General features: G+C 64.2%; 482 protein-coding genes, 5 tRNA genes and 1 pseudogene (2 of these 488 running past the window's edge). 250 read left to right on the top strand and 238 right to left on the bottom strand.

The features are described 5' to 3' along the window. On the bottom strand, positions 1-639 hold the 5' portion of the coding sequence (locus K369_RS15480) for a GNAT family N-acetyltransferase (RefSeq protein WP_036292345.1). Its footprint begins 75 nt before the window's first position; 639 of the gene's 714 nt are visible here — the first part of the coding sequence; its start codon is at positions 637-639; the stop codon falls past the left edge of the window. A 181-nt stretch (positions 640-820) separates the two neighbouring features. Here K369_RS15480 and K369_RS15475 point away from each other — a divergent pair, with 181 nt between their 5' ends. The 3 genes from K369_RS15475 (at position 821) to K369_RS15465 (ending at position 3,607) form a co-directional block, all read left to right on the top strand. Continuing rightward, entirely contained in the window at positions 821-1,033 is a 213-nt protein-coding gene (locus K369_RS15475) for a hypothetical protein (protein WP_018266569.1), read from the top strand. 91 nt (positions 1,034-1,124) lie between these two features. Further along, positions 1,125-2,066, top strand: a complete 942-nt coding sequence (locus tag K369_RS15470) for a ribose-phosphate pyrophosphokinase (protein WP_018266570.1) — start codon at positions 1,125-1,127, stop codon at positions 2,064-2,066. A 32-nt stretch (positions 2,067-2,098) separates the two neighbouring features. Next, positions 2,099-3,607, top strand: a complete 1,509-nt coding sequence (locus K369_RS15465) for an acyl-CoA synthetase (protein ID WP_036292344.1) — start codon at positions 2,099-2,101, stop codon at positions 3,605-3,607. Between the two features lie 33 nt (positions 3,608-3,640). Here K369_RS15465 and K369_RS15460 read toward each other — a convergent pair whose 3' ends face one another. The 3 genes from K369_RS15460 to hemN form a co-directional block, all read right to left on the bottom strand. Then, a complete protein-coding gene (locus K369_RS15460) occupies positions 3,641-4,132 on the bottom strand; it encodes a polymer-forming cytoskeletal protein (protein WP_036292343.1) in 492 nt (163 codons plus the stop codon). A 43-nt stretch (positions 4,133-4,175) separates the two neighbouring features. Beyond that, complete coding sequence (locus K369_RS15455; RefSeq protein WP_036292342.1) at positions 4,176-4,916, bottom strand: ATP-binding protein; 741 nt, start codon at positions 4,914-4,916, stop codon at positions 4,176-4,178. A gap of 271 nt (positions 4,917-5,187) precedes the next feature. Beyond that, positions 5,188-6,534 (bottom strand): oxygen-independent coproporphyrinogen III oxidase, encoded by a 1,347-nt coding sequence (hemN, locus tag K369_RS15450; protein ID WP_036292341.1) that lies wholly within the window; start codon positions 6,532-6,534, stop codon positions 5,188-5,190. Positions 6,535-6,745: 211 nt separating this feature from the next. Here hemN and K369_RS15445 point away from each other — a divergent pair, with 211 nt between their 5' ends. Beyond that, positions 6,746-8,539 carry a PAS domain-containing methyl-accepting chemotaxis protein gene (locus K369_RS15445; protein ID WP_036295437.1) on the top strand — a complete coding sequence of 598 codons (1,794 nt, stop codon included), beginning with the start codon at positions 6,746-6,748 and terminating at the stop codon, positions 8,537-8,539. A gap of 129 nt (positions 8,540-8,668) precedes the next feature. Then, positions 8,669-9,049: an AprI/Inh family metalloprotease inhibitor gene (locus tag K369_RS15440; protein ID WP_036292340.1), complete on the top strand. Its 381-nt coding sequence runs from the start codon at positions 8,669-8,671 to the stop codon at positions 9,047-9,049. Between the two features lie 133 nt (positions 9,050-9,182). On the opposite strand, the gene K369_RS15435 is transcribed toward K369_RS15440, so the two are convergent. The 3 genes from K369_RS15435 to K369_RS15425 all read right to left on the bottom strand — a co-directional run bounded on the left by K369_RS15435 (position 9,183) and on the right by K369_RS15425 (position 11,081). Further along, complete coding sequence (locus tag K369_RS15435; RefSeq protein WP_036292339.1) at positions 9,183-9,602, bottom strand: hypothetical protein; 420 nt, start codon at positions 9,600-9,602, stop codon at positions 9,183-9,185. Between the two features lie 142 nt (positions 9,603-9,744). After that, entirely contained in the window at positions 9,745-10,476 is a 732-nt protein-coding gene (locus K369_RS15430) for an arginyltransferase (protein ID WP_036292338.1), read from the bottom strand. Positions 10,477-10,619: 143 nt separating this feature from the next. Beyond that, the gene (locus tag K369_RS15425; RefSeq protein WP_036292337.1) at positions 10,620-11,081 is read right to left on the bottom strand and encodes an RDD family protein; all 462 of its coding nucleotides are present in this window, start codon (positions 11,079-11,081) and stop codon (positions 10,620-10,622) included. A gap of 258 nt (positions 11,082-11,339) precedes the next feature. Here K369_RS15425 and K369_RS15420 point away from each other — a divergent pair, with 258 nt between their 5' ends. Together K369_RS15420 and K369_RS15415 are read left to right on the top strand one after the other, a co-directional pair. Next, positions 11,340-11,600 carry a DUF2312 domain-containing protein gene (locus K369_RS15420; RefSeq protein WP_018266579.1) on the top strand — a complete coding sequence of 87 codons (261 nt, stop codon included), beginning with the start codon at positions 11,340-11,342 and terminating at the stop codon, positions 11,598-11,600. A 103-nt stretch (positions 11,601-11,703) separates the two neighbouring features. After that, on the top strand, positions 11,704-13,383 hold the full coding sequence (locus K369_RS15415; protein WP_036292336.1) for an outer membrane beta-barrel protein: 1,680 nt from the start codon (positions 11,704-11,706) through the stop codon (positions 13,381-13,383). Here the strand turns inward: K369_RS15415 and K369_RS15410 are convergent. Then, positions 13,352-14,608, bottom strand: a complete 1,257-nt coding sequence (locus K369_RS15410) for an O-antigen ligase (protein WP_245278214.1) — start codon at positions 14,606-14,608, stop codon at positions 13,352-13,354. The genes K369_RS15415 and K369_RS15410 overlap by 32 nt on opposite strands. Positions 14,609-14,822: 214 nt before the next feature. On the opposite strand from K369_RS15410, the gene mgtA reads away from it, so the two are divergent. Both mgtA and K369_RS15400 read left to right on the top strand, forming a co-directional pair. Continuing rightward, positions 14,823-17,432: a magnesium-translocating P-type ATPase gene (gene mgtA, locus K369_RS15405; RefSeq protein WP_051949332.1), complete on the top strand. Its 2,610-nt coding sequence runs from the start codon at positions 14,823-14,825 to the stop codon at positions 17,430-17,432. A 220-nt stretch (positions 17,433-17,652) separates the two neighbouring features. Next, complete coding sequence (locus K369_RS15400) at positions 17,653-19,197, top strand: AAA family ATPase (protein ID WP_036292334.1); 1,545 nt, start codon at positions 17,653-17,655, stop codon at positions 19,195-19,197. A gap of 3 nt (positions 19,198-19,200) precedes the next feature. Here the strand turns inward: K369_RS15400 and K369_RS15395 are convergent, their stop codons facing one another. Then, positions 19,201-20,184: a zinc-dependent alcohol dehydrogenase family protein gene (locus K369_RS15395; RefSeq protein ID WP_036295430.1), complete on the bottom strand. Its 984-nt coding sequence runs from the start codon at positions 20,182-20,184 to the stop codon at positions 19,201-19,203. Positions 20,185-20,189: 5 nt separating this feature from the next. Beyond that, positions 20,190-20,660, bottom strand: a complete 471-nt coding sequence (locus K369_RS15390) for a GNAT family N-acetyltransferase (protein ID WP_245278213.1) — start codon at positions 20,658-20,660, stop codon at positions 20,190-20,192. On the opposite strand from K369_RS15390, the gene K369_RS15385 reads away from it, so the two are divergent. Further along, positions 20,659-21,636 (top strand): polysaccharide deacetylase, encoded by a 978-nt coding sequence (locus tag K369_RS15385; RefSeq protein ID WP_036292332.1) that lies wholly within the window; start codon positions 20,659-20,661, stop codon positions 21,634-21,636. The two genes, K369_RS15390 and K369_RS15385, sit on opposite strands and share 2 nt — an antisense overlap. A gap of 16 nt (positions 21,637-21,652) precedes the next feature. Here K369_RS15385 and K369_RS15380 read toward each other — a convergent pair whose 3' ends face one another. Further along, positions 21,653-21,952, bottom strand: a complete 300-nt coding sequence (locus K369_RS15380; protein WP_036292331.1) for a type II toxin-antitoxin system RelE/ParE family toxin — start codon at positions 21,950-21,952, stop codon at positions 21,653-21,655. A gap of 6 nt (positions 21,953-21,958) precedes the next feature. Continuing rightward, positions 21,959-22,219, bottom strand: coding sequence for a type II toxin-antitoxin system ParD family antitoxin (locus tag K369_RS15375; RefSeq protein ID WP_036292330.1), 261 nt, complete (start codon positions 22,217-22,219; stop codon positions 21,959-21,961). A 282-nt stretch (positions 22,220-22,501) separates the two neighbouring features. Between K369_RS15375 and secA the strand changes: the two genes are divergently transcribed. The 9 genes from secA (at position 22,502) to K369_RS15330 (ending at position 34,939) form a co-directional block, all read left to right on the top strand. Further along, the gene (gene secA, locus K369_RS15370; protein WP_036292329.1) at positions 22,502-25,324 is read left to right on the top strand and encodes a preprotein translocase subunit SecA; all 2,823 of its coding nucleotides are present in this window, start codon (positions 22,502-22,504) and stop codon (positions 25,322-25,324) included. 95 nt (positions 25,325-25,419) lie between these two features. Beyond that, positions 25,420-26,640 (top strand): 6-phosphofructokinase, encoded by a 1,221-nt coding sequence (locus K369_RS15365; protein ID WP_024880937.1) that lies wholly within the window; start codon positions 25,420-25,422, stop codon positions 26,638-26,640. Positions 26,641-26,954: 314 nt separating this feature from the next. Continuing rightward, complete coding sequence (clpX, locus tag K369_RS15360; protein ID WP_018266556.1) at positions 26,955-28,220, top strand: ATP-dependent Clp protease ATP-binding subunit ClpX; 1,266 nt, start codon at positions 26,955-26,957, stop codon at positions 28,218-28,220. A 288-nt stretch (positions 28,221-28,508) separates the two neighbouring features. After that, positions 28,509-30,935, top strand: coding sequence for an endopeptidase La (gene lon / locus K369_RS15355; protein ID WP_036292328.1), 2,427 nt, complete (start codon positions 28,509-28,511; stop codon positions 30,933-30,935). Positions 30,936-31,219: 284 nt separating this feature from the next. Next, entirely contained in the window at positions 31,220-31,504 is a 285-nt protein-coding gene (locus K369_RS15350) for an HU family DNA-binding protein (RefSeq protein WP_018266554.1), read from the top strand. A 174-nt stretch (positions 31,505-31,678) separates the two neighbouring features. Further along, a tRNA-Val gene (locus K369_RS15345) sits at positions 31,679-31,754 on the top strand. A gap of 97 nt (positions 31,755-31,851) precedes the next feature. Next, complete coding sequence (locus K369_RS15340; RefSeq protein WP_036292327.1) at positions 31,852-32,508, top strand: hypothetical protein; 657 nt, start codon at positions 31,852-31,854, stop codon at positions 32,506-32,508. Between the two features lie 61 nt (positions 32,509-32,569). Further along, complete coding sequence (locus K369_RS15335; RefSeq protein ID WP_018266552.1) at positions 32,570-34,105, top strand: acyl-CoA carboxylase subunit beta; 1,536 nt, start codon at positions 32,570-32,572, stop codon at positions 34,103-34,105. Positions 34,106-34,588: 483 nt separating this feature from the next. Further along, positions 34,589-34,939 (top strand): RidA family protein, encoded by a 351-nt coding sequence (locus K369_RS15330; RefSeq protein WP_018266551.1) that lies wholly within the window; start codon positions 34,589-34,591, stop codon positions 34,937-34,939. Here K369_RS15330 and K369_RS15325 read toward each other — a convergent pair. Next, positions 34,923-35,705 carry a molybdopterin-synthase adenylyltransferase MoeB gene (locus K369_RS15325; protein WP_036292326.1) on the bottom strand — a complete coding sequence of 261 codons (783 nt, stop codon included), beginning with the start codon at positions 35,703-35,705 and terminating at the stop codon, positions 34,923-34,925. The genes K369_RS15330 and K369_RS15325 overlap by 17 nt on opposite strands. Before the next feature lie 89 nt (positions 35,706-35,794). On the opposite strand from K369_RS15325, the gene K369_RS15320 reads away from it, so the two are divergent. Further along, positions 35,795-36,394 carry a nucleotidyltransferase family protein gene (locus K369_RS15320; protein ID WP_051949534.1) on the top strand — a complete coding sequence of 200 codons (600 nt, stop codon included), beginning with the start codon at positions 35,795-35,797 and terminating at the stop codon, positions 36,392-36,394. 95 nt (positions 36,395-36,489) lie between these two features. Further along, on the top strand, positions 36,490-37,491 hold the full coding sequence (locus K369_RS15315; RefSeq protein ID WP_156967943.1) for a hypothetical protein: 1,002 nt from the start codon (positions 36,490-36,492) through the stop codon (positions 37,489-37,491). On the opposite strand, the gene K369_RS15310 is transcribed toward K369_RS15315, so the two are convergent. Further along, positions 37,441-38,532 (bottom strand): glycosyltransferase family 1 protein, encoded by a 1,092-nt coding sequence (locus K369_RS15310; RefSeq protein ID WP_036292324.1) that lies wholly within the window; start codon positions 38,530-38,532, stop codon positions 37,441-37,443. The two genes, K369_RS15315 and K369_RS15310, sit on opposite strands and share 51 nt — an antisense overlap. Further along, the gene (locus K369_RS15305) at positions 38,532-39,377 is read right to left on the bottom strand and encodes a UDP-2,3-diacylglucosamine diphosphatase (protein WP_051949331.1); all 846 of its coding nucleotides are present in this window, start codon (positions 39,375-39,377) and stop codon (positions 38,532-38,534) included. Before K369_RS15305 ends, K369_RS15310 begins: the two co-directional genes overlap by 1 nt. A gap of 165 nt (positions 39,378-39,542) precedes the next feature. On the opposite strand from K369_RS15305, the gene K369_RS15300 reads away from it, so the two are divergent. Together K369_RS15300 and K369_RS15295 are read left to right on the top strand one after the other, a co-directional pair. Then, on the top strand, positions 39,543-40,160 hold the full coding sequence (locus K369_RS15300) for a helix-turn-helix domain-containing protein (protein WP_024880925.1): 618 nt from the start codon (positions 39,543-39,545) through the stop codon (positions 40,158-40,160). Positions 40,161-40,164: 4 nt separating this feature from the next. Next, entirely contained in the window at positions 40,165-41,415 is a 1,251-nt protein-coding gene (locus K369_RS15295; protein WP_036292322.1) for an MFS transporter, read from the top strand. Between the two features lie 70 nt (positions 41,416-41,485). Here K369_RS15295 and bfr read toward each other — a convergent pair whose 3' ends face one another. Continuing rightward, the gene (gene bfr / locus K369_RS15290) at positions 41,486-41,962 is read right to left on the bottom strand and encodes a bacterioferritin (protein WP_036292321.1); all 477 of its coding nucleotides are present in this window, start codon (positions 41,960-41,962) and stop codon (positions 41,486-41,488) included. 34 nt (positions 41,963-41,996) lie between these two features. Next, on the bottom strand, positions 41,997-42,233 hold the full coding sequence (locus K369_RS15285; RefSeq protein ID WP_018264260.1) for a bacterioferritin-associated ferredoxin: 237 nt from the start codon (positions 42,231-42,233) through the stop codon (positions 41,997-41,999). Positions 42,234-42,522: 289 nt separating this feature from the next. Here K369_RS15285 and K369_RS15280 point away from each other — a divergent pair, with 289 nt between their 5' ends. Further along, the gene (locus tag K369_RS15280) at positions 42,523-43,407 is read left to right on the top strand and encodes an alpha/beta fold hydrolase (protein WP_036292319.1); all 885 of its coding nucleotides are present in this window, start codon (positions 42,523-42,525) and stop codon (positions 43,405-43,407) included. After that, entirely contained in the window at positions 43,404-44,261 is an 858-nt protein-coding gene (locus K369_RS15275; protein WP_036292317.1) for a patatin-like phospholipase family protein, read from the top strand. Before K369_RS15280 ends, K369_RS15275 begins: the two co-directional genes overlap by 4 nt. On the opposite strand, the gene K369_RS15270 is transcribed toward K369_RS15275, so the two are convergent. After that, positions 44,246-44,686 carry a nucleoside deaminase gene (locus tag K369_RS15270; RefSeq protein WP_036292315.1) on the bottom strand — a complete coding sequence of 147 codons (441 nt, stop codon included), beginning with the start codon at positions 44,684-44,686 and terminating at the stop codon, positions 44,246-44,248. The genes K369_RS15275 and K369_RS15270 overlap by 16 nt on opposite strands. Positions 44,687-44,838: 152 nt before the next feature. Here K369_RS15270 and K369_RS15265 point away from each other — a divergent pair, with 152 nt between their 5' ends. After that, positions 44,839-46,014, top strand: coding sequence for an IS4 family transposase (locus tag K369_RS15265; protein WP_036289774.1), 1,176 nt, complete (start codon positions 44,839-44,841; stop codon positions 46,012-46,014). Positions 46,015-46,154: 140 nt separating this feature from the next. On the opposite strand, the gene K369_RS15260 is transcribed toward K369_RS15265, so the two are convergent. Continuing rightward, positions 46,155-47,456 carry a UDP-N-acetylglucosamine 1-carboxyvinyltransferase gene (locus K369_RS15260; RefSeq protein WP_036292313.1) on the bottom strand — a complete coding sequence of 434 codons (1,302 nt, stop codon included), beginning with the start codon at positions 47,454-47,456 and terminating at the stop codon, positions 46,155-46,157. A gap of 182 nt (positions 47,457-47,638) precedes the next feature. Between K369_RS15260 and K369_RS15255 the strand changes: the two genes are divergently transcribed. From K369_RS15255 to K369_RS15235, 5 genes are all read left to right on the top strand, one after another. After that, positions 47,639-50,005, top strand: coding sequence for a pseudouridine synthase (locus K369_RS15255; protein WP_051949330.1), 2,367 nt, complete (start codon positions 47,639-47,641; stop codon positions 50,003-50,005). Positions 50,006-50,008: 3 nt separating this feature from the next. Then, entirely contained in the window at positions 50,009-50,563 is a 555-nt protein-coding gene (gene rsmD / locus K369_RS15250; protein ID WP_036292311.1) for a 16S rRNA (guanine(966)-N(2))-methyltransferase RsmD, read from the top strand. A 114-nt stretch (positions 50,564-50,677) separates the two neighbouring features. Then, a complete protein-coding gene (locus K369_RS15245) occupies positions 50,678-52,894 on the top strand; it encodes a TadE/TadG family type IV pilus assembly protein (RefSeq protein ID WP_036292309.1) in 2,217 nt (738 codons plus the stop codon). After that, positions 52,891-53,379, top strand: coding sequence for a TadE/TadG family type IV pilus assembly protein (locus tag K369_RS15240; RefSeq protein WP_036292307.1), 489 nt, complete (start codon positions 52,891-52,893; stop codon positions 53,377-53,379). The genes K369_RS15245 and K369_RS15240 overlap by 4 nt, the downstream gene beginning before the upstream one ends. Beyond that, on the top strand, positions 53,376-53,906 hold the full coding sequence (locus K369_RS15235) for a TadE/TadG family type IV pilus assembly protein (RefSeq protein WP_036292305.1): 531 nt from the start codon (positions 53,376-53,378) through the stop codon (positions 53,904-53,906). The genes K369_RS15240 and K369_RS15235 overlap by 4 nt, the downstream gene beginning before the upstream one ends. 6 nt (positions 53,907-53,912) lie before the next feature. Here K369_RS15235 and K369_RS15230 read toward each other — a convergent pair whose 3' ends face one another. The 5 genes from K369_RS15230 to K369_RS15210 form a co-directional block, all read right to left on the bottom strand. Next, positions 53,913-54,479, bottom strand: a complete 567-nt coding sequence (locus K369_RS15230; protein ID WP_036292303.1) for a DUF1134 domain-containing protein — start codon at positions 54,477-54,479, stop codon at positions 53,913-53,915. Positions 54,480-54,672: 193 nt separating this feature from the next. Further along, positions 54,673-55,497 carry a 3'(2'),5'-bisphosphate nucleotidase CysQ gene (gene cysQ, locus K369_RS15225; RefSeq protein ID WP_036292302.1) on the bottom strand — a complete coding sequence of 275 codons (825 nt, stop codon included), beginning with the start codon at positions 55,495-55,497 and terminating at the stop codon, positions 54,673-54,675. A gap of 6 nt (positions 55,498-55,503) precedes the next feature. Beyond that, positions 55,504-55,791, bottom strand: a complete 288-nt coding sequence (locus K369_RS15220; RefSeq protein WP_036292300.1) for an acylphosphatase — start codon at positions 55,789-55,791, stop codon at positions 55,504-55,506. After that, complete coding sequence (gene panC, locus K369_RS15215) at positions 55,788-56,654, bottom strand: pantoate--beta-alanine ligase (protein ID WP_036292298.1); 867 nt, start codon at positions 56,652-56,654, stop codon at positions 55,788-55,790. Before panC ends, K369_RS15220 begins: the two co-directional genes overlap by 4 nt. Continuing rightward, positions 56,651-57,100, bottom strand: coding sequence for a gamma-glutamylcyclotransferase family protein (locus K369_RS15210; RefSeq protein ID WP_036292296.1), 450 nt, complete (start codon positions 57,098-57,100; stop codon positions 56,651-56,653). The genes panC and K369_RS15210 overlap by 4 nt, the downstream gene beginning before the upstream one ends. Before the next feature lie 383 nt (positions 57,101-57,483). On the opposite strand from K369_RS15210, the gene K369_RS15205 reads away from it, so the two are divergent. The 3 genes from K369_RS15205 (at position 57,484) to K369_RS15195 (ending at position 58,275) form a co-directional block, all read left to right on the top strand. Further along, positions 57,484-57,573, top strand: a tRNA-Ser gene (locus K369_RS15205). Between the two features lie 127 nt (positions 57,574-57,700). Then, positions 57,701-57,955, top strand: coding sequence for a type II toxin-antitoxin system HicA family toxin (locus tag K369_RS15200; RefSeq protein ID WP_036292294.1), 255 nt, complete (start codon positions 57,701-57,703; stop codon positions 57,953-57,955). After that, entirely contained in the window at positions 57,952-58,275 is a 324-nt protein-coding gene (locus K369_RS15195; protein WP_051949329.1) for a type II toxin-antitoxin system HicB family antitoxin, read from the top strand. The genes K369_RS15200 and K369_RS15195 overlap by 4 nt, the downstream gene beginning before the upstream one ends. Positions 58,276-58,295: 20 nt before the next feature. Here the strand turns inward: K369_RS15195 and K369_RS15190 are convergent, their stop codons facing one another. Then, positions 58,296-59,231, bottom strand: a complete 936-nt coding sequence (locus tag K369_RS15190; protein WP_198033195.1) for a GlxA family transcriptional regulator — start codon at positions 59,229-59,231, stop codon at positions 58,296-58,298. Positions 59,232-59,331: 100 nt separating this feature from the next. Here K369_RS15190 and K369_RS15185 point away from each other — a divergent pair, with 100 nt between their 5' ends. Both K369_RS15185 and K369_RS24825 read left to right on the top strand, forming a co-directional pair. Beyond that, a complete protein-coding gene (locus tag K369_RS15185; RefSeq protein WP_036292290.1) occupies positions 59,332-60,000 on the top strand; it encodes a DJ-1/PfpI family protein in 669 nt (222 codons plus the stop codon). A gap of 72 nt (positions 60,001-60,072) precedes the next feature. Further along, positions 60,073-60,675 carry a 2OG-Fe(II) oxygenase gene (locus tag K369_RS24825; protein ID WP_198033136.1) on the top strand — a complete coding sequence of 201 codons (603 nt, stop codon included), beginning with the start codon at positions 60,073-60,075 and terminating at the stop codon, positions 60,673-60,675. Between the two features lie 632 nt (positions 60,676-61,307). Here K369_RS24825 and K369_RS15170 read toward each other — a convergent pair. Further along, positions 61,308-62,435, bottom strand: coding sequence for an IS630 family transposase (locus tag K369_RS15170; RefSeq protein ID WP_036292288.1), 1,128 nt, complete (start codon positions 62,433-62,435; stop codon positions 61,308-61,310). Positions 62,436-62,534: 99 nt separating this feature from the next. Between K369_RS15170 and K369_RS15165 the strand changes: the two genes are divergently transcribed. The 3 genes from K369_RS15165 to K369_RS15155 all read left to right on the top strand — a co-directional run bounded on the left by K369_RS15165 (position 62,535) and on the right by K369_RS15155 (position 66,142). After that, a complete protein-coding gene (locus K369_RS15165; protein ID WP_051949326.1) occupies positions 62,535-62,831 on the top strand; it encodes a GIY-YIG nuclease family protein in 297 nt (98 codons plus the stop codon). Between the two features lie 84 nt (positions 62,832-62,915). Then, positions 62,916-64,931, top strand: a complete 2,016-nt coding sequence (parE, locus tag K369_RS15160; RefSeq protein ID WP_036292287.1) for a DNA topoisomerase IV subunit B — start codon at positions 62,916-62,918, stop codon at positions 64,929-64,931. 170 nt (positions 64,932-65,101) lie between these two features. Next, entirely contained in the window at positions 65,102-66,142 is a 1,041-nt protein-coding gene (locus tag K369_RS15155) for a sensor histidine kinase (RefSeq protein WP_036295406.1), read from the top strand. 211 nt (positions 66,143-66,353) lie between these two features. On the opposite strand, the gene dapE is transcribed toward K369_RS15155, so the two are convergent. Beyond that, positions 66,354-67,511, bottom strand: a complete 1,158-nt coding sequence (dapE, locus tag K369_RS15150; protein ID WP_036292285.1) for a succinyl-diaminopimelate desuccinylase — start codon at positions 67,509-67,511, stop codon at positions 66,354-66,356. Between the two features lie 140 nt (positions 67,512-67,651). Between dapE and K369_RS15145 the strand changes: the two genes are divergently transcribed. Further along, complete coding sequence (locus K369_RS15145) at positions 67,652-67,897, top strand: hypothetical protein (protein ID WP_018266465.1); 246 nt, start codon at positions 67,652-67,654, stop codon at positions 67,895-67,897. Positions 67,898-67,982: 85 nt separating this feature from the next. Here K369_RS15145 and K369_RS15140 read toward each other — a convergent pair whose 3' ends face one another. Beyond that, entirely contained in the window at positions 67,983-68,618 is a 636-nt protein-coding gene (locus tag K369_RS15140) for an HdeD family acid-resistance protein (protein ID WP_036292283.1), read from the bottom strand. A gap of 239 nt (positions 68,619-68,857) precedes the next feature. Here K369_RS15140 and K369_RS15135 point away from each other — a divergent pair, with 239 nt between their 5' ends. Then, positions 68,858-70,831, top strand: a complete 1,974-nt coding sequence (locus tag K369_RS15135; RefSeq protein WP_156967942.1) for a bifunctional diguanylate cyclase/phosphodiesterase — start codon at positions 68,858-68,860, stop codon at positions 70,829-70,831. Between the two features lie 30 nt (positions 70,832-70,861). Here K369_RS15135 and K369_RS15130 read toward each other — a convergent pair whose 3' ends face one another. Next, positions 70,862-71,188 (bottom strand): hypothetical protein, encoded by a 327-nt coding sequence (locus K369_RS15130; protein ID WP_018266462.1) that lies wholly within the window; start codon positions 71,186-71,188, stop codon positions 70,862-70,864. Between the two features lie 140 nt (positions 71,189-71,328). Between K369_RS15130 and K369_RS15125 the strand changes: the two genes are divergently transcribed. After that, positions 71,329-72,342: a WD40 repeat domain-containing protein gene (locus tag K369_RS15125; RefSeq protein ID WP_036292281.1), complete on the top strand. Its 1,014-nt coding sequence runs from the start codon at positions 71,329-71,331 to the stop codon at positions 72,340-72,342. Positions 72,343-72,362: 20 nt separating this feature from the next. Further along, complete coding sequence (gene thiD, locus K369_RS15120) at positions 72,363-73,172, top strand: bifunctional hydroxymethylpyrimidine kinase/phosphomethylpyrimidine kinase (protein ID WP_036292279.1); 810 nt, start codon at positions 72,363-72,365, stop codon at positions 73,170-73,172. A 2-nt stretch (positions 73,173-73,174) separates the two neighbouring features. Here the strand turns inward: thiD and K369_RS15115 are convergent, their stop codons facing one another. Further along, complete coding sequence (locus K369_RS15115; RefSeq protein ID WP_018266459.1) at positions 73,175-73,609, bottom strand: Rrf2 family transcriptional regulator; 435 nt, start codon at positions 73,607-73,609, stop codon at positions 73,175-73,177. A 499-nt stretch (positions 73,610-74,108) separates the two neighbouring features. On the opposite strand from K369_RS15115, the gene K369_RS15105 reads away from it, so the two are divergent. Further along, positions 74,109-75,203 carry a histidine phosphatase family protein gene (locus K369_RS15105; protein ID WP_036292273.1) on the top strand — a complete coding sequence of 365 codons (1,095 nt, stop codon included), beginning with the start codon at positions 74,109-74,111 and terminating at the stop codon, positions 75,201-75,203. Between the two features lie 64 nt (positions 75,204-75,267). Here K369_RS15105 and K369_RS15100 read toward each other — a convergent pair whose 3' ends face one another. Beyond that, positions 75,268-75,882 (bottom strand): glutathione S-transferase N-terminal domain-containing protein, encoded by a 615-nt coding sequence (locus K369_RS15100; protein WP_036292272.1) that lies wholly within the window; start codon positions 75,880-75,882, stop codon positions 75,268-75,270. A gap of 152 nt (positions 75,883-76,034) precedes the next feature. Here K369_RS15100 and K369_RS15095 point away from each other — a divergent pair, with 152 nt between their 5' ends. Then, positions 76,035-76,889 (top strand): GyrI-like domain-containing protein, encoded by an 855-nt coding sequence (locus tag K369_RS15095; RefSeq protein WP_036292271.1) that lies wholly within the window; start codon positions 76,035-76,037, stop codon positions 76,887-76,889. On the opposite strand, the gene K369_RS15090 is transcribed toward K369_RS15095, so the two are convergent. From K369_RS15090 to K369_RS15080, 3 genes are read right to left on the bottom strand one after another with little or no spacing between them, the layout of a single operon-like run. Next, positions 76,890-77,357, bottom strand: coding sequence for a GNAT family N-acetyltransferase (locus tag K369_RS15090; protein WP_036292270.1), 468 nt, complete (start codon positions 77,355-77,357; stop codon positions 76,890-76,892). A 21-nt stretch (positions 77,358-77,378) separates the two neighbouring features. Then, positions 77,379-78,428, bottom strand: coding sequence for an NADP(H)-dependent aldo-keto reductase (locus K369_RS15085; RefSeq protein WP_036292269.1), 1,050 nt, complete (start codon positions 78,426-78,428; stop codon positions 77,379-77,381). 19 nt (positions 78,429-78,447) lie between these two features. Then, on the bottom strand, positions 78,448-81,912 hold the full coding sequence (locus tag K369_RS15080) for an acyl-[ACP]--phospholipid O-acyltransferase (protein WP_036295399.1): 3,465 nt from the start codon (positions 81,910-81,912) through the stop codon (positions 78,448-78,450). A 371-nt stretch (positions 81,913-82,283) separates the two neighbouring features. Here K369_RS15080 and K369_RS15075 point away from each other — a divergent pair, with 371 nt between their 5' ends. The 9 genes from K369_RS15075 (at position 82,284) to K369_RS15035 (ending at position 89,818) form a co-directional block, all read left to right on the top strand. Next, entirely contained in the window at positions 82,284-82,955 is a 672-nt protein-coding gene (locus tag K369_RS15075) for a TetR-like C-terminal domain-containing protein (RefSeq protein WP_084570692.1), read from the top strand. A 75-nt stretch (positions 82,956-83,030) separates the two neighbouring features. Continuing rightward, positions 83,031-83,771 carry a sulfite exporter TauE/SafE family protein gene (locus tag K369_RS15070; RefSeq protein WP_156967941.1) on the top strand — a complete coding sequence of 247 codons (741 nt, stop codon included), beginning with the start codon at positions 83,031-83,033 and terminating at the stop codon, positions 83,769-83,771. A 111-nt stretch (positions 83,772-83,882) separates the two neighbouring features. Then, positions 83,883-84,554, top strand: a complete 672-nt coding sequence (locus tag K369_RS15065; RefSeq protein ID WP_245278212.1) for a hypothetical protein — start codon at positions 83,883-83,885, stop codon at positions 84,552-84,554. A gap of 76 nt (positions 84,555-84,630) precedes the next feature. After that, complete coding sequence (locus K369_RS15060; protein ID WP_036292266.1) at positions 84,631-85,005, top strand: hypothetical protein; 375 nt, start codon at positions 84,631-84,633, stop codon at positions 85,003-85,005. Between the two features lie 113 nt (positions 85,006-85,118). Further along, the gene (locus tag K369_RS15055) at positions 85,119-86,810 is read left to right on the top strand and encodes an OmpA family protein (RefSeq protein WP_036292265.1); all 1,692 of its coding nucleotides are present in this window, start codon (positions 85,119-85,121) and stop codon (positions 86,808-86,810) included. A 26-nt stretch (positions 86,811-86,836) separates the two neighbouring features. Beyond that, the gene (locus K369_RS15050; RefSeq protein ID WP_036292264.1) at positions 86,837-87,613 is read left to right on the top strand and encodes a hypothetical protein; all 777 of its coding nucleotides are present in this window, start codon (positions 86,837-86,839) and stop codon (positions 87,611-87,613) included. Beyond that, complete coding sequence (locus K369_RS15045) at positions 87,610-88,392, top strand: pentapeptide repeat-containing protein (RefSeq protein WP_036292263.1); 783 nt, start codon at positions 87,610-87,612, stop codon at positions 88,390-88,392. The genes K369_RS15050 and K369_RS15045 overlap by 4 nt, the downstream gene beginning before the upstream one ends. A gap of 80 nt (positions 88,393-88,472) precedes the next feature. Next, a complete protein-coding gene (locus tag K369_RS15040) occupies positions 88,473-89,399 on the top strand; it encodes an ROK family protein (protein ID WP_036292262.1) in 927 nt (308 codons plus the stop codon). 50 nt (positions 89,400-89,449) lie between these two features. Continuing rightward, complete coding sequence (locus tag K369_RS15035; protein ID WP_036292261.1) at positions 89,450-89,818, top strand: VOC family protein; 369 nt, start codon at positions 89,450-89,452, stop codon at positions 89,816-89,818. Positions 89,819-89,832: 14 nt separating this feature from the next. Here the strand turns inward: K369_RS15035 and K369_RS26585 are convergent, their stop codons facing one another. From K369_RS26585 to K369_RS15015, 4 genes are read right to left on the bottom strand one after another with little or no spacing between them, the layout of a single operon-like run. Continuing rightward, positions 89,833-90,033: a hypothetical protein gene (locus tag K369_RS26585; RefSeq protein ID WP_036292260.1), complete on the bottom strand. Its 201-nt coding sequence runs from the start codon at positions 90,031-90,033 to the stop codon at positions 89,833-89,835. A 9-nt stretch (positions 90,034-90,042) separates the two neighbouring features. Beyond that, positions 90,043-90,426 (bottom strand): toll/interleukin-1 receptor domain-containing protein, encoded by a 384-nt coding sequence (locus K369_RS26580; protein WP_036292259.1) that lies wholly within the window; start codon positions 90,424-90,426, stop codon positions 90,043-90,045. Then, a complete protein-coding gene (locus tag K369_RS15020) occupies positions 90,423-90,833 on the bottom strand; it encodes a toll/interleukin-1 receptor domain-containing protein (protein WP_036292258.1) in 411 nt (136 codons plus the stop codon). The genes K369_RS26580 and K369_RS15020 overlap by 4 nt, the downstream gene beginning before the upstream one ends. Before the next feature lie 27 nt (positions 90,834-90,860). Further along, entirely contained in the window at positions 90,861-92,711 is a 1,851-nt protein-coding gene (locus K369_RS15015; protein ID WP_036292257.1) for a M3 family oligoendopeptidase, read from the bottom strand. A gap of 285 nt (positions 92,712-92,996) precedes the next feature. On the opposite strand from K369_RS15015, the gene K369_RS15010 reads away from it, so the two are divergent. The 4 genes from K369_RS15010 to K369_RS14995 all read left to right on the top strand — a co-directional run bounded on the left by K369_RS15010 (position 92,997) and on the right by K369_RS14995 (position 96,059). Beyond that, positions 92,997-94,481, top strand: a complete 1,485-nt coding sequence (locus tag K369_RS15010) for a sigma-54 dependent transcriptional regulator (protein WP_036292255.1) — start codon at positions 92,997-92,999, stop codon at positions 94,479-94,481. Positions 94,482-94,608: 127 nt separating this feature from the next. After that, a complete protein-coding gene (locus tag K369_RS15005) occupies positions 94,609-95,091 on the top strand; it encodes a glutathione peroxidase (RefSeq protein ID WP_036292253.1) in 483 nt (160 codons plus the stop codon). A 171-nt stretch (positions 95,092-95,262) separates the two neighbouring features. Next, positions 95,263-95,769 (top strand): glutathione peroxidase, encoded by a 507-nt coding sequence (locus tag K369_RS15000; RefSeq protein WP_036292252.1) that lies wholly within the window; start codon positions 95,263-95,265, stop codon positions 95,767-95,769. Further along, positions 95,766-96,059, top strand: a complete 294-nt coding sequence (locus K369_RS14995) for a hypothetical protein (RefSeq protein ID WP_018266437.1) — start codon at positions 95,766-95,768, stop codon at positions 96,057-96,059. Before K369_RS15000 ends, K369_RS14995 begins: the two co-directional genes overlap by 4 nt. A gap of 11 nt (positions 96,060-96,070) precedes the next feature. Here the strand turns inward: K369_RS14995 and K369_RS14990 are convergent, their stop codons facing one another. Then, complete coding sequence (locus K369_RS14990; protein WP_036292251.1) at positions 96,071-97,741, bottom strand: sulfite exporter TauE/SafE family protein; 1,671 nt, start codon at positions 97,739-97,741, stop codon at positions 96,071-96,073. Between the two features lie 283 nt (positions 97,742-98,024). Here K369_RS14990 and ftsH point away from each other — a divergent pair, with 283 nt between their 5' ends. Next, positions 98,025-99,950: an ATP-dependent zinc metalloprotease FtsH gene (gene ftsH / locus K369_RS14985; protein WP_036292250.1), complete on the top strand. Its 1,926-nt coding sequence runs from the start codon at positions 98,025-98,027 to the stop codon at positions 99,948-99,950. Between the two features lie 76 nt (positions 99,951-100,026). Here ftsH and K369_RS14980 read toward each other — a convergent pair whose 3' ends face one another. The 7 genes from K369_RS14980 to egtB form a co-directional block, all read right to left on the bottom strand. Next, positions 100,027-100,719, bottom strand: a complete 693-nt coding sequence (locus K369_RS14980) for a hypothetical protein (protein WP_051949324.1) — start codon at positions 100,717-100,719, stop codon at positions 100,027-100,029. Beyond that, entirely contained in the window at positions 100,716-102,950 is a 2,235-nt protein-coding gene (locus tag K369_RS14975; RefSeq protein ID WP_036292249.1) for a CHASE2 domain-containing protein, read from the bottom strand. The genes K369_RS14980 and K369_RS14975 overlap by 4 nt, the downstream gene beginning before the upstream one ends. 55 nt (positions 102,951-103,005) lie before the next feature. Next, a complete protein-coding gene (locus K369_RS27220) occupies positions 103,006-103,491 on the bottom strand; it encodes a hypothetical protein (protein ID WP_198033135.1) in 486 nt (161 codons plus the stop codon). 101 nt (positions 103,492-103,592) lie between these two features. Continuing rightward, entirely contained in the window at positions 103,593-104,285 is a 693-nt protein-coding gene (locus tag K369_RS14965) for a Crp/Fnr family transcriptional regulator (protein WP_051465447.1), read from the bottom strand. Between the two features lie 69 nt (positions 104,286-104,354). Further along, entirely contained in the window at positions 104,355-106,151 is a 1,797-nt protein-coding gene (locus K369_RS14960; RefSeq protein WP_084570691.1) for an alpha/beta hydrolase, read from the bottom strand. Positions 106,152-106,536: 385 nt separating this feature from the next. Then, positions 106,537-107,499 carry an L-histidine N(alpha)-methyltransferase gene (gene egtD, locus K369_RS14955; protein WP_036292248.1) on the bottom strand — a complete coding sequence of 321 codons (963 nt, stop codon included), beginning with the start codon at positions 107,497-107,499 and terminating at the stop codon, positions 106,537-106,539. Beyond that, the gene (egtB, locus tag K369_RS14950; protein ID WP_084570690.1) at positions 107,496-108,839 is read right to left on the bottom strand and encodes an ergothioneine biosynthesis protein EgtB; all 1,344 of its coding nucleotides are present in this window, start codon (positions 108,837-108,839) and stop codon (positions 107,496-107,498) included. The genes egtD and egtB overlap by 4 nt, the downstream gene beginning before the upstream one ends. A 203-nt stretch (positions 108,840-109,042) precedes the next feature. Between egtB and K369_RS14945 the strand changes: the two genes are divergently transcribed. Beyond that, a complete protein-coding gene (locus tag K369_RS14945) occupies positions 109,043-109,333 on the top strand; it encodes a phosphopantetheine-binding protein (RefSeq protein ID WP_051949322.1) in 291 nt (96 codons plus the stop codon). Here the strand turns inward: K369_RS14945 and K369_RS14940 are convergent, their stop codons facing one another. From K369_RS14940 to maiA, 3 genes are all read right to left on the bottom strand, one after another. Further along, positions 109,334-110,104 carry a L,D-transpeptidase gene (locus tag K369_RS14940; RefSeq protein ID WP_036295378.1) on the bottom strand — a complete coding sequence of 257 codons (771 nt, stop codon included), beginning with the start codon at positions 110,102-110,104 and terminating at the stop codon, positions 109,334-109,336. It abuts the gene before it with no gap. A 247-nt stretch (positions 110,105-110,351) separates the two neighbouring features. Further along, entirely contained in the window at positions 110,352-111,011 is a 660-nt protein-coding gene (locus K369_RS14935) for a peroxiredoxin (protein ID WP_018266423.1), read from the bottom strand. Positions 111,012-111,307: 296 nt separating this feature from the next. Continuing rightward, positions 111,308-111,943 (bottom strand): maleylacetoacetate isomerase, encoded by a 636-nt coding sequence (gene maiA / locus K369_RS14925; protein WP_036292246.1) that lies wholly within the window; start codon positions 111,941-111,943, stop codon positions 111,308-111,310. Positions 111,944-112,026: 83 nt separating this feature from the next. Between maiA and hppD the strand changes: the two genes are divergently transcribed. The 3 genes from hppD (at position 112,027) to K369_RS14910 (ending at position 115,619) form a co-directional block, all read left to right on the top strand. Further along, the gene (gene hppD, locus K369_RS14920) at positions 112,027-113,091 is read left to right on the top strand and encodes a 4-hydroxyphenylpyruvate dioxygenase (RefSeq protein WP_036295375.1); all 1,065 of its coding nucleotides are present in this window, start codon (positions 112,027-112,029) and stop codon (positions 113,089-113,091) included. A 203-nt stretch (positions 113,092-113,294) separates the two neighbouring features. Then, positions 113,295-114,593: a homogentisate 1,2-dioxygenase gene (hmgA, locus tag K369_RS14915; RefSeq protein WP_036292245.1), complete on the top strand. Its 1,299-nt coding sequence runs from the start codon at positions 113,295-113,297 to the stop codon at positions 114,591-114,593. A gap of 9 nt (positions 114,594-114,602) precedes the next feature. Then, positions 114,603-115,619 (top strand): fumarylacetoacetate hydrolase family protein, encoded by a 1,017-nt coding sequence (locus K369_RS14910; protein WP_036292244.1) that lies wholly within the window; start codon positions 114,603-114,605, stop codon positions 115,617-115,619. A 497-nt stretch (positions 115,620-116,116) separates the two neighbouring features. On the opposite strand, the gene K369_RS14905 is transcribed toward K369_RS14910, so the two are convergent. Together K369_RS14905 and K369_RS14900 are read right to left on the bottom strand one after the other, a co-directional pair. Beyond that, complete coding sequence (locus tag K369_RS14905) at positions 116,117-116,485, bottom strand: hypothetical protein (protein ID WP_156968044.1); 369 nt, start codon at positions 116,483-116,485, stop codon at positions 116,117-116,119. A gap of 56 nt (positions 116,486-116,541) precedes the next feature. Continuing rightward, positions 116,542-117,435, bottom strand: a complete 894-nt coding sequence (locus K369_RS14900; RefSeq protein ID WP_245278210.1) for a MipA/OmpV family protein — start codon at positions 117,433-117,435, stop codon at positions 116,542-116,544. 132 nt (positions 117,436-117,567) lie between these two features. On the opposite strand from K369_RS14900, the gene K369_RS14895 reads away from it, so the two are divergent. Next, positions 117,568-118,161 (top strand): TMEM175 family protein, encoded by a 594-nt coding sequence (locus K369_RS14895; RefSeq protein WP_036295368.1) that lies wholly within the window; start codon positions 117,568-117,570, stop codon positions 118,159-118,161. On the opposite strand, the gene K369_RS14890 is transcribed toward K369_RS14895, so the two are convergent. From K369_RS14890 to phaC, 4 genes are all read right to left on the bottom strand, one after another. Then, the gene (locus tag K369_RS14890) at positions 118,152-119,315 is read right to left on the bottom strand and encodes an FAD-dependent monooxygenase (RefSeq protein WP_036292243.1); all 1,164 of its coding nucleotides are present in this window, start codon (positions 119,313-119,315) and stop codon (positions 118,152-118,154) included. The genes K369_RS14895 and K369_RS14890 overlap by 10 nt on opposite strands. A gap of 10 nt (positions 119,316-119,325) precedes the next feature. Further along, complete coding sequence (locus K369_RS14885) at positions 119,326-119,586, bottom strand: zinc-finger domain-containing protein (protein WP_018266414.1); 261 nt, start codon at positions 119,584-119,586, stop codon at positions 119,326-119,328. A gap of 141 nt (positions 119,587-119,727) precedes the next feature. Further along, positions 119,728-120,921, bottom strand: a complete 1,194-nt coding sequence (locus K369_RS14880; RefSeq protein WP_036292242.1) for an AAA family ATPase — start codon at positions 120,919-120,921, stop codon at positions 119,728-119,730. Between the two features lie 137 nt (positions 120,922-121,058). Further along, a complete protein-coding gene (phaC, locus tag K369_RS14875; protein WP_084570689.1) occupies positions 121,059-123,299 on the bottom strand; it encodes a class I poly(R)-hydroxyalkanoic acid synthase in 2,241 nt (746 codons plus the stop codon). A gap of 218 nt (positions 123,300-123,517) precedes the next feature. Here phaC and K369_RS14870 point away from each other — a divergent pair, with 218 nt between their 5' ends. The 4 genes from K369_RS14870 (at position 123,518) to K369_RS14855 (ending at position 127,779) form a co-directional block, all read left to right on the top strand. Beyond that, the gene (locus K369_RS14870) at positions 123,518-123,901 is read left to right on the top strand and encodes a hypothetical protein (protein ID WP_051949321.1); all 384 of its coding nucleotides are present in this window, start codon (positions 123,518-123,520) and stop codon (positions 123,899-123,901) included. Positions 123,902-124,053: 152 nt separating this feature from the next. Further along, positions 124,054-125,271, top strand: a complete 1,218-nt coding sequence (locus K369_RS14865; protein WP_024880839.1) for an LL-diaminopimelate aminotransferase — start codon at positions 124,054-124,056, stop codon at positions 125,269-125,271. A 25-nt stretch (positions 125,272-125,296) separates the two neighbouring features. After that, positions 125,297-125,632 carry a cytochrome c gene (locus K369_RS14860; protein WP_084570688.1) on the top strand — a complete coding sequence of 112 codons (336 nt, stop codon included), beginning with the start codon at positions 125,297-125,299 and terminating at the stop codon, positions 125,630-125,632. Positions 125,633-125,886: 254 nt separating this feature from the next. Then, entirely contained in the window at positions 125,887-127,779 is a 1,893-nt protein-coding gene (locus tag K369_RS14855; protein WP_036292241.1) for a methyl-accepting chemotaxis protein, read from the top strand. Positions 127,780-127,825: 46 nt separating this feature from the next. Here the strand turns inward: K369_RS14855 and K369_RS14850 are convergent, their stop codons facing one another. Further along, a complete protein-coding gene (locus K369_RS14850; RefSeq protein WP_036292240.1) occupies positions 127,826-128,419 on the bottom strand; it encodes an EF-hand domain-containing protein in 594 nt (197 codons plus the stop codon). 242 nt (positions 128,420-128,661) lie between these two features. Between K369_RS14850 and K369_RS14845 the strand changes: the two genes are divergently transcribed. Beyond that, complete coding sequence (locus tag K369_RS14845; protein ID WP_245278209.1) at positions 128,662-129,483, top strand: retropepsin-like aspartic protease; 822 nt, start codon at positions 128,662-128,664, stop codon at positions 129,481-129,483. A 3-nt stretch (positions 129,484-129,486) separates the two neighbouring features. Here the strand turns inward: K369_RS14845 and K369_RS14840 are convergent, their stop codons facing one another. Together K369_RS14840 and K369_RS14835 are read right to left on the bottom strand one after the other, a co-directional pair. Further along, positions 129,487-129,837 (bottom strand): hypothetical protein, encoded by a 351-nt coding sequence (locus K369_RS14840; RefSeq protein WP_371033316.1) that lies wholly within the window; start codon positions 129,835-129,837, stop codon positions 129,487-129,489. 92 nt (positions 129,838-129,929) lie between these two features. After that, positions 129,930-130,187, bottom strand: a complete 258-nt coding sequence (locus K369_RS14835; RefSeq protein WP_036295355.1) for a type II toxin-antitoxin system Phd/YefM family antitoxin — start codon at positions 130,185-130,187, stop codon at positions 129,930-129,932. A gap of 334 nt (positions 130,188-130,521) precedes the next feature. On the opposite strand from K369_RS14835, the gene scpA reads away from it, so the two are divergent. Further along, complete coding sequence (gene scpA / locus K369_RS14830) at positions 130,522-132,687, top strand: methylmalonyl-CoA mutase (protein ID WP_036292237.1); 2,166 nt, start codon at positions 130,522-130,524, stop codon at positions 132,685-132,687. Positions 132,688-132,791: 104 nt separating this feature from the next. On the opposite strand, the gene K369_RS14825 is transcribed toward scpA, so the two are convergent. Both K369_RS14825 and K369_RS14820 read right to left on the bottom strand, forming a co-directional pair. Next, on the bottom strand, positions 132,792-133,535 hold the full coding sequence (locus K369_RS14825) for an SDR family NAD(P)-dependent oxidoreductase (protein WP_036295352.1): 744 nt from the start codon (positions 133,533-133,535) through the stop codon (positions 132,792-132,794). Positions 133,536-133,574: 39 nt separating this feature from the next. After that, the gene (locus K369_RS14820; RefSeq protein WP_036295347.1) at positions 133,575-133,967 is read right to left on the bottom strand and encodes a DoxX family protein; all 393 of its coding nucleotides are present in this window, start codon (positions 133,965-133,967) and stop codon (positions 133,575-133,577) included. Positions 133,968-134,133: 166 nt separating this feature from the next. Here K369_RS14820 and K369_RS14815 point away from each other — a divergent pair, with 166 nt between their 5' ends. Next, positions 134,134-134,544: a helix-turn-helix domain-containing protein gene (locus tag K369_RS14815; protein WP_051949320.1), complete on the top strand. Its 411-nt coding sequence runs from the start codon at positions 134,134-134,136 to the stop codon at positions 134,542-134,544. A gap of 1 nt (position 134,545) precedes the next feature. On the opposite strand, the gene K369_RS14810 is transcribed toward K369_RS14815, so the two are convergent. After that, positions 134,546-136,051, bottom strand: a complete 1,506-nt coding sequence (locus K369_RS14810; RefSeq protein ID WP_036292236.1) for an ATP-binding protein — start codon at positions 136,049-136,051, stop codon at positions 134,546-134,548. A 389-nt stretch (positions 136,052-136,440) separates the two neighbouring features. Between K369_RS14810 and K369_RS14805 the strand changes: the two genes are divergently transcribed. The 6 genes from K369_RS14805 (at position 136,441) to K369_RS14780 (ending at position 141,588) form a co-directional block, all read left to right on the top strand. Beyond that, positions 136,441-137,622: a PA0069 family radical SAM protein gene (locus K369_RS14805; protein WP_084570687.1), complete on the top strand. Its 1,182-nt coding sequence runs from the start codon at positions 136,441-136,443 to the stop codon at positions 137,620-137,622. A gap of 80 nt (positions 137,623-137,702) precedes the next feature. Then, complete coding sequence (locus K369_RS14800; protein ID WP_036292235.1) at positions 137,703-138,335, top strand: ribonuclease HII; 633 nt, start codon at positions 137,703-137,705, stop codon at positions 138,333-138,335. A 155-nt stretch (positions 138,336-138,490) separates the two neighbouring features. Continuing rightward, positions 138,491-139,663 (top strand): site-specific DNA-methyltransferase, encoded by a 1,173-nt coding sequence (locus tag K369_RS14795; protein WP_036292234.1) that lies wholly within the window; start codon positions 138,491-138,493, stop codon positions 139,661-139,663. A gap of 47 nt (positions 139,664-139,710) precedes the next feature. After that, positions 139,711-140,046: a cupin domain-containing protein gene (locus tag K369_RS14790; protein WP_024880828.1), complete on the top strand. Its 336-nt coding sequence runs from the start codon at positions 139,711-139,713 to the stop codon at positions 140,044-140,046. 168 nt (positions 140,047-140,214) lie between these two features. Continuing rightward, entirely contained in the window at positions 140,215-141,084 is an 870-nt protein-coding gene (locus K369_RS14785; protein ID WP_051949319.1) for a xanthine dehydrogenase, read from the top strand. 87 nt (positions 141,085-141,171) lie between these two features. After that, positions 141,172-141,588 carry a winged helix-turn-helix domain-containing protein gene (locus K369_RS14780; RefSeq protein WP_036292233.1) on the top strand — a complete coding sequence of 139 codons (417 nt, stop codon included), beginning with the start codon at positions 141,172-141,174 and terminating at the stop codon, positions 141,586-141,588. Here K369_RS14780 and K369_RS14775 read toward each other — a convergent pair. Next, positions 141,503-141,991 carry a TOBE domain-containing protein gene (locus K369_RS14775; RefSeq protein ID WP_036292232.1) on the bottom strand — a complete coding sequence of 163 codons (489 nt, stop codon included), beginning with the start codon at positions 141,989-141,991 and terminating at the stop codon, positions 141,503-141,505. The genes K369_RS14780 and K369_RS14775 overlap by 86 nt on opposite strands. A gap of 137 nt (positions 141,992-142,128) precedes the next feature. Further along, positions 142,129-142,449, bottom strand: a complete 321-nt coding sequence (locus K369_RS27755; RefSeq protein WP_245278208.1) for a hypothetical protein — start codon at positions 142,447-142,449, stop codon at positions 142,129-142,131. 277 nt (positions 142,450-142,726) lie between these two features. On the opposite strand from K369_RS27755, the gene K369_RS14765 reads away from it, so the two are divergent. Beyond that, on the top strand, positions 142,727-143,569 hold the full coding sequence (locus K369_RS14765) for a hypothetical protein (RefSeq protein ID WP_036292231.1): 843 nt from the start codon (positions 142,727-142,729) through the stop codon (positions 143,567-143,569). A gap of 17 nt (positions 143,570-143,586) precedes the next feature. On the opposite strand, the gene K369_RS14760 is transcribed toward K369_RS14765, so the two are convergent. Continuing rightward, entirely contained in the window at positions 143,587-144,003 is a 417-nt protein-coding gene (locus K369_RS14760; RefSeq protein WP_024880822.1) for a group III truncated hemoglobin, read from the bottom strand. 120 nt (positions 144,004-144,123) lie between these two features. Further along, a complete protein-coding gene (locus K369_RS14755; RefSeq protein WP_036292230.1) occupies positions 144,124-145,005 on the bottom strand; it encodes a helix-turn-helix transcriptional regulator in 882 nt (293 codons plus the stop codon). A gap of 215 nt (positions 145,006-145,220) precedes the next feature. Between K369_RS14755 and modA the strand changes: the two genes are divergently transcribed. Both modA and K369_RS14745 read left to right on the top strand, forming a co-directional pair. Beyond that, positions 145,221-146,021 (top strand): molybdate ABC transporter substrate-binding protein, encoded by an 801-nt coding sequence (gene modA / locus K369_RS14750; RefSeq protein WP_036292229.1) that lies wholly within the window; start codon positions 145,221-145,223, stop codon positions 146,019-146,021. A gap of 72 nt (positions 146,022-146,093) precedes the next feature. After that, a complete protein-coding gene (locus K369_RS14745) occupies positions 146,094-147,620 on the top strand; it encodes a TldD/PmbA family protein (protein ID WP_036292228.1) in 1,527 nt (508 codons plus the stop codon). Positions 147,621-147,723: 103 nt separating this feature from the next. On the opposite strand, the gene K369_RS14740 is transcribed toward K369_RS14745, so the two are convergent. From K369_RS14740 to K369_RS14725, 4 genes are all read right to left on the bottom strand, one after another. Then, positions 147,724-150,360 (bottom strand): TonB-dependent receptor, encoded by a 2,637-nt coding sequence (locus K369_RS14740; RefSeq protein ID WP_245278207.1) that lies wholly within the window; start codon positions 150,358-150,360, stop codon positions 147,724-147,726. A gap of 163 nt (positions 150,361-150,523) precedes the next feature. Beyond that, positions 150,524-151,468, bottom strand: coding sequence for a FecR domain-containing protein (locus tag K369_RS14735; RefSeq protein WP_036292226.1), 945 nt, complete (start codon positions 151,466-151,468; stop codon positions 150,524-150,526). An 85-nt stretch (positions 151,469-151,553) separates the two neighbouring features. Next, a complete protein-coding gene (locus K369_RS14730; RefSeq protein WP_051949318.1) occupies positions 151,554-152,099 on the bottom strand; it encodes an RNA polymerase sigma factor in 546 nt (181 codons plus the stop codon). A gap of 87 nt (positions 152,100-152,186) precedes the next feature. Continuing rightward, a complete protein-coding gene (locus K369_RS14725; RefSeq protein WP_036292225.1) occupies positions 152,187-152,558 on the bottom strand; it encodes a DUF2946 family protein in 372 nt (123 codons plus the stop codon). Between the two features lie 205 nt (positions 152,559-152,763). Here K369_RS14725 and K369_RS14715 point away from each other — a divergent pair, with 205 nt between their 5' ends. Beyond that, the gene (locus K369_RS14715; protein WP_036292223.1) at positions 152,764-154,095 is read left to right on the top strand and encodes a TldD/PmbA family protein; all 1,332 of its coding nucleotides are present in this window, start codon (positions 152,764-152,766) and stop codon (positions 154,093-154,095) included. 18 nt (positions 154,096-154,113) lie between these two features. Here K369_RS14715 and K369_RS14710 read toward each other — a convergent pair whose 3' ends face one another. Beyond that, positions 154,114-156,618: a tetratricopeptide repeat protein gene (locus K369_RS14710; protein WP_245278206.1), complete on the bottom strand. Its 2,505-nt coding sequence runs from the start codon at positions 156,616-156,618 to the stop codon at positions 154,114-154,116. A 274-nt stretch (positions 156,619-156,892) separates the two neighbouring features. Between K369_RS14710 and K369_RS14705 the strand changes: the two genes are divergently transcribed. From K369_RS14705 to K369_RS14620, 19 genes are all read left to right on the top strand, one after another. Continuing rightward, complete coding sequence (locus K369_RS14705) at positions 156,893-158,500, top strand: globin-coupled sensor protein (protein WP_036295329.1); 1,608 nt, start codon at positions 156,893-156,895, stop codon at positions 158,498-158,500. A gap of 323 nt (positions 158,501-158,823) precedes the next feature. Beyond that, on the top strand, positions 158,824-161,601 hold the full coding sequence (locus K369_RS14700) for a PAS domain S-box protein (protein ID WP_245278205.1): 2,778 nt from the start codon (positions 158,824-158,826) through the stop codon (positions 161,599-161,601). Beyond that, positions 161,598-162,263 carry a response regulator FixJ gene (fixJ, locus tag K369_RS14695; RefSeq protein WP_036292220.1) on the top strand — a complete coding sequence of 222 codons (666 nt, stop codon included), beginning with the start codon at positions 161,598-161,600 and terminating at the stop codon, positions 162,261-162,263. The genes K369_RS14700 and fixJ overlap by 4 nt, the downstream gene beginning before the upstream one ends. Before the next feature lie 168 nt (positions 162,264-162,431). Beyond that, complete coding sequence (locus tag K369_RS14690) at positions 162,432-162,908, top strand: hypothetical protein (RefSeq protein WP_036292218.1); 477 nt, start codon at positions 162,432-162,434, stop codon at positions 162,906-162,908. A 93-nt stretch (positions 162,909-163,001) separates the two neighbouring features. Then, on the top strand, positions 163,002-163,598 hold the full coding sequence (locus tag K369_RS14685) for a Yip1 family protein (protein ID WP_036292216.1): 597 nt from the start codon (positions 163,002-163,004) through the stop codon (positions 163,596-163,598). Between the two features lie 491 nt (positions 163,599-164,089). Next, on the top strand, positions 164,090-164,695 hold the full coding sequence (locus K369_RS14680; RefSeq protein ID WP_198033133.1) for a hypothetical protein: 606 nt from the start codon (positions 164,090-164,092) through the stop codon (positions 164,693-164,695). Between the two features lie 107 nt (positions 164,696-164,802). Then, the gene (locus tag K369_RS14675) at positions 164,803-165,303 is read left to right on the top strand and encodes an RNA polymerase sigma factor (RefSeq protein WP_036292211.1); all 501 of its coding nucleotides are present in this window, start codon (positions 164,803-164,805) and stop codon (positions 165,301-165,303) included. A gap of 64 nt (positions 165,304-165,367) precedes the next feature. Next, positions 165,368-166,357 (top strand): FecR family protein, encoded by a 990-nt coding sequence (locus K369_RS14670; protein ID WP_245278204.1) that lies wholly within the window; start codon positions 165,368-165,370, stop codon positions 166,355-166,357. A gap of 110 nt (positions 166,358-166,467) precedes the next feature. Further along, positions 166,468-169,023, top strand: coding sequence for a TonB-dependent receptor (locus tag K369_RS14665; protein WP_245278203.1), 2,556 nt, complete (start codon positions 166,468-166,470; stop codon positions 169,021-169,023). Positions 169,024-169,090: 67 nt separating this feature from the next. Further along, a complete protein-coding gene (locus K369_RS14660) occupies positions 169,091-170,065 on the top strand; it encodes an MbnP family copper-binding protein (protein ID WP_036292205.1) in 975 nt (324 codons plus the stop codon). A gap of 420 nt (positions 170,066-170,485) precedes the next feature. Continuing rightward, positions 170,486-170,584: a methanobactin gene (mbnA, locus tag K369_RS27215; protein ID WP_161912153.1), complete on the top strand. Its 99-nt coding sequence runs from the start codon at positions 170,486-170,488 to the stop codon at positions 170,582-170,584. Positions 170,585-170,663: 79 nt separating this feature from the next. Further along, positions 170,664-171,497, top strand: a complete 834-nt coding sequence (mbnB, locus tag K369_RS14655; protein WP_036295321.1) for a methanobactin biosynthesis protein MbnB — start codon at positions 170,664-170,666, stop codon at positions 171,495-171,497. Then, positions 171,469-172,053 carry a methanobactin biosynthesis protein MbnC gene (mbnC, locus tag K369_RS14650; protein WP_156967936.1) on the top strand — a complete coding sequence of 195 codons (585 nt, stop codon included), beginning with the start codon at positions 171,469-171,471 and terminating at the stop codon, positions 172,051-172,053. The genes mbnB and mbnC overlap by 29 nt, the downstream gene beginning before the upstream one ends. Beyond that, positions 172,050-173,330: an MATE family efflux transporter gene (mbnM, locus tag K369_RS14645; protein ID WP_036292201.1), complete on the top strand. Its 1,281-nt coding sequence runs from the start codon at positions 172,050-172,052 to the stop codon at positions 173,328-173,330. Before mbnC ends, mbnM begins: the two co-directional genes overlap by 4 nt. A gap of 67 nt (positions 173,331-173,397) precedes the next feature. After that, the gene (gene mbnF / locus K369_RS14640; protein ID WP_036292197.1) at positions 173,398-175,053 is read left to right on the top strand and encodes a methanobactin biosynthesis FAD monooxygenase MbnF; all 1,656 of its coding nucleotides are present in this window, start codon (positions 173,398-173,400) and stop codon (positions 175,051-175,053) included. Between the two features lie 120 nt (positions 175,054-175,173). After that, positions 175,174-175,536, top strand: a complete 363-nt coding sequence (locus tag K369_RS14635) for a hypothetical protein (protein ID WP_036292196.1) — start codon at positions 175,174-175,176, stop codon at positions 175,534-175,536. A 277-nt stretch (positions 175,537-175,813) separates the two neighbouring features. Further along, complete coding sequence (locus tag K369_RS14630; RefSeq protein ID WP_036292195.1) at positions 175,814-176,272, top strand: YaiI/YqxD family protein; 459 nt, start codon at positions 175,814-175,816, stop codon at positions 176,270-176,272. A 76-nt stretch (positions 176,273-176,348) separates the two neighbouring features. Beyond that, positions 176,349-178,196: a DNA mismatch repair endonuclease MutL gene (gene mutL, locus K369_RS14625; protein WP_036292194.1), complete on the top strand. Its 1,848-nt coding sequence runs from the start codon at positions 176,349-176,351 to the stop codon at positions 178,194-178,196. A 147-nt stretch (positions 178,197-178,343) separates the two neighbouring features. Next, positions 178,344-179,414 (top strand): hypothetical protein, encoded by a 1,071-nt coding sequence (locus tag K369_RS14620; protein WP_245278202.1) that lies wholly within the window; start codon positions 178,344-178,346, stop codon positions 179,412-179,414. Positions 179,415-179,549: 135 nt separating this feature from the next. On the opposite strand, the gene K369_RS14615 is transcribed toward K369_RS14620, so the two are convergent. Next, positions 179,550-179,888 carry a YidB family protein gene (locus K369_RS14615; protein WP_036292189.1) on the bottom strand — a complete coding sequence of 113 codons (339 nt, stop codon included), beginning with the start codon at positions 179,886-179,888 and terminating at the stop codon, positions 179,550-179,552. 209 nt (positions 179,889-180,097) lie between these two features. Between K369_RS14615 and K369_RS24815 the strand changes: the two genes are divergently transcribed. Together K369_RS24815 and K369_RS14605 are read left to right on the top strand one after the other, a co-directional pair. Further along, complete coding sequence (locus K369_RS24815) at positions 180,098-180,589, top strand: DUF4265 domain-containing protein (protein WP_051949317.1); 492 nt, start codon at positions 180,098-180,100, stop codon at positions 180,587-180,589. A gap of 138 nt (positions 180,590-180,727) precedes the next feature. Next, the gene (locus K369_RS14605) at positions 180,728-181,474 is read left to right on the top strand and encodes a YebC/PmpR family DNA-binding transcriptional regulator (RefSeq protein WP_036292186.1); all 747 of its coding nucleotides are present in this window, start codon (positions 180,728-180,730) and stop codon (positions 181,472-181,474) included. A gap of 54 nt (positions 181,475-181,528) precedes the next feature. On the opposite strand, the gene K369_RS14600 is transcribed toward K369_RS14605, so the two are convergent. Both K369_RS14600 and K369_RS14595 read right to left on the bottom strand, forming a co-directional pair. Then, positions 181,529-181,867, bottom strand: a complete 339-nt coding sequence (locus K369_RS14600) for an integration host factor subunit alpha (RefSeq protein ID WP_018266370.1) — start codon at positions 181,865-181,867, stop codon at positions 181,529-181,531. 232 nt (positions 181,868-182,099) lie between these two features. Then, on the bottom strand, positions 182,100-182,924 hold the full coding sequence (locus K369_RS14595) for a carbon-nitrogen hydrolase family protein (RefSeq protein ID WP_036292182.1): 825 nt from the start codon (positions 182,922-182,924) through the stop codon (positions 182,100-182,102). Between the two features lie 161 nt (positions 182,925-183,085). Between K369_RS14595 and K369_RS14590 the strand changes: the two genes are divergently transcribed. Then, positions 183,086-183,162: transfer RNA gene (locus K369_RS14590), tRNA-His, on the top strand. Positions 183,163-183,304: 142 nt separating this feature from the next. On the opposite strand, the gene K369_RS14585 is transcribed toward K369_RS14590, so the two are convergent. Next, a complete protein-coding gene (locus K369_RS14585; protein WP_036292180.1) occupies positions 183,305-184,198 on the bottom strand; it encodes a site-specific DNA-methyltransferase in 894 nt (297 codons plus the stop codon). Between the two features lie 170 nt (positions 184,199-184,368). Between K369_RS14585 and K369_RS24810 the strand changes: the two genes are divergently transcribed. From K369_RS24810 to K369_RS14545, 9 genes are all read left to right on the top strand, one after another. After that, positions 184,369-186,381: an AAA family ATPase gene (locus K369_RS24810; protein WP_051949316.1), complete on the top strand. Its 2,013-nt coding sequence runs from the start codon at positions 184,369-184,371 to the stop codon at positions 186,379-186,381. After that, positions 186,381-186,608, top strand: coding sequence for a hypothetical protein (locus K369_RS14575; protein ID WP_036292179.1), 228 nt, complete (start codon positions 186,381-186,383; stop codon positions 186,606-186,608). The genes K369_RS24810 and K369_RS14575 overlap by 1 nt, the downstream gene beginning before the upstream one ends. Then, the gene (locus tag K369_RS14570) at positions 186,599-187,366 is read left to right on the top strand and encodes a metallophosphoesterase (RefSeq protein WP_371033315.1); all 768 of its coding nucleotides are present in this window, start codon (positions 186,599-186,601) and stop codon (positions 187,364-187,366) included. The genes K369_RS14575 and K369_RS14570 overlap by 10 nt, the downstream gene beginning before the upstream one ends. Then, positions 187,363-188,055, top strand: a complete 693-nt coding sequence (locus K369_RS14565; RefSeq protein ID WP_036292175.1) for a hypothetical protein — start codon at positions 187,363-187,365, stop codon at positions 188,053-188,055. Before K369_RS14570 ends, K369_RS14565 begins: the two co-directional genes overlap by 4 nt. 49 nt (positions 188,056-188,104) lie before the next feature. Continuing rightward, positions 188,105-188,497: a hypothetical protein gene (locus K369_RS26570; protein ID WP_210165054.1), complete on the top strand. Its 393-nt coding sequence runs from the start codon at positions 188,105-188,107 to the stop codon at positions 188,495-188,497. 496 nt (positions 188,498-188,993) lie between these two features. Next, positions 188,994-189,299 (top strand): hypothetical protein, encoded by a 306-nt coding sequence (locus K369_RS14560; RefSeq protein ID WP_036292173.1) that lies wholly within the window; start codon positions 188,994-188,996, stop codon positions 189,297-189,299. A gap of 437 nt (positions 189,300-189,736) precedes the next feature. Then, positions 189,737-192,241 (top strand): hypothetical protein, encoded by a 2,505-nt coding sequence (locus K369_RS24805; RefSeq protein ID WP_051949315.1) that lies wholly within the window; start codon positions 189,737-189,739, stop codon positions 192,239-192,241. 194 nt (positions 192,242-192,435) lie between these two features. Next, complete coding sequence (locus K369_RS14550) at positions 192,436-192,684, top strand: hypothetical protein (protein ID WP_156967934.1); 249 nt, start codon at positions 192,436-192,438, stop codon at positions 192,682-192,684. Further along, positions 192,684-192,923 carry a hypothetical protein gene (locus K369_RS14545; protein WP_036292170.1) on the top strand — a complete coding sequence of 80 codons (240 nt, stop codon included), beginning with the start codon at positions 192,684-192,686 and terminating at the stop codon, positions 192,921-192,923. The genes K369_RS14550 and K369_RS14545 overlap by 1 nt, the downstream gene beginning before the upstream one ends. Positions 192,924-192,959: 36 nt before the next feature. Here K369_RS14545 and K369_RS14540 read toward each other — a convergent pair whose 3' ends face one another. Next, positions 192,960-194,153 (bottom strand): RNA-guided endonuclease TnpB family protein, encoded by a 1,194-nt coding sequence (locus K369_RS14540; protein ID WP_051949314.1) that lies wholly within the window; start codon positions 194,151-194,153, stop codon positions 192,960-192,962. A 138-nt stretch (positions 194,154-194,291) separates the two neighbouring features. Here K369_RS14540 and K369_RS27210 point away from each other — a divergent pair, with 138 nt between their 5' ends. The 6 genes from K369_RS27210 to K369_RS14510 all read left to right on the top strand — a co-directional run bounded on the left by K369_RS27210 (position 194,292) and on the right by K369_RS14510 (position 196,805). Continuing rightward, a complete protein-coding gene (locus K369_RS27210) occupies positions 194,292-194,888 on the top strand; it encodes a hypothetical protein (RefSeq protein ID WP_198033131.1) in 597 nt (198 codons plus the stop codon). Positions 194,889-194,894: 6 nt separating this feature from the next. Continuing rightward, positions 194,895-195,446: a hypothetical protein gene (locus tag K369_RS24800; RefSeq protein ID WP_051949313.1), complete on the top strand. Its 552-nt coding sequence runs from the start codon at positions 194,895-194,897 to the stop codon at positions 195,444-195,446. 12 nt (positions 195,447-195,458) lie between these two features. Beyond that, positions 195,459-195,818, top strand: a complete 360-nt coding sequence (locus K369_RS14525) for a hypothetical protein (RefSeq protein ID WP_036292165.1) — start codon at positions 195,459-195,461, stop codon at positions 195,816-195,818. Continuing rightward, positions 195,802-196,062 carry a hypothetical protein gene (locus K369_RS14520; protein ID WP_036292163.1) on the top strand — a complete coding sequence of 87 codons (261 nt, stop codon included), beginning with the start codon at positions 195,802-195,804 and terminating at the stop codon, positions 196,060-196,062. The genes K369_RS14525 and K369_RS14520 overlap by 17 nt, the downstream gene beginning before the upstream one ends. A gap of 114 nt (positions 196,063-196,176) precedes the next feature. Then, positions 196,177-196,479: a hypothetical protein gene (locus tag K369_RS14515; protein ID WP_156967933.1), complete on the top strand. Its 303-nt coding sequence runs from the start codon at positions 196,177-196,179 to the stop codon at positions 196,477-196,479. Further along, a complete protein-coding gene (locus K369_RS14510) occupies positions 196,476-196,805 on the top strand; it encodes a hypothetical protein (RefSeq protein ID WP_036292160.1) in 330 nt (109 codons plus the stop codon). Before K369_RS14515 ends, K369_RS14510 begins: the two co-directional genes overlap by 4 nt. Here the strand turns inward: K369_RS14510 and K369_RS27750 are convergent, their stop codons facing one another. From K369_RS27750 to K369_RS27195, 11 genes are all read right to left on the bottom strand, one after another. Then, positions 196,806-197,903, bottom strand: coding sequence for a flagellin (locus K369_RS27750; protein WP_051949312.1), 1,098 nt, complete (start codon positions 197,901-197,903; stop codon positions 196,806-196,808). It abuts the gene before it with no gap. 185 nt (positions 197,904-198,088) lie between these two features. Beyond that, positions 198,089-198,730, bottom strand: a complete 642-nt coding sequence (locus tag K369_RS14500) for a hypothetical protein (RefSeq protein ID WP_036292157.1) — start codon at positions 198,728-198,730, stop codon at positions 198,089-198,091. Beyond that, positions 198,727-199,311: a type I-E CRISPR-associated protein Cas6/Cse3/CasE gene (locus tag K369_RS27205; protein ID WP_036292155.1), complete on the bottom strand. Its 585-nt coding sequence runs from the start codon at positions 199,309-199,311 to the stop codon at positions 198,727-198,729. Before K369_RS27205 ends, K369_RS14500 begins: the two co-directional genes overlap by 4 nt. Continuing rightward, on the bottom strand, positions 199,308-200,300 hold the full coding sequence (locus tag K369_RS27200) for a hypothetical protein (protein ID WP_036292153.1): 993 nt from the start codon (positions 200,298-200,300) through the stop codon (positions 199,308-199,310). The genes K369_RS27205 and K369_RS27200 overlap by 4 nt, the downstream gene beginning before the upstream one ends. Continuing rightward, positions 200,300-200,734, bottom strand: a complete 435-nt coding sequence (locus K369_RS14485) for a hypothetical protein (RefSeq protein ID WP_036292151.1) — start codon at positions 200,732-200,734, stop codon at positions 200,300-200,302. The genes K369_RS27200 and K369_RS14485 overlap by 1 nt, the downstream gene beginning before the upstream one ends. A 10-nt stretch (positions 200,735-200,744) precedes the next feature. Next, positions 200,745-201,467 (bottom strand): hypothetical protein, encoded by a 723-nt coding sequence (locus K369_RS14480; RefSeq protein ID WP_156967932.1) that lies wholly within the window; start codon positions 201,465-201,467, stop codon positions 200,745-200,747. 224 nt (positions 201,468-201,691) lie between these two features. Beyond that, positions 201,692-202,333, bottom strand: coding sequence for a hypothetical protein (locus K369_RS14475; protein ID WP_036292147.1), 642 nt, complete (start codon positions 202,331-202,333; stop codon positions 201,692-201,694). After that, the gene (locus K369_RS14470; RefSeq protein ID WP_051949311.1) at positions 202,326-202,937 is read right to left on the bottom strand and encodes a ParB N-terminal domain-containing protein; all 612 of its coding nucleotides are present in this window, start codon (positions 202,935-202,937) and stop codon (positions 202,326-202,328) included. The genes K369_RS14475 and K369_RS14470 overlap by 8 nt, the downstream gene beginning before the upstream one ends. After that, complete coding sequence (locus tag K369_RS14465) at positions 202,937-204,064, bottom strand: phosphoadenosine phosphosulfate reductase family protein (RefSeq protein ID WP_198033130.1); 1,128 nt, start codon at positions 204,062-204,064, stop codon at positions 202,937-202,939. Before K369_RS14465 ends, K369_RS14470 begins: the two co-directional genes overlap by 1 nt. Then, positions 204,003-204,905, bottom strand: a complete 903-nt coding sequence (locus tag K369_RS14460; RefSeq protein WP_156967931.1) for a hypothetical protein — start codon at positions 204,903-204,905, stop codon at positions 204,003-204,005. The genes K369_RS14465 and K369_RS14460 overlap by 62 nt, the downstream gene beginning before the upstream one ends. A gap of 13 nt (positions 204,906-204,918) precedes the next feature. Continuing rightward, on the bottom strand, positions 204,919-205,101 hold the full coding sequence (locus tag K369_RS27195; protein WP_036292143.1) for a hypothetical protein: 183 nt from the start codon (positions 205,099-205,101) through the stop codon (positions 204,919-204,921). 116 nt (positions 205,102-205,217) lie between these two features. On the opposite strand from K369_RS27195, the gene K369_RS27190 reads away from it, so the two are divergent. Continuing rightward, positions 205,218-205,493, top strand: a complete 276-nt coding sequence (locus K369_RS27190) for a hypothetical protein (RefSeq protein ID WP_198033129.1) — start codon at positions 205,218-205,220, stop codon at positions 205,491-205,493. A gap of 6 nt (positions 205,494-205,499) precedes the next feature. Here K369_RS27190 and K369_RS14445 read toward each other — a convergent pair whose 3' ends face one another. The 3 genes from K369_RS14445 to K369_RS14435 are packed head-to-tail and all read right to left on the bottom strand — an operon-like array spanning position 205,500 to position 208,069. Beyond that, entirely contained in the window at positions 205,500-205,934 is a 435-nt protein-coding gene (locus K369_RS14445) for a hypothetical protein (protein WP_036292139.1), read from the bottom strand. Positions 205,935-205,936: 2 nt separating this feature from the next. Further along, positions 205,937-206,380, bottom strand: a complete 444-nt coding sequence (locus tag K369_RS24795) for a hypothetical protein (protein ID WP_210165053.1) — start codon at positions 206,378-206,380, stop codon at positions 205,937-205,939. A gap of 18 nt (positions 206,381-206,398) precedes the next feature. Next, the gene (locus tag K369_RS14435; RefSeq protein ID WP_198033128.1) at positions 206,399-208,069 is read right to left on the bottom strand and encodes a DEAD/DEAH box helicase; all 1,671 of its coding nucleotides are present in this window, start codon (positions 208,067-208,069) and stop codon (positions 206,399-206,401) included. 17 nt (positions 208,070-208,086) lie between these two features. Here K369_RS14435 and K369_RS27185 point away from each other — a divergent pair, with 17 nt between their 5' ends. After that, positions 208,087-208,287, top strand: coding sequence for a hypothetical protein (locus tag K369_RS27185; protein ID WP_198033127.1), 201 nt, complete (start codon positions 208,087-208,089; stop codon positions 208,285-208,287). A gap of 55 nt (positions 208,288-208,342) precedes the next feature. On the opposite strand, the gene K369_RS14425 is transcribed toward K369_RS27185, so the two are convergent. Continuing rightward, complete coding sequence (locus tag K369_RS14425) at positions 208,343-209,839, bottom strand: hypothetical protein (RefSeq protein WP_036292132.1); 1,497 nt, start codon at positions 209,837-209,839, stop codon at positions 208,343-208,345. Positions 209,840-210,009: 170 nt separating this feature from the next. On the opposite strand from K369_RS14425, the gene K369_RS14420 reads away from it, so the two are divergent. Both K369_RS14420 and K369_RS14415 read left to right on the top strand, forming a co-directional pair. Then, positions 210,010-210,336, top strand: coding sequence for a hypothetical protein (locus tag K369_RS14420; protein ID WP_036292130.1), 327 nt, complete (start codon positions 210,010-210,012; stop codon positions 210,334-210,336). A 23-nt stretch (positions 210,337-210,359) separates the two neighbouring features. Further along, complete coding sequence (locus tag K369_RS14415; protein WP_198033126.1) at positions 210,360-210,674, top strand: HNH endonuclease; 315 nt, start codon at positions 210,360-210,362, stop codon at positions 210,672-210,674. A 5-nt stretch (positions 210,675-210,679) separates the two neighbouring features. Here K369_RS14415 and K369_RS27990 read toward each other — a convergent pair whose 3' ends face one another. Next, a complete protein-coding gene (locus K369_RS27990; protein ID WP_036292127.1) occupies positions 210,680-212,266 on the bottom strand; it encodes a site-specific DNA-methyltransferase in 1,587 nt (528 codons plus the stop codon). Continuing rightward, positions 212,263-213,243 carry a hypothetical protein gene (locus K369_RS14405; protein WP_156967926.1) on the bottom strand — a complete coding sequence of 327 codons (981 nt, stop codon included), beginning with the start codon at positions 213,241-213,243 and terminating at the stop codon, positions 212,263-212,265. Before K369_RS14405 ends, K369_RS27990 begins: the two co-directional genes overlap by 4 nt. 194 nt (positions 213,244-213,437) lie before the next feature. Here K369_RS14405 and K369_RS14400 point away from each other — a divergent pair, with 194 nt between their 5' ends. Then, positions 213,438-214,370 (top strand): IS630 family transposase, encoded by a 933-nt coding sequence (locus tag K369_RS14400; RefSeq protein ID WP_036295290.1) that lies wholly within the window; start codon positions 213,438-213,440, stop codon positions 214,368-214,370. 41 nt (positions 214,371-214,411) lie between these two features. Here the strand turns inward: K369_RS14400 and K369_RS14395 are convergent, their stop codons facing one another. From K369_RS14395 to K369_RS14275, 27 genes are all read right to left on the bottom strand, one after another. Beyond that, positions 214,412-214,987 (bottom strand): hypothetical protein, encoded by a 576-nt coding sequence (locus K369_RS14395; RefSeq protein ID WP_051949308.1) that lies wholly within the window; start codon positions 214,985-214,987, stop codon positions 214,412-214,414. A 12-nt stretch (positions 214,988-214,999) separates the two neighbouring features. Continuing rightward, entirely contained in the window at positions 215,000-215,251 is a 252-nt protein-coding gene (locus K369_RS14390) for a hypothetical protein (protein ID WP_036292123.1), read from the bottom strand. Then, positions 215,248-215,697, bottom strand: a complete 450-nt coding sequence (locus K369_RS14385) for a hypothetical protein (protein ID WP_156967925.1) — start codon at positions 215,695-215,697, stop codon at positions 215,248-215,250. Before K369_RS14385 ends, K369_RS14390 begins: the two co-directional genes overlap by 4 nt. Next, positions 215,694-215,993 carry a hypothetical protein gene (locus K369_RS14380; protein WP_036292119.1) on the bottom strand — a complete coding sequence of 100 codons (300 nt, stop codon included), beginning with the start codon at positions 215,991-215,993 and terminating at the stop codon, positions 215,694-215,696. Before K369_RS14380 ends, K369_RS14385 begins: the two co-directional genes overlap by 4 nt. Beyond that, entirely contained in the window at positions 215,990-216,499 is a 510-nt protein-coding gene (locus K369_RS14375) for a hypothetical protein (protein WP_036292117.1), read from the bottom strand. The genes K369_RS14380 and K369_RS14375 overlap by 4 nt, the downstream gene beginning before the upstream one ends. 38 nt (positions 216,500-216,537) lie before the next feature. Then, on the bottom strand, positions 216,538-216,735 hold the full coding sequence (locus tag K369_RS14370; RefSeq protein WP_036292115.1) for a hypothetical protein: 198 nt from the start codon (positions 216,733-216,735) through the stop codon (positions 216,538-216,540). A gap of 1 nt (position 216,736) precedes the next feature. Then, positions 216,737-216,883 carry a hypothetical protein gene (locus K369_RS26550; protein WP_156967924.1) on the bottom strand — a complete coding sequence of 49 codons (147 nt, stop codon included), beginning with the start codon at positions 216,881-216,883 and terminating at the stop codon, positions 216,737-216,739. A gap of 10 nt (positions 216,884-216,893) precedes the next feature. Next, a complete protein-coding gene (locus K369_RS14365) occupies positions 216,894-217,835 on the bottom strand; it encodes a hypothetical protein (RefSeq protein ID WP_156967923.1) in 942 nt (313 codons plus the stop codon). After that, the gene (locus tag K369_RS14360) at positions 217,772-218,089 is read right to left on the bottom strand and encodes a hypothetical protein (protein ID WP_036292111.1); all 318 of its coding nucleotides are present in this window, start codon (positions 218,087-218,089) and stop codon (positions 217,772-217,774) included. The genes K369_RS14365 and K369_RS14360 overlap by 64 nt, the downstream gene beginning before the upstream one ends. Beyond that, complete coding sequence (locus K369_RS24790; protein ID WP_256381005.1) at positions 218,086-218,742, bottom strand: nucleoside 2-deoxyribosyltransferase; 657 nt, start codon at positions 218,740-218,742, stop codon at positions 218,086-218,088. Before K369_RS24790 ends, K369_RS14360 begins: the two co-directional genes overlap by 4 nt. A 29-nt stretch (positions 218,743-218,771) precedes the next feature. Then, on the bottom strand, positions 218,772-219,263 hold the full coding sequence (locus K369_RS14350; RefSeq protein ID WP_084570680.1) for a DUF1937 family protein: 492 nt from the start codon (positions 219,261-219,263) through the stop codon (positions 218,772-218,774). A gap of 1 nt (position 219,264) precedes the next feature. After that, positions 219,265-219,570: a hypothetical protein gene (locus K369_RS14345; RefSeq protein ID WP_036292107.1), complete on the bottom strand. Its 306-nt coding sequence runs from the start codon at positions 219,568-219,570 to the stop codon at positions 219,265-219,267. A 3-nt stretch (positions 219,571-219,573) separates the two neighbouring features. Then, positions 219,574-219,828, bottom strand: coding sequence for a hypothetical protein (locus tag K369_RS14340; RefSeq protein ID WP_036292105.1), 255 nt, complete (start codon positions 219,826-219,828; stop codon positions 219,574-219,576). After that, entirely contained in the window at positions 219,828-220,013 is a 186-nt protein-coding gene (locus tag K369_RS14335; protein WP_036292103.1) for a hypothetical protein, read from the bottom strand. Before K369_RS14335 ends, K369_RS14340 begins: the two co-directional genes overlap by 1 nt. Further along, entirely contained in the window at positions 220,014-220,361 is a 348-nt protein-coding gene (locus K369_RS24785) for a hypothetical protein (RefSeq protein WP_051949306.1), read from the bottom strand. Positions 220,362-220,424: 63 nt separating this feature from the next. Beyond that, entirely contained in the window at positions 220,425-220,733 is a 309-nt protein-coding gene (locus K369_RS14325) for a hypothetical protein (RefSeq protein WP_036292101.1), read from the bottom strand. Positions 220,734-220,823: 90 nt separating this feature from the next. After that, on the bottom strand, positions 220,824-221,084 hold the full coding sequence (locus K369_RS14320) for a hypothetical protein (protein WP_036292100.1): 261 nt from the start codon (positions 221,082-221,084) through the stop codon (positions 220,824-220,826). Next, positions 221,081-223,099 carry a helix-turn-helix domain-containing protein gene (locus K369_RS14315; RefSeq protein ID WP_036292098.1) on the bottom strand — a complete coding sequence of 673 codons (2,019 nt, stop codon included), beginning with the start codon at positions 223,097-223,099 and terminating at the stop codon, positions 221,081-221,083. The genes K369_RS14320 and K369_RS14315 overlap by 4 nt, the downstream gene beginning before the upstream one ends. Continuing rightward, on the bottom strand, positions 223,096-223,536 hold the full coding sequence (locus K369_RS27180) for a hypothetical protein (RefSeq protein ID WP_036292096.1): 441 nt from the start codon (positions 223,534-223,536) through the stop codon (positions 223,096-223,098). Before K369_RS27180 ends, K369_RS14315 begins: the two co-directional genes overlap by 4 nt. Positions 223,537-223,548: 12 nt before the next feature. Continuing rightward, the gene (locus K369_RS27175; protein ID WP_051949305.1) at positions 223,549-223,764 is read right to left on the bottom strand and encodes a hypothetical protein; all 216 of its coding nucleotides are present in this window, start codon (positions 223,762-223,764) and stop codon (positions 223,549-223,551) included. A 4-nt stretch (positions 223,765-223,768) separates the two neighbouring features. After that, positions 223,769-224,353, bottom strand: a complete 585-nt coding sequence (locus K369_RS14300; RefSeq protein ID WP_036292094.1) for a hypothetical protein — start codon at positions 224,351-224,353, stop codon at positions 223,769-223,771. A gap of 8 nt (positions 224,354-224,361) precedes the next feature. Continuing rightward, the gene (locus tag K369_RS14295) at positions 224,362-224,871 is read right to left on the bottom strand and encodes a hypothetical protein (RefSeq protein ID WP_036292092.1); all 510 of its coding nucleotides are present in this window, start codon (positions 224,869-224,871) and stop codon (positions 224,362-224,364) included. Beyond that, the gene (locus K369_RS14290; RefSeq protein ID WP_036292090.1) at positions 224,868-225,182 is read right to left on the bottom strand and encodes a hypothetical protein; all 315 of its coding nucleotides are present in this window, start codon (positions 225,180-225,182) and stop codon (positions 224,868-224,870) included. Before K369_RS14290 ends, K369_RS14295 begins: the two co-directional genes overlap by 4 nt. Further along, on the bottom strand, positions 225,179-225,616 hold the full coding sequence (locus K369_RS14285; protein WP_036292088.1) for a hypothetical protein: 438 nt from the start codon (positions 225,614-225,616) through the stop codon (positions 225,179-225,181). Before K369_RS14285 ends, K369_RS14290 begins: the two co-directional genes overlap by 4 nt. After that, the gene (locus K369_RS26545) at positions 225,613-225,756 is read right to left on the bottom strand and encodes a hypothetical protein (protein WP_156967922.1); all 144 of its coding nucleotides are present in this window, start codon (positions 225,754-225,756) and stop codon (positions 225,613-225,615) included. Before K369_RS26545 ends, K369_RS14285 begins: the two co-directional genes overlap by 4 nt. Positions 225,757-225,761: 5 nt before the next feature. Then, positions 225,762-226,778: a hypothetical protein gene (locus tag K369_RS24780; RefSeq protein ID WP_051949304.1), complete on the bottom strand. Its 1,017-nt coding sequence runs from the start codon at positions 226,776-226,778 to the stop codon at positions 225,762-225,764. Beyond that, a complete protein-coding gene (locus K369_RS14275; protein WP_036292086.1) occupies positions 226,775-227,344 on the bottom strand; it encodes a hypothetical protein in 570 nt (189 codons plus the stop codon). The genes K369_RS24780 and K369_RS14275 overlap by 4 nt, the downstream gene beginning before the upstream one ends. Before the next feature lie 331 nt (positions 227,345-227,675). On the opposite strand from K369_RS14275, the gene K369_RS14270 reads away from it, so the two are divergent. Further along, positions 227,676-231,272, top strand: coding sequence for a bifunctional DNA primase/polymerase (locus K369_RS14270; protein ID WP_198033124.1), 3,597 nt, complete (start codon positions 227,676-227,678; stop codon positions 231,270-231,272). Positions 231,273-231,300: 28 nt separating this feature from the next. Here the strand turns inward: K369_RS14270 and K369_RS14265 are convergent, their stop codons facing one another. The 34 genes from K369_RS14265 to K369_RS14105 all read right to left on the bottom strand — a co-directional run bounded on the left by K369_RS14265 (position 231,301) and on the right by K369_RS14105 (position 259,858). Continuing rightward, positions 231,301-231,717: a hypothetical protein gene (locus K369_RS14265; protein WP_036292081.1), complete on the bottom strand. Its 417-nt coding sequence runs from the start codon at positions 231,715-231,717 to the stop codon at positions 231,301-231,303. A 9-nt stretch (positions 231,718-231,726) separates the two neighbouring features. Continuing rightward, positions 231,727-233,085 carry a hypothetical protein gene (locus K369_RS14260; RefSeq protein ID WP_036292079.1) on the bottom strand — a complete coding sequence of 453 codons (1,359 nt, stop codon included), beginning with the start codon at positions 233,083-233,085 and terminating at the stop codon, positions 231,727-231,729. 3 nt (positions 233,086-233,088) lie between these two features. Continuing rightward, positions 233,089-234,198: a hypothetical protein gene (locus K369_RS24775; protein WP_051949303.1), complete on the bottom strand. Its 1,110-nt coding sequence runs from the start codon at positions 234,196-234,198 to the stop codon at positions 233,089-233,091. A gap of 10 nt (positions 234,199-234,208) precedes the next feature. Further along, complete coding sequence (locus tag K369_RS24770; protein WP_051949302.1) at positions 234,209-234,616, bottom strand: hypothetical protein; 408 nt, start codon at positions 234,614-234,616, stop codon at positions 234,209-234,211. Beyond that, on the bottom strand, positions 234,613-234,942 hold the full coding sequence (locus K369_RS14245) for a hypothetical protein (protein WP_036292077.1): 330 nt from the start codon (positions 234,940-234,942) through the stop codon (positions 234,613-234,615). Before K369_RS14245 ends, K369_RS24770 begins: the two co-directional genes overlap by 4 nt. Before the next feature lie 97 nt (positions 234,943-235,039). Next, entirely contained in the window at positions 235,040-235,639 is a 600-nt protein-coding gene (locus tag K369_RS14240) for a hypothetical protein (protein WP_036292075.1), read from the bottom strand. Between the two features lie 7 nt (positions 235,640-235,646). Further along, positions 235,647-237,011 carry a hypothetical protein gene (locus K369_RS14235; protein WP_036292073.1) on the bottom strand — a complete coding sequence of 455 codons (1,365 nt, stop codon included), beginning with the start codon at positions 237,009-237,011 and terminating at the stop codon, positions 235,647-235,649. A gap of 7 nt (positions 237,012-237,018) precedes the next feature. Continuing rightward, positions 237,019-238,350, bottom strand: coding sequence for a hypothetical protein (locus K369_RS24765; RefSeq protein WP_051949301.1), 1,332 nt, complete (start codon positions 238,348-238,350; stop codon positions 237,019-237,021). 1 nt (position 238,351) lies between these two features. Further along, entirely contained in the window at positions 238,352-239,494 is a 1,143-nt protein-coding gene (locus K369_RS14225) for a baseplate J/gp47 family protein (RefSeq protein WP_036292071.1), read from the bottom strand. Further along, complete coding sequence (locus K369_RS14220; RefSeq protein WP_036292070.1) at positions 239,491-239,856, bottom strand: hypothetical protein; 366 nt, start codon at positions 239,854-239,856, stop codon at positions 239,491-239,493. Before K369_RS14220 ends, K369_RS14225 begins: the two co-directional genes overlap by 4 nt. A 4-nt stretch (positions 239,857-239,860) precedes the next feature. After that, a complete protein-coding gene (locus K369_RS14215) occupies positions 239,861-240,427 on the bottom strand; it encodes a phage baseplate assembly protein V (protein ID WP_036292068.1) in 567 nt (188 codons plus the stop codon). After that, a complete protein-coding gene (locus K369_RS14210) occupies positions 240,427-241,557 on the bottom strand; it encodes a hypothetical protein (protein ID WP_036292066.1) in 1,131 nt (376 codons plus the stop codon). Before K369_RS14210 ends, K369_RS14215 begins: the two co-directional genes overlap by 1 nt. Next, a complete protein-coding gene (locus K369_RS14205) occupies positions 241,538-241,774 on the bottom strand; it encodes a hypothetical protein (RefSeq protein ID WP_036292064.1) in 237 nt (78 codons plus the stop codon). Before K369_RS14205 ends, K369_RS14210 begins: the two co-directional genes overlap by 20 nt. Then, the gene (locus K369_RS14200; RefSeq protein ID WP_051949300.1) at positions 241,771-242,526 is read right to left on the bottom strand and encodes a hypothetical protein; all 756 of its coding nucleotides are present in this window, start codon (positions 242,524-242,526) and stop codon (positions 241,771-241,773) included. The genes K369_RS14205 and K369_RS14200 overlap by 4 nt, the downstream gene beginning before the upstream one ends. 10 nt (positions 242,527-242,536) lie before the next feature. Continuing rightward, the gene (locus K369_RS14195; protein ID WP_036292063.1) at positions 242,537-244,726 is read right to left on the bottom strand and encodes a hypothetical protein; all 2,190 of its coding nucleotides are present in this window, start codon (positions 244,724-244,726) and stop codon (positions 242,537-242,539) included. After that, a complete protein-coding gene (locus K369_RS24760; RefSeq protein ID WP_051949299.1) occupies positions 244,723-245,259 on the bottom strand; it encodes a hypothetical protein in 537 nt (178 codons plus the stop codon). Before K369_RS24760 ends, K369_RS14195 begins: the two co-directional genes overlap by 4 nt. A gap of 12 nt (positions 245,260-245,271) precedes the next feature. Next, positions 245,272-245,421, bottom strand: a complete 150-nt coding sequence (locus K369_RS26540) for a hypothetical protein (RefSeq protein ID WP_156967919.1) — start codon at positions 245,419-245,421, stop codon at positions 245,272-245,274. 17 nt (positions 245,422-245,438) lie between these two features. Beyond that, the gene (locus K369_RS14185; protein ID WP_156967918.1) at positions 245,439-245,789 is read right to left on the bottom strand and encodes a hypothetical protein; all 351 of its coding nucleotides are present in this window, start codon (positions 245,787-245,789) and stop codon (positions 245,439-245,441) included. Between the two features lie 57 nt (positions 245,790-245,846). Then, positions 245,847-246,296 carry a hypothetical protein gene (locus K369_RS14180; RefSeq protein ID WP_051949297.1) on the bottom strand — a complete coding sequence of 150 codons (450 nt, stop codon included), beginning with the start codon at positions 246,294-246,296 and terminating at the stop codon, positions 245,847-245,849. Positions 246,297-246,313: 17 nt separating this feature from the next. Beyond that, a complete protein-coding gene (locus K369_RS14175) occupies positions 246,314-247,867 on the bottom strand; it encodes a hypothetical protein (RefSeq protein ID WP_036292061.1) in 1,554 nt (517 codons plus the stop codon). A 29-nt stretch (positions 247,868-247,896) separates the two neighbouring features. Further along, on the bottom strand, positions 247,897-248,103 hold the full coding sequence (locus K369_RS14170; RefSeq protein ID WP_036292059.1) for a hypothetical protein: 207 nt from the start codon (positions 248,101-248,103) through the stop codon (positions 247,897-247,899). Position 248,104: 1 nt separating this feature from the next. Next, the gene (locus K369_RS14165) at positions 248,105-248,938 is read right to left on the bottom strand and encodes a hypothetical protein (RefSeq protein ID WP_036292057.1); all 834 of its coding nucleotides are present in this window, start codon (positions 248,936-248,938) and stop codon (positions 248,105-248,107) included. Continuing rightward, positions 248,938-249,261, bottom strand: coding sequence for a DUF6527 family protein (locus tag K369_RS14160; protein WP_036292055.1), 324 nt, complete (start codon positions 249,259-249,261; stop codon positions 248,938-248,940). Before K369_RS14160 ends, K369_RS14165 begins: the two co-directional genes overlap by 1 nt. Next, entirely contained in the window at positions 249,261-249,611 is a 351-nt protein-coding gene (locus K369_RS14155) for a hypothetical protein (protein ID WP_036292053.1), read from the bottom strand. Before K369_RS14155 ends, K369_RS14160 begins: the two co-directional genes overlap by 1 nt. Beyond that, entirely contained in the window at positions 249,608-250,564 is a 957-nt protein-coding gene (locus K369_RS14150; protein WP_036292051.1) for a hypothetical protein, read from the bottom strand. Before K369_RS14150 ends, K369_RS14155 begins: the two co-directional genes overlap by 4 nt. Positions 250,565-250,575: 11 nt before the next feature. Beyond that, the gene (locus K369_RS14145; protein ID WP_036292049.1) at positions 250,576-250,863 is read right to left on the bottom strand and encodes a hypothetical protein; all 288 of its coding nucleotides are present in this window, start codon (positions 250,861-250,863) and stop codon (positions 250,576-250,578) included. Between the two features lie 90 nt (positions 250,864-250,953). Further along, the gene (locus tag K369_RS14140) at positions 250,954-252,060 is read right to left on the bottom strand and encodes a hypothetical protein (protein WP_156967917.1); all 1,107 of its coding nucleotides are present in this window, start codon (positions 252,058-252,060) and stop codon (positions 250,954-250,956) included. A gap of 54 nt (positions 252,061-252,114) precedes the next feature. Then, entirely contained in the window at positions 252,115-253,731 is a 1,617-nt protein-coding gene (locus tag K369_RS24755; protein ID WP_051949296.1) for a DUF6582 domain-containing protein, read from the bottom strand. 115 nt (positions 253,732-253,846) lie between these two features. Then, positions 253,847-254,164 carry a hypothetical protein gene (locus tag K369_RS14130; protein ID WP_156967916.1) on the bottom strand — a complete coding sequence of 106 codons (318 nt, stop codon included), beginning with the start codon at positions 254,162-254,164 and terminating at the stop codon, positions 253,847-253,849. Between the two features lie 37 nt (positions 254,165-254,201). After that, complete coding sequence (locus tag K369_RS14125) at positions 254,202-255,566, bottom strand: phage portal protein (RefSeq protein WP_198033123.1); 1,365 nt, start codon at positions 255,564-255,566, stop codon at positions 254,202-254,204. 110 nt (positions 255,567-255,676) lie between these two features. Next, complete coding sequence (gene terL / locus K369_RS26535) at positions 255,677-258,277, bottom strand: phage terminase large subunit (RefSeq protein WP_051949294.1); 2,601 nt, start codon at positions 258,275-258,277, stop codon at positions 255,677-255,679. 340 nt (positions 258,278-258,617) lie between these two features. Continuing rightward, positions 258,618-258,917 (bottom strand): hypothetical protein, encoded by a 300-nt coding sequence (locus tag K369_RS14115; RefSeq protein WP_036292037.1) that lies wholly within the window; start codon positions 258,915-258,917, stop codon positions 258,618-258,620. Between the two features lie 11 nt (positions 258,918-258,928). Then, on the bottom strand, positions 258,929-259,276 hold the full coding sequence (locus K369_RS14110) for a hypothetical protein (RefSeq protein WP_036292035.1): 348 nt from the start codon (positions 259,274-259,276) through the stop codon (positions 258,929-258,931). A 159-nt stretch (positions 259,277-259,435) separates the two neighbouring features. Further along, entirely contained in the window at positions 259,436-259,858 is a 423-nt protein-coding gene (locus K369_RS14105) for a hypothetical protein (protein WP_036292033.1), read from the bottom strand. A 152-nt stretch (positions 259,859-260,010) separates the two neighbouring features. On the opposite strand from K369_RS14105, the gene K369_RS14100 reads away from it, so the two are divergent. Beyond that, positions 260,011-260,244 carry a hypothetical protein gene (locus tag K369_RS14100; protein WP_036292031.1) on the top strand — a complete coding sequence of 78 codons (234 nt, stop codon included), beginning with the start codon at positions 260,011-260,013 and terminating at the stop codon, positions 260,242-260,244. 361 nt (positions 260,245-260,605) lie between these two features. Here K369_RS14100 and K369_RS14095 read toward each other — a convergent pair whose 3' ends face one another. The 8 genes from K369_RS14095 to K369_RS14060 form a co-directional block, all read right to left on the bottom strand. Further along, a complete protein-coding gene (locus tag K369_RS14095; protein WP_036292029.1) occupies positions 260,606-261,823 on the bottom strand; it encodes an RNA ligase in 1,218 nt (405 codons plus the stop codon). Between the two features lie 119 nt (positions 261,824-261,942). Beyond that, on the bottom strand, positions 261,943-263,127 hold the full coding sequence (locus K369_RS14090; protein ID WP_036292027.1) for an AAA family ATPase: 1,185 nt from the start codon (positions 263,125-263,127) through the stop codon (positions 261,943-261,945). A 58-nt stretch (positions 263,128-263,185) separates the two neighbouring features. Next, entirely contained in the window at positions 263,186-263,521 is a 336-nt protein-coding gene (locus tag K369_RS14085) for a hypothetical protein (RefSeq protein ID WP_156967915.1), read from the bottom strand. Between the two features lie 110 nt (positions 263,522-263,631). Further along, on the bottom strand, positions 263,632-264,384 hold the full coding sequence (locus K369_RS14080; protein ID WP_051949293.1) for a ParB/Srx family N-terminal domain-containing protein: 753 nt from the start codon (positions 264,382-264,384) through the stop codon (positions 263,632-263,634). Further along, the gene (locus K369_RS14075; protein WP_036292023.1) at positions 264,381-264,713 is read right to left on the bottom strand and encodes a hypothetical protein; all 333 of its coding nucleotides are present in this window, start codon (positions 264,711-264,713) and stop codon (positions 264,381-264,383) included. Before K369_RS14075 ends, K369_RS14080 begins: the two co-directional genes overlap by 4 nt. Next, on the bottom strand, positions 264,713-264,964 hold the full coding sequence (locus K369_RS14070) for a hypothetical protein (protein ID WP_156967914.1): 252 nt from the start codon (positions 264,962-264,964) through the stop codon (positions 264,713-264,715). Before K369_RS14070 ends, K369_RS14075 begins: the two co-directional genes overlap by 1 nt. After that, entirely contained in the window at positions 264,961-266,166 is a 1,206-nt protein-coding gene (locus K369_RS14065) for an RNA-guided endonuclease TnpB family protein (RefSeq protein ID WP_051949291.1), read from the bottom strand. The genes K369_RS14070 and K369_RS14065 overlap by 4 nt, the downstream gene beginning before the upstream one ends. 44 nt (positions 266,167-266,210) lie before the next feature. Then, positions 266,211-266,657, bottom strand: a complete 447-nt coding sequence (locus K369_RS14060) for a hypothetical protein (RefSeq protein WP_156967913.1) — start codon at positions 266,655-266,657, stop codon at positions 266,211-266,213. 51 nt (positions 266,658-266,708) lie between these two features. Here K369_RS14060 and K369_RS14055 point away from each other — a divergent pair, with 51 nt between their 5' ends. From K369_RS14055 to K369_RS14045, 3 genes are all read left to right on the top strand, one after another. Then, positions 266,709-267,422 (top strand): hypothetical protein, encoded by a 714-nt coding sequence (locus K369_RS14055; RefSeq protein ID WP_156967912.1) that lies wholly within the window; start codon positions 266,709-266,711, stop codon positions 267,420-267,422. Positions 267,423-267,463: 41 nt separating this feature from the next. Further along, positions 267,464-267,748: a hypothetical protein gene (locus K369_RS14050; RefSeq protein ID WP_036292017.1), complete on the top strand. Its 285-nt coding sequence runs from the start codon at positions 267,464-267,466 to the stop codon at positions 267,746-267,748. A gap of 130 nt (positions 267,749-267,878) precedes the next feature. Next, positions 267,879-268,430 carry a hypothetical protein gene (locus tag K369_RS14045; RefSeq protein ID WP_036292015.1) on the top strand — a complete coding sequence of 184 codons (552 nt, stop codon included), beginning with the start codon at positions 267,879-267,881 and terminating at the stop codon, positions 268,428-268,430. Positions 268,431-268,575: 145 nt separating this feature from the next. Here the strand turns inward: K369_RS14045 and K369_RS14040 are convergent, their stop codons facing one another. The 5 genes from K369_RS14040 to K369_RS26530 form a co-directional block, all read right to left on the bottom strand. Further along, the gene (locus tag K369_RS14040; RefSeq protein WP_036292013.1) at positions 268,576-269,079 is read right to left on the bottom strand and encodes a hypothetical protein; all 504 of its coding nucleotides are present in this window, start codon (positions 269,077-269,079) and stop codon (positions 268,576-268,578) included. A 134-nt stretch (positions 269,080-269,213) separates the two neighbouring features. Beyond that, positions 269,214-269,627, bottom strand: coding sequence for a hypothetical protein (locus tag K369_RS14035; RefSeq protein WP_156967911.1), 414 nt, complete (start codon positions 269,625-269,627; stop codon positions 269,214-269,216). A 29-nt stretch (positions 269,628-269,656) separates the two neighbouring features. Continuing rightward, complete coding sequence (locus tag K369_RS14030) at positions 269,657-270,280, bottom strand: hypothetical protein (RefSeq protein ID WP_156967910.1); 624 nt, start codon at positions 270,278-270,280, stop codon at positions 269,657-269,659. A gap of 212 nt (positions 270,281-270,492) precedes the next feature. After that, positions 270,493-270,918 carry a GcrA family cell cycle regulator gene (locus K369_RS25605; protein ID WP_084570678.1) on the bottom strand — a complete coding sequence of 142 codons (426 nt, stop codon included), beginning with the start codon at positions 270,916-270,918 and terminating at the stop codon, positions 270,493-270,495. Positions 270,919-271,274: 356 nt separating this feature from the next. Then, complete coding sequence (locus K369_RS26530) at positions 271,275-271,514, bottom strand: hypothetical protein (RefSeq protein ID WP_156967909.1); 240 nt, start codon at positions 271,512-271,514, stop codon at positions 271,275-271,277. Between K369_RS26530 and K369_RS14015 the strand changes: the two genes are divergently transcribed. From K369_RS14015 to K369_RS14000, 4 genes are all read left to right on the top strand, one after another. Further along, complete coding sequence (locus K369_RS14015; RefSeq protein ID WP_156967908.1) at positions 271,513-271,743, top strand: hypothetical protein; 231 nt, start codon at positions 271,513-271,515, stop codon at positions 271,741-271,743. The two genes, K369_RS26530 and K369_RS14015, sit on opposite strands and share 2 nt — an antisense overlap. 658 nt (positions 271,744-272,401) lie before the next feature. Further along, a complete protein-coding gene (locus K369_RS14010) occupies positions 272,402-273,868 on the top strand; it encodes a hypothetical protein (RefSeq protein WP_036292000.1) in 1,467 nt (488 codons plus the stop codon). A gap of 395 nt (positions 273,869-274,263) precedes the next feature. Next, complete coding sequence (locus tag K369_RS14005; RefSeq protein ID WP_036291999.1) at positions 274,264-274,599, top strand: hypothetical protein; 336 nt, start codon at positions 274,264-274,266, stop codon at positions 274,597-274,599. Between the two features lie 197 nt (positions 274,600-274,796). Continuing rightward, a complete protein-coding gene (locus K369_RS14000; RefSeq protein ID WP_036291997.1) occupies positions 274,797-275,087 on the top strand; it encodes a hypothetical protein in 291 nt (96 codons plus the stop codon). Positions 275,088-275,133: 46 nt separating this feature from the next. Here K369_RS14000 and K369_RS13995 read toward each other — a convergent pair whose 3' ends face one another. The 6 genes from K369_RS13995 to K369_RS13970 all read right to left on the bottom strand — a co-directional run bounded on the left by K369_RS13995 (position 275,134) and on the right by K369_RS13970 (position 278,231). Then, positions 275,134-275,820, bottom strand: a complete 687-nt coding sequence (locus K369_RS13995; RefSeq protein WP_036291995.1) for a hypothetical protein — start codon at positions 275,818-275,820, stop codon at positions 275,134-275,136. An 88-nt stretch (positions 275,821-275,908) separates the two neighbouring features. After that, positions 275,909-276,253, bottom strand: coding sequence for a hypothetical protein (locus K369_RS13990; protein WP_036291993.1), 345 nt, complete (start codon positions 276,251-276,253; stop codon positions 275,909-275,911). Continuing rightward, complete coding sequence (locus K369_RS13985; protein WP_036291991.1) at positions 276,253-276,915, bottom strand: hypothetical protein; 663 nt, start codon at positions 276,913-276,915, stop codon at positions 276,253-276,255. The genes K369_RS13990 and K369_RS13985 overlap by 1 nt, the downstream gene beginning before the upstream one ends. Before the next feature lie 10 nt (positions 276,916-276,925). Then, a complete protein-coding gene (locus K369_RS13980; RefSeq protein WP_198033122.1) occupies positions 276,926-277,186 on the bottom strand; it encodes a hypothetical protein in 261 nt (86 codons plus the stop codon). A 147-nt stretch (positions 277,187-277,333) separates the two neighbouring features. Then, complete coding sequence (locus K369_RS13975; protein WP_156967905.1) at positions 277,334-277,903, bottom strand: hypothetical protein; 570 nt, start codon at positions 277,901-277,903, stop codon at positions 277,334-277,336. A gap of 37 nt (positions 277,904-277,940) precedes the next feature. Then, positions 277,941-278,231, bottom strand: coding sequence for a hypothetical protein (locus tag K369_RS13970; RefSeq protein ID WP_036291986.1), 291 nt, complete (start codon positions 278,229-278,231; stop codon positions 277,941-277,943). 299 nt (positions 278,232-278,530) lie between these two features. Here K369_RS13970 and K369_RS13965 point away from each other — a divergent pair, with 299 nt between their 5' ends. The 30 genes from K369_RS13965 to K369_RS13825 all read left to right on the top strand — a co-directional run bounded on the left by K369_RS13965 (position 278,531) and on the right by K369_RS13825 (position 296,713). Beyond that, positions 278,531-278,794 (top strand): hypothetical protein, encoded by a 264-nt coding sequence (locus tag K369_RS13965; RefSeq protein ID WP_036291984.1) that lies wholly within the window; start codon positions 278,531-278,533, stop codon positions 278,792-278,794. Between the two features lie 3 nt (positions 278,795-278,797). Continuing rightward, positions 278,798-279,505 (top strand): 3'-5' exonuclease, encoded by a 708-nt coding sequence (locus K369_RS13960; protein WP_036291983.1) that lies wholly within the window; start codon positions 278,798-278,800, stop codon positions 279,503-279,505. Between the two features lie 11 nt (positions 279,506-279,516). After that, positions 279,517-280,266: a GcrA family cell cycle regulator gene (locus K369_RS13955; RefSeq protein ID WP_036291981.1), complete on the top strand. Its 750-nt coding sequence runs from the start codon at positions 279,517-279,519 to the stop codon at positions 280,264-280,266. A gap of 2 nt (positions 280,267-280,268) precedes the next feature. After that, the gene (locus K369_RS13950; protein WP_036291979.1) at positions 280,269-280,517 is read left to right on the top strand and encodes a hypothetical protein; all 249 of its coding nucleotides are present in this window, start codon (positions 280,269-280,271) and stop codon (positions 280,515-280,517) included. A gap of 96 nt (positions 280,518-280,613) precedes the next feature. Next, positions 280,614-281,030 (top strand): hypothetical protein, encoded by a 417-nt coding sequence (locus K369_RS13945; RefSeq protein ID WP_051949290.1) that lies wholly within the window; start codon positions 280,614-280,616, stop codon positions 281,028-281,030. A 12-nt stretch (positions 281,031-281,042) separates the two neighbouring features. Further along, positions 281,043-281,387 carry a hypothetical protein gene (locus K369_RS13940; protein WP_156967903.1) on the top strand — a complete coding sequence of 115 codons (345 nt, stop codon included), beginning with the start codon at positions 281,043-281,045 and terminating at the stop codon, positions 281,385-281,387. Positions 281,388-281,479: 92 nt separating this feature from the next. Beyond that, the gene (locus K369_RS13935; protein ID WP_036291976.1) at positions 281,480-282,028 is read left to right on the top strand and encodes a hypothetical protein; all 549 of its coding nucleotides are present in this window, start codon (positions 281,480-281,482) and stop codon (positions 282,026-282,028) included. 31 nt (positions 282,029-282,059) lie between these two features. After that, positions 282,060-282,596: a hypothetical protein gene (locus K369_RS13930; RefSeq protein WP_036291974.1), complete on the top strand. Its 537-nt coding sequence runs from the start codon at positions 282,060-282,062 to the stop codon at positions 282,594-282,596. Continuing rightward, on the top strand, positions 282,553-282,882 hold the full coding sequence (locus K369_RS13925; protein ID WP_156967902.1) for a hypothetical protein: 330 nt from the start codon (positions 282,553-282,555) through the stop codon (positions 282,880-282,882). The genes K369_RS13930 and K369_RS13925 overlap by 44 nt, the downstream gene beginning before the upstream one ends. A gap of 19 nt (positions 282,883-282,901) precedes the next feature. Continuing rightward, positions 282,902-283,228: a hypothetical protein gene (locus K369_RS13920; protein ID WP_156967901.1), complete on the top strand. Its 327-nt coding sequence runs from the start codon at positions 282,902-282,904 to the stop codon at positions 283,226-283,228. Between the two features lie 20 nt (positions 283,229-283,248). Continuing rightward, positions 283,249-283,554 carry a hypothetical protein gene (locus K369_RS13915; RefSeq protein WP_036291968.1) on the top strand — a complete coding sequence of 102 codons (306 nt, stop codon included), beginning with the start codon at positions 283,249-283,251 and terminating at the stop codon, positions 283,552-283,554. Between the two features lies 1 nt (position 283,555). Continuing rightward, a complete protein-coding gene (locus K369_RS13910; protein ID WP_051949289.1) occupies positions 283,556-283,903 on the top strand; it encodes a DUF6634 family protein in 348 nt (115 codons plus the stop codon). 50 nt (positions 283,904-283,953) lie between these two features. Continuing rightward, positions 283,954-284,178, top strand: a complete 225-nt coding sequence (locus K369_RS13905; RefSeq protein ID WP_036291966.1) for a hypothetical protein — start codon at positions 283,954-283,956, stop codon at positions 284,176-284,178. 12 nt (positions 284,179-284,190) lie between these two features. Beyond that, a complete protein-coding gene (locus K369_RS13900) occupies positions 284,191-284,490 on the top strand; it encodes a hypothetical protein (RefSeq protein WP_036291964.1) in 300 nt (99 codons plus the stop codon). A gap of 82 nt (positions 284,491-284,572) precedes the next feature. Then, positions 284,573-285,343 (top strand): hypothetical protein, encoded by a 771-nt coding sequence (locus tag K369_RS13895; RefSeq protein WP_036291962.1) that lies wholly within the window; start codon positions 284,573-284,575, stop codon positions 285,341-285,343. A 188-nt stretch (positions 285,344-285,531) separates the two neighbouring features. Beyond that, on the top strand, positions 285,532-287,031 hold the full coding sequence (locus K369_RS13890) for a hypothetical protein (protein WP_156967900.1): 1,500 nt from the start codon (positions 285,532-285,534) through the stop codon (positions 287,029-287,031). Positions 287,032-287,107: 76 nt separating this feature from the next. Continuing rightward, positions 287,108-287,455, top strand: a complete 348-nt coding sequence (locus tag K369_RS13885; protein WP_051949288.1) for a hypothetical protein — start codon at positions 287,108-287,110, stop codon at positions 287,453-287,455. A gap of 4 nt (positions 287,456-287,459) precedes the next feature. Beyond that, entirely contained in the window at positions 287,460-287,669 is a 210-nt protein-coding gene (locus K369_RS13880; protein ID WP_036291958.1) for a hypothetical protein, read from the top strand. 2 nt (positions 287,670-287,671) lie between these two features. Then, the gene (locus tag K369_RS13875; RefSeq protein ID WP_156967899.1) at positions 287,672-288,946 is read left to right on the top strand and encodes a hypothetical protein; all 1,275 of its coding nucleotides are present in this window, start codon (positions 287,672-287,674) and stop codon (positions 288,944-288,946) included. Further along, positions 288,943-289,953, top strand: a complete 1,011-nt coding sequence (locus tag K369_RS13870) for a PcfJ domain-containing protein (protein WP_036291953.1) — start codon at positions 288,943-288,945, stop codon at positions 289,951-289,953. Before K369_RS13875 ends, K369_RS13870 begins: the two co-directional genes overlap by 4 nt. 10 nt (positions 289,954-289,963) lie before the next feature. Beyond that, complete coding sequence (locus tag K369_RS13865) at positions 289,964-290,695, top strand: hypothetical protein (RefSeq protein WP_036291952.1); 732 nt, start codon at positions 289,964-289,966, stop codon at positions 290,693-290,695. Between the two features lie 184 nt (positions 290,696-290,879). Then, positions 290,880-291,728, top strand: coding sequence for a hypothetical protein (locus K369_RS13860; protein WP_036291950.1), 849 nt, complete (start codon positions 290,880-290,882; stop codon positions 291,726-291,728). After that, positions 291,725-291,937 carry a hypothetical protein gene (locus K369_RS13855; RefSeq protein ID WP_036291948.1) on the top strand — a complete coding sequence of 71 codons (213 nt, stop codon included), beginning with the start codon at positions 291,725-291,727 and terminating at the stop codon, positions 291,935-291,937. Before K369_RS13860 ends, K369_RS13855 begins: the two co-directional genes overlap by 4 nt. Next, positions 291,934-292,404, top strand: a complete 471-nt coding sequence (locus K369_RS13850; RefSeq protein WP_036291947.1) for a hypothetical protein — start codon at positions 291,934-291,936, stop codon at positions 292,402-292,404. The genes K369_RS13855 and K369_RS13850 overlap by 4 nt, the downstream gene beginning before the upstream one ends. 28 nt (positions 292,405-292,432) lie before the next feature. Then, positions 292,433-292,939: a hypothetical protein gene (locus K369_RS13845; RefSeq protein ID WP_036291945.1), complete on the top strand. Its 507-nt coding sequence runs from the start codon at positions 292,433-292,435 to the stop codon at positions 292,937-292,939. Next, positions 292,939-293,118: a hypothetical protein gene (locus tag K369_RS26525; RefSeq protein WP_156967898.1), complete on the top strand. Its 180-nt coding sequence runs from the start codon at positions 292,939-292,941 to the stop codon at positions 293,116-293,118. The genes K369_RS13845 and K369_RS26525 overlap by 1 nt, the downstream gene beginning before the upstream one ends. A 107-nt stretch (positions 293,119-293,225) precedes the next feature. Beyond that, positions 293,226-294,242, top strand: a complete 1,017-nt coding sequence (locus K369_RS13840; protein ID WP_210165052.1) for a hypothetical protein — start codon at positions 293,226-293,228, stop codon at positions 294,240-294,242. Continuing rightward, complete coding sequence (locus K369_RS13835; protein WP_036291941.1) at positions 294,239-294,670, top strand: hypothetical protein; 432 nt, start codon at positions 294,239-294,241, stop codon at positions 294,668-294,670. Before K369_RS13840 ends, K369_RS13835 begins: the two co-directional genes overlap by 4 nt. Further along, complete coding sequence (locus tag K369_RS13830) at positions 294,667-295,353, top strand: hypothetical protein (RefSeq protein WP_036291939.1); 687 nt, start codon at positions 294,667-294,669, stop codon at positions 295,351-295,353. Before K369_RS13835 ends, K369_RS13830 begins: the two co-directional genes overlap by 4 nt. A gap of 154 nt (positions 295,354-295,507) precedes the next feature. Further along, positions 295,508-296,713 carry an RNA-guided endonuclease TnpB family protein gene (locus K369_RS13825; protein ID WP_051949287.1) on the top strand — a complete coding sequence of 402 codons (1,206 nt, stop codon included), beginning with the start codon at positions 295,508-295,510 and terminating at the stop codon, positions 296,711-296,713. Between the two features lie 42 nt (positions 296,714-296,755). Here the strand turns inward: K369_RS13825 and K369_RS13820 are convergent, their stop codons facing one another. The 4 genes from K369_RS13820 to K369_RS13805 form a co-directional block, all read right to left on the bottom strand. Further along, positions 296,756-297,613, bottom strand: a complete 858-nt coding sequence (locus tag K369_RS13820) for a hypothetical protein (RefSeq protein ID WP_036291938.1) — start codon at positions 297,611-297,613, stop codon at positions 296,756-296,758. A 99-nt stretch (positions 297,614-297,712) separates the two neighbouring features. Further along, positions 297,713-298,081: a hypothetical protein gene (locus tag K369_RS13815; RefSeq protein WP_036291936.1), complete on the bottom strand. Its 369-nt coding sequence runs from the start codon at positions 298,079-298,081 to the stop codon at positions 297,713-297,715. Between the two features lie 111 nt (positions 298,082-298,192). Next, entirely contained in the window at positions 298,193-298,471 is a 279-nt protein-coding gene (locus tag K369_RS13810; RefSeq protein WP_036291934.1) for a hypothetical protein, read from the bottom strand. A gap of 176 nt (positions 298,472-298,647) precedes the next feature. Next, a complete protein-coding gene (locus K369_RS13805) occupies positions 298,648-298,893 on the bottom strand; it encodes a hypothetical protein (RefSeq protein ID WP_036291932.1) in 246 nt (81 codons plus the stop codon). 235 nt (positions 298,894-299,128) lie between these two features. Here K369_RS13805 and K369_RS13800 point away from each other — a divergent pair, with 235 nt between their 5' ends. The 5 genes and pseudogenes from K369_RS13800 to K369_RS13785 all read left to right on the top strand — a co-directional run bounded on the left by K369_RS13800 (position 299,129) and on the right by K369_RS13785 (position 302,248). Further along, positions 299,129-299,458, top strand: coding sequence for a hypothetical protein (locus tag K369_RS13800; protein WP_036291930.1), 330 nt, complete (start codon positions 299,129-299,131; stop codon positions 299,456-299,458). After that, positions 299,427-299,822: pseudogene (locus tag K369_RS28280) on the top strand (DNA cytosine methyltransferase); the annotation flags it as partial. The gene K369_RS13800 and the pseudogene K369_RS28280, both read left to right, overlap by 32 nt. Positions 299,823-300,293: 471 nt before the next feature. After that, positions 300,294-300,539 (top strand): hypothetical protein, encoded by a 246-nt coding sequence (locus tag K369_RS27740; RefSeq protein WP_245278200.1) that lies wholly within the window; start codon positions 300,294-300,296, stop codon positions 300,537-300,539. 230 nt (positions 300,540-300,769) lie between these two features. Beyond that, positions 300,770-301,450 (top strand): hypothetical protein, encoded by a 681-nt coding sequence (locus tag K369_RS13790; RefSeq protein ID WP_156967895.1) that lies wholly within the window; start codon positions 300,770-300,772, stop codon positions 301,448-301,450. A 75-nt stretch (positions 301,451-301,525) separates the two neighbouring features. Continuing rightward, positions 301,526-302,248, top strand: a complete 723-nt coding sequence (locus K369_RS13785; protein ID WP_036291925.1) for a hypothetical protein — start codon at positions 301,526-301,528, stop codon at positions 302,246-302,248. 296 nt (positions 302,249-302,544) lie between these two features. Here the strand turns inward: K369_RS13785 and K369_RS13775 are convergent, their stop codons facing one another. The 3 genes from K369_RS13775 to K369_RS13765 all read right to left on the bottom strand — a co-directional run bounded on the left by K369_RS13775 (position 302,545) and on the right by K369_RS13765 (position 306,344). Continuing rightward, positions 302,545-303,729: a hypothetical protein gene (locus K369_RS13775; RefSeq protein WP_156967894.1), complete on the bottom strand. Its 1,185-nt coding sequence runs from the start codon at positions 303,727-303,729 to the stop codon at positions 302,545-302,547. A 579-nt stretch (positions 303,730-304,308) separates the two neighbouring features. Further along, complete coding sequence (locus K369_RS13770; protein ID WP_156967893.1) at positions 304,309-305,484, bottom strand: DUF5666 domain-containing protein; 1,176 nt, start codon at positions 305,482-305,484, stop codon at positions 304,309-304,311. Further along, positions 305,481-306,344, bottom strand: coding sequence for a DUF6502 family protein (locus K369_RS13765; RefSeq protein WP_036291919.1), 864 nt, complete (start codon positions 306,342-306,344; stop codon positions 305,481-305,483). The genes K369_RS13770 and K369_RS13765 overlap by 4 nt, the downstream gene beginning before the upstream one ends. Before the next feature lie 228 nt (positions 306,345-306,572). Here K369_RS13765 and K369_RS13760 point away from each other — a divergent pair, with 228 nt between their 5' ends. From K369_RS13760 to K369_RS13755, 3 genes are read left to right on the top strand one after another with little or no spacing between them, the layout of a single operon-like run. Further along, complete coding sequence (locus K369_RS13760) at positions 306,573-308,081, top strand: glycosyltransferase family 1 protein (protein WP_245278199.1); 1,509 nt, start codon at positions 306,573-306,575, stop codon at positions 308,079-308,081. A 23-nt stretch (positions 308,082-308,104) separates the two neighbouring features. Continuing rightward, the gene (locus K369_RS26515) at positions 308,105-308,248 is read left to right on the top strand and encodes a hypothetical protein (RefSeq protein WP_156967892.1); all 144 of its coding nucleotides are present in this window, start codon (positions 308,105-308,107) and stop codon (positions 308,246-308,248) included. A 40-nt stretch (positions 308,249-308,288) separates the two neighbouring features. Next, a complete protein-coding gene (locus K369_RS13755) occupies positions 308,289-308,828 on the top strand; it encodes an NYN domain-containing protein (RefSeq protein ID WP_084570676.1) in 540 nt (179 codons plus the stop codon). Positions 308,829-308,855: 27 nt separating this feature from the next. Here the strand turns inward: K369_RS13755 and K369_RS13750 are convergent, their stop codons facing one another. Then, positions 308,856-310,061, bottom strand: coding sequence for an MFS transporter (locus K369_RS13750; protein ID WP_036295212.1), 1,206 nt, complete (start codon positions 310,059-310,061; stop codon positions 308,856-308,858). Positions 310,062-310,360: 299 nt separating this feature from the next. Here K369_RS13750 and K369_RS13745 point away from each other — a divergent pair, with 299 nt between their 5' ends. The 3 genes from K369_RS13745 (at position 310,361) to K369_RS13735 (ending at position 313,237) form a co-directional block, all read left to right on the top strand. Continuing rightward, a complete protein-coding gene (locus tag K369_RS13745) occupies positions 310,361-311,287 on the top strand; it encodes an MBL fold metallo-hydrolase (RefSeq protein WP_036291917.1) in 927 nt (308 codons plus the stop codon). A gap of 207 nt (positions 311,288-311,494) precedes the next feature. Further along, positions 311,495-313,054: a leucyl aminopeptidase gene (locus tag K369_RS13740; RefSeq protein ID WP_036291915.1), complete on the top strand. Its 1,560-nt coding sequence runs from the start codon at positions 311,495-311,497 to the stop codon at positions 313,052-313,054. A 107-nt stretch (positions 313,055-313,161) separates the two neighbouring features. Beyond that, positions 313,162-313,237, top strand: a tRNA-Glu gene (locus tag K369_RS13735). Positions 313,238-313,462: 225 nt separating this feature from the next. Here the strand turns inward: K369_RS13735 and K369_RS13730 are convergent. After that, a complete protein-coding gene (locus K369_RS13730; protein ID WP_036295208.1) occupies positions 313,463-314,170 on the bottom strand; it encodes a L,D-transpeptidase in 708 nt (235 codons plus the stop codon). Between the two features lie 120 nt (positions 314,171-314,290). Further along, positions 314,291-314,749: an ATP-binding protein gene (locus K369_RS28275; protein ID WP_051949285.1), complete on the bottom strand. Its 459-nt coding sequence runs from the start codon at positions 314,747-314,749 to the stop codon at positions 314,291-314,293. Positions 314,750-314,953: 204 nt separating this feature from the next. On the opposite strand from K369_RS28275, the gene K369_RS27170 reads away from it, so the two are divergent. The 7 genes from K369_RS27170 to accC all read left to right on the top strand — a co-directional run bounded on the left by K369_RS27170 (position 314,954) and on the right by accC (position 323,892). Beyond that, positions 314,954-316,216, top strand: a complete 1,263-nt coding sequence (locus K369_RS27170; RefSeq protein WP_198033120.1) for an SNF2 helicase-associated domain-containing protein — start codon at positions 314,954-314,956, stop codon at positions 316,214-316,216. Positions 316,217-316,901: 685 nt separating this feature from the next. Then, a complete protein-coding gene (lptG, locus tag K369_RS13710) occupies positions 316,902-317,987 on the top strand; it encodes an LPS export ABC transporter permease LptG (protein WP_036291909.1) in 1,086 nt (361 codons plus the stop codon). Positions 317,988-318,031: 44 nt separating this feature from the next. Further along, positions 318,032-320,623, top strand: a complete 2,592-nt coding sequence (locus K369_RS13705) for an LPS-assembly protein LptD (RefSeq protein ID WP_036291907.1) — start codon at positions 318,032-318,034, stop codon at positions 320,621-320,623. Between the two features lie 48 nt (positions 320,624-320,671). After that, on the top strand, positions 320,672-321,463 hold the full coding sequence (locus K369_RS13700; RefSeq protein ID WP_051949284.1) for a DsbA family protein: 792 nt from the start codon (positions 320,672-320,674) through the stop codon (positions 321,461-321,463). A gap of 82 nt (positions 321,464-321,545) precedes the next feature. Next, complete coding sequence (gene aroQ / locus K369_RS13695) at positions 321,546-321,989, top strand: type II 3-dehydroquinate dehydratase (protein WP_036291905.1); 444 nt, start codon at positions 321,546-321,548, stop codon at positions 321,987-321,989. Positions 321,990-321,995: 6 nt separating this feature from the next. Beyond that, positions 321,996-322,526 (top strand): acetyl-CoA carboxylase biotin carboxyl carrier protein, encoded by a 531-nt coding sequence (gene accB, locus K369_RS13690; protein ID WP_198033119.1) that lies wholly within the window; start codon positions 321,996-321,998, stop codon positions 322,524-322,526. 7 nt (positions 322,527-322,533) lie between these two features. After that, positions 322,534-323,892 carry an acetyl-CoA carboxylase biotin carboxylase subunit gene (gene accC, locus K369_RS13685; RefSeq protein ID WP_036291903.1) on the top strand — a complete coding sequence of 453 codons (1,359 nt, stop codon included), beginning with the start codon at positions 322,534-322,536 and terminating at the stop codon, positions 323,890-323,892. Here the strand turns inward: accC and K369_RS28270 are convergent, their stop codons facing one another. The 3 genes from K369_RS28270 to K369_RS13670 all read right to left on the bottom strand — a co-directional run bounded on the left by K369_RS28270 (position 323,893) and on the right by K369_RS13670 (position 326,563). Further along, positions 323,893-324,216 (bottom strand): transposase, encoded by a 324-nt coding sequence (locus tag K369_RS28270; protein ID WP_051949283.1) that lies wholly within the window; start codon positions 324,214-324,216, stop codon positions 323,893-323,895. A gap of 121 nt (positions 324,217-324,337) precedes the next feature. Beyond that, on the bottom strand, positions 324,338-325,435 hold the full coding sequence (locus K369_RS13675; protein ID WP_051949282.1) for a helix-turn-helix transcriptional regulator: 1,098 nt from the start codon (positions 325,433-325,435) through the stop codon (positions 324,338-324,340). Positions 325,436-325,606: 171 nt separating this feature from the next. Then, entirely contained in the window at positions 325,607-326,563 is a 957-nt protein-coding gene (locus K369_RS13670; protein ID WP_036291901.1) for a UDP-glucuronic acid decarboxylase family protein, read from the bottom strand. A gap of 676 nt (positions 326,564-327,239) precedes the next feature. Here K369_RS13670 and K369_RS13660 point away from each other — a divergent pair. The 9 genes from K369_RS13660 to K369_RS13625 all read left to right on the top strand — a co-directional run bounded on the left by K369_RS13660 (position 327,240) and on the right by K369_RS13625 (position 334,867). Beyond that, positions 327,240-327,315: transfer RNA gene (locus K369_RS13660), tRNA-Thr, on the top strand. Positions 327,316-327,503: 188 nt separating this feature from the next. Continuing rightward, a complete protein-coding gene (locus tag K369_RS24745) occupies positions 327,504-329,540 on the top strand; it encodes an AAA family ATPase (protein WP_051949281.1) in 2,037 nt (678 codons plus the stop codon). Positions 329,541-329,614: 74 nt separating this feature from the next. After that, complete coding sequence (locus K369_RS26505) at positions 329,615-329,761, top strand: hypothetical protein (protein WP_156967891.1); 147 nt, start codon at positions 329,615-329,617, stop codon at positions 329,759-329,761. Positions 329,762-329,772: 11 nt separating this feature from the next. Continuing rightward, entirely contained in the window at positions 329,773-330,321 is a 549-nt protein-coding gene (locus K369_RS13650) for a hypothetical protein (protein WP_198033118.1), read from the top strand. Positions 330,322-330,601: 280 nt separating this feature from the next. Continuing rightward, entirely contained in the window at positions 330,602-330,937 is a 336-nt protein-coding gene (locus K369_RS13645) for a hypothetical protein (RefSeq protein WP_156967889.1), read from the top strand. A 436-nt stretch (positions 330,938-331,373) separates the two neighbouring features. Further along, the gene (locus tag K369_RS24740) at positions 331,374-333,869 is read left to right on the top strand and encodes a hypothetical protein (RefSeq protein ID WP_051949279.1); all 2,496 of its coding nucleotides are present in this window, start codon (positions 331,374-331,376) and stop codon (positions 333,867-333,869) included. Between the two features lie 191 nt (positions 333,870-334,060). After that, entirely contained in the window at positions 334,061-334,312 is a 252-nt protein-coding gene (locus K369_RS13635) for a hypothetical protein (RefSeq protein WP_156967888.1), read from the top strand. Positions 334,313-334,323: 11 nt separating this feature from the next. Then, the gene (locus K369_RS13630; RefSeq protein WP_036291894.1) at positions 334,324-334,563 is read left to right on the top strand and encodes a hypothetical protein; all 240 of its coding nucleotides are present in this window, start codon (positions 334,324-334,326) and stop codon (positions 334,561-334,563) included. Between the two features lie 64 nt (positions 334,564-334,627). Continuing rightward, positions 334,628-334,867, top strand: coding sequence for a hypothetical protein (locus tag K369_RS13625; RefSeq protein WP_036291892.1), 240 nt, complete (start codon positions 334,628-334,630; stop codon positions 334,865-334,867). Positions 334,868-334,972: 105 nt separating this feature from the next. Here the strand turns inward: K369_RS13625 and K369_RS27165 are convergent, their stop codons facing one another. Further along, the gene (locus K369_RS27165) at positions 334,973-335,464 is read right to left on the bottom strand and encodes an SEC-C metal-binding domain-containing protein (protein ID WP_036286326.1); all 492 of its coding nucleotides are present in this window, start codon (positions 335,462-335,464) and stop codon (positions 334,973-334,975) included. Between the two features lie 36 nt (positions 335,465-335,500). Between K369_RS27165 and K369_RS13615 the strand changes: the two genes are divergently transcribed. From K369_RS13615 to K369_RS13575, 9 genes are all read left to right on the top strand, one after another. After that, positions 335,501-336,073, top strand: a complete 573-nt coding sequence (locus K369_RS13615) for a hypothetical protein (RefSeq protein ID WP_036286329.1) — start codon at positions 335,501-335,503, stop codon at positions 336,071-336,073. 87 nt (positions 336,074-336,160) lie between these two features. Beyond that, the gene (locus K369_RS13610) at positions 336,161-337,609 is read left to right on the top strand and encodes a DDE-type integrase/transposase/recombinase (RefSeq protein ID WP_036286332.1); all 1,449 of its coding nucleotides are present in this window, start codon (positions 336,161-336,163) and stop codon (positions 337,607-337,609) included. Further along, positions 337,606-338,460: an ExeA family protein gene (locus K369_RS13605; protein WP_051948640.1), complete on the top strand. Its 855-nt coding sequence runs from the start codon at positions 337,606-337,608 to the stop codon at positions 338,458-338,460. Before K369_RS13610 ends, K369_RS13605 begins: the two co-directional genes overlap by 4 nt. Further along, positions 338,457-339,407: an AAA family ATPase gene (locus tag K369_RS13600; protein ID WP_036286335.1), complete on the top strand. Its 951-nt coding sequence runs from the start codon at positions 338,457-338,459 to the stop codon at positions 339,405-339,407. The genes K369_RS13605 and K369_RS13600 overlap by 4 nt, the downstream gene beginning before the upstream one ends. A 151-nt stretch (positions 339,408-339,558) precedes the next feature. Beyond that, on the top strand, positions 339,559-340,173 hold the full coding sequence (locus K369_RS27160; protein WP_198033117.1) for a hypothetical protein: 615 nt from the start codon (positions 339,559-339,561) through the stop codon (positions 340,171-340,173). A gap of 7 nt (positions 340,174-340,180) precedes the next feature. Continuing rightward, a complete protein-coding gene (locus tag K369_RS13590; RefSeq protein ID WP_156967887.1) occupies positions 340,181-340,729 on the top strand; it encodes a hypothetical protein in 549 nt (182 codons plus the stop codon). Between the two features lie 106 nt (positions 340,730-340,835). After that, on the top strand, positions 340,836-341,024 hold the full coding sequence (locus tag K369_RS13585) for a hypothetical protein (RefSeq protein ID WP_036291888.1): 189 nt from the start codon (positions 340,836-340,838) through the stop codon (positions 341,022-341,024). 49 nt (positions 341,025-341,073) lie between these two features. Next, positions 341,074-341,391, top strand: coding sequence for a hypothetical protein (locus K369_RS13580; protein WP_036291886.1), 318 nt, complete (start codon positions 341,074-341,076; stop codon positions 341,389-341,391). Then, on the top strand, positions 341,388-341,705 hold the full coding sequence (locus tag K369_RS13575) for a hypothetical protein (RefSeq protein WP_036291884.1): 318 nt from the start codon (positions 341,388-341,390) through the stop codon (positions 341,703-341,705). The genes K369_RS13580 and K369_RS13575 overlap by 4 nt, the downstream gene beginning before the upstream one ends. Before the next feature lie 3 nt (positions 341,706-341,708). Here the strand turns inward: K369_RS13575 and K369_RS25585 are convergent, their stop codons facing one another. Next, positions 341,709-342,710, bottom strand: coding sequence for a flagellin (locus K369_RS25585; RefSeq protein ID WP_084570672.1), 1,002 nt, complete (start codon positions 342,708-342,710; stop codon positions 341,709-341,711). Positions 342,711-342,866: 156 nt separating this feature from the next. Here K369_RS25585 and K369_RS13565 point away from each other — a divergent pair, with 156 nt between their 5' ends. After that, positions 342,867-343,403 carry a PH domain-containing protein gene (locus tag K369_RS13565; RefSeq protein WP_084570671.1) on the top strand — a complete coding sequence of 179 codons (537 nt, stop codon included), beginning with the start codon at positions 342,867-342,869 and terminating at the stop codon, positions 343,401-343,403. A 47-nt stretch (positions 343,404-343,450) separates the two neighbouring features. On the opposite strand, the gene K369_RS13560 is transcribed toward K369_RS13565, so the two are convergent. Next, complete coding sequence (locus K369_RS13560) at positions 343,451-344,092, bottom strand: hypothetical protein (protein ID WP_198033116.1); 642 nt, start codon at positions 344,090-344,092, stop codon at positions 343,451-343,453. Positions 344,093-344,387: 295 nt separating this feature from the next. Next, entirely contained in the window at positions 344,388-345,158 is a 771-nt protein-coding gene (locus tag K369_RS13555) for a hypothetical protein (RefSeq protein WP_198033115.1), read from the bottom strand. On the opposite strand from K369_RS13555, the gene istA reads away from it, so the two are divergent. Together istA and istB are read left to right on the top strand one after the other, a co-directional pair. Next, entirely contained in the window at positions 345,139-346,668 is a 1,530-nt protein-coding gene (istA, locus tag K369_RS13550) for an IS21 family transposase (protein WP_156967678.1), read from the top strand. The genes K369_RS13555 and istA overlap by 20 nt on opposite strands. After that, positions 346,658-347,440, top strand: coding sequence for an IS21-like element helper ATPase IstB (gene istB, locus K369_RS13545; RefSeq protein WP_036286363.1), 783 nt, complete (start codon positions 346,658-346,660; stop codon positions 347,438-347,440). The genes istA and istB overlap by 11 nt, the downstream gene beginning before the upstream one ends. A gap of 42 nt (positions 347,441-347,482) precedes the next feature. Here istB and K369_RS13540 read toward each other — a convergent pair whose 3' ends face one another. The 5 genes from K369_RS13540 to K369_RS13520 all read right to left on the bottom strand — a co-directional run bounded on the left by K369_RS13540 (position 347,483) and on the right by K369_RS13520 (position 352,258). Next, a complete protein-coding gene (locus K369_RS13540; protein WP_036291878.1) occupies positions 347,483-347,812 on the bottom strand; it encodes a hypothetical protein in 330 nt (109 codons plus the stop codon). Then, a complete protein-coding gene (locus K369_RS24725; protein WP_051949275.1) occupies positions 347,809-349,398 on the bottom strand; it encodes a glycosyltransferase family 1 protein in 1,590 nt (529 codons plus the stop codon). The genes K369_RS13540 and K369_RS24725 overlap by 4 nt, the downstream gene beginning before the upstream one ends. Beyond that, positions 349,395-350,501: a glycosyltransferase family 4 protein gene (locus tag K369_RS13530; protein ID WP_036291876.1), complete on the bottom strand. Its 1,107-nt coding sequence runs from the start codon at positions 350,499-350,501 to the stop codon at positions 349,395-349,397. The genes K369_RS24725 and K369_RS13530 overlap by 4 nt, the downstream gene beginning before the upstream one ends. A gap of 119 nt (positions 350,502-350,620) precedes the next feature. Further along, positions 350,621-350,944 (bottom strand): hypothetical protein, encoded by a 324-nt coding sequence (locus tag K369_RS13525; RefSeq protein WP_156967886.1) that lies wholly within the window; start codon positions 350,942-350,944, stop codon positions 350,621-350,623. A gap of 351 nt (positions 350,945-351,295) precedes the next feature. Next, positions 351,296-352,258, bottom strand: a complete 963-nt coding sequence (locus K369_RS13520; protein ID WP_051948759.1) for an IS5 family transposase — start codon at positions 352,256-352,258, stop codon at positions 351,296-351,298. A 497-nt stretch (positions 352,259-352,755) separates the two neighbouring features. On the opposite strand from K369_RS13520, the gene minC reads away from it, so the two are divergent. The 4 genes from minC (at position 352,756) to K369_RS13500 (ending at position 355,944) form a co-directional block, all read left to right on the top strand. Continuing rightward, entirely contained in the window at positions 352,756-353,532 is a 777-nt protein-coding gene (gene minC, locus K369_RS13515; RefSeq protein WP_036295173.1) for a septum site-determining protein MinC, read from the top strand. 15 nt (positions 353,533-353,547) lie between these two features. Beyond that, positions 353,548-354,363: a septum site-determining protein MinD gene (gene minD, locus K369_RS13510; protein ID WP_024880743.1), complete on the top strand. Its 816-nt coding sequence runs from the start codon at positions 353,548-353,550 to the stop codon at positions 354,361-354,363. After that, positions 354,360-354,641 carry a cell division topological specificity factor MinE gene (gene minE / locus K369_RS13505; protein WP_036291875.1) on the top strand — a complete coding sequence of 94 codons (282 nt, stop codon included), beginning with the start codon at positions 354,360-354,362 and terminating at the stop codon, positions 354,639-354,641. Before minD ends, minE begins: the two co-directional genes overlap by 4 nt. A gap of 136 nt (positions 354,642-354,777) precedes the next feature. Next, positions 354,778-355,944, top strand: coding sequence for a hypothetical protein (locus K369_RS13500; protein ID WP_036291873.1), 1,167 nt, complete (start codon positions 354,778-354,780; stop codon positions 355,942-355,944). 4 nt (positions 355,945-355,948) lie between these two features. Here the strand turns inward: K369_RS13500 and K369_RS13495 are convergent, their stop codons facing one another. The 4 genes from K369_RS13495 to K369_RS13480 are packed head-to-tail and all read right to left on the bottom strand — an operon-like array spanning position 355,949 to position 359,016. Continuing rightward, positions 355,949-356,566 (bottom strand): HupE/UreJ family protein, encoded by a 618-nt coding sequence (locus tag K369_RS13495; RefSeq protein WP_036291871.1) that lies wholly within the window; start codon positions 356,564-356,566, stop codon positions 355,949-355,951. Then, entirely contained in the window at positions 356,563-357,168 is a 606-nt protein-coding gene (locus K369_RS13490; RefSeq protein ID WP_036291870.1) for a HupE/UreJ family protein, read from the bottom strand. The genes K369_RS13495 and K369_RS13490 overlap by 4 nt, the downstream gene beginning before the upstream one ends. A gap of 13 nt (positions 357,169-357,181) precedes the next feature. Continuing rightward, a complete protein-coding gene (locus tag K369_RS13485) occupies positions 357,182-358,150 on the bottom strand; it encodes a HupE/UreJ family protein (RefSeq protein WP_036291869.1) in 969 nt (322 codons plus the stop codon). Positions 358,151-358,158: 8 nt separating this feature from the next. After that, positions 358,159-359,016 carry a peptidyl-prolyl cis-trans isomerase gene (locus K369_RS13480; protein ID WP_245278197.1) on the bottom strand — a complete coding sequence of 286 codons (858 nt, stop codon included), beginning with the start codon at positions 359,014-359,016 and terminating at the stop codon, positions 358,159-358,161. A 223-nt stretch (positions 359,017-359,239) separates the two neighbouring features. On the opposite strand from K369_RS13480, the gene K369_RS13475 reads away from it, so the two are divergent. The 3 genes from K369_RS13475 to K369_RS13465 all read left to right on the top strand — a co-directional run bounded on the left by K369_RS13475 (position 359,240) and on the right by K369_RS13465 (position 362,401). Then, a complete protein-coding gene (locus K369_RS13475) occupies positions 359,240-361,228 on the top strand; it encodes a hypothetical protein (RefSeq protein ID WP_036291867.1) in 1,989 nt (662 codons plus the stop codon). Positions 361,229-361,306: 78 nt separating this feature from the next. Then, positions 361,307-361,762, top strand: coding sequence for a hypothetical protein (locus K369_RS13470; RefSeq protein WP_245278196.1), 456 nt, complete (start codon positions 361,307-361,309; stop codon positions 361,760-361,762). A 15-nt stretch (positions 361,763-361,777) separates the two neighbouring features. Next, positions 361,778-362,401 carry a 2OG-Fe(II) oxygenase family protein gene (locus tag K369_RS13465; protein WP_036291866.1) on the top strand — a complete coding sequence of 208 codons (624 nt, stop codon included), beginning with the start codon at positions 361,778-361,780 and terminating at the stop codon, positions 362,399-362,401. Positions 362,402-362,414: 13 nt separating this feature from the next. Here K369_RS13465 and K369_RS13460 read toward each other — a convergent pair whose 3' ends face one another. Both K369_RS13460 and K369_RS13455 read right to left on the bottom strand, forming a co-directional pair. Next, on the bottom strand, positions 362,415-364,952 hold the full coding sequence (locus tag K369_RS13460) for a spermidine synthase (protein WP_036291865.1): 2,538 nt from the start codon (positions 364,950-364,952) through the stop codon (positions 362,415-362,417). A gap of 66 nt (positions 364,953-365,018) precedes the next feature. After that, positions 365,019-365,825: an ABC transporter permease gene (locus K369_RS13455; protein ID WP_036291864.1), complete on the bottom strand. Its 807-nt coding sequence runs from the start codon at positions 365,823-365,825 to the stop codon at positions 365,019-365,021. A 294-nt stretch (positions 365,826-366,119) separates the two neighbouring features. Here K369_RS13455 and K369_RS13450 point away from each other — a divergent pair, with 294 nt between their 5' ends. Both K369_RS13450 and K369_RS13445 read left to right on the top strand, forming a co-directional pair. Further along, positions 366,120-366,491 (top strand): hypothetical protein, encoded by a 372-nt coding sequence (locus K369_RS13450; RefSeq protein ID WP_036295168.1) that lies wholly within the window; start codon positions 366,120-366,122, stop codon positions 366,489-366,491. After that, entirely contained in the window at positions 366,488-367,108 is a 621-nt protein-coding gene (locus tag K369_RS13445) for a prepilin peptidase (protein ID WP_036291862.1), read from the top strand. The genes K369_RS13450 and K369_RS13445 overlap by 4 nt, the downstream gene beginning before the upstream one ends. Here K369_RS13445 and K369_RS13440 read toward each other — a convergent pair. From K369_RS13440 to K369_RS13420, 5 genes are read right to left on the bottom strand one after another with little or no spacing between them, the layout of a single operon-like run. After that, the gene (locus tag K369_RS13440; RefSeq protein WP_036291860.1) at positions 367,093-367,704 is read right to left on the bottom strand and encodes a type II secretion system protein J; all 612 of its coding nucleotides are present in this window, start codon (positions 367,702-367,704) and stop codon (positions 367,093-367,095) included. The two genes, K369_RS13445 and K369_RS13440, sit on opposite strands and share 16 nt — an antisense overlap. After that, complete coding sequence (locus K369_RS13435; protein ID WP_036291858.1) at positions 367,701-368,108, bottom strand: hypothetical protein; 408 nt, start codon at positions 368,106-368,108, stop codon at positions 367,701-367,703. Before K369_RS13435 ends, K369_RS13440 begins: the two co-directional genes overlap by 4 nt. Beyond that, positions 368,093-368,557 (bottom strand): prepilin-type N-terminal cleavage/methylation domain-containing protein, encoded by a 465-nt coding sequence (locus K369_RS13430; protein ID WP_036291856.1) that lies wholly within the window; start codon positions 368,555-368,557, stop codon positions 368,093-368,095. Before K369_RS13430 ends, K369_RS13435 begins: the two co-directional genes overlap by 16 nt. Then, complete coding sequence (locus tag K369_RS13425; RefSeq protein ID WP_036291854.1) at positions 368,554-369,774, bottom strand: type II secretion system F family protein; 1,221 nt, start codon at positions 369,772-369,774, stop codon at positions 368,554-368,556. Before K369_RS13425 ends, K369_RS13430 begins: the two co-directional genes overlap by 4 nt. Position 369,775: 1 nt before the next feature. Further along, entirely contained in the window at positions 369,776-371,512 is a 1,737-nt protein-coding gene (locus K369_RS13420) for a GspE/PulE family protein (RefSeq protein WP_036291852.1), read from the bottom strand. A 358-nt stretch (positions 371,513-371,870) separates the two neighbouring features. Between K369_RS13420 and K369_RS13415 the strand changes: the two genes are divergently transcribed. From K369_RS13415 to gspD, 6 genes are all read left to right on the top strand, one after another. Next, a complete protein-coding gene (locus tag K369_RS13415; protein ID WP_156967885.1) occupies positions 371,871-372,299 on the top strand; it encodes a hypothetical protein in 429 nt (142 codons plus the stop codon). A 147-nt stretch (positions 372,300-372,446) separates the two neighbouring features. Continuing rightward, a complete protein-coding gene (locus K369_RS13410; protein ID WP_036291848.1) occupies positions 372,447-373,301 on the top strand; it encodes a heme-binding protein in 855 nt (284 codons plus the stop codon). 66 nt (positions 373,302-373,367) lie between these two features. Next, complete coding sequence (locus K369_RS13405; RefSeq protein WP_036291846.1) at positions 373,368-374,489, top strand: PilN domain-containing protein; 1,122 nt, start codon at positions 373,368-373,370, stop codon at positions 374,487-374,489. Between the two features lie 13 nt (positions 374,490-374,502). Next, positions 374,503-375,093 (top strand): type II secretion system protein GspM, encoded by a 591-nt coding sequence (gspM, locus tag K369_RS13400; protein WP_036291844.1) that lies wholly within the window; start codon positions 374,503-374,505, stop codon positions 375,091-375,093. Beyond that, positions 375,090-375,629: a hypothetical protein gene (locus K369_RS13395; protein ID WP_036291843.1), complete on the top strand. Its 540-nt coding sequence runs from the start codon at positions 375,090-375,092 to the stop codon at positions 375,627-375,629. Before gspM ends, K369_RS13395 begins: the two co-directional genes overlap by 4 nt. A gap of 98 nt (positions 375,630-375,727) precedes the next feature. After that, a complete protein-coding gene (gene gspD, locus K369_RS13390) occupies positions 375,728-378,070 on the top strand; it encodes a type II secretion system secretin GspD (protein WP_036291842.1) in 2,343 nt (780 codons plus the stop codon). 12 nt (positions 378,071-378,082) lie between these two features. On the opposite strand, the gene K369_RS13385 is transcribed toward gspD, so the two are convergent. Both K369_RS13385 and gspG read right to left on the bottom strand, forming a co-directional pair. After that, on the bottom strand, positions 378,083-379,024 hold the full coding sequence (locus tag K369_RS13385) for a type II secretion system protein GspK (protein WP_036291840.1): 942 nt from the start codon (positions 379,022-379,024) through the stop codon (positions 378,083-378,085). Positions 379,025-379,041: 17 nt separating this feature from the next. Continuing rightward, on the bottom strand, positions 379,042-379,515 hold the full coding sequence (gene gspG, locus K369_RS13380) for a type II secretion system major pseudopilin GspG (RefSeq protein WP_036291839.1): 474 nt from the start codon (positions 379,513-379,515) through the stop codon (positions 379,042-379,044). Positions 379,516-379,758: 243 nt separating this feature from the next. Here gspG and K369_RS13375 point away from each other — a divergent pair, with 243 nt between their 5' ends. From K369_RS13375 to K369_RS13305, 15 genes are all read left to right on the top strand, one after another. After that, positions 379,759-380,913: a DNA cytosine methyltransferase gene (locus tag K369_RS13375; RefSeq protein ID WP_036295166.1), complete on the top strand. Its 1,155-nt coding sequence runs from the start codon at positions 379,759-379,761 to the stop codon at positions 380,911-380,913. After that, a complete protein-coding gene (locus tag K369_RS13370) occupies positions 380,910-381,353 on the top strand; it encodes a very short patch repair endonuclease (RefSeq protein ID WP_036291837.1) in 444 nt (147 codons plus the stop codon). The genes K369_RS13375 and K369_RS13370 overlap by 4 nt, the downstream gene beginning before the upstream one ends. A 123-nt stretch (positions 381,354-381,476) precedes the next feature. After that, positions 381,477-382,070, top strand: coding sequence for an imidazoleglycerol-phosphate dehydratase HisB (hisB, locus tag K369_RS13365; RefSeq protein WP_036291835.1), 594 nt, complete (start codon positions 381,477-381,479; stop codon positions 382,068-382,070). 15 nt (positions 382,071-382,085) lie between these two features. Next, positions 382,086-382,559: a DUF2628 domain-containing protein gene (locus K369_RS13360; RefSeq protein WP_036291833.1), complete on the top strand. Its 474-nt coding sequence runs from the start codon at positions 382,086-382,088 to the stop codon at positions 382,557-382,559. Next, positions 382,556-383,203, top strand: coding sequence for an imidazole glycerol phosphate synthase subunit HisH (hisH, locus tag K369_RS13355; protein WP_036291831.1), 648 nt, complete (start codon positions 382,556-382,558; stop codon positions 383,201-383,203). Before K369_RS13360 ends, hisH begins: the two co-directional genes overlap by 4 nt. Next, entirely contained in the window at positions 383,191-383,940 is a 750-nt protein-coding gene (hisA, locus tag K369_RS13350; RefSeq protein WP_156967884.1) for a 1-(5-phosphoribosyl)-5-[(5-phosphoribosylamino)methylideneamino]imidazole-4-carboxamide isomerase, read from the top strand. The genes hisH and hisA overlap by 13 nt, the downstream gene beginning before the upstream one ends. Then, complete coding sequence (locus K369_RS13345; protein WP_036291829.1) at positions 383,937-384,320, top strand: hypothetical protein; 384 nt, start codon at positions 383,937-383,939, stop codon at positions 384,318-384,320. The genes hisA and K369_RS13345 overlap by 4 nt, the downstream gene beginning before the upstream one ends. A gap of 32 nt (positions 384,321-384,352) precedes the next feature. Then, positions 384,353-384,610: a hypothetical protein gene (locus K369_RS13340; protein ID WP_036291827.1), complete on the top strand. Its 258-nt coding sequence runs from the start codon at positions 384,353-384,355 to the stop codon at positions 384,608-384,610. Beyond that, on the top strand, positions 384,610-385,383 hold the full coding sequence (gene hisF / locus K369_RS13335) for an imidazole glycerol phosphate synthase subunit HisF (RefSeq protein ID WP_036291825.1): 774 nt from the start codon (positions 384,610-384,612) through the stop codon (positions 385,381-385,383). The genes K369_RS13340 and hisF overlap by 1 nt, the downstream gene beginning before the upstream one ends. Then, a complete protein-coding gene (locus K369_RS13330; protein WP_036291823.1) occupies positions 385,380-385,706 on the top strand; it encodes a phosphoribosyl-ATP diphosphatase in 327 nt (108 codons plus the stop codon). The genes hisF and K369_RS13330 overlap by 4 nt, the downstream gene beginning before the upstream one ends. Further along, entirely contained in the window at positions 385,703-386,668 is a 966-nt protein-coding gene (coaA, locus tag K369_RS13325; RefSeq protein ID WP_036291822.1) for a type I pantothenate kinase, read from the top strand. Before K369_RS13330 ends, coaA begins: the two co-directional genes overlap by 4 nt. A gap of 84 nt (positions 386,669-386,752) precedes the next feature. Then, positions 386,753-387,604 (top strand): class I SAM-dependent methyltransferase, encoded by an 852-nt coding sequence (locus K369_RS24720; protein WP_051949273.1) that lies wholly within the window; start codon positions 386,753-386,755, stop codon positions 387,602-387,604. A 100-nt stretch (positions 387,605-387,704) separates the two neighbouring features. Beyond that, positions 387,705-388,166 carry a carboxymuconolactone decarboxylase family protein gene (locus tag K369_RS13315; protein ID WP_036291820.1) on the top strand — a complete coding sequence of 154 codons (462 nt, stop codon included), beginning with the start codon at positions 387,705-387,707 and terminating at the stop codon, positions 388,164-388,166. 82 nt (positions 388,167-388,248) lie between these two features. Continuing rightward, entirely contained in the window at positions 388,249-389,613 is a 1,365-nt protein-coding gene (locus tag K369_RS13310) for an anion transporter (protein ID WP_156967883.1), read from the top strand. Between the two features lie 71 nt (positions 389,614-389,684). Then, positions 389,685-390,065, top strand: a complete 381-nt coding sequence (locus K369_RS13305; RefSeq protein ID WP_036291818.1) for a PRC-barrel domain-containing protein — start codon at positions 389,685-389,687, stop codon at positions 390,063-390,065. A 50-nt stretch (positions 390,066-390,115) separates the two neighbouring features. On the opposite strand, the gene lpdA is transcribed toward K369_RS13305, so the two are convergent. The 6 genes from lpdA to K369_RS13275 form a co-directional block, all read right to left on the bottom strand. Next, positions 390,116-391,552, bottom strand: a complete 1,437-nt coding sequence (gene lpdA / locus K369_RS13300; protein ID WP_036291816.1) for a dihydrolipoyl dehydrogenase — start codon at positions 391,550-391,552, stop codon at positions 390,116-390,118. A gap of 102 nt (positions 391,553-391,654) precedes the next feature. Beyond that, complete coding sequence (locus tag K369_RS13295; protein ID WP_036291814.1) at positions 391,655-392,902, bottom strand: hypothetical protein; 1,248 nt, start codon at positions 392,900-392,902, stop codon at positions 391,655-391,657. Between the two features lie 39 nt (positions 392,903-392,941). Further along, positions 392,942-393,307 (bottom strand): 50S ribosomal protein L20, encoded by a 366-nt coding sequence (gene rplT, locus K369_RS13290; protein WP_018264711.1) that lies wholly within the window; start codon positions 393,305-393,307, stop codon positions 392,942-392,944. Between the two features lie 46 nt (positions 393,308-393,353). Continuing rightward, entirely contained in the window at positions 393,354-393,554 is a 201-nt protein-coding gene (gene rpmI / locus K369_RS13285; protein WP_018264712.1) for a 50S ribosomal protein L35, read from the bottom strand. A 181-nt stretch (positions 393,555-393,735) separates the two neighbouring features. Next, entirely contained in the window at positions 393,736-394,557 is an 822-nt protein-coding gene (locus tag K369_RS13280) for a hypothetical protein (protein WP_036291812.1), read from the bottom strand. Positions 394,558-394,688: 131 nt separating this feature from the next. After that, positions 394,689-395,444, bottom strand: a complete 756-nt coding sequence (locus K369_RS13275; protein WP_036291810.1) for an esterase family protein — start codon at positions 395,442-395,444, stop codon at positions 394,689-394,691. Positions 395,445-395,625: 181 nt separating this feature from the next. Here K369_RS13275 and K369_RS13270 point away from each other — a divergent pair, with 181 nt between their 5' ends. Next, a complete protein-coding gene (locus K369_RS13270) occupies positions 395,626-396,270 on the top strand; it encodes a glutathione S-transferase family protein (RefSeq protein ID WP_036291808.1) in 645 nt (214 codons plus the stop codon). Between the two features lie 52 nt (positions 396,271-396,322). Here the strand turns inward: K369_RS13270 and K369_RS13265 are convergent, their stop codons facing one another. Next, positions 396,323-396,520: a hypothetical protein gene (locus K369_RS13265; RefSeq protein ID WP_036291806.1), complete on the bottom strand. Its 198-nt coding sequence runs from the start codon at positions 396,518-396,520 to the stop codon at positions 396,323-396,325. 125 nt (positions 396,521-396,645) lie between these two features. On the opposite strand from K369_RS13265, the gene K369_RS13260 reads away from it, so the two are divergent. Continuing rightward, positions 396,646-397,125 carry a class III extradiol ring-cleavage dioxygenase gene (locus K369_RS13260; protein ID WP_036295154.1) on the top strand — a complete coding sequence of 160 codons (480 nt, stop codon included), beginning with the start codon at positions 396,646-396,648 and terminating at the stop codon, positions 397,123-397,125. Here K369_RS13260 and K369_RS13255 read toward each other — a convergent pair. From K369_RS13255 to K369_RS13235, 5 genes are all read right to left on the bottom strand, one after another. Then, on the bottom strand, positions 397,093-398,700 hold the full coding sequence (locus K369_RS13255; RefSeq protein WP_156967882.1) for a site-specific integrase: 1,608 nt from the start codon (positions 398,698-398,700) through the stop codon (positions 397,093-397,095). The two genes, K369_RS13260 and K369_RS13255, sit on opposite strands and share 33 nt — an antisense overlap. Next, complete coding sequence (locus tag K369_RS13250; protein WP_036291802.1) at positions 398,687-400,987, bottom strand: AAA family ATPase; 2,301 nt, start codon at positions 400,985-400,987, stop codon at positions 398,687-398,689. The genes K369_RS13255 and K369_RS13250 overlap by 14 nt, the downstream gene beginning before the upstream one ends. Further along, complete coding sequence (locus K369_RS13245; RefSeq protein WP_036291800.1) at positions 400,981-401,400, bottom strand: hypothetical protein; 420 nt, start codon at positions 401,398-401,400, stop codon at positions 400,981-400,983. The genes K369_RS13250 and K369_RS13245 overlap by 7 nt, the downstream gene beginning before the upstream one ends. A 107-nt stretch (positions 401,401-401,507) precedes the next feature. Further along, the gene (locus tag K369_RS13240; RefSeq protein ID WP_084570669.1) at positions 401,508-403,268 is read right to left on the bottom strand and encodes an AIPR family protein; all 1,761 of its coding nucleotides are present in this window, start codon (positions 403,266-403,268) and stop codon (positions 401,508-401,510) included. 124 nt (positions 403,269-403,392) lie between these two features. Then, positions 403,393-403,995, bottom strand: a complete 603-nt coding sequence (locus K369_RS13235) for a hypothetical protein (RefSeq protein WP_051949271.1) — start codon at positions 403,993-403,995, stop codon at positions 403,393-403,395. On the opposite strand from K369_RS13235, the gene K369_RS13230 reads away from it, so the two are divergent. Continuing rightward, the gene (locus K369_RS13230; RefSeq protein WP_051948759.1) at positions 403,982-404,944 is read left to right on the top strand and encodes an IS5 family transposase; all 963 of its coding nucleotides are present in this window, start codon (positions 403,982-403,984) and stop codon (positions 404,942-404,944) included. The two genes, K369_RS13235 and K369_RS13230, sit on opposite strands and share 14 nt — an antisense overlap. 96 nt (positions 404,945-405,040) lie before the next feature. On the opposite strand, the gene K369_RS13225 is transcribed toward K369_RS13230, so the two are convergent. The 5 genes from K369_RS13225 to K369_RS26495 form a co-directional block, all read right to left on the bottom strand. Continuing rightward, the gene (locus K369_RS13225; protein WP_036291798.1) at positions 405,041-405,454 is read right to left on the bottom strand and encodes a hypothetical protein; all 414 of its coding nucleotides are present in this window, start codon (positions 405,452-405,454) and stop codon (positions 405,041-405,043) included. Continuing rightward, positions 405,454-406,326: a DNA-primase RepB domain-containing protein gene (locus K369_RS13220; protein WP_036291796.1), complete on the bottom strand. Its 873-nt coding sequence runs from the start codon at positions 406,324-406,326 to the stop codon at positions 405,454-405,456. Before K369_RS13220 ends, K369_RS13225 begins: the two co-directional genes overlap by 1 nt. Beyond that, positions 406,323-406,688 carry a hypothetical protein gene (locus K369_RS13215; RefSeq protein ID WP_156967880.1) on the bottom strand — a complete coding sequence of 122 codons (366 nt, stop codon included), beginning with the start codon at positions 406,686-406,688 and terminating at the stop codon, positions 406,323-406,325. The genes K369_RS13220 and K369_RS13215 overlap by 4 nt, the downstream gene beginning before the upstream one ends. A 70-nt stretch (positions 406,689-406,758) precedes the next feature. Then, entirely contained in the window at positions 406,759-409,179 is a 2,421-nt protein-coding gene (locus tag K369_RS13210) for a hypothetical protein (RefSeq protein ID WP_036291793.1), read from the bottom strand. A gap of 15 nt (positions 409,180-409,194) precedes the next feature. Next, the gene (locus K369_RS26495; protein ID WP_156967879.1) at positions 409,195-409,776 is read right to left on the bottom strand and encodes a hypothetical protein; all 582 of its coding nucleotides are present in this window, start codon (positions 409,774-409,776) and stop codon (positions 409,195-409,197) included. 585 nt (positions 409,777-410,361) lie between these two features. Here K369_RS26495 and K369_RS13195 point away from each other — a divergent pair. After that, positions 410,362-410,703 carry a hypothetical protein gene (locus tag K369_RS13195; protein ID WP_036291787.1) on the top strand — a complete coding sequence of 114 codons (342 nt, stop codon included), beginning with the start codon at positions 410,362-410,364 and terminating at the stop codon, positions 410,701-410,703. A gap of 587 nt (positions 410,704-411,290) precedes the next feature. Then, positions 411,291-411,608 (top strand): class III extradiol ring-cleavage dioxygenase, encoded by a 318-nt coding sequence (locus K369_RS13190; protein WP_371033325.1) that lies wholly within the window; start codon positions 411,291-411,293, stop codon positions 411,606-411,608. A gap of 17 nt (positions 411,609-411,625) precedes the next feature. Here K369_RS13190 and K369_RS13185 read toward each other — a convergent pair whose 3' ends face one another. The 4 genes from K369_RS13185 to K369_RS13170 form a co-directional block, all read right to left on the bottom strand. Next, entirely contained in the window at positions 411,626-412,543 is a 918-nt protein-coding gene (locus K369_RS13185; RefSeq protein ID WP_036291785.1) for a GNAT family N-acetyltransferase, read from the bottom strand. A 191-nt stretch (positions 412,544-412,734) separates the two neighbouring features. Further along, positions 412,735-413,658 (bottom strand): OmpA family protein, encoded by a 924-nt coding sequence (locus K369_RS27725; protein ID WP_051949270.1) that lies wholly within the window; start codon positions 413,656-413,658, stop codon positions 412,735-412,737. 1,292 nt (positions 413,659-414,950) lie between these two features. After that, the gene (locus tag K369_RS13175) at positions 414,951-416,711 is read right to left on the bottom strand and encodes an ATP-binding protein (RefSeq protein ID WP_036291783.1); all 1,761 of its coding nucleotides are present in this window, start codon (positions 416,709-416,711) and stop codon (positions 414,951-414,953) included. Positions 416,712-416,784: 73 nt separating this feature from the next. Beyond that, positions 416,785-418,323: a YifB family Mg chelatase-like AAA ATPase gene (locus K369_RS13170; RefSeq protein WP_036295142.1), complete on the bottom strand. Its 1,539-nt coding sequence runs from the start codon at positions 418,321-418,323 to the stop codon at positions 416,785-416,787. 325 nt (positions 418,324-418,648) lie between these two features. Between K369_RS13170 and K369_RS13165 the strand changes: the two genes are divergently transcribed. Next, positions 418,649-419,530 carry a lytic transglycosylase domain-containing protein gene (locus tag K369_RS13165; RefSeq protein WP_084570667.1) on the top strand — a complete coding sequence of 294 codons (882 nt, stop codon included), beginning with the start codon at positions 418,649-418,651 and terminating at the stop codon, positions 419,528-419,530. Between the two features lie 28 nt (positions 419,531-419,558). Here K369_RS13165 and K369_RS13160 read toward each other — a convergent pair whose 3' ends face one another. Beyond that, positions 419,559-420,212: a hypothetical protein gene (locus K369_RS13160; RefSeq protein ID WP_245278195.1), complete on the bottom strand. Its 654-nt coding sequence runs from the start codon at positions 420,210-420,212 to the stop codon at positions 419,559-419,561. A 372-nt stretch (positions 420,213-420,584) separates the two neighbouring features. Here K369_RS13160 and K369_RS13155 point away from each other — a divergent pair, with 372 nt between their 5' ends. Further along, entirely contained in the window at positions 420,585-421,358 is a 774-nt protein-coding gene (locus K369_RS13155; protein ID WP_036291779.1) for a Bax inhibitor-1/YccA family protein, read from the top strand. A 77-nt stretch (positions 421,359-421,435) separates the two neighbouring features. Here the strand turns inward: K369_RS13155 and K369_RS13150 are convergent, their stop codons facing one another. After that, a complete protein-coding gene (locus K369_RS13150; protein WP_036291777.1) occupies positions 421,436-421,849 on the bottom strand; it encodes a DUF2794 domain-containing protein in 414 nt (137 codons plus the stop codon). Positions 421,850-422,351: 502 nt separating this feature from the next. On the opposite strand from K369_RS13150, the gene htpG reads away from it, so the two are divergent. The 3 genes from htpG (at position 422,352) to K369_RS13135 (ending at position 426,885) form a co-directional block, all read left to right on the top strand. Continuing rightward, positions 422,352-424,319: a molecular chaperone HtpG gene (gene htpG / locus K369_RS13145; RefSeq protein WP_084570808.1), complete on the top strand. Its 1,968-nt coding sequence runs from the start codon at positions 422,352-422,354 to the stop codon at positions 424,317-424,319. A gap of 9 nt (positions 424,320-424,328) precedes the next feature. Continuing rightward, complete coding sequence (prmC, locus tag K369_RS13140) at positions 424,329-425,204, top strand: peptide chain release factor N(5)-glutamine methyltransferase (protein WP_036291775.1); 876 nt, start codon at positions 424,329-424,331, stop codon at positions 425,202-425,204. Between the two features lie 718 nt (positions 425,205-425,922). Next, positions 425,923-426,885, top strand: coding sequence for a DUF4167 domain-containing protein (locus K369_RS13135; protein ID WP_036291773.1), 963 nt, complete (start codon positions 425,923-425,925; stop codon positions 426,883-426,885). A gap of 21 nt (positions 426,886-426,906) precedes the next feature. On the opposite strand, the gene K369_RS13130 is transcribed toward K369_RS13135, so the two are convergent. Beyond that, positions 426,907-428,214: a hemolysin family protein gene (locus K369_RS13130; RefSeq protein WP_036295135.1), complete on the bottom strand. Its 1,308-nt coding sequence runs from the start codon at positions 428,212-428,214 to the stop codon at positions 426,907-426,909. Between the two features lie 256 nt (positions 428,215-428,470). Here K369_RS13130 and clpB point away from each other — a divergent pair, with 256 nt between their 5' ends. From clpB to K369_RS13115, 3 genes are all read left to right on the top strand, one after another. Then, positions 428,471-431,086, top strand: coding sequence for an ATP-dependent chaperone ClpB (gene clpB / locus K369_RS13125; protein WP_036291771.1), 2,616 nt, complete (start codon positions 428,471-428,473; stop codon positions 431,084-431,086). Positions 431,087-431,193: 107 nt separating this feature from the next. Next, the gene (locus K369_RS13120; protein ID WP_018266325.1) at positions 431,194-431,805 is read left to right on the top strand and encodes a glutathione S-transferase family protein; all 612 of its coding nucleotides are present in this window, start codon (positions 431,194-431,196) and stop codon (positions 431,803-431,805) included. Between the two features lie 140 nt (positions 431,806-431,945). Then, positions 431,946-432,308: a hypothetical protein gene (locus tag K369_RS13115; protein ID WP_036291769.1), complete on the top strand. Its 363-nt coding sequence runs from the start codon at positions 431,946-431,948 to the stop codon at positions 432,306-432,308. 361 nt (positions 432,309-432,669) lie between these two features. Here K369_RS13115 and K369_RS13110 read toward each other — a convergent pair whose 3' ends face one another. Continuing rightward, a complete protein-coding gene (locus K369_RS13110) occupies positions 432,670-434,040 on the bottom strand; it encodes a PleD family two-component system response regulator (protein WP_036291767.1) in 1,371 nt (456 codons plus the stop codon). 13 nt (positions 434,041-434,053) lie between these two features. Beyond that, on the bottom strand, positions 434,054-434,425 hold the full coding sequence (locus K369_RS13105) for a response regulator (RefSeq protein ID WP_018266322.1): 372 nt from the start codon (positions 434,423-434,425) through the stop codon (positions 434,054-434,056). Positions 434,426-434,572: 147 nt separating this feature from the next. On the opposite strand from K369_RS13105, the gene K369_RS27980 reads away from it, so the two are divergent. Continuing rightward, complete coding sequence (locus tag K369_RS27980) at positions 434,573-434,911, top strand: DUF3572 domain-containing protein (RefSeq protein WP_051949269.1); 339 nt, start codon at positions 434,573-434,575, stop codon at positions 434,909-434,911. Between the two features lie 52 nt (positions 434,912-434,963). Here the strand turns inward: K369_RS27980 and K369_RS13095 are convergent, their stop codons facing one another. Beyond that, positions 434,964-435,377, bottom strand: a complete 414-nt coding sequence (locus K369_RS13095) for a heme-binding protein (RefSeq protein ID WP_036291764.1) — start codon at positions 435,375-435,377, stop codon at positions 434,964-434,966. Between the two features lie 151 nt (positions 435,378-435,528). Between K369_RS13095 and K369_RS13090 the strand changes: the two genes are divergently transcribed. The 3 genes from K369_RS13090 (at position 435,529) to glcF (ending at position 439,874) form a co-directional block, all read left to right on the top strand. Then, positions 435,529-437,022: an FAD-linked oxidase C-terminal domain-containing protein gene (locus K369_RS13090; RefSeq protein WP_036291762.1), complete on the top strand. Its 1,494-nt coding sequence runs from the start codon at positions 435,529-435,531 to the stop codon at positions 437,020-437,022. 238 nt (positions 437,023-437,260) lie between these two features. Further along, entirely contained in the window at positions 437,261-438,436 is a 1,176-nt protein-coding gene (gene glcE, locus K369_RS13085) for a glycolate oxidase subunit GlcE (protein ID WP_036291760.1), read from the top strand. Positions 438,437-438,593: 157 nt separating this feature from the next. Next, on the top strand, positions 438,594-439,874 hold the full coding sequence (gene glcF / locus K369_RS13080; protein WP_036291758.1) for a glycolate oxidase subunit GlcF: 1,281 nt from the start codon (positions 438,594-438,596) through the stop codon (positions 439,872-439,874). 10 nt (positions 439,875-439,884) lie between these two features. Here the strand turns inward: glcF and trpS are convergent, their stop codons facing one another. Both trpS and glpE read right to left on the bottom strand, forming a co-directional pair. After that, complete coding sequence (gene trpS, locus K369_RS13075; RefSeq protein ID WP_036295129.1) at positions 439,885-440,919, bottom strand: tryptophan--tRNA ligase; 1,035 nt, start codon at positions 440,917-440,919, stop codon at positions 439,885-439,887. An 84-nt stretch (positions 440,920-441,003) separates the two neighbouring features. Then, positions 441,004-441,315 carry a thiosulfate sulfurtransferase GlpE gene (gene glpE / locus K369_RS13070; protein ID WP_036291756.1) on the bottom strand — a complete coding sequence of 104 codons (312 nt, stop codon included), beginning with the start codon at positions 441,313-441,315 and terminating at the stop codon, positions 441,004-441,006. Positions 441,316-441,889: 574 nt separating this feature from the next. On the opposite strand from glpE, the gene rplS reads away from it, so the two are divergent. After that, complete coding sequence (gene rplS, locus K369_RS13065; RefSeq protein WP_018266314.1) at positions 441,890-442,294, top strand: 50S ribosomal protein L19; 405 nt, start codon at positions 441,890-441,892, stop codon at positions 442,292-442,294. A gap of 93 nt (positions 442,295-442,387) precedes the next feature. Next, on the top strand, positions 442,388-442,834 hold the full coding sequence (locus K369_RS13060; protein ID WP_036291754.1) for a hypothetical protein: 447 nt from the start codon (positions 442,388-442,390) through the stop codon (positions 442,832-442,834). 19 nt (positions 442,835-442,853) lie between these two features. Here K369_RS13060 and K369_RS13055 read toward each other — a convergent pair whose 3' ends face one another. Beyond that, complete coding sequence (locus tag K369_RS13055) at positions 442,854-443,270, bottom strand: glyoxalase/bleomycin resistance/extradiol dioxygenase family protein (protein ID WP_036291752.1); 417 nt, start codon at positions 443,268-443,270, stop codon at positions 442,854-442,856. A gap of 1 nt (position 443,271) precedes the next feature. Next, positions 443,272-443,487, bottom strand: the 3' end of a protein-coding gene (locus K369_RS13050) for a small ribosomal subunit Rsm22 family protein (RefSeq protein WP_245278194.1). 786 nt of this gene lie beyond the right edge of the window; the window shows 216 of its 1,002 coding nt (coding positions 787-1,002); its start codon lies off the right edge, out of view — the gene reads right to left on this strand; the stop codon is at positions 443,272-443,274.

The following is a 443,487-nucleotide window of genomic DNA, read 5'->3' as shown; positions in this document are numbered from 1 at the left end:
ATTGCCGGGATCGAGAAAGGCCTCGAAGGCGGCTCGGCGCGCCGGCCACTCGCTGTCCAGCATGGAAAACCAGGCGGTGTCGCGATTGCGGCCCTTGACGATCATATGCTGGCGGAAGAGCCCTTCCGGCGAGAAGCCGAGCCGCAGCGCCGCCGCCTTGGATTTCTCATTGGCGTTGTCGCATTTCCAGACATAGCGGCGGCAGCCCAGCGTCTCGAAGGCGTGGGCGGCGAATAAATATTGCGCCTCGGTCGCCGCTGCGCTGCGCTGCAGAGCCGGGGAATAGAGCACGCCGCCCACTTCGACGGCGCGATTGGCCGGCTCGATGTTCATATAGGACTGGAAGCCGACAGCGTGGCCGTCGCTGTCGAGCACGGTGAACCAGACGGCGTCGGTCGCGGCCTCCATTCTCTCGACGGCGGCGCGGAAGGCGGCGCGGTCGGGGAAAGGGCCGATGAAGAGATAGCGCCACAGCGCCTCGCGCTCCTCGGCGCGGGGCTGCTCATGCGTCGCCGCATAGAGATCGTCGGCATGGGCCGCCGCGAGCGGGACGAGCGTCGTCAGCCGGCCGGCGAGGCGTGTGCGCGTGGGGGCGACGAAGGGCGTCGAGGGCGGGACCGGAGGCTGCGGTTGTGACATTTTTGTCTCAGGGTCGCAAGTTTTTGTCTCAGGGTCGACAGAAGGCGGTTCCGTCGCTTTTATCTCATCGCAGTGGCATGGAACATGCCCTAGCTTCATCATCGGAAAGGTTGCGGCCGGCGCCTGCGGAGAGCGGGGACGGCGGGCTCGGAGATTTGACCTCGAGCGCGGGAGAAAGCCTATGCTCTATTCGGTGATGATCCTCGTCTGCTCGCTGAAGCTCTCGCCGAGCGATTGCCGCCCGGAGACGGCGATAGACGTCGTGCTGGGGCCGAAGGCGGCGAGCCAGGCGCAATGCGGCTTCCTCGGACAGGCGACGATCGCCCGCACGACCCTCGCGCCGCGCGAGGGGCAGGAGTATCTCAAGATCGTCTGCCGCCGCGGCGAGGCGTGACGAGAGCAGTGTCATATTGCTGCCGTATTGTCCGACGGCCGCATCGCTGCTAAGAGGCCGCCGTGTCACTGGTGAGGGTCGAGGCGTATCGATGGCGGCGATGAAAATTCTCGCAGGCAACTCTAATCGCGCGCTCGCCGAGACGATCGCAGCCTATGTCAACGTGCCTTTGTGCCGGGCGCAGGTGCGGCGCTTCGCCGATATGGAGGTCTTCGTCGAGATTCAGGAGAATGTGCGCGGGCAGGATACTTTCGTCGTCCAGTCGACCTCCGCGCCGTCGAACGATCATCTCATGGAGCTGCTCATCATGATCGACGCGCTGCGCCGCGCGTCGGCGCGCCGCATCACTGCGGTCATCCCCTATTTCGGCTATGCGCGGCAGGACCGCAAAGGCACCTCGCGCACGCCGATCTCGGCCAAGCTCGTCGCCAATCTCATCACGAGGGCGGGCGCCGACCGCGTGCTGACCGTCGATCTCCACGCCGGGCAGATTCAGGGCTTCTTCGACATTCCGACCGACAATCTCTTCGCGGCGCCGGTCATGGTGGCGGATATCAAATCGCACGCCAAAGTGCCCAACGCCATGGTCGTCTCGCCGGACACGGGCGGCGTGGTGCGCGCCCGCGCTCTCGCCAAACGCATCGACGCGCCGCTGGCCATTGTCGACAAGCGCCGCGAGCGCGCCGGCGAATCGGAGGTGATGAACATCATCGGCGACGTCACCGGCCGCAATTGCATTCTCGTCGACGATATCGTCGATTCGGGCGGCACGCTCTGCAACGCCGCCGAGGCGCTGCTGGCGCAGGGCGCGACCTCGGTCTCCGCCTATATCACCCATGGCGTGCTCTCCGGCGCGGCGGCCGAGCGCGTCGCCGCCTCCAAGCTGAAAGAGCTGGTGCTGACCGACACGATCGCGGCGACGCCCGCCGTGCAGGGGGCGCGCAACATCCGCTTCATCCCGATCGGTCCGCTGATCGGCGAGGCCATCGCCCGCACGGCGCGCGAGGAGAGCGTGTCGAGCCTGTTCGACTGACGGGCGCGCGCTCTCGAGAGTTTAGTGAGCACATGATCGAGCCTGTTCCCGCCCGCTTCAATCTCGCCCGCTATTGCATCGCCGATCACGCGCGCATCCATCCCGACAAGACGGCGATCGTCATCGTCGGCGACGAGAGCGAGACGAGCTGGACCTATGGCGCGCTCGATCGCGACGTGCGCGCGCTCGCCGCCGGCTTTCGCGATCTCGGCCTTTCGCCAGGCGCGCGAGTGATGATTCGCATGGGCAATGAGGCGGGCGCGGTACTCTCCTATTTCGCCGCCATCGCCGCCGGCTATGTCGCCCTGCTCGCCTCCTCGCAGCTCACTTTCGAGGAGGCCTCCTTCCTGCTGGAAGATTGCGGCGCGACCGCGCTGGTGCTCGGCCGCGATTTCGAGGGCGAGGCGCATTCGCGCGCCGGCGTCTTCGTCTTGCGCGGCGTGGATCTCGCGCGGCTGACGAAAGGCGCGCCGCTGGACGACTACGCCGACACCGCGGCCGACGATCCCGCCTATCTCGTCTACACCTCCGGCACGACGAGCCGGCCCAAGGGCGTGCTGCATGCGCATCGCGCCGCCTGGGCGCGGCGGCCCATGTATTCGCATTGGCAGGGGCTCACGGCCGACGATGTGATGCTGCACGCCGGCGCGATGAACTGGACCTACACGCTCGGCGTCGGCGTGGTCGATCCGCTCGCCAATGGCGCCGCGGCGGTGCTCTACAACGGCCGTCCCGATCCGCAAGTCTGGCCCCGGCTCATCGCGCGCCATCGCGCGACCATCTTCGCCGCCGTGCCCGGCGTCTATCGACAGATTCTCAAATATGCCGCGCTGGAGACGCATGATCTCTCGAGCCTGCGGCATGGCCTCACCGCCGGCGCCGCTCTGTCGCCGAGCCTGCTCGAGGAATGGCGCGCGCGCGCCAAGACCGAGCTCTACGAGGCCTTCGGCATGAGCGAGATCTCGACCTTCATTTCCAGCGCGCCGAGCGTTCCGGTGCGGCCGGGCTCGCCGGGGCGTCCGCAGCCGGGCCGCTTCGTCGCCGCTCTGCCGCGCGAGGAGGGGACAGAACCGCTCGGCCACGGCGAGACCGGCGTGCTCGCCGTGCGCCGCGACGAGAAGGGCCTGATGCTGCGCTATTGGAACCGGCCGGACGAAGAAAGGGAAGCCTTTCGCGGCGATTGGTTCGTCTCCGGCGATCTCGTCGAGTTCGACGCCGATGGCTATATGTGGCACCACGGCCGCGCCGATGAGGTGATGAACGCGCTCGGCTATCGCGTCTCGCCGGCGGAAGTGGAGAAATGCCTGCTGGCGCATCCGCTCGTCGCCGATGCGGCGGTCGCGGAGCGTCCGGGCCGCGACGATCAGACGATCATCAAAGCCTATGTGATCTTGCGCGATGGCGCGACGCTGGGCGAGGAGGATATCCTCGCCCATTGCGCGGATCATCTCGCGGCCTATAAGCGGCCGCGACAGATCGCTTTTCTCGATGCGCTGCCGCGCAATCGCAACGGCAAGCTGCTGCGCGCGGCTTTGCCCTGAGCCATTTTGTCCCGAGCCTCGCGGCTCCGAACGTCAGGCCTTGCGGCGATCGCGCAGCGCGCGCGACGAGATGCTGGTGACGGGCGCGGCGTCGGCGTCGGCGTCATTGGAGGCGACCAGCGCGGGCTTCTCGAAGCTCTTGAAGGAGGCCTTTTCTTCCTTCGCGTTCACGGGCTTGCGCTCGGAACGGATCTCGGTCGATTCCGCCGTGCCGAACAGCACGCCGCCCTTCTCGACCTCGATCTCGCCATAGATCCACTTGCCTTCGACGCGGCCGGTGGAGCGCACGATCAGCAGCTGCTTGATGGTGATATCCGTGCCGATGCGGCCATAGATGTCCGCGTCGGAGACGGAGATCGCGCCATTGACGACGCCCGACGGGCCGACGATCAGCTGGCTGCAAGAGATCTCGCCATCGACGGCGCCGTCGACGACGATCGTGTCCTGCGCCTTGACGGAACCCGTCAGCGTCACGCCCTCTCCGATATAGACGACATTCTTTTCTTCAGGTCGGAAGTCTTTCATCACGGTGGTCTCCTTTGTTGCGCCGTTTACCGGCTTCTTGGAATTAGATTTTCTCGGAAACGGGAGCGACGTAGCTGCGCAGCCCCGCGGCCTCGAAATTGGTCCATGAACGTTCGAGCCATGTGCGCACATAGCCGCGCAGCACGAAGGAGCGCGGACGATTTTCGACGTTGCGCGCAGGCTCGTCGAACACGAAAGAGGAAAATGGCAGCCCGGTAAGCTCCACCGCCTCATAGGCGAGCGGATCGAGACGCGGCACGATGATCTCGCGGCTCGTATCGCTCTCGCCGAGATAGCGTTCGGAGAAGTGGGCGTTCTCTTGAAAAAAGTTGGAGGCGTTGATGAAGTTCTTGACGATGCGATACTCGCATTTGGTCTTGAAGGGCTCGACCTCCTCGAGCTCGGAGAGCGAGGCGACAGAGGCGCCGATGAGATGCAGCACCATCACACGCGCCTCGCCGCGCGACGCGGCGTCGAGCAGGCCGACATCCTCCATGAAGCGCAGCGTGCGCGTGAGCTGCCCCGCCTTTATGTCGACGATGGTGACGGCGCTGTGCTCGGTGAGGCTCTCGACGAGACGCGCCTGATGGCGCACGTCGCGAATGTCGATGATCTGCGCGATATCGGGATAGAAGCGTTTCAGCGCGCCGGTCGGCGATTGCGTGTCGTAGACTCGCACCGCGCGGTTCGCCAGCTGCAGGAAGTCGATCAGCAGACGCGTGACCGTCGTCTTGCCGACTCCGCCCTTGTCGGCTCCGACCAGAACGAGCGGCGATGCGAGCATAATGCTGATTCCTCGGAATGATAAACGCGACGACGCTCGTGCGGACTTGTGACGTGACGCAAAGAAAGCTGGGGGAATCGCCTAGGCGATAGTACTTAGTTCATATTGAGACAATTCGAGGTTACGATCTCTTTGTCAATGCCGGCGCAAGGCCGAACGAAATTGAGCCGGGGATAAGAAACATATCGGTAATATCACACGCGATGACGACGAGTCGATGCGTCGCGCGCTTCGCTCGCCGCCGTTTTTTCGTTCGGCGATCGGGCGCCGCTCACACAGCGACAGAGTGCCGAGCAGCCTTCGCTTCGAGATAGGCGTCGAAGGCGGCTGCGGCGAGACGCGCGAAAGGACGGCCGCGCGGCGCGATGGTGAGACGACGTCCGTCGAGCGCGACGAGGCCTTCGTCGATCAGCGTCGAAAGGCGCGGCACGGCGTCGTCGAAAGCGTCCTCGCGGAAATCATGCGCTGCGGCGACCGCGCCGAAATCCACGGAGAAATCACACATCAGGCGTTCGATCACGGCGCCGCGCGCCTTGTCTTCCGCGGTGAAGGCGAGACCGCGCGAGATGGGCAGGCGCTCCGCCTCGACGGATCGGCGCCAATTGCCGGTGTCGCCGATATTGCCCACATAGCCCTGCGGCAGCCGGCCGATGGAGGAGACGCCGAGGCCGATGAGCGCATCGGCCGCGTCGGTCGTATAGCCTTGGAAATTGCGGTGCAATCGCCCATCGCGCGCGGCCTGCGCCATCGTGTCCTGCGGCCGCGCGAAATGATCGAGGCCGATGGTCTCGAAGCCTTCGGCCTCCAGCGTCGCGCGCACCGCCTCCGCCTGGGCGAGGCGCTCATTGGCGCCGGCGAGCGCGGCCTGATCGATCAGCTTTTGATGGACCGCGAACCAAGGCACATGCGCATAGCCGAAAACGGCGAGGCGGCTCGGCGAGAGGCCCACGGCGAGCTTGGCGGTGCGGATCACATCGTCGACGCTCTGCTCCGGCAGGCCGTACATCAGATCGAAGTTGATCGCCTCGAGGCCGGCGGCGCGCAGCAGCGTGACGCAGCGCTCCACCACCTCATAGGGCTGCTCGCGGCCGGCGGCTTTCTGCACATGCGGATTGAAATCCTGCACGCCGAGCGACACGCGATTGACGCCGGAGGCGACCAGAGCGTCGGCGAGCGCGGCGTCCACGAGACGCGGATCGAGCTCGATCGCATGCTCGACGTCGCGGGCGATGTCGAACTGCTCGCCGAGCACATGCGCCACCTCGCGAAAGCGCGAGGGGCCGAGCATGCTCGGCGTGCCGCCGCCCCAATGGATCGAGCGCACATGGCGGGCCGGCGTCGAGGCCGCGACCAGCTCGATCTCGCGCAGCAGCGTCTCCTTGTAGGAGGTGAGCGGCGCGTCCTGACGCAGCGCCTTGGTGTGGCAGCCGCAATAGGTGCAGATCGCCGGGCAGAAGGGCACATGCAGATAGAGCGACAGATTGGTCGAAGGCGAGAGCTCGGCGAGCCAGCGCGCAGCCTGATCCGGCCCGATGTCCGCGGAGAAATGCGGGGCGGTGGGATAGCTCGTGTAACGCGGCGCCGAACGTTCGGCGAGAGCGAGAGAGGCGCTGGTCATCTTGCCGGCTCCAGTGTGGAGGAAGGCCGCGAACCCCGGCCTTTTGCTCGAGGTTAGTCCTTTGGGGCGCGAGTGGCAAAAGCGCAAGAGCGTCGCGCGGCGGAACGGCCGAATTGTCGCGCCGCGACGGCCGGGTCACTGGCCGAGATAGAGCAATTCGTTAATGCGCCTTCGGCAAATATCGGATGCGGCAGAACTTTTGGGAATGCGCATGAAGATCATCGACAGATTGACCGCCGGCGCCGAAGAAAAAGGCGTCCTCGAAGCCCTCGACCGCTCGCTCGCGATCATCGAGTTCGATCCGCTGGGCAATGTCGTCGGGGCGAATGAGAATTTCTGCCGTCTGCTCGGCTATGCTCCCGCCGATATCATCGGCCGCCATCACCGCCTCTTCGTGGACCCCGCCTATGCCGCCGGGCCGGACTATGCGCAATTCTGGGCCAAGCTCGGGCGCGGCGAATATGACGCGGGCGAATATCGCCGCATCGGCAAGGACGGCAAGGAGGTCTGGCTCCAGGCGTCCTACAATCCCGTGCGCAACTCGCGCGGTCAGATTCGCAAAGTGGTGAAGGTCGCGGCCGACATCACCGCGGAAAAGCTCAAATCTTCGGAAAATCAAGGTCGGCTCGACGCCATCTCGCGCGCCCAGGGCGTCATCGAGTTCGAGACCGACGGCGCGATCATTTCCGCCAATGAGAATTTCCTCGCCGTCGTCGGCTATCGGCTGGACGAGATAAAGGGCCGCCATCACCGCATGTTCGTCGATCCGGCCTATGCCGAATCCGCCGAATATCGCGAGTTCTGGAGCCGGCTCAATCGCGGGGAGTATATCGCCGAGGAGTTCCGCCGCATCGGCAAGGGCGGCCGCGAGATCTGGCTGCAGGCGTCCTATATTCCGATTTTCGACATGGACGGACGCGTCGTCAAGGTCGTCAAATTCGCGACCGATGTGACGGAGCGCGTGCGCGCCGTGCGGGAGCTCGGCGACGGCCTCGGCCAGCTCGCGGAAGGCGATCTGCTGCAGCGGATCGAGCGGCCCTTCATGCCGGCGCTCGACAAGCTGCGGACGGACTTCAACGCGGCGGTCGATCGTCTCGAGGTCGCGATCGGCGCTGTGGTGCGCGGGGCGGAGGTCATTCGCGCCGCCTCGGGCGAGATCAGCGGCGCGTCCGACGAATTGGCCAAGCGCACCGAGCAGCAGGCGGCGAGCCTCGAGGAGACCTCGGCCGCGGTCGAGGAGATCACCACCGGCGTGCGGACGACGGCCCAGGGCGCCGCGGATGCGCATCGCATCGCCGCGCTGGCCAGCGCCGACGCCAAAAGCAGCGGCGAGGTCGTGCGCAAGGCGGTGGCGGCCATGAGCCGTATCGAGAAATCGTCCTCCGACATCGGACGGATCACCGGCGCCATCGACGAGATCGCCTTTCAGACCAATTTGCTGGCGCTCAACGCCGGCGTCGAGGCGGCGCGCGCCGGCGAGGCGGGACGGGGCTTTGCCGTCGTCGCCTCGGAAGTGCGCGCGCTGGCGCAGCGCTCCGCCGAGGCCGCCAAGGAGATCAAAGGGCTGATCTCTTCCTCATCGTCCGAGGTCAGCGCCGGCGTGCAGCTGGTGACGCAGGCGGGCCAGACGCTCGCGCAGATCGTCGCGCAAGTCTCGCAGATCAACGAGGTCGTCGCCGCTATCTCCAACGGAGTGACCGAGCAATCCGCCTCGCTCCAGCAAGTCAATGTCGCCGTCGGCCAAATGGACCAGGACACGCAGAAGAACGCCGCCATGGTGGAGGAGACCACCGCGGCGAGCCATAATCTGCGCGACGAGGCGGAAAATCTCTTCGATAGCGTGCGCATCTTCAAGGTGAGCGCAGCGCGTCGCGGCGCCGGCGCTTCGGCGCGGACCGCCGCGCGTATCGCGCCGCCGGCGCTGCGGACGCCCGCGCGCGGAGGGGCTGCCGCGGCGCGCAAGCTCGCCGTCGAGCCCGCGAACGAGAGCTGGGAAGAGTTCTAGAAAATCGCGCGCGGCGCGCCGATTTCGATCGGAATTGCGCGCCGCGCTTTTTTTTGCCTCGAGGCTTGGTCGAGAGGCGTGCGCAGGGCAATATTCTTCCTCGATTCTCAATGCTCCTTGGAGCCTTCAATGTCGCTTTTTTATCGTTCTGCGAAGCTTCTCGCCTTCGTCGGCCTGACGTTCGCCGCCCTAGAGGCCGCGCCCGCGACAGCGGCCGCGCCCAGCGTCGCCGGCCGCTATGCGATCCTTCGCGCCGGCGACAAGGACACGGGCTGCATGCTCACGCTCGACGATCGCGCCCATGGGCCGGGCGGCTTCCGCGCCCAGCTGGCGCCGGCCTGCCGCGACCAAGGCGTGGTCATCTTCGATCCGGTGGGCTGGTCCATGGAGCGCGGCCGCCTCGCGCTCACCGCCCGCAAGGGCCATAAGGCGCATTTCGACCTCGAGGCCGATGGGCTCTGGCGCCGCGACGCCAAGGAAGGCAAGGCGCTGTCGCTGCGCCGGCTCTGACGAAAAAGGCCCCCCGGAGGGGAGTCCGGGAGGCCTATACTCGCCGTCGCGCGAGAGGGGGCGGGGAGGCGGCGGCGGGCATCGGCGCCCCTGGCTGACCGGGCGCCGAATTCAAAGAAATCTCAGGCTCGAATCAGTTGCAGACCTGCACGCGGCGATAGGCGACGACATTGCCCCAATCGTCGAGGACGGGCTGATTGGCCGGATAGCAGCCGCCATAGCCATAGCCGCTGTAGCCGTAATGGGGCTGCGCGGCGGCGCCTGCGATCGCGCCGACCGCCAGAGCGCCGAGCACGCCGGCCGCGACCGGAGCGCCCCAGCCGTAGCCGCGATGGCCGCCGCGCCAGCCATGGCCGGCGTATCCATAGCCGCCATGGCCCCAGCCGCCGTGATGGCCCCAGCCGCCGCCGTGATGGCCCCAACCGCCGCCGTGGCCCCAGCCGCCGTGATGGCCCCAGCCGTCGGCGCGGGCCGGCGTGGCGGCGCCGACAGTCGTCGCGGCGATGACGCCCGCGACCGCGATCGCAGCGAATTTCATGATGTTCGCGCCCATGGACGCTCTCCTTCGCTTCATTCGGCCGCGCCGAGCGCCGGCCGGCAATTCCTGATGACGAAGCAAAGGTTAATGCGGCGAAGCTGAACGGCTGATGGCCGCTTCGTTCATCTGGCCTTCAGGAAAGCGCGCAAAAAACGAATCAGTCGACGCGCTTCCAACCGTCCATGCCCAGCCGCTCCTGCGGCAGGAAGCGGGCCTTATAGGCCATCTTGCGGGAGCCATCGACCCAATAGCCGAGATAGAGATGCGGCAGCGCGGCGCGGCGAACCCGCTCCACATGGTCGAGAATCATGAAGGCGCCGAGCGAGCGCTCGTCCATCGCGGGATCGTAGAAGGAATAGACCATCGACAGGCCGTCGGCGAGATAATCGGTGAGGCAGCAGGCGACCAAGCGGCCCGGTCCGCCATTCTCGGCCGGCATGCGATATTCGATCAGCCGCGTCTCGACATGGCTGTCCTCGACCATCATCTGATAGTCGACCATGCTCATATCGGCCATGCCGCCGTCATTGTGCCGCGCGCCCACATAGGCGCGGAACAGCGCATATTGCTCGCTCGCCGCATGGGGGCGGCGCGCCTCGGCGAAGAGATCGGCGTTGCGTCGCGCCACGCGGCGCAAGCCCTTGGATTGCTGGAACTCTTCGACCTTCACGCGCACCGAGACGCAGGACCGGCAGGTCTCGCAGGCCGGCCGATAGGCGATGGTCTGCGAGCGGCGGAAGCCCGATTGCGTCAAAGTGTCGTTGAGCGCCGGCGCGCGCCGGCCGATCAAATGGGTAAACACCTTGCGCTCGTCGCGCCCGGGGAGATAGGGGCACGGCGCCGGCGAGGTGAGATAGAATTGCGGCGCGTCGCGGGGCTCTCTCGTCACGCTGTCTGGTCCTGTCGCCGAATTCGATATACCGCACGCTCCGACGCCTTCCAGCGCGGACAGACCAGGATATTAGAATCGACGCCCGCGGCGCGCCAAGAATTTTCGCCCGCGGCGCGCCGAGAAATTTTCGCGTCCCGGCCTCAATCAGCCCGCCGCAAGACGATGACATCGGCGAGAATGTCGTGCAGGCAACGCTTGTCCGATGTGATGAAGGTGACGAGCAGCAGCGGCGGGAACAGCCAGCTCACATAAAAGAGCACGCCCTGGACCGCCGCGTTGAGGAAGGGCGCGGGCGCGCCATTGGCGAGCCGCACCTCGAGGTCCATGGCGCGCATCCCCGGCGTCGCCCGCCGCCAGCCGGAGACGGTGAGGCCGTTGTAGAAGAAGGCGACCAGCGGAAACAGCGGCGGCAGCAGAAAGGCCGAGAGGCCGAAGCTCAACACCAGCAATCCGAGCCATAGCCCCGCGGACAGCAGAGCCACGGCGAAAAAATCGAGGCAGAGGGCGAGAATGCGGCGTGTGCGCACGCCGGCGAGCGCCTCCCGCGGCGGCAGGCCCGGAGAGACCGGATAGAGGCGGCCGTCGCCGCCAGCGTCGTACATTTGCGTATCCTCACCCCTTTTGCGAGTTTTGCGGGCTTGATGTCGGGGGCGCGGGGGCGGGCGTCAAGCTCGGACGGGAGGAAAGCGGGGATTATTTCCGAGCGCGCTTGACGGCGCCGGCCGCGGCTTGGCATGCCTCGCCTTCGTCCTGGACATGGACGCCTGGATCGGACGCCGCGCGGCTCCCCCAGAGCGCCGAAGTTCCCCCGAGCCCTTTAGGAGAAGATCATGGCCAGCAACAGGGTCGCCGCCCGAGAGATGGAGGCCAGCGCCGGGATCGATCCGACCGGCGAGGTGAATGGGGGGCATTTGCGCTCCTTCATCGAGCGCATAGAGCGACTCGAGGAGGAGAAGCGCGCCATCGCCGACGATATCAAGGACGTCTATGGCGAGGCCAAGAGCACCGGCTTCGACCCCAAGATCATGCGCAAGATCGTCTCGCTGCGCCGCCAGGACAAGCATAAGCGCGCGGAAGAGGAAGAGATTCTCGAGCTCTATATGGCCGCGCTGGGCGATTGAGCCCTTCGTCTCGAGCTTCGCTGGTAAGCCTCCGTTAACCATAACTCCTTAACGCTCGTTTCCATCGCGCCCGCTTCGACCGGGCGTCCGCGCGAGGGAACGAGTGGCTTCCGCCAAGTTTCAGAGCCGCGCCGCGGCAACGACGCTGATCGCCCTGTCGCTGGCTGCGCCGGCGGCGGTGGCTCCGTCGCGTCCGGCCGCCGGCCAGACGCTCTCGCCCTCCTCGCTCGATATCACCCCGCTGCGCGATCTTCCGACCGTCCCCTCCATTCCGGGGCTGGACGCCGCGCCGCCCTCGGTCTCACAGCCAATGACGCAGGAGCGCCGGGCCGCGCCGGAACTCTCCTCCGGGGCGCCGAATTACGGATTGCCGCGCGTGCGCGCCCGCCTGCCCAGGCCCAATCCGCCGCCGGCGCCCTTGAAGCCGCCGCCGCTCTCCCCGGCGCATCCGCTGCCGCCGCTCGAGGCCTATAAGACCTCGGTCCAGGCCAAGGCCAAGATCAAGCGCCAGGCCAAGCTGCGCATGCGGGGCTTCCGCGGCGCGCTGGACCTGCCGGCCGAGCGGCCGCCGCCGCCCAATGTCGCGCTTCCGGCGCAGATTCCGGCGAAGCCGAAGCCGCGCATCGACGCCAATCCCTATGCGCCGCTCGGCCTCGGCGTCGGCTCGCTGCGTCTCTACCCGTACGCCGAGCCGACCTATGGCTATGACACCAACCCGAATCGCCTGACCTCCGGCTACCAGGGCTCGAAATTTTTCCGCGTCGACGCCGGCCTGCGGCTGCGCTCCGAATGGGGCCGCGACGAGATTCAAGGAAATCTGCGGCTCGGCTATGTGGATTATTTCAGCGTCGAGAACGCCGATCGGCCCGATGGCGTCGGCGACGTCTTCTATCGCTGGGACGTCGCGCGCGACACCAAGGTGAAATTCGAGGGCAAGTTCACGCTCGATTCGCAGCGTCCGGGCGCGCCGGGCCTCGTCACCAGCCTGCCCAATGTCACCGTCGTCAATCGGCCGCTCATCGTCTCGCTGGGCACGGCGGCCGGCGTCACGCAGAGCTTCGGCCGGCTCGACGCCACGATGCGCGGAACCTTCGACCGCTGGATCTATCAGAACGCCTATTACAACGACGGCTCCATGCTCAATCTGATGAGCACGAGCTATAATGATCCGGGGATCAATCCGCGCCTCGCCTATGAGCTCAATCCGTCGATGAAGCCCTATGTCGAGGCGACGCTCGACAAGCGCATCCACGACAGCTGGCTCGACCCTTACGGCTATGCGCGCGACAGCACGGGCGTCTCCGGTCGCGCCGGCACGACATTCAAGATCACCGATCTCGTCACCGGCGAAGCCTCGGGCGGCTATGCGCAGCGCGACTATGCCGACCCGCGCCTGCCGCGCCTGCGCGGGCCGATCATCGACGCCGCCATCATCTACACCGCGACGCCGCTCACCACCATCACGCTGCGCACGGGCACGACGCTCTCCGAGACGACGCTGCAAGGCGCGGCGGGCGTGCTCTCGCGCAATGTCACATTCGATGTGACGCATGCGATGTTCCGCAATTTCACCATCACCGCCACCGGCAGCTATCAGACCAACAACTACCAGGGCGCGGAGACGTTCGAGCAGGTCGGCACGGCGGGCGTGAAGCTCGAATATAAGCTCACCCGCTCCATCTCGATCAAAGGCAGCTACTTCTGGCAGCGCCTCGTCAGCTCGACGGCGAATTCCAACTTCACCGCCAATGTCATAATGGGCGGGCTTCGCTTCGAGCCGTAGCCGCGTTGCGCTCGGCCCATTTCACGCGGCCGACCTCGAGGCCCCAGACGGCGCCGAGATAGATGAAGAAATAGCGCCAATGGTCGATGTCGATCTGCAGCGCCTGCAGAAAGAACACGAACATCGCCGACCAGATGAGCTGCCCATGCCGCAGATAGGGCGAGCGCTTCAGCGACAGGCGGAAGCCGACGAAAGTCGTCGTCAGCACCAATCCGAGAAAGGCGAAGCCGCCGAGCCAGCCATTGGAGGCGAAGGCGTTGATGTAGCTGTTATGCGGCTCGAGCCCGAAGATGAGGCGAAAGCGCAGCGGACCCATGCCGTTGGGCCGTTCCACCAGCATGGGCAGCGAGCGCTTCTGATTGCCGAAGCGGCCCGTGGGGCCTTCGTCATAGTCCTGCGTCGCGGAAGCGCGCTTGAAGAAGAACTCGCGCACCGAGGGCTCGGTGAGCGCCGCGCCGACGCCCACCACGACGACGCCGACGACGGCAAGCGCCATGAAGCCGATGCGCAGGCGCATCTTGCGCGAATCGGCGGTCATCACCGACATGATGGTCATCAGCGCGATGGAGACCACCGCCGCGCCCCAGGAGCCGCGCGAGAAGGAGGTGAACAGCGCTGCGCCCGAGAGCGCGAGGCCGACGATTGTCACCGGCCAATAGGCCCAGCGGCCGAGCAGCAGGCGCTGCACGAAATAGAGCACGCCCGGCACCATATAGGAGCCGAGCACATTGGGATCCTTGAAGGGCGCCATGGCGCGTCCGTCGAGCGTCATCGTCGTCGGATTGCCGAAAAGCCCAGCCCAGGAGCCGACGGCGATGACGGCCGCGAGCATGCAGCTCGCCGCATAGCCGCTCATGCACAGATCGAAACGCCGCGACGTGTTCTCCGAGAAGAACAGCATATAGAAGACGCCGGTCGTCGAGATGAACAGCGTATGCGTCATGAACTCGACGGGATCGGGCTCGTTCCAATAGGGAATGAGCGAGATGTAGCCGCCGAGCGCCCACAGCACGAGCAGGGCGACGCCCGGCAGAACGGCGCGATGAATGCGAACGCCGCCCAGCACCCAGACGATGAGCGTCAGCAGAATGAGCCCGTCATAGGGCGAGGGCTCTATGAACACCACCGAGCCGGAAAAGGCGGTGATCCAGAACAGTGCATTGAGCAGCCGTGGATAGTTCAATGTCCAACGGGGCTGTGGCGCCGCCGCCGCGGCCTCGGTCATCGCTTGTCCCATATCGGAACGATCCAGGAGGTCGCGCGCCTTGGGGCGCGACGCGCGCGAGGTGAGGACGGCGCCTTGTGAATTTGCTAGCCTCGTCATGGTTAAAAAAGCGTGACCTGAGCTTGATAGCGAAGCAAAGTCGCGAGCCCTCGCCGGCCCGCGATGAGACAGCTTCGCTTCTTCCGCCCCCGCCCGAATCGGGAATTCGCAAGAGATGAACCAGCAATTTTCGGCGACGCGCCTGCTGCACGAGAAACGCCGCGACGACGCGCTGCTGCGCGCGGCGCGGGCCGACGCCGAGGCCGTTCTCGCCGAGCTGCGCAGCGCGCGCGTGGGGCTGAGCGTGCGGGAGGCCGCGCGTCGGCTGCGGCGCGTCGGGCTCAACCGCATCGCCCATGAGCGCCGCCCGAGCCTGCTGCGCGAGCTTTTCGAACGCGCGAAAAATCCGCTCAACGCGCTGCTGCTCGCCCTTGCGGTCGCGTCCTATGCGCTCGGCGATCTGCGCGCCGCCATCGTCATAGCGGCGATGGTCGTGCTGAGCGTCGGCCTCGCCTTTTTCCAGGAGCATCGCTCCAATGAGGCCGCCGCGCGCCTGCAGGCCATGGTGCGCACGCACGCCTCCGTGCGTCGGCCGGGCGGGCATGCGCCGAATGGCTTCGTCGAGGAGCCGATCGAATGGCTCACGCCGGGCGATATCGTGCGCCTTTCGGCGGGCGATATGATCCCCGCCGACATGCGCCTGCTCGAGGCCAAGGATCTCTTCGTCAATCAATCGGCGCTGACCGGCGAATCCATGCCGGTGGAGAAATTCGCGCATGCTGCGCCGGCGAGCGATCCCTTCGCCGCGCAAAATCTCGCGCTGATGGGCGCCAATGTGGTGAGCGGCTATGCGACCGGCGTCGTGGTGGAGACCGGGCCGCGCACTCGCCTCGGCGCGCTCGCCGACAAGATGGCCGGCGCGCGCGTCGAGACGAGCTTCGACAAAGGCGTGACGCGCTTCACTCTGCTGATGGTCTTGTTCATGGCGGTGATGGCGCCGGCGGTGTTCGTCATCAATGGCGTGACGAAAGGCGATTGGTTGCAGGCGATGCTCTTCGCCGTCTCCGTCGCGGTGGGGCTGGCGCCCGAAATGCTGCCGATGATCGTCACCGTCAATCTCGCCAAGGGCGCGATCGCCATCGCGCGCAAGAAGGTGATCGTGAAGCGGCTCGTCTCCATCCAGAATTTCGGCGCGATGGATGTGCTGTGCACCGACAAGACCGGCACGCTGACGCAGGACCGCATCATATTGAAGCGCCATCTCGACATATTCGGCGAGGAATCGGAGCGCGTTCTCGAATTCGCCTTTCTCAACAGCCATTTTCAATCGGGGCTGAAAAATCTGCTCGATCGAGCCGTGCTCGAGCATCACGAATTGGCGCATGAGCTGCGCCCCGATCATATGTTCGAGAAGATCGATGAAATTCCCTTCGATTTCGAGCGCCGCCGCCTTTCCGTGGTCGTGCGCCGCGACGACGGGCCGCATCTGCTGATTTGCAAAGGCGCTGTGGAGGAGCTGTTCGCCATTTCATCGCGCTATGAGACGGAGACGGATTGCGGCGCGCTGGACCCTTCGCATCTCGATGCGGCGCGGCGCGAGATGGAAGAGCTGAACGCCGACGGCTTTCGCGTCGTCGCCGTCGCCTATAAGGAGCTGCCGCAACCGCAGGCGAGCTTTTCCATCGCCGATGAGAGCGCACTGACGCTGCTCGGCTACATCGCCTTTCTCGATCCGCCCAAGGAGAGCGCGGCCCCGGCCATAGCCGCGCTCGCGAAATCCGGCGTCGCGGTGAAGATATTGACCGGCGACAATGACATTGTGACGCGCAAGATCTGCAAGGACGTCGGGCTCGAGGTCGGACGCATCGTGCTGGGGTCGCAGATCGAGTCGATGAGCGAGGAGGATTTATCGACGCTGGCGGCGGAGGCGAGCGTTTTCGCCAAGCTGTCGCCGCCGCAAAAGGCGCGCGTCATCGACGCGCTGCATCGCAAGGGCCATGTCGTCGGCTATCTCGGCGACGGCATCAATGACGGGCCGGCGCTGAAGGCGGCGGATGTCGGCATTTCCGTCGACACGGCGGTCGACGTCGCCAAGGAGACGGCCGATATCATCTTGCTCGAGAAGAGCCTCGCCGTGCTCGGCGACGGCGTGCTCGAGGGCCGCAAGGTGTTCGCCAACATCACCAAATATATCAAGATGGGCGCGAGCTCGAACTTCGGCAATATGTTCAGCGTGCTCGGCGCGAGCGTGTTCCTGCCCTTTTTGCCGATGACGCCCATACAGGTCGTCACCAATAATCTGCTTTATGATTTCTCGCAGACCGCGATTCCGACCGACAATGTCGACGAGGAATATCTCGCGCGGCCGCGCCGCTGGGACATAGACAATATCGCCAAATTCGTGCTGTGCGTAGGGCCGATCAGCTCGATCTTCGATTATGCGACCTTCGCGCTGATGATCTATGGCTTCGGCGCCTGGACCGATCCGGCGCTGTTTCAGAGCGGCTGGTTCGTCGAATCGCTGCTGACGCAGACGCTCATCATCCATATCATCCGCACGGCGCGCATACCGTTCATCGAGAGCCGCGCGAGCAATGCGCTGCTGCTGACGACGCTCACCATTTGCGTCATCGGCGCGGCGCTTCCCTTCTCGCCCATCGCCGGCGTCTTCGGCTTCACGCCGCTGCCGCCGCTCTATTGGCCGGCGATTTTCTCATTCCTGATCTGCTATTCGGTGCTGGCGCATTTGGTGAAGAGCTGGTTCGTGAAGAAATGGGGAATGTGATGAGCGCGAAATCTTCGTGCGCGATTCCTTCTCCCGCTCGCGGGAGAAGCTGGCCCGACGCAGTCGGGTCGGATGAGGGCTCGCCGCGAATGGGGGCGCGGACGACGAATGATTCGAGTGCGATCGTGAGCCCTCATCCGACCCCGCTTCGCGGGGCCACCTTCTCCCACAAGTGGGAGAAGGAGCGCGCTTTCTGCGAGATTTCGGGAGCCCTCGGATCATGACATTCGGCGCGCAGGACGAGACTGTCCGTTTTCTCATGACGCAGGGCGAAGATGCGCGCACGATCGTCACGCATATCTCGATCGTCGTGCTGACGAAAGATCGCGTCTATAAGCTCAAGCGCGACGTCGTCTTTCCCTATCTCGATTTTCACACGCCGCAGATTCGCCTCGCAATGTGCGAGCGTGAATATGCGCTCAATCGCCGCACGGCGCCGCAGCTCTATCTCGCAGTGCGCCGCATCACGCGCGGCGACGATGGCGCGATCGCTTTCGACGGCGACGGCGCGCTCATCGACGCCATCGTCGAGATGCGGCGCTTCGAGGAAGAAAATCTGCTCGACAATCTCGCGCTCGCCGGCCGTCTCTCTGCGTCGCTCGTCGAGCGCCTCGCCGAGCGCATCGCGCAATTTCACGATGGCGCGGAAGTGATCGAAGGGCGCGGCGGCGCTTTGGTCATGGCCTCGCTGCTCGATCTCGGCGATGCGAGCTCGCTCGCCAAATCTCCCATTGTCTCGGCGCAGGAGCGTCGCGCGCTCGCCGACGAGCTGCGCGCGGCGCCGCAGACGCATGGCGCGCTGCTCGATCGTCGGCGCGACGCAGGCAAGGTGCGGCGTTGCCATGGCGATCTCACGCTGCGCAATATTTGCCTCGTCGACGGCGAGCCGACGCCTTTCGACTGCATCGAATTCTCCGACGAGCTGGCGACGATCGATGTTCTCTACGATCTCGCTTTTCTGCTGATGGATCTGCGCCGGCGCGGGCTGGATGCGCTCGCCGCTTTCGCGCTCAATCGCTATCTCGATCATCGCGACGAGGCGGAGGGGCTACCGCTGCTGCCCTTCTTCATGGCTCTGCGCGCTGCGATCCGCGCCGATGTCGCCGCCGCACGCGCGCTGGATGCGGACGCCGATCATGCCACGCTGAATGAGGAGACGCGCGATTATTTCGATCTCGCGCGCGCGCTGCTGCGGCCGGCGACGTCGCGCATTGTCGCGATCGGCGGGCTCAGCGGCTCCGGCAAGTCCAGCGTCGCGGCGGCTTTGGCGCCGCTCGTCGGCGCTGCGCCGGGCGCGCGAACTCTCAACAGCGATCGATTGCGCAAAAAGCTGTTCGGCGTCGCGCCGACCTCGCCGCTGCCGCAGGAGGCCTATACGGCGGCGGTCTCCGCCGAGATCTATGAGGCGATGCAGAATGAGGCGTCGCGCGTCGCCTCTTTCGGCTGGTGCGTCATCGTCGACGCCGTTTATGCGCGCGAGAGCGAGCGCGATGCGCTGGAAGCAGCGGCGAAGCGCGCGGGCGTTTCTTTCGCGGGATTTTGGCTCGAGGCCGACGGGCCGCTTCGTGTCTTGCGCGTCGGCGCGCGCAAGGGCGATGTGTCGGATGCGACGCGGGAGATAGCGGCGCGGCAGCGCAATTATGATCTCGGCGAAATGCGATGGACGCGCATCGACGCTGCGCGCGAGGTGGGCGTCATCGCGCAGGAGATCGCCGCGCGACTGCCGCCGTTGCAGCCCTCTCCCGCTTTGCAGGAGAGGGAGTAGGCCTCACGGAATCAGCACCGCCGCGCCTTGCAGACGCCCTTCGCGTAAATCCGCGAGCGCTTCATTGGCCGCAGTCAGCGGATAGCGTACGACATGCGTGTCGATTCCGACCTGCGGCGCGAGCGCGAGAAATTCGCGCGCGTCCTCGCGCGTGAGATTGGCGACGGAGACGAGCCGACGCTCCTCCCACAGCAGCGCATAGGGAAAAGCGGGAATGTCGCTCATGTGAATGCCGCCGCAGACGACGATTCCGCCTTTGCGCACAGCGGCGAGCGCGCGCGGAACCAGCGCGCCGACGGGCGCGAAGATGATCGCGGCGTCGAGCTTTTCCGGCGGCGTCTCGTCGGAGCCGCCGGCCCAGACGGCGCCGAGCGAGAGCGCGAATTCGCGCGCCGCCACATCGCCCGGCCGTACAAAGGCAAAGATGCGCCGGCCCTGCGCGATCGCGACTTGCGCGACGATATGCGCTGCGGCGCCGAAACCGTAAATGCCGATGTCGCGCGCCTCGCTCGTCATTTTCAGCGCGCGCCAGCCGATGAGCCCGGCGCAGAGCAGCGGCGCCAGAGCCGCCGCATCGCCATGGGACGGCAGCGCAAAGCAATAGGAGGCGTCGGCGACCGTATGCGTGGCGTAGCCGCCGTCGCGCGTGTAGCCGGTGAAGAGCGGATCGTCGCAGAGATTTTCGCGGCCGCTGGAGCAATAGGGGCAGCAGCCGCAAGTGTGGCCGAGCCAGGGAACGCCGACGCGTTCTCCAACAGAAAAGCCCGCGACGCCGGCGCCGATCGCCGCCACGCGGCCGACGATTTCATGGCCGGGGACGATCGGCAGCCTCGGATGCTCGAGCTCGCCGTCGACGACATGGAGATCGGTGCGGCAGACGCCGCAGGCCTCGACCGCGAGCAGCAATTCGCCGGAGCCGGGGCGGGGCAGGGGGCGGCGCTCGGCCGCGAGCGGCGTTCCCGGCCGCGGCAGGACCATGGCGGTCATTTCCGTCATGCGATCCTCTTGGAGAAGAACATGCGGCTATGGCCGGGCGGAAAATCGGGGATCTCGCCGAAGCGCGTGAAGCCGAAACGCTCATAGAGCGCCGCCGCGCGCGGATCGAAGCTGTCGATATAGAGGCCGAGGCAGGCGCGCGCGCGGGCTTCGGACTCGGCGCGGCGCAGCAGAGCGGTCCCGAGCCCCATGCCGCGACTCTCCGGCGCGACCCATAAGTGCCTTATATAGAGCCAGCGCCAATGCGAGACGCCGTTGAGCCCGCCGATCAGCGCGCCCTTGTCGTCATGGGCGATGGTGGAGAAGGGCGCCTCGTCGCGCGGGCGGAAGCGCGCGGCGATCTCGCCGCCGAGCGCCGCCGCGACGGCCGGGCTCTCGCGGGCGAGATCATGGAAGACGACGGCGAGCGTCTCCGCGGCGGGCATGGTTTGGGCAGGCGATATCTCGGGAGGAGCTTTTTCGATCATGGACCATATCCCGCAAAGGCGCGCTGCGGCTTTATTCTGGGCGCTCGCCGTTCTTCTCGCAATCGCCCCGTCGGCTCGGGGACGAGAGGCGGCGCGCCGTCTCGTGGATTATCGGCCTGTCTTTCTCGAATGCCATGGTCCGGCGGACGAGAAGCGCCTCGCGATTCGCCGCATGCGGCTCGATGGCGAGACGGTCGCGCTGACGGTCGATCCGGCGACGCTGGAGACGCGCCTCGAGATGGAGAGCGTCTGGCGCTGCCTCGAGACGACCGAGGCGGAGCAGAAGGACACGCGCTTTTTGCGCGCCTTGCGGCCGCGGCCGGGCGATCCAGACGAGCCGCGCCTCGCCGCCGCTGGGCGCAGCCTCTCGATCAGCGCCGGTCTCGGCCATGGGGCGGGGGCGGGCTCTTTTCTGACCGGCGACCTCTGCCCCAGCCGTCGGCCGCTCGACCGCGAATTTCTGCGTCGATTGGCCGAACTCGCCCCCGGCGCGCCAGTCGCGCTCTCCGTGTCGGGGCTCTGGATCGAGCGCCATGGGGCGGATTTCGACTGGCTGATGGCCGAGGCGGCGAATGGGACGCTGCGAATCGACTGGGTCGGCCATTCCTACAGCCACCCTTATGTTCCGCGCCTCGCGGATGGGCAGAATTATCTGCTGCGGCCGGGCCTCGATCTCGACGCCGAGATTTTCCGGGTGGAGCGGCTGCTGATCGAGCGCGGCGCGACGCCCTCGGTGTTTTTTCGCTTTCCCGGCCTCGTCGCCGATGCGCGGCTGATGGAGGAACTGCGCCGCCGCCATCTCATCGCGCTCGGCGCGGACGCCTGGCTGGTGCTGTCGCCGCCGCCGCGGGACGGCTCCATCGTGCTGGTGCATCCCAATGGCAATGAGCCGGCCGGGCTGCGCCTGTTCTCGAGACTATTGGAGCAGGGCCGTTTGCCGCAGCCGTTCCGGCGGATAGAGGAGGCGCCGGAGTAAGGGGTCCGCTATCCCTTCACCCTTCGGGAAACAAAAGCGGCTCGTAATCCATCGCGCCGTGCAGCACATGGACCACTTCGACGGTCTCGCGTCCGATCCGGTAGAAGATCAGATAGTTGCCATGAACTCTGCGGCGGATTCCGGCGCGCTCGAAGCGCGGCGCGAGGGGAAATCGCTTCGGCATTTCGCCGAGGCCCTCACATATTTCCCGCAGCTCCCGCACGAATGAGACAGCCCTCTGCGGGCTCTCCTCGGCAATGCGCTCGCCGATCCGCTCGAGGTCGGCCTCTGCCCGTGTGGTAATGACGACGATCATCAGCCGTCAGCGGCGACGCTCGGCCATGGCCTTGAACTTGGCCTCCAGCCGGTCGAAGACGGCGCTCGCGGGCTCGACGCGCCCAGCCTCCGCATCGGCGACGCCGCGGGCGATCGCGAGGTCCAGCGCGGCGAGGCGGGCTTCGCGTTCCTGGATGAGCCGCACCCCTTCCCGCAGAACCTCGCTCTTCGAATTGTAGCGGCCGGACGCCACCAGCTCGGCGACGAACGTCTCCAGCTGGCTTCCCAAGTCAGCGCTGATGGCCATGACATCACCCTTCGATATCGCAAGTCGATGATAGGAGTTATGTCATGCTCCAATAACTGTTATCAAGCGAATCCGGCGCCGTGGAGGACTGCCTTCCCCTTACATTGACAAGGGTTCGGCCGCCTCTTATCTCTCGGCCGTCGTCGCGCCGCAGCCGTGAGCGCGAGCGCGCGGCAGCGCCCGCCGACCTTTCGAAAAGAAATTGGCAAATCGAAAGGAACATGTGCGAAAAGGCGGCCTCCGCCGGCTCATCGCCGGAGGTTCATCTAGAAAGGTTTGCGCATGCTCGGCGCTCTCGCCAAGAAGATTTTCGGCTCGGCCAACGACCGCCGGCTCAAGACCTATCAGCCGAAGGTCAAGGCGATCAACGCTTTGGAGCCCGAGCTCGCAGCTTTGTCGGACGAGGCGCTGCGGGCGCGCACCGAGGAGTTCCGGGAGCAGCTGGCCAATGGCAAGCGCCTCGACGATCTGCTGGTTCCCGCCTTCGCGACCGTCCGCGAGGCAGCCAAGCGCGTGCTCGGCCAGAGGCATTTCGACGTCCAGCTGATCGGCGGCATGGTCCTGCACGAGGGCGCCATCGCCGAGATGCGCACCGGCGAGGGCAAGACGCTGGTGGCGACGCTCGCGGTCTATCTCAACGCGCTGCCCGGCCGCGGCGTCCATGTCGTCACCGTCAACGACTATCTCGCCCGCCGCGACGCCGAATGGATGGGCCGGGTCTATCGCTTCCTCGGCCTCAGCGTCGGCGTCATCGTCCATGATATTTCCGACGAGGATCGCGCCGAAGCCTACGCCAGCGACATCACCTATGGCACCAATAACGAGTTCGGCTTCGATTATCTGCGCGACAATATGAAGTATGAGCTGGCGCAAATGGTGCAGCGCCCGCATGTCTACGCCATCGTCGACGAGGTGGATTCGATCCTCATCGACGAGGCGCGCACGCCGCTCATCATCTCTGGCCATTCGGACGACAAATCCGATCTCTACAACGCCATAGACAGGCTGATCCCCAAGCTCGACAAGGAAGATTACGAGCTGGACGAGAAGCAGCGCACCGTCAATCTGACGGAGGCCGGCAATGAGCATATGGAGGAGCTGCTGGCCGAGGCCGGCGTGCTCGCCGACGGCGCGCTCTACGAGGCGCAGAACGTCACGCTCGTTCACCATGTCAATCAAGGCTTGCGCGCGCACAAGCTGTTTCAGCGCGACAAGGATTACATCGTCCGCAAGGGCGAGGTCGTCATCATCGACGAGTTCACCGGCCGCATGATGCCGGGCCGGCGCTATTCGGAAGGGCTGCATCAGGCGCTCGAGGCCAAGGAGCGCCAGACGGTCCAGCCCGAGAACGTCACCCTCGCCTCCATCACCTTCCAGAATTACTTCCGCCTCTATGAGAAGCTCGCCGGCATGACCGGCACGGCCTCGACGGAAGCCGACGAGTTCGCCGAGATCTACAAGCTCGACGTGATCGAAATCCCGACCAATCGCCCGGTGCAGCGCATCGACGAGGACGACGAGGTCTATCGCACCGGCCGCGAGAAGCTCGACGCCATCGCGAGCGAGATCGAGGCGGCGAACGCCAAGATGCAGCCGCTGCTCGTCGGCACGACGTCGATCGAGAAATCCGAGCAACTCGCCGAATTCCTGCTCTCCAAGGGCTATAAGCAGATCGACTTCTCCGAGCCGGCGAAGGCGCTCGCCAAGCTCTATGAGGCGGCGCGCAGCGGCCAGCCATCGCGGCAGTTCGCCGTGCTCAACGCGCGCTTCCACGAGCAGGAGGCCTATATCGTCGCCGAGGCCGGCGTGCCGGGCGCGATCACCATCGCCACCAATATGGCCGGCCGCGGCACCGACATTCAGCTCGGCGGCAATATAGAGATGCGCGTCTCGCAGGAATGCGCCGGGCTCGAGGGCGTCGCCCGCGAGGCGAAGGAGGCCGAGATTCGCGCCGAGATCGCCGAATTCAAGGAGAAGGCGCTGGTCGCCGGCGGCCTCTACATCATCGGCACGGAGCGTCACGAGAGCCGCCGCATCGACAATCAGCTGCGCGGCCGCTCGGGCCGTCAGGGCGATCCCGGCCGCTCGAAATTCTTCCTGTCGCTGCAGGACGATCTCATGCGCATCTTCGGCTCCGAGCGCATGGAGTCGATGCTGGTGAAGCTCGGCCTGCAGGACGGCGAGGCGATCGTCCATCCCTGGATCAACAAGGCGTTGGAGAAGGCGCAGCACAAGGTCGAGGCGCGCAACTTCGACATTCGCAAGAACATCCTCAAATTCGACAATGTCATGAACGACCAGCGCAAGGTGATCTTCGAGCGCCGGCGCGAGATCATGGCGGAGGAGAGCGTCGAGGAGACGGTGAACGAGATGCGCGAGGACGTGGTCGTCGAGCTCGTCGCCAAGCATATTCCGCATGACGCCTATGCCGAGGCCTGGGACGTCGAAGGCCTCTCCGAGGCGGCGCGCGCGCAGCTCAATCTCGATCTGCCGATCGAGGATTGGGCGAAGGAAGAAGGCATCGCCGACGAGGAGATCAAGGAGCGCCTGCTCGCCGCGGCGAACCAGTCCTACGCCGAGCGCGTCGAGCGCAACACCGAGCAGCTCTCGCGCATGATCGAGAAGCAGGTGGTGCTGCAGGCGCTCGATCATCTGTGGCGCGACCATCTCGTCGTGCTCGACCATCTTCGTCAGGTGATCGGCTGGCGCGGCCTGGCGCAGCGCGATCCGCTCAACGAATACAAGTCCGAGGCGCTCGAGCTGTTCCGCAGCCTGATGACGCATTGGGACGAGACCGTCGTCTCGCAGCTGATGCGCGTCGAGGTCTCTTTCGAGGCGCCGCCGGCGCCGGCCGAATTGCCGCCCATGGAATATGTGCATCCCGATCCGAACGCCGCCGGCGGCGGAGAGAGCGCGCTCGCCGAGCTCAACGCCCGCCTCGCCGCCGCCGATTTTTCGTCGCAGGCGACGAGCGCCGGCGCAGCAGAGGCCGAGGCCGCGCGCGATCCCGCCAATCCTGCGACATGGGGCAAGGTCGGCCGCAACGAGGCCTGCCCCTGCGGCTCGGGCAAGAAGTTCAAGCACTGCCACGGCGCATTGGTGTGAGAAACGCAATGAGCAGCGTGTGGCGAGCGGCGTAACTCACGCTCGCTCGCCGCTGCTCGTCACTCACGACTGGCTACTCTCTCGGAGCATTCCTCGTGTCGAAGATCGATTTCTCCAAGGTCCTCATCGCGCAAGGCGGCGGACCGACCGCCGTCATCAATCAGTCTCTCGTCGGCGCCGTGCTGGAGTCGCGCAAGTTCCGCGCGGTGGATCGCGTCTATGGCGCCTATCACGGCGTGCGTGGAATCGTGAATGAGGATTTCGTCGATCTGACGCAGGAGACGACGCATAATCTCGAGATGGTCGCCTGCACGCCCTCCTCGGCGCTGGGCTCGACGCGCGACAAGCCCGATCTCAAATATTGCCACGAGATCTTCGAGGTGCTGCGCGCGCATGAGATCGGCTGCTTCTTCTATATAGGCGGAAACGACAGCTCCGACACGGTGCGCATCGTGTCCGAGGAGGCGATCAAGGCCGATTATCCGCTGCGCGTCGTCCATATTCCGAAGACGATCGACAATGATCTGATGATCAACGATCACACGCCGGGCTTTCCTTCGGCGGCGCGTTGGGTCGCGCAGGCTTTCGCCGGCGCCAATCTCGACAATTGGGCGCTGCCCGGCGTCTATATCGCCGTGGTCATGGGCCGCCATGCCGGCTTTCTGACCGCCGCCTCCGCGCTCGGCAAGAAATTCCCGGACGACGGGCCGCATCTCATCTATGTGCCCGAGCGCGCCTTCGACACCGAGCGTTTTCTCGCCGACGTCAAAGCGACGATGGACAAATATGGGCGCTGCGTCGTCGCCGTGTCCGAGGGAATCTCCGACGAGAACCATACGCCGATCGCCGTCAAGCTCGCCGAGCAGGTGGAGAAGGACGCGCATGGCAATGTGCATTTGGGCGGCGGCGCTCTCGCCGATATGCTGACGGAGCTCGTCAAGACGAAGCTCGGCTTGAAGCGCGTGCGCGCCGATACTTTCGGCTATGTGCAACGCAGCTTCGTCGGCTGCGTCTCCGATGTGGATCAGCGCGAGGCGCGCGAGGTCGGCGAGAAGGCGGTGCAGTTCGCGCTATGGGGCGATCGCGACGGCTCCGTGACGATTCACCGCACGGGATTCTACTCTGTGGATTATCGGCTCACGCCGCTCGTGGAGGTCGCCGGCAAGACCAAGGTGATGCCGGCCGAGTTTCTGACAGCGGATGGCACGGATGTCACTGACGCCTTCCGGCTTTATCTGCGTCCTCTGCTCGGCTCGGGAATGCCGGATGCGTACAGGCTCCGCTTGAATCCTGTCGCCAAAAAACTGAGAACGTAACGTCTCGAGACTGTCGCACATTCGGCGACGCCCTGGGTCAAGAGCTTGATTTCCAGGGAATTTACTCTTTAGAAGGGGGAGGCGCCGAGAAAAGGCGCAGGCCCTCTTCCCAAGGCGCGATTCTTGCTTGATTTATATGCGGGCGTCGTGGTTGCATTGCGGGCCGGGACTTATAGACTGGCATCCGCGGTAGAGGCTGGGGACGGGGGAGAGCGGCGGGGCGAGCCTGCTTGCACCTTTTGTTAGGCCCTCGCTGATATCGAGTGAGGTTGGTTCGATTCGCCACAGCGGGCCGATCGGTCAGGAGACGAGACATGAGCAAGGTCGGCAGCAGCGATTCGAAGAACACGCTCTACTGCTCATTTTGTGGCAAGAGCCAGCATGAGGTGCGCAAGCTCATCGCCGGTCCGACGGTTTTCATCTGCGACGAATGCGTCGAGCTGTGCATGGACATCATCCGTGAGGAGAACAAGTCCATCGTCAAGCAGCGCGACGGCATTCCGACGCCGCGTGAGATCTGCAAGGTCCTCGACGATTATGTGATCGGCCAGGCGCAGGCCAAGCGCGTGCTGTCGGTCGCCGTGCACAATCACTACAAGCGCCTCAATCACGCCGCCAAGCATGGCGATGTCGAGCTGGCGAAATCCAACATTCTGCTCATCGGCCCGACGGGCGTCGGCAAGACGATGCTCGCGCAGACGCTGGCGCGCATCCTCGACGTTCCCTTCACCATGGCCGACGCCACGACGCTCACCGAGGCGGGCTATGTCGGCGAGGATGTCGAGAACATCATCCTCAAGCTGCTGCAGGCCTCCGACTACAATGTCGAGCGCGCGCAGCGCGGCATCGTCTATGTCGACGAGATCGACAAGATCTCGCGCAAATCGGACAATCCGTCGATCACGCGCGATGTGTCGGGCGAGGGCGTGCAGCAGGCGCTGCTGAAGATCATGGAAGGCACCATCGCCTCCGTGCCGCCGCAGGGCGGGCGCAAGCATCCGCAGCAGGAGTTTCTGCAGGTCGACACGACCAACATCCTCTTCATCTGCGGCGGCGCCTTCGCCGGCCTCGAGAAGATCATCTCCTCGCGCGGTCGGGGCACCTCCATCGGCTTCGGCGCCAATGTGCAGGCGCCGGACGAGCGCCGCACGGGCGACATCTTCCGCCATGTGCAGCCGGAGGATCTGCTCAAGTTCGGTCTCATCCCGGAATTCGTCGGCCGTCTGCCGGTGATTGCCACGCTCGAGGATCTCGACGAGGAGGCGCTGAAGCGCATCCTCACCGAGCCGAAGAATGCGCTGGTCAAGCAGTATCAGCGGCTGTTCGAGATGGAGAGCACCGAGCTCACCTTCCAGGACGAGGCGCTCTCTTCCGTCGCCCGCAAGGCGATCGAGCGCCACACCGGCGCGCGCGGCTTGCGCTCCATCATGGAGGGCATTCTGCTCGACACCATGTTCGAGCTGCCGGGCCTCGAGGGCGTGGAGCAGGTCGTCATCGGACCCGAGGTCGTCGAGGGCAAGGCGCGTCCGCTCTACATTTACGCCGAGCGTAACGAAAAGAGCGGCGGCGCCAGCGCCTGACGCTTTTTTAGGCGCGGGAGCGCGACTTCTTTCGCAGCTCCCGCCCATTCTGCTACATGCGTCTGTTTTTCCAGTATCTTGAATCGTTCTGCCGCTAGGCCCATTTGTTGCGTAATCGCCTTCGACGCCGTTCGCGTGTGAGCGGGTCTCTCGAAAGGCGGATTTCCGCCGGATTGTCGGGCCTGGAACTTGCAAGCGTCCCTTTAACGTCAGAAGCGTCCCTTTGCGTCAGAGCGTCGCCTCGCCCCGTCTCCTCGGCGGGGAGCGAAACGGAACAGGAAAAAAGATATGACGAACGAAAAGCGCAATTCCATCGTTCCCGGCGCAATCGAGAGTTATCCGGTTCTGCCGCTGCGCGACATAGTGGTCTTTCCGCATATGATCGTTCCGCTCTTCGTCGCGCGCGACAAGTCGATCCGCGCGCTGGAAGAGGTGACGAAGTCCGAGCGGCTCATTCTGCTCGCGACGCAGAAGAATGCGGGCGACGACGATCCGGCTCCCGACGCGATCTATTCCATCGGCACGCTCGCTTCCGTGCTGCAGCTGCTGAAGCTGCCCGACGGCACTGTCAAAGTGCTGGTGGAAGGCGTGGGCCGCGCCAAGGTGCGCAACTACACGCGCGTCGATGAATATCACGAGGCCGACGCCGAGGCGCTCGGCGACGAGATCGATCAGCCCGTCGAGGTGGAGGCGCTCGGCCGCTCCGTCATCGCCGAGTTCGACTCTTATGTGAAGCTCAACAAGAAGGTCTCGCCGGAGATCGCCGCCGCCGTCACGCAGATCGACGATTTCTCCAAGCTCGCCGACACGGTCGCCTCGCATCTCTCGGTGAAGATCGCCGAGAAGCAGGATGTGCTGGAGACGATCGCCGTCGCCAAGCGCCTGGAGAAATGCCTCGCGCTGATGGAGAGCGAGATCTCCGTGCTGCAGGTGGAGAAGCGCATCCGCACGCGCGTCAAGCGCCAGATGGAGAAGACGCAGCGCGAGTATTATCTCAACGAGCAGATGAAGGCGATCCAGAAGGAGCTGGGCGACGAGGACGGCAAGGATGATCTCGCCGAGCTCGAGGAGCGCATCAAGAACACCAAGCTCTCCAAGGAGGCGCGCGACAAGGCCGTCGCCGAGTTCAAGAAGCTGCGTCAAATGTCGCCGATGTCCGCGGAAGCGACGGTGGTGCGCAATTATCTCGACTGGCTGCTGGCGCTGCCCTGGGGCAAGAAGTCCAAGATCAAGCGCGATCTCGAGGCTGCGCAGAGCGTTCTCGACGCCGATCATTTCGGCCTCGAGAAGGTCAAGGAGCGCATTCTCGAATATCTCGCCGTGCAGAGCCGCGCCAATAAGCTGACCGGCCCGATCCTGTGCCTCGTCGGCCCGCCCGGCGTCGGCAAGACCTCGCTCGGCAAGTCGATCGCCAAGGCCACGGGCCGCGAGTTCGTGCGCATGTCGCTCGGCGGCGTGCGCGACGAGGCGGAGATCCGCGGCCATCGCCGCACCTATATCGGCTCCATGCCCGGCAAGATCATCCAGTCGATGCGCAAGGCGAAGACGTCCAACCCGCTCTTCCTGCTCGACGAGATCGACAAGATGGGCATGGACTTCCGCGGCGATCCGTCGTCCGCTCTGCTCGAGGTGCTCGATCCGGAGCAGAACGCCACTTTCGCGGATCACTATCTCGAGGTCGATTACGACCTGTCCAATGTCATGTTCGTGACGACGTCGAACACGCTGAACATCCCTGCGCCCTTGATGGACCGCATGGAGCTCATCCGTATCGCCGGCTACACGGAGGACGAGAAGGCCGAGATCGCGCGCAAGCATCTCATTCCGAATGCGGTCAAGAAGCACGGCCTCGCCGCCGACGAATGGTCGATCGACGACGAAGCGCTGCTGACGCTGGTGCGCCGCTACACGCGGGAAGCCGGCGTGCGCAATCTCGAGCGTGAGCTCTCCAACCTCGCCCGCAAGGCGGTGAAGGAAATCCTGCTCTCCAAGGAAAAGGGCAAGAAGGTCCACGTCACCAATGACAACATCACCGACTATCTCGGCGTCCATAAATATCGCTACGGCGAGGCGGAGCTCGAGGATCAGGTGGGCGTCGTCACTGGCCTCGCCGTCACCGGCGTCGGCGGCGAGCTGCTGACGATCGAAGGCGTGATGATGCCCGGCAAGGGCAAGATGACCGTGACCGGCAATCTGCAGGAGGTGATGAAGGAGTCGATCTCCGCCGCCGCCTCTTACGTGCGCTCCCGCGCCGTCGATTTCGGCATAGAGCCGCCGCTCTTCGACCGTCGCGACATCCATGTGCATGTGCCGGAAGGCGCGACGCCCAAGGATGGCCCCTCGGCCGGCACGGCGATGGCGACGACGATCGTCTCGATCCTCACCGGCATTCCGGTGCGCCGCGACATCGCCATGACCGGCGAGATCACGCTACGCGGCCGCGTGCTGCCGATCGGCGGCCTGAAGGAGAAGCTGCTCGCGGCGCTGCGCGGCGGCCTCAAGAAGGTGCTGATCCCGGAAGAGAACGCCAAGGATTTGGCCGATATTCCCGACTCGGTGAAGAATGGCCTCGAGGTCGTGCCGGTGTCTCGAATGGACGAGGTGCTCGCCCACGCGCTCGTGCGTCAGCCGACGCCGATCGTTTGGGAGGAGCCTACGGCTCAGATCGCCAAGACGGTCGTCGAGGACGACGCGGCCGGCGTGCGCGCCCACTGAAGACTCCGGCCCCTCCGCCTGCGGCGTTGCCGCGGGGGAGGGGCCGCCGTCCTCGGGCTCGGCGGCTCGAAGCCCGGCTCGCCGGGGATTTTCCCATCATCTCGCCCATAGGCGCCCGGAATTCCAGGGATTCCGGCGCTGCCTGTTGTTCTAACCCTTGCTTTTGCTGACATTCCGGCACATCACTCCTCTGTGCCGGGTCCGAACGATTCGACGCCGCTCGATTTTCGGCGCTCAGCCCGTGTCGACGACCGGCTCCCGGCGGAAGCAGAAGGGATGAGACCATGGTCAATAAATTGGAACTGGTCGAGCATGTCGCCGAGGCGACCGAAACCTCGAAGGCCGCCGCCGCCGCCGCCATCGACGCGGTGATCGACGGCATCACCTTGGCCCTCAAGAAGGGCGAAGAGGTGCGGCTCGTCGGTTTCGGCACCTTCTCGGTCAAGAAGCGCGCGGCCGGCAAGGGCCGTAATCCCGCGACCGGCGAAGAGATCAAGATCCCTGCTTCCACGAGCGCCCGCTTCAAGCCCGGCGCCACGCTCAAAGCGGAGCTCAACAAGACCAAGTGAGCCGAGCGAGGCTGGCCTGTCGCGCCGATCTCCCCTTTCGACCGATTTCCAGGCTCGCCGCCGGGGCGCGAACGTCGCCGGCGGCATTGTCGTTTCAAAACGCCTGCGCGACGCGTCTTGCGCGGAGGGGGCGCCCTCCCGTAAACAATGCGGCGTCGATCCCGGTCGGCGCGCGGGCGGTTAGCTCAGTTGGTAGAGCGTCTCGTTTACACCGAGAGGGTCGGCGGTTCGAGTCCGTCACCGCCCACCACGCCGCGCCCCGGGAGAGGTCCCGTCATTCGGCCGCGCCGGGACGCGTGGGAGGGCGGGATTTGGCCGCAAGGGATGAGAGACGCAGCGCCGAGAGCATGAGCCGAAATTTCGTCCTTCTCCTCGCTTTGGCCGCATTGCTCGCGGCGCCTTCGGCCCGCGCCGAGGAGATGTCGTTCCATCTCGCGACGACGGCGAACGCCCGCTGCGCCGACCATTGCCCTCGTGTCATCGTGGCGGAGGGCGAGATCGTCGAGGACACGGCCGACGCTTTTGTCGGCTTTCTGCGCGAGCAGGGGCGCGAGACCGAGCTGCGCAGCATTGTGCTGCTCGACTCGCCCGGCGGCCGCGTGCTCGCTTCCATGCAGCTCGGCCAGGCGCTGCGCCGCCTCGGCATGGCGGTGATCGTCGCGCGCGTCGAGCCGACGAGCGGCGCGCTGGTTTCCGGCCGCTGCTATTCCGCCTGCGTCTATGCGCTGATGGGCGGCCGCAAGCGGGTGATCCCGCGCCAGAGCCGAGTCGGCGTCCATCGCATGTTCAATTACGTCGATGGCGTCGATCCGACGAGCGGCGAGACGCTGCGCGAACGCCACTATGACGATGGCGGAATGCGCCGCACGCTCACCCGCTACAGCGATTCCATGGGCGTCAGCCGCGATCTCATCGCATTGGCCGAGCGCACCTCGCCGGATCGCGTTCACCTCCTTTCCGCCGCCGAGATCGCCCGCTGGCGGCTCGGCTCGCCAAAGCTGTAAAAGAGCCGTCGAGCGGGGAATTCCTCGGCGCATCCATTCAACCTGCAGGATCGGTCGTTCCATGAAACATATCATCGAAGGTCTCGAGCAGCGGCGCGCCTCGGCGCGCCTCGGCGGCGGCGTCAAGCGCATCGACGCACAGCATGCGCGCGGCAAGCTCACGGCGCGCGAGCGTATCGAGCTGCTGCTCGATCACGGCTCCTTCGAGGAGTTCGACATGTTCGTCGAGCACCGCTGCGCCGATTTCGGCATGGACAAGGGCGAGAAAATCTCCGGCGACGGCGTCGTCACCGGCTGGGGCACGGTCAATGGCCGCGCCGTCTTCGTCTTCGCCAAGGACTTCACCGTCTTCGGCGGCTCGCTCTCCGAGACCCATGCGCAGAAGATCACCAAGCTGCAGGATATGGCGCTGAAGAACAGGGCGCCCATCATCGGCCTGTTCGACGCCGGCGGCGCGCGCATTCAGGAGGGCGTCGCGGCGCTCGGCGGCTATGGCGAAGTGTTCCAGCGCAATGTGATGGCCTCGGGCGTCATCCCGCAGATTTCCGTCATCATGGGACCCTGCGCCGGCGGCGACGTCTATTCGCCGGCCATGACCGACTTCATCTTCATGGTGCGCGACACGAGCTATATGTTCGTCACTGGCCCGGACGTCGTGAAGACCGTCACCAATGAGACGGTGACGGCGGAAGAGCTTGGCGGCGCCTCGGTGCACACAACCAAGAGCTCCATCGCCGACAAGGCCTTCGACAATGACGTCGAGGCGCTGCTGCAGATGCGTCGGCTCATCGATTTCCTGCCCTCCTCCAATAAGGAGGAGCCGCCGGAGTGGCCGAGCTTCGACGAGGCCGAGCGCCTGGACGCCTCGCTCGACACTCTGGTCCCCGATAATCCGAACAAGCCCTATGATATCAAGGAGCTGATCACGAAGATCGCCGATGAGGGCGATTTCTTCGAGATTCAGGAGACGCACGCCAAGAATATCGTCGTGGGCTTCGGCCGCATCGAGGGCCGCACGGTCGGCTTTGTCGCCAATCAGCCCATGGTGCTGGCCGGCGTGCTCGACATCGACGCCTCAAAGAAGGCGGCGCGATTCGTGCGCTTCTGCGACTGCTTCAATATTCCGATCGTCACCTTCGTCGACGTTCCCGGCTTCCTGCCCGGCACGGCGCAGGAATATGGCGGCCTCATCAAGCATGGCGCCAAGCTGCTCTTCGCCTATGCCGAGGCCACTGTGCCGAAAGTGACGCTCATCACCCGCAAAGCCTTCGGCGGCGCCTATGACGTCATGGCCTCCAAGCATTTGCGCGGCGACGTCAACTACGCCTGGCCTTCGGCGCAGATCGCCGTCATGGGCGCCAAGGGCGCAGTCGAGATCATTTTCCGCGCCGATATCGGCGACGCCGAGAAGATCGCCCAGCGCACCAAGGAATATGAGGACCGCTTCCTGTCGCCCTTCGTCGCCGCCGAGCGCGGCTATATCGACGAGGTCATCATGCCGAGCGCGACGCGCAAGCGCATCGCCCGCGCGCTCGCCCTGCTGCGCCACAAGGAATTGGAAAACCCCTGGAAGAAGCACGACAATATCCCGCTCTGACCTATCCTTTCAGGTAGGGGTGTGCGCCGGCTCCCAGGGTGGGTCGGCGCGCCTTTCCGCTCGAGCGGAGGACAGCCTGCTTCGAAGTCGGGCGCCCTCCGCACAATTTCATTCCAGCGGCAGGCTTTTTTGGGTGACAAAACGCCACGGCTGTCATAATGTCCCCTTCGCCGAGCTGGCTAAAAACATATGAACGCAGAATGCGTTCGACCAATCGCTGGCTGAGGTCCAAGTCGGGGAGGACGCCGGAACTCTGCACGTCTCGCGAGACGCTCCACACTATTCTCGCGGATGGCGCCAATCGATGAGTCCGGTCAAAGGACGGGTACCAAAGAGTGGGGAGAGGCAAGGGCCGTCCCCGCTCTTTGTGTATGTAGAGCTACGATAGAGCTTTTCACTCGATATATAGCTCCAGCCTATGAAGCGGCTCCCCGCCGCTGCGCTCCTCCCAGAGTCCACGCGCAACCTTCGGAGACTGAAAAAATGTCCATCAAGCGGATCGGCGCCGGCGCGCGCATGAGCAAGGCCGTCGTTCATGGCGGCGTGATCTATACGGCGGGCCAGGTGGCCGAGGCGGCCAAGGGCGGCGCGGTCGCCGATCAGACGCGCGAGATTCTCGGCCTCATCGACACGATTCTGCAGGAGGCCGGCAGCGAGAAGGCGAAGATTCTCTCGGCGACGATCTATCTCGCCGATATCGCCACTTTCGCCGAGATGAACTCGGTTTGGGACGTCTGGGTCGACAAGAGCAATCCGCCGGCGCGCGCCACTGTCGAGGCGAAGCTCGTCACGCCCGATTACAAGGTCGAGATCGCAATTATCGCGGCGCTGTGACGCCCGTCAGCGGATTGTCGGGATCATAGGCGTAGCGCAGGGTCTCGAAGCGCATGGAGCGGGCGTCCATCAGCAGCAGGCGCCCGACCAGCCCCTCGCCGAAGCCGACGATCTCGCGGATTACCTCCAGCGCCATCATCGCGCCGACGATTCCCGTCAGCGCGCCGAGCACGCCGGCCTCCTCGCAGCTCGGCACGGCGCCCGCTGGCGGCGCCGCCGGGAAGAGGCAGCGATAGGTCGGGTTGGGGCGGCCCGAAGCGTCGTTCTCGAAGGGACGCAGCGTCGTCAGCGAGGCGTCGAAGCCGCCGACGGCCGCCGTGACGAGCGGCTTCTTCTCGAAGAAGCAGGCGTCGGAGACGAGATAGCGCGTCGAAAAATTATCGGAGCCGTCGGCGACAATGTCATAATCCGCGATCAGCGCCCGCGCATTGTGCTCCGTGAGGCGCAGCGCATGGGGCTCGACGCGCACATGCGGGTTGAGCCGATGGATGGCGTCTTTCGCACTGTCCACCTTCAGCCGCCCGACGGCGGTAGTGTGATGGATCACCTGCCGCTGCAGATTGGACAGCGAGACCTCGTCGTCATCGACAATGCCCAGCGCGCCGACGCCGCCAGCCGCGAGATATTGCAGCAGCGGCGACCCGAGCCCACCCGCGCCGACGACCAGCACGCGCGCTTTTTTCAGCCGCTGCTGGCCCGGCCCGCCGACCTCGCGCAGAACGATATGGCGGGCGTAGCGCTCGATTTCTTCGGCCGAGAGGCTCATGTCGTTTTTCCTGCGCCGAAGCTCACGCGGCTGCCGCGTCTATCGTGATATTTAGCAGCTTCGCGGCGAGCGCGAAATCGGAGGAGAAGATGACGCGGCCTCCCCTCGGACCCGTGGCGCCGCAGGCGCAGGAGCGTTTCGCTACGGCGATCCAGCGCAATCCGCACAATGCCGTCATCCTCGAGCGTCTGCCGAGCCTTCGCCTCGCGGACGCCTGGCTCGTCGCCGGCTGCCTGTTCCAGACAGTCTGGAATCTGGACAGCGGCCGGCCGGCGACGCAGGACATATTCGATTACGACATTTTCTATTTCGACGACGATCTCTCCTATGAGGCGGAGGATCGCGCTATTCGCCGCGCCCGCGCGCTCTTCGCCGATCTTCCGATCCGCGTCGATTTGAAGAATCAGGCGCGCGTGCATCTTTGGTACGGCGAGCGCTTCGGTCCGGGCTATCCGCAGCTGCGCAGCAGCGCCGATGGCGTCGATCGTTTTCTGATCGAATGCACGCGCGTCGCCGCGCGCTGTGTGGACGGCGCGCTGGAACTCTATGCGCCGGCGCGTCTCGACGATCTCTTCGCCGGCGTGCTGCGCCCCAATCCGCTCAATCTGCGACCGGAGCTGTTCGCGGCGAAAGCTGCGAGCCTTCGCGCGCGCTGGACTTTTCTCACGCTTGCCGAAACGCCCGTGTGATACGTGGGATTGCGTTTTCGCGCTTGCATAAAACGCCGTCGCAGACTTTCCTTGAGCAGGCGCTGATTCGGCGCTTTGTCCCGCAAGGACCGCCTATGAACCTACCGGCCCCGCCCACCGGACTCTATCCCGAAGACTATGAGAGAATTGAAGCCGCGGTGATGGAGACCGTCCGCGGCCGCTGGTTCCTGCTCGAATATGCGCGCCGTCAGCGCGCCGAGGAGACCGAGCGGCTCGTGCTTGCGGTGGATCGTCTGGAGCGCGTCGCCGCGCGCGCGGAGGAGCAGGAGGCCGCCTCCGATTGGCGCCTGCCGCGCCGCCTCGTCGAGCGCGCGCAGGAGTTCGCGCGCACGCTGCGCGCCAGCGGCGTCGAGGAGAAGCTCTGCGCGCAGGCCGATGCGCTGGTCGAGCAATTCTCCAAATTGCTCGACGCGCCCGTCGCGGAGCCGGAAGAGGCGCCGCGCGCGATCATCGAGACCGCGACGATCGAGATCATCGACGAGCCGCATCGAATCCAAGAGGAGCGCGTCGAGGCGATTCTCGAGATCGAGGCGGCGGATGAGCCGATAGAAATCGGCGAGGTCGAGACTCTCGCTGAGGCGGAGGCGATCGAGCCGGAGCCCATCGACGCCGAGCCGGTCTCGGTCGTATCCTTCGAGGTGGACGCTGTCGTCGCCGAGCCGACCGAGGTCGAGGCCGTCGCTTCCGAGCCCGAGCCTGTCGCTTTTGAGCCTGTCGCTTTCGAGCCCGCGCCCGAGCGCGTCGCGCAGATGGAGGAGCCGCCGCAGGCGATAGAGATTGCCGAATCTGCCGCTTCCGCCGAGCCGGCGTCCAATGAGATCGTGTTCGAGGAATTCGTCGCTCGCGCGATTCTGCCGGAGGAGACTGCGCCGCCCGCGCTCGATGCGCCCAAGTTCGATGCGCCCCGCATCGATGCGCCCAAATTCGGCGCGCGCGAATCCGGCTCGCCCAAGATCAGCCTTCCGAAGACCACGCCGGCGAAGACCGAGCCGGCGGGGCCGGTCGATCCGCGCCTCGTGGCGCTGTCACGGCTCGATCATCTCTCCCTGCACGAAAAGCTTCGGCTGTTTGGCTGAGCAGGCCTTGCCGGCGGCCGCCTGAGCCGCCGCATCCACGCCGTTCTGATGCGCGAGCGCGACATTGCCGAGAAACTGCTGCGCGCTCGCCTCCCAAGTGAAGGTCAGCGCATGGGCGCGCGGCGCGTCGGACGAAATCTCCGTCGCCGCGAGACAGGCCGCCTGCAAATCCTCGCTCAGCACGCCGGCGCCGCTCGCGCCGACCACATCCAGCGGCCCCGCCACTGGAAAAGCGGCGACCGGCAGGCCACAGGCCATGGCCTCCAGCAGCACCATTCCGAAAGTGTCGGTGCGGCTCGGAAAAACGAACACATCCGAGCTGGCGTAGAGCGTGGCCAGCTCGGCGCTGGTCTTCACGCCGAGAAAGCGCGCCTGCGGATAGGCCGCCTCGAGCGCCGCGCGCGCCGGCCCGTCGCCGGCGACGAGCTTGGTGCCCGGCAGATCGAGCGCGAGGAAGGCCTCGATATTCTTCTCAACCGCCAGTCGGCCGGCGTAGAGATAGAGCGGCCGCGGATAGCCGAGGTCGACCGCTTTATCGGGGTGAAAGAGCTGGTGATCGACGCCGCGCGACCAGCGCATCAGCCGTCGGAAGCCGCGCGCGGAAAGCTCCTGCGCCAGCGTCTGCGTCGAGACCATCGTCCCCGCGCCGCTATTGTGGAAGCGGCGCAGCAGCGCATAGGTCACGCCGACGGGAAAGCGCGTGCGCGCGTGAATATATTCGGGAAAGCGCGTGTGATAGCTGGTGGTGAAGCGCCGCCCCTGGCGCAGGCAGCAGGCGCGCGTCGCCATGCCCACCGGCCCTTCGGTGGCGATATGGACGTGGTCGTAGCCTTGCGCCAGACGCTTCGCCACCGCTCCCGCCGAGGCGAAGGCGAGCTGAATTTCAGGATAGGTCGGCATGGGGATGGAGGAGAAATCCTGCGGCGTCAGGAAATCGATCGACGCGCCGAGCGCGCTCGCCGCGCTCGCCATCGCCTCCAAGGAACGCACGACACCGTTGACTTGCGGACGCCAGGCGTCCGTCGCGATCAATATCCGCATCAGGCGGCGGCCCTCGCCTGCGGCAGGGCCGGCGGCTGCTGCGCGGCGGCTTCGGCCGCCGCCTCCTGCTCCTTGGCGGTCTTGCGCCAATAGAGGATCTCGAAGCGTCCGTCGGAATGCTCGGCGATCGCCGTGCAGCTCTCGACGAAATCGCCGGTGTTCACATAGAGCATGCCCTCTATGTGGCGGATCGTCGCGTGATGAATGTGGCCGCAGACGACGCCGTCCACGCCGCGCCGCGCCGCTTCCGCCGCCAGCGTCTGCTCGAAATCGCCGATGAAGTTCACGGCATTCTTCACCTTCAGCTTGGCCCAGGCGGAGAAGGACCAATAATCGACGCCGAACAGGCGGCGCACGCGATTGGCCCAGGTGTTGGCGAACAGCGCGGCCTCATAGGCCCAGTCGCCGAGAAAGGCGAGCCAGCGCGCGTGACGCACCACAATGTCGAACTGATCGCCATGGATGACGAGCATTTTCTTGCCGTCGGCGGTCTCGTGAATGTCGGTGTCCGCGACCTCGACGCCGCCGAACTCCATGCCCGTGTAGTCGCGGGCGAATTCGTCGTGATTGCCGGGCACATAGACGACGCGCGCGCCCTTGCGCGCCTTGCGCAGCAGCTTCTGCACGACGTCATTGTGCGCCTGCGGCCAATACCAGCCGCCCTTCAGGCGCCAGCCGTCGACGATATCGCCGACGAGATAGATGGTGTCGGCGTCGTGATGCTTCAGAAAGTCGAGCAGAAGCTCGGCTTGAAGCCCTCTCGTGCCGAGATGGAGATCCGACAGGAACAGCGTCCTGAAGCGCTTGGCGCTCTGCGAATCGGCCAATGAATCGATTGCGGTCATTTTGACGCGCCCGCCTCTTTTTGTGCCGCAGCGTCTCCTTCCCACCAGATTCTTGTTGCGTAACGATGACACCGCGCGAGGCGCGCGGAGTCGTGGCGAATTTCCCGTTCGATATTTCGAACGAATTCGACTATCTACGCGATCATGTCGAAAGGAGCGGTCGTCATGGGGGTGGAAGGCCGGGAAAAGCAGAAGATACTGGAAGCCGGAGCCTTGGCTTTGTCCGGCCAGCTCGGCGCGACTGTCCAGCGTCTGCGCAAGGCCTATAATCTGTCGCTGTCGGAGCTCTCCCAGCAGTCCGGCGTCGCCAAATCGATCATCAGCCAGATCGAGCGCAACGAGACCAATCCGACGCTCGCCACGATCTGGCGCCTCGCCCAGGCTCTCGATGTGTCCATCGAGCGTGTGCTTCAGACCACGGAGGACGAGCCCTTCCTCGAGAAGACGAGCCGAGCCGACACGCCGATTCTCGTCTCCGACGACGGCAAGTGCCGGCTCGAGATCATCGGATGGATCAAGACCGTAGAATGGCTGCAATGTTATGAATTCTCCGCCGATCCGGGGGGAGTTCTCGAATCCGACGCGCATCAGCGCGGCTCTGTCGAGAGCCTGTCCATGCGCGAGGGCGAGCTCGAGGTGGAGGTCGCGGGCGCCAAGGAGATCGTGCGCGCTGGCGAGACGCTGCGTTACCGCTGCGACCGCCCGCATGTGATCCGCAATCTGGGGCGGAGCGCCGCCCATGCAACCATGGTCTGCATTCTAAAAGCGGCCGCGATGGAGTGACCATTTGACGAAATTGCCGAGCGCCGAGACGGCGGCCGGGCGCCATGCGGAGCTGAGGCTGTCGCTGCTGCAGGCCTCCATCTACGCCATTGTCGGGGTCCAGCTGCCCTTCTTCTCGATCTGGCTGTCGGCGCGCGGGCTCGACGCTTTCGAGATCGCCGCCGTTCTCGCCGTGCAGCCGGTCATTCGCATCGGCTCCATGCTGCTCGCCTCGCGCCGGGCGGATCGGCGCGGCGATCATGGCGCTCTGCTCGTCGGCTGCATGGCGGCCGTGGCCGCGGCCTATGCGGTGATGGGGCTCTCCACCGGCTTCTTCGCATTGCTCGTCGCCGGCGCAATGGTGGCGCTGGCGCAGGGGCCGCTGGCGCCGCTCGCCGATGGCGTCACCTTCGGCGAGGCCCGGCGCCGACGCGAGACCGGCCTGCCGCAACTGCATTATTCCTGGGTGCGCGGCTGGGGCTCTATGTCGATCCTCGTCTTTCTCGCCGTCAGCGGGCCGGTCGCCGGCGCGCTGGCGGTGGAGGATATCGTCTGGCTGCTCACCGCGGTCGGAGCCTTCGCCTGCCTCGCCTGCATGGGCTCGCTGATCGGCTTCGGCTCGTCTGGAGCGAGAGAGGAGCGACGCTCGCTCGGCCGCATCGCGCGGCCGGAGCTGGTGGCGCTGGTCATCGTCGCCGCGGCGCTGGTGCAGAGCTCGCATTCGATGGTGAACACATTCGGCGCGCTGCATTGGAAAGAGCAGGGCCATAGCGACACTTTCGTCTCTTTCGCCTGGGTCGCGGCGCTCGCCACTGAGGTGGTCGTCTTTCTGATGGCGGCCCGCTGGTTCGGCGGCGAATCGAAAGCGGGCGCCTTTCTGCTCGTCGGCGCGATCGGCGCCGTGCTGCGCTGGCTGCTGATGTCGGCCGATCCCGGCCCCTTTGGGATTTTCTTCGCCCAGGCGCTGCATGGCGCCTCCTGCGCGGCGGTGCAGATCGGCCCCGCCTATCTGCTCGCCGAGCTCGGCGGCAAGGAGCGCCTCGCGCAATCGCAAGCCTGGCTGGCGGCGGCCATCGCCGGCGGCAACAGCCTGCTCACCTTCCTGTCCGGGCCGCTCTATGCGCAGGCGGGGGAGCGCGCCTATCTGGCGATGGCGGCGGTGGCCTTTCTCGGCCTGCTGCTGTCCTTCGCGGTGGCGCATCTCTGCGCCGGCCGTCACGCCCGGAGGGAAGCGGCGCGGGGCGCCCATGCAGAACCCGAGCATTCACGCGCCTGACAAGCGGGCTCGTCGGGGCGAGACGCCCGCGCCGGTCTTTCCCGGCTCGGGCGTCGATGCCGATCTCTCCTTACGAGAGATCGCCGATGTGCTTTTGCGAGTAGAGCTGCACGCCGAGCTGCTTGATCAGCTCGAGCTGCGTCTCCAGGAAGTCGATATGGCGCTCCTCGCTCTCGACGACCTCTTCGAACAGCAGCTTGCTGACGCGATCGTTGATCGACAGCGCATAGGCCGCCGCCTCGAGATAGAGCGCGCGGGCGTCGACTTCCGTGGCGAGATCGAGACGGATGATCTCCTCGACGGACTGGCCGATGCGCAGAGGATCGAGGCTCTGCATGTTCGGGAAGCCCTCGAGGAAGAGGATGCGATGCACGAATTTGTCGGCGTGCTCCATCTCCTCGATGGATTCGTGCCGCCACTTCTTGCCGAGCTCCTTGAAGCCCCAATTATCGAGAATGCGATAATGCAGCCAATATTGATTGATCGCCGTCAGCTCGGCGCGGACGCCGCGGTTCAGATATTCGATGAGCTTCGCGTCACCGCGCATGGTTCCCCCTTCCGCCCGGCCAGAGCGGACCGGGTCATGCAGCCAATTCGTCGGCCCGACAATTATCGCATTCGCCGGCTCCGCTGCAATGATCGGACGGGATCGCCGCATGCTGATCGACGATCGCGCTGATGTTGCGCGCGCATCGGCCGCAGCGCGGCTCGCACCCCATATGCCGGAAGATCGCGCCGACGCTGGGGCGATCCGATCTTCCTCCGAGAACCTCGCGGACTTGCCCGTCCGAGAGCACATTGCAAGAGCAGACGATCATCTCCGCACCTAGTTTGGAAGGGTTGTAAACTAGCTGTGATTTCAGTAGCTTAACGTACCATTCCGGTTCTGGCTAGAGGCCTTTGTCGGTTTTCCGACAGCGGCCTCGGGGATCACGGAGACTTCGCAAATCGCGCGCCACGGCCGCTCGGCCGCGCCAGATTATTTGTTGTGGATAAGAGAGGCGGCAAGACCTGGAGCATGCTCGCGCCCGCCTCTTTTGAAAATCTTTCGCGCGAAGAAAGACCTTGGACGAATCTTCGCGCCTTGAACGGAAGGGCTGAGCACCGATGTCGGATCTCGCTGATCTTTATCCCGGCTTCGCCTCGCATTGGATCGATGCGCCCGCCGGCTCCATTTTCGTCCGCTCCGGCGGCTCCGGTCCGCCGCTGCTGCTGCTGCACGGCTTCGGCGAAACGCATGTCGCCTTTGCGAAGATCGCGCCGCGGCTCGCCGAGCGCTTCTTCGTCGTCGCCATGGATCTGCGTGGCTATGGCTGGTCCTCCGCGCCCGCGAGCGATCGAGGCGAGGCCTATACGAAGCGCGCGCAGGGCGAGGACGTCATCGTCGTGATGGAGCAGCTCGGCCATGTGCGTTTCTCGCTCATCGGCCATGATCGCGGCGCGCGCGTCGGCTTTCGCCTGGCGCTCGATCATCCGGGGCGGCTGGAGAAGCTCGCTCTGCTCGACATAGCTCCGCTCGAGGAATCGCTCGGCGACGCAAATCTCGCGCGCCTCGGCCGCGCGCGGCTCTTGTCGCAGCCGGCGCCCAAGCCCGAGCAATTGATCGGCCTCGATCCCAAAGGCTTTCTCGCCGACGCGCTGGCGAGCGGAACCAAGAGCGGAACGCTCGACGCTTTCGATACGCGGGCCTTCGCCCATTATCTCGCCGCCTTCGACGAGCCCACGCGCATTCACGCATTTTGCGAGGATTTTCGCGCCGGCGCGGGGCCGGATCGCGCGCTCGATCTCGCCGATCGCGCGGCGGGGAAGAAGATCGTCGTTCCCACTCTGGCGCTGTGGGGCGCGGCGAGCTTTTCCGGCCAGGGCGACGCTCTGCTCGCGCAATGGCGCGAATGGGCGGACGATCTTCGCGGCGCCGAGATCGACAGCGGCCATTATCTCGCCGAGGAGGCGCCCGAGGCGACATTCGCCGCGCTCGACCTCTTTCTGTGAGCGAATTTCCTTTCCGCGTCGCCGTGGCGCTCGGCGGCGGCGGCGCGCGCGGCCTCGCCCATATCTCGGTGCTGGAGACGCTGGACGAATTGGGCGTTCGCCCCTGCGCCATCGCCGGCACGTCGATCGGCGCGATCATCGGCGCCGCTTACGCCGCGGGCTTTTCCGGCGCGCAATTGCGCGCCCATGCGGAGGCGGCGTTCCGCAATCGCATGCGCCTCGCGCGGCGCCTGCTGCGCTCGCGGGCGCGACGGCGGGCGCGCACCTTCTCCGATCTCGCGCATCCGGCGCTGATCGACGCCGAGCGTTTCCTCGACGCCTTCTGGCCGCAGGGCATGCCGGAGACATTCGAGGCGCTGCAAATTCCCTTCACCGCCGTGACGACGGATTTTCGCCTGCGCCGCGAGGCGGCGATCTCGTCTGGACTGCTGCGCCCGGCGGTCGGCGGCTCCATGGCGATTCCGGGCCTGGTGCGGCCGGTCGCCTATGGCGACAGCTTTCTGATCGACGGCGGCCTCGTCAATCCGCTGCCGTATAATCATCTCGTCGGCTGCGCCGATATCGTGCTCGCCGTCGATGTCTCGGGAACGGCGAGCGGGCGCGCGCGCAATCGTCCGCCCTCGCCGATCGAGACGATCATCGTCGCCAGCCAGATCATGATGAACGCCATCAGCGAGCGCATGATCGAGGAGAGCCCGCCCGACATTCTGATCTCGCCCGCGGTCAATCAATATCTCGCGCTCGATCTCTTCAAGGCCAAGCGCATCTTCGAGGCGGGCGACGCCTGCCGCGCGCAGGTGATCGAAGGATTGCAGAGCGCCGCCGCGCGGCTTTCGCTTCAGCGCCGCGCCTGAAAAAAGGCGCGCAGCAATTCGGCCGCCTCGCTCTCGCGCAAGCCGCCATAGACCTCAGGGACATGATGGCAGGTCTTCAGCGAGAAGAAGCGCGCGCCATGATCGACGCCGCCGCCCTTCAAGTCTTCCGCCGAATAATAGAGCCGGCGAATGCGCGCGAAGGAGATCGCCGCCGCGCACATGGCGCAGGGCTCGAGCGTGACATAGAGATCGCAATCGGCGAGCCGCTCGCTCCCGAGCGTCGCGCAGGCGGCGCGAATGGCGAGCATCTCCGCATGAGCTGTGGGGTCCTTGTCGCGCAAGGTGCGATTGCCCGCGACGGCGATGATCTCGCCATTGCGCGCTATGGCGGCGCCGACGGGGACCTCATTGGCGGCGAAGGCTTCGCGGGCGGCGTCGAAGGCGGCGGTGAGGGGGTCGGTCATCGCGCATGGCCGTGCGCCCCCTCCCTCACCCTCCCCCGCTCTGCGCACGGCTGTCCGGGGAATGAGTCGATAGGTCGCGGGCGCATGCCCGGCTTTCCCGAGAGTTTCGGGGTACTTTCTGGTTGTCGAGACTCAGAAAGAAAGAGCCGGACATGCGCCTCGAGAATAGCGTCTTCGTCGAGCTTCTCAAACCGATCGATCGTCGCAGCTTCCAGAAGATCGTGGATCGTCACGGCGGCGACGCCTACGACAAATCCTTCAGGAGCTGGAGCCATCTGGTGGCGCTGATCTTCGCGCAGCTGGGCGCGGTCGTCAGCCTGCGCGCCCTCGTCGCCGCCTTCAACGCCGAGGCCAATGGGCATTATCACCTGGGCGTCGGGCGTTTCGCGCGCTCGACGCTCGCCGAAGCCAGCGCCCGCCGGCCCGTCGCCGTCTTCGCCGATCTCTTCGCTCTGCTCGCCGCGACGCTCGACCGCAAGACGCGGCGCGAGGGAGCCGAGATGCTCCGCCTCATCGACTCGACCCCCATCCCTTTGAGCAAGTTCCATGCGTTCGCCCGCTCCAACGGCCGCATCCACGGGCTCAAAATGCATGTCGCCTATGATCGCGGGGCCGACCGTCCCTATCGCGTCGAGGTGACGCTCGCCAATGTCAATGATGTCACCATCGGCAAGAAGACGCCGATCGAGGCGGGCGCCACCTATGTCTTCGACAAGGGCTATTATGATTTCAAATGGTGGAAGGGCATTCACGACGCCGGGGCGCTCTTCGTCACGCGGCCAAAGACCAACACGCGCTTGAAGGTCGTCGCCGAACGGCCGCTCGATAAGACCCGCGGCGACGGCTTCACCGTGCTCGCGGACAGCGAGGTCGCGCTGGCCAGCAAGGGCGATTCCAAGCTGCGGATGCGCCTGCGCCGCATCCGCATCGAGCGCGACGCGGCGAGCCGGACGAAATCGCCGATCATCGAGGTGATCACCAACGACATGACCCGCGATGCGGTGGAGATCGCCGCGCTCTACAAGGCGCGCTGGGCGATCGAGCTGCTGTTCCGCTGGCTGAAGCAGCATCTCTCGATCCGCAAGTTCTTGGGCAAGAACGAGAACGCCATCAAGCTTCAGCTGCTGGCGGCGATGATCGCCTTCCTGCTGCTGCGCATCGCCGCGCACAGCCACGGCGTCACTCTGCCGCCGCTGCGCTTCGCCGAGCTGGCTGGCCGCTTCCTGTTCGCGCGCCGGCCCGTCGCATCGATCGACGAGCCGCCGCCCAAATATCGCGTGCCGAGCCGGTGGAAGTCCGACTGCCAGATCGAGATGATCTATGCCTGAGTTTCCCCGGACAGCCGTGCGCTCTGCGGGAGAGGGGAGCGGCGGGCGTTTCGCATCATCTCGATGAAGCGCGCAATCTTCTCCCTCTCCCGCGAAGCGGGGGAGGGCCGGGGAGGGGGCGCGCAGGAAGCTTTCTCCCCTCAATCTCCGCCGGTCCATTCCACCTCCGCGCCGAGCATGCGCAAATTCTCGACGAAGCGCGGATGCGCGCGCTTGATCGGCGTCGCGTTATGGATCATCGAGCGCCCTTCTATGCTCGCCGCCAGCATCAGCAGAGCGATGGCGACGCGGATGATATAGGGGCTCTCCACCTGCGCCGGGACCAGCGGCTTGCCGCCGAAGGCGATGAGCCGATGCGGGTCCGACAGAAACACATGCGCGCCGAATTTGGAGAGCTCGCCGGTCCAGCCCAGCGCGCCGTCATAGACCTTGTTCCAGAACATCACGCTGCCCTCGGCCTTGACGCCGAGCGCGATGAAGATGGGCAAAAGATCGACCGGCAGATAGGGCCAGGGCGCCGCCTCCACCTTCTGCAGCACATTGCGGGTGAAGGGCTCGGCCACTTTCAGCGGGCCATTGGCCTTGGTCTTGGACCAGCCGTCTTCATGGACGACATGCACGCCGAATTTCGCGAAGGTGCGGTCGATCAGCGGAAACTGATCGGGCGCGGAATTCTTCACCTCGACGCCACCGCCGGTGATCGCGCCCAACGCCAGAAAGGTCGCGACCTCGTGGAAGTCTTCCGTGAGGTGGAACTCGCCGCCGGAGAGCGAATCGACCCCGTCTATGGTGAGCTGCGAGGTGCCGATGCCGGAGATGCGCGCGCCGAGCGTCTCCATGAAGGCGCAGAATTCCTGCACATGCGGCTCGGAGGCGGCGTTGTTGAGCTTGGACTGGCCGCTCGCCAGCGACGCGCACAGCACGAAATTCTCCGTGGTGGTGACGGAGGCGTAGTCGAGCCAATGCCGCGTCGCGCGCAGCGGGCCGTCGGAGCGGATGACGAGCGAATCGTCGCTGCGCTCGATCGTCGCGCCGAAAGATTTCAGCACTTCTATATGCGGGTCGATCTCGCGCGCGCCGAGCGTGCAGCCCTTCACATCGTCCTCTATGCGGGCGACGCCGAAGCGCGCCAGCAGCGGCGGCGCCAGCATGATGGAGGAGCGCATCTCCGCCGGCAGGCGATGAATGGACGGGTCGAAGCGCGTGTCCTCATGGCGCAGCTCGAGCAGGCCGGTCGCAAAATCCATCCGCACGTCGCTGCCGAGCGTGCGAAACAATTCGAGGATTTTCTTGACGTCCGTGATCTCCGGCACGCCATGGATGCGCAGCGGCTCTCTGGTCAGCAGCGTGGCGCAGAGAATGGGCAGCACGGCGTTCTTATTCGCGGAAGGGATGATCCTGCCGCTGAGCGGACGTCCGCCATGCACGATCAGATGAGCCATACCGCCTCCAGACGTCTGTTGTCTCTATGCGCCGAAATAGGGGACCGCGGCCGCCTTTCGCGGGGCGGCGGGCGACTCCCTACGTGGATTCGAGGCCATAACTCGGATTCATGGCGAATGACGAGTGAAAAAGCGGCCGTCGCGCCTTTCTCTTTGGCCCCGCGACCTGCTATCAGGGCGTGATGACCGACAAAAAGCCAGAAAGACCCGCCCGCCGTAAGGACGGCGGCGACCAGCCGCCGCGTCGCCGCGCCCCGGCCAAAAAACCGCCCGCGGCCGAGCCCGACGCCGCCGCCAGCGCCTTCGAGGGCGAGCGCATCGCCAAGGTCATGGCGCGCGCGGGCGCTTGCTCGCGCCGCGACGCCGAGATTTGGGTCGCGGAAGGGCGCGTTTCCGTCAACGGCCGCGTGCTGGACAGCCCCGCCTTCAATGTGCAGGAGGGCGACCGCATAGAGGTGGACGGCCAGCCGCTCGCCGAGCGCGAGCCGACGCGCTTGTTTTTGTTCCACAAGCCGGCCGGCCTCGTCACCAGCGCCAAGGACCCGGAAGGGCGCGAGACCGTCTTCGGCTTCCTCGAGGAGCGCTTTCCCGATCTGCCGCGCTTGGTGAGCGTCGGGCGGCTCGACATCAATACCGAAGGCCTGCTGCTGCTGACCAATGACGGCGGCCTCGCGCGCACGCTCGAGCTTCCGGCGACGGGGTGGACGCGGCGTTACCGCGTGCGCGCCCATGGCGAGATCGACCAGGCGCAACTCGATGAGTTGAAGAAGGGCGTCACCGTCGACGATGTCGATTACGCGCCGATCGACGCCAAGCTCGATCGCGTCCAGGGCGCCAATGTCTGGATCAGCATGGCGCTGCGTGAGGGCAAGAATCGCGAGATCAAGCGCGTGCTCGAGCATTTGGGGCTCGACGTCAATCGGCTGATTCGCATCTCCTTCGGCCCGTTTCAGCTCGGCGAGCTGGAGGAGGGCGTCGTCGAGGAGGTGCGGCTGAAGACCTTGCGCGAGCAGCTCGGCAAGGGCTTGGCCGAGCTGGCCGGCGTCGATTTTTCGTCGTCCCGCCGCGACTCGGACGAGCCGCCGCATGTCGCCGCCGAGGAGGCGCGTCAGCGCGCCAAGACGCGCACGCGCAAGCATGTCACGACCCTGCGCGCCGAACGTGAGGAAACGCGCGGCAAAGGCCCGCGCGCCCGCATAGAGCGCGCCGCCACCAGCGACCGCAAGGGCCGGGCCGTGTCGGTCGAGAAGATCGTGCCCGTGCGCCGCGCCGAGGAGCCGGCGACGACGCGCAACGCCCGCCGTTTCCGCGCCGAGCGGACCGAGGGGGAGGAGAGGCCCGCGCGCGTTTCCGGCGAGCGCAAGGAGCGATTCGAGCGGAGCGAGCGCGCCCCTCGGCGCGAGGGCGAGGGACGCCCGCCGCGTCGCGATGGCGCCGCTGCGCGGCCGCGCGCCGGCGAACGGACCGAGCGTTTCGATCGCGGCGAGCGTCGCGGGTCGAGCTTCGGCGCCGGCGAAGGGCCGCGCCGCGAGCGCGCGCCGCGTCGCGAGGGCGAAGGTCGTCCGCCGCGTCGTGAGGGGACGGCCGCCCGTGCATCCTCGGGCGAGCGGACAGAACGTTTCGATCGTGGCGAACGCCGTGGTTCGGGCTTTAGCGCCGGTGATGGGCCGCGCCGCGAGCGCGCGCCGCGTCGTGAGGGCGAAGGTCGTCCGCCGCGTCGCGAGGGGGCGGCCGCCCGTGCATCCTCGGGCGAGCGGACGGAGCGTTTCGATCGCGGCGAACGTCGTGGGTCGAGTTTCGGCGCCGGCGACGGGCCGCGCCGCGAGCGCGCGCCGCGTCGTGAGGGCGAGGGTCGTCCGCCGCGTCGCGAAGGAGCGGCCGCCCGTGCATCCTCGGGCGAGCGGACAGAACGTTTCGATCGTGGCGAACGTCGTGGTTCGGGCTTCAGCGCCGGCGATGGGCCGCGCCGTGAACGCGCGCCGCGTCGTGAGGGCGAGGGTCGTCCGCCGCGTCGCGAGGGCGCGGAGCAGCGTCCGCGGGGCGAGCGGACGGAGCGTTTCGATCGTGGCGAGCGTCGTGGGGCGAGTTTCAGCGCTGGGGATGGGCCGCGCCGTGAGCGCGCGCCGCGTCGTGAGGGCGAGGGTCGTCCGCCCCGTCGCGAGGGGGCGGAGCAGCGGCCGCGCAGCAGCGAGCGGACGGAGCGTTTCGATCGTGGCGAGCGCAAGAACGCTGGCGCGGCCAAGAGCTTCGGAGCCGGCAAGAGCTTCGGAGCCGGCAAGAGCTTCGGCGAGCGCAAGAGCTTCGCGGGCAAGGGCGCCGGCAAGCGTTTCGACTCTGGCGAGGCGCCGCGTCGCGAGCGTGCACCGCGCAAGGAAGGCGAGGCTCGCCCGCCGCGTCGTGACGGGGACGGCGAGCGTCGCGGTCCCCCGCGGAGCGGGGCCGGCAAAGGGCCGGGCAGAGCGGGGCCGGGCAGAGGGGCTCCGGGCAGAGGCGGACCGGGCGGCAAAGGGCCGCGCAAGCCCAGCGGCGCGCCGCGCAAGCCGCGCTAGCCTATGCGCATCGTCGCGGGCAGCTTTCGCGGCCGCGTGCTGAAGACGCCGCAATCGCAGGCGATCCGTCCGACGTCGGATCGCCTGCGCGAATCCGTCTTCGACATTCTCGCCCATGCCTATGACGATCCGGTTCCGGGCGCGCGCGTCGTCGATCTCTTCGCCGGCACGGGCGCGCTCGGCCTCGAGGCCTTGTCGCGCGGCGCCGGGAAGATCCTCTTCATCGACGATGGCGCGGAGGCGCGCGCGCTGCTGCGCGCCAATGTCGAGGCGCTGGGCGCGGGCGGCGTGACGCGCGTCTTTCGGCGTGACGCGACCAAGCTCGGCCTCGCGCCGCCGGGCGAATTGTTCACGCTCGCTTTTCTCGATCCGCCCTATGGGCGCGATCTCGCCACGCGCGCGCTGCGCTCGCTCGTCGAAGGCGGCTGGCTCGCCGAGCGCGCGCTGATCGTCATCGAGGAGGCGGCGGACGCCCCTCTCTCTCTGCCCGAGGGAATCGTCGAGGAAGAGCGCCGCCGCTATGGCGACACGCAGATCGTCGTCGCGCGGCGTTCATAAAAAGCTTAGGCTTTTTCGTAAGAAGCACCCCAACTCGAGGGGGCCGATTCAGCCTTCCTCAAGGTTTCGGCCGCCTTCTCTACGTAGATGCGTATTGCTGCGTAGAGGGTGCGTATGACGACGAAGAGACGACGGGGCGCATCGGCGCGCGCGTTTTTCCGAAACGACGCCGGCCAGGTGGCGATCTTGTTCGGTCTCATGGGCTTCGCGATTCTGACCGGCGTCGTCGGCGGCGTCGATCTCATGCGTCTCTATCAAGCGCGGCAGAAGCTCTCCGAGACGGCGCTGATGGCCTGTCAATTCGCCACGCGGCCGAGCGTCGTCGCTCTGGTGAGCGGGACCAACGTCACCGCCTATAGCAGCAAGGTGAACGCCTATATCGGCAACGCCATCGGCGCGCAGAGGCTCGGCGTCGCGCTCACCAATACGGCGCCCTTCTCCTATTCGGGGAGCGGCGCGGCCGATGTGACGCTGTCGACCAATGTGAAGACGGCCTTCTCGAAATTTCTGAACGCCACGCAGTTCAAAATCTCGGCGACCTCGCATTGCTTCGACACCATCGCCACTATCGATCAGCCGCCGTCCAGCACCGCCTCGGCGACCGTGCTCACCGAGACATTCGGCGTGACCGGCTGCACCGGCAGCAGCGCCTGCGGCTATCTCTATGCGGCGCCCGGAACCAAGGTCGCGATCGGCACTTGGGGATATACCGTCTCCACGCCGACGAATGTGTCGTCCTCGACGGTGGGCTACACGGGCTCGACCGGCGTCAAATGGGTGATCCTCGGCCATTGCCTCGAGGTCGACTCCAAGGTCTATTCCAACGCCGTGCCCGCCGGCGCGTTCAACACGGCCGAGCTCGATTGTGACAATGGATCGGGCACAGGCGGCAATTCGTCCATATCGACGATGCAATATCTCGCTGGCGGCAATTACGAGCTGCGCTATTTCTACAACTCGCGCGTGAAATATCCCAATTATGATCCGACCTATATCTGCGGATCGACAGCGAGCGACGTCTCCTTTGCGACCAGCGCCAACTCGACGTACATCAGCAATTCGACGACGACGACCTCGACCGGCAAGCTGCGCACCAATCAGATCAACGTCTATCTCGACGCCAACACGAGCGGAACGCCGCCGCTGCATCAGACCATAGACGGCGCGCAAAATCTCGGCGGCTCCAATCTCATCGACGTCTGCGTCTACTCGGGCAATTTCGATTGGGTCGAGCGCAGCGTGCGCATCTATGTCAACACGCCCGGCAATTATTGGCTGAGCTTCGCCGCCGACGGCGCCGGCGACTCCTATGGCGGCGCCATCGCGGACGTTCGCCTATGCACCGGCACTTGCTCCGGCTCGGTGACGGATAATTTTCCGTGGACGGCGTCGACGGTCTTGTTCGAGGACAAGTTCGACAGCCCGACCTACAGCTATTCGACGAGCGGCGCCGGCGCCTATATCAACACGTCCGGCAATATGACGACCAGCACGGGCACGAGCGGCTCCTCCAGCGGCTGGCCCAATCAGACCGCGAGCGGCTGGGGCGCGGCGCCGATCAATCAGCTCGATTATGTGATGAAATCGGCCATTGTCGGCGCGCAGTCGGTGGAACTGGGCGGGACCGGGACGACGGCGCACAGGCTCATCAGCCGCGGCTTCCTGCTCGATCCGGGCTATTACAAGGTTTCGTACTATTACATCTCTGACGCGAAGCTGCCGTCGCTCCCCACGCCGCTCGCCGATCCTTATTGCCTGTCCATGCCGCAAACCAGCAGCTGGAGCCTGCCGTCGGGATCGGTGTCGAATGTGACCTCGCGCATCAACGCTAGCATTGCCGCAACGGCGGTGGATGCGAGCAGCAGCTATGTCGGCGTCTTCATGTCGCATGGGCAGCTCGCGAGCACGCCCGTCGTCGGCGGCGCGCTCTCCTCGACGACCTCTTACACAAATCCCGACGGAACGACGACGACGACGCCGACCGTCGCGCCCGATGGCGTCAGCCTCACCAGCTACAATTCCGCGCAGGTCAATCCGCTCATCGACCTTTGCGCCTACGCCACCTCCTGGCAGACGCGGACCGCCAATGTGCTCGTCACCAAGCCGGGCTTCTATTGGCTGACCTTCTCCTCGATCGGGACGACGACGGAGAAATTCGGCGGCGCCCTCGATGATGTGAAGCTCACGGCGCTCGGCGGCCCATCGATGAGCGGCGCGCCTTCGTCCTATGTGAAATTGCCGACGCCGAGCGTCACGCCCGGATCGATCTCGACATTCTCGGGATTTCAGATCGTGAATGATCCGATCACCGTGCCGGCGTCGACGCTATGAGACGGCGCTTCTTCCGCGACGCGGCGCGCGATTTCGCGCGTGCGCGCTCCGGCGCGACGGCGGTGGAGTTCGCCTTTGTGGCGACGCCCTTTTTGATTCTCGTGCTGTGGATCGCGCAAGTGTCGATCTTCTATATCACGCAGACGTCGCTGGACGCGGGCGTCAACAGCGCCGCCGATTATCTGCGCAGGAGCTTCGCGCAGGCGACGCCAACCTATATCGACGCCGCCGCATTGAAAGGAAAAGTCGCCTCCGGCGGCGGCGGATTGGTGAAGAACAACGCCAATCTGCTCGTCGATCTTCGTCCATTGTGGCGGCTCGACTCGGGCGCCGTCGCGGTGACGGATGAGACGACGCCGGATTATGGCGCCGCCGGCGATCCGCTGGTCCTGCGCGCGCAGGCGCCAGCGATCGTCTTCGCGCCGGGATTCGGCGCGCTCGCCAATGTGCGCTCCAGCGCCATCGTCAGGCGGAAGAGCAAATGAGCCTTCGACGTCTCGTCGCGCGCTTTTCGGATCGACGCGGATTCGCCGCTGTGGAGTTCGCGCTGCTCGCGCCGGTCATCTTGGTGATCATCGCCGGCGTCACCGAATTTGGCCGCATTTATGTCGTCTACAACACGGTCAATCGGATCGCGACGCAATATGCGATCGCCTGGGCCGATTGCGCGGACTCCCCGGTCGGCGCCTGCTCGACGGAAATGTCGCTCTACACGCCGGCCTATGCGCTCGGCAATGTCGCCCCGCAGATCAAGGCCTCGAGCCTCACTCTGCAGATGTTTCAGATCACCATGGGCGCGACCTCGCCGACGATCGTCTATGCCTATCCGACCGGCGCGACGCTCTCCACCGCGCAGACCAATCTCATCAAGGCGACCTTCTCCAACGGACAGTCCGCCGTTCTGGTGACGGCGACCTATGCGCATAGCCTGGCGTTCTTCCCCAAATCGATGAACGCTCTGCTGTCGAGCCTGCTGACGCCGAGCTATACGGCGCTGCAGCTGAAGTCATGAGCCAGATCAGAATGGATTCCAAGTCGCTTCCGGCGTGAATTTCAAATAGCCGAGATTGAGGCCGAGGCGTGCGCCGACGCCCGCCCGGATCGGCGCGACGACGACGCCGTCCGCCGTGAGCTCGGTGAAGCCCAATCCGCCGACCAGATAGGCCGAGCCGGCGACGCCGCCGAAGCGGGTGAATATCGCATCGACGGAAGGCAGATTATAGATCAGCATCATGGTGCGGTCGCCATTGGCGCCGGCGTCGAAGCCGAGCGACGGCCCTTGCCAATAGACGCGCCGCTGGCCGGCGTTGCGCGTGTACATGACTCCTTCGCCATAGCGCAGGCCGCCGACGAAGGCGCCCGAGCCTTCCTGTCCCAGCACATAGGCGTTGGGCCGTCCCCAGCGCCGCGCCATCTGCTCGACGCCCTGCGCGAGATCGCGCGCTATGGAGCCGAAGAAGCGATGGCCGCTCTGCACCACCTCGTCGCCGGACATGGGCTCGGGTCTCGGCTCCGCCCGCACGTCATAGGCGGCGCGCGCCGGCGCCAGCGGAGACAGAGCGGCGGCGGTAGCGAGAGCCAGCATCTCTCTGCGCGTTGCGAGCGTCGCTTCTTTGCGCGTTGCGCACGTTTCTCGGCGAGTTGAATCTGCGGCGCGCATGACGAAGCTTCCCCATTGGGCGTTTACGAATCGATCTGCCGAAGTTTCGATGCGATCGTGTCGCGCCTGTGGCGCCTCGACGGCTCTTCTTCGCGAGAGGAAGAATCTCGCCGCGTTCTTAACAAAGTCTTGCGACTGCGGGATCGCCGAAAGCGATGAAAGGTCCGTTGCGATAGGCTTCGCCCGCCTTGCCGTAGAGAAGCGGGCGACCCGCAGGATCGACGACGCCGCCGCCGGCCGCGCGCAGCACCGCGTCGCCGGCCGCAGTGTCCCATTCCATCGTCGGGCCGAAGCGCGGATAGAGATCGGCCGCGCCCTCCGCCAGAAGGCCGAATTTGATCGAGGAGCCGACGTCGCGCGTCTCGGCGACTCGGTGCGTCTCCAGAAAGGCCGTGGTCGCCGCGTCGAGATGCGAGCGGCTGACCAGCGCCGTCGGCCCTTCGGCCGGCAGAGCGCGCACGCGCAACGGGCGCCAGGCCGCGCGTGGCGGCGCCGGCAGGCCGGGCGCAGCCTCGGCGCCGAAGGCCCGCGCGCCAGCAAACCATAATCGCCGGAGCGCCGGAGCATAGACCGCGCCGGCGCGCGGCGCGCCGGCGACGATGAGGCCGATATTGACGGTGAACTCGCCGCTGCGGGCCAGAAACTCGCGCGTGCCGTCGAGCGGATCGACGAGCAGGAAAGTCTCCGTGTGGGCGAAATCGGCGCCCGCGGCGGCGGCCTCCTCCGCGACGATGGGAAGGCCGGGCAGCAGCTCGGCGAGACGCGGCGTCAGAAAGGCCTCGATTTTCTCATCCGCCTCGCAGACCGGGCTCGCATCCTTCTTCGCGCGAGCGTCTATGGTGGGCGCGGCGAGAACATCCATCGCAATGGCGCCGGCGCGGGTCGCCAGATCGGCGAAAGCCGCCGCCAGCGCGTCGAAATCTTCGTCGCTCTCGAGCCGCACGCCTTTTTAGAACTCCAAATCGCCGCGCCGCTCGACGAGAGCGGCCTCGTTCGTCTCTTCCGCGCGCAGATCGTCGACGCGTCCCGCGGGCGGTCCGCGCCGCGCCGCTTCCACCAGCGCTTGCAGCGCGCCTTGCGGCCCGGCGGCGACGATCTCCACCGCGCCATCGTCGCAATTGCGCGCCCAGCCGGCGAGCGCGAGACGCCCGGCCTCCCGCGCCACAAAGGCGCGAAAGCCGACGCCCTGCACGCGCCCGCGCACGATGATGCGGAACACGCGGCGCGTCTCGCTCATTGCGCCGCCTCCACGGCGACATTGTCGATGAGCCGCGTCGCGCCGAGCTTCGCCGCGACCAGCAGGCGAATCGGCCCCTCGTGACGGCGGGCGACGCGCGCCAGAGTCTGCGCGTGCCGCGCCTCGAGATAATCGATGAGGAAGCCTTCGGCGGCGATCTGCTCGCGCGCTTCCGCCATCACATGGCCGATCGGCTCGCCCGCGGCGATGCGCTGCGCCGCCTCGCTCAGCGCGCGATAGAGCGCCGGCGCGGTGCGCCGCTCCTCGGACGAGAGATAGATGTTGCGTGAGGACATTGCGAGACCGTCCGCCTCGCGCAAAGTCGGCGCGCCGAGGATCTCCGCGCGCAGATCGAGATCGCGCACCAGGCGCTTTATCACCAGCAATTGCTGATAGTCCTTCTCGCCGAAGACGGCGATGTCGCAATCGGCTTGATTGAGCAGCTTGGCGACGACGAGCGCGACGCCGGCGAAAAGCGTCGGCCGGAAATGATCCTCGAGATCGGCGACCGCCGGCCCGCCCACAGCGACCGTGGCGGAAAAGCCCGGCGGATACATTTCCTCCACCGCCGGCGCATAGCAGAGATCGGCCGCAACGCTCGCGAGCTTCTCGACATCGGCGGCGAGCGTGCGCGGATAACGGTCGAAATCCTCGCCTGCGCCGAATTGCGTCGGATTGACGAAGACCGAGACCATCACGCGATCGGCGCGCCGGCGGGCCTCCTCCACCAGAGCGAGATGGCCCTTGTGCAGCGCGCCCATGGTGGGGACGAAGCCGACGCGCTCGCCGCGCGCGCGCCATTGCGCGACGCGCTCGCGCAGCTCGGCCAGCGTATGGACGGTGGGAACGGGAACAGCGCTCATCTTCGGCTCATCCTCTGCTGCGCATTGGGCGCATGGCTCTCCAGAAAGGCGATATAGGCGCCGGGCAGGCCGAGCGCGCGCGCCGAGGCGACGATATTCTCGACATAGCCCGGCGCCGCCGGCCCCTCGCGCGTCGCGGTTCCGATATAGACGAGCGCCCGCGCCGAGCCTACCGGCGCGCGCAGCACCGGCTGCACCACCTTGCGGTAGAGACCGCGGCCGATCTCCTCGTAACGGTCGAGCGCCGGCACATCCGCCACGGCGAGGTCATAGAGCAGGCCATGGACCTGCGCCCGCGCGTCCGGCGCGACAGTGGCGTAGCCCGTCTCCAGAATGGCGAAACGATAGCGCGCCAGCCGGCCGAGGCCGAGCGGCCGCGAATGCGGACAGCGGACGGCCATTGCGGCGACGTCCATATTGGCGCCATAGGCGAAATAGAGAGGCATGTGGTCTTTCCGAGCGGCGGGCGGACCTTAGCGCATGGCGCCGCCGCGAGCGAGGCGCCGGCGCGCCCCTCGCGGAAAGAAAAAGAGCCCGGCCTGCGCCGGGCTCCCAACCGAGAGCGGCCCCTGGGAATTAACCACCCTCATCGACTATTCTCAGCGTTGGATGCAGCTTTAGAAATGCGTCGAATCGACGCGAGGGCGAGAAGGGAAGACGGAAATGGAGGAGTTCGAAGGCGGCTTTCTGCGCAATACGGCGATCGGCCTCGTCCTGGCTCTGGCGGCGGCGATCGTCTATGTCTGGTTCCGCTAGGCGCGCGCCCGGTTGACGTGCGGTCATAGAGAAGCGATAGGCTTCGCCGCGAGTCCGGTCCGGCTCCGGGTTCGGAAGGGTGGCCGAGTGGTTTAAGGCAGCGGTCTTGAAAACCGCCGTGGGGGAAACTTCACCGTGGGTTCGAATCCCACCCCTTCCGCCAAAAATTAAATTAAATCAATATGTTATGCGGTTCATCCGAGGCGGCCCCCTAATTGGCTAGCCGGCCCCGCGTCCCTCACCACTTGCCTTTGCTGTCCTTCGCTACCATTTTTTGGTATCAAGGTGATATGAACGCAAAGCATCGGCGCACGCTGGAGGCGATCTTCGCCCGACCCGTTCCTTCGGACCTGCGATGGACGGATATCGAAAGCCTGCTCGTCGCGCTCGGGGCGGAGCGTTCGGAGGGGCGCGGCTCTCGCGTTCGGTTCCTGCTCGGCGGAGCGGAGGCGGTCTTCCATCGCCCGCACCCGCAGCCGGAGACCGACAAGGGCGCCGTCGTGGCGGTTCGTCGATTCCTCGAAAGCGCGGGAGCAAAGCCATGATCCTGAAGCATGACGGCTATATCGCCGAGGTGAGCTATGAAGACGGCGACGCGCTCATGAATGGGGTCGTGGTCAATGCGCGCGCCACGCTTCACTTCGCCGGCCGTGACATAGACGAGCTGCGCAGCGCCTTCGCCGAGACGATCGCCGACTATCGCGACTGGTGCAAAGCGCGCGACGTCGAGCCGGAGAAGCCCTATTCCGGCACCTTGTCGCTGCGCATTCCGCCGGAGCTTCATAAGCGCATCGCCGAGCAGGCGGCGAAGGCCGGCGAGAGCATCAATCAGTTCATCGCCGAACGGCTCGCGGAAGTGGCGTGAGCAGTCGCCTGCGCGGACCGCTATAGCCGCCCCCCGCGCCGAAACGCCTGCGGCGGCTGCCCGTAAACGCGCAGAAACGCCCGCCGCATTCGTTCTGGATCGCCAAAGCCGCTGTCGCGCGCGATTTGCTCGATCGTGTCGGCGCCATCCTCCAGCGCGCTCTTCGCTCTGTCGAGACGCAGGCGCTCGATCGCCTTGGCCGGCGTCGCGCCGGTCGCGCGGGAGAAGGCGCGCGCGAAATTGCGTGGGCTCATCGCGGCCTGCTCGGCAAGCTCCTCCACGGTGAGGCGATGTTGCAGACGCTCGCTCGCCCAGCGCAGCAGCGTCGCGAATTTGTCTTGCCTGCTCTCCAATTCCAGCAGCGCGGAAAATTGCGATTGCCCACCCGGGCGCCGATGATAGACGACGAGCTGCCGCGCGACGGCGCGCGCGACATCCTCGCCGAGATCGTCGCCGATCATCGCCAGCGCGAGATCGATCCCCGCAGTGATTCCGGCGGAGCTCCAGATCGGCCCGTCGCGCACGAAGATCAAATCGGGCTCCAGCCGGACCTTGGGAAAGCGTCGCTGAAAATCGCCGCTGCGGCTCCAATGCGTCGTCGCTCTGCGGCCGTCGAGCAGCCCGGCCGCCGCCAGCACATAGGCGCCCGAGCACACGCTCGCCACACGTCGCGCGCTCGTCGCTGCGCGGGCGACGAAAGCCAACGTGTTTCTGTCCGTGGCGGCGCCGCGCGTTCCGTATCCTCCGGCGATCAGCAGCGTGTCGCAGCGTCGCGCCGCGGCGAAGCTCGCCGCCGCCATGGCGACGCCGGACGAGGAGCGCACGAGGCCGGAAGCGGCGGCGATGGTCCGTATCGCATAGGCGCCGGGCGCGATGCGCGCGGCGATCTCGAAAGCGGCGATCGGTCCGGCCGCATCGAGAATCTGAAAGTCGTCGAAGATCAGCAGAGCGATGATCCGCGCGCTCATGGATCTGTCCGAAAAAGTTGGAAAACCGTCATTTGAGACAGAGCCTAGCTGCGCTACTCTGCCTTCGTCAACAAGTGGAGGCCCCGCAATGTCCGACCAAAGCCTGCGCATCGTCTTCGCGACTTTTCCGCGGCTCACCCAGCTCGATTTCACCGGGCCTTTCGAGGTGCTGTCGCGACTGCCCGGCGCGGCGGTCGTCGTCGCCTCGCGAGAGGGCGGCGCCGTCGCGTCCGACACGGGTCTCGAATTCGGCTCGACGCGCGCGCTCGCCGGCGTGGAGCGCTGCGATCTCCTCTGCGTTCCCGGCGGTCCCGGCGTCGAGGCGGCGTCGGTCGATCGCGAATTTCTGGAGCAGGTCGCGCGGCTCGCGGAAGGCGCGCGCTATGTGACCTCGGTCTGCAACGGCTCGCTGCTGCTCGGCGCCGCCGGCCTGCTGCGCGGCAAGCGCGCCGCCTGCCATTGGGCCTGGCGCGATCTTCTGCCATTGTTCGACGCCGTTCCCGACGCCGCGCGCGTCGTGCGCGACGGCCGCGTCGTCACCGGCGGCGGCGTGACGGCGGGAATCGATTTCGCTTTGACGCTCGCAGCCGATATCGCCGGCGAGCAGGTCGCGCGCGCGATCCAATTGTCGATCGAATATGCGCCGGCGCCGCCTTTCGACAGCGGGCGCCCGGAGACGGCGGGCGAAGCGCTGGTCGAATGGGTGACGCCGCGTTTCGCCGAGCGAAAGGCGCGCTTTGCGGCCTTGCATGGCTGAGCGCGGCGCGGCTTCTCCATTGCGGCTTTCTGTGCTCTATCGAGCGCTTCTGTCGCCGCAATGGATGCGCCCATGACCGCCGCCGCCACGCCTGCGCATGTCGTCATCGACGGCTTTCTCGGCGCGGCGCGCGCAGGCGAGCTGATGCAATTCGCGCTGGCGCATGAGAGCGAATTTTCGCAATCGCGTTTCTACACGGCCGAGCGCGCGGCGCGCATCGATACGTCGGTGCGCGATTCTTCGCGTCTTCTCGAGCTCGGCGCGCTGCGCGCGGCTTTCGCCGCATCTGTCGATTTGGTCCTCGCGCGTCTGACGCGCGAGTTGAATGCTCGTCTGCCGTCCGAAACGAAAAAAGAGATGGAGATGGTGCGCTATGGCGACGGCGGCTTTTTCAAGCGCCACGCCGATGCGCCGCCGCGACCGGACGGACACGACAGCGTGCGGGTTCTCACGCTCGTCTATTATTTTCACGCGCTGCCGAAGCGTTTCGACGGCGGCGCGCTGCGGCTCTTTTCGCCGGACGGCTTTGCGGACATAGCGCCGGCCTATGATCGTCTCGTCGCTTTTCCCTCCGCCGCATCGCATGAGGTGCACCCGACGCGCTGCGCGAGCGCATTTGCCGATGGAAGATTTTCGATCAATTGCTGGGTGAGGCGGGGGCGGGAAGGGCAATAGCCCTCGTCCTCGTGTTGAGGAGGCTTTGCCGCCTCCTCAACGGGGGGAAACCGAAACGGGATTCTTTTCGAGTTCCGGCGCCGCTCTCTTTTTCAGTGCATGATTCCGTGCTATTTTTTTTCTATGGGCAATCTTCAATCCGAAGTGTTCGAAGCCTTTCGGGCCGTCGACATTCCCGAGGACAAGGCTTTGAAAGCCGCGACCGCGCTGAGTCGACTTTGAAGGGCGAGCTTCTCGTCATCAAATGGATGATGGGGTTCGTGCTGGCGTTTCAGGTGGCGATTGCGGTGAAGCTGTTTTTGCATTGAATTTAACAAACTTGGGTTTGGACCAATTTCGACATCAGAAAAAATTCGAACATTGGCCCGCGAAGGATTCGGCGCTGCCGAAATCGCGAGACAACTCGGGATTCGATATCAGCACGCTTACAATGTCATCAAGGCCGGCGGCGCGGTAAGCGCCACTGGAAGACCAGCGCGCGCTTCTCGCGATCTCTCTCCGAAAGAGATCGCGCCGACGAAAAAAGCCCAACTGCCCATAGAGATACTGGTCGCGGGCGGCTTCGAATTTTCCGGGCGATGGATTTTCGAGAATGATGGCAAGCTGACGCTAGTGTCCTGATTCAGAAATTTCTATCCAGCTTTCGCGTGGAGGTCGATTGTACGACGACAGAAGCGTTCGATTGACGCCAGGATGTCGTCGGCTGACTTGGTCCAGCGCAGCGGTTTCGGATCGGCGTTCTGTTGGGCGAGGAAAGCCTTGATAGCGGCGATGAGGTCTTTGACAGACTTGTGCGCGCCTGGCTTGATCTGCTTCTCGGCCAGAAGCGCAAAGAAGCGTTCGACCTGATTGATCCACGACGACGATGTCGGAGTGAAATGCATGTGCCAGTGCGGCCGCTTGGCGAACCATCTGCGGATCATTTGCGTCTTGTGGCTCGAAGCATTGTCCATCACGACATGAATGTCGAGGCCGGAGGGAACATTGCGCTCGACTTCATCGAGAAACTTGCGGAACTCCTGCGCGCGATGGCGCGGCATGCACGTGCCGATCACGCTGCCAGCCTTCACGGCCGTCTCGGCCGTGACAGCCGCGATGAAGCCGGCAAATAGCGTCGTTGTGCCGTGCCGGTCGTAGTCGTGCGTGCGCCGCTCGACCTGTCCGGGGCGCATCGGCAGCAACGGCTGCGTTCGATCGAGCGCTTGTATTTGGCTCTTTTCATCGACGCATATCACCAGCGCCTTGTCGGGCGGATCGAGATAGAGACCAACGATGTCGCGCACTTTCTCGACAAATTGCGGGTCGGTCGAAAGCTTGAAGGTCTCGGTGCGATGTGGTTGCAGGGAGAACGCACGCCAAATGCGATGCACCGACGAAGTCGACACGCCCGATGCTTTCGCCATGCCGCGCGTGCTCCAGTGCGTCGCGTTCTTGGGCTGCGTTTCAAGTGTCTTGGTCACGATCTCTTCGACTCGGTCGTCGCCGATCTTGCGTGGCGCGCCACAGCGCGGTTCATCGTCGAGACCATCGAGACGGTGCTTGGCGAAACGCTCGCGCCATGTGCGCACGGTCTGCCGTGTTACGCCGACCGCGGCCCCGATCTCGCAGTTGTTGAGCCCCTCGGCGGCCCGCAACACGATCTCCGCGCGCTGCGCATCCCCGCGCGCTACCTTGCGTCGCCGAACGAGCCGGTTGAGGTTTTCCCGTTCGACCTCGCTCAGCTCGATCTTGGTCGCTTTGGTCGCTCTGCCCTTCGCCATGTCCGCCCCTCCGAATCTCCATTGGGACCAAAGAATCATGATCGCGGAGACATGGCTACAAATTTATGAGACGGGACACTAGATCGGCCTGCCCCGAGAATGGTCGGCGTCTACGCATTTGTGAAATGCGGAACAGCGCTCTACGTCGGCGTGGCGACAATGGGGCTCGCCAAACGGCTCTATTTCTACGGAAACCCTGGCGCTACCCAGGTTACGAGCCAGCGCTTGAACGCCATCATCAAGAATGAGCTGCGATCCGGGCATTGTATCGACCTTTATACAGCCGCTCCGGCTGATCTCGAATGGAATGGCCTTCCGATTCATGCGAGCGCAGGCCTCGAACTGGGCCTTATCAAAAAGTTCGATTTGCCTTGGAACGTGCGGAGCGCGATGTAGGCGGACGCCCTCGATCAATTTAAGTTCATTGTATGTTCTCATCCCCCCTCGCGCTTCCCCTCGCGAATCGCTAAAATCCCCTCCATGGCCAAATCCGATGATCTCTTCGGCGGCGCCCCGCGCAAGCCGGCCGCCGCTCCCGCCGCGAAAGCGCCCAAGGCCCCGGCGGAGTATGACGCCGCCTCTATCGAGGTGCTCGAGGGGCTGGAGCCGGTCCGGCGGCGGCCGGGCATGTATATCGGCGGCAAGGACGAGGCCGCCATGCATCACCTCTTCGCGGAGGTGCTGGACAATGCGATGGACGAGGCCGTCGCCGGCCACGCCAGCTTCATAGAGGTGACGCTCGAGCCGGGGGGCTGGCTCACCGTCGTGGACAATGGCCGCGGCATTCCGGTCGGGCCGCATCCGAAATTCCCGAAGAAGTCGGCGTTGGAAGTGGTCATGACCATGCTGCACGCCGGCGGCAAGTTCGACTCGGGCGCCTATCAGACCTCCGGCGGCCTGCATGGCGTCGGCGTGTCCGTGGTCAATGCGCTGGCGGAGCGGCTGGAGGTGGAGGTGGCGACCGGCCAGCAGCTCTATCGCATGATTTTCTCGCGCGGCCTGCCGCAGGGAAAGCTCGAGCAATTGGGCCGCATCGCCAATCGCCGCGGCACCAAGGTGCGCTTCAAGCCGGACGCGGAAATTTTCGGCCCGGCGACGCATTGGCGCCCGGCGCGGCTGTTCCGCATGGCGCGCTCCAAGGCCTATCTCTTCGGCGGCGTCGAGATTCGCTGGCGTTGCGCCAAAGAGCTGATCGAGCCGGGCTCGGATGTGCCGGCCGAGGCGGTGCTGCGTTTCCCCGGCGGGTTGCGCGATTATCTCGCGCGCGAGACCGAGGGCAAGGAGCTGGTCGCCGATCAGCCTTTCGTCGGCAAGGTGCAGCGCGAGGGCGGCCATGGCTCGCTCGAATGGGCCATCGCCTGGTTCGCCAATGAGGACGGCTTCTCGCACTCCTATTGCAACACGATTCCGACGCCGGACGGCGGCACGCATGAGGCGGGCTTTCGCCTCGCTCTGCTGCGCGGCTTGAAGGATCACGCCGAGCGCATCGGCCAGGCCAAGCGCGCCGCCAATGTGACGGCGGATGATCTCATGGGCCAGTCGGCGGCGATGATCTCCGTCTTCATTCGCGAGCCGGAATTCCAGGGCCAGAACAAGACGCGGCTGATGAATGTCGAGGCCTCGCGCCTCGTCGAGGGCGCGGTGCGCGACGCTTTCGACCATTGGCTCGCCGGCGCGCCGTCGCAGGCGACCAAGCTGCTCGATTTCGCGGTGGAGCGCGCCGAGGAGCGCATGCGCCGCCGCGCCGAGAAAGAGCAGGCGCGCAAATCCCCGACGCGCAAATTGCGCCTGCCGGGCAAGCTCGCCGACTGTACCAACACGTCGTCGCAAGGCTCGGAGATATTCATCGTCGAGGGCGATTCCGCCGGAGGCTCCGCCAAGGCGGCGCGCGACCGCGCCAGCCAGGCCGTGCTGCCTTTGCGCGGCAAGATTCTCAATGTCGCATCGGCGGGGCGCGAGAAGCTCGCCGCCAATCAGCAGCTCGCCGATCTGGTGCAGGCGCTCGGCTGCGGAATCGGCACTCATTATCGCGACGAGGATTTGCGCTACGACAAGATCATCGTGATGACCGACGCCGATGTCGACGGCGCGCATATCGCTTCGCTGCTCATCACTTTCTTCTTCCGGCAAATGCCCAAGCTCATCGACGGCGGCCATCTCTATCTCGCCGTGCCGCCGCTCTACAAGCTGACGCAAGGCGCCAAGACCGTCTATGCGCGCGACGACGCGCATCGCGACGAGCTGGTGAAGAAAGTGCTGACCGGCAAGGGCAAGATCGAGACGAGCCGCTTCAAAGGCCTCGGCGAGATGATGCCGGCTCAGCTCAAGGAAACGACGATGGACGCCAGGAAGCGCACGCTGCTCAAGGTGGTGATCGCCGGCGAGGAGCGCGAGGAGACGGCCGATTGCGTCGAGCGGCTGATGGGCGCCAAGCCCGAGGCGCGCTTCGCCTTCATTCAGGAACGCGCCGCTTTCGCCACGGAATTGGATGTGTGACCGGGGAACCGCGGGCCGGGCGGCGACGTTTACCGTTTCGTGCAAGGAGCGCATTGGCGACGAGTGATTTTGGCGACGAGTGATTTGGAAATGATTTTCTCGCCCGCCGGCGGCCATTGGGCTATGGTCCGCCCTACTCGAAGCGGGCGACGGGCGTCGAGAGGTCGAGCTTGACAGAGATCGACGGAAGAAGCGAGGCGTCTGCGCCGCAGCGGCGGGACGATCGCGACGAAGCTCTCGCGCTCGAGCGCATGCGCATGGCGCTCGACGCGAGCCTCACCGGAATTTGGGATTGGGATCTCGTCACCGGCGAGGTGCATCTCGACGCGCGCGTGCGCGCGCTCTGGGCGCTGCCGGACGATGCGCCGGGCAGCTTCGAGATTTTCCGCAACGCCATGCACAAGGACGATAAGGCGCAGACGCGCGAGGCCGTTCAGGCCGCGCTCGATCCCGGCGCGCTCGGCGATTATGAGGCGGAATATCGCGTGATCGGCCAGACCGACGGCGTCGAGCGCTGGATCGCGGTGCGCGGCCGCACTTTCTTCGAAGGCGGACGCGCCGCGCGCATCATCGGCACGGCGCGCGACATCACTGATCGCAAGCGGCGCGAGGATCATGTCCATGTGCTGCTGCGCGAGCTGGTGCATCGCTCCAAAAATCTTCTCGCCGTGGTGCAGGCCATGGCGCGGCAGACGGCGGCGGGCGCGCCTTCGCTCGCCGATTTCCAACGCAAGTTCGCCGCGCGCCTGCAGGCGCTCTCCATGGCGCATGATCTGCTCGTGTCGCAGGATTGGCGCGGCGCATCCATGGTCGAGCTGGCGCGCGCGCAATTGTCCTATTGCCTCGACGTCGCCTGCGTCGAGGAGCAGACGCGCGCCGGCGGCCCCGATCTGATGCTGAAGCCGGAGGCCGCGCAGAACATCGGCCTCGCATTGCATGAGCTTTCGGTGAATGCGCTGACGCATGGCTCGCTGGCGCAGCCGGACGGGCGCATAGAGCTGCATTGGCGCCTCGAGGACGGGCGCTTTGTGGTGGAGTGGCGCGAGTTCGGCGGCCCGGTCGTTTCCGAGGCGCCGTCTGAAGGCTTCGGCCACAAGGTCATCAAGCGCCTCGTCGCGCAGGCGCTCGGCGGCGAGGCTAGAATCGGCTTTCCGCCCGACGGCTTCGAATGGACGCTCGCCGTGCCGGCGGCGCAGGCGCTGGCGGAGTGAAGGCGCGCTCCCCTTCTCCCACTCGTGGGAGAAGGTGGCCCTCGCGTTAGCGAGGGTCGGATGAGGGCTCGTCCAGCGACGACATGATCGGCAATCTAGAGCGCGGAGAACCGCGGCGGCCCTCATCCGACCCGACTTCGTCGGGCCACCTTCTCCCCCTGCGCGGGAGAAGGGCGCGCGAACCTATTTTGTTTCCGAAGGCCGAGAGGTTTCAGCGCGCGAAATACGTCTCGATGATGCGCTTGTAGATCGCCGTCAGCCCATCGACATCCGCGATGCACGCATGCTCGTCCACCGCATGGATCGACTCGTTGAGGAGGCCGAACTCCAGCACCGGACAATCGCGCGTGATGAAGCGTGCGTCCGAGGTTCCGCCGCTGGTCGAAAGGCCCGGACGGCGACCCGTCATCTCCTCGATCGCGCCGGCGACCAGCGCGCTGAAATCACCCGGCGCGGTGAGGAAGGGCAGCGAATTGCAGGGCAGGAACTCCACCTCCACTTTCGCGCCGGCGGCGGCGGTCTCGATCACGCGGCGGATTTCCGCCTGCAGCGTTTCCAGCGTCCACACATTGTTGAAGCGAATGTTGAAGCGCGCGCGCGCCTCGCCGGGAATGACATTGGCCGCCTGATTGCCGATGTCGATCGACGTCACCTCGAGATTGGAGCGGTCGAAATGCTCCGTCCCTTCGTCGAAGCGATGCGTCGACAGCGCCGTGACGATGCGGGCCACGACGGGCGTCGGATTTTCCGCGCGATGCGGATGGGCGGAATGGCCCTGCTTGCCGCGCACCACGAGACGCCCGTTGAGCGAGCCGCGCCGGCCGATCTTGATCGTGTCGCCGAGCTCTTTGACATTGGTCGGCTCGCCGACGATGCAATGGTCGAAGATCTCGCCATGGGCCTTCGCCCAATCGAGCATTTTCACCGTGCCATTGACGGCCGGTCCTTCCTCGTCGCCGGTGATGAGGAAGGAGATGGCGCCCTTGGGCGCGCCATGCTCCTTCACATAGTCGATTGCGGCGGCGGCGAAGGCGGCGATGCCGCCCTTCATATCGGAGGCGCCGCGGCCGAAAATCTTGCCGTCGGCGATCTCGCCGGAGAAGGGATCGAAGCGCCAGCGCTCTGGATTGCCGCTCGGCACCACATCGGTATGGCCGGCGAAGACGAGATGCGGCCGGCCCTCGCCGATCTTGGCGAAGAGATTGTCGATGTCCGGCGTGCCTTCCTCTGTGAAGACCAGCCGATGCGTGACGAAGCCCGCCTCCTTCAAGCGCTGCTCGAGCACGCCGAGCGCGCCGGCGTCGGCCGGGGTGACGGAAGGGCAGCGAAGGAGATCGCGGGTGATGGAAAGGGCGGGGGAGAGAGTCATGGACGGAAGTTAGGGAAATGCGAGGGGCTCTGCAATGAGCGAGTAGCGAATAGCGCAGCTCGCTAATCGCTCCCGACCTCCCTGGCCCAAAAACTGCTTCCTCGCGACTACGGAGACAAATGTCCGAAAGGGAACAGGAAATGTCCGAGGAGACCGGGGGCTATTTCATCGATTGGGACGGCAAGATGCGGCCCATCGGCCAGCCCGGCAAAGGGCTGCGCTGCGAGGTGGATTTGAAGGCCAAATATGTGATGGTCTTCAACAAATATGGCGGGCTCGATCACGAGTCGACCTGGTACGCCGATGAGGCGGCCGTCGCCAAGGCGGGCCTCAAGGTCGTTCACGCCGATCTCGATTCGCCGATCAAGATTTCCTCGATCGACTGATTTCGCGAGCTTTCCGCGGGGGCGGGAAGGGGGCACGGGGCGCCTGTGGCTGCGGGCGCCCCGATTTTTTTGTCCGATCCGGCGATCACGCGCCCTGCGGATGCGCCAGCGGCGGATGCTCGACATGGCGGGCGTGCAGCCGGAAGGCCAGGATCAGCTCCACAATGCCGAGCGCTATGGCGTAGATGCCGAGCCACCAGGTGAGCACCACCGCGCCGATGACCGGCGTCAGCAGCAGGAACAGGCCGAACACCACGGCGAGCAGGCCGCCCAGCGCCAGCCACCAGCGGCCGTGATCCTCCTTCAGATCGAGCGCGGAGCCGAAGGTGAGCGCGCCGCCGACGACCTCGCCCGCGCCGAACACGGCCACGAAGATGAGAGCGGTGATGCCCGGCCAGAAGGCCGCGAAGGCGCCGGCGGCGATCTTCACCAGACCGGCGAGGAAGAGAAACAGCCAAGCCTCGCCCTGCCGCGCGGCGCGCACGGCGGCGACGATCGTCGCTATGCCGTCCACGGCGGCGAAGATCGCGAAGACCAGCACCAGCGACAATATGGTCACGCCGGGCTGGAACACGGCGATGAGGCCGAAAATGATCGCCGCGAGGCCGCGCAGGCCGATGGCCCACCAATTATGGGCGAGAATGGCGTTCTTCGCTTCCAGCTTGTTCAGATCGAACGGGCTGCCGCGAAACGGTTCGCCGGATACGCTGCTCGTGCTCATGCTTGGCTCCTCGGAATTTCGATGCCGCGAGGCGACGGCTCACCGACGGGGGAGCCGTTCCCCCGCATGACATTGGTCCGTTTCGCATTTCGTCCAGGCCTCCGCCGGGGACGGCGCGTCGCATCGTCACGGCGCAATTACTTTCTCGATTTTAACCAAATCGCCATCGTTTTTGCCTAAGCTTCCGATGCGGCCATTTTTCGATTTGCGGGCGACGAGCGCCTGAAAGGTCGTTGATCTTGAAGAATAGTCTCATAAGTAAACTACATTCTTTGTTCAGCGTTCCGACCGACGACGTGGAGCTGATTCGCGCACAGTTTCGCGCCTTTGCGCGGCAGATTCCGCTTCTCTATTTCATCCTGGCGACCAACGCGCTCGCCGTGATGTTCACCTTCGCGAAATTCGGCCATCCGTGGCTGTCCGTCTATGCGCCGAGCGCGCTTTGCGGCCTCTGCCTTCTGCGCGGCGTCGCCTGGTGGCGGATCGGGCGCTCGCAGGTGCCGGACGACATCGCCATCCGTCAAATGCAGCGCACCAACAGGCTGGCCTTTTTCATCGCCTTGGCCTTCACCGCCTGGGGCCTGTCGCTCTACAGCTATGGCGACGGCGACGCCTATGCGAAGGCGCAGATCGTCTTCTTCCTGGCCTTGACGATGATCAGCTGCAACTTCTGCCTGATGCATCTGCGCTCGGCGGCGCTCAACGTGACCTTGGTCGGCGTCGCGCCTTTCAGCCTCTTCTTCTTTTTCGCGGACGAGGGGCATTTTCGCGCAGCGGCGATCAATCTGGCGCTCGCCGCCATCGGCATGATCGCGATATTGATGATCTATTACCGCGATTTCGCGCATCTCGTGGCCTCGCGCCGCTCGCTGGCGGAGAAGCAGGCCGAGACGCAGCGGCTCAGCGACGAGAATTCGCGTCTCGCCAATATGGACGCGCTGAGCGGCCTGCCCAATCGCCGCGCGCTGATGACCAGGCTCGACCAGTGCAGCCGCGGCGCCGGCGCGACGCCCACCGCCGTCGTCTATATCGATCTCGATGGCTTCAAGGACGTCAACGACACTTACGGACATTCGACCGGCGATCGGCTGATCGACATAGTGGCCAAAGAGTTCCTCTGCCTTCTGCCCGAGGGCGCGATGCTGGCGCGCGTCGGCGGCGACGAGTTCGCGGCGGTGGTCTCGGCCGCGGACGCCGAGCGCGCGGCGCGCGCCTTCGCCAGCGGCGCGCTCACGGCGCTCGCGCGTCCAATCCGCATCGGCGATCGCGCGGTGCAGATCGGCGCGAGCGTCGGCGTCTGCTGCACGGAGGCGGACGGCTGCGACGCGCAGGAGCTGTTCCGTCGCGCCGATATCGCCATGTATCACGTCAAGGCCAATGGCAAATCGGGCGTGAGGATCTACACGCCCGATCTCGATCTCGAGCGCCAGCGCCAGCAGGACATAGAGGATCAGCTGCGCCGCGCCCTGCGCGCCGACGAGCTCGAGGTGGTCTATCAGCCCATCGTCGGCGCAGCGGAAAATCGCGTCGTCGCCGTCGAGGCGCTGGTGCGCTGGCCGCGACGGCCGGAGGGCGAGCTCCCGCCCGATCAGTTCGTTCCGATCGCCGAGCGCAGCGGGCTCATCAATCAGCTCGGCCTGTTCGTGCTGCGTCGGGCCTGCGAGGATTTTCTCGATGTCGAGGCGATCAAGGTCGCCGTCAATGTCTCGCCCGCTCAGTTCCGCGATCCCGATTTCGAGCGCGCGGTGATGCGGACCCTGCTGGAGACCGGCTTCTCCTCCGCGCGTCTCGAGCTCGAGGTGACGGAGGGCTATCTGATCGATCATCCGCAGCGGGCGGCGGCGGTGATCTCCTTCCTGAAGACGCTGGGCGTCGCCGTGGCGCTGGATGATTTCGGCGCCGGCTACACCAGCATCGCCTATCTGCAGAAATACGGCTTCGACCGCATCAAGCTGGACAAATCGCTGGTCGATCGGGTGACGATCGAGAAATCGACCGGCGTGCTCGTCGCCGGCGCCATTCACATGGCCAATGCGCTCGACATGGCCGTGACCGCCGAGGGCGTGGAGACAGAGGAGCAGGCCTATGTGCTCGGCCTCGCTGGCTGCCAGCGCCTGCAGGGGTTTCTGTTCGGTCGGCCGATGCCGCTCGGCGCTTTTCTGGCGATGGCCGCCGCCGCCGCGCCGGCGCCGACGGCGGTCTCGGCCGCTTGACGAAACGGAGGAGCCCCGCGCCTTCGATTTTTATCGGCCGCGCTGGTCCCAGGAGCCGCCCATCGTCTTCACGAGATGGATGTAGTCGAAAAGATCGCTGAGCATGAAATGGCGGTTCTCGATCGTCTTCATATGGGCGACCGTGTGAGCGTCGCCGGCGAGATAGCGGGACGCGGTCGTTCGAAACTGCTCGGGCAGGCTGAGATTGAAAGAGGAAGGCTGCGTGAGCATGCGGCAAATCTGGTCGAAGAGCAGCCGGAAGCGCTCGTCCTCCGGGTCCATGTAGACGTCCCCGAAATCCTCCTTGTAGCGGCCGAAAAGAGCGAGATAATCGTCGCTGTCGGGCTTTTGCTGCATCTGGCTCCTCCCTGCCGGCTCGAGACCCTTCGGCATGAAAGAACGGCGCCACATGCGGCGCCATTTGAGCCCGGCCCGGCAAATCCGCTATAGAGAAGCCGCCGCGCCGCAGCGGCCTTTCCCCCGAGGCGTTCCCGATCGTGACCTTTGGCGCTGCTCCCTCCCTCACTTCCGCTTTCACGCCCTTCGACGCCGGCGCGGAGGTCGTCGCCGCCGCCTTTCTCGGCGAGACGCCCGTGCTCGCGCTCGCCGATGGGCGGCTCGTCCTTCTCGAAGGCGATGCGCCTCGGCATGTCGTCGCCCATGCGGACGGCGCCATATTGGTCGCGGCGAGCGACGGGCGGCGGCTGATCACCGGCGGCGACGATGGCCGCGTCGTCGCGTCGGACAGCGTCGGCGGGCTCGAGATCATCGCCGATGAGAAGGGCAAATGGATCGACGCCGTCGCCGCGCGCTTCGATGGGACGCTCGCCTGGTCCGTCGGCCGCGAGCTGCGCGCGCGCACGCCAAAGGGCGAGGTCAAGACGCTGCCGCTGCCGTCGAGCTCGCGCGGAATCGCCTTTTTTCCCAAGGGCTATCGGCTCGCCATCGCTCACTACAATGGCGTCTCGCTGTGGTTCCCCAATGCGGGCGCGCCGGAGTTTCTGGAGTGGAAGGGCTCGCATATCGACGCGACGGTCTCGCCGGACGGCAAATTCGTGCTCACCACCATGCAGGAGAACATGCTGCACGGCTGGCGCGTCTCCGATGGCAAGAATATGCGCATGGCCGGCTATCCGGCGAAGACGCGCTCGCTCTCCTGGTCGCATGACGGCAAATGGCTCGCCACCTCCGGCGCCGACGCCTGCGTCGTCTGGCCCTTCCAAGCCAAGGACGGGCCGATGGGCGAGGCGCCGCGCGAATGTGGCGTGCGGGCGGAGGTGAAGGTGACGCGCGTCGCCTTCCATCCGAGCGCGCTCGCCGTGGCGATCGGCTATGAGGATGGCATGGTGCTGCTCTGCCGCCTCACCGACGCCGCCGAGCTGCTGGTGCGCGCCCCGGACCAGGGCGAGCCGGCGCGCATTTCGGCTCTGAGCTGGGACGCCAAGGGAACACGGCTCCTCGTCGGCGCCGAGAATGGCGCGGCCGGCGTGCTGATGCTGCCGAAGAAATAAGACAAAGAGCGGGAGGCGAGATGGCCGCCCAAATTCCCAAAGTTCTGTCGATCGCCGGTTCCGATCCGAGCGGCGGCGCCGGCGTGCAGGGCGATCTCAAGACGTTTTCGGCGCTGCGCTGCTATGGCATGGCGGCGATCACGGCGCTGACCGCGCAGAACACGCGCGGCGTCAGCCTCGTCCATGTGGTTCCGGCGCCGGTCGTCGCCGCGCAGATCGACGCCATCTTCGCCGATATAGAGGTGGATGCGGTCAAGATCGGCATGCTGGCCGAGCCTGTGATCGCGCAGGCGGCGGCGGACTCTCTCGCCCGCGCCGGCGCGCGGCGCATCGTCCTCGATCCCGTGCTGGTCGCGACGAGCGGGGATTCGCTCTCCGCCACCGGGCTGGTCGAGGCCGTGATCGCTCGGCTCTTTCCGCTCGCGGCTCTGGTCACGCCCAATCTGCCGGAGGCGGCGGCCCTGCTCGGAGCGTCAGACGCCGCCACGCCACAGGAGATGGTGGCGCAGGGAAGGGCGCTCGTGGCGCGCGGCGCCCGCGCCGTGCTGATGAAGGGCGGGCATCTCGAGGGCGAGCCGCTCGACATTCTCGTCGCGGGCGAGGATGTTCACGCGTTCCACGGCGCGCGCGTGGCGACGCGCAATCTTCACGGCACCGGCTGCGCGCTCTCCTCCGCCATAGCGGCGAATCTCGCGCATGGCGCCGAGCTGGTCCCGGCGATTCGCTCGGCCAAGGATTTTTTGACAGAGGCGCTCGGCGCGGCGGATGTGCTCGCGCTCGGCGGCGGGCGCGGGCCGCCGCACCTTCTCCAGTCTCTCTGGAAAAGCTGAAATCAGCGCAGGATTTGCGCCGACCGCCGTCCCCTGCCGCGCAGCGAGGCGATGCTGGTGCGATCGAGGATCAGCGCCATGGCGTCGCGCACGTCCAGCATCAGATCGCGAATCGCGCAGGCGTCCTCGTCCGGGCAGTCGTTGCAGCGCTGATAGGCGGTGCGGCTGGCGCAGGCGATGGGCGCGAGCGGGCCGTCGAGAATGCGGATGATCTGGCCGACGGTGATCTTGTCGGCCGGACGGGCGAGGTGATAGCCGCCGCCCTTGCCCTTCTTGCTGTTGAGAATGCCGGCGTTGCGCAATTCCAGCAGAATCGCGTCGAGGAACTTGCGCGGGATGTTGTTCTGCGTCGCCATGTCGCCGGCGAGGCACTGCCCTTCGGCGCCGGCGAGATGGATCAGCGCCTTGAGCCCGTATTTCGCTTTGTTGGACAGCATCGCTTCGCAATCTCTCCCGTCCGCGCGCCGCAGTGAGCGCGAGCCTCGCCTCCAGCAAGTCGGCAAACCCCATGGGCTGTCTCGCGATCTGCGCCTCGAGCGAGGCGATTTCGCGATGGCGAAACGCGAGGGGAGCGCGCCGAAACCCATGGGCGGCGAAGCGGATAGAATAGATATATCGACTATCACGCAAGAAGGAAAACGCCAGCATCGAATCCGCCGCGGAGCAGAAAATTTCTGCCGCTGAAAGGGTTCCGCCGCCCCGCCCGCGCTTTTTGCGCAGCCAGCGGATCACTAATTCACTAGAATTCTAGAGTGATGCCGGCTGTCCAGACAAAGCTTTCGCGCTGGCCCGGACGCAGCCGCCCGCGCGCGGGGCGGCGGCCGGGGAAACCGTCGACGCCCATAGGATTTGTCGCCCGCCATTGTGCGTCGCACAGTCCCGCTGGACGGAAAGGCGTTTCATCGTTAGGACGTGCGGCTATCCCGGAGAATGTCAATGGCGCGCACGCGCATCTGTCTCGCACGGCACGGCGAAACGAATTGGAATCTCGAGAGGCGCGTTCAGGGGCAGCTGAACATCCCCCTGAATGTGAGAGGGCTGGCGCAGGCCGAGGCGCTGGCGCGAGAGCTCGGCTCCACCCGTTTCGACCGCATCTACAGCAGCGATCTCGAGCGCGCTGTGCAGACCGTCACGCCGCTGGCGCGCCGGCTCGGCCTGCCCATAGAGACGAGCGTCGCGCTGCGCGAGAAAGACGACGGCGAATGGCACGGCATGACCTTCGACGATGTCGACCGCGCCTTTCCGAGCGAGCACGCCAAGCACCGCCAGCGTCAGGCGGATTTCCTCATTCCAGGCGGCGAGACGCTCTCCGCTTTCGCCGCGCGCGTCGGCGATGAGCTGACCGCAATAGCGGCGCGGCATCCGGGCGAGACGGTGCTCATCGTCGCCCATGCGGGCGTGCTGGACATAGGCTATCGCCTCGCCACCGGCCTCGGCCTCTCCGAGAAGCGCGATCCGCCGGTGCTGCACGCCGCGCCCAATTGGTTCCTCTATGAGGACGGTCGCTGGACGCTCGAGCGCTGGGCGGAGGAGGGCGCGCGCGAGCGCGTCGTCATGCCCTATGACGGGCGCAAGCTGGAGCGCCGTCCGGCGGCGCGGCTGCTGCCTTTGGACGAGCAGAATCGCGTTCTTCTGTTCCGCTATTCGACGCGCCTGTCGCCGGTGTTCGTCGAGCAGGGACATTCGCATTTCTGGGGCTCGATCGGCGGCGCCCTGGAGCCCGGCGAGACCTTCGACGCCGCGGCCCGCCGCGAGCTCGCCGAGGAGACCGGCCTCACCGGCGTCGAGATCGGCGACATCGTCTTCTCGCGCGCGTTTCCGATGCAGCTCGGCGAGGATTGGTTCCAGGCCGACGAGCGCTTCTACGCCATTCGCACGGGCGAGTTCACGCCCGACACCAGCGGCTTCACCGAGATAGAGCGCAGCGACGTGCTCGGCTGGAAATGGTGGAGCGCGGAGGAGATCGCCTCGACGCGGGAGCTAGTGTTCCCCGAGGCGCTGGATTGGCTGCTGGGGAAGCTGCGCCGCTGAACTTCGCCGAAAGGCTCGCGGGGTCCGAGACGTTTCGGACCGCGAGCCTTCAGGCTCGCATTCCTCAGTCGAAATCCGCGGCGATGAATTCCGGCAGCGCCTCCGCGCGTAGGGAAAAATTCGCGAGAGCCGGATAATCGGCAGGGTCGAGGCGATCGGCGAGCACGAAGCGCGAGAAGCGCCAGGCGACGGCCGTCGTTATATCCGCCTGCAGCAAGCGCGCGCCGAAGAGAAAGCTCTCCTGGGCCTCCGCGACCTCTTTTTCCAGCAGCCGATAGGCGGCCAAAAGCTGGCCTTCGACGCGCTCGACCCAGGGCGCATGCCGCCTCTCGTCGGGCCGCTTCGACTCATAGACGAGCTGCACGGTCTTCTCATTCGCCGCCAGCGCCAGCCCGATGATTCGTTGCGCGCGCAAGAAATGCTCCGGCCGTTCCGGCGTGAGCCTCCGCTCGGCGGGGACGAGACGCTCCAGATATTCGAGGATCAGAGTCGAATCGAGCAGCGTCACGCCTTCATTGGTGACCAGCGTCGGCGCCTTCACGATCGGATTGACTCCGGCGAAGGCGTCGAAATCGCGAAACACCGACAATGGCTCGTGCACGAAAGGCAGGCCGAATGCGTTCAGCGATACGGCGACGCGTCTGACATAGGGCGAATCCAGCATTCCGATGAGACGCATTTTTCAAAATCCTTCTCGCTCGCCCCGGCCCAAAGACGCCATCATTGCGACAAATGCGATAATTCGACGACCATTGCGATTTTCGCGCATAGGGCGAAAATGAGCAATCTCTGCAATGCGCTTGGCGCGGCGCCCCTTTATGCTCGAAATCCATGAAGCAGACGACACGCAATGATTATGCGCGGCGCATCGGGCGCGTCACCGAGGCGATTTTTCGCGATCCCGCGCGCGCCCGCTCGCTGGAGGAGTGGGCGGCGCTCGCCAATTTCTCGCCATTTCATTTTCATCGCATCTATCGCGCCATGCAGGGCGAAAGCGTCGCCGACACGATTCGCCGCGCCCGCCTCACCCTTGCCGCGCGGGCGCTGGCGACGAGCGCGCGCAGCGTCGCCGATATCGCATTGGAGGCGGGCTATGAGAATGCGCAGAGCTTCGCGCGCGCCTTTCGCGGCTTCGTCGCCGTGAGCCCTACGCAGTTTCGCGCGACGCATCGCGCCGCCGCCGATTTCACTCTGCCTTCCCCCGTCGTCGTCACGAGAAAGGACGCAGCCATGAATGTCGAGATCGTCGAGCTGGCGCCGATTCGCGCGCATCTCCTCGAGCACAAGGGGCCGGTGGCGTCGATACCGGAGACATGGGCGGGCCTGTGGCGCTGGCATATGCAGGCGGGCCTCGCCGGGCGGGCTCTTTATCCGATCGGCGTCTGCTATGGCGACCCGGAAGAAGATTGCGGCTTTCGCTATTGCGCCGGCCTGGTTTTTCCAGAGGGCGTCGCCGCTTCGGGCGAGGTGACGATCGCCGATATCGTCGGCGGGCGCTACGCCTCCTATCGGCATGTCGGCCCCTATAGCGGGATCGGCGCGGCCTTTCAGAAGCTCTATGGCGAATGGCTGCCGCCCAGCGGCCATGAGCCGGATGATCGCCCCGCGCTCGAGATCTATCGCAACACGCCCTATGACGCGCCGCCCGAAGGGCTGATCACCGATCTGCTCATTCCGGTGAAGTGATCAGCGCGCCATACGAAAGCGCAATATGCGGCTCTCGCCGATGTCGAAAAACTGAATGCGCTTGGCGCCGGCGCGCTCGGCTGTCTTCGGCCAGAAGGCGCGGGCGGCGGCATTGTCGCGGTGGAAGGACAGCTCCCACCAGCCGACGCGCGTGCGAAAGGCTCGGCGCGCCGCCTCGCCGCCGCAGCCGCTGCGGCGCAGATGAGGCAGCACGTAGAATTCCGCTACGGAAGCTTCGACCGGATAGCCGGAGATGGAGATGGCGTTGACGAGGGTGAAGCCGGCGGCGGCGCCGTCGGCCTCGATCACATAAGGAGAACGGCTCGGCTCGCGCCAATAGGAATCGAGAAAGGGATAATTGTCCGGCTCGTCATAGCCCCAGGGGCCGAGCTCGACGAGATAGCGCCGCAAGAGAGCGGCGATCTCTCGCTTTTCCTCGAGCGGCGCCAGCCGCAGTCTCACATCCATGGCTCGCTTTCCTCTTGCGCCTCACGGCGCGGGATTGCTGTGCAGCTGATGAATCTCGTCGATACGCGCCTCGATTTCCGGCGTGATCGTCACCTCGAGCGAGTCCAAATCTTCCTGCAATTGCGCCATCGTCGTCGCGCCGATGATGTTGGAGGTCACGAAGGGACGCGAGGTGACGAAGGCGAGGGCGAGCATCGCCGGCGAGACGCCGATCTCCTTCGCCAGCGCGAGATAGGCGTCGATCGCCTGCGTGACGCCGGGTTTCTCATAGCGTTGGCCGCGCTCGAACAAAGTGGTGCGCGCGCCGGCGGGACGCGCGCCATCTCGATATTTGCCGGTGAGATAGCCTTGCGCCAGCGGCGAATAGGCGAGCAGGCCGACATCCTCGCGCGTCGCGAATTCGGCGAGGCCGATCTCGAAAGTGCGATTGATGAGGTTGTAGGCGTTCTGGATCGAGACGACGCGCGGCCCATGGCCTTTCTCCGCCGCGCTCAGAAAGCGCGCGACGCCCCAGCTCGTCTCATTGGAGAGCGCGACATGGCGAATCTTGCCGGCCTTCACCAGATCGGCGAGCGCCTCCAGCGTTTCCTCTATGGGGATTTCGTCGACCTTCGGCGGCGCGCGATAAATGGTTCCGCCGGCGCCGAACAGCGGCAGCGGGCGATCCGGCCAATGCAGCTGATAGAGATCGACATAATCCGTCTGCAGGCGCTTCAGCGATCCGTCGATCGCATATTCTATGTTCTTGCGATCGAGCCTGGTTCCCTCGGCGTCGGGACGCAGATAGGGGCTCTCGCTGCGGCCCGAGACTTTCGTCGCCAATATCACTCTGTCGCGGTTCTTTCGCGCCGCGAGCCAGGAGCCGATGATGCGCTCGGTCGAGCCCTGCGTCTCGGCGCGCGGCGGGATGGAATAGATTTCCGCCGTGTCGATGAAATTGACGCCGCGATCGAGCGCATAGTCGAGCTGCGCATGTCCTTCGGCCTCGGTGTTCTGCTGGCCCCATGTCATCGTGCCGAGCATGATCGCCGACACGCGAAGGTCAGTGCGGCCCAATTTGCGATAGTCCATTGCGTTGCGACCTTTCGTTTCAGGCGTTCTGCGTCGTCGCATCGCCGACGATGCGGCCGAGGCCGTTGGGAATGCGCGGGCTGGGCAGAACATAACGGTTGCGGTCGCGCACCATTGTGGCGACGCCCGCGAAATCGAGCTTGCCGGAGCCGAGCAGCGGCAATTTGTCGACGATCATGAATTCGGCCGGGACCATCAGCTCCGACGCGCCTTTCGATTTGGCGAAGGCGAGGAATTCGGGACGCGTCGCCTCCTTCTGCTGCGTCACCAGCACGATGCGCTCGCCCTTGCGCGGATCGAGCTCGCGCGCCGCCGCCGACAGCGAATTGGGCCACAGCTCCGCGGCGAGCGTCTCCACGGCGGCGAGCGAGATCATCTCGCCGCCGATCTTGGCGAAGCGCTTGGCGCGGCCTTGGATTTTTATATAGCCCTGCGCATCGACGGTGACGATGTCGCCCGTGTCGTGCCAGCCCTCCGCCGGCGGGACCAGCACGCCGGGATCGTCGGCCAGAAGATAGCCGAGCATCACATTGGGGCCGCGCACGAAGAGACGTCCGCCCTCGGCGACGCCGGGAACAGTCTCGAGGCGCAGCTCCATGCCCGGCAGCAGCCGGCCGACGCTGCCGAAGCGGTTGAACATGGGCGTGTTGAGCGCCAGCGCCGGCGCCGTCTCGGTGACGCCATAGCCCTCGAGAATGCGAATGCCGAATTTCTCGAGATAGACCTCGCGCGTTCCCTGCTTCACCGGCTCGGCGCCGGCGATGACATAGCGCAGCGAGCGGAAGTCATAAGAATGCGCGACGCGCGCATAGCCGTTGAGGAATGTGTCCGTGCCGAGCAGCACTGTGGCGTTGGCGTTGTAGACCAGCTCCGGCACGATCTTATAGTGCAGCGGCGAGGGGTAGAAATAGACCGGCACGCCGGAGACGATCGGCAGGATGAAGCCGACATTGAGGCCGAAGCAATGGAACACCGGCAGCACGCTGAATAATTTGTCGGTGCGGCCGAAGTCTATGCGCGCGGCGGCCTGGGCGGCGTTGGCGAGCAGGTTTTTGTGCGAGAGCACGACGCCCTTGGGCGCACCTTCCGAGCCCGAGGTGAAGAGAATGGCCGCCGGATCGTCGGGGCTGCGCTTCTCCAGCGGGCGCTTATGGCGCAGCAAAGCGGAGAGCTTGTCGGCGCGCGTGATCTCGCCGCGCACATCCTCGAGATAGACGATGCGGAACTCCTTATCGAGCGCGGCGATCAGCGCGTCGAGCTTGCCCTTTTCCACAAAGGCGCGCGAGGTCAGCAGCGTCGTCGCCTGCGCGGATTTGAGGCCGGAGGCGATGTTCGCCGCGCCGGCGGTGAAATTCACCATGGCGGCGACGCGCCCGGCGCCGACGATGGCGAAGATGGTGACGCCGGCGGCGTTGGAATTGGGCAGCATGACGCCGAGCGCCTCGCCCGTCTGCGAGATGCGTCGCAGCTTGCGGCCCAGCGCATGGGCGCCGATCATGATGCGCTTATAGGTGAGCGCGCCGGTGATCGGGTCCTGGATCGCGACGCGGTCGGCGCCATGCTCGCGCGCCGCATCGACGAGCGCCTGATGCAGCGTGCGGTCGATGGGGCTGGTGCGGAAGACGAGATCGGACATGATCTCATAGAGCGCCGCGCCGGAGGCGATGCGACGCGCCTTGCCGCGCAATGCGGGATCGACCTCGAGCCGCGTCGGCTCCAGCACGGTGAGCGTGAATTTGGGGAAGAAGCGGCGGCGCGCCTGCTCGCGGGTCAAGCGCGAGAACATCGTTGCTTCCGGCCCCTCGATGCGCACGGGCACGACCCAGGCGCCGGATTTTTCCGCGATGAGTCCGGCGCCGTCATAGACTTTCATCAGGCTGCCGGTGACGGTGAGGCGTCCCTCCGGGAAGATGACCAGAGGATCGCCGTTGCGAACCGCATTGACCAGAGTGCGCGTGCCGAGCGGACGCGTCGGATCGAGCGGAATGGCGCGCACATAGCGCAGGAAGGGCCGCACCCACCATTTCGTCGCGATGGTCGAGTCGATGGCGAAGACGGGATCGACCGGCAGCACGCAGAGGATCGCGGCGGCGTCGAGGAAGCTCACATGATTGAGCGCGATGATCGGATTCTTGCCCGCCCTGGCGAAATTGGCGAAGCCTTTCACCTCGAGCCGATAGAAGGCGCGGAAGATGATCGACAGGGCGTCACGAAAAGGGGAGACGACGACCGCTTTGTAGATCCATATGGCGGCGAGCGCCATGAGTCCGCCCATGCCGAGGAACAGCTCCGGCACGGAGACGCCCTTGCTCTGCAGCAGCGCGACGGCGAAGGCGCCGCCGGCCATGAAGGCGGCGTTGAGCACATTGACCGCGGCGATGATGCGCGAGCGCTCATGGGCCGGCGCATAGGCCTGCAGCGCGGCGAAGCTCGGCACGATCATCAGCCCGCCGGCGATGGCGAGAGAAGCGAGATCGATGGTCACGCGCCAGGCGCCGGAGAGCTCGAAGAATTCGGCGATTTCGAGCGGCGTCGTCGCCTCCTGCGGCGCGAGCGTCGCGAGAGTCCAGCCGAGATCGAGCGAGGCGCCGGCGATGATCGCCGCGCCGATCGCCGCTGGCAGCAGCACGATGCGTCCCGCCAGCAGGAAGGAGGCGAGGCCGGAGCCCACTGCGATGGCGATGGCGAAGACGGCGAGGAACAGAGTGACGACCAGCTCCGAGCCATGCATCACATGCGTCACCAGCGGCGCCAGCAGCGACATTGCGATGACGCCGACGAGCCAGAAAATTCCCGTCACCACGCCGACGCGCCACAGCCGCTTGTCCCTCCACAATTCACGCAGCAGCACGGCGGTGGAGCGCAGCACATTGGGATCGATGCGCAGATCGGGCGCGGCGCGCTCGGTGGGGGGAATGAGCCGCGCGGCGCCCCAGGCGGCCACGGCCGCGGCGGTGACGCCGATGGTGGTGATGATCGGCTCGCCGCCGCCATGCATGGCGAGGCCGCCGGCGATGGTGCCGGTGAGTATGGCGAGGAAGGTCGCGCCTTCCACCAGCGCATTGCCGGCCGGCAATTCCTCCTGGCGCAGATGATCGGGAAGAATGCCGTATTTCACCGGGCCGAACAGCGCGCCGAGCACCCCGAAGGAAAACAGCGCCGCGAAAAGCACGGGAACGGAAGAGAGCGCGAAGCCGGCGACGGCGATCAGCGCCGCGCCCATCTCGACGAATTTCAGGCGCCGCGCGACCAGCGCCTTGTCGTATTTGTCGGCGATCTGTCCGCCGAGCGCCGAGAGAACGAAATAGGGCGCGATGAAAATGGCGCCGGCGAGCGTGACGAGCGACTCGCCCTCATGCCCGCCGATCTTGAACAATATGAGCAGAACCAGCGCGTTCTTCAGGAAATTATCGTTGAAGGCGGCGAAGAACTGGCACCAGAACAAAGGCGCGAAACGTTTGGTGAGGAGCAGATTGTCGGACATGTGAGAAATTCCGTCGGCGCGCGGCGAGAACATGGAGGTTTCGCCGATTCTGTTTAAGGATGGGTTGGTCGGCGGGCGTTGCGCGCCCGCACATATTACGCCGCGAGCGAGGCCCGCGGCGATGAGATTCTCGGCTCGGGCGGCCGCCTCCCTCACACTCCCCCGCTCTGCGGGAGAGGGAAGGCGGCAAACGCTACGCGAAATCTCCATGAAACGCGCAATCTGCCCCCTCTCCCGCAAAGCGGGGGAGGGTCGGGGAGGGGGCGCGCGCTGGCCATTATCGAAAAGGCGGCTTGAACATTCGCGGCCTCCTGCTATGAACATCGTTCAGGCGCGACCATAGCACGATCTGAACAGCGCTCAAGAGAAAAATGAACGACGTTCAAAAAACTGAATCCAGCGCCGCGGAGCGCTCCGCGTCCAAGACCTCCACGCGCCGCGCCGATCTGCGCGCGCGGCTGGCGGCGGCGGGCCGCGCCGCGATCGCCGAGGGCGGGCTGCAGAATTTGAGGGCGCGCGATCTCGCCGCCGCCGCGGGCTGCGCCGTGGGCGCCATCTACAATGTGTTCGACGATCTCGACGATCTGATCCTGCGCATCGGCGCGGATACGCTCGCGCGTCTGGAGCAGGGGCTCGCCGCGCCGCCCGGCCCCGCGCCGGAGCCGGCGGAGGAGCTGCTGCGCCTGTCGCGCTTCTATCTCTCCTTCGCGCGCGCCAATAAGGCGCTGTGGCGGGCGCTGTTCGAGCACAGGCTCGCCGGCGGCCGTCCGGCGCCGGCCTGGTATCTCGAGGATCAGGGCCGGCTCTTCGCTTTGGTCGAGGCGCCCTTGGCGCGGCTGCTGCCGGACGAGCCGGCGGCCTCGCGCGCGCTGCTGGCGCGCACCTTGTTCTCCGCCGTGCATGGCGTCGTCTCGCTCGGCCTCGAGGAGAAGCTCGCGCCAATGTCCGAGGCGGCGCTGGAGGGCGAGCTCGAGCGGCTGGTGCGCGCCTTCGCGGGCGGGCTGACCGCGCGGCCCTGCGGCGAAGCGTCACGAAAAGGCTGATTTCGAGCTATGGCTTGCCTTCAAGAGCCCGACCTGAAATATCGGGTTTGGGAAGTTTAAAAGGCGCCCCGATCCATGCTGCTGTTTCTGCTCTTTTTCGTCGCGATGTGGGCGGGCGCGCAAAATGCGCTGGCCGGCGGCGGCTCCTTTCTCACTCTGCCGATGCTCATGCTCACCGGCATGGACGCCCGCGCCGCCAATGTCACCTCCTGCGTCGCGCTGTTTCCCGCGCAGATCGCCACCGGCTGGGCGGGCCGCGATCTCTCGCGCGGGGCGGCGGGCCTCGGCCTGCGCACGCTGTTCATCATCAGCATCGTCGGCGGGGCGGTGGGCGCGGTCATCCTGCTGCTGACGCCGCCGGCCTTCTTCGCCAAGCTCGTGCCCTGGCTGGTGCTGTTCGCGACCGTGGTGTTCGCCTATGGCAGCTTTCTGCGCAAGCCGGGCGAGGCCGATGCGCATCTTTCGACGCGCGGCGCCGGCGTGGCGCAATTCCTCATCTCCGTCTATGGCGGCTATTTCGGCGGCGGCATCGGCTTTCTGATGGTCGCGGCGCTGACCATGGCGGGGCAGAATGTGCGCATCGCCGCCGCGACCAAAAACGTGCTCGCCGCGGTGATGAACGCCTCCGCCGTGGCGATCTTCCTGTTCTCGCCGGATCTTCATCTCGCCCAGGCGCTCGTCACCTCGCTCGGCGCCACCATCGGCGGCGTCGCCGGCGCGCGCATGCTGCATCACATACCGGATAATTGGCTGCGCATTATCGTGGTCATCATCGGCGCGCTCTTGACCTTCGGCCTGTTCCAGCGCGCGCCGTGAGGCGTTTCGCCGCCGCCGATGGCTGCGAGGCATGGCTGGTCGGCGGGCGCGGCCTTCTTATCTAACCGCATCGGCGAAGCGCCGGCGCATAGGCCGCGGCGCGAAAAGTCGATGGAGGCCGAACTGTCCGACAATCGCAATCGAAGCGCCGCCGTGGCGGCCGCGACCCCCGCCGCCGGCGAGGATTATGACAAGCTCGGGCGCGACGCGCTCGTCTCGCTTTTGCGCAGCGTCATCGAGCAGCGCGACGACGTGCTCTCCAAATATGAGGCGATGGCGGTGCAGGTGGACGAGTCGACCCGCGAGATCGACGACGCCCAGCTCGAGGCCAGGCGCAATGCGCAAAAGGCCGACGGCGACGCCCGCAAGGCGCAGGAGGCGGAAAAGCGCGCCGCCGATCTTCAGCGCCAGCTCGACGACGAGCGCCGCGCCAAGGCGGCTCTCGCGGGAGATTTCGCGCGTTATCGCGACAAGGTGACGAGCACGCCGGTGGACGAGCCCTGGAGCCAGCTCTGGCGCGCGATCTCGCAGATCGTCGCGGACGCCGTCGCTTGGGCGCGGGCCAAGATTCCGGCGGACAGCCAATTCCTGCCCTGGTTCGACAAGGGCGTCGATTTCGCCAAGGCCACGGGCCGGCTGCTCGGCGAATGGAGCGTCGCGCTCTATGATTGGGCGCGTCCGCGGGCCATCGAGGGCTATGAATGGGCGAGGCCGCGCGCGATCGATCTGTGGAAAAGGGTGAAAACCGAGATCGAGCGGCGGACCGGCCCGGCAAAATCGTAAAAGGGCGCTGAAAAGCGCCTTTCGGCAAGCGTCGGCACGGCTGGTAAAGCGCGCGCCAATGCGTTAGATTCGCGACATGTACGCCCGTCGCGCCCTCGTCGCCGCCACCCTCTGCGCCACGCTCGGCCTCGCCTCGGCGGCGCAGGCGGCGGCCGCGCGCGGCGCCGTTCTCGCCTGCCGCGATCAGGCGGACATAAAACGCGCTTTCCGTCCGCCAGCGGACAAGGCGGCCAAGGACGACCCCGCCTATTTCCGCGGCAAGCTCCAGGCCGGCCAATGCGTGCAGCTCATGCGCGATCAGAAGGTTGACGTCGATCAGCGCGACGGCCTGCTGTGGTGCGTGCGTCCTTCCGGCGCGCTGGATTGCTTCTGGACGATCGATCGGGCGATCGATCTCTACCCCGCGCCGCCGCCCCAGCCGGGCGAGCAGCCGTCCAAGAAAAAAGGCTGAATCGGCTTCCTGCGACGCGGCAACGCGCTTCCCTCGAGTTGGTCTGCGGCCTCTCGACTGGTAGAACTGTGCCGGTTACGTAATGATTCTCGCCCCAGGGAGCGACGGAAGCCATGATCCAGCCGACGAAATGGTGGATCGGCCTGCCCGTGCTGGCCGCCTTGTTCACGATCGTCGCGACGTCGGACGTCGAGAAGATCGAAAAAGATTTGGGCGACCGCGTGCGCGCGGCGCTCGACAAATCGCCCGGCGCGATCGAAGGCGCGCGCATCGATGTGGACGGGCGCGACATTCGCCTGTCCGGCGTCGCCCTCGCGCCCGCCGCCGTCGCCGAGGCCGTCCGCAGCGTCGAATTGCAGGAGGGCGTGCGCTCGGTCGCGGACGCCACGACGCCGCCGCCCCTCGCCAAGCCTTTCGCCTTCGCGCTCGAGCGCAAGGGCAAGACGCTGGCGCTGTCCGGCAATGCGCCCGTCCCCGGGGAGCGCGCGGCCGTTCGCGACGCGGCGGCGGGCAGGGGCCTCGAGCTTTCCGACACGTCGATCTCGGCGTTGGGCGCGCCCAAGAATTACGCCGCGCTCGCGGCCTATGGCGTCTCTCTGCTGGACGCCATAGGCGACGGCAGAGTGACGGTCAGCGACGCGTCGCTGTCCGTTGCCGGCGCCGCCGCCAGCTTCGAGGGCTATGATCGCGCCGAGGCGGCGCTGAAAGCCCCGCCCGAGGGCGTCGCGGTGAAGGCGGAGATCGCGCCGCCGCGCGTCTCGCCCTTCGTCTGGAGCGCCGCCAAGGCCGGCGAGATCGTCTCGCTGTTCGGCTATGCGCCGAGCGAGACGACGCGCGAGACTCTCTTCACCGAGGCGGCCAGCCTCGGCAAGGCCAGCGACCAGACGCGCGTCGCCGGCGGCGCGCCCGGCGATTTCGCCGCAGCGGCCGGCGCCGCTCTGCGCGAGCTCGCCAAGCTCTCCAGCGGCAAGGCGTCCATCGCCGATGGCGTCGTCTCCATCGAAGGCGCGGGCAAGACCAATGTCGGCGCCTCGGCCGTCGAGGCGAGCCTGCGCGCGGCGCTGCCGAAGAGCTTCGGCCTCGGCAAGGTGAGCGTGGCGGCGGGCGCGGTCTCGCCTTTCGTCTTCACCGCGCGCAAGCAGGAGAGCGGTCTGGCGCTCGCCGGCTTCGCGCCGGACGCGGCGACGCGCGCGCGCATCGCCGAGCAGGCCAAGCGTGATTTCGGCGATGCGGTGGAGGTCGATCTCGCCATCGCCGACGGCGCGCCCAAGGGCTTCTCCGAAGCGGCGAGCGTGGCGTTGCGGGCGCTGGCGCGGCTCGACGCGGGCGTCGCGGCGCTATCCGACCGCAAGCTGGCGCTGGAAGGCGCGGCCTATAACGCCAAGGCGCAATATGACATTCGCGCCCGGCTCTTCCGCGAGCTGCCGGAAGGCTATGAGAACGCCGCGCGGCTCGGCCTCGCGACCAAGGACGAGATTCCGCCGACGCGCCTCTACGCCGCTCTCTCGGAGACGGCGGCTCGAGGGCTCACTTTCGGCGCGGACAATTCGATCGCGGAAACATCCCTCCCGGTCGTCGACGCGCTCGCCTATGTGCTGCTGCGCAGCCCGGGCGCGGCCGTCGATATCGTCGGGCTGTTCGCCGGCGCGGGCTCGAATGCGGAGAATGAGGCCGTCGGCCTGCATCGCGCCGAGGCCGTTCGCGCTTATCTCATCGAGGCGGGGGTCGAAGCGGCGCGACTCTCCGCCTCGGGCGCTGCGGCGGTCGACGAGAGCGGCCGTCGCATCGAATTCTCGATCCGGTGATCCGGGGCTTTCGAGGGAGTACGCCCATGCTCTATCTGCTCGCCGCCTCCACGCAATGGCTCGCCGCCGCGCTCGCGCTGGGGCTCGTCATCGGCTTTTGGACGACGAAAAAAGAGGCCGGCGCGATATTCGCCGGCCATGGCGTCGTGGTGGCCTCGGCCTTCGCGCTCGCCGGCGGCTTTCTGCTCGCCAATCTGCAGACCATTCCCGGCCGCAACGGCCTCCTCTTCGAATTGGGGCTGCTGCTCGCCACGGCCTATCTGATCGGCCTGCCCTTTGGCGGCGGGGTCAGGCTGCTGTTCGGCGCCGCGGCTCCGGCCGCGCCGGCGAAGCGGAAGCCGCATGCGGATGTCTCCCATGTCGCGCTGCGCGGCGCCGCGGCGACGCTGGCGGAAAATGCGCCGGCTCCCGCTCCTGAGCCGATCGCCGCAGCCGAGCCGCCCGCGCCGGAAACCGCGCTCACCGAGGCGCCGGCTCCGGTCGCCGAGCCGCGCCGTCGCGCCGGAGCGCCGCGCCCCGCCGAGAGCGAGCGCAAGACGCCGGGCCAGCGGCCGGAGGGGCTGCCGGGACCGCGCGGCGGCCGCGCCGACGATCTCGCCAAGATCAAAGGCCTCGGGCCGAAGAGCGTCGAGAAGCTGCATGGGCTCGGCGTCTATCATTTCGATCAGATCGCCGCTTGGTCCTCCGAGAATGTCGCCTGGATCGGCGCGACGCTCGCCGTTCCCGGCCGTCCCGAGCGCGGCCGCTGGGTGGCGCAGGCCAAGGAGCTCGCCGCCGCGACGGAACGGGCGCAGGCCGAATGAGAATCGGACTTCTCGGAGCTTCGCTGCTGCTCTGCCTCGTTTCGGCGGACGCGCCGGCGCAGGACATGCTGCGCAATGTCGATCTCGCCCAGCCCGCCTATTCGCAGTCCGAATTCACGCGCGCGGAGATAGAGGCGCGCCTCGCGGCGACGAAGCCGGGCGAGACGCTCGATCTCTCCATGCGCAGCCTCAACGGGCTCGATCTCTCCGGCCTCGATCTCTCCGGCGTCAATCTGCGCGCCGCGCGGCTGGTCAAGGCGCGGCTCGCCGGGGCCAAGCTCGACGGCGCCATTCTCGATCAGGCCTGGCTGCTGGAGGCCGATCTCTCCGGCGCCAGTCTGCGCGGCGCGCATGTCTTCGCGGCGCAACTGCAGCGCGCCCGCGCCGAGGGGGCTGATTTCTCCAAGAGCCGGCTCGCCGCCGATCTCACCGGCGCCGATCTGCGCGGCGCCTCCTTCCGCGGCGCGGATATGTCCGCCGATATGAAGAACCAGTCCATGGGGCTGATGCGCGCGGTGCTGCGCTCCGCCAAGCTCGACGGCGCGCATTTCGACGGCGCCGATCTCTCCCGCGCCGACATGCGCTATGCGCGGGCGCCCGGCGCGATCTTCGACAAGGCCTCGCTGAAGGATGTCGACGCCGCCGGCGCCGATCTCACCGGCGCGCGCTTCGAGGGAACCAAGGCCGAGGGCCTGTCGCTCGATTCCGTGCGCATCGACAGGGGCGTGGCCGCGACGCTGAAGGGCGCGGTCGATTTGGATCGCGCCTATCTGCAATAGCTTTGGCAATGCGCCGAGGCGAAAGACCATAGGGGCGGGGGCTGCCCGATCGCGCCGCCGCCATAGATGAACGAAGGGCGGTGACCAGAGAACCCTTCCGCATCGGCGTCGATCTCGGCGGCACCAAGACAGAGGCGATCGCCATGGGTCCCATGGGCGAGACGCTGGCGCGCCGGCGCGCGCCGACGCCCGCGCATGATTACGCCGCCGTTCTGGCGACCATCGGCGGCCTCGTGCTCGATCTCGAGCAGGAGATCGGCGGGCGCGGCAGCGTCGGCGTCGGCACGCCGGGCGTGATTTCGCCGCGCACGGGCCTCGTGAAGAACTCCAACACCACAGGGCTCAACGGCAGGCCGCTCGACAAGGATCTCGCGGCTCTGCTCGAACGCCCGGTGCGGCTCGAGAATGACGCCAATTGCTTCGCCCTGTCGGAGGCTGTGGACGGCGCCGGGGCGGGCGCGCGCGTGGTCTTCGGCGTGATATTGGGAACGGGAGTCGGCGGCGGCGTCGTCGTCGATGGCGAGGTTCTGCAGGGCGTCAACAAGGTGGCGGGCGAATGGGGCCATACGCCGCTGCCCTGGATGACGCCGGACGAATTTCCCGGACGGCTCTGCTACTGCGGCCATTACGGTTGCGTGGAGACTTTTCTCGCCGGCCCGGCGCTCGCCTATGATTATGGCCAGCGCAGCGGCGCCGAGGCGAGCGGCGAGGAGATCGCCGCGCGCGCCGCGGCGGGCGAGGCGGCGGCGCGCCATGCGCTGGAAGTCTATCGAGACCGCTTGTCGCGCGCGCTGGCGGGCATCGTCAATCTGCTCGATCCAGATGTCATCGTGCTCGGCGGCGGCGTGTCCAATATCGATTTCATCTATGAGGGACTGCGCGATCTGGTCGAGAAGCAGGCGTTCTCGGACGCCATCGACACGCGCATATTGCGCAATGTGCATGGCGACTCGGGCGGCGTGCGCGGCGCGGCCTGGCTGTGGGGCGGGCCGGAGTGCGAGAGCTGACGCGCTTTTTCTGATAGGATGGGCGGCGTTCCGTTTCTCGGGAGCCGTTCATGTCGAATTTGCAAACGATCGAATTGAAGGCCTTCGTGCCGGCGAAGGATTATGAGCTCTCCAAGCGCTTCTATCGGGAATTGGGCTTCACGCTCGCCTCGGACGGCGGAGGCGTCGCCTATTTCCATCACGAGACTGTGAGCTTCCTGCTGCAGAATTTCTACGTGAAGGAATTCGCCGAGAATTTGATGCTGCATCTTCTCGTCGAGGATGTCGACGCGTGGAAGGCAAAGGTCGACGAGAGCGGGATCGCCGCGCGCTATGGCGTCGCGGTCTCGGACGTGCGGCTCCAACCTTGGCGCATGCGCGATTTCACATTGGTCGATCCGTCAGGCGTGTTGTGGCGAATCGCGCAGAATGTGGAGTGAGTGCGGCTCCCGCTTCAGCGTGTGAATTTCATCGCGGCGAACAGGAAGCCGCCGAGGGCGAGCTGCGTCACGATCAGCCAGCGGAGAATATCGACCTTCAAATCGGCGGCGGTGGTCGCAATCTTGGCTTCGAGCTTCTGCTCAAAAGCGCGCAATTCCATCTGAAGCGCCGACAGATCGGTTTTGGTCACAATCGCTTCGGTCGGCGCGCGCATCGGACGGTCCTATGCCGCTGCGAGCGCGTGGACGAGCGTTTTTGCGACTTCGTCGGACGACTTTCGCGACGCGTCGAGAATGGCGAAATCGGCGATCGATGGCAGCTCGCGGTCTCCCGCGCCGGGCATGACGACGAAGAGCCGCTTGCCCAGCGCTTTGGCCGCGCCGGCTTCGAAAAACGCCAAATTCGCCCCGTTGGAGCCGGACTCGGGAATGACGAGGATCGCCGCGTCGGATTCGTCGATCGCCTGCCGCAGCGCTTGACCGAGCGAATCTCCTGGGCGAGTGCTGGTGGCGGGATCGATCACGCAGACGCCCATTCGCTCGAGTCCCTCGCGCAAGGAGCGGGCGAAGGGCTCGTCTCCATGGCTGTAGGAAATGAAAAGCTTCATTCGCGATCTCCCGAATGGATGCGCTCGGCCAGCTCCCGAATGTATTCGTCGAAGTCGTCGAGGGCAACGACATTGGTCGGGCCGAGACAGGCCATGCCGCCGTGATTCCGTTCGATTTCCTCGATCGTCACGCCATAGGTCACCCCGACGAAACGCTTTTTCAACGCCCAGGCGGCGGCGATCTCGGTCCAGACCCAATTGCGGCCGACCGACCAGGGCGTGAGCAGGGCGACCAGTTCGGCGCAGTGCTCGATCCCCGTGCGGACGCGTTCTTCGATACGGTCGCCCTTCTTGATGTCGAATATGTCGATGAATGGCGCGCCTCCCGCATCGGAGATCGAACGCGCCATTTGTCTGGCCACCCATCGATCATGCCAGCCGTGGGAAACGAAGATCGAATATGTCACGCGTCCACCCGAAGAATGTGATGAAACCTACCCCTCCATCGCCTCCAGCTCCGCGATCAGCCCCTCGATCATCTCGAGCCCTATGCCCCAAAAGGCCGGATCGCGCGCGTCGAGGCCGAAAGGCGCGAGCAGCTCATTATAGGGCTTGGCGCCGCCGGCCTCGAGCAGGCCGAAATAGCGCTCGGCGAAACCCGTCTCCGCCTTTTGATAGACGCCATAGAGCGAGTTCACGAGACAATCGCCGAATGCGTAGGCGTAGACATAGAAGGGCGAATGCACGAAATGCGGAATATAGGCCCAGAAGGATTCATATCCTTCGCCGAGCCGAATGGCCGGGCCGAGACTGTCGCTCTGCACGCTCATCCACAATTCGCAGAGCTTGTCGGCGGTCAGCTCGCCCTTCTTGCGCTCGGTGTGGACCTTGCGCTCGAAGGAATAGAAAGCGATCTGCCGCACCACAGTGTTGAGCATGTCCTCCACTTTGGAGGCGAGTAGCGCGCGCTTCTTCTCGACGTCGGTCGTCTGCGCCAATAGCGAGCGGAAGGTCAGCATCTCGCCGAAGACGGAGGCCGTCTCGGCGAGCGTCAGCGGCGTCGGCGCCATCAGCGCGCCTTGGCGCGAGGCCAGCACCTGATGCACGCCATGACCGAGCTCATGGGCCAGCGTCATCACATCGCGCGTCTTGCCCTGAAAATTGACCAGCACATAAGGATGCGCGGACGGCACGGTCGGATGCGCGAAGGCGCCCGGCGCCTTGCCCGGCCGCACCGGCGCGTCGATCCAGCTCTTATCGAAGAAGCGCGCGGCGATCTCCGCCATTTGCGGCGCGAAGCCGCTATAGGCGGTGAGAACGATGTCGCGCGCCTCGTCCCAGCTGTAATTATGCGAGGGGACGGAGGGCAGCGGCGCGTTGCGGTCCCAATAGTCCAGCGCCTCCTTGCCGAACCATTTGGCCTTGAGCTTGTAATAGCGATGCGAGAGCCGCGGATGCGCGGCTGTGACGCTCGCGACCAACGCGTCCACCACCTCCGGCTCGACTCTGTTGGAGAGATGGCGCGAGTCGGCGACATCCTCGAAGCCGCGCCAACGATCGCCGATCTCCTTGTCCTTGGCGAGCGTGTTGGTGACGAGCGCGAAGGTGCGCAGATTGGCCTTCAGCGTCGCGCCGACGGCGAGCGCGGCTTCGCGCCGCATCTCCTCGCGCGAATCCTGCATTAGATTGAGCGCAGGCTCGATCGTCAGCTCCTTGCCGCCGATCGAAAAGCGCAGCGAGGCGATGGTCTCGTCGAAAAGGCGGTTCCAGGCGGCGCGGCCGGTGACAGATTTCTCGTGGAAGAGACGCTCCAGCTCGTCGGAGAGCTCATAGGGCTTCTCCATGCGAATATCTTCGAGCCAGGGCTTCCAATGCGCGAGCGGCGCCTTCGCCGCCGCGGCGTCGAGAATTGCGTCGTCGATGCGGTTCAGCTCGAGCTGGAAGAACAGCAGCTGCGTGGAAATTTCGGTGATCTTGTCCTGAATGTCGCCATAGAATTTGGCGCGCGCGGGGTCGGTGGTGTCGCCGGCGTAGACCAGACCCGCATAGGACATGATTCGGCCCAACAGGTCCTGTAGCGCCTCATAGCGCCGCACGGCCTCGCCGAGCGTCTCGCTCGCCGTCGCGCCGCTCGCGATCTCGCTCAGGCGGCCGCGATAGGCGGCCGCGAAGGCCGAGGCCTCCTTCTCCGCCGCCGCAATGTCGGCGGCCAGCGCCGGCGAATCCGGCGCGGCGTAGAGATCGGCGAGATTCCATTCGGGGAGCGCGGGGCCGGGGCCGCCGGCCTGAGCCTCGGAGACGGCGTCGCGAAGAGGGGCTTGGACGCGGGCGTGAAGATGCGGCATGGTTCGAACCGGGAGTTGAGGATGAAGGGCGCTTCGCCGAATATCGGGCACGGGACAGAAAAAATGCAAGTCGCAGGCCGCCGAGCCGCAGGCCGCGCAGGCGCTTTTCTCGTCCCCGGCCTTTGGATTCGTCCCGACGGCGAGGCTCACGTTAAGGACGCCTTTACCCTGATCTCCGAGCATGGCCGGAAGGTGGCGTCGTCCACGTCCTCTACAGCACGCTGCGGATCCTCGCGATCCGCCCGAGCCCACGCCGCGCAGGCCTAAGAGATTTCAAGAGGATCAATGACTTCTACGATTCTGATCGCCGACGACGATCCGGTCCAGCGCCGCTTGCTCGAGGCTTCGGCGCGGCGCTTCGGCTATGAGGTGGAGACTGTCGAGGGCGGCGAGCAGGCGCTGGCGCGGCTGACGCAGAATGGCGCGACGCCGGTCGACCTGCTGATTCTCGATCTCGTCATGCCCGATCTCGACGGCATGGGCGTGCTGACGCGCCTTCGCGACCTCAAGATCGACGTGCCCGTCATCGTGCAGACGGCGAATGGCTCCATAGAGACGGTGATCTCGGCCATGCGCGCCGGCGCGCATGATTTCGTCGTGAAGCCGGTCGGCGCCGAGCGTCTGCAGGTCTCCATCAAGAATGCGCTGTCGGCCGACGCGCTGGCGGGCGAATTGCGCCGCGTCAATCGCCGCAGGGACGGCGCGCTGACCTTCCGCGATCTGGTCTCGCGCAGCGAGGAGATGGCGCGCGTCATTCGCCTCGGCGAGCGCGCCGCCCATTCCAACATTCCCGTGCTCATCGAGGGCGAGTCGGGCGTCGGCAAGGAGATCGTCGCGCGCGCCATTCAGGGCGGCTCGGATCGCCGCGGCAAGGCCTTCGTCACGGTCAATTGCGGGGCGCTGCCGGCCAATCTCGTCGAATCCATTCTCTTCGGCCATGAGAAGGGAGCCTTCACCGGTGCGACCGAGAAGCATGCGGGCAAATTCCTAGAGGCCAATGGCGGCACGCTCTTCCTCGACGAGATCGGCGAATTGCCGCTGGAGACGCAGGTGAAGCTGCTGCGCGCCCTGCAGGAGGGGGAGATCGATCCCGTCGGCGCCAAGCGTCCGGTGCGGGTCGACATTCGCCTCATCTCGGCGACGAATCAAAATCTGATCGAGCAGGTGAAGCGCGGCCAGTTCCGCGAGGATCTGTTCTACCGGCTCAACGTCTTCCCCATCACCATTCCGCCGCTGCGCGCGCGCCGCGACGATATCGGCGATCTGGCGCGCCGCTTCGCCATCCGCTTCGCGGCGGAAGAGAACAAGCGCCTGCGCGGCATATCGCATGAGGCGACGACGCTGCTGGCGAGCTACGACTGGCCGGGCAATGTCCGCCAGCTCGAGAACGCCGTATTCCGCGCCGTGGTGCTGGCCGACGGCGACGAGCTGACGGTCAACGAGTTCCCGCAGATCGCCGCCCATGTGGAGGGCTTTTCCGCCCGCGTGCCGCCGGCGCCCGCGCCCGTCTCGGCCGGCCCCACGCCGGAGCGGGAGATCGTCCGCGTCGAGATTCGCGATCCCAATGTGATGGCGCTGCTCGGTCCGCATGGCGACATGCGCCGTCTCGAGGAGCTGGAGGCCGAGGTCATCAAATTCGCCCTCGTCCATTATCGCGGGCAGATGTCGGAGATTGCGCGTCGTCTGGGCATAGGCCGCTCGACGCTCTACCGCAAAATGAAGGAGTACGGGCTCGGCGAGGAGATGGACGAGAATGTCGACGCCGCCTGAAGAGGCGAAGGCGCCGCGAATTTAGGCGTTTCCCGGCTTGCCCAAAAAAGCGCGCGCGGCCATTCTGCGGCCAGAATGCGCCGTGCGCTCTCGGGCGCCGGCGCGCAGAACGGAGACCTTCTCAGTCATGTCCGAGCTCTATGATATCGAAGCGCGCACGATCGACGGCGAGACCGTCAAGATCGGCGACTACGCCGGCAAGGTGATCCTGATCGTCAATGTTGCGAGCCGATGCGGCTTCACGCTGCAATACAATGGCCTCGAGGCGATCTGGAACGAGAACCGCGACAAGGGGTTCATCATTTTGGGCTTCCCTTGCAACCAGTTCAGCAATCAGGAGCCGGGGACGGACGAGGAGATCAAGACCTTCTGCTCCACCCGCTTCATCGTGACCTTCCCGCTGTTCAGCAAGATCGAGGTGAATGGCGAAAATCAGCACCCGCTCTACAAGCTGCTGAAGGAGAAGGACCCGGGTCCGGCGGAAGACGTGAAGTGGAACTTCACCAAATTCCTCATCGACCGCAAGGGCAATGTGGTGAAGCGCTTCCAGGCCACCAACACGCCGCGCCAGATGGAGCCCGACATTCACGCTTTGCTCGCCGAGGCCTGAGAGGCGGAAAGCGCCCGCTATCGGCTCTAGATGCCGGCGGGCGCGGTGACGAAAGCGCGAGTCTGCGCCATATTGGCCGAGTGGCTCCGCCGATCCGCCGTTCAGCGGCGGTTTCGGGGAGCCCCTCGCGCGCCGCGATCGAGGCGAATATGTCGAGAGGTCGCCTCGGCCATGAGCCCTATCCGCGAGAATCGCGTCCATGATTTCGAAGCGCGTCGCCTGAACGGCGAAAGCGTGAGCCTCGCCGATTGGGCCGGCCAGGCGCTGCTGATCGTCAATGTCGCGAGCAAATGCGGCTTCACCCCGCAATATCGGGGGCTCGAGGCGCTGTGGCGCGCCTATCGCGACCGCGGCTTCGCCGTGCTCGGCTTTCCCTGCAACCAGTTCGGCCATCAGGAGCCCGGCGATGAGGCCGCCATCGGCGCCTTTTGCTCGGCGAGCTATGACGTCACCTTTCCGCTCTTCGCCAAGATCGACGTGAATGGCGAAAATGCGCATCCGCTCTATCGTTTCTTGAAGGCGCAGGCGCCCGGAGTTTTCGGCACGCAGGCGATCAAATGGAATTTCACCAAATTTCTCGTCGATCGAAAGGGCCGCGTCGTGAAGCGCTATGCGCCGACCGATCGGCCGCAGGCGATCGCGGCGGATATAGAGACGCTTCTGGCGGAGGCTGCATGACCATCGCGATCGATATTGCGCGCCGCGACAATGGCGCTCCCAATACCCTCACCTTCGATGTCGTCGTGCGTGACGCCGCGAGCAAGTCGCGCCATCGCGTGACCATGTCGCGCGTGCTCGCCGAACGATTGGGCGGCGGCGTCTCCAGCGCCGAGCAATGTCTCGACGCGGCCTTCCGATTCCTGCTCGAGCGCGAGCCCAAGGAGCAGATTCTCGGACAATTCGATGTGAGCGTGATTTCGCTGTATTTTCCCGAATTCGAGCGCGAGCTGCCCAAATATTTGGCGTGAGCGGCCAGCGGTCAGCGCTCGTCGCGCGGCGCCCTTATCGTCTCGCCCGGCTTCAGCCGCCGCGGATCGAGCCCCGGATTGGCGGCGAGAATCTCCTTCCAGCGCGCGCCGTCGCCATAGAGCTTCACGGCGATGTCGTGCAGCGTGTCGCCCGCGGCGATGCGATAGAGGTCGTCATGCGCGATGGAGCGCGCGCTCGGCCTTTCGCCCGCCGGCGTTTGCGGCGGCGTCGTCGTCGCGGCGACGGCCGGAGCGGGCGCGTCCCGCACGTCGAATTCGCCGCGCAGCATGCCCATCCAGCAACTCCAATGAATGACGCCGGCCGCGCGCGGCGTGAACTCGATCGTCTGCACGCCGGGCTTCACGTCGAATTGGAGATCGAGGCTCGGAACGACGATGCGCTTGTTGCAGCTAGTGATCTCTTTTCCGTCGATCACCCAATGCACGGGGACGCCCGCGATGAGCGAGAAGCGATTGGGCGAGAAGCCCGTGGCCACGACATCCATCTCGATTGTCTGATATGCGCCGCGCGGCTGCGGCGCCAAAGCCTGCGGCCCCACAGCGGGCGCGGCTGTCGGCGCGGGGGAGGGCGCAGGCGCAGGCGCAGGCGCAGGCGAAAGAATCGAGCGCTCGGCCGCGCCGCGCAATGTTCCGATCATGGATTGCAGATCATAGCCCCAGCCGGTGAGGATCACGCCGCGATTGATCATCACCGCGCCGAGCGCGACCACGATCGCGCCGGAGGCCATCAGCAGGCGATGCGTCAGCGAGGCGGAGATGAGAGTCGACAGCGCGCCGAAGCTCAGCATGACGGGCAGCGTGCCGAGCCCGAAGGCGAGCAGCATTTTCGCGCCCTCGAGCGCGCTGCCGGTTCCCGCCGCCATCACATACATCGCCTGCAGCGGCCCGCAGGCGATCATCAGCCCGTTGAAGAGGCCGATGACGAAAGGCCGATGCGAGCCCGCCGCGCGCCGATCGACAGAGCGCTGCAAGGGCGCGGGGAGCGCGAAGCGAAAGCGCCGCAGCGGCGTGAACAGGCCGAGCATGTTGAGGCCGAAGACGATCAGAAAAGCGCCGGCCGCGACGCCGGCGACGCCGCGCAGCATGGGCGTGAAGGCGATGAAGGCGCCGACGAGGCCGAACAAGGCGCCGATCGCCGTGTAGGAGATCGTCTTGCCCGCGCCATAGAGCAGATGCGAGCGATAGGACGGACGCCCCAGCCGCGCGTCGTCGGCCGTATAGCTCAGCACCAAGCCGCCGCACATTCCGATGCAATGAAAGCCGGTGAGCAGGCCGAGCAGGAAAATCAGCTCGAGGCTCATATGGCGGCCAATGTCCGGCGCGCCGGCCTCGCCGATCCAATGCGTGTCGATGAAGATCAGCAGAGCGACGCCGGCGAGGCCGAGCAGCACGCCGAGAATCTTGCCGAGGCCGCCGCCGCCGGGCTTCTCCGTGGGGACGGCGCGATAGCCCTGGCGCTCGACCGCCGCGCGGATCGCCTTCGGCGTGACGGCGGCGGGGTCATAGACCACGCTCACGCGCTCGGTCGGATAATCGGCCTTCGCGCTCGCGACGCCGGGAAGCTCGCCGACGGCGCGCTCGATGGCCCGCTCGCAGCCGTGGCAATGCATCCCGCGCGCGCGAAAGCCGAGTGTCGCAGAGCCGACGCTCGCCTCCTCCATCCGCCGCTCTCCTTTTCAAATCATATCTGTCTGAGCGCAGGCTCGGGAAAAGGCGCCTGCGACGGAGCGGCGCTGCGACTTTTTGTCTCGGGAGCGGGCGGAGCGGCTGCGGCGAAGGCGAGACCGGGCCATCGGGCAACGCTCATGTTTTCTCGCCATGGCGCATGACTGCATTTAATTTGGCGACTTGGGAATGCTGTCGTAAGGTCATAAAAGCGACACGCGCCGTCGACGCGGGAAATGTGTCTCCCGCGGCCGGCTGACGGTCCGTCGGAGGTCGTCGATGAAAGTGAATTACAAGCCCTTCATGATATTCGCGATAGTCGCGCTGCTCGCCGTCGCTCTGGCCATGCTGTTCGATCAGCGCAACCAGCGCAGCGCCGGACGCGACATCAACTTCAGCGAATTGCTGGCGCAGATCGATCTCGGCCGCGTCCATGACGTGACCATCGCCGGCAATGAGATCAGCGGGCATTTCGCGGATAATCGCTCCTTCACCACTTACGCGCCGAATGATCCGTCGCTGGTGCAGCGGCTGACCGCGAAGAATGTCGCCATCAGCGCGCGTCCCGCGAGCGACGGCGGCGGCTGGTGGATGACCTTGTTCTTGAATGCGCTGCCGCTCATCGCCTTTCTCGGCGTGTGGATTTTCCTCGCCCGCCAGATGCAGGGCGGCGCCGGCGGCCGCGCGCTCGGCTTCGGCAAGTCCAAGGCCAAGCTGCTGACGGAAACGCAGGGCCGCGTCACTTTCGAGGATGTCGCCGGCGTCGACGAGGCCAAGGAAGATTTGCAGGAGATCGTCGAGTTTCTGCGCGATCCGCAGAAGTTCCAGCGCCTCGGCGGCCGCATTCCGCGCGGCGTGCTGCTCGTCGGTCCGCCCGGCACGGGTAAGACTTTGCTCGCCCGCGCCATCGCCGGCGAAGCGAACGTCCCCTTCTTCACCATCTCCGGCTCGGACTTCGTCGAAATGTTCGTCGGCGTCGGCGCCTCCCGCGTGCGCGACATGTTCGAGCAGGCGAAGAAGAACGCGCCCTGCATCATCTTCGTCGACGAGATCGACGCGGTGGGTCGTCACCGCGGCGCGGGGCTCGGCGGCGGCAATGACGAGCGCGAGCAGACCTTGAACCAGCTGCTCGTCGAGATGGACGGTTTCGAGGCCAATGAGGGCATCATCCTCATCGCCGCGACCAACCGTCCCGACGTGCTCGATCCCGCTCTGATGCGTCCGGGCCGCTTCGATCGTCAGATCAATGTGCCGAACCCGGACTTCATCGGCCGCGAGAAGATCCTCAAGGTTCACGCCCGCAAGGTGCCGCTGGCGCCGGATGTGGACCTCAAGGTCGTCGCGCGCGGCACGCCGGGCTTCTCGGGCGCCGATCTGATGAACTTGGTGAATGAGGCGGCGCTGCTCGCGGCCCGTCGCAGCAAGCGCATCGTCACGCGGCAAGAGTTCGAGGATTCGCGCGACAAGATCATGATGGGCGCCGAGCGTCGCACTCTGGTGATGTCGGAGGAGGAGAAGCGCCTCACCGCCTTCCACGAGGGCGGCCATGCGCTGGTGCAGCTCAACATGCCCGGCTCTATCCCGATCCATAAGGCGACGATCATCCCGCGCGGCCGCGCGCTGGGCATGGTGCAGGGCCTGCCGGAGCGCGACCAGATCTCGCAGAGCTACGAGCAGCTCAAAGCCATGCTCGCATTGGCGATGGGCGGACGCGTCGCGGAGGAGCTGGTGTTCGGCCACGACAAGGTGACGTCGGGCGCCGCGAGCGACATTCAGCAATGCACGCGCATCGCGCGGGCGATGGTGACGCAGCTCGGCTTCTCCGACAAGCTCGGCACGGTTGCTTACGCCGAGCCGCAGCAGGAGCAGTTCCTCGGCTATTCCATGGGCCGCACGCAGACGCTCTCCGAGGCGACGCAGCAGACGATCGACTCGGAAGTGCGCCGCTTGGTGCAGGAAGGCTATGACGACGCCAAGCGCATCCTCACCGAGAAGCGCGCCGACCTCGACGTTCTGGCCAATGGCCTGCTCGAGTTCGAGACGCTGACCGGCGACGAGCTGATCGGCCTGCTGCAAGGCAAGACGCCGGTGCGCGAGGATGTGCCGCCGGCCGCGCCGCCCGCGCGTCCCTCGCCCGTTCCGACGGCCGGCGCGCGTCCCTCGCCAGAGCCGGACGCCGATGGGCTGGAGCCGCATCCGGTGTGATCGGACTTCCTCGAAAGCAAAAAAGCCCGGCGCGAGCCGGGCTTTCTTTTTTGCGCCTCTCGATGGGGCTCTTGCGTCAGCGTCCCGCGGCGCGCAGCCCGGCGATGCAGCGCGCGAGATTGACGCGCGCGGTCGCGTCCCATGCCGCGCGCGTCTCCGCGCGGCGAAACACCGGCTTGTCGCCCTGCGCCAGCCCTTCCAGCATCTTCGCTTGATTGGCGGCGAATTCGGCCTCCTCGACGCCGACGGATTCCGAGCGAATCTTCTGCGTGTTGGCGGCGAAGATTTCCCAAGGCGCGGCGAGCGGGCTGAGATCGAGATCGACGAAGAGATCGAGATCGCCGGAGAAGCCCGCGTAATGCTCCGTCGTCGCGCGCGCGCCGGCGTGATCGGAGGTCGCCATCACCAGATCTTCGACGGCCTGCGCCTCGCTTCCCGCGAGAACCGTGTGGCGACGGAAGGCGGCGACGCTGTCGCGCACATTCTGCCGGTCCAGCCGCGTCTTGCCATCCGGGTCGCGCGCCAGATGCACGGCGTCGTGCCAGAAGATGGCGGCGGCGATGAGATCGGGCCGCGCGGCGAGCGAATCGAAACGCTCGAGCCCTGTGAGCAGCTCGTCTATATGCGCCCAGCTGTGATAGGCGCGATGCGGCTGACGATAGGCTTGGTCGAGCGCCTCATAGGCGCCCGGCTCATGCGCTTCCGCGATTCGCCGCCAATAGCGCAGCCTGCGCGCTTCATCTGCATTTTCCACTGTCGCGCCCGTCATTTGCTATCCATCTTCCAAAAGGGCGCGCCTCCAGTCCTCGCCGGCGGAGCCGCCTCGAAAGCCGCAAATCGCTGTTCCATAGCCATATAGCAACCACCCCAATGCGACTCGACCGACGCCCTCAAATCCGCCGCTGCGACGCGGGCGCGGGCGAAGTCCCATTCGGCATGATAGCGCATCATCGTCACATGTTCGTCACGCCATGCTATGAAGGACTCGCTCGCCGCGAAGCTCTCGTCGCCGGCGAGCGCGTAGATGCGCGTCGGCGTCGAGCGTCCGACGACTTGCGCCGCGCCGAGATCGAGCCAGGCGAAATCAGCGGCGGCGTCGCGCAAATCGCCGGAGACGAGAATATCCACGCGAAACCATTTACACAGTCCTTCGAGCCGCGAGGTGAGATTCACCACATCGCCGAGGATCGAATAGTCGAAGCGTCGCGTCGAGCCCATATTGCCGACGCTGCAAGGCCCCAGATTGAGCCCTATGCCCATCGCCGCCTTGCGATAGTCGCGTCCTTCGCGCTCGGCCTCGGCGGCGCGCTCGTCGTTGAAGCGCGCCATGGCCGCGCGCATGTCGAGCGCGGCGCGAATGGCCTTGCGCGGATGATCGGCGACATCGAGCGGCGCGTTCCAGAACGCCATGATGGCGTCGCCGATATATTTGTCGACCGTGCCCTCGCGATCGAGAATGGCGTCGGTCATCGGCGTCAGATAGGCGTTCATGAAATGGGTGAGCTCTTGCGCGCTCAGCCCCTCGGAAATGGTCGAGAAATCGCGCAGATCGGAGAACAGCACGGTGAGCTCGCGCGTTTCGCCGCCGAGCACCAGCCGCTCGGGATGCTCGACGAGGCCTTCGACGACGGCGGGCGCGATGAATTTGCCGAAGGCCATATGCACATGGCGCCGCGCGGCTTGATCCTTGCGCCATAGCGCCACAGCGCCGACGCCATAGGCGAGCGCGACCGAGAGGCTGGGGAAAGCGGCGTCGACGAGCAGGCCGTAGCGATCGAAAGCGAGGAAAGACGCAGCGAAGAGCGCGCCGATCAATCCGGTCGCGGCGAGCGCCGAAATCAAAGGCGCGACCAGCGGCAGCAGCGCAGCGACGAGGATGAAAGCGGCGCCGGCGACGACGAGCTCGAGGCCATTGGCCCAATCGGGCCGCGACAGCAGCGCGCCGGAGAGCAGCGATTCGAGAATCTGCGCATGAATTTCGACGCCGGGAATCGTCGGCTGCAGCGGCGTCGCGCGAATATCGCCGAGGCCGACGGCGGTGGTGCCGATGACGATGATGCGCCCGTCGATCTCGTCGCGCGGGGCGCGATCCTCGAGAATGGCGGCCGCCGAGACGAGACGCTGCGGCGCCTCGGCGCCATAGCGCGGGCGAATGTCCGCTGCGGCGCCGACGGCGATCTCGAAGGCGCCGACCTTGACCGCATTGACGCCGGTCTGGCGTCCGAAGGCGGTCTCGCCGCTGGCGTTGGAGGAGCGGACGATGATCGTCGAGGCGCCCTGGGCGACGCGCAGCGCTTCCAGCGCGAGCGAGGGCGTGACGCCGCCGCCGGGGCCTATGGCGAGCAGCGGAATGCGGCGCACGACGCCATCGCGATCGGGCGCCCAATTGGTCGCGCCGAGGCCGCGCGTCGCCTCCGCCAGCTCCGCGATGGGCGCGACGGCGGCGGGGAAGGCGGCGAGGAAGGCGGAAGGATCGTCGCCGGCCATGGCGACGCCCGCCTTTTGCGGCGGCGCGCGCTTTTGCCCGGAGCCGGAGAGGGTGAGGCCGAGCGCCGTCGGCGCGGCGGCGATGGATTGCGCGAAGATTTGATCGTTGGGAATGGCGTGGGCGGCGATGGCGGCGATCTGCGTCTTGGCGGAACCGTCTGGCAGGCGTTGCGCATAATGATCGAGGCTCGTCTGATCCGCCTCGGCGAAGACGATATCGAAAGCGACGGCCGCAGCGCCCGCCTCGACGAGCTTGTCGAGCAGAGCGGCGAGCCGCGTGCGCGGCCACGGCCATTGGCCGAAGGCGGCGAGGCTGTCCTCGTCCACCGCTATCACGCGCACGGGAAGGCCCGGATCATAGGGGCGCGGGGCGAGGCGCTGATAGGAGTCGAAGACGAAATTGCGCAGATCGTCCAGCGCCGGCGGCTGCAGCCGGCCGAGGGCGAGCAGGGCGAGAGCTGCCGTGGCCGTCGCGAGAAAATAGGCGGGCCTGCGTCGCCGCGACCGCTTCAATCACGCCTCCTTTGCGCGTCCATCGAGGACGCGAGATGTTCGCCGAAGGCGCGGGTCAAGCTGACTCGAAACGCCTCGGCGCGCAAGCCGAGCCGCGCCGTCCCGCGCAAAAGCCGCCCGGCTGTCGCCGGCAGGTCACGTCGAGAGGCCGGCCCCGCGCATGACCGGATCGGGAGAGACGCGACGCATCGGGCGACGGGCGCAGCGCCGCGAGCCTGTCGATGACGCCGAGGGCGGCTTCCAGCGCCACAGCGTCCGGCGGCGTGGCCCGGAAGCGCGGCGCGCCGCGGGGAACCGAGAGGAAGCGGCGCAGCACCAGCAGCAGCTCGGCGGCGCGGCGGGTCGCGCCTATGTCGAGCGCCCGGCGTATGTCGGAGACGATGAGGTCGCGGACGAAATCCGCGCCACGATCGCAGAGCATCAGATAGCTCTCGTAGAGGGATTGATGAAAGGGCGAGGGCGTGGCGCCGGGGATCATCTCATGGGGGGCGAGCCCGCAGAGCTCGGCGCAACGCGAAAGAGGGATGAGAGCAAAGGACATTGCGGGCTCGTCTGGCGGGTTGGACGCTCCTGTCGAGCGCGTATCGCCATATTAGGCAGGCGCGCGATCTCGCCTCTGTGCGAGAGCGCACAGAGGCGGGCTCAGCCGGCCTGCTCGAGGCAGGCGGTCAGACGCTGCTCCAGCGTCGAGGGGCGCAGCAGCACCAGCCCGCCGCGGATCTTCTCGGCGAGGCCCTCGTGGATCATCGCCTGCACCTCGCGATTGACCTGCTCGCGCCGGCAGCCGATGCGCGCGGCGAGATCGTGCTGCAGCGGCGGCGGCGAGATGATCGACTGGCCCTCATGGCCTTTGCGCGGCAGGGCCAGCCGCAGCAGCTCGGCATAGAGCCGGTGGCGCAGATCGAGCACGGAGCGCTCGAACAGCCGCGAGTTGAGATCGCGAATGCGCTTCGTCAGCAGGCGCAGCACCTTCTCGCAGACCGCCGGCTGGCTGAACAGCACGGTTTTGAACACGCTCGACGGCATGATGCACAGCTCGGATTTGGTCAGCGCCGAGACATTGGCCGAGCGCTCCGCGCCGTCGATCGCCGCCATCTCCCCGAAAATCTGGCCGGGATGGAGGTCGCAGAGAATGACCTCCTTGCCCGCCGGCGTGCGGATGAGCACGCGCAGATCGCCGGAGACGATGAAATAGACGTCGGTCGAGCGGTCGTCGTAATCGACGACGAGCTCGCGCTCATCGACGCGCCGCCAAATGCATTTGCGGGCGATCCGCTCCGCCTCGGCGGGGTCGAGCCCCTCGAAATAAGCAATGCGCAACAAAGAATTCGACACGGTATCGCCCCGCCCAGAGCCACCATCGCAATTTGACCAGTATTTCGTCTCGCGTCGAGGGGCAAGCGCTCAATGTTCATGGACATAGTTTCCGGGAGCGGCGCAGAGCGGCGGAAAGCCGCGCGCCGCGGCTCCCATGGGCGGCGGCGAAACGCGCTCCGCTGAGCCGCGGGCGGCGAGCCATTCCGCCCACAGCGGCCACCAGGAGCCGTCCTCCCGCCGCGCCGCGGCCAGCCATTTGTCGGCCGAGACATAATGGTCCCCGGCCCGGCGCAAGGCGACATGAAAGGCGCGGCCGCGATGGCCGGGCTCCGAGACGACGCCGGCGTTATGGCCGCCGGAAGTGAGCGCGAAGGTCAGCTCATTGTCGGTGAAGAGATGGACCTTGTACACCGAGCGCCAGGGCGCGATATGGTCGGTCTCCGTGCCGATGACGAACATCGGCGCGGAAATATCCTTCAGCGCCACCACCTCGCCGTCCACGGCGTAGCGGCCGGCGGTGAGGCGGTTCTCCAGGAACAGCCCGCGCAAATATTGCGAATGCATGCGATAGGGCATGCGCGTCTGATCGGCGCTCCAGGCCATCAGATCATTGGGCTTCTGTCGCTCGCCGAGCAGATATTCGCGCACCGCCTTGGCCCAGACCAGCTCATTGGAGCGCAGCGCCGCGAAGGCGCCCCCCATCTGCCGCGTGTCGAGCACGCCCTGATCCCACATCATGTCTTCCAGAAAAGCGACCTGGGCGGCGTCGACGAACAGCATCAGCTCGCCCGGCTCGCTGAAGTCGGTCTGCGCGGCGAGCAGAGTGATGCTGGCGAGGCGCTCGTCGTGATCGCGCGCCATGGCCGCCGCCGTGATGGAGAGCAGCGTGCCGCCGAGGCAATAGCCGCAGCCATGGACCTTGCGGCCGGGCAGCACGGCGTCGATCGCGTTCAGCGCGGCGAGCACGCCGGAGACGCGGTAATCGTCGAAGGAGAGATCGCGATCTTCCGGCGTCGGATTGCGCCAGGAGATCATGAAGACGGTAAAGCCTTGCGCTACGAGATAACGCGTCAGCGAATTCTGCGGCCGCAGATCGAGTACGTAATATTTCATGATCCAGGCCGGGACGATCAATATCGGCTCGGCGTGGACGGTCTCTGTCGAGGGGCCGTATTGAATGAGCTCGATCAGCTCATTGCGGAAGATCACCTCGCCCGGCGTCGCCGCCACATCGACTCCGACGCGAAAGCCATTGCCGCCATTGGGCGTGTTCAGAAGCGCGCGTGTATAGTCCTCGATGAAATTTTCCGCGCCGCGCAGGAGATTGGCGCCGCCTTCCTTCATCGTGCGGTCGATGACCGTGGGATTGAGCCAGAAGGCGTTGGAGGGCGAGAACAGAGCGAGCCATTGCTGCGCCATGAAGGCGACGCGGGCGGCGTCATTGGGCGTCATGCCGCGCGCCTCGCGCGTCGCCTGCCGCCACCAATGCTCGCTCGCGAGAAAGCCCTGCTTCCAAAAGGCAAAAGGCGGCGCGTCCCAGGCGGGATCGTCGAAGCGCTTGTCGAAAGGCGCGGGCGCGAAGGGCGCCGCGACGGTCTCGCCGCGCGCCGCATGAGCGACGAATTGGGCGTATCGGGCGGCGTCCTGCATGGCGGCGAGCGAGAGCTCGATCTGCCGTCCCGGCGCGCGGGAGAGATGCGTCGCCCAATCGAGCCATGCCGACATTTGCGCCAGCGGCGAGACGCCTTGCGTGAAGCGCGCCGCAAAGGCGCGGGCCGCGCGATCCAGCGTGTCGAAGGAGGGGATATCGCCGCTATGGTCGATCTCCCGCGGCGTCGCATCTGCGAGCGGCGGCGTGACGATGGCGGGGGAGACGATGTTCATCGCGGTCGCTCCTGTGGCGGTGAGGGCTAATGTCGACGCGAAATTCATGAAATGATCGTGACGGCGCGCGGCCCCGTCCCGCAACGACGATGTTATGCGCTGCAACTGTGAAATCTATGCCGCGAGCCGGCGCCGCGCTATGCGCGATCTGCCGCGGCTGCTATTTCATCGATGAAGGTTTAGAAAGCTCGCGTCTCGGGACGAGCCCTCATCCGACCCTCGCTGACGCGAGGGCCACCTTCTCCCGCGAGCGGGAGAAGGAGCGCGAACCTCTTTTGGTTCCGCATTCGTAGGGCGCGCATCCTTCTCCCACTTGTGGGAGAAGGTGGCCCGGCAAAGCCGGGTCGGATGAGGGCGGCTGCGATTTCCGGGATCGACAACGCCCCTACGGCGCCCGCAGCTCGTGCACGCTGAACAGCGCCTCCGCATCGGTCCACACGCGGCCGGGCGTCCAGCCGGCGTCGCTCGCTGTGACGCGGAACTCGTCCACGCCATATTTGTAGCAGTCTTCCGTATGGATCGTCTCGCCGCGCGAGAAGGCGAAGTCGCGGCCGCCGATCTTCGCCGTCTGGCGGCGGCGGCTGACGAGGCGCATCTCTATGCGGCCGGCGCGCGCGTCATAGATCGCCTGATGGCAAAAGCCGGAGAGATCGAAGCCGCCGCCGAGCTCGCGATTTATGCGCGCGAGGAGATTGAGATTGAAGGCCGCCGTCACGCCATGCGCGTCGTTATAGGCCGCAATGAGGCGCGAAGGGTCCTTCTTCAGATCGACGCCGACGATGAGCCGCCCGCCCGGCCCGAGCAGGACGCGCATGGCCAGCAGCAATGCGCGCGCTTCGTCCGGCGTGAAATTGCCGATCGTCGAGCCGGGGAAGAAGCCGATGCGGCGTCGATCGGCGAGCGCTGCGGGCAGCGGCGCCGGCCGCGAGAAATCGGCGACGATGGGGCGGACGCGCAAATGCGGGAAGCGCGCGGAAAGACGCGCGCGCGCTTTCTCCAGCGCGCTGGCGCAGACGTCGATCGGCGCATAGAGGGCGAGGCGCGGCGCGCGTTCGAGCAATATTTCGGTCTTGCGGCTGGAGCCGGAGCCGAACTCGACCAGCGCCGTATCCTCTCCGGCGCCGTCGAGCATCTCCTCGCCATGCGCTGCGAGTATATCCGTCTCGACGCGCGTCGGATAATAGTCCGGCAGCCGCGTGATCTCGTCGAACAGCTCGCTGCCCGTCGCATCGTAGAAATAGAGGCAAGAGAGGCGCTTTTCTGCGCGGGAGAGACCGTCGAGCACATCCGCCGCGAAGCCGCGGCTCCTCGGCGCGGTGGGCTCCGCGCGATCGAGATCATTGGTCATCGGCCGACATCCCTGGCGAGGCGCAGGCCGGCGAAGAGCCAGCGCTGGCGCGCATAGAGGAAGTTGCGGTAGCTCGCGTGAATATGGCTCTGCGGCGTCGCGCAGCAGCCGCCACGCAGCACATGCTGGTCGCACATGAATTTGGCGTTGTATTCGCCAATGGCGCCGGCCGGCCGACGATAGGCGGGGTAGGGAAGATAGGCGCTGCCGGTCCACTCCCACACATCGCCGAACAGCTGGCGCGCATGGCCTTGAAACGTCTCCGCCGGCGGCAGCGGGCGCAGCGCGTCGCCCTCGAGCAGATTGCCGGCGACCGGCTCCTGCTGCGCAACCGTCTCCCATTCGAATTCGGTGGGCAGGCGCGCGCCGGCCCAGCGGGCGAAAGCGTCTGCCTCGTAGAAGCTCACATGGACGACAGGCGCGGCGGGCTCCAGCGGCCGCAATCCTTCCAGCGTCATGGCCAGCCAGAGGTCGCCGCGCCGCTCCCAATAGGCCGGCGCCTCCCAGCCCTCGCGCCGGATCGTTTCCCAGCCGTCGAAGAGCCAGAAGGCGGGATCGCCATAGCCGCCATCCTCGATGAATTCCAGCCATTCGGCGTTGGTCACGGGCCGATCGGCGATCTCGAAAGGATGGATCAGCGCGTCATGGCGCGGCGTCTCATTATCGAAGGCGAAACCTCGGTCGCAGGCGAAATGCTCATCGTCCGCGTCGCTTCCGATGCGCGTGATTCCGCCGGCGTAGCCGATCCAGCGCAGCGGCTCCGGCGGGCCGCAAAGCGCGCGCGGCGGCGCGGCGCGATAGGCCGGCCGCAGCGGATTGGCGGCGAAGAGCGCGAGAATATCGCTGAGGATCAGCTCCTGATGCTGCTGCTCATGCTGCAGCCCGAGCTCCAGCAGCCGCGCCGCCTCGCTCTGCGGCGCGAGGCTGGAGTCGAAGAGCCGCTCCAGCGCCTCCTCGATATGATGGCGATAGGCCATGACGCGTCCCAGCGGCGGCTGGCTCAGCAGGCCGCGTCGCGGCCGCGGCTGCCTGGCGCCAGCGCCCTCGTAATAGGAGTTGAAGCAATAGCCGAAGGCGGGATCGAAGAGGCGATAGCCGGGCAGAAAGCACGCCAGCACGAAAGTCTCGAAGAACCAACTCGTATGGGCGAGATGCCACTTTGTGGGGCTCGCCTCCTCGATCGCCTGCGCCGCCATATCCTCTGGGTCGAGCGGCGCGGCGAGCGCCAGAGTGCGCGCGCGCGTCGCCGCGAGCCGGGCGCGCAATGTCTCGGTCTCGAGGGGAGGGTCGCCATGTGGAGGCGAAGCGAAATCCGGTCGCGCCATCGGCCGCGTCGCCATCGGCTCTCATCCTGGGGCAAAGGTCGCGCCGCTTTCGGCGCCGTCGAACAGCGGGCCATATAGGCCGCGCCGATGCGTCGGCAATCGGCGACAGCCGCGCTCGCGGCGAGGCTCGTGCGAAGGCGCACAGCCGCTCTGGATGGCGCGTCCTATGCTTCTCTCACGCTCGACGAGACGAGAGCGCGAAGCGAGGGGACGGGGCCATGAAGACCGAAATCATGAACAGCGAAACGTCGATAGAGATCATCCGCCGCGCCATGGACGCCAAGGGCAGTCTGCGGGTCGCCGCGGCGAGCCTCGCCGCCGAGGCCGATCTCTACGCCGCCGGGCTCTCGCCCTTCTGCGCCATTCAGGTGATGCTGTGGCTCGAGGCCGCGCTCGATGTGGAGTTTCCGAAGTCCATGCTCCAGCGTCGCAGCATGGCGACCATGGGGACGATCGCCGCGCTCATCGGCGATCTGCTCCAATCCGAGGCGCGCGCGCGGGCGGCGTGATCACCGCACCACGACGCGGGCGCCTTTGGCGACGCGCTTATAGAGATCGATCACATCCGCATTGAGCATGCGGATGCAGCCGGAAGAGACCGCGCGTCCTATGCTCTCCGGCTCATTGGTTCCGTGAATGCGGAACAAAGTGTCCTTCTGCCCCTGGAACAGATACAGCGCCCGCGCGCCGAGCGGATTTCTCAGCCCGCCGTCCATATGCTCGGGCAGATCGGGGCGGCGCTCCAGCATTTCCGGCGGCGGCGTCCAGCCCGGCCAGAAGGCCTTGCGGCCGATCTTCGCCTCGCCCTTCCAGGCGAAGCCCGTGCGGCCGACGCCGATCGCATATTCCACCGCCTTGCCGTCCTCGAGCGAGAGGTAGAGACGCCGCGCGCGCGTGTCGATCGTCAGCGTGCCGGGCTCCTCGGCGGTGGGGTCGCCGATGAAACGGCGCCGCGTCTGCCGCATGTCGACATCGTCGTCATAGTCGATCGGCGTCGAATAATTCGGGTCGGCGTCGGGCGGCAGGGCGGCGAGGCGTTCGCGGTCGCGATCGTCGCGCTCGCGATTTTCCCTGGCGCGTGCTCGCGGAGCTTCGCGGCGCTCCTCGTCGAACGGCCAATTGGCGCGCGCACGCTGGCGGCGCGGCTGCGCCTCGTAGTCGGGATCGGCCGCCGCGCCATTCTGCGTCGACTCCGGCCAGAAATAATATTGCGCGGTCGCCGCGCTCGCATTGGCGAGCAGAGCGGCGACGCCGAGGACGAGACGTAGACGAAGCGACATGATGGTCTTTCCGATCGATTCCGACGCTCTTTGTCGAAGACGAAAAAGGCGAAAAGCGGAACGGCGCCGCCTATGAGCCATATGGAGCGGCGGCGCGGGCGTGACAGGCCCGGCCCACTCGTCGTCGATCATCGCAGAGCCGGGGACCAAAGGCCACGCTCGCGCCGAAAATGAAAGGACGCGGAAACGAAAAAAGCCCGGCGGCTCGCCGGGCTCTCTCGTCTCGCAGAAAGTTGGGCGAGGCGCGCTACTTCGGCTGCGGCACGATGCGGAGATAGGGCTTGGGCGCCTTCCAGCCCTCGGGATAGATCGTCTTCGCCTCATCGTCGGAGACCGAGCCGGCGATGATGACGTCGTCGCCCTGCTTCCAATTCACCGGCGTCGCGACGCGATGCTTGGCGGTCAGCTGGATCGAATCCAGCACGCGGATCACCTCGTCGAAATTGCGGCCCGTCGTCATAGGATAGGCGATGACGAGCTTGATCTTCTTGTCAGGCCCGATGATGAACACATTGCGCACTGTCAGATTATCGGCCGGCGTGCGCGTCGCGGAATCGCCGGAGGCGGCCGCCGGCAGCATGCCATAGAGCTTGGAGACATTGAGGTCGGCGTCGCCGATGACGGGATAGTTCGGCGCCGCGCCTTGGGTTTCTTCGATATCCTTGGCCCAGGCGGCGTGATTGTCGACCTTGTCGACGCTGAGCCCGATGACCTTGGTTCCGCGCTTGTCGAATTCGGCTTTCACCTTGGCGAGATAGCCGAGCTCTGTCGTGCAGACGGGGGTGAAGTCCTTGGGATGCGAGAACAGGACGACATAGGAATCGCCGATCCAATCGTGAAACTTGATGCGTCCTTCGGTCGTGTCGGCTTCGAAATCCGGCGCTGCTTCGCCTATTTGGAGCGGCATATGCGGTACTCCTCGCTCGATGTTCGAACCCACTTCGAGTCGTCGCTGTCGATTTGCGGCGGCTGCGCGATTGTGTGCAGAAATCATACCGAAGGAGAAACGGCCTTCAATGCGAATTTTGTCGGCATTTGTACTATGCTGAAACCTTCTCTTTTTCATGACGGCTGCGACATGAGCTGCCGTCATCGCGTCGAGACGGAGAATGGCTCCGTCTCATATCGATGAAGAGAAAGAATTTCTTTCTTTCCGCCTCGGCTTTCGTCTTGTCGCATCTGCGACAGAGGGCGCGGCGATTGTCAGGGTTCCGCATCCGCCTGACGCGACGGCTCGGCCGCGGCGAAGGCGGGATGGGCGAGGCAATGCGCCTCCACGGCGAGAAGCTTCGGCAGCGTCTCGAGCGGCGTCGAGAAGCGCCGCGCCGCGAAGAGCTGCGGAACGAGGCACACATCGGCGAGCGTTGGCTGCGCGCCGAAGCAGAAGGGACCGGGCTCGACGAGCCGCTCCACCGCCTCGAGCCCGCCCTGCAGAACCCAGTGATGGACCCAGGCGTCGACGCCGGAATCGTCCTGCCCCAGCCGCTCGCGCAAATAGTCCAGCACACGGCGATTGTTCAGCGGATGAATGTCGCAGGCGATGGCGAGCGCGACTCCGCGGACCTTGGCCGCGAGCAGCGGATCTTTCGGCGTCAGCAGCGGCTGCGGCGCGAGCGCGTCGAGATAATCGATGATCGCCAATGATTGGGTGAGGATCGTGCCATCGTCCAGCTCGAGCGCCGGCGCGAGGCCTTGCGGATTCTTCGCGAGATAATCGGCTCGGCGCTGCTCGCCGCGCGCGAGATGCACGGGGATTCGCTCGACGTCCAAGCCCTTCAGCTCGATCGCGATGCGCACGCGATAGGCGGCCGAGGAGCGGAAATAATCATAGAGCTTCATCGCCGTCGTCTCCGCCGTCCGCTCTGGAATCGCAGGTCGCGCGCAATATGTTGAAGGAGTGCGCCATTCGCAAGGAGGCCGCAATGTCGCCTTCGCCGGACAATCCGATGGGGACGGATGGTTTCGAATTCGTCGAGTTCGCCCATCCAGAGCCGTCGAAGCTCGCGGCTCTGCTCGAGCAGATGGGCTTCGTCGCCGTCGCGCGTCATCGCTCCAAGGATGTGACGCTCTATCGCCAGGGCGACGTGAATTATGTGCTCAACGCCGAGCCGGACAGCTTCGCCGCGGATTTCGCCCGCGTGCATGGGCCTTGCGCCTGCGCCATGGGCTTTCGCGTGGCGGATGCGCGCGTCGCCTATGAGCGCGCGCTCACCTTGGGCGCGAGCGCGGCGGAGACGAAGATCGGGCCGATGGAATTGAAGATTCCGGCGCTCGTCGGCGTCGGCGGCGCATTGATCTATCTCGTCGATCTCTATGGCGAGCGCGGCTCGATCTTCGACGTCGATTTTCGCTGGACCGGCGCGCGCGATCCGCATCCAGAAGGCGTCGGCCTCACCGTCATCGATCACCTCACCCATAATGTCTATCGCGGCCATATGGACGAATGGGCCGGGTGGTACGAGCGCTTCTTCTCCTTTCGGCAGATTCGCTATTTCGACATAGAGGGCAAGCTCACCGGCCTGCATTCGCGCGCCATGACCAGCCCCTGCGGGAAGATACGAATTCCGATCAACGAGAGCGTCGACGACAAGAGTCAGATCGAGGAATATCTCACCGCTTATCGGGGAGAAGGCATTCAGCATGTCGCCTGCGCCTGCGACGACATTTATCGCACGGTGACGGCGCTGCGGGCGCGCGGGCTGCAATTCATGCCGGCGCCGCCGGATTCTTATTACGCGCGCGTCGAGGAGCGGCTACCCGGCCATGGCGAGCAGTTGGAGCGCTTGCGCGAGCTGGGCATTCTCATCGATGGCGAGGGGCGCAAGCTGCTGCTGCAGATTTTCTCGAAGACGGTGATCGGGCCGATCTTCTTCGAGTTCATCGAGCGCAAGGGCGACGAGGGATTCGGCGAGGGCAATTTCCGCGCTTTGTTCCAGTCGATCGAGGACGATCAGGTGAAGCGCGGCGTGCTGCGCGCGGGAGGGTGAGGGATGAATTCGATGCGACGCTCGTGTGACGCCCCCTCCCTCACCCTCCCCCGCTGCGCGGGAGAGGGGACGGCCGACGTTTCGCGAAGCCTCGATGAAGCGCCGAGTCTCGCTCCCTCTCCCGCGTAGCGGGGGAGGGCCGGGGAGGGGGCGACCGCGGTTCTCTCCGCCTTCTAGTCGCGCCGCCATTCGGAGATTGAGCCATGACGCTCCGCTACATGTCCGGCTTCGGCAATGAGTTCGCCAGCGAGGCGCTGCCCGGAGCTCTGCCTGTCGGGCAGAACTCGCCGCAGCATTGCCCCTATAATCTCTATGCGGAGCAATTGTCGGGCTCGCCCTTCACCGCGCCGCGCGGCGCCAATACGCGCAGCTGGCTCTATCGCATTCGCCCGTCGGTGCAGCATTTCGGGCGTTTCGAGCGGCTCGAGCTTCCCTTCTGGATGAGCGCGCCTTCGCGCGAGGAGCATGATCTGCCGCTCGGCCGCTATCGTTGGGGGCCGCCGCCCATGCCCGATGGCGCGGTCACTCTTCTCGCCGGCGTGCGCATGATGACGACGGCCGGCGACGTCGATGCGCAGAGCGGCATGGCGGCGGGGCTCTATTTCGTCACACGCTCGATGACCGATGATTATTTCTACGACGCCGACGGCGAATTGCTGCTGCTGCCGCAGGAGGGCGCGCTGCGCCTCGTCACCGAATTCGGCGCGATGGAGATCGCGCCCGGCAAGATCGGCGTCCTTCCGCGCGGCGTGAAATTCAAGGCGGAGCTGATCGCCGGGCCGGCGCGCGGCTATCTGTGCGAAAATTACGGCGCGCCTTTCACTCTGCCGAATCGCGGGCCGATCGGCGCCAATTGCCTCGCCAACGCCCGCGATTTCGAGACGCCCGTCGCCGCTTTCGAGGACGCCGAGCGGCCGTGCCGGCTCACGGTGAAATGGGGCGGCAAATTCTTCATCTGCGGGCTCGATCATTCGCCGCTCGACGTCGTCGCCTGGCATGGCGATTACGCGCCTTACAAATATGATCTTCGGCGCTTCGCGCCGGTCGGCGCTCTGCTCTTCGACCATCCCGATCCGTCGATCTTCTGCGTGCTGACGGCGCCCTCGGAGCGGGAGGGGACGGCCAATATCGATTTTCTGATCTTCCCCGAGCGGTGGCTCGTCGCCGAGCATACGTTTCGTCCGCCCTGGTTCCATATGAATGTGATGAGCGAGTTCATGGGGCTGATCTATGGGCGCTATGACGCCAAGCCGGAGGGGTTCTCGCCCGGCGGCGTCTCGCTGCACAACAGCATGCTGCCGCATGGGCCGGATGCGCAGAGCTTCGCGCAGGCGAGCGCGGAGGCGCTGGCCCCGCAAAAGCTCGAGGGGACGCTCGCCTTCATGCTGGAGACGCGGCTGCCGCAGCATGTGACGCGCTATGCCGCGCGGCTCGAGACATATCAGAACGACTATGCCGATTGCTGGGCGGGGCTCGCGCGCCGCTTCGACGGGACGCCGTGAGGACAAGCGATGAAGCTCGCTTCTTTGAAAGCCGGACGCGACGGCAGGCTCATTGTCGTCTCGCGGGATTTGACGCGCGCAACAGAGGCGACGGCGGTCGCGCCCACTCTGCAGGCGGCGCTCGATGATTGGCCGCGCGCCGCGCCGCGGCTCGCCGAGATCGCCGAGCGGCTGGAGGCGGGGCTGATCCCCTCCTTTCGCTTTCGCGAGCATGAGTGCGCGTCGCCGCTGCCGCGCGCCTATCAATGGGCCGACGGCTCGGCCTATGTGAATCACGTCGCTCTGGTGCGCAAGGCGCGCGGCGTGGAGATGCCGCCCTCCTTTTGGAGCGATCCGCTGATCTATCAGGGCGGCTCGGACGGGTTTCTGGGGCCGCGCGATCCCATCCCTTTTCTCGATGAGAAATTCGGCCTCGATCTCGAGGCGGAGGTCGCCGTCGTCACCGATGACGTTCCGCTCGGCCTGGACGCCCGATCGGCGCGCGCCCATATCGCGCTCGTCATGCTGGCCAATGACGTGACCTTGCGCGGCCTCACGGCCAGCGAGCTGGCCAAGGGCTTCGGCTTTTTCCAATCCAAGCCCGCCTCGGCCTTTTCCCCCGTCGCCGTGACGCCGGACGAGCTCGGCGCCGCATGGAATGGCGCGACGCTCTCCGCGCCGCTGCTGTCCTTCGTCAATGGCGCGCCGCTCGGCCGGCCCGACGCCGGCGTCGACATGACCTTCGATTTCGGCGGCCTCATCGCCCATGCGGCGCGCACGCGCGCGCTCGGCGCCGGCGCCATCATCGGCTCCGGCACTGTGTCGAATCGCGCCGCCGACGGCGGGCCGGGCCTGCCGATCGCCGAGGATGGCGTGGGCTATTCCTGCCTCGCCGAGCAGCGCGTCGTCGAGAGCCTGCTCGGCGGCGCGGCGGGCACGCGATTTTTGCTGCCGGGCGACCGTATCCGCATAGAGATGCGTGATTCCGCCGGCCGTTCGATCTTCGGCGCGATCGAGCAGGAGGTGGTCGCGGCGAGCGAGATTTAGGAAGCGACGGGAGAGGCCGCCCAAGGGCGGCGCTCCCTCGGGGGGACGAGGGAGCGCCGCGCAGTGGCGGCCGACAAGACGAGCGAGGCGGCATGGACCGGAGTAGTCCGCTCGGCGCTCGCTCGGGAGGCGCAGCTGATCGGAGGGAGGTCCGATCTTCGCCTTTCGAGTCGGTCGACAGATTCCGCGAGCCTCGCCGGCCCTGAACCGCTTTTCCGTCGCATGTCCCGCCTCGCATCGGGGGGAGATTTCGCGCCTCGGGGAAAGGCGCGTCGAGGATGAGACATGGGTGACGCAATTGCGGGGTCCGCCATCTGAGACGGCGAGCGCTCGCGGAAGTCCGCTCGAATTGTCGCCGCTCCCGGGAGAAGAGCGCGACAATTCGTGTTTCTTGTTCCTGTGGCCTACGTGACGCCCGCGCTCAGACGCGAGAGAAACGAGGAACGAAGCTTAGGAGACAAGCCGGACGCAGAGCGTCCGGGAGGGCCGCATCGACATCAGACGAAGGCAGGCGGCGCTCGCGAGCGGAGATTGTCCGGGCTCTCATCGAGGTCCCGACCGAGGCGAGAGGCGAAATCGAAACGCGTGGAAATCTCGAAACGATAAACAATATGCGTGATGGTCGCCGGCAAGGTCGGCGCCGCGCTGGCGACGCAGGCGTCGCAGCAGACGACGAAGGGCGTCTTGGGCGCGCCATGGGACTTTTGGAAATCCTGGCAGAAAGCGGCGCGATCCTCGAAGACGCTGACGCCCGCTCCACCATGGCCGCGATGCGACGCGAAGCCCAGCGCGCCGACGATGATCGTCAGCGTATAGAGCCCCAGCGCCAGTCGCCGGAAGAAGGTCGAGCGTAATCTATCGGCCATGGTGAATGAGAGTTGCACTCATCATTGTCAGAGTCAAGGAGAGCGCGAGCGGCGCTTCACCAAGAAAAGCCGCGCAGCTCGAAGGAGCGGGCGATGGAGAGGCCGGCGGTGAATTGATTGCGCGAGCCGATCTCGTTGGGAATCGGGCTGGCGCCGACGCTGCCGGTCAGCCGCTGCAGGCCGCCGTAAATGGTGGCGTTGGTGTCCTTGGTGAAATCATAGCGGAAGGTGGCGAGCCCGCCCGCGGCGGTGAAGCCGCCATTGGCCTCATAAGGCTCGATGCGGCCATTGGCCAGAGATTCGAACGGCGTCACCGAGAAATAGGCGTTGGCGTATCGATTGTCGCCGAGGCTGAGGCGCGGTCCAAAGGAGAGCGTCGCGCGGCCGTCGCCGCCATAGAGATCGGCCCCCAGCGAGGCGACGAAGCCCTTGTGCCCGTCTATGCCCTGCCGCAGCTCGGCGCGCGTGCGGAAATGCTCGCCCTGATATTCGGCGAAGCCGCCAATCTCATGAGTGAGCTCGACGGTGTGCACGCCGGTGAGCCCGTCGCGCTGTCCGCGCTTGAACACGAAATTAGCCACCGGACCAGCGCGAAAGCCGTTGGAGTCGAGAATGGCGAAGCCGAATCCGTCGTCGGGCGTCGAGAACAGCTCCGGCTCGCCGATGCGTCGGAAGCTGATCGAGGGAAACGGATAGGGACGCAGCGTGCTCGAGCCCGGAAAGCTCGGGGTCAGCGCGCCCATGACGCCCACAGTCACGATCCAACCCTGTTCCGCCGCGGCGAATATGGGCGTCCGCGCAGGGGGCTCCTGCATGCGCAGGTCTTGCGCCTGTATGTCTTGTGCGCTCAGGCCTTGCGCGCGCTGCTCGTCCGCATGCGCAAAAGGGGCTGCGCCGGCAAGGCCGACACAGGCGAGAAGGCCGATCATCGCGGCGCGGGCGCGAGGCATGGCGGGACCCTCGTTGCAGCGTAACCAATTCGTCATCATTATTATCAGCCGGCGGGCGAAGCTGCCAAGTCCGTGGAGGCGCGGCCTCTTTTTCGCCGCTATGCATCCACCGGGCGCGATCGGAGCGAAGCGATGGAAAAGGACAGGCTGGCGGCTTTCAGCGACGGCGTGGTCGCGATCATCGTCACGATTATGGTGTTGGAGCTGAAGGCGCCGCACAGCGCGGATTGGTCCGCGCTCCTTCCTCTGGCTCCGACTTTCGCCAGCTATGCGCTCAGCTTCGTCTATGTCGCCATCTATTGGAACAATCACCATCATCTGCTCTACGCCGTCTCGCGGGTGGATGGCCGCGTGCTGTGGGCCAACATGCATCTGCTGTTCTGGCTGTCGCTCATCCCCTTCGCCACCGCCTGGATGGCGGACAATGACTTCGCCCGCGCGCCCACCATTCTCTACGGGCTCACGCTGCTGCTGCCGGCGATCGCTTATTATCTGCTGACATTGGCGATATTGCGGGCGGACGGCCCGGCCTCGCCGCTCGCCGGCGCGCTCGGCCGCGATGTGAAGGGCAGAGCGTCGATCGTGCTCTATCTTTGCGCCATCGCCGGAGGATATTTCGTCTCGCCGCTGCTGGCGCTCGCCATTTATGTCGGCGTGGCGATCATGTGGTTCGCGCCGGATCCGCGCATAGAGAAGACCGTCGCCGGCTCACGAGATCAGCGATAGATCCAGGCGTTGCGGGACAGCACGCCCTCGCCGCCCATCAGCCGCACCGCGGCGTCGCGCACCACCGCCATCGGCCCGGAGAAATGGCAATTGGCGCCTTGCTCGCGCGAGGCGCGCTGAATGCGGGTCGCCCGCTCGATTCGCGCCGTTTGATAGGCCGCCAGCGCCGTCTCTGCTTGCGCGCGCGCATCGGTGAAGGCGTGGCCGAGCGCCGCTGCGTCCTCTATCGCCTGCGCCGCGCCCTGGGCGAGGAAGGGCACCATGGGATGCGCGGCGTCGCCGAGCAGCGCCACGCGGCCGCGGCCCCAGCGCGTGAGCTCCGGCCGGGCGTAGAGCGGCCAGCGTCGCCAAGCGTCGCCGGCCTCGAGCAGCGCGCGCAAATCGCGGCTCCAGCGCGAAAAGCCCATGGCCTGGACCAACTCCTCGCCGGAGCGCGTCTCGGCGATGGGGCCGCGATCGGCGCGATCCTCGATAATGGCGACGGCGCTGACGATGCTGGCGTCGCGCAGCGGATAATGGACGACATGTCCGCCCGGCCCGAGCCAAATGTGAGTCTCGCGCTCGCGCAGGGCGGCGGGCGCCGAATCGATCGGCATCAGCGTCCGCCAGGCGGTGAGCCGCGCCGAGCGGGGCGCGTCGTCCGCGACGAGGCCGAGCGCATCGCGAATCGTCGAGCGCAGCCCATCGGCGCCGATCAGCGCCGCCGCCTCCAGCGTCGCCTCGCCGATCGCCGGCCGCACGTAATCCGCATCCTGCGTGAAGCCAGCGCAGCGCGCGGCGATGCGCGTCTCGACGCCGAGGCGCTGCGCCTCTTCGAGCAGCGCCTTCTGCAGATCGGCGCGGTGGAAAACGCGGAAGGGCGCGCCCCAGCGGTCGCGCGCCTCGGCGAGCGGCAGGCGCGCCAGGACGGCGCCGTCGGCGGCGCGGCGAATATTGAGGGCGCGCGGCTCGAGGGCGACGGCGTCCAGCGCCGGCCGCATGCCGAAACCCTGCAGAATTCGTCCGGCGTTGGGCGAGATTTGCAGGCCGGCGCCCACTTCCTCTATCCGCTCGGCCTGCTCGAGGACGAGCGTCCTTTTGCCGGCGCGCGCCAGGGCGATCGCCGCGGCGAGCCCGCCTATGCCGGCGCCGACGACGATGAAGGGAGCGCCCATTCGCGCGGCGTCAGGCGGTCGGGTCGAGGACGGTCTCGGAATGATAGACGCATTCGGCCGGATCGGCCGCGCCATGGCCGAGGGCGGCGTCGAACACATAATGCGTCGAGCAATAGGGGCAGACCGCCTCGTCCGCCGCGCCCATGTCGATGAAGACATGCGGATGGTCGAAGGGCGGCAGCGCGCCGATGCACATGAATTCCTTGGAGCCGACCGTGATCTTGGCGACGCCCGGCTGATTGTGGAAGTGCGGTGTGGAATCGTGCGACATGGCGGGGAATCCCTCGAGCGGTCGGTTGGCTGCGCGCAGCTATATTGGAGCCGCGCGGTTTTGGGTAGGGGGAGGAAGGTCGCGGGGGAGGGGATGGCGCTCTCGACCGCCACGCGCGCCGCAGAACACGGCCCGCGCGTGTTATTCGTAGCTGACTTTGAACTCTGGAATCGCTCTATGCATGTATTGATCGAAAAGTGGGACTGTAAATTCTGTATCGCCATGCGACGGCGAGTAGATCATTCCCTTTTTTATCAGTGCGCTTCGGGTCGGTGCGACAGACTGTACTTTCACGCCGAGCATGTCTGCGATTTCACCCGAGCGTTGCTTGCCAGATCCGAGTTCGGCAAGCGCTCTCATATATCTCTTTTCCGACGGGTTGCATCGTTCCAGTCGCATTTGGAAAAAGCTCTTGTCGAGCTCATCGATCGCTGGAACATCGGCGGCTCTCGCTGTCTCGGCGTCAATCTGCTCTGTGTCCGACAAGTTCCAAGCCGTATACGCCCATTGCTGTAGAAAATACGGGTATCTCTCGGTTACTTTCAGGATATGAGCGATAGCCTCATCCGTGAACGAGGCTCCTTCGGCTTTTGCAGGAACTTGGAGGGCGTTGATGGCGTCCTGACTTTTCAGCGCGCCTATGTCAGGAAACCGAAACAGCCGTTCGGAATAGGACTTCGAGTTCCCAGCGAGCGCCCTGATCTGCGGGAGGCCAGCTCCGATCATCACGATCGGTAGGCTTTTTTGATTCGTCTTGTGGATGGACATAATCAATGCGCTGAATTCGTCTTCAGAAAGGTATTGCAATTCGTCCACGATGAGAGCGATCGGCGTCGACGCCGCTTTGGCCGCCTCGCCGACCATTGCGATCAATTCAGGCAGGTCTGCCTCGATATTCCCGCTGTCGGCAAAGCCTTTTTCCGCTTCGATGCTGAGACCGAAGTCGACGTCGTTTATCGTGACTTTCAATCCATTCAAGAAGCCCTTCAGGCCGCGTAGGCTACGGCGCGCCATGTCCTGCGCGTTCTCCACCTTGCTCAACGAATAGAGAATAGACCGTAATTTCGGCGCGAGCAGCTCTGGAAGGCTCTTGCCCTCGTGGGCTTCTATGAAGGACGACTTGCAGCCGATATCGGAGGCGATTTCTTCGATTCTGTTAAGCAGAACTGTTTTGCCGACGCCTCGTAGCCCGACCATTATCAAGCTTTGTGCAGGACGGCCGGCAGCAATGCGCTTGATCGCGTTGGTGGCATCCTCGATGAGGGATGAACGCCCGGCCAATTCAGGCGGCGGAGTTCCAGCGCCGGGCGCATATGGATTACGTACGATGTCCAATTCAAGCGACCTTAGCTAATTATAGCAGAAAAATCATATACTCCGGTAAGTTTGATATCAAGCGGCGTGGGAGGCTTGCCGTGGCCTGCTAGAGTCGTCGTTACGGCGAAGGTCGAGGGAGCGCCCCATGAGCCCCCTCACCCCCGCACCCGCACATACTCCCCCGGCGCGTCGCAGAGCGGCTTCAGCTTCCCGTCGCCGGGGATGCGCGCCGGCACGCGCTGCGGCGCTTGCGCGGTGATCCAGGCGAGCCAGTCGCCCCACCAGGAACCCTTGTTCTCATGGGCGGTCTTCGCCCAATCCTCATAGAGGCCCACGGGCGGGCCGCCGGTCCAATATTGATATTTGTTCTTGGCCGGCGGATTGACGACGCCCGCTATATGGCCGGCGCCGGCGAGCACATAGCGCACCTCGCCGCCGAAATATTTCGCGCCGGTGAAGACGGAGCGCGCCGGCGCGATGTGGTCTTCCTTCGCCGCCAGCTCATAGATCGGAATCTTCACCTTGCGCAGATTGAGCGTTACGCCGTCGATCACCATGCGGCCCTGCGACAGCGCATTCTCTATGTAGCAATAGCGCAGATAGAAGAGATGGTTCGCGCGCGGGATGCGCGTGCAGTCCGAGTTCCAGGTGAGGAGATCGAAAGCCGCCGGCTCGACGCCCTTCATGTAATTATTGACGAAATAGGTCCAGAACAATTCATTCGGACGCAGAAGATTGAAGGTCGTCGCCATTTTGACGCCTTCGAGATAGCCGGTGCGCGACATGGCCTCGTCGAGCGCGGCGAGGCGCGCCTCGTCGATGAAGACCTGCATGTCGCCGGCGTCGGTGAAATCCACCTGCGTCGCCAGAAAGGTCACGCTGTCGATGCGGTCGTCGCCCTTTTCGGCCATATAGGCGAGCGTTGCGGCGAGCATGGTGCCGCCGACGCAATAGCCGGCCGCCGCCACATGTTTGGCGGCGGTCGCCTGCTGCACCGCGTCCAGCGCGGCGAGCACGCCTTCCTTCATATAGGCGTCGAAGCCCTTCTCCGCTTGGCTCTCGTCGGGATTGACCCAGGAGATGACGAAGACGGTGAGGCCCTGCGCCGTCGCCCAGCGCACGAAGCTCTTCTCGCGATTGAGATCGAGCACGTAGAATTTGTTGATCCAGGGCGGCACGATCAGCAGCGGGCGCTCATAGACCGTCTGCGTCGACGGCGCATATTGGATGAGCTCCATTACCGGCGTGCGATAGACGACCTTGCCGGGCGTCGTCGCCATATCGACGCCGAGCTCGAATTTGCTCTCGTCGCTCTGACGCAGCTTCAGCATGCCATGGCCGGCGGAGAGATCCTCGGTCAGCATCTTCATGCCGCGCACGAGATTCTCGCCGCGCGCGTCGAGAGTGGCGCGCAGCAGCTCGGGATTTGTGGCGACGAAATTGGAGGGCGACAGCGCGCTGGCGACGAGCCGCGTGTAGAAGGCCGCCTTGGCCTTCACCTGCGGGTCGAGCCCTTCTGTGCGCTCCACTGCGTCGCCGGCCCAGCGCGTCGTCAGCGCATAGGATTGGCGCAGCCAGTCGAAGAAAGGATTGTCGTTCCACTCCGGCGCCGCGAAGCGCTTGTCATTGGGGTCCGGCGGCACGATCGGCGGCGTGTCCTCGCCGGAGAAGCGGCGCAGCGTCTGGCTCCAAATATCGGTGAGGCCGGAGACGAGCGTCGCCTGGGCGGCGTAGGCCTGATCCGGCTTGGCCATCCAGCGCTCGGCGACGACGCCCAGCGTCTTGACGGCGTCGGCGACATTGCTGGCCAGCTCACTGCGCGTGTCGCCCGGCTCCATGCCGCCTATGGCGGCGGCGAGCGCCTTGCGGCCCTGATCGACGAGCCGCGCCAGATTCTCCGCGAAAATCTCGAAATCATGAGCGTTGGGCGCGGCCGTGGTCAGAGCCGGCGGCTTTTGCCGCGCGGCGGCCGGCGCGGGCTCCGGCTCCCGGGGGGCGAGCCGGTCGAAGAGCCGGCGACGCTGCTCCTCGGACAATTCCTCCACGGCGCCGGCCAGCAGCGCGGCCGCGGCCTCGAGCGCGGCGTGACGATCGGCCTCCGCATCCTTTGCGACCGCGGGGCGGGGCGCCGGCGCGGCTGCGGCCGGCTTTTTCGGTTTTGCCTTCGCCGCCGGTTTCGCCGGCGCCGCCGCCGCGGGCTTTTTCACCGCGTCACCGCCTTTGGGCGCGCGGCCCTCCAGCGTCAGCGTCGACGTTCGCTCGCCTGCCGCGGCGCGCCCTTTCGGCGCCGCTGGCGCGGCTCGGGGCTCGACCCGGGGCTCGGCCTCGGGCTCGGCCGCGGCGTGAAGCGGCGGCCGCCGTTTGGCTCCGGCTGGCGAACGTCTTTGTGCGGTCATGGGCTGTCCTGTCCTCGGCGGCTTCGCGCCGCCGGCCTCGTCTCTTCCTTAGAGCATATCCCGCGAAGGTTCGGAAACCGTCTCTCACGGAGAAAAGCGCTTCCTCCAATACTTAAGCGCGGCGATGCGTCGCGGAAGGGCGGGAGCCCCCATATCGGCGCCCCCTTATCAAAGCCGCATTGTCGCACTATGACGGAGGCCAGCCTCTGGAGAAGCCGATGATTTGCCGTCTCGCGATCTGCCTCGCCCTGTTCGCCGTCGCCGCGGGCGGCGCGCGCGCGCAGGAAGCGGGGTCCGAGACCGCGGGCGAGTCGATCGGCAAATTCTTCGAGGGAATGGAGATGCGGCGTCCGCCGCCGGCCCCGGCCGATTTCGTCGAGCGCTCGCGGACGGGCGCGACCGGCTACACGCCCTTCGCCGCGCCGACTCCGGCGGCCGACGTCAAGAAAGACGCCAAGAAGAGCGCCGCCCGCGCCGCCGAGCTCGAGAAAGAGCTCATCGCCGCCGCGGCCGCCAATCGCGCCCGCGGCGCCCGCGTCAAAATTCCCGACGCGCCGAAAGAGCGGCGCGCCGAGACGAAACAGCGCCAGAGCGCGCAATAGCGCGCTAGATTCTTTCGTCGGACGCGAATTCTGGTCGTTTCGAACATCCCGTTCGAGCGGACAGCGCTCTAGCTCTTTCGAAAGGGTTTCGCGCCACACTCGTCCGCCGCGCCTCGAAATGAGGTCGGCGGAGCTTTCAACGGAAATAGGCGATGTCGGACTTCTATCGCATCAAGCGGCTTCCCCCTTATGTTTTCGAGCAGGTCAATCGGCTCAAGGCCAAGGCGCGCGCCGGCGGCGCCGATATCATCGATCTCGGCATGGGCAATCCCGATCTGCCCGCGCCGCGCCATGTGATCGAGAAGCTGGTCGAGACGGCCGGCCGTCCGCGCACCGATCGCTATTCGGCCTCCAAGGGCATCGCCGGCCTGCGCCGCGCCCAGGCCGGCTATTACGAGCGCCGCTTCGGCGTGAAGCTCGATCCCGAGACGCAGGTGGTGGCGACGCTCGGCTCCAAGGAGGGCTTCGCCAATATGGCGCAGGCGATCACCGCGCCCGGCGATGTGATCCTCGCGCCCAATCCGTCCTATCCCATTCACGCCTTCGGCTTTCTGATGGCCGGTGGCGTCATCCGTTCCGTGCCGGCCGATCCGACGCCGCAGCTCTTCCATGCGCTGGAGAAGGCGGTCGCGCATTCCATCCCCAAGCCTATCGCCATCGTCGTCTGCTATCCGGCCAATCCGACGGCGACCGTCGCCTCGCTGGATTTCTACAAGGACCTCGTCGCCTTCGCGAAACGGCACGACATATTCGTGCTCTCCGACATCGCCTATGCCGAGGTCTATTTCGACGATAATCCGCCGCCGTCGATCCTTCAGGTCAATGGCGCGATGGACATAGCCGTCGAATTCTCGTCTCTGTCGAAGACCTTCTCCATGGCCGGCTGGCGCATCGGCTTCGCGGTCGGCAATGAGCGCCTCTGCGCCGCGCTGGCGCGGGTGAAGAGCTATCTCGACTATGGCGCCTTCACGCCGGTGCAAGTGGCGGCGACCGCGGCGCTCAACGGCCCGGACGATTGCATCAAGGAGATGCGCGCCATCTATAAGAAGCGCCGCGACGTGATGGTGGAGAGCTTCGCGCAGGCCGGCTGGCCGATCCCGGCGCCTTCCGCGTCGATGTTCGTCTGGGCGCCGATCCCGGAGCGCTTTTCCGGCATGACCAGCCTCGAATTTTCCAAGCTCCTCATCGAGAAGGCGGATGTCGCCGTCGCGCCGGGCGTCGGCTTCGGCGAGCATGGCGAGGGCTATCTGCGTCTCGCTCTGGTCGAGAATGAGCAGCGCATTCGCCAGGCGGCGCGCAATCTGCGCCGCTTCTTCGAGGGCGCGGAGACGACGCTGCACAATGTCGTGCCGCTGCAGGCGCGCGGCTGACGCAGCGAGAGAAGGGGAGGGCGGCGTGGTTCGCATTTTCGTGGCGATGGCCGCCATTCTCGCCGCCGGCGCGGCTCTCGCGCGGGACGAGCCGCAGCACACGCAGATCGAGCGTGGCCGCGCTATCGCCAATGCCAATTGCAGCCGCTGTCATGCGACCGGGACGCGAGGCAAGAGCCCCAATCCGGCCTCGCCGCCCTTCCGCACGCTGACGAAGAAATATCCGCTCGAAAATCTCGAGGAGGCGCTGGCCGAAGGCATCGTCGTCGGCCATGGCGGGCTGGACATGCCGCGCTTCGAATTCTCGCCGGCGCAAATCGAGGCGCTGCTCGACTACATTGCGTCGATCCAGCGCAAGTGACGCCCACGAGCGAGGCGCATGAGCGCCGGCGCCTTGCATGATTTCTTAAGGCCTGCTGCGTAATTTCGTCGCATGGAGGATCGAGCGCATGCGGCGGGGCATGCGCCCGAAGGCATGACGCCGTTTCTTCATTCCGGCGCCGATCCGGCTGTGCTCGATCGCGGAAGATCTCCGCGAGCCGTCTCTCTCCCATCCGACATTCCGCCGCCAGGACCTTCATCGTCTCCGAGCGGCTCTTCTCCCGGAGGCACTTCATGCGCCTGTCGATTTCTCGCGCCGCGAGCCTGCTCGCCGCCGTCGCTTTTCTCGCTTTCCTCGCAACCGCCGGCGCCGGGCGCTATATTCTCGACGAGCTGCGCATCGGCGGACACGCCTATCAGAAGATTGCCGCGGGCAAGGATCTCGTCGCGGATGCGCTGCCGCCTCCATTCTCCCTTTTGGAAGCCTATCTCGACGTCGAGCTCGCCGCTACCTACAGGATCGACGCGCGTGAGGCGAAGACGCGCCTCGCTTCCTTGCGCAAGCAATATGAGGAGCGCCGCGCCTTCTGGTCCAAGTCGAAGCTGCTGCCGGCGGAGCTGTTGACGCTCGCCAAAGGGCCGGCGACCGAGACGGCCGACGCCTTTTGGCGTGAGATCGATGCGTTTCTTCCGGCGCTCGAGCGCGGCGACGGCGCCGGCGTGGCCGCCTCCATGGATCGTCTCGATGCGAGCTTCATCGCCTATCGCGCCTTCGAGACGCGCCAGGTCGAAGCGGCGAACGCTTTCGCCGCCGCGACGGAGAAGGACGCCGATCTGCTGGGCGATCGCTCCGACATTGCGAGCCTCGCGGCCACGATCGCTATTTTGTGCCTTCTCGCGGGCGCGGGCCTGATCGCCCATCGCCATGTCGTGAGGCCGATCGTCACGCTCGCCGATTACACGTCCAGGCTCGCGCGCGGCCAGACATTCGACAAGCCGCCCGTGATGAGCCGCAGCGACGAGATCGGCGAAATGCGGGACGCGATCGCCATATTCCGCGACAAGCTCGAGGAGGTGCGTCTCGCCGAAACGCGCGCCGCCGAGCAGAACGCCGCCGCCGCCGCCAAGCTGGAAGAAAAAGCCGCCGGCGCGAAATGGTATATCGAGAACCGCGACTTCTTCTTCGCCGAATACACCGCCGCCATGGAGCGCCTCGCCGAGGGCGATCTCGAGGTGCGGCTCGAGAAGGAGTTCATCAAGGATTACGAGAAGCTCCGCGCGCGCTTCAACACCGCCGTGGAGCGCATGCAGCACACGCTGCGCGGCATTGTGACGACGAGCGGCGCGATCGGCTCCAGCACGCGCGAGATCGCCCGCGCCGCCGAGGATCTGTCGCAGCGCAATGAGCAGCAGGCGGCGACTCTGGCGCAGACGGCCGCGGCCGTCGGCCAGATCACCGACACGGTGCGCAAGGCCGCCGGGAGCGCCGTCGAGGCGCGCGAGATCGTCGGCGACGCCAAGACCGACGCGGTCAAGGGCGAGAAGATCGTCGGCGACGCCATAGAGGCGATGGGCGGCATAGAGAAATCATCCGAGCAGATCGGTCAGATCATCGGCGTCATCGACGAGATCGCCTTTCAGACCAATCTCCTCGCGCTCAACGCCGGCGTCGAGGCGGCGCGCGCGGGCGAGGCCGGCCGCGGCTTCGCCGTGGTGGCGACGGAAGTGCGCTCGCTCGCCCAGCGCTCGGCGGAGGCCGCCAAGGAGATCAAGGAACTCATCGCCGCCTCCAACACGCGCGTGCAGGATGGCGTCGCGCTGGTGGCCGAGACCGGCGCCTCGCTGCATCGCATCGTCGAGCAGGTCAATCGCATCGATGTCGTCGTCACCGGCATAGCGGCGAGCGCGGAGGCGCAATCGACCAGCCTGCGCGAGGTGAACACGGCGGTGCAGGAGATCGATCAGGTCACGCAGAAGAACGCCGCAATGTCCGAGGAGACCAATGCGGCGACCCGCTCGCTCGCCGAGGACAGCGCCGAGCTGGTGCAGCTCGTCGCGCGCTTCAAGATCGGAGAAGTCGAGACGCGAGCGCCCTCGCGGCCCATGCTGAAGCGCGTCGCGACCTCGCGCTCCGGCTCCGCCGTGCGCAAGGAGGCGCCGCAGGAGGAGGAGTGGGCCGAGTTCTGAGGCCCCTCCCGCCCCTCTCCTGCTTTGCAGGGGAGGGGCCTCCACGTCAGCGCCCGAAGCCGCCGCCGCCTCCGCCCGCGCCTCCGCCGAAGCCGCCTCCGCCATAGCCGCCGCCGAAACCGCCGCCGCCCCTGCCGGGGAAGCCGCCGCCCGCATTCGGCGCCGGCGATTGCGGGGCAGCGCTCGGCGCCTGCGCATGCGCCAGCTCTTCCTGGAAGACGCGGCAGCTCTTCTTGCGGTCATAGCGCGCGAAGAAAGGGCTCGGAAAGGACAGGAATTCCGCGCGGGTGACGCGGCCTTTGCCGGCCATGTCGAAATAGTCGAAGGTCGCGGCGTGAAACACCGGGCTCAGCCGCGGAATGACCTCGAAATCCTGCGCGTCGATGAATCCGCGCTTGCGCTTGTCGGCGAGGCGGAACATGCGCTCGAGATATTGCTTCCACTGCTCGCAAGTATAGACGCCGCCGGCGCCGCCCCATTCGCTCGAAGTTGCGAGCACATCGTCCGGGCCGCCGCCGCCTCCGCCCGCGCGGGGCGCGTCTCCGGGAACGCCGCGCGGCCGATGCTGCTGCGCGAGCGTCACGCTTGAAACCAAGGCCAATAGTCCAACCGTCGCGAGCCGGATCGCCGCATGTCGCATGAGATGACCTCCAGAGCCTGCCGCCGTCCCGCCCGCGGCGAGGACCGGCGGCTCTGCAATAGCACGGCCTCTGCGCGGGCGGCGCGGTTTTCCGCGGCAGACGAAAGCGCCGCGCCGCGCTATAGACGCCTTCCCCGCAGGGACGGAGCCGCCGCGCCATGCCGAAAACTCTTCCGCGCTTTCTGCTTTTTCCTTTGCTCGCTCTCGTCTGCGCCGTTCCGGCGCGCGCGGAGGAGCGCGCCATGGAAAGGTCCATCGTTCCGCTCGATGTGGTCCATGGCGCCGATGACGGCGGCCGCGCCTATGTGACCATGCGTTTCGGCAATGTGATGGGGCCGATGCGGCTGGACACGGCCGCCTCCACCAGCCGCATCAAGCTCGCGCCTTGGAACGCCGGCTTTCCGGCGCTGGGCGCCAGCGTATCCACCAGCGCCTCCGGCGTCGCTTCCCGCTGCGAGGATGTGGAGGCGGCCAATGTCGAGCTGAAGGCGGCGCAGGGCAATAATATCGGCCGGGCCAAATATCGCGTCACCCGCTGCGCGACCTCGGACGGGGACGATCTGCTCGGGCTCGATTTCTTCCAAGGCGCGCGCTTCTCGCTCGATCTTATGGGCGGCGAGATGGTCTTCTTTCCCGAGAGCGCCGGCGCCGATTGGCGGCCCTTCCGCAAGCTCTGGCCGGATCAGAAGCTCGTCGGCCTAGAGGCGCGCCTCGGCAAGACGGAGGCGGTCGGCCTCTTCGACACGGGAGCCGAAATCTCCGCCGTCGATCGCCGCTTTCTGGAGCGGCACAAGGGGCTGTTCGTCCCGGTGAAGAAAAAGGCCAAGGTGAGCGAGGCCTCCGGCAAGAAAATCGACGCGAAGGTCTATAAGGCCAAGGAGATAGACATAGGCGCGGGACGTGTGCTGAAGGATGTCGTCTTCGTCTCCTATGATTTCGGCCCGTTGCGCGAGGCGCTCGGCGGCGAGGCGGCGATCATCCTCGGCTTCGATGTGCTGAGCCGGTTTCGCTGGGAGCTGGACTTCGGGGCGGAGGGGCCGCGATGGAAGGCGGTGGGGAGGTAGGGGCTACTCTGTGCGCGGGACGATATGAGCGCGCCGCGCCTTGATATGCGCGAGAAGCCGCAGTCTGAGCTCTTCCGCGAATTTGTAGGGCAGCAGCCCCAGCACGGCGCTGCCGGCGCCGGCATTCGGCAAAGGGCGCAGATCGGGGCCGGGCCACACGAAGCGGTTGGCTTCCGACAGAACGACCCATGATCTTTCGCCGTCCAATCTCAGGCGCTTCTTAGTCGCGGTGGGCAGCTCGACGGCGAAGAGACTATCCGCGGGCGGCGAATGAGTGATCGGCAGGACTGTGACGACATCCTCGCCGTCCTCCGTGGTCGTCGCCAGCACAACGGCGCATGGGCGATCCTTCACGCCCTCTTCTCGGCCGCGCTGATGTTCTGCGCGCCAGAGATAGGCATAGCGGATAACGAGACCTTGTACAGGCTTTGGCGTCGACACGATGTTCAGGGTTCGAATTCGTGATCGAAGGCCTTCGCTTCTTCGGGCGGGCGCGACGCTTCGAGCGCGGCAATGTCGGCGTCGGTGAAGTCCTCGACGCCGAGCGCCTCCCGGTCACGGCGCTTGAGGCGGCGATATTCCTCGGTCGACAGCAGCACGCAGCTTTCGCGACCGTTGCGAGTGACGGCGACGGGCTGGCGCAAGGCGAGGTCTTGATAGCGGCCGATGTTGCGCTGAAACTCGGCGGCGGCGACCTTGAGCATATCCATGTCTCTTTCTCTCATGCGCTTCATGCAATATACATGAGGCGCATGATCTGTCCAGCAAGCGGAAGCTCTGCGCTTCAGTGCGGCTCATGCGATATTTAATTATAAAACAATAAGATAGAAGTGGTGTCTATCATCGGGAAATGCCCGTCGGGCGTAACCTCCTCCAAGGACGCCTCTATGTGGCGCCCCTTCGCCCTCGCCCGCCGAGGCCGCCCGTCGCTCCCGCGCCGAGCAGGGAAGGCGAGCCCACTCTGTTCCTGGCCATCTCCCGCCTTTGCGCCGCCCTCGCTTTTCGCTAATAAACAAGAGAGCCGATCCGAGGAAAGAAATGTCCCAAATTCCCGACTTCAGCAAAATCGCCTTCGCTCCCGTCGCCGCGACCCCGAAGGAGGCCGCCGAGCCGCGCCGCTGGCTGACGCCCGAGGGCATAGAAGTCAAGAATTCCTACGGCCCGCAGGACATAGACGGCCTCTCCTTCATCGACGGCTTCCCCGGAGTCGCGCCTTACGTGCGCGGACCTTATCCGACCATGTATGTCGCCCAGCCCTGGACCATCCGCCAATATGCGGGCTTCTCCACGGCCGAGGATTCCAACGCCTTCTACCGCCGCAATCTCGCCGCCGGTCAGAAGGGCCTCTCCATCGCCTTCGATCTCGCCACCCATCGCGGCTATGACAGCGATCATCCGCGCGTCTCCGGCGACGTCGGCATGGCGGGCGTCGCCATCGATTCCATCTACGACATGCGCACTTTGTTCGACGGCATTCCGCTCGAGCAGATGAGCGTGTCGATGACGATGAACGGCGCCGTTCTTCCGGTGCTCGCTCTGTTCATCGTGGCGGGCGAGGAGCAGGGCGTGCCGCCGGCGCAGCTCACCGGCACGATTCAGAACGACATCTTAAAAGAATTCATGGTGCGCAACACCTATATCTATCCACCGTTTCCATCGATGCGCATCGTCTCGGACATATTCGCCTACACCAGCAAGAATATGCCGAAGTTCAACTCCATCTCCATCTCCGGTTATCACATGCAGGAGGCCGGCGCCTCGGCTGATCTCGAGCTCGGCTACACGCTCGCCGATGGCGTCGAATATGTGCGCGCCGGCGTCGCCGCGGGGCTCGATATCGACGCTTTCGCGCCGCGGCTCTCCTTCTTCTTCGCCATCGGCATGAATTTCTTCATGGAGGTGGCGAAGCTCCGCGCCGCGCGCCTCTTGTGGGCGCGGCTGATGAAGGACCTCGGCGCCAAGACCGAGAAGAGCATGACTCTGCGCACCCATTGCCAGACGTCCGGCTGGTCGCTCACCGCGCAAGATGTTTACGTCAACGCCATCCGCACCAGCGTCGAGGCGATGGCGGCGACGCAGGGTCATACGCAATCGCTGCACACCAATGCGCTGGACGAGGCGCTGGCGCTGCCGACCGACTTCTCCGCCCGCATCGCCCGCAACACGCAAATTGTGTTGCAGGAGGAGAGCGGCACCACGCGCATCATCGATCCTTGGGGCGGGTCCTTCTATGTCGAGAAGCTGACCGCCGAGCTCGCTGAGGCGGCGTGGAAGCATATAGAGGAGATCGAGAGCCTCGGCGGCATGGCCAAGGCGATCGCCGCCGGCCTGCCCAAGCAGCGTATCGAGGAAGTCGCGGCGAAGACGCAGGCGCGCATCGACACGGGACAGCAGGTCGTCGTCGGCGTGAATAAGTTCCGCCCAGACAGCGACGTCGCGCCGGATGTGCTGAAGGTCGACAATTCCGCCGTGCGCGCCGCGCAGATCGCCAAGCTCCAGCGCCTGCGCGCCGAGCGCGACGAGGCGAGGACGCAAGCCGCGCTCGATGCGCTGACCGAAGGCGCGAAGGGCGACGGCAATCTTCTCGCGCTGGCGATCGAGGCGGCGCGCGCCAAGGCCAGCGTCGGCGAAATCTCCTATGCGCTGGAAAAGGTGTTCGACCGCCATAAGCCCAAGGCCAATGTCATTTCCGGCGTCTATGCGCGCGAGGCCGGCGCCGATTGCGACAAGGTCGCGCGCGTGCGCGGCATGACGGCCGCCTTCGCCGAGAACGACAAGCGCAAGCCGAAGATTCTCGTCGCCAAGCTCGGCCAGGACGGCCATGACCGCGGCCAGAAGGTCATCGCCTCCGCCTTCACGGATTTGGGCTTCGAGGTGGTGATCGGCGATCTCTTCGCGACGCCGGAAGAAGTGGCCAAACGCGCCGCGGAAGAACAAGTCCATATCGTCGGCGTGAACACGATGACCGCCGGCCATCTCGCTCTGACGCCGGAATTGCGCGATGCGCTGAAGGCGGCCGGACGCGAGGAGGTGATGATGGTCGTCGGCGGCGTCATTCCCGAGCAGGATTTCCAGGCGCTCTATGACGCCGGCGCCGCTGCGATCTTCCCGCCCGGCACCAATATTCCCGAAGCCGCCGAGAAAGTGCTGCAAGAGCTGAACGTCCGCCTCGGCTATGCGCAGCGGGAGACGGTGCGGCGATAAGCGCATTTCCTCGAGAGGCGAGCCTTTGAGCTCGTATCGTCCGATCACTCTCAAAGCCGATGGCTAGCGCCGCAACTCGATGAAGCGTGCGACGCTCCATCGTCTCAGCGAGCGCTGTCGATGATCGAGCCGCCGTCGGGCGTCAGACTCGAGCCCGTGATGAACTGCGAGTCCTTGCTGGCAAGGAACAGGACTACAGGCGCAATGTCTTCTTCCGGCGATCCGTAGTGGCCGAGCGGGTTGGCTGGCGGGGGAACGTTGATTTCGGGACCCCAGGTTTCGGCAACCGGCAGGACGTTGTTCACGGTAATCTTGTCCGGTCCCCATTCGCGCGCCGCGGTACGGGTCAGGGCGCGCACCGCCTCCTTCGACATGTTGTAGGGGGTATAGCCCAGCAGGCCGATGACGCCCGCCATCGAGCCGAAATTGATGATACGCCCTTCTCCGCTGGCTTTGAGGTAGGGATAGGCGGCTTGCATCATCCGCAGATAGGCGATCGGGCCTGTGTCGAAGTTGCGCTGCAACTGCTCCACAGAGAGATCGATGACCGACGAGAAAGGCGCGGACGAATCGAACGCGTTGTTCACCAGGACGTCGATACCGCCATAGGCCGAGGCGACGGTGTCGACAGCCGCCTTGATCTGGCCGGGGTCGCCGATATCGCAGACGACGCCGACGGCAGCGCCGCCCGCGGCCTTGATATCTGTGACGACCGCATCGACATTTGCCCGAGTCCGCGACACGACCGCGACCTTGGCGCCTTCGGCGGCGAACAGCTTTGCCGTCGCGCGGCCAATGCCGCGACCGGCGCCGGTCACGATTGCGACTTTTCCTTCGAGTCTACCCATGGTCGTCTCCATTTGGTGGGGGTGGTGGTTTTCGCCGCGTCAGCGCACGGCGATTTGGGCGTAAGGCGACGGTACATCGCGAGCCGCGTTCTGCGTCGCAAAGGACGCGGCCAGCAGCATGAGGCCTATGACGGCCGGCAGCGCGCCGATTGGCTTGCGCACACCGAGATGGGCCAGGCTGGACAGAATGAGGTGGTAGAAGATGCCTACATAGGCGAGATCGCTCAGCGGCAAGCTCACGCGCGACAAGATCGCGGCAACGCCGAGGACTTTTACGACGATCATGAACGGCACGAGGTAGGAAGCCGGATAGTGAAGCTCGGCAAGGGTTTGCCGTACCCAGCCTGTCTTTGTCGCATACATATAGGCGGACGCCAGGTACAGAAGCGACAAGAGCGTCGTGCTGATCCAGTATACAGTGAATGCCGTCATGAGAGTTTCCTGCTCGGCCGCTGCTCCGGCCGCCATGAATGTGTCGAACTGGCGTTTCGCTTGCCGGGCAGATTCAAATCTGCTCGCGATGCATCGAAAATGCAGTCTAAGATGAACGAACGCAAGTAGGATGAAAATATAACAGTAAGTATGGAAAAGCTGACTAATGGCCGAAGACGACTTCACGATGCAAGATGAGATGCGCCGTGCATTCGCGATGCTCTCGGGAAAATGGAAGCTGGAGATCATGTGGCTGCTCAATCAGCGGGTTTACCGCTTTGGCGAGTTGCGCAAAGCAATCCCCGGCATCACGCAGCACATGCTCACGGCGCAGCTCCGCGAACTTGAAACGGACGGTCTGGTCTCGCGCACCGTGTTCGCGGAGGTGCCGCCCAGGGTCGAATACGAGATAACACAGAAGGCCCGTGGACTTGGCCCCGCGATGGAGGCGCTTACGGCCTGGTGGCGAGAGTACGGAAGGACGATTCCCGCCAAGTCGAGTTCGCGGGGGCGCAAGGCCAATCCTGCACGCGCCCCGGCTCGCAACGCGCCGGCGATTCGACCGACGCGCCGATAGCTCAGGTCGTCGTCGCGCCCGCGGCGGCGGTGGGATCGCCGGGCTCGGTCTCCCAGGCGACGCCGGGAATGGCGACGATGCGCCAGCCGCGCTGGTCCAGCCGGCAGACGATCGCCTGCCGCTCCTCCATATAGGCGAGCAGCCGCCGCGCCCGCCCGGGCGAGCGCGTGCCATAGGCGCTGGCGACATCGGCGTCGGAAGGGCAGGGGCGATGGTCGAAGGCCGCGCGCGCCAGCGATAGAAAAACGCCCTGCATATCCTCCGGCAGCGCGCCTGCCATTGCGAGCACCTCGGCCCAGGGCGAATCCTCGGACTCGGCTTCCGCCAGCTCTATGCCGGCATGGGCCACGGCGAGGCGGCGGCGGAAGGCGGGCAGGCTCAAAGGCTCGCCGCCGATGCGGCGAATCCGGCAGCGCACCAGAAAATCCTGATAGAGCACGGCGATGGTGCGGAAATTGGCGTCGCTGTCGCTCAAAATCTCGCGCAGCGCCGAATCGATCGCGGCCTGACGCTGCTCGGGCGAAATGCTCGGCGGCGGCTCGACGGCGGGCGGCGCCGGCGGCGCGCTGCGGGCGAGACGCGCCAGCACATCGGCGGTCGGCGCGGGCGGCGGCGGCCGGCGCGGCGCCTCGAAACGCGCTTCATCGGCGCCGGGCGTGAAAATGAGATGCGCGTCGTCGGCGCCGGCCTCCGGCAGCGGCAGCAGCCTCGGGCTGACATTGCGCGCGGAAGTCTCCACCGGGCCGATGCGCACGGGCAGCGGCCGGCGCGCCATGGCCGGGCCGAGCGCGACGAAATTGCCGCTCTGCAGATCGCGGAACATTTCCGCCTGCCGCCGCTCCATGCCGAGCAGATCGGCGGCGCGCGCCATGTCTATGTCGAGGAAGGTGCGTCCCATGAGGAAATTGGACGCCTCCGCCGCGACATTCTTGGCGAGCTTGGCGAGGCGCTGCGTGGCGATGACGCCGGCGAGCCCGCGCTTGCGGCCGCGGCACATCAGATTGGTCATGGCGCCGAGCGAGGCCTTGCGCGCCTCGTCGGACACTTCGCCGGCGACGGCGGGCGCGAAGAGCTGCGCCTCGTCCACCACGACGAGCAGCGGATACCATTGGTCGCGCTCGGCGTCGAAGAGCCCGCCGAGAAAGGCGGCGGCGGCGTGCATCTGCTGCTCGGCGTCCAGCCCCTCGAGATCGAGCACGACCGAGACTCGGTGCTGGCGCGCCCGCGCGGCGATGCGGGTGAGATCGGCGATGCCGCAGCGGGCGTCCACCACCACATGGCCATAACGCTCGGCCAGCGTGACGAAATCGCCCTCGGGATCGATGATCGCCTGCTGCACCCAGGGCGCGCTCTGCTCCAGCAGGCGGCGCAGCAGATGCGATTTGCCGGAGCCGGAATTGCCCTGCACCAGAAGGCGGGTCGCCAGCAGCTCCTCGAGATCGAGCGTCGCGACGCCGCCATCGGCGCGGGTCCCGAGATCGATGGAAACCTTGGCGGGCGCCGTCATTGCGGCGCCGCTCCGGCCGTGAAGGAGGGAAAGATCATGGCGCGGACTTAAACATCGATTCGCGCCGCGCGTTCAACCGCGCCGCTGCGCCTGTGGACAAGAGCGCGCCCGGCGCGGTTTCTCTCCGCCTCGCGCTTTGTGATCGGCTGCGTCGCCGCTTGACACGGCCCATAGTGTTCCATATACGTTCTCTTGTTCGTCAAATGTTCCTAGCGTGCGTAAACAAGTCCCCTAGAGTTGTAAGTAGCTGCGTCGCATCGAGGCTCGCGGTCGCGAGGCGCCCCAGTGTCGCGCATGGGCGTCTCGCGCCGCGAGCCGAAGCGAGGCCGGCGCACCGGCGAGAATCCGGCCGAGACGCCGGCCGCAGGGCCGGCAAGGAGATCATCGCCATGGCGAGCTCGGCGAAACGTCTGATCGAGAAATCGGAGAAGAGCGACTGGCGCCGGGCGGCGCAGCTGAGCCGCGAGGCGATCGGCGCGGTCGTGAATTTTTCCAGCGAGGAGCGTCCGATCGTCGATCCGGCGCGGCGGCGCGGACGCGGCGCGCTCTCCAATGAGAGCGGCCGTTTCGAGCGCGAGCGGCGCGTCGAGACCGACGACGGATGGAATGGGCTGGAGGAGCTCGGCGAGTTCCACACCAATGTCCATGCCGAGCGGGCGAAGACGATCATCACGCGCAACGACTCGCCGGATATTTCCTTCGACCGCTCCATCAATCCCTATCGCGGCTGCGAGCATGGCTGCGTCTATTGCTATGCGCGTCCCAGCCACGCCTATATGGGCCTTTCGCCGGGCCTCGATTTCGAGACGGAGATTTTCGTCAAGGAAGGCGCGGCGCAATTGCTCGAGCGCGAATTGTCGGCGCGCAATTATTCGCCCAAGACCATCGCCATCGGCGCCAACACCGATCCCTATCAGCCGCTCGAGAAGCGCTATCGAGTCACCCGCGGCCTGCTCGAGGTGGCGAGCCGCGCCGATCATCCGATCGGCATAGTGACGAAATCCTCTCTGGTCGTTCGCGACATCGACATTCTCGCACCCATGGCGCGCAAGGGCCTGGTCAAGGTCGCGATCTCGATGACGACGCTCGATCCGGCCTTGGCGCGGGCGATGGAGCCGCGCGCCGCCTCGCCCGAGCGGCGCCTCGCCACGATCGAGCGGCTGGCCGAGGCGGGAATTCCCGTCGCCGTTCTGGTCGCGCCGATCATTCCGGCGATCAATGACGCCGAGATCGAGACCATATTGACGCGCGCCCATGCCGCCGGCGCGCGCGAGGCCGGCTATGTGATGCTGCGGCTGCCGCTCGAGCTGCGCGAATTGTTCAGCGAATGGCTCGTCACCCATTTTCCGGCCAAGGCTCGGCATGTGCTTTCGCTGGTGCGCTCGGCGCGCGACGGCAAGCTCTACGACCCTTCCTTCGACAAGCGCATGAGCGGCGACGGCCCTTACGCCTGGATGATCGGCCGTCGTTTCGAGCTGGCGGCGCAACGTCTCGGCTTCTCCCGCACGCGGCTGCGCGCCGATCTGTTCCGGCCGCCGCGCAGCGACGCCGAGCAGCTGAGCCTTTTTTAAAAAAGGCGCGCCGGGGCCGATTGCTCCGGCTCCGCCGCTGTGTTTGTTTCAGCCGCCCTTTTTCGACGAGCCGAGCGAGCATGCCTCCCCATTTTCTCACCGAGACGCGCGTCCTGCGCGGCGGCGCTCGACCCATCGCCGGCGTCGACGAGGTCGGGCGCGGGCCGCTCGCCGGCCCGGTTGCGGCCGCGGCCGTGATTCTCGATCCTGACCGTCTGCCGGATGGCGTCGACGATTCGAAAGCTCTGTCCGCCAAGGCGCGAGACGCCGCCTTCGAGCGAATCGTCTCCAGCGCGCTCGCCATCGGCGTCGCTTTCGCCAGCGTCGAGGAGATCGATCGGCTGAACATTCGCCGCGCCGCGCTGCTGGCCATGGCGCGCGCCGTCGCCGCGCTTCATATCGCGCCGGGCTTCGTGCTGGTCGACGGCCGCGACCTGCCCGAGATCGCCTGTCCGGGCGAGGCGATCGTGAAAGGAGACGCGCTCTCTCTTTCCATCGCCGCCGCGTCGATTGTCGCCAAGGTCGCGCGCGACAGCCAGATGCGCCGCCTCGCCCGGCTCTATCCCCATTACGGATTCGAGACCAACGCCGGCTATGGCACGCGCGAGCATCTCGCCGCCCTCGAAGCCCATGGGCCGACGCCCTTTCACCGCATGAGCTTCGCGCCGCTGCGGGAGCCGCGCGCGCCGCGCCGCGAGGCCGCCGCCCTCTGAGCGCCTGTCATGAGCGTTCGTAAATATCTGGTGAAAATGGAATTTCTTAACGAAGGCGTGCGGAAAAGAGACAGCCGCGCACGGGCTTTCTAAACCCGGCTTTTACCGCGATCGGGCAATGTTCGCATCGTTGGTTGCGTAGCCGGTGATTGTTCATGAGTAGCGCGCGCGTCGGGGCGGCCCGCCCCAAGTCCCAGATAAAGGTCTCGCGTACTGGGATGTCGAATTACGGGTCGCCTCGCGCGATGTCGCGTAACGAGGTCGTCGTCGGAGACAGCGTCGAGGTCATGCTCGGCCTGCCGGAGGCGAGCGTCGATCTCGTTTTCGCCGACCCACCTTATAATCTGCAGTTGGCCAACCAACTCACCCGGCCGGATCAGAGCGTCGTCGACGCCGTCGACGATGATTGGGACAAATTCGCCGATTTCGCCGCCTATGACGCCTTCACCCGCGAATGGCTGGCGGCGGCGCGGCGAGCCATGAAGCCCAACGCCACTATTTTCGTCATCGGCTCCTATCACAATATATTCCGCGTCGGCGCGATCATGCAGGACCTCGGGTTCTGGATCCTGAACGACATCGTGTGGCGGAAGAACAATCCAATGCCGAATTTTCGCGGCCGTCGCTTCACCAATGCGCATGAGACGCTGATCTGGGCGGCGCGCGACGCTTCGGCGCGCAATTACACATTCCATTACGAAGCCTTGAAGGCCGGCAATGAGGATTGCCAGATGCGCTCGGACTGGCTGCTGCCGATCTGCTCGGGCGGCGAGCGTCTCAAGGATTCGAGCGGCCGCAAGACGCATCCGACGCAAAAGCCCGAGGCTCTGCTCGCCCGCATCATGCTCGCCGCCACCAATCCGGGCGATCTGGTGCTCGATCCCTTCTTCGGCTCCGGCACCACGGGCGCGGCGGCGCGCCTGCTCGGCCGCGACTATCTCGGCATAGAGCGCGAGCCGATCTACGCCGCCGCGGCGCGCGCGCGCATCGCGGCGATCTCGCCGCTTCCGGCCGAGGCCGTGGCGCCTGCGCCCTCCAAGCGCAATGAGCCGCGCATCGCCTTCGCCAGCGTCGTCGAGGCCGGCCTCGTCGCCCCCGGCGCGACGCTCACCGACGCCAAAGGACGCCACAAGGCGGTGGTGCGGGCGGACGGCGCTTTGTCGATCGGCGCCATCGTCGGCTCCATTCACAAGACGGGCGCCTTGGTGCAGGGCCTGCCCGCCTGCAATGGCTGGACTTTCTGGCATTTCGAATCGGGCGAGGGTCTCGCGCCGATCGATGATTTGCGCGCGGTCGCCCGCGCGCGTCTGCGCGACGCCGCGGAATAGTCGCGAGAGCGACGCCCCGCGGCGCGGCGCGAGCTGCGGGAAGACCCATGCGACTGGAAAATATTTTCGCCGATCTGCCGGAAAAAGCGGAGCAGGAGCAGTTTCTGCCGCTGCTCGCCGGCTCGAACATGCGCGTCGAGCGTATCGTCTCCTTCGGCCAGGCGAGCCCGCCCGGATTTTGGCACGATCAGGAGGAGGCGGAATGGGTGATCCTGCTCGCCGGATCGGCTGGACTGCGTTTCGAGGGCCATGACGAGGTGCTGACGCTCGCCCCGGGCGACTATCTCGAGATCGCCGCGCATCGCCGGCATCGCGTCGAATGGACGGATGAGACCCTGCCGACCGTCTGGCTCGCTGTCCATTTTCGCGCCGAGGGCGCCTGATGCGGCGACAAACGGGCGAAAACCGTCACTGTTATATACGTGACAATATAGGTGCGCTTCCCGCCGCTGTGTCGCATAATTTCATAGATAGCTGAAATCAAAAAAGAAATTCATTACCAGAGCGCTGGCGCGCCGCTTGCTAACTCCTGCGCAGATCAGGAGTGAGCGATGCGCCCTCGACACGAATTCGAGACGCCGCGGCGAAAGCGACCGCTGGCCGTCATATTGGGAACGAACGAGATCGCCTCCGCGGTCGCCGTGAATATGAACCGGATCGGCTGGGCCTGCGTGCTGAGCCACGACGCCTTCCCGCCCGTCATCCGCCGCCAGATGGCCTTTCACGATTGCCTCTATGGCGAGCGCATCACGCTCGAGGAGGTCGAGGCCGAGCGCGCCGATTCGACCATGGAGCTGGTCGAGATCCTCGACTTCACGACCAAGGTCGCGGTGACGCCGCTGCAGTTCCACGATCTCGCGGCGGTTCGCACGGCCCATGCGCTCGTCGACGCGCGCATGCAGAAATATCGCGCGACCCCGGATCTGCGGCATCTCGCCAAGGTCGCGGTCGGCCTCGGGCCGAATTTCGCCGTCGGCCGCAATTGCGATATCGCGATCGAGACCAAGCCCTCGCAGGCGGGCCTCATCGTTCAGGAGGGCGAGACCGAGCCGGCCGACCATGTGCCGAACCGTCTCGGCGATGTCGGCGAGGAGCGCTTCGCCTATTCGACCAAGCCCGGCCTGTGGCATTCGGCGATCGATATCGGCGTTCGCGTGTTCAAGGATTTCGTCGTCGGCCATTTGGACGGCGAGCCGGTGACCGCGCCGTTGGACGGCGTGCTGCGCGGGGTCATCCGCGACGGCCTCCACATCCCGGCCGGGGTCAAGCTGCTGGAGATCGATCCGCGTGGGCGCTCCGCCAAATGGACCGGCATAGACGAGCGATCGGGGCTGGTCGCGAGCGCCGTCGGCCGGGCGATCCGCATCGAGCTCGCCAAGCGCGAGGCGACGCCGATCGCGGGGCCTTTCGTCGCCCACTGACAATCCTGTTGCCAATGTGACAGGATCGTCGTCTTTCAGCTATATTTTGTTCGATACAGATCGCGGCGTCGTAGGAGGCGCGGAACGATGCGAACAGAAGCGGATGCGCCGCAGGTCGGCGTTATTTTGAAGCTGCCCAATGGCGGAGTTCTCGCTCCCGCGGATCTCGAGCTGATCGACGCGCTGCGCAAGGAACGCTCGATCATCGGCGCGAGCCGGGCGCTCGGTCTATCCTATCGCAAATGCTGGCTTTCGGTGGATGCGCTCAATCGGACTTTCGAAAGTCCGGTGGTGGCGACCTTCCCCGGCCGGCGCGAGGGCGGGGCGGAGATCACGCCTTTCGGCGAGCGGCTGGTGGGCGTCTATCGATCGATCGAGCGTCACGCGGCCAATTCGGCCAAGCGAACGCTGGACGAGATCATCGGGGCGCTCGACTGGTCCTACCAGAAGTCGGCCACTGACGCGGAAACGGAGCCGCGTCGGGATCGAGCGTCCGGCCGCTGACGGCGACCGTCTTGATCATCGCCCAGGCCGAGAGTCCCTCGACCAAGGCGAGCCGTTCGACCGATTCATGCGTGATAAGCGCGTCCAGGCGGGCGCCGCCGAGCGAAAGGCGCGCGCGCGTGAAGGGCGGCGGCAGAAAATCCAGCTCGACGATCGTGCCGGGAAGACGATTGAGTATCGAGACATCCATCGGCCGTGAAAGGGCAATGGAGACGTCGCGCGCGTCGATCTCCACCTCTATGGCGGTTCCGACGATGGCGTCGACCATCGGCACGCGCAATTCCCCGCCGGCGAATAACAGCGTGGAGAGGCCGGCGTCCGGCTCGTGCCGCAGCACGCGCGCCGGGAAAATCGATACGAAATGGTGGGTCTGCGCAAAGAGCGGCGTTGTCTTGTCCAGCATGATCGCTGAACTAGCGAGAAATACGCCAATCTCACATTTTACTGGGAAAAACGCCTGTTTTGGCGCTGAAAAGGCGCGTTTCGGCGGCTTTTCGCTCAAAACACGGACGCCGCTCGGCGGCGCCCGCTTCGAAACGCTCAGTTCGGATTGCGAGCGGCGATCGCCTCATATTGCTCGCGGGTCAGGCGGAAATAGCCGCGGCCGCCGGCGCGCGTCTCGTATTTGTCGCCGGCGCGCTGGCACAGCAGCTTGAACCACGCCTGCTTGTCGAGATGGGCGGGAAGGCCATTGATTTCCCAGACGGTCGTATCGGGGCGGAAGCGCACCATGATGATGACGTTGTCGCCGACCGCGGTCGCGACGCTGGCGTCCTTTTCCACCGGCTCGACAGCCGCAGGAATATTCGCGACAACATGGCCGGCTTCGGTCGAGACCTCTGAAGAAACATTCGGTTGCACATCGTCCTCCATATCGCCGGCTCGCGGCGTGTTCCGACTTGTCGGGCCATCGACGTGCCGGCCGAGCCGGCGTCTCCGCCCGAGACGTTTCGTTCTATGCGAGCCGTATACCAAACTATATTGCAAAAGTTCCAGACTGACGGTCCGCGCCTGCGGCATTCGGGCGCAGCGCGCGGAGGCGGCGCGCGTCGGTCCGACTGGCGCCGATTTCGCGACAAAGGCCAGATTCTTGCTAGGGTCTACAATCCCTCTTCACCTCAGCCGAAGTGAGCCCGTCATGTCAGAGAGACATTCCTGCGTTCTCGTTCTCGGCATCGGCGAAACCGCGTCCGCGATAGCGCGTGAGCTGTTCCTCGCCGATCATATCGTCGCCGTCCACGAGGCGGCGCCGCCGCCCGATCTCCGCCGTAAGATGACGTTTTCGGACGCCTGGTTCGACGGCTCCAGCGTTCTCGAGGGCGTGGAGGCGCGTCGCGCCGATCTCGTCGCCGAATTCATGCTCGGCCTGCGCAGCCGCATGTTCGTGCCGGTGCTGACGCATCCGCTCAACGAAATTCTCGAGCGCTGGCCTTGGGAAGTCGTCGTCGATGCGGAGATGAATCCGCGCAAGGACCCGTTCTCCGTCAAAAATCTCGCGGGCCTCACCATCGGCGTCGCGCCGGGCTCGATCCCGGGCGAGAATTGCGATCTCGCCATAGACGCTTATGGCAAGGATCCGGGCGCGATACGGCGCCCCGGCGAAGGCCCCGGCCCGAGCTGCGAGGCGGACCCGCCGGAGGCAGAGCCGGTGCGCGCTCCCGTCTCCGGACTCTTTAAAATGCACAAGGACATAGGCAATATCGTCGAGGCGGGCGAGGCGTTCGGGGAGATCGACGGCGCTCCCGTGCCGGCCCCCTATGGCGGCCGCATTCGCGGCATTATCAAGCAGGGCAGGGCGGTCGCCAAAGGCACGCCGCTCGCCGATATCGCCGCCTCGACTGGCGCTCAGGTCGCCGGCATGACCGCGCGCAACCGACTCATCGCGCGCGGCGTATCCTTTGCGATAGAGATGCAGGCGGAGGGCTGGACGCCCTTCTCCTGGGACGCGTTTCTGGAAGGCGGCGGCGGCCTCTCGATCTGAGGGGCCGCCCTACTACTTCAGTGCGGGGGCAGGCGCGAGGGCTTGCCATCCGCGCCGGTGAAGGGAAACAGCCCGCCTTGGAAGCATTGTGACATATGTGTCGCTTTGGCGATGGCCTCCTCGGCCTGCGCCGCGGGAAGGTTCTCGCGCGCCGATTGCGTGAACAGCTCCACCCAGCGGGCGAAGTGCTCGGGCTCGACGGGCAGGTTTATGTGAACGGCGAAAGGATGGCCCTGGTAGCGATCGGTGCCGAGCAGCGATTTGGACCAGAAATTCGCGATGATATCGAGATGCTGGTCGAGTTCCGGGATCGCGCTGAAAATCGGCCCCAGCAGGGGATCGGCCAAGCCTTTGTCGTAGAAGGCGCGCACGCAGGTCGTGATCGCCGCCTCGAGCGTCGTCGGCTCGGCGGTCGCTTCGGTGGAAGCTGACATTGTCTCTCCTCCTATTCCTTCAGCGATACAGCAAGGCGGGCGCCAGCGCGCGCTCTGCCAGAGTCTTTGTTTTGACGCGTTTCAAGCGCCGAACCGGCGTCCACTTCGGCCGGAAACGCTCTAATCCGCGTTGAAGCGCACGGCGCCCAATTGCGAGATGTCATAGCCGCCGAGCCGCGCGGCGCGCTCCTGAAACGCCTCGCTCGCGCAAAAGCGCATGAGCGTCTGCCATGGCGGATCGAAATAGGCCTTGCGCCAGACCACGAGATCGAAGCGCTCGACGATCTGCGGCGCGAAATCGAGGCCGAACTGGCGCGCGCAGGCCTCGAGGCCGAGGCCGACGTCGGCGCCGCCGGCGGCGATGGCGGAGGCGAGATCGGTTTCCGAGCGCTCGACGGCGGGAACGAGGCGCAGATGCTCGCGCTTCATCCCCGCCTGCGTGAGCAGCTGGGTGAGGACGAGCTCGCTGCCGGCCTCGGGCTGGCGTGATTGAAAGGCGAGATCGCGCACATCGGCGAGCCCGTCGATGCGCCGGGAGAGGCTCTTGCGAAACATCAGCCCGCGGCGGCGCTTGGCCCATTCCACGACGACGACCGGCTCTCCCGCGAGCCGGCGCTCCACCGTCTCGACATTCCAGCCGTCGTCGGGCTCTGGAATATGCAGCCCGGCGGCGATGCAGCCGCCCGCGGCGGCGCGCTCCAGCCCGTCCAGCGCGCCGTCGAGCAGCGCCGCGACGCCGCAGCGCGATTCGCGCAACGCCCATTCGAGCAGCGGATCATGGCCGCCGGCGACGACGAGCGGGCGTGTCGCCGAGCCTTCGCCGCGCGGAGCCCGGCCGCTCGCTCCCGCGGCCAGCCACTCCTCGATCTCGAGGCGGGGAAACAGCAGCTTGCCGGTGACGCGGCGCACCGGCAAGGCGCCTTCCGCGGCGAGATCATAAACCTTGCGCTCCTTGACGCGCAGCAGCGCGGCGAGCTCACGCGTGGTGAGAAATTCAGACATTGTGCGTTTTTTCCGAAGACGGGGAAAATTAGCATGGCCGGTCTTCGGCGACAATCGCCTGCTCATCCGGCTTTTTCGTCACGATAGCGCGATATGGCCGCGGTCGCCGCTTGCTGTTCCTATGCAAAATCATGTGAAAGACTCACAATGAGGCAAAATATATGCATAAGTAGGACAAGGCTCACCCATCCGAGCCGATCATCGGAGTGGTTCTCATGGTCAAACTGGCTAGTCTGGCGCTCGTCGCCGCTTTTCTGTCTCTGAATTTCACCCCCGCCTATGCAGAGGCTCCCGCGGCCGATAAGGCGACCGGCGCCAAGACGGTGACGGTGTTCGCGGCGGCGAGCCTCAAGAATGCGTTGGATGACGCCGCCGCGGCTTATAAAAAGAAGACCGGCGCCGAGGTCGCCATCAGCTATGCGGCCTCCCTGCCGCTCGCCAAGCAGATCGAATCGGGCGCGCCGGCGGACATCTTTATTTCGGCCGACACCGCTTCCGCCGATTATCTCTCCTCGCGCGGCCTGCTGAAGGAGGGCTCGCGCGTCGATCTGCTCGGCAATAGCCTCGTGCTCGTCGCGCCCAAGATCGCCAACACGAAGAAGCTCACGCTGGACAAGTCCGCGCTGCTGGGCGCGCTCGGCGATAGCGGACGCATCGCCACCGGCGATCCGGCCTCCGTCCCTGTGGGCAAATACGCCAAGGCGGCGCTGCAGAAGCTCGGCCTGTGGGAGGATTTGGAATCGCGCTTCGCCTTCGCCGAGAACGTGCGCGCCGCGCTCCTCTTCGTCGCGCGCGACGAGGCGCCGCTCGGCATCGTCTATCTGACCGATGCGCATTCGGAGCCCAAGGTCTCTGTCGTCGCGACCTTCCCGGCTTCCTCGCATCCGCCGATCGTCTATCCGATCGCGCTCACCGCCTCCTCGACCAGCGACTCGGCGGCCAAATTCTTCGCCTTTCTGAAGGGGCCGGAGGCCGCCGGCTTCTACAAGAAGCAGGGCTTCGCCGTTCTGCACTGAAAGCCGAGAATCCCGGCTTTTCGGCTTTCCCTCGCCGCCGGTCCCAGTCTATCCTTCGGCGGCGAGGGAACCATGACCGTAGCGCATAATCCCAAAGAGCTTTCGCGGACCGCCGCGCCGTTTCGGCTCGATCGCGCCCGTCTCGCCGAGCTGGCGGAGACGGCGTTGGCCGCAGCGCGCCGCGCTGGAGCCAGCTACGCCGATATTCGTCTCGGCGAGACGCGTCGCCAATTCATCCAGGCCAAGGAAGAACGGCTCGACGAATTTTTCGAGAGCGTCAGCCCCGGCTTCGGCCTGCGCGTGCTCGTCGACGGCTGCTGGGGCTTTTATGGCGCACGCTCGCTGGAGCCAGGCGCCCTGGCCGCGGCGGTCGAGCGCGCTATTCACAACGCCCGCGCCGTCGCGCCGATCCGCGTCGCGCCCGTGCGACTGGAGGAGACCGAGCCGCATGTCGCCGAATGGATCATGCCGCTCGGCGTCGATCCATTCGCGGTCGATGCGCCCGCCAAGGTCGAACGCCTCGTGGCGGTCAACGCCGCGGCGCTGGCGGCGGGCGCGGATTATTGCGTCTCCTCCTTCGCCTTCGCCACGGAGGAGCGGCTCTTCGCCGACAGCCGCGGCAGCCGCATCTTCCAATCGCGCACGCGCACGCAGCCCTCTTTCGAGGTCACGCTGATCGACAAGGGCTCCGGCCGTTTCGCGACGCGCGAGAGCCTCGCGCCGGCGCGCGCCGCCGGCTGGGATTATGCGCTCTCCTGCGATCTCCTCGGCGAGGCGCGTCAGGCGGTCGAGGATGCGCGCCAAAAGCTGGGCGCCAAGCCTGTCGAGGCGGGCGTGACGGATGTGGTCATCGATCCCACCAATCTCTGGCTCACCATTCACGAGACGGTCGGCCACTCCACAGAGCTCGATCGCGCGCTCGGCTGGGAGGCGAATTTCGCCGGCACCTCCTTCGTCAAGCCGCATATGCTGAACAATCTGCGCTTCGGCAGCGAGCTGATGACGATCAAGGCGGATCGCTCGCAGGAGGGCGGGCTCGCCAGCGTCGCCTTCGACGACGATGGCGCGCCGCGCGCGCGCGCGGAATTCGAGATCGTCTCCAAAGGCGTGTTCCGCAATTATCAAATGGCGATGGGACAGGCGCATCTGATCGGCGCCGAGCGCTCCAATGGCTGCGCCTATGCGGACGACCCGACCGCTTTCCCCATTCAGCGCATGCCCAATATTTCGCTCGCGCCCAATCCCGAAGCCTGCAAGCTCGAGGAGCTGATCGGCGGCGTCGAGAAGGGGCTCTATATCGTCGGCGCGGGAAGCTGGAGCATCGATCAGCAGCGCGACAATTTCCAATTCGGCGGGCAGATGTTCTACGAGATCCGCGACGGCAAGCTCGGCGAGCCGGTGCGCGACGCGGCCTATCAGGGCCGCACCATTCCGTTTTGGAATTCGCTCGACGGACTCGGCGATTCCTCTACCTACCGGCTCTGCGGCACCTTCACTTGCGGCAAGGCGGAGCCGATGCAGCTCGCGCCGGTCTCGCATGGCGCGCCGGCGGCGCGCTTCCGCGGCGTGACGGTGCTGAACACAGCGCGCGAGACGTGATCTCTCCTCGCTCGTTTTGCATCGTCTCGTCATTGCGAGCGCAGCGAAGATTCCCGTGGTTCTGGATCGCTTCGTCTACGGCTCGCAATAATGTCGCGCGCGTTCAGAATTTGAACTTCACGCCTCCCGTGAAGGCTCGCGGCGAGCCGGCGACAATTCCCACGCCGGTGGAGTTGGCGAGCAGCGGACCCGGCGTCTGCACGCCATTCGTCAGCGTATTGGAGGTCGCCGTCGCGCCGGCGACATAGGTGCGGTCGAACAGATTGTCGATGTTGAAGTAGAACTCGACATTCTTGACATAGAAGTCCGGAATGTCTCGGCTGTAATGCAGGTTCAGATTGACGATTCCATAGGACGGCGTATAGAGCAGATTGCCCATGTCGAGCGCATACCCGCTCTTATAGACATATTCGACATAGGCGCCGAGGCCTTTGAAAGCGCCGTCCGGCTGATCATAGCCGATCCGCGTCGTCAAGAGATGCGGCGGCACATTGGGAATCTTGTGGCCCTGCCGATCGAAATATTGGTTGGATATCTGCTCGACGTAATCGGTCGAGAACTGGTCGTTGTGAGAATAGGCCGCGATGAAGCGCCATCCGTCGAAAGGCCGCCAATCCATTTGGGCCTCGACGCCGCGATGGATCGCTTTCGGTATGTTGACGAAATAGACCATCAGAAGCGGGAACGGGCTCGTGAGCTGCAGCAGCTCGTTGCGGAACCATTCATTGTACCCGGTGACGCTGAATCTCAGCCTGTCGTTCGGCGTCCAGTCGACCCCGACATCGACGCCCATATTGGTCTGCGCCTTCAGCGCGGTATTGTTGCCGGCGCCTGTCGCGGTGGCGGTCAGATTGCGGAAATTGGGCGTGCCATAGCCGGTCGCATAGCGCGCGCGGAACTGCCATTCGGGGCTGTAGCGATAGGTCAGCGAGGCTTCTGGCGCGGTGTTCCAATAGTCGTTGTCCGCGGCGACGTCGAGAGCGCGCAGCGGCAGGCCCGCCGCGTTGAAATTATAGACGGTGTTGACGCCCCAGGCTCTGTTCCAATTGGCGCTGAAGCCGATCGCCGCGGTGAGATCGGGGGTGAGCGCGATCTCTTCGCGCGCCTTCAGGCCGATGTTCGAATGATAGGAGTCGATCTTCCCCGTCGGCGCGCCGCGCATCCCATAGTTCCACATGTTCGGAACCTGGGCGAATGAGGAATAGGTGGATTTGAGATTGTCGTAGAAGAAGCCGAGGTAATGCGTCGCGGGCAGGCCGAGCAGCGAGCCGTGATTGGTCACATCGGTCGAGACGGCGAAGCCGACCGCGGGGCCGGTCGCCGCCACCGGACCACCTGGTCCGCCGACGAATTTCGGCGGAATGAGCGTTCCGCTCGCGGTCTCCATCAGATCATAGCTGACCTGCGTGCGCCATGTCGTGTTCTGGTCGATATCGTGCTCCCAGCGCAGGCCGGCGATATCGCGAAAGACGTGCATATGCGTGCCGAACTGATCGACGCTGCCGCGCGTCGTCGCGCCGCTTATTCCGTTGGCGTATTGGGTGAGATTGTTGCAGAGCGCCGAATTGGCCGCGACCGCGATTTGACAGCCGTAGTTCCTCGAGAACGGGTTCAGATAATAGGAGGTGAGAGAAAGGCGGTTGGACGTCTGCGTGAAGGTCTGGCTGAAGGCGAATTTGAACGTGAAGCGATCTGTCGGCGTCGGCGACCATTTGCCCAGGAAGCTGGCGTTCTGGAACTCGTGCGCATTGTGGGCGAGATAGCCCTCGCCTCGCAAGTCGGAGGCGAAGAGCGAGAGATCGAGCTCGCCGAAGCTCTTGTCGACGAGCTTCTTGCCGCCGCGGATGTAATTATTGATATAGCCGTAGCTGCCGAATTCCGATCCGGTCTCGAGACCGTCGATGTCGGCGCCCTCGAAAGAGCGGAAATTGACCGCGCCGCCATAGGCGTGATTGCCGAACATCGCCGAGGACGGGCCGCGATAGACGTCGACGGCGCCGAAGGAATGCGGGTCGAGAATTTCCGAGCGGCCTTCGCCATCCGACGTCACGATCGGAAAGCCGTCGGAGAACATCATGATGTTGCGCACGCCGGGCGCGCTGACGCGATTGCCCGAGCCGCGGATCGAGATAACGAAATCGCGCGCATTCTGCCCCTGACTGAAAGTGACGCCGGGGCTGTAGCGAAGCGCGTTCTGCACCGTCGACATGGGCGTCGCGTTCTGGAATTTGTGATCGACTGTCGTCACCGTCTGACCGGGCGGATCGCGATAGATCGGCTCCTTGGCGCGCTCGGCGTCGAAGCCCGGCGCGCTCGAGGCGCCCGCGCGCTTCCGCTCGGCGCCGACGTCGATCGGCGGCAGCTCCTCGCCGTTGGCGTCGGTCATGGTTCCGCGCGCGGCCTGCGCGAGAATGATGGAGACAGAACGGCCATTCTCCGACAGGCGATAGGAGAGGCCGGTTCCAAAGAGCAGCCGGTCCAGCCCTTCGCGCACCGAATAGGCGCCGACGACGCCGCGTGTCTTCACGGCATCGGTGAGCCCGACGTCGAAGACGATATGCAGGCCGCTGCGATCGGCGAAAGCGTTGAGCGCCGTCTCCATGGCGCCGGCGGGAATGCGATAGTCACGCAGCGCGCCGTCGCGCTCCTGCGGCGAGATGGAGGCCTCTGCGCTCGTCACCGGAGCCTCTGCGCCGAGCGTCATCGCGCTCAGCGCCAAGGCGATCGCCGTCGAACTCATATTCACGCCCTCGCCTACTGACTTCTTCCGCGCCATGGCCATTTCGTCCCGCCGTCGCAACGCCCGCCATAGAGTTCGGGCTCTCGGGAACAGGACGCGGCAGGCGGAAAAAGCGGAACCTCCTTCGCGCGAAAAAATTCGCGCGCCGATGAAGCGTTTAAATTCAATACAGCAGGATCAGATAGCTGGTGACATGGATGGCGCGCAGGCCGAGCGAGGCCTCGATCTCCGCCAAGGATTGCAGCGCGTCCTCCTCTGCGCCGAAGACGCCGGAGATGCGCCGCGCGCAGATCGCGCGATCGACGCAATAAATATAGCCGCGATGATAGCGGCCGAGCGCGGCGAGCACATCGCCCAGCGGCTGCCGATTGACGATGAGCTTGCCGCGCCGCCAAGCGGTTGCAATGTCGATATCGACGCTCATCGGCGCATGCGCCGGCGCATCGCGCTCGAATGTGGTCTGCTGGCCTTCCTCGACGATGGTGGTCTTGCCGCCGCTGGCGACGCCGACGCGATGCTCCGTCACAGTGACGCGCGCGCCGCCTCTTTCCAGCGCGACGTCGAAGGCGGTGCCGAGCGCCGTCACGCGGCCCTCGCCGGCCTCGACGACAAAGGGGCGCGAAGCGTCGGGCGCGACGTCGAACCAGGCTTCGCCGGAAAGGAGGCGGAGCCGCCGCTCGCCCGCCGAATAGCGCAAAGCGATGGCGGAGCGCGAGTCGAGCAGAGCATGGGAGCCGTCGTCCAGCGTCACCAGACGCTTCTCGCCGACGCCGGTGAAGTGATCGGCCTCGAGTCGCAGCGCGATTTCGTTATAAGAGGCAAAGACCGCGACCGCCGCCGCCGCGGCGAAGGCGAGGGCCGCCGCCCGCATCCCGCGCGCGGCGCGCGGCGCCGGCCGCATGCGGCGTGCCGGGCTCATGCCGGCGAGATGGCCGTACATATGCAGCACCTCGTCGAAGGCGGCGGCGTTGGCCGGTTCGGCGCGCCACGCCTCGAAGGCGGCCGTCTCCTCCGCCGACAGCCGCCCCTCGCGCAAGCGCACGAACCATTCGATCGCGGCGTCCCCGGCTTCGTCCGGCGCGGGTTCCTTCGCCTTATCCCCGGTCATCTCTCCATCCGTCCTCGAGGCGCCGCGCGCGACAGTATAGATGACGCGGCGCCGGCGCGAGGCGGAACCTCGAAACGGGAAAAAATCACTCGGCCTCGCTCCGCAGCGCGGCGCGGCAGGCGCGCAGCGCGACGCTGACATGCTTGCGCGCCATGCGGTCGGATATGTCCATCCGCCGCGCCACCTCGACGAGCGGAACGTCGTTATAGATATGCAGCTCGAAGGCCTCGCGGCAGCGCGGCGGCAATGTCGCCATGGCCGCTTTCAGCAGCGCCGAGCGCCGCTCATAGTCGAGCCGCTCCTCGATCGGCGTTTCCGGCGCCGGCGGGTCGATCACATAATCGCCGAATTGGAGACGACCCTCCTCGGTCCTGCGGCGGCGGGCGAAGTCGCGGGCCAGATTGACCGCGATCTGCTTGAGAAAGGCCGGCGGGTCCTCGATGGTCTCGGGCCGATCATGGCGGACCATGCGCAGGAACGTCTCCTGCAGCAGGTCGGGCGCATCGACGGCGCCGACCTTGCGCACGAGAAAGCCGAAGAGATCGCGCTTATGGGCGAGAAACAGCTCGCGGAGCCGCCACGGTTTGGCGTCCGCAGGCCGATCGCCGCGCGACGAGATCGATCGAGACAAAGTGGAACGCCCTGGCTGGCGCGCGAGCGCGATTGATCCGAAAGGTCGAGGCCGGCCGCTCGCCCGAGGGGCGGCGGCATTCGATTTTCAGACCGATGGCGGCGCGCGCGAGGACCAGGAGCTCGCCCAGCCGAGCGGCGGCGCGCGCGGCGACAGCCCCCGCGCGCCTATGCTGGCCACCCCGTCGGGCCGCAGCAGGAGCGGCGCGGCCGTGGGCGCGATGGCGGGCGGCTCGGCGCCCCGATCCGAGCACAGGACGCAATGATGCTCGCCGGCGTGATGGGCGAGGGGCGCTCCGTCGCCGTCGCGGGCGGCTGCGCAGAGCGCGTCGCCCGAGAGAGCGGGGGAGAGGCCGACGGCCCCATGCGCCCGCGCTATCGAGCCGAGCAGGGCGATGGCCTGCAGCAGGGCGAGAATCACCGTTGCGCAGGCGAGAAGCCGGCGCGCGGGGCGGCGCATGGAGGAGAATGTCCTCATCGAACGCAAAAATAGGTCCGCGGGAATTGCCGGGTCAATGATCGGGCGCCGCCGCGGCCGAATATCCGAGCCGCTGTTGCGCGGCGGCCACAGTCGCGGCCGCGCCGGACGCTTTCGAATGGAGGACAACCATCTTATCATGCGACCGCCGGCCGCCGCCGGACCCGTCGAATGAGAAAGGCCGGCCATGTTCCTGACGCGAGACGACGCCCTCGCCCTCGCCGATCGTCTGCGGTCCCTGTCCGCGGCGGAGTCCTGCGTGATCCATATCGAGGGCGAGGAGGCGCAGAGCCTGCGCTTCGCCGGCGGCGGCGTCACCACCAATGTCGCGACGGCGCATGTGAAGACGCGCATCGAGTCGCATGTCGGCGGGCGCGTCGGCTCGGTCTCGGTCGGTGGGCTCGATCGGGAGGCGCTCGCCCGCGCCGTGGCGCGCTCGGAGGAGATCGCGCGGCTGTTGCCGGAGGACCCCGAATTTCTGTCGCCGCTCGGCGCTCAGGTCTATTCTGAGAGCGCCCGCTATGACGAGGCGACCGGAGCGCTCGATCTTCGCTTTCTCGCCGAGGCGACCGCGCGCGTCGTCGCCGAGGGGACGGCGCGGGGCGTGAACATGTTCGGCTGCGCGGCGGCCGGCCGCCGCTTCTCGGCGCTGGCCTCGAGCGCCGGACTCTTCGCCTATGATCGCGAGAGCTTCGTCGATCTCTCGTCCACGGCGCGCCATAAGAGCGACGGCTGGTCCGGCTGGGCCGGCGTCCGGCATTTTTCGGTCGCGCAGCTCGATCCTGCCGACATCGGCCGCCGCGCCGCGCTGAAGGCCGCCCGCGACGAGGAGCCGCTCGATCTCGAGCCCGGACGCTATACGGTGATATTGGAGCCGACGGCGGTGGGCGAGCTGGCGCAATGGCTGATGTGGATGCTGCGCGCCCGACCGGCCGACGAGGGCCGCAGCTTCTTCTCCCGCGCCGGCGGCGGAACCAAGCTCGGCGAGGCTCTGTTCAGCGCCGATTTCTCCCTGCGCTCCGATCCGCGCGACCCGATCGCGCCGGAGGCGCCCTTCGGCGAGGAGGGTCTCGCGCAGGAGGCGCGGCTGTGGGTGGACAAGGGCGTGCTGAAGACGCTCGCGCGTCCGCGCTATTGGGCGCAGAAGACCGGCGCAGAGGCCATTCCGGCGGCGCAGAATTTCACCGTCGCCGGCGGGACGACTCCCCTCGAGGAGATGATCCGCGGCGTGCGGCGCGGCATATTGGTGACGCGCTTCTGGTACACCAATATGGTCGAGCCGCGCAGCCTGCTGCTCACCGGGCTGACGCGCGACGGCAATTTCCTCATCGAGAATGGCGCGGTCGTCGCGCCCGTGCGCAACATGCGCTTCAACGAGAATCTCCACGGCGCCTTCTCGCGCATAGCGGCGATCGGCGCGAGCGAGCGCGTGAAGACCGAGATGGGCGGCGCCGCGATCTCGGCCCCGCCCATGCTGATCGAAGGTTTCGAGTTCTCGTCGAAATCGAGCGGGATTTGACCAGTCGTCAGCGAAAGCTCACGAGGCGCGCGGCGCCTCGTCATAGGACTTCTCTTCCACGATCAATGAGCCGCAGGCGAGATTGATGCGCTTCTTCAGCGCCGCGCGATGGTCGTTGCGCTGATAGACGCTGCGCGCCAGCGCGATGAATTGCGGGCCGAAATCGCTGCGCTTCTCGCAATTGCGAATATCGTCCTCAATGTTCCACAGCGCGAGATTGGTCTCCTCCAGCTCGCGCGCCAGCGCATCCAGCGCGCCGCCGACGAAGCCGCGCTCGTCCCGCAGTCCTTGCAGCAGAGCCAGCTCGCGCGCGACATTGGCGCGCTTTTCGGCGTCGGCGATCTTGCGCGCCTTTATCTCCAGAATCGTGATGCGATCGATCAGCTCGCCGACGGAGCCGGGAATGAGAATGGCGTCCGCCTCGGCCGGCCGCGCCTGCGGCGCCGCGAGGGCTTCCAGCTCGCGCGCGATGCGGGCGAACACGTCGCGCCAATCGCCGCGTTTCTCCTGACGGAACAGCCGCGCGCTGTGATACCAGGGGCTGTCCTCGCGCTCCAATTGCCAGCGCCATTCCGGCGCATGCTTGATCGCGATCCACACCGGCTTGCCGAGCGCGCCGGCGAGATGGGCGATGGATGTGTCGATCGTCACGACGAGATCGAGATTGGCGATCACCGCCGCCGTATCGACGAAAGCGTCGGCGCCGGCGTCGAAATCCTCGCCGAAGGACATGACGCGCATGGGCGCGTCGCGCAATTGATCGGCGCCGAAATTCTTCTGCAGGCTGTAGAGCCGCACGCCGGGAATGGCGCCGAGCGGCGCGAAAGACGAGAGCGGCGCGGCGCGCGCATGGTCGGAGCGCGAATGCGCGCTGCCTTGCCAGGCGATCCCGACCTTCAATCCTTCGCCCGAGAGACGCTCGCGCCACAGCGCCACGCGTTCCGGCTCCGCAGAAAGATAGGGGTCGCCCGGTATCGTCTCCGCGCGCGTGCCGAAGGCGTGCGGCAGGCTGCATAGGGTGACGCAATAGTCATAGGCCGCATCCTGCGCCAGAGCGGCGATGATCTCGACGCTCTCGCCGAGGCCGCGCATCAGGCGCAGCAGGGCGGGGCGGCAATGATAGGCGACCTTCGCGCCCGCCTTCGCCAGCAAGGGCGCATAGCGGATGAATTGCAGCGCGTCGCCGAGGCCCGCCTCGTCGAGAATGAGGATGGATTTGCCGGTCAGCGGCTCGCCGCGCCATTCCGGCCAGCGATAGGCGATCTCGGTCTTGGGGCGGTCGTCGAGCACCCAGCGATGCTCGAACAGCTCGAGGCCTTGCTCGAACTCGCCGCGCAGCAGCAGCAGCGTGCCCTTATTGGCTTTCGTCTCCGCATGGCGCGGATCGATCTCGAGCGCGCGGTCGAATTGCGCGCGCGCCTCGTCGAAGCGGCCGAGCTCTTTCAGCACGATGCCGCGGCCGCAATGCACGTCCGGCTCATTGTCTGCGAGGCGCAGCGCCGCGTCGAAGGAAGCGAGGGCGTTGTCGAGATCGGAGCGGCGCATCTCCACCATGCCGCGGCAGCGCCAGGCGAGCGCGAAGGTCGGATCGGCGGCGATGGCGGCGAGCGCGCAAGACTGCGCCTCCTCGAGCCGGCCGAGCTCGAACAGGCTCATGCCTCGATTGGTGAGCAGCTTGGGATCCTGCGGCGCGCGCGAGAGAGCTTCGTCGAATATTGCGAGCGCGGCGGCGTAGCGCTTGGTTTCGTGCAGCGCATTGGCCTTGGTCAGCAGCGCCGGAACATGGCCGGGCGCAAGGCTCAGCACAGTGTCGCAGAAGGAGACGGCCTCCTCGAAGAGGCGCAGAGCGACGAGCGCCGAAAGCGCGCCATCGGCGGCGTCGAGACAGGTGGGATCGAGCGCGAAGGCGCGCGCGAAGCAATCGAGCGCTTCCTCGTGTCGCGCGAGACGCGCGAGCGAGACCGCCTTGTTGCGCTGCGGCACGGGATCGGCGGGAAGAAGCGCGATGGCGCAGTCGTAATCTTCGATCGCGCGCGTATCCTCGCCGATCGCATGCAGCGACAGGCCGCGATTGGCGAAGCCCTGCGCATGGCCGGGCGCGCGCGCCAGCAATTGCCCATAGGCGTCGACGGCCTCGGCGCTGCGTCCCGTCATTTGCAGCGCGACGCCATAATTCAGCCAGCCCTCGACATTGCCGGGATCGAGCCGCAGCGATCGTGCGTGGTCGGCGATCGCCGCCTCTGGCCGTCCGGATTTTTGCAGCGCCACCGCGCGGCCGTAGAGCGCCTGCGCATGATCGGGATCGATGGCGATCGCTTTGCCGAAATGATCGATCGCCGCCTCGTCCTGTCCGAGCGAGACGCGGACGAGGCCGGCGAGATAGCTCGCGAAGGCGTGGCCGTCGACGAGCGCGCGGGATGCGTCGATTTTTCGCAGCGCGGTCGAAAGGTCGTCCGCTCGCAGGCTCGCCATGAGATCGGCGAGCAATTCGCTCGCATCGACGGGCCGCGGCGCCGTGGCCACATGTCGTTTCTGCTGTTTCGATTTCAATGAGTAGGCCTCGACGCAGAGGGACGAAGCTTTCGACTAGCGAGGCGAGCTTGTCTCGGGCTGGCGTCTAATATTTTACTGATGTGATAATGTTTCGTCGTTGCAGGACTGTGCGATGCAATGACGAATTGCGACATGTTAGTAATGCCGAAACTTCCCATATCGCTTAATCCGTAAGCACGGGAGCGCGCGAATATGATTCGCGGAGGCGGCGCGCCCGATGGTTAACGAATTGCGGGAGCAAAAGATGGCCGAGTCTTCGAAGAGCAGCTCATCTCTGAACGACAGTTTGGCGTTCATGGAGATGAACGAGGCGGCCCGCGGCGCCTTGCGCCAGGTCAAGCCTGTCATCTCGAAGGCCCTCGGCCCGGCTCTCGACGCTTTTTACGAGAAGGTTCGCGGCGACGCGAAGCTGCGCGGCTTCTTCTCCGACGAGCGCCATATGGCGGCGGCGAAATCCGCGCAGATGCGCCATTGGGCGCAGATCACCGAGGCCGAGTTCGGCGTGGAATATGTGCGCATGGTGACGGCCGTCGGCCAGGCGCACGCCCGCATCGGCTTGGAGCCGAGCTTCTATATCTCCGCTTATGCGCTCATCACCGAGCGTCTGATTCAGGCCATTGTCGAGGACAATCTCTCGGGCTCCATGCTCGCCGGCAAGGCGCGCGTCGATCGCACCTCCCGCGGCGTCGCAGCGCTTGTCAAGGCGGTGTTCCTCGACATGAATCTCTCCGTGTCGGTCTATCTCGACGTGCTGCGCGAGGAGAGCCGCACCGCCGAGGCGCAGCGCGCGGAGGCCGAGGCGCATCAGCGCCATGCGATCGACGTGATGGCCCATGCGCTCGAGGAGCTCGCCCGCGGCGATCTGCAGCGGCGCGTCGTCGACAAGCTCGACGGCGGCTTCGACAAGATCAAGGAAGACTTCAACAATGCGGCCGCCAAGCTCGCCACCGCCTTCGCCGATGTCGGCGCGTCGGCGAGCGCGATCCGCTCCTCGAGCGTCGAGATCGCCAAGGCCTCCGACAATCTCGCCCGCCGCACCGAGGCTCAGGCCGCCAATCTCGAGGAGACGGCCGCCGCGCTCGAGGAGATCACCGCGACGGTGAACAAGACCGCCGACAGCACGCGCCATGCGAGCGAGGTGTTCGAGGTGACGCGCTCCGACGCCGAGAAGGGCGGCGCCATCGTGCGCGACGCCGTGGAGGCGATGCGGCGCATCGAGAATTCGACGCGCGATATTGGCAAGATCATCGGCGTCATCGACGAGATCGCCTTCCAGACCAATCTTCTTGCGCTCAACGCCGGCGTCGAGGCGGCGCGCGCCGGCGAGGCGGGACGCGGCTTCGCCGTCGTCGCCTCGGAAGTGCGCGCGCTGGCGCAGCGCTCGGCGGAGGCGGCCAAGGAGATCAAGGCGCTGATCGCCGCCTCGACCTCGCAGGTCGAGAATGGCGTGGTGCTGGTGACGGAGACCGGCGCCGCGCTGGAGCGCATCGTCTCGCAGGTCGGCGAGGTGAGCCGCGTGGTGACGGACATCGCCGCCGGCTCGCGCGAGCAGGCGACCGGCCTCACCGAGGTCAATCGCGCCGTCGGCCAGCTCGACAGCATGACGCAGCAGAACGCCACAATGGTCGAGGAGACGACGGCGGCGAGCCACAGCCTCAGTCATGAGGCGGAAGAGCTCTCGAGCCTCATCTCCGTTTTCCGCATCGAGCGCAGCGAGGGCGCGCGTCCGGCGGCGGCTCCGCGCGCGAGCGAGCGGCGCGTCGAGGCGGCGCCGGCGCGGCGGCGCGTCGCTTCCGCCGGCGGGCGCGGCGCCTCGGCTGCGTCCGCGGATGAGGGCTGGGAAGAGTTCTGATCGTTCGAATGCGAACGAAATATAAGCCGCTTCTTTCACAATATGCGCCAGATGATTGATCTGGCGCATATTTTTTTGCGCTTCCGGCATAGTAGAGCAAAGAGCGCGCTAAGTAGTTTCCACAGGAAGCCTGCCGGCCGCGCCTGTCTTACAAGCCACCGAATCCCTAAGCGAGGCGCGAGCTCTCGCCTCTGAAGCGCGCCGTCGACGGCTCGAACGCGACGTTCGCAAATCGCGCGGTCCGCAGCCGCGCCGTGGTGGGAAACACCTTCCCGGCTCGGGCGCCTCATGACGCTCGCGTCTCGGAAGGGGAGAGGAAGTCGGTGGACGAGCAAGGCGACCAGCTTCAGGATATCGAGGATCTGCGTCGGCTTCTTCTCGAGGCCGGGCAGAGCCGCGAGCGTCTCGGAGCGCGAACGGCGCCGGCTGCGTCCTCGGCGCCCCGCGAGGGCGTCGAGCATTTCTGTCGTCGTCTGCTCGAGCAGATGCGCGAAGGCTCGATCGAGCTTTCGGCCGAGGGCGTGATCCTGCATTGCAATCGCCAGTTTCGCGAGATGATCGGCCGCCCGGCGGCGCAGCTCATCGGCGACAGCATGCTCGATCATATCGCGCCCGAGCAGGCCGAGCGCTTCGCCGACTTCTTCGCGGCGCCGGAGGCGGCGAGCCGCGAGTTCGAGATTCGCCGCGCCGACGGCTCGCTGCTGTCGGCGAGCGTCGAGCTGGGCGCGCCGGCCGAGGATGCGGGGCCGCGCCTCGCCATCGTCACCGATCTCACCCAGATGAAATGGATGGAGCGCTCCTTCGCCGCCAATGAGGCGTTGCGCGAGCGCGAGAAATGGTCGCGGCTCGCCGTGGCCGCCGGCGGCGTCGGCACTTTCGACGCCGATCTCGTGACGGGGACGAGCCGCTTCTCCGTAACCATGCATGAGATTTTGGGATTGGCGCCGGATCAGACGCTCTGCTTCGCCGAGGCGAGCGCTATGTTGGTCGATGCGGACAAAGGCGATTTCGAGCGCAAGTTTCTCGAGGCCTGCGCGGGCGCGAACAATGGCGAGTGGAGCCATGAGATGCGCATCAGGCGCATGGACGGCGCCTTGCGCTGGATCGCTCTCGCCGGACAATTCGAGTTCCGCCGCACCTCGCGCGGCGTCGTCGCGACGCGCGCGATCGGCGCCGCCATCGATGTGACCGACCGCCGCGAGATCGAGGATTCTCTGCGGCGCAGCAATGAGCGCCTGCGTCTCGCCCTCGCGGCCGGCGCGATCGGCAGCTGGGAATACGACATCGCCGCGGACGTCACCGAGGCCGATCAGAAATATCGCGATATCTATGGCTTTCCCGCCGATCAGCCGCTCTCGCCGGAGGTGGTCTTCGCCATCGTGCACGAGGATGATGTCGCCTCGGTGCGCCAATCGGTGCGCTCGGCGATCGATCCGCATGGCGAGGGGCGCTATCAGGCGGAGTTTCGCATTCACAGAAAGAGCGACGGCGCTCTGCGCTGGATCGCATGTCGCGCCCAGGCCTTGGTCGAGAACGGCCGCGCCGTGCGGCTCATCGGCGTCGTCAGCGACATCACCGAGAAAAAGGCGATCGAGTCCGAATTGCGCGAGAAGGCGCGGCTCGCCGATCAGCTCGCCGGCGTCGCCGCCTCCGTGCCCGGCCTCATCGCCTCTTATCGGCTCGGCCCCGACGGCAAGGCCTCCATGCCCTACGCCTCGCCCAATGTGGAAGACATTTACGGCATGGACGCCGAGACATTGCGGCAGGGCGTCGACGGCAAGTTCGCGCGCGTTCATCCCGACGATCTGCCGCGCGTGCTCGACAGCATCGCCGAATCGGCGCGCTCGATGAGCGTATGGCGCGAGAGCTATCGCTATAATCATCCGCGCAAGGGCTGGATATGGGTGGACGCGCAATCGAAGCCGACGCGCGAGCCCGATGGCGCGACTCTGTGGCACGGCTATCTGCAGGACGTCACCGAGCGCAAGCGCATAGAGCAGGCGCTGGTGGACAAGGAGGCGCGCCTCTACGCCACGGTGGAAGGCGCACATGACGCCATCCTCACCGTCGATGAGAGAGGCGCGGTCCAATCGCTCAACTCCGCCGCCGTGCGCATGTTCGGCTATGCGAAGGCGGAGGCGATTGGCGCGCATGTCGAGACTTTGGTGCCGGTGCGTCTCTTCGGCGGCCGCAAGGCCGGCGCCGGCGCCTGTTTCATGGAAGAGCGGGAGTCGCTCGGCAATGTCGTGGAGACGCAGGGTCGTCGCAAGGACGGCGGGCTCTTTCCCGTCGATCTCGCGGTCAGCGAAGCCTCCTATCATGGCCGCCGGCTCTATATCGCCTTCATCCGCGACCTCACCGAGCGGCGCAAGATCGAGGCGCGCATGCAGAAGCTGCACGCCGAGCGGCTGGATGCGGTGGGCGAGCTCGCGGCCGGCCTCGCGCATGAGCTCAATCAGCCGCTCTCGGCCACGGCCATCTATCTGAAGGCGGCGCGCCGCCTGCTGCAAATGCCGGTCGAGCAGCGCCCCGCCAATGTCGAGGACGCGCTCGACAACGCCGCGACGCAAATCGTGCGCGCTGGCCAGATCATCGCGCATTTGCGCGAGTTCATCTCGCGCGGCGAGCCGGACAAGACGCTGCAGAATTTGCACGACATTCTCGACGAGGCGCATGAGCTCGTCATCGTCGAAGCCAAGCAGTCGGGCATAAATGTCGTCTGTCGCCTCGACGCCGCCGATGATCGCATTCTCGCCGATCGCGTGCAGATCAAGCAGGTGCTGGTCAATCTCATGCGCAATGCGCGCGACGCGATGAGCGCTTCGCGCACGCGCAGGATGACGATCTCGACCGCTCTCTGCGGCCGATCGATGGTGCGGCTCGACGTCGCCGACACGGGCGCAGGCCTCTCCGAGGAAGCGCGCGCGAGCCTCTTCGAGCCTTTCGCGACGACGAAGCCCAATGGCCTCGGCGTCGGCCTCACCATCGCGCGTTCGATCGTCGAGGCGCATTACGGAAAAATCTGGGCCGGTCCCAATAGCGACGGCGGCGCGACATTCAGCTTCACGCTGCCGCTGGCCGCGATGGAGGAGGAAGAGTGAGCGAGCCGACCGTGCATGTCATCGACGACGACGCCGCCGTCCGCGACGCGCTGCGCTTGCTATTGCGAACCGAAGGCCATGAGGTGACGACGCATGGATCGGCCGTCGATTTTCTCGCCGGGGTCGATCGCGCCGCCACAGGCTGCATCGTCACCGACGTGCGCATGCCGGAGATGACCGGCATAGAGCTGCTGCTGAAGGTGAAGAACATGGGGCTGTCGCTGCCGGTGGTGGTCATCTCCGCCCATGCCGATGTGCCGCTCGCCGTGCAGGCGATGAAGGAGGGCGCGCTCGATCTTCTCGAGAAGCCCTTCACCGATGAATCGCTGCTCTCCGCCGTGCGTCAGGCGCTCGCTTATGACAGCGGCAAGCGCGCGCGCGATCTGCAGGCGCAGGAGATACAGCGCCGGCTCACCACGCTGACGAGCCGCGAGAACGAGGTGCTCGCCGCTCTGCTGCGCGGCCAGCCCAATAAGATCATCGCTCATGAGCTCGGCATAAGCGTGCGCACGGTGGAAGTGCATCGCGCCAATGTGATGGCCAAGATGCAGGCCGGTAGCCTGCCGGAGCTGGTGCGCATGTCGCTGGTGCAGGCGCCGCGGGCGGAGCGCGAGGCGGAGGGCCAGAGCGAGGCGGCGGGCGAGACGAGGGGCGATGGATGATGCGGCGAGGCGCAGGCTCTGCTATCCTTCACGTATAGGTAGAAAATTACGAGATTTCACGCAGGCCTCGAAAGACCGGCGACGGCCGCCGGACAGCAAAGGCCGCATTTTGGAACGGATCCGACTGTGTTTCGATCGCCGATCCTCGACCCGCGACCAAGGGCCATATTGGTTTGCATCGCCGAGAGGCGCCGTCCGCGGGAGCCGCGGCCGACGCGAAAGCCTGGCGCTCTCGAAACGGCTGGCGCGCGGCTGCTGCGACGATGGGAGGCCGCCGGCCTGCCGACCGTCTTCGTCGAGCGCGATCTCGCTCTGGAGCGGGCGGGCTCCGCCGGCGCGGCGGCTGGTGAGACGGCGCTGCGCGCCGAGGCGCCGTCGTTGCTGCGCGACGCCGGCTTCCTGCGGCTGTTCGAGGGCCTCGGCGGCCCGCTGCTGATTCTGCTCGGCGACGCGCTCGGCGATCTCGCTCTGGAGACCGCGATCGACGGATTTCTCGCCGGCCATCCGATCATAGTGGTGAAGGACGCCTCGCCCCTTCCGCTGGACGGAGAGGAGGAGAGCGCCGCGGCGCTGCCGCTCCTCTCCTGCTTCGCGCGGCTGATGGGGGCGGAGGAGCTTGCGCGGGAGTGGACAGGCGTCGACTGATCCCCCGCCGTGGGCGCAAGCGCGCTTGTTTCTGCGCGCGCCTTGGGCCAGTCTCCCGCTGCGGCGCAACAGGGCGAGGCAGGGGAGTAGAGCATGGACATCAAGGAGCGGCTCCGGGACATTCTAGAGCGCGCCAAGCGCATCATATCGTCGCCCAAGACGGAGTGGGCGGCGATCGAGGCGGAGCAGACGACCGCTCTCGATCTCTATCGCAATTACATCCTCTATCTCGCGGCGGTGCCGGCCATCGCCAATTTCCTCGGCGGCTGGCTGTTCGGCTTCTCGCGCGGCTCCAATATCGTGCATTACTCCTTCTTCACCGGCCTCATCCGCGCCGCGCTGCAATATGGGCTCGGCCTGCCGCTGCTCTATGGCGTGGCTCTGGTGATCTCGATGCTGGCGCCCAGCTTCGAGGGCAAGCGCGACGATCTGCGCGCGCTGAAGCTCATCGCCTATTCCTACACGCCCATCTGGCTCGCCGAGATCTTCGGCCTCGTTCCGGGTCTGCGCTGGCTCGACGTGCTCGGCGTCTTCGCAGTCTATCTCTTCTATGTCGGCGTCTCGCGAATGATGCGCAGCAAGGAGGAATATTCGGACGTCTACACTGCGGCGGCCCTGGTGCTCGGCATTGCGGCGTCCTTCCTGCACGGCATGATCGTCCATATGCTGGTCCCGGCGCCGACCGTGTGAGGCGGGGCGTCTCGCTCCCTCTGGAGTCGTTCCGGTTCGGATCGATCCGGAATGACCCAGGCTGCGCGGGTTTGCTGCCGATCTGAAACGGAACAAAGCCGAGCCTATATCGTATCGTCGAGACGAGTCTCGAGCGAAAGTCCGCAAATGGCGCCACCTGACCGTTCGAGACGGTGAAGGGGGTCTCTGACCTATTGCAGCGGCGTCCCTCCCGTACGGCCGACGTCCGCCAATGCCGAAAGCCGACGTTCCCGTGGTTCGGGCGAGAGCGCGCGTGAGCAGGCCTTCGAGCGACCTCGTGCGCCGACCGGTGGACGACGTCTGCGTCGACGACGGCGCCGTCGTGATCCAGAAGAAGGTCGGCGTCCCGACCAATTCAGTGACCAAGCGAACCCGTCCATCTTCGGATTCTGGAATCGCCCGCGTGTCGTTCGTGGGCCGCTTGGCTCGGGCTCTCTTCTTGTCACGTAAGGCCACCGCCGCTTTGTCCGATGCAGTCGACCGCGGCGTGTCTCTGCGGACGTCAGTCATTGCATCGCCGCAACCGTCGCCATCCCCACGGCGGAATTATTCTTGTCCCTGCAGCATTCCTCGCGAGTCCGCTCAACTCGACGGTCGCGCCGGAACTTTCTCGGTCCTTCCGAAACTTGACCAATGACAAGGGGCGGGCTTACAAATCACGCATGATGAACTGGGGCGCACAGCGAAAACGATCGGCGAGCGCCATTATCGGCGCCTTGATCTGTTTCGTCGCATTGCAGAGCAGTTTTGCCTTTGCGCGAAATGTGGAAGCGCTCCGTTCTCATGCCTCCGCCTCTTTCGAGGCTGGAAATTATGAGATCTGCAGGCTCTCCCCCGCGTCGGATTCAAATGCGCCGATCCAGGAGCGCCATACGGCCGATCAATGCTGCCTTCTCTGCGCATCGGGCGGTCGTGACGATCAGCCTCCTCTGCTTTTCTTCTTCGCCGTTGTCGCCGATTTTCTCGCCCCTCTGACCTCGACCGACGTCGCCGATAGGCGCGTCGACACTGTCGACCGACCGCTTACGACCTGGACGAGCTCTCACTCTTCCCGCGCTCCGCCGCGTCTGTCCTGAGCGCTTCTCCCGCTCTGGAGCGGGAAAATCGTTCGGGGCGGGTCCCGCTCGTGCGGCCTCTCGCTTCGCCGCCATCGCGAGTTCGAGGCTCCAGCGGAAGCCACATCATGTTCAGAACCAATGGCCGTTCGATCGGCGAGCTCTTCGAGCGCAACAAGCGCGATCTTCTCGACTGTCTGACGCGTCGTGTCGGCTACGAGGACGCTTTCGATCTTCTACAAGAGACCTTTGTGCGGATGCTGCGGCGTCGGGAGGCCGGACCGATCGCCGACGAGGACGCCTATCTACGAACGACGGCGATCAATCTCGCGCGCGACTTCTCCCGTCATTCCAAGTGCATGGCCAAGCACGTCGCGCCAGGCGACATCCCGGCCGAGATCGCCGAGACCGGGCTCGATCCGTCACAAGTCTGCGAGGCGAAGGAAAGCGCCCGCTTGCTATACGCCGCGATGAAAGGCCTGCCCCCCAAGTGTCGGGAAGTCTTCATCTTACGTCGCTTCCATGATCTTTCGCCGGACGAAATAGCGCAGCGGCTCGGCATTTCCCGAAACATGGTCCTCAAGCATCTGCGGCTGGCGCTGGAGAGGTGCCATGCGGCGCTCGACTAAATTTTCGTCTCGAGACCTCACCTTATATCGCGGTCGGCGTCCGTCCTGCTAAAGTAGTGGATCAATGGCGGCGATAACGCCCTATGAGAGGCAGATTGGCGCGGCGATGGAGGAGGATGACGCTCCCCGTGATCGGGCGAACCGTCGGAGAGCGGCCATCGAATGGTGGACGCGCCTCGACAGTCGCGCTCCGACTCCGCAGGAGCGCGAGGCGTTCGTCATTTGGCTGACGCATGAGCCGGCCAACCGCGAGGCATTCGAGAAGGTTTGCCGCATCTGGGGCGATCTCGAAGATCTGCGGCCGCTCATAGACGCCTTCGAAGTGCCGCCGCCGCGCCGATCGCGGCGCGTTCGCGTCGCCACCGTCCTCGCGGGGCTGGCCATAACGCTGTTATCCTATGTCTTTTTCGACGACGCCTGGATCATGTTGAGGGCGCAGACCCGCACCGGCGTCGCGGAGACGCGGACCATTCGGCTCGTCGATGGATCGCGGATCGAGCTCGGCCCTCGCTCGGCCATCTCGCTCGATTTCGACGAAGGCAAGCGAAATGTGACCCTGCTGAAGGGCGAGGCTTGGTTCGACGTCGCGCCGGACGCCGGCAGGCCCTTTTCCGTTCTGGTCGCCCGCGGCTCGGTGACGGCTCTCGGCACGAGCTTCGACATCTCGACCACGGGGGAGCGAACGGAGATCACTGTCGCGCAGCATCGGGTGCGCGTCATGACGGGCGGCCCGGCGATCATCGTCGATGAAGGCGAGCAGAGCGCTTTCGGGCCGGGCGTCGCCGCGGTCGATCCATACCGGGTGCAAGTCGACCATGTCGCCGCATGGCGTCGCGGAAAGCTGATTTTCGACGACAAGCCGCTCGCCGAGGTCGTCTCTGTGCTCGGACATTATCTGAGCGGATATATTCTCATTCTCGATCCATCGATCCGAGAAAGGCGCGTGAGCGGCGTGTTCGACGCGGCGGATCCGATCGCCGCCATCTCCGCGATCGAGAAGGCTCTCGGCCTTCGCGCTCTCGATCTCGGCTATCTCGTCGTGCTCACGGGATAGAAGAGGATTTTTTTTGCTCGTCGACCTCCCCGTGGGAGGGGTCGGTTCGTCCTTGTCTGAGTGGGAGGCGCGGCGCCTGCCGCCTGGAGACGGGACAGGACCAAAACGAGATGTCGGATCGGATTCCTCACGGCAGCAAGTCAGCGAAGGGTGGGATGATGGGGGCGACGGCCATCCTGACCGCGATGGGCGCTCTCGCATTCGGATCGAACGCGGATCGCGCCGAAGCGCATGCGCAGATGCCGCAGAAGGAAATCGCGGAGATCGTGCGAAGCTACGACATTCCGGCCGGCCCCATCTCGACTGCGCTCAACAGCGTCGCTGACGCGAGCGGCGTGCGCATCGTCTATGACTCGCGCTTGACCCGCTCGTATCGGACGAGAGGCGTCTCGGGATCGCATAGTCTCGCGGCGGCGCTGTCGGAAGTCCTGTCGGGAACGGGGCTGAGCTACGCGCTGTCTCCCAACGGCAAGTCGGTGCTGATCGTCCTGGCTCAATCGGGCGACACCCGCAATGATGCGAGCGCTGGCGGCGCCACGCCTCTGCCGACGATCGATATCGGCTCCGAGCCCAATCGTCCGACAAGCCGCCCCGGCTCGGGCGCAGGTAGCCAAGGGCCGGGAGATCGGCACACCGGCTACAACGCCATCAGCGCGCCCTCGACGCTGAAGACGGACACGCCGCTGCTGAAGACGCCGATCGCGGTCGAGGTGGTGACGCGCCAGACGATGGACGATCAGCAGGCGATTTCCGTCAACGACGCCTTGCTCTCCAATGTCAGCGGCGTCACGCAGGGCATCAGCGGCATCGAGCTGTTCAAGGTTCGCGGCTTCTACAATACCGTCGGCAACGTCTACAAGAACGGGCTGATGGAATATAGGCTGCGCAATCTCGACACGACGAATCTGCAAGCGATCGAAGTGCTGAAAGGTCCGGCCGCCATGCTGTTCGGCAGAGGCGAACCCGGCGGCATCATCAATCTGGTCGTCAAGCGACCGCTCGAGACGCCCTATTATTCATTGCAGCAGCAGGTGAAATCCTTCGGCGGGACACGAACGACCCTCGACGTCACCGGGCCGCTGAACGACGAGAAGAGCGTTCTCTACCGCTTCAACGGCGAATTCTACAGCACCGATTCCTACCGCAATTTCGTGACCGATCGAAATCTCTTCATCGCGCCGACGATCTCGATTCGTCCGGTCGAGCAGTTCAAGATGAACATCGATTTCGAATATCAGAACAAGACCTATGTCGACGATTATCCGACCTTCCCTGCGATCGGCGGCGCTCCGGCCAATATTCCGGTGAGCCGATATTTGGGCGAGCCGTCCATTATGAAATCGACGCCGAACCACTTCGAGCGCAAGCGCATCGCCTATGACGCCACTTACGAATTTCTTCCCGGCTGGAGCCTGACGAATCGGCTCAGCTATTACCATATCGACACGCGAAACGAGAATCTCTCGATAACGGGCGTCAATCAGGCGACGGGCGTGATGAACCGTGTCGTGAATTTTTTGCCCGGCTATGGCGAGGACAGCTTCGGCGCCAATGTCGATCTGAAGGGCCGTTTCACGACCGGGCCGATCGAGCATTCCGTGCTGCTCGGATATGATTATTTCGGGACCTACCTGCCCGTGAACCTCACCTATTTCTTCAGCCCGATCAGAGCGATCAATATTTATGCGCCCACTTATTGGCTGCCCGAGAACCCCTATCGAGGGACCGCCAGCTACGGCGCGGCGGGTCAGAAATGGACCGGCGTCTACGGCCAGGACATGCTCTCCTTCTTCGACGATTCGGTACATGTGCTGCTCGGCGGCCGCTACGACTGGACGGAAACGGGCTCGAACAAGATCGGCGCGTCCGACTATGCCGCGCGCGCCTCTTATGTGAATGTCTACTCCAACGCCTTCAGCCCGCGCGTCGGCGTCGTCTACCAGCCGCTTCCCTGGCTTTCGCTGTTCGGCGATTTTACGCAGTCCTTCGGCGCGAACAACGGCACGACGCAAAATCTCGCGCCTCTGGCTCCGCAGAAAGGCGAGCAATATGAAGCAGGCGTCAAGGCGGAGCTCCTCGACAAGCGCCTCTCGCTGACGATGGCCTATTTCGACATCGTCAAGTCCAATGTCCCCTATACCGATCCGACGAACACGCGAAACACGCTGCTGATCGGCAAGGCCCGCAGCCAGGGCTTCGAATTCGATCTGACCGGCCGCATCGACGACAATTGGAGCGTGATCGCCAATTATACGCATGACGATGTGCGCACCGTGGAGGGATCGCCCTCCTATAATCCACTCACGCTCATCACGACCCAGCTCGCCGTCACCGGAAAGAAGCTGGCGGGAAGCCCGCGCAATTACGGAAATCTCTGGATAAAATATGACGCGGACGGCGCTTTCCGCGGCCTTGGTCTTGGAGCCGGCGTGTCGGTCTCCGAGAGCTATCTCGGCGACAATGCGAATTCCTTCGTCGTGCCGGGCTATGCGATCGTCAACGGAATGATCTCCTACACGACGCAGATCGCCGGCCTCACCGTCACGGGTCAGCTGAATGTGAAGAACATCGGCGATGCGAGGTATTTTCCTGCGTCTTACGACCGCTACACCATCCAGACCGGAACGCCGCGCACTTTCCTCGGCTCTCTGCGCGTGGAGTTCTAAGTCTGTTTGCGAATTTGGCGGCCGACTGAAACGAGAGTGCGAGCCTATCTGGAAGGAGTGACGAACGATGCGGGAACAAAAGTCGAAGCTCGCGGCGCTGCTGATCGCAGCTCTCACGGTTGGCGTCTGTCACAGCGCCGCGGCGCGGGACCAGGCGGTGACGCTTCGCTTCGCGCTGACGGCGGACGGCAAGGACGTCGGTTGCGCTGCGCCGCTGCCCAATCTCGGAAGCGGCCGTCTCGAGACGAAGCTGCACGACGCCCGCTTCTATATTCACGATGTGAAGCTCATCGATGCAAAGGGCGTGCGCACGCCCGTCGCTCTCACGCAGAACGACTGGCAATATGCCGGCGTCGCTCTGCTCGACTTCAAGGACGCGCGCGGCGGCAACACGCCTTGCACCGACACCAATCCCGCAAAGAACACGACGGTCGACGGAACCGCGCCGGCTGGCGCCTATGCAGGACTCGAGTTCTCGATCGGCGTGCCGGTCCAGGGCGTGGCGGACGGCAAGATCATCGCGCTCAATCATTCGAGCACGGAAACCGCGGCCCCGCCGCTCGACATCGCCGCCATGGCCTGGAACTGGCAGGCCGGCCGCAAATTTCTTCTCGTGGAAGTCATTCCGCCCGCGCCGTACATCACCAAGTCCGACGGCTCCAAGACGCGGATATGGATGACGCATCTCGGCTCGTCGGGCTGCAAGGGCAATCCCGCGACGGGCGAGATCGTCTCCTGCGCGCGCGAGAATCGCTTCACGGTCACCTTCGACCGATTCGATCCCAAGACCCAACGTGTCGAATTCGATCTGACGCGCCTGTTCGAGAACACCGATCTTCTGGTCGACAAAGGTGGCTCGATCGGCTGCATGACCGCGCTGGACGATCCAGAATGCCCGGCGATCTTCTCGGCGCTCGGTCTCAATCTCGCGGAAAGCGCTCCAGGCGCTGGCGACGCCGGCAAGCAGACGAAGCCCGGCGTCTCGCCGGTCTTCAAGGTCGGCGCTGCCAAGCCGGCGAAGATCGTGGGCGGCAAGCAATGAAGCGCGCGCCGCTTCTCTCGCGCTCGTAGCCGATATTGCCGCGGCGGCGAGCGCGCCGCAACAGTGTGGCGCGGCCGCGCTGCATGCATGACGGGACGATCGCGACGCTCGAAGAGCTCATCGATAATCACGCGCGACGCTGCCGCAGGATCGATCTCTCGGCGCGCGTCTCCGGCCCATTGGAGGCGCAGACCGCAAACATGTATGGATGCAATCTATACTACGTACGAAATGTATATATTTTTTACACTCAACTATTTTCAGCTCTAAAAGAGAAAAATCGGCGATTTTGTATTGCAATTGGAGAATTTTAAGCCATTATATATTTGTCGCATGGCTGATCGCCGCAGATGCGATGCTTTGTCTATTCTGTATAATACAGTCAGACCGGCACAACTCGGCGCTTTTCAGGAGGAAGCAATGGCTATCAAGATCGCCAAGAAGGAAGTTCTCCCGGTCGTCGGTCGTCTGGGCGCGATGTGCAGCTCGTGCCCGATGTGCGGCCCGCTCTGCCCCTGATCGGCAGGCCGCCCCCGTCGCATTCGCCGGGGGCGGCGTCTCGAGACCTGCGGTCGTTTTCTTGGAGGCCTGTTTCGATATGCAGATCGGCTTCAATTTCACGCTCAATGCGACGCTCGACATGGTCCAGCGGATGATCAAGGCGCGCCAGATCGACTATTGTGAGCTATTGATCGACAATTTTCTCCATGTCCCTCCAAAAGAGCTGGAGACGACTCTCGATTGCCCGATCGCATTTCATATCATGTTCTCGAAATTTCTCGAGAGTGACGACGAGGTTCTCGGCAAGCTGGCGAAGCGGATACGGATTCTCATCGACGCATTGAACCCGATCTACGTGTCGGACCATTTGCTACGTTTTACGCACGAAGGCAGATGCTTCTACAACCTCGGCGAAATTGATTACGAGACGCAATTCGACGCCGTTCGACGGCGCGTCGAGAAGTGGCAGGATTTGCTCGGACGTCGCCTCTATCTCGAAAATTTTCCATCGATCATGGAGGGCGGATGGGATGCGCCGGCCTTTTATCGGCGCCTATCCAAGGAGACCGGAGCGGGCGTTCTCTTCGACGCGTCGAACGCCGTCTGCGCGCAGCACAATTGCGGCGCGCCGCTCGACCTCTGGAACGACATCATCGAGACGACGCAGCATTTTCATGTCGCGGGCTATGCGCAGTCATTCAGCGCGCCTCATGTCATCGTCGACGCGCATGATCGAGAGATGGCGCCGGACACGATCGAATTCCTGTCCTCGATGCGCTCGTCGTTCGACAAGCCGGGCGCGACCATCACTTACGAGCGCGACATCAACATCGACTATGATTCGATTGCAGTCGATCTGCAGCGTCTGCGCGAGATATTCCCCCGCACTCAGGAGCTCGAGCATGCCGGTCTTGTCGCCTGCGCCAGCTAGAATCGACGCCGATCTCTACGGCGATCTAATGAGCCCTGCGCGGCTCGCGACCTATCCGCGCGAGTCTCGTTCCTATATCCGCATCGACATAAGCCTTCGCGCCTATTGGCACACGCTGTTCGACACCTGCCCATTGCTGCTCGATCTCTCCGGCCCGGACGGAGCCTCGATCTTCCATCCTTTCATGGCCTGGGCCAGACAGGAGAAGCTGTCCTTCGATTGGACCTATTTTCTATGGGTCTATCAATGGCTGGCGCAGTCGGAGTTTCGGGACCGGCTGAGCGAGGAACTATTACTGTCGATGATGACGGCCTCCGCCGCTCGCTGGCTCGGCTATGATCGCAATGTCGACGACCTCGGCGTCGTGATCGGCACGCCTCTGATCGATGCAGTGGTGGTCGGCTGGAAGATGGACAGCGTCTATTGCGGCCTGAACCAGGTGGAGCGCCTCGAGTTCGAGGAGCCGCTTCCGGCGCCGGATGGTCTGTTCGGCTATTTCTTCACGCCCAGTCTCAGACTCGGCCATTTTCCCGGCTGGCGGCCGATACCGCGATGATCGAAAGCGGCTTCTGGCGCGGATATTGGCCATTGCTCGTCAGCATCGGCTCGACGCAGTTCGTGCTGCAGGTGGATATCGTCACGCTCGGGTGGCTGGGAGGCGACGCGCAGAGCGCCTATGTTCTTCTCACGCGTCTGGCGCTGCTCGATCTCGTGCTGATGACAGCCATGGGAACGGTCGCCTCGACGATCGTCGCGCAGCGGCGAGGCGCAGCCGACGAGGCGACTGTGATCGGCGGCGCGCTGTGCCTCTCGGCGGTCATCGGCCTGTTCTGCGGGTTTCTCGGCTTCGTCTTCTATCCGCGATTGGCTGCGCTGGCGGCGGGTGAGGGCGAAGTCGCCGCGCAGATCGAGACGGCAATTTACCTATACACGGTCGCCACGCCACTGCGCTTCTCCGTCAACGCCGCCATTCTCATTCTCCACGCGCTGAACGAAGGCGTTTCCATCGTGCGCTGGAAACTGATCGAAGGCGCATTGAAGATCGGAGGAAATCTCCTCTTCATCGGCGTTCTGGGCTTGGGGCTTCGGGGCTGCTTCGCGAGCGGGCTCGTCGTTGCGATTATCTCTTCCGTATGGTGTTGGCGCACCCTCTCTTCGCGTCATGGGACGCCATTCCACATTCCGAGCTATTCCTGGACGACGGATTTCTTTCGTTCGACGGCATGGGAGTCGCAGCGAACTATCGCGGTGCATTTCGCAGTAACGGCCGGCGTCATGCTTTTCGCGGCCCCCTGGCTCGGACATTACGACATTTCTCGGCTGAGCGCCTATGCCGCCGGACAGACGCTGATGCTCCTCGTCTTCGCGCCGTTGCTGGCGCTCACGCGCTTTCTCTCTTTCCGACTGGCGCGCGTCGGGGACGACGTCATCGCTCCGCTCGTCCGCGCGCTTTGGCTTCGCGGCGCGCCCATCTCTTTCTTCGCTGCGCTCGTGCTGTTCACAAGCCGCGATCTGCTCGGTGATCTGTACGGTCAGCAGGGGCCTTGGTGGTCGTCCCTGATCGTGGCGCTCGCCATTTCACTACCGCTTCGACACGCGGCCAATGTGACGAGGGCCGCGCTGCTGTCGCGCAGAGCTTTCGCCGAGGTCGCGAAAGCGGACAGCGTCGCGCTCTGGGCCTGCGCCGTGCCTCTTTTGGCGTTGGGGCTCGCGGCCGATTCGCCGCCTCTGACCTATACGTCGCTGATCGTCCCTGAGGCCATCTGCGCGCTGTGGCTCTGGCGACGTCTCGCACTGCCCAGGAACAGCGTGCGCGCGAACGCGGCCCTCTAAAAAGGCCATGATCCGCGAGGCGCGCCGAGAGAAGACGCGACGCGAGAGAGCGGGAGGTTGCAGGACCATGCCATCCGAACATGCGCCAGTTTTGATCGTGGGCGGCGGATATGCGGGGCTGACAGCCGCGCTGATGCTTTCCATCCGCGGCGTTCCGTGCCGGCTCGTCGAGCGCCGCGCCGCGCTCTCCGATCATCCGAGAGCCCACGGGTTCAATCTTCGCAGCCTGGAGCTGCTACGGCAGGTTCCTGGCCTCGAAAACGACCTGCGCCTCGCCACACGAGCCGCGCCCGGCGACACGACGATCATGGTCGCAGAGACGGTCACGAGCTCGCCCATAAAGATAATGGCGACGCCGGGCGGATTCGATCCGCGCCCGCTCTCGCCGGCGATGCTCTGCAGCGCCGGTCAGGATCGCGTCGAGCCGGTGCTGCTTCGCCATGCGCGAGCGCATGGCGCCGACATTCGCTTTTCGACCGAGCTCATCCGTGTCTCGCAAGACGCGGACAGTGTCCGCGCCTGTCTGCGCGACGCGGAGAGTGGAGAGGAGAAGACGGTCCATGCCGACTATCTCGTCGCTGCCGATGGAAGCAGCGGCGCTATCCGCAGAGCGCTCGGCGTCGACATGATCGGCGTCGACGGCGTATCTCACGCAGTATCCATTCTCTTCCGAGCGGATCTGTCGATCGCGATGGAGAACCGCGGCTTCCTTCTCTGCTACCTGCGTCATCGCGACTTCACGGGAGCCTTCGTCAGCTGCGACGATCCCGACCGTGGGCAGCTCAATGTCGAATATGACGCGGCTCGCGAAACCGTGTCGGACTTCGACGCCGAGCGATGTGAGAAGCTCGTGCGCGCGGCGTTGGGTCAACCCGATCTCGACGTCCAGATTCTGAACGTCCTTCCCTGGCGGATGTCGGCGCTGCTCGCCGAACGAATGAGTCTCGGCCGGGTGTTTTTCGCCGGCGACGCGGCCCATATAATGCCGCCGGTCGGAGGCCTCGCCGGTCAAACCGCGATCCAGGATGCGGCCGATCTCGCCTGGAAGCTCGCCATGGTGATCAAAGGCGAGGCCGGCCCGGCTCTGCTGGACACCTATGACGCCGAGCGCCGCCCGGTCGCGCAGCTCTCGATCGCGCGTGCGACCGAGAATTATGTCGAGCGGCTTCGCCAGGACCGCACCGACCTCTCCGACGCCTTCGGTCGAGTCAACTATCTCGACGCCGCGATGAGCTATCGCTATCGATCGCCGGCTATTTCCTTGGACGGGCCGGACGATGGACTGCCGGCGGACGATACGCTGCATCCGAGCGGCAAGCCCGGGTCCCGACTCGCGCATGTTCCGCTCGTCAGAAACGGCGTCGAGATTTCGACGCATGATCTCGTGGGACAAGGATTTGTGCTGCTGGCCGGTCCCGCCGGATCCGCATGGATCGAGGCCGCGCGAGCGCTCTCTCGCGGCGAAGGCGCGCCGTTGAGAGCCTTTCTGATCGGAGTGGATGTCGATGATCCGACCGGCGCATTTCTCTCGCGAACCGGGCTCGGACCGAGCGGAGCGCTGCTCGTGCGCCCCGACGGCTTCGTCGCATCGCGATCAGTCGACGGGAGCGCGGATTCCGAAGCAATTCTGAGGCGTTCCCTCGATCGCGCGCGCTGTCTCGATCGACGCGAAATCCCACCTTCGCCGCCTGCTTACGCGTCGATGGTCAAAGTCATGCCGTGAGGAGCCATGTCAGCCCCAAAAAGCCCGCTTCCTAAAATTCCCCCAGCTCGCAGAGCGCTCCGCGGCGTTGTTTTCGCACGCAGCCGAGCATGCTCGGCTTTTGTCGGCGCCGGAGGCCTCATGCTGGGGCTCGCCGCCACATGCGCTGCGCTCGCGCTCGAACCGACAGTGAGCTGCCCCGCGCCGGCTATTGGAGATGGCGCCGGCTGTCACGACAAAGTGATCGAGACGATGCGAGGAAACGCCGGCGCCGACTCGAACATTTTGCAGCTCCTGGTGAGCTGGCAGGCCTGCTTCACGAAAGAAGACGTGACGGATCGGAATGTCCAGGCGATCATCGAGGCGTGTGATCGCGCCGCGACCTCATCCAGCTTGAGCCGCAAGGAGAGAGAAAGGATCACCTATCGGCGCGCGAAAATCCTTCAGGCGGCGAGCAAGGCGCAAGCTCCAGCGGCGGGAAAAGTCGGCCCGGAGGCACAATGAGCGTTCCTTTGTCGAGAGCGCTCGCCGACCGCGCCGGAGGGGGTGTCGCCGAACGGCGCGCGTTTATTTCGGCAGGTCCCAATCGACGCGGCCGAGCACTCGGATCAGGGCGGCGCCGTGCGATATTCGACGCCGACAGGGCGCCTCTCGTCGTTCTCCTTGAACCGCGCCCTCCGGCTGTCCGCATCGAATGGCGGGTTATGGCGCGACATCGTCGTTCGTGAGCGGGAACGTCCTACGCGCGCGACGACCGCCGCTCGATCGGCTAGAATGCGTCATGCCGATCAAAATCTACATCGACGGCGACGCATGCCCCGTGAAGGACGAGACGTATAAGGTCGCCTCTCGCTATGGGTTGCAGACTTTCGTCGTCTCCAACAGCTTCATGCAAATTCCGCGATCGCCGATGATCTCGAGGATCATCGTCGAGGCCGGGGCCGATGCGGCCGATGATTGGATCGCCGAGCAGGTCGTCGCCGGAGATGTGGTCGTCACCGCCGATATTCCTCTGGCCGCGCGTGCATTGGCGAAGGACGCGCACGCCATCGCGCCCTATGGCCGCGCCTTCACCAAGGATTCGATCGGTCTGGCGCTCGCGCAGCGCTCGCTCATGGAGCATATACGCTCGACGGGCGAGGCCACCGGCGGGCCGCCGCCGTTCTCCTCGGCCGCCCGGTCGCAGTTCCTTCAGGCTTTGGACCAGGCCATCGCCAGAGAGCAGAGACGGCGGCGATAGGCCGGCGGCCGCCCCATTTCACCGAATCGCTCCCCTCCTATAGATTGCCGCGCTCCATTCACCGCCGGCTCCCTTCATGCGCGTTCGCCGTCTCGATCCCATTCTCGTCGATCGCATCGCCGCCGGCGAGGTGATCGAGCGGCCGGCCTCCGCCGTCAAGGAGCTGGTCGAGAATGCGCTCGACGCCGGCGCCTCGCGCATCGACGTCGCCATTGAGGCGGGCGGGCGGCGGCTCATTCGCGTGATCGACGATGGCTGCGGCATGAGCGCCGAGGATTTGGCGCTCGCCGTCGAGCGCCACGCCACGTCGAAAATCCCCGATGGCGATCTGACCGCCATAGCGACGCTCGGCTTTCGCGGCGAGGCGCTGCCCTCCATCGCCGCGGTTGCCGATCTCACCATCGACGCGCGCGCCGCCGGCGCCGAGGTCGGCGCGCAGATCAGGGTGGAGGCGGGCGAGAAGCGCGGGCTCAAGCCCAGCAATTGGCCCAAGGGCGCGCGGGTGGAGGCGCGCGATCTCTTCGCGGCGACGCCGGCGCGGCTCAAATTTTTGAAAACCGAGCGGGCGGAGACGGCGGCTGTCGCCGATGTGGTCAAACGGCTGGCCATGGCCAATCCTGCCGTGCGCTTCTCCTTCGCGGCGGATATGGGCGCCTCCTTCGACTATCCCGCCTGCGGGGACTCCGAGGAGGGGCGGGCGCGGCGCATCGCCCAGGCGCTGGGGACGGAATTCGCCGATAATGCGATCGCGCTGCATGCGGAGCGCGAGGCGTTCCGCCTCGAGGGACTCGCCGGCCTGCCCACTTTTCATCGCGCCAATGCGCTGATGCAATATGTCTATGTGAACGGCCGTCCCGTGCGCGACAGACTGTTCTCCGGGGCGATACGCGCCGCCTATCTCGATTTTCTCTCGCATGACCGCCATCCGGCGCTGGCGCTGTTCCTGGAATGCGATCCGCGCGTCGTCGATGTGAATGTCCATCCGGCCAAGGCGGAGGTGCGCTTTTCCGATCCAGGCCGCGCGCGCGGCCTGGTGGTGGGGGCGCTGAAGGAGGCGCTGGCCTCGGCGCTCCATCGCAGCGCCGACACGCCGGCCCGCGCGGCGCTGGACGTGCTGGCCGAGCGGGCCAGAACGGCGCCCGGGCGGGAATGGTCGGCTACTTCCGGCGCGGGCTTTTCTTCCTTCGGCGGGCCGCCGCGCAGCCGGCCGCTCGACTGGGATTTGCGCAGCTCGCCCAGCGCCCCGGCCGGCTTCGCGGAGCCGCCGCAAGCGGCTTTCGATGTCGGCCCGCCTGCGGCCGATTCGCGGCCCGCCGACGCGCCGCCCGTGGCCGCCGCTGTGGAAAACCCGCTCGGCGCGGCGCGGGCGCAGCTGCACGAGACCTATATCGTCGCGCAGACCAAGGATGGGCTCGTCATCGTCGATCAGCACGCCGCGCATGAGCGGCTCGTCTATGAGAAATTGAAGGCGCAGCGGGAGGCGGAGGGAGTCGCCCGCCAGCTGCTGCTGGTTCCGCGCGTCGTCGAGCTGGATGCGACGCGGCTCGACGCGCTGCTGTCGGCGCAGGAGGAGCTGTCCGCCCTCGGCCTGGCGCTGGAGCCCTTCGGCCCGGGCGCCGCGCTGGTGCGGGAGACGCCGGCGGCGCTCGGCGACATAGATGTCGGACGGCTCATCGAGGATATCGCCGATCTCCTCGCCGAGGAGGGGGACGCGCGTGGGTTGACGCGGCGGCTCGATGCGCTTTTGTCGCGCGTCGCCTGTCATCATTCGGTGCGCGCCGGCCGCCGGCTGACGGCGGAGGAGATGAACGCGCTGCTGCGCGAGATGGAGAAAACGCCGGGCGCCGGCCAGTGCAATCACGGCCGGCCGACCTATGTGGAGCTGAAGCTCGCCGACATAGAGAAGCTGTTCGGGCGCGGCTGAGGGGCGGAAGACGCGGAAAAACCCTTAAGTCCGGGCGCGGCCGAGCGCTTTGATTTCAGGCCGGCGACGTGGCATTGTCGCGGCGCGACATTCGGCCCCCCGAAGGGAAATGACAGCGCCCGAGCCAGAGCGAAGGAACGCCGCGCCTTGATCGAACAAGCGATGTTTTTCGCGCTCGGGTTCCTCGCGGCCGGGCTGTTCACGCTGATGTTCCTGCCCGCCTTCTGGCGGCGGGCCATGCGTCTGTCGCTGCGCCGACTCAATATGCTGACGCCGCTCTCGATCGAGAAAATGGTGGCGGAGCGCGACCTGCTGCGCGGCGAGCTGGCCGTGCGCTATCGCCGGCTCGAGCAGCAGATGGCGGCGGTCCGCTCCACCAAGACGCAGGACATGGTCGAGATCGGCCGCAACGCCGCCCGCGTCGCGCAGCTCGACGGCGCGCTGACGCAGGCTCTCGCCCGCGGCGACGAATTCGAGCGCAAGTTCAACGAGACCCGCGGCTTCCTCGAGGAGCGCACGGCGCTGCTGCAATCGACGGAAACCGCGCTGCACGACATGACCGATCGCGTCGAGACGCTGATCTACAATCTGCGCAATGTGGAGATGGACAAGGAGCAGCTCGCCCGCCTCAGCCAGGAGAGCCGCGCCGAGGTCGCGACCCATGAGTCGAGCATCGCCAGCCTGCATGTGCAGAACGCCGAGCTGCGCCAGCGGCTGGAGGCGCTGCAGACGGAATTCGCCGCCGCCTCCGCCGTGGCGGAGCGCCTCTCAGCCGTCGATGGCGTGCTGGCGCGCACGACACGCGAGCTCGACGCCGCCGTGCTGGAGACGGCCGATCTGAAGAAGGATCTCGACGAGACCCGCGCGCGGCTGGCGGCGTTGGAGCACAGCTCCGCGGCCGAGATCGCGCATCTCGAGGCGGCTCTGCGCGTCGCCCGCGCCGAGGAGCGCGATCACGCCGATCGGCTGGAGGCCGCGCGTTCCGACAATGCGCTGCTGCAAGGGGCGATGGACGCGCTGCGCAAGGAGCATGCGAGCCTGCGCGAGACGATCGCCGCGACGGCCCCGGCGGCGGCGCCCGCCGAGGCGGCTGCGACCGGCGACCGCGAGGTGCTGGTTCTGCGCCAGGCGATCGTCGATCTCGGCGTGCGAATGGCGGAGATCGCCGCGGCCACCGCCGCCGATCCGGGCGAGGCCGCCCAGTCGAAGCGGGCCTGAGCGGGGCTTCGCGGCCCCGCCCGGCTTTGCTCCGAGCCTTTAGAGTGATTCCGGTTCATATCGAACCGGAATCGATCTCCTTGTTCTGTCGTGTTTTCTTCACGCGAAGCGGTTCCCACTTCGCTCGAAAACACTCTAGTGCTGCTGGGGCGGCAGCTTGCCTTCCGGCGTCGCCTTGTCGACGACCTTGGGCAGATATTCGGCCAGCGCCGCCGAGACCTTGTCCAGCGGAATGCCGAATTTATTGCCGAGCTCCTTCACCCGATCGGAGCCGAGCGTCTGCTGCACCTGCTCCGCGGAGATGGGCAGATTGGGGCCGGTGCCGACCCAAGACTTCACCTTCTCGCCATAGCCGCTCTTCTCGAAGTCCTTGAGCACATTCTCCAATCCACCGCGCTTTTCGATATAGCCGTTGATCAGAGTGGCGAGCTCGACGCCGATCGCGCCGCCGATGATTCCGTCCAGCAGACCCATTTTCGTCCTCCTTGGCAGAAGCCGGAGCGCCATGACCCCGAGGGGCCACGGCGACGCTGCTCACTTAGGGCGCGCTCTGGCCGCGTCGATGCGGCGCGGCGCCGCGAAGAGGCGGGGGACGCGACGGGCGACGAATTGACGTCGAGCCCCCGGCTCGGCTAGGGTTTCTCCTTATCTTCCGAGACTTGCATTTCAGGGAAGGGGCGCGGGTGGAAAGCAAGCCGAAAGTCTTGTTTTCGCTGGACCCCGAGGATTGGCACGGCCATGCGTCGGAAGCGCTCTGGGCCGAGCCGGTCGAGGGAAGCGAGTGGACGCGGTTCCGGCTGCTGAACTCCCCTTATTTCGCGACCGGAGTGTCGTTCCGCGACATTGTGATCGCCGTCCCCAGGGCGGATGGCCGCCTTTTCGATTTCAAGGGCTTGGCGAGGAGCGGCGGCCATTCGACCTATATGCTGCTGATCGACGGCGAGGAGGTTCTGGCCGGCTCCGACTGGCGGCTGCTCAAGGCGATGGGCTGCTCTTACGAGAGCATGCATATGGACCTCAACGTCGGGCGCAAGCTGCTGCTGAGCGTCGATATTCCAGACAATGTCGATATCGCTGCCGCGCATGCGATCATCGCGGCGGGCGAGTCCAAAGGCTTCTGGCTCTATCAGATCGGCTCCACCACTTTCGAGGACGAGACGCGGCTGCTCTCCTGAGCGGCGACGGTCGAGCGGCGAAAGCGCGAGGCCACGTTTTCATGCTGCTTCGCCTTCCTTTATTTCCGCGCGGGGCCGGCGTATATGACGCGGCGAAGCCCCGCGGGGCAGGAAAGCGGAATTTCAAGGGCCGGGACGATGGCGGGACATAGTCAGTTCAAGAACATCATGCATAAGAAGGGCAAGCAGGACGCGATCCGCTCCAAGCTCTTCTCCAAGCTCGCCCGCGAAATTACCGTCGCCGCCAAAATGGGCCTGCCCGATCCCAATATGAACGCCCGCCTGCGCGCCGCCGTGCTCGCGGCCCGCGCCGAGAACATGCCCAAGGACAATATCGAGCGCGCCATCAAAAAGGCCTCGGGCGCCGACGCCGAGAATTATGACGAGGTGCGCTACGAGGGCTATGCGCCGGGCGGCGTCGCCGTCATCATCGAGGCGCTGACCGACAATCGCAATCGCACCGCCGGCGAGATTCGCTCCTATTTCACCAAGGCGGGCGGCGCGCTGGCGGAGACAGGCGCCGTCTCCTTCATGTTCGATCGCGTCGGCCTCATCGAGTTTCCGCGCAAGGCGGCCTCTGAGGACGCGATCATGGAAGCGGCGATCGAGGCGGGCGCCGAAGACGTCTCCTCCGGCGAGGAGACGCATGAGATCATCACCTCGCTCGAGGGCCTGCGCGACGTCGCCAAGGCGCTGGAAGCCAAGTTCGGCGAGCCGAAAAAGGCCGCGCTGGTCTGGCGGCCGCAGAATTCCGTCGCTGTCGACGATGAGGCGGGCGAGAAAATTCTCAAGCTGATCGGCGCCCTCGAGGACAATGACGACGTGCAGAATGTCTACGCCAATTTCGAGGTGTCGGACGCTCTGGTCGCCAAGCTCTCGGGCTGAGAGGCGAGGGGGCCGACGGCCCCGCTCGCATTTGCGCTTTTCCTGGAGAGGCGGTCAGTCCGCCTCTTCCAAATGCTCGATCGGCAGCCCGTTCACCTGCGCGATGAGCACGGGCGAGGCCTTGAAGGTCAACACCTTGCGCGAGCAGATCGGCGCCTCCACGCCGGTCTTGGGATTGCGGCCGATACGTTCGCGCTTGGCGCGAACGTTGAAGCTGCCGAATGAGCGCAGCTTGACCGATTCCCCTCGCACCAGGGCTTCGCTGATCTCCTCGAATGTGGCGTCGAGGATTTGGCGAGCTTCGGCGCGCGACAGCGTTGGACAACAGCTGTACACGGCCTCGCGCAGGGACGCCCGCGTCAAAGTGCGCCCTGGCTCGATTTTCTTCGTCATGCTACGGATACGGGCGCAAGCCTGCCCGCTTCGCGGCTTTTGGTTCGCGAGGCCATTATTTTTTGCTCCCCCCTCTGCCGGCGCCTTTTTTTGCGGCGCGCCGATCCTGTTTTGCGGATTGTCGGCAGTCTAAACAATAATGTAGCCACACTTTGCCGAATCGCGCAAGAGCGCCTGGGATTTCCCCTGAAGGCTCCGCTGGTTAGATCGTAAACGCAGCGCCGCCGCCCGCTCAGCCGGGCAGGCTCACCCTATGGCTCGCGACGGGAATCATGGCGCGGACCTTACGGATGCGATCGCGGTCGATTCGCGTCGAGACGAGGCCGACGCCCTCCGAAGCGCGGGCGACGACATGGCCCCACGGGTCGGCGATCAGCGAATTGCCATAGCTCGCGCGGGTTTCATGCCCGGCCTTATGCGCGCCGGTCTGATTCGGGGCGCAGAAATAGGCCTGAATCTCGATCGCCCGGGCGCGGGCCAGCACCTCCCAATGATCCTTGCCGGTGACGAGGGTGAAGGCGGAGGGCAGGGCGACGATATCCGCGCCCTTGTCGGCCAGCGCCTGGAAAAGATAGGGAAAGCGCAGATCGTAGCAAATGGCGCAGCCTATGGTGAGGCCCTCGCAATCATAGGTGACGACGGCATCGCCGGGCTTGAAGGCGGCGCTCTCGCGATATTGCGCGCCGTCCGGCGCTGTGATGTCGAACATGTGAATCTTGCGGTAGCGCGCCACTTCCTTGCCGCTGCGGTCGAAGGCGACCGTGGTGTTGTGGAGGCGCTCCTCGCCGCGGACCTTCTCGAGAATGGAGCCGGCGTGGATGAAGACGCCATATTCGCGGGCGAGGGCGCTGCAGAGCGAATAGGCGGGGCCGCCGGGCAGCTCCTCGGCGGCGGCGGCCTTGTCGGCGCGATTGCCGCCGATGAAGTCGAAAACCTCCGGCAGACAGATCCAGTCCGGCCGCTCCTCGCGAACGGCCTGGTCGATGAGCGCCCGGGCGGCGGCGAGATTGGCGGCCTTGTCGCTGACCGAGTTCATCTGGACCAGGGTGACTTTCATCGCTTCACGTCTCACGGGCTGGAAGGGGCGGCGCCGCCGCCATGGGAGGCGGTATTCTAGACCGGCGCGGCGATCGCGAAACGCGGAAATTTTCGCGTCCCTTCCTGCATTTCTGCATTGCATTGGCGCGGCGATGCTTCTAGTTTCCGCCCCGCCGACGTGCCGCCATAGCTCAGTTGGTTAGAGCACCAGATTGTGGATCTGGGGGTCCCCCGTTCAAGTCGGGGTGGCGGTACCATTATTTCAACAAGTTAGCTGAATGCTTCCCCGGGGCAACGACCGCTGGGGCAGCAGTGGGGCAACGGAGCGGGAAAAAGGATCCGTCGGGCACGGATTCGGCGCCCCGATTCTCGTCGGCATGATTCGGGGTGGCTCGGCAGCTAGGCCGTCATCCTGCGTTCGATATCGGACGCGAATTCCACCTCTCGCTCGATTCCGATGGCCATGAAGCCCTCGAGCTCGGCGGCCGCGAGGGTCGTCCCGCTGCCGGCGAAAGGCTCCAGGATCAGGCCGCCCGGCGGCGTGACGAGACGCGTCAGCCAGCGCATGAGAGCCATGGGCTTGATCGTCGGATGTTTCGACCCGGCTCGCTCGGATCTCGGGGCTTTTGAGCAGTAAAAATATCTGGCTGCGGACTCTCCTTTCGGAGAGGGGAATATCGACAGGGCCTCGTCGCTGCCGTCATGGACGACGTTCGCCGGCCAACGGCTGGAGGCCTGCTCGCCTGTCCTCATGCCACCATGCAGGCCGTCGCCGTAAATCCCACTCGACGAAAGATTTTTCTCGTTTCGAAAAATCGGTACGGTGTCTTTGCCGTGGACTCGGCACAAATCGACATTCAGGCCGCCGAGGCCGGTGGATTCCATATTGTCGCGCATGGATCCCTCGAAGGGTTTCCGCGCAAGACAGATCGGCTCCCATGCCGGCTTCAGCGTCTTTTTGGTCTTCGGGGCACCCGACCCGTAAAGCCACCCGATCTGGTCGCGAATTTCGAAGCCCGCGTCTTCAATGGCGCACGCCATCCGATGATATGTCCGCGCGGCGGAAAAGGCGGCGAGGTGTCCGCCGGGCTTCATGACGCGCAGGCATTCGCGCCAGAATGCAGGATCGAATGCGATGTTGTCGGGGTGGTCCCACCGCCGCCCCATGAATCCGATGCCATACGGCGGGTCGGTCACGATCGAATCGACCGAGCATGCGTCGAGGCGCGCGACGACATCGCGGCTGTCGCCGATATGAAGGACGATTTTCCCTGACGCGAACTCTCGGACCATCTTTCATCGATGAATCCGATACGTGCATCCTCAAAGCGTCCTCCGGGATAGCCCCCGGCTGCTGTCCTGAATTTTGACGATTTTCAGGACAGTAAAATTTTAGGGTCCAGCCGCGGAAATGCCTGGCAAATCCGGAGTATATGATTGCGCCTAAGACAAAGGTGCAACCCATGCAAAAGGACATTTGGACCCAACGCGTTCTCGCCTTCTTGAATACCCCGCCGGCGCCCACCGCCAAGCCCGACGACGGCGACCAGCCGTGGGCCGACCAGTTTCGTGACGACCTCATCATCCCCGACCCCGCCCGGCACGACTATCTCGATCTCATCATCGGCGCCGCCGTCCTCGACGCCTCGGGCATCGACGACCGCATTCTTGACGGCACCCACATTCTCATCACGCAGGACGATTCAAAGGTCGGCGGCTGCGTAAGGAGCATGCTCGCCGCTTTGTTTAAGGGGCGGGTCACCGTGAGCCCGAGCGCGGGACGCGACATCGGGCTCATCCTCGACGACGCCGACGACAAGACGTTCACAGGGCTTTGGCAAACCTGCCCGACCGTCATCGGCATCGGACGCGTGAGCAAGCTGCCGTCGTCCCTGGTCGAGATGTCCGACTCGATGCGAATCCTCCTGGATCTCGACGAGCCTGCGACTTTCGGTCGGATCTTTCGGGCCGTGACGCGCTCGAATCACTTTCTGTCGCTCGATGACGTCTATGTCGACGCGACCGTCGAGTGGACGCAATCCGTGCTGCGTCATGGAATCTCCGTCGACGAGGCGCTGGACCGCATTCGCCGGCGGATCAAGGCTGCGCAGAAGCGCGGCACGCAGAAGATCAATGACGACATGGACGACCTCGAGCAGATGATCGCGGAATCCGCGGCTCCGATCGGGGACGCGGCGGCCGACGTCGTTCGAAGGCTCTCGGCGATGACGGGGTTCGGAGCCGCAAAGGAGTGGGGTCTTCAGCTCGCTGCGGATCTGCGGGACTACAAGGACGGACGGATCGGATGGCATGACGTCGACAAGGGCGTCCTTCTCTCAGGACCTCCCGGCTGCGGGAAGACGACGTTCGCGCGCGCTCTCGCGATGGAGTGCGGTCTGGATCTCGTCGTGTCCACATATTCGGACTGGCACGGGAACTCCGTTGGCGGCGATTCCGTTTGCAAGGAGTTGAAGAAGCAGTTCACGGCATGGAAAAAGAAGGCGGCGAGCGGGCCGTTTATCCTTTTCCTGGACGAGCTGGATTCAATCGGCACTCGCGGCCAAAACGCCCACAACGATTCCTGGTTCGGCCCGATCGTGAATGCCTGGCTGGCGTTTCTCGACGGCGCAAACGGCCGCGACGGTATCATCGTCATCGCGGCGACCAATTACCCCGACAAGATCGATCCCGCGCTGCGCCGTCCCGGTCGTCTGGACCGGCATGTCATCATTCCCGCGCCCGGCGTCGCCGAGTTGCCGGGAATCATCCGCCATCACCTCGGTCTCAACGACGCCCGTGCGGCCCGCGCGTGCCGAGGAATGACGCCCGCCGAAATCCAAATGGCCTGCCGCGATGCTCGCAGAATCGCTCGGCGCGCTCGTCGGCGCGTGACTGCGGACGATCTTGTCGCGGCGGTGAGGGGGTCGATCAAGCCGCATGGCGTCGATCCGTGGCGGGCGGCGCTGCACGAGTCGGGACATGCGTTGGTCGCGCATTTGTACAAAGTGTCGATCGATTATCTCGATATCGATCGCGGATATGTCCACGTCGGCAAATCCAATATGTTTTTTGAGCGCGACTTCCATCACAACATCGGCACCCTGCTGGCCGGGCGCGCCGCCGAGCATGTCGTCCTCGGCGAGCCGTCCACGCTCTGTGTCGCGGACATCGAGGCGGCGACCGCGACTGCGAGGACGCTTCACACGCGTGGCGGCCTCGGTGCGTCGGGATTGATGCATGTCGACGAAGAGCATTTCGAGAATCGAATCGCCACGGAGGCGGCCGTCAAAAAGACGCTCGACACCGTCTATACGGCGACGTTCGACCTCGTCCGAAAGCATCATTCGGCGTTGCTGCGGCTCGCAAAGGCGGCGGACAAGGAGCGGTTTCTGACGGGTGAGGAGATTGCGGCGTTGATCGCGGCGACCGAGGATGTTCCGGAGATCGCCGACGCCGCTACAATGGAGGTCCGCTGATGCAGAGGATCTTCGGAAACTCAATCGACAACGTCGCCAGAAGCTGGCGCGCCGGTGCAATCACGTCGGACGCCGCGATGGAGCGGGTCTATCGACTGCTGCCGCTCGGTGACCGCGAGGAATATCTGTATTCACTCGCCGGCACCGACCGAGCCGCCCAAGCCGTCGCCGAGCGGAGAATTCTCGCTCGGCAGGCACTCGAAATCGTGGAGGGAAAGTGTCTGTGAAAATCCTTGTTCTATCCGACCTCCACATCGAGCACGGATACCAATGGTCCATGCCGGAGAACCTCCCGCCGCACGATGTCGTCGTCCTGGCCGGCGATATCCATTCTCCACCGAATTCCGCTGTGGAGTGGGCGAAGATGGAGTTCTTCCCGGCGGCGGTCGTCTACGTCGCTGGCAACCACGAGTTCTACGGCGGCTCGATCCAGGCGCGAGTCTTCGCCGGCGCCGAGGCGGCGAAGGGCACGAATGTCCATCTACTGGACCGAGGTCGCGTCGTCATCAACGGCGTGCGATTCCTCGGGGCGACGCTTTGGACGAACTACGATCTGTTCGGACGGCGCGACGAGGCGATGGCGGAGGCCGGCAGATGGCTCAACGATCATCGCTTGATCAATGGGTTCACGCCGACGCTAGCGCACGAACTGCACGTCATCGACCTGTGCTTTTTAGAGGCGCGGCTGAAGGAGCGATTCGACGGTCCGACGGTCGTTGTGACGCACCATGCGCCGCATCCAGACTCGGTGGCTCCGCAGTTCACGAATGATCCTTTGACGCCGGCGTTCGCTAGCGATCTCACATGGCTGATCGAGAAATATCGACCGGCGCTTTGGATTCACGGCCACATGCATTCGTCGTTCGACTATCGTGTTGGCGAGACGCGTGTGATCTGCAATCCGAAAGGCTACGGGCCTCACTCATTTCGAGGACTGCCTGAAAACACGGAGTTCGGCATGCTTGTCGTGGAGGTAGACGCATGACGATCGAGCACGACGACATCGAGCAGATTCTCGGGCCATTCCGCGCGGAGAAGGGAATGCCGAACGGCGTTCTCCCACTTCGTATGCTCCCCGAATCCGTCTTCTCGCATTCGAGCGATCACCCCGTCTGCGAATGGATCGGAGACAACGGGCGCGATGTCCTGCTCGAATATTCGCGCCGATCCCAAATCGATGCCAACGACGCAAAGGAATGGGTGAATGCCCAGCCGAACGCGCACGACATCATGACGCCGACCGCGTTTCTGGTGTTCCCTCATCTCGTCCCGGTCCTGGCGCCGGGATTCAAATGGTCGCTGATCGAACACCAGATCTGCGGGACGTGGTGCCGGCAGCAAACGTTCGCCGGATTGCGGCTGACGATGCGGGAGCCGGCGGCGGAGGTCGCAAAATTCATCGCTCGGAACTGGTGGGGCACGGGGATCGGGTGGCGGACGCCGACGCTGGACCAGCTCGACCTATATCGCTCTCAACTGCGACGGATCGGGCTCGATGCGAACACGTCTTATGCATGGCTGTCGGAGGGGTTCTATCCCGTCGATTTCAGTCAGCGCGCGCTGGATTGCATCGCATCGGACGCGCCGGAATTCGATGAACTTCTGGTCAATCGGATGACGCGCAGCGCTGAAGAACTCGCGATCATCGCCATCGTGGCGCCGAATAGCGACTGATTGGAGCCTATTACATGCCGGTCTGAAATATGGAAAAACGCTTACGGCCATGGAAAAACGATTATTTTGGGGGTCCAAAATGGTAAAACGATTACGGAAGGCGTCGATGGAGAAAATTCTATGCATGCTGGTCATCGCTTCTACACCGGCATTCGCTGCCAAATCGATTGTCGGACGCTGGGGATCTGATGGGGAGGCCTGCGGATTCGCGGCGACGAACATCGGACGGATGGAGATTTCGTCGCCGGAGTTGAGATGCCATTTCACGTCGGTTTCCCGATCCGGTGAGACGGTGACGTGGCGCGGTTCGTGCGACCGGGCTTTTGGTTCACGAGTCGCTGACGCCACCGTGACGGCTCGGAGCTACAACGACGGCGATTATGAGCGGATTGGTTTGCGGATCAATGGAGGTGTCGAGAGGGATTATGTGCGGTGTCGGTGAATTCAGGACCGATACGAATCCGTGTGCTCATAGACGGCCTCATGCCCACATGCTGAGCATCTGTATGTCGATTCCCAATATTCCGTCGTAGTGTATTCGTTTTCGTAATACCTGTCCGCCCCCTCCATTCGCAAAATCCTCCTACTGGTTCTGCGCTTGTTTTTGAGGACGTCCGAGACCTGCTCGAAGACGCCGGATTCCCCGCATGCAGGACACTTTTTATTGACGTCGCGCTGATACCATTCGTAAATGGAGTTGATTATCGAGCATGCGATTGCAAGAACGACAATTCCGCCGACCGCATACCAGAATATCGTTTCACCGATTCCCATTTCCCGCCACCGACATAATGGAGTCAGTTGATTTTAGTGGGAGACGGGCGGAATCGCAATACGGCATAAATCAAGACACTTCGTGCGATATCCTTTCATACACCGACACCAGGATTACGGCCTTGGAAAAAACGATTAAATGAGGGGTCGCTGCGCTGGCCGTCGTGTCCACTCCAACGGAGGCCGCGAAATCCATCGTCGGCAAATGGGGTTCCGACGGGGAAGCCTGCGAATTCGCGGCGATGTCCATCGGGCGGATGGAGATCTCTTCACCGGAATTGAAATGCCGGTTCAATTCGGTGAGTCGCTCCGGCGAGACGGTGACATGGAAAGGCATATGCGACCGGGCGTTCGGGGCGAGTCTCTCGAACGCAACTGTGACGGCTCGCAGCTACAACGACGGAGACCGCGACTGGATATCGCTGCGCGTGAACGGCGGCGCCGAGCACGATTTCCTGCGGTGTCCGTGATGCCTCGGGGTCGATCTCGTCCAAAAAGGCGCTTCGACCCCATTTTTCGACGGCCCTCGAAAAAATATTTTCAAAAAGTTTTCCAGCCGTCTCGCGACGTCATCATTTTCGATGCCTCGCAAACATGTCCAGGATAGCCTCCATGTGTCGATGACGACGCGACAGTGATTTTTCGACTCTCGATGCGTAGTTGCATCTGAAGGCGCGAAAGAGTCTGTTTTACGCGGGTGTCCGAAAGCGACGCTGCGCTTAACACATTGATATCTCCATTGAATACCTATTGCGGCATGCGGGAGGCGGCGCCATCTTCGGGTGGTGCATGCCCCACGTGCATCGAAACGGAATTCTAGAATCCGTCGCGCAGGCGCAAGTCGCGCACGGTTCAGAGCGCCGAGAGGAGTGGGGCCTCTCGGCGCTCGTTTTGTTTCGAGTTCCTGATGGACGTCAGCATCGACAAATTCGACTCCGACTATGCCGCCATGCGCGGCGTTCGAAGCGAGCTGAGGCGTCGAAAGCGCAAGATCACCACGGCGGAAGTCTCCGAGCTCGCGAAGGCGTCGATCGAGCGTCATCAGTCGAGAATGGATCTCGTAAAGCAGCGTCTCGAAACCGGCTTCGTATGGCCGGGCGGGATGGTCGGCGCCTATTTCATCGAACCGTTTCATGAGGTCGGACTGGCGTCGGAGGAAGAGCACGTCCTCAGGCGTTTCATCGCGGCGACCCCCCGCGTCTACCACGGTCGGACGCATGAACGCTTCGGCGACGAGACCAACGAACTCATCGAAAAGCGCATCGCGAATTCTTTGCATGCCGGCTATGAAAAGGGATTCCTGCCGCTGGCAGACAGCAAATTGCTGGCTCTCGACATGCCGGTCATCGAACTGACGCGGCTGATGAGACACGGCTGGCGGGTCGATCTCGACATGGATTTCCCGTCGATGGCCTACCTGCGCTACGAGCTTCAGAAGGTCGTCGATCGAGGCGATCTGCCGTGTCTGCCGCACATACCGGTCGGTCATGTCGAGCATGACGGAACCCTGCGGCGTCCGCATCTTTGGTGGCTTTTACCGTACGGCTCGCAGGTCTGGTACGACCCCGACGACGAGCGCTGCAACAAGCGCATCATGGCGCTGTTCGACGGCGTAGTGCGCGGATGCACCGCGGCGCTGCTGCACCTCGGCGCGGACATCAGCGCGATCGCAAATGAAGGAAAGGGCAAGAGCCCGCTCAGTTCACACTGGACCAGGGAAATCTGGAACGGGACGGCGTTTCCCGATCTGACGGAATGGGCCGAGTGCGTCGACACCGGACGTCGGTATGGGGATCTCGCCAGGGACGCTGCGGCGCTGGGTTCGGGATTGGACAAAAACGACTCTAACGCGGCCTTCTGTGCGGCGCAGCGCATCGCCTTCGACTCCCTGAGAATGATGCACCACGCCTGCGATCCGGAATATCTCGACGCGATCGGCGACACGGAAGCGCTGGCGGACATCCTCGAGGCGAAATGCACCGCCGAAATCGGACATATGTTTCAAAAGAAGTCCGAGCAAAAGCGTCTCATGAAAATGATCCGTCGCGTGGCGCTCTATGCCGCCGGGCGATGGGATCCCGATCGCTGCTCCGCGAACGGGCGCGACAGGGGAGCGTGCCGGGATCGCGTCAAGGGATTGAAGACGGTCGCGGAACGTCAGGCTGTCGGAGCCCAATATTCCGCAGAATGCAGAGCGGCGACCGCCCGCAACGCCGTTCTTGCCGCGATCTCGAGACTTCGAGAAGCCGGGAAGGAAGTCTCGGCTGCATCCATCGCTCGCGAGGCCAGAGTCAGCAAGCCGACCGCTTATAAATACATGAACGAGAGGTCGACTCCCCAACAAACAAAAGACGATTGCGCCTCTCGCGATAAACGAAGGTCTATAGATCCCCGGAATGGAGAAGGAATTCGCAGGGGGAAGATGGAAGACGAAACGAAGATCGAACATCAGAGCATCGAAAGAGTCGTCGCATCCGACATCGTCATTCCGTCCCTGCCGGCTTGGGACGATAACTCGAATGAGGATGGTGTGGATATTCCGTCGTGGTGGATGGAAGACGACTGCGTTGATGAATTGGAGATTCAGGCCGTGAATGACACTGCGGATTTCGCACATCGCAAGTCCGATTTGGGACGTCAATTGGCGCGTCTGCGGGGCGGATTGGTGAAGACGTCAATCACGGCTGGAATCTCGGTCGAGAACGACGGTGAAAAGACCGTGGAAAGCGTGGCTATTTCGAAGACCGTCGGTGGGGAATCTCTCGGCGAGGTCGATGCGAATGTCTCAAAGATCATCGACGTGAAAGGGAATCCGCGACGGTTCGGAAGAAGGATTGACCGGTCGTCGTCCCCTGCAAAGTCGATTCCGTCATCGACGACATCCATCGTTCCGGAGACGATCATTGGTGTGGATGACGGCGAGAATGGAGACGGGATAATTCCTGCATCGATCGATATTTCTTCGTCCGAGGAATCCGCTTCGAATTGCTCCGTCATTCACAAGAGTCGTCCTTCACGTTTTGGAAGATTCGGCCAATCGTCTTCACGAATTGAACCGTCGATTCCGCCTTCAACGATTTCCATCGCCACATCTGTCGAAACATCCTCGGAGACGGCAATTCGTGATGATGAAATTGGGATTGTCCATGTGACGGCACAGGACTCGAAGGACGTTCCTGCGATCGAGAATCCAAATTCAAATTCATCGGACGGCACGAATGATCGTCTTCCAAAAACGGCTTCGAAGATTCCGACGGCAAATTGTCCAGATCCGGAAGGCGACGCGCGCGCACTGAAGTTTCTGGCGTGGTGGGGAGGCACTGCGTCTCCTGCGGAAATGGCCGAAATGGACGCGGCTATGGGCGTAAAGCGGAATCAATATGAAAAGCCGCAGAAGCGGCGCCGTCGATGACGGCCTTGTCTTCGTATCGGGATTTTATTCGCTATACGAAATAAACGCCCGATATTTCGTATAGTGAATAATCCTAGGATTCGATGCGTTTCAGAAAGATCTTTCGCACCATTGATTTTTACCGAGCTTGGATTCACCCATTGATTTGAAGGTCGGCGAACACGCTGCCGACGACAAGCACGGGGAATTCAATAATGTCTCTCGAAAGAAAGATGCGGCGTGCCGCCGCTCGTTCTCCGGTCAAAGGTCGTCGTCCGAGCAAGGATGCCATCGAGTATCAGGAGAAGCTGCTGGCCTTCCTGCTTGCGGATCGTGGCAGGCTTGTGGACAAGGAAGGCGGCGGAAAAACACTCCAGGAAAATGAACTCCTTCGCCGGGTCTTTGAAATGGAGTTGCAGCGTCTTGAGGAGATGAAGCTGGCGCAGGACAGAGGAAAGTCCTGATGTCCCTGTCCGCGCTGGAAGCCATCGAGTGGGCCGCCGTGATCGAGCAGTCTGGCGGCCTTCGAGGAGATCGGCGCGATGACGTTCTCGCCGGCGATCTCGTTTCGAGGATCAACGAAACGTCGAAGGCGGATCCGGCTCAAAGGCAGTTCCTTGTTCGCGGAATGCTGTCGTTGAATCCTGGCGCGGCGGCCGCGATGGAGCGGATCGTGGAGCGGTTGTCCAAGGAATCGTTGTGATAACGTCTTCCCCTTTCGGAGATTTATGCGAAAGGCCTAGGCGGCCTTCCGAGATTTTCGGCGTGGGGCTTTCGCCTCTTCCGAAGGCCGCGTTCCGGCCTGAAGAATGTTGATGGCCGCATTCACGTCGGCATGAGCCTCGTGTCCGCATTCGACGCATCGGAACGATGCTTGGCTTTCGCGATTGCGAGCGTCGATATGGCCACAGTTGGAGCATTTCCGCGAAGTGTTGCGCGGATCGACCTTCACCAGCACGCCGCCGGAAGCGGCGAGCTTGTAGGTGAGGAATTCCTCGAATTGACCCCAACCCTGCTCGAGGATGGAGCGGTTCAGTCCCGCCTTTTGCGCGACGTTCTTTCCCGGTTCTTCGACCGTGCCCTTCGCGGACGCCGTCATGTTCGCGATGTTCAGATCCTCGATGCAGACCGTGCCGAAGTTCCGCACGATGCGCGTCGTCCGGACATGGTTGAAATGCTCGCGGACGCGAGCCCCCTTGGCGGCGACGGCGGCGACCCGCTTGCGGGTCTTGCCGTAGCGCTGCGATCCGCGCTTGCGCCGGGACAGATCGCGCTGGTGCTTCCTGCGACGCCGGTCGAGGACGGCGAGCCGCTCCTTGCCGATCGAATCCATTTCGCCGGTCGACATGGCGATGGAATTGGCGACTCCTCTATCGATGCCGACTGCGGGCGCGATATTCGCCGGAGCTTCATGCTCGATCTCGCGGGCGAAGGAGACGTGCCATCCGAGCGAGTCGAGAGAGACGGTGACGTTCTTCAGCTTCCCGACCATTGGTCGTGTGTCGCGGAAGCGCACCCATCCGATCTTCGGAAGCTTCACCCGGCTCCAATTGCGATTGAGCTTCTCGACTTCGACATTGCGTCCTTGGAAGCGGAAACCGTCGTTCTTGCCCTTCCGGCGCGGGGTCGGATAGCCGGAAACGCCGTCGAAGAACCGCTGGAACGCATTGTCGAGGTCGCGCAGCGCCTGCTGCTCGCAGGCTTGGGAGACTTCCCTGATCCAGTCGAACTCGGCGCGAAGCGCGGTCAGTTCCGCAGCCTGTCCGACGTAGGAAACGTGCCTTCCTTCCGTCCGAAGATGCTGCCGCCAGAATACTTCGCGTTGATGGAGCGCGGCATTGTAGACGGCGCGGCAGACGCCCGCGAACTTCCGGAACATGAGTTCCTGTTCGTCGGTCGGGTCGAGCCGGTATCGGAAGCCGCGCTTGATCATGATTCGACAGGTGAATTATGCGCGTGAAAATTCAAAGCGATTTTTTTACCGCCGCTATCGCTCCCCGGCCTGAAGGCTTCTTGACGGCAAATCACTTTGAATTCATCGCTCGATTCAATGGTCGTCGAAGGAGTCGGCATGACGTTCCCGATCGGGAAGCTTTCATCCGAGATCGCTCGTTTGCCGGAAAATGTTCCCGATCGGGAACGCAAGCGTCAAAAGCCAAAGAGGAACGACACTCCAATGTCGCAGCCACGTAAAATGAAGCGAATTCCGATCTCCGCCGCGAAGCGCATCGCCGACGACTACGGCTACGACCAAGTGATCATCTACGCCCGGCGCGTCGGCGACGATCCGGCGCCGCACGGCGAGCATGTGACGACATATGGAGTCGATCGGGCGCATTGCGACGTGGCGTCCAGGATCGGGGATCACCTGATCGACAAGGTTTTCCAGTGGCCGCGCGAAGAGCAGCCGCCGACGAAATCGCCTTCGAAATCGGGCTGGTATCCAGTGCTTTTCGAGGGACGGAAGGAGAAGGGCAAAGTCCGCCCGCGCAAGGGTTGGAGTCTTTTCTACAGCGTCGATAACGGCGGATGGTGCGACGTCTTCATGTGGGAAGCCGATGGCTGGACGCTGGCGGCGTGGCTCGATGAACCGCACGACAATACCGATGCCGGGAACGACGAGGCAATCGTGCGCGCCGGGAAATTCTGGGATGTCGAAACGGAGTGAGGGGCGATGAGCAAGATTCCATTCGAGACGAAGAAGGACATCACCACGACCAAGACGCGCCGGGAAGCCGTGTTCCGCGTCTCGGTGCAGGACATCGAGGCGATCATCGAACGTCAATTGCGGAAGCAGCTCGGCCTCGAAGACAACGCCGAAATCGAGATCGCGCGGGTTTTTAGCGACCATAATTCCGACCCGTTCGATCGATCGTCCGATTTTCAAGCCTTCAACGGCTTCCAGGCTACCGTCGTTCATGAGGTCGACGCGGCTCCGGTCGATGGCGACGACGATGAAGACGAGGCGCCGCGCGGCCCCGTCTCGCTGGAGGCCTGCCGGCCGGGGCTGTTCCTCTTCGGCGGCAATCTGTGTTTCCGCACCGAATATTGGAAGGAAGTGACGGAAAACGGCGAGGTCGTCGGATCGACACCTATCGCCTATTGCGTCGCCAGCGGCGAATATTTCTGCGGCGGTGCGAAGGACTGGCAGGAGCGGAATGTGTTGATCGTCCAGCCGCTCGACTTCAACGAAGTCGTCGATCTGCTTTGGTCGGATGTGATCTGAAGGAGTCCGGCAATGGACAGGCTGGCGGAATTTCACATGCATGTCGACGAGACGCCGATCGAGGCCGAGCGTCTGCTCGAGGAACTCGAGATTGCGGCGGAAGCGAGTTTTGACCGGCGTTTCGTCGCGGTTCCGTGCCTGCAAGCGATCCACGTCATCAAAACGCTCCTCGATCGCGAATCCAGCGTCGATCTTCGCGAGAAGATGGCTGCGCTGCGCGAAGGAATTTCGGATCTGCACGACGATGTGCTGAAAGCCATGAAGGCGCAGATCGAGTGCCTTCAATTGGAGCTCGAAAGCTATCGGCGGGAAGAACGCCGAAAATCCAAGACATCGGCATCGAAGGAGACCGACTATGCTCAGACCCAGTGAAATCATCGCGCTGACGCGGCTGTTTCCGTCATCGGAATTCCATGTGCCGTTGCATCGGATCTCGATTCCATCCGCAGTGTTCGTCATTGATATGGAAAATATCTTTCGCGACGCCAGCCTGTCGCCGGCGCAGCGGGACACCAAGGCGAGGGAGCTCGCGAAGAGCCATCCCGGCGTGGCGGATTTCGTCCAGGATGTCGGCGTCGCCCTGGCGGACATGGCGGCGCGGGCGGGGACGGCCTGACTTCCGTTTTCCGCACCGTCGGAAACGAAGCAGAAACTGGACCGCGTTGACGATCGGCTTGCGCGGGGCTAAGGAGGCGCGCTGTTTTCACCAAATCCCTTGAAAGACCACGAATTGTTCGGAATTCCCCGCGATAGTGATATTTCGAAGACCGAAGCCGCCCGCCACGCCCTGCGGAAGGCGCCGAGACCTGAGATCGAGGAACTCGTCCGGATCGCGATGCGGTGGCACATGGCGGCGTCCAGACTGATCTACATCGAATCGGAATGTTCGTTGGTCGTCCATCGCGCAACGGACGCCTGCATCGCGGCCGCAGGAGCTGGACGGACACCCGAGGAGATCGTGGCGATCATTGAGGACGCGTTCGCAGCCGAAGTCGACCGGCGCATAAAAGGCCTGAAGAACGAGATAAAATGAACGTCATCAAATGGATCGACGACATCGTGTTCTCGGTCGTCGTCGCGGTCAGTTACAGCCTTGCGGTCGTTCCGATGGCGATCTGGCCGAACTACGTCAGTTCGCTGTTGCTGGCTCCGGAAGCGCCTCGCGATCGCGGATATCGGGTCGAGCCGACGCCTGCCGACCGTCTGTGGAGCGCGTTGATCCTCCTGCCGGCGGGATTCGCTTTCGTCGCAGTGGCCGTCGTTGGCATGGGATCGGACGAGGCGGCTCCCCGATATTTGATGATCAGGAAATTGGCGTTCGGAAGAATGGCCGAGACCATCCGAGGCGGACGGACATAATCACTGGAACAGCTTCAGGACGATGTCGCCGTCCCTGTTGGCGATAGATAGCGACTGGACGCCTAGCTGCTGCTGCGTCTGCAATGCCTGCAATCGCGTGGATTCCGCGTTCAGGTCGGCGTCCACCAGCGAGCCGATGCCCTGGTCCATGGCGTCGCCGAGGGTCCGCATGAAGCCGCGCTGGGAGTCGATGGTCGTCTTTGTCGAGCCGAGCGTGGAGGCGTAGTCGGTAAGGCGGGAAATAACCGCATCGGCTACATCGAGGCTTTTCCCTTCAATGACAGGGTTGAGCAAGACGGTTCCAAGTCCGGAGCCACCAGACGAATCCGGAAATATCTCCGCGAAATTGGCATAGTAGTTTACGTTTATGACATTATTGGCCAGATCATAGGAGTATGTATCGTAATATGTAGGGCTATTTGGAAATATCGACTCGTTTGGCTCGAATCCATAGGTTGGAATCCACCCGAGATTCGAAGAACTACCAGAATCGAATATATCCGATTTGTTGCTTGAGGATAGCAGTCCAGCTTGATATGCATTGTTTACAGTGATGTTACTTGCGTTTAAGGATGCAATTGCCGTTTTATTTTCTACTAACGCCGCAGGCGTGAAGCCCAGTGATCGCAGTTCCGATCCCGACCCATTCCCATCGACGTATCCGGACGCGAAGCTGATCGAGGACTGCGATCCGTCGAGTAGGTTTATTCCGTTGAACGAAGCGGACGCAATAATCGATCGCAGTTGCGCGCTCAGGCCGACAAGGCTCGTGGCAATCTTCGCCTTGTCGGCTCCCGGCTGTGCCGCTTGTGCGATGGCGCTCTTGATCTGGTTCATCACCGAGATCGTGCTTTCGACGCCCGCCATCGCGACGCCGACAATCTGCGAACTCACCCCGAGCGAATCCGCGATCGTCGACACCACGCCTCGATCGGATTTCATCGTTTCCGCGACGGCCCATGTCGAAGGGTTGTCGGCGGCGGTGGAAACCTTGAGGCCGGTAGCGACGCGGTGCTGTGTGTCCGCCAGGGCGGACTGCGTCGAGCGCAGGTTCTGGAGCGCGGTGATCGCGGATGAATTCGTGAGAACGCTGGACATGAAATCGACTTCGTTATGGAAACCCGTGTCGTTTCAATTATCAGCGGCGCGGAAATGATGTGTTAATACGACCGCAGCGTGTGGAATCGAGAGGCGGATTGGGAAACGAATGGTTAATGCGGATGCGGTTCCGCCATCGAAAAGCCGTCGCCGAATCCCTGTCGGAACCCGGCGACGGCCATGATTCACGGCATGACGCACTCGCAGATCGACTCCGGCAGGCGCGACGGCGGCACGATGCCCCACGACATCCTGCGCCCTGCGATGCCGATGCTCTCCGCGTATTCGAGCGGAAGCGGACGCCGGCGTCTTGCGATTTCGGCGTCGCCCTCTTCGAACTGCCACTCGACGACGGAGCCGAAGCCGACGGCGCGGGCGGCTCCGATCTGATCGATGTCGCCAAGGAGATCCCGCAGCGCGTCACGGTCGCCGACGACGTGCCACTCGACGGCTCGGCAGATCGTACGCGTGTCGGCGAGGCGAGCCGCTTTGTAGGGGCCGGCCTTGGTCAGCACCTTGCCGACGCCCGAGACGAGATAGCCCTCATACTGGTCGTCGAAGCGGCGGTGGTAGTTTCGCTTCTGGCGTCCGACGGAATCGACGGGCGTCGGCGTCGAACACGAATACCACCAGCGTCCGTTGAACTTGGCCTTCTCGATCGGCAGGTCGTCCACCGGGACCATTTCGGAATCGCGGTGGACATAGAACTCGTCGCCGTGCTTTCGAAGCTGCGAGGCGTAGGCCACGATGCCGTCGATGGTCGGCGTCCAGGGGTTGCTGGTGATGTAGCCGTTGACCAGGACGGCTCGGATGAGAGTCGGTTTCATGCGGCGATCCTTTCGAGTTTCGCCGGCGAAAGAGCCGGCTCCATGATTTCCGGCAGCCACCACATGCCGCATCCGTAGACCTTGGCGCCGCCCGGTCCGCCCTGGAGGACGACCTGCTCGAACGCGACGGGATCCTCGACCACGACGCGCCCATAGGCGTCCACGATCGGCATTTCGAGATGCTCGTTCTGCCGGCGCACATGCAGGGTCCGCATGTGTTCGTGGCGCACGAATCCGACGCTTCCACCGTAGGAGCCGGCGAAATGCGAGATGCGATCACGCAGATCGAGCATCGAGTTGATCTCGACGAGGTGACGGGCTTTCTTCTTTCCGACGTGCTTGTCGCGCGTATAAGTGATGGCGAACTCGTAGGACCGCCCCGCCTCGAGCGAGATCGTCGCATGCGGGACGATCGGCATCTCCGACGAGACGAACACGATCGAACGTCCGCCGTCGGCGACGCGCCAGACGAAGGGACGCTTGCTTCCCTCCGGCCTTGGCGGCAGGCAGGCGTAGAGCGCGCAATGGATCGAGGAGATCGGCCCGCGCGGCGTGTTGATTTTCGCGATGTAGACGCTCACGCCGCGCCCTCCAGAAGAGCCAGGACGCCGCCGTTCGGCGCGATGGCGGTTTCCTTCAGCGCGCCGACATGGCTTCCGTAGGCCGCCAGGGCCTCCGAGGCCTCCGGAGAAAGCATGCAGGCGCCGTCGGCGACGGTCACGAAATGCTCGACGACGGCGCCGGTCGTGCGGTCGGTCAGCGCGTAGTCCAGGTCCACCAGCCCGTAGCCTCTCGCGGACTGCCCGCCGATGTGCGGCGCGTCGGAGAAGAGCTTCAGGGCGGCGACGAGACAGCCGAGCTCCTCCTCGGTCGCCGTCTCGATCGAGATCCAGGTGTGGAGTCTGACGCCCGGCGAGAGGAGCTCCATGCGGATCCTCATCTGGTCGGTCGCCGGCGCGTCGTCGTCGGCCTTGGCTTTCTTCCCCTTCTTCGGCGTCTCCTCGATCGCGGCCGCCGGCAAGAGATAGCCGTTGATGGTCTCGATCTTTTTGTCGTCGCGGCGCGAATGCTCCTTGCTTTGCGTGCAGTCCGCGTATTCGACGAGGGCGGCGTCGGCGCGCAAGGACGCCGGAAGGATGCCCGACGCTTCACGGCAGAGCGGATAGCAGTTGCCGATGCGGGCCTTGCCGGCGAGAAGCTGATTGCCGACGCCGCCGCCGAGCAGCGCGATCGACGGCAGCGCGGAACGCAGGCGACGCGCCTGCCCGATGTCCGTCGTCTGCGTGCCGCCGATGCGTCCGCCGGAGAACAGCAGCGAGAACGTGTCCAGGCCGACGCGCGCCGGGCCGTTGTCGTCGCCGAGGCGGTCGAGGAGATCGCGGGCCATCAGGTCGCGAAGCTGGCCGCGCCAGGCGTTTCCGCTGTAGACGAAGACGTCGGCGACGCTGCCGTCATTCTGGATGACGCGCTCCTGGACGAGATAGGACGAGTTCGAGACGGTCTCGCTGATGTGCGAAAGCGGCGACTTCAGGCTGAAAAGGCCGTCGAGACGATACGATTTGTTACCCATTACACAGACTCCTTCACGTTGATCGCGTCGTTGCTGTTCGACTCGACGGGCTTTTCCCGCTCGAGACGGTCACGAACGAGAAGGACGACGCAGGCCGTCTCGTCGTATGCCTTCCGCACCACTGCCGCGCCGTCGTGGCGTTCGAGGAGATGCGAGAGGAATTCGGTTCCGCGCCGCTCGCAGGCGGCGTCGAAGGGATCCGCCGACAGCCAGCGCGGCGAGATCGATCCGCAGCACAGGCGCGGCTTCAGAGCTTCCACGAAAGCCGGAAGCGTGCGCGATCTCTTCGCCGCGTCCTTCACGAAGCGCTCGATCCGGTCCCACATGTCCGTGGAGACGGCGAAGCGACGGCGGTCGCGGGATTTGTAGGCAGCGTAGAGGACGAGCGCGGCTGCGGCGAGCCGGTCGTCGTGGGTGTCGAAATTGTAGAGCAAGAGAGACTCCTCAAAACAGACTCAGTTGGACGGGGTTGGTCGGCTTGACGGGCTTCGCCGCCTTCCTTCCGCGCTTCGGTTTCGCCGGTTCGACGGATGCCGGTTCGACGATCGGAGGCGGCGCCGGCGGATCGGCGACCGCAGGCGGGGGAGGGGAATCCCGCGCCTTGAATTCGACGCCATGGGCGGACGCCGAGCGGGCGCAATAGGCGACGAGATCGAGGAGGTCGGGACGCTCGCGGCGCCAGATCTTCATCGCGCCATCGGCGGACGCCCATGCGGAGACGCCGGCGCGCAGGATCGAACCGTGGCTCTGGCGTCCGCTGGAGACGTCGTCCTTCGAGAATCCGAGCGCGGTCATACGTTCGAAATCCGCGAGGCAGGCCGCGAATTCGTCGGTCGTCGAATAGATTCGCGCCTCGTCGAATTGCACGCCCCACTCCTTGCCCGTGCAGATCGGAGCGCGGAATATCGTGTGCTTCTTGCCGCTCGGATTCACTCCGAGCAGCCATCGTCCTTCCGGCGGCGACAGCAGGATCTCGCGGACGCGGGACGGGACCGGGCATTCGTAGACATTCGGCTCGGCGAAGAAGTGGCTGTACGAATGCCAGCCGGCCTGCGTCCACGTTTTGACGTCCAGATTCCGCGCCTTGACGATGCCCTGAAACGTCTCGGACCGCGACAGGGCGGTGCACGACTGGCAGACGGCGACGGCGCCGTGGGCGGCCGCCAAGTTATGATTTGTGAACGTGGCCGCGATGGCGTCTTCCTTGCGCCATCCCTGGCCGCCGGTCGGACCGCCGCACAGCCAGCAGCGGTCTCCCTCGGCGTATCGCTCCCCGCGCTTGGGAATCGGGGGTTCGTAGACGGTATTTCCGGACGCGATCTTCCACGCGAATTGTGTGCTGCTATTGTTGAACACGTAAAAACTCCACTCACTCACTCGAAAACGTCGATTCACGCGGCCTTCTTCGTCTCCTGCTCGCGGATGAAATCGACCAGGACGGCGAGGCGCTTGCGATTGAGTTCCGTTCCGACGAACCGCCGTCCCGCGAGATAGGCGTGCTTGCCGACGAGTCCCTTGCCCATGCAGAGGTCGCCGATGGTGTCGAATTCGAAGCCCGAGCAGATGCGCTGGATCGCCTTGGCTTCGTCGATTCCGCCGATGTCGAATTCCGGGAATGTCGGCCGCCTGCTGGCTTGCAGGATCCAGCATCTGTTGGCCGGCTTGTTGTAGTAGAAGCTGTCGTGGACGCGGACCGAGCCGTAGAGCTTCTCCAGCCGCTCGATGAACGACGCCTTGTTCGACTTGAAGACCTCGATGAAGACGTCCCTCGGCCCGATCGTCTCGATCCGTCGGAACAGCGCCTCCTCGAAATCCTTGAACTCGTACATCAGGTCCATGTCGGCCTTCGTATGAAAAGACCTCAGGTTTCCGTTGCTGCACGGCGGGTCGATGAAGAGGCAGTCCGCCAGCATCATGAATTCCGGCAATTCCTTGGTCAGATCTGCGACCTGGACCTTGGAGTCGTTCGGCAGTTCGATGATGCCGGTCATGTCGTGGCGCAGATGGGCGCCGCCATAGTTCCACTCAACCATGGATGTTCTCCTCGCGAATGCCTTCGACGGCGTTCCAGCTCGGAGACCAGGCGGAATTCTTGAAGAGGTCCGCGATGCCCGTGAGCTGCTTGTAGCGGTGGATGGTGTCGAGATCGATGCCGAGGTGATCGGAGATCTCGTCCTCGGATTTGCCCTGCTCGATCAGGGCGCGGATCAGGTCGGCGTCGAGATCGACCTGATGCGTCCCCCGCGCCTTGTTGAATTGAACCGTCGCATACATGCGCTTCGAGACGTCGTGATCGAGGACGACGATCGGGACGAACTCCATGTCCAGCCATTTCGGGCCGGTGATCATGTATCGATGGAAGCCGTCAACGATGACGAAGCATTCGTCATCGTCGCTCCAGATCGTCACGACCGGAAAGCAGAATCCGTTGTCGAGAATGCTCATTTTCAAGAGCTTCATCTTCTCGTCTGGGACGCTGTTCGGGTTGTAGTTGTTGGCCTTGAGGAGGCTCCTGGCGACGAGCAGCGTGACGGTCGCCGGGACGGGAACCTGCCCGTGGCGGCTCTTGATCGTCGGAGTCTTCAGATTGCCGCGCATTGTCTTGAACTGCTCGGCGCTTTCGATAAGGATGTTCATCACAGGTTCTCCCGATAGTATTGGATGAGGGCGACGCGAGGATCTTCCTTGTTCGCGATCGGAAGATTGTTCTCGTAGTCGTTGAGGACGAGCTGGCGGCACTGCTGGCGGGCCACGTAGTCGTTGTCGAGATGCTTCGCGAAGCGCTTCACGAAGATCCCTTTCTTCTCCGCGTCCGGATACGTCGCGAGAAGGAAGTCCCGATATCCGCGCCATGAGTCGTAGTTCTTCGGCAGCTTGGAGACGCCGAACATGCGCGACGCCTTGCCGGTCTCGGACGCGAACGAGATGCCCTTGATCCGCTCGCAGAGCCGCTCGTAGGTCTTCGGCTCGAACTCAGGCAGGTCGCAGAGCGAGCGGAAGCTCTTCTCATGGATCAGCGACGAGACACGGCATTGATGGAACGGCGTGCCCTTGCGGAACTGCCAGTCGTAGACGCGGGAATATCGGAGATTCTCCTGATGGATGTATTTCCAGACGTCCCAGTATTGCCAATCGTAGAGCGGGTTGAAATTCACGTTCGCGCCGTTCTTCGTCGCCCAATGGACCATCTCGCCGCCGACATCGACTGGGTGCTGCACGACGGCCAGCCAGCGATTCGTGTGTTCCGTCGCGCGCATCCCGACGAGATAGGCGACGCCGGAATGGCAGCGTTCCCAATTCTCGATGACATCGTAGAATCCAAAGCCCTTCGACTTATTGCCGACGGTCTGCTTCTCGCGGTCCCAAGGGGCGGCGTGGATCGAATAGGCCTTCTTCGGGCGCATCCAGTCCTTGTGGCGGCCGGGCTCCCAGGCGACGAGCTGGCCTTCCGTCAGAGAGACGGCGTTGGTCAAACAGAACGGGATCTGGAGCCACAGCCGGTTGGTGTTCTCCGGGTAAAGCTCCATCAGATATTCGATCTGGCGGACCGTGCTTTCGTAGACGACCTCCTCATCGAGGAAGAACAGGCCGACCTTGCGATTGCGCTTCCTCGCCTCGATCAGCGCGAGATGGGCGAGGACGGTCGAATCCTTGCCGCCGGAGATCGAGACGTGGACCTCCCTGAAATTGTCGAAGACGAACTCAAGCCGCTTGCGCGCGGCCGTGAGAACGTCCACCGAACTGTCGTAGATCGCGGTAGCCATCTTGGATCCTTTTCGACCAGGCGTTGAAGCGCCGGAAATACCAGTCGTCGACCTTGAGATCGGCGAGCATCACGTCGAATTCCGTCTGCCCCGACAGCGCCGAGAAATCGGCGAAGTCCATGAAGACGTGCGGCAGCTCCAGCATTGCGTAGGGGCCGTCCGGATAGGCGTCCTGGCGGAACGTCGCCAACCGGTCGATCTTGAGCCGCGAGTTGCGCGCGACGATCGCCGTCTTTGGCGCCGCTGCTGCCTTGGCCTTCCCGCCGATGAGGTAGAGATTGCGCGGGATCGTGTGCGGATCGCCCATGCCGAGGTTTGCGAACATCTTCTCGCGCTCGGCTGCGTATTTGGCCTTGGTCTTCGCGTCCGTCTCGACAGGGACGCCGGCGAAGAAGGGCGTCCTATCGACGATCTCGATCTCCACCTCGGAAAGGAGATCCGTGCCGTAAGGGAACGCCTTTCGGAGGCTACTGGTGGCCAGGTCGAAGAGGATCATGAAGTCGCTCATGTCCTCGATCAGCGGCAGCCACTGGAAGACGAGGACGCGCCGGGTCTGCGACAGGAAATGCCGCATGCAATTGTAGGTGAGGCAATTGCGGTTGCGATCGCGCAGGCTCTCGTTGACGACGACGAGCGTGTTGGCGTCGATCTCCTTGAGCAAGGGGTAGAACGTCCGATACATGATCGTCTCAGGCCAATCGACGCTCTTGAAGCGCGGCGCGTCCACCTCGAAGGCGAACTTGGCCGGCGAGAGCATGACGACGTGATCGACGCCGTTCTCTCGGCAGTAGGCCTCGATGCGGGCCTTCTTTTCGGGGATCGTGAGACCGAGGTGGATCATGGCGGCGTCCGTTTCAGCGATTTCCAAGCAGTTCCTGCTCGTCGATCTCGATGGATTCGACATCGACGTCGATGCACGACGACAGTTCTGTCGCATAGGATTCCGCAGCGGCGAGGTCGTCGACGAAGACCTTCGAGTGCGTCTCTCCTTCGATCGTGCGGAAGTTGACGGTGTATGAGTATGAATGAGTGCACATCGTTCCGGCTCCTTCGTCCGTCGGCGGCATCGATATCTTATATAAGATTGACATTGGAAGCGTCAATAACCTATATAAGAAAAAATGACGGGGTGAGGGGAATGGGTCGAAAGAAGTTGTTCTCGGAGGACATACTTGGACGTTTCCCGGAAGGGACCGTCGACCGGATATCCGCCGTGCTTGCCGAGGACGAGGAGAGAACGGCTTTCATACGAAAAGCCGTCGAGTCCGAACTGCAACGCCGCGAAGCAATCATCGCCGCCGCCCGGAAGCCGGAGCCCGTGAAGGCTCCGATGTCGAAGAAGGCCGTGATCCGAAAGGCGCCCGCCAAAAAGGCGCCGCCGAAGAAGTCCACGGCAAAGAAAGTGCGAGCGCCGACCAAGGATCGCTGAATAGATTCACGCATCGGCCTTGCCCTCGATGGATTCGTCGGTGGCTTCCGCTTCGTCCGCTTCGCTGGCGGGCTCGCGCGACTCGAAGTCGTGAAGAAATGCCATGGACGTATCGACCAGATCGCGGAGATCTTCGCCGTATCCGGAGAGGTCTACGTTGCGATATTGTTCGATGATGTAGGCGTAGAAGACCGGCATGAAGCGCTCGCGGTATTCCTTCACCTGCGAGCGGATCCAGTTCGGGTGCTGCTCCGTCGAGCAGAAGACCCTATAAGCGCCGCCGGTGATTTCGTCCTTCGAATCGCCTTCGAGTTCGAGATAGACCTTCATGTCGCGGCGTTCGGCATCGCAGTAGAGGCGCATCTTGTCGCCCTTGAACCATGCCTTGGTCGGAAAGCCGAAATATTCGGCGCGTGCCTGAATGGATTTGATAGTGGTCATGATCACCTCCGAACCGAATTCGCGTGCGAGGCATTCCACGGCAATAGGCACGGGATTCTGCGGACCTTGCGGACTTTCGCCTCGCAGGCGAACACTTCTCCATTCCCCTGCGTCACGACCGAGAAGGGGATGGATTTCGCGGCTGAAAGGCTGGCCCAGCAGTCGCATTGATCGCGAGAAATGAAGAGGCAGAACGGATTCGCCGATCCGTCGTCGAACATGATTTCGATGCTCGGATCCTTGCGCGGATCGAACCGGCTCGCGAATGAAATGACGACCTCATTCGCGGATCCGATGTCCGGAAGATGCGATTCCTGCACGCGCGGCAGCAGCAATCGAGCCGCTCCGGCGTTTACGCTGATGTAGACAAACCCCATCAGCGCGTGTTCACTCGCCCAGTAGCTCGTATCGACGAGCTTTTGGCCCATGTTCGAAAACACAAACATCATTCATACTCCTTTTATTTACAGGGATTTGATCGCTTCGACGATCTTCGCCTTGAGTCCTTGCGCCCGGTAGACATCGACCTGGCGCTTGAACTCCCTCAGCGTGTCGCGCTTGCCGCCGATCGCGGATCCGATCTTCTCGTCGATGCTGTCGGAACAGCGCAGCGTGACGTAGCGGACCTTCCGAGTCTGTCCGAAGCGCATCGTTCGCTTCTCGGCCTGCTCGCGTTCGCTGAATTTGAATCCATCGGCGTAAAAGATGACGAAGGCCGCCTCGATCCACGTTTGCGCGTGGCTTCCGGATTGCTGCGTGGCGACGAGGAAGCGACGCTTCCCGTCCTTCCATTCCGCGAGCTCGGATTCGCGGGTGTTCGCCGTCGGACCGGTGAAGGTGGCGACGCATCCGGCGCCGTAGCGGTTTTCCAGCGCCGCTTTGATGTCGGCGGCCGCCGGGAGGTATTTGCTCCAGACGACGATGCGCTCGTCCTCGGGGATTTCGGAGATGACGGCGAGCATGTTCTCGACGCGATCGTGCTCGACGCGCACCATTTCCTGCTTGGAAATCCCGTGGTATCCGCAGATGACGGCCTGGAGGGCGGAGAACAGCCTGAAGATCCAGATGGAATTCATCGGATTCATCATGTTCTCTTCCTCCTCGCGGAGGATCTGTTCCTTCACTTGCTCATAGAGACGGCGCTGCGCCTTGGTCATGGCGAACCAGCGGGTCTCGTGGATCGCGCCGGGCAGATCGAGGCATTCTTCGGCTCGGATCTGATACGTATAAGGAGCGATCCTGGCGGCGAGATACTCGACATTGTGAGCCCGCACGACATGATCGGTGCGGACCAGATTGCGCCGGCCCGGCATGCGGACCATCCGATATTCGAGGTGATTTGCGCCGAAGGCGCCAAACGACTGGTAGCCGAGGATCTTCGGAGAGAGGAAACGCATCTGGGCGTAGAGATCGACGGCGCCCTGCGTCAGCGGCGTGCCGGTCATCACGCAGCGATAACGGGCGCGCTCGGAAAGGCCCGTGATGCGCTTCGTCCTGCGGGAGAAGGCGCCCTTGATATACGTGCTCTCGTCGACGGCGACGTAGCTCTGCTCGGTGATGAGCTTGTCGACGGCGCGAAAGATGCGGTTCGACGACTGCATCGACTCGATGCCGACGATGTAGACGCAGCGGTCGAGTGGAATGGTCTCCACGTTCGTCTTCGGACCGAACACGTAGATCATGTCGGCGGGAATGTCGGTGTGCTTGAGGATCTCACGGCGGGTGTTCTCCATCGCGCTGACGGGGCAGAACCAGACGAGATAGTTGAATTTCAGTTGCCGAAGGCGGGCGAGCTCCAGCAGGATGCGGCTCTTCCCCGTTCCGAGATCGGCGAAGAGGGCGCCGATGCGCGTCGGAATCAGCTTCGCGACGGCATCGATCTGGTGCGCCATGAGCGCGGTGGTCGATGTCCAGGTCATCAGTGCGCCCGCGACTCGATGAGGGTCCACGCGACGCAGCGCTCGAGATCGCCGGCCTGGGCTTGAATTTTGAAGGGCATTCTCAACGCGTCCCACGTCATCGCGACGGCGAGCCACGGCGCGGTGCGCGGCTGCTTCGGCGTTCCGGCGAACAGGATCAGGTCTTCGCTGTTGGCCTCGGCCCACATCCTGTCGGACGCAGCGGCGTCGAGGCACATCCAGGATCTGATGGCATGATTGCCACGCCAGAGGATGTCGAAGACATATCCGGCGCCGTCGGAACGGATCATTTCGATCGCCCAATCGACGCCCAGAGCGCCGCCCGACGCGATGGAGTCGCTGATGAATTGGATGATCTTGTCGTCCACCTCGGAGCGCGGCGACATGCGCGTGTGGCCCGTCGTGATGGTGAGATGCTCGATAAACTGCATTGATTGGACTCCTTTACTCGTTACGCGAAACTCGAAATTGTCGTTGGCCGCAGCGGACTCACGCCGCCGCGTCGTCCAGCAGGTCGGGGTCGATAGTCACGTCCGTCGGAACGGCCAGCGGCAGCGGCACATCGGGCATGGATGCGGCAACGGCGATTTCCGGAATGGCCGGCGCCACCGTGATGCGATGGCCGTCGGCGGCGCGCGCGGCGTCGATCAGTTGGCGGGCGCCAGGGGTGAATCCGAACCCGTATTGCTCGGCGAAGTCGACGATCTCTTCGTAAGAGGAGACGGGGACCTTGAAGAATCCGCTGGAGACGTATTCCGCGCCGCGCAGTCGCCGCGCCTGCTCGTAGTGGTTCTCGTCGTAGGGATAGACGACGCCGAACTTCGTGGAGCCCTTCTTGCCGATGTAGGCGTGGATCCATTTGCGGATTTCGGGCTTCCAGGAATTGGCGACGACGCGCCTGCGAGCCTCCTCGTCCCAAGTCAGCGCCGGCATCCCGGCGTCGACGAGCTTCGCAGCCGTCTCGGCGATCCTGTCGATCGGGTCGTCGGAAAGGGCACCGAGCTTCCGCGACCAGCGGCGCGCGTCCTTGTCCCACGCGAAACCGAGCGGCTTCAGGACATCGCCCAGCCCCTCGATGTAGGCTTCCGACTTGACGCGAAGCTCCTTCCCGTCGAGCGTGATCTCGGTGAGGATCGTCGTGTCCGGATCCTCGGGAGACAGCGTCGCCTCGGCCTTGGCCTCGAGCTCGCGGCGAGCGGTGGCGGCGATCCTGACGATCTCCTCCTCGGGGACCGGCTCGGCGGCCTTCATTACGGCGTCGAGGACGGTGGAGAATCCGCCGCGGTTGTCGATCCAGAACTTCGCCTGATCGGCCTTCTTTACCGCGTCGATGATCGCGCCGCGCCCCTCCGGCGTGTCGCCGCCGGCGCCGGTGACGGCGGAAACCGCATATCTGTCCGGCGCCATCCGGAATACCCTGTCGGCGTAGATTCCGCGCTCTTCGGCTTCGACCTGCGCCGCGAAGCCGGTAACGAGTTCGAGTGCCCAAGCCCTGCGGAGATCGGACGCCCAAGCGATCTGCTTTTCGGTGCCCCGCAGCTTCGGGAGGGCTCCCAGGACGCGTCTCTGCTCCTGGTCACGGATGTCGTTGCTGCGCGCCAACTCCATGCGACGACGGAGGACCTCGGCGAACTGGTCGGCCCACAACAACTCGCGCTGCTCGTCGAATTCCTTCCGTTCGAGCAGTCGCGGCGCGCCGAAGGTCGACAGCCAGAAGTCGGCGGCCTTCGAGGAACCGATGGCGATTCGCTGGAGCGCATAGAGCGCGTCCGCCTCGAGGCGGTATCCCACGCTCCCGGAACGTCCTGAATTGGATCGGGAATCCTCAGACCACGGGATTCGTTGCGTCTTCTCGTAGCCGGTGGCCTTCAGGATCGTGCCGGGGCCGATGGCGCCGCCGGAGACGATCTGACACCGGAGCATCAGATTCTCGTCGAGGACGGCGCGTCCGATTGCGAGGGTGGAGGGAGTGTCGTCGATGCTCATTTGTCGCCTCTAACAGCCAGGGCGTCGCCTCGGCTTTCTGAGACAGAATGTAAGGCATTCGATAAGCGAATGCAATAGCGATCCTCGAAAAAATATTTGCTATTGAAATTAGCCTGCTCCCGTGCCACCTTTCATAACTGGAAAGCCATATGTTCGAAGGGGATGGAGTCGTGGACGACGGAAAGAAGGACGAAAAGAAGAAGGAGGCCATCAGGGGGATCGGCGAGGCCTTCTTCGGCCAGCGATGGGCGCCAGCGATGGGCGAGGCGATCGGCTATTCCGCGCAGTATCTGAATGGCGTCATGGCCGGGAAATATCCGGTCTCTGACGATCTCGTGCGGAAGTTGATGGCGTGGGTGAAGAAGTCTGGGTTGCCGATGATGAAGGAGCGCTACAAGGCGCTCTACGCGCATCAGGTGACGCTCGCGGTGCTCGACGCGGAAAAGAAGATCGACGAGGATCTCGAAATGGACATCGATATGGAACCGCGCATGTAGCCGTGCGCGGAGTCATGGAATCGGTGTGCCGATCCTTGCGGCGGAATATTCCGACCCGCGCCATCTTCATCCTTCTCGGGATCGTCGGGATCCTCGGCGCCGCCGACGCCCGCCAGTCCCGCAGCGGGCGCGCTCGGGAGGCCTTTCGCCGCGCCAACCCGTGTCCGTCCACCGGGCTGACCACCGGCCCGTGTCCTGACTACGTCATCGACCACGACGAGCCGCTGTGCGCCGGCGGCGAGGACGCGCCGGGAAACATGCGGTGGCAGGAGGAGGCCGAGGCGGCGGAGAAGGACGGGCTGGAGCGGGCCGTCTGTAGGGCGATGAGGGCGGAGTAGGGATGCTAAAGCAGTGTTCCCTGCGTCCCCTCGGTTTCCGCCTTCGCCTTCTTCAACGACTCCGTGAATCCGAAGGGAACCTGGGGGCGCCGGTCGTCGATTATGTCGGCGGCGGTGAGGATCTGGATGCGGGGGAATTTCCGTCCGCCGGTCTCGTAGAAGCCGGCGGCGGCCGCCTCCTTCTGCATTTCCCGTGTCGGCGGCTTGAGCGTGAGAAAGATCCCGAGCGCCGCTTTCTCGCGTTCCATAGTGCCCTTGAGATCGCGGATGTCGCCGGATTTGATGCCGCCGCCCTTCACGCTGATGATCGCGAACTGGGGCTGGCGATCGGCGTCGCGGAAATGCAGATAGCCGTCGATGCCGCGATCCATGCCTTTCTTGCCGCCCTTGTAGGGCTGGCCGCCGATGGTGGCGACGATCCATTTCTGGAATTCGTGCTTGTCGCGCTCGGCGAGATCCCTGGCGCCGTCGGCGTCGGTCGGAACGCCGAACACGTCGTATTTGAGGCCGGGGAACGCCTCCTTCATCCGTCTTTCGATCAGCGCGACGGCGAGATGGGTGACGTCGATGCCGATCCATTCCCTTCCGAGCTTCTGGGCGGCGTGTATCGTCGTCCCGCACCCGCAGAAGGGATCGAGAATGACGTCGCCTGGATTGGACGATGCTGAAATGATGCGCTCGAGCAGTGCGACGGGTTTCTGAGTCGGATAGCCGAGCCGTTCCGAAGCCTGAGCCTGAACGGGAACGATGTCGGTCCACACGTCGTCGATCGGGTTCCCCTCCTGCTCGTCGAGGTATCTCTTCAACGATGGAACCTGACCCGGCTTGTTTTGCACGACAATCCCGTCGTCGTAGGCCTGCTGCATTCTGTCTTTCGTCCAACGCCAAACGCGGGTTACGCCGAGGAATTCGTAGGTCAGATTCGGTCTGTTCTTGTTCGGGTTGGTCAGGTCGGCCAGCCGGTAGACGCGTCCGTCGGCATCCTTGAACTTGTAGAATTGCCGAACATATTCTGGATCATGCGCGGTGTATTGGGCGTTCCACGTCCACTTGTCCGAGCGAGTGTATCGCAGGATCACATCGTGGTTGCGCGCGAACCTCGTGAACGCCAGTCCCTTGGCATTCTGCCTTTTCCATATGATCTCGTTCCCGAAGTTTGTCGGATCGAAGATCGCATCCAAGATCGATTTCAGGTAGTGGCTCGCCGTCGGATCGCAGTGGAGGTAGAGCGACCCCATCGGCTTCAGGACGCGGTGCAGTTCGATCAGGCGCACGGCCATCATGGCGAGGTAGGCCATCATGTCGTTCTCGCCGAGCGCGGAACGCATCGCCCGGATCATCGTTGCCGCCTCCGAATGATTGCTCCGCATCACTTCTTCGAAGGCTAATTCGGCGGATTCGTTCCAATGCCATGTATCATCGAACGCCTCGATCTGCGCCTGCGACCTTTCGCCCGACGGCGTCGAGAAAAGGACGTTATAGCCGGCGTTCGAATTGAACGGAGGGTCGAGGTAGACGAGATCGACGGACTCGTCCTTGATCGACTCGCGCAGGACGCCGAGGTTGTCGCCATAATAGAGCCTGTTGGTCATTTTTTATCTGCGTCGAACAGGGAGCCCTGAGCCTTCGGATCGGAAGGCACGAATTTGATGAGGTCGACGATCTTGTATGACTGCTTTCCCGTTCTTCCCATGGCGTCCTTCGGCGTCGCAATCTCCAACATGACATGATAGGCGTCGTTGACCATGGAGCCGCCGCGTTCAATGGCGCTCTGCGCGATCCCCGTCTCCGTGATGTCGGCATAGATCGTATCTGCCCCGAACCGGAAGCGCCACTTTTCGGCCTTCGCATCGAAAACAGGACCGTAGACGCTGAGCCACGCCGGTATTGTTTGGACGTCGGGAGGGTTGTCGGCAGCCTCGTTCAATCCCGACAGACAGGAGGCGAGAATGGCCTGCGTCTGATCGGGCGTGATCCCGTCGATCAATTGACCTCCATCCCGAAACTCCACGCGATCGAATCCATCCTGTCCGATCGGTGTAAAGGCGTCCCTCGTCGCCTTCAGCGCCCTCGGATTGACCGATAGATTGTATACGGCGTTGTGGACGGTGATCGGGTTGTTGTTGTCGCCCTCGATATGCACCTTGACCAGCCCTGAACGCGTCTGGTCGAGAACCTCGGTCTTGGCGACCTTCCGCCCTTTTTTAAGCGTCAGGTAGGTGATGTAGGAGACGCCGGCGGTGGCGGCGACGGCCCCCGTCTCGGGCTTTAGAATTCCGATCATTTCAAGGATTTTCTTGGCAGTCGCTATCGGGTCGTCACCAAGAAGAGTCTTGATCTGCTCCAAATATCCAAGAACAACCTCGAAATTGATATTGAAGCACTTATGCTCGAAGTCGGATACGACAAGAACCTTGGCCGTCGCATTTTTCCCGTTTATCTCGGAGTTGCTTTCACGAATCAGCTTTCCGAATGCCAAGAGAGCGGGAGCGAGCGCCTCGACATCTATCGAGTGGTCGTCCGAGCGGTCAATTCCGCTGTAAGCGATTGAAAACGTCTGCCGGCTCATTTTCTCGACGGTCTCTAAATCCGACATCATAAACCCCGTGAAACACGGAGCTTGTAGCACATCATAAGGCGGTTGATTAGAGCATCGTCCGAGCATGGCGATTCAATAAAGCGGGACGGATTCCCATATCTCGAGCGGAGCGCTGATCGGCATTGAGCGGCGCGAGCGGCTGGGAGGGGATCGTGGCGCTGTCGATGGATCTTCGCGAGAAGGTGATGAAGGCGATCCGGTGCGGGATGTCGCGACGACAGGCGGCCGCACGGTTCGATATCGGTCCGGCGACCGCCGTGCGCTGGGCCAAGCGCGTCGAGATCACCGGCGAGGTGGCGCCGGGCAAGATGGGCGGCGACCGCCGCTCGCAGCGCATAGAGGCGCACGCCGATTTCATCCTCGCGCAGATAAAGGACAAGCCCGACACGACGGTCATGGAGCTGCGCGACAAGATCCGGGAGAGCCATGGCCTCGCCGTAGGCTATGGGACGGTGTGGCGGTTCCTCGCGCGCCATGGGATCACGCGGAAGAAGAAGACAGGCCATGCCGCGGAGCAGGACAGGGAGGACGTCGCCGAGGCCCGCGAGGAATGGTTCGAGGGCGAGCTCGATCTCGACCCGGAAAAGCTCGTTTTCCTCGACGAGACGAGCGTCTCGACGAACATGGCGCGGCGCTTCGGCCGGGCGCCGCGCGGGGAGCGTTGCCGGGCGTCGGTCCCATTTGGACACCGGGAGACGACGACGCTGATCGCGGCGCTGCGCGTCGATCGCATCGACGCGCCGATGATGATCGACGGCGCGCTCGATGGACGCTCGTTCCTGGCCTATGTCGAGCAGGTTCTGGCGCCGACGCTCTGCGCAGAAGAGATCGTGGTGCTGGACAATGTGTGCACCCATAAGGTCGTGGGCGTGCGGGAGGCGATCGAAGCGAAAGGCGCGAAGGTCCTTTATCTTCCGCCGTATTCGCCGGACTTCAATCCGATCGAAAAATCCTTCTCGAAGATCAAGTCGGTTCTCCAGCGCATCGCGGCGCGCACTGTCGATGCGCTCGACGCGGCGGTCGCCCTGGCCCTGCGAAGCGTCACGCCGAGCGAATGCGCGAATTACTTCGCGGCGTCCGGCTATGATGCAGCTTGATCGGATTCCGCTCTAGTGCCGGGCTTGCGCCGTGATCGGCATCACGCCGCCACGGCCCACGACAAATCCCGCAGCAGCGCGTCGGCCTTCCCGTGCAGGTCGTCCACCGTCCCGTCGTTGACGATCTCCAGATCGTGCGGGAACGCCTGCTCCTCGGACGCGTGGTCGTCGTTTGCAGCGAGACCGGGGCGCACGACGTTGACGATCCACGCCGATCCCGTCGCCTTCATCGCCTCGACTTCCTCGATATATCGGCAGTCGTCAACGAGGATGCGGCGGCCGGCGCCCTCGTTCGTCGTCAGCTCAAGGTGGTCGAACCAGGCCGCCGACCAGAACCGCTTGTCGATCAGATCGCGGCTTCCCTCGGTTCCCCACTTCTGCATGACCCAGCGCGGCGTCTTGTCGAAGAGTTCCCACACCGGAACCTCCTTGAGGTCGCCTTCGATCATGCGCTCGATGCGATCCTCGGCGACGCCCCGATACCGCAGGTAGACGCGCAGCATTTCCTTGCCCGGCGCGAACATCTTCTGCCGAACGAACCCGTGGCGCGCGACCAGATAGTCGGCGACGGTGGACTTGCCGCTGTTCTTCTTGCCTTTGAAACCGATGACGATCACGCGGTTGCTCCTTCACGCCGCCCAATACGGCGCCACGTTGCGCCAGAGCCAGTCGTCGTACGCATCATGGTCATGCAGGCCGCCGCCGATGAAGGCTTCTGGAATGCTCTTTGCCGCATCACGGATCATTCTGTTCGACCAGGAGATGAAGCCGAACATCCGCCCGCACGGCATCCTTTCCTTGTCGAACGCGCGTTGCTCGGCGTCGGATCTTCCCTGCGAAACGCAGTAGGCGAGCCAGCGCGGATTCAGTTCGACAGTCACGCCGCGTCCCTCTTCGTATAAGGCTGCGGAATTCCATTCGGCGGCCTGCCATCGACATCCGCCGTGAACTGGACGCCCCGAAGAAATCCATGATAGCCGTTGACCAAAATCGACGGCGACACCGTGATGTCCGGAAGCTCTCCGACGACCACCCACCCGTTGCCGTTGCTGCTCTTGCGATCGATCTCCCATTGCTCGCCATTTGGACAGACGACGCAGATCGGCGCCCGCTTGTCCGCCCAATCCTTCCAATAGTAATCGGACAGGAACTCGCTTCCCCTTGGAAGGCATCCCGATCCGTCTGGATGCCAATACCAGGGCTGATACCATGCCATTCCCGGCGTCAGAATGCGCGGATCGTTGCGCCAGAAGCCGTTCTTCACGGCGTCGTCGTTGATCTCCTCGAACTCTTCCGGCGTCAGAACGCGGGTGATTTTGATGGTCATGTCCTGCTCCATTTGGCCGAGAAATCGTCGATGACCGCAGCGACGTCGGAGGCTGCCGGCTCGTCCACCTCGTCCACGAATCCGCCATCCATCATCGCTGCCCGGTCGCATTGCTGCTGGCGCTTGATCGCCTCTTCGCGGGTCTCGGCGCAGTCCTCGCAGCACAGGGACCGCTTGTCGCCGATGTAGCGGGATCCGCAGACATCGCAGGCGCACAGATAATTGCCCGGCGCATAGCCGTGGAATGGATAGGTGCGCCCCGGCGTCGGATCACGCTCTTTCCAGTGGATCGTCATGCCTCGATCTCCGGAAACAGCTTCGCGTAGTGGCTGTCGTTCTCGTCCACGCTTGCGCCGTTGTTCGGTTCGTCGACCCATTCGACGGCGCGGACGAACTCGAAGACGCCGTGCGGGTCGGTGTCTCCGTCGTCGATGATGCACTCCACCGGGATGAAGTTCGTCGGGCACTGGTGGGATTCGTAGCGAAAGCGCCAGTCGTCCTCCGTCATCGGCGACTTGTCTGGCCTGCGGATCTCGTTGCCGGCGATCACGAAATAAAGCGGCTTGTCGCGTGGAGGCAGCATCAGCAGGACGGCGTGCTTGACGGATTGCTCGTAATTGAGCTTCAGGTCGATGTCGGTCTCCGACTTGACCGTGCCCGAGAACGATTGCCCGCAGTGCTTGCAATACCAAGGGCCGAATGCACGGGGAAGTCTCTCGTCGAACAGGTGCGACACAAGATGCTCGCCTTTGCCGCAGTTCGGACATGAGACGTAGGTTTTGGTCGAGAGATGCGCCTTCATTTCCCCGCTCCCGTATTCAAGACGACGCCGATCAGTCTTCAGGATTCCCTGCGATTCACGCCTGTTCCCGTTTTCGGAAGAGGCGGGCGCGAGCCTGGAGGAGTGGAATATCCGCCGACCTCCTGCGGGGTGATCGACGTTCCGCTCTTTTCGATGATGGCGGAAATGATGCGGTCGATCTCCGAGTTGATCTCCGCGTTCTGCTCCGCCGTCAGGTAGTCCTTCCAGATGTGCATTTCAGTCCTTCCTGTCCCGGTCCAGCGCGTTGGCGAGATTGGTCAGGCCACTGTCGATGCTCTCGCCGAGTTCCTTCAGGCCGTTGCCGACCAGCCAGCCCAACGCGGCGAGCCCGAGTGCGATGATGACGGCGATGTCTTCGGTCATCGTTCGAACCTCACTCCACCACGAACACGTCGTCGGGATTCAGGAGGCCGGTGATCTCGTTCACTGTCTCTCTCGACGCCCATTCCTCGATCCAGCCGATCCGGCGCTTGACGACGACATCTCCGGACCGAGTCTGAATGGCCTGCTTCAGGAAACCGAGATTTAAGACGGAAGATTTCACATATTCCGCGTAGCGATCGTACGTGAAAAACGCCGACCCGTTGGCGAGGATTGCATAGCCGCTCGACTTGCCGACCTTTCCACCGGGAACGGATGGGCTTCCAGACTCCAGGAGGAATGCGGATCCATCCACCGCCGGCTCGAGCAATTCCAGCAGAGTGTCGATGCCCGTCCATGGAGCTTCGCCGACGACCAGCGTGCCCGGCGTCGCCTTCATCAGGAAGGCGATCTGGTCGGCTGTCGCGCGTTCGTAGCGCAGCGTGGATCCCGCCTCGAACTGGGAGCCGCCGTTTTCCCGCGCCCATGTCTTCGCGTCGTCGCATCCATGGAACGACGGCGGAAAACAGATCGGTGCGATGAGATGCGGATGTTTCGATTCCGACTTGAACGGCCTGCCGACTTGATCGCGTTCGACGACGATGTAGGAGACCTCGTCGCCTTCGTTGTCGGGGATCACCGACGGATAGGCGCCGACCTCCATCGGAATCCAGGTATTCGCGTCGATCCACGGAATGTGCTTGCCTTCGGTGGACATATTGGATTCCTTCTTCAGATGCGACTGCGCGCTCGCCACATGTTCCTCTTCGCTCTTCCGACTATTCGCAGGATAGCCCTGAGCTTTGATCATGCGACCGGGATTGCGAAACGCCTTCCGGCTACGCTCCGCCGCATCCGAATAGAGCTTCTTGATCTCTTCGAATTCCTCTCTCATCTCGCCCCCACCTTCCTCTTGCCGTCCTCCGTCCGCAGCATGTGCGCCATCATCAAACACGACCCCGCCGTCGTGGCCGCGACATAGACGGCTCCCGCGACGGCGATCTGCCACCACGACCCGGCCTCGACGGCCTTCCAGATGGTTCCCCACAGCAGGATCTGCATGACGAACCAGACGCCGTTCGACGCCACCGACCACTTCGCGTGATGAAGGACGTCGCCGCTGTTGCGCGAACGCGATACCGCCGTGAACGCCATGTTCTGCACGAAGGCGACGGCGGCGAGACCGAGCATGGTGGCGATGAAATTCAATCCTCGACCCTCCAATCCGAGAACGTCAGCCGTCCAAAGGGATTCTCGACTTCAACGGCCCACTCGGGAATCTCCGGTGGATCGCCTGTCATGCCGCCGTCCCAGAATTTCGAGATCGCTTCGCAGATCGCCGCGAACTCTCTGCCGCGACCGACCGGGATGACATAGGTGCGGTCGTCCCCGTCGCCGGCGAGACGATATCTGACGATTTCGGTCGGCTCCGGAGACATGGGCGCCTTCAAACGCCCGATCCGTTCGGCGATAGCCCGCGCCAGCTCCATGATGCCGCCGGAGAAGGACGGCGCCGAAACGATTTCGTTGCAGCCGTAGCGAAGCATGGCGTTAACGCCGTCCACTTCGCCGGCGCGGAAATCGGTGCGGAAGCCGATGACGTGCTTCCCGAGCCCGATCGCGAAGCCGACTTCGACGCAGGTTCCCGAGTCGGCGTCGGGCCCGTCCAGGTTCGCCAGCACCAGATCGCACTCACGGACATGCTCGAAACAGTCGGCGGCGACGGCCTCGAGATCGGGAAGCAGGGCGTCCGAGGCCTCCTGCGGCAGCACGAATTCGACCTCCGGCAGGAGACGCGCCAGGGCGTCCCGCAGATCGGAATTGAAGATCCGCTCGGCGGCGGTGAACAACGGCCCGGCCATGTAGACGCGAAGTATTGAAGTCTTGGCGCTCATTTCGATTCCCCGAATTCGTCGATGATCCGATCCGGAAACGTCTCGACGATCCGCGCCATTTCGACGTCCAGCCAGCCGCTATAGTGCGGATCGACGAACAGCACCGGCTTGCCGGCTCGCTCGAATTCCTCGATCTCGATGCCGACGCCCTTCGACGTTTCCCACGTCTTCAGCATCACGACGACCAGCGACGCCGCGGCGTCCATCAGCGGACGATCCAGCGGGATCCAGATGTCGTGCGAGAACGGATCGATGCCGGCTCCGAATGCGACGCCATGGCTGTGGACGACAGGCGAGAACACCGGGACGCCGTTCCGCAGAAAGAAGCCGGCGACGCGCTTCATTTCCCAGTCGGCGGCGTGAAGCCCGTTCGGATGCTTCGAATACGGCGACGCAAGATAATGATAGCCTCCGTCCTTCGGCAGGACTTTGACGATCTGATCCATCGTCAGTGGATTTTCTCGGGTGCCTATCAACGACAGGGGCATGTCATCTGCTCGCGTAGAACGCCAGGGCGCTCAGGGAGAAAACTACAAGAATCGCCAGGGTGTCTCGACGGGGATCCGTTCGCACGACAAACAGCAGCGGACCGAGAATGATCAGCAACGGAATGAACAACAGCAGTTGCAGCGGATTCCGTTTGAAACCGTCGAACGCCTCACGAACATCATCGACCGCGTCAGGCGATGACGCCAAATACATGACGTCCACCGGCACGAAAGCCGCCATCGCGAATATGAGTGTGGTGAGCGTAAAGCCGACGGTGAGATAGAACTGGATCACGGCGTGCAACATGGATCACCCCTCCTGCGAAACCGGTCCGACGCCGACCAGAATCGGCGGATGGACGTTCCCGAGAATTTCGACATGCACCGAGGCGCCGGCATTCAGCGCCGCGAGTTCGTCCTGCGTCGGCAGCCACGCGGTCGTCATCGTCGGCGTGGCCGGTCCGTTGACGGTGCAGTTGATCGAGCCGTCGCGGATCGGAAGGCCGAGATAGCCCTGCGATTTCCCGACGACGCGCGTCGCGCCTTCGATGCGCCCGATCTGCATCAGGTATTCCTCTTGGCCAAGCGCGGCTCGTGAAACCATGCGGAGTGAATAATTCCGGCATGGAACCACTCGACCTCGATCAAGAGGTGTCCGCGCCAGGTGAAACCGCTGACCACGGCCACGATGGATTTGTCTCCGTCGATGATGACCTTGTCGCCGAGTTCGAATTCGCTCGCGATCTGCATTCAGGAATTCCCCTCGAGGCTCTCGATCAGCGCCCTGGCAGCGTCGCGATGCGTGACGACGGGATCCTTCGGCTTCACACCGAACAGCGCCTTGATCGCCCGCCTGAAGAAGCCACCGCCGTCCTCGTGGATGTCCTGGCCCTTGGCGAGCTCGCCGTTGAAGGCGTGGATCTCGTCCCAGCCGATGCGATCCAGGGCGTTCTCGAGGGCGACCCTCTCGTTGTCGTCTCCCGCGATGAGCCCGCGCTTCACGAGGTCGTCGGTGATGACCTTCGCGTCGGCCAAGGTGCCGGCGAAATGACGGCTGACCCAGATGCGCCTGGCGACGATTTCCGTGTTGTTCGGCATGTTTTGTCACCCTCTTCAAAAAGGACGACGACGCGTGTCGCGCCGTCGATGACTCCGATACGATTACGCGGCCTTCGGGCCGGTGATGTGCTTCACGGTGCGGTAGACGGCGTCCTCGACGTGGCGGAAGGCCAGCGTCAGCGACGCGCTTCCCGTTCTCTCCGAGGCCGGATCCGTGCCGCCGGCTTCCGCGATGAGCGCGAAGAATTCCTCGCCCTTCAGCTTCACGCGATCGACGAGATCCTTCTCGCCGTCCGTCAGCGGACGATAGACGCTGCGGAACGCGCCGCCGGCGACGCTCCCTGTCGTCGATGCCTGCGGAGAGGCGTCGGTTGCGCGGCGGTCGTCGGTCGATTTGTATGCTTCGGACATTTTCGGATTCCTTGTCTGCGTCGACGTGCGCTTTTCAATTCGCGACGAATCAACGGGTGAATCCTCGCCGTGAAAATGCAAAGCGATTTTTTAGGCGTCCGCGATGTCCGAGAAGACGTCGTCTCCGGCCATCTTCGCGGCGACGACAAGATCGGCGAGAGAGCATCCGTCGGCGGCGTATCCGCATTCGAAGGATACCGTCTCGTCGTCCCCCGAGACGACGCCTGCGACGAGGCCGATGATCTCGCCGTTGCGCGCCCGCTTCAGGAGATCCTGAAGGAATATGACGACCTCGCCTGCGGTATCCTGCCGTCCGCCCCGCAGCGCGACGACCTTGCGTTCCTCCGTCATGCCGCTGCCCTCCGTTGTGTCCGCTTCCGCCCGCTCGCGAAGGCGCGACCGTCGTGGATGAAGCAGATCCCCGTCTGGCCGTTCGGATAGACCGCGACGAACGACTGAGACCACGACGACGGGCCGCGAGCGTATTTCGGCATCATCTGTTGAATCGTGCCGCCGCTGGCGACGCCCTGCCGCTTGAACGCCGTGTGCGTATGTCCATGCGCTACCTTCTCGGCCAACTTCATGAAGGACACCGAGGATCCCCGAGATCCGTTCGGGCCGTTGTCGCCGTGCCAGCCGCATTCGACGCCTGCGAGAGCGAACCCCTCGTCGGCGAGAATGAATTCGACGCCGTCCAGATCGACGCCGGCGCGGCGGATGGCCCATTCCCAGATGCTGAAGCGTTCCTTCGCCTTGATTGCTCGCAGCATCCGCAGGTTCGCCTCGAGATGAAGCTCGGCGTTCTGCGGGTCCGTCCGCCAATCCGTCTCGCGAAGCCATCTGGAGAATGCGAGATCGTGATTGGACTCGATGGCGTGGACGGCAAGGAAGTTCCTCCGCAACGACGACAGGAAATCCGCCGCCTGCCGAAAGCAATGCTCGACGCGCCGACCGTCCCTTTCGACCTCGAACGCATGCCAGGGATCGTTGCGGGTGTGGTGGTTGCGCGCATAGAAGTCGGTCGTGTCGTGCGAGAAGACGTGCGCCGGCTGGAGACGGTCGATGGCGACCTGCACGGCCTCCACCGCGTCGGTGTCGACGTGCTCCACATGGGTGTCGCCGAGCGACATGCCCGCGATCCGATTTCCGGTCGTGACGACGCCCCGATCGACGACGACATCGTAGACCTGTAGGCGGCCGTCGGCGGGATCGCAGTGGACATGCTGCGAATAGACGTATCCGTCCGCGTCGACCTCGATCAGCAGCGCGCCGATGACGTGGTGGAATGACGCCTTGTAGCCGGCCTTGAGCGGAACGTAGTTGTGGCATGTGACCACGCCGGTCGTCATCGCGACGACGGGAACCTTTTCGGGCGAGCGCGGAATGCTTTCGAGTTCCTGCTTGGGATGCGAGAACACGGTGGACTTCCCGCGCCCGTATGTCAGCAAGCCCGAAAGAGGACGTTCCGCCGTGGGAATGATGTTCACCTCGGCGCAGTGGACGATCGTTTCCGAGAGTTCGAGGCGATCCTTGGTCAGCCACTGTTCGAGGTTCGACGAATAGGGGCGGACGCGGACGTTCTTCTTCTTCACGCGCTCGTCCATGCCGCGTCCGCCGAAAATCGCGGAATACCAGTCGCGATTGTAGGTGAACTTGCCGACGCGGAATTCGGCGCCGAGGAATTGCGAGAGCGCCAGGAGATTCACCAGCGCCGGTCCGTGCGCGGGCGTCTCGTTCTGCGCCGCCGTCAGCAGCCACCGCTTCACGCCGTCGGGGCGGCGCGCGGCGATTGCGGGCGCGTCGTGGAGAAACGGGCCGCTCCATCCCGCCGGAAACACGACGCCGGGATCGTATTGCGCCGCCTTGTTCCTTCCTTCGCCGACGACATCCATGCCGCCGTAGTGAATCCAGCCCTCGCGGGTCTGCTCGCACCAGTCGAGTTCGGAATTCGACGGGAAGTCGATCTCCTCCTCGTCGGCTGCGGACGGAGGCTCGTTGTCCTGATCGGCGATGGCGGAAATCGTGCAATTGTCGTAGCCGACGACTCGCGGCGCCGACGGCGGATCGGCAGGAGCGACCGGATCCACGGTCGGCGGCAGCGGCAAATCGTCGTCGTCGGCTTCGGGCGGCGGTGGAAAATCGGGCTCGGGTTCCGCCGGCGCGACGGGTTTTGGCGTCGGGATCGGTTCGTCGTCCTCGCCGATCATGGAATCCAGCAGCGCGCCGTAGTCGTCATCGAGCGTCGCCTTCTTGATCCATTCCTGGACGGTGCTGCGAGGGACGCCGGTGCGCTTCGCGATGGCGTGCTTCGAGACGCCTTCGACATGCAGCTTGAGAACGAGACTGCGCTGTTTTTCAGTTCTCATGCCCGATCCATTGTTCGATGAAGCCGAAACGCCTTCAGGAAGTCGGCTTCCTGCCCAGGCTGGACGACCGGCAGTGGAAGGCCCGTGCAGGCGTGGCCGTCGATCACAGGCACGAAGACGACGCCGCGCCTGTCGATGACGGCGAGATAGGAATCCCCGTCGCCGCCGATCTGCCCGGTCCTTCGAAAGGTCGTCCGCAGATCCAGCGCGGCATTCCCCTCGATGTGCAGCGCCTTCCGCCCCAGCACCTTCTGGCGTTCGATGGCGACGGGAACCGGGAAGCATTGGATCTCGTCGGCGTGCGCGAATTCCGCGTAGTTGCAGGCGACGATCATGGCGAGGATGGCGGCGAGCATCAGTCTCGGATGGCCGAGGAGATAGAGCAGGACGACGATGCCGAGAAAGGCGATGAACACGGGCCAGTAAGCGTCCTGCATGATCGCCTCCCTCTATTTCCTTGGCCTCACAGTGATCACCGACTTCCGCCGGGGATCGAGCACGTAGAGGAATCCGTCGGGCGCCTTGACGCCGGTCGCCCCCAGGGACGTCCCCGTTGCGACCGTCTCGGCGATCTCCTTTCGGAAAGCCTCGACATCGACGCCTTTCACGCGCTCCAGCCATCTGACGAGCGCGTGATCGGTGACGATGGTCGTCGCCTTCGGCATGGCGTCATGCGACCTTTTCGAGGCGGGAGAACGTGATCTTGCCGCCGAAACCATCGCGGGAGACGATTTCGAGGACGGTCGAATGGTCCCTCCCGATATCGAACACGCGCGAGATCGCGTAGCCGCCGTCGAACCGCTCGGACAGCCACTGCGAGAACTCCTCCGACCCGACGTCGGGAGGAATCCGCGATTTCGCGTCGGCGAGCTCGTCCTCCAGTTCGGCGACGCGGCTTCTCAGTGCGACGAGTTCATTGGACGGCGCCGAAGTTTTGAAGGCCGCCACCGGTTCCAGAGCCGGCTCTTCGGCGGCCACGAAGGAGAGCGGTTCCACCGAGGCGTCGGAAGTCGTGGACGCGTCGGCGACGACCGGTGCATCCGTGGAATCCGTCGCCGGTGCGGGAGCCGTAGCGACGGGAGCCGGCGCGTCCTCCGTGGAAGCCACGGGCGCGGGAACTGGGACGTCGACCGTCAGCTTCAATGCCGGCTGTGCGGGCGCAGCATCGTCCACAGGCGTCTTCGCCGACACGAATTGCAGCGGCGCCAGATCGGCGAGTTCCTGAAGGGGAGATGTGGTCGTGTTGTCTGTCATGATGATCCTCACTTGGTAAGATGGTCGAAGGTGTATTTGACTGCGGCGCCCAGCGCGGCAAACGCGCCGGCTCCCGCGGTTTTGCCGACCCAGCCGGCAACCTTGACGCCGCCGCGCGCTTCGGCTGCGGCGAGCTTTATCGCCGCGACGTCCTTCTCGATCACTTCGAGCCTTGCGACGAAGTCGCGAAGCTTCTCCGAGTCCGTCTCGTTGGCAGCGTCGTGCTCGAGGGTTTCGATTCTCTTCTCGAGCTTGTCGACCTCCGACTTCATCGCCGTGTTGTTGGTGGCGATATCGGAGCGCATCGATTCCACACTCTTGTGAAGCTGGGTCAGCGTCATTTCCAGCTTCGCGAACATGGTTGAACGTTCTCCCATTCTGTCGATGAGGTTCTTGTTTTCGGCGCGCAGTTCCTCAACTGCCTTGTTCAATTGGGAGACCGCTTCATCCACCTTTCCGATGACGAATGAGTTGGCATCGACGGTCGGGCGTATTCCAAAGAGATCGAGAAGACTCACTTGCCACCTCCGCCGAGAACCGCTTCGCCCTCGATCAACCTCGCCTTCGCATCGTTGCGGCGGAAGCAGATGTCGTATGAGCGCACGATCCGCGCCGACCATTCCGCCATTTCGCCTTCCGTGGCGCCGACCTTCGGTTTCGGACGCTCAGGGCAATCCATTTTCAACTTCGCGGCGCGGGCGGCGTCGGCGATGCGCGGAACGGGAACATCGGGCGGCGGCAGCACCACCAAATCATGCGCGCAGCCCGAAAGCGCGACGGCGCAGATGCCGGTGACGGAGACCTTCTTCAGTGTGAGAGAGACCTTCACTTGCAGTCTCCTCTTGCGGCGCAGACGAGGAACGCAGGCGCCTTGCGGTCGCGCTCGGCCTTTGGAGCCTTGCCCAATACCGACAGCGCCGCCTGCAATTGCGCGTTGGCTTCGCGTTCGACGGCGGCGTCCTTCGCGGCCTCCTCCTGCGCGGCGGCGATATCCGCCCGCGCCTTGGCGTCCGCGTCGTTCCTCGCTTTTGCGACGAGCTTCGAATTGGCGTCGTTGATCGCCGCGATCTCGGTCTTCCGCTTGGCGTCGGCGGAATCGAACCCGTGCTGCCATCCCGCGCCGAACGACGCCGTGCCGACGCCGATGGCGACGGCCGCCGCGATGCCGGCCTGCTTGAACCCCGGCGGCAGATAGACGAAGGACGCCGCGGCGCCGCCGACGCCGGCGAGAAGTCCGAAGCTTCCGAACAGCGCCCCGATCATGCTTCCTCTCCGTAAGAGCCGACGAGAGCGGTGAACCAGCCGACGACCGCGCCGGCGGCAAATGCGAGCGTCGCCTCGGGAGCCGCGACCAGCCCCGCGACGACAAGGATTACGAAGGAGGCGTCGCCGAGCTTCCACATGGCGATCAGACTCCGTATTCCACCGAGTGCCGACGGCGTTCCAGGACGACGATTCCCACGGCGGCGACGATCACGACAATCGCCACGACCCATGGTCCCAGGCCCGACGCCAGCGTCCATGCAGCCGACGCCGTGTCCTTCGCCTGATTGGCCGTATCGATGACCGTCTGCGCGTTGTCGGTGATCGCCTTCGTCGCGGTCGTCACGCCGACCACGCCGCTGGCGATGGAGCCGATAGCCGTCTTCGACTTCAGCAAGCTCTTGCCGGTCGCTCCGGAGTCGAGATCGACTGCGGCGTCGTCCTTCACCGGCGACTCCGCAGGAACGGGCGTCGTATCGTCCGTTGACGCTGGAGTCTCGGCGGGCGCAGCGGGAGCGAAGACGATCGGCTTCGCGGACGGCTGTTCCTCGGCCTGCTTCAGCGCGTCGAGGAAGGATTCGGCGTAGCCGGCGATGAGCTTCGCCCGATCCGTGCCGTTGATGATGTGTCTCGCGCCTTCGTAGTCCCGATGCTCGTCCGAGATGTAATCCGACAGCTTCCTGCCGGTGTAGGAACCGTGGATCATCCCGTAGAAGGCCAGGATGGCGGAATATTTCGGCTGCATCAACAGCGCGGGGCTCGCCTCGAAGTCCACCTTCTCGCCGAGGATTTCCGCGATGATCAGCGACGCGACATGCGCGTTGCGGCGCCCCGTGTTCTGGACGTAGCCCATGCCGGGGAATTTCGAGCCGTCGCCGGGATGCACATTGCCGAGACGTTTCGCGACTTCAGGACGCGATCCCCGAATGTCGTACATCTTCGTGTAGTAGGCGTTGCCGCCCTTTTCCTTAACCGGCCGCATCGCGGCGCCGGTCTCGTGAAAGATCGTCGCCAGCACGTATGCCAGTTCGTATATCCCGACCTTGGGGAACCGCTGCTCGCGCACGTCGAGCAGGAAATTGATCCCGTCGATCTGCGCCTGCCCGATGCGCCCGGCGAACAGGGCGCGCTTTATCCGCCCGATGAAATAGTTTCTGTTCATGACGTTGCCCTTTCCTTCGCTGCGCGCCTTGCGAGCGCCTTCGTCGCCCGCTCGGCTTTCGCCGCGGCCTTCCTGATTTCCGCGAGACGTTCCTGTTCGGCGAGACGGACCTCCGTCGCGACCAGAAGAATCGCGGCGTCCACTTCGTCGTTCGTCTTTCCGACCGTCTCGGGAATGAGAGTTCTCGCCCGGCGCTCGACCTCGGGCTTCGATCCGCCGCCGTATCCGAGAGCGAGCTTGCGCGCTGTCGAAGGCATGATCTCGCAGAGCGGAGTCGCCCCTTTGCGCTGCGCGCCCGCCCTGGCGATGGCGTGATATGAGCGAAGCGTCGTCGAGCCCTTTCCGCGCCCGAAGTCCTTCTCGATGGAAACGACATCGCATCCGGACTCGTCGATCAGATCCGCGACGATCTTTTCCAGTTCGACGAGATGCGCCGGGACGTATCTCAGGCCTTCCTTGCCGAGAACGAACGCTCGCGTGACGATGCGACCGTCGCCATCACGCCACGCGGCGCCCATGACGCGTGCGAGATCGAGAGCAAGGATCTTTCGAGAAGAATTCGACATGATTCGACAGGTGAATCACGCGTGCGAAAATTCAAAATGGTTTTTCGGATGGACGGATGAACTTGACGGATGCAAGGCATGGATTCACAATGTCTTTCAGCCGCGTTTTCTCCGTCGTTCGTGCCCGGAACCTCGAAGAAATGGCCCGTTCCAAACGCAAAAATCGATGACGCGCAAAGCGCAATACTGGTGACCGATGAGTCTTGCCGGAGACGACGACAGCGATACAGCCGCGTCCGAAGAAGGATTTCGCGGCTTCGACTTCTCGAAAGCAACCGTCGTTCGCTCGCATGTGAGCGAAGACTCGCGCGCGCGTTCTCCCAACGAGCGCATGTACAGTCTTGGCGAAGTACAATTCGGAACCGCCGGCCCGGCGATGGTCGCCAAAGGCTGGTCCGTGCTGCCGCAGGAGCACGTCGACGGTCGCGGCACGGCCCGCGTCGGCGGCTATTCCATAAAGTGGCGTCCGTATCAGACGGTCCGCCCGACCGACGCCGAAATCCGCGACTGGGCGTTGATGGCGCCCGGCTCCAACGTCGCCATCGTCCTCGGCGCCGCGTCCGGACACGCATTCGCCCTCGATATCGACATAGACGACGACGTCGCATCGCGGAAAATCCAGACTCTCGCGGCGCAATATCTCGGAAGGACGCCGTTCCAGCGCGTCGGACGCGCCCCGCGCATCGTCCTCTTCTATCGCCACGCGGACGGCGAACGACTCCGCAAGGTCAGCCGCAAATACGTCGACATCGGCGCGGTCGAGGTTCTCGGCGACGGTTCGATGGTCACCGCCTACGGGCGGCATCACAAGACCGGTTCATATTTCCAATGGATGGCCGAGGGCCGTCCGTCCATGCACGGCCCCGAGACGGCGCCCCTGATATCGCAGGACGCGCTCGACGCATTCTTCGAGGCGCTGGACCGCGAATACACGCCGATCGACGACGGGCGGCGTGCGCGGGCGAAGGCGTTCCATGAACGTCCCGCGGTCGTCGGGGATCTGGTCGTCCCGGTCGGTGCCGATCGCGTTTCCGGCGTGCAATACATCGACGGCAAGGCGGTGGACGGGCGCGAGACGCTCCTCAACTGGATCGCGGCCAGATTTGCGACCCACAATCCCGACGCCGGCCTCGAGGCCCTCCACTCATCCGTCGTCCAGGTCTTCCGCGATCACGCCAGGATCGAAGGCAAGTGGGAGACGTCGCTGGTCGACATGGCGCGGGAGCGCGTGCTTTCCGCCAAGCAGGCCGTCGCAGAGGGACGGCTGACGGCGAAGAGAATCTATCGAGCCGAGGACGGCAGCGTGTATGCGCCGGCGCGCATCGAACCGGAGCCCGCCGGTCCCGATCCCGATATCAAGGCATTGGCGCCGGCGAAGAGAAAGCCGCTCGAAGTCCTGGCGATGACGAAGCCCGATCCCGACAAGGCGGCGCGGCGCGCCCTCCTCGAGGACCGGTCGCAGGTGACGGAGGCGACGTCGAAATCCGTCGTGAAGGCGATCCGAGATTGGCTCGGCGAAGTCAGAAAAAAACGAGTCCGAGCCGACGACGTGATCCTGAAGGCTCCGACCGGCGCGGGAAAGACGTCCGCATTCGTTCGCATCGTCGGCGAGGAAATCGCGAACAACGGACGGATCGGCGGCCCGATCGTGATGATGATGCCGAGCTATCAGAACATAGAGGAAGCCGTCTCACGCGCTCCGCCGGGCCTTCGGACGCAGGTCTACATGGGGAAGGTCCGCGCCGGCTGCGCCCGCGCCGAGGAGCTCGAGCTTCTGACGCAGGCCGGCGTCGGCACGGCGGGGCTGTGCGAGGCGAAGGACGACCAGGGCGAGCCCGTCTACTGCCCGCATTTCGTCGGCTGCCCGGCCCTGGATCAGCGCCGGCGTCTGCATCTGGCCGACGTCGTCTTCATGCCGATGGCGTTTCTGGACAAGAATCTGCCCAAGGAACTCAAAAAGTCGATGAAGGCGCTGGTCATCGACGAGCGGTGCTTCGGCCAGTTCGTCGATGCGAAGACCTTCGCCGCGGCCGTGCTGGATATCGGGCGTCCCGATCCCTACGACACGAAGACGGAGCAGCGGAAGGCAAAGGAAGCCGGCGTCGTCCTGCCGGCGCCCGAGGAGCATTCGATGGCCAGAGAGAAGGCCGTGGGCATCGCGATGAAGGCGCTGCGGGCGGGCAGGGACGTCGCACGCGCATTCCTCGACGCCTCCGACGGCGAGATGCTGCTCGATTCCGTGCGCCGCGTCATGGCGCGGGCCGACATCACCTACAGCCTTGTGCGCCCGGACCTCACGCGCAAGGGCGTCGAGGAGATCGCATCTCAGCCGAAGCTGACGGGGCTATGGGCGGAAAAGAGGTTCTGGGCGATCGTCGATGATCGCCATCAAAAGCTGAAATCCGACCGCTTCAGCGAGCAATTGCAGCGGCAAGGCGGCGGCAAAGCCGAATTCACGCGGTCCGCCAAGGGCGACACGGACGCCAGAATTCAACTGCTGAAGGACGGATCCGACGAATACATCCGCGTGTCGTGGCGGTCGAAGACGAATTTTCCCGCCGTCCCGACGATGCTCCTGGACGCCTCGGCGGCGCCCGAGATCGCGGGAAAGGTGTTCAACAAGAATTTTCGCGTCATCGATATCGACGCGCCTTTGCATCTGCGGACGATCGGCGTCATCGATCAGGTCTATTCGGACACGGCCCTCATTCCCGAAAAACATCCCGACGAGGACGGCAAGCGCGAGCGGGCGGCGAAGAACCTCTATGCCGTCCGCACGGCGATCTCGTCCATCTGCGGCGTCTTCGGCAACGACCGCGTGATCGTCGGCTCGACGAAGAAGGTCCGCGAGTCGATGCACCGCAACTGGAGGCCTCCGGACAATCTCGACTCCGTCCATTTCGGCGCCCTGCGCGGGCTGGATTTCGCCAAGCACCACGGCGTCGCCGTCTGCATCGGGCGCATGGAGCTCGGCCCGCGAGCCATCGACGGCATCGTTGGCGCGCTGACATACGACGACGAGATCCCCGAGACGCCGATCGACTATCTCGGAACCGGCTGCGATCATGAAGGCAACCCGCTGCCGGTGAACATGTCCGAGCGGACCTACCCGCTGCGCGACGGGCGCGACGTCACCGTTCGGATTCCGCGCTGCGCCGGCAGGTGGGCGGAATTGGTCCAGCGTCAATACCGCGAGGAGGAGACCCGACAGTTCATTGGACGACTGCGCCCGGTCTACCGGGAAGGCAAGGCGCCGCTGGCGATCATCATGTCGTCCGTCATTCCCGAGGGCGTGATCCTCGACGACGTGATGACGCTCGACGATCTGCGGGTCCACTACCAGGGCTGGGAGGCCGTCCGCCGCACCGGTCTCGCCGACGCGCATCGGTCATGCGTCGAGACGCTGGATATCGTGGACGCGACGATCATGTCGCGGTTTATGCGCGAAATCTCGGAGTGCGGCGCGGATCGGGGGCTGATGGAGTTCGAGTATCGCCTGGAAGGCCAGGATCGGATCCGCCGCATCCGCGCTCCGATGTTCGTGCCGCACGAACGGCTGGAATGGGCGCTGCGGAGGGCGCACGACGGCTTGGTCTATCTCGAGGACGGAACTAAGGCGCCCGCGAGGCTGGCGGCGGGCGTCACCATCGTCTCGGGAAAGGCGGACATGTCGCTGGCGTTGCCGAAGAAGCCCGACGCCATGGACCTCTCGTTCGGGACGCCGGAGAATCGGGCCTACGCCGAGGATTATGAGTTCCATCAGGCGTTGGCTACAATGTGGGACGAGATCCTGAAATTCGGATTCAAGCGCGAAGACCGGAAATATCCGCTGCGGATCACCAGCAAGGAAACGATGAAGGAAGAGACGCGAAAGGAGCGTCTCGTCGATCTCGGGGTGAGGATGCTGTTCGAGCGGAGGCCGGGGTGATCAGGCGGCGAGGGAAATGCGGCGCCGCTCACACCAATTCCGCTGCCGCGATGAAGAAAGCGTCGACCGCCGCGCTGTCCATCCCGAACGCCGTTGCCGCCGCGATCAGCACGGGGCTCTGACGTTCGATGGCGCTTGCATACGTCCACCAGTCGTCGGCTTCTGGATTCGCGCTCAAATAGGCCTGCACGCTCGACCAGATGCCGAGTGCCTTGCTCTGTCTGACGAACTGCAATCTCGTGATGCTCTGCGGGACATAGACGCCGCCGGCAGGGCGCAGGACGACGGCTCCTTCCGGAGGCGCGCCGCCCGGCTGCGCGTTGTAGCTGTCAGGAACGGAGACGACGGCCTTTCCGGAATAGTCGGACGCCGCGAGGACGGTTTCGATCTGTCCGTCGGCGTGTGCGGCAAAGATGCTTCCCGTAGAGTCAATGATGAGAATCACGGTCCGCCCTCACGAATAGATCGCCGACGCATTGTTCCCGAACGTGCCGCGTGTCGGACTGCACGTTCCGATGTTCGCTATATAGCCGTTTCCTTCGGCTATGCAGTTGTTCCATGCCTGCATTCCTCCCGATGTTCCTCCTATTTTATAGGAAACCGCCGCTTCAATGTATATTTCGGACAGGACATTCAGATTTACTCCCCATTGGCAATTGATCGCCGCCATGCGCTGATCCGTGACGCGGAATCTGGCAAGTCGGTAGATATCGACGCCCCATCCCGTCAGGCCGCTCCCAGCCGGGGCGAACGACGACAAAACCGCCCATCCGTCGAATGTCGCGCCCTGATCCAGAAATATTCCCGATCCGCAAAATGACGCGTACAGACCGGATACTCCGACCCGCCCGCCGTGCGCGACATAAAGCGCCATCGCGGATCCATTTGTGCTGAACCCATAAATACCGACATTCGATATGTTCGCGACCGCATCCTTTCCGTCGATCGTCAAACCGGATGTCCCGGCGGTCGGAACTCCCTGCTGAATTATCATGAAATCGGTCAGCGACTTGACATTGCGTCCGACGAACTGAACTCCGTACTGAGTATAAAGTATCGATGTCCACGTGATCGCCGTTCCGGTCAGCGATGACTGCGCGGCGAGGGATGTTCCGGTCTGAACGCGAACCTGGACGGTTATCGTGTTGGCCCCAGAATTCACGGCGGTGATAGGCCACAAACCGTTGAGGTTAGCCCAATAGCCCGCGGCTCCGTTGATGACGGATAAGCCGACGTATTGACCGACCACGAATCCGGTCACGGATGCGAGCGTGAATGTGACATTATATGTCGTGCCCGAGACCAGTGTGGCGGAACCGCAGGAAACCAGCGTCGTCGTCGTGCTCGGAGCGCCTTGAATGATGATGTTCGAGAAGTCGCCGTCCGTAAAATTATAGTCGGCCACACTCGTCGCCGTATAGGAAGCGGCTGAAAGCTGAACGGTGACCGTGACGCCATTGGCGGTCGTATATCTCAGCGCTTTCGCGATGGCCGCCACCAGCCACGCGTTCGAACCAGAGCCACCAGTTTCGGTGATCGTGATGTTGTTCGTCGCCATCGTCGCCTGCTGCCACGACGACCCGTTCCAACGCATGTAGCAGCCGAGCAATGTCGACCACAGGAACTGCGTCGCCACCGCCGGCGCCGGCGTCGTCGCGTCGATATCGACGGATGCCGTCGTGACGCCGAAATACGGCGCGTTGTCCGACCCCAAGCCGAGCAGATTCCCCGCGTCGGTCGACAGGGCGACCTCGACGAGGTTGCTCGCGACCTTGAGCGATTTCCCGATGAGGAGGGCGAGCGGATTCGCCACGTCTTATCCCCCGATCTCGACGACGTAGGAGACGCCGACGGCGGGCGCATTGCCGAAGGTGACGGCGATTTGGTTCGAATTGATCGCCTGATTGGCGATCTCGTATTCGTTCCCGCTCGAATCTCGCAGCGTCAGGTCGGGATTCGAATTGGCGAGATTGTGCGTCAATGTAAAAACGGTGGTCGCGCCGTCGCCGGTGATCGTCCCGGCCCATCGCGATTTGATCTTCGTCCTGTCCACCGCCAGCGCGCCGCCGCCGCTGGTCAGCCCGTATCCGAAGATGACGCTGATGATCGTGCCGGTGATCGAGATCGTCGAGCCGTCGCCGACATATGTGTTCAATTTGAAGGTCTGCGTCCACGCGACCGAGGTGACGCCGGGCGTGATCGGGCCGCTCGTGGTCACGCGGAAAATCGCGCCGCCGTAGGCCGTGCCTTCGTTGACGAGGACGTCCGTACCCTCGATGAGCTGGCCGACGCTGTTGTTGTCGGTGGCGACCGTCCATGCGCCGGCGGCGGCGACGTGGATGAGGTTCTCCGCCCCGGCGGTCTGCCCGACGCAGAGAACGCGGTCGCCTGCATCGATGGAGATCCCGTCGATGGTCGGCAGCCCGGAAAGCACGATGTTCGACGCGGCGACGACGCGGACCGGCGACTTCACGGCGGTCTGGCCGGCGATGGCGGCGGCGATGGCGGAATCCATCTGCCCCTTGTTCACCGCGTCGCCGGAATTCGTGCCGGTCGCAACATTCGTGATCTTCTGCCCGTTGAGATTCAGCGCGGCGACGGCGGCGGCGAAGGAATCCAAAGTGTAGGCCTTCACCACCGTGGCGAGATCGCTGATCGTCGAGGCCGTCTGCGTGCCGGTGTGGTTTACGCGCGCGAGCGGGTTCGTCGCGAGAGCCGCGATCTGGATCGAGCCGTCCGCGAGTTGGTTCGCATCGAGCGGACGCCATGCGGAGCCGTTCCACACATAGCCGCTCTTGGTCGTCGAATTGTAGTAGACCTGCCCTTCGACCGGGCCTGCCGGCGCGGCCGAAAGCTTGTGCAATATCCCGTTGAGGATCTGATTGAGATGGAGGTCGATGTCGGAGAGAAAATTCTTGGCCGCCATGGCGACATCCTCAGTTCAGATAGGCCTTGCCGTTGACTGCGGCGTTGAATTCGACGCGGACATTATTGGCGTCCACGTATGAGACCGTCCCTTCGAAGACGGCGCCGAACGGATCGACCGTGGTCACGCCGGGGAAGCGACCGAGGTTGTGCGCGATCGCCCAGATGTTCGACGCCGATGCTTGGTCCCATGTGAACGTCGTCGCGTCCCTGCCGGGAAGTCCCTGCGGCCCGTCCGCGCCCGGCGGCCCGACGAAGAACTGCTCGAGCATCAGCATCTGCGGCTCGGGATCCTGCGTGCCGATGCCGATCCATGGCAGGTCGTCGGAGAGGACGAGCGTGGTGCCGCCCGAGACGCACCCGGTTTCGAGCACGATCTCCGGCAGGTCGTCGGTCAGGATGATCGCTTGATCTGTCAAAGCGTCGTCCTCACCTCGATGTCGTTCTTCGCCGTCACGGCGACCGCACCGACGAAGCGAAGTCGCAGGATCAGCGTCAACGGATTCACGCGGTCTTTCGCCGGCCAGTTGGCGGTGTCCTCGCGGTCCGCTGTGAGGTGCAGCAGATACTGCGTCTTGCCGCCTGCGGTCGTGCCGTCCACCGGCGAAATCGTCGCGGAAATGCCGCCGGCGTTGGGAATCGCCTTGCCGCGATCGTCGAGAAAGTCGAGCTCGACCGTCCATGCATATGTCGGCAGCGTCACCGTCCCCGACCAGCCGAAGCTGTCGTTGACGCGCTGTTTCAAGACGACGTTTTTAGGACTGCATGCCAAAGACGCGACTCCCGCTCACCCGGCGATTCTAGTCGCCGTCGAAGGAAGCCGCATTCCGTGCGTCGGATACTCAGGCGTTCGACGGCCACGCAAAGGCGTCGATCTGTGCGGTCGTCGTGATCGTGCCGGCGGCGATCTGAGCCTTGACGGCGATGCCTGCCGCGAATGCCGCTTGGCGGAATGCGGCGGCAGCATTCGCGATGATGGCGACCTGCGTCGCGTTGATCGTGAGGCCGCCGAGAACGGCGTCGTCCCATTCCGTCGTGAACGCGGAGTTCTGCGCCGCGAGCAGATAGAGACCCTGATAGTCGCTGTTGTTCTGCGCCTGCGTGGCGACCTTGATATTCTGCGACGGCTGTCCCGCCGCCGCTATGTTCACCGTGATGCCCGATGCGGCCACGCGGTCGCGCTTGGAGTCCGTATAGGCGATCAAGGCGTCCTTTGTCGGCGCCGGCGCGACATAGGGCGCGGTCGTTCCCGTCGCGGCGTCGTAGGTCAGCGTCGTGAAGTTCGCCCGCAGCGCATCGTATACGGCGCGGGTGATGGCCACGGCGCCGGCGGGGATGTTCGAATTCAAGCCCTGAAGGAAGAAGGCGCGGGCGCGCTTGTCGTCGCCGAGCAGGACGTAGGCCTGGGCGGTCGGGAGCGAATTGGCGGCGATGGTGTCCATGACGTCCTTACTTTCCGATGGCGAAGACGAATGCGGCGACGGTGGTCGTGTCGGTCGCGCCGCCGCCCATCCATTGATTGATGATGTTCGCGCCGTATTGGTCGTAGTCCACGAGCTGGATGGCGCGATCGGCGACGGTGGACGCCGCCGCGTTCACGGTGACGGGGAAGGCGGCGTAGCAGGCCTCGTTGAACGACGTCGGCCACGGGATGTATTGCGTCGGATCGACGCCGGGTCCCGCGCCGCCGGCATGCGTCATGTCCGGACCCTTGATCCATTGCAGCAGGTAGCCGTTCGGCAGGAGGATGGAACCCGAGCCGGCGCCGCCCGAGGATTCCCATCGACCGGGAACCGCAGGATTGACGAGCTTGGCGACGCCGTTGTCCATGATGAACAGCGCCGAGCCGCCGACGTCCCCGGACGAGATCGGGAATCCGTCGAAGCGCTGGATCGGGATGTAGGCGCCGCCGGGAACGAATTGCAGGCGCGGCGTGTCGCCGACGGCCCATGTTGGAATCTGAATCGAAAGCGATACGAGAGAGCCGTGAGGCGGCGCGTTCGAACCGGTGTCGTGAAACGCTGGCGACAGTCCGCCGATCGGCGTCCCATCGGTCAGGCTTCCGGGAATCGTGCCGCTAAAGATCCTTGGCGCGCCGAACGACGGAATGAACGGCGCGTTCGGATAAACTTTGATGTCCGCCAGTCCGCCGCCCGTCGAATAGCTCGAGATCTCCGTCTGCCCGTGAGAGACGCGGATCAGCCACAGTCCGGCATAGCCCACGTCGGGAGTCGGCGCGACCTCGGATCCCGAAGCCGCCGCCGCTCCCGCCTTGAGGTTCACGACGCAGAGTCCCTTGCGCGTCGTCGGCTGCGCGACGCCGGTGCCGCCGGGCCCGGAGAACGGCATCTGCGGGTTGGCGTGGTTGACGTAGGAAACGACAAACGAGTCCGTATCGAGGTTCTGATAGGTCGCCTGGATCAGGAAATATTGCGCGTATCCCGCCGTCGCCGGCGGCGTGATCGGCAGCGTCACGGCATCGGCGAGGATGCCCTGCTTGATCGTCGTGTGCGCGTCGGTGTTGCCGGAAATTCCGAAATCCGAGGAGTCGACGGCCTCCTGGACATAGATCTCGCCGGGGGAGACGACGACACTGAGGCTCGCGGGCGTCGTCGGCGCGCATTGCAGGCCGGCGACGACGGGCTTGAAGGATTCCTTGAGCGGAACGCCGGTGGACGATCCCATGCCGTCGTCGCGAACGCCGAACAGCGCCCTGGCGAGCGAGCCGAGCCCGATCAGCCCGAATTTGGCGTTGTCGAGGATTGCGCGCGCCGGCAGTTGCTGACCGGGATAGACTACTTTTCTGTCCGACATGCGTTCTCTACTCCAGCGCCGTCCACGCGACGGTTCCCGTCGGGCGCGTGTGTTCTATCGCGTCATAAATATCGGCATCCGTCAGTCCGGAGCCAGCAGCGTCAGGGATAGTCCCGAGCGTGTAGCCGCCGATTTCCCAGCCGTCGCCGAGGCCGATCCAGCCGTCCCATCGAGACGTCAGTTCGGCGCCGAGGATCGCTTCGTCGTAGACGAGACCGTTCGCGTCGCAGTAGTTCCTCGGATAGGAGACGCCGATAAAGCGCTGGAACCAAGTCCCTAAAATCCCTTCCAGCGAGCAGCCGATCGCGCAGGTGATGGTCCCGTCTCCCGGCGCGTTTGCCGCGATCCAGTCGGTGAAGTCGAACTTCAGGTTCGTGTCGGGCGCGCCGGGGCCGGTGGGATTGTTCGTCGAAACTGTGCAGAACGCACCAGCGACGGCATTCAGCGCCGCGATCAGATCGTTGAGCGTCGCCGTCTTCGGCAGCGTGATAATCCCCGAGTCGGCGAGAATGGTCCCCTTGTCGATATAGATTCCGTTGCCGGTGTTGAAATTGATGATCGGAACGTTGCGCGCGATGACGATGCGGAACGAAATCGTTTCGGATGTCACGATATGGAAGAGCGGGGACTCTCCGGATTCTCCAACCACCTTGAGTGCGTGGCTCGTCCGCCCACTAGAGAAGTCGATGCTGATCGTATGGCTCCACGACGATATGACGCTGTCGCCGGTCAGGCATCCGAAGGCCGGATACTGTTCATAGAGTTGCGGCGACGAATTGGCGTCGACGAGCGTCGCCGGGAACATGACGACAGGCGAATCGTATTCCGCCGCCAAGCCTCCCACCCACGCCTCGCCGGTCGTCGGCTGGCGCGGGACGTCCATCAGGCACTGGTAGGGCAGGGACGTCTCGCCGAGCGGCGAATAGTCCAGATAGAATCCCGCGTCGAGGCCGCCTGAAAAATTTGCGTCCCAAAGCTCGAAGATTGTCGGCGTCTTCCCCGTCAGGTCGGTCAGCATCTTCTTCATGCCGGCCTTGGTGACGCGCTCGCGCAGGATCTCGGCCTTCACGCGCGTTCGGAAAGAGTCGTCCGACTGGTCCTTTCGGCGCATGACGCGCGTTCCGAGAAAGTCGTAGGCCGCGAGATCGAGCCAGACGCCGGTGGCCGTCGAAATGCGGCTCTGCGCCTTCGCATCGACTATCTGGTCCCAGACGTAGCGGAACGCCGTCGCCGGCATTGACAGCACGGCGTCGAGACCCGGCGCGACGTCGGGAAACCATCCCTTGGGGAGATGGCTCCGCAGCCGAAGCATCATGTCGTCGAAGTCGCCGACCGCCATGTCAGGACACCGTGATCTGGGTTGCGCGGTTGCATTTGATCGTCACCTTGGGCGACGCCGCTATCGACGCCGCGTCGCCGTCCAGCCCGTTGAGCGTGACGCCGTGCGCGTAGGAGACGCCGGGAATCGCGAGCGCCCACGCATAGAGCAACCCGAACTCCAGACCCTTGCCCAGGCCGAGCGCGTTTATGTTCGCGGATACGGCGTCGGCGACCGCGGCGCGGACGGTCGGGGCGTCGTAGCCCGACAAGACGCCGATGTTGAGATTGACGACGGCGGCTTGGACGGTCGGCGCGACCACGGTGAAACGCACCGTCATCGGACGCACCGAATCCACGGCGGTTGCGATGCGTCCGAGGAATTCCGACGAAGGCGCGCCCGTCCCGTCGTCGGCGACGACATAGAAGAACCCCGGCGACCACACGCCGTCGACGGAATAGTTCTCGACGGGCGCGTATTGGACGGAGACGCCGATGGCCGCGATGGCCGCCGAAAGCCCATAGAGGTCGCCGCGCGACAGGCCGAGAATATAGCCTTGGAAGCGGGTGCGGAAGGCGTCGTCGGATTCCGCGTTGGCGCCGTTGGCGAAAGCGTTGACGTTGACGACCTGATCGACGCCGGAAACGGCGGTGGCGACCTGCGAGATCGCGCCGGCTACGACGTTGTAGGACGTCCCGACATCGGCGGCCGCCACAGGGACGTCGATCGATCCGACGTTCACCGGAAACAGGAAGCCGCCGAGCGTGGCCGACCAGTTGGCGTTGGTGGTGTCGGCGACGACGGTAAACCGCAGCGAGCCGTCCGACGTCTGGACGACGGTTCCGACGGGCACGACCGGCTGCGATGCGCCTGCGGAAAAGCGCGTGAACGTGACGATGCCGGTCGCCGCTACGCCGGGAATGCGCGTCAGATCGAAGTCCGCCATCCACGTGTCGAGATCGGTGGACGTCGAGGTGGCGGCGCGCGTCGTCAGCAGCAGCTTCGAGATCTGTGCCTGAAGCCACAGCGCGATGCCTGCGATGGATTCCGCGAAGGCGCGCAGGATCGAGCCGACCGAGAAGTCGAGCAGCTTCCCCGCCGAGGCCTGCGCGGCGGCGGCCTGATCGCTGACGATCTGATCGAAGGTCTTCAGATTGAGCTTCATTTCGCCACGTCGAATGAGAGGAATCTCTGGTCGCCGGTGTCGGCGTCCCAGTATGTTACGTCGCAACGGACCCCGTTGAGGATACCGGTGACGGATACGTCGGGTACCGGCGTCGAGGCGACGGCAGCCTCCTTGCGGATCTGCGACATGACGGCGGATTGGATTTCGAAATAGTCCTCGGCCAGTCCGATCTGCTGCGGAACGCCGGCGCCGTAGTCTCCGTGCCACACATAGCCCCGCACCGCCGTCATCAGGCGGCGGATGATGCGCTGATGCCCGAGATCGGAGCCGTCCACGGTCGCGAGATCGTTCGAAGGCCCGAACGAAAGATCCTCGCCGAAGACGTGATTCAGGTCGGCCATCAGGTCATCCCTTCGTGAATAGCTGCGTGGAGTTCGATCCGTCGGCGAGCTTGACAGGCTTGATCGCGTCCGTTCCGCCGACCAGAACCTTGCCGCCCGCCATGTGCGTCTCGAAGCCCGTCTCGTCCTTGTGGACGATGCCCGAGGCGGTGAGCGTCGTCTGCGCGCCGGTGTGGTGCTTCACCGTCAGGTCGCCGTTCTGCGCCATGTGGACCTCGGAGCCGTCCTTGCCGCGCCATTTGCCTTCGCCGGCCTGCAATCCCATCGCGGCGTCGGCATCGGAATGGAGGAAATGCAGGACGTGCCAGGAATCCGGATCCCCCTCGGCGCCCATCAAAAGAGCCTGGTCGCCGACGTTCGGGGCGACGGAAAATCCGAAGCCGTTGCCGGCCGCCATGACGCCGACATGGACCCAGCCGGTCTGGACGCCCTCGGGTTGCAGCAGGAATTTCCCGCTGTGCGTGGCGGCGTCCCACGACGTCATGACGCCGTAGCGCGGCTTCAGGACGGCGCTGCGGATGGCCGTGTGAATCTCCCGGCGGATGGCGTTCCAGAGTCCCTCGAAATGCATCACAGCCCCGTCGGTCTCTTGGGCGGCAGGGGAGCCTTGGTGCTCTTCGGCGCCGCCCTGGTCTTTCCGCCGCCGCCCTTGCGGCCCGGCTTGGTGTTCTTGGCGTCGATCGTCATCCGCAGCCCGTCGCCGATCGAATAGTTCACGGTGTCGATGTAGTAGATGTGGTCGAAGCCGCCGGTTCCCCTCAGTTCGAGGCGCTTCGACGGGTTGCAGTCCAGGTCGCCGGGCATGTCGAGACTGATCGTGATCTCGTGCCGCGCATGCTTCCTGGCGTTCTTGCGGGCGCGCCTGTCGGCCTTGTGCTGCGACAGGTTCGCGACGCGCTCGTGATATTCCAGCGCGTCCTTGTCGTCGTCGCCGGCGATCTCGTGCTTGCCGTGGACGACCTTCTTCGATTTCGAATGCCACGAATGGGTGTGGCAGCGCACGGCCTTCCCGGCGCCGAGGTGGCGCGTGATCTTGAGGTCGATGAAGTCGGCGAAGGCGGCGTGCACGGGGCTGGGAGCCTTGTAGTTGACGACATAGACGTCGTCGTTGTCGTCGTCCGCCTCCTTGAAATACAGCGTGTCGCCGTCCAGCCACGCGTTGACGCCTTCCTCCTCTGCGAGCTTCTGGATGACGCCCCATTCGGTGTCGGAGTCGGTGATCTTGACGTTGTCGAGGTGGTGCATCTTGCCGGCCTGATCGTCCTGCGACGTGTCCTCCACGTCGTCGGTGACGAAATTCCAGCCGTGGCGGTCGGCGATGTCCTTGACGACCTCCGTCGGCTTGCGGTTGTGCCACTGCTCGTTGGACTTCGCGTTCAAGGCTTTCCTGTCGGACGACCTCGCCGAGATCGAGACGCGCTGCGACGCGAATTTCAGATCGAGGCTGTCGAGCGGGGCGGACACCATCCGCTTGGTCTGCTTGCCGTCGGAGACAAACAGCGAGCATTTGGATTTCGAAGTCAGCGCCGCCCAGAACGCCGTGTCGGCGTCGCCGTAGTGCAACGGAAGTTCGGCGGAAAAATTGTTCGACGCGGCGAGCTTCGATATGGCGCAGGACGCCGAGACGACGGGAATGCTTACGCCGTCGATCTCCACGTAGGCCCAGATCTTTCGCGCGGTTTCAGTCGAGAATGCCGCCATTGGACGCCTTGCCCGTCGGTGGAATCGTCAGCGTGACGGTCCCCCGTATCATCGGATCGACGCAGCCGCCGGCGGTGAGGCCGTTGACGATGCCGGGATTCGCCTGGGCGATCCGATACCACTGCGTCGCGTCGCCCAGATATTGCAGCGCGACGTCGTAGAGCGACACGTTGCTGACGGATACCCGCTTTGCGGGAACGGGAGTCTGGATCGTCATTGCGCGGCGCCCGTCAGGTTGATCGCCGCCCGTGTCATCAGATTCGCGATGCCGCCGGCGTCGATGGATTCGTCGTGATAGCCGTCGAGCGCGACGAGATTCGCCGCGATCTCCGCCGGGTTGCCGCCGGGGGAGGCGATGATGGCCGACGCGGCGGACTGGGCCGCGACGAATGCCGACGACGCCTCGGATGCAATGGACGTCGCCTGCGACGCCAGGGAGACGACGGTGGACGTCGCCGCCATCGCCAACGGGCCGACGGCTTCCAGGGCGGTCGAGAGCGAATTCACGCCGTCGAGGATATTCTGGCCCACATTCGTGAGCTTCGACGCCGCGTCGAGGTCGGACTGCACGAGGGACTCCGCCGGCGCGGGCGGAACGAACACCGTGTTGGAGTCGTAGACCACGACAACCGTGATCCTGTATTCGATCTCCTGCATTCGCAGATAGTCGAACGTGAAATCCGAGATCACGACCTCGTAATACAGGCCGCCCCACCGCAACTGGAAGACCTCGCCCCCCTTCCGCATCCGGTCGAGCGTCTGCGCCCGCTTCAGCGCGTCGATACCGCGAAAGCGTCCATCCCACGACAGATCGGCATTGTCGGCGCCCATCGCATCGACGACCCGCAGGCCGCCGATGAGCTGGGATTTCGCGATCGTCTGCTTGCCGCCGAGACCCGTGATCTTCGAGGGAATCTCGAATTCCTGGAAGACGAAGTTGCCGAGCTTCAGTTGGAATTGCGGTTCCATGGCGTCAGCCTCAATTGAACGCCGGCAGCGAGAAGTTGCCGTGGGAATCGTTAAACGACGGCGACAGCGGGTATGTGCCGCTGCGACCGATGTAGCTCGCCGCGACCTCGCCGATCTTCTGGCCGTCCACCTGCATGATGACCGTGGAAGACTGCTTGTCGGTCTGTGCCGGAGGAACGTAGCTTTGCTTCTGCTGTGCAGGCTCCGCTGCGCCGCCCATTGGAGTCCCGGCGTGCGGCCCAAAGAGCGGCGTCGTTCCCCACGACCAAAAGCTTCCGATGGCCTTCTTGATCAATTCCCCGATGCCGGCGATCGCGGCGGAAATCGCCGACGACACCATGCCTGGAAGACCGGCCATCTCCTTCATGAGGAAGCCGCCGAGATCGGCCATCATATTGAAGACGACGCCGGCCAGTCTCACCGCATATTGGCTTCCCTTGACGGAGAATGCGTAGAGGTCGTCCGTGAAGGAACCGAGCAACCATGGGAGAAACGATCCAGTGGCCCAAGCCTTCATGGATTCGAGCGCCTTTCCGAATCCTCCACTGGACGCCCATCCCTCGATGCCGGAGAATGCCGACTCGAAAAGTTTGCCAACGCCACCGAGGATCTTTGAACCGATGCCCTTGGCGGACGTCCAGACACCGGCCCAATCGATCGCATTGAACTTTGCGACGATAGAGTCCTTCAGCTTCGTGCCCCATTTTTCGGCCTTCGCCGCGAAGCCGCCGGTGGACGCAAATGCCTTGCCTCCTGTCCCGAAATAGGCTCCGAGAGCGACCATTCCAGCGATCAGCCATCCGGCGGGGCCGATGGCTGCCATCAACGCGCCTCCGATCATGATTCCGCCGAGCGCAACCAATCCGGCTCCGACGCCGACGAGGATCCTCATGATCTCCTTGACGGTCTCGGGATTCTGAATTGCCCACTGCGACACGTCACGCAGTCCCTCGGTGATCGGCTTGAGAATATGATTTACGAACGGGTTCACGAGCGCGACGCCAAAGGATTCCTCGAAATTCTCCCATTGGTCGTGGAGACGCTTGCGCCACATTGCCGGATCCTTCTCCATCTGCTCGCGCACGTTTTCGAGGTTGACCCCCGCGATCTTGTTGTGCTCCTTCTCGAGCTGGTGGAAGGTCTTCGGCATCAGCAGCTCGCCGAGGGCTCCGCCGAGGAGCTTATTGCCCTTGGAGATCTCCATGACGACCTGGAACATCTCCTTCGTGCTTTCGACGTTCACGCCCTTCTCGTCGTGGAGCATCTTGCGGAACTCGAAGGCCCAAAGCAGCGGGTCCTCTGTCGCCTCCTGCGAGTGCCACAGCGATCCGGGCTTGAAGCCCTTGAACTTGCCGTCGATCATCAGCCTGTCGGATTCTTTGTGAAGACCCCACTTCTCCTGGAAGTTCGCTTGCATCTCGCTAGACGAAGTGCCGCCGACGAGGTTCGATCCGATCGCATTCAGGGCCGTGCCGAGGCGTCCCTTCATCACGTTCGACATCGCGGGCAGTCCCTTGGTCAGGAAGTCGTCGCTATAGCCTCCGCGATAGAGCTGCGCCGACGACAGTGCCTGGAACATCATGGAGCCGTTGACTTGGCCGCGGAGACCGATGACGGTTTTCTTGAACTCCTCGCCGATGTCCTTCATTGCCTCGGGCGTGTTGCGCCCAGCAAGCTCGAATGCGCGGGCGAGGTCGGCAAGGTTCTTCGCGCTCCTCGCGTGGGATGTCTTATCGGTTCCAACGAAGTCGAAAGCCGTCTGCAAGTCGTTGAACACGGGAAGGATGAGCGTCGATTCATGCATGTCCTGGACGACATTGTTCAGGTCGTTCAGGTGAGTGATGTTGTCGGCGAGCGTCGTGTTCAGATTTCTGCCGGCCTCGGCATAAGCCGATGTCTTCGCGATCTGCATATCCATCGCCCGCGACGCGTCAGGCAGACTTGCGGCAAGGATATTCTGCGCGTGCGCGAGTTTTTCGCCAGCTTGCTCGAAGTGACCGGCCATCTTGAGCACGCCGGCGCCAACCGTCGCCACTCCGGCTCCGATTATGGCGGCGTTCCAACTGTGGAACCCTTTCTCGATCTTGCCTTCGAGCTGGTGGATGTGGCCCATCTGCGCGATGATACCGGCGAGCGCGCCGGCGGCATTTCCCGCCAGCGTCATCCTCATCCCGATCTCGTAGACCGATCCGCCGCTCATGGCTTAAAGCCCCAAGTCCTCGGCTTAGGCGGAACGTTCATCGTCGTCTGCATTCCCGCAGCCTTGCCTTCGTTGACGATGCCATGGAGATTTCGCCCGATCAGCGCCTCATAGACCGAGCGTCCGACGAGTTCGACGATTTCCTTCTCATGCCGCGCGGCGGCGATACCGAGGATTGGCCGAGGCGGAATTCTGGAGGTTCCGAGTTCCTGCCAGGTCGCCTTTGGATTGTTTGACCCAACCCATGCCTCGTTGCCCTTGATCTTGTATTCGTAGGACTCGGCGAGTTCACCTGTGCGCTTCAGCGGCGACGGAACCGGCCATCCGCCGGTTATCTTATCGTTGAGCGTGCGCTGCGCGAGCGGCGCCCATGTATTGAACGGCCCGGCGCCCGCCTGGTATTCGCCGGGCATCGACTTGGCCTCCTCAAGGATGATCTTGCATGCCGCTTCGAGCGCGACACGCTCCGCAGCGGGAAGCAGGTGCAAGACTCGGAGGAGTTCCTTGACGAATTCGGCGACGGAGAAGGACATCGTTCGCTCCTGCTATTCCTTCGGCCATCGCCTGTTGTCCCAGTCGTAGCTCTTGCCGGTCTCGAACTCCCCGTTGACGACGGTCCATGCGACCAGTTCGTGGTAGTCCATCTCCTCGGCTTCAGATTTCGGGACCCCGTTCCGCACGCAATAGGCGATCATGCGGAACTCGGGATCCTCTACGAGTTTTTTGCGGCTGCGGCGTCCCCTTCGGCCTCGACCATGAATGCGTCGCGATAAGCGATCGCGACCTCTTCCGCCGTGCCGTCCTCGTCGAAGCGCTCCATCAGAGCCTCGATCTGAAACGGGTTATTCGGAAACGGGAACGGCTCCTCTCCGACCTTGGAAATGGAGACGATGATGGCGGCAAGCGACAGATATGCCGCATTGGCGGCGAGATCGGACCCGAGAACCCGAAGGAACTGCATGCGACGGGCGCCGTTGATCTTGCGGATCGTGATCCTGCGACCGTTTTTCGACACGAACGTCCGTTCGGTTTTGCTCTCGGTCGCTTCGAACTGGGTAGCCATGTTTTTAAGACCTCGTTTCGGCGGACTCCACGTCCGCCATGTTTCAGTATGAACCGATCAGACCAGGCGTCTCTTCCTCGTCGCGGTGCCTTCCCACTTCATCGTCACCTTCTTCGCGCCGCTCCACGCGCCGAAGTCGGTCGGCTTGACTGCGACGCCGGTGTAGAGATACGTCGAGATGGAACCGTCCGGCTCGCGGATGATCTGCGTGATCGTTATGTTCTTCGGTGGAATTCCGCGGAAGTAGGATTCCTCGCGCGCCGCCACCCATCGCTCGAAGTTGGGCGAGTCGCGGTCGACGGTGAACGACAGCTTGTGGTTCTTCGGCATGTCCGCGGTGCGGCTGAGGCCGTCGATGCCATAGCTTTCGATCGTGTCGAACTGCGGTTTCGCGTCGAAATCCGTAAGGTTTCCGAAGCGCAGCGGAAGGCCCGTGAGCGGATCGGCGACGATCAGCGACGTGTCTACGCCGGTTGAAAAGACGCCATAGCCGGTATCGACTGCCATTTTACTGTTCCCTTCGATTACGCGCCGAAGCCGTTGGCGTCGGTGATCTGAACGGTCTGACCGGCTTCGAGGTCGACAACAAAGAAGCGGATGACGCTCAGATAGACGACCTTGACGTAGGCCTTCATCTGGCCGAGCACGACCAGCAGCGGATCATTGACGCTGTCGTCGATGACGACCTGCCACGCGACGCCGCCGTTCGAATCCCCGATGATCTTCGCGCTCTGGAGAGCGTGAAAATAGGAGTTCAGCGTCCCGGCGGCATGCTGGCGGACATCGGCGTCCTGAAGCTGTCCGACGTAGACGCCGCAGCCCTTGTCGATGGTGCGTGCGATCATGCCGGTCAGGCGCGGATAGTTGTCGCCGTTCACCGAAGCGTCCGAAGACGTGTTCAGTCCGCTCTGGAGCGAGAAATAGTTTCCGCCCGGCGAAGGCGACGCGATGACGTCGAGCCCGTTCGTGTTGATCAGCGAAATGTCGGCGAACGAATATCCGAGCCCGGAATCCGAACGCTGGGTCGCCACGACGCCCTTCAGTTGCTTGTTGAGGCCCGAATGCTGGGGCGACAGGACGCCGAAGAGTCCGAGCGTGAACGCCTGGGGCGACACCAGCCGCTTGGAGACGCCGTTGAAGGTGTCGTTCCAATAGACCCAGTCGCCGAGGAGCCGCTTGACCCACGGCGTGTCGATCCCGGCGGTGTGCAGGGCCGTGATGGCGTCCGTGATGTCCTCGGACGGCGCGCCGGTGGTGATCGCGTAGGATCCCTCGGAGATCGCGAACTCGGACTCGGCGGCCCAGGTCGTGGAATCCGTGTTGTCCGCCAGCGAGAAGGCCGCGATGCCGGTCTTTCTCAGGACGTAGAGGCCCGTGCGGACGAGGCCATCGACGCCGAGAAGCGTCGAAGAGGTCACTCCAGCCGCACCGTCGGTGCCGCCGGTGAAGGCGACGGAGAAATTCGCGGCGGGGGCGACGGCTCCGGAAAGGCCGACGATGTTGTCGAAGACCTCTCGCAGCGATCCAAGGACGACGGAGACGCGTATCGTGCCCGCCTTGGTGCCCTTGGTGAAGGACACGGACAGGGAGTTCCCGCGCACGCCGGTATAGCGGCCGTGAACCGTCAATTGCGGATTCCCGCCGACGGTCGCCACGGTAGCGACGACGAGATTGGACTTCCCGCGAATCTGCGACTGGCCGTTGTTGATCGCGTCGGCGATGGCCGCGACATATTTTGAATCGAGATTGGCGTTGACGATTCCGCCGGTCGTCGCGGCGGTGTCCGTGCCGTCGGTCACGCGCACGCCGAAAATGGCGGCGGCGCCCTGCTGCATGGCGACGGTCGCGTGCGTGGCGATGTCATTGTCGCGGAGCGCGACGTTGCCGAACGACGCCTGGATGTGCGCCGGCGATCCGAGAGGGACGGCCTGATTGACCGGTCCCCAGGACGCCACGCCGACGAGGCCGACATAGTTCGAAGGCACGCCGTTGAGAACCGTCTGCGGCGGCACGATGACGACATAGACGCCGGGCACCGAGAGCGACGTGGTGTTGAGGAGACCGTCCTGCGTGATCATTCAGTGTTTCCTTTGAATCCGTGGGACGGTCAGTTCGTCGGCGCGGCGGGTTCGGTCGGCGCCGGCTTCGGAATCTCGACGGGCTTCGGCGAATTGTCGGCCTTCGGGTCGACCGGCTTGGGCGTCGCGACCGGCACGACATCCCGCCGGTGCTTGGCGAGCGCGTCCGCCTCGTCGGCGGCGTCGACGACCTGTCCGGGCTTGTATTTTCCGAAATGTCCGATGACGACGAGCATGTCAGTGATCCGTGTTCGACGACGAAGAGCCGCCGATCTGCACGCCGACAATCACAGCGCTTTGCGCCCGTTTCAATTCGACGGTCGGATACTCGGCCCAATGCCGGAAGTCGCGGCGATAGACGCCGTCCAACTGCTCGGCGTCGACGTTCATCGTGCGGCTGTAGGTCCACTTGGCGTTCGTGCCGTCGACGAGCGGCAGCCACATCGGCGCGATCAGCGCGGGGCCGACGACGCGCGCCGCCGCCGTCCTCAAATCGTTGTTCGGCGCCCATATCGAAATCAGGAATTCGTGCTTCTGCCGGTTGATCTCGCGGATGAGAGTGCCCTGGGCGGAGACGCGTCCTTCCAGCGATCTCGTCGGCGGCGCGACGGTGACGGTCGCCCCGTTCGCGGAGGCGCCGGGAATTTGCGCGGCGATGGCGGCGGCGATTTGCGGCAATCCATCGGTCGTCAAGGGCCGATAGGGATAGCCCTTGCCGTCCACCAGCAGCCAGGCCACCTGCGTCGGATCGGGCGTTCCGGAGATCGTCGCGTCGTAGCCGTCCACCGTCCATTCGAGCGTCGGCGCCGGCGGAATGAACTCGTGCCAATCGCGGTTGTAGATCGGCATGGAGGTCTCGACGGAGTTCGCCGAGAAGACGGAGATCGTGACCTTCTTCGCCTTGAGATCGCGGTCGAGCTCGTCCTTGTCTGGCCAGCCGGCGAATACCTTCACCGGCGCGGCGACGCCGTTCGGGCCGACGATGGCGGATGGCTGCGACGTCCCGTTCGGATAGACGGCGTCCGCGACGAGCGCGACGACTGCGGTTTCGACGTCCACAAGATCGGCCATCAATCGTCTCCCGTCGTTAGATCGACCGTCCTGCCGGCGAGTTCGTGCGTGCAGTCGCCCAGGAATTGAATTTTCCCGGCGGTCACGAACGAATGGCAGACGAAGGGGCGCGGCGCCGGCAGCTTTCGCGTCCGCGCATATTCGTCGAGCTCCTCGTCGGTCGGCGCCGCGACGCCATTGACGCGAATGCTCGGCGAGAACGTCGGCCTGTCGTAGTCGCCGGCGAACGACCAGCGATGGTCGACGAAGTGCAGACAGCCGCAGGCGGGGCAGAGAAACCCCAGCCGGTCGTCTGGCAGGATGTGGATGACGCCCTTCCGCATCAGACTTTCAGTCTCGCGCAGCGGAGCTTCCATCCCATGAAGTTCGGGTATTCATTGACGACATGAAACCGGCGTCCGAGGTTGTCGTGCACGATGTCTCCCTGGCGGATCGCATCCCACGGAACGCCTTCGTAGGCCGGAATGAAAACGATCCACTCGCCCTTGCGCCCGTCCGTCGGCAGGGATTCCGACGCGCCCTTGCCCTGGCCCTTCTCCTGAATCGAGGCGTCGCATTCGCAGATGACGACGGTGTCGGTCGCGTCGGTGCGGCCCTTGTAGGGCTGGATGCCGACCGCGTCGTTCGGCGTCGAGCGCGTAACCCGAATTCTGAACGGATAAAGCGCGCTCATGCGAAGGACCTCGCCCTGTATGGATCGAGCATCGCCCTGGCTTCCGGCGTCAGATACGGCGAATCGGCGCCGCCGGTGCGCGGATTGCCGACGCGTTGCGGGGCGGCGCTTCTCAGGCTCTGGTCGCCGGCCTTGGCTTCGCGCAGCGCGCCGCCCATCAGGACGTCGCTGCTCATCGCCATCGCGTTGGCTATCGCGGCCGTGGCGATCCTCACCGCATCGGGCAGCGTGTCGAGCGTCCAGCCGGCGACATAGCGGAGGCGGACGTCGGTGTAATAGACGGCGAGAATGGACGCCGGAACCCAGACCATTCCCGTCGTCGAGTCGATCGTCGCCTGAGAGATGTTGACCGGCTGCCATGCCGGCGGACCGAGGACCGCCATGTTCACAATCATCGGGCTGGTGTTCAGATAGTCGCCGCGTATCAGATCGCCGTGGCGCGGCAGCCCGTAGCGACCGGCGATCGAGATCACCTTGGCGACGCCGGGACGACGCAATTGGATCGTCGGACGGCTTTTTGGAAGCTTTCGCTCCTCGAGGATAACGAGGCCGCGCTCCATCTTCGCGCTTGCGGTGTGGGCGAACTTGACACTCGCCAGCGTGATTTGATTGTTCGAATAGCCGGAGACGTAGACCGCCTCCATCGTTTCCGTGTCGCGGTCGATGACCAGAACCTCGCCCATCAGGTCGCCGATCATGTCCTTGTCGATCCCGGCGACCGAACAGACGACGGATTCTCCCGGCGCGATATCCCCGCCGAGCGTCCACGTTCCCGTCGGCTTCAGGCCGCTCATGTATGACGGGCGACCGAGATCATCCACGACGTGCAGAAGCCCTTCGGGACGGCGCAGATAGCCGTCCACCATCGCGCTCGCGGCGTCGGCCCGCGCCTGCGTGACGCCGTTGACGAGTCCGAGCGATTCCTTGTCCGCGACGGGATCGATGTAGGCCACTGCCGGCGTCCTCACTGATTGACGACGAGGGATCCGTCGTAGCGCAGACGCTGAGTGGCGACGTTCGGCTGGACGAGATGCGGGATCAGCGTCGCCTTCTTGGTGGCGATCAGATATCTGCCGAGCGCATCGGAGACCTCGGCGACGCCGTAGTGAAATCGCACGGTGATCGTGCGCGGCGTCACGCCGTCCCTGGCGAACCATTCTCGGGGATCGCTCTCGGGATGCGTTCCCGGCTTCGGAAAAGCGTAGGAGTATTTCGCCCCTGCGGCGGCCTTGGACACTTGATAGACGCGCATTTTTCTCGATTTCCCGCTTCATTCGGACAAAAGGCCGGGACGCCTTTCGACATCCCGGCCTTCCTTTTCACCCACCGGTCGGGCCGGCCTTTAGACCCAGACGCCGATCAGGCCGTGGTCATAGGCGGCGCACTGGACGGCGACGCTGGAAAAGGCGATGCCGACGAACTGGCCCTGGAGCCCTGCGAGCAGGCCGAGCTGGAAGATCATCGGCGTGTCGTCGCCGTCGAGATTCAGATATGGAAGCTCGATCTTCGACTCGTCCATGATCACGACGAGGAACATGCCGGTGGCGCCGACGGGCACGTTGGCGTCGAGTATCCCGAAGATCGACTTCGCCTCGGCGACCGTCAGCTTCCGCAGGTTAGGATCCTGCGCCAGCGGCAGCTTGCCGGCCTGCGTCTGGACGGAGGTCACCCGAACGCCGTAGGTGAACTCCTCCTCGTTCATGTGGTAGGCGCTCGTGCGCGCCTCCTTCTCGATCTTCGAGATCAGCTCGCCGTTCGACCAGACGGCCGAAGGACTCGGATCGAAGTCGATGTTGTTGAGGACCGCGGCGGTCGTGTTCTGGATGCCGTCGATCAGCGAGTCGTGCGCCACAACGGTGTCGAGGATCACGATATGAGAGGCGCTCGCAGCGAGCTGCCTGATCACGCCGCACCACTCGACGTTGCCGGTGTCGTCGATGGTCGGAGCCGCGCCGAGCCAGAACATCTTGGCCTGAAGACGACGGATGCCGGTGGCGATGTCGGCGATGTCCTTGGCCTCCAGGGCCGCGAACGAGCCGCCCTGCGCCTTGGTCGCCATGACGTCGGCGAGTCCGAAGTTGGACTGCGAGGTCGCGCCCTTGATCGACGCGTTCCGCTCGACGCGGGTCGGTCCGCCCGGCGTCGGAACGATGTTCCGAATGTCCGTAGCGGTGGCCGCGACGACCGCAGTCTGCTCGAAGAAGCGGTGCGGCAGGCCGGTCGTCGGAACCCAGCGGTTCTTGTCTTTGAGGCGCTGGAGCACTGCGGACTTCCGCTTGATCAGATCGATGATCTCGGGTTCGTACTTCGGCACGACGATGGCGCCGGTCGTGTTGACGTCGGCCGCCGCAGCGAGCTTGCCGTCGGATCCCACGACCGCCCTGCCGGCGAAGAGCTTCGCAGACTCGTCAGGGTCGTTTCGGTCGTACATTCTGGCCTGAGTAGCCATGTCGATTTTCCCTTCAGTTGCTCGCCTTGCGGCGAATTCGTTGCGCCGTGCCGATCAGTGACCGGCGCGGGCGAGCGCACGCCGCAGCGCCGCGCACTGGAGCTGGTCGGTGAGACCGGCGTCCTTGATCAGCTTGTCGGCGTCGATCTTCGCGACGTCCGCGTCGGCGCCGTAACCGGCTCTGGACAGCGCGTTGGTGATCGCGGGATCCAGCGTTCTCCGGCCGGGATCGCGGGACGCCTCCAGGCGCGCCTTCTCGAGATCGCTGATCTTCTGCTCGGCGGCCTCCAGCTTGTCGGCTGCGGCCTTCGCGGCGTCGGCGGAAGCCTTCAGCGCGGCGTCGGACGCGGCGAGCTTGTCGGCGATGTCCTTCGTCGCCTTGTCGATCGCCTCCCTCACGGCCTTCTCGGCTTCGGCCTTGTCCTCGGACCCGCGCAGCGGCCAATCGTGGTCGCGGTGGATCGTCGGCAGGATGCCGGTGACGGCGGAAGCGCGCAGCGACTTCGCGAGACCGCGAGCCAGCACGACATGGCCATACGTCTGGTGTCCGCCGATGCCGTCCGTCGCCATCGCGTCGGCTGCGGCCTCGAGCGCCTTCGCATGCGGCTCGACCAGCGCGCAGAGCTTGTCGTTCGCGGAAAGCTTCTCGGCCTTCAGCTTCTCGACCTCGGCGGCGGACGCCGCTGCGGCGGCCTTGGCCTCGTCGACGGACGCCTTCAGCGCCTCGGTATCCTTGGAGAAGGAGGCGGTCAGCTTGGCGATCAGCGCCTCGAGTTCTTCCTTCGTCATGTCGATCTCTTCCTTGCTCTCGCTCGCCTTCAGAGACGTGCTCTTGTATGCGGCGTCCTTTGCCTTCAGGATCGCGGCGCCGCTGAATGTCAGCGCGGTGATCCTGAGGAATTCCCCTTCGACCTTGCCCCTGAAACGGCAGGCTTCGAGGGAGAATCCCAATTCCTTCTGCGCGGCCTTGATCTCCGCGTATTCCTTCGGGAAGTCCTCGGCGTAGAGGCCACCCTTTATTCGGAAGTCGGAGCCGTCAACGAAGGCTTCGGATACCAATCCGAGCTTCTTCTGCGGATCGTGACCGTCCATTCGCGGAGCGAGATTGACGCCCATGCGAAGGATCGTCGGAATCGCCGCTTCGGCGACGGCTTTCGAAATGATGATGCGGCGACCGCGTGCGCCGCCGGGCGGTCCGTCGGACGGCGTGTCGATTTTAAAGAGCACGCCCTCGAACGGCTTGAAGTTCGGATGGTCGTCGGGAAGATCGGAAACCGCCAGCGACATGCAGGCGAGAACGTCGGAGACGTCGGACGACGTGAGATCGATGTCCTCGGCCCCGTCGATGTCGCCTTCGATCTCGACGGCGGAGATTTCGTCTGCCAGCGCGTCGTCGGCTTCGACCAGCGCAGCGGCGGCGAGGATTTCTTCGACTTCGTTCGCCTGGACGCTTTCCCAGTCGGAGGTGTCGATGCCGAGTTCATGAGCGCGACGAAGGATGCGCTTTCGGGCGGCGGCGCGGTCGTCCTTGGAAATGTCTTTGACGCGGGAAAGAAGCTGCCATGCGAGACGAACGTGCGTCTCGTCGTTGATCGGAACGCGCCTTTCCGCCGGCAGCGCATAATCGCTGTCCGGAAGAGCCGCCTTTTGTTTTCTGGTCAGTTTGGCCATGGACGCGACAGCTACTCGCCGTTCGCGCAATCGGGAAATGGGTTTTCGGATAGTCGCCGCCAAAAGAAAACGGCGGGATCACTCCCGCCGTCGTCCTTATATATATGCGCGCCGCTCAGAGGATGCGGTCGAGCTTCTCCAGGAACTCCACGACAGCGGGCGTCGTCGCCGACTTGCTGTAGAGATCCACGAATGCGCGGACGTCGTTCAGCCCGGAGTGGATGTGCTCCAGCGCGCCGATCTCCTGCTGCGTCGGCGCCGCCGTGTCGATGAGTTGGCGAAGTCCGCCGCGCACGTTCCCGGCATAGGTCTTTGCCGGCGGCGTGTAGCGATAGACCGGGGCCACAGGGGAAGGCGCGCTCGCTTCCTCGACTGGAGACGCCGGCGCGGCGGCAGCCTTTTCATCGGTCGTCGCGGACGCGGGAGACGCCACCGTGTCCGCCTTCGCCTCCGCGCTCGCCTGCGTCCCGTCATTCGTCTCCGGAGCCGTCGTCTCCGTTGTCGGATCCGCCCCCTCTTGGACGCCTGGTGCCGAGTTCGTCTTTGCCTTTCTCAGTTCCGCCATTTCTGTTTCCCTTCGGATCTTCGTTTCCGGCCTTCTCGATGGCCTTGTCGTCCACGACGGCGGCGCCCTTGGCGGCCGCGATCGCGATCTGTGTGTCCGCCCAAAGCATGTCGGCGAACGGATGTTTCTTCGGATCGAGCGGCGGCAGGCCGCGGGAGACGCGCCACTCGTTCGGCGTCTTGGCATTCGACTTGTAGTGCCTCTCGAACGTCTCGGCGTCGGCCTGCTCGTCGACGCGGTGCATGCCGAGGAACTGGAATTTCAGCGACGTGTGGCCGAGCTTCCTGTGCAGCACCTCGCGCGTGAAATACGCCTCGATCCTCTTCGCCAGCGGCAGGACGGCGTTCTTCCAGTCGTTGTCCGTCATGGTCTCGGACGTGTTCCGGTTCACGTCTCGTTCGAGGGCGAGGTTCATCGGCGAGATGTTGAACCCGTTGGCGATCAACCGAATGAGGAATTCCTGATACTTCAGGAACATCGCGGAATCGCCGTCGGGATAGAGGCGATGGACGCCGATACCGCGCGATTTTGGATCGCCGGGATTTCCGGGGAATCCCATCAGCGGCGTCGTTCCCTGGCCTTCGACGTCGTTCGTCCAATATGCGCGCATCCTCTCGACTTCGTCGGGTCCGACGTCGCCGATGTCGATGAGGATGGACGGACGCAGGTTCGAAGCGATCTGGCCGACGGAGTCCGCCGTGGCGAGAAAGCGCGCAATATCGTTGAACGAGATCTCGAGCGGCGACTTCCCAAACGGAGTCGCGGCGGACGGGTTGCTCTCGATGTAGAGCAGTTCGTCGTTGCGGAGAGGGATGTCCGCGATCGTCGATCCGAAGACGCCGTTTTGGAAGCTCTGCGCGTATCGGGCCTCGTTCGGATCCCCCGACCAGGCCGGATAGATTTTGATCGTCGAGGCGTCGACGGGATACATCCACAGCGGGCGTTCCCGGTCGCCGGAAACCTGCATCTCGATCGTTCCGGCGCCGACGACGAGATCCTCCTCGATCGCTTTTTCGAGGAGCGAGCGGAAGGAGTCGTCGCGGTTCGGGTGGTCGAAGCAGTATGTATCGACCTTGATCTGCCGGCGCAGCTCCGAGTTCATCGGCGCCTTGTCGTCGATCGGCACGATGGCCCAGTCGGCCATGGCGATCGGATCCTTGATCACATTGATGGCGCGCCTGGCGATGGAGGTGTAGCTGAATTGCCGCAGGTTGCGCGGCGTCGGCTTCGGCAGCGCGGTCTTCGCCTTCGTGCCGGGGCGGACGAACATCGGGAACGGAAACGTGACGCGCTGCGGCTCGTGCGGCGGACGTCCGCGACGTGCGGCGTCGATGCGAGCTGCGACGGCGGACGCGACGGAACCCGATTTCCTTCTTTTTATCATGTTCGAATCGTTCCCATTGCGATGCCGCGCCGGCGTGGCATCGTCACCAGCCGATGAAAGGCTTCCGACGTGGCATCGACTGCGTCATCGTGTGCCTTCGAAGGGAAGGCCTCAAGGCAGGCGAACCATTGCTCGTTCCACCGCTTGCCCGGCTCGTCGCGGACGACAAGGACGCGCTTCTGATCCACCTGGGCTGAAAAGGCGGCAAAGCGCGTTATCTTTGCGTTCTTCTGCGTAACCGCGTGCGAGCGGATGTCATAGCCTGCGAGAAGGTTCAGATACGTGTTCTTTTGGCCGACGCCGGCTTGCCCAGGATCCTGTGGAATGGAGATGACGACTTCCGATCCATCCCACATCGCCGTGTTGAGCACCTGCTCTTCGACGACGCCCGGTCCTTCACGAAACATGTAGCAGTCCGCGACGATGAGCATGCCGTTCGGCAGTAGCCCCATTTTCACGCCGGCGGTCCAATCCGGATCGTTGCCTTCCGTCTTCGGAGTAGCTGCAAGATCCCATGCGCGGACCCACTGGATATCGACGTTGGGAATTTGCGACGCGTCGATAAGACCGCACCAATCGCGCTGGAAATAGAGTCCAGGAGCCGGGCGGATTTTCCAGTTGCCCTCGAGCAGGCGCGCCTTCTCGACGGGATCGAGCGCTTCGAGGTTACCTCTGTAATCGGGGTCGCGGTCCTCGAGAATCTTGTTGTCCGACAGCTTCGATGGAATGAATGTTACGCTTTTCGGGCGACTGCCGGGATGCTTCGCGACGGCCGCTTCCTTGGAGTCGAACCAGTCCAGCTTGTTGCTCTTATTGACGAACCATCTGAGCTTTCCGCAGTGATCCGGTATCGGGTAGCCGTTCTTGTCGATCCACCAGTCGATGAACTCCGCCACCCAGGAATCCGCGTCGGGATTGCAGGTGGCGCGCACATATGGACGCATGCCTTCGCCCATGCCGGCTCGAAGACGGGAGAGCATGTAGAAAAATTGTTTTCGAGTAAAATGTGTAATTTCATCGAAGCCGATGAAGACCAACTGGCTTCCTTGCCAGCTATATACGGTCTTTTCCTCGGAAAGATGCGCGAACCGGAGGTCGCTTATGGCCTGTCCTTTGTCGTTGAAAAACTTCCATCGCGTGTCGGGGGACTGGGTCAGTTTCCCGCCGATGTTCGAATAGATGTTTTGCGACACGTCGAGCAGACCGCCCGGCTGACGGACATCGACGAGATTTCGACGGAAGATGACGCCTGTGTAGCCGGGCTTGTCCTTGTAGCGGGCCGCCTCCATAAGGAGGGCATAGCTGTTGTGCGTCGGCACAAAATGCTCGCCGGCAAGGTAGAGCCGACTCGGCGAGTCGACGCTGATGCAGCGCATCGGAATCGGGTCGATGGGATCGACGGCGACGATGTAGCGAAAGCTTGTCGTGCGGCGCCGGGCTCCTCGATCCTGGCGATCGAGCTTCCGTTTGAGACGAAAAGTCGGCAGCGAAGTCGTGAAGTGGAATCGGTATTTTGGCCCGCAGTCCTTGCCGTTTAGTTTCGCAATGCCGGTCGTATAGTTGGACCTGATCCCAAGCGATGCCAGGAGCTCCATCATGTTGTCGCGGAGAACGGGGTCAACCGTAATGAATTCGGATGAACCGCTCTCGCAGGCATGACCGTCCGTGTCCATCAATCCCTGAAGGAGCGCGAGACGCTGTTCGAAGGACGCACGCAGGTATTCCTGTGGAATGCACTTGTTGCCCAAAATGCCCAAGCGCCTGAGGTGCGGGGACAGCCCACGGATGTTGTAGGCATATTTTGAGGAAGGAACACTGACGACCTCGAATCCAACCGTGCGGATTTCTTCGAGAATTTGGTCGTCGATTGTGGTGATGTGTCCACTCTGGGAAGTTCCATCTCCAAGCCATAGACCAAGGACGTAAGGATCAATTGGCAGAAGACGCGCAGGAAGATCCAGCGGCTTCTGCATGGGGATGGCGTGGTTCGCACGCGTCCCGTTTCTTACCGTCAGCGTCGCGGCGATTTCACGGGTCGTTTTCACGCCGCCGGTCGGAACATCCTTGTAGACATATGCGCGCTCGGAATTTCGCTTCGCCAACTGTGCGGTATATGCGGCGCCGTTTCCTCCGTTGGCACGACTTGGCCGCTTTGCGCGACGTCTTGCACGCCATTCAGGATCGAGGCGCGTCATGGCGGCGAGATCGCTGGCCGTGTAGGTCAGCCATTGATGGTCGGCACAGGCCTTTATTTCGACGCCATCATCGAAGCGAACGAGATAGCTTTCGGGATTCAAGTCGACAGGATGAACGTGCGTGACCGTGCAGGGGATGCCGTTTTCATCGAAGACGCGATCGCCGACGCGGATGGTCAGCATGGAACGCCAGCCATCCACTGTCGGGATCAGCGTATGAATATCCAGCATTTTCCCGCCGCCAGCTTGGCCGCCGAAAAACACGATGTCCGCAGGCGACATCGCGAACTGCGTCTGCGGGCCGGGCTGCGGATAGATAACGACGTTGCCGGCAGCTATCGCGGCCTTCACGCCCTCTTCGTAGTCCAGATCAGTGAGCTTTTTCTTCGCGGATTTCGCCATGCATCGACGACTGCGACGCCGGCGGGAAAGCCGCAAACGGGTTGTGGGATAGTGAACGGACGCCGGGGTATCCCTCGGCGTCCGCGTGTTGGCCTATGTGCTAACGAACGATTTTGGGATCGGATGGTGGACGGCATCAAGCGATCAAGTGTTTGCTGCTTGCTGTGGTGGATCACGATGCTGACGATGTCCGACCGATGTTGTGGCCGCAATCGCGATATACGTAGCGAAAAGCGCAACGGCAATGCGTAACGGTAACGATATAGGCCGCCGGGTGGCGCATCACCCGGCGGCCAGCGCCGACCCCACAGGAAGAAAGGAGCCGGCGGATTCGAATGGATCAGTCCCATAGACCGTGGAAGACCGGGATCTCGCGGTTGGCGAGAATCTGTTTCCGTCTCTTCTCGCGCCTCTCGATCGCGGTGCGCTGAGAACGGATCCTGGCGGCGGCCGCCTTTCTCTTCCGGATCGTATCCGCCGAGACATACAATGGCTGGTCGTCGCGCTCGGACTTCTCCTCCGAGACGAACGCTTGGAAAGCGGCATCGATGCGAAGCCGCGACTCGGCCGCCTCGCGGGCCCGCTCTTCAGGAGAGAGTTCCGGAACCTCGAGTATCGTTTCCTCATTGCTCGTCGTCATCGTCGTTCTCCTTACCGTGCAAAGGCTTCATAGAGCCGGCCGCTGTCGCGGGTGCGGAGGCGGCGGCGGTTGTTCTCGCGCTGGACCAGCGCGGGATCCTTGATTTCCTCGGCCACCCGAACGAGGCAGCGGGCGAAGAGGCCGGCGTCGAATTCGCGGCGCCCGTAGAGCCGCGCATACATCGCGTAGCGGCGGCGGGCGGCGTCCATGACCATTTCGCCGCCTTCGCCGAGGTCGAAGGCCTTGGACGCGACGGCGACCGGGGCCGTGGTGGCGACCGGAGCCGTGGCGGCCGCCGTGCCCGGCTTTCTCAGGCAGCGGGGCCTTCCGTTCGGGTATCTGGTGAGGTCGATGGCCATCGGAGTCGTCCTTGCGGTGGGGCGGCCTCATGCCGTCGTCCACTAAAATCACTTATAGGTGAATTTAAATTATGCGTCAACCATAAAAATCACTGAAAGGTGAAAAAAAATGTTCCGGGCGAGGGCCGCTTGGATGGGCGGCCCGTGCTCGGGGTTCGCTCAGTCGCCGTGGTAGCTGAACCGGTCCCACTTTCCGGCGGACCGCAGGAACACTTCGTATGCGAGTTCCCTGTCCGTCTTGACACGGTTCTTTCTGGCCTCGTATTCGGCCTCCTCCCTGAGGCGGCGCTCCTTGAAGTAGGGGTTGGCCGCCTCGTAGCGGTCGCGATACATGATCGCGAGCTCCTCCTTCATCGCCAGCGTGGCATCGCGGACGTCGTCCGGCATCACATATGAGTTGTGTCCGGAGCAGCAGCCGTCCTTGAGGAAGATGACTTCGATATGCCAGTAATCGAGCAGCTTACCGTTGCGCGTGATCTCGACTTCCAGCTTGTCCATGTTGGCGCGGATTTCGAACTTCACCGGGCGGACCCTGTTGAACTGGCGGGCGGAGAAGGTGAGGACTTGAGTGAGATCGACCATTTGAGTTTTCCCTTCGTTGCGGCGTCTTGCCGTTCCATAAAATCACCTATAAGTGATTTATAAACCGTGTGCAACAAAAAAATCACTGAAACGTGAAAATATTTGTGCTATTGGTCGGAAACGGATCGAAATCCGAATCGAAGGGGTGATTCATGACCGGCGAGGAGTTCTCGTCCTATATCGATTTCCTGCGCGCCGAGTTCGGCTGGAAGGCCGTCGATGTCAGGGAGCGGCTGGGCTGCGGCGTGAACCAGATCACGCGATGGCGGGAAACCGGGTGCCCGCGCTACATCGGTCTGGCGCTGGTCGCGATCGCGCTCGGATTGCAGCCGGGGTTCAGGCCGGACTGGACCGAAGTGGGCGACGGCGAGGCGGTCGAGGCGTAAAGAAAAAGCCGCCCGGTGAAGGACGGCCTTTTATTGCCGATTCTGGCGAATGCGTCGCCGACATGACAGTCGCAAAACCCATCACTCGGCGGCGGGGGTAAGCCCTCCCGCAGCGTCAGCTCCCTCGGCGTTTGCGCGCCTTCTGCCTACTCGTCGGACCGCTTGCGCGGAAACTCTTGCCCACCCTAGGAAGCCAGTTATTCCCCGGCAGGGGCTTCTCCACGGGACGCTTTCGCGTTTCACGGCGTCTCAGCCGATCGTCAGCCGTCTTATTGCCGGGCCAGATGTCTACAGGTTCGATGGGCTGGTAGACCACACGGGCATTCTTTTTGAATCGCCGTCCTGAAAATCGCAAGCGGAATCACTGATCCCCATCGAACCCGAATTCCAGTTTCGGAAGCCCGAGTTCCTCGGCGAGCCGATCGAAGCGCGCATTCGTCGCGATGTTCTTCAGCACCAACGCCCCGACGGCCTCCATCGCATCGCGGCGCCCGAGCCAGACGTCGGTGGCGCTGCCGGCCAGCGTGGAGCCGAGCGGGGCGGCGTAGCCGATCCAAAAAGCCTTCTGGCGTTCGCGCGGGTCGTCCGTCGCGATCTCCGCCTTCGCCCGCTCGACGGTGGCGGACACGACGCCGGCGCAGTCGCGCATCCGCTTGAACAGCAGATCCCTATAGGCCTCGATCCGTCCCCGCTCGACGGCGGACAGATGCGGCAGCATGTCGTCCAGCGAGCCGGAGACGACGATCTCCGCCGCGTCCTTCGGCTGCGAAAGGTTGGCCTTGAATTTATGGACGCGGGCGTAGAGCGAGTTTTTCACCTTTACCATGTGGCCGTCGGCAAAGCGCACGACGTAGCCCTCGCCCTCGATCTCGGCCATCGCCGTCGCGGTGAACGAATTCCACTCGGCGACGGGATCGAAGGCGCGAACGAGCGGAACGCGCAGCAGGCGCGCATGATCGGCGAGATCGCCGTGGGGCATCTGCTCGCCCGTATCGCGGCGGCGCAGGCCGGTCAGCGTCAGTGTCGCGGTATCGTGGCGGACGACGACGATATTGTCGGGCGACGTCCATTCGAAGATCGGCGTCAGACCGGCGGCGATCAGATCGCGCAGCGCGGCGCGCCCGTGGCCGTCGGCATCTTCGGCTTCGTAGAACGCCAGCGCCTGCCTGGAGATCGTCGTGACACCCCACCGCGTGGCGAATGCGATCCCGCCGCCCGGCTGCTCGAAGGCGTGGATCATCGAGCCGTCGAGCTTCTCCAGTACAAGATGGCTGTCGCCGAGGGGCAAGTTCGCCGCCAGGGTCTCCTCGCGCTCGCCGGCGTTGAAGAACTTCTGGTAGGGCCGCGACAGCAGCGCGCCGGTCCTCGCGTCGAAGGTCAGCCCGCGAAGCTCCCGCGCCAACGCCGCGAACGGGGAGTCGCCGATCGCAGGAAAGACGTGATTGTCCATGTAGGCGTAGTCGTAGACGATCGTGCCGTTGTGACGCTCGCCGCGCTTGAACGCCTCATGGATGAGCCCGGCGTCGCGGTGCGCCTCGATGTCGTCGATGCTCGAAATGAGAGGAAACGGATATTTCATCGAAATCTCCTGCGGCGGCCTTCATACCGGAGTTTCCGGAGATCGGGGAGGGCCGTCGCCCGGCGATTTTGGATTTCACAAAAAGTGAATTCATCCATCGCTTTGCCTTTGAACGATCCTCACGCCGCCTCGCGAAGCCCGTCCATCGCAGCCGCATCCAGCGCATCCTCGGCCTCCTCGGCGATCATCGTGGAGAACATGGCCTGAAGGGCGGCGCCGGTCGTCGGGACGTATCCACGAATTCCGTCGCGGTCGTAGAAGGCCCGGAACATGCGGCGCGCCTCGTCGATTTCCAGCGGCCCGATTTCGTAGATGTGATCGACACGGCCGGGGCGCAGGATCGCCGGGTCGAGGCGGTCGAGGTGGTTTGTCGTGATCACGAATTTAAGTGCGTCGGGCGTCTGCATGCCGTCCAGCGTGTTCAATATCTCGTGCATCGCCCAGCCGGCGGCTGCGGCCTCCTTCTCGGAGGCGTCCGAGTCCCGGCGGCGCTGCGCGTGATCTGGCGTCCTATTCAGTCCTTCTGCGAGAGTGTCGATGTCCTCGACGACGAGCAGCGTCTTCGGTGTGATGTCCGACATCCGCTCGGAGATCGACAGCAGGCTCCGGAGATACCGGATTTCGAACCCCAGTTCCGAGGCGACGGCCTGGATGAGCGACGTCTTGCCGGTGCCCGGCGGCCCGTGGAGCACGAAGCCGATTTTCCTCGGAATGCCGCGCCGCTCATACCATTCGTGATTATCCTCGAACCAGCGCAGCCGCTCGACGATCCGCCGTCCGACGTCGTCGTTGGCAAACACGGAATCCAGGCGCCGCCGGCGCTTCATGACTTGCGTCCAACCGTTGCCGGCCTCGATGTTCACAACGAGGCGTTCGGAGACGTCCTTCGGAATCGCCTCGTCGATAAACGCCTGGGCCGTGCGCTCGTCCGTCGTCATGAACGTCATGGCGATCGTCGACATGTCGTGAAGCCGCGAAGTGTCCTTCGATTTCGTGTAGCGGATCCACGTGCCGTTCCAGTGCGCCCATCCGCTGCCGTAGCCGACGACGAGCGAGCCGCAGGATAGATCGAAATTCTTCGAAAACCGGCGGACGCGGTGCGCCGACAGGAGCCGGTCGACGTCGGAGAAATGAAATCGATTGTCCGACACGGTGACGTGGACGAGCAGGTTCTTGTCGATCGCATTCATGATCCGATCGGGCAGCGATTTCGCTTGATATGCCAGCCAACCCAGCGCCATCGCGCCGACGCCGCCGGTCAAGAACTGATTGTGCTGCGCGAAATCGACGATTCCCTCGAACATCCTGCCGTTTCCTCAATTCCTCGAAGACAAAGCGAAGGCCACCTTCGCTTTCGAGAGCCTATGCCGCTTCGGCGAGTAGATTCCTGAATCTCATGCACTGCACCGGGCCGCCGCAGCTCGGAACGACCTGGCATGCGATCTCGACGGCTCGTTTCGCGTTGGCGCCCATGAGAAGGGCCGCCGTCGCGGCTTCATGGCCCGATCCCCATGCGGCCATGTCGATCTGTCCATAGTCGAAATACGACGCGCCGCCGTATTCACGCACACTGAGATCGGGCATGACACGTATGAGCGTCGCCTCTCCGGTGTTGATCTCGTCGTCGTTCGGCTCCTCTCGTTTCAGCAGGCGCAAGAGCGGCCCGATGTGAGCGAGCTTGCCGGTGATTCCGAGCATTCCGCCGTCGAAGGCGCGATGGATTTTCCGCGCGTCGTGCGGCGCGACGACGCCGCTGCAACTCACTCTCGAATCGCTCGCCAAAAATCCATCCCTGTAGACGATGACAGTCAATGGTAGGTTCCTCCCTTCGGCGCGTCGTCCTTCTTCGCCCGCGGCTTCCCAGCCTTTGCCAAGGCATCCCGCGCCTTGGCCCGCGTCAGCTTCGGGACGACCGGCGCCGATGGATTCCGCTCCGTCATGACCTCGGCGAACGTCTGTCCCGTCGCCTCCAGCACCGCCGGCGAATCCAGATGCGAATGCCAGAGGCCGCAGATCGCGTCGGCGACGGCGTGATCGGACTCGCCGACCTCGAGGCGATGCGACCCCATCACCCACACGTCGCCGGGCTGGGACACAGGCGCGCCCGGAGTCGGCTTCGGCTCCTCGGCCTTCGGCGGCTCGGGTTCGAGGAGGCTCTTGATCTCCTGGTCGTCGAAGCCGGTGAGCGACAGGTCGAAGTCGAGGGATTTGAGTTCCGAGAGTTCGAGGGCGAGCATGTCGTCGTTCCATGAAGACTCGTCGGAAAGCTTATTGTCCGCGATGATGTATGCGCGCTGTTCTTCATTTGAGAGGTGGCCGAGGTCGATCGTCGGAACTTTATTCAGCCCAGCTTCTTTTGCAGCCGCCGTTCTACCATGCCCTGCCAGGATTCCGTTTTTGCCGTCGAGAAGCACCGGATTTGTAAAACCATAGCGCTTGATCGCCTCGGCGAGCTTTCGAAGCTGCGCCGGCGAATGCGTGCGGCTGTTCCGCGAATAGGGGATCAGTTCGTCGATTGGCCGATAGACGACCTGAAGACGGATATCGGATTTGTCGCTCATGTCGCCTTCTTCCCTTCCATCGCCGGCATCACGATCCTTTCTCCGACATCGTAGTTGAATACGTATCCGGAGAAGGTTCGCCCGATCGTATTGACGCGCCCCCTGTCGTCCACGTTGACCACTGCGGCCTCGTCTTCGCCCTTGTGCGTCGCCCAATACAGGCCGGGTTCGACATCCTGCGCGACAACGATGCCGAGTATTTGTTTCGCCGTCATCCGCGCCGACAACATCCGGTGGCGCTCCGAGTCGTCGGGCTCCCTGAAGGAAAACGCGAGAGGCTCGATCTCGCGGGCAATCGCGTCGATCAGTTCGTCCGACGTGAGGCGCATCAGGCGGCCTTTCTCACGTATTCGACGACCACCTTGTCGCGGGCCTCGACTTCGTAGGCGTCCGTCGTCTCGCCCTCGAACGCCTCGGTTTCCTGATTTTCCGTCAGCCCGCGTTCATAGTCGGCGGCCCAAAGGATGCCGTCGTGCCGGAAAACGAGCGTCCTGTGCTCGGTCCAGCGTCCGCTGTCGTTCGAATACTGACCTCCACCCGTCCCCGAAGGGCGCGGGTTTCCTGCAAGGGCGCGCATCACGCAGCCCTCCGGATGGTTCCTGCTTCATCGGGGCGTCTACCACGCTGTCCCTCCACAGGCAGAACCGAGCAGCCCGCCCGGCTTAGGATATTCTTCGCCGCATTCACGTCGGCGTTTTCTTCGTGTCCGCAAGCGACGCAGACGAAACGCGCCTGACTGGCGCGGCTCCTCGCGTCGACGACGCCGCACTCGGAGCATGTCTGACTCGTGAAGGCGGGATTCACCTCCACCAGCCTTCCCCCGCGCTCCGCCAGCTTGTAGTTCAGCATCGTGCGGAACATCCCCCATCCCTGATCGAGAATGGAGCGGTTCAATCCCGCCTTCTGACGGACGTTCTTCCCCGGCTCTTCGACGGTGCCGGCGGCGGAAGCCGTCATGTTCCTGACCTTCAGATTCTCCATCGCGACGACGCCGTGGCTCTTGGCAATGTCGGTGGAGAGTTTATGCAGATAGTCCTTGCGCTGACGGGCTATTTTACCCTGTATCTTCCCGACCCGCGCCTTCTGCTTTTTCCAATTGTTTGATCCTTTCTTCTTCCGCGACAGATTCCGCTGCGCCTTGCACAGCTTCTTCCGCGCCTTCTTGCCGAAGTTTCCCGGCTCGACCTTCGTCCCGTCCGACATGGCAGCGAAGACGGCGACTCCGCGGTCGATGCCGACCGGCGGCAATTCCGAAGGCTGCGGATCCGCGATTTCCGTTTCGTATTGCGCCGCGACGGTCCAAATCCCGGTCTTCAACGAGACGGTGATGTTCTTCACCGTTCCAGGAATCGCCTTGTCCCAACGCAGCTTCACCCATCCGAGCTTGGGGAGTTTCACTTCGCCCCAATGCTTCGATATGCGGCGAAATCCGAAGGCGCTCGGATCAGGAAAGCGCATGCTGTCGTTCTCGAATTTCCGCCGCGGCTTCGGATATTCGGCCCGCCCTTCCCAGAAATTGACGAAGGCGCGATCGAGATCCCTCATCGCTTGTTGCAGGGCATGAACCGGAACGTCCTTGATCCAATCCACTTCTTCACGCACCGCCGTGACTTCCCGGCACTGCGTGGCGAAATTGAAACGGCGCCCCGGCCTCCACCAGTCGCGCCTTTGCTCCAGCGCGACGTTGTACATGAATCGGCAGGATCCGACCCACTCCGTCAGGCGCTGGGCCTGCTCGTCGGTCGGATAGAGACGGTAGATGTTCGCCCTGTGGAGGATCATGATTCGACCAGTGAATCCGCGATCAGAAAATTCAAAGCGGAATTTTAGAGTCCGGGTTCGACGGACAATGGCAAGTCCGTCGAACCCGGCTCGCGCGCCTTCGCCAGCCTTTCCAATTCCGCCAGATCGCCAGGCGTCGGCACGCGGCAGACGATCTCGATTTCGCTGAGATTGTAGATGTTGTCATTCCACCGAACTTGTCCGCTTTCGGAGACATCGAAAATCCATGCGAGGTCGGACGGCTCGTCCGAACGGAACCGCCCCCAATAGTAGCCGGCCTCGACGGCATCCTCGGGGTCTTCGACTCTCGACAGCACGAAAACACAGGTCTTCGGAAATCCGCCGCCGGCATATCCCCACTGCCAGACGCCGTCCTTCAATTCGACGGGCCGCTTCTCCTTGTTGCCGATGCCGATCGCCAGCCAATACCAGCCGTTCGCGAGATCCTTGTCTCCCTGGGGATTCGTGGGGCGATTGATGATTTCCGTCATGTCCGTTCTCCCGGTCGATGCGTTCGACGATTCGACCGGTGAAGCGGCGCCGTGAAAATTCAAAGGGATTTTTCGAGGCCTCGAAATTATTTTTATCAATCGCTAAAAAAAGATGTTGACTTTGTTTTTAGCGATTGCTATAAATGTATCAATGGAAGGCGCGGTGCAGGGAGACGGAACATGGCGACGATGCATCTGATCCACGGTTCGAGCAAAGCCCACATCGACGGGATCACCGAGACGGGCATCTTCGGTGGAATCTTCACGCTCGACTACAACCCCGGATGCGTCAATCACGGCTACGGCGAGCATCTGCACATCGTCTCGCTCGACGACAGCGAGATCTGCCGGCACGGAGATATTACGGAGCGTCTGTCTCGCGAGCGGATCGACGAGGTCATCGCCGGCGAAATCGATCTCGACGCGCTCGACGAATACGACATCGACGAGAACGAGCGGGCCGAAGTGCTGAATATGCTGCGCCGCTGGGCTCTCGAAACCGACGACGCCAACTCGATCGAAATTTATTTCGGCGGCGACGACTGCGAATACGGCGGAATATTCGAGGAAATCCTCGTCGGCGCGCAAGCCTTCGACGCCGGAAGTCTCGGATTCGAAATCCAGCGCATTCGCGGATTACTCGCCCGCGCCGCAGGCTTCAGAGCCGTGGATTGCTACGACGAGAACGGGATTTCCACACTCGTCATCGGCGGCATCGGCACAAAGATCATGCCGCTCGAGGAATTCGAAAAGGCCTCCGTGTGACCGCAGGCCGACTCACAGAGAAAAACTCAAAGGAACCCCGAATGAAGAAACCCGAAATCCTCACACGCGAACAGGCCGTCGCCCTGTTCACGGACTTCGCCGACCGAATGGGCCGCTCGAAATTCGCCAAGGCCATCGGCGTCACGCCCGGCATGATCACGCAAGTCTGCGACGGCGCCGTCCCGCTCAGTGAAAAGCTCGCCCACGCAGTCGGACTCGAAATCGCCTACATCCGCAGCGCGGCGCCCGTCGTCGATCCCGGCGACCTGCCGCCGGCGGACCCAACGAAGAGACGTCTCGGGCGCCCGAAGACGAAGAGGGACTGATCTGCGACCGACCGCGACGTCGTCGGCTCGTGCGATGAGAGGCAACCCGCGCTCTGGCCAAAGACGACGGATTTGTTAGACTTCATCATCGAAGCCGCGTCGCGCATGCAATATATTAAAGGGAATTCCTATGCTTAGCGTAATCGGTGTCCATGCCGGGCACAATGCGAAGGAAGGCGACTATCGTCCCGCCGGCGCCGTCGATCTCACGTGGGGGCATGCATGGCTGAGCATGCACTATACAAACGGACGGTCCAACACGATCGGACTGTGGCAGGTCCAAACAAACGGATTTCCTCGACATGTCGTGAGGGATCCCGGAAATATCCTGCACAATTCGGGCATCACCGATAAATTCGCCGAAAAATTCGAGGTCGAATTCGATCTGGAGCGCAGGCTGCATTACGTCGCGAACGCATCCAGATACTACGGCCTTTACAAAGGCCAGCAATCGCGAGCCGTCATGGCGCTCGGAAAATTCACCGGATGGCGATTGACGCACAATTGCGCGACGTGGGCTACGGAAAAGCTCCATGACATTTTCGGAGTCGACCTGAAAACGGCGGAGGTGCTCGGGCTTACGAATACGCCGAGGGCGTTGGCGAACAGCCTGAGAGCTCTGGAGGCTAAAAGGGCGACCAGCGTGGGCAATCCCGTCTACGTCGGCAAGGGCGGCCAATAAAGGCTGGACCCGCCGAAGCGGGCCCGGAACTCACTCCACGCTTACGCCGGCGGCTGGTGGTTGAGCTGTCCGGACTATGCGCCGCAGGGACGCACGCCGCAACATCAGCTCGCGGCGTCGTTCCAGGGAAGGCGGCTTGCAGTGGTCATGAGGACTCCCTGTTGTTCGACGGTAAAACGATGACCGTTTGCGCGCCGTTTTCCAGCGGCGCCCCGTCCTTGCCGGCGATCTCGATCTTGTTTCTCGCCGCCCGTTGCATGACGATGTTGTTCCAGAATTCGATGGCGCGCATCTGAGAGGGATCGACCCATTCCTCGATCAGCTTGCCGTTCTCGTCGTGGATGTATTTCCCGTCCCGTCCGCGCTTGAAGGTGGCCGGCTTGCTGGCGATCTGCACAAGACGACGATTGATCTGCTGATCGACGACCGACTTCGCCTTCAGCTCCTTCGCGAAATATTTTTTCAACGTCTTCACGTCGAGGCCGATGAATTCCGCGATCTCGATGTCCGGAGTCCCGACCTGCGCGAGCGCCTCGACCTGATGGATGTCCTTATCGGTCGGAACAAACCGGGTGCGAGTATGTGGATTCCGAGGACGGTTCGCCTCGGACCTGCCAGGCTTTTTTGCCTTCTTTCCCTTCGCGGTCATCCCGTTTTTCCACGTCTTCCGAGATTTATGTCCAGTTTGAGAGGCGATGAGTCATGACTCCGCGCATGGACTTCTTATTCACGCTACCGTCGGACGAGATTCGCCGCCACGCGTCCGACGGATAGCTGGACGCCTCACGACAGCCGAATGAGACCGTTAGGCCCCGGTATCGTTCCCGTCGGCGCCGACGGCGGAATCGCTCCGAGCGTCACCCTGATCTGCGTGTCGGAAGCCTCCCAAAGATCGACCTGGAATCCGCACAGGCCGGCGACCTCCTCGACCGCGAGACCCAAAGCGGATGCCGGGTCGTCGTCGATGGCCTCCTGCGCCCGGCGATCCGCTTCGATATCGACGACGGCCTCCTCGATGACGACGGACGCGCCGTAGTTCGGCAGCGGCTCGACGACTCCGCGTTCCGCCGCCATCTCCTGCTCGTCATCGAACCTCACCGGGACGCCGATCGCAAGCAGCGCCTTCTCGATTTCGAACGCCAGCGCCGTCTTTCCGGAGCCGACCGGGCCCGAGATGTTCACCTTGATTTCCGCCATGATGATCTCCTTCATTTTTCGACGACGGCTCACGCGGCCTCGTCGGATTCCCCGAATCCCGAAAGCAGCCGGGTCATCGCGGCCTTGGCCTCGGAGAGCTTCGTCGCCATCGTCCGCGAGAATTCGGCCCGCAGGCTCGTCTCCGTCGCGGTCTTGACCTCCTCGATTTTCGCGTCGGCTTCCTCGCGCAGTGCGGCCTCGATATCGGCGAGACGGCGCGCCTCGGCATCGTCGGCGCGGGCTTCCTCGTCCATCTCGATCGCCTCGATCCAGCGATAGGCGTCGCCGTCCAACGCCCGCGCCAGCCGGTCTCGCAGAGACGCCGCTTCGCGTTCGAGTCTCCCGATTTTTTCGAGAAGGGCCGCCGCTGCGGCGTCGCGCTCGGCGAGGTGGGCGATGAAGTCCCTGGCGAACGAGGTCTCCAGAACGACTTCCGTCCCGTCGGCCGCCGCGGCTTCCAGCCTTGTGACGATGCTGTCGGCACGAAGATCCTGAAGATGCGCGTCGCAGGCGTCGATGCAGACGGCGTCCTCGGCGTCGTCCTCCAGGTCGATATCGTTCGTCTCGTCGTCCGCGTGCGAGAGATCCTCGACGCCGTGCAAGTCGTAGCCGGTGGCGCGTTCGTAGTGCAGCGTGATGCCGAGAGGCGTCAAAGTCTCCCTCGCATAATCGACGAATTTCGCGAATACCTTGGTTTTCACGTCGCAAGCTTCGGCGATTTCCGTCGTCTTCAGCGGAAGCGGCCAGTCCTCGTCGAGCGCGGACAGAATCCGCCACGCGGGATTTCCTATCCGTCGCTGCACGCCGTCGATGCGCGCGTGGACGCGATCGGACAGGAGTTCTATTCGAAGACCGCCATCCGTTATCATGCGGGTTTCCTATAGGCGACGCCATGATGGTGCGCGCAATATGTCCGGCCATTGGAGGTCGCGGCGCCGCAATAGCCGAACTCCTCCGTTCCCGATTCTCCGAGCGGCCACGCGCAGCGGCCGGTAGCGAGCTCTTCGATTCCGATCGCGTCGGCGCGGAACGCGAAATGGTTTTGAAGCCGCTTTGCGAGATCGCGCTTGAAATCCTCCGGGGCGACGACGGGTGCTTCCATCCTCACGTCTCCTTTTCGGGCGTGTGGCGAGGACGGCGCTTCAACGTCCTTCCGCCCCTGGCGCGTTGCGACTGGACGATGAGGATTTCCGGATCGAGATTCGGATTCCTGGGACGGGGAACCGGCGGCGGCGTTATGTCGAGATCTTCTCTCGGGACGACGTGCACGATTTTCGGCATGCGCGGCCATTCGACGCCGGGTGGCCAATGTTCCGAGAAATATTCGATTGCGCGGTCGTAACTGCGAAGCGTGATGTCGCCTCCGGCTTCGAGCCGCTTCAGGAGGTGCGCGTTCCGCACGGGGCTCTTGAGAAGCACCGTCGCAATCGTGCGGTCATAGCCCCGTGCGAATTCACGGATCACCGCGATAAGATGCGATTTGTATGCGTTCTCGATTGCCGGCACGTGTTTGCCTGAAACTCCCCCGGCGGCGAGTTTCCAAGCCGCCGGGTACGCCACCCACTCGTCGACTCCACTCGGAAGGGCTCGACAATTTCGACGAATGAATCCGCGGCGCGAAAATTCAAAGCGCAATTTTTCAAATCGTTAACATCGCAAAAAAAAGAAGGCCATCGAGGGTGCCGCCTCGATGGCCAGGACGATGACGCGCCGGGACTGGTGATCCGCGGCGACATTGGAATCCTGAGTCATGCCGGTGCGAACGTCAAGCGGGGCGGCGGGATTTTTCGCTTCCGCTTTTTTCGGCGCCGGTTCGCTTGCACCTTGGGAGGATTCGAATGTGATCGGGATCGACGATTTCAAAAATGATTTCGAGGGCGCCGTCATGCGCGTCGCCGCGGATGTCGAGCGCGTGATCGCCGCGATACCGGCGGAGGAGAGATCGCTCGTCCTCCTCCAGTGGTCGGCGCGGCGGCTTGCGCGCTTCATCGAACTCGGCGTTCCGACGGCTCTGATCGAGGAGCAGGAGGGACGGCTCGCCGCCAGGCTGCGCGATCGGGCGCGGGCGCGCCGAGGGACGGCGACAGGGCAGGGCGCCGGCAGGGAACGGTCATGACTTTCGCGCACCTCAAGGACGGGAAAATCGGCCTCGGGCGCCGACCGGATCGATGGGGCCGTCTGAGGGGCGGAATACTATATGTAGTAGGTCGGCCGAAAACGGCATTGCCTGTCCATCGCCCGGAATTCCGAATTTTGCCACCCCGTCGAAAAAGCGTCTGGATAGGCCTAGAAATGCCTCCAGCCACTTCAGAGCGGAATTCCCCGTGGCGGCCACCTGAAATCACGCCTATGGGCCAAAGAATCGTTTTTCGCGGCATATGCCTTTTGGAGGCCGGTGCGGAAGGGGTCGGCGCCGCCCAACCATGGATCTACCGTTTTTAGATTGCAGGAATGGAATCCCGCGTGAATCTTATATTCTTTAAGATATCAAGATTCTTATAAGTACTATATAGCCGGCATTGCCTTACCATTCCCTCCCGGCAAAAGCCGCGAATGCGGCGTCCCATATGGCTTTTGGACAATTCCACAGAAAAAAGTGGTGAAAAGGCAATGCCGGTATGGACAGGCAATACCGGTGATCGTAAGGCAATGCCGGTAGCCGCCAATCAACCGGCATTGCCGTACAATACAGGATTTCCGCCACTTTCGGCTTGTTTGAACCGGTATTGCCGTATAATATACCGGCATTGCTGTATCATGGCGGGGCCGGCAAAATGGAAAATCCTGAAAAAACAACGGTTCGGTTCGATTTCAATCCCGGCTGGCTGGCGCGTTACAAAATGCCGGAGAACGCGGCTCGCGCCGGCTTCGAGGTCACGGCTAAGGATCTCGCCGTCATGTTGGCGGCCTACGGAAAACACAACATCTTGTGTGTCGACCCGGCGGAGATCGAGGACGACGTGTGGGTCGAAACCGACAATTCGGAGCTTCTGAAGTGGTCGGGGCACGATCATCGGCGGGCCGTCGAACCGATGTGCGGGCGGTTGGAGGAATCGTTCTGCATCGTCGGAGCCTACTTCGACAACCGGGATCCCGAGAAGGTGTCATTCAAGATCGCCCCCGACGACATCCGCGAGGCGCATCCGGAAAGCATCGACAATCCCCGCGTCAAGCCGCTGCATGTCGATATCCGGACCGTCGCGGGCTTCAGGACCGTCTACAGCGTCCCCGTCTATCTGCGGCTGCTGGCGTGGACCTACTATCCGTCGCTGGCGCCGCTGCGCGTGGACGACGAGGACGGGGCGAGGATCGTCACCATCGCACGCGACGAGGTGGCGGAGCTGCTCGGGCTGGAAATGCAAAAATTCCGCGCCGGCTATTTCAACGTGATCTTCAAAACCGTCGAAAACGATCTTGCGTCGGCCGGCATTGCCGTATCGTCAAGATGGGTCGCCGACGGGCGCCGCCTGACGACGTTCAAGATCCGCTGGCGGCACGAAGGGCTGCCGACGATCAGAATGGAGGATCGGGCGACGAAGAAGAGGCCGCCCAGGATCAGGAGGGCAGTCGTTGCGGCGCCGTCCGAGACGCCCGCTCCGGTCGCTGCGTCCTCCGTCCGTCCCCGTCGCCTCCAAAAGCCGGGCGCGGCGGATTCGATTGAGGCGACGCCGATCCTTGAACCCGCACCCGCCGCCGTGGAGACGCCGACCGCGCCGCCGGTCGCCACCACGAAGCGGACGTCTTACAGCCGTCCAAGACGCCTGCAACCCCTGTCGTCGGCGGCGCCCGTACAGCCGTCTCCGGAACCGGCGCCGAAGAGCGCACCTCCGTCGCCCAAGCCGGCATCGAAGGCTTCGCGCAAGGCGTCTCCCGACGCATGGACTCGCCGGGCGGGCGAGACCGACGACGAGCGCGACGAGCGGTGGAGGGCATGCGGTCCCATCACCCGCAGCCGCGGCGCCGACATGTTTCCGGATCCGACGACGGAGCCGGACTACGATTTCGTGTTGAGAAATTTCGAGCGCATCCAGCAGCCGCACCTTTTCAAAATCAGCGAGGACGAATGGTTCGACCGGCTCGAAAGGGAAGGCGTCGTCGTCCCGCGCTACACGATCCCGCAGCCGTTTCATCCGATCCTCCAATACGACCCGCACTTCGACAAAATGTTCGAGGAGGCGCGCCGCAAGGCCTTCGATATCGACGACGATGAGGACGACGAGGACGACCGGCAGGGGTGGTGACGCCGAATTCGAGGGTTTTCGCGACTACTCCACGAGTTGCGGTGTAGTTGCGATAACTCTCGAAAAGGCCAATGCCTATAAAACGCGTCTGGATGCCTCAAGGCGCGCCTCTAATTTCAGGAAGTCATATTCATCCAGTCGATCGCTCCGAGGCGTCCTACGGGCCATCCTGACGGTTCGGTTTTCGTGACGGCGGACGAAAAATCGAAAATAGGGGCGTTTCCGGGCGTCACGAGTCCCGCGGATATTTCCGTTACCGCGGCGGATAAAAAGGTTTCAATGGCAGCAGGTAATGGGGGGACGCCATGACGGTTTGGCATGACGCCTCACGTGACGAATCCGCATTGCGATTTTCATGAATTCCCTTCACCGGTTGGGAATCGGAGGGATTTTCGATGAGCAATGAAACGAGAAAGAGATCGGATCGCGGACGGCAGAGACTGAAACGCGAAAGGGACGCCGAGGCGGGGCTGGCGGATCCCCGCGTCATCGACAGTTTCCTCGTCCGGGCGATCGGCGTCGTCCTGCGCGACAGACATGAATCGGATGTCAGGCTGGCGTGGCGCCGAAAGTCGGAAATCGGCGAGGTCGTCGAAATCGCGCTGCGGATGTTGGAAGAGGCGGGATACGCACGGGAGAGCAGGAAACAGATCGCCCGCGTCCTCCACCGCGTCGGCGACGGATCCTGGGACGGCCTGCTGGCGACGCCGAGGAAGCTGGATGTCTCCTAATATGTGATGGGACCGGAAGGAGACGGCGTTCGAAAAAACCAATGTTGACACCTTGGCGTCGGACGATTCCAATCTTCGCGAGCGAGCCGCATGAGAAAATTTGGTGCGGCTTTCCCCAATGTTGACACCTCGGCGCCGATCCGGAAAATTATCCGGAACGGCCTGGTATTTCCTCAATTTCGTGCTGCTATAGCTGAATGAAGACGGAGGACGACACGATGTGGAACGGCGGACGCAACGACAATTGGGGATTGGCGATGGGCTTGGCCCTCGGCGCACGCGATCAGCGCGAGGCGTATGAGCGCGAGATTCGCGATCTCCATGCCCTTCGTGAACTCGACCGGCTCGAAGCCCGCGCCCAGCGCGCCTTCGATCGCATTGTCGCCGCCGACCGGGAGGACGAATCCCGTGCCGCTGCCGACGACGACGCCTTCGCGATGGCCATCGCCTCGGCCAAGCGACGAAGGGACGGTCGCAAGTCGGCATAAAAAAAAGCCCCCGGCGTCGGGGGCTTTCTCGTTTCCGGCGTCGGCGTCAGATCTTGCAGGAAACCGTGTCGTCGTCGGCGACGTCCTCAGGCGTCGGGATCCTTTTCTCCGTCCGCATGATCTTCGCCGCCTTCTCGTAGCCCTTTTGGACTTCGGCGATCTGCTCCGCCGTCAGCCGCTTCAAGCCGTCGATCTCGCCCGTGCCCGCGAAAAATCTGTAGAGGTCCATCGGATCCGCGTTGCGGACGATTATCGCCTGCCGACGATCCATCATGCCGATCCAGGCCCGCTGCTCGAACGGAAGATGACGCGACGCCGCCGGCTCCGGCGTCTCGCCGGCAAGGACGGCCTTCGACGCGGCGATGGCGACCTTCCATGCCGGGACCGGTCTTGCAGCCTCGCGGGCGACGCGCCTCGCCTCGCGATCCGCAGCGGCCTGCTCCAGTTCGCCGACTCGCCGGGTCGCCGCAGCGACGGCAGGAGTCGACGACGTCTGCTGCCCGGCCGCCATGCCGGCGCCGATGGCCTCGAATGGAAGGGCAACCATTCCGACCGTCGCTTTCGCTGCGGTTCCCGCGACGGCGCCGGCCGCACGGAACGGAGCCTTCACATAGTCCCCGACGTCGTCCCAGACGTGCGTCGCCGCGCCCCAGGTGAATTCCAGCGGCTCCCAAATCCCACTGCCGATGCTTCTCATTGCGCGACCGATCGCCGCGAGAATTCTTCCAAGCATGTGTCGTCCTCCTCGATTACGTCGATACTCTCAACCACGCATCGTCGAATTCAAATTCACATGCAGCCAAGAAAGAAGAAAGAGTCGCTCACACCTTCTTCTTCTTCTTCGGCTTCAATTGGTCTCGTATCGTCTGTTCCGCCCGGCGCTCCAACTCGAGATACGCCAGCACTTCGGCTTCCGACCGAGCCGCCCCCGCCGCGTCGATCAGCGCGGAGCCGTCGAAGCCTGGGATCTTCTCCCAGACTCTCACGCGTCGATATCCGAGCGCGCCGGCGATACGGTCATTCATCTTGAGGTCGCCGTGCAGAACCGCGTGGACGGTCGACAGCCCGGATCCCGTCAGCTTCGACAGCCGGTCCAGCGTCAGATCGTCCGCGAGCCTGTCGAGGAGCTTCAGGAGCTCTTCTTCAGTGATATATTCCGTGCCCATCAGACGACCCTTTGCAGTTGGCTTTTCTCGATCTTTTCATAGCCGCCGCGGCGTCCTTTCAAAGGCATCAGATGACTGCGGATGCAGCGCGTCATCAGGCCGTCTTGTATCCACTGCGACGCCGGCGTCAAATCAGGCGTCCCGACCATGAAGACGTTGTGCGGCGTGACGACCTCCAGCAGCGGCGAGCCGTCCTTGGGGCGGCTGTAATGCTTCACAGAGTCGTGATCGTAGATGTGCCCCACGGCTATCGAGACGCCGTAGTTATCGGGTTTTCCGTCGATTATGTAGGCCACCGGTCCGACGTCGAGATCGATCCGACGCCCACGCAGGACTTCCGGAATGCGTCGAATGATAGCCTCGATCGACGGCGGAAACAGCAACGTGGTCTTGCGGACGGCGTCCGTGCGCCATGCGCCGCACCAGGATTCGAAGGCCATGTCCACGGTCATCAGGAAATGTTTGATCTCCGGATGCAGCGCGGCGTCAAGGACGCGGAACGACGACTTGGCGCGAATTTCGGCGGCGCCGGGAAGACCGCGCATGGAGTCGAGATACAGAATCGCGCTCTCTATGAAAGCGTCGGCGTCCGAGCGTGTGGCGAAGGCGAAGGAACGGATCACCCTCGCGTTGCCGTATCTTTCTTCGATGAGGTAGGGCATCTGGATCTCCTCAGGCGATGCGGCGAAGGATGGAAGCGGCGGCAGCCGATCCGATCAGGACGCCGGCGGCGAACGTTTCGGCGACTACGGCGAATGCGGATGTCTCGATGATCGGCAGCGGCGCCGGGCACGTCAGCACGGGCGCGGGGCGTTCGCGCTCGCCGAGGACCGCAGCCATCCTGGCTTCATCGGCGCGCCGCATTTCGGCGATCACATCGATTTTCGAGGACGACGCGGAAAAAGCCGATCCGCCGTAGTAGAGCGTCGCCACGGCTATGGCGGCGACGAGTGCGATCGAGACGACCGCGACAATGAGTTGGAACATCGTGTCTCTCCCTGGTGAACTCGTTGCAACCACGCGTTGGATGTGGAAATCCTGTCCCGCGATTGTCCGGCGCGGGCTCCGTCGTCGCGTTCTTCAGGCCGCCTTGGCGATCTCCTTCGATTTCACGACTTCGTGGAAGACGTTGCCCTGATCGCGCTTGAAGTGATGGCCGTTCACGAAGATGTCGGTCGCCTTGGACTTCATCAGGCCGAACAGGAATTCCTCGGCGTCGGCTCCGTTCTTCGGCGACCGAACGGGGAAGGGCTTCTCAATGAAAGCGCTGCCGCCATAGGCGTTCAGTTCGCGTTCGAGCCGATCCGCCTCGGCGCGCATTCTGGCGATCTCCCAGCGGGCATGCGCCTCCGCGCATTTCGGATCCGTCCCGAACTTCGAGGCCGCGCGGTGCGTCGGAGCCAGCGCGATGCGGATCGTGCCGCCGACGGCGTGGTTGATCCAGTGGTGGTCGCCGTCATAGCCGCAGGTTTCGCCGTCGGCTCCGGCATCATAGAGACGCTTCGCCTGCTTGGATGTCCACTCTACCGGCGGAACGATGTGTTCACCGTCGAAACGAACGAGATATGGATTTGGGGAATATCTCATCGGGGTTCTCCTTGATCGGTTTCTGACGGCCTTCGTCAGGCGGGGCTCCACCCCGGCGACCATCGGCGACGCCCAGCGCCGCCTAGGTTTCGGCCTTGCGTCAGTCGCGAAGTTCGAAATCCTCGCGCGGCAGGACGGCGAACTTCTCGCCAGGAGAGAGATTCCAGTCGTAGTTGAGCAGTTCCGTCGCGGACCAAGTGATGAACTGCTTCGGATCGTGGAAGTCCTCGCAGTCGCCGAATGCAGGGAGATAATCGAGGTCGACTCCCGCTTCGTCCAACGTGATTTCCTGCTCGTCGCATTCGATCGAGAGGGCGTTGAGCGCCTTGCAGAGCGCCTTCAGGGACTTCGCGTTATCAACGCGGTCGACGAGTTTTTCGAGCTTCGACATGATTTTCTCCCGTCCTTGGAGACACCACCCCTTCGGGCGTCCGTTCATCCGACCGATGGTTCCGATCCCAGGGATCGGCGGCACTCCGTCGCTCGTTGATATCAATGTGAGCTCGCTCCTCATGTCCGTCAATCTAGTTTTTCATATTTTATGAAAAAAGATCATCGCAAGGTGTCAACATTGGCATGTTCTCAGAACGTCGCGAGAACGTGGGTCTAACCTTGTCATCCATTTTGAGGTTTGGTTAATTTTTCAAAAAATAATTTGACGACATTGAAAATTGTGCGCGGAATGAGGACATGGACACTCGAAACACCGACATCGAAGCAATCAAATCGCTGGGCGCCATGCTCTACGGAGTGGAATGGCGACGTCCTCTTGCACGTGATCTTGGCGTCTCGGATGCCCTGATCCGGGCGGTCATGGGCGGGCGGCGCAGGCTGACGGATCCTGTCCGTGCGGGCTTGTTCCGGATAGCCGTGCGGGAATGGGATCAGAGAGACGAGCGCGACGAGGCGCTGCGAATGGCCATCGAATGCTTCGATGTCGGGGAAGGGAACTGAACGATGACGATCCACAATCTCTATCTCGATGTTGAAACCCTGCCGACGGACGACGAAGCGGTGAAGCGCTTCATTCTCGAAAGCATCGAGGCGCCGAGCAATTACAAGGATCCGCAGAAGATCTCGGACTACAAAGCGGAGAAGGCTTCCGAGGCCGTCGCGAAAACCGGTCTCGACGCCGCGTTCGGACGCCTCGCGATCATCGGATTCGCGATCGGCGACGATCCGGTCACCACATGGACGGCCACGGACGGCGAGGTCGAGAAGGACGGCGAGCGCTTCACGAAGCCGGGACTGTCGCCGTTCGACGAAAAAGCGCTGCTGCAATCGTTCTTTGAACTCTTCGACGGCAACGCAATCGTCCGCGTGATCGGGCACAACGTCGTCAACTTCGACATTCGCTTCATCGTCCAGAGAGCCGTCATTCTCGGATTGAAGATCCCGCGCTGGTTTCCGATCGCACCACGCGCATGGGACGACAACGTGTTCGATACGATGATCGCCTGGGCCGGTACGCACGACCGCGTCAGCCTCGACAAGCTGTCCAGAGCTCTTGGCATCGGCGGAAAATACGAAGGCCTGGACGGCAGCAAGTTCGCGGGGCTCTGGGCGACCGATCCCGTGCGAGCCGCGCTCTACTGCGCCGACGACGTAGAGAAGGCGCGTCTCATCCATCGCCGCATGTCGGCCTCGCTCTACACCGCTGCGTGAGGAGATCGGTCATGACGATATCGTGGACGATGGAAAGAGAATCGAGGCTCCAGTCCCTCGTCGTCGCTGGCGGCATGTCCTACAGCGCGATGGGGCGGATGCTGGATATGCCGCGCAGCGCGGTGCTCGGAAAGCTGAAGAGGCTTCGCGATAAAGGCGTCGCGTGGGTGCCTCCCAAGCAGGAAGTGAGGCTCGGGCAGGATGTGCGGTCCGCCAAACGATTGACGCTCGGTCAGGAAGCGTGCCCGCAGAGGCCGAGACGCGGGAAGGGCGCCGGGCCGCGTGACGCCGGAATCGCGAGGCGCGTCCAGTCGAAGCGGATGGCGGCCATGGTCAGTGGACTGCCCTTGTTCGACCGGAGTCTCAGGGCGTCGTCAACGCCGGAGAAGGCCATCCCGAAATCCGTCGTCATGGACGCCCCGACGTCGCTGCGGATCCCGTTCGTCGAGAGGACGTCGGTCCAGTGCGCGTGGATCGACGACGCAATCGAGACGCCGACGCCGCCGAAGACGCCGAAGAAAAAGGCGAAGCGGAAGGCCCGCGCCATGCCGCTGTTCGCCGAAATCATCGACGATGTCGCGGAACAAGAAGCGCAGGCGAAGGAATCGGCGGTCGTCGAGCCCGATCCCGTTGTCGAGCCCGAGGCGGTCGTCATCCCGTTCGGCGTGACCTGCTGCGGTCATCCGGTCGTCGGGCGCAGCTACTGCGCGCACCACAAGCTGGTCGCCTACGTGCCGGACAGCGCCAGGGGAGGACACTGATCATGCGGTGGGGAAAGACGATTTCCAAAAGAAGGCTGGCCGCGAAGATTCTCGCAGAAGTCGAGGCGATGCCGAAAGGCTCGAAATCCGTGATCGCAAAGAGAATCGGCGTCAGCAACGTCACGCGATCGCTCAGGTCGCCGGATGCCCACGACTTCGAATTCATTCGGGTGGCCGCGCACTACGGATACGCGCCGATCGGCAATTTCGAGGGAATGTTCGCGGCGGTCGAAAAGAAGGAAGCCGCATGATGACGAGGACATTCGACGCCAGGGGCTCTCCCTCGCCGGCGTGATCCAAGGGGACGGATGTCCCGCCGTGAAATCGAAGATCGAAAGGAAAACGCAATGGAAAACGGATTCGAAGAATTCCTCCGCAACCTCGCCGGCGCGAACAAATCCACGTCGCCGAGCATCCTGCCGGAGGCCGCGATTGCGAGACTGCGGGAAGCTGGGGAACGATATGCCGTCGGCAACCTGTTCAGGATCGGCGACATCGTCACGCCTCGCAAGGACTCGGATGTGAAGGGCGCCGGGGATCCGCATGTCGTCATCGAGACGAAAGATTCGAGCAAGGCGGAATTCGCGTTCGTCGGCGCGCCTGGTTCGAACACGTTTGGCCAGCGCCTCGACCTCCGCGTCCTGCACATCAGCAACGATCGGATCGTGCCGCACTGGGTCGAATCCTGGCAGTTCGAGTGGTGGACCGAACAGACCGCCGCCGCGGACGAGATCGAGATTCCGGTCGGCGCGGCGCGCAACTGATCGACGACGATCGTGGAAGACACCGGCGGCGATCGTGCCGCCGGAGAAACATCGTCAGGAGATATCGAAATGGAACTCCTCGTCAAAATCTATCTCGCGATCGGGATACTCTACGCGTCGTCGATCGCCATCGAAGCGCTGCGGGATCCGCATCGCGACGAATTCATTTCGGCGACTGTCGATGAAGCCGTCGCGCAGATTCCGTGGCTGTCACGGCGCGTGGTCGAGATCGCGACGCTCGTCGGATTCGGACTCTCACTCGCGCTGTCGGTCGTCACATGGCCGCTGGAAATGCGCCAGGAGATCAAGATCCGGGCTCGTCGAAAAGCGTTCATGCGCGTCAAAAAGCATTCATGAAACGCCATCGGCGTCGAAATTCATTCATGGCCGTCGAAAAACGTTCATGAAATCGACGATCCGCGAAAAACCATTCATGAAAGGAACAAATTATGGAAAACCGCTCCGAATTCGTCGATGGCCTGGTCGCGATGCTCGACGAAATCGAGGCCGCCGAGGCCCCGAAGCCGAAGCCGAAAAAGTTCGTGTTCCGGCGCAGGATAATTCAAAAGCCGGGGCCGGCGATCGTTGCGGAACCCGTGGCCGTGGCGCCGGTGGCTGTCGATGAGGACAGGGGTCCGAATCCGGAGGACTACCAGGGAAGATACCCGGAATACCTCGAGAAGCTGTTCGCGCCCAGGACGAAGCCGATGGTGATCCCGGACTGGGCGAGACCGGAGAACCGTCCGGAGAAGGATCCCGCGCTGACCTCGTTCGATCCGCCGCCGTCGACGAAAGAAAAGCCGATTCCCTATCGGTATCGCGATCTCCAGCCGGTCCCGCCGTCGCCGCCGAAAGAGACCATGGAGGAGTGGATGCGGCGTGTCGGCTTCACCGAGATTTTGCGCCGCGATCCCAATGCGCCGCGCTGGGACGGAACAGAGGCGGGAATGCGCGCAGTATTCGCATATCGCGCTGCTCGCAACGGCGAGACGGCGTGAGGCCTGAATACAACATCAGGAGATCGATCCGATGAGAATAAACGTCAACGCCGAAAGGGATTTCGCCGCCGCCATGATGGCGGAGATGGGCGCGCCGTCGCGTCCGCGTGCCGATGATGAGTCAATTGAGCCAACCTTTCGACAAAGGAAAGATCTCGACCGTGCAGCCGTCAAGCGGATGTATTTGGAGGGAATGAGGGTAAGGCATATCGCGGTCGAGTTGGGAGTGGCCGATAATGCGATCTACTACATCCTCTATAAATTCGGCATCATCGAAAGAAAGCCACGGAAGTTCAGTCCCGAAGAGACCAAGAAAAGGATCGCTGCGAAACTCGACGAGCCCCAGCGGCGCGCATTGCGCTGGTTTCAAGCCAACGGCGGCGTCGGAGTCCTGACGCACAATAGGGATCTGCTCTCTGGAGGGAAGGTCTGCCCGGCGCCGACCCCGGCATTGCACCATCTCCAAAGGCTCGGCCTCATCGAATATCGCGTCGTCATGACCGATATCGGACGAGAGATGGCAAATGATCTGGCAATGGAGGGACGGTGCGATGACACTCATTCCTGAAGACCTGAAGCTCCTGTCGATCGACATTCCTCCGGCGACATTCGCGCCTGGCTGGTATCCCGCGTTCATCACCGCCGCTGACGAGAGCGGCGACGATGGCGAGACGCTGACGCTGGCCGTGCATTGGAGTGGCCGAGAATGGCAGGGCGTCGATTCGGATCTGGCGTTCTGGATCTACTGGGCTCCGGACGTTTGGACGTCCCGTGAGGCAGCGAAGGAACGCGCCGACGAAATTGTCGAGAGCGGCTCGTTCCACGATCTCGAAATCATCGATCAGGCGCATTGACGAGGAAGGGATAGCGACGATGGGAGAAGTCATCCAACACGATTTCGGCCGTCGGGCTCGCGAGGCCCAGGCTCGCTTCGATCGCCTGATGCAATCCGCGTCGGATCGTCGCCGCGATATCGAAAAAGATCCGATCGGCGCCGTGGATGCCGCGTGCGACCGGTTGGCGAAGATCTATCGCGATATCGAATGCGCGAAGAACGCGCTGCGCTATTCGACGCCGGGATTTCTTTGGGAGACTCCAGATCCTACGGCGTCCAGGCGGCCTCCGGTCGTCATCGAAGCCAGCGACTACGATCGAATGAAGACGGCGTGCGAGATCATCGAGAAGATCGAAACGCACTAACGAACAAAGGGTAAACAAAGATGACCGAGATAATCCACATCCGCGAAATCGAAACCGACGAATACGCATTCATGCAATCGAGAACATACGCCACGATCTCCGGCGAGCGCGTGGAGTGCTGCTACCGATTTCGCTACGACGCCGACGGAACCGCGCTGTTGTCCGTGCATGTGTCGCGTGGCGATTTCGTCGATTACGACGGCGAAGTGCAGGACTGGCTCGAGACGGCGGAGCGCGTGACAGCGGGCGATATCGAGGCGGCTCGCATGATTGCCATCGGATTCGCTTCGCGCCCCGGCAGCGTCCACGAAGCGGAGGCGGTCTGAAATGATCGACCCTAACGAACGCATTGCCAACGCCCTCGATGTCGTCGAGCGTCTTCGCAGCGGCTGGCGTCCCGGCGAGTCCGCGCTGGCGGAGGCCGTCTTCATCGACGACTGGCTGCTCGTCAGCGATCCTGCGGAAGACGGCACCCATTCGCTTTACGGCGTGGTCAGCGGCCATCCACGGATTCGCGAAGGCCGGCTGACGCGCACCAGCATCGTGCTCTGGCTCGATCCGGAGGCCGGGATCGCGAGGACGGTGAGCCGCTGGTATCGGCTCGGGACGCCGCATGCTTTGCAGCGGATGGCGATGACAGACGAAGGCGAGGAATCGCCGACGTTGAAGATGTGAGGAATTCCCGATGTCGTGAGGACGACCGGGAGAAGAAGAAAGGAAGCGAAATGGACAACGAGAGACTCAAAGCGGTCGGGGTGTCGCGGGATCCTGAAAATGATCGCACGCTGCATGTCGCATTCAACCGGCCGGTGACGGACGACGAAATGCGCGTCATCCATGATGCCCTGCGCGGCGGACTGGACACGCTGGTGCTCGGCGCACTCGAAGTCGGGTTGGAATACGGAAGTCGCGGATTCGCTGCGAAGCCGGCGCCGGGCGTCAAGCACTGAAGGGCCAAAGACATGAGCATCAAAGCCGAAATCATCGACTATGCCGGCGACACGGATGAGCAGGCGCTGGCGATCATCGTGCCGCTTTCGCGGTTCCGAGAGATCTGGAAGGACCAGGAAGGCCGGAAGATCCTCGAATTCGAGGCCGGGCGCGAGCATGAGTTCGCCGACGATCTGACGACGATAATGAACCGTGAAATCCAGCATGGATGGACGGAGATCGATTCCTGGATGTTCTCGCTGCTGCGCGAACTGCAAAGGGAAGGCGCGCCGGCGAGAGGCGTCGGGAATCCCGAGAGCAAGGCGGCTTGACGGCGAATCGCTCTCGATTCACCTCTCAATCCGAATGGTTTGTTGCGCGTCCCGATTAACTCGCGTTCGGAAGGAAAGCTCGATGAGCATCGACATCAAGGAAAACCCGGCATTCACGGCGAAGAAATACGTTTCCTTCGTAGCCGCGCATCTCGCGCACAGCATCGGCGTGCCGGTCGAGGAGATCGCGCCGGGATTGCAGATCCAAGGAAGCGAGACGCACGACGGCTCGGCTGCGTCGATCAACTGGATCGACGACGAGCACTATGCCGATCCCAGGGTAATAGTAAGCGCCGTGTCTGGCAGCCCCACCGTCAAATCGGAGGCGGATATCCTCGAGGTCGGCGAAGGCGTCGTCGCGAGGATCGCGGAGCTGGAGGAGAATAATCGGAATCTCGGAGCGCGGCTCGACGAGAAATCCCTCGAGCGTGCAAATCTGGTGAGGAATATCGCGGCTCGCGACCGGGAGATCGCCGATCTGAAGCGCGATCTCAATGCGAAGGACACCGAGATCTCGAAGCTGAAGGTCGAACTCCACGACACCGCGCAGGGCTATACACTCCGGAAGGTCATATCGAAGGCGCTCGAGCAGGTGCTTGCGAAGAAGGACGCCGAGATCGAGCGTCTGGAATTCGACCTCGCCGACATGACGGCGGCCCGCGACGGGCGTCAGAAGAACTTCGACCGGCTTCTCGAAAAGGTTCGGGCCGTCACAAGGCAGATTACATCCATCAATGCGTCTCCAGGTATCGCAGGGGAGATCGAGTTCTCCGGGATTCCTCGGAAAATTCTGATTCCGACCGGCTTCGCGTCTTCCATCATGGATCTTTGGTCAGCCGAACGCGACCACTGAAACCGTGTCGAATTCACGATTGCCCGGCGACGGTGGCTGCCGGGCAATCGACACGAAGTCCGACTCTTGACGACGAATCACTTCGTATTCACCGCTTGATTCATCGGCCGTCCGTCGCGGCGGCCCGTGTTCCGTTATGCATGATTTACGGGCGTCCAACTCCTTTTGTGTTCTTGGAAGGGAAGACGATGGCGAGGAAGAATGAAGTAGCGCTGACGAGTCTCAAGGAACTCGAAGTCGGCGATATCGTGCGGCATAAAAGCGGCGGCGCGGGGTATGTCGTCACGACGAACTTCGTCGATCGCGTCACGGCGGTTCGATCTGTGGATGTGACGAATCCCGGTGAATGGCTGAAGATCACGAACGACAACGAGGCCGTCCCCGTCACCCGGCTTTATCCCGACGACAACGAGAACAACGGCGCCGAGAAGGTCTCCGAAGCCTTCGCGCCTGGGAGGGCGGTGCCTGCTGGAAGCGGCGGGGACGGAGGGGACGACTCCGGAAAGCATCGCGGCTACGCCACGCTGCGGCAACTATTCCTCGATGGCCCGACTTCCGATGACGGCATCGCATCCCAGACCGATCGTCTGATAGCGGTCGAAAGGGGATGGGTGGAAAGACGGGGCGGTTATTCGTTTCTGACGAACTCCGGTGTCCGCGTCGCCCTGGATTTCGGCCTGGATCGCGAGAAGGAACGGTCGGACCGCGAACGGCGCGAGGCTGCGGATAAGATCGCCGACTTGGAGAAGAAACTCGCGGGATGGGGGAATTCCTTCGCGAACTTCCTTTCGGGCGCCGAAGACATTCGGAAGCGCAACGAGGCGGCGGAACTCAAGAATGCCGTCTCCACCTTCCTCGCCGACGTAAAGAAACTCGGCGGACGCGACATTCCGGACCTCGAGGCGGCGACGAAATGGTTCGCGACGCAAGTGGCGTGCATCCGCGAGCAGAACGGCCTGAACTTCAAACTGACGATGAAAGTTCGCGATCTGGAAGCGCAGATCAGAGAACTCACGACGCAAAAGGTTTCGTCGGCATCCGTCGCTATCGAAAATTTCCTTTGGGACGCTTCCGAGGCGCTCCGTACGTTTACTCCGTTTACGCGTCTAGAGTCTGTTCTGGGATACATCCAGAATCAAGTGGAACTCGTCCGGAACCAAGAAGTGCAGATCAAGGACAAGGCCGACACCATTCTCGGCGCCAACGCGACGATCGACGTGCTGGAGCGCAATCTGAAAGAGGAGCGGGCATCGAAGGCGCAGGTCCGCGACGAAACGGAGTCGCTGCGGGCGCATCTGAAGACGGAGCAGGCGTCAACGCTCGCTCGGCAAGAGGAAATCTGGCGTCTCGAATCCCTGGTCGCAGAAAAGGATCACGTGATCTCCAAGCTGCGCGAGGAGATCACGGGGCATGTCGCCGACGTCGCGCTGTTGCGGAATCGAAATGCCGAGGCGGCGGCCCGCGTCGAACACATTTCGTCGTCGCAGGAGCTGGCGGTCCGTCGAATCGTCGATATCCAGGATCGCGTCGAGGCCGTCGTCTACGATCCGCTCGGGAAGACCGTCATTCGCCTGAAGGCGGGCTTCGACGGACTCGAAGAGCCGTATGACCTCGCGGTGACGAAGGGCTTCGCGGACCGTATCGGCGCGCTGAGATCCCTGAGCGTGCACGGCATAGCCGTCCTCTGATCCACGCTGACGAAATACAGCCCGGCGGCATGGGGTCGCCGGGAACGGACCGGGATTCCGTCCGAGGACATCGATCATGAGCAAGACGCATCGGTATTTCATTCTGGAAAAAAAGACCTCCCCGAAGCGTGTCAACGAGGAAGTCGTTCTCGACCTCGGGCCGGCGTCGATGCAGGTGCTGTCGAACGCGGAACGCGACGTCCTCGACGAACGCCGCCGTCAGATCACCAAGGGCTACGACGCCGAACACGACGACGAGCATGTGGACGGCGAGATCGCACGCGCGGCCATTGCTCGCATCCAGCGCGCGATGGGGGAGTCGCACTACTCGGCGTCTCCTACCGCCCGCGAAAAACTCGTCGATGGCGTCGCTATGCTCATCGCGGAGATCGAGCGGCTGGATCGGGCGAAGGCGGAGGGCTGACGCGATGGCCAAGCGCAAACAACCCAAGCAGTCCGACGCGCCGACCGTCATCGACTTCGAAGTCTACGGACGCGCCGCACGGATCTTCGAAGTCGAATGCCGGGCAAAGGGCGCGCTGCTGCCCTGGGGATTCGGCTTTCTCTCGGACGAATTGCAGGAGCCTTATCTGGCGCGGGCGCGTGCGGAAATGATGGCGGAACAGGTGGAGGGGTGAACGTGGCGAACAAAAGGAAGCTCGATCCCGCCGAGGCCATGCGCCTTCGCAACGAGGGTGTCTCCGTCGGGGGCATCGCGGCTCGGTTCGGAGTCAGGGAGGCCACCGTCTACATATGCCTTCGAAGGGCTGGCGTGCTTCCAGTCAACGGCTCGCAGTCGAAATACGACTATGCCGGCATTCGAGCGCTTCGCGAGCAAGGGAAGAGCATCGGCGTCATCGCGAAGGAGACCGGGGTGCCCGAGAGCGTCGTTCTCAATGCATGCACCGGGATGCGGGTGAAGGTGACGCAGAAGGTGACGCAGAAGGCACCCTTGCCTTCGAGGATCGACACTCTCGAGGTCGGGCGCCTGTACAGATCCGGAGTGCCGAATTCGGAAATCGCGATACGGCTCGGATGTTCCCAGCAATACATCAGCCAAATCACCATGAGGGTGAGGAAGAGCGGAAGATTCGGAGACCGCTTCGAGATCAAGGCGGTTTCGCAGCCGTTTGAATTCCACGGTCGCCAGTGGAGCGTGAAGAAGATCAGGCATCGCTTCGCGAACGAATACGGGTGGGTAGTCGATCTCCCGATCTTTCTCGACGGCAAGCTGATCGACGCGGAATTGAACGTTGGCGAAAACGATGGTGATGATCTCTATATCCGCGTTCGCGGCGAGATCGGGCGCGAGAACTTCGGGGAGATCCCGTCGTCGGGGCAAAACTTCCCGCTCGGAACGCCGTGGATCGAGATCGTCGAAGTCGGGCTGCGCCAGTTCGCCGATCACTGGGCATTCAGGAATCCGCATGAAATCGTTCCGTCGGCGGCGCCGATAGAAGCCCACGGCCACAGATGGGAAGCCGTCCTAACGCCTCGGGCGATTCTGAAGGACTGGATGTTCCAGGTTCTCATGGACGGAAATAGCCTCGATCCCTTGAAATACGGCATCCTCATCGAGCGCAAGCCCGACGGATCCTGCCTCGCGCATGTCACCGGCGAGATTTCGCCGGGGAATTTCGGGACGCTGAATGCGTTCGAAGATCCCGCGCCGGGACTGAATTGTCTCCGGAAGGCGCTCGCGATGGTGGCCGATCACTGGGAGCGGAATACGGATCCGACGGGACGTCATGCGCGTCGCGCCGCCCTGTTCGACAAGGTCTCGGAGGCTCTTTCCGGAGCCGTCCTCGAGAGCCGCGACATCAGGATCGCGATCAGCAATCACTGGAATATGGATCTGGCCCGGCGCGTCGTGGACGCCTTGGAGCCGCTGGATGACGGGAGGAGGGCGTCATGAAATTCGCGAATTACGATTACGTGGACAGGATGCAGGTGAATGTCACGGACGTCGACGGCATGGCCGGCCACTCCGGCATTGTCATCACCTGCGCCGAAGGCCTTTCAATCGGCATGAAGAGAATAGAGGCCTGGCGTCTCTTCGTGAAGCGGCGCTTCGTGAAGGAGGTCGTCCGATTGCAGATGTTGGTGGCGCGCCCGCAGAACGGAGGCGGCATCGACAACTTCGTCATTGCAGGCGACGATTTGATGAGGCTCTCCCGACGTGGATATGTGGAGCGTCCAGTGACGCTAATTCCCGGCATCGACGACGACACGTGTCTCAAAGCCGGAAGCCCGACGTTCCATCCGAACAGTGTGGACGATCCAACGCCTTATTCAGGTTTGCGAATTTCATTCAACGGCCAGCCATGGCTTCTGATGCTGTTCGTCAACAAAGCCATTCGCGACATGAACTACATCTACGACTGGTTCTGCTCGCTTCCGACACGCGAGGCGCTCAAGGTTCCCAGAATGTCGATGGCCGATGCTCTTCGTGCTTCGCATGAGTGGCACGTCGCTATCGAGGGTCGGAAAATCCAACGCACGGATGCCACTCCGATCACGGTGTCGCGCAAGGAGACCGGCGCCGGCGAGAGGATCGTGCTCGAAGACGGCATGTATTGGATTCGCCTGGAAACGGCGGACGAACTCCGGCGCGAGACCGAGAGCCAGGGCCATTGCGTCGGGCGCGGCTCCTATGATCGCTACGTCGGCGCCCGTCTTCAGCCGCCGCCGTTCGGCATCTGGTCGCTACGGAAGGATCGCGGTGACAAGGGAATGCAGGTGTTCCTGACGGCGGAGGTCGGCAGGTCGATGATCTTCCTATATGAGCGGGATCACTCCACCAATCTCAGACAGGTCAAGGCCGTCAACAATCTCCCGCCGCTTCCGGAGTGGCAGCCGTGGATCGACGTGTTGGATCGTAGAGTCAACCAATCGCTGTCGCTGCCTGTCGCTGCGGAATAAGGAGATCAACATGTCGCGCATCGAGAATCTGAAGAAAGCGATCAGGGCCATCGAGAATTGCGAGGACGCGCCGACGGGGGCACTCGCGTTCGAGATCCGCCGGGTGATCGGAGAACGATCGGCATCCGTTCAAGATCGCGTGTTTTCGCTGCAAGGCTCCCGCGATCTGGTCGAGGCGATATTCCCCGGCTGGTGGTATCGCTCGGGATGGTGCGGGATTTCGGGCGACGCGGACATTGGACCCGACTATCATCGCGCCGGCGCCGACGAGCGGATGATCGAGGAATTCCCGCCGGCGCTGTTCGACGGCGTGTTCGCGGTCGATCTCCAAAACAACGGACATCTGATCCGCGAGCGCGAAAGCATGGCGATCGTGCACTGTATCTTGCATGCGCTCCTGCGTGTCGAGCAGATGAACGCCGGCATCCTGAGGAAGGACGGTCCCGCCGTCTATCCCTGGAAGGCGATCAGCGAGGACGACTATGGCGACGTCAAGCCGACGCGTGGAGACGGCTGGTATCCGGTCATCGTCGGCTATGCGGACGGCGACGAATGCACCGGAGCGCCTTCGGGAGAGACGTTTCAAGCCGACGCCCTCGAATTCCTGAACGGGTCGTGGCGCGTTGAAGAGACATGGAATGCCTCGGCCATCGTCGCCTTCGCGAACGAACGCTACGATGATCAGGATGACGCATACGAGCGAGCCGAGGAGATCCTGGCGACGCGGCAGTGGGCACGGTGATCATGACGACAATTGACGACCAGCCTGAGATCGATCCCGAGGACGGCGCACGATGGATAGTCGGTCGTTACGATTCCGGCGCCATGAGTGAGGGAGTCCTGTCCGTTGTAAGGCAGCTTGACGACGAATCGATTGCCCTTCACCCGATATCTCAATCGAAGAACGGTGGTGGAGGGACGTCGGGATGTCGAAGACCATTAGCTGGAAATCCAAGGCCCGCGCCCTGGCGAGGGAGGCGACCAAGGGTCTCGAAAAGCGGATTGTCGACGGCATAGTCGACGGAATAGAAACGGAGCTCGCCCAGGAACACGGCGAACTGAACGGCGCGCTTCGCGTGGATTACGATCCGCCGCAGGAATGCCTTCCCGAGGGTCTTCCGGCGCCGCGCCTGCAATTGCGGTGGGAGCATACCGGGTCGGAGCCCTATAATCGCATTTGCTACTACGAACTCGTGCTGCCGATCGGGAAGGACGACATTCGGCGCTCGGATGGAAAAGAAGACGAGAGCGGGTTCTGTGTCATCGATCTTGGGGCGTCGAGGAGCGACAGCGAGCGCGCGTTCGAGACGACGCCTCTCGAATGGCTGGACCCGTATCGCAACGGCTGTCATGCGATCTGGGACAGCGAGGCGCTCGGTTTCATCCCGATCTTTCTCATCGCCCCCGACGGCAAATGGGTGCAATACGCCCCCGAATACTGGAACAAGAAGGCGGCTACCAAGGGCTCGCCGTTCGCGGCTCCATCGTCGAAATTCGATCCCCTGTCCCGCACATCGGAGGATGACCGGCTTTCCCGCATCGTCTGGTGGCTGAAAGAAAAGCGCGAACATTGGCATCGCGATCTGGTCAGATATCGCGGCGATCCTCTGACGGAGATCCTCGGCCTGCTGGACGATCCCGACGGCAAGAATGCGGGGGTCGTCCGCATGGCCTTCGAGGCCGGCGTCGCAACGGGGAGCTACTCGCAGGCCGATGCGCTGTTTCACGAAATCGAGCGGCTTCGCGTTCTCGGCAAGGGAGTGGACTCCCAATGAGCAAGCGATCCAATGAACTGCGTCTTCAGGCTCTCGAATTCGCCAAGGGATCCATCGTGACGCAGGCTCTCGGGCGCCTGATCGAGCAGGTGCTCGAGGAGGTTCACGCCACCAAGGTCGCGCCGCTGATCGAGGAGAACGAGACGCTGCGTCAAAGGATCCATGTCCTCGAGAAGGCGCTGGAGGACTCCGGAGGCGACACGCGATGACGCCGAAGGAGGAAGTCGCCGCGATCCTCGATCTGCGGCAGCGGAAACTGGGCTATGCGGCGATCTCCGAGGCGACCGGGATTCCGGAATACGCCGTCGCACAGGTCGTCCGCTGCGCGGCGCCGGAGCTTGCCGGGCATCCCAATCGACGCCTGAGGCGCGAGGACGCCTTGAGGTGGCGGGATGAGGGTATCCCGCAGGCCGAGATGGCGCGGCGCGCCGGGGTGTCCACCGCCGCGGTGTCGATGTGTCTGCGCCGCGCCGGCGTCCAGCCGAGGTTCAGGGCGCCGGGACGGGAGGAGATCGAGCGGCTGCGGGAACTGCGCTCGCAGGGGAAATCGCTCGGCGTCATTTCCTTCGAGACCGGTGTGCCCGTGCATCGCGTTCGATATGCATCCGAGGGCGTCGTCGTGGACGCGGTGGAGACGATGTGGAGCCTGAGGGAAAAGGAGAGGATCGCATGTTGATGAATCGAATCCATGGACGGCCCGCGCCGTGATCACGATCCTTTTTCTTGTCGTCCTGGTGCTGCTGCTGACGGTGCAGTTCGCCGCCGCCAATCCGCTGGAGGATTTCTTCGGAGGCCTGTTCGGCGGTCCGCAGCCGCCGGCGCCGCAGGTCCGGAAATCGAGATCGCGGGCGCATGCGTCCCTGCCGGTCATTGCCGGCGGCGGGAGTCTGCTGGCCGTCGCGCAGAGATATGTCGGCGCGAGGAACTTCACGGGATTTCGGGGGCCATGGTGCGGTGCGGCGATGAGCATCGTCGCTTCCGAGGCGACGGGGCGGCACTATTGGATATTGCGAGCTCGGGACTGGGCGCGCGTCGGACGACCGACGGCGCCGCATCCCGGCGCCGTCGCGGTGCTTCCGCATCATGTCGGCACCGTCCGTGCCCTCGATGAAGACGGGAATCCCTATCTGGCGGGCGGAAATCAGTCTGGACGCTTCAGCATAAAACGATTCCCGGCTCGGAATGTCATCGCCTACAGGGAGATCGAGTGATGGAATCCAGTAATGAAAGAGATCCTGTCGAGAAGGCTCTTCTAGATTTCGCCCATGCAAAAACCGATGACGAGAAGATAGAGGCGTGGGGTAGATACGTCGAGGCTCATGCTGCTCGCGAGGTTGCGATGTGGAAAGAAATGCGGCGGATCGAGTCACCTGCTCAAAACGGCTTGTGATTTTCACGCGCCCGATTCACCTCCTTGTTCGTGGTGCCTGAAATTCAACCCTGCCCGCCGGGCTTGTAGGCGGGACCAGAGTCGTCATACCGAACAAGGACTCGAAGATGCGTAACATGCTCGCAGCTATCGCACTGGCGCCGCATCTGTGGAGCGGAACCGGTCCGTTCCTCGAGACGCCCGAGGAGCGATCCGAACGCAGGCGCACTCGGGCGGCCGGCGAGGAACGGGAACGCATCGACGCCGAGCAACGCCGGCGGATGCAGGCGGAGAAGGCCAAGCCGATCATCGCGGCGGCCGAGGCGAAGCGACGCCGGAAAAGATTGAAGCGCCTGAAGGACGCCGGGAAGCTCGTCGTCGGCGTCGATATCGGCGGAAACGACGGCGACTTCACGGCGGCGTTCGTAGACGGGAAGCCGATCGATCTCGGCGATCTCAAGGTGAAGGCGAGGCGCGATCCGGCATGGGATATGACGCAGATCACCCGTGAAATGATGGAGTCTGGCTGGTCCTTCGACGGAATTTTATCGCCAATCCTGAAAACAGGTGCCGGCGCTTCCACGAATTCCGTCGCCTTTCCGAGAGCCAAAACGCCGACGCTGGCGGATTGCGCGAGAGCCGTCGCCGCGCCATCTCCAATCCCGCGATATTTCGAGCGCATGTCGGTCGGAGTCCTGGAGGCGAAATCCTCCAAGTCGACGACGCGATGGAAGGTATTCCTGCGCGGGAAGACGATCTACGTCCTTCCCAGCGCGTGGGTCGCGATAGCGTCGGCGTTGGCGCTGGAAGATAACGGCGAGGCGCAACTGGTCTTCGACGACGGAAAGCCCTTCGCGCCGATGTCGTTTCACGACGGTTTCAAGATCGAGATCGTTTCGACATCCGAATTCATGGCGCTGGAACGCGAATTCGTCATCTGCGTCATCCGCCGCTTCAACGATCTGCCGAGCATCGACCAAAGCACAATTCTCACACGTCTCGGCATCGAAGCCGACTGGGCGCCGAAGGACGGATCGATCTCGGATAAGGACGCTTTGCGTAAGATCGTAGAGCGCGGGCTGCTGGACGCCTTGGATGTTGCGGTTTCGGAGATCGAGGGAAAAAGGGAGGGCGCAGCGAGATGACGACGAATGTGAAGGATGTCGAGGCCGAGATCACCGCCGTGGTCAACGAGGCGCTGCGCGTCAGGGCGCCTGGGCAGGATATCAGCACTGTGACGGCGAAGGCCATTTCCGACAATTTCGTCATCGGAAGGCGTCGTGAGAAGAAATCGAAGGCGAAAAAGCGAATGAGGCTGCTCATCCAGGTCGATGCCGACAAGGATGTCCCTCAGAACACCTTGCGCGGAGCCCTATATGATTCATTGAAGAATGCGGAATCCAATTTCGAATTCAAGGTTTATCGACCCGATGAAGGGGGTTATGTAAAAAAGCGCGGCAATATCTACTGGAGTTCGATGGAACTCAAACAGCTATCGTCGAGGATCAAGGAACTGAAGAAGGTTTCCACAAAGTCAGATGATCATGACGGCGTGGTGGATGACGCCGCATGACCGACGCCGCCACGCCCCCCTGGATCGCATCGCTGTATGACGTCGAGCAGCCGACGGACGACGATATCGTCGCGATGATCGAGCGGCATTTTCACGATGACAAGGACGGCCTTGACGCCGCGCTCGGGGCGGTCGACGTGGACAGGCTCGCTCCGGAATTCATGGTCGGGATCGCCCGAGGACTGTTCCCGGCGGCGAAGCATCTGCGGAACTGGCGTCCTTACGTCGAGCGAGCCTATGCGTCGCTGACGAGGCGGAATCTCGATGCATGTGAACTGATGCAGGGACTGATACCGGAAGAGAAGGAGACGGGGATGACGACGACCAGGAATATCGAAGCCGAGGTCACCGCCGTCGTCGAGAAGGCGCTGCGGGAGGCGCCGGCTGGCGAGGATGCCACCGAAGCGGTGATGCAGGCCGTGATCGATCATGTTCGGGAATCCGGACTCCTTGAGGAGGCTGCGCTGAATGTTGCCGTCGCGGCATTGGAACGATGGCGCGACGACAATGCGGAGATCGAGCGCATTCTGGCGATGTCCGAAGGGGAACTCGATGCGGAAATCCGTGCTCAGGGTCTCGACCCGGCGCAGGTGGTCGCGGAAGGAATGGCGGCGTTCGAGAAGGCGCTGGAAAAGGTCCGAAAAGTCGGAAAACCGGTTTCGCGGTCGGAAAACGAGTTTTAAAGCCCGAATTGTCGGAAAATCGGTTTTGGAAGACCGGGACGGAGCGTGGATTACGCTGTCTCCTAGCAAGAGTCCTCGATCTTCAGGCCGGGGAGCGATAGCGGCGGTGAAAAATCGCTTTGAATTTTCACGCGCATAATTCACCAGTCGAATCATGATCAATCGCGGCTTCCGATACCGGCTCGACCCGACCGACGAACAGGAACTCATGTTCCGGAAGTTCGCCGGCGTCTGCCGCACCGTCTACAACGCCGCCCTCTACCAGCGCGAAGCCTTCTGGAAGCAGCATCTTCGGACGGAAGGAAAACATGTTTCATACGCTGGGCAATGCCTCGAACTGACGGATCTGCGAGCCGAATTCGACTGGATCAGGGAAGTATCCGCGACCTGCGAGCAGCAGGCTCTCCGCGACCTTGACAAGGCGTTCCAGCGGTTCTTCGATGGAATTTCAGGATATCCGACGCCACGCCGCAAGGGCGAGAACGACAGTTTCCGCTTCCAAGGGCGCGATATCGAAGTCGAGAAGCTCAATCGCAATTGGAGCCGGGTTTGGCTTCCGAAGATCGGATGGGTGCGCTTCCGCGACACCCGACCGATGATCGGGAAGCTGAAGAACGTCACCGTCTCGCTCGATCCACTCGGCTGGCACGTCTCCTTCGCCCGCGAGATCGAACATGAAGCCCCGGCGAATATCGCGCCCGCAGTCGGCATCGATAGAGGAGTCGCCAATTCCATCGCCATGTCGTCGCCGCTCGAAGGCGAGCAGTTCTTCTCCGTCGGCAAGGAGCGGCTCGCCGTCCTCGACCGGCGCCGCAGGAAGCACCAGCGCGACCTGTCCCGGCGCAGGCGCGGATCGAAACGCTGCGGCAACGCCCGCAAGCGGATCGCCGCCGTCGCCGCCAAGGGCGCCCGCGTCCGCGAGCATTTCAACCATGTCCAGACGACGCGCATCGTTCGCCGCTTCGGCACGGTCTGCATCGAGGATCTGAACATCGCCAGTATGACGGCGTCCGCGAAGGGCACGGTCGAAGAGCCGGGAAAGAACGTCGCCCAGAAGGCGGGACTGAACCGCTCCATCCTCGAGCAGGGTTGGGGTCAATTCGAGGAATTCCTCACCTACAAGCTCGCCGCTTCCGGCGGCGTGCTGGTGAAGGTCGATCCGCGCAACACTTCGCGGAAATGCTCCAACTGTGGCCATATCGACGCTCGCAATCGCGAAAGCCAAGCATCGTTCCGATGCGTCGAATGCGGACACGAGGCTCATGCCGACGTGAATGCGGCCATCAATATCCTTCAGGCCGGAACGCGGCCTTCGGTGCGGGCTCCGGCTCGACGCCGAGAATCTCGGAAGGCCGCGTAGGCCTTCCGCATAAATCCTCGCGCCTTCAGGCCGGGGAAGACGTTAATCCTCTACTTGAATGAACGCCTTCGGCGCCGCCGTCTCGGCGTCCCCGAAGAATCCATTCTTGTCCTTCCAGCCGGGAATGGGTTCCCAGCCGGAGAATCTGCGATAGCCCAGCGCGGCGGCGATCCTGTCGTTCGGGCCATGATTTCCGTAGACCAGGATCCGCGGAACCTGGGCGGCCCTCGCCAAAACGCCGCCGCGTCCATCCTCGACGACGCGGCGCACGAGCGCCACGATTTCGGCGTCGGAGATCAGGATTTCGGGAGTCGACCGGGCGTCGAGGTCGTTCATGGAAGGCGCCGTCTCTGGCGCGTCGTCATCCTCGACCCGGCGATCCTCGGCGATCCGGGCCGCGACCCAGTCCTTGAATTCCCAAAAAATCGCGCGCTCGATACGGCCGAGATCGCTTTTCGGCTCATAAGCGCCGCTCAGCTCGACCGACTCCGATTCCGGGTCGAACATCACGTAAATCGACGTGATCCGGTCGCGATCCCGTTCCGTCTGCGGCTCAAAATCGTCGAATTCGGCGGCGCGCTCGTCGGTGAGCGTGACGTCGTAATAATTGCCGGAGCCGTCGCCTTCGGCCGGCGCGATCGAGACTCCGGAATATGTGTCGAACCCCGCGTCCGTCGCAGTGGCCTCATCGATCTGCTCGACATCGAATTCGGGGTCGTTCGAGAAGCCGTCGATGTCCCCTAGTCTGTGATAGAGCTCGTCGCAGAATTGCCACGCGCTGCCTTCATCGAAGAAGATGCGGTCGCTCTGGGCGGCGTATTCACCCCAAAACGCCTCGACCTGCTCATCGGTCCATCCGTTGCGTTTCGCGCAGACGACTTTCCAAAACTTTCTGGCCATGATGGCTCTCCTCGTGAACTGAAACTCGTTGCACTCACGCTTCGGGGATCGCCCGTGAATGACGCCGGGAATCTCGGCGTCATAAGCTGGCGGTCGCGGCTATGCGGAAATGCTGTCGATCTTGTCCGCGGTTTTGCGCCATGACAGGTCGAAGATGGGATATCCGACATCCCAGAATGCCGAATAGAATCCACGACTGCCGTAGCGGAGCATCGCGTATTTGAACTTGTCCGGAACGTCGGTGCGCTGTCGAAGTTTGCGCAAAGCCCTTTTGACCGCGTGCGTTTCCCAATCGTAGTGGCCGTCCAGGACGCCTTCGAACGACCCGAAGAATTCGCCGACGCCGACGATTTCGATACGCGCCATGACCCGATTGAAGCCGTAGCGGATGGAAATCGACGCAAAGTGAGCTTCGCCGTCCATCAACTTGTAGTCGGCGTCTATGCATCTGTAGGGATTGTTACCCATGTTCGCAGTCCTCATTCGATTGATGGACCCTCAAGGGGAGAATCGTGGGTTCTCGTGAGATCGCCCGTGAATGACGCCGAGGCTTCCAGGCGCCATAGGCTGGCGGTCGTCTCAGGCGGCTTTCTTAAGCGGCAGGACGCCATATTTCGCTTCATATTCACGAAGAGCCGGCTTCGCCGCGTTGTACCAGACCATCCCGAACGCGCTCATGAGGGCGCTGCGGGCGTCCTCGCGCTCGACGGCGACGACGAGGTAGACGCCGGCGGCCGCATACATGTAGCCGGCCTCGATTTGCAGCCGAACTCGCTCGGCGTGATCGCCGGGATAGACAGAGACGACGCGATCGCCGAGACGGTTGCGGCGGGCGAATATTGTGAGCTTGGACTCCATCCGGAAGTCTCCTTGCGCTGGAACTCGTTGCAACCATGCTTCGGGGACTGGCGGTCATTCGTGTGTGCGAAGGAAATCCCCCGCCGGTCCGCGCATTATCCCGGCGCGGCTCGGTCTGAAAATCATCCGCTTGTTCAGCGGCAAAACTCATTCACTCGGTATCACGCGTCGGTATGTCAGTATCTGTTGCGCTCCTGCTCTTCATAGAGTCGTTCGAGCCGCTCGGGCGTGACGTATTCCTGGCCGGTCCGCAGCGGCAGCACGACGCGACCGCACGGTACATTCTCCGACGACGGCAGCTCGCGCACGAGAAAGCGCTGCTTGAACGGCCCCCGTCCGTCACAGCGGTACGGAGTTCCGTCCGTTTCGAAATGATAGTTCTCGCTGCGTCCCGCGCCGTTGAAGATAAAGATCTTGCTCATGACCCGTCTCCTGATCCCGACGGACGTCCGCTGCGGCCGCCGTCTACTATCTTCAATATGATGATTGATACATGTCCTGTCAACGGCCATTTTCACGTTTTGCTAAAATTTACCAAAATCCGAGATTGAGCGCATATTCAGATATCTTCATTGCGCGGATTCCGGTTGCCATTAGCGGCATCGGCGCTCATTATGATTGAGATGATGATTCGTGCAAATCGGGGTGGTGGAACGGATGGCGAAACCGACGACGAAGAAGCCGACGGCTCATTCCAGTTTTCTGGTGGGGCTCGGTGAGACGCTCTACGGGCGTGGATGGCAGAGGCGGATGGCTCAGGAGACCGGCTTCTGCCAGTCGACATTTAGTCATGTCTCGACCGGCAAGAACCCGATATCGCCCGAGCTGCGGCGATCGCTCGAATACATGCTGGTGCGCGAGTGGGATGCCATGAGCGTCCGGAAGACGGCGCTCGAAGTCGCCCTGACGCGTCTGCGCGACGAGAATTTCGATTCCGCTTCGGCTCAGGCGTCGAATGGCGGCGAGGGCGGCAAGGGAGGCGAGTGAGTGGAGCATGAAAAAGAAAGGCGCGTACTACAATGAGGTCGATCCGCGTCGTGCGGATAAGTTGCGTAATCTTATGAATGCGAGGCTGATAGCCGATGGCGAAATCGACACGAGGAGCATCAAAGATGTCGCGCCAGATGACGTTCGATCATTTGTTCAGTGTCATTGGTTCGCAGGAGTTGCAGTCTGGAGCTACGCCCTCCGACAAGCCGGGTGGCCCGACTACAAGCCCGTCTGGACCGGATCATGTCCGTGCCAGGACTACTCCGTCATCGGCCTCAAAAAAGGGAACGACGGCGAGCGCAATCTATGGCCGGTCTGGTACCCGCTCATCGACGCGTGTCGTCCTTCCGTCGTCATCGGAGAGCAGGTCGCCGGCAAGCTCATCATTGGACCGGCTGGACGACCCCGACGAGCTGACCGAGTGGCTGCTCGAAAGGACGATGGATCAAGTGACAGAGCTTGGGTCGACGTTGTACGATCTGACCTGGACCGATCACATTACGCCTTCGGGTCATTGGCTGCCCCGGCTTGCGGCTACGGTGCGCCGCAGCCCCGTCAGCGGCTCTATTGGGTCGCCGAATCACGGGACGGAGATCGATCCCAGATTGCTCGCGCCGTGGACTACGCCGCGCGTCGCAAAGAACTCCGCCTACGGGGACTCGAAGCGGGCCAAGGGATCGAGGCTGGAGGACGTCGTGCAACTCGCGAATCCGTCATGCAAGTCGAATCCGGAGACCTACGTCCCGGCCCGACTAACGGCGAATGGAGAGATGTTGATTGGCTCCTCCGCGCGGATGGACGGTGGAGCCCAGTTGAACGAGGAGTTCGTCCGATGGCTGATGGAGTTGCCGCCGGAATACGGGACGGCGCTTCGTTGTCGGCCGTCGATCGAGCCGAAATCATCAAAAGTTACGGAAACGCGCTCGTCGCGCCGCAGGCCAAAGCCTTCATCGAAGCGATCCTCCCGCGCCACTATTCCGCGATCGACATCGTGATCGCCGCAGCGAAGATGCAAGGTCATCCGTTCGGTCACCTGCTGCCGTATGCCAACGACGAAGACTCCAGCGAGGCCGCGTGATGCGCGAAATCCAGGCTCACTGCCCGTTCTGCTCCGCCGACAGGAGGCTCGTCGTCCGCGGCGAGCATTCGAGAACCGTCATGGACGGCGACGGCAGCGATGAAATCGACTGCCTGAGAATTCTCGAATGCACCGATTGCAGGAGGGGATTCGTGCGGCGGGATCACTGGAAATCCGGAGATCGCGAGGGGACGCGGATCAGCTATTGGCCGACCGGAGAGGAGTGATCGATGGCGACGGAATATTCGCATGAACATCTGCGCCGCGTCTGCTCACATGCGGTAGCGCTCGGACATGTTGGAGATACCGAGTGTGCGCTTCTTGCCGGTGATCTGAATTGGAACGGTGAGCCTGCGAAGACGTGGATCGTCGAATGGCTCGTGCCCGGATTGATTGCACGGATCATCGGGCTGGGATTGAAGATTCGGATCGACGGCCCGAACGCGAAGATCTCCTCGGCTGCGATATCTGATCCATCCGATATCATCGACGAGATCTGCCGCCAGCATGGTCTCGAGACATTCCCTGGGCTCTACGCCGACGCGGCGCGGATAACGGCGCTCGAGCAGGTGTCCGACGTGGACGGCGTCCCGATCTTTCTCTGCGATCTCTATGGATTCGCGCTGGAGGCGAACGGCTACCCTCGCTTTGGCGCGCACAAGGGCGTCTACGTCGTCGGACGATGGGACGTGATCGAAGTTTCCGTTCTTCTGCATTATCGCAGGCCGCTGCGGGCGATCGACTATGTGCAGCCGACGCTGCGCCGCGCAATTCATCGCGCAAAAATCGTCGCGAAGCACGCGCCGGCGTGGGATCGTCATGTCGCCGAACGGGATCGGCTGATCGCGGAGCGGGATGCCGAGCCTTACGACACGCCCGGCTCGTGGGTGCTCGAATTCTTGAGGGACTGATTACCTTAGCTGTTTACCAGGCGTCCACTGAATCGCCCTACGAATCCCGAAAGTGGAGTTTTCGGGACGCGTGTGATGGCGACGACATTTGATGACGACTTTATTCGGGCCGTCTTCTTGCGGATCGTGAAGGACCTGCGGCGTCCGGAAAGGACGTTCGCCATTCAATTGTTTTCCGGCGACGCCGAGTGGAATTGGAAAGCAATTTCATCGTTTCCCAACCACGTCGGCGGCTATATCGAGTATATTGTCGATGCTATCCGAGAGGCGGGCTTGACAATCAAATTGACCGGCCCCGACGCCGAGATTTCCTGCAAATCGATCCCGGCGCCAGACGACCTCGTCGATCCCTATTGTCGCCAATATCGGATTCACCCCGAATTCAACGCGGAACTCGCCGAGGGCGGTGCGACTCGGATAATGTCGGCCAGTCTCGAATTGGACGTCGGGCGCGTCCCGGTCTTCCGCTGCGACATATTCGGGCCAGCGCGGCGTCGTCACGGCGATGTCGGATTCCGCCTACACAAGAACGTCTTCGTCGTCGGGCGATGGGATGTCAGGCGGATCGTTGATGGCGTCGAGGAACTCCCGTTTCCTGCGGTCGACTACATCCAGCCGACGCTGCGCCGCGCCTCGAATCGGGCCGCTAAAATCGAGGAGTGCCTGGATTTATGGGAGGCCCGTGTCCGCGATCTGGCGCGCCAGCGAGAGGAAGAGGAAGCCGAACGCCTCCGCCTCGAAGCGGAGGCTCTCGCGGACACTCCGGGATCCTGGGCTCTTGAATTCCTGACGCCATAGCATCGGGCATCCGCCGTCGGACTCGCCGAAGGCCGTGCGACTCGCATAGCATGGCGCGTAAACGTCGCCTGCGTGGTCGCGCCGGTTCGGAGAGATGTGGATGCCTGAGAAAGAACGCTGTTACGAGACCGTCCATGAAATCTGGGTCGGTCCGGACGGCTACAAGATTCGATGCGATGGAGTCGTCGTCGCCGAGGGAATAGCCGATATCGAGGCGGCGCGGGCCGAGGTCGATCGCCGCCTGGAGCGATGGGATCCGACCGGGAGATCCTCGGGCCGCGACACTCGCCGAAGCCTCATGCTTCCATGACTTCTTCGGCGTCCTGACGTTCGGCTGCCGCCGCGTCCACGAAATCGCACCAGCCCCGCACGAGATCCCACACCTCCGGATCGACGCCGCCGTCGAATGCATAATGATCGCGCGTCGCCTTCTGCGTGGATTCGTCCTCGGATTTCCGCTTTCCGTGATCCAACAGCAGTCCGACGTCGGATTTTCGCAGACCGGCGGCAAGCCGATATGTAGTTCCGAACGCCCGGCGCATGTCGTGCGGCGAAGCGGCGGTCGGCATATCGGAAAAAATATGAGTGAGGGTCGACTCGCTCATCGTCGTCGCAGGCTGGTCGGCGCGTCGGCTGCGAACGGCGGGGAACAGCCACTCGGAATCCCCGGCGATTCGCATCGCCTCCTCGACGACGGTCCATGCCGACGGCGGCAGCGGGACGAGGTGGATTCCGACAAGGTTTCCTTTGCGCTTGGCCCTCGATGCGGCCTTTCTGTGCGCGGGCGGAATGCGCCAGACGCCGCCGGCGGCGCCGCAAGCCTTGAAGTCGGCGCGGCGCGCCAGGGCGACAGAGCGGCGTCGCTGGACGGTATATATAAGGAGCCGGCAGGCGAGGCGGTCGCGTTCGAGGAGATCGGCGGACGAAAGCCAGCGCATGATGGCGCCGATCTCCTTGCGGTCGGGCACGTGCAGTCCTTCGGATTCGTCGTCGTCTTCGACGAGCGTCCTCTCCGGAGCGCGGAGTCCTCTCATTTCCTCAGGATCGACGCCGGTCTCGGCGCGTCGGGCGTCGTGGCCGAGGAAGCGCCACAGACCGCGGATCGTCACCGCGACGACTTCCGCATGTCTCTCCGCGCCGCGCTGGGCGATCGCGGCGACCACCTTGGCGGCGTCGGATCGGTGAATATTGCGGACGGGACGGTCGAGCCACGGGCGGAACTCGGCGCCGGTCAGCGCATAGCAGTATTCCTTGGCCGTCCTTTCTCGCCTCGTTCGAAAAAGCTCGGGGCGCCAGAGGTCAACGGCGGCGCGGTAGGAGATCGACGGCGGAACGGGGACGGACTCGCGGATGCGCAGCCGCGGCATCAATCCAGCTTTCCGCTCGCGAAACGCTTTCATGTGCCGCTCGAACTCTTCGAGCACATCCCCCGGCGCATAGCCACGCAGGTTGCGCTCGATGGCGCGAAATTTATCAGTCAAAGCCCGTGCCTCGGCGAGGTCGGCCTGATTCCCCAAGTCGATTCTTTTGTGGCTGAATCCTTTGCCTGGAGACCAGCGGATTTCCCATCGCCAGCTCGCCGCCCGGCGGCGAAGGATGAGGCCGGGGCAGGCGTCGTCGCGGACCTCGGCCGGCGGACCAGAGATAACGTCCTCGAATTTTTTGACCGTCAATTTCATGTGGGGTCAATACAACGGGGGCAACGGTGGGGCAACGGTGGCCGGAGCACACTTTCCCCTTATGGATAGGGGATTCCGTGGTAAACTTCAGCTATCAAACAGCTTTTTAACCATAAATCCAGAGTATTTGCCCCCAAAATATTGCTTCAGCACCAGATTGTGGATCTGGGGGTCCCCCGTTCAAGTCGGGGTGGCGGTACCATTCAAGCTGCTGAAAAATAGAGGCTCCTGGCTTCCGTTGGCGCAGCCGTGACATGGCTGGCGCGGTCACGAATCTCGCCGTGCGGCGCTCTCTCTCCGCTTGAGTTTGTCAGTCGCTCGCAACGCGCTCGAGCTGCCCCGCGACTTTCCGCCGCCGCCTTAGAATTTTACACGCGCAAATCATCGTCCCGGTCGTCCGAGGCCGGGACCCGGCGCGCCGCCGCCGCCGAAGCCGCCCGGCCCAGACGGAAAGCCGTGACCGACCGGCCCCGTCGGAATTGCAGGAGTCCCATAGCCGCCCGGCGCGGCCGAAGGGTCTAGGCCGGACGGAAATTCGACGCCGACGCCAGGGGACGTGTCCGCGGGCCGGCGCGTCGGGCTCGGCGGCTCCGGGATCTCGCGCTGCTCCTTGGCGGCGCCGCGCTTGCCGAGCGTCTCGCTCGTCGTCAGCGAGCGGATCGACCAGCCGCCCGCCGATGTCGCATCTATGTCGACGACCGCGCGCGCCACGCCCTGGAAGGAAAGGTCGTGGCCGCGGCCGAGCGTCAGGCCGCTCGCGGTCTTCACGGTTCCGCCGCGCCGTTCGAGATAGGTCTCGACGAGAAAATTGCTCGGCCCGCGCGGGAGCCAAGCGTCGGCGGAGGTCGAGGTCACGTCCAGCGTTCCATTCGCGGCGGCGCCGCGCACCAATATGCGTTGGCCGAGCATGGCCTCCGCGACGCCCGACAAGGCTTGCGCGCCGATGGCGAGCCGTCGATCCGACGCGCGCGTGACGACGCCCACGAGCTGGGCGGCGCCGGGCTCCACTCTTTCCACGAGGCTCGCGACGATCGTCTGATCCGGCAGGCGAAGGCCGCTCACCGCCACATGCTGGCCGATGGCGAAGGCGCTCGGCTTCTCGATCCTGGCGCCGCGTCCGAATTCGATTCTTTGGCCGAGAACGCGCAAGCCATGGTCGAAGACTTGCTCCACCGGTCCGACGACCTCGCGCAGAATCTGAATTTTATTCGTGGTCGATCGTCCGCCGTCGTTGACGGCCACCAGCGAGACGACATGGCCGATGCGCAGATCGCCGACGCTCGCCGCGCGGCCGTCGATGCGCACCTCGGCGTCCGCAGGATAGGAGACGCGAAGCCCATTGACGATGATGCTGCCGAAAGCGCGAATGGTTCCGACGACGCCGGTTCCGCCAATGCCATTGTCTCGGTCGGGAATGACGGAGATATAGCCGGTTCCGCCAATGCCATTGTCCTTGGGCTTGTCGCCCGCGGCCTGCGCGCGCGTCACTGCGGAAGAGAGAAGCGAGACGAGCAGGGTCGCCAATTGCCGTCGGGTCGGATGGCGGAACGGGCTCACGCGCGCGCGCCCTTCTTTCCGCTCGCCGGCTCGCTCGATGGCCGCTCGTCCTCACGATAGACATAGACGCCGAAGGTCCAGCGCCAGCGTCCTTCCTCGTCGCTGCGCTGGAGCGTCTGCGCCTCGCGATTGGCCGCGATCAGCCCTTCCATCGCCAGCTCGCGCGACAGCGCCTCGAGACGCCGCGCGCCAGCTTCCGAGAGACCTTCATAATGAACGGCGCGCTCCATGAAGGGCGCCGGCTCCTGAACGATATTGGCGGCCGCCGCCGCTATGTGATCGTGGAGATTGCGGCCGAAATAGTAGAGCTGACGCTCGTCGCCCTTGTCGGGCGCGATGGCCGCCTCGCCGAGCACGACGCGTCCATCCGCATCGAGCGATGCGATCTTGCGATCGAGCCATTCGTCGAGCACGGCGCGCGGCCGCACGTCGCGCGTCACTTCCTCGACCAGTGATTCGAAGGTCGGACCGCGCCCCGGCGTTCCGGCGCGCCGCAGCGGCGCCGGGGCGCCTTTCCGATCGGCGAAGCGCCGATCGCCGAGCCAGAGCGCGACGATTTGCGAGGTGCGCGAGACGCTGGCGGGAACGGTCCTCACCGGCGCGCCGGCCTCTCGGAGGCGGCGAATCTCCTTGCGGTGAATGCCGGTGAGCAGGCTGATGCGGCTGTCGGTCTGCTCCTTGTCCGGCAGAGCGCAGTCGTAAACCGCGACATTCACATAGAGCTCGCGCAGCAGCTCGCAGAGCGCGGGAAATGTCACGCCGTAGCGAATCAGCAGCCGCACGAGCGGGCGCAGCAGCCGGGCGATCGGCTGTTGCAGGCGCGCGGCGTCGGTAAGCCCATTGTCCTCGCTATCGGCCATGATCGAATCTAACCCGCGACGCCGTGGGACACAATCCCACGCGCTCTTGACAGGCTGGATTTTTGTTCGCAGAGTGCGTGGGACATTTTCCCACGCTGCGCGAAGGGTCGGCGGATATGGGCGAATGTCACGCTCGAAACGCGCTTTCTCGACAAAATGCCGATGACGGCTGTGGTCGAAGGGCGCGAGGCGGCGGCGATCGTCGGAGCATTCGGGAAACTTCGAGCCATGAACATGCATGCTGTACCGGATTTTCTGAAAAACGCAGGCTCCGCCGGGCTTCTCGGCGACATTGGCCGCCAGCAGGATGACGCGACGCGGATCGCGCTCTATCTCGCTGCGCAAATCCAGAAAGAGCATCTCGAGCTGCATCGCCAGCGCGTCGCCGGCGCCATCGATCCCGTCACTGCGCATTGCTATCTGAAGATCAAGGAATTCATCTGGACCGCGACGCGCCTCCTGGGCTTGGCGCATCTGCATGACGGCACGCGCAAGCGCATTCCCGCGCCGCCGCATCCGCGCAATCCGCTGGGCGACGACGATCCGACTTGCGCCATTCTCGACTCCACATCGCCACGCCTCTTCATCGATGTGACGCCGACCTATCGACATGGCGGCAATCAGGGAATTCAACGCGTCGTTCGCGAGATCGCAAATCGTTCGATGCGTGGGGAAGGCGCGCTTCCCGTGGTGATCCAGAATGGACGGCTCGCGCCCTATTTCGAGCGCCGCGCGCCGCTGCCGCCCATAGAGTTTCGCAAGGGCGACAAATTCCTGATCGTGGACGCGAGCTGGCTGGTGACGGACGAATATGTTCCGATCATCGAAAAGCTCACGGCCGCGGGCGGACAGCTCGTGACCCTGGTCCATGATCTCATCCCGCTGACGCAGCCGCTCAGCGTCGCTGCGCCGATGACGGATCAATTCAAAACATGGTTCGAATCCGTCGTGCTGAAGAGCGATCGCATCCTCTGCGTATCGCGAAGCGTCGCCGATGACGTCGTCGCTCATATCTCGCGTGAAGGCGCGCGGACGAAGCCGGATCTGCGCGTCGGCTGGTGGCGGCTCGGCGCCGATTTCGACGAGCAGGCCGAAAAATCCGTCTCCGCCGAGGCGCGTGAGATAACAGCGGGCGACACGCCCTTCTTCTTGAGCGTCGGCACGCTCGAGCCGAGAAAAGCCTATCCGATCGCGCTGGAAGCCTTTGATATTCTGTGGCGCTCCGATGTTCTCGACGCGCGCTATGTCATCATCGGCCGTCCCGGCTGGCAGAGCGAGGCGATTCAGCGCGAGATAAAAGATCATCCCGAGCTCGGCCGCCGTCTCTTCTGGCTGAACGATGCGAGCGACGCCGATCTTCGGCATTGCTATGAGCATGCCCGCGGCTTGATCTTTCCGTCCATGGTCGAGGGATTCGGCCTGCCGCTCGTCGAGGCCGGCCGGCGTGGAATTCCCGTCATCGCCTCGGATATTCCGGTCTTTCATGAAATCGCCGGCCCCGATGTCCGCTATTTCGACCTTCTCGATTCGGTCGATCTCGCCCATGAAATTCTGCGCCTCTCGCGCGAGGCGCCGACGCGCGGCGAAGCTTCCTATCTCACATGGGACGACGCCGCGGATGCGCTGCTGGAGCTGGTGACGAGAGACGCCTATCAGGCGCGAATCGTCGGCGCGGCGAATGCGTCCGGCTTCGCCGCGCATGGCCCGCTCATGGCCGATGAGCCGAGCGCTTTTTGAAACATTCCGCAAGAGGAGCCCGCATGAATCTGTCGATCATCATGATGATCCAGCCGCTGGTCGAGAGAGCCGACGGCATTCTCCGGCTCTTGGCCAATGGGCTCGTCGTCGTCGATCTCGCCGGCTTTCTGCTGATTCTCGGAATTCTCGTCTTCGAGCTTTTTTGACGCCGCCGTCCGAGCGGCGCATGCGGATGCGAGACAGAAAATGCGATATTTCGATCGAAGCGCAATATTCATCGACGGCGCCAATCTTCATCTGACGGTCAGCTGTCTCGGCATAGATCTCGACTACGCCCGGCTTTTGCGCGCGCTTCGCGGAAAGGCGTCCTCCGCCCAGGCTTTCTATTATGTGGCGTTGAGCGACACGCAATCCAACGGCGCCATAAATCGGCTGACGGACTGGCTCGCCTATAATGGTTATGTCGTCGTCGCGAAGCCGATCGCGGAAACAGTCGACGGCTTCGGTCGGCGGCGATTCAAAGGCAGCATAGACGTCGATCTCGCCGTCGCCGCCATGGCGATGGCCGAGCATGTCGATGCGATGACATTGGTGTCGGGCAATGGCGCCTATCGATCGCTCATCGGCGCGATTCAGCGCAAGGGCGTGCGCGTCTCCGTCGCTTCCACGATCAAGACGCACCCGCCGATCATCGCCGAGGAGCTACGGCGTCAGGCCGATGACTTCATCGATATCGGCGCCATAGCGGATAAGATCAAACGCGTCTCCATCGCGACTGTCGGCTGATCGAGCGGCCGAGGAGAGCGCTGGCGATCACGCGCGCGCCTTTGCGTCGCCTGCGGGAAGGAAGATCGCGAGCAGTCCGATCAGCGGCAGGAAAGAGCAGATCTGATAGACGAATTCGATGCTCGTGCGATCCGCGAGCGCGCCGAGCGCCGCCGCGCCGAGGCCGCTCATGCCGAATGCGAAGCCGAAGAAGAGGCCCGAGACCGCGCCGATGCGATTGGGCGTCAGCTCCTGCGCATAGACGAGAATCGCCGGAAACGCCGAGGACAGCATGAAGCCGATCACCGCGCTGAGGCCGACCGTCGCCGGCAGGCCGACATAGGGCAGGGCGAGAGTGAAGGGCAGGACGCCGAGAATGGAGCCCCAGATCACGCGCTTGCGGCCGAGCCGATCGCCCAGGGCGCCGCCGATGACCGTGCCTCCCGCCGATGTGGCGAGAAAGACGAACAGATAGATTTGCGAGTCCTGCGGCGACGTGTCGAAACGGCTCATCAGATAGAAGACATAATAATTGCTGAGCCCGGCGAGATAGACGAATTTGGAGAACATCAGCGCGATGAGAACCGCGAGCGTGCGGCGGCGCTGCGCCGGTGAGAGCCCCATGCTGGCGCGCGTCGCCGCGCCGGACCGGCTGCGCGCATGGCCATTGCTGCGGATCCAATGTCCGAGCGGCGTCACCACGCAAATGCCGGCGAGCGCGACGAGCGCGAACCAGGCGAGGCTGCTCTGTCCGCGCGGCAGAATGAAGAATGCGGCGAGCAATGGTCCGAGCGAGGAGCCGAAATTGCCGCCGACCTGAAACAGCGATTGCGCGAGGCCATGCGCGCCGCCCGAGGCGATGCGGGCGATGCGCGAGGATTCGGGATGGAAGATGGAGGAGCCGACGCCGAGCAGCATCGCCGCCGCGAGCAGCGCCGGATAGCTCGGCGCGAAGGCGAGGCCGAGCAGGCCGCACAGGGTCGATCCCATGCCGACGACCAGCGAGAATGGTTGCGGGCGGCGATCCGTGTAGAGGCCGACCAGCGGCTGCAGCAGCGAGGCGGTGATCTGATAGGCGAGGCTGAGCAGGCCGATCTGCCCGAAATCGAGATCGAACCCGCCTTTCAGCAGCGGATAGATCGCCGGCAGCAGCGACTGCATCATATCGTTCAGAAAATGGCAGAAGCTGATCGCGCCCAGCACGGGAAATGCGGGCGCGCCGGCCTCCGGCCGATCGGCGACGGATCTGCTCAAGGGGACGCCTTTCTCCCTCGGCGCGCGAGGCCGCGGCTGGAGAGGGAATTCCGACTCGGGGCTGCACACCGCCCGAGGCGGCGATTCATAAAAGGCGAAGCCTTCGTCGTCCACCCGAAGACGCGCGCGGCGTCGCCGAGGGGGTGGAAAATCGCCGCGACGCGCGCGCGTCGTCGCTCGATTATTCTCTCCCGCTTTTGTCAGCGAGAATAAACGGCCCCACCAAAAAATCGCTTGTCGGCGCGGGCCGCATATGTCTATTTCCTAGTATATTAGTCAGCTAATGGAGCCTCCCGACGATGCATAAGATCGCCCGCGCCTCCCTCGTTCTCGCCGCGAGCGTTTTCGCTCTCGCGGCCGCGGCGCAGCAGCGCCCCGACTTCAGCAAGGTCGAAATCAAGACGACGCAGCTCGCGCCGAATTTCCACGTTCTGGAAGGGCAGGGCGGCGCGATCAGCGTGCTGAGCGGCCCCGAGGGCGTGCTGCTCGTCGACTCGCAATTCGCGCCGCTGACCGACAAGATCGTCGAGGCGATCAAGAAGATCTCCGACAAGCCGATCCGCTTCCTCGTCAACACGCATGTGCATGGCGACCATGTGGGCGGCAATGAGAATCTGGCCAAGGCCGGCGCGCTGATCTTCGCGCGCGATCAGCTGCGCGCCCGCCTTCAGAATCCCAATCCGGCGGCGGATGGAACGCCCGGCAAGCCCGCCGTGGCCGAGGCGCTGCCTGTCGTCACCTATGACAATCAGGTCACGATTCATATCGACGGCGAGCATGTGCGGCTCATTCCCATCCGCAACGCGCATACGGACGGGGACACGCTGGTCTTCTTCCCCGAGCACGACATTCTCGCGGTCGGCGATTATTTCCGCAGCACGGGCTATCCGGTCGTCGATCTCAACAATGGCGGCACGCTCGCCGGCATCATAGACGGGCTCGGCGCCACCATCGGCCGCGCCGGTCCCAACACCAAGGTCGTGCCCGGCCATGGCCCGATCGTCGGTCGCGATGCGCTCATCGCCCAGCGGGATCTCATCATCGCCGTGCGCGACAAGGTCGCCGCGCTCGTCGATCAGGGCAAGACGCTGGAGGAGGTCATCGCCGCCAAGCCGACGGCCGAGTTCGACGCCAAGGTTCCGAATGCGGAGCAGAGCTCCGAGCGCTTCGTCAAATGGCTCTACGCCGAAGTCAAGACGGCCAAGACCAAGACGGCGGCGCGCTGAGCCGAGACGATTTCCCATCCACGCGAAGGCGGCCGGCGACGGCCGCCTTCGGCTTATTTACGGTCCCGCTCCGGACGAGGGCGTCGCCGGCGGAGATCGCTTTCGAATTCGGACGAGCGTTGACCCTCGGCGCCGTCGGGACGATAGTGCGGCAACGACTCCGCGCAAATGCGGCAAGCGCCTGTTTTCCCTATGAGAGGTTAGAAGATGTCCGCCTATGTGAAAATCGAGACTGTGTCTTTCGGCGAGGCGGAGCGACGCCTGGCGACGGCTTCGGAGGACGGCGGCAAACCTCTCGTCCTCGTTGCTCTCGCCGGCGCCAAGCTTCGCTTCGGCTCCGAGTCGGAGACCATTCTCAAAGAGGCGCTTCCGCAGCTGACCCGCGCCGCCGCCGCGGCGAAATTCACCGGCAAGCGCGGAACCTCGCTCGATCTCTATGCGCCGCAGGGGCTTCCCAACGTCGGCCGCCTGCTGGTCGTCGGCGTCAGCGCCGCCACTGAGGGCGATGCGGCCGACAAGGCCGAGGTTTTCGACGATTTCCTCGGCCTCGGCGGCCAGCTGGCCGCCAAGCTCGGCCAGGGCCAGAATGCGCTCGTCGTCTTCGATCCGCCGGAGGCCCCGGCCGACCCCGCCGCGGCGGCCGGCCAATTCGCGCTCGGCGCGGAGCTGCGCGCCTATAAGTTCGACCTCTATCGCACCAAAAAGAAAAAGGACGATACGGAGCGCGACGGCGCGAGCGACATAGCGCTTGCCATCGCCGACCCGGACGCCGCGCGCGCCGCGGTCGGGCAATCGCTCGGCCTCGCCGAAGGCGTCGTCATCGCCCGCGATCTCGTCAATGAGCCGGCCAATGTTCTCTTCCCGGAAGAGTTCGCGCGCCGCGCCGCCAAGCTCGCCGCTCTCGGCGTCGAGGTGGAGATTCTCGACGTGCCGGCGCTGCAGGCGCTGGGCTTCCGCGCGCTACTCGGCGTCGGCCAGGGCTCCGTCCATCCGAGCCGCGTGGTGGTGCTGCGCTGGAACGGCGGCGCCCCGGGCGCGCAGCCCATCGCCTTCGTCGGCAAGGGCGTCTGCTTCGACACTGGCGGCATCTCCATCAAGCCGGCCGCCAGCATGGAAGATATGAAGGGCGACATGGCCGGCGCCGCGGCCGTGACCGGCCTTCTCCACGCGCTCGCCACGCGCAAGGCCAAGGCCAATGTCATCGGCGTGCTCGGCCTCGTCGAGAACATGCCCTCGGGAGAGGCGCAGCGGCCGGGCGACATCGTCACCTCGCTCTCCGGCCAGACGATCGAGATCATCAACACCGATGCGGAAGGCCGCCTCGTGCTCGCCGACGCGCTCTGGCACGTGAAGGAGAAATACAAGCCCGCCTTCATCATCGATCTGGCGACGCTGACGGGCGCCATTCTGGTCGCGCTGGGCCAGGAGCACGCCGGCCTCTTCTCCAACAATGACGAGCTGGCCGGCCGCATCCTCGACGCGGGCAAGGCGACCGGCGAGAAGCTCTGGCGGCTGCCGATGGGGCCGGCCTATGACAAGCTCGTCGATTCGAAATTCGCCGATATGAAGAACACGGGCGGCCGCCACGCCGGCTCGATCACGGCGGCGCAATTTCTGGAGCGATTCGTCGACAAGACCCCTTGGGCGCATCTCGACATCGCCGGCACGGGCATGGGCTCCCCGGCCTCCGACATCAACCAGAGCTGGGCTTCCGGCTGGGGCGTGCGGCTGCTGGACCGCCTGGTGAAGGATTATTACGAGGCCTGACGAGAAGGCCGCCCCGCCGGGCTTCGGCGGGGCGGTGATTGACGAGCAATTTGGTTCGGATAACCTCTTGCTCGACCGACCGGAGCAGTCTATAGACCCCCTCGTCCGCTCCCTTCGTCTAGTGGCCCAGGACGTCGCCCTCTCACGGCGAAAACACCGGTTCGAGTCCGGTAGGGAGCGCCAAGCCAGCCCGAAGCGGCAGAGCCCCACGGAAATCAACGCGCATCGTCGTCCGGCCGGCTCGAAAGCAAGCCAACGAGGACGAAATGCGCCTCCCGACTCACGTCGCAAGGCGTGGCGATGAGTTCTATGACGCGCCGGATCCCCGACGATCTGCTGGCCGCTTTCGGCGGCCGGCCACAAATCCGGCGATCGTTGCGGACGCCGGCAAAGCGGCGGCGCTTCTCGCTATGCCGGCAGGATCACCACTTTCGTCTTGATCGGCGTGCGTGAATAGAGGTCGATCATGTCCTGGCTGAGAAGGCCGGTGCAGCCGCTGGTGACGCCGGTCCCGATCGTCTCGGGGTCGCTGGTGCTGTAGATCGTGTAGACCGTATAGACGCCGTTCTTATAGAGATAGAGCGCGCGGGCGCCGAGCGGATTGTCCAGACCTCCCGGCATGCCGGCGGCATATTTGCGCGCCTCTGGCTGGCGCAGGATCATCTCCTTGGGCGGCGTCCAGATTGGCCATTCGGCCTTGCGCCCGACATAGGTTTCGCCGCTCCACAGGAAGCCGGCGCGGCCGACATTGGCGCCATAGCGCGTGGCGTTTCCGTCGCCTTCGATGCGGTAGACAAAGTAATTGCCGGGATCGACGATAATCGTTCCAGGCGCTTCCTTGGTGTCGTAGCGCACCGTCTGGCGATAATATTTCGGATCGACCTTGCGGAGATCGACCGCTGGGATCGGGAACTTCTCGTGGGGCGCCGGCCCGTAGAGCTTCGCCACCTCGGCCGGGATCACGCGGTCGGAGGTCGCGCAACCGGCGAGCCCCAGCGCGCCGAGACCGGCGGCGGAGCCGAACAGAAACGACCGGCGGTCGAGGCCTCCTGACCTCAGCCCGAGCAGAGCGTCCTCATTTTCGCCGGCGTCGGCCATCTCATCTTTCATGATCATGATTTCGGACTTTCCCATGTCCTGTCGCCCGGCCAGAGAATGCTCCGGCGTAAGCCCGCTGAACCTCTATGCCGAGCTGAAATTGCCGTCACACGGCTCGATTGGCAAGCTCTGGCTTTGCTATGCGGCGCTATGATCGCCGCGCAGATCGCCAAGCGTGTTTTCATGATTGCGATGTGTCCCATTCGCGAGCGGGATGGTCAAAACGAATGCCGCGCCCGTTGGCGCGCCCTCGCCATCCTCCGCGAGAGCGATGCTTCCGCCATGCGCTTGCAGCATGGCGCGCACGATGGCGAGATCCATGCCTGTGCCGCCGCTGTCGCGCCGCGTCGTGAAGAAACTGTCGAAGACCTTCTCGCGATTGGCGCGCGAAGCGCCTGAACCATTGTCCCGGACCGCGACACACAGGTCCTCGCTCTGCGCGGCGGCCGCGATCGTCAAATACGCGGCGCCATGGCGCGCCGCATTATCGGCGAGATGCGAGAGGATGATACGCGCGTTTTCTGCCGATAGTCGGATCGGGCGGTCACACCACAAAATGACTCGGAACGAGGCCCGTCCCACCCGCAGGATCGGCATGAGATCGCGCGTCGTCGATGATTTCCTGATAGTATGAAGCGCTCACCTTCTAAAGACTGCCCATCGCTCATGTCTGTTATACTCATGCCCGTCCTGACGCCGCATGGCGCGCTGCGCCTCGAGAGGCGGGAGGACGAGTCGCGCCGGTCGGCACGAGGTCGCTTTACGCCTCGAGGCGCTCGCCGCTGGCGGCTCGTCGGTCGCGTGCATCTCAACCTCGCCGAGAACCGGCGCGATCCCGATCTTCCGTTCGCCTTCATGGCGACCTATGCGGCTTCGCTCGACGAGCACGGCTACTTGCGTCATGCGCCGCTCGCGCAGGCGCTGCGCGATTTCGCCGACGACAAGCGCAAGCTGCTCGAGCTGCTGGAGCCCGTCAGCCATGCGGCGGAGCGGCTGGACTGGCTGAAGGAGATCGTAGACGCCGGCGAAATTTTCCACCCGCTGCGCTGGACGCCGAGAGACGCCAAGCGCTTCCTCGAGAGCGTCGAGACGATGGAGTCCTCGGGGCTGGTGGTGCGAATGTCGGCGAGCTGGCGCGTGAATCGTCCGAGCCGTCCCGAGGTCGAGGCGACGATCGGCTCCAACGCGCCGTCGCGGGTGGGCGCCCGGCAAATGCTCGATTTCGACATGCGCGTCACGCTCGACGGTGAGACGCTGACGGCGGAGGAGATAGAGAGTCTGCTGGCGGCGACCGACGGTCTCGCGCTGCTGCGCGGCAAATGGGTCGAGATCGATCGCGAGCGGCTGCGGACGACGCTCCGGCGCTTCGAGGCTGTGGAGAAGCTCGCTGGCGCCGAGGGGCTGAATTTCGCGCAGTCGATGCGCCTCGTCGCCGGCGCCGATATCGGCGCGAAGGCGGGCGCGCCGAGCGATGCGAAATGGGGACATATCGACGCCGGACCTTGGCTCGCCGAGACGCTGCGCCTGTCGCGATCCACAGACCGCCGTCGACGCCGATCCGGGCGCTGGAAGGCGATCTGTCGCGACTGCGCCGGCTCGATCGGCTCGCTGGTCGAATTGCTGAAAGGCAAGATTTCGAAGAATGTCATGGAGCGGATCTGCCGCGAGGACGACGGCCTGTTCCCGGCCCCGCGCGAGATCGAAATGTCGTGCTCCTGCCCGGACGGGGCGGATATGTGCAAGCATGTCGCAGCCATGCTCTATGGCGTCGGGGCGCGCCTCGATGCGCAGCCGGAGCCGCTATTCCTTCTGCGCGGCGTCGACAGCGCGGAGCCGGTCTCGAACGCCGACGCTGCGGCGGCCGCATCTCGTCCGGAAGCGAGCGAGCGCATTCTCGCACAGGACGATGTCGCCGCGCTGTTCGGGATCGACATGTCGCCCGCATCCTTCGAGCCCGCGCCCTCGCCGCGAGTAGCGGCGACGAAGGCCGCGCCCGTCGGGACGCGGAAGACGGCCGGTCCCAAAATGGCGGCTTCGAAAGCGCCGGAGTCGAAAAGTCGATAGACCAAATCGCCGAGCCGGCAGGGTGGGGCGCGCGCAGCTTCGGCGTCGACCACAAGTCTCACGGCGCCTGTCGCTGCGCCCGAGGCAAGGCCGCGATCCAACGCCAATGAGGACGGGGCAGGACAAAAGCGGAACAAGAAGCCGTCGTCCATCATCCCCGACGCCGTCGCCGATCCGAAGCGGGTCGCGTCGCCCGGCGAAAGAAACGCGCCAAAGGCGAAGTCATCGGCGCGCAAGACCCAGTCGACGAAGCGAGCGGGCGCCCTCGGCGCCGCGTCCTGATTGTCGCGAGATTAGAGCGACTTCGATCTCGTGAAACCTGAGGCGCGCCATTGGCGGAAGCGGCAGGAGGAGATCGCCGGAAAGACGCGATCGAGCGCATCCGCCCCTTTCCAGCCGTAATATCCCGCCGAAGCGGTCGCGAAAGACGTGTCGATATTCCTGAGGGGAACCGCGGTGGGCGTGCGCTCCGCCCAGGAAAAGCCTCGAGCGGGGGGCAGCTTGCCTTGGCCGCCGATCGACCCTGGCGCCGGCCTCGGCTTGCGCCGCGGCGGCGGAGCGTCTAGCCAAGCGGCTCGGATCAGCCGCGCCCGGGCGGGGCGCATCGGGGGGAAGGGCGACGACGGGCGATGGCGATTGGTTCTGCGCGACATGTGCCGGCGTCGTCGCGCCGTGCGAGGGCGGCATGATCGGCGTCACCATCACGCGCTATCTCGCCGCGCGCTTCACCCGGACGATCATGGCGATCTTCGTCACCATGTTCTGTCTCATGTTCGTCGTCTATTTCGTGGAGCTGCTGCGCCGCGCCGGCGACGTGCCGCAGGCGGGCGCCGGCACGGTGGCGCTGATGACGCTGCTGCGCGTCCCGGCCACGGCGGAGATGATTCTCCCCTTCGCCGTGCTGTTCGGCTCCATGGCGACCTTCGTCGACCTCACCCGCAAGCTCGAGCTGGTGGTGGCCCGCGCCTCCGGCATGTCGGTCTGGCAGTTCCTGCTGCCGCCCGCCCTGGTGGCGGCGACGATCGGGATCGTCTCGGTCACGCTCTATAATCCTGTCTCCGCCATGATGAAGATGCGCTCCGACCAGATGGAGCTGGATCTTTTCGGCGTCGAGGGCAGCGTGCGCATCGATCATGGCAAATGGTTCCGCCTCAATGGCGTCGACGGCCAGGCGATCATGCATGCGGTCGATGTGCGGGCAGGGGGGCTCGCGCTCGATGGCGTCAGCGTCAATGTCTATCAGAAGGACGGAGTCTTCCTGGAGCGCGTCGAGGCGCATCGGGCGCGGCTGCAGGCCGGGGTCTTCGTGCTCGAGGACGCCCGCGTCAGCGCGCCGGGGGAGGAATCGCGCGCCGTCGGCTCCTATCTCCTGGCCACCGATCTGACCCCCGAGCAGCTCGCCTCCGCCGCCACGCCGCCGCAGGGGGCGCCCTTCTGGGATCTGCCGCGGCTCGGCGACAGCAGCCGCGACGCCGGTCTCGATCCGACCGGCTATGCGCTGCAGTTTCAGACACTTCTCGCGCGACCGCTGCTGCTCGTCGCCATGGTTCTCGTGGCCGCTTCCTTTTCATTAAGATTCTTTCGATTCGGCGGAATCGCGCGGACCATTTCGGGTGGCGTCGCGTCGGGCTTCGTGCTTTATATCGGCACGAAAATCTTTTCCGATCTGGGTGGCGCAGGCGTCATAAGCCCGCTCGTCGCTGCTTGGTCGCCTGCTCTCGTCGGAAGCATGTTGGGTGCGCTCGCTCTCTTGCATTCGGAGGACGGCTGATGGGCCTTCGCCGTCGTCGCCGCACTCGCGAACATAGGCCACGCGTGGAGCGCCTCCGCTCCGCGCCAGCCCTGTCGCGTCGCGTCTCCCGGGTCCTGCCTGTCCTTTTCCCGGCCCTCGCGGTCTTTCTCGCCGCCGCGCCCATCACGGCGCGCGCGCAGCCTTTGGCTGCGCCGCCGGCGGAGAGCGCGCAGCGCATGGTGGTGGAGGCGAAGGAGCTCGCCTATGACGAGCGCCGCAATGTCGTCACCGCGCGCGGCTCCGTGCAGATCTATTACAAGGGCCGTGTGCTGGAGGCGGATCGCGTCATCTATGACCGTAACACGCAGCGCGTCTACGCCGAGGGCCACGCCAAGCTGACGGAGAAGGACGGAACGGTCGCCTATGCCGAGCGCTTCGACTTCACCGACGACTTCAAGAACGGCTTCATCGAAAGCCTGCAGGTCGAGAGCGCCGAGAGCACGCATTTCACCGCGCCCCGCGCCGAGCGGACGGGCGAGGTCACGACCTTCGACCAGGGCGCCTATACGGCCTGCGACGCCTGCCAGGACGATCCGGCCAAGCCGCGGCTGTGGACGGTGCACGCCAAGCGCATCATCCACGACAATGACGAGAAGGTGATCTATTACGAGGACGCCTCGCTCGAGCTGTTCGGGACGCCGATCGCCTATATTCCTTATTTCTGGTCGGCCGATCCCTCGGTCAAGCGCAAGTCCGGCTTCCTCAATCCGCAGCTGACCTATCGCCAGCAGCTCGGCTTCGGCGTCGGCGTGCCCTATTATTGGGCGATCGCGCCGGATTACGACCTCACCATCACGCCGACCGGCTTCACCCGGCAGGGGCCGTTCCTCTCGGCCGAGTTCCGCCAGCGGATGGAGAACGGCTCTTACATCATCCGCGCCGAGGGCACGCATGTCAGCGACCCCAGCGCCTTCACCATCGCGCCCTATGGCGCGCGCAACGAGCGTTGGCGCGGCTCGGTCTATTCGAACGGCGAGTTCGCGCTCAACGACAATTGGCGCTTCGGCTGGGACGTCACCGCGCTCAGCGATCGCTATTTCCTGCAGGACTACAAGCAGTACAACAGCTTCCTGCAGAACTACTTCTTCCGCGAGGCGTCCTCCACCGTCTATCTGACGGGGCAGGGGCCGCGCAGCTATTTCGACCTGCGCGGCTATTACTTCCAGGGACTGTCCGCGACCGACGTGCAGGCGCAGCAGCCGGTCGTGCATCCGCTGCTCGACTATAATCGCGCTTTCGACGTCGATCCGGCCAAGACTTTCGGCATCGGCGGCCAGATCACGCTGGACGCCAATTTCACCAGCACCTCGGCCAGCATCGCCAATTACGAGTCGATTCAGCCGCGCACGCTCGATTCGCTCTATGGCCTCTACAATGTCTGCCAGCTCTACTCGCCCTCGGCCGACCCTTATAAGAGCGGCTGTCTGCTGCGCGGCGTCGGCGGCGACTATCAGCATGCGACGGCGATGGCCTCCTGGCAGCGCCGGATCATCGATCCGCTCGGCGGCGTGTGGGCGCCTTTCGCCTTCACCCGCGTGACGGGCTCTTATCTCAATTACGACACCAGTAATTCCTACGCCGCCTATAACAGCTATTGGCAGCCGATTCCCAATTCGGCGCAATCGCTGTTCGTCAACGGCTCGGACAGCGTGTTTCGCGGTCAGGCGACGCCGGGCGGCGGCGTCGAATGGCGCTATCCCATTCTCGCGCGCAGCAGTCTCGGCGATCTCGTCGTCGAGCCGATCGCTCAACTGGTGGCGCGGCCGAACCAGACGTCGATTCCCTCGCTCGTCAATATGGACGCGCAGAGCCTGGTCTTCGACGACTCCAACCTGTTCGAATGGAGCAAATATTCCGGCTACGACCGTTTCGAGACCGGCACGCGCGTCAATTACGGCGGCCAGGCGACCATGACCTTCGCCAATGGCGGCTTCATCAATGCGCTCGCCGGCCAGTCGCGGCAGCTCGCCGGCAAGAACGGCTATTCCACGGCCGATGCGGCCAATGTGGGTCTCTCCTCCGGTCTCGACACGCGCACCTCGGATTGGGTCGGCCGCCTCGCCATCGCTCCCTCCTCATTCTTCAGCATCGTCGGCAAGGGACGCTTCGATCCAGACGGATTGCGCGGCCGGCGCATAGATGTCATCGCCTCGTTCAAGCTCGATCCGCTCACCGTCAACCTGCAATACGCCAACTACGCCTCGCAGCCGGTCATCGGCTTCGACCAGCGCCGGCAGGGCATGTCGGTGAACGGCCGCTACGACATCACCAAGAATTATTTTCTCACCGGCTCCGCCACTTTCGACATGAGCCGCTATCTCTACAATTCCTTGACCGTCTCGCCGGCGACGAATATCACGCTGACGGGCAGCACTATCACGGGATCGGCTCCGCTGTTCTCTGTCGCTGCGCTGGGCCTGGGGGGCGGCTACAAGGACGAGTGCACCACCTTTTCCATCAATTATTCGTCGGTTTTCCAAGGGAACACCTCGAGCGGGCTCTCGCGGAACCAGACGATCATGGTGTCGCTGCAATTGCGCACGCTGGGCGACGCCAAGTTCAACTACGGGCTCGGCTCGCTCCAGCTCAATGACGGCGTGCGCACTCAGCCCTGACGAGCGAACGTCGTGACGACGTTCCGAACCCTTCGAGGAGATTTCCCCATGCCGCTGCGGCTCGCCCAAATCTTCGACCAGAGCGCTCTGGCCCGCGCCGCGGCAGCCGCGGTCATCGGCCTCGCCGCCCTCGCCGCGCCGCTGCGCGCCGAGACCGCCGCTCCGCAAAAGGCCGAGATCGAGAAGATCGTCCACGACTATCTCCTCGCCAATCCGGAGGTGATTCGGGACGCCATAGACGAGCTCGACCGCCGCCAGAAGGTCGCCGAAGCCGATTCGCGGCAGAAGGCGGTGACTCAGGGCGCGAACAAATTGTTCAACTCCGCCAGCCAAGCGGTGATCGGCAATCCCTCCGGCGACGTCACCCTCGTCGAGTTTTTCGACTATAACTGCGGCTATTGCAAACGCGCGCTGGACGATGTCGCCAAGCTCATCGAGGGCGACTCCAAGCTGCGCGTCGTGCTGAAGGATTTCCCGGTGCTCGGCGCCGGCTCGGTCGAGGCGGCGGAGATCGCGACCGCCGCGCGCCTGCAGCTCAAGCCGGAGAAATTCTACGAATTCCACCGCAAGCTGCTCAACACGCGCGGCGCCGTCGGCAAGGCGCAGGCGATCGCCGTCGCCAAGGAGCTAGGCGCCGACACGGCCAAGCTCGAGAAGGATTCCAAGAGCCCCGAGGTCAAGGCCTCGATCAAAGAGGTGATGGAGCTGGCCGACAGCCTCAATCTGACCGGCACGCCCTCCTGGGTTCTGGGCAAGGAAGTGATCATCGGCGCGGTCGGCTTCCAGCCGCTCAAAGCCAAGATCGAAAATACCCGCAAATGCGGCAAGACCATCTGCTGACGGAGGCGGGGCTTCCTTCGCGGCGGCAATGAGGCTAGAAGGGGCGCGCCGGCGCGGCGCGCGCCCTTCGTCAGGACCCTTTATGCCCGCCGTCCATGTTCTAAACGGTCCAAATCTCAATCTGCTCGGGACGCGCGAGCCCGAGGTCTACGGCCGCGCGACGCTCGACGACATAAAAACGCGGCTCGCCGAGATTTGCGCCGCCCGCGGGATCGAGCTTTTGTTCCGGCAGTCCAACCATGAGGGCGACCTCGTGGATTGGATACAAGAGGCGGGCAAGGCCGGCGCGCCGGTCATTCTCAACGCCGGAGCCTTCACCCACACGTCGATCGCCCTCCATGACGCCATAAAGGGCTCGGGAGCGACGGTCGTCGAGGTGCATCTCTCCAATGTGCACGCACGGGAGAGCTTTCGACATCACTCCTTCATCGCGCCTGTGGCTCGCGGCGTCATCGCCGGTTTCGGAGCCGATTCCTATGTGCTGGCGCTGAACGCATTGTTCGATCGAGAAGAAAGAAAGACCTGAGCAATCATGGCGCGCAAAGTCCAGACTCGTCGCACCACTACCCCCGCCGCAAAACCGAAAGCCGCCGCCGCCGGAGCCGCCGGCGTCGACACCGAGCTGCTGCGTGAGATCGCGCGTCTGCTCGGCGAGAGCGATCTCACTGAGATCGAGGTCCAGAAGGGCGATCTGCGCATTCGCGCCGCGCGCACGCCGGCCGCGCCCGCCCATGCGACCATCGCTCTGCCGGCCGCCGCCTATGCGCCCGCGCCGATCGCCGCTCCGGCGCCCGCCGCCCGGCCCGCTGCGCCGGCTCCGGCGGAGCACGCCGATGCGCTGAAATCGCCCATGGTCGGCACCGCCTATCTGCGGCCGAGCCCGGACGCCAAGCCTTTCGTCGAGGTGGGCGCCCGCGTCACCGCCGGCGACAAGCTGCTGCTGATCGAGGCGATGAAGACCTTCAACGACATTGTCGCGCCCAAGGGCGGCGTGGTGACGGCCATTTTGGTCGAAGACGGACAGCCGGTCGAATATGGCGAACCGCTCCTCGTGATCGAGTAGGTCGCCCATGTTCGACAAAATCCTCATCGCCAATCGCGGCGAGATCGCGCTTCGCATTCTGCGCGCCGCCAAGGAGCTCGGCATCGCCACAGTGGCCGTGCATTCGACGGCGGACGCCGACGCCATGCATGTGAAGCTCGCGGACGAATCGGTCTGCATCGGCCCGCCGGCGGCGCGCGAATCTTATCTCAACATTCCGGCGCTGCTCTCGGCCTGTGAGATCACCGGCGCCGACGCCGTGCATCCCGGCTATGGCTTTCTGTCGGAGAACGCCCGTTTCGCCGAGATCGTCTCCGAGCACGGCCTCACCTTCATCGGCCCCAAGGCCGAGCATATTCGCCTGATGGGCGACAAGATCGAGGCCAAGGCGACCGCGAGGCGTCTCGGCATTCCCTGCGTGCCGGGCTCCGACGGCCCCATCGCCGATGGCAAGGAAGGCGCGAAGGTCGCTGCGAAGATCGGCTATCCGGTGCTGGTGAAGGCCGCCTCCGGCGGCGGCGGCCGCGGCATGAAGGTCGCCCGCAGCGAGGCCGAGCTGCATTCCGCCATCGCCACCGCGCGCGCCGAGGCCAAGGCCGCCTTCGGCGACGACACCGTCTATCTCGAGAAATATCTCGACAAGCCGCGCCATATCGAGATTCAGATTTTCGGCGACGGCAAAGGGCAGGCGATCCATCTCGGCGAGCGCGATTGCTCGCTGCAGCGCCGTCACCAAAAAGTGTGGGAGGAGAGCCCTTCGCCCGCGCTCAATGACGAGCAGCGCGCCGAGATCGGTGAGATCTGCGCCAAGGCGATGCGCGAGATGCACTATGCCGGCGCGGGAACGATCGAGTTCCTCTACGAGAACGGCGCCTTCTACTTCATCGAGATGAACACGCGCATCCAGGTCGAGCATCCGGTGACGGAGGCGGTGACCGGCGTCGATCTCGTCAGCGAGCAGATCCGCGTCGCCGCCGGCTCGCCTCTGTCGCTGCGGCAGGAGGACATCTGGTTTTGGGGCCATGCGATCGAATGCCGCGTGAACGCCGAGCATCCGTCGAGCTTTCGGCCCTCGCCGGGACGCATCGCCTATTACCATCCGCCGGGCGGCGTCGGCGTGCGCGTCGATTCCTCCGCCTATCAGGGCTACACGATCCCGCCCAATTACGATTCGCTGATCGGCAAGCTCATCGTCCACGGCCGCAACCGCACCGAGGCGCTGATGCGGCTGCGGCGATCGCTGGACGAGTTCATCATCGACGGCGTGGACACGACGCTGCCGCTGTTCCGCACGCTGGTGCGCAACGCCGACGTGCAGAATGGCGTCTATGACATCCACTGGCTCGAGCATTTTCTGGCGACGGGCGGCATAGACCCGAGCTTCTGATCAGCGCGCCTTGCGGCGGCCGGGCAGGGCGCAAACGGCGGCGAGCGCGGTCTCCAGCTCCGCGCTGCCGGCGGCTTTCGCCGCCTCGCGCAGCAGGCTCCATTGGCCGGCGTCGGACCAGCGCAGAAACTGCCGGTAGACCGTGCTCCAATTGCCATAGCGCGGCGGCAGATCGCGCCAGGCGCTTCCCGTCCGCGCGATCCACAGCACGCCGTCTATGACGCGGCGGTGGTCGCGCGGCGGGCGGCCGCGCTTTGTCCCCGTCTCGATGACGAAACCCGCGCAGAGCGCCCATTCGCCATCGTCCAGCCGGCCGTCGATCACAAAGGTCTCCGCACGCCGTCTCGTGCGCTGAAGCGCGTCGCGCGCGCTTTCCGCGAGAATGCTGCGTTCTCTCCTATAGCGGTCGCGCTTTCGGCGTATCCCCCGAATGGAGGAGAAGCGATCAGGGCAGCGTCGCGCCCGACAGCAGGCGCACCAGCTCCGCCTGACGCGACACGCCGGTCTTGGCGAAGACGGCTCTGAGCTGCGAGCGAATGGTCTCGCCCGAAACGCCGTGCTCCCGCGCGATCTCGGATGCGGCGCGGCCCGCGGCGATGGCGCGGGCGACGCGCGCCTCCGCGGGGGTGAGGTCGAACAGCCCTTGCAGCAGGCTGGCGCTGGGCGTGGCGCCGATGGTCAGCTCGGTGACGATCAGGAGCAACTCGCCGGCCGCGAACACATCCTGAGCGGCGCCGCGGATCGGCGCGAGATGCAGGACCAGCGGCGGCCCGCCCTCGCGCGCGGGCACAGGCAGCGATTGCGCCCCGGCAGGCGCGCCGACGACGCGCAGCCGGGCGAGCGCCTGCGCGAACAGCGCATCGGCGCGCGGATCGGCGATGACGGCGCGCTCGCGCCGATCCTGCACCAGCGACGGCACGAAGCGCGCGAAGAGATCATTGGCGAGCAGCAGCCGATGCTCGCGCGACAGCACGGCCGCCGGCAGGCCGAGAGCGCGCATCGTCTCCGCGGCGGCGCGCGCGCGCTCGAGGCCGAGCCGGGCGGCGATCAGCGCCGCGCGGGCGAGATGGCCGCCGATCGCATCCATCGCGTCTAGCATGGCGCGATCGAAGGGGCCGTCGACGAAGCGCCTCTCCCAGCTGAAGATCAGCATGTCGCCCGAGGGCGGGACGGCGATGCGGCCAGCGCACCAGCCCAGCCCGAGGCTCCGCAGATAGGCGTATGTCGGATCGGCGTCCATTTCCTCCGGCGTGAACAGCTCTTGGTCGCTGACGAAGCCCGCGGCGCCGAAGGAGAGCCCGCGCGCCGGTCGCGGATTGCGCGTCGCCCATCCCCGCTCGACGAATTCCGCGAACATGGGCGCGATGCGCGGCGAGGCGGTCCAACCAGAAAATTGCGAATTGGCTGCGAATAAAATGCCGCCGAAGGCGCCGCTGAGACTCGCGACCGCATCCAGCACGTCTGGCCAGAGTTCCGGAACGACGGCGGCCTCATAGATGCGATCGGCCAGGCGGTCGAATTGCGGCGAGGGGAGTCTCTGCATTGGCGACATCTGTGGCGATCACGGGCGAGGACGCAATATTTCCGCCGTGCGGCTTCGAATGTGAGACCTTCGCGCGCACATGCTCGCGACAAAGGCGATTTCTGCTCGAAGGGGCTCCTTCGCGCGGTGAACATCATCCCTCGCCGGCGGTCCACGGCGATCGGAAAGCGTTCAGCCCTCGCGCGGCCGGCCGAGCAGCTCGTCGAAATAAGCGATGGTGCGCAGCAGCCCTTCGCGCAATTGAATTGTCGGTCCCCAGCCGAGCAGGCGTTCCGCCGCGGAAATATCCGGCCGGCGCTGCTTGGGATCGTCCGCCGGCAGCGGCTCGAAGACGAGCGTGGAGGAGGAGCCGGTGAGGTCGATCACCTGCTCGGCGAGCTGCCGAATGGTGAATTCATTCGGATTGCCGATGTTGATGGGGCCGACGATATCGTCGGGCGAATCCATGAGCGCGGTGAAGCCGCCGATGAGATCGTCGACATAGCAGAAGGAGCGCGTCTGCTGGCCTTCGCCATAGATGGTGATGGGCTCGCCCTTGAGCGCCTGCACGATGAAATTGGAGACGACGCGCCCGTCGCGGGCGTGCATGCGCGGCCCATAAGTATTGAAGATGCGCACGACCTTGATCTTCAACTTATGCTGTCGATGATAATCGAAGAACAAGGTCTCGGCGCAACGCTTTCCTTCGTCATAGCATGCGCGCGGTCCCAGCGGATTGACGTTGCCCCAATAGGATTCCGGCTGCGGATGCACGGAAGGGTCGCCGTAGACCTCCGATGTGGACGCCTGAAACACCCTGACCTTCAGCCGTTTGGCGAGGCCGAGCATATTGATCGCGCCGATCACGCTGGTCTTGGTCGTCTGCACCGGATCGAATTGGTAATGGATCGGCGAGGCGGGGCAGGCGAGATTATAGATCTCGTCGACCTCGACAAAGAGCGGAAAGGTTATGTCGTGGCGCAGCAGCTCGAAATTATTGTGATCGAGCAGGTGATGAACATTTCTGCGCTGGCCGGTGAAGAAATTATCGACGCAGAGGACCTCGTGTCCCGCCGCGAGTAGCCGCTCGCAAAGATGCGACCCGAGAAAACCCGCGCCACCCGTAACGAGAATTCTGCGGCTTTCCATGCGAGCGCCCTGCACAGCCCCGAAAAGCAGCGTGTTCTCGCATTGCGATTCGCCGCGGCGCTGCAGCTTCAGATAGCATCTCGCTCCGAGCCGCGCAACGCCGCCGCTTCCCCTCTAGCAATTCTAAATGGCCGTGGCCGGGTTGCGATTTTTGGTTTTCGAAAGCTCGGCTTTCTGATTCAAGGTTGAGGTGCTGATTCTCGACCGCCTCCATCTCGAGCATAATTTCGGCCATGGCAAGCAGAACCTCGCCATGCTGTTCGCCGCCATGAACCTCCTGGCCTTCGCCATGCACACCGTCTGCGACTGTGGGTCGAAGCCCGCGAGGCCAAGCGCGCCCGAAAGCGTTTCTTCGAGCTCATTCGCACCATCACCGCCTCTCTGGTCTTTCCAGACTGGCGGACCCTCATGACCACCCTGATCGACTCCAAGCCGCCCCCCGAAATCGAAAAACAGATCGCAGGCTGAATTTTTCGCGCGGGCACGATTTAGAATTGCTGCTTCCACTCGCGACGGCCGTGAAGCGCCGCCGGCGCCTGGAGTGAATGCTGAGCGGCTCGAACATTTCATTCGAAACGGAAAGCCCGCCCGAGCCAGCGGCTGCGCTCTTTTCCGAAACGACACGGCAGCGTATAGAGAGGCTCGACGCCGCAACGCAAAATCGTTCGGTCGAGACGCCGGTTTAGCTCAGCTGGTAGAGCAACTGATTTGTAATCAGTAGGTCGCGGGTTCGAATCCTGCAACCGGCACCAATATTTCAGTAGTTTAGCGAAATACTGCGCCGGGGCAACGCCGGCGGGGGCAACGGTGGGGCAACGCTGCCCCGGGTCGCTGTCCTGAAAATCGTCAAATTTCAGGACAGTAAAATTTTAGGGTCCAGCCGCGGATTTGCCTGGTATTTCCGGGGTATATGGTTGCGCCTAAGACAAAGGTGCAACCCATGCAAAAGGACATTTGGACCCAACGCGTTCTGAAACTGCTGAATACCCCGCCGGCGACCACCGCCAAGCCCGACGACGGCGACCAGCCCTGGGCCGACCAATTCCGCGACGAGACGACCAACGATCTCATCGTCCCCGACTATCCCGCCCGCAGCGACTATCTCGACCTCATCATCGGCGCCGCCGTCCTCGACGCCTCGGGAATCGACGACCGCATCCTCGACGGCACCCACATCCTGATCGTGCAGGACGATTCGAAGGTCGGCGGCTGCGTCAAGGAAATGCTCGTCGCCTTGTTTAAGGGACGGGTCACCCTGAACCCGGTCTCCGGACGGGATATCGGCATCGTTCTCGACGACGCCGAAGACAAGACGTTCACGGCGCTCTGGCAGTCGTGCGCGACCGTCATCGGGATCGGTCGCGTGAGCAAGCTGCCGCCGTCCCTGGTCGAGATGTCCGACTCGATGCGAATCCTGATGGATCTCGACGAGCCCGCGACGTTCGGGCGGATCTTTCGGGCTGTGACGCGCTCGGATCATTATCTGTCGCTCGATGACGTCTATGTCGACGCGACAGTCGAGTGGACGCAATCCGTGCTGCGCCATGGAATCTCCGTCGACGAGGCGCTGGACCGCATTCGCCGAAGAATCCGGGCTGCTGAGAAGCGGTCGACCGCGAAGATCAACGACGACATGGACGACCTCGAGGCCATGATCGCGGAATCCGCTGCGCCGATCGGGGACGCGGCGGCCGACGTCGTGAAAAGGCTCTCGGCGATGACCGGTTTCGGAGCCGCAAAGGAGTGGGGTCTTCAGCTCGCTGCGGATCTGCGGGACTACAAGGACGGACGGATCGGATGGCATGACGTCGACAAGGGCGTCCTTCTCTCCGGACCTCCCGGCTGCGGCAAGACGACGTTTGCAAACGCGCTCGCGCTGGAGTGTGGGCTGCCTCTCGTTGTCAGCACGTATTCCGATTGGCACGGTAACTCCGTGGGCGGCGATTCCGTTTGCAAGGAACTCAAGAAGCAGTTCACCGCGTGGAAAAAGAAGGCGGCGAGCGGCCCGTTTCTCCTTTTCCTCGATGAGCTGGATTCCATCGGCACTCGCGGCGCCAACGGCCACAACGATTCCTGGTTCGGGCCGATCATTAACGCTTGGCTGGCGTTTCTCGACGGCGCAAACGGACGCGATGGGATCATCGTCATTGCGGCCACCAATCACGCCGACAAGATCGACCCCGCGCTGCGGCGCCCAGGTCGTCTGGACCGCCACGTCGTCATCCCCGCGCCCGGCGTCGCCGAGTTGCCGGGGATCGTCCGCCACCATCTGGGCTTCCACGACGCCCGTGCGGCCCGCGCGTGCCGAGGAATGACGCCCGCCGAAATCCAAATGGCCTGTCGTGACGCTCGCAGAATCGCTCGGCGCGCTCGTCGTCGCGTGACTGCGGATGATCTCGTCCAGGCGGTGCGAGGGTCGATCAAACCGCATGGCGTCGATCCGTGGCGGGCGGCGCTGCACGAGTCCGGACATGCGCTTGTCGCGCATCTGCATCGAGTGCAGATCGACTTCCTCGATATCGATCGCGGATACGTCCACGTCGGCAAGTCCAACATGTTTTTCGAGCGCGACTTTCATCACAACATCGGCACCCTGCTGGCCGGGCGCGCCGCCGAGCATGTCGTCCTCGGCGAGCCTTCGACATTGTGCGTCGCGGATATCGAAGCCGCGACCGCGACTGCGAGGACGCTTCACACGCGTGGTGGCCTGGGCGCGGCGGGGCTGCTGCATATCGACGAGGAGCATTTCGAGAATCGAATCGCCACGGAGGCGGCCGTCAAAAAGACGCTCGACGCCGTCTATGCGACCACTTTCGATCTCGTCCGCAAGCATCATTCCGCGCTGCTGCGACTCGCGAAGGCGGCGGATCGCGAGCGGTTTCTCACCGGCGAGGAGATTGCTGAGTTGATCGAGGCGACCGAGGATGTTGCCGAGACAGCAGTGGCGGACGACGTTTTCACGGAGGCCAGCCGATGAGAAGGGTCTTCGGAGGCTCCGTCCACAAAGTCGCGATCGCTTGGCGCGCCGGTGAACTATCGGCAGACGTCGCGATGGATCGCATCTATCGCCTTCTGCCGGTCGGAGAGCGCGAGGAATACGTCGAAATAAAATATGATGCGGATCGCGCCGAGATCGAGCGTGGGATCCTGGCGCGCCGCGCCGCTGATATCGTAAGCGGAAAGGGGATTGTGCTATGAGAATCCTTGTCATGTCCGATCTGCATATCGAGCACGGACCGCGATGGGCGCCGCCTGATCTGCCCGAGCATGACGTCGTAGTGCTGGCGGGGGATATCCACGCGCCGCCTGCGGAAGCCGTGCGATGGGCCTCGGCGGCGTTCACGGGGCCGGTTGTCTATGTCGCTGGCAATCATGAATTTTATTCGAGAAATATCGACGGCGGCAGCATTCCGATGGCCGAACTCGTCGCGCAAGGCGTGCCCGTACATCTGCTCGACCGGCGCTCCGTCGTCATCGACGGCGTGAGATTCGTCGGCGCGATGCTCTGGACTGACTACAATCTCTACGGAGACCCTGCTGCGGCGATGGCCGAGGCGGCTCGGTATCTGAACGACCACCGCCTGATTCACGTCGCGACCGCCAGTTCACGCCGGCGGATGCGTTGCAACGTCATCGAGAGGATCTCGCATATATTCGCTCGGAGCTTTTGCAGCCGTTCGACGGCCCGACCGTCGTCGTCACGCACCATGCGCCGCATCCCGGATCGATCGCGCCACAATTTATCGATGACCCGCTGACGCCGGCGTTCGCGTCAAATCTCGAAGGCACGATCAAACTGCTGCACCCGAAGCTCTGGATTCACGGGCATATGCATTCGTCGTCGGATTACATGGTCGGCGCCACTCGCGTGATCTGCAATCCGAAAGGCTACGGGCCTAGAGGCTATGGGGCGTTGCCGGAAAACACGACGTTCGCACCGCTGATTCTCGAGGTCTGAAATATGGAAAAACGCTTACAGGCATGGAAAAACGATTATTTCGGGGGTCCAAAATGGTAAAACGATTACGGATGGCATCGATGAAGAAAATTCTACTCGTTCTGGTCATCGCTTCTACACCGGCATTCGCAGCCAAATCGATTGTCGGACGCTGGGGAAGCGACGGGGAAGCCTGCGGGTTCGCGGCGATGATCATCGGGCAGAAGGAGATCTCGTCACCGGAATTGCGGTGCCGGTTCAATTCGGTGAGTCGCTCCGGCAGCGTGGTGACGTGGAAAGGCGCGTGCGACAAGGCGTTCGGGGCGAGTCTCAAGGACGCCACGGTGACGGCTCGGAGCTATTCAGATGGCGACTATGAGCGGATTGGGTTGAGGATCAACGGCGGCGCCGAGCACGATTTCCTGCGCTGCCCGTGAGGCCCTCGGGGGTCGATCCCGTCGAAAAAGGCGCTTCAACCCCATTTTCGACGGCTCTCGAAAAAATATTTTCAAAAAGTTTTCATGGCGTCTCGCGACGCGCGCATTTTCGATGCGTCGAAAACGTATCCAGAATTGCCTCCATGTGTCGCCGACGACGCGAAAGTGATTTTTCGACTCTGGATGCGTCGCGGGATCTGAAGGTGTGAAAGAGTCTGTTTTACACGGGTGTCCGAGAGCGGCATAACGCTTAACATATTAATATATCGAGCAAAAGCCTATTGCGGCATGCGGAAGGCGGCGCCATTTTCGGTGGTGCACGTCCCAACCGTGCATCGAAACGAATTCCGAGATCCGTCGCGCAGGCATTTGCGCACGGTTCAGAGCGCCGAGAGGGGGTTGGGCCTCTCGGCGCTCGTTTTGTTTCGAGCCACCGATGGACGTCAGCATCGACAAATTCGACTCCGACTATGCCGCCATGCGCGGCATTCGAAGCGAGTTGAGGCGTCGAAAGCGCAAGATCACCACGGCGGAAGTCTCCGAGCTCGCCAAGACCTCGATCGAGCGCCATCAGTCGCGAATGGATCTCGTGAAGCAGCGTCTCGAAGACGGCTTCGTATGGCCGGGCGGGATGGTCGGCGCCTATTTCATCGATCCGTTCCATGAGATTGGGCTGGCGTCCGAGGAGGAGCACGTCCTCCGGCGTTTCATCGCGGCGACCCCCCGCGTCTACCACGGTCGGACGCATGAACGCTTCGGCGACGAGACCAACGAACTCATCGAAAAGCGCATCGCGAATTCTTTGCATGCCGGCTATGAAAAGGGATTCCTGCCGCTGGCAGACAGCAAATTGCTGGCTCTCGACATGCCGGTCATCGAACTGACGCGGCTGATGAGACACGGCTGGCGCGTCGATCTCGACATGGACTTCCCCTCGATGGCCTACCTGCGCTACGAGCTTCAGAAGGTCGTCGATCGAGGAGATCTGCCGTGTCTGCCGCACATTCCGGTCGGGTTTGTCGAGCATGACGGAACTCTGCGGCGTCCGCATCTTTGGTGGCTTTTGCCGTACGGCTCGCAGGTCTGGTACGACCCCGACGACGAGCGCTGCAACAAGCGCATCATGGCGCTGTTCGACGGCGTAGTGCGCGGATGCACCGCGGCGCTGCTGCACCTCGGCGCGGACATCAGCGCGATCGCCAACGAGGGGAAAGGCAAGAACCCGCTCAGTCCCCACTGGACCAGGGAAATCTGGAACGGGACGGCGTTTCCCGATCTAACGGAATGGGCAGAATGCGTCGACACTGGCCGCCGGTATGGGGATCTCGCCAGGGACGCTGCGGCGCTGGATTCGGGATTGGACAAGAACGATTCCAATGCGGCCTTTTGCACGGCGCAGCGCATCGCCTTCGACTCGCTGAGAAGGATGCATCATGCCGGAGATCCCGAATATCTCGCCGTGATCGGCGACACGGAAGCGCTGGCGGACATCCTCGAGGCGAAATGCGTCGCTGAAATCGTACATATGTTTCAAAAGAAGTCCGAGCAAAAGCGGCTGATGAAAATGATCCGTCGCGTGGCGCTCTATGCCGCCGGGCGATGGGATCCCAATCGCTGCTCCGCGAACGGGCGCGACTGGGGAGCGTGCCGGGACCGCGTCAAGGGATTGAAGACGGTTTCCGAGCGTCAGGCGGTCGGAGCCCAATATTCCGCAGAATGCAGAGCGGCGACCGCCCGCAACGCCGTTCTTGCTGCGATCTCGAGACTTCGAGAAGCCGGGAAGGAAGTCTCGGCTGCGTCCATCGCTCGCGAGGCCGGAGTCAGCAAGCCGACCGCTTATAAATACATGAACGACAGGTCGACTCCCCAACAAACAAAGGACGATTGCGCCTCTCGCGATAAACGAAGGTCTATAGATCCCCGGAATGGAGAAGGAATTCGCAGGGAAAAGATGGAAGACGAAACGAAGATCGAACGTCCGAGCATCGAGAGAGTCGTCGCGTCCGACATCGTCATTCCGTCCCTGCCGGCTTCAGACGATAATTCGAATGAAGATGGTGTGGAGATTCCGTCGTGGTGGATGGAAGACGACTGCGTTGATGAATTGGAGATTCAGGCCGTGAATGACATTGCGGATTTCGCACGTCGTAAGTCCGATCTGGGACGGCAATTGGCTCGTCTGCGTGGCGGATTGTTGAGGACGTCGGCCACGGTTGGAATCTCGGTCGAGAACGATGGTGAAAAGGCCGTGGAAAGCGCGGCTATTTCGAAGACCGTCGGTGGGGAATCTCTCGGCGAGGTCGATGCGAATGTCTCAAAGACCATCGACGTGAAAGGGAATCCACGACGGTTTGGAAGAAGGATTGTCCAGTCGTCGTCCCCGTCATCGACGACATCCATCGTTCCGGAGACGATCATTGGTGTGGATGACGACGAGAATGGAGACGGGAAGATTCCTGCATCGAACGATATTCCTGCGGTCGAGGAGTCCGCTTCGAATTGCTCCGTCATTCACAAGAGCCGTCCTTCACGTTTTGGAAGATTCGGCCAGTCGTCGTCACGAATTGAACCGTCGATTCCGCCTTCTACGATTTCCATCTCCACATCCGTTGAAAGGTCTTCGGAGACGGCAATTCGCGTGAATGAAATTGGGAATGGCGATGGGACGGCACTGGACTCGAAGAATGTTCCTGCGGTCGAGAATTCAAATTCGGATTCATCGGCCGGCACGAATGATTGTCCTACAAAAGCGAATCCGAAGATTCCGACGGCAAATTATTCAGAGCCTGATCCGGAAGGCGACGCGCGCGCACTGAAGTTTTTGGCGTGGTGGGGAGGCACGGCGTCCCCTGAGGAAATGGCCGAAATGGACGCGGCTATGGGAGTGAAGAGGAATCAATATGAAAAGCCGCAGAAGCGGCGCCGGCGATGACGGCCCTGCCTTCGTATCGGGATTTTATTCGCTATACGAAATAAACGCCCGATATTTCTTATAGCGAATAATCCTTGGATTCGATGCGTTTCAGAAAGACATTTCGCACCGTTGATTTTTACCACGATTGGATTCACCGATTGATTTGAAGGTCGGATAACACGCTGCCGACGACAAGCACGGAGAATCCAATGTCTCTCGAAAGGAAGATGCAGCGGGCTTCTGCTCGTTCTCCGGTCAAAGGTCGTCGTCCGAGCAAGGATGCCATTGAGTATCAGGAGAAGCTGCTGGCCTTCCTGCTTTCGGAGAAGGAAGAAGGCGGAAAAACACCTCAGGAAAATGACATCCTTCGCCGGGTCTTTGAAATGGAGTTGCAGCGTCTTGAGGAGATGGTGCGGATGCAAATGGTGCGCCCGCATGATGCAAGAAAATTCTGGGACTGAGGAAAGTCCTGATGTCCCTGTCCGCCCTCGAAGCGATCGAGTGGGCCGCCGTGATCGAGCAGTCTGGCGGCCTTCGTGGAGATCGCCGCGATGACGTTCTTGCCGGCGCTCTGGTTTCCGGGATCAACGAAACATCGCGAATAGATCCGGCCCAAAGGCAGTTCGTCGTTCGCGGGATGCTGTCCCTCAATCCCGGCGCGGCGGCCGCACTGGAGCGGATCGTGGAACGTCTGTCCAAGGAGTCCCTGTGATGCTGATGCCGGCGGAAGCGATCGAGTGGTCGGACATCATTGGCGTCGACTTCGGGAGGATTTGATGGGAATCGTGCAAAGAATCATGCGGATCATCGCGATCCATGAATCCAGATACCGCGTGACTGGGCGGAGCAGGATCGACTCGGGGATGCAGGAATACTGGGTCATCGACGAGCACCTGCCCGCAGGGGAGGGTATGCTCGGCCCGTTCAAGTCTTCGCGGGAAGCCCACCGTGCAAAACGCCGAATCCTGGCCTCGACGATAGCCGCCGCGGAGCGATTGTCGAAGGAGTCGGCATGAAGTTCCAGACCGGTGAGCGTGCGCGGACAAAATGAGGGCATGAACCCGGTTTTTTGAGCAGGATACGTGATGGGCTGCGAGTCGAGCCCTTCACTCATCGTGATTTCAGGAAGACTGACTCTCGTGTGGAGGCGCGATTGGCGGGTCGAGCTGCTCTATGAGCTTGTGGAAGACGGTTTCGAACTCGGCGTCGTATTGTTCTTTGTGCGAGCGGATGATGTCGATGACCTTCCGGTAGCAGTCGGCCGCTTGCCGATCCTCGCCTCTGGCCTGATAGACCATGCCCAGGCGATCATAACCGTCATGCATGTCAGGAAAGCGCTGGAGGAGTTCGCGGGCGGCGCGCTCGGCCTCATCGAGCGCGCCCGCGTGCACGAGATCGACAACGGCGTTCGACGCCACGGTCAGCTCATCGTCCATATCCTCGTCGCTGTCGAAGCTCCATAATTCGGCGGCCGCGACACGGGCCGCGCGGTCGGCCGCGTCGCGTGCCGCGTGGGCGGCGCGCTCGGCGTCTTCATCCTTGGCGAGGCAGCAGTGCTTGTACTTCTTGCCGCTGCCGCAGGGGCAGGCGTCATTGCGTCCGATCTTGGCCATCGCGGCTTTCACTCTCGAACAAGAACGAGGCATCCCTTGTATCGGTCCCTGCTGGCGGACGCCAGATTCCACGAGCTTCTCCTCGCCTTCGACCGCGATCTTGCGGCGAGGGCGCGCGAGGTGAGATGCGCGCGCTGCGGCGGCGCGCTTCATTCAGGCAATTTCCTGCGCAAGCCCAGAGGCGGTCCCGCCGGGCTCGGCGCAGACCACAATTTGCGCTTCAGCTTCTGCTGCGCTGTGCAGGACTGCCGCAAGCGCGCGACGCCCTCGTCGTTCCGGTTTCTCGGGCGCAAGGTGTTTCTCAGCGCGGTCGTCGTGCTGGTTTCGGCGATACGCAATGGCGCGGCGGCGTCGGTTCGCGAGCTCTCCAACCTTGTCGGCGCAAGCCGCAACACGATTCAGCGCTGGCGCCAATGGTGGCGCGATGTCTTCGCCGCAAGCCCGTTCTGGAGGGTGGCCGCGGCCGCCTTCATGCCGCCCGTCGCCCGAGAGGAGCTGCCGACGGCGCTCCTGGATCGCTTTTCCGGCGCCACCGCCGAACGACTGACCGCGCTGCTGCGATTGCTTTTGCCGATCACCGGAGGGGCCGCGCCGATGCTCGCTGCATGAGGGTTTTCGTCGGCCCGCAGAAGACGCCCGTCGCGGGTCGACGGCCCCGCCGTTACCGTCCGCCAGTCCACTCCAAGGAGCGTCGGCATGGCGAAAGGGCGGGTGCACGAGCAATGGGCGCAGCTGCGCTTTTCGGTGATCGGGCAGCTTCTCGCTGCGCCGCCCGAGAAGGGCGCGCTCCGTTCGGCGCTCGTTGAGCTTGCGGCGCGCGAATGGCGCCATCCAACGACCGGCGCGCCGGTGCGCTTTGGCGCCTCCACGATCGAGCGCTGGTATTATCGGGCGCTCGGAGAGCGTCAGGACCCTATCGCCGTCCTGCGCCGCAAACGTCGCCAGGACGCCGGCCAGCAGACAGCGCTCGGCGTGCCGCTGCGCCAGGCGCTGCTCGCCCAATACGCTGCGCACAAGAGCTGGAGCGTCAGGCTGCACTGGGACAATCTGGTCGCCTTGGCTTCGAGTCGGCCCGAGCTTCAACCCGTGCCGTCTTATGCGACCGTCCTTCGCTTCCTCAGGGCCAATGGTCTGGACAAACGCCGGCCGCTCACCTCGCGGCTGACGGCGGGCGCATTGCGGGCCGAGGCGCGCCTCGAGCAACGCGAGGTCCGCAGCTACGAGGCCGAATATGTCAACGGCCTGTGGCATTGGGATTTCCATCACGGCTCGCGCAAGGTGCTGACGCCGCGTGGCGAGTGGCGCACGCCAATGTTGCTCGGCATTCTCGACGACCGTTCGCGACTCGCCTGTCATCTGCAATGGTATTTGGCGGAGACGGCCGAGAACGTCGCGCATGGTCTGTCACAGGCGATCCAGAAGCGCGGCCTGCCGCGCGCCGCGATGAGCGACAATGGCGCGGCGATGACTGCGGCGGAGATCCGCGAGGGCCTCGGCCGGCTCGCAGTCCTGCACCAGACGACGCTCCCCTATAGCCCCTATCAGAACGCCAAGCAGGAGGCGTTTTGGGGTCCAGTCGAAGGCCGGCTGATGGCCATGTTGGAGGATGTGCAGGACCTCAGCTTGGCGACGCTCAACGAGGCGACGCAGGCCTGGGTCGAGTACGAGTACAACCGCAACATCCATTCGGAGATCGGCGAGGCGCCCGTCACGCGTTTTCTCGCCGGCCCCGAGGTGACGCGGCCGAGCCCCGACAGCGCGAGCCTCAAGCTGGCCTTCACGAGGACCGAGCAGCGGACGCTGCGCAAGAGCGACGGCAGCCTCCTGATCGAGGGCCGCCGCTTCGAGGCCCCGAACCGCTACCGCCACCTCACGCGCCTGGAGGTCCGCTTCGCCAGCTGGGACCTCGGCTGGGTCCATCTCGTCGACGCGCAAACCGGCGCGGTGCTGTGCCGGCTGTTCCCGCAGGACAAGACCAAGAACGCCGATGGGCGCCGCCGGTCGCTGGAGCCGATCGCGGCGGAGCCCATCGCCATCAAGCCTGCCGGTGGCATGGCGCCACTGCTCGCCAAGCTCATGGAGCAGCGGGCTGCAACGGGGTTGCCGCCCGCCTACCTGCCCAAGGACGAAGGAGAAGAGTCTTGAACCCCAAACTATTGGCGCTCTACGGCCTCAAGTGGAACCCCTTCGCGCCGGGCGCGCCGACCGAAGCGTTGTTCGCCACGCCGCGCCTGCGCTCCTTCTGCTGGCGCGTGGCGCAACTCGCCGAGGAGGGCGGCTTCGCCCTCGTCACCGGCTCGCCCGGCGCCGGCAAGTCCGCCGCCCTGCGCATCCTGGCCGAGCATCTGGCGACGCAGCGCGACGTCAAGGTCGGCGTGATCAGCCGTCCCCAGGCCGGCATCGGCGACTTCTATCGCGAGATGGGCGATCTCTTCGGCGTCGAGCTTCGCCCGAACAACCGCTGGGGCGGAGCCAAGAACCTGCGACAGCGTTGGCAGGCTCATATCGACGACTCTCTCAATAGGCCCGTCCTGATCGTCGACGAGGCCCAGGAGATGCTGCCGCTCGTCCTGAGCGAGCTGCGCTTGCTGTCCTCGGCAAAACTCGATTCCCATATTCTGTTGACCGTCGTTCTGGCGGGAGACGGACGGCTCGTGGAGCGTCTGCGGTCCGACGAGCTTCTCCCGCTCGGCAGCCGCATCCGAGTTCGCCTCGCTATCGACCGGGCGACGCCGCAGGAGCTGCAGGATTGTCTCAGACACGCCTTGCAGCAGGCCGGCGCGACGACGCTGATGACCCCGGAGCTGATCGTGACCCTCTGCGATCACTCCCAGGGCAATCTGCGCGCGCTCATGACGCTTGCGGGCGAGCTGCTCGCGACGGCCGCCGAGCGTGACGCCCGACAGATCGACGAGAAGCTGTTTTTCGAGACTTGCGCCATGGCCCCTCCGCCCGCCCCGCTCTCGACTGCGGCCGGAACTCGGCGTAGACGATGACGCCGCTTCCCGTCACGCCCGCCCATCAGCTCGCCGATCGCCCTCCAGACAAGGACTGGCTGGTCACGGGGTTGTGGTCCCAAGAAGCGGTCGGCATCATCGGCGGCGAGCCCAAATGCTGCAAATCCTTCCTCGCGCTAGATCTGGCCGTCGCCGTCGCCGGCGGCGCGCCCTGCCTGAGGCGATTTGGCGTACCCAAGCCCGGCCGCGTCCTGCTATACGCCGCCGAGGACGCGGCGCACATCGTCCGGCGCCGGATCGAGGGCATCGGCGCTGCGGCCGGCCTCTCCATCTTTGATCTCGACATCCAGGTCATCACCGCCCCGTCGCTGCGCCTCGATCTCGACGCCGATCGCGCCAGCCTCGAGGAAACCATCGCGCGGCTGGAGCCGCGCCTGCTCATCCTCGACCCCTTCGTGCGCCTGCATCGCATCGACGAAAACATCAGCGGCGAAGTGGCGCCGCTGCTGGCGTTCCTGCGTCAGCTCCAACGCCGTCACGGCCTCGCCGTGATCCTCGTCCACCACGCGAGAAAGAACGCGAGCAGCATGCGTGCGGGCCAAGGCCTACGTGGTTCCTCAGAGTTCCATGCCTGGGGCGACTCCAACCTCTATCTCCGCCGAGACGGCGACGCGCTCACCCTGACCGTCGAGCACCGCGCCGCGTCGGCCATGCCCGCCATCAGGCTCGAGCTCACCGAGCGCGCCGACGCGCTCGCCCTCGAGGTCGTGGACGGCAGGCCACAACCCGCACAGGGCGCAGAAGCACGCTCGATCGACGAGCGCATCGTCGCGGCCCTCGCGGAAGCCGGCGCGCCGCAGCCCTTTGCCGATCTGCGCGCCTTGTGCCGCGTGCGCACCACCACGCTCTATCAGCGTCTGGCCGCCATGGCCGCCGCGGGCCGCATCGTCAAATCGACGGACGGCTATCGCCTCGCCACGGGCTGAGTGATACGCCGCGATAAACGGCCGCAACCAAATCAGCCCCGCTGTGGCCGCATGCCCTCTCAAGTCACTCAGACGTTGACTTCCCACTTCCGCTTCCCACCACCCCTACAGCGTGCGGGAAGCGGAAGTGGGAAGCCCATCAAAAAGCCTGATGAGCACGACATCAGAAACCGTGATCACACTCACCGGGAACCTTTCATCCGATATCGCTCGTTTGCCGGAAAAAGTTCCCTATCAGGAACGCAAGCGTCAAAAGCCAACCCGGAATGCTCCAATGTCGCAGCCGCGTGAAATGAAGCGGATTCCGATCTCCGCCGCCAAGCGCATCGCCGACGACTACGGCTACGACCAGGTGATCGTCTACGCCCGGCGCGTCGGCGACGATCCGGATCCGCACGGAGAGCACGTGACGACCTACGGCGCGGACAAGGCGCATTGCGACGTGGCGGCCCGGATCGGGGATCACCTGATCTACAACGTCTTCCAGTGGCCGCGCGAAGAGCAGCCGCCGACGAAATCGCCTTCGAAACCGGGCTGGTATCCCGTCCTGTTCGAGGGACGGAAGGAGAAGGGTAAAATCCGCCCGCGCAAAGGTTGGAGCCTTTTCTACGACGTCGACAGCCGTGGATGGTGCGACGTCCTCGCGCACGAAGCCAAGGGCTGGACGCTGGCGGCGTGGTTGGATGAACCGCACGACAATACCGATGCCGGGAAAGACGCGGCGATCGAGCGCGCCGGGAAATTCTGGGATGTCGAGACGGAGTGAAATGGCGATGAGCAGGATTCCATTCGAGACGAAGAAGGAAGTCACCACGACAACGACGCGCCGGGAAGCCGTGTTCCGCGTCTCGGTGCAGGACATCGAGGCGATCATCGAAAGTCAATTGCGGAAGCAGCTCGGCCTCGACGGCGGCGCCGAAATCGAGATCGCGACGGTCTATCGCGACCAAAATTCCGACCCGTTCGATCGAGCCTCCGATTTTCGCTCGTTCGAAGGTTTCCAGGCGACAGTCGTTCACGAAGTCGACGCGGCTCCGGTCGATGACGACGACGATGAAGACGAGGCGCCGCGCGGCCCGGTTTCCCTGGAGGCCTGCCGGCCGGGGCTGTTCCTCTTCAATGGGGGACTGCATTTCCGCGCCGAATATTGGAGCGAAGTGAAAGAAAACGGCGTTGTCGTCGGATCCAAACCCGACGCCTATTGCGTCGCGAGCGGCGAATATTTTTGGGGCGGAACGAGCGACTGGCGGAAGCGCGGCGAACTGATCGTCCAGCCGGTCGACTACAATGAAGTCGTCGATCTGCTCAATGATCTGATCTGAAGGAGTCCAACTGATGCTCAGACCCAGTGAAATCATCGCGCTGACGCGGCTGTTCCCGTCCTCTGAATTTCACGCGCCGTTGCACAGGATCTCGATTCCATCCGCAGTGTTCGTCATCGACATGGAGCGAATTTTCCGCGACGGCAGCCTGTCGCCGTGGCTGCGCGACACGAAGGCGCGGGAACTGGCGAAGACCCATCCCGGCGTGGCGGACTTCGTTCAGGATGTCGGCGTCGCCCTGGCGGATATGGCGGCGCGGGCGGTCGGAAACGAATCGGAAACCGGACCGCGTTGACGACCGGTTTGCGCGGGGCTAAGGAGGCGCGCCGTTTTCATGAAGCCCCTTGAAAGACCACGAATTGCTCGGAATGCCCCGCGACAGCGATATTTCGAAGATCGAAGCCGCCCGCCACGCCCTGAGGTCGGCGCCGAGACCCGAGATCGAGGAACTGGTGCGGATCGCGATGCGGTGGCACATGGCGGCGTCCCGTCTGATCTACATCGAATCCGAATGCGGAGACGTCGTCGCCAGGACGACCGACGCTTGCATCGCCGCTGCCGGAGCCGGAAGGACAGCCGAGGTGATCGTCGGCATCATCGAGGACGCGTTCGCCGCCGAGGTAGACCGGCGCGTAAAAGGCCTGAAGACCGATCAAAAATGAACGTCATCAAATGGATCGACGACGTCGTGTTCTCCGTCGTCGTCGCAGTCGGTTATCTGATCGCGGTCGTGCCGATGGCGATCTGGCCGAACTACGTCAGTTCGCTGCTGCTGGCTCCGGAAGCGCCTAGAGATCGCGGCTATCTGGTCGTTCCGACGCTCTGCGACCGCCTGTGGAGCGCGTTGATCCTCCTGCCGGCGGGATTCGCGTTCGTCGCAGTGGCCGTCGTGGGCATGGGATCGGACGAGGCGGCGCGCCGATATCTATTGATCAGGAAATTGGCGTTCGGAAGGATGGCGGAACCGGCCGAGTGACGATCACTGGAATAGGCGCAGAACGATATCGTTGTTGTTGTTGGCGATCGACAGCGACTGGACGCCTAGCTGCTGCTGCGTCTGCAATGCCTGCAATCGAGTGGATTCCGTGTTCATGTCGGCGTCCACCAGCGAGCCGATGCCCTGGTCCATCGCGTCGCCGAGGGTCCGCATGAAATCGCGCTGGGAGTCGATGGTCGTCTTTGTCGAGCCGAGCGTCGAGGCGTAGTCGGTCAAAGCGGCTATGGCCCTGTCCGCGGAACTGACCACCCCGCTGGCCCAATTGCTAAATCCCGTGCCTGAAAATGTTCCTGTCATTGCGCCAAATATAAAAGAAGCTCCAAATCCAGGTGTTAGCTTTTCAAAATACCCAGGCTCTCCGAAATCGAAATCGTTTACGACGTTCGTCCCGGAAAGAATCCCGTGCGTATAAATAAACCCGTTCTGTACATCGGCACTCCATATATTTTGTGCGGAAATAGTCACAGAATCCATTCTTGATTGCGATGATCCACGCTCATCCGAGTATCCAGTCGTAAGCGAAATGCCGGATATCGAACCGTCGAGCAAATTGATTCCACTGAAGGACGACGACGAGATGATTTCGAGGATCCGTCCACTCATTCCAGCTATGGTTGTTGCGATCTTTTGGAGATCGCCATCGGACCTTGCCGGAATTTCCCATCCACTCTGCGCCATCAGGACGGATCCCGACTGGACCACGGCGCTCTTGATCTGGTTCATCACCGAGATCGTGCTTTCGACGCCCGTCATCGCGACGTTGATGATCTGCGAACTCACCCCGAGCGAATCCGCGATCGTCGACACCACGCCCCGGTCGGATTTCATCGTTTCCGCGACGGCCCAGGTCGACGCATTGTCGGCGGCGCTGGAAACCTTGAGGCCGGTGGAGATGCGGTGCTGCGTGGATGCCAGGGCGGCTTGCGTCGAACGCAGGCTTTGGAGAGCGGAGATCGCGGATGAATTCGTGAGAACGCTGGACATGAAATCGACTTCGTGACTGGAACACGTTGTCTTTTCAAATAGTCGTAATTTGAAAACGCCCCGTTAATGCCGAGCCGGTCCTTTCATGGCGGTGAAACATATCGTTAATTTCGTTCCTCCCATATTGGCTACGAATATTTCCGGAGGTCCACTTCCATGGGTTACGTCGATTCCGTTCTCGTTCCGAACGAGAGGATTGTGCGGAAGGGCAGGTTGCACCGCATCGTATATCTCGATTCCATCGCATTCGCCTTGGTCGGAATCTACATGCTTCACAAAGGCGCGCACGTGCTGCCGGCGGCGGACCCGAGGGAGGACTTGATTTGGACGCTCGTTCGCTTTTCGGGCGCCCTTCTGCTCATCCGAGGCTTCTTCTCTTCGATCTCCACCTTCATTCGCTGCTGGTCGACGGAAATCGCCGTCACGAACCGACGCGTAATATTCAAGCGCGGCCTGATACGGCGCTCCACGATGGAAATGAACCTTGCCAAGGTCGAGAGCATCACGGTCAACCAGTCGATGCTCGGACGAATTTTAGGCTACGGCGACATCGACATGCGCGGCACGGGATCGAGCATAGAGGATCTGCGTCTCATCGCGGACCCGATCGCCTTCAGAAGGAGTATCGAGGCGCAGGCGCCCGAAATGGAAGTGGTTGCCCCCCGACAATTGCGGATTGCCGCTGCGACGTAAATCGACGGGCGCGCAGGGATTATACCTTTCCCGGCGCGCCCGCGCTCTCAAGGCATCACGCACTCGCAGATGGACTCCGGCAGGCGCGTCGGCGGCACGATGCCCCAGGACATCCTGCGCCCCGCGATGCCGATGCTCTCCGCGTATTCGAGCGGCAGCGGACGCCGGCGTCTCGCGATTTCGGCGTCGCCGTCTTCCAGTTGCCACTCGACCACCGAGCCGAAGCCGACGGCTCTGGCGGCTCCGATCTGATCGATGTCGCCAAGGAGATCCCGCAGCGCTTCACGGTCGCCGACGACGTGCCATTCGACGGCTCGACATATCGTCCGCGTGTCGGCGAGGCGCGCCGCCTTATAGGGGCCGGCCTTCGTCAACACCTTGCCGACGCCGGAGACGAGATAGCCCTCATACCGGTCGTCGAAGCGCCTGTGGTAGTTCCGCTTCTGGCGGCCGACGGAATCGACGGGATACGGCGTCGAGCAGGAATACCACCAGCGGCCTCCGAACTCGATTTTCTCGATCGGCAGGTCGTCCACGGGGACCATTTCGGAGTCGCGATGGACGTAGAACTCGTCGCCGTGTTTTCGAAGCTGGGACGCGTAGGCCACGATCCCGTCGATGGTCGGCGTCCACGGGTTGCTGGTGATGTAGCCGTTGACCAGGACGGCGCGGATGAGAGTCGGTTTCATGCGGATCTCCTTTCCTTGGCTCTCCGGCATGCGGCGCCGCTCCGTTTTTCACCTCGAAGGATCGTAACGACCTCGATGTATTCGGGGCGTTTGTGGACGAGGACACGCATCGGCACGGGAAGGCGCGTGCGAACCTTCTCGCAGTCATGCCCCTGGGCGAACGACGTTCGACATCCGTCCGATTGCAGGGATTCGACGATAGCCGACGCGATTTCGCCGTCGCTGCGGGCGCGAGTCAGGCGTCTTGGAATCCTCTCGCGGAACCTGTCGATCGCGTGTTGCGTTACAAGGATGGTCACGCCGCGCCCTCCAGCAGAGCCAGGACGCCGCCGTTCGGCGCGATGGCGGTTTCCTTCAGCGCGCCGACATGGCGCCCGTAGGCCGCCAGGGCCTCGGACGCCTCCGGAGACAGCATGCAGGCGCCGTCGGCGACGGTCACGAAATGCTCGACGACGGCGCCGGTCGTGCGATCGGTCAGCGTGTAGTCCAGATCCACCAGGCCGTAGCCTCTCGCGGACTGGCCGCCGATGTGCGGCGCGTCGGCGAAGAGACGAAGGGCGGCGACGAGGCAGCCGAGTTCCTCCTCGGTCGCGGTCTCGATGGAGATCCACGTGTGGAGGCGCACGCCGGGCGACAGGAGCTCCATGCGGATCCGCATCTGATCCGTCGCCGGAGCGTCGTCGTCGTCCTTGGCTTTTTTCCCCTTCTTCGGCGCCCCTTCGATTACGGCGGCCGGCAGGATATAGCCGTTTACGGTATCGATCTTGCGGTCGTCGCGGCGGCTATGCTCCTTCGATTGGGTGCAGTCCGCGTATTCGACCAGGGCGGCGTCGGCGCGCAGGGACGCCGGCAGGATGCCGGAGGCCTCGCGGCAGAGCGGATAGCAGTTGCCGACGCGGGCCTTGCCGGTGAGGATCTGATTGCCGACGCCGCCTGTTGATTTCCACTGAGAGCTGACCCAGGCAGCACGAGTTTTTCCACCGAGAACTGACCCATGTTCGAACCTTTCCCCCTCGACCGTCGTGGGGGACCTTGGAGTGATCGACATGGAGTTATTGAGCGTCATCCGACGCTGGCGATATCGGCAGGAGTTTTCGATCCGGGAGATTGCGCGACGCACGGGGCTGTCGCGCAATACGGTGCGCAAATACCTGCGCTCGGACAGCGTGGAGCCGGGGTTCGCCACGCCCGATCGACCGAGCCGGCTCGATCCGTTCGCCGACAAGCTGGCGCACATGCTGCGTCAGGAGGCCGCAAAATCGCGCAAGCAGAAGCGGACGGTCAAGCAGTTGCACGCGGATCTGGTCGCCCTCGGCTACGACGGCTCCTACAATCGCGTGGCGGCGTTCGCGCGCGAGTGGAAGGCGGCGCGGCATCGGGAGCAGCAGACCTGCGGGCGCGGCGCGTTCGTGCCGCTGACGTTTCTGCCCGGCGAGGCGTTCCAGTTCGACTGGTCGGAGGATTGGGCGATCATCGCGGGCGAGCGGACGAAGTTGCAGGTCGCCCAGTTCAAGCTCTCCTACAGCCGTGCGTTCTTCCTTCGCGCCTACCCGCAGCAGACGCATGAGATGCTCTTCGACGCCCACAACCACGCCTTCCGCGTGCTGGGCGGCGTGCCCCGGCGAGGCGTCTACGACAACATGCGCACCGCGATCGACAAGATCGGGCGTGGCAAAGAACGCCAGGTCAACGCCCGCTTCGCCGCGATGGTCAGCCACTTCCTGTTCGAGGCCGCATTCTGCAATCCGGCCTCCGGCTGGGAAAAGGGGCAAATCGAGAAGAACGTTCAGGATGCTCGTCATCGCCTCTGGCAGCCAATCCCGAGCTTTCCGTCGCTGGCGGCGCTCAACGACTGGCTGGAGGCGCGATGCCGCGAGCTGTGGGCCGAGATTCCGCACAGCGCGCAGCCGGGGACGATCGCGGAGGCTTGGCGCGAGGAGGTTCCGCAACTGATGCAGCCTCCGCGGCCATTCGACGGCTTCGTCGAACACACCAAGCGGGTCACGCCGACGTGCCTGATCCATCTGGACCGCAATCGCTACAGCGTGCCGGCTTCATTCGCCAATCGCCCCGTCAGCGTGCGGGTCTACCCTGAGCGCGTCGTCGTCGCCGCCGAGGGGCAGATCGTGTGCGAGCACGCCCGCGTCTTCGCCCGGTCGCATGACGACAAGAGCGTGACGGTCTACGACTGGCGGCATTATCTCTCCGTCATCCAGCGCAAGCCGGGCGCGCTGCGCAATGGCGCGCCCTTCGCGGAACTGCCGGTCGCCTTACGGACGCTGCAACAGCGCATGCTCGAGAAGCCGGGAGGCGACCGTGAGATGGTCGAGATTTTGGCTCTGGTCCTACAGCACGACGAGCAGGCCGTGCTGACCGCCGTCCAATTGGCGCTGGAGGCCGGCGCGCCGACCAAGACGCACATCTTGAACCTGTTGCATCGCTTGGTGGACGGCAAGCCGGTCGACGCGCCGCCCGTGAAACCGCCCAACGCGCTGACGCTCACCACCGAGCCGCAGGCCAATGTCGAGCGTTACGACGCGCTGCGCAAGGGTCGGGAGGCGCGCCATGCGTCATAATCCCGCCGCCGGCGCCATCGTCATCATGCTGCGCAGTCTCAAAATGCACGGCATGGCGCAAGCCGTCAGCGAGCTGACCGAGCAAGGCTCCCCGGCCTTCGAGGCCGCGCTGCCGATCCTGTCGCAACTCTTGAAGGCGGAAACCGCCGACCGGGAGGTGAGATCGATCGCCTACCAGCTCAAGTCCGCGCGGTTCCCGAACTATCGCGATCTCGCCGGCTTCGACTTCGCCAGCAGTGAGGTCAACGAGGCGCTCGCGCGCCAGCTTCATCGCTGCGAGTTCCTCGAGGATGCGCATAACGCCGTCCTGGTCGGGGGACCTGGCACGGGCAAGACGCATCTGGCGACAGCGATCGGCGTCCAGGCGATCGAGCATCACAGAAAGCGTGTGCGGTTCTTCTCCACCGTCGAGCTCGTAAACGCGCTCGAAGCCGAAAAGCACCAAGGCAAGTCGGGCCAAGTCGCGGCGCGGCTCGTTCATTCCGATCTCGTCATCCTCGATGAGCTCGGCTACCTGCCGTTCAGCGGCTCCGGCGGGGCGTTGCTGTTCCATCTGCTGAGCAAGCTCTACGAGCGAACCAGCGTCATCATCACGACGAATCTGAGCTTCGGCGAATGGGCCGCCGTCTTCGGGGACGCCAAGATGACGACGGCTCTGCTCGATCGCCTCACTCACCGCTGCCATATCCTCGAAACTGGAAACGACAGCTTCCGGTTCAAGGACAGCTCGGCGAAGGCGGACAAACCTGCAAAGGAAAAGACCAAAACTTGACGACCGACTGAGCCGCAAGCCATCTTCAACCCGGGTCACTTCTCAATGGAAATCCCGGGTCAAATCTCGACGGAAATCTACATCGTCCGAGAAATGATATTCCCTGATGCAGAGAACATCATGCGCGAGGCGCCGCGTCTTTTCCATTATGTGCCAGACGTGATGCTGGTCGCCCGGCGCCGCGGGGAAGACGATCACGTCGAAACGGTCGGCGAGCTTATAGCGCCTGATGTGATCGGTCTGCTTAAAATCATAGGCGATGAGCGTTACATCATGCTCTTTGGCGATGTTCTTGTAGACCGAGACGTAACGCGTCTGCCCGCCATCGCGCACCGGGGTGATGTCGAATGTGGAAAGGACAACGATCTTCATCGGCGTGTTCCTCTCAAGACATCGATGATTGTTCCGGCGACGCGATCCCAGTCGAAGCGTGACGCGGCCTCCTTCGCCTTGGAGGCGAGGCGCGAGCGCAGCTCGGAATTGAGCGAGAGCTCGCTCAGCCCTCGAGCGATCGAGCTCACCGACAAAGGATCCACGAGAACGGCGGCGTTCTTCGCTATGTCCTGCATGCTGGTTTCCTGTGAGGTCAAGACTGGGACGCCGCAGGCCATGGCCTCCAGCACCGGCATGCCGAATCCTTCATAGACGCTGGGATAGGCGACGAACATCGCGCCCGAGTAGAGCGCCGACAAATCCTCATTGTCGACGCCGCTCAGCACTTTCACATGCTCGGAGAGTCCGCTGTTGGCGATCAGCCTCACCAATTCGTCATATCCCCAGCCATGGGAGCCGACGATGGCCAGCTGCGGCGGATGCTCGACGCCGCGACGAAATTCATCATAGGCCTGAACCAGACGAACATGGTTCTTGCGCGGCTCCAGCGTCCCGACATTGAGAATATAGTCTCGACGAAGGCCGAATTTGGCGATCGCGGCGTCGACCACGGGAGCAGGGCGCGGCCCGATCGCGCCGGGTCCGATCCATGAGGTGGTCAGACGCTCGGGAGAGACGCCGACATTTTCGATAATGTCCTTGCGGGTCGTCTCGGAGTTGCAGAAAATGTGATCGGCGCGCTTGAACACATCGATGACATTGGCGAAATTTTCGATCGCGTCCTTGCCGAAGAAGTTCGGAAACAGGATCGGGATCACGTCATGCGCCCAGCTCGCGAGAGCGAGGCCGGGGACGGCGATCGGAATGAAGTGATTCGCGAAATAGACGGTCGCGCCCATTTCACGCAGCTCGCGGCCCAGCTCCTGCAAATTGAAGGCGCGTCGCTGCTCGATCGCGGCTTGCACGACTCCATTGTAGCGGCGATCGAAACGGCCGTCCGCGAGACTATAGACGACCGTGTGCCTGATGTGCACTCCAACGCGCACCCTATCGACGCGCGGGAAAAATTCGATTGGGATTTCGGCGGCGCCGTTCGTCCAGCGCGAAGCGCTCTCCGGATCGTGATAGCCATTGGTGAGGCGGGGGTCGTCGAAGGAGAACTCCTGCGATCCCTTCTCCGATTCGATGACGATCTTGCTGACGGCGACGCCGAGGCTGCGGCTGTCCGGCGAGTTCATCGTGTCGCAAGGACGGGCCGCTCGGCTGCGCAGAAACATCGCATGCCGGGGCGTCGGGCCTTCATAATAATACCAAATGCCGTCCGGCGTCGCCGTCTGCGTCGTCGGGACGATCCGGCCGTCGACCTCGAAACGCGCGCGCTCTCTATTTGTACGCAGAGAGAAGGAGCCGGATGATTTCAGCACGCTGCGATAGATTACTCGCGGCGCGAAGGTCAGCGCCGCCATGGCGTCGGGCCGCACCTTGCCGAAAAACGGGTCGGCGACGAAAACAAATTCGGTGTCGGGGGCGATCCTGGCGGCGGCGTTCAGAAAGCCGACGGAGACATTGAAAATTCCACCGCTGATCGACTGCTGAAAGGCGCCGGCGTCATATGCGATGATCATGAGTGCAACCCCGCGGAGATGTCGACAAATCCCTCCAAGAATGAGAGCCACCGTCTCGCGGTCGCTTCGGAGTAGAAGTCGGTCGCACGGTCCGCCTGCTCGCGAACGATATTGTTGCGCAGCGTTTTATCGCGACGCAGGAGCTCCAGATAGCCTGCGGGAATCGATGGGTCGAGCGTGTCGAATTTGATGCCGGCCGGCCCCATCGTCTCGCCCACTGCGGTTCCCGCATAGGCCAGCACCGGACAGCCGACCGTGAAGGCCTCGAGCACGGGCACCATGAAGCCTTCGTGCTCGCTCATGGAAATATAGGCGTCGGCGGCGGCGAACAGCGTCTTGATCGCGAGCCCGGTCGCATTCTGATAGATTTTGATGTCGGAAAGGACGCCGCCCCGCACCGCCCGTCCGAGCAGCGCGTGGAAATATTCGTCGCCCCAAATCTTGCCGCCGAGATGCAGCGAGGCCGAACGGCCGAAGAGCTTCTTATAGGCGGCAAGAGTGTCGATCAGCAGATCGTGCCGCTTATTGGGGACGAAGCGCCCGACGAAGACGATATTGACCTCGGAGGCCGCCTTTATGTCGAAGTAGAGCTGATTGTCGAGCTCGCGCGACGAGAAAAAGGCGTCGTTGAAGAACACCGGGATGGTCACAGGGTCCCGAAAGCCGAATTCTCTCAGCTCGGTGGTGTTGTAGTCCGAATCGCCGACGCCTTTCTCGAAAGCGCCAGCAAAGCGCCGCATCTGCGCGCGGGAATGGTCGCACATGTCCCCGAGCCAGCTCATCGAGCCCTGGCCGCGGAAAAAATGGCCCGGCGTGACATTGTGATAGATCAGTATCTTGCGGACAGGCAGGTCCAGCAGAGCTTCGAGATCTTCGTTGAAGAAGGAATAATGCAGCAGCAGCAGATCCGTGTCGCTCCAAGCCATGCGCTTCAGCATGGAGACCGACAGCGTCGCATAATCGCTGATGGCGATAGTGGAATCCGAGCACGCCACATAGGACGCCACGCCTCGTTCCCGTAGGATCTGATGCAGCGAGGAAATCGAGGCGCCGATGGCGTCGGCGCTAATTACCGAGGGATGATATTGAACAACACGTGACATTCATCCTCACCAGACAGATGTTTCGAAATCGAGCCCCCGGGACAGGGAGCGAAGCGGCTCGCTCGAAAACACCGTCCGTGCGATCGAGCCGCTTTCCATCGTTCCGGAAAAGCGACGCATCAAAGCCCCGAAGCTTCCGTCTCCGTCGAGGACGGAGCGCGCGCGAGAGGTCCGAACACCTCCATCTGCTGCTCCAATTGCTGCGTGACGCCGGCGACGACGGCTTCGGCGACGTCGTTCATCTCCTGCTTGGCGTCCTCGAGAGCCTGCTGCAGCGTCTCTCGCTCGCGTCGCAAGCCGTCCACCTCGCCGGCGACCTTGGCGACTTCCGTGGAAAGGCGGTCGATGGTCGAGGAGAGGGTGAGAATCTGCGCGGAAATCTGCGCCGAGAATTTCAGGAGGTAATTTCTTTGTTCGGTCAAATGGAGCAGCAGAGAATCCATCGTCGAAACTCCGCTCGTGAATGTGAGAGGCGGCAGCTCGCTCGATGTTTCGCTCTGTGGTTGCGATCTCGCGCGAGTGACGAGCGCATGCGCGAATTCCGATAGGCGTCGCTTCTCCGTCACCGATATCACTTTATTCATAAGAGCCTTCCATTTTCGCCAGCTCACAGCGAAAGATGTATAAAGTGGAGCGCTTCGCAGAATAGCCGAGGTCTCGGCGTTTACGGTTTTTCGGCCGCAATCGACGGGCTTTGATGCGCCCGCGCGCCATCTGGCGCAATGCTCTGCGCCGTCAGCCGGTCATTTTTCGCATCCCTATCCGGTTCGAGACACACCTCTCCCCTCGCGGCGTCATGCCGCCGCTTCGAGAACCCGCGCCCGCTTCATGTTCATCGCCATGACGACGAACTGAAGATGACAATTGTTGCGCGCGAGGCTGCGGTAGCGTACTCGCGCCATCCCATACCAGTTCTTCATCGTCGCGTTGGCGCGCTCGACGCCGACGCGAACGCTCGACGCCGTCTTGTTGAACCATCTCTGCCAGTCCGGCTGTCGCGCTCCGCGCTTCGCCTTATAGGCGATCTTGTCGTCGATCTTCTTGTCGTTCAACGCCTTGCGTAGCGCTGCGCTATCATATGCCTTGTCGCCGTAATAGGCCTCTTCATCGCCCTGGATCATCGCCTCGCCGCGCTGGCTGTCGTGCAGATCGGCGCTCGTCATCTCCGCTTGGCGCACGATGCCGCTTTCTTCGTCGACCGCCAGATGCGCCTTGTAGCCGAAGTAGGTCTCGCCGTTCTTCTTGGTGAAGCTCGCGTCCGGGTCGCGCGGATTGACCTGCCCCTCGTCGTGGGGCGGCGGCTTCACGGCGGCCGCGATGATAGTGGCGTCGACCAGCGTGCCGCGCTTCACGATCAGCCCGCGCGCGTCGAGTTGTCGATTGACCTCGGCAAGTAGTTTCTCGTCGAGGCCGAGCTTGGCGAGCCGCTGACGAAACCGCCAGATCGATGAATGGTCCGGCGTCTCCTCGTCCAGCGGAACCCCGCAAAAGCGCCGAAACGACAGGCGATCGCGCACAGCCTCCTCGGCGGCGGGGTCGGACAGCCCATACCACTGCTGCAACAGCACGATCTTGAACATGGTCAGTGGCGGATAGGCCGGCGCGCCGTCGCTCGAAGAATGCAGCGGACGCAAAATAACGTCGAACGCGCTCCACTCGAACGTCTTGGCGATATCTTCCAGAAACCCACCAGGACGAGAATAGGCTTTCACGAATGCGTCGGCGAGCGAAGGTTGGCTGAAGTTGCGGCGTGACATCGGTGACTCACATCCCTCGGACGCCCCAGAGAATCACGGGTTCGCCGGTTTTGCAAAGCGCTCAAAGTGGGCAGTGGATATGTCAATGAGCCTCCATTGTTATCGAAGCACATGACATGTCTTTCACGTCACGGACGCCTATGCGGCCAGCGAATCGAGCGACGACGGACATTCCGTGTCGCTGACGACGGCGCCGAGCGAACGGGCGAGCGGCGCCCGCTTTGTTTGCGGCGCGCCCATGCGCAAGGCAAGCGATCGCCGAAACCCGGCTCGACGACGAGATAGACTGCGCGGAGACGCGGTCACAGCCAAGCGGTGGGGGCGCCGACGGTCGATCTCGCGCCTTGCGACATGCACGCTTCGGACCATTCGATCTGGTCGGCGACGCGCGCCGGTTCGGCCGATCCACACCGCTCGCGAATTTACCTTTAGGTAATTTAACCTATTGTTAACCATGACGGCGTGAGATGACGGCGCAGCTGGAGCCGAGTCCGCCGTTGACCCAACCTTCGACCCACATTCGTTTTCGTGGCCGATCCTTTCCCGTCCTGGCCCTGGAGCCGGATGCGCCGATCGCCGGATGGTTCGAGCGGCTCGACGCCTGCCTCGAGCACTCGCCCGCCTTCTTTTCCCGCAAGGCGATCGTCATCGACGTCGCTAGGCTCGGCCTCGATCGCGACACCGTCGGGGAGCTGGTGGAGCAGCTGTCCAGCCGCGGCGTCCGCATCATGGGGCTGACCGGCGTCGATCCCGCCTGGGCGTGCGACGACCTGCCGCCGATCCTCACCAATGGCCGTTCCATCGCCGCCGACGAGCCGCCCGCCGACGGCGGCGCGGATGCGCCGAGCCTGTCGCCGAGCGAGCGCGCCGCCTTCGATGAGATCGCCGAGGCGCTCGGCGGCGGCGAGGCCGGCGCGGAGCCGCCCCATGAGCCGGGGCGAAGCGCCGCGCCGCTCATCGTCGAGACGGCGGTGCGTTCGGGCCAGTCCATCTTTCATCCCGATGGCGATGTGATCGTCATCGGCTCGGTCTCCTCCGGCGCCGACATCGTCGCGGGCGGCTCGGTCCATGTCTATGGAACCGTGCGCGGCCGAATCATGGCCGGCGCCTATGGCGATTCGCGGGCGCGCATTTTCTGCCGCCGCCTGGAGGCGGAGCTTCTGGCCGTCGGCGGCTTCTATATGACGGCGGACGAAATTCGAGACGACGTGCGCGGACGCGCGGTTCACGCAAGGCTCGAGGACGAAACGATCAAGATCATCAAGCTCGACTGAGAGGGACGGTATAAAATGCCCAAGATATTGGTCGTCACTTCCGGCAAAGGGGGCGTCGGCAAGACGACGTCGACCGCCGCGCTCGGCGCGGCGCTGGCTCAGTCGAATCAAAAGGTCGCGGTCGTCGATTTCGACGTCGGCCTGCGCAATCTCGATCTCGTCATGGGCGCGGAGCGGCGGGTCGTCTATGACCTCATCAATGTCGCGCAGGGCGACGCCAAGCTGCATCAGGCGCTCATTCGCGACAAGCGGCTCGACAATCTCTATCTGCTTCCCGCCTCCCAGACGCGCGACAAGGACGCGCTGACCGAGGAGGGCGTGCGCCGCGTCATCGACGAATTGCGCGAGCGCTTCGACTGGATCGTCTGCGACAGCCCGGCGGGCATAGAGCGCGGGGCTACGCTCGCCATGCGCTTCGCCGATGTGGCCGTCGTCGTCGCCAATCCCGAAGTCTCCTCCGTGCGCGATTCCGATCGCATCATCGGCCTGCTCGACGCCAAGACCGAGATCGCCGAAAAGGGCGGCCGCATGGAGAAGCATCTGCTGCTGACGCGCTACGACGCCGGCCGCGCCGCGCGCGGCGAGATGCTGAATGTCGACGATGTGCTGGAAATTCTGTCGATCCCGCTGCTCGGAATCATTCCCGAGAGCGAGGATGTTCTGCGCGCCTCCAATGTCGGATCTCCGGTCACGCTCCACAGCGGGACGAGCGCGCCGTCACGCGCCTATGCCGATGCGGCGCGGCGCCTGTGCGGCGCCGAGGTGCCGATGGACATACCGTCCGACAAAAAGGGGCTTCTCGTCAGATTGTTTGGTCGGAGGGCGGCATGAAGCTGTTCAATTTTTTCAATCGCCGCGCATCTGCGCCGGTCGCGCGCGAGCGTCTGCAGATTCTGCTCGCGCATGAGCGCGCATCCGTGTCCAACTCCAATCTCGTCGCTCTATTGCATAGAGAGGTGCTGGCCGCCGTCTCCAAGCACATAGAGATCGACCCGGACAAGGTGGAGGTGAAGCTGCGCGAGGGCGACGCCATGTCGCTGCTCGAGATCGATATAGAGATTTCGAGCAGCGCCTCGGCGCGCGAGGCGATCGCCGACGCCGCGGCGTGACGCTGACAAGATGAGACGAGCGGCGGCGTTCCGCCGCTCGCATCACGTAATCATCGCGAATTGACGCCCGCCTCTCCGGTCGCCTAAGCCTCCTCGCATCGACGTCGAAAGACGTCCGCGACGAGCGGAGGAGGCGATGGCGGTCTCGACCACAAGGGCGCGCGCATTGCGCCTATCGGGCGTCGTTCTCGTCAATGTGGCGTTGGCGATCGGCCTGCTCGCGGCGACGGAATTCATTCTCCATCGCGTCTATAATTGGACCAACCCTTTCCTCGATCACGGCGAGAATGCGCTGCGGTCGCGCGATCCCGTCTTCACCCATACGCTGCGCCCCAATTTCGACGGCTATGACGTGTGGGGGCCGTATACGCCGCGCATATTCACCAATTCGCTCGGCTTCAAGGATGCGGCGGCGCGCAGCGTTACCGCGAACGCCGATCGTCAGCGGATCGTCTTCATCGGCGATTCCTTCACCGAGGGAGTCGGTCTGCCTTATGAGCAGACTTTCGTCGGCCGTTTCGCGCAGGCTTTTCCCGAGATCGACGTGCTGAACGCCGGCGTCTCGAGCTATGCGCCCTCCGCCTATTACGAGAAGCTGAAATATTATCTCGACAAGGGTCTGAAATTCGATGAGGCGATCGTCTACATCGACATTTCCGACATTCAGGACGAGGCCATCTCCTATCGCTATGACGATAACGGCGTTCTGGAGCTCGGCGTGTTCATTCCGAATCCAGAAAAATGTCTGCCGAGCGCCTATCAGCTGCTGCCGCGCTCGCCGCCGGGATGGCTGGAGAAGCGATCCTTCGTCGCCGAATTCGTTTCCAATCTTCTATTCGTCAAGAAAGCCAACGCGGCGAACGCCAGCGCCAGCCTGTCGGAGCTGATGCGCCCGGGGCGCGTCTATAGCCGCGATTGGAGCCGCGCCTCCTGGACCTTCGACGATGAGGCGAGCTGCTATGGCGATGCAGGCGTCGCCGGCGGCGTGCGCAAGGCGCTGCAGCAGATGGATCGTGTTCACGAGCTGCTGGCGGCGCGCGGAATAGCGCTCTCGGTCGGCGTCTATCCCTGGCCGCATCAGCTTCTCTACGATGTCGAGAATTCGCGCCAGGCGCAAATCTGGCGCGATTGGTGCGCGGAAAAATGCAAGCGCTTCTTCGATCACTTTCCCGCCTTCTTCCAATATAAGGATGGGCATGCCGATTATGTGCGCGATCTGTATTTCTGGGCCGATGTGCATTTCAACGGCGAGGGAAATCGCCTGCTCGCCGCGGATCTCATAGAGAAATATCGGCGCCGATGAGGCGTCAGGACGCCAAGGCGAGTCCGCCCATCATCAGTCCGAGCGCGGCGAGCCAGCTGCCGAGCGCGCGAATGGCGATAGAGCGCCATGCTCGCGCATCGGAGCTCTCGCCGCGAAATGCGAGCGTCGCCGCTGATACCAGCGTGACGACGACATAGCCGGCGATGGAAAGGCCGGCGACGAAAAGCAGCCGATTGGTCTCCGACCCGACAGCGGCGGCGTTGGCCGCGCCGCGCATCGCCGCGAGAACCAATGCGAGTCCGCCCAGCGCGACGGCGGGAATGCGCAGTTCCGACGCCAGCAGCGCGCCGATCAGAACCAGAGCGCCGGCGGCGAACAGCGCGCCGTCAGAGGTCGCATTCAGCGTCATCGCGCTCGTCACTCCGATGGCGAGGCCGAAGGGGAAAAGCAGCAGCAGCGGTCGCGCTTTCGATGCGCCGAGCGACCCGGCGAGCATGCCCAATGCGACCCAGAGCGTCACATCCTTCAGATCGGTGAGAGGATGCGCCGCGCCGGCGTAGAAATCGCCGAGCCGCGCCCCGAGAATATGCGCTTTCGCGCTCGTCGCCGAGAGCAGCAGAAAGAGCGCGCCGACGCAGGCCTGTCGCGAGCGGCGCATCATCCTGCGACGCCCGCGCCGACGAACAGAAAATAGCCGCCGAGCAGCGCGATCGTCGCACCGATGCCTTGGATGACGCGCGCGCCGAGCGGCCATCGCGATAGGGCGCCGATGAGGATTCCAAATCCGTGCAAAAGGCCGGTGGCGGTGATGAAGCCGACGCCATAGGCCAGGGGGTCGGCGGCGCTGGGCAGCTCCGCGCCGTGCGCATGGCCGTGGAATATCGCGAAGAGCGCGACGACGAATGCGGCGATGACGACAGGCGGCCGGATGCGCATCGCCACGGCGGCGCCGAGAAGAAGCGCCGAGAGCGCGATCATCATTTCCGGCGCCGGCAGGGGAATATGCAGAACGCCGAGCACGCCGCCCAATGCCATGACGAGAGGAAAGGCGATGGGCAGCAGAAAGATTGCCGGCGCGCCGAGCTGCGCGCCCCAAAGACCCACGGCGACCATTGCGACGAGATGATCCACGCCCGTCAACGGATGCAGAAATCCGCTGGCGAGGCCGCCCGCCACGCCTTCGCCGTCATGCGCGAGAGCGGGCGAAACGAGCGTGGCGCTGACAAGAAGAGTGGTGGCGAAGAGGCGGAGGCGAGACGGCATGGGAAAGCGCTCCTCAATCGATCGCGAGCACGCGAAGAAGGCGACCGATGAACCAGAAGGCCGCGATCGAGCCGATCGCATAGCCGGGAAGAAGATCGCGCGAGCCGGGAAGAACGGCGCCGAGACAGCGATGCGCCCAGATCAGCGCGAGAGTGAGAAGCACGAAGGCGAGCTGTCCGATCTCGACGCCGATATTGAAGAAAGCGAGCGCCGCCGGCAGCAAGCGCCTTTCGATGCCGAGCCCGGCGAGCGCGCTCGCGAAGCCGATTCCGTGAACGAGGCCGAAGCCCCCCGCGACAGCCCAAGGATAGCGGGCCGTCAATCCCGCTTCGCCGCGCCGCTGCTTCACGATCTCGACGCCGACAAAGACGATGCTGAGCGCGATGCAGGCGTTGAGCGGCCGTTCCGGCACGCCGATCACGCCGAAGGCCGCAGCCGCGAGCGATATGCTGTGCCCGATGGTGAAAGCGGTGATCGTCGAGACGAGTCGGCGGCCGACGCCGACGATCCAGATCAGTCCGAAAACGAAGAGAAGATGATCGGCGCCGAGCAAAATATGGTCGACGCCATAATTCAGATAGGTCGCGCCGAGCGCCATCCAGCTCTCGAGCGTCGGCGCCTCGGGGCCGAGAATCGACACGGTCGGATTGGCGGATGTGATGGTGTAGCTGCGCGTTTCGCCTTGCAGCGGGATGATCTTGATCAGCGCCGCGGACATGCGCGAGCCGAGATTGCCGATCGTCATCGCGCCGACGAGGCCCTTTGCGCCGCATTCGAGCTGCGGCATGCTCAAGAAGCAATGCGGCGGCGCGCGCAGATCGACGCGCGCGGCGCCGATCGTCGGCTCCATCGTCCAGCGGCCGACATAGGCGCCTTGCCGCACCTCGCGCAATTCGAGAACGCCCAGCGATGATTCATGCGCGAGCAGCGCCGCAGGCGCCAGCAGCGTCGCCGCGACGATCCATGCCGCGAGCAGTCGCATCGCTCGTCTCACGGCTCCATCCGCACGGTGTAGGAGGCCTTCAGCCGGTTGACCGCTTCCCATGCGCGCGAGCGCGTCTCATCGACGCGCCATTGCCGCAAGACCTCGTCGCGCACATCCTCGAAATGCGCGGGATCGCCGGGACGGCGCGAGTCGAGACGGACGATGTGCCAGCCTTCTTTCGATTGGAGCTTCGCCCAAGTTCCTTGCGGTAGTGCGAGAAGATCGTCGCGAAACTTCTCGCCGAAGGCGGGCGCGAGGCTGGTGACGGGGCGTGCGAGAATGGCGCGCGTGCGCTCGCGAAGCTCCTCCGATTCATGGCCGGCCGAGATGTCCTCGAGCCAGCGTGTGGCCTCGGCGGAATCGGCGGCGGGCGTGAGATAGAATCCGACACGCTCCGGCTCGTCGAAGCGGTCGCGATTTTGCTCGAACCAGGCGCGCAATCGCTCCTCGCTCGGCTGCGGCAGCTTGATCTGATCGAAGATGAGCAGCTGCAGCTTATAGGCGATGCGGTCGCGGATCATGTCGTCGCCGCGATCGACGCCGAGCGACTTGCCCTCGCGATAGAGAATCTCGCTCGCCACCCAGCTGTCGATCATCGCCTGCAGCTGCGCGTCCGACGGGGCGCGCGCTTTGTCCTCATCGAAATTATCGATGAAGGATTGGCGCAGCGCCTTGCTCACTGTGATGACGCGCTCGTCCTTGGGCGGGGGATGCAGCGCGGCGTCGGCGGCGAAGACGAGCGCGCCGATCGCCAGAAAATGCAGGAGAGGCTCGCTTCGAAGGCGCTGCGTCGAAGCGCGGCCCGCCGACGCCGCATCGCCGAGCCGACTCCGAAGGAGAGCGCAGGAGAGGGACTTCACCATCGAGCCCATATGCTTTTCGAATACGTCATGTGTGCAGCCTTATGCATCGGCGCATGCCTTTTGTCATCCGCGCCGCGATGAAAAAAGCGTGTTTCAGCAAGAATAAAAGCGCGTCATTGTAATGAAACGGTCACAAGACTGTCGTTGTCGTTCTTCCATATTCCGCGCGCCGATGCGTCGCTCGACGCCGGGGGCTCGTCTAGGTTTTTTGCGGGGAATTGGCATGCACCGTTCGAAATCAGCGGTTCTATTGACCGCCGCGTCTGTCTCGCTCGCTTTTGGTCACTCGGCGTCCGCCGGGGGATTCGGCGAGGAGTCGCGTAAGCATAATCCGTATGTCGCCGGCGACATGCACAACCACAACACCTGCACCGACGGCTCCGTCGCCGCGGGCTACACGATCGATCGCGCGGTCGGAACCGGTCAGGCCGCCGCCGGCGGAACCAATTTCGATCTCGATTGGTTCACGCTCGGCAATCATGGCGGCTCGGGCAATCGCGATTGCCGCTTCGCCGACACCAGCGCCAATATTCCGGGCGAGACGACCACCACCTGGTCGCAAACCCTCGGCCAGACGATTCAGGGCATCACCATCACCGGCCTGAAAGGCTCGGCGAATGGCGCGAACATGTGGCGCTGGCAGTCGATCGGCGAGGTCGAATATCCGATCATCGTCAATCGTTCCGCGCAATATGACAAGGTGCTCGTCGAAGGTCTCGAATGGATCGTTCCGGGCCATGAGCATACGGATGTGGCGGTGATCGCCGGCCAGCATCCGCGTCATGGCGGCAACGCCGACAAGATGGCGGAGTTCGAGTTTCGCTTCGACCGCGCCGACACCGACAGCATCGGTCCGGTCGACGCCAGCAATAATCCGCTGTGGCCCGGCAAGGACAATGTCAACAATGCAGGAACAGCCGGCCATGGAAAGGCGCTGGAAGGCGTCAAATGGCTGCAGGCGAACTACCCGCTGCAATCCTACGCCATCCCGACGCATACGGAGCGCCAGGGGCCGTTCTCGGCGACGGCCAGCAAAGGCTACAATATCGAGCATTTCCGCGACTTCAACAATGCGGCCCCGACGGTCGCTTTCGGCATCGAGTCTCCCGGCCATATGGCGGAAGGCGGCCTGACCGGCGGCTCGGGCTCCTATGGCTCCGGCGCGGTCGGCGGCGGCACTTACGGCATGGTCGGCGTCTATACGGCGAAGGTCGGCGGACTCTGGGACGGCCTGCTCGCGGAAGGCCGCAACTTCTTCATGTTCATCAGCTCGGACTGGCATAGCCGCGGCGCTTTCGGCGCGCGTGATCGCTACACGACGGCGGACTTCATTCCGGGCGAATATACGAAGCTCTATGTCCCGCATACGGGCGGCTTCCGCAATCAGTCGATCATCGACGGCATGCGCTCCGGCAACAGCTATTCAGTGAATGGCGACGTCATCGGACCGGACTTCGAGTTCCGCGCCAGCGCGCATGGCCAGTGGAAGACGATGGGCGAGACGATCGTCGCGCGTCCCGGCGAGAAGATCGTGCTCGAGGTGGAGCTGACCGTTCCGGCGACGAACAACAGCCCCTATAGCTTCGACAATCCTCTGCTGGCGCAGATCGGCCAGCATCAGCCGCTGAACAAGCCGTCGATCGATCACATCGATCTCATCACCGGCAAGATCACCGGCGTCGTGTCGCCGAGCGCGCCCAATTACGCCGTGGCCAACGCCGCTGGCGTCGCCGGCGCGTCGATCGTCTATAATCCTACTGCGGCGATCGCCAAGCAGATCAATTGGCGGAACATGAAGGTCAAGAAGCAGCGCGACGGCTCGACGCGCCTCTCCTTCGAGACCACATTCACCATGGGCTCGGAGCCGGGCTATATCCGCGCGCGCGGCACCAATATTCCGGTGGCGACGCCCAATGTGACCGATAGCGCCGGCAATCCGCTGCTGGACGCCAATAATGCGGCGGTCAGCTGCACGGACAGCTCCTGCCCGGCGCATCTCGAATCCGTCAACGGCGTCAAGAAAGTGACCCATGACGTGCAGGCATGGGCCAATCTCTGGTTCTATGGGAACCCGATTTTCCTGCGTCCCGTCGGCTCGCCGAAGCTGCTCGTCGAGCAGAACGCCGAGCTCGCGCGGCGTCTCGCTTTCCAGCACGGTTTCGATCGCTGGCGCGAGGAGCACGCCGAGCGGGAACACGCCGAGCGGCACTGATCGCGCTTATTAGCGTAGCTTGGACGCCGGCGACGATTTTTCGTCGCCGGCTTTCTCGTTTTGCGGGTTGATCCGACGATGCGGACTCTGCTTGTTTTCATGGCGACCATTCTCGTCTGCGCGGCCTTGCTGCTGGCGGCGCGGCGGGAGCCGCCGGCCGCGCCGAGCGCGCCCGCTACGCCCGCTGCCGCGGCCATCGAGACGACAGCGCCGGAGGACGCCGAGCCGACGCGCGAGGACTGCGTCGCCGCAGTGGATAAGGCGCAGGCGCTCGCCAATGCTCTGCCGAAGGAGCATCCTTCGCGCTACTTTGCGGAGCGCCATCTGCATCAGTCGATGGCCGAGGCCGGCAATGGCGAGTTCGACGACTGCCTCTATTGGGCGGCGGCGGCGTTCGACGAGGTGCGCGAGCTACGGCACCAGCTGCAGCCGGGAGAAACGCTCGGCGTGCTGCGGCCGGACGAGACGCCGGCGCCGCCGGCGCCTGCTCAAAGCGCAGAGAAAAAGCCCCTGCGCGACAAAGCGCGGAAATAGGCCATAGGATAGATTATGGATCAGATCGAGCCGCTTTTTCCCATTCCGCTCATGCGCTGTCCCGGCCTTTTGGACGCGGCGCTCGTCGAGGCCGCGGTCGAAGCGATCGGCAATGCGCGCATCGAGAAAAACCTGCGCTCGGAGCAGCTCTTTCACACGGAGATTGCCGATCCGCGCAGCGACGAGCTGTTTCGCCGCATGTCGGATCTCGCCATTCCCAAGCTCGTCGATTTCGGCGCGCTCCTCTTTGGAGAGCGGCTGGAATGGATGGTCAAGGAAATGTGGACCAATGTTCTCGAGCCCGGCGGCAGTCAGGCGCTACATTCGCACGCCAACAGCTTCGCTTCGGGCGTTTTCTATCTAACGCCCTCGCATCCCGGCAGCCGCACCGCTTTCGTGCGGCCGCCCGGCGGATTCGAGTTCAATTTTCGGCATCACACGCGCTCTGCGGCGATGGGGCCGTTCAACGCCGGAAAATATGTGGTTCCCGAGGCGGAGCCGGGCGATCTCATTCTCTTTCCGAGCTATCTCTATCACGAGGTGCCGAAGAATCAGGGCGGCGTGCGGGTCACGGTCGCGTTCAACGCGATCCCCGATCGTCTCGATTGCTGGGGCTATCAGATCAAATTCGCTCCGTGAGAAGAACGCGCGCTCATTCGCCGCTAGTCTCGCCACGCGCATTTCGTCTTTGCGGCGCGGCTTCGTCGATCGCCTGCAGCAGGCGCGCCGCCTCTTCGCCGCTCGATGTGGCGAGCGATCGCGCCATGGAGATCAGCGGCGCATAAGCGGGATCGAATTCCGGGCTGATGCGAAGCGTCTCCAGCAATCCCGGCGCGGCGGCGTCGACGAGCGCGCGGCCGCGTGGATCGCCGGGCAGTGCGGCGCCGACCTCGAGGAAGTGGTTTCGTGCGCGCCAATAGGCGGAGAGGCGCCGCGCGAGCGCGTCGTCCTCGCGCGCGAGCTCTGCGGCGTCGGGCGTCATCTCGCGCATGACGGCGAGCAGAGTGGTCCAGGGCGGCGTCGTCAGCGCGCGAACATTGCGGCGCGCGTCGAAGGTCACGAAAGGCGCATCATCGACATTGAGCGGCCCGGCGCCGACGAAAGCGGCGAGCGCTTGGCCGCCGCCGGCGTATTGGCCGAGCAGATCGATCGGCGTGGCGAAGCCGAGCGGCCGCGCGACGGCGGCGGTCGCCGGCTCGCTCAGCCGCGCGGAAAGAGCGGCTATGTCGAGAGGCGCATCGTCGCGGCGTCCGATCAGCGCGAGCATGGGCGTGCGCACGCTGTAATGATTGAGCCAGGCCGAAGCGCCGGGATAGGCGGAGAGAAAGCTGCGAATGATCGCGCGCAGGGACGGTAGATCGAGCTGATAGAGCGGCAGCCATTGGCAGAACAGGCCGCCGGGCGCGAGCCGCTCGCGCGTCGCCGTGAAATGCTCCACCGTATAGAGCGCGCCGCTTCCATCCAGCGCCGGATGAAAGAGATCGGCGACGATCACGTCATATTTCGCGCGATCGGCGAGAATGTGGCGCCTGGCGTCGGCGACATGCACTTTCGGCTCTAGCGAGCGCGATGTATCGGCGAACCACGGCAAGAGCGCCACGACTTCCGGCGACAGCTCGACGCCCTGCGCTTCGACGCCGGGCGTCATGGCGCCGCCGATGAGCGTGGCTCCCGTCCCGACGCCGAGGAAGAGAGCCTCGCGCGGCGCCGGATGCAGCAGCAGCGGCAGCAGGGCCTGCCGAAAGTCGGAGCGCGCCGAGCTGGTGCCGCCCATGCGAAAATGGCCGTTGATGTCGAGATAGCGCACGCCGGCGGCGTCGACGACGACGCTGGCGGTGACGGTCGGGCCGTCGAGCGTCGCCAGCACGCGTCCCCCTTGTGGCGCGCGAATGAAATTGGGCGCGGGGAGGGCGAACAGCAGAGCGCCGGCGAGCATCGGCGCCGCTATGGGCGCGAGCGAGGCGAGTCGGGGACGCAGCAGTAGCAGATAGCCGAGCGCGATCGGTATGGTCGCGCGCCATGCGCCGAATGTCGGGATGAGAAATTGCGCCGTCACAAACGGCGCGAGCGCGGCGCCGAGACTATTGACGCCGACCGCAAAACCGAGAGAGCCGCGCAAATCCTGCGCCTGCTGCGCCAAATGGCCGAATAGCGCGCCCATGGCGATGGAGGGCAGGGCGAAAAGCGCGAAGGCGGCGAGGAGCTCACCGGCGGCGCCGAATCCGCTGGCGCTTTCGGCCGCGTGCAGCACGCTCGGCGCGAGCGCCGTCGTCGACAGGCAGGCGGCGGCGGTGGCCGCGAGCAGCCAGGCTATGCTGGCGTCGCCGAAGCGCCGTCCGAATTTCTGCCACGCCGAGCCGCCGACGGCGGAGCCGAGAAGATAGGCGGCGAGCAGGCTGGCGAATGTGTAGACCGTATCCTCGAGAACCTGCGCGGCGAGTCGCACGATCGTCATCTCGAAGGCGATGCCGAGAAAGCCGGTCGCGAAAAGGGCGCAGAGCAGGCGCGTCGCAGTCGCGCGCGGCATGCGGGGGGAGGGGCTCGGCTCGACCCTTCTCTGCAGCGCGACGGCGCCGATCGCGCAGGCGGCGTTCACGCAGGCGAGGACGAGCAAAGTTCGCGACAGGCCGAGCTGCGGCATCAGCACGAAGGCCGAAGCGAGCGCGCCGAGCACCGCGCCCGCCGTATTGGCGCCATAGACGCCGGCGGAGACGCGCGCATCGCCCGACAGCGCCTTGGTCATGCGCGCGAGCGCGGTGAGCGTTCCTCCCATCGCCGTCGTCGCGGGAAGCAGCAGCAAGGCCGGCAGGGCGAAGCCGAAGGCCCATAGTGCGGTGGCGGAGGGATCGACGCCGAGCAGCGCCGGCGCGCGGCGGGCGGCCCCCTCGAGGACGAGGATGCTCGCCGCGCCCCAGAGCCCTATGGCCGCTTCCAGCAGCGCATAGGCGAGAAAGGGCGAAGGCGTCTTGGCTATGATCGCGTCGAGGAGGAAGGCGCCGAGGGCGAGGCCGGCGAAAAATCCGGCGATCACGCCGAGCACGGCCATCATCTCGGAGCCGACGACGAGGCTCGCCATGCGCGTCCAGACGATCTCATAGCCGAGACCGGCGAAGCCCGATGCGACGGTGATCGCGATCAGCGCCGTGAGCTCGATCCGCGCTCGGCGCGCCGGATCGATATAAGTCCGCATCGTCTCATCATCCGTGAAGCCGCGAAACTTCCCGCCTATCGCGGCTTCGATACGGTTTGATGACGATCAGCGTAGCGACAGCAGATGGCCGCGGGTCATGCGCTCGATCAGCAGGCTCACGAAAATCATGCCGACGCCGAACTCGAGCACATAGGCGCGGTCCAGAAAGCCGGCGCCCACGCCGTCGTAATAAGCATAGCGCATCCATTCGATCGATTGCGCGATCGGATTGTAGGATTGCATCGTGCGATAGGGCTCCGGCAGATTGTCCGGCAGAAAAACCGTGCCCGAAGCGAACCATAGCAAAATGCGGAGCAGCGAGTACATCAGCGCCCACATCGGCATGGCGAGAGCCAGCGTGCCGTTGAAGAATCCAATGCCGACGCCCAATATGATCGCGGCGGCATAGGCGAGCGCCGCCTGCTCTATGTCGCGCGGCGCCAAATTTTCGCCGAACGCCGATCCGAGGATGAGCAAGATCAGCACGACGGTGCAGGAGGAGAGGATTTCGAGCAGAATGCTCGAGATCAGCGAGTCCATCACCTTGACTTCTGGAAAGGCGAAGAGAGGTCGGCTCTGAAGGACTGACATCATCATGAAGGTGGAGAGATAGGCCTGCACTTGAAAAGGCACAGCGCCGGTCGCCACGAAAAGCAGGGTGCTCTCTCCAACGGGAGCCATGCGGGAATTGAAGACAAAGAGCAGGATGATGATCAACGTATGCACGAGGGGCCAGGCGATCGCGACCAGATAGCCGAGGCCGTGACCGAAGAAGCGCGTGCGAATATTGCGCAGCATCAAGGCGAACAGCACGAGCCGCTGGCGCCGAAACGCGTCCCGAAATTCCGATGTCGCGCTCTGCGTGGCGTACATGGGCTGCCTCCACTCGGGTTTGGCGATCTCCCGGTCGGAGCGCGCGGATCAGGGGCGAAGGATCTCGCCTCGAATAGGTTTCGAATATGGCGCCCGTGCGGCGCGGAAGCGCGATCGAGCCCGGCGTTCCAGCAGATCGATTCGATATCGCAATCCTCGGGCCGCGGCAAGATTGGCCGGGCCGGCGCCGCGAAGCGCGGAGCTTCTTGATCCGACGGCGGCTTTCACCTAATAGAATTGCTCGACGCCAGCGAGTTTCGCATTGGCGGTCTCTTTGCGGAATGGGGCGTTTCGATGCGCGGAGCCGCGAGCGTCATATCGATCTGCGCCCTTACGCTCGGCGCGCCCTGCTTTGCGGCGCCGTCCGGCGTCAGCGTGGAGCCGGAGGCGCTCGCGCATTATTCCTATTGCGTCAACGAGGCGAAGGACCGCAGCTTCGTCTATGTCCTGTCGCGCCAGGTCCTCTATCGCTGTCACGGCGACGTCGCCATCTCCTATTTCAACTATCTCGGCCATCGTCATGTCCAGGAGCGGCGTCTCGAGGACGAGACCGGCGTCTATCTGTTTCGAATGATCAGCGGCGTTGGACGATGCTGGACCAAGATTCTCGACGAAGCGCGTGTTCCCGTCTCGGCCTTCGGCTGCGAGATCTACGTCGATATTTGAACATTCCGGCGCGCCGCCGCGCTGCGCTCGTCGAGACGGCCGTCCGGGCGGCGACCGCGCGCGGCGAGGGGCGCGCGTTGGCGCATGTCGTCTGGATCGCGCTCGCCGCTCTTGCTTTCGCTTTTCTCGATCTCGCGCAGCTCGGATGGTGGGCGACGCCGACGCTGATTCTGTTCAGCGCGCTCGCCTTCGCCGCTGTCTTCGACGCGCGCTTCCTCATCATTCCCGACGGGCCACTGATCGTCCTGCTGCTGCTCGGCCTCGCCCTGCTGCCCTCCGATGGCGAAGCGGCGGCGCTGCGCATCGCGGGCGCTGCGGGCGGCTATGCGACGTTGCGGGCGATCGACATGGCCTATCGGCTGCTGCGGGGGCGCGCCGGGCTCGGCCTCGCGGACGCGCATCTGCTGGGCCTCGCAGGCCTGTGGCTGGGGTCGGCGGCTCTGCCCGGCTGCCTGCTGATAGCGGTGGTCTCGGCCTTCCTCTCGGCGCTGATTGCGGCGCGTGACGGCGCGCTCGGCCATATGGCGCAGCCGATCCCCTTCGGTCCGCATCTCGCGCTCGGCTTCTGGCTCTGCTGGAGCCTCGGGCCGCTGGAGGCCGCTCAGAGCGGGTTTTGACGAATGCGCACGGTGAAGGAGGCGTCGATGCGCTTGCCGCGGCGTGTTCCCGCCAGCCGCACCGCGATGAGCTTCGGCGGCGTGTCGCGCCCCAGCCACTCATTGGTCCAGACGGGCGAAGCATTGGGCTCCGGCGCGCCGAAATAGGAAAGCTCGAAGGTGGCGAGGCCGCGCAGCGCGGTGGCGGAGCGCGACTGGCCGCCGACGCCGAACCACGCCTCCTGCCGCAGCACGCCGGAGCGCACATTGAGATCGTCGCCGGAGGCGGAAATCTCGGTCAGCGCCAGACCGCCCCAATCCGCGCCGCCATCGCTCGTCGTCGCTAGGCGAATGCGGCTCGCACGGCCTTCGAAGGCGACCGTCGGCCGGCCGTCCCGCCTGTCGAGCTGAACGGGAAAGGCGCGGGACAAGATCGCCTCCAGCGCGCCGGCGGCCTCCTCCACCTCCTGCACGCCTTCATAATCACGGCCGGTCTCCCAGACGCGCTTGCCGAGGCGAAAGCCGCCAGCGATGGTTCCGACGATAAGCGACATCAGCGCGATGGAGAGCAGCGCCTCGAGCAGGGTGAAGCCGTGGGCGCGACGCGGAATTCTCATTGCGCCGGCCGATTTGCGTCGATCTTGACCGTGCGCAGCGTCAGCGCGTCGCCAGGAGCGGCGTCGCCCGGTCGGCGTATGGCGAGCGCCACGGGGCAGGCGACGATCTCGCCGAGACCGCCGGGGTCGGCGGAGGAGCGGCACGGGCCGACCGAAAGGCTCCAGACGAGTCCGTCCGCATAGCGCCCGGCGCTTTCGCCCATGATGAGCGGCGTCGCGACGCCCAGCGCCTCCAGCTGCGAACGTCCCTGACGCGCCGCGCGCAGCAGGAAATCGCCGCGGCTCTCATTGCGGGCGCCGAAGCCGACGCCCTGCAGCAGCCCGCCCAGCACCAGAGCGAGGATCAGAAAGGCCGCCAGCGCCTCGATCAGCGCGAAGCCGCGCCGCGCTAATGGAAGGCGCATCGCGTCGCTCCGGTGAGCCAATTGACGTCGATCTCCGCGCGCGCGCCGGCGACGCCGATCGTCAGCCCGCCGCCCGAGGAGCCGCCGTCCGCAAAAAAGGCGATGGCGCCGCGTGAGGGCTCCGTCCGCTCGCGCGCCGAAACGGCGAGCTCTATGGCGGCGTCCTCCGGCAACGCCGTCTCGGCGATGGCGGGAGAAAAAAAGGCTCTGCGCCGCAGGTCGATCGTCAGCGCCTGCTCGCTCGCGGTGGAGATCGCCCGCATTCGCGTCGCCCGCAGTCCGGCGCAGAGCGCGCGCGTCGCGCTCTCGACGCGCAGACGCGGCGACGGACGGCGCGCGAATTGGCCTGCCATTCCGGCGAGCAGCGCGACAATCAGCAGAATGGCGAGCGTCTCCAGCAAGGAGAAGCCGCGCCGGCGCCGCGCGCTGCGCGTCACAGGCGGTCTCATCGCAGAGCGAGATCATTGATGCCGAGAACGGCGTCCATCACCGTCATCACCAGCCCGCCGACGACGGCGGCTATGAAGATGGTGAGGGTCGGCGTGATGAGGCCGACGGCGCGCTCCAGGCTACGTTGCGTCTGCCGCTCGAACATTGCCGCGAGGCGCAGCAGCATGTCGTCGAGCCGCCCGGCCTCCTCGCCGATGCGCGCCATTGTCGCCGTCGTCGGCGGCAGGCGCTCGACCCGCTCCAGCGCGGAGCTCAGCGCGCCGCCGCCGCGCACGGACTCGATTACCTTGACCAGCTCCGCCGAGAAATAGCGATCCGAGAGCACGGCGCGCGCGCTGTCTAGGCCTTGCAGCAGCGGCACGCCGGCCTTCAGCGAGGAGCCGAGCGTGTAGGCGAAGCGCGCCGTCTGCAATTTGGCGCTCAGCGGCCCGGCATAGGGCAAAGAGAGCAGCGCGCGATCGAAACGCACGCCGAACTCCGGACTCGCCGCCGCATAGCGGCGCAGCGCGATGATGAGCGCGATGAGGAGCGCGAGCGCGCCGACCGTCCAGCGCCAATGCGCCGCGACATCGATGACGAATTGCAGGCCCGCGGGCATGGGCTGGCCGCTGTCGACGAAGATCGGCGCGATATTGGGGACGAGCGCGCTCAGCACCACAGCCGTGGAGACGATCGCCAGCACGATCAGCAGCGCCGGATAGACGAGCCCGCTCTGAATGCGCGCGCGCATCTCGAGGCGGCGCTCCAATATATCGGCCATGTCGCCGAGCGCCTGCGCCGCATTGCCCATCGTCTCGCCGGCGCGCACGATGTTGATGTAATCGGGGCCGAAGAGATCGGTCCGCGTCGCCAGCGCGTCGGAGAGAGACGCGCCATCGACGACGCGCCGCAATATCTCATCCGCCAGCGCGCGCAGGGCCGGCGTCGCGCTCTGCGTCGAAAGCAGCCGCAGGCTGTGGTCGAGCGGAACGTCGGCCTGCTCCAGCGTCGCGAACTCGCGCGTGAAGGAGGCGATATCGGCGGGCGAGGGCTTGCGCGCGCTAAATTGCAGAGACAGTAGCGAGCCCTTGGCGCCGGCGCGCGTCTCGCGCAGCGAGAGCGGCGTGAGCCCGCGTCGCCACAATGCGTCCTCGGCGTCCTCGCTGGAGCGCGCTTCTATGTCGCCCTCGATCAGATCGCCGATCGACGAATAGGCGCGATAGCGAAAATTGGACATGTCAATCGACCTGCGTCACGCGCAGCACCTCATCGACGCTGGTCTCGCCGCGCCAGGCCTTGCCCATGCCGCATTGATACATCGTCGTCATGCCGGCTTCGCGCGCCGCCGCCGTCATCGTCGCCTCGGGCGCCGCCTCGCAGACGAGCCGTCGCATGGGCTCGGTCATGATGAGCATTTCCGCGATGGTCGAGCGCCCAGCATAGCCCGTGTGACGGCATGCGGGACAGCCGACCGGCTGGCCGAGCCGCTCCGGCTCGCGCGTGAAGGCTTCGCCGGCGAGGCGGCTGCGCCAGCTCGCGCGCTCCGGCAGCGGGCTGCTGCAGGATGGGCAGAGACGCCGCACCAGACGTTGCGCCATGATCGCCTTTACCGTCGAGGCGATGAGATAGGGCTCGACGCCCATGTCGATGAGGCGCGTGATCGAGCCCACTGCGCTATTGGTGTGCAGGGTCGAGAAGACGAGATGGCCGGTCAATGAGGATTGTATGGCGATCTTCGCCGTCTCGGCGTCGCGAATCTCGCCGATCATGATGATATCCGGGTCCTGCCGCAGCATGGCGCGCAGGCTGGACGGAAAATCGAGGCCGATGGCCGGCTGCACCTGCACCTGATTGACGCCGGCGAGCTGATATTCGATCGGGTCCTCGACAGTGAACACTTTCACTTCTGGATTAGCCAGCTCCTTGAGCGCCGTGTACAGCGTCGTCGTCTTGCCGCTGCCGGTCGGGCCGGTGACGAGCGCGATTCCATTGGGGCTGCGCATCACCTTGCGCAGCGAGGCGATGACGCCGGGCTCGAAGCCGAGGGCCTCGAAATCGAGCGCCACCTGGCTGCGGTCGAGAATGCGCAGCACGATGCTCTCGCCATGCGCGGTCGGAATGGTGGAGACGCGAAAATCGATGTCGACGCCGCGCACGGCGAGCTTGATGCGCCCGTCCTGCGGCAATCGCCGCTCGGCGATATCGAGCCGCGCCATGATTTTTATGCGCGAGGTGATGGCGGCTTTCAATCCCGGCGGCAGCGTGTCGACCGTGCGCAGCGCGCCGTCGATGCGATAGCGCACCTGCACCGCGTCGAGCCCGGGCTCTATGTGAATATCCGAGGCGCGCGCCTCGATCGCGCCGCCGACGATCTGATTGACGCGCCGAATGACCGGCGCCTCATTGGCGATGTCGCGCAGGCGCTGCAGATCGAAATCGCTGGCGTCTTCCGCGCGTATGTCGGCCTCGACGAGCGCGGAGCCCTCGGAGCGCTCGCCATAGAGGCTGGCCCAGGCTTTCTCGAATAGCGCCGGCGTCGCGATGCGCAGATCGAGCGTGAGGCCCGTGGAATAGGCGAGCGCCTCCATCGGGCCGTTCTCCAGCGGATCGGTGACGGCGAGCGTCAGCCGCTCCTGCGTCGCGGCGAGCGGAAGAATGCCATTGGCGCGGATGAATTTCTTGGGGATTTTCGCCTCGAGCACCGGCTCGCCGGGCGTCTCCTCCGCCGACATCACGGGAATGCGCAGAAATCTGCCGAGATGAATGCAGAGATCATTCTCGGACAAGAGTCCGAGCTTGGTCAGCACATGATCGAAACGCTCGCCGCTCTGCCGCGCGGCGCGCTGCGAGCGTTGCAGCGCCAGCTCGTCGACGACCTTCTCGCTCAGCAGATAGGCGCCGAATTGCTCCAGCAGCGCAGCGCCGTCGATGTGCGGACGGGGCGGCGTCCCTTGCGAATATGCGCCGTCGATCATCGTCGCCACTCGTCGAAAAATCTCAAAATGTCCCCGCTGCGGTCCGTTGGCCAGGCTCTGGCGCTGCGCGGGATCGGATGGTAGCCTCGCAGCGTTCCGGGCGCAATCGCGCCGAGCAGCGAACGAGCGAGCGTCAATGTCGTCGGCGTCGATGGAGCCGAGGCGCCGCCCCCTCGGGAGGGGCCGGCGCGCGTCTCATATTTTGTTGTTTTTCGCGGCGATCGCGTCCGTTTGTCTCGTCGCGCCGCATGTTGTGGCGGGAACGTCATATTTATTCGCTACGGCGGAGGCCTGCGTCGCTTCCGGGCGATTCTCGCGACAGGGCTGCGCGCATGCATTCGGCAATTCGCTGATCGAATTGCGCGAGCGCATCGCGCGTTTCCCGGCGCGGTGGAAATGCGAAGCGAAGTATCGTCTATGCGAGAAAGACTCGGGCGACGAGGAGGCCTATCGGCCGACATTGCTCGGCGTCGAGATCATGACTGGCGCCGCGCCGACCGTCACGCCGATACTCGCGGTGGAGACGCCGCCGCGTACATTCATGCCGCAGCCGATCTCCCGCGCGATCGAGCCCATGCCGCATTTCGCGGTAGGTTTCGCGCCCATCCTGCCGGCCGGACGCTTTCATGCGAAAGCGAAGGGCGCGGCGGAGGAGGCCTCGCAGAGCATCGACGAGGAGATGGTCGATATCGATGCGTCGCCGCCGCGCGAGGACGCCGGCCCGGCGCGGCGCGAATCTTCTGCGGCGCGTCGCCAACGCCTGCGCGCGGCGCCTTTCGTCGAGTGAATTCCACAATGATCGCAGTTGCCGGAGTGGTCCTTGGTGCGATCGCGGCTCTTATGCTAGCGTGCGCGCGAGCATGAGCTTTGCCATAAGACGAGGCTCGAATGCTCGTTAAGCGATATTGGTCTGGTCATTGGAGGAATTGCAACAATGCTGAAAAAACTCGCTTTGGCGAGCGCTTTCGCTCTCATTTCTGTTTCGAGCGCCTCGGCCGACGGATGGTCCTCGCGTCAGAACGCCTGCAGCAAATTGCCGTCGTGGCAGGAGCTCCACGACAAGCTGCAGTCCATTATCACGCAGGGCGGCAATAGCGGCCTCGGCTTCAACATGTGGGCGACGATCGTCGCCAATGACGGAACTGTCTGCGCCGTCGCCTTTTCGGGCGCCGACTATAAAGGCCAATGGCTGGCGAGCCGCGTGATCTCGGCGCAAAAGGCCAATACGGCGAACGGACTCAGCCTCGCCAAGGGCGTCACGCCGGCGACCTCCGCATTCGGAGCGCGAGGCCTCGCTCTGGCGACGGCCAATCTCTATTCGGCGGTTCAGCCCGGCGGCAGCCTGTTCGGCCTGCAGTTCAGCAATCCCGTCGATCCCGATGTCGCCTATCTCCAGCAGAACGGCCAGCCCAATGATCCGGCGACCTTCGGCAAGTTCAATGATCCGCTGGTCGGCCGTCCTATCGGCGGCGTCAATGTGTTCGGCGGCGGCCTGGGCCTCTACGACAAGGGCGGCGTCAAGGTCGGCGGCGTCGGCGTGAGCGGCGACACGTCCTGCACGGACCATTTCGTCGCGTGGAAGCTGCGCAGCCTTCTCAAGCTCGATCGCCTGGGCGAGACTTCCGCGGGCGCGGGCGATGGCGTCGCGGGCGTGAACGCGGATCCGAAGCGTCCCGACAATATCGTGTTCGACATAACGGCGGGAGTGAGCGCGAGCGGCTGGGGCCATCCCAAATGCGACGGCGGGCTCGTCCCGACCTCGCTGCCGCCCGTCCGGCCTTTGAACTGATCTCGAGGGGAGGGCGTCGATCATCGCCCTCCCTTTCGATCGTAACGAATTGGGTCCGAGGTCACGATGTCATCGTCGTCCATCTGGCGTAGAGAGATCTTCGAAGGCTCGCTCGCGAGTTCCGCCAGCCGCGCGTGGAGCTGGTATCGCGCCGAGTTTTTCGCGCTCTTCTCTCCAGCGACGCTCGCATGGCTGCTCGATCGCGGCGAGCGGCGTCTGCTGCTGCGCGTCGGGCGTGGGCGCGAGCCGCTGCAATTGCTCTCCGCCGATGGTCAGGCGCTCGCCGAGCCCGTTTCGGCGGAAGAGCTGTCACGCTCCTCGATCGACGAAGCGCTGGAGCGTCGCGGCGCGACGCGGGCGGCGACGAAGATCGTCGTGGAAATTCCACGCGAGGCGTTTTTTGTTCGGCGCTTCGACGCGCCGCTCGCCGCGCAGCCAGATCTGCCGCGCCTTCTCGCGGCGGAAGTGGAGCGCAAGACGCCTTTCCTGCTCGCCGATATCGTGCATGGCCATTTCATCGAGCCGCATCCGCAATCGCCCGGCAAGATCGTCGTCGAGCAATGGATTTTGCGCCGCGATCTGCTGCCGGCTCTTCTCGACGGCTCGGGCCTGTCCATCGACGATCTCGACATTGTGCAGCCGGCGCTCGAAGGCGCCGCGCTCATTCCCGCTCTCGCGCTCGGTCGCGCGGCGGAGGCGCCGCATCGGGAGCGCGCCGCGGCGCTGATCCTCGCTGTCGTCGCTATCGCCTTTCTTCTCATCGGCGTCGGCGTCACGCTGTGGCGGCAGGACGTCGACGCCGCGGCGCTCGATGTCGAGATCGCCGAAGTGTCGCGCCGCGCCGCAGATGCGCGCAAGATCGCCGAGCAGGCCGCCTCCGAGAGCCGCCTCCTCGCCACGCTGCGTGGGGAGCGCGCGAAATATCCGGCCTTCGCCGATCTCTGGGAGGAAGTCTCGCGCCTTCTGCCGGACGGCGCTTTCGTTTCCGACATGCGCCTCGTCGAGGCGCGCGAGGGCGAGCGCTCCATCGAGATCGTCGGCCTCGCCGATTCGGCCGCGAGCCTTCCCGCGCTGTTCGATCGCTCGGCGTTGTTCGCGGACGCCAAGCTGACGGCGCCGATCACGCCCGATCCGATCGAGAAGCGAGAGACCTTCTCGCTGCAGGCCAAAGTGAGACGCAATCCATGAGCCGGTCACGCCGATGGCGCTGAGCCCGACATCCCTCTCGCATCCGCAATGGTCGCGGCGCGCGCTGTTCTTCGGCGCCAATGCGCTTGCGGCGCTGCTGCTCTATTTCATCGTCGTCGAACCGCTGCGCGCCTTGCTCGCCGAGCGCGCCGAGGGAATCGTCGATCGGCGCGCCACGCTCGCGCGCTATGCGGCCGTCGCCACGCAGGAGAAGGCGGTGCGGCTCTATGCGCAGCAGGTGGCGGAGAGCAATGCGCAGGGCGAATTGCTCTCCGGCGCGACGGAGGGCGTCGTCGACGCCAATCTGCAAGCGCTGCTGAAGGCCGCGGCGGATCGGTCCGGCGCCACGGTGAACTCTATTCGCACGCTGCCCGCCAAGACGGTGAATGGCGCGTCGCTGGTCGGCGCGCGGCTCGATGTGAGCGGCTCGATCGAATCGCTGCATGCGCTGCTCCGCTCGCTCGAGAGCGAGACTCCGCTGCTGCTGGTGCTGACGGCGTCGCTGCGTCGTCAAATGCCGGTCTGGGGCGCGCAGGCCGCCAATGACGGCATGCTCGCCGCGCAATTCGACGTCTTCGGCGGCGCCTCGAAGGAGCGCTCATGACGCGCGCGCTCGCCGCGCGCATTCGCGCGCTCATGCGTGAGCTGCGTTTGTCGCAGCTCGCCGCCATGCTGCTGGCGTCATTGGCGGCGTTGGACGTCGCCGCTCTCGCTTTCGCGCTTCTCGCATGGCTCGGCCCGGACGAATCGGCGCCGCCGGCGAAATCGGATTGGCGCCCGCCCAGCGTGCTCTCGTCCGTCTCCGGGCCGGCGCCGCTCGCGCGCGAGGATGCGCAGACATTGTCGCGCCCCATCTTCTGGAAATCGCGGCGTCCGCGCCAGGCCGTCGCCAAATCCGATCGTGACGGCTTTGCGGGAATTCCCACCGCGCCCGCCGGCCTCGCGGTCTCGGCGATCGTGCGCTCCGGCGCGTCTGTGCGCGCTTTCGTCGTTTCCGGCGACGACCCGGAAGGCCGCTGGCTCACGCCCGGAGAATCCGTGCAGGGCTGGACGATCGCCGAGGTCGGCGAGCTGGAATTGAAGCTCGTCAATGGCGCGCAATCGGCGCGCCTGCAGCTCTATCCAGAACAATCGCAATAGTGTTCCGTCGCTTTTGCGCGAGGAGGCGTGTGGCGTGTGACCGACAATCATGTTAGGTGGCGTGAGCGTGTCTATTCGGTAGCGTCCCAGAGGCGAATGTGCGTCTGCCTTTATTCCATTCGAGCCTGATCGCCCTCGTCGCAGTCTCTGGTTGTCAGAGCGCGAGCGATCCTCCAATCGCCGAGTGGAGCCGGGAATCGCTCGATGTCGCCGCCGCTTCCAAGGGCGGGACAAAAAGCGGCGTCCCCGCCGCGCGCGGACGCCTTCCCGCGGAGGCGATCGTCGGCAGCGGGCGTTTCGTCGGCGAGAGCGTGGCGCGCCGCAAGGACGACGCCCGCGACGAGAAGGAAGGCGTCAGCCTCAATCTCGCCAATCTGCCCATTGCGCAAGCGGCGAAAGTGGTGCTCGGCGATATCATCGGCGTCGATTATGTCGTCGATCCGCGCATCGACGGCAGAGTGACCGTGCATACGGCGCGGCCCGTCAAGAAATCCGTCGCGATCGACTTGTTCCAATCGGCCTTGCGCGTCTCCGGCGCCGCCATTGTCGAGAATGACGGCATCTACAAAATCGTGCCGCTGGATCAGGCGGCGGCCGGCTCCACGCTCTCCGTCGCGCCGCAGCCGCTCGAGTCGGAGCGTCTCGGCAGCGGCGCGCGCATCGTGCGTCTGCGCTATGTCTCGGCGTCGGAGCTCAAGCGCGTGCTGGAGCCGATCACGCGCCAGGGCGCCGTCGTGCGCGCCGACGATCAGCGCCGCACGCTGACCTTGACAGGCCGCGCGCAAGAGATCGCGGCGATGGAAGACGCCATCGCGCTCTTCGACGTCGACACGATGCGCGGCATGTCCTTCGCCGTCGTGCCGGTGACGAGCGCCGATCCAGACGCGCTCGCCGAGAATTTGCGCAAGGTTTTCGGCTCGGAGCGCGAAGGGCCGATGAACGGCATGATCCAGTTCATCGGCAACAAGCATTTGTCCGCCATATTGGCGATCACGCCGCAGCCCGGCTATCTCGCGCGGGCGCGCGCCTGGATCGAGCGTCTCGACGCGCGGGCGGAAGGCGTTCAGAAGCAGTTCTTCAGCTATCGCGTGCAGAATCGCCCGGCCAAGGAGATGGTGCAGGTCGTCGCGTCCATGTTCGGGCGCGACGCCGGCGTCTCCAAGAGCAATGAGGTCTCGCCGCGTTTCGGCTCCTCGGCGCTCTCCACCTCCTCGAGCGGCCTGTCGTCGGGCGCGGGCGGCGGCGGCTTCGGCTCTTCGAGCCTCGGAACGTCAGGCGGTCTCGGCTCTTCTGGCGGTCTCGGCTCGTCGAACGGCTCCTCCTCGGGACAGTTCGGCTCGATCGCGCCATTGAACTCTGGCGGCTCGGGCGGCGGCTCCTCCTTCGGCGGCGGCGCGGCGAATGGCGCCGCCAATTCCAATAGCGCGCAGGATCAGACGTCATCGACGGCTTCCGCGCTCGGCGAGGACAGTCGTTTCAAGATCGCCGTGGACGAGGCCAAGAACGCCATTGTGGTGATGGCGACGCCGGAGGATTATAAGCGCCTTCTGCGCGTCATCGAGAAGCTCGACGTGCTGCCCAATCAGGTGTTCATCGAGGCGACGATCGCAGAAGTTTCGCTCAATGACGATCTGCATTTCGGCGTGCGCTGGTTCTTGCAGAAGAAGTCGTCGCTCTCCGGCTTTTCCAACGGCGACGCCGGCACGCCGGCGGCAAATGACACGCTCGGCAATAATCTGCTCGGCACGGCGGTCGGCGCGGCGTCGCCCGGCTTCGCCTACGCATTGCGCGCCACCAATGCGCAAGTCACGCTCAACGCGCTCAATCAGATCACCAATGTCAACATCGTCTCGACGCCCTCGCTCACCGTGCTCGACAATCGTCAGGCGGTGCTGCAGGTCGGCGACCAGGTGCCGGTGACGACTCTCTCCGGCGCGACGGCGCAAGGCGGCATCACCACATTCAATTCGGTGAATTATCGCGACACCGGCGTCATTCTCGCCATCACGCCGCATATCAACGAGAGCGGCCGCGTGATGCTGGAGCTCGAGCAGGAGGTTTCCAATGTCGCCTCCGGCGCGAGCTCGACGACGACGACGCCGACGATTCAGCAGCGCCGCGTGAAGACGCAGGTCGTCGTCAATGATGCGGAATCGCTGATGCTCGGCGGCCTCATTCAGGATTCGCGCACGCGCGGCTCGTCCCAGGTGCCCTTGCTCGGCGACGTGCCTTTGCTCGGCAACGCCTTCAAGGACAAGACCGATTCATCGGGCAAAACCGAGCTGCTCATCATGATAACGCCGCATGTGGTGCGCACGCTCGGCGAGGCGCGCGACATCACCGACGAATATAAGCGCAAGCTGCTGAATATATCGACGCGCGCGAAGGTGCGTCCGCATAATATCGAAGGCGCGGCGCGGCGCATTCTGCTGGACGAGTAGAAACGTATTTCGTCAGCAGGGCGCCGCTGCGCCGCCGGCTCCGAGCAGGCTCTGATTGCGCGCCGGCGCGCGTCGCGTCTCCAGCACAGTGAAGGGGAGACGCTCGTTCGACCGCAGCGTCACGACCATTTCCACGACGCCGATCGCGCCATTGAGCAGAGCGGCCTCCGCGTGAATCGAATAGGTTCCGCCGCCGAAGACGCCGTTCTGCCGATATTCTTGCGGAAAGCGTGGATCGCGGCGATCGAGGCTGTTGGGAAAAGGCTTGGCGGAAAGCGCGAGAACATCCGTTGCCGAATAGCGCGCCAGAGCCGCGAACAAGGCCGGCGGCGCCGCGCGCGCATCGACTCCGACGCTATGCGAATGAATGGTGACGACCGGCAGCAGCGCGCGCAGCAGTTGCGGCTCCATGCCTTCGACCTGATCCAGCTCGAGCGCGGTTTGGAAGGGCGCGTGCTTGGGCGCGAAGGGCCGGTCGGAGGAGGGCGGCGGCGCCGCGAGCCGCGCGAATTCGGACGTTTGCGCCTCGCGAAAAGCGATGATCGCGCGGGACAAGGCGCTGGGGTCGGCGGCGCCGAATCCGCGCAGCGCCGCCTCGAGAAGCTGCGGAGATGCGGCGTTGAGATCGAGCTTGCCGCTCTCATCCTCGATCGAGATCGCGACGGCGGCGCCAGCGAATGAGCAGAGGCGCGGCGATCCATCGTAAACGGGTGGCTCGGCCTGTTGCGCATTGGACGGACGCTGCTCGGCGATCAATCCGAAAATCGCGAGATTGACGGCCCCTTCGGCGATGAGCCGCGTCTTGATCGATGCGGAATTATCGACGGCGCTGCGCAGGCGCAAGCGCGCCGTCGCCATGAAGGAGGTCATCAGCAGAATAATGACCCCGAGACCGAAGATCACGATGAGAAGCGCGAAGCCTTTTCTCTCGGCGATCTTGCGGCCATGCGTCATGCGAGCGGGGAAGATGGTCAGCGCGCCGCCGTGTCGCGGCTGCGCGTGATCGATCCGGCGCCGCCCTCGCGGCCTTCGGGGCCGAGCGAGCCTATGTCGTAAGGCCCGTTCTGTCCCGGAGCGCGATAGAGATAGTCGTGTCCCCAAGGATCCTTGGGCACATTGGCGGATTTCAGATAGGGGCCGTTCCACACTGAGGCGCCGGCCGGCCGCCGGGCGAGCGCGGAGAGGCCTTCCTCCGTCGAGGGATAGCGGCCGACGTCGAGATAGAAGAGATCGAGCGCGCTGGAGATATTCTCCATCTGAATCTGCGCGGTCTTCACCTTCGACTCGGAGAGATAGTTCAGCACGCGCGGACCGACGAGGCCGACGATCGAGCCGATGATCGCGAGCACGACCAGCATCTCGACGAGCGTGTAGCCGGCGCGCGCGGAGCGAAGCGCGCGGCGTTTCGAAAGGGTCGAGGCTTTGAGCGGAAGAATGGCGCGCATCGGACTCGTAGGGCTGGGCGTTTCACACGCGGAAAAAAGCGTCGCGAGACTAGGCAGAGCGGGCCGACAAGTCCAGCCGCGCGACGGCTTTCTCGGCAAAGGAATTCGCGCCTTTCGTCATCGTCGCGACATATGTGCGTGTCTTCGCGAGCGCTGCGGCTTGACACTTCTTCGCCCGTGGCGGTCAACTCCGCTCATGCGCAGACGAATCGCACGACGGCCCTCGGCCGCGAGGCCCTATCCATGAAAGTCGTCGGCCTTTTCGCGGGCATAGGCGGGCTCGAGCTCGGGCTCGCGCGCGCCGGACATGATTGTCTCATGTTCTCCGAAAACTGGCCGCTCGCCGCTCGCGTGCTGGCGACGCATTTTCCGCAGACGCCCAATGTGGGCGATGTCGCCGCGCTGCGCGCGCTGCCGGGCGAGACGGAGCTGGTCACGGCGGGCTTTCCCTGTCAGGATTTGAGCCAGGCCGGCCGCACGCAGGGCATTGGCGGGCGCAAATCCTCGCTGGTCAGCCATGTGTTCCGCCTGCTCGACGAGACGCGCGCGCCGCATGCGCTGCTCGAGAATGTCTCCTTCATGCTGAGTCTCGATCGTGGACGCGCCATGGCGCGGCTGGTCACGGCCTTCGAGGAGCGCGGCTATCGCTGGGCCTATCGCGTCGTCAACACTCTGGCCTTTCTGCCGCAGCGGCGCGAGCGTGTGCTGTTTCTGGCCTCGCGCCTCGCCGATCCGGCCGATATTCTGCTGGTGGACGAGGCGAGCCCCCGTCCGCGCGCGACATCGCTGGCGACGCACGCCCATGGCTTTTATTGGACGGAGGGCGTGCGCGGCCTCGGCTGGGGAGCCGATTGCGTGCCGACATTGAAGAATGGCTCGACGCTCGGCATCGCCTCGCCGCCGGCGATTCTCCTGCCGGGCGGCGGCGTGGTGACGCCCGATATTCGCGACGCCGAGCGCTTGCAGGGTTTTCCGGCCGACTGGACCGCGCCGGCTGAGGCGCTGGGCCGTCCCGGCTGGCGCTGGTCGCTGGTCGGCAACGCCGTCAGCGCGCCGGTAGCCGAATGGGTCGGCGGCCGGCTCGCGGCGCCCGGGCGCTATGAGCCTTCCCGCGACGGCGCGGTTCTGGAGGAGGGCGTCCGCTGGCCCCGCGCCGCGCGCTATGACGGCGAGCGGCGCTGCGGCGTCGAAATTTCGGCCTTTCCCGTCTGGCGCGAGCGCGCGCCGCTGCATGTTTTCCTGCAGCATCAAGGCAAGCCGCTGTCCGAGCGCGCGAGCGCGGGGTTTCTCGCCCGCACCATGCGGGCGAAGCTGCGATTCGAGCCCGGCTTTCGGGAGGCGGTGGCCGCCCATCTCGAGGCGATGCGCGCCGGCCCCGGCCTCGCCGCCGCCCAATGAGGACGCCGCCGGCCAGCGATCCGGCGCGCTCGGCGCTGATGAAGCGGGTGCGCCAGTCCCGCACCGGGGCGGAGGAGGCGGTCGCCGCGGCGCTGCGGCTGGCCGGGCTCCACTATCGGCGCAACGCCAAAGGCCTGCCCGGCGCGCCGGATTTCGCCAATCGCAGCCGGCGCTGGGCGCTTTTCGTCAATGGCTGCTTCTGGCACCATCACAAGAATTGCCGCCGCGGCACGATCCCGAAACAAAACAACGCCTTCTGGCTGGAAAAATTCGCCGACAATCGCGCCCGCGACGCCCGCAAGGCCAAGGCTCTGCGGGCGTTAGGTTTTCGTGTCGCGATCCTGTGGGAGTGCGAGGCGCTGGATCCGCCCCGCCTGGCGGCGCGCGCCTCCCGCCTCGCCGAGCGGTGGGGTCGGGAAAAATTGGACGCGCCGCGGTAGAGCGCGGTTCACGCCGATCGCCCACGCTTCTGGCCATGCGCCCGACGAATTGCTACAAGCCGCGCAGGGAGCGGTCTATATTCCGTTCCAGCCCCTCGAGATTCACCGCGAGCCAGTCGAGCCATGCGCAGCGCCAAATACGAGCGCGACACGAAAGAGACCCGTATCGCCGTCGCCGTCGATCTCGACGGCGAGGGCAAATCCGATATTTCGACCGGGATCGGCTTTTTCGACCATATGCTCGACCAGATCGCGCGCCACGCGCCGCTCGACCTCACCGTCGCGGCCAAGGGCGATCTGCACATCGACGGCCATCATACGGTCGAGGATGTGGGCATTGCGCTCGGCAAGGCGGTGGATCAGGCGCTCGGCGACCGCAAGGGCATCGCCCGCTATGGCGACGCCCATGTGCCGCTGGACGAGGCGCTCTCCCGCGTCGTGGTGGACGTCTCCGGCCGGCCCTTCCTCGTCTTCGACGTCGCCTTTCCGGCGGCCAAGATCGGCGAGTTCGACACCGAGCTGGTGCGCGAGTTCTTCCAGGCTTTCGCTGCCAATGCGCGCATCGGCCTGCATGTGGAGGCGCTGCGCGGCGTCAACTCGCATCATATAGCGGAGTGCTGCTTCAAGGGCTTCGCCCGCGCCCTGGGCAAGGCGACAGCGCCCGATCCGCGCCGCGGCGGCGTGGTGCCCTCCACCAAAGGCACGCTCACCGGCTGAAAGGGAGGCGGGCCTATGGCCGTCTACACCGTCCTTATACCCGAGGCCGCGCCGGGCGAGGCTCCGCCGCCGGAGCGAATCGTCTTTTTGCGCGACGGCTTCTCGACGCCGGCCTTTCTCTTCGGGCCTTTGTGGCTGCTATGGCGGCGGGCGTGGCTGCCGGCCGTCCTATGGACAGCCGCGCTCGCGTTGATTCTCGGCGGCGGCGTGGCTCTGGGGATCGATCCCGCGGCGGCCTCGGTCTTGCAGCTGGCGCTCGGTCTGCTGCTCGGCCTCGAGGGGCCGCGGCTCGTCGCCTGGTCGCTCGAGCGCAAGGGTTACACGGAGAGCGCCGTAATGGTCGCGGCTAGGATCGATGAGGCCGAGGACGTGTTTTTCGCCAATTGGCGCCCCGCTGGCGTCCTCCCGACGACGGTGACGCCGCGCCCCGGCGGCCGGGCCGCGATGCGTTCGGTCATCGGCGGCCTGTTCGAGGAGCCGCGCGCGTGACGACGGCGATCATCGATTACGGATCGGGCAATCTGCACTCCGCCGCCAAGGCCTTCGAGCGCGCCGCGCGGGAAGGCGAGGGGGCGGAGATCATCGTCACCAGCGACCCGGATGTGGTGCGCCGGGCCGAGCGCATCTGCCTGCCGGGCGTCGGCGCCTTTCGCGATTGCCGCAGCGGCCTCTCCGCCCTCGTCGGGCTGGACGAGGCGCTGCGCGAGGCGGTGATCGAGCGCGGCCGGCCGTTCCTCGGAATATGCGTCGGCATGCAGCTGATGGCGACGCGCGGCCTCGAGCATGGCGAGGCGGCCGGCCTCGGCTGGATCGCCGGCGATGTCGCGGTCATCGAGCCCGCGGACAAGAGCCTGAAAATCCCCCATATGGGCTGGAACACGCTGGAGCTGACGCGCCCGCATGCGCTCTTTTCCGGCATCCCCACCGGAAAGGACGGGCTGCACGCCTATTTCGTGCACTCCTACCAATTCCTGCCCGCTTCGCCCGACCATATCGTGGCGACGACCGATTACGGCGCCCCGCTGACCGCGGCGGTGGCGCGCGACAATCTCGTCGGCACGCAATTCCATCCCGAGAAGAGCCAGAGGCTCGGCCTCGCTCTCATCGCGAATTTTCTGAGGTGGCGTCCGTGATCCTGTTTCCTGCGATCGATCTCAAAGAGGGTCAATGCGTGCGCCTCGTCGAGGGCGAAATGTCCTCGGCGACGGTGTTCAACGACGATCCGACCGCGCAGGCGCAGGCCTTCGCCGCCCAAGGCTTCGAATATCTGCACGTCGTCGATCTCGACGGCGCCTTCGCCGGCGCGCCGATGAACGCCCTCGCCGTGGAAGGCATTCTCGCCAACATAAAGATTCCGGTGCAGCTCGGCGGCGGCATTCGCGAGATGCGCACCATCTCGCGCTGGCTCGACAAGGGGATTTCGCGCGTCATCATCGGCACGGCGGCGGTGCGCGACCCGACCTTGGTGCGCGAGGCGGCGCGGCTCTATCCGGGCCGCATAGCGGTAGGCATAGACGCCAAGGACGGCTTCGTCGCCGTCGAGGGCTGGGCGCGCCGCACCCATGTCTCGGCGCAGGATTTGGGCCGCAGCTTCGAGGACGCCGGCGTCGCCGCCATCGTCTACACGGATATTTCGCGCGACGGAGTCTTGAAGGGCCTCAACATAGAGGCGACGCTCGCGCTCGCCGATGCGCTGAGCATTCCGGTCATCGCCTCGGGCGGCCTCGCCTCGCTCGCCGACATAGAGCGGCTGCTGCAGCCCGACTGCAAGAAGCTCGCGGGCGCGATCACCGGCCGCGCGCTCTATGACGGGCGGCTCGATCCGGCGGAAGCGCTGGCGCTGATAAGGGCGGCGAGGGGAGGGGCATGAGGCCGGAAGAGGTCATCGCCCGCTTGACGTCCCGCGCCGGCGTGGTGCGTGTGAGAAACGTCATGAACCATGTCTTGTGGTTCATGACGGTGGGGACGCTCGCCTTTCTGGCGGCGGCCTATGAATTCCAAGCCGACCCAGTGTTGAGGTATATTTTCGTCTTCTTTGCCGCCCTACCGAGCGTCGTCTTTGTCATCACCCATTTCTATTTTATGTTGAAAAGCCCAGACCGCCTTCAGTCCGAAGAGTTTGTGGTGCGGCAGCACGAGCTTTGGATCGAGTCCCGAAGCAAGAGCGGTCTTCCGCAGAAAATCGAAGGAGAAGGCTTGGAGCTTCCCAATGTGATCGAGGTGGATCCGAGCGAAGGAGAGCAACCGTGAACGCTTTTCTCCTGGTTTATGACAGTTCGAGGATGTCGCGCGACCTCGTGTCCCGGCGCCTGGACAAGATTGCGGAGATCACGAACTGGTACGCCGTCTTCGACAATACGTTTTGCATCTCGTCCGAGCGCGACGCGCGGTGGCTCGCAGCGCAGATCAGGGAAGAGGTGATTCCTGACGTTCGATTCATCGTTACGGAAATCGAGACGAAGAAAAAGGGCGGCTGGCTCCCGAGAATCATCTGGGACTTCATCAATCGCCCGCAGTCTCCGGAATCCTCGGCCGCCTGATGCTCAAATCCCGCGTCATCCCCTGCCTCGACGTGAAAGAGGGCCGCGTCGTCAAAGGCGTCAATTTCGTCGATCTGCGCGACGCCGGCGATCCGGTCGAATGCGCCATCGCCTATGACGCCGCCGGCGCCGATGAGCTGTGCTTTCTCGATATCACCGCCAGCCACGAGAATCGCGGCATCATGCTCGATGTGGTGCGGCGTACGGCGGAGGCCTGCTTCATGCCGCTCACCGTCGGCGGCGGCGTGCGCGTCGAGGACGACATTCGCAATCTCCTGCTCGCCGGCGCCGACAAGGCCTCGATCAATTCGGCCGCTGTGGCGGATCGGCAATTCGTGCGCGAGGCGGCCGAGAAATTCGGCTCGCAATGCATCGTCGTCGCCATAGACGCCAAGCGCGTCGGCGATCATTGGGAGATCTTCACCCATGGCGGCCGTCGCCCGACGGGCGTAGACGCGGTCGAATACGCCAAGGAGGTCACGAGCCTCGGCGCCGGCGAGATATTGCTCACCTCCATGGATCGTGACGGCGCCAAAATCGGCTTCGACATAGAGCTGACGCGCGCCGTGGCGGACGCCGTCGATGTGCCGGTCATCGCCTCGGGCGGCGTCGGCACGCTGGATCATCTCGTCGAGGGCGTGCGCGAGGGCCATGCTTCCGCCGTTCTCGCGGCGTCTATTTTCCACTTCGGCGAGTTCACCATCCCGCAGGCGAAGCGATATATGGCGAAAGCGGGCATACCGATGCGTCTCGACGGCCTGGAGCCCTCATGAGCGATTTTTCCCTCGCCGATCTTGCGCAGATCATCGCATCGAAGCGGGGCGCCGACGCCGCGCAGTCCTACACCAAGAGCTTGTTCGAGGCCGGAACGCCCCGCATCGCCAAGAAATTCGGCGAGGAGGCGGTGGAGACCGTCATCGCCGCCATGGAGGGCGACCGCAAGAATCTGACCAGCGAGGCCGCCGACACGCTCTATCATCTGCTCGTGCTGCTGGAGGCGGGCGGCGTCACGCTCGCGGAAGTGCTCGCCGAGCTGGAGACGCGCACGGTCCAATCCGGCCATGCGGAAAAAGCGTCGCGCGGAGAGCGCAAATGAACGCCGAGGCCTATCTGGGAGCCGGCGTCGCGCTGTCGCCCTATCGGCGCTTCACCCGCGCCGAATGGGCGAGCTTGCGCGCCGACACGCCGCTCACGCTCACGATCGACGATCTCACGCGGCTCAAATCGCTCGACGATCCGATCTCGCTGGAAGAGGTCATCGAGATTTATCTGCCGCTCTCGCGCCTGCTCGCCCTCTATGTCGCGGCGACGCAAGGCCTGTTCAAGGCGACGCAGCGGTTTCTCGGCGCCGAGGACGGCAAGATGCCCTATATCATCGGCGTCGCCGGCTCGGTCGCCGTGGGCAAATCCACGACCGCGCGCATTCTCAAGGCGCTGCTGTCGCGCTGGCCCAACACGCCGAAGGTCGAGCTCGTCACCACCGACGGCTTTCTCTATCCCAACGCCGTGCTCGAGCGCGACGGGCTGATGGACAAGAAGGGCTTTCCCGAGAGCTATGACAATCGCGCGCTGCTGCGCTTTCTCTCCGATGTGAAGGCCGGCCAGCGCAATGTCGCCGCGCCGGTCTATTCGCATCTCATCTATGATGTGGTGCCGGACGAGTTCTTCTATGTCGACAAGCCCGACATTCTCATCGTCGAGGGCGTGAATGTGCTGCTCGCCAGCCGTCCGCGCGAGGATGGGCGGGAGATTCCCTTCGTCTCGGATTTCTTCGACTTCTCGGTCTATCTCCACGCCGAGGAGAATGTGCTCGAGCAATGGTATGTGGAGCGCTTCCAGCGCCTGCGCGAGACGGCCTTCCGCGATCCGCTCTCCTATTTCAAGAAATACGCCGATCTCGACGATGACGAGACGAAGCGCGTCGCCAAGGATATTTGGACGCGCATCAATCTCGAAAATCTGCGCCGCAACATTTCGCCGACGCGCCCGCGCGCCAGCCTGGTGCTGACCAAAGGCGCGGACCATCGCATAGAGGAAGTCGCGCTGCGCAAGCTGTGAGCGCGGCGCGACGGCGCATCCAATTCATTGCAGAGCCGCGCCGTTCGATCGGCGCGGGCCTATTGTCATTGCACAGGAGCGATCATGTCGGAGGCGCCGCATTCGGCGGATTACATTCACGACGAGCGCTTCGATTGGTGGAGCCGTGATTTTCTCCGCCTGCTGAAGACGCGCGCGATCGGCGACGCCATCGCGACCAGCCTCGCCGATTTCGGCGTCGGCGAAGGGCATTGGAGCCTCGGCCTTCTCGGCGCCTTCGTCGATCTACGGGAAGTGACAGGCGTCGATCGGGAGCGCGAATGGTGCGCGCGCTCCGCAAAAAAATATGCCGAGCGCGCGCCGCATATCGCCTATCGCGCGATCGAGGCGGATGCGAGCGACACCGGCCTGCCAGGCGGCTCCTTCGATATCGTCACCGCGCAGACTTTGCTGATGCATAGCCTCGCGCCGGAAAAAATCGTCGCGGAAATGCATCGCGTGGCGAAGCGAGGCGGAACGATCCTCTGCGTCGAGCCGGTCAATCATTTGAATTGGGCGCAGACGTTCGAATTGACCCATTTCCTCGCGCCCGCCGAACGCGCCGCCTTCTATGGCGTTTGGGTCAGATTCGTCGATTTCGTCAAATCGCGGAGAGGCGATCAGGATATAGGTTTGCGCTTGCCGACCTTGCTCGCGCGGGCGGGGCTCGAGAATATACGCATGTGGTCGAACGATCGCGTGCGTCTCGACCCGATCGAGACATACGACATTGACTTTCTGGAAGAGGAAATGGGCCGCGATTGGGTGAGGGAGGCGCTGGCCGGCGCCGAGATCGGCGACGCCGAAATCGAGTTCGTGAAGGCGATCGTCGCGAGAATTCGCGCCGAAAAGCCGCGTGAGCTCGATTTCGTGCCGCGCGCGTCGGCGAGCTTCATTTGCGCCGCGACTGCGCCGTGACCGCCAGCGACACAGAGCCGGCGCGTTCGTCCCCTATATTCCTCGTCGATTCGAGCGAGACCCTTCCGCCCTTTCCCGATGCTCGAGCAGGAGAGCAAGAATGACCAGCCGTCTCGATTACGCTCACGCCGCGCCCGAGGGCATGAAGGCGCTCGGCGCCGTGCATTCCTATGTCGGCGCGAGCCTCGGCAAGGCGCTCGCCGAGCTCGTCTATCTGCGCGTCTCGCAGATCAACGGCTGCGCCTACTGTCTCGATCTGCACACGCGCGCGCTCATCGCCGAGGGCTTCACCGTGGACAAGCTCGCGCTCGTCTCGGTGTGGCGCGAGGCGAAGGCATTGTTCAGCGAGCGCGAGCGTGCCGCTCTCGCCTGGGCGGAGACGGTGACGCGCGTCGCCGAGACCGGCGTCCCCGATGCCGAGTTCGCCGCCGTCTCGACGCAGTTTTCCGAGAAGGAGCTCGCCGATTTGACGATCGCGATCGGCGTGATGAGCGCCTACAACCGCATCGCCATCGCCTTTCGCGCGACGCCCGCCGCGGTGAAGCGCGCCGAGAAGGTCTGAGCGTCGCTCGGGTTGCGCTGGCTCGCCGCTCTGGAACGCGCTAAGTCGGCGGCCAGCTTCCTTTCGCCGACGGCCCGACCTCATGCCAGATCCAGACGACGAAAAATCGCGGTCCTTCGCCGCGGCTCTGATCGCCGTGGGACTCGTCTTCGCGGGCTCTCTCGCTTCCGCCGCGGGCGTGACGCTGCTCGCCTATCTCGCCACCTTGCTGTCGGGCGGCGGCGTATCCTCGGGCTGGACCCACGCCGCCGCCATCATCATCTTCGCAGCGACCTATTTCGTCATCGCGCTCGGCGAGGCGCCGGGGCTGCGGCTCGATCGCGCCGGCGCGGCGCTGCTCGGCGCCAGCCTTATGGTCGGGCTCGGCGTGCTGCCGCTGGACGCGGCCTATCGCGCCATTGATTTCGACACGATCACGCTGCTGCTCGGCATGATGATCGTCGTCGCCAATCTGCGCCTCTCCGGCTTTTTTCGCTTGGCGAGCAATTTCGTCGTCGCGCGCGCGAAGACGCCGCTCGCTCTGCTCGCCGCCATCGTGCTGGTGACGGGCGCCTTCTCGGCCTTTCTCGTCAATGACGCCATCTGCCTGGTGATGACGCCTTTGACGCTCGAGCTGACGCGCCGGCTGAAGCGCGATCCGCTGCCCTATCTCCTCGCCGTGCCCATGGCCTCCAATGTCGGCAGCGTGGCGACGATCACCGGCAATCCGCAGAACATGATCATCGGCGGCCTGTCGCATATTCCCTATGGCGCCTTCGCCGCGGCGCTGTGGCCGGTCGCCGCCTTCGGCCTGCTCGCCACTTTCGTGCTGGTCGCGCTGTTCTACCGCGGCGAGTTTCTCACGCGGGAGAGACTGCCCGTCGCGGCGCCTGCGCCGGCGCGGGCGCGCGGCTTTCTCGTCGTCAAATCCGTGCTGGTGACGCTGGCCATGATGGCGCTCTTCTTCGCCGGCCAGCCGGTCGCGAAAGTGGCGATCGTCGGCGGCGCGCTGCTGCTGGTCACGCGCCATGTGAAGGCGGAGAAGGTCTATCGCGAGATCGACTGGCCGCTTCTCTTGATGTTCGTCGGCCTGTTCATCGTCGTCGAGGGACTCGAGGCCACTGTGCTGACGCCGGAGGCCGTCGCCTCCATCGGCCGCTTCGATCTCTCCAACGCCGGTGTTTTGGCGGTGGTTTCCGCTGTCCTCTCCAATCTCGTCACCAATGTGCCGGCGGTACTGGCGCTAAAGCCCTTCCTCGCCGGCGCGGCCGATCCGCAGCGCGCCTGGCTCGTCGTCGCCATGGCCTCGACTCTGGCCGGCAATCTGACGCTCATCGGCTCCGTCGCCAATCTCATCGTCGCCGAGCGCGCCCGCGCGGCCGGCGTCTCCATCGGCTTCTGGGCGTATTTCAAGTTGGGCGCGCCGCTCACGCTGATCACCATCGCCTTCGGCGCATGGCTTCTGTGACGCGAGGCAACTTTTCCTCTCGCGCCGCGTTTTTATGCAAAGAGGGCCGGGGGCTCACGAGGGAGGTCGAAATGGCGACCGCTATCCCTGAACTTCACATGATCTCGAGCGAGCATATCGTCGGCGCGAAAATCTTCGATCAGAGTGGCAAGGAGATCGGTGAGATCGATCATCTGATGATCGATCCCATCACCGGCCAGGCGCGCTACGCCGTCGTCGATTTCTGCGGCTTCATGTGCCTGCGCAAAGGCCATCACGCCGTGCCGTGGAAGGCGCTCTGCTACGATCAGGACAGGCGCCGTTATACGACTTCTGTGACGGAGCAGATGCTCGAGAAGGCGCCGGAATATAGCGAGGCGAGCTGGACCGATCGCGACTGGGAGACGCGCATCCACCAGCATTACGGCGCGGCGCCCTATTGGGAAGGCGCGGCGCTGGAGGGGCGCCATTGATTTGATGCGAGCCTGACGGCCGCGAGCCGTCAGGCTCGCTCGGTGTCCCATCAAATATGAATCGCCCGCCCGAAGGCGTCGAGCGCGCTCTCATGCATCGTCTCGGAGAGCGTCGGATGCGGGAAGATAGTCTCCATCAGTTCCGCCTCTGTCGTCTCCAGATTCATCGCGATCACGAAGCCCTGAATCAGCTCCGTCACCTCCGCGCCGATGAGATGCGCGCCGAGCAGACGTCCGCTCTTCGCGTCGAATATGGTCTTCACCAGCCCCTCTGTCTCGCCCATGGCGATGGCCTTGCCATTGGCGATGTAGGGAAAGCGCCCGATCTTCAGCTCATGTCCGGCCGCTTTCGCCGGCGCTTCCGTGAGGCCGACGGAGGCGATCTGCGGATGGCAATAGGTGCAGGCGGGAATGCGCGTGCGCTCTATCGGGTGCGGCGAGAGTCCGGCGATCGCCTCCACGCAGACGACGCCCTCATGCTCCGCCTTATGAGCGAGCATGGGCGGACCAGCGACGTCGCCGATCGCATAGATTCCGGCGATATTGGTGCGGCCGAGGCCGTCGGTGGCGATGACGCCGCGCTCCGTCTTCACGCCCAGAGCCTCCAGCCCCAGTCCCTCGCTATTGGGGACGACGCCGACGGCGGAGATGACGCGCTCCGCCTCTATGCGCTGCTCGCCGCTCTCGGTCGCGATCGTCGCCACGACGCCATTGTCGCTCTTGTCGAGCTTCGCGAGCTTGGCGCTGGTGATGATTTTTATCCCTTGCTTCTCGAAGGATTTGCGCGCCAGCGCGGCGATCTCGGCGTCTTCCGCCGGCAGGATCTGCGGCAGCGCCTCCACCAGAGTCACCTGCGCTCCGAAGGTCGAATAAAAGGACGCGAATTCGACGCCGATTGCGCCGCCGCCGACGACGAGCAGAGATTTCGGCATGGAAGGCGGCAGCAGCGCCTCGAAATAGGTCCAGATACGCTCGCCGTCCGGCTCGAGGCCCGGCAGGGCGCGCGGCCGCGCGCCGGTCGCGACGATGATGTGCTTCGCCGAATAGAGGCCTTCGCCGAGTATGTTCTTCGGTCGGGGGAATTGCGGTCGCGCGGTTCCCTTGGGCGCGGCGACGCGAATCTCGCCCGGAGCGGCGAGCGCGGCCTCGCCCCAGATCACATCGATCTTGTTCTTCTTGCACAGGAACTCGACGCCGGCGTTGAGCCGTCCGGCCACTGCGCGCGAGCGCTTCACCAGCGCCTCGGCGTCGAAGGAGACCTCGCCGTCGATGCGCAGGCCGAAATCCTTCGCATGTTTTGCGAGCCGAAAGACATCGGCCGAGCGCAGCAGCGCCTTGGTGGGAATGCAGCCCCAATTGAGGCAAATGCCGCCCAAATGCTCACGCTCGACAATGGCCGTCCTCAGCCCGAGCTGCGCGGCGCGGATGGCGGCGACATAGCCGCCCGGTCCGCCGCCGATGACGATGAGATCATAAGAATTGGCCATGGAAGCCCTCGCGACCCTCGGCGCCGCTCGAATGATTCCCTTCGAGCCGCTGCGCTCTCATATGTGGCCGATGCGCGCGCCGGGCGCCATAGGCGCGGGGCGTCAGGGCCGCGTCAGCTGCCGGCGCAGTTCCGCGCGCCCGCGCCGCTCGAAATGCGCGCGGGCGGAAGGATAGCAGCCGCGCGCGATCAGAAAGCCGACGTCTGGATTGCGCGCGATGTAGGCCTCGGCGTCGAAATTCTCGGGCGTGGCGGGCTGGTCGCCCGGGATCATCTGCACGCGTCCCTCATAGCGGCCATAGCGCGCGAAATGCGCGCGGCCGGAGAGAATGCTCCCGCTGCGAACTTTCTCGGCCACATCGGGATTGGCGTAGAGATAGGCGCGCTCGTCGAAATTCTCGAGCGTGGCGATTTGCGCGAAGCTCGCTTCCGGCGGCAGATTGGGCAAGGGCGCAGCCTCGCGCGACGTCAGCGGGCGCAGCTCGCGCAAAAAGGCGAAGGCGCGGCGCAAGGCGCGGCCGCCGGACGCCGCGGCCGCCTCCAGCCGCAGCGGCGCCAGCTCCGCCGCGCTGATGCGCGCGCCGCGCCGATCGGCCTCGGCGGCGATGTCGTAGAAGCGCAGAAAATGCGCATAGCCCCGCGGATCGCGGGCGTAGAGCTGCGAGAGCAGATCGGCCCCCGCCGGCGCGGCCGCGAGGCACCGCGCATCCTCGGCCTTGGGGCCATGGAAATGCACGATGGACGCTCCCCATTCGACGCCCCAATAGGGCTTCCAATGCATGGCGAGCGGCAGATGGTCCCAGCGCCCGGCGAAATGCGCGTTGAGCGCCTCTTGATCGTAATGATGCGGCGCGCCGAGCGCCGCGCGTGCGCTCCGCATCAGCGGCTCATATTCGGCGCGCATGGCCGGGACGTTGAGGAGCAGCACGCCCGAGCAGAATTGCGACCACTCATGCGGCTCGTGCTGGGGCGCGGCGGCGAAATAGCGCGGCCGCAGCGGCGACAGCTCGACCGGCCGGGCGAACAGCACGTCGCAATCGGTGTAGAGGACGAAATCGTCCTTCGTCTCGATGAGGGGAATCTCGAGCCGCAGAAAGGCGCCGGCGGCGATGGAGCGGCTCCAGTCCGGCGTTTCCGCCGTCGCTTCTATGGCCTCGATGAGGCCGGAACGCCGGCTGTGGATATGGACGGGCGCGTCATGGCCGAGAGTGGCGCGGAGCCGGTCCGCCTCGCCGTCGAAGACGAGATGCGGCTCGAGCCCCGCTAGGTCGATCGCCGTGCGGACGGCGACGCGCAAATGCCCGGCGTAGCGGTCGAGAGCCGACGCATTCAGGCAGGAATACCATTTCATCCGAAAGGATTCCCGCGTCGATGCGTCGGCGCCGACGGATCAGGCCGTCTGCGGCAGCGCGGCCTTGGCCTTCTCGACGATGGCCTTGAAGGCCTCCGGCTGGGTGATGGCGAGCTCCGACAGAACCTTGCGGTCCACCGTGACGCCGGCCTTGGCGAGTCCGTCGATGAAGCGGCTGTAGGTCAGGCCCAGCTCACGCACGGCGGCGTTGAGGCGTTGAATCCACAAAGCGCGGAAGACGCGCTTCTTGGCCTTGCGGTCGCGCGTCGCATATTGCATCGAGCGATCGACCGCGGCCTTGGCGGCGCGGATGGTGTTCTTGCGACGGCCGTAGAAGCCTTTGGCGGCATCCAGGGTCTTTTTGTGCTTGGCGTGCGAGGTGACGCCGCGTTTGACGCGAGCCATGACATGATCCTTTCAGGAAATCCGAAATCGGGGGAAGGGGAGAAGCTCAGCCGTTGGGCAGGAAATACTTCTTGACGTTGTCGCCGTCCGTCTTGAACAGGACGGACGTCCCGCGCAGATTTCGGATCTGCTTGTTGGTGCGCTTGATCATGCCGTGGCGCTTGCCCTTCTGGGCGTAGACCACCTTGCCGGTGCCGGTGATCTTGAAGCGCTTTTTGGCGCCCGATTTGGTCTTCAGCTTGGGCATTTTGCTCTCCTGGGCTCGAGGCCCTGTTCTGCGCGCCGGTCTCCCGGCGCTTTATTCGCGCGAGCGAAAAGAACCGCCACGGCAGCCCATCACTGGCCGGGCGGTTCGGAAGCGCGGCTTATAAGCGGAAAGACAGGAGGTTGGCAAGAGCTGCGTCGCTCGGCTCGCATATGACGCGGGTCTAGCTATAGGACCCCAGCTCGTAGAGCTCGACGCCGAGCGCCTCGCTGCATGCGTCCAGAAAGCGGCGCGACAGTTTTCCTTCTTTTCCGTCTTCGATGGCGGGAGGAATGGATTTCTCGCAATCTATCACCACAGCGAAGCGATAGCATATGCCGCCATGGATCGTCTGGCTCTCGCCGGTCGCGCCATTGGTGAATGTGACGAGCTTTTCCCGAGGCTGGTAACTCGAGCCGCAGGAGGGACACAGGCGCCGAATAGCGACGTCCTCGAACGGCGCGCGCGCATAGGACAGGTCCTCGCCGCATCGGCAATGCGGGTCGACAGCTCCGGTTCCGTCGTAATGGTTGATCGTCTCCGCGCGGAAATCTTCGCTTGCCTCGATCAGCAGCCGATAGTTCGGCGGATCGTCGCGGCTCGGGCTCTGCTCGAAAGGATAGGCCAGACCATCTGCGAGAGGGTCTTCGATTGTCCAGCCGACAGTCACAGCGCGATCGGCCAACGCGGCGAACGATTCCTCGGTGAGTGGAACGGCGAAGGGTCGATCAATGTCCACGAGATCGAGAAGATTGGTCCGCGTGGGCGTGGCGGAACCGAAAATTCGTTTCCACCAAGGCTTCGGAGGTTCCTGCGCCGCAGAGGTAGCTCGTTCCGCGGCCTCGCGACGCCAATCATCGAGGAAATAGGTCGGGCCATCGCCCGCTTCGGGGCGTGGAATGAAGCGCGCCGCCGTCAACGCGTCGATGAGCGCTGCAATGCGCTCGGGTTCGGGACGAAAGGAATTGTCGAGCGGAATCAGATAATGCGCATAATAAAGGCCCATGCGCGCTCTCTCGTTCGGACCACAAATAAGGATATGACTAGTAGCTCGTATCGATGCGGATTACGCCATTTTGCTACCGCAATTTCGATACTGTGTCGAGCGTCGGTCGCCAAAGCCCTTCGGCGCGGCGGTCAGCGATGCGGCTCTGCCGCATTCGCGGGGGCGGGCTCGCTCCTCGTAGAAGGCAGCGCCCATCGTAGCGCATTCGGCAGCGTAAGGCTCCAGGCTGCGAAATCGTGACCTCCATCGAATTCGACATAATGAGGTTGGTAGCCGTGTCGTAGCAATGCGTCTCGAAATCTCTTCACCCCTTCGATCTGGGAGACCGCCTGAAAAACATCCTCTTTGTGCAGAATGTTTTCTTGCGTTTCTCTAAGGCCGACATCCAGGTAGAATTCTGTTTTCGGCTTGCGATCCAGCGTCTCGAAGCAGTCGATAATCCAGCAGTCGTTCGACCAGAACGAGCCGGACTGGGCGATCACCTTGGTGAAACGGGACGGGCACATCATAGAGACATAAGCCGCGGTCAGACCAGTATAGCTGAGACCGGCGATCACGCGCTCCTGGGCTCCGAGAGCGCTCGGATAGGCTCTCTCCAGCCATGGGAATAGCTCTTCTTCTATGAAGCGAGCGAAAGGAGAATAGCAGGGGCATTCCACCCATCGGGATGCGGCGCTCTCCACAGAGACAAAGACAAAAAGTGAGCTATCGATGTCACCCTGGGAATCGAGGGCGTCGATGATCGAGGTCGCCCCGACACGGTCCCGGTAAAGCTCCGCATCCAAAAACACCGTCAGGTTCGAGGCTCTATTCCCCGGCTCTCGCACCCATATCGCGCGCTCGTTCGCGAGATGGACGCTCTTTAAAAGGTGCTGCGTTTCTTTCATTTCTTGTCCAACTTCGTGTCGGCGGCATTGTCGATTCGAATACCCGACGCCGTCTATGGCCGAATCCCCGCGGCATTGCGCTTCTGGCGCGACCTTCGCGATAACCGGCTGCGCAGCGCCCGCGCGCCTGCTATGATCGGGCCGCCGAGCCGGGCCGCGGGCCGGCAAAGGAGCGCGGGCGATGATCACCGTCTTCGGCGAAGGGAGAGGGTTCCGGGTCGTCTGGCTGCTGGAGGAGATGGGGCTCGCCTATCGTCTGCGGCCGGTGGATTTGATCGCCGGCGTCGAGCGCGACGCGGAATTTCTCGCCGTCAACCCGGCCGGCTTCATTCCGGCGATTCAGGATGGCGACGTGGTCATGGTCGAGTCGATCGCGATCATGGAATATCTGATGGCGCGCTACGGGCCGACGCCGCTCGCGCCAGACCCGCGCGACCCCGCTTTCCCCGCCTATCAGCAGTTCCTTCACCTCGGCGAGGCCGGCCTCGCCGCTTTCATGTATCTCGTCGTCGTCAGCCGCAATCTCGCGCCCGCGGCCGAGCGCGACAATTGGGGCGCCCGCAAGGCGTTGAAAATTTTCGAGAGCCGCCTGGGGCTGGTCGAACGGCGCCTCGCGCGCTCGCCGTTTCTCGCAGGCGAGCGCTTCACGGCGGCCGATATTTCCGTGACCTATGCTCTGGAGTTCGCCCAAAGGACCGGCTGCTTCGTCCTTGGCGAGGCCGAGCGCGATTATGTGGCCCGTGCCACCCGCCGTGACGCCTATGCGCGGGCGATGGAGACATGTCTCGCCACCAAGGCGTGGGCCGCCGAGGCCGCCGGGCGATGACCTCGCATCGCCGAGATGCGACGCGAACCGGCCTTCGCCCGAATCTGCGCCCTCACTGCGGCTTGGCCAGCCGCCACAGCCATAGGCAGAGGCCGAGCAGCACGATCAGCGCCACCGCGCTCGGCCATAGCGGCATCGAGGAGCCGCCGACCTGAATATCCGGCTGCGTCGCCAGACGCCCCGCCTGTCCGAGCGCCATCAGTCCGAAGATGACCGCCGCCACTTTCAATCCGGTGATCTGTGAATGCATCGCTTCGTCCTCCAGAAATCCTCGGTGCGCTCATATAAAAGCGCGCGTGGCGGGGAAAAGGGCGCGCGGCATTGCGGCCGCGTCCCGCTCGGCCTATCTGCAGGCCATATGCAGCGGAGGCTTGGATGCGGCAGCCGACGATTTTCATCTCTCACGGCGGCGGCCCCTGCTTCTGGCTCGACGGCCCCATCGCTAGCGCTTTCGAGGGGCTGAAGGCCTATCTCGGCGGCCTGCTCGCGTCTCTGCCGGAGCGTCCGCGCGCCATTCTCATGGTCTCGGCGCATTGGGAGGAGAAGCGGGTCACTCTCGGCGCGGCGAAAGCGCCCGGCATGATCTTAGATTATTACGGCTTCCCCGAGCACACCTATCGCCTGAGCTATCCCGCGCCCGGCGCGCCGGAACTGGCCGAGAAGGCGCGTGGCCTGCTGGCCGCCGCCGGCGTCGAGACGGCGCTGGACGCCGCGCGCGGCTTCGATCACGGCGTCTTCGTGCCCCTGCTGATCGTCGAGCCCGGCGCGACGATCCCAATTCTCACTCTGTCTTTGCGCGACGATCTCGATCCCGCCTTTTTTTCACGGATTGTCACTTTTAACGACCAAGCGTAAGGAAGGCGGGTCCCTATGGGCTCTCGGATTGATCTCATCTACGTGACTCGACGGAGGCACGATAGCGGAGTGAAGACTCACAATTTCGGCGAGCATGTCGTCAAGTAGCTTGCCTTCGGATCCCGCAGCCGCTCGCACATCCATTAGCTTGGCGACGGCCTCGAAGAACTCTTCGGAGAGGCCGCGATGGTGCTCGGCAGCCTTGTTAACGAGGCTGCGCATCGCGCGCAGATGGGACTTGTTTCCCATTTTGAAATAGCTGATTTGAGCGAGTGCCAAGTAATGTCGACACGTAGTTGTCGGCTGTGAGTGGCCAAGTGCTTCGGCGACTGCGTGCAGAACGTCGTTTTCGATAGTTTGATCCCAGCGGAAGGCGTTGTCGCTGAAGCGTTTAGCCCACAGCTTTTTTGCGTAATTGGTGGCGAAATGGGCCCGCAGACGGTGGCCGCTGCCTTCGACGCCGCATTCGGAGAACGCTGTTTTCATGATGTCTTCTAGCGTAGTCGCCAAGAGCGCTTTGTGAGTCTTTTCCGAGAGAAAAAGATTCGATGGCAGCCTGTCGCATTGCCAAGCTGCGATTTGGGCTTGCCGCACTTCCCAGATCCCAATCTCAATCAGGTCACGGAAAAATTCGAGTGGAAAGGGGACATCGCGCTGGACACCGCCCTTGCCCACTATGCGTACGTAGATGTGATCCCGCTTGTCCTTGATAAGCCGCTGCAATCCCTCCAAGACGGCCTTCCGCCCAGGCTCCCAATGCGCGATCGAATCGAGTCCGTTCAGGGCCGGATTCCAGCCGGCTGCTCGCGCTTCCGACATTGAATCTGGGGTCCGTAAACGAATGCTTTCCCTCCTGAGCGCTTGCTCGATCATCCCGATCGTCAACCCCGCAACTTCGTGTGCGCGAAGGCCGGCCTCGGCCATCGTGCGGCCAATGAGCCAATCACGGTCGGCGACGTTTGCGTCCTTTGGCGTATTTCGAAGATGGCTAAGTATGGCGTGGACGGCGGAATCATCGGGAATGGGACGCTTCGTCATTTTTCGACCGGTGGAAGCGGCGCATTTCCAGAAAAGCTTGGAAGAGCCTCGATGCTCATCAGGTCTTGCCGAGGTAATCGGGCCATTCTGGCCGACAAACGACCGCTTGCTGAAATTGGCCTCAGCGGCGTGTACGTAGAATTCGAATACGACTGCAAGCTTGAGATGTATTCGATCCTCGCTCTCAGGATGGTCATGCTTTTGGGGAGCTTTTTCCCACAATTCCAGCTTTTTCTTGCGTTTTAACAGCAATTGCTCTCGCCAGTCGATCAGAACGCGATCGTCGACGTCGTCCCACGGCCGTCCCATGCTGTCCAGGTGAGCCTTCCATTCCCTCAGCGCGTAGGCTTCTGTCTTCATCGAGGATATTTTAACGCGCTTGTAGCGACAAGACATTCCAAAATAGTTGAGAAATGGCTCGAATATCGTCCCATCAAGATCGAGTATCATCGGAAGTTTGCTCGCGTTTACACCCTCCCATTTGAAATCGTCAGGCAGAAACGTCAGGCCGTAATCCGTCGTTTTATATGTTGGCATGGTTGTTCGCCGTCAAAAGGTTGGCCAGATTGGTGACGCGGTCGAACACGCGGGGCTCCGCAGCGACGGCCTGTTGGGCCGCCTCGATATCGCCGACGAGCACTACCTGGCGGACGCCGCGGGTGAGAGCCGTGTAGACCAACGTCCTGTCGAGCAGTTGGCTCTTGCCGACGACGACGATAACCCGCGACCATTGGCTGCCTTGGGCTTTGTGGACAGTCAGACCGTAAGCCCGCTGGACACGGTCGACGAGGTCGACCTGTGTGAGATAGTGGCTATTGCCATCGAGAACCGCCTCCGCATGGACGACATCCCCGGTGAATCTCGGTGCGCCGTCCTCGTCCATGGCTTCCGAAAGGCGCAGTAGTGCGCCTTGCTGTCCTTGTTCACCGGCGTTGGCGAGAAACATCGGCGGGTCGATTGATCTGATTATCGTGCCGAGCGAGCCGTTATTCAGGCCTCGCTCCCAGTCGTTTTCCCTAAATATGATCGGGCAGCCCTCGCAAAACCCCGAGTACTCGCGATCATCGAGTCGGACCGCGCGTCGCTCGGACAAGCGGCGGTCGTAGAGGTCTTCGTTGAGGCTGCCCACTTCCGCGTGCGTCGTGCCGAGAATCTGGACCTCAGCCTCGTCCCCCTCCGCAGTGACGAGAGCGTCATAGACGTCCGCGATCGTCGCGAGATCGTCCCGCGAGCAGGGAAGAATGCTGACGCCGACGGCGGGACCGGAATACGCAGGGATCGCCGGCCAATTCCCCGAGCGGATCGCGCCGGCGATGGCGGGGATGCCGGTCGCTCCGTCCTGCCTGTAGACGCGCGTAAGGTGCGCACGTGGAGCCGGCGAATCCGGGCGACACAGCAAATGAAACGTCAGACCGGCTCCAATCGGCGGCAATTGCGCTGGATCGCCGACCAAGACGAGACGCGCGCCGGGGCCCAGCTTGCGCAGGATGCCGAAGAGGGTCGCCACGTCGACCATGGACGCCTCGTCGACGACATAGGTGCGAGTGTCGAGGCGGTCGGTCTCCTCAGAATCCTGGTGCAGGAACCCCGCGATCGTGATCGCCTTCCTGCCGGTCGCCTCATGCATGCGCTTTGCCGCGCGCCCCGCCAAGGCCATTTGCACGACCTCGCTTCCGATCGCGTCCAGAGCGGCATAGAGCGCAGTGAGGCTCGCGGTCTTGCCCGCGCCGGCGACGCCGCTCACGACGGCGATTCGGTTCTCGAGAGCCGTCCAAACAGCGCGCTCCTGCTCCTCGCCGAGGGGATGCTGCGCTGCTTGCCAGTCGGCGAGTGCCTGCCGAGCTTTTTGGCGTTCCGATGGACCGAATTCCGAGGACAGGAGGAGATCGTTTTGCGCGGGGTCGTCTTGGCCATCGATCATGCGGCGGATCCGGGCGGCGACGTATTGCTCGAGGAGCCAGGCGCCGGACGATTGATACAGTCCGCTGTCCTCGTCCCGAAGCCAGCCGCCCCCTGCGTACGGATTTCCGACCGCCCGGAAAGCTTGTTCCTCGGAGCCTGCTAGGATCGTGCGGGTCCGGGCGACGATGGAGTCGTGCTCGAGAGCCGTCGAGCCGTCGCGGTCGTAGGCACGGTAAAGAACCTCGGCAACGGCGGCATGCTCACGTCTCGGGTCGTCGGGCGAGATGCCGAAATTCCCAGTGGCAATTTCGTCCACGGATCGCCACCCCAAGCCGAACGCGAGGAGACGGTAGGGGTCGGCCTCCACCTTCTGGATCGCTCGGGCTCCGTAAAAATCGAGCAGAGCGGTGCCCAATTTGACCGGCAGGCGATGCTTGTCGAGCCATTCGACGACGTCGCCCAGTTGGAATGTGCGCCATCCTTCGACGAGCACGGTGGCGGCGTCGATTGTGACGACTTCGGACAACTTATCGACGTCCTCGCGATCGAGGAGGCCTCGAAGATCGTCGCCAAACCGTTCCCAGAGCGCAGCGGCCTTGGTCTTTCCGATGCCAGGAAATCGTGCGCTGGAGAGCGTCGCGACCATGTTGCGACCATAGGGTCTCACCAAAGTCGCGGTCACCGCGCGAAGCTGCGGTCGCCCCCGATACTGCTCGGAGAGTCCCTCGAACTTCCAAACATCGCCTTCGAAAACGCCTTGTTTTCCGAGGGTTTTAGCCGGGATTCGGATCAGATACGACCCCCAAGACTCCGCGCCCGTGACGTCCGTCCGCATCGCGACGACGATTGCCCCCCTCGTCGGCGCCGCCCAGCGAATGTTGGATATCTGCGCTGTCAAGCTCACGTTCGGCTGTTTCACCATGGCAGGCGACCGGAATTCGGCAGCGTCAGGTCCACGTAGCCCTTTTTCCGCAGCTCCGCCTTGAGGTATCTGTTCTCCTCCTCGATCTGAGCGATCTTTCCTTGCAGCTCTTTGACCTTTTCGACCGCGACGACCTCCTTCTGCGATCGATGCCCCGAGGCTCTCTGGTCGGCCGCGGCCAAAGCCGAACGATTTACCGAGCCTTCGATCTCGGCGAGGCGGTCTCTTATGGTCGGATTCGTACGGAAAACGTCGCGATTCACCCCGAGGTCTCGGACCATGACCGAGCGGATCAGCTTTCCGTCGGGGCCCCAAGGGAGGGTTCCGCTTGCCTCCCTTTCGGCGATGTACACAAGAAACCGCTCCGCATAGACTTTGCCGGCTTCCGCGCCGCTCATGCCTTTCACGCTCATGTCGGTTCTCCTGCCCGATTGCGAGACAAGCTTCTCGTTAGATTTGGCAAAATGCCGAACAGCTCATTGCCGGCGACAATTATCAGAGGCCTATACGCTTCAGCATTTCAGGAGTCGGAAGAGGAAGGGCGTTTGCCAGAGGTACGAGGATTCTCCTTTCGAAAGGCCAGTGATTTCGATTTTACATCCTGTACCAAGATACTCCCCTTCAACTTGTCGCGTGTAAGGTCGTCGATGTCAAAGACTTGCGCGCATAGATCCTTGACTATTTTCACAGTGTCATCATCGGCGGCGCTCATGAATCCTTCGATATCAGAGCAAAACTTCTTGATTTTTTGTGAATTTAATTGCGGAATTGATTCGCCGCATACATAATATTTTATCGCCATAATTATGTGCCATCTAGCTTTCGAATACCGTTGATCTATCCGTTTATTTCCAATAAGTATTGTAAGTCTATATAAAGTATATGCTGCCACATGGTATACGTCCTCTAAATACGCGGGGTTGAAAACAAGAGATCTCATCTCACTGGTCAATCTGTTTGGATACCGACTTGCGATTTCTGGCTTATCAAGAAACATGGCTGCGACGCATCTGGCCAACTCTTTTATGTCAAAGACCCGAATCGCCTTGACATTCTCGTCGCGTGAGAATTGATTTCGACGGCGTTCAAAATATAGGCGGAATTCGTCGTCAGCTCCGCGTGCTTCGAAGTATCTTTCGAGAGCTTTAACTGCATCCAGAGTGGCTAAAAACTGCTCTTCATCTACCTTAGCTTGTCTGTTTGTAGAACGAACTATGTCATCTACAACGGATGGGTCTGAAGTCTCGATAAGCTTAAGCATGATAGTTGCGTCATCATCGATTTTGTTCCAGTTCTGAAATAGAACATTCGATGTCTGGCAGCCATTCACAATCTGAAAATCTTTAATGGAAATCTCCAGACCACTGCTACGTACGTCTGGTGAAATCATTGTAATACCGTTGTTCAGGATGCCAAATCGTTTTTGCTTGTTCGGATCGGCGATTGTTTCCGCCATCTCTTTGTTGACGTCCCCTTCGACCCCGAGAAAATCACGCACATTTTCTTCGAAAATGTGCGGTCGCAAACGCCCGTTTTTGTCGACGAGAATCTGCTCGATAAAGTCTTTAGCCCTCACGGTGACGGCGTAGCCCTCTTCGATTCCTGGCGTTCGCGGAAATGCCGCGCTGCCAAGCACTCGAAGGGTAGCTTCGACTTGACCCTCGGCAGCTTTCCACATCTCGACGATACTGTCGCGATTTACCAAGAACACCTCGCTGTCGCTGAAATAGCCGGTGTTTTCCAAGGAGGCTTTTATCGCCTGCTGTGCTGAAAGGATCTCGCGGTCCGCCGACGCCCGTGCGGTCGTGGCGAAGAACGCCTCGACCTTCGGCTTGCCGTCGCGTATTTTTCCAACGTGTTTCAGCACGCCATCGAATACTTCACGCACGTTTTTTATGTAGTCAGCCTGTGGATAGGCCGATTTTTCCGCTAGAAAATCGTTTATTGCAGATTCGAAGACGTTGATCTCGGCCTTATCCCAAGCTTCTGATGTCTTGGCCTGCGCGAAGACAATTGTCACGTCGGCGTCCCGCTTCCGACCCTTCATTGCCTCCTCGACTTCCTCGATGGAAGACACATACGAGTCATCAACAAATATCATAATGCCGTCGAGCCCGGGGTCGTCGCCTTTGTAAATAAGATCCTTTGGGTCTATATGCTCTGCACAGTGCTGACGGAACACTATATAATTCAGAAATGCCTCAAACTGCTTTGTTTCATTTTCGCCTATTGCATGTTTTCTCTCGAAATCGTCTAGGTGGCTTTTGACAACGCGATGCATGGGGAGGCTTTCTATGCGTTCGACGGGAAAGAGATAGCGAATTCAGATGGGCGGTTCGCCTTGTTTGAGGGCCGAGTTTTGCTACCGATACCGCTAGGGAACCGTCTTCATCAACGGTCGGACTTCATGAAGGTGTGAGTAGAACTCGGCATCTCGACCTGCCCACGTTCGCCTCGAAGACCGCCCGCGCAAATCCGGGCGGCGTGACGCTGCGTAGGTTCCCCCGGTCCGAGGTCTCGGGCATGTGGTTGATGAACTTCGGACGTCCGATGGGGATCGGCCTTTTCTGCGGGAAGCGGAAGCCGCCGCCGGTCCATAGGCACGTCCTTTTCGGATAGTCGTCGGCCTCGCCGCCCTCATAGCCGCCGAATTCGTTCGGGTGGAACGAGAAGTCCGGGCGCCGCCAATAGCTGCTGAGGGTGCTGACGGGGTTTTCGATCATCCAGGGGGCCTGAGACCACTCGCAAATGCGCCGGCAGGCGTCGACGAGTTCCGCGGCTGACGCCAAGGTCCCCACGCCCTTGTCTCGGAACCAGCGCGCCCCGCTGACCGCGAGATGCGTGCAGGGCGGCGCGGCGAACACGATCGCATAGCGGCGCGGCGGCGGCATCCACGCCCGGACATCCGCGCCGATCCAGGTGATCCCGTCGGAGCGCTTTGCAAAACCGGCGAACCCGTGATTCTCTGGGGCGTCCGAGGGATGTGAGTCACCGATGTCACGCCGCAACTTCAGCCAACCTTCGCTCGCCGACGCATTCGTGAAAGCCTATTCTCGTCCTGGTGGGTTTCTGGAAGATATCGCCAAGACGTTCGAGTGGAGCGCGTTCGACGTTATTTTGCGTCCGCTGCATTCTTCGAGCGACGGCGCGCCGGCCTATCCGCCACTGACCATGTTCAAGATCGTGCTGTTGCAGCAGTGGTATGGGCTGTCCGACCCCGCCGCCGAGGAGGCTGTGCGCGATCGCCTGTCGTTTCGGCGCTTTTGCGGGGTTCCGCTGGACGAGGAGACGCCGGACCATTCATCGATCTGGCGGTTTCGTCAGCGGCTCGCCAAGCTCGGCCTCGACGAGAAACTACTTGCCGAGGTCAATCGACAACTCGACGCGCGCGGGCTGATCGTGAAGCGCGGCACGCTGGTCGACGCCACTATCATCGCGGCCGCCGTGAAGCCGCCGCCCCACGACGAGGGGCAGGTCAATCCGCGCGACCCGGACGCGAGCTTCACCAAGAAGAACGGCGAGACCTACTTCGGCTACAAGGCGCATCTGGCGGTCGACGAAGAAAGCGGCATCGTGCGCCAAGCGGAGATGACGAGCGCCGATCTGCACGACAGCCAGCGCGGCGAGGCGATGATCCAGGGCGATGAAGAGGCCTATTACGGCGACAAGGCATATGATAGCGCAGCGCTACGCAAGGCGTTGAACGACAAGAAGATCGACGACAAGATCGCCTATAAGGCGAAGCGCGGAGCGCGACAGCCGGACTGGCAGAGATGGTTCAACAAGACGGCGTCGAGCGTTCGCGTCGGCGTCGAGCGCGCCAACGCGACGATGAAGAACTGGTATGGGATGGCGCGAGTACGCTACCGCAGCCTCGCGCGCAACAATTGTCATCTTCAGTTCGTCGTCATGGCGATGAACATGAAGCGGGCGCGGGTTCTCGAAGCGGCGGCATGACGCCGCGAGGGGAGAGGTGTGTCTCGAACCGGATAGGGATGCGAAAAATGACCGGCTGACGGCGCAGAGCATTGCGCCAGATGGCGCGCGGGCGCATCAAAGCCCGTCGATTGCGGCCGAAAAACCGTAAACGCCGAGACCTCGGCTATTCTGCGAAGCGCTCCCGTCGCGCGCGTGTTCGCCCGCGGGATGCTGGAGGTCGACGCAGAAGCATTCGAAGCCGGCGTCGGCCCAAGGCTTCGCCATGTTGCCGGTGCGGTCGCAGAGGCTGAGGACGGCGCCCTTGTTGGCGTTCATGAGGCGCACGACATTCATCGCCCAAGGCGGCACGTCGCCGGCGGACACCCACCTCGACACCGTCTCCCGCGTCACCCCGAGGGCGCGCGCCATCGGCGCCTTCCAGCGGGCGCCGAACAGGACGGGGCCCGCCCGGACGAACGTGGCGGCTTCTGGCGCGCTCTCGACCGTGACGTCACCGCACGCTTTTTCCAGCATCGCGAGGTCGTCCATCATGACCTCCGTGATGCTGCATCACGCGCGGCGGCGACCGTGCGTTCTACGTACTGTTGCGGCTGGCTGTGTTCACGGGCCTTCGAGGATGCGGACAGGACTTCCGCGACCTCGGATGGGGGCATCCCTTGGACTAGTAGTGTCCGGGCGATCGCGAAATCGGCGCGGGAGCGGTCGAGCGTGGCGCCGTAGCGGGCCGCGTAAGGGGCGAGCAGCGTGTCGTAGAAGGTCGAGCGGTCACGGTCGCCGAGGGCCGGCGCGACGGATGTCGCGCAATTTCCTAGCGTGCGCGCCGCGCGCGCCCCCTGTTGATCGTCGGTGGGCAGTGCCGTGGGGTCGGTGGCCATAGCGGCGAGCACTGGATCAAGGCGTGCGGATGCCGTCCGCAGGCGCGCGTAGGGGTAGCTCGCGTCGGCGCGGCGGTGTTTCGGCTTTCGGTTCGTGAATCCGGGCAGCCTGCCGGCATGGCGTGCGTCCGCAGAGGCTAAGTCGCCGCCCCATTGGGATGCCATGAAGCGGGCCAAGGCCTTCGCCGTTTGGTCTTCAGTGGTTTCGGCGTCGAAAAATGCTTGAAAGTTCCGCAGGGACGACTCGACGACCACGCAAGGGCGGTGGCCGGCAGCGATCATACCGTTGAGAGTGTCTAGCGAGATGTCGTCGACGAATATGAAGCGCGGGTCGTCCGGGCGTCCGATCAGGTTGTAGCCGGCCGCGTTTTTTGCTTTCAGAAACGGGGTCAGGGCTGGGAGACCTGCTGCGGTGACGCATCTCAACACAGATGGCACATGCTCGGCGCGGTCGGGCCAGACCGCCCGGATATCGTAGCGGTCAGCGGGCATCGCGGCGGCCCAGCGGAGCAAGGGTTCGGTCATGATTGGGTCCGCGCTTGGATAAGCGCCTCCAATGTCTGCACTCGGCGCTTCAGTTCGGCGATCTCGCTGAGGAGGCGTGCGTTTTGCTCCTGCAATGCGTCTCTTTGAGCCGCGGCGATTTGGGCGTCTGTCCGGGCGTGCTTTAGGCGGTCGACCTTGGCCGTTTGGCGGAAAGTGATGTGTTCCACCGCCTCGATGAAGCGCCGAGTGAGATCCGGGTGCTTGCCGACGCGCTCTTGGTCGATGTGAACGTCCGACCAAACGCGGAGATTGCCATTGGGCCCTTGCCAGGCTCGGAGCGCGCTGCGGTTTTTGGGCCACGCGACGCCCGCAGGGACGCCGTTCTTGGCCCAATCCTCCAAGAGCGCGACTTTGGCCGTGAAAGCGGCTTTGACGGCGGCTCCTTTTTGGGCGGGGGTTTCGTTCGCCATGCTATCTCCCCCGGTCCCTTACGGCGGCTCGGGCGCTTTCCAAGGTCGCCTTATAGGCGTCGAGACGCGATTGGGCGGCGACACGAAACCGCTCTGCGGGACTCTTCGTAGCCTGTTCTGCCTCCTCGATTTTTCGCTTCATGACGATGACATTTTCAGCGAATGCCACGCAATGTTTGCAGTCGTAGCATTCCTTGGGGCCCGAGAATGCGTAGTTGGCCCGCGTATCGGCGGCGCCGGTGACTTTCGCTTGCATTTGTAGGCAGATGGCGTCAGCCGTGTCCTCGGGGACGTCCGGGCGGCAAGCGCAGTGGGCGTGCCGGCCCGGATGCGGCTCCAAGTAGCGTTCGGGCGCGCGGCTTCGCAGGAGATCCAGCAGGGCCGTGCGTTCTCGGTCGGGCGAGCAGTTCATTCGGCTGCCGATCGTGATGTTGTTACGGGCTTGGGCGACGAGGTCCTCGAGTTCGTCCATCAGCAGTGCGGCCCCTCGACCGATTGGGGACTCGTCGTTGTCGTAGATCTGCATGTTTCGTTCAACGAAGTATTCCTGCCTGACGTCTTCATATTCGACGGCGACTTCTTTCATCCGTCGCATCGCGTCGCGCGCCTCGGCGGAAATTCGTTCATTTTCTTGAGCTTTCGCGCTTCTCGCTTCGACGATTTCACGCATTCTCATATGGGCGCCGGGAATAGTCTCCGTAATGTAGCGGCGTGTCATTTCTGGATCAAAATGCCTGAGAAAGCGGCTTATGGCGTCAAGATTAGAATAGCGATTATGATGATAATAATAGATCGCAAAAGCGCGACGCAATTGATGCGGCTTGAATTTCCAGAGGGTACCGTCGCTTGACGTTCGAGCGCCGACGATGTCTGCGAAGCTATTGAGTGTAAACTGAAGCATTGTTTGGATATATATTCTTTGACCGGTGTTAAGTTCGGATTCGCTTAAGCTAGGGCGATGGACCTTGGTAAGCCAATTGGTTTTATCCTTTAGGCGGGCTGATTCGCTCAATCGCTCCAAGATTTGAACGGCCACGGCGACCGCTGCGGGGACGGGAATTTCGGCGTTGTCCCTAATCGTTTTTTCGATGTAGCTGGACAGTATCCATGCTCCTGACACTTGATCTTTGTAGACGCATCCAGCCTGTAGGCTGTTCAACTCTCCGTGGCGTCGCGCGGAGAATCCGCCGATCAGGACAAGACAGGCGGTAATCAGATGAGCTAGGGCCTCTTCAAGAGTTATGTCGTCTGGATCAAATGCTTTATTGTGGCGTCGCCAAGTCGGAGAAAGGCGGCGGCCGTTGAAAGTGTAATCCTCAGTGAGTGCCTTAGTCACTAGCGTGAATATATTTTTCTGTGACCTGCGTTCATGTTTTTGCGAAAAAATCTCTGATTGACAATCAGCTATAAGCTTGCAGCTATCCAATATAGGCTTTGAATAGTCGAGCACCCATCTGGCCGCGCCGTCGAGAAGGCGAAGCCAGTTTTCCGACTCCAGCGTGCCGGTGCGTCCTTCGCCGGCTTGTAAATTCAGTGTTCGTCCTACTTGCCGTGCCCGTGCGTCAATGGATGTCTTTTCGAATGGATTAAATTCAAGCTGATCGTGAGAAATTAGTCCGATATTTGAGGATAGATGGAGCAAATCCCAAACCGTGAAAAATTCAAGTGCCCGTTCGTAAGCTATTAAGGTTCCTTTGTCGTTCTGTTCATTATCATTATTTGCATCATCAACGATTTCTGTTTCAGGCAGTGAACCACCCCCTTCCGCAAGGTTACGAATCCTCTTTCGATTGGTGGCATTAAGAATTTGAAACGGCACTCCAAGCGTCCGCCCGATTTTGCCGAAGTCGACCAGTATGTTGGACCCGTCCCGATAGCGAGGCCAATCATATTCCCCCTCCCGATACCGCTTTTCCAGCCGCGCAAGGCGGCTTTCGAGATCGATTAGATCGGGCAGTCCGCCCGACGCCAGTCGATCACAAAAATCATCGAACAGGGCCGGAGATAGCTTGGACATTTCCGTTACGTTCAGCGCGAGGCGCCACCGAACGATCCACGCAAATGTGAAAACCATTTTAACGGTTCTTTTGGCGGTGCGGGCTGGGCGTAGGTATTGCCCCCGCATAGTTTCGATGACGAGGATCTTGGCGGTCAGTAGGTCGTTTACGCGCGACTCGTCCGTCAACAGCATCTCTTCGGATACGGGCTGACGGAAGTCGAGCTTGAAGTCAGAATCTCGGACTTTGGCAGGGTCGGCAGTGCGGAGTATCCAGTAGTCGTGGCGCAGGTCGGCGGCGTCACCTTCAAATGTTTGATCTGATTCGCTGTTTGGCTTGCTCGCGACGAGCCATTTCGGGCGCTCGTAGTCTTCTAGGACGTCGTCGTGGTATTGGCGGGTGGTGGGGTTTGAAGCGACGTTCATGTCAATCCGTCAATTTCATTCGATGAAAGGCAGTGCAGCCTTGCCGTTTCGGAGGTCTGCCGCCGCCGTCCGGGCGGCGCGCCAATAGCGGGGGCCGAGGTGCTGCTTGAACACTTCACGTCCGATGGCTTTGGCCATGGCTAGCAGCGGCAGAAATTCTTGCCTAAAGCGGACGATATTAGGGTAGTGGGTCTGCATATGGCGAAGCTTACGATGCGTCAGATAAAGTTCGGTTAAGCGAGCGTCGTTAGGGTAGAAATGCAAAGGTTTGGCTGCGGGCGGCTGCTTGTCATCTCCATCCGAGTGGTTTTCTACCACCAAGCCCAAGGCCGTCGTTATGCCAGCGAGTTTGGCGACGTCGCGCATGCGCTCAAGCTCTTCCACGGTCTTTCCGAGCCTTTCGGCCACGATGTCTTGATCGAGTTCTCGGGTTACAATGCCCTCGATCGCGTCTTGAAATAGACGAATTGATGCGTCTAGTTCGGCATTGACCGTCGGTGTATTGAGATAATGTGGCTGTAGAACACCACTGCTATTATGACCGGCTGCTGTTTTTGTTGCAGTGATTGACCCAGTTTCGTTGCGGATCAGTATCAAGTACGTCTTCCTAATTGATTTTATCATAAACTCCTTACATCCAATTATTGAATCTGGATCAACAAGCTTTTTTAAATTAGATGTTAATTCTAACCTTTTTGGTATACACTGTGTGTTTGAGTATATCCAAAACGAGTCTCCGAATAATATATTTGACCTATCTCCGAACTCGAGTCGCAGCGACTCGGCCATGGCTGAATATCTCGTAATTACATCTACCGCTGAAAGTCTATTGGATGCTGAGTCCGTGCTCAAGCTGGCGTAGCCGTCACCGATTCCGTTCGGGTCACATTCTCCAATAGTTTGCTGCCAATATGTGGTTGCTATCTCCGCTCGGCTATCGTTGAGAGCCTGACCGACGTAAGCAAGAACATTGTGCCCAGCCCTTTTTTTAAAGCTCGATATGAAGGATCGTTCGGCGATAAATGCTTCGCTAGACGAGGAAAATACAAATGGGCTTCGTGGGATATCCTGTGCAGGTTGCAAATTCCAACCCGTGTCGCACAATAGGACTCCCAGCGCACCTAGCATCCCGGGGGACACAGGGCCGAAAGCTGCACGATACGCGGAAAAGGCCGTGGTTCTATGATCCCATACGCACGACAGATCGAACCCGCCTGCGCGACGCCAGAGTTCTGGGTCGCGAGGCAAGCGTTCACGGTCGATCCGGCTCAATTCGAACGACCCCGTCGTTCTTATGGCCGCACGGAAGATTTCCAATCCATCTCGAATCGCCTCCCAAGCATCTCGATCGCTACCGAGATCGGGCGGATCACCCGCGAGAAGACGTTGTCCAAAAACAAAAAGGCGTTCGTAAAACAAGAAGAGGGCGAGAAATTCGGCTCGGACGAGTTCGAGCGCCCGCCGCTCGCGCTCATAACCAGACATCCCGTTGAGCTCGGGCCAGTGGATAGCCTCCCCCAATGACGGCGTGGGGTCGTAATCTCGCCCGCCGACCCTGATCGCAAATCTGGAAAACCTTTTTGGAATGCCGCGGCAACCTTTTGATCTGAGGTCCTCCAGCCCGAGCCGGGCTCCGTCCAATCGGTTCCTACGTGTACTGCCTTTCAATCCATTGTCGGAGGCTAGGAATGCATCACGCCACGCGTGTAGGACGTCCACGAACGCTCGCTCATGCGCTATGCCGGTAGGAAATAAGTCCGTTCCCCCCGCATCATAGTTTTCGTGGAAACAACGCCGAATGCGATCTCCCTGCGATCCGGGCGAGCACGTAGTGAGATATTCCAGAAAGGCCGCGAGACCGCGACGTCGTTCTCCTCCAATCGCACGAACCGCTGCGACAAGTTCCTTATCGTAGTGCTGCTCCCATCCGGGCTCACACATAGATTCTATCCCCTAAGCGAGTTCGCCGGCGAATCGCCACGTGCCTTGCTTATGATGAGGAAGCCTATATGAACCGCTAATGCCTTGTCAGACAGGCAAGTCAGTCATGCACATGAAAATTTAATACGTGAAAAGGCAACCACATCGGCGTCGGCGCGGCGCTCGCGCCGCTGCGCGATGACGGCGTTCTCATTCTCGGCAGCGGCAACAGCTTCCATAATCTGCGCACATTCTTCGACGGCGAGGCGAAGGCCGCCGCCGGCTTCGACGCCTGGCTGACAGATGCCGTGACGAAGCCGAGCCCCGAGGAGCGCAATGCGCTGCTCGCGCAGTGGAGCGCGGCGCCGTTCGCGCGCGCCTGCCATCCGCGCGAGGAGCATCTTCTGCCATTGATGGTGGTCGCGGGCGCGGCTGGAGCGGATGTGGGACGCCGCGTCTTTCACGATGCCGTCATGGGCAAGGCGATTTCCGGCTTCGCCTTCGGCTGAGTGCGCGGCTCGACCGCTCAGGCCGCGTCGCGCGCTTCCGCGGGTCCGAAATAGTCGAGATAGCGCGCGTCGATCTCGGCGACGCGCAAGACGACGAACACATCCGTCGTGTTGAACTTGCGATCGACCACGGCGCCGTCGCCGAATTTGGCGCCGCAGCGCAGATAGCCCTTTATCAGTGGCGGCAGCGCGCTCATCGCCTTGCGCGGATCGACCGCCTCTTTCGCCAGCATCTCCATCGGCACATGCATTTCGCGCCGCGCGCTCACGCGCCAATCTTCGTCGGCGCGCGCATGATGCGCGAGAAAGCTCAGCGCCGCCGCATGGGCGAGCGGATTGGCGCCCTCGAGGCTCGCGCAGCCGATCATCGCATCGATGCGATGATGCCGCACATAAGCGAGTATGCCGCGCCACAAGAGCTCGATCGTGCGCTTGCCGCGATATTGCTCGAGCACACAGGAGCGGCCGAGCTCGAGAAAGCGCGCTCCGCCGTGACGGGCGAGCAGCGGCGCAATGTCATATTCGCCGGCCGAGTAGAATCCGCCCTTCTTCTGCGCGACGTCGCCGCGCAGCAGGCGATAGGCGCCGACGACCTTGGGCTTGATCTTGCCGAAGCGGTTGCGCGCCGCATGATCGATGACGATGAGATGATCGCAGAATTTGTCGAAGCGATCGGCGTCGCGCCGCGTGATCGCGGCCTTGGCGTCGGGAATTGCGCCGCCCTTGCGGAAGAAAACCTTGAAGCGCAGCCTTTGCGCCTTGCGGATTTCCTTCTTGCTGCAGGCGAGCCGCACCTCGAGCGAGCCGAGCAGCGCGAGCGGGCCTTCGAGCCCGCCATGCTTTTTCTTTTTCGGCTTCAGGAGATTTTGCGGCTTCAGCAGGGGAAAGGCGCCTGCGATGATCTTGCGGCCGGCGTCGGCGTGGATCGCCCACATTTCGCGTATCGTCTCCGCTCGTGTCGCGCTCGCGCTTTGCGAGCGCTTGCGTTCGAAGCGTTAGATCACGGGCGGGCGAAGCTTTTGTGACGACCTGCGGCGTTCGGATCGCGAGCTTTCGGACTCGCATCGCGCGCAAATATCTCTCGGAGACGGCGCGCGAAGATGCGCGCCGTCTCGTTTGTCTTTCTTCAGCGCCGATGCGTCTCGGCCTGCGGTCCGCTCAGCAGCGGCGTTATTCGGCGCACGGTCACGCGGCGATTCTCGCGCGAGGGGCCTTGGGTCTGCACTTTGAGATATTGCTCGCCATAGCCTTGTGTCGTGAGATTTTCCGGCGGCACGCCGAAGTCGCGCGACAATATCGTCGCCACCGATTGAGCGCGGCGATCGGAGAGCGACAGATTGTCGACGTCCGAGCCCACCGCATCCGTGTGGCCTTCGATAAGGAACACTTCGGCGGGATTGCGCTTGATCGCTTCGTTGAGCGCCTCTGCGACCGTTACGAGGCGTTGCGCCTGATCCGGAGTGATCGCCCAGGAGCCCGTGTCGAAATTGATCGTGTCGATATCGACGCTGCGCGTATAGGCGCGCACGGACGGGCTGTAGCGAATCTCGTCCAGCGTGTAGCGGCGCGGCATGGGCGCGAGCGGCGGCGCCGTCAGCGTCTCATAGATCAGACGCTCGTCGGCGGCGCCGTAATCGACGACATAAGCGTCCGGCGCGATCTCGATCGGTGGCGGCGGCAGCACGACCACCTCCTCCGCAAAGCCGCGCGGCGGACCGCGGAAGCCATTGTCGATGAGGATGACCTCGCGGCCGTCGGGGAAGCGGCGCAAGCGGCGCAGCAGCACGCCATTGGCGTCGGTGTAGGTGAGCACCTCGCCGCCGTCGCGGCGGGCGTAGACGCTCACATATTCCTCGCCGCGTCGCTCGCTGCGCAGATTGCCGCCGAGCTCGCGGAAGCGCTCGTTCTCATCGTGACGGATGAAGGCGCCGCCGCCCTCTCGGACGATGGTGCGGCCGGGCTCTTGCACGACCGTCACGCCGTCGCGCTCGAATTGCTGGCGGCGTGCGTGCACGTCGTCGAGCCGATGCGCGCCGGGCTGGCTCAGCACGAAGCCGCCGACGAGGCCGGCCGCCGCGCCGATGGCGGCCGCCGCGGCCGGGGAGACGCGCGGTCCGCCGCCCGCCGGCGGCGAGCCATAGGCGGCTCCAGCCGGGGGCGGCCCGCCTGCCGGCGGAGCGCCATAGGCGGCGCCTCCGGCCTGCTGCGGAACATGCGGCGGGACGCCGCCGGCGCCGGGAGGCGCGGCGGGCGGGATCGCGCCTTGCTGTCCGGGCGGCAGAAAGCGTCCGCCAGGACCTGCGGCCGGCGGCGCGCCCGCACGATCTCCGGCCGGAGCAGCGCCGGGCGGCGGGCCATTGGGACGCGGCGCAGCGCCGGGCTGGGCCGTGGACGGCAGGAAGTTTCCGCCCTGCGCCGGCGTCCCGGCGGGCGGCTGTCCATGCGGCGCCGGCGCCTCGGGCGCGCCGCCGGCCGCTGGTGTGGGATGCGGTCCGCCGAGATGCGCCGGCGCTCCATTCGCGCCATTGGGCGGAAGGTTTTGGCCGCCGCCGGCGGGCGGGACCGCGGAGCGCGCCGGCTGGGCGGGGACGGCGGGCGAGGCGGGAGGCTGCTGTCCAATAGCGGGCGTGACGATCGGAGCGGCTGGCGCGATGCGCGCGGCGGGCGCGCCGGCGCCGGGGCCATGGTCGCCGCTCGGAGCGGGAGCGGGGGGCCGGCCAGCGGTGGGAGCGCGATTCTCATGCGGGATGGCGGGCGAGGGGCTCTGGGCGGCGGCCGGATTGGCGGGCGCGATTGGATGGGGAATGGGAATGGCCGCAGGCGCCGCCGTGGGATGCGGCGGCGGAGCTTGCCGAATCGGCGCGGCCTGCTGCGGCGGATGGATTATGGCGGGGGAGGGCGGGGCCGGCGGCGCTGCGCGCAGCTGCGGGCGCGGAAACGGCGGGGCGCCGGCTCCGGGATAGGGGGCGGGCGGCGGCGCGGAGGGCGCATGCTGAATGGGCGCCGGATGGAAAGGCGCCGCGGGCGGGGCCGCGGGGCCGGATGGGGGGCTGGCGCCGGTTGGGCTGGCCGCTGCGCCGGTGGGCGTTTTTCGTGATTTGGATCATAGCCTTGCGGCGCGGCCTGCGCCAGCAACAGGGCTTCGCCGGCCGCCGCCGGCGCAATTCCGGCTTGCGGGCCGAGCGCCAGCGACGGCGTCATCAGCCCCGCGAGCAGCAAATTTTTTCGTCTCGACATCGTGTTCTCCCGTCAAGGGCGTGAGCAATCGCAATCCCCGCGCTGCCGTTGTGACCTGCGCGCGGGGCGAAATTTTTTCTTTTTTGTGGCTATGGCGGCGCGCCGTCAGATCGCCTCGCGATCGCCATTCGCGCGGCGGCGCGCGACGTCGATCGCCTCGAGAATCGTCCTCGACAGGGCGTCGAACTCGACGGGCTTGGTCAGCAAGAAATCGACCCCGGCTCCGCGTGCGGCGCGCTCGTCTTCCTCGAGCGCGCTGGCGGTCAGCGCGATGATCGGCAGCCGCCGCGCGCCCATGCGCGCCTCCTCCGCGCGAATGAGGCGCGTCGCCTCGAGGCCGTCGAGCTCGGGCATGAAGACGTCCATCAATATGGCGTCGAAGGGCCGCAGCCGCCCGCCGATGGAGGAGCGCGCCAGCTCGACGGCGCGCGCGCCATCCTCCGCGCGCGTGACCAGCGCGCCGAGCTTCTCGAGATGGCGGCAGACGATCAGCGCATTGACGTCATTGTCCTCGGCGACGAGCATGCGGCGGCCGGCGAGCGTGCGCTCGGGCGCGACGTAATCCGCGTCATTGCGCGTCGGCGGCGGGGCGGCGGACAGGCGCTCGACCAGCGAGGCGGCGCGCACCGGCTTCACCAACCAGCCGTCGAAATGGCGCAGCGCCGCCTCGCCGAAGGCGCGTCGCTCCATGGGCGAGAACATCAGGAACACGCGGCCGGCGCCGGCGCGGCGCGCCTCGTCGGCGAGACGCTCGGTCGCCTCCTCGCCGAAGGCGCAATCGACGATGACGGCGTCGAAACGGCCATCCGGCTCGCCGTCCAGACGGCGCGCGCCATGCGTCTCCTCCCGCGCGATCTCGGTCTGCGCGCCGGCGCCGCGCAGGATCTCGGCCATGAACGGCCCTTCGAAGATCGTCGGCGAGACGATGAGGACGCGCGAGCCGGCGAGCGGCCGCTTGCGTTCGCGCGTGCGGTCGTCGAAGAGCGCATGCGGCCCGCGCGGCAAAGTGAAGGCGAAGACCGCCCCGGCGCCGGCCTGCTCCTCTATCTCCAGCCGGCCGCCCATCAGCGCGGCGAGATGGCGCGAGATGGCGAGGCCGAGGCCGGTGCCGCCATGGCGCCGCGTCGACGAGCCGTCGCCTTGCTCGAACTCCTCGAAGATGATCTCGCGCGCCGCCGGCGCGACGCCCGGCCCCGTGTCGGCGACGCGAAACGCCAGCGCGCCTTTGGCGTCGCGCTCGACGCGCAGGCCGACGCCGCCGCTCGCGGTGAAGTTCACGGCGTTGCCGGCGAGATTGACCAGCACCTGGCGCACGCGCGCGGCGTCGCCGGCCACGATTTCCGGCGCGTCCGGCGCGATATAGCTCGCGATCTCGAGATGCTTGGCCTGGGCGCGCGGCGCCAGCAGCTCGACGACGCCCTCGACGAGCGGCGCCAGCGCGAAAGGCTCGACCGAAAGCTCGATCTTGCCGGCCTCGATCTTGGAGAAATCCAGAATATCGTCGATGAGCTGGGCCAGCGAGCGGCCGGAGGCGGCGATCGCCTCGACATAGCTCGCCTGCTCGGCGTCGAGCCGCGTCGCCGCGAGCAATTGCGCGAGGCCGAGCACGCCATTGAGCGGCGTGCGAATCTCATGGCTCACCGTGGCGAGAAAGCGCGATTTGGCCTGGCTCGCCGCCTCGGCGCGGTCACGCGCGGCGGCGGCGGCGCGCAGCTCCCAGATTTCGTCGCGCAATCCCTCGAGCTCGGTCTCGACCGCGCGGCGCCGGCGCGCCCGCCGCGCGCGCGCGAGCCATAGCCAGACGCCCGGCGCGAGAGCGGCGAAAAACGCGAGAACGGCAAAAACGCAAGGAGGAACAGCGGGCATGCGGGATGGTCCAAAGCCATACGACGAAGATGCAATTATTCCACGGCAATCGACAGAAAAGTATGAATTGGGCTCAAGCGGCGACGCGGGCTCCGGCGGAGCCGCCGCGATAGGCGAGAGCTTCGGCGAGATGGCGGCGCGCTATGGCGTCCGAGCCGTCGAGATCGGCGATGGTGCGGGCGAGCTTCAGCGCGCGATGGAAGCCGCGCGCAGAGAGGCCGAGGCGCTCGGCCGCCTCGCGAATCAGCGCCGTTCCAGAGGCGTCGAGCGCGGCAGCTTTCTCGATCGCGCTGGCCGGCGCGCTGGCGTTGGTGGTGGAGCCGGAAAGGCCGAGAGCCGCATAGCGTCGGCCCTGCCGCTCGCGCGCCGCGGCGACGCGCGCCGCCACCTCGGCCGAGCCCTCGGCCGGCGGCGGCAGCACGAGATCGGCCGCCGAGACCGCCGGAACCTCGATCCTGAGGTCGAAACGGTCGATCAGCGGGCCGGAGAGCCGCGCCTGATATTGGGCGATGCAGCGGTCATTGGGCTGGCGCCGGCAGGCGAAGCCCGGCTCCAGCGCATGGCCGCAGCGGCAGGGGTTCATCGCCGCGACGAGCTGAAAGCGGGCCGGATAGACGGCGCGATGATTGGCGCGGGAAACGGCGACCTCGCCGGTCTCCAGCGGCTGGCGCAGGCCGTCGAGCGCCTGCGCCTGGAACTCCGGCAGCTCGTCGAGGAACAGCACGCCATTATGGGCGAGCGAGATCTCGCCCGGACGCGCATGGGAGCCGCCGCCCACCAGCGCCGGCATGGAGGCGGAATGATGCGGCGCGCGAAACGGGCGCCGATCGGTGAGCTCGCCGCCGGCGATCTCGCCCGCGACGGAATGAATCATCGAGACTTCCAGAAGCTCGCGCGGCGACAGCGGCGGCAGAATGGAGGGGAGGCGCGCCGCCAGCATGGATTTGCCGGCGCCGGGCGGGCCGTTCATCAGCAGATTATGGCCGCCGGCCGCCGCGATCTCCAGCGCCCGCTTGGCGCTCTCCTGGCCCTTTATGTCGGAGAGGTCCGGCAGCGCGGCGGCGGCCGCGCGCACGGCCGGCTCGGGCCGCAAGAGCGCCTGCACGCCTTTGAGATGATTGACGAGCTGGATCAGCGAGCGCGGCGCGATCACCTCCATGTCGCTCGACGCCCAGGCCGCCTCCGGCCCGCATTGGCGCGGGCAGATGAGCCCATGGCCGCGCATGTTGGCGGCGACCGCGGCGGGCAGAACGCCGGCGACCGGCGCGATGGCCCCATCGAGCCCCAATTCGCCGAGCACGGTGAAGCCGTCCAGCGCATCCGAGGGGATGGCACCGATCGCCGCCATCACGCCGAGCGCTATCGGCAGATCATAATGGCTGCCCTCCTTGGGCATGTCGGCCGGCGCGAGATTGACGGTGATGCGCTTGGCCGGCAGGGCGAGGCCGGAGGCGACGAGCGCCGCCCGCACGCGCTCCCGCGATTCGGCGACCGCCTTGTCGGCGAGGCCGACGAGGGTGAACACGACATTGCCGCTGGCGATCTGCACTTGGACGTCGACAGGCTTGGCCTCTATGCCCTCGAAGGCGACCGTCGCGACTCTGACCACCATGGCGAAAAGCTCCGAGACCCCGATATCGCTCTGACGCAAACGCCGCCATAGTAGACGCGCGATTTCGCCTCCGCAAGAACAATATGAGAACGAAAATTGGCCATGCTTCGGCAACTGGCCGCTAACCGGCGAGAGCTAGTCTGGGGCCGGTTTTAAGGATCGGCAATTTCGGCTCTCGCGGACGCGTCGCCATCGTGCGGCCGCGCTCTCGTGAGCTAAGAGCGCTTTGCGATCGGACAGGGCCGTTCGATCGATCAGAATTCGCGCCGGGGGATATCGCCCTCGAGAGCGCAAAGGGCTTCGCCCGAGAGATGGGGTCGGCGATATGTCTCAGAACAAACGGATGACGAGGGCGCTCGGCGCCGCGGCTTTGGCGCTGGCGATCGGCTTCGGCGCCCCGAAGGCGATGGCGGCCGAATGCGGGCGCAATGGCGAGGGATTCGAGGCCTGGCTCAGCAGCTTCGAGAAAGAGGCCGCTGCGGCGGGAATTTCCAAGGCGGCGATCGATTCTTCGCTTCGCGACGTCTATTACGATCGCTCGGTGATCTCGCATGATCGCGGGCAGAAAGTGTTCCGCCAGACCTTCGAGCAATTCTCCGCGCGCATGGCCAATTCCTTCCGCGTGAGCAAGGGGCGCGCGCTGCTGCAGAAGCATGCGGCGCTGTTCAAGCGCATCGAGCAGAAATATGGCGTGCCGGGGCCGGTCATCGTCGCGATCTGGGGGCTGGAGACGGATTTCGGCTCCTATCTCGGCGATTTCTCGACGATTCGCGCGCTGGCGACGCTCGCCTATGATTGCCGTCGCGCCGACAAGTTCCGCGCCGAGCTGCTGGACGCGCTGCGCATCGTGGAGCGCGGCGATCTCGATCCCGCGCAAATGCGCGGCGCCTGGGCCGGCGAGATCGGCCAGACGCAGTTCATGCCCTCGTCCTATCTGAAATTCGCCGTGGATTTCGACGGCGACGGCAAGCGCGATCTCGTTCACAACACGGCGGATGTGCTCGCCTCCACCGCCAATTTTCTGCATGGCTATGGGTGGAAGCCGGGCGCCGGCTGGGACGAGGGCGAGCCGAATTTTCCGGCGCTGCTCGAATGGAACAAGGCGAAGGTCTATTCCAAGACCATCGCCCTGCTCGCCGACAAGATCAAAGGCGGGAGCGACACGCGCGCCTCGGGAATGGACAATCCCGTCGAGAAGGCGCGATGAGCGGCCGCGTCCTGCGCTCGGCGGAGGATCACTCCGCCGGTTCGGCCTCCGCCGTCTTCAGCGAATGGATCGGCCGGTGCCGTAGATAGATGAAGAACATGGCGATGACGCCGACGCCCATGAGCAGATAGAGGGGCAGGGTGCGCATGAAGCTCATGCCCACGGAGAAGGGGAAGCGCGACACCCAGCGCTCGCCATGGTCGCCGGTCACGGTGACTATGCCGACGAAATAGCCCGCATCGGGAAAGTCGTGCTCGAAATTGATCGTGCCGGTCGGATAGGTGCGCGGGCCGCGATAGGCGACGGTCGCAGCGTCTATGTCGGCGTTCTCTTTCTCCTCGCCGCCGATATCCTTGACGATTCTGATCTCCACCGCCATGTCGCGCAGCTCGTCCTGCTCGGCGTCCAGCGCGATGATCATGTGGCCGGTCGCCGGAATATCCTCGCAGAACTCGTTCTTGGAGGCGTCCGGCATATAGCCGGTGAAGTTCATTATGTCCGGCCCGATGAACAGCCGACACCGCCCCTCGGCGGAGCCGAGCCGGCCATGGGCCGAGGCGGGGGCCGCGGCGCCGAGAAGCGTCAGAAGAAGGACGAGGAGAACGGGCGGCGTGGAACGAGTCGCAGGACGTAGAAACCCATCGATCGACCGCCAGAACGGGGCAAGACCGCTGTCGGACATGATGATTCCCCCATGGAGCATGTGTTGCGGGCCTCGTTCCGTGGGCGCCTTCGCTCCGACGACGAAGCGAGAGCCGGTTCGGCCGACCCGGTCGCTCGCCGCCTGCGACAATGCGGCATGTTAGCGCATTCTGAGGGAGCGGCAAGAGCGTGCACGGGCTCGGCTTTTGTCCGCCTCCCGGCATAGAATTGCCGCCCGCCGCGAGTCCTATACTGCGCCTTTTGCTTGCGTTTTGCTCGCGATAGCGCGAACTTTGCCGCATTGCGCCCGCGGACTCTTGTTTTTCCGCGGGCCGCACGCCATATTCGACGGCGAGGACCGCGCCGATTGGCCGGATAGACCGGGCCGCGCGGCCTTTTTCGAGAGGATGCTATGTCCAATTTCGACCGCAACACGAGCTTCGGCTATCGGGGCGGGGTCTCCAGAGCCGGCACGGCCGAGATCGACCAGGGCCTGCGCGCCTATATGCTCGGCGTCTATAATTATATGGTCCTGGGTCTCGGCGTCACGGGCGTCGTCGCGCTCGGCACGCATATGCTCGCCGTGGCCAAGGAAGGCGGGCGGCAGATCGCCCTCACGCCCTTCGGCCAGATGCTCTACACCAGCCCGCTGAAATGGGCGGTGATGCTGGCGCCGTTGGCCTTCGTGTTCTTCCTGGGCTATCGCGCCGACCGCATCTCCGCGGCGACGGCTCGCAACCTGTTCCTCGCCTTCTCGGCGGTGATGGGCCTGTCGATGTCGTCGATCATGATCGTCTTCACCGGCGCGTCGATCGCCAAGGTGTTCTTCATCACCGCGGCGGCCTTCGGCGGCCTCAGCCTCTATGGCTATATGACGAAGCGCGATCTCTCGGCCTTCGGCTCCTTCCTGGTGATGGGCCTGTGGGGCCTCGTGCTCGCGAGCCTCGTCAACCTGTTCTTCCAGAGCAGCGCGATGCAGTTCGCCCTGTCGATCCTGTCGGTGTTCATCTTCGCGGGCCTCACCGCCTGGGACACGCAGTCGATCAAGGACGGCTATTATCAGAACGCCGGCTATGGCCAGGAGATGGTGCAGAAGCAGAGCATCTTCGGCGCTCTGTCGCTCTATCTCGACTTCATCAACATGTTCCAGTCGCTGCTCTACCTCTTCGGCGAGCGCAACGACTGATCGGACAATCCGATCCGGGATAAAGGAAGGCCCCGCTCCGGCGGAGCCTTTTCTTTTGCCGGCGTGCGCCAATGCGTTCAGTCGCGCACCAATTCGAGCTTCTTCTGCAGCACGGCGACGACGCGCGCGAGATCATGGCCGCGGCGCATGACGAGGCCGCCGGCGGCGACGACGCAATAGGCGCCCTGACGGCGCGCCAGCTCGGGATCTTTCTCGATGCGATAGAGCGGCGCCTCGCTGGCGCGGCGAAAGACCGAGAACACCGCCTTGGCGGATGAGAAATCGATGGCGTAATCGCGCCATTCGCCGGCGGCGACCTTGGCGCCATAGAGATCGAGCAGAAGTCGCAGCTCACGCCGATCGAAGGACACGAGCGGAGCGCTGCGCTCGGGCGCGGCCCTGGCCCGGTCCGCTTCATTGGTCGCGCGGCCTGCCACGACAGAGAGCAGGCCGCGCCGCCGGCTGGGATCGGTCGTCTCCGTCTCACTCATGCCGCTTTCCTCATTTCATGGGCATGATCGCGCGGCAAATGCGCGAGGGCAAGACAAAGATGACAATGAGACGACGATGGGCCGCGCGCGCCTGGCCGAGATTTCACATTTTCGCCAATATCGAGCCCCTTGTCCGCCAAAGGAGCCGACCAATATCTAGCCCATTGCCTCGACACGCTCGGGAAGCCGTTTTTCCGGATTTCGTCAGCCCCCCAGCCCCCCGGAAGGGCGCTTTTCGAGCACATGAGTTCGTGGCGATGGACGGGCCGGCCGGGCGACGCTCGGGCGGCCCGTCTTGTTTCGGGCTTTCCCCACGGCGCCTCGTCTCTCCACGCTTTCGCAAGTCTCGCGCGATCGAGTCGCGCGACCCATGGCGCCGTCTTGCAACTTCGCGGACGATCCCCGATATCACTCTCGCGTTTCGCTCGAGGCGGCTCGACGGACGCCATTGCCGATCAATGACGATCTCTATATCCCGGCCAGAGCCAACGCGCCGTCGGCCATGCTTTCATTTGCGGAAAGCGGCGCGCGCGGCGGAGCCGACAGAAAAAGCGGAGACGAGCCCGTGACCGACCACGCCGAAACACAGACGATCGACGCAGCCGAGCGCAGCGATTACGGCTTTCAGGCCGATGTCGCGCGGCTCTTGGAGCTCATGACGCATTCCGTCTATTCGGAGCGCGACATTTTCTTGCGCGAGCTCGTATCCAATTCGGCCGATGCGATCGAGAAGCTGCGCTTCGAGGCTGTGGCGAACGAGGCTCTGGCGGCGCAGGCCGGCGCGCCGCTCGTCACCATCGCGCTCGATAAGGAGGCGCGCACGCTGACCGTCGCCGACAATGGCGTCGGCATGTCGCGCGAGGATCTCGTCGCCGCGCTCGGCACGATCGCCAGTTCCGGCACGCGCGCCTTTCTCGACGATCTCGAGGCCAAGGGCGGCGCCGACAAGGGAGGCTCGCTGATCGGGCGCTTCGGCATCGGCTTCTATTCGGCCTTCATGGTCGCCGATCACATAGAGGTGGCGACGCGCCGCGCCGGCGCGTCCGAAGCATTTTTGTGGACGTCGGAAGGCAAGGGCTCGTTCCACATCGCGCCGCTGGCCGCGGAGGACGCGCCCGCCGTCGGTACGCGCGTCACGCTGCATCTCAATGCGGAATCGGACGAGTTCCTCGAGCCCTATCGCATCGAGCAGATTTTGCGCGAGCATTCGGGCGCCATCGCCATACCGATCGATCTCATCGAGGAGAAGGGCAAGGAGCCGCGTCGCCTCACCGACGGCGTTGCGCTGTGGACGCGGTCGAAATCGGAAATCAGCGAGCAGGACTATAAGGATTTCTATCAGCAGATCTCCGGCCAGTTCGACGAGCCGGCGCTCACCATTCATTGGCGCGCGGAAGGACGCACCGAATATACGGTGCTCGCCTTCGCGCCCGGCTCGCGGCCCTATGATCTCTTCGACCCCAAGCGCGCGAGCCGCTCCAAGCTCTATGTGCGCCGCGTGCTGATCTCGCGCGAGGCCGATATTCTGCCGTCCTGGCTGCGTTTCATGCGCATCGTCGTCGACAGCGCCGATCTGCCGCTCAACGTCTCGCGCGAGATGGTGCAGAACAATCCGATCATCGGCGCCATCCGCAAGGCGATCGGCACGCGCGTGCTCAAGGAGCTCGCCGATCTCGCCGCCACTGATTCGGAGAAATTCGCCGCCGTGTGGAAGAATTTCGGCGCCGTCATCAAGGAGGGCCTGCACGACGACCCGGCGCGCCGCGACGAGATTTTCGCCATTGCACGATTTTCGACGTCGCAGCATCAGGACGGCGGGCGCAGCCTGAAGGATTATGTCGAAAATCTGCGGCCCAATCAGACAGCGATCTATTACATCACCGGCGACGACAAGAAGCGGCTCGCCTCCAGCCCGCAGCTCGAGGGCTATCGCGCCAAGGGCATAGACGTTCTGCTGCTGGACGATCCGGTCGACGCCTTCTGGGTGACGAGCGCCGTCGGCTATGACGGCAAGCCGTTCAAATCGGTGACGCAGGGCGCCGCCGACATGGACGCCGTGCCGGCGCCGGAAGGCTCAGAGACGCCGCCCGCCGAGGCGAGCGCCGATGTCGCGCTGCTCACCGCCGTGCTGAAGGAGACGCTGGCCGAGCATATCGACGATGTGCGCGTCTCGACGCGCTTGCGCGAAAGCCCCGCCTGCCTCATCGCCGCCGATCACGGCTTCGATCTGCAGCTCGCGCGCATGCTGCAGGAGAGCGGCAATAAGGGCGTCTTCGGCAAGCCGATCCTCGAGATCAATCCCAGCCATGAGGCGGTGCTGGCGCTCGCGCAAAAGGCCAAGGCCGATCGCGCCGGCGCGCAGGACGGCTTGTGGCTGCTGCTCGACACGGCGCGCATCGCCGATGGCGAGGCGCCGATCGACGCCGCCGCTTTCGCCAAGCGCGTCGCCGCTCTGCTCGCCAAAGGCTGACGCGGCCGCATGATCGCTCCCGCGCTCGAGGATGCGCGCCGCGCCGCGGCGCTCGAGGAGGTCGCGGCCTTTCTCGAGCGCAGCGGAATCGAGGATGCGCGACGCGATGCGCGCGCGCTGCTGTTCGCCGCCGGCGGCTTCGGCGCGGCGGAGCTGCTGCTCGAGCCGATGGCGAAGCTGGGCGAAGCGGCGCTCGCGACCTTGCGCGATTCCGCGCGGCGCCGCGCGGCGCGCGAGCCCGTTTCGCGCATTCTCGGCATGCGCGGCTTTTGGACGCAGGATCTCGTCGTCTCGCCGCATGTGCTCGATCCGCGTCCGGATACGGAAACGCTGATCGAGCTTTCGCTCGAGCTCATGCGCGATCGGCGGCGCGAGCCATTGCTGATTCTCGAGCTCGGCGTCGGCTCGGGCGCGATTCTCTGCGCTTTGCTCGCCGAATTTCCCGCGGCGCGGGCGATCGGCGTCGATCTTTCCGCGGAGGCTTGCGCCGCCGCGGCGCTCAATCTGTCGCGCTGCGGCTTCGCGAATCGCGCCTCCTTGCTGCGCGGCCGCTGGGCCGATGCGCTCGGCGCGCGTTTCGATCTCATCGTCTCCAACCCGCCCTATATAGAAAGCGGCGAATTGGAAGCGCTCGAGCCGGAGGTGCGTCTTTATGATCCGCGCCTCGCGCTCGACGGCGGCGCCGACGGCCTCGCCTGCTATCGAGAGATCATCGACGATCTGCCGCGTCTGCTGGCGGCGCAGGGCGCCGCAGTGCTCGAGGCGGGAGACGGGCAGGCGCGCAGCGTCGCCGCGCTGATGGCGGAGAAAGGCCTCGAGCCGGCCGGAATTCGCAAGGACGCGGGCGGACGCGAGCGCGCCGTCGCGGCGCGTCGCCGCAGCTGACGCATCCGCAAGTCGTGACAAATTGGCTACACCCCCTATTTATGTGAGCGACGGAACGTTCGCGCCCTTGGCGAGGCTTCCCCGGTGGACTATAGTCGCTCGCGAAAAGACGCTGAACGTCGTGAGCGACGCCGAGCGCGGATGAGGGGGAATACGGCCGGTCCCCAAATTAGCCGATGGCGCGCATCCCGCGCCGCAGAGGCCGGAGTCCGGCGCCGCCGTTCGAACCAGACAAGACGATGCGAGAAGACTGCATGGTCGGGTGTTCGGCGCGACACTAATGTGTTCGAGCAATCGAGCGTGAGCGACGGTTTCGTGATCTGGCTATGACCGCGAAGACGGCGTGAGACACGCAACTCGCTCGCCGCGAGCCGAACGCTTCGACGCCGCCTCTCGGGGCCGCGTGATGCGCGATCGGCTCGGAGCGAGGCGCTCGGGTGAAGCACGCTCGAGTGAAATAGAGAATTCGGCGCAGGCCGTTCCACCAGAACGCCGCGCCGGCCGCGCGATCCATGCCGGGATCGCGCAAGCGACAGAACGGACAGATGCTCCGCTCGAGGTCGAGCGGAACCGCTCCGTTGGATCGGGCTCTTGCGGCAATGGCCGCGCCCGGCTTCCGCCTCTGACGCAGTTTCGAGCGTTCGTCCCTTTCGGCGCGTTCTGCCGAAGCACGACACGCCGAGCCGGCAAAGCGTAAGGACCTTCTCGAGGATATTCGATGAGACCAGGACAGAATAAACGCATCCGCGGCCGTAATGGCGGCCGAAAAGGACCCAATCCCCTCACGCGTTCCTACGAGTCGAACGGTCCCGACGTCAAAATCCGCGGCACCGCTCAGCATGTCGCCGAAAAATATCTTCAGCTCGCCCGAGACGCGCAATCCTCCGGCGACACCATCATGGCCGAGAGCCTGCTCCAGCACGCCGAGCATTATTTCCGCCTGATCGCCGCGGCTCAGTCCGCGCAGCAGCAGGCGCAGGGCGGCTATGGCGGCCGTCCCTTCGAGGCGTCGGACTCCGATGTCGACGATGATGACGATTTCAGCGGCATTTCGGATCGTTTCGCGCCGCTGTCCGAGCGCCTGCCGCAGACCGCCGGCTATCAGCCGCCGCAGCAGCAGCCCTATGCGTCCGCGCCTTATGCGCAGCCGACGCCGCAGCCGCAATTCGCGCCGCAGCCGCAGCCGCAGCCCTATGAGGAGCGCCCGATCGGCGATCGCGCCGGCGGCGAGCAGCCGCGCTACGAGCGCCAGCCGCGTCAGGATCGCGGCGGGCAAGATCGTGGTGGACAAGATCGCGGCGGCTTCCGCGATCGTCGCGACCGCAACAATGGCGGCGAGCAGAGCGCCGAAGGCGGCGGCGAGCGTCCGCATCGCCAGAATTTCGACCGCAATCGCGAGCGTCGCTTCCCGCCGCGGGTGCAGCCCGCCGCGCAGGAGGAGGCGCCCGCCGCCGCTCTGCCGTCCTTCATCACCGCGCCGATTCGCGCCGCCGGCCCGGAGGAGGGCGAGGCTTTCGCACGTTCCGAGCGCGCTGTCGTTCGCGAGCATGAGGAAGCCGCCGCCGGCTTTCATCTGAATCAGCGCCGCCGCCGCCGCACTCGCGCGCAGGGCGAGGAGGCGAATGGCAATGTCGCCGGCGACGAGACGCCGCGGACGGGCGAGCTGCCGCTCGCCGATTGAGCGTGACGTCGCGGCGCTCCGTCAGAGCGCTGCGCGTCTTTGCCCGCGCAGCGCCCGCTGGGCGAGAATCTTGTCGATCCGGCGGCCATCCTTGTCGAGAACTTCGAAGCGCCATCCATGCGCGTCGAAGCTCTCGCCGATCTCCGGCAGATGGCCGGCATGCGCCAGAACGAAGCCGGCGGCCGTCTGATAGCTCCGGTCCTCGGACGCGGGCATTGCGAGAAGCTCCAGCATTTCATCGGCGGGCATGGCGCCCGAGATGAGCCATGAGCCGTCGTCGCGCTGCACGGCATGAGGCTCGGGCGGGCCTTCCGCCGTCCCGAATCCGCCAGCGATCGCCTCGAGAATGTCGGCGTCGGTCACGATCCCCTGGAAGTGGCCATATTCGTCGAAGACCAGCGCGACATGGACGGAGGCGCGCTTGATCATCTCGACCACGTCCAGCGCATCGGCGGAGGCCGGGACGATCGGGGCCTGGCGCACGAATTCGCTCGGCTGCGGGCTCTCGCCGCGCAGATAGGAGTCGAGCAGGTCCTTCGCCTGCAGCACGCCGAGCATGTTCTCGGTCTTGCCGCGATAGGCGGGTAGCCGCGAATGGACGCTGGCGATGATCGCCGCACGGATCGTCTCCGGCGAATCGTCGAGATCGATCATGTCGACCTCGCCGCGCGGCGTCATCACGCCGCGAACCGGACGATCGCCGAGACGCATGACGCCGGCGATCATCGCGCGCTCGCCCGGCTCCAGAACGCCGGCCGTCTCGGCCTCGGCCACGAGCGCTTTGATCTCCTCGTCCGAAACCAGATGCGCGCCCGCCGCGCCATGGCCGAGCGCGCGCAGCAGCGCGCGTCCGGAGAGATCGAGAAGGAAGACGAGCGGCGCGGCGAGCCGAGCCAGCACGCTCATGACCGGAGCGACGGCGGCGGCGATCCGTTCGGGATCGCGCAGGGCGATCTGCTTGGGCACCAGCTCCCCGACGATCAAAGACACATAGGTGATGGCCGCGACGACGACACCGACGCCGAGCGTCTCCGACATGGCCGGAGACAGGCCTCGAGACGCGATCCATTCGGATAGCCGCGCGCCGAGCGTTGCGCCGGAGAAGGCGCCGGATAGCACGCCGATCAGCGTGATGCCGATTTGAACGGCGGAGAGAAATTTTCCAGGATCGGAAGCGAGGTCGAGGGCGGCGCGCGCGCCCGGAACCCCGCGCTCCGCCGACGCTCGGAGGCGCGCAGGGCGCGCCGATACGACGGCGAGCTCCGCCATCGCGAGCGCGCCATTGACCATGGTCAAGGCGATGACGACGGCAATTTCCAAGTAAGGCATAAATGCGAGCATAGCCGCGCCGTCGCCGTCCCGCGAGTCCCCCCTTTCGGGTCGGCAACGATCGCGTGAGCGCAAAAACGCCGCTTCGCCCTCGCTGTTCGAGCGGGAATCCTCGCGCTCCAGTCGTCGCACCCTCTTTTCGAGCGCGAGGGTCTTTCCCATATCGGCCGTGAAGGTCGCCGCAAGGGGCCGTTTTCACGCCATATAGGGACGAGGCGCGCCGCTTTGCGTGGCGTCTCGAGACCGGAGGGTTTCCATGAATTTCGACAAATACACGACGCGCGCGCAAGGCTTCGTGCAGGCCGCGCTGTCGCTCGCGACGCGTGAGGGCAATCCGCAGCTCACGCCCGAGCATGTGTTGAAAGTGCTGCTCGACGATGAGCAGGGCCTTTCCGCCGGTCTCATCGATCGCGCCGGCGGCCGCTCGCGAGAGGCGCTCGCCAAGACGGAAGCCGCGCTCGCCAAGCTGCCGAAAGTCTCCGGCGGCGGCGCCGGACAGCCTTCGCTCAATCAGGCCACCGCGCGGCTCTTCGACAATGCCGAGAAGCTCGCGCAAAAGGCCAGCGATTCCTACGTCACCGTCGAGCGCTTGCTGCTCGCCATCGCGCTCGAGAAGGGAACCGACGCGGCGCGCATTTTGAGCGAGGCCGGCGTGACGCCGCAGACGCTCAACTCCGCCATAGAGGATTTGCGCAAGGGCCGCACGGCCGATTCCGCCTCGGCCGAGAGCGCCTATGATTCGCTGAAGAAATATGCGCGCGATCTCACCGAGGCCGCGCGCGAGGGCAAGCTCGACCCCGTCATCGGCCGCGACGAGGAAATCCGGCGCACGATTCAGGTGCTGTCGCGCCGCACCAAGAACAATCCCGTGCTGATCGGCGAGCCCGGCGTCGGCAAGACGGCGATCATCGAGGGCCTGGCGCTGCGCATCGTCAATGGCGACGTGCCCGAATCGCTGCAGGACAAGAAGCTGCTCGCGCTCGACATGGGCTCGCTGATCGCCGGCGCGAAATATCGCGGCGAGTTCGAGGAGCGCTTGAAAGCCGTGCTGAACGAGATCACCGCCGCGCAGGGCGGGATCATATTGTTCATCGACGAGATGCACACGCTGGTCGGCGCCGGCAAGGCGGATGGCGCGATGGACGCCTCCAATCTGCTGAAGCCCGCATTGGCGCGCGGCGAATTGCATTGCGTCGGCGCGACCACGCTCGACGAATATCGCAAGCATGTGGAGAAAGACGCGGCGTTGGCGCGGCGCTTCCAGCCGGTGTTCGTCGACGAGCCGACAGTGGAGGACACCATCTCCATTCTGCGCGGGCTGAAAGAAAAATACGAGATGCACCATGGCGTGCGCGTCACCGACGCCGCGATCGTGGCGGCCGCGACGCTCTCCAATCGCTACATCTCCGATCGGTTTCTGCCGGACAAGGCGATCGATCTCGTCGACGAGGCCGGCTCGCGGCTGCGCATGCAGATCGACTCCAAGCCGGAGGAGCTCGACGAGCTCGACCGACGCATCATCCAGCTGCGCATAGAGCAGGAGGCTCTGCGCAAGGAGATCGATCCGGCCTCGAAGGACCGGCTCGCCAAATTGGAGACCGAGCTCGCCGAGCTGACCGAGAAATCATCGGCGCTCACTCAGCGCTGGAAGTCCGAGAAGGACAAGCTCGGCGTCGCCCAGAAATTGAAGGAGCAGCTCGAGAACGCCCGCAACGAGCTGGCGCAGGCGCAGCGCCGCGGCGAGTTTCAGCGCGCCGGCGAGCTCGCCTATGGGCTGATCCCCGATCTCGAGCGCAAGCTCGCGTCGAGCGAGAAAGAAGGCGCGCAGAAAATGCTCGAGGAGGAGGTCACTCCCGAGCATGTCGCGCAGGTCGTCTCGCGCTGGACCGGCATTCCCGTCGATAAAATGCTCGAGGGCGAGCGCGAGAAGCTGCTGCATATGGAAGACGAGCTGGCGCGCCGCGTCGTCGGGCAGAGGGAGGCGGTCGCCGCCGTCTCCACCGCCGTGCGCCGCGCCCGCGCCGGATTGCAGGATCCCAATCGCCCGATCGGCTCCTTCATCTTCCTGGGGCCGACAGGCGTCGGCAAGACGGAGCTGACCAAGGCGCTCGCCAATTTCCTCTTCGACGACGAGACCGCTTTGGTGCGGCTCGATATGTCGGAATATATGGAGAAGCATTCGGTGGCGCGGCTCATCGGCGCGCCTCCCGGCTATGTCGGCTATGAGGAGGGAGGGGCGCTCACCGAGGCGGTGCGGCGAAGGCCCTATCAGGTCGTGCTGTTCGACGAGATCGAGAAGGCGCATCCGGACGTGTTCAACGTCCTGCTGCAGGTGCTGGACGATGGCCGCCTCACCGACGGCCAGGGCCGCACCGTCGATTTCAAGAACACGCTCATCATCATGACGTCGAATCTCGGCTCCGAATTCCTGGTGATGCAGCAGGAGGGTGAGGATTCCTCCGCCGTGCATGCCGAGGTGATGCAGGTGGTGCGCGCGCATTTCAGGCCGGAGTTCCTGAACCGCGTCGATGAGATCGTGCTGTTCCACCGCCTGCGGCGCGAGGATATGGGCGCGATCGTCGATATTCAGATCCTGCGGCTGCAAAAGCTGCTGGACGATCGCAAGATCACGCTGAAGCTCGACGAGAAGGCGCGGGCGCTGCTCGCCGCCAAGGGCTACGACCCGGCCTATGGCGCGCGTCCGCTGAAGCGCGTGATCCAGAAGGAGCTGCAGGACCCGCTCGCCGAGGCGCTGCTCGGCGGCGACATAGCGGACGGCTCGACCGTGTGGGTCTCGACCGACAGTCAGGGGCTGACGCTGGATGGGCGGCCGATCGGGCGGCGCGGCTTCGGGGCCGAAAAGGCGGCGTGAGCAATGAGAGGAGGGGGCGCTGCGCGCGCCCTCATCCGACCTCGCGAATGCGCGAGCGACGAGAGCCTTCGGCGCGCAACTTGCTTCTCGCGAGCCGGAGGCGCGCGATGAAATTCTATATGACGCCGGGGTCCTGCTCGACCGGAATTCACATTCTGCTCGAGGAGATCGGCCTCGTCTTCGAGGCTTATATCCTCAATCTGCCGCGGGGCGATCATCTCAAGCCAGAATATCTCGCCATCAATCCGCATGGCACGATTCCGACGCTGGTGCGCGACGACGGCACGGCGCTCTGCGATTTTGTCTCGATCGCGACATGGCTCGCCGAGACCTATCCGCGCCGCAAGCTGCTGCCCGAGGACCTCGCCGGCAAGGAGCGGGCGATGGAAGTGCTCAATTTCGCCACGCGCTACATTCATGGCGAGGGCTTCCGCCGCGTCTTCACGCCGGAGCGCTACGCCGTCGCCGGCGACATAGAGGCGGTGAAGGCGCAGGGGCGCGAGATCGTCGCCGAGGCGCTGCTGAAAGTGAGCGGCGAGCTCGACGGCAAGAATTATGCGGCGGGCGCCTTCTCCATCGCCGACGCCGGCCTGTTCTATGTGGAGTTCTGGGCCGACAAGATCGGCATGGAGCTGCCGGTCAATTGCCGCGCCCATTACGAGCTGATGAAGACGCGGCCGACGGTGCGGCAGGTGCTGGCCGAGGAAGGCTATCGCTGAGCTTTTGCTTTGCTGCGCGACAACTTGCCGCAGGAGAGCCTCGGCGGGCGCCTTGACCCTTCGCCGCCGCTCCCCTAGCGTTGAGGCTCGCAGCTCGGAGAAGGCGGCCCGTGCAAGTCGAGACTCGCAAGATCTTCAGAATGGAGAGAGCCGTCGTCGGCATGCTGGCGGCTGCTGTCCTTCTGCTGCAGATCGTGGCGGTCGGCTTCGCCACTGGCGCCATGGCCCAGGACGGCGCTTTCGGCGTCGTCTGCGTCACCGCTCAGCCGGGTTCTCCCACCTCCGACACCGCGCCTGTCGAGAAGCATGTCGGCCCTTGCTGCATGCTTCATTGCAGCTCGGCGGCCGAGGTCGATGGCTCCGATGCGGTGGTCATTGTCCTCGCTTTCGACTTCCCCGCGGCCTCTCCGCCGGCGTTCGACGCTCGGACGGCCGAGGCCGCCGCCGCGCCGCCGGAACTGCGGCCCCTCTCGCCACGCGCGCCACCCGCCACAATCGCCTGATCCCCTTGTGACATCGGGGGCGCATTTTGCCGTCCTCGAGCCGGGAGCAGGCCGCGTCCGACGATCGAAGCGCTCTCTCGCCGCCGATCGCGACGCCTGAAAGCGGGTTCGGAGAGCGATCGGCTCTTCCCCCGTCCTTCAATCGATGAATTTCCGCCCGTGTCTCGCCGAGCGATCGCGCGTCTTTATCGCGTGAGCTCGCGGAGCCGAGGGCGATCCCATCGGCGCAGCGCCCTTAAGATGGCGCGCGCCTCACCTCTTCACTCGGAAGCTCTCCTCCGAGTGGGGCTCCCAACTTTCAACCCCGCCCGATGACGATGGTCTCGGGCGGGTCTTTTTTTGGCGTGGGAGGGGGAAAAAGTCAGGCCGCGGCGGCGGTGACGCGATTGCGGCCGCCGCTCTTCGACTCATAGAGCGCCTTGTCGGCGCGCCGCAGCAGCGCCTCGGCGTTGGCGTCCTTGCCGCGCTCGGCGATGCCGATCGAGGTGGTGACGGGAATGGTGCGGCCGCTGCGGTCGATGCAGAAAGGCTCGGACTGTATGGCGGCGCGCACGCGCTCGGCCACTTTGGCGGCGACGACCAGCGGCGTGTCCGGCATCACGATGACGAACTCCTCGCCGCCGAGGCGGCAGATGAGATCGGCGCTGCGCACCACGCGCTTCATGCGCTGCGCGAAATGCTTCAGCACCTCGTCGCCGGCGTCATGGCCATGCGTGTCGTTGACCGATTTGAAATGATCGATGTCGAGCATCATCAGCGTCAGCGCGCGGCCCTTGTGAGCGGCCTGGTCGAGCAGGGCCGAGAGATGCGTCTCGAGATAGCGCCTGTTGTTGAGGCCGGTCAGCGAATCGACGGCGGCGAGCTCGATGGCGGCCTGCAGATCAGAGCGCAGGCTGTCGGCGTAGCGCTTGCGGCGCAGCTGGCTGCGCACGCGAGCGACCAGCTCGTTTCGATCGACCGGCCGAACGATATAGTCGTTCACGCCGAGATCGAGGCCGCGCAATATGCGGCTGCGATCGTCCATATCGGCCATGACGAGAATGGGCAGCGCGCGCGTGCGCTCGAGCGAGCGAATCTGGCTGCAGAAGCGCAGCGCGTCGAATCCCTTGAGGTCGAGGCTGACGGCGATTAGGTCGAAATTCCCTTCCGCGGCGCGGAACAGCGCGTCCTGCGGATCGGAGACGATCGTCACCTCATGCTGATCGCGCAGCGCAATGGTGATTCGCTCGGCCGAGCCGCCGCGATCCTCGAGCACGAGAATGCGGCCGTTCTTGCCGGCGTCGGCCATTGCGCGCGCGCCCTTGTCGCCGAGGCCGAGGCTGGCGGAAGTGTCCGCGCGGGCGCGCAATTCGTCGAGCATCACCTTGAGGCGGGCGAGCGAGCGAACGCGCGCGATGAGCGCGATCTCGTCGACGGGCTTGGTGAGGAAATCATCGGCGCCGGCCTCGAGGCCGCGCAGCCGGTCTGCCGGCTGATCGAGCGCCGTGACCATCACGACCGGAATATGCGCGGTGATGGGGTCGGCCTTCAGGCGCCTGCACACCTCGAAGCCATCCATGCCCGGCATCATCACATCCAGCAGCACGATGTCGCAGCGTTCCTCGCGGCAGAGCGCGATCGCCTCCGGCCCGTTGGTCGCCGAGAGGACGTCGAAATATTCGGCCGTCAGACGCGCCTCGAGCAATTTGATATTGGGCAGAAGATCGTCGACGATCAGAATGCGTGCGGTCATGACGCTCGGCCTCTCACCTGTCCGCCAAAAATGCGTTTACTGTTTCCAGAAAGCGGGCCACGGAGATCGGCTTCGAGAGATAGGCCTCGCAGCCGCCCTGGCGAATTTTCTCCTCGTCGCCCTTCATCGCGAAGGCGGTGATCGCGATGATGGGGATGGAGCGCAACTGCTCGTCGTCCTTGATCCAGCGCGTGACCTCGAGGCCCGAGATCTCCGGCAGCTGAATGTCCATCAATATGAGGTCCGGCGAGTGGCTGCGCGCCAGCGCGATCGCCTCGACGCCGCTCTTTGTTTGCAGCGTCGAATGCCCATTGGCCTCGAGGAGATCGTTGAAGAGCTTCATGTTGAGCTCGTTATCCTCTACGATGAGGACTGTTTTGGGCATTGGCTCCGCTCTCGCGATTCTGCTCTCGTTTCGGCGCGGCTCGCGCCCATTGGCGTCTCGTTCCCGGAGGCGGCGGCGGAAGGTTCCGTCTCGTCTCAAGATCGAAAGCCGGTGCATTCGAAGACGATCTCGCCTTCGGGTTAGCAGATGAAGATTGATGAAATGAAAATCGAAAAGACTAGACACCGTCTCGGTGGCGAAAAGCGGGCGGCCGCGCCATCGAAATCGGACGCGCGATCTATAGCCTTGCGATCATTGGTTTTTCTGGCCGCGGATGATGATCGCATGGGGCGTTTTCTGGCGCTCACCGGCGTCGATCCCGGCGATATTCGCGCGCTGATGGGCGAGGAAGGCTTTCAGATCGCTCTGCTCGCGCATATTTGCGGCGACGAGCCGCTGCTCATCGATTTCGCCAGCGGAGAAAATATTTCGCCCGAAAGCGTCGTCGCGGCGCTGATGGCGCTGTCCGGCCCCATAATGGATTGAGGCGCGAAAGCGGCGCAACGAAGTCGAGGCGCCGAATCATCGCCGTTTTTCGTCATGATTGCCCATCGTCCAGGCTCTCCGCCCCCGCTTTGGCGACGAGTCCATCCTGGAAGGACTGCAAGCCGGAGACGCCGATCGCGCCCACAATATCGCCGCGATAGACGAGCGGCAGGCCGCCTTCCACCGCCGTGATCCCGGGCAGGCTCAGCATGGCGACGCGTCCGCCGGCGACGATATCCTCGAGCGCCTTGCTCGGACGCTTGAACAGAGCCGCCGTGCGCGCCTTCTGCGTCGCGATCTCGGCGGAGGCCGGCTGCGTTCCGTCGATGCGCTGCAAAAGCACGAGATGGCCGCCTTCGTCGACGATTGCGACGACGACGCTCCAGTCATTCTTCACCGCTTCGGCCTCCGCCGCGGCGGCGACGCGTCTGGCGTCGGCGAGAGTGAGCGCAAATCTGGTCTTCATCGCAATGGGTCCTTGCCTTCGCGGCCGCGGCGAGCGGCGGGCTTGCGCGCCGGCGCCCGCTCGAATAGGGAGGTAACGAGCACGAAACGGCCGGCGCGCGCAAGCCGGCCGCAGCGCCGAGCCAAAGTTTCGGCATTTTCAGCGAGATCGCATGTCCCTTATCATGCCGCTACCCGAGCAGGCGATATTGGCGCGCCGCGAGGAGCTGCTGGCGCGCCTGCGCGCCATTCTGCCCGCCGCCAATGTCATCGCCGACGAGACCGCGCGCCGCGCCTATGAATGCGACGCGCTGGTCATGTATCGCGCGCTGCCGCTGGTCGTGGCGCTGCCGGAGACGGTGGCGCAGGTGAGCGCGATCATGGCGCTGGCCCAGGAGATGAACGTGAAAGTGGTGCCGCGCGGCGCCGGCACCTCGCTCTCCGGCGGCGCGCTGCCGCTCGAGGACGGCATTCTGCTCGGAATGGCCAAGTTCAACCGCATATTGGAGGTGGATTTCGAGAATCGCTGCGCGCGCGTGCAGCCCGGCGTGCAAAATCTCGCCATCTCGAAAGCCGTCGAATATGCGGGCTTCTATTATGCGCCCGATCCCTCCTCGCAGATCGCCTGCACCATAGGCGGCAATGTCGGCGAGAACGCCGGCGGCGTGCATTGCCTGAAATATGGGCTGACCACCAACAACATACTCGGCCTCGAGGTCGTGCTGATGGGCGGCGAGGCGCTGCGCCTCGGCGGCAAGCATCTGGACAGCGAGCTCTATGATCTCATGGGGCTGATGACAGGCTCCGAAGGGCTGCTCGGCGTGGTGACGGAAGTGACGGTGCGGCTGCTGCAAAAGCCCGTATCCGCGCGCGGCCTGCTGCTCGCCTTCCCCACAGTGGAGGCCGGCGCGCGCTGTGTCGGCGCCATAATCGCGCGTGGCATTATTCCGGGCGGGCTCGAGATGATGGACGCCGCCACAATTGGCGCTGTCGAGAATTTCCAGCCCTGCGGCTATCCGCTCGACGCCGGCGCCATCGTCATCGTGGAGCTGGACGGCACGCCGGCGGAGGTCGATCACCTCGTCGCCGTCGTCGAGAGCATCGCCCGCGAAGAAGGCGCGACGCAGACGCGCATCTCGCAGAATGAGGCGGAGCGGCTGCGCTTCTGGGCCGGGCGCAAGAATGCTTTTCCGGCGGTGAGCTGCATCGGCCCGGATTATCTCTGCATGGACGGCACGATCCCGCGCGGGAGACTGCCGGAGGTGCTGACGCGCATGGATGGGCTGGCGAAATTTCATGGGCTGCGCGTCGCCAATGTGTTCCACGCCGGAGACGGCAATCTGCATCCGCTCATTCTCTATGACGCCTCCAAGGAGGGCGATATCGAAAGGGCCGAAAAGCTCGGCGCCGATATTCTCCGCCTTTGCGTCGAGGTCGGCGGCGTGCTGACCGGCGAGCATGGCGTCGGCGTCGAAAAGCGCGATCTGATGGGCGAGATGTTCGACGAGATCGATCTCGCGCAGCAGCAGCGCGTCAAATGCGCCTTCGATCCGCAACACAGGCTCAATCCGGGAAAAGTGTTTCCGACTCTGCATCGCTGCGCCGAGCTCGGCATGATGCATGTGCAGAGCGGCAAGCTGCCGTTCCCAGAGCTGCCGAGGTTTTGATGACGCCGGCCGCCTTCCAACAATCTTCGCGCGCGCCCCTTCTCCCACTTGTGGGAGAAGGTGGCCCTCGCGTCAGCGAGGGTCGGATGAGGGTCCGCGCAGAATTCGCGCGCTCGAACGAGAAGACGATGTTTTTTCGCAAACGGGCGAGAGCCCTCATCCGACCCCGCTTCGCGGGGCCACCTTCTCCCACGAGTGGGAGAAGGAGTCGCGCGGCGCGACTCGGGAAGCGCGTCGCATGCGCCTGACTCCGAGAGACGAGAAAGACGTCGCCGAGGCCATCCGCACCGCGCTCGCGCACGATGCGCCTTTGTCGATCGAAGGCCATGGCTCCAAAGCCGGGCTCGGCCGCGCGACGCAGCGCGATCGCGTGCTCTCGCTCGCCGCGCTCACCGGCGTCACGCTCTATGAGCCGCAGGAGCTGGTGCTCACTGCTCGCGCCGGCACGCCTTTGCGCGAGATCGTCGCTCTGCTCGACGCGCAAAATCAGCAATTGGCCTTCGAGCCGATGGATCATGCGGCGCTGCTCGGCGGCGCGCGCGACGACGCCACCATCGGCGGCGTGATCGCGACCAACGCCTCCGGCCCGCGACGGATAAAGGCGGGCGCGGCGCGCGATCATCTGCTCGGCTTTCGCAGCGTCACCGGCCGCGGCGAGATCGTGAAATCCGGCGGCCGCGTGATGAAGAATGTCACCGGCTATGATCTCTCCAAGCTCGTCGCCGGCTCCTATGGCACGCTCGCCGCGCTCACCGAGCTGACGCTGAAGGTGCTGCCCAAGGCGGAGACGGAGGAGACCTTGCTGCTCTCCAGCCTCGGGGCGGAGAAGGGCCTCGCAGCGCTGCGCAAAGCGTCCGGCTCGCCTTATGAAGTGTCGAGCCTCGCCTATGATCCGCAGGCCGACGCCGCTGCGCTGCGGCTCGAAGGGCCTCAGATTTCCGTCACGACGCGTCGCGACGATCTCACGCGCTTTCTCGCCGATTTCGGCGGCGCGACGCGCGTTCTCGCAGCAGACGAAAGCCGCGCCTTCTGGTCGCGCCTTCGCGACGCCGAGCCGATCGCGGGGGAGGGCGTCATATGGCGCGTTTCGCTCGCGCCGACGGACGGTTTTGCCTTCGTCGAGCGGCTGCGCGGCGCCGGCGCGCCGATCGTCGCGCATGTCTATGATTGGGCCGGCGGCCTCGTCTGGCTGCGCCTCGAGACGGCGGCGGATGCCCATGCGACGGCCATTCGCGCGATCGTCGATGCGCTCGGCGGCCATGCGACGCTGATCGGCGCCGACGCCGATATTCGCGCGCGCGTCGATGTGTTTCATCCGCAGCCTGCCGCTCTCGCCGCGCTGACGCGGCGCGTGAAGGAGGCTTTCGATCCACGCTTCATTCTGGAGCGCGGGCGATTGCGCGCGGAGTTCTGATGGCGCGGACGCCCCCTCCCCATCCCTCCCCCGCGTTGCGGGAGAGGGAGCGGATTGCGCGCTTCATCGAGAGTGCGCGATACGTCGGCCGCCCCCTCTCCCGCAAAGCGGGGGAGGGTGAGGGAGGGGGCCTCTTCGAGACAAGTCGAAAGAAGCGATGCTGACGCAATTCTCTCCCGAGCTTCTCGCCGATCCCGACATGGCGCAGTCGGAGAAAATTCTGCGCGCCTGCGTGCATTGCGGCTTCTGCACGGCGACATGCCCGACCTATCTGCTCACAGGCGACGAGCTCGATTCGCCGCGCGGGCGCATCTATCTCATGAAGGAGATGCTGGAGAACGGCCGCGCCGCCGACGAGCGCACCGTGCGCCATGTCGATCGCTGCCTCTCCTGCCTCTCCTGCATGACGACATGTCCGTCGAGCGTGCATTACATGCATCTCGTCGATCATGCGCGCGCGCATATAGAGAAGACCTATCGGCGTCCGCTGCTCGATCGCCTGCTGCGTGCGACGCTGGCTTTCGTGCTGACGCGGCCGGCGCTGTTTCGCCAGTCCATGCGCGCCGCGGCGTTGGCGCGTCCTTTCGCGGGCCTGCTGCCGCGGCGTCTGCGAGACATGATCGCAATGGCGCCGGCGCATTTGCCCGAGCCTTCGCCGATCGATCGCCCGCAAATCGTCGCCGCGCAGGGCGCGCGCAAAATGCGCGTCGCGCTGCTGAGCGGCTGCGCGCAGACCGTGCTCGACACGAAAATTCATGAGGCGACCGCGCGTCTGCTGACGCGGCTCGGCGCGGAAATCGTGGTGGCGGATGGCGCCGGCTGCTGCGGGGCGCTGCCGCATCATCTCGGCAAGAGCGCGGACTCACATGCGCTCGCGCGCCGCAATATCGAGGCTTGGACGCGCGAGATCGAGCGCGGCGGGCTCGATCATATCGTGATCGACACATCCGGCTGCGGAACGACGGTCAAGGATTATGGCCATATGTTCCGCGACGATCCCGCGCTCGCGGAAAGAGCCGCGCGCATCGCCGCAATGGCGCGCGACGTGACGGAGATTATTGCCGCTCTCGATTTCGCGCCCTCGGTCGATGTCGGACGTCTGCGCGTCGCCTATCATTCCGCCTGCTCATTGCAGCATGGGCAGAAGATCGCCGATCTGCCGATGGAGCTGCTGCGTCGCGCCGGCTTCGACGTCGTTCCCGTGCCCGAGAGCCATATCTGCTGCGGCTCGGCGGGAACCTACAATCTGTTGCAGGGCGAGCTGGCGAGCGCGTTGCGCGAGCGCAAGGTCGCCAATATCGAGTCGGTCGCGCCGCAGGCGATCGCTGCGGGCAATCTCGGCTGCATGATTCAGATCGGGCAGGGGACGGAAATCCCGATCACCCATACGGTGCAATTGCTGGATTGGGCGAGCGGCGGCCCGAAGCCGCTCGCCTAGAGCCGATCGGTCAGCGCAGAAAACCGACGATATCCTTCACCGCATCCATATTCGTGCGCGCCAGTTCCCGCGCCCGCGCGGAGCCGTCGCGCAGCACATCGTCGATATAGGTTGCGTCTGCCGTCAGTCTGCGCATTTCGGCGGTGATCGGCGAGAGCTTCGCCACGGCGAGATCGACCAGCGCGACCTTGAAGGTCGAGAAATTGGAGCCGCCGAATTCGCCGAGCACATCGGCTTTCGTGCGCTGCGACAGCGCCGCGAAAATGCCGACGAGATTATCCGCCTCGGGGCGTCCCTCGAGGCCCTTTTCTTCCGAAGGAAGCGCATCGGGGTCGGTCTTGGCCTTGCGCACCTTCTGTGCGATCTGGTCGGCGTCGTCGGAGAGATTTATGCGCGAATAATCGGAGGCGTCCGATTTCGACATTTTCTTCGTGCCGTCGCGCAGGCTCATCACGCGCGTCGCCGGGCCGGAGATCAGCGGCTCCGGCAGCGGGAAGAAAGCGTCGTTGAAGCCGTTGCGCGCGATCGATTCGGCGAAGTCGTTGTTGAACTTCTGCGCAATGTCGCGGGCGAGCTCCAAATGCTGCTTCTGATCCTCGCCGACCGGCACATGGGTGGCGCGATAGAGCAGAATGTCGGCGGCCATCAGCACCGGATAGTCCAAGAGGCCCATGGAGGCGTTCTCGCGATCCTTGCCGGCCTTGTCCTTGAACTGCGTCATGCGATTGAGCCAGCCGATGCGGGCGACGCAATTGAGCACCCACGCCAGCTCGGCGTGCTCGGCCACCTGGCTCTGATTGAAGACGATGTTCTTCTTCGGGTCGATTCCGCAGGCGATGAAGGCCGCGGCGATCTCGCGCGTGTTGTTGCGCAGCGCGACCGGGTCCTGCGGCACGGTGATGGCGTGCAGGTCCACGACGCAATAGAGGCAGTCGAAGCTCTGCTGCAGCTCGACGAATTTGACGATCGCGCCGAGATAATTGCCGAGATGCAGATTGCCGGTGGACTGCACGCCGGAGAAGACGCGCTGCGGAAAGCTGGTCATGAGGAGCGCCGAGTGGTTGAGGCCGGCGGCCCTTATGACAATGCGGGCGCCCGAGCGCAAGAACCCGAGCGCAACTATCCCGCCTCAGCCCCGCTCGGCCGTCGCCCAGGCCTCATAGCCGCCGTCGAGGCTGTAGACCTCGGCAAAGCCCATATCGGCGAAGATGCGGGCGTAGGACTGGCTGGAATTGCCGTGATAGCAGCAGACGATGACCGGCCTGTCCTTCGGCGTCTCGAAGAGATAATAGGTCATATCGTCCTGGGAGGCGTTCTCCGCGCCCTCTATGTGGCCGCGCGCGAAGGATTGCGGATCGCGCACGTCGAGGACGAGCGTCTCGCCGCGGCTCATCACGTCGCGCGCGGCGGCGACGTCGATCCTGCGAAAATCTTGCGCCATTGTTCGGTCTCGCGCTTCTATAGGCGCCCTCGGCGCCGCTCCGGTCGCGCCATGCGAAGACGGGGCCAACCGGCCGAGAGAGAAGAGCCGACGGAAGAGGCGTTTTACCTCCTCTTCGAGGAGCTATCGAAGGCACACATCCTTCTCGCCCCCGCGGCGTCTTGGCCGGGCTTGTCCCGGCCATCCACGCCAGGACGCCGAGGCGTCTTGAAAGTTTGGCGTGACGCCGAAGCTCCGGTGGGCGCCGCCACGGGAGGAAACTGTCGTCGGCGGGCGCTTTCCTAAGGTTTCTCAGCTCCTTGGCGTGGATGGCCGGGACAAGCCCGGCCAGGACGGCTGCAGAATTTCGCTATGTGTGATCCGAAAGCCCTCGAGGGGGAGGCCGAGCGCCACGAACATCACCCCGTCCGGCTGTCGCCGGCCGACTCTCCATCGAGGGGAGGGCGAACGCGGTCTCCCCGCGCTCTCGACAATCGGCGCCGCCTCGTGTATTGCAGCGCGTCCAAATCAAAACAGCGTCCCGAAACGCTCGCCACGCCGTCCGGCGCAAGGCGAAACGGCAGGAGTTTTTTTCATGCCCTCCATCATCGAGCAACTCGACGCCGAGCAATCGGCCCGCCTTCTCGAAGGCAAGTCGATCCCGGAATTCCGCCCCGGCGACACCGTCATCGTCAATGTGAAGGTGAAGGAAGGCGACCGCTCCCGCATCCAGGCCTATGAGGGCGTGGTGATCTCCCGTCAGGGTGGCGGCCTCAACGAGGCCTTCACCGTCCGCAAGATTTCCTATGGCGAGGGCGTGGAGCGCGTGTTCCCCCTCCATTCGCCGCTCGTCGACTCGATCAAGCTGGTCCGCCGCGGCAAGGTCCGCCGCGCCAAGCTCTATTATCTGCGCGACCGTCGCGGCAAATCCGCCCGCATCGCCGAGCGCATCGACAATAAGGCGAAGGCCAAGGACAAGCCGGCCCCCGCGGCCGAGTAAGGCTCCCGGAGCCTTTCCCGACATTGCGAGTTTGGCGGAGCGATCCGGCGGCAAGCCGCAGGATCGCTTCATCGTTTCTATGTGAGAGAATCGATGAGCAAAGTCCTGTTCTGGGATTTCGAGGGCGTCGTCGCGCGTCGCGCGCCGGATTGGCGGCTCGCAGAGGGCGCGGCGGAGACGCTGGAGGCGCTGGCCGCCAAGGGCTGGACTCATATCGCCTTCGCCGCGGGGACGCAGGACCTCGCCGCCGTGGCGGAAGGGCTAGGCCTCGCCGGCAGATTCGCCGGGCTTCATGACGCCGGCGAGGGCGCGGAGCCGCTGGCGCGGGCGATAGAGGCCGCGCGGCCTTTCGATCAGGCTTTCGTCATCGCCGCCAGCGTGGCCGGCGCCGTGCTGCCGGCGCGGGCGGCGGTGGTTCCGTCCATTTTGGTCGGCGACGCCTCGCCGCTCGCCCAATTCTGCTGCGAATCGCCGTCGGAGATCGAGCTGGCGCTCGAAACCTGGACGTCGATGCGGCGGTCTTTCTTCGCCGAGCCGTGACGGCGGCGCTTGCTGAAGCTCAGCCGCCCGAGGAATCGAGCGGCGCGTTCAAAATCCATCGGTGGCCGAAGGGATCGCGCAGCGCGGCGTAGCGCGTGCCCCAAAAAGTATTGGTCGGCTGCGTCTCGATCTTCGCGCCGAGCTGGGTTGCGCGGGTGACGATCTCGTCCACCTCATGCGCCTTGTCATATTCGAGGCTCACCGAGGCGGTGACCTGCTCGCCCGGCAGCGGCATGCGGGCGTGGCCCAATTCTGGAAAGACGTCCGCGAGCATGACGGAGCCGCCATTGATGGCGAGCTCGCAATGGGCGATGCGCATGCCATCCACGGAAGGCATCAGCGCCCTTTGCTGCGCGCCGAAAGCGGCGGTGTAGAAAGCGATCGCGCCGGCGGCCGGCGAGACGGTGAGATAGGGCGCGACCCTCGGGCGCTGCATGTCATTCCCTCGCCGGTGTTTCCCCAAGGACGATCTCGTCGCCCCAATCTTTCTTTTTTATAGGCGCGTAAGCCGCTTTATCGCGCTTCGCCACCGTAACTTCTTCGATTCCCGCTGTCGCGCAAAGCTTTATCCTTAATCCATGCTTTAGGGCCTCCGGCCGCGCCAGCATCCGAGCCGGGGCCGGAGCAATGGAGGCTTCCGGCCGCGTGGCGAC

Source organism: Methylosinus sp. PW1 (assembly GCF_000745215.1).
GTDB lineage: Bacteria > Pseudomonadota > Alphaproteobacteria > Rhizobiales > Beijerinckiaceae > Methylosinus.
This window is presented reverse-complemented; position numbering and strand designations above follow the sequence as displayed.

Coding starts and splice junctions, on each gene's coding strand:
- K369_RS15475 (WP_018266569.1), top strand. CDS start 821: ATGCTCTATTCGGTGATGATCCTCGTCTGCTCGCTGAAGCTCTCGCCG.
- K369_RS15470 (WP_018266570.1), top strand. CDS start 1,125: ATGGCGGCGATGAAAATTCTCGCAGGCAACTCTAATCGCGCGCTCGCC.
- K369_RS15465 (WP_036292344.1), top strand. CDS start 2,099: ATGATCGAGCCTGTTCCCGCCCGCTTCAATCTCGCCCGCTATTGCATC.
- K369_RS15460 (WP_036292343.1), bottom strand. CDS start 4,132: ATGAAAGACTTCCGACCTGAAGAAAAGAATGTCGTCTATATCGGAGAG.
- K369_RS15455 (WP_036292342.1), bottom strand. CDS start 4,916: ATGCTCGCATCGCCGCTCGTTCTGGTCGGAGCCGACAAGGGCGGAGTC.
- hemN (WP_036292341.1), bottom strand. CDS start 6,534: ATGACCAGCGCCTCTCTCGCTCTCGCCGAACGTTCGGCGCCGCGTTAC.
- K369_RS15445 (WP_036295437.1), top strand. CDS start 6,746: ATGAAGATCATCGACAGATTGACCGCCGGCGCCGAAGAAAAAGGCGTC.
- K369_RS15440 (WP_036292340.1), top strand. CDS start 8,669: ATGTCGCTTTTTTATCGTTCTGCGAAGCTTCTCGCCTTCGTCGGCCTG.
- K369_RS15435 (WP_036292339.1), bottom strand. CDS start 9,602: ATGGGCGCGAACATCATGAAATTCGCTGCGATCGCGGTCGCGGGCGTC.
- K369_RS15425 (WP_036292337.1), bottom strand. CDS start 11,081: ATGTACGACGCTGGCGGCGACGGCCGCCTCTATCCGGTCTCTCCGGGC.
- K369_RS15420 (WP_018266579.1), top strand. CDS start 11,340: ATGGAGGCCAGCGCCGGGATCGATCCGACCGGCGAGGTGAATGGGGGG.
- K369_RS15410 (WP_245278214.1), bottom strand. CDS start 14,608: ATGACCGAGGCCGCGGCGGCGGCGCCACAGCCCCGTTGGACATTGAAC.
- mgtA (WP_051949332.1), top strand. CDS start 14,823: ATGAACCAGCAATTTTCGGCGACGCGCCTGCTGCACGAGAAACGCCGC.
- K369_RS15400 (WP_036292334.1), top strand. CDS start 17,653: ATGACATTCGGCGCGCAGGACGAGACTGTCCGTTTTCTCATGACGCAG.
- K369_RS15395 (WP_036295430.1), bottom strand. CDS start 20,184: ATGACCGCCATGGTCCTGCCGCGGCCGGGAACGCCGCTCGCGGCCGAG.
- K369_RS15385 (WP_036292332.1), top strand. CDS start 20,659: ATGGACCATATCCCGCAAAGGCGCGCTGCGGCTTTATTCTGGGCGCTC.
- K369_RS15390 (WP_245278213.1), bottom strand. CDS start 20,660: ATGATCGAAAAAGCTCCTCCCGAGATATCGCCTGCCCAAACCATGCCC.
- K369_RS15380 (WP_036292331.1), bottom strand. CDS start 21,952: ATGATCGTCGTCATTACCACACGGGCAGAGGCCGACCTCGAGCGGATC.
- K369_RS15375 (WP_036292330.1), bottom strand. CDS start 22,219: ATGGCCATCAGCGCTGACTTGGGAAGCCAGCTGGAGACGTTCGTCGCC.
- secA (WP_036292329.1), top strand. CDS start 22,502: ATGCTCGGCGCTCTCGCCAAGAAGATTTTCGGCTCGGCCAACGACCGC.
- clpX (WP_018266556.1), top strand. CDS start 26,955: ATGAGCAAGGTCGGCAGCAGCGATTCGAAGAACACGCTCTACTGCTCA.
- lon (WP_036292328.1), top strand. CDS start 28,509: ATGACGAACGAAAAGCGCAATTCCATCGTTCCCGGCGCAATCGAGAGT.
- K369_RS15350 (WP_018266554.1), top strand. CDS start 31,220: ATGGTCAATAAATTGGAACTGGTCGAGCATGTCGCCGAGGCGACCGAA.
- K369_RS15340 (WP_036292327.1), top strand. CDS start 31,852: ATGAGCCGAAATTTCGTCCTTCTCCTCGCTTTGGCCGCATTGCTCGCG.
- K369_RS15335 (WP_018266552.1), top strand. CDS start 32,570: ATGAAACATATCATCGAAGGTCTCGAGCAGCGGCGCGCCTCGGCGCGC.
- K369_RS15330 (WP_018266551.1), top strand. CDS start 34,589: ATGTCCATCAAGCGGATCGGCGCCGGCGCGCGCATGAGCAAGGCCGTC.
- K369_RS15325 (WP_036292326.1), bottom strand. CDS start 35,705: ATGAGCCTCTCGGCCGAAGAAATCGAGCGCTACGCCCGCCATATCGTT.
- K369_RS15320 (WP_051949534.1), top strand. CDS start 35,795: ATGACGCGGCCTCCCCTCGGACCCGTGGCGCCGCAGGCGCAGGAGCGT.
- K369_RS15315 (WP_156967943.1), top strand. CDS start 36,490: ATGAACCTACCGGCCCCGCCCACCGGACTCTATCCCGAAGACTATGAG.
- K369_RS15310 (WP_036292324.1), bottom strand. CDS start 38,532: ATGCGGATATTGATCGCGACGGACGCCTGGCGTCCGCAAGTCAACGGT.
- K369_RS15305 (WP_051949331.1), bottom strand. CDS start 39,377: ATGACCGCAATCGATTCATTGGCCGATTCGCAGAGCGCCAAGCGCTTC.
- K369_RS15300 (WP_024880925.1), top strand. CDS start 39,543: ATGGGGGTGGAAGGCCGGGAAAAGCAGAAGATACTGGAAGCCGGAGCC.
- bfr (WP_036292321.1), bottom strand. CDS start 41,962: ATGCGCGGTGACGCGAAGCTCATCGAATATCTGAACCGCGGCGTCCGC.
- K369_RS15285 (WP_018264260.1), bottom strand. CDS start 42,233: ATGATCGTCTGCTCTTGCAATGTGCTCTCGGACGGGCAAGTCCGCGAG.
- K369_RS15280 (WP_036292319.1), top strand. CDS start 42,523: ATGTCGGATCTCGCTGATCTTTATCCCGGCTTCGCCTCGCATTGGATC.
- K369_RS15270 (WP_036292315.1), bottom strand. CDS start 44,686: ATGACCGACCCCCTCACCGCCGCCTTCGACGCCGCCCGCGAAGCCTTC.
- K369_RS15265 (WP_036289774.1), top strand. CDS start 44,839: ATGCGCCTCGAGAATAGCGTCTTCGTCGAGCTTCTCAAACCGATCGAT.
- K369_RS15260 (WP_036292313.1), bottom strand. CDS start 47,456: ATGGCTCATCTGATCGTGCATGGCGGACGTCCGCTCAGCGGCAGGATC.
- K369_RS15255 (WP_051949330.1), top strand. CDS start 47,639: ATGACCGACAAAAAGCCAGAAAGACCCGCCCGCCGTAAGGACGGCGGC.
- rsmD (WP_036292311.1), top strand. CDS start 50,009: ATGCGCATCGTCGCGGGCAGCTTTCGCGGCCGCGTGCTGAAGACGCCG.
- K369_RS15245 (WP_036292309.1), top strand. CDS start 50,678: ATGACGACGAAGAGACGACGGGGCGCATCGGCGCGCGCGTTTTTCCGA.
- K369_RS15240 (WP_036292307.1), top strand. CDS start 52,891: ATGAGACGGCGCTTCTTCCGCGACGCGGCGCGCGATTTCGCGCGTGCG.
- K369_RS15235 (WP_036292305.1), top strand. CDS start 53,376: ATGAGCCTTCGACGTCTCGTCGCGCGCTTTTCGGATCGACGCGGATTC.
- K369_RS15230 (WP_036292303.1), bottom strand. CDS start 54,479: ATGCTGGCTCTCGCTACCGCCGCCGCTCTGTCTCCGCTGGCGCCGGCG.
- K369_RS15220 (WP_036292300.1), bottom strand. CDS start 55,791: ATGAGCGAGACGCGCCGCGTGTTCCGCATCATCGTGCGCGGGCGCGTG.
- panC (WP_036292298.1), bottom strand. CDS start 56,654: ATGAGCGCTGTTCCCGTTCCCACCGTCCATACGCTGGCCGAGCTGCGC.
- K369_RS15210 (WP_036292296.1), bottom strand. CDS start 57,100: ATGCCTCTCTATTTCGCCTATGGCGCCAATATGGACGTCGCCGCAATG.
- K369_RS15200 (WP_036292294.1), top strand. CDS start 57,701: ATGAACGCAAAGCATCGGCGCACGCTGGAGGCGATCTTCGCCCGACCC.
- K369_RS15195 (WP_051949329.1), top strand. CDS start 57,952: ATGATCCTGAAGCATGACGGCTATATCGCCGAGGTGAGCTATGAAGAC.
- K369_RS15185 (WP_036292290.1), top strand. CDS start 59,332: ATGTCCGACCAAAGCCTGCGCATCGTCTTCGCGACTTTTCCGCGGCTC.
- K369_RS24825 (WP_198033136.1), top strand. CDS start 60,073: ATGACCGCCGCCGCCACGCCTGCGCATGTCGTCATCGACGGCTTTCTC.
- K369_RS15170 (WP_036292288.1), bottom strand. CDS start 62,435: ATGGCGAAGGGCAGAGCGACCAAAGCGACCAAGATCGAGCTGAGCGAG.
- K369_RS15165 (WP_051949326.1), top strand. CDS start 62,535: ATGGTCGGCGTCTACGCATTTGTGAAATGCGGAACAGCGCTCTACGTC.
- parE (WP_036292287.1), top strand. CDS start 62,916: ATGGCCAAATCCGATGATCTCTTCGGCGGCGCCCCGCGCAAGCCGGCC.
- dapE (WP_036292285.1), bottom strand. CDS start 67,511: ATGACTCTCTCCCCCGCCCTTTCCATCACCCGCGATCTCCTTCGCTGC.
- K369_RS15145 (WP_018266465.1), top strand. CDS start 67,652: ATGTCCGAGGAGACCGGGGGCTATTTCATCGATTGGGACGGCAAGATG.
- K369_RS15140 (WP_036292283.1), bottom strand. CDS start 68,618: ATGAGCACGAGCAGCGTATCCGGCGAACCGTTTCGCGGCAGCCCGTTC.
- K369_RS15130 (WP_018266462.1), bottom strand. CDS start 71,188: ATGCAGCAAAAGCCCGACAGCGACGATTATCTCGCTCTTTTCGGCCGC.
- thiD (WP_036292279.1), top strand. CDS start 72,363: ATGGCCGCCCAAATTCCCAAAGTTCTGTCGATCGCCGGTTCCGATCCG.
- K369_RS15115 (WP_018266459.1), bottom strand. CDS start 73,609: ATGCTGTCCAACAAAGCGAAATACGGGCTCAAGGCGCTGATCCATCTC.
- K369_RS15105 (WP_036292273.1), top strand. CDS start 74,109: ATGGCGCGCACGCGCATCTGTCTCGCACGGCACGGCGAAACGAATTGG.
- K369_RS15100 (WP_036292272.1), bottom strand. CDS start 75,882: ATGCGTCTCATCGGAATGCTGGATTCGCCCTATGTCAGACGCGTCGCC.
- K369_RS15095 (WP_036292271.1), top strand. CDS start 76,035: ATGAAGCAGACGACACGCAATGATTATGCGCGGCGCATCGGGCGCGTC.
- K369_RS15090 (WP_036292270.1), bottom strand. CDS start 77,357: ATGGATGTGAGACTGCGGCTGGCGCCGCTCGAGGAAAAGCGAGAGATC.
- K369_RS15085 (WP_036292269.1), bottom strand. CDS start 78,428: ATGGACTATCGCAAATTGGGCCGCACTGACCTTCGCGTGTCGGCGATC.
- K369_RS15080 (WP_036295399.1), bottom strand. CDS start 81,912: ATGTCCGACAATCTGCTCCTCACCAAACGTTTCGCGCCTTTGTTCTGG.
- K369_RS15075 (WP_084570692.1), top strand. CDS start 82,284: ATGAACGACGTTCAAAAAACTGAATCCAGCGCCGCGGAGCGCTCCGCG.
- K369_RS15070 (WP_156967941.1), top strand. CDS start 83,031: ATGCTGCTGTTTCTGCTCTTTTTCGTCGCGATGTGGGCGGGCGCGCAA.
- K369_RS15065 (WP_245278212.1), top strand. CDS start 83,883: ATGGAGGCCGAACTGTCCGACAATCGCAATCGAAGCGCCGCCGTGGCG.
- K369_RS15060 (WP_036292266.1), top strand. CDS start 84,631: ATGTACGCCCGTCGCGCCCTCGTCGCCGCCACCCTCTGCGCCACGCTC.
- K369_RS15055 (WP_036292265.1), top strand. CDS start 85,119: ATGATCCAGCCGACGAAATGGTGGATCGGCCTGCCCGTGCTGGCCGCC.
- K369_RS15050 (WP_036292264.1), top strand. CDS start 86,837: ATGCTCTATCTGCTCGCCGCCTCCACGCAATGGCTCGCCGCCGCGCTC.
- K369_RS15045 (WP_036292263.1), top strand. CDS start 87,610: ATGAGAATCGGACTTCTCGGAGCTTCGCTGCTGCTCTGCCTCGTTTCG.
- K369_RS15035 (WP_036292261.1), top strand. CDS start 89,450: ATGTCGAATTTGCAAACGATCGAATTGAAGGCCTTCGTGCCGGCGAAG.
- K369_RS26585 (WP_036292260.1), bottom strand. CDS start 90,033: ATGCGCGCGCCGACCGAAGCGATTGTGACCAAAACCGATCTGTCGGCG.
- K369_RS26580 (WP_036292259.1), bottom strand. CDS start 90,426: ATGAAGCTTTTCATTTCCTACAGCCATGGAGACGAGCCCTTCGCCCGC.
- K369_RS15015 (WP_036292257.1), bottom strand. CDS start 92,711: ATGCCGCATCTTCACGCCCGCGTCCAAGCCCCTCTTCGCGACGCCGTC.
- K369_RS15010 (WP_036292255.1), top strand. CDS start 92,997: ATGACTTCTACGATTCTGATCGCCGACGACGATCCGGTCCAGCGCCGC.
- K369_RS15005 (WP_036292253.1), top strand. CDS start 94,609: ATGTCCGAGCTCTATGATATCGAAGCGCGCACGATCGACGGCGAGACC.
- K369_RS15000 (WP_036292252.1), top strand. CDS start 95,263: ATGAGCCCTATCCGCGAGAATCGCGTCCATGATTTCGAAGCGCGTCGC.
- K369_RS14995 (WP_018266437.1), top strand. CDS start 95,766: ATGACCATCGCGATCGATATTGCGCGCCGCGACAATGGCGCTCCCAAT.
- K369_RS14990 (WP_036292251.1), bottom strand. CDS start 97,741: ATGGAGGAGGCGAGCGTCGGCTCTGCGACACTCGGCTTTCGCGCGCGC.
- ftsH (WP_036292250.1), top strand. CDS start 98,025: ATGAAAGTGAATTACAAGCCCTTCATGATATTCGCGATAGTCGCGCTG.
- K369_RS14980 (WP_051949324.1), bottom strand. CDS start 100,719: ATGACGGGCGCGACAGTGGAAAATGCAGATGAAGCGCGCAGGCTGCGC.
- K369_RS27220 (WP_198033135.1), bottom strand. CDS start 103,491: ATGTCCTTTGCTCTCATCCCTCTTTCGCGTTGCGCCGAGCTCTGCGGG.
- K369_RS14960 (WP_084570691.1), bottom strand. CDS start 106,151: ATGAACATCGTCTCCCCCGCCATCGTCACGCCGCCGCTCGCAGATGCG.
- egtD (WP_036292248.1), bottom strand. CDS start 107,499: ATGACCAATGATCTCGATCGCGCGGAGCCCACCGCGCCGAGGAGCCGC.
- egtB (WP_084570690.1), bottom strand. CDS start 108,839: ATGGCGACGCGGCCGATGGCGCGACCGGATTTCGCTTCGCCTCCACAT.
- K369_RS14945 (WP_051949322.1), top strand. CDS start 109,043: ATGAAGACCGAAATCATGAACAGCGAAACGTCGATAGAGATCATCCGC.
- K369_RS14940 (WP_036295378.1), bottom strand. CDS start 110,104: ATGTCGCTTCGTCTACGTCTCGTCCTCGGCGTCGCCGCTCTGCTCGCC.
- K369_RS14935 (WP_018266423.1), bottom strand. CDS start 111,011: ATGCCGCTCCAAATAGGCGAAGCAGCGCCGGATTTCGAAGCCGACACG.
- maiA (WP_036292246.1), bottom strand. CDS start 111,943: ATGAAGCTCTATGATTATTTCCGCTCCTCGGCCGCCTATCGCGTGCGC.
- hppD (WP_036295375.1), top strand. CDS start 112,027: ATGTCGCCTTCGCCGGACAATCCGATGGGGACGGATGGTTTCGAATTC.
- hmgA (WP_036292245.1), top strand. CDS start 113,295: ATGACGCTCCGCTACATGTCCGGCTTCGGCAATGAGTTCGCCAGCGAG.
- K369_RS14910 (WP_036292244.1), top strand. CDS start 114,603: ATGAAGCTCGCTTCTTTGAAAGCCGGACGCGACGGCAGGCTCATTGTC.
- K369_RS14905 (WP_156968044.1), bottom strand. CDS start 116,485: ATGGCCGATAGATTACGCTCGACCTTCTTCCGGCGACTGGCGCTGGGG.
- K369_RS14900 (WP_245278210.1), bottom strand. CDS start 117,435: ATGCCTCGCGCCCGCGCCGCGATGATCGGCCTTCTCGCCTGTGTCGGC.
- K369_RS14895 (WP_036295368.1), top strand. CDS start 117,568: ATGGAAAAGGACAGGCTGGCGGCTTTCAGCGACGGCGTGGTCGCGATC.
- K369_RS14890 (WP_036292243.1), bottom strand. CDS start 119,315: ATGGGCGCTCCCTTCATCGTCGTCGGCGCCGGCATAGGCGGGCTCGCC.
- K369_RS14885 (WP_018266414.1), bottom strand. CDS start 119,586: ATGTCGCACGATTCCACACCGCACTTCCACAATCAGCCGGGCGTCGCC.
- phaC (WP_084570689.1), bottom strand. CDS start 123,299: ATGACCGCACAAAGACGTTCGCCAGCCGGAGCCAAACGGCGGCCGCCG.
- K369_RS14870 (WP_051949321.1), top strand. CDS start 123,518: ATGATTTGCCGTCTCGCGATCTGCCTCGCCCTGTTCGCCGTCGCCGCG.
- K369_RS14865 (WP_024880839.1), top strand. CDS start 124,054: ATGTCGGACTTCTATCGCATCAAGCGGCTTCCCCCTTATGTTTTCGAG.
- K369_RS14855 (WP_036292241.1), top strand. CDS start 125,887: ATGCGCCTGTCGATTTCTCGCGCCGCGAGCCTGCTCGCCGCCGTCGCT.
- K369_RS14850 (WP_036292240.1), bottom strand. CDS start 128,419: ATGCGACATGCGGCGATCCGGCTCGCGACGGTTGGACTATTGGCCTTG.
- K369_RS14845 (WP_245278209.1), top strand. CDS start 128,662: ATGGAAAGGTCCATCGTTCCGCTCGATGTGGTCCATGGCGCCGATGAC.
- K369_RS14835 (WP_036295355.1), bottom strand. CDS start 130,187: ATGCTCAAGGTCGCCGCCGCCGAGTTTCAGCGCAACATCGGCCGCTAT.
- scpA (WP_036292237.1), top strand. CDS start 130,522: ATGTCCCAAATTCCCGACTTCAGCAAAATCGCCTTCGCTCCCGTCGCC.
- K369_RS14825 (WP_036295352.1), bottom strand. CDS start 133,535: ATGGGTAGACTCGAAGGAAAAGTCGCAATCGTGACCGGCGCCGGTCGC.
- K369_RS14820 (WP_036295347.1), bottom strand. CDS start 133,967: ATGACGGCATTCACTGTATACTGGATCAGCACGACGCTCTTGTCGCTT.
- K369_RS14815 (WP_051949320.1), top strand. CDS start 134,134: ATGGCCGAAGACGACTTCACGATGCAAGATGAGATGCGCCGTGCATTC.
- K369_RS14810 (WP_036292236.1), bottom strand. CDS start 136,051: ATGACGGCGCCCGCCAAGGTTTCCATCGATCTCGGGACCCGCGCCGAT.
- K369_RS14805 (WP_084570687.1), top strand. CDS start 136,441: ATGGCGAGCTCGGCGAAACGTCTGATCGAGAAATCGGAGAAGAGCGAC.
- K369_RS14800 (WP_036292235.1), top strand. CDS start 137,703: ATGCCTCCCCATTTTCTCACCGAGACGCGCGTCCTGCGCGGCGGCGCT.
- K369_RS14795 (WP_036292234.1), top strand. CDS start 138,491: ATGAGTAGCGCGCGCGTCGGGGCGGCCCGCCCCAAGTCCCAGATAAAG.
- K369_RS14790 (WP_024880828.1), top strand. CDS start 139,711: ATGCGACTGGAAAATATTTTCGCCGATCTGCCGGAAAAAGCGGAGCAG.
- K369_RS14785 (WP_051949319.1), top strand. CDS start 140,215: ATGCGCCCTCGACACGAATTCGAGACGCCGCGGCGAAAGCGACCGCTG.
- K369_RS14780 (WP_036292233.1), top strand. CDS start 141,172: ATGCGAACAGAAGCGGATGCGCCGCAGGTCGGCGTTATTTTGAAGCTG.
- K369_RS14775 (WP_036292232.1), bottom strand. CDS start 141,991: ATGCTGGACAAGACAACGCCGCTCTTTGCGCAGACCCACCATTTCGTA.
- K369_RS14765 (WP_036292231.1), top strand. CDS start 142,727: ATGTCAGAGAGACATTCCTGCGTTCTCGTTCTCGGCATCGGCGAAACC.
- K369_RS14760 (WP_024880822.1), bottom strand. CDS start 144,003: ATGTCAGCTTCCACCGAAGCGACCGCCGAGCCGACGACGCTCGAGGCG.
- K369_RS14755 (WP_036292230.1), bottom strand. CDS start 145,005: ATGTCTGAATTTCTCACCACGCGTGAGCTCGCCGCGCTGCTGCGCGTC.
- modA (WP_036292229.1), top strand. CDS start 145,221: ATGGTCAAACTGGCTAGTCTGGCGCTCGTCGCCGCTTTTCTGTCTCTG.
- K369_RS14745 (WP_036292228.1), top strand. CDS start 146,094: ATGACCGTAGCGCATAATCCCAAAGAGCTTTCGCGGACCGCCGCGCCG.
- K369_RS14740 (WP_245278207.1), bottom strand. CDS start 150,360: ATGAGTTCGACGGCGATCGCCTTGGCGCTGAGCGCGATGACGCTCGGC.
- K369_RS14735 (WP_036292226.1), bottom strand. CDS start 151,468: ATGACCGGGGATAAGGCGAAGGAACCCGCGCCGGACGAAGCCGGGGAC.
- K369_RS14725 (WP_036292225.1), bottom strand. CDS start 152,558: ATGCGCCGCCCCGCGCGCCGGCTTCTCGCCTGCGCAACGGTGATTCTC.
- K369_RS14715 (WP_036292223.1), top strand. CDS start 152,764: ATGTTCCTGACGCGAGACGACGCCCTCGCCCTCGCCGATCGTCTGCGG.
- K369_RS14705 (WP_036295329.1), top strand. CDS start 156,893: ATGGCCGAGTCTTCGAAGAGCAGCTCATCTCTGAACGACAGTTTGGCG.
- K369_RS14685 (WP_036292216.1), top strand. CDS start 163,002: ATGGACATCAAGGAGCGGCTCCGGGACATTCTAGAGCGCGCCAAGCGC.
- K369_RS14680 (WP_198033133.1), top strand. CDS start 164,090: ATGCAGTCGACCGCGGCGTGTCTCTGCGGACGTCAGTCATTGCATCGC.
- K369_RS14675 (WP_036292211.1), top strand. CDS start 164,803: ATGTTCAGAACCAATGGCCGTTCGATCGGCGAGCTCTTCGAGCGCAAC.
- K369_RS14670 (WP_245278204.1), top strand. CDS start 165,368: ATGGCGGCGATAACGCCCTATGAGAGGCAGATTGGCGCGGCGATGGAG.
- K369_RS14665 (WP_245278203.1), top strand. CDS start 166,468: ATGTCGGATCGGATTCCTCACGGCAGCAAGTCAGCGAAGGGTGGGATG.
- K369_RS14660 (WP_036292205.1), top strand. CDS start 169,091: ATGCGGGAACAAAAGTCGAAGCTCGCGGCGCTGCTGATCGCAGCTCTC.
- mbnA (WP_161912153.1), top strand. CDS start 170,486: ATGGCTATCAAGATCGCCAAGAAGGAAGTTCTCCCGGTCGTCGGTCGT.
- mbnB (WP_036295321.1), top strand. CDS start 170,664: ATGCAGATCGGCTTCAATTTCACGCTCAATGCGACGCTCGACATGGTC.
- mbnC (WP_156967936.1), top strand. CDS start 171,469: ATGCCGGTCTTGTCGCCTGCGCCAGCTAGAATCGACGCCGATCTCTAC.
- mbnM (WP_036292201.1), top strand. CDS start 172,050: ATGATCGAAAGCGGCTTCTGGCGCGGATATTGGCCATTGCTCGTCAGC.
- mbnF (WP_036292197.1), top strand. CDS start 173,398: ATGCCATCCGAACATGCGCCAGTTTTGATCGTGGGCGGCGGATATGCG.
- K369_RS14635 (WP_036292196.1), top strand. CDS start 175,174: ATGCTGGGGCTCGCCGCCACATGCGCTGCGCTCGCGCTCGAACCGACA.
- K369_RS14630 (WP_036292195.1), top strand. CDS start 175,814: ATGCCGATCAAAATCTACATCGACGGCGACGCATGCCCCGTGAAGGAC.
- mutL (WP_036292194.1), top strand. CDS start 176,349: ATGCGCGTTCGCCGTCTCGATCCCATTCTCGTCGATCGCATCGCCGCC.
- K369_RS14615 (WP_036292189.1), bottom strand. CDS start 179,888: ATGGGTCTGCTGGACGGAATCATCGGCGGCGCGATCGGCGTCGAGCTC.
- K369_RS14605 (WP_036292186.1), top strand. CDS start 180,728: ATGGCGGGACATAGTCAGTTCAAGAACATCATGCATAAGAAGGGCAAG.
- K369_RS14600 (WP_018266370.1), bottom strand. CDS start 181,867: ATGACGAAGAAAATCGAGCCAGGGCGCACTTTGACGCGGGCGTCCCTG.
- K369_RS14595 (WP_036292182.1), bottom strand. CDS start 182,924: ATGAAAGTCACCCTGGTCCAGATGAACTCGGTCAGCGACAAGGCCGCC.
- K369_RS14585 (WP_036292180.1), bottom strand. CDS start 184,198: ATGGTCCGAGAGTTCGCGTCAGGGAAAATCGTCCTTCATATCGGCGAC.
- K369_RS24810 (WP_051949316.1), top strand. CDS start 184,369: ATGCAAAAGGACATTTGGACCCAACGCGTTCTCGCCTTCTTGAATACC.
- K369_RS14575 (WP_036292179.1), top strand. CDS start 186,381: ATGCAGAGGATCTTCGGAAACTCAATCGACAACGTCGCCAGAAGCTGG.
- K369_RS14565 (WP_036292175.1), top strand. CDS start 187,363: ATGACGATCGAGCACGACGACATCGAGCAGATTCTCGGGCCATTCCGC.
- K369_RS26570 (WP_210165054.1), top strand. CDS start 188,105: ATGGAAAAACGATTATTTTGGGGGTCCAAAATGGTAAAACGATTACGG.
- K369_RS24805 (WP_051949315.1), top strand. CDS start 189,737: ATGGACGTCAGCATCGACAAATTCGACTCCGACTATGCCGCCATGCGC.
- K369_RS14550 (WP_156967934.1), top strand. CDS start 192,436: ATGTCTCTCGAAAGAAAGATGCGGCGTGCCGCCGCTCGTTCTCCGGTC.
- K369_RS14545 (WP_036292170.1), top strand. CDS start 192,684: ATGTCCCTGTCCGCGCTGGAAGCCATCGAGTGGGCCGCCGTGATCGAG.
- K369_RS14540 (WP_051949314.1), bottom strand. CDS start 194,153: ATGATCAAGCGCGGCTTCCGATACCGGCTCGACCCGACCGACGAACAG.
- K369_RS27210 (WP_198033131.1), top strand. CDS start 194,292: ATGACGTTCCCGATCGGGAAGCTTTCATCCGAGATCGCTCGTTTGCCG.
- K369_RS24800 (WP_051949313.1), top strand. CDS start 194,895: ATGAGCAAGATTCCATTCGAGACGAAGAAGGACATCACCACGACCAAG.
- K369_RS14525 (WP_036292165.1), top strand. CDS start 195,459: ATGGACAGGCTGGCGGAATTTCACATGCATGTCGACGAGACGCCGATC.
- K369_RS14520 (WP_036292163.1), top strand. CDS start 195,802: ATGCTCAGACCCAGTGAAATCATCGCGCTGACGCGGCTGTTTCCGTCA.
- K369_RS14510 (WP_036292160.1), top strand. CDS start 196,476: ATGAACGTCATCAAATGGATCGACGACATCGTGTTCTCGGTCGTCGTC.
- K369_RS27750 (WP_051949312.1), bottom strand. CDS start 197,903: ATGTCCAGCGTTCTCACGAATTCATCCGCGATCACCGCGCTCCAGAAC.
- K369_RS14500 (WP_036292157.1), bottom strand. CDS start 198,730: ATGAAACCGACTCTCATCCGAGCCGTCCTGGTCAACGGCTACATCACC.
- K369_RS27200 (WP_036292153.1), bottom strand. CDS start 200,300: ATGGGTAACAAATCGTATCGTCTCGACGGCCTTTTCAGCCTGAAGTCG.
- K369_RS14475 (WP_036292147.1), bottom strand. CDS start 202,333: ATGGTTGAGTGGAACTATGGCGGCGCCCATCTGCGCCACGACATGACC.
- K369_RS14470 (WP_051949311.1), bottom strand. CDS start 202,937: ATGAACATCCTTATCGAAAGCGCCGAGCAGTTCAAGACAATGCGCGGC.
- K369_RS14465 (WP_198033130.1), bottom strand. CDS start 204,064: ATGGCTACCGCGATCTACGACAGTTCGGTGGACGTTCTCACGGCCGCG.
- K369_RS14460 (WP_156967931.1), bottom strand. CDS start 204,905: ATGATCCACCTCGGTCTCACGATCCCCGAAAAGAAGGCCCGCATCGAG.
- K369_RS27195 (WP_036292143.1), bottom strand. CDS start 205,101: ATGTGCACTCATTCATACTCATACACCGTCAACTTCCGCACGATCGAA.
- K369_RS14445 (WP_036292139.1), bottom strand. CDS start 205,934: ATGACCACTATCAAATCCATTCAGGCACGCGCCGAATATTTCGGCTTT.
- K369_RS24795 (WP_210165053.1), bottom strand. CDS start 206,380: ATGTTTGTGTTTTCGAACATGGGCCAAAAGCTCGTCGATACGAGCTAC.
- K369_RS27185 (WP_198033127.1), top strand. CDS start 208,087: ATGATTGCCACGCCAGAGGATGTCGAAGACATATCCGGCGCCGTCGGA.
- K369_RS14425 (WP_036292132.1), bottom strand. CDS start 209,839: ATGAGCATCGACGACACTCCCTCCACCCTCGCAATCGGACGCGCCGTC.
- K369_RS27990 (WP_036292127.1), bottom strand. CDS start 212,266: ATGACCAACAGGCTCTATTATGGCGACAACCTCGGCGTCCTGCGCGAG.
- K369_RS14405 (WP_156967926.1), bottom strand. CDS start 213,243: ATGAGCCGGCAGACGTTTTCAATCGCTTACAGCGGAATTGACCGCTCG.
- K369_RS14400 (WP_036295290.1), top strand. CDS start 213,438: ATGGATCTTCGCGAGAAGGTGATGAAGGCGATCCGGTGCGGGATGTCG.
- K369_RS14385 (WP_156967925.1), bottom strand. CDS start 215,697: ATGACCATCAAAATCACCCGCGTTCTGACGCCGGAAGAGTTCGAGGAG.
- K369_RS14380 (WP_036292119.1), bottom strand. CDS start 215,993: ATGACGATCCACTGGAAAGAGCGTGATCCGACGCCGGGGCGCACCTAT.
- K369_RS14375 (WP_036292117.1), bottom strand. CDS start 216,499: ATGAAGGCGCATCTCTCGACCAAAACCTACGTCTCATGTCCGAACTGC.
- K369_RS14370 (WP_036292115.1), bottom strand. CDS start 216,735: ATGCACATCTGGAAGGACTACCTGACGGCGGAGCAGAACGCGGAGATC.
- K369_RS26550 (WP_156967924.1), bottom strand. CDS start 216,883: ATGACCGAAGACATCGCCGTCATCATCGCACTCGGGCTCGCCGCGTTG.
- K369_RS24790 (WP_256381005.1), bottom strand. CDS start 218,742: ATGGCCGGGCCGTTGTTCACCGCCGCCGAGCGGATCTTCAATTCCGAT.
- K369_RS14350 (WP_084570680.1), bottom strand. CDS start 219,263: ATGCCCCTGTCGTTGATAGGCACCCGAGAAAATCCACTGACGATGGAT.
- K369_RS14345 (WP_036292107.1), bottom strand. CDS start 219,570: ATGTTGCACGCCGTGATCCAGTTCTATCTCACCGTCGGCTTTACGCTC.
- K369_RS14340 (WP_036292105.1), bottom strand. CDS start 219,828: ATGCAGATCGGGCGCATCGAAGGCGCGACGCGCGTCGTCGGGAAATCG.
- K369_RS14335 (WP_036292103.1), bottom strand. CDS start 220,013: ATGCAGATCGCGAGCGAATTCGAACTCGGCGACAAGGTCATCATCGAC.
- K369_RS24785 (WP_051949306.1), bottom strand. CDS start 220,361: ATGCCGAACAACACGGAAATCGTCGCCAGGCGCATCTGGGTCAGCCGT.
- K369_RS14325 (WP_036292101.1), bottom strand. CDS start 220,733: ATGTCCGAAGCATACAAATCGACCGACGACCGCCGCGCAACCGACGCC.
- K369_RS14320 (WP_036292100.1), bottom strand. CDS start 221,084: ATGACGGAGGAACGCAAGGTCGTCGCGCTGCGGGGCGGACGGCAGGAT.
- K369_RS14315 (WP_036292098.1), bottom strand. CDS start 223,099: ATGAGAACTGAAAAACAGCGCAGTCTCGTTCTCAAGCTGCATGTCGAA.
- K369_RS27180 (WP_036292096.1), bottom strand. CDS start 223,536: ATGCAGGACGCTTACTGGCCCGTGTTCATCGCCTTTCTCGGCATCGTC.
- K369_RS27175 (WP_051949305.1), bottom strand. CDS start 223,764: ATGCCGAAGGCGACGACCATCGTCACCGATCACGCGCTCGTCAGATGG.
- K369_RS14300 (WP_036292094.1), bottom strand. CDS start 224,353: ATGACAGACAACACGACCACATCTCCCCTTCAGGAACTCGCCGATCTG.
- K369_RS14285 (WP_036292088.1), bottom strand. CDS start 225,616: ATGATCGGGGCGCTGTTCGGAAGCTTCGGACTTCTCGCCGGCGTCGGC.
- K369_RS26545 (WP_156967922.1), bottom strand. CDS start 225,756: ATGTGGAAGCTCGGCGACGCCTCCTTCGTAATCCTTGTCGTCGCGGGG.
- K369_RS24780 (WP_051949304.1), bottom strand. CDS start 226,778: ATGAACAGAAACTATTTCATCGGGCGGATAAAGCGCGCCCTGTTCGCC.
- K369_RS14275 (WP_036292086.1), bottom strand. CDS start 227,344: ATGTCGAATTCTTCTCGAAAGATCCTTGCTCTCGATCTCGCACGCGTC.
- K369_RS14270 (WP_198033124.1), top strand. CDS start 227,676: ATGTACAGTCTTGGCGAAGTACAATTCGGAACCGCCGGCCCGGCGATG.
- K369_RS24775 (WP_051949303.1), bottom strand. CDS start 234,198: ATGGCGGCCAAGAATTTTCTCTCCGACATCGACCTCCATCTCAATCAG.
- K369_RS14240 (WP_036292075.1), bottom strand. CDS start 235,639: ATGGACACCATCGCCGCCAATTCGCTCCCGACCGCCCAGGCCTACGTC.
- K369_RS14235 (WP_036292073.1), bottom strand. CDS start 237,011: ATGTCGGACAGAAAAGTAGTCTATCCCGGTCAGCAACTGCCGGCGCGC.
- K369_RS24765 (WP_051949301.1), bottom strand. CDS start 238,350: ATGGCGGTCGGCGACTTCGACGACATGATGCTTCGGCTGCGGAGCCAT.
- K369_RS14225 (WP_036292071.1), bottom strand. CDS start 239,494: ATGAAGCTCAATCTGAAGACCTTCGATCAGATCGTCAGCGATCAGGCC.
- K369_RS14220 (WP_036292070.1), bottom strand. CDS start 239,856: ATGGCCGACCTGAATCACGTCTTCGGCGAGGATCTTTCGTTCGGGCCT.
- K369_RS14215 (WP_036292068.1), bottom strand. CDS start 240,427: ATGCATTTCGAGGGACTCTGGAACGCCATCCGCCGGGAGATTCACACG.
- K369_RS14210 (WP_036292066.1), bottom strand. CDS start 241,557: ATGGCGGCATTCTCGACTGAAACCGCGCGAAAGATCTGGGCCTACGTG.
- K369_RS14205 (WP_036292064.1), bottom strand. CDS start 241,774: ATGACGATCCAGACTCCCGTTCCCGCAAAGCGGGTATCCGTCAGCAAC.
- K369_RS14200 (WP_051949300.1), bottom strand. CDS start 242,526: ATGGAACCGCAATTCCAACTGAAGCTCGGCAACTTCGTCTTCCAGGAA.
- K369_RS14195 (WP_036292063.1), bottom strand. CDS start 244,726: ATGAGCGGCGGATCGGTCTACGAGATCGGGATGAGGATGACGCTGGCG.
- K369_RS24760 (WP_051949299.1), bottom strand. CDS start 245,259: ATGTCCTTCTCCGTCGCCGAATTCGTCAAGGAACTCCTCCGAGTCTTG.
- K369_RS26540 (WP_156967919.1), bottom strand. CDS start 245,421: ATGATCGCCTATTGCGTGCGGAACGGGGTCCCGAAATCTGAAGCCGAG.
- K369_RS14185 (WP_156967918.1), bottom strand. CDS start 245,789: ATGGCTACCCAGTTCGAAGCGACCGAGAGCAAAACCGAACGGACGTTC.
- K369_RS14180 (WP_051949297.1), bottom strand. CDS start 246,296: ATGGCAGTCGATACCGGCTATGGCGTCTTTTCAACCGGCGTAGACACG.
- K369_RS14175 (WP_036292061.1), bottom strand. CDS start 247,867: ATGATCACGCAGGACGGTCTCCTCAACACCACGTCGCTCTCGGTGCCC.
- K369_RS14170 (WP_036292059.1), bottom strand. CDS start 248,103: ATGCTCGTCGTCATCGGACATTTCGGAAAATACAAGCCCGGACAGGTC.
- K369_RS14165 (WP_036292057.1), bottom strand. CDS start 248,938: ATGGCCGATCTTGTGGACGTCGAAACCGCAGTCGTCGCGCTCGTCGCG.
- K369_RS14160 (WP_036292055.1), bottom strand. CDS start 249,261: ATGCGGAAGGGCGTCATCCACATCCTGCCAGACGACCGGCTGGGGTTT.
- K369_RS14155 (WP_036292053.1), bottom strand. CDS start 249,611: ATGAGCGCGCTTTATCCGTTCAGAATTCGGGTTACGCGCTCGACGCCG.
- K369_RS14145 (WP_036292049.1), bottom strand. CDS start 250,863: ATGCGCGTCTATCAAGTGTCCAAGGCCGCCGCAGGGGCGAAATACTCC.
- K369_RS14140 (WP_156967917.1), bottom strand. CDS start 252,060: ATGGCTACTCAGGCCAGAATGTACGACCGAAACGACCCTGACGAGTCT.
- K369_RS24755 (WP_051949296.1), bottom strand. CDS start 253,731: ATGGCCAAACTGACCAGAAAACAAAAGGCGGCTCTTCCGGACAGCGAT.
- K369_RS14125 (WP_198033123.1), bottom strand. CDS start 255,566: ATGTTCGTCCGCCCCGGCACGAAGGCGAAGACCGCGCTGCCGAAGCCG.
- terL (WP_051949294.1), bottom strand. CDS start 258,277: ATGGCGAAATCCGCGAAGAAAAAGCTCACTGATCTGGACTACGAAGAG.
- K369_RS14115 (WP_036292037.1), bottom strand. CDS start 258,917: ATGACGACGAGCAATGAGGAAACGATACTCGAGGTTCCGGAACTCTCT.
- K369_RS14110 (WP_036292035.1), bottom strand. CDS start 259,276: ATGGCCATCGACCTCACCAGATACCCGAACGGAAGGCCCCGCTGCCTG.
- K369_RS14105 (WP_036292033.1), bottom strand. CDS start 259,858: ATGGTCGATCTCACTCAAGTCCTCACCTTCTCCGCCCGCCAGTTCAAC.
- K369_RS14100 (WP_036292031.1), top strand. CDS start 260,011: ATGACCGGCGAGGAGTTCTCGTCCTATATCGATTTCCTGCGCGCCGAG.
- K369_RS14095 (WP_036292029.1), bottom strand. CDS start 261,823: ATGAAATATCCGTTTCCTCTCATTTCGAGCATCGACGACATCGAGGCG.
- K369_RS14090 (WP_036292027.1), bottom strand. CDS start 263,127: ATGTTCGAGGGAATCGTCGATTTCGCGCAGCACAATCAGTTCTTGACC.
- K369_RS14085 (WP_156967915.1), bottom strand. CDS start 263,521: ATGCTCGGAATCACCGGCAAGCTCGCTCACATCGGGCCGCTCTTGCGC.
- K369_RS14080 (WP_051949293.1), bottom strand. CDS start 264,384: ATGAGCGACAAATCCGATATCCGTCTTCAGGTCGTCTATCGGCCAATC.
- K369_RS14075 (WP_036292023.1), bottom strand. CDS start 264,713: ATGCGCCTCACGTCGGACGAACTGATCGACGCGATTGCCCGCGAGATC.
- K369_RS14065 (WP_051949291.1), bottom strand. CDS start 266,166: ATGATCCTCCACAGGGCGAACATCTACCGTCTCTATCCGACCGACGAG.
- K369_RS14060 (WP_156967913.1), bottom strand. CDS start 266,657: ATGACGGAAATCATCAATCGCCCCACGAATCCCCAGGGAGACAAGGAT.
- K369_RS14050 (WP_036292017.1), top strand. CDS start 267,464: ATGAAGAAACCCGAAATCCTCACACGCGAACAGGCCGTCGCCCTGTTC.
- K369_RS14045 (WP_036292015.1), top strand. CDS start 267,879: ATGCTTAGCGTAATCGGTGTCCATGCCGGGCACAATGCGAAGGAAGGC.
- K369_RS14040 (WP_036292013.1), bottom strand. CDS start 269,079: ATGACCGCGAAGGGAAAGAAGGCAAAAAAGCCTGGCAGGTCCGAGGCG.
- K369_RS14035 (WP_156967911.1), bottom strand. CDS start 269,627: ATGGCGGAAATCAAGGTGAACATCTCGGGCCCGGTCGGCTCCGGAAAG.
- K369_RS25605 (WP_084570678.1), bottom strand. CDS start 270,918: ATGGCCGCGCATGCCGAAAATCGTGCACGTCGTCCCGAGAGAAGATCT.
- K369_RS14015 (WP_156967908.1), top strand. CDS start 271,513: ATGCGCGTCGCCGCGGATGTCGAGCGCGTGATCGCCGCGATACCGGCG.
- K369_RS26530 (WP_156967909.1), bottom strand. CDS start 271,514: ATGACGGCGCCCTCGAAATCATTTTTGAAATCGTCGATCCCGATCACA.
- K369_RS14010 (WP_036292000.1), top strand. CDS start 272,402: ATGGAAAATCCTGAAAAAACAACGGTTCGGTTCGATTTCAATCCCGGC.
- K369_RS14005 (WP_036291999.1), top strand. CDS start 274,264: ATGAGCAATGAAACGAGAAAGAGATCGGATCGCGGACGGCAGAGACTG.
- K369_RS14000 (WP_036291997.1), top strand. CDS start 274,797: ATGAAGACGGAGGACGACACGATGTGGAACGGCGGACGCAACGACAAT.
- K369_RS13995 (WP_036291995.1), bottom strand. CDS start 275,820: ATGCTTGGAAGAATTCTCGCGGCGATCGGTCGCGCAATGAGAAGCATC.
- K369_RS13990 (WP_036291993.1), bottom strand. CDS start 276,253: ATGGGCACGGAATATATCACTGAAGAAGAGCTCCTGAAGCTCCTCGAC.
- K369_RS13985 (WP_036291991.1), bottom strand. CDS start 276,915: ATGCCCTACCTCATCGAAGAAAGATACGGCAACGCGAGGGTGATCCGT.
- K369_RS13975 (WP_156967905.1), bottom strand. CDS start 277,903: ATGGTCGCCGGGGTGGAGCCCCGCCTGACGAAGGCCGTCAGAAACCGA.
- K369_RS13970 (WP_036291986.1), bottom strand. CDS start 278,231: ATGTCGAAGCTCGAAAAACTCGTCGACCGCGTTGATAACGCGAAGTCC.
- K369_RS13965 (WP_036291984.1), top strand. CDS start 278,531: ATGGACACTCGAAACACCGACATCGAAGCAATCAAATCGCTGGGCGCC.
- K369_RS13960 (WP_036291983.1), top strand. CDS start 278,798: ATGACGATCCACAATCTCTATCTCGATGTTGAAACCCTGCCGACGGAC.
- K369_RS13955 (WP_036291981.1), top strand. CDS start 279,517: ATGACGATATCGTGGACGATGGAAAGAGAATCGAGGCTCCAGTCCCTC.
- K369_RS13950 (WP_036291979.1), top strand. CDS start 280,269: ATGCGGTGGGGAAAGACGATTTCCAAAAGAAGGCTGGCCGCGAAGATT.
- K369_RS13945 (WP_051949290.1), top strand. CDS start 280,614: ATGGAAAACGGATTCGAAGAATTCCTCCGCAACCTCGCCGGCGCGAAC.
- K369_RS13935 (WP_036291976.1), top strand. CDS start 281,480: ATGGAAAACCGCTCCGAATTCGTCGATGGCCTGGTCGCGATGCTCGAC.
- K369_RS13930 (WP_036291974.1), top strand. CDS start 282,060: ATGAGAATAAACGTCAACGCCGAAAGGGATTTCGCCGCCGCCATGATG.
- K369_RS13925 (WP_156967902.1), top strand. CDS start 282,553: ATGATCTGGCAATGGAGGGACGGTGCGATGACACTCATTCCTGAAGAC.
- K369_RS13920 (WP_156967901.1), top strand. CDS start 282,902: ATGGGAGAAGTCATCCAACACGATTTCGGCCGTCGGGCTCGCGAGGCC.
- K369_RS13915 (WP_036291968.1), top strand. CDS start 283,249: ATGACCGAGATAATCCACATCCGCGAAATCGAAACCGACGAATACGCA.
- K369_RS13910 (WP_051949289.1), top strand. CDS start 283,556: ATGATCGACCCTAACGAACGCATTGCCAACGCCCTCGATGTCGTCGAG.
- K369_RS13905 (WP_036291966.1), top strand. CDS start 283,954: ATGGACAACGAGAGACTCAAAGCGGTCGGGGTGTCGCGGGATCCTGAA.
- K369_RS13900 (WP_036291964.1), top strand. CDS start 284,191: ATGAGCATCAAAGCCGAAATCATCGACTATGCCGGCGACACGGATGAG.
- K369_RS13895 (WP_036291962.1), top strand. CDS start 284,573: ATGAGCATCGACATCAAGGAAAACCCGGCATTCACGGCGAAGAAATAC.
- K369_RS13890 (WP_156967900.1), top strand. CDS start 285,532: ATGGCGAGGAAGAATGAAGTAGCGCTGACGAGTCTCAAGGAACTCGAA.
- K369_RS13885 (WP_051949288.1), top strand. CDS start 287,108: ATGAGCAAGACGCATCGGTATTTCATTCTGGAAAAAAAGACCTCCCCG.
- K369_RS13880 (WP_036291958.1), top strand. CDS start 287,460: ATGGCCAAGCGCAAACAACCCAAGCAGTCCGACGCGCCGACCGTCATC.
- K369_RS13870 (WP_036291953.1), top strand. CDS start 288,943: ATGAAATTCGCGAATTACGATTACGTGGACAGGATGCAGGTGAATGTC.
- K369_RS13865 (WP_036291952.1), top strand. CDS start 289,964: ATGTCGCGCATCGAGAATCTGAAGAAAGCGATCAGGGCCATCGAGAAT.
- K369_RS13860 (WP_036291950.1), top strand. CDS start 290,880: ATGTCGAAGACCATTAGCTGGAAATCCAAGGCCCGCGCCCTGGCGAGG.
- K369_RS13855 (WP_036291948.1), top strand. CDS start 291,725: ATGAGCAAGCGATCCAATGAACTGCGTCTTCAGGCTCTCGAATTCGCC.
- K369_RS13850 (WP_036291947.1), top strand. CDS start 291,934: ATGACGCCGAAGGAGGAAGTCGCCGCGATCCTCGATCTGCGGCAGCGG.
- K369_RS26525 (WP_156967898.1), top strand. CDS start 292,939: ATGGAATCCAGTAATGAAAGAGATCCTGTCGAGAAGGCTCTTCTAGAT.
- K369_RS13840 (WP_210165052.1), top strand. CDS start 293,226: ATGCGTAACATGCTCGCAGCTATCGCACTGGCGCCGCATCTGTGGAGC.
- K369_RS13835 (WP_036291941.1), top strand. CDS start 294,239: ATGACGACGAATGTGAAGGATGTCGAGGCCGAGATCACCGCCGTGGTC.
- K369_RS13830 (WP_036291939.1), top strand. CDS start 294,667: ATGACCGACGCCGCCACGCCCCCCTGGATCGCATCGCTGTATGACGTC.
- K369_RS13825 (WP_051949287.1), top strand. CDS start 295,508: ATGATCAATCGCGGCTTCCGATACCGGCTCGACCCGACCGACGAACAG.
- K369_RS13820 (WP_036291938.1), bottom strand. CDS start 297,613: ATGGCCAGAAAGTTTTGGAAAGTCGTCTGCGCGAAACGCAACGGATGG.
- K369_RS13815 (WP_036291936.1), bottom strand. CDS start 298,081: ATGGGTAACAATCCCTACAGATGCATAGACGCCGACTACAAGTTGATG.
- K369_RS13810 (WP_036291934.1), bottom strand. CDS start 298,471: ATGGAGTCCAAGCTCACAATATTCGCCCGCCGCAACCGTCTCGGCGAT.
- K369_RS13805 (WP_036291932.1), bottom strand. CDS start 298,893: ATGAGCAAGATCTTTATCTTCAACGGCGCGGGACGCAGCGAGAACTAT.
- K369_RS13800 (WP_036291930.1), top strand. CDS start 299,129: ATGGCGAAACCGACGACGAAGAAGCCGACGGCTCATTCCAGTTTTCTG.
- K369_RS27740 (WP_245278200.1), top strand. CDS start 300,294: ATGGCTGATGGAGTTGCCGCCGGAATACGGGACGGCGCTTCGTTGTCG.
- K369_RS13790 (WP_156967895.1), top strand. CDS start 300,770: ATGGCGACGGAATATTCGCATGAACATCTGCGCCGCGTCTGCTCACAT.
- K369_RS13785 (WP_036291925.1), top strand. CDS start 301,526: ATGGCGACGACATTTGATGACGACTTTATTCGGGCCGTCTTCTTGCGG.
- K369_RS13765 (WP_036291919.1), bottom strand. CDS start 306,344: ATGGCCGATAGCGAGGACAATGGGCTTACCGACGCCGCGCGCCTGCAA.
- K369_RS13760 (WP_245278199.1), top strand. CDS start 306,573: ATGAACATGCATGCTGTACCGGATTTTCTGAAAAACGCAGGCTCCGCC.
- K369_RS26515 (WP_156967892.1), top strand. CDS start 308,105: ATGAATCTGTCGATCATCATGATGATCCAGCCGCTGGTCGAGAGAGCC.
- K369_RS13755 (WP_084570676.1), top strand. CDS start 308,289: ATGCGATATTTCGATCGAAGCGCAATATTCATCGACGGCGCCAATCTT.
- K369_RS13745 (WP_036291917.1), top strand. CDS start 310,361: ATGCATAAGATCGCCCGCGCCTCCCTCGTTCTCGCCGCGAGCGTTTTC.
- K369_RS13740 (WP_036291915.1), top strand. CDS start 311,495: ATGTCCGCCTATGTGAAAATCGAGACTGTGTCTTTCGGCGAGGCGGAG.
- K369_RS13730 (WP_036295208.1), bottom strand. CDS start 314,170: ATGATCATGAAAGATGAGATGGCCGACGCCGGCGAAAATGAGGACGCT.
- K369_RS28275 (WP_051949285.1), bottom strand. CDS start 314,749: ATGCCGATCCTGCGGGTGGGACGGGCCTCGTTCCGAGTCATTTTGTGG.
- lptG (WP_036291909.1), top strand. CDS start 316,902: ATGATCGGCGTCACCATCACGCGCTATCTCGCCGCGCGCTTCACCCGG.
- K369_RS13700 (WP_051949284.1), top strand. CDS start 320,672: ATGCCGCTGCGGCTCGCCCAAATCTTCGACCAGAGCGCTCTGGCCCGC.
- aroQ (WP_036291905.1), top strand. CDS start 321,546: ATGCCCGCCGTCCATGTTCTAAACGGTCCAAATCTCAATCTGCTCGGG.
- accB (WP_198033119.1), top strand. CDS start 321,996: ATGGCGCGCAAAGTCCAGACTCGTCGCACCACTACCCCCGCCGCAAAA.
- accC (WP_036291903.1), top strand. CDS start 322,534: ATGTTCGACAAAATCCTCATCGCCAATCGCGGCGAGATCGCGCTTCGC.
- K369_RS13675 (WP_051949282.1), bottom strand. CDS start 325,435: ATGCAGAGACTCCCCTCGCCGCAATTCGACCGCCTGGCCGATCGCATC.
- K369_RS13670 (WP_036291901.1), bottom strand. CDS start 326,563: ATGGAAAGCCGCAGAATTCTCGTTACGGGTGGCGCGGGTTTTCTCGGG.
- K369_RS24745 (WP_051949281.1), top strand. CDS start 327,504: ATGCAAAAGGACATTTGGACCCAACGCGTTCTGAAACTGCTGAATACC.
- K369_RS26505 (WP_156967891.1), top strand. CDS start 329,615: ATGGATCGCATCTATCGCCTTCTGCCGGTCGGAGAGCGCGAGGAATAC.
- K369_RS13650 (WP_198033118.1), top strand. CDS start 329,773: ATGTCCGATCTGCATATCGAGCACGGACCGCGATGGGCGCCGCCTGAT.
- K369_RS13645 (WP_156967889.1), top strand. CDS start 330,602: ATGAAGAAAATTCTACTCGTTCTGGTCATCGCTTCTACACCGGCATTC.
- K369_RS24740 (WP_051949279.1), top strand. CDS start 331,374: ATGGACGTCAGCATCGACAAATTCGACTCCGACTATGCCGCCATGCGC.
- K369_RS13635 (WP_156967888.1), top strand. CDS start 334,061: ATGTCTCTCGAAAGGAAGATGCAGCGGGCTTCTGCTCGTTCTCCGGTC.
- K369_RS13630 (WP_036291894.1), top strand. CDS start 334,324: ATGTCCCTGTCCGCCCTCGAAGCGATCGAGTGGGCCGCCGTGATCGAG.
- K369_RS13625 (WP_036291892.1), top strand. CDS start 334,628: ATGGGAATCGTGCAAAGAATCATGCGGATCATCGCGATCCATGAATCC.
- K369_RS27165 (WP_036286326.1), bottom strand. CDS start 335,464: ATGGCCAAGATCGGACGCAATGACGCCTGCCCCTGCGGCAGCGGCAAG.
- K369_RS13610 (WP_036286332.1), top strand. CDS start 336,161: ATGGCGAAAGGGCGGGTGCACGAGCAATGGGCGCAGCTGCGCTTTTCG.
- K369_RS13600 (WP_036286335.1), top strand. CDS start 338,457: ATGACGCCGCTTCCCGTCACGCCCGCCCATCAGCTCGCCGATCGCCCT.
- K369_RS27160 (WP_198033117.1), top strand. CDS start 339,559: ATGAGCACGACATCAGAAACCGTGATCACACTCACCGGGAACCTTTCA.
- K369_RS13590 (WP_156967887.1), top strand. CDS start 340,181: ATGAGCAGGATTCCATTCGAGACGAAGAAGGAAGTCACCACGACAACG.
- K369_RS13575 (WP_036291884.1), top strand. CDS start 341,388: ATGAACGTCATCAAATGGATCGACGACGTCGTGTTCTCCGTCGTCGTC.
- K369_RS25585 (WP_084570672.1), bottom strand. CDS start 342,710: ATGTCCAGCGTTCTCACGAATTCATCCGCGATCTCCGCTCTCCAAAGC.
- K369_RS13565 (WP_084570671.1), top strand. CDS start 342,867: ATGGGTTACGTCGATTCCGTTCTCGTTCCGAACGAGAGGATTGTGCGG.
- K369_RS13560 (WP_198033116.1), bottom strand. CDS start 344,092: ATGAAACCGACTCTCATCCGCGCCGTCCTGGTCAACGGCTACATCACC.
- istA (WP_156967678.1), top strand. CDS start 345,139: ATGGAGTTATTGAGCGTCATCCGACGCTGGCGATATCGGCAGGAGTTT.
- K369_RS13555 (WP_198033115.1), bottom strand. CDS start 345,158: ATGACGCTCAATAACTCCATGTCGATCACTCCAAGGTCCCCCACGACG.
- istB (WP_036286363.1), top strand. CDS start 346,658: ATGCGTCATAATCCCGCCGCCGGCGCCATCGTCATCATGCTGCGCAGT.
- K369_RS13540 (WP_036291878.1), bottom strand. CDS start 347,812: ATGAAGATCGTTGTCCTTTCCACATTCGACATCACCCCGGTGCGCGAT.
- K369_RS24725 (WP_051949275.1), bottom strand. CDS start 349,398: ATGATCATCGCATATGACGCCGGCGCCTTTCAGCAGTCGATCAGCGGT.
- K369_RS13530 (WP_036291876.1), bottom strand. CDS start 350,501: ATGTCACGTGTTGTTCAATATCATCCCTCGGTAATTAGCGCCGACGCC.
- K369_RS13525 (WP_156967886.1), bottom strand. CDS start 350,944: ATGGATTCTCTGCTGCTCCATTTGACCGAACAAAGAAATTACCTCCTG.
- K369_RS13520 (WP_051948759.1), bottom strand. CDS start 352,258: ATGTCACGCCGCAACTTCAGCCAACCTTCGCTCGCCGACGCATTCGTG.
- minD (WP_024880743.1), top strand. CDS start 353,548: ATGCCCAAGATATTGGTCGTCACTTCCGGCAAAGGGGGCGTCGGCAAG.
- minE (WP_036291875.1), top strand. CDS start 354,360: ATGAAGCTGTTCAATTTTTTCAATCGCCGCGCATCTGCGCCGGTCGCG.
- K369_RS13500 (WP_036291873.1), top strand. CDS start 354,778: ATGGCGGTCTCGACCACAAGGGCGCGCGCATTGCGCCTATCGGGCGTC.
- K369_RS13495 (WP_036291871.1), bottom strand. CDS start 356,566: ATGATGCGCCGCTCGCGACAGGCCTGCGTCGGCGCGCTCTTTCTGCTG.
- K369_RS13490 (WP_036291870.1), bottom strand. CDS start 357,168: ATGCCGTCTCGCCTCCGCCTCTTCGCCACCACTCTTCTTGTCAGCGCC.
- K369_RS13485 (WP_036291869.1), bottom strand. CDS start 358,150: ATGCGACTGCTCGCGGCATGGATCGTCGCGGCGACGCTGCTGGCGCCT.
- K369_RS13480 (WP_245278197.1), bottom strand. CDS start 359,016: ATGGTGAAGTCCCTCTCCTGCGCTCTCCTTCGGAGTCGGCTCGGCGAT.
- K369_RS13475 (WP_036291867.1), top strand. CDS start 359,240: ATGCACCGTTCGAAATCAGCGGTTCTATTGACCGCCGCGTCTGTCTCG.
- K369_RS13470 (WP_245278196.1), top strand. CDS start 361,307: ATGCGGACTCTGCTTGTTTTCATGGCGACCATTCTCGTCTGCGCGGCC.
- K369_RS13465 (WP_036291866.1), top strand. CDS start 361,778: ATGGATCAGATCGAGCCGCTTTTTCCCATTCCGCTCATGCGCTGTCCC.
- K369_RS13460 (WP_036291865.1), bottom strand. CDS start 364,952: ATGCGGACTTATATCGATCCGGCGCGCCGAGCGCGGATCGAGCTCACG.
- K369_RS13455 (WP_036291864.1), bottom strand. CDS start 365,825: ATGTACGCCACGCAGAGCGCGACATCGGAATTTCGGGACGCGTTTCGG.
- K369_RS13450 (WP_036295168.1), top strand. CDS start 366,120: ATGCGCGGAGCCGCGAGCGTCATATCGATCTGCGCCCTTACGCTCGGC.
- K369_RS13440 (WP_036291860.1), bottom strand. CDS start 367,704: ATGAGAATTCCGCGTCGCGCCCACGGCTTCACCCTGCTCGAGGCGCTG.
- K369_RS13435 (WP_036291858.1), bottom strand. CDS start 368,108: ATGCGCCTTCCATTAGCGCGGCGCGGCTTCGCGCTGATCGAGGCGCTG.
- K369_RS13430 (WP_036291856.1), bottom strand. CDS start 368,557: ATGAGACCGCCTGTGACGCGCAGCGCGCGGCGCCGGCGCGGCTTCTCC.
- K369_RS13425 (WP_036291854.1), bottom strand. CDS start 369,774: ATGTCCAATTTTCGCTATCGCGCCTATTCGTCGATCGGCGATCTGATC.
- K369_RS13420 (WP_036291852.1), bottom strand. CDS start 371,512: ATGATCGACGGCGCATATTCGCAAGGGACGCCGCCCCGTCCGCACATC.
- K369_RS13410 (WP_036291848.1), top strand. CDS start 372,447: ATGCTGAAAAAACTCGCTTTGGCGAGCGCTTTCGCTCTCATTTCTGTT.
- K369_RS13405 (WP_036291846.1), top strand. CDS start 373,368: ATGTCATCGTCGTCCATCTGGCGTAGAGAGATCTTCGAAGGCTCGCTC.
- gspM (WP_036291844.1), top strand. CDS start 374,503: ATGGCGCTGAGCCCGACATCCCTCTCGCATCCGCAATGGTCGCGGCGC.
- K369_RS13395 (WP_036291843.1), top strand. CDS start 375,090: ATGACGCGCGCGCTCGCCGCGCGCATTCGCGCGCTCATGCGTGAGCTG.
- K369_RS13385 (WP_036291840.1), bottom strand. CDS start 379,024: ATGACGCATGGCCGCAAGATCGCCGAGAGAAAAGGCTTCGCGCTTCTC.
- gspG (WP_036291839.1), bottom strand. CDS start 379,515: ATGCGCGCCATTCTTCCGCTCAAAGCCTCGACCCTTTCGAAACGCCGC.
- K369_RS13375 (WP_036295166.1), top strand. CDS start 379,759: ATGAAAGTCGTCGGCCTTTTCGCGGGCATAGGCGGGCTCGAGCTCGGG.
- K369_RS13370 (WP_036291837.1), top strand. CDS start 380,910: ATGAGGACGCCGCCGGCCAGCGATCCGGCGCGCTCGGCGCTGATGAAG.
- hisB (WP_036291835.1), top strand. CDS start 381,477: ATGCGCAGCGCCAAATACGAGCGCGACACGAAAGAGACCCGTATCGCC.
- K369_RS13360 (WP_036291833.1), top strand. CDS start 382,086: ATGGCCGTCTACACCGTCCTTATACCCGAGGCCGCGCCGGGCGAGGCT.
- K369_RS13345 (WP_036291829.1), top strand. CDS start 383,937: ATGAGGCCGGAAGAGGTCATCGCCCGCTTGACGTCCCGCGCCGGCGTG.
- K369_RS13340 (WP_036291827.1), top strand. CDS start 384,353: ATGTCGCGCGACCTCGTGTCCCGGCGCCTGGACAAGATTGCGGAGATC.
- hisF (WP_036291825.1), top strand. CDS start 384,610: ATGCTCAAATCCCGCGTCATCCCCTGCCTCGACGTGAAAGAGGGCCGC.
- K369_RS13330 (WP_036291823.1), top strand. CDS start 385,380: ATGAGCGATTTTTCCCTCGCCGATCTTGCGCAGATCATCGCATCGAAG.
- coaA (WP_036291822.1), top strand. CDS start 385,703: ATGAACGCCGAGGCCTATCTGGGAGCCGGCGTCGCGCTGTCGCCCTAT.
- K369_RS24720 (WP_051949273.1), top strand. CDS start 386,753: ATGTCGGAGGCGCCGCATTCGGCGGATTACATTCACGACGAGCGCTTC.
- K369_RS13315 (WP_036291820.1), top strand. CDS start 387,705: ATGACCAGCCGTCTCGATTACGCTCACGCCGCGCCCGAGGGCATGAAG.
- K369_RS13310 (WP_156967883.1), top strand. CDS start 388,249: ATGCCAGATCCAGACGACGAAAAATCGCGGTCCTTCGCCGCGGCTCTG.
- K369_RS13305 (WP_036291818.1), top strand. CDS start 389,685: ATGGCGACCGCTATCCCTGAACTTCACATGATCTCGAGCGAGCATATC.
- lpdA (WP_036291816.1), bottom strand. CDS start 391,552: ATGGCCAATTCTTATGATCTCATCGTCATCGGCGGCGGACCGGGCGGC.
- K369_RS13295 (WP_036291814.1), bottom strand. CDS start 392,902: ATGAAATGGTATTCCTGCCTGAATGCGTCGGCTCTCGACCGCTACGCC.
- rplT (WP_018264711.1), bottom strand. CDS start 393,307: ATGGCTCGCGTCAAACGCGGCGTCACCTCGCACGCCAAGCACAAAAAG.
- rpmI (WP_018264712.1), bottom strand. CDS start 393,554: ATGCCCAAGCTGAAGACCAAATCGGGCGCCAAAAAGCGCTTCAAGATC.
- K369_RS13280 (WP_036291812.1), bottom strand. CDS start 394,557: ATGGGCCTTTATTATGCGCATTATCTGATTCCGCTCGACAATTCCTTT.
- K369_RS13275 (WP_036291810.1), bottom strand. CDS start 395,444: ATGAAAGAAACGCAGCACCTTTTAAAGAGCGTCCATCTCGCGAACGAG.
- K369_RS13270 (WP_036291808.1), top strand. CDS start 395,626: ATGATCACCGTCTTCGGCGAAGGGAGAGGGTTCCGGGTCGTCTGGCTG.
- K369_RS13265 (WP_036291806.1), bottom strand. CDS start 396,520: ATGCATTCACAGATCACCGGATTGAAAGTGGCGGCGGTCATCTTCGGA.
- K369_RS13260 (WP_036295154.1), top strand. CDS start 396,646: ATGCGGCAGCCGACGATTTTCATCTCTCACGGCGGCGGCCCCTGCTTC.
- K369_RS13255 (WP_156967882.1), bottom strand. CDS start 398,700: ATGCCAACATATAAAACGACGGATTACGGCCTGACGTTTCTGCCTGAC.
- K369_RS13250 (WP_036291802.1), bottom strand. CDS start 400,987: ATGGTGAAACAGCCGAACGTGAGCTTGACAGCGCAGATATCCAACATT.
- K369_RS13245 (WP_036291800.1), bottom strand. CDS start 401,400: ATGAGCGTGAAAGGCATGAGCGGCGCGGAAGCCGGCAAAGTCTATGCG.
- K369_RS13240 (WP_084570669.1), bottom strand. CDS start 403,268: ATGCATCGCGTTGTCAAAAGCCACCTAGACGATTTCGAGAGAAAACAT.
- K369_RS13230 (WP_051948759.1), top strand. CDS start 403,982: ATGTCACGCCGCAACTTCAGCCAACCTTCGCTCGCCGACGCATTCGTG.
- K369_RS13225 (WP_036291798.1), bottom strand. CDS start 405,454: ATGGACGACCTCGCGATGCTGGAAAAAGCGTGCGGTGACGTCACGGTC.
- K369_RS13220 (WP_036291796.1), bottom strand. CDS start 406,326: ATGACCGAACCCTTGCTCCGCTGGGCCGCCGCGATGCCCGCTGACCGC.
- K369_RS13210 (WP_036291793.1), bottom strand. CDS start 409,179: ATGAACGTCGCTTCAAACCCCACCACCCGCCAATACCACGACGACGTC.
- K369_RS13195 (WP_036291787.1), top strand. CDS start 410,362: ATGATCCCATACGCACGACAGATCGAACCCGCCTGCGCGACGCCAGAG.
- K369_RS13185 (WP_036291785.1), bottom strand. CDS start 412,543: ATGTGGGCGATCCACGCCGACGCCGGCCGCAAGATCATCGCAGGCGCC.
- K369_RS13175 (WP_036291783.1), bottom strand. CDS start 416,711: ATGCCCGCTGTTCCTCCTTGCGTTTTTGCCGTTCTCGCGTTTTTCGCC.
- K369_RS13170 (WP_036295142.1), bottom strand. CDS start 418,323: ATGGTGGTCAGAGTCGCGACGGTCGCCTTCGAGGGCATAGAGGCCAAG.
- K369_RS13165 (WP_084570667.1), top strand. CDS start 418,649: ATGTCTCAGAACAAACGGATGACGAGGGCGCTCGGCGCCGCGGCTTTG.
- K369_RS13160 (WP_245278195.1), bottom strand. CDS start 420,212: ATGTCCGACAGCGGTCTTGCCCCGTTCTGGCGGTCGATCGATGGGTTT.
- K369_RS13155 (WP_036291779.1), top strand. CDS start 420,585: ATGTCCAATTTCGACCGCAACACGAGCTTCGGCTATCGGGGCGGGGTC.
- K369_RS13150 (WP_036291777.1), bottom strand. CDS start 421,849: ATGAGTGAGACGGAGACGACCGATCCCAGCCGGCGGCGCGGCCTGCTC.
- htpG (WP_084570808.1), top strand. CDS start 422,352: ATGCTTTCATTTGCGGAAAGCGGCGCGCGCGGCGGAGCCGACAGAAAA.
- prmC (WP_036291775.1), top strand. CDS start 424,329: ATGATCGCTCCCGCGCTCGAGGATGCGCGCCGCGCCGCGGCGCTCGAG.
- K369_RS13135 (WP_036291773.1), top strand. CDS start 425,923: ATGAGACCAGGACAGAATAAACGCATCCGCGGCCGTAATGGCGGCCGA.
- K369_RS13130 (WP_036295135.1), bottom strand. CDS start 428,214: ATGCCTTACTTGGAAATTGCCGTCGTCATCGCCTTGACCATGGTCAAT.
- clpB (WP_036291771.1), top strand. CDS start 428,471: ATGAATTTCGACAAATACACGACGCGCGCGCAAGGCTTCGTGCAGGCC.
- K369_RS13120 (WP_018266325.1), top strand. CDS start 431,194: ATGAAATTCTATATGACGCCGGGGTCCTGCTCGACCGGAATTCACATT.
- K369_RS13115 (WP_036291769.1), top strand. CDS start 431,946: ATGGAGAGAGCCGTCGTCGGCATGCTGGCGGCTGCTGTCCTTCTGCTG.
- K369_RS13110 (WP_036291767.1), bottom strand. CDS start 434,040: ATGACCGCACGCATTCTGATCGTCGACGATCTTCTGCCCAATATCAAA.
- K369_RS13105 (WP_018266322.1), bottom strand. CDS start 434,425: ATGCCCAAAACAGTCCTCATCGTAGAGGATAACGAGCTCAACATGAAG.
- K369_RS27980 (WP_051949269.1), top strand. CDS start 434,573: ATGAAGATTGATGAAATGAAAATCGAAAAGACTAGACACCGTCTCGGT.
- K369_RS13095 (WP_036291764.1), bottom strand. CDS start 435,377: ATGAAGACCAGATTTGCGCTCACTCTCGCCGACGCCAGACGCGTCGCC.
- K369_RS13090 (WP_036291762.1), top strand. CDS start 435,529: ATGTCCCTTATCATGCCGCTACCCGAGCAGGCGATATTGGCGCGCCGC.
- glcE (WP_036291760.1), top strand. CDS start 437,261: ATGCGCCTGACTCCGAGAGACGAGAAAGACGTCGCCGAGGCCATCCGC.
- glcF (WP_036291758.1), top strand. CDS start 438,594: ATGCTGACGCAATTCTCTCCCGAGCTTCTCGCCGATCCCGACATGGCG.
- trpS (WP_036295129.1), bottom strand. CDS start 440,919: ATGACCAGCTTTCCGCAGCGCGTCTTCTCCGGCGTGCAGTCCACCGGC.
- glpE (WP_036291756.1), bottom strand. CDS start 441,315: ATGGCGCAAGATTTTCGCAGGATCGACGTCGCCGCCGCGCGCGACGTG.
- rplS (WP_018266314.1), top strand. CDS start 441,890: ATGCCCTCCATCATCGAGCAACTCGACGCCGAGCAATCGGCCCGCCTT.
- K369_RS13060 (WP_036291754.1), top strand. CDS start 442,388: ATGAGCAAAGTCCTGTTCTGGGATTTCGAGGGCGTCGTCGCGCGTCGC.
- K369_RS13055 (WP_036291752.1), bottom strand. CDS start 443,270: ATGCAGCGCCCGAGGGTCGCGCCCTATCTCACCGTCTCGCCGGCCGCC.